Annotated in this window: 267 protein-coding genes, 5 tRNA genes, 1 other RNA gene and 1 pseudogene (1 of these 274 only partly in view); 134 read left to right on the plus strand and 140 right to left on the minus strand. The window is 61.3% G+C overall.

Annotation, left to right across the window (positions count from 1 at the left end):
- From lon to ACU680_RS13770, 8 genes are all read right to left on the minus strand, one after another.
- Positions 1–1,788: the 5' portion of an endopeptidase La gene (gene lon / locus ACU680_RS13735; RefSeq protein ID WP_027614583.1), read on the minus strand. Its footprint begins 609 nt before the window's first position; only the first 1,788 of its 2,397 coding nucleotides appear in the window; it begins with the start codon at positions 1,786–1,788; its stop codon lies beyond the left edge, outside the window.
- Positions 1,789–1,951: 163 nt separating this feature from the next.
- Positions 1,952–3,235: an ATP-dependent Clp protease ATP-binding subunit ClpX gene (gene clpX, locus ACU680_RS13740; protein ID WP_003223632.1), complete on the minus strand. Its 1,284-nt coding sequence runs from the start codon at positions 3,233–3,235 to the stop codon at positions 1,952–1,954.
- 112 nt (positions 3,236–3,347) lie between these two features.
- Positions 3,348–3,983: an ATP-dependent Clp endopeptidase proteolytic subunit ClpP gene (clpP, locus tag ACU680_RS13745; protein WP_007951559.1), complete on the minus strand. Its 636-nt coding sequence runs from the start codon at positions 3,981–3,983 to the stop codon at positions 3,348–3,350.
- Positions 3,984–4,075: 92 nt separating this feature from the next.
- Positions 4,076–5,386, minus strand: coding sequence for a trigger factor (tig, locus tag ACU680_RS13750; protein WP_007965363.1), 1,311 nt, complete (start codon positions 5,384–5,386; stop codon positions 4,076–4,078).
- A gap of 397 nt (positions 5,387–5,783) precedes the next feature.
- Positions 5,784–5,859 (minus strand) — tRNA-His (locus ACU680_RS13755).
- Between the two features lie 76 nt (positions 5,860–5,935).
- A tRNA-Leu gene (locus ACU680_RS13760) sits at positions 5,936–6,020 on the minus strand.
- A gap of 57 nt (positions 6,021–6,077) precedes the next feature.
- A tRNA-His gene (locus ACU680_RS13765) sits at positions 6,078–6,153 on the minus strand.
- 32 nt (positions 6,154–6,185) lie between these two features.
- Positions 6,186–6,262: transfer RNA gene (locus ACU680_RS13770), tRNA-Arg, on the minus strand.
- 275 nt (positions 6,263–6,537) lie between these two features.
- Here ACU680_RS13770 and folD point away from each other — a divergent pair.
- Positions 6,538–7,392, plus strand: coding sequence for a bifunctional methylenetetrahydrofolate dehydrogenase/methenyltetrahydrofolate cyclohydrolase FolD (gene folD, locus ACU680_RS13775; RefSeq protein ID WP_003223627.1), 855 nt, complete (start codon positions 6,538–6,540; stop codon positions 7,390–7,392).
- Positions 7,393–7,622: 230 nt separating this feature from the next.
- On the plus strand, positions 7,623–8,561 hold the full coding sequence (pbpG, locus tag ACU680_RS13780) for a D-alanyl-D-alanine endopeptidase (RefSeq protein ID WP_367084081.1): 939 nt from the start codon (positions 7,623–7,625) through the stop codon (positions 8,559–8,561).
- Between the two features lie 150 nt (positions 8,562–8,711).
- Here the strand turns inward: pbpG and ACU680_RS13785 are convergent, their stop codons facing one another.
- The 3 genes from ACU680_RS13785 to ACU680_RS13795 form a co-directional block, all read right to left on the minus strand.
- A complete protein-coding gene (locus tag ACU680_RS13785) occupies positions 8,712–8,906 on the minus strand; it encodes a hypothetical protein (protein ID WP_007965369.1) in 195 nt (64 codons plus the stop codon).
- Positions 8,907–8,918: 12 nt separating this feature from the next.
- Positions 8,919–9,125 carry a DUF6021 family protein gene (locus ACU680_RS13790; RefSeq protein WP_007965370.1) on the minus strand — a complete coding sequence of 69 codons (207 nt, stop codon included), beginning with the start codon at positions 9,123–9,125 and terminating at the stop codon, positions 8,919–8,921.
- A gap of 89 nt (positions 9,126–9,214) precedes the next feature.
- Positions 9,215–9,886 carry a peptidase C39 family protein gene (locus tag ACU680_RS13795; protein ID WP_367084080.1) on the minus strand — a complete coding sequence of 224 codons (672 nt, stop codon included), beginning with the start codon at positions 9,884–9,886 and terminating at the stop codon, positions 9,215–9,217.
- Between the two features lie 232 nt (positions 9,887–10,118).
- On the opposite strand from ACU680_RS13795, the gene ACU680_RS13800 reads away from it, so the two are divergent.
- Positions 10,119–10,286, plus strand: a complete 168-nt coding sequence (locus ACU680_RS13800) for a hypothetical protein (protein WP_448179716.1) — start codon at positions 10,119–10,121, stop codon at positions 10,284–10,286.
- Positions 10,287–10,483: 197 nt separating this feature from the next.
- On the opposite strand, the gene ACU680_RS13805 is transcribed toward ACU680_RS13800, so the two are convergent.
- Together ACU680_RS13805 and ACU680_RS13810 are read right to left on the minus strand one after the other, a co-directional pair.
- Entirely contained in the window at positions 10,484–11,233 is a 750-nt protein-coding gene (locus ACU680_RS13805; RefSeq protein WP_367084079.1) for a TerC family protein, read from the minus strand.
- A gap of 29 nt (positions 11,234–11,262) precedes the next feature.
- A complete protein-coding gene (locus ACU680_RS13810; RefSeq protein WP_007965379.1) occupies positions 11,263–11,505 on the minus strand; it encodes a hypothetical protein in 243 nt (80 codons plus the stop codon).
- Positions 11,506–11,734: 229 nt separating this feature from the next.
- Here ACU680_RS13810 and nhaR point away from each other — a divergent pair, with 229 nt between their 5' ends.
- Positions 11,735–12,634: a transcriptional activator NhaR gene (gene nhaR / locus ACU680_RS13815; protein ID WP_007965381.1), complete on the plus strand. Its 900-nt coding sequence runs from the start codon at positions 11,735–11,737 to the stop codon at positions 12,632–12,634.
- Here the strand turns inward: nhaR and ACU680_RS13820 are convergent.
- On the minus strand, positions 12,629–13,792 hold the full coding sequence (locus ACU680_RS13820; RefSeq protein ID WP_115990233.1) for an MFS transporter: 1,164 nt from the start codon (positions 13,790–13,792) through the stop codon (positions 12,629–12,631). The two genes, nhaR and ACU680_RS13820, sit on opposite strands and share 6 nt — an antisense overlap.
- A gap of 336 nt (positions 13,793–14,128) precedes the next feature.
- On the opposite strand from ACU680_RS13820, the gene sstT reads away from it, so the two are divergent.
- Complete coding sequence (sstT, locus tag ACU680_RS13825) at positions 14,129–15,361, plus strand: serine/threonine transporter SstT (protein WP_096795703.1); 1,233 nt, start codon at positions 14,129–14,131, stop codon at positions 15,359–15,361.
- 240 nt (positions 15,362–15,601) lie between these two features.
- Here the strand turns inward: sstT and ACU680_RS13830 are convergent, their stop codons facing one another.
- Positions 15,602–16,111 (minus strand): DUF1993 domain-containing protein, encoded by a 510-nt coding sequence (locus tag ACU680_RS13830; RefSeq protein ID WP_367084077.1) that lies wholly within the window; start codon positions 16,109–16,111, stop codon positions 15,602–15,604.
- 125 nt (positions 16,112–16,236) lie between these two features.
- Here ACU680_RS13830 and ACU680_RS13835 point away from each other — a divergent pair, with 125 nt between their 5' ends.
- A complete protein-coding gene (locus tag ACU680_RS13835; protein WP_367084076.1) occupies positions 16,237–16,881 on the plus strand; it encodes a YceH family protein in 645 nt (214 codons plus the stop codon).
- A gap of 116 nt (positions 16,882–16,997) precedes the next feature.
- On the opposite strand, the gene ACU680_RS13840 is transcribed toward ACU680_RS13835, so the two are convergent.
- Both ACU680_RS13840 and ACU680_RS13845 read right to left on the minus strand, forming a co-directional pair.
- Complete coding sequence (locus ACU680_RS13840; RefSeq protein ID WP_367084075.1) at positions 16,998–17,516, minus strand: cupin domain-containing protein; 519 nt, start codon at positions 17,514–17,516, stop codon at positions 16,998–17,000.
- A 213-nt stretch (positions 17,517–17,729) separates the two neighbouring features.
- Positions 17,730–18,548, minus strand: coding sequence for a shikimate 5-dehydrogenase (locus tag ACU680_RS13845; protein WP_448179717.1), 819 nt, complete (start codon positions 18,546–18,548; stop codon positions 17,730–17,732).
- A 257-nt stretch (positions 18,549–18,805) separates the two neighbouring features.
- Between ACU680_RS13845 and ACU680_RS13850 the strand changes: the two genes are divergently transcribed.
- From ACU680_RS13850 to ACU680_RS13860, 3 genes are all read left to right on the plus strand, one after another.
- Complete coding sequence (locus tag ACU680_RS13850; RefSeq protein WP_007965394.1) at positions 18,806–19,156, plus strand: hypothetical protein; 351 nt, start codon at positions 18,806–18,808, stop codon at positions 19,154–19,156.
- A 229-nt stretch (positions 19,157–19,385) separates the two neighbouring features.
- Complete coding sequence (locus ACU680_RS13855; protein WP_025108897.1) at positions 19,386–19,580, plus strand: hypothetical protein; 195 nt, start codon at positions 19,386–19,388, stop codon at positions 19,578–19,580.
- 102 nt (positions 19,581–19,682) lie between these two features.
- On the plus strand, positions 19,683–19,865 hold the full coding sequence (locus ACU680_RS13860; RefSeq protein ID WP_003223603.1) for a hypothetical protein: 183 nt from the start codon (positions 19,683–19,685) through the stop codon (positions 19,863–19,865).
- Here the strand turns inward: ACU680_RS13860 and ACU680_RS13865 are convergent.
- Both ACU680_RS13865 and ACU680_RS13870 read right to left on the minus strand, forming a co-directional pair.
- A complete protein-coding gene (locus ACU680_RS13865) occupies positions 19,862–20,923 on the minus strand; it encodes an AI-2E family transporter (RefSeq protein WP_448179718.1) in 1,062 nt (353 codons plus the stop codon). The two genes, ACU680_RS13860 and ACU680_RS13865, sit on opposite strands and share 4 nt — an antisense overlap.
- 117 nt (positions 20,924–21,040) lie before the next feature.
- Positions 21,041–21,727 carry a cysteine hydrolase family protein gene (locus ACU680_RS13870; protein ID WP_448179719.1) on the minus strand — a complete coding sequence of 229 codons (687 nt, stop codon included), beginning with the start codon at positions 21,725–21,727 and terminating at the stop codon, positions 21,041–21,043.
- Between the two features lie 193 nt (positions 21,728–21,920).
- Here ACU680_RS13870 and trhP point away from each other — a divergent pair, with 193 nt between their 5' ends.
- Entirely contained in the window at positions 21,921–23,255 is a 1,335-nt protein-coding gene (gene trhP / locus ACU680_RS13875) for a prephenate-dependent tRNA uridine(34) hydroxylase TrhP (protein ID WP_448179720.1), read from the plus strand.
- Positions 23,256–23,368: 113 nt separating this feature from the next.
- Here the strand turns inward: trhP and ACU680_RS13880 are convergent, their stop codons facing one another.
- The gene (locus tag ACU680_RS13880; RefSeq protein ID WP_367086229.1) at positions 23,369–24,232 is read right to left on the minus strand and encodes a LysR family transcriptional regulator; all 864 of its coding nucleotides are present in this window, start codon (positions 24,230–24,232) and stop codon (positions 23,369–23,371) included.
- A 101-nt stretch (positions 24,233–24,333) separates the two neighbouring features.
- On the opposite strand from ACU680_RS13880, the gene ACU680_RS13885 reads away from it, so the two are divergent.
- On the plus strand, positions 24,334–25,227 hold the full coding sequence (locus tag ACU680_RS13885; RefSeq protein ID WP_448179721.1) for a DMT family transporter: 894 nt from the start codon (positions 24,334–24,336) through the stop codon (positions 25,225–25,227).
- A gap of 179 nt (positions 25,228–25,406) precedes the next feature.
- Here the strand turns inward: ACU680_RS13885 and ACU680_RS13890 are convergent, their stop codons facing one another.
- Positions 25,407–25,637 (minus strand): hypothetical protein, encoded by a 231-nt coding sequence (locus tag ACU680_RS13890; RefSeq protein ID WP_448179722.1) that lies wholly within the window; start codon positions 25,635–25,637, stop codon positions 25,407–25,409.
- Positions 25,638–25,844: 207 nt separating this feature from the next.
- Positions 25,845–26,717 (minus strand): LysR family transcriptional regulator, encoded by an 873-nt coding sequence (locus ACU680_RS13895; protein ID WP_367084067.1) that lies wholly within the window; start codon positions 26,715–26,717, stop codon positions 25,845–25,847.
- A 160-nt stretch (positions 26,718–26,877) separates the two neighbouring features.
- Here ACU680_RS13895 and ampC point away from each other — a divergent pair, with 160 nt between their 5' ends.
- Positions 26,878–28,044 (plus strand): class C beta-lactamase, encoded by a 1,167-nt coding sequence (gene ampC, locus ACU680_RS13900; RefSeq protein WP_448179723.1) that lies wholly within the window; start codon positions 26,878–26,880, stop codon positions 28,042–28,044.
- 156 nt (positions 28,045–28,200) lie between these two features.
- Here ampC and ACU680_RS13905 read toward each other — a convergent pair whose 3' ends face one another.
- A complete protein-coding gene (locus ACU680_RS13905) occupies positions 28,201–28,773 on the minus strand; it encodes a DUF4174 domain-containing protein (protein ID WP_448179724.1) in 573 nt (190 codons plus the stop codon).
- A gap of 209 nt (positions 28,774–28,982) precedes the next feature.
- Between ACU680_RS13905 and ACU680_RS13910 the strand changes: the two genes are divergently transcribed.
- A complete protein-coding gene (locus tag ACU680_RS13910) occupies positions 28,983–29,456 on the plus strand; it encodes a GNAT family N-acetyltransferase (RefSeq protein WP_367084064.1) in 474 nt (157 codons plus the stop codon).
- An 80-nt stretch (positions 29,457–29,536) separates the two neighbouring features.
- On the opposite strand, the gene ACU680_RS13915 is transcribed toward ACU680_RS13910, so the two are convergent.
- The 3 genes from ACU680_RS13915 to ACU680_RS13925 form a co-directional block, all read right to left on the minus strand.
- Positions 29,537–30,322, minus strand: a complete 786-nt coding sequence (locus ACU680_RS13915) for a sulfite exporter TauE/SafE family protein (RefSeq protein WP_064586898.1) — start codon at positions 30,320–30,322, stop codon at positions 29,537–29,539.
- Positions 30,323–30,544: 222 nt separating this feature from the next.
- The gene (locus ACU680_RS13920; RefSeq protein ID WP_448179725.1) at positions 30,545–31,759 is read right to left on the minus strand and encodes an MFS transporter; all 1,215 of its coding nucleotides are present in this window, start codon (positions 31,757–31,759) and stop codon (positions 30,545–30,547) included.
- Positions 31,760–31,926: 167 nt separating this feature from the next.
- The gene (locus ACU680_RS13925; RefSeq protein WP_448179726.1) at positions 31,927–32,676 is read right to left on the minus strand and encodes a hypothetical protein; all 750 of its coding nucleotides are present in this window, start codon (positions 32,674–32,676) and stop codon (positions 31,927–31,929) included.
- 344 nt (positions 32,677–33,020) lie between these two features.
- On the opposite strand from ACU680_RS13925, the gene ACU680_RS13930 reads away from it, so the two are divergent.
- The 3 genes from ACU680_RS13930 to ACU680_RS13940 all read left to right on the plus strand — a co-directional run bounded on the left by ACU680_RS13930 (position 33,021) and on the right by ACU680_RS13940 (position 35,694).
- A complete protein-coding gene (locus tag ACU680_RS13930) occupies positions 33,021–34,169 on the plus strand; it encodes an aldose epimerase family protein (RefSeq protein ID WP_448179727.1) in 1,149 nt (382 codons plus the stop codon).
- Between the two features lie 204 nt (positions 34,170–34,373).
- A complete protein-coding gene (locus ACU680_RS13935; RefSeq protein ID WP_448179728.1) occupies positions 34,374–35,195 on the plus strand; it encodes an aldo/keto reductase in 822 nt (273 codons plus the stop codon).
- A 28-nt stretch (positions 35,196–35,223) separates the two neighbouring features.
- Complete coding sequence (locus ACU680_RS13940) at positions 35,224–35,694, plus strand: DUF1810 domain-containing protein (protein ID WP_448179729.1); 471 nt, start codon at positions 35,224–35,226, stop codon at positions 35,692–35,694.
- On the opposite strand, the gene ACU680_RS13945 is transcribed toward ACU680_RS13940, so the two are convergent.
- Positions 35,659–38,019: a DNA polymerase II gene (locus tag ACU680_RS13945; RefSeq protein WP_448179730.1), complete on the minus strand. Its 2,361-nt coding sequence runs from the start codon at positions 38,017–38,019 to the stop codon at positions 35,659–35,661. The genes ACU680_RS13940 and ACU680_RS13945 overlap by 36 nt on opposite strands.
- 329 nt (positions 38,020–38,348) lie before the next feature.
- Here ACU680_RS13945 and ACU680_RS13950 point away from each other — a divergent pair, with 329 nt between their 5' ends.
- On the plus strand, positions 38,349–38,789 hold the full coding sequence (locus ACU680_RS13950) for a CBS domain-containing protein (protein WP_007966640.1): 441 nt from the start codon (positions 38,349–38,351) through the stop codon (positions 38,787–38,789).
- A 92-nt stretch (positions 38,790–38,881) separates the two neighbouring features.
- Here the strand turns inward: ACU680_RS13950 and ACU680_RS13955 are convergent, their stop codons facing one another.
- Positions 38,882–39,505 (minus strand): glutathione S-transferase N-terminal domain-containing protein, encoded by a 624-nt coding sequence (locus ACU680_RS13955; RefSeq protein WP_448179731.1) that lies wholly within the window; start codon positions 39,503–39,505, stop codon positions 38,882–38,884.
- 1,138 nt (positions 39,506–40,643) lie between these two features.
- Between ACU680_RS13955 and ACU680_RS13960 the strand changes: the two genes are divergently transcribed.
- From ACU680_RS13960 to ACU680_RS13995, 8 genes are all read left to right on the plus strand, one after another.
- Complete coding sequence (locus ACU680_RS13960; RefSeq protein WP_448179732.1) at positions 40,644–41,468, plus strand: energy transducer TonB; 825 nt, start codon at positions 40,644–40,646, stop codon at positions 41,466–41,468.
- Between the two features lie 51 nt (positions 41,469–41,519).
- Positions 41,520–42,227: a MotA/TolQ/ExbB proton channel family protein gene (locus ACU680_RS13965; protein ID WP_007966644.1), complete on the plus strand. Its 708-nt coding sequence runs from the start codon at positions 41,520–41,522 to the stop codon at positions 42,225–42,227.
- Entirely contained in the window at positions 42,227–42,628 is a 402-nt protein-coding gene (locus tag ACU680_RS13970; RefSeq protein ID WP_448179733.1) for an ExbD/TolR family protein, read from the plus strand. Before ACU680_RS13965 ends, ACU680_RS13970 begins: the two co-directional genes overlap by 1 nt.
- A gap of 206 nt (positions 42,629–42,834) precedes the next feature.
- A complete protein-coding gene (locus ACU680_RS13975; RefSeq protein WP_448179734.1) occupies positions 42,835–45,546 on the plus strand; it encodes a TonB-dependent receptor in 2,712 nt (903 codons plus the stop codon).
- A gap of 198 nt (positions 45,547–45,744) precedes the next feature.
- Positions 45,745–47,607, plus strand: coding sequence for an extracellular solute-binding protein (locus ACU680_RS13980; RefSeq protein ID WP_448179735.1), 1,863 nt, complete (start codon positions 45,745–45,747; stop codon positions 47,605–47,607).
- Position 47,608: 1 nt separating this feature from the next.
- Positions 47,609–48,673, plus strand: coding sequence for a microcin C ABC transporter permease YejB (locus tag ACU680_RS13985; RefSeq protein ID WP_448179736.1), 1,065 nt, complete (start codon positions 47,609–47,611; stop codon positions 48,671–48,673).
- Entirely contained in the window at positions 48,673–49,695 is a 1,023-nt protein-coding gene (locus ACU680_RS13990) for an ABC transporter permease (protein WP_448179737.1), read from the plus strand. Before ACU680_RS13985 ends, ACU680_RS13990 begins: the two co-directional genes overlap by 1 nt.
- 14 nt (positions 49,696–49,709) lie before the next feature.
- Entirely contained in the window at positions 49,710–51,344 is a 1,635-nt protein-coding gene (locus tag ACU680_RS13995; RefSeq protein WP_448179738.1) for an ABC transporter ATP-binding protein, read from the plus strand.
- Between the two features lie 101 nt (positions 51,345–51,445).
- Here the strand turns inward: ACU680_RS13995 and ACU680_RS14000 are convergent, their stop codons facing one another.
- Positions 51,446–52,537, minus strand: coding sequence for a DUF1615 domain-containing protein (locus ACU680_RS14000; protein WP_448179739.1), 1,092 nt, complete (start codon positions 52,535–52,537; stop codon positions 51,446–51,448).
- 325 nt (positions 52,538–52,862) lie between these two features.
- Here ACU680_RS14000 and ACU680_RS14005 point away from each other — a divergent pair, with 325 nt between their 5' ends.
- Positions 52,863–55,067 (plus strand): TonB-dependent receptor, encoded by a 2,205-nt coding sequence (locus ACU680_RS14005; RefSeq protein ID WP_448179740.1) that lies wholly within the window; start codon positions 52,863–52,865, stop codon positions 55,065–55,067.
- 252 nt (positions 55,068–55,319) lie between these two features.
- Complete coding sequence (locus ACU680_RS14010; protein WP_448179741.1) at positions 55,320–56,870, plus strand: FAD-dependent oxidoreductase; 1,551 nt, start codon at positions 55,320–55,322, stop codon at positions 56,868–56,870.
- A gap of 113 nt (positions 56,871–56,983) precedes the next feature.
- On the opposite strand, the gene hemB is transcribed toward ACU680_RS14010, so the two are convergent.
- Both hemB and ACU680_RS14020 read right to left on the minus strand, forming a co-directional pair.
- Positions 56,984–57,958 carry a porphobilinogen synthase gene (gene hemB / locus ACU680_RS14015; protein WP_003223551.1) on the minus strand — a complete coding sequence of 325 codons (975 nt, stop codon included), beginning with the start codon at positions 57,956–57,958 and terminating at the stop codon, positions 56,984–56,986.
- Between the two features lie 241 nt (positions 57,959–58,199).
- On the minus strand, positions 58,200–58,898 hold the full coding sequence (locus ACU680_RS14020; protein ID WP_448179742.1) for a glutathione binding-like protein: 699 nt from the start codon (positions 58,896–58,898) through the stop codon (positions 58,200–58,202).
- A 292-nt stretch (positions 58,899–59,190) separates the two neighbouring features.
- On the opposite strand from ACU680_RS14020, the gene ACU680_RS14025 reads away from it, so the two are divergent.
- Positions 59,191–59,865, plus strand: coding sequence for a histidine phosphatase family protein (locus ACU680_RS14025; RefSeq protein WP_098968050.1), 675 nt, complete (start codon positions 59,191–59,193; stop codon positions 59,863–59,865).
- A 133-nt stretch (positions 59,866–59,998) separates the two neighbouring features.
- On the opposite strand, the gene mnmH is transcribed toward ACU680_RS14025, so the two are convergent.
- From mnmH to ACU680_RS14045, 4 genes are all read right to left on the minus strand, one after another.
- Positions 59,999–61,102 carry a tRNA 2-selenouridine(34) synthase MnmH gene (gene mnmH, locus ACU680_RS14030; RefSeq protein ID WP_448179743.1) on the minus strand — a complete coding sequence of 368 codons (1,104 nt, stop codon included), beginning with the start codon at positions 61,100–61,102 and terminating at the stop codon, positions 59,999–60,001.
- Positions 61,102–62,136 (minus strand): selenide, water dikinase SelD, encoded by a 1,035-nt coding sequence (gene selD / locus ACU680_RS14035; protein WP_448179744.1) that lies wholly within the window; start codon positions 62,134–62,136, stop codon positions 61,102–61,104. Before selD ends, mnmH begins: the two co-directional genes overlap by 1 nt.
- Positions 62,137–62,334: 198 nt before the next feature.
- Positions 62,335–62,700: a nuclear transport factor 2 family protein gene (locus ACU680_RS14040; protein WP_448179745.1), complete on the minus strand. Its 366-nt coding sequence runs from the start codon at positions 62,698–62,700 to the stop codon at positions 62,335–62,337.
- A gap of 98 nt (positions 62,701–62,798) precedes the next feature.
- Positions 62,799–73,322: an autotransporter-associated beta strand repeat-containing protein gene (locus ACU680_RS14045; RefSeq protein WP_448179746.1), complete on the minus strand. Its 10,524-nt coding sequence runs from the start codon at positions 73,320–73,322 to the stop codon at positions 62,799–62,801.
- A 441-nt stretch (positions 73,323–73,763) separates the two neighbouring features.
- Between ACU680_RS14045 and ACU680_RS14050 the strand changes: the two genes are divergently transcribed.
- The gene (locus ACU680_RS14050) at positions 73,764–74,723 is read left to right on the plus strand and encodes a nucleoside-specific channel-forming protein Tsx (RefSeq protein WP_448179747.1); all 960 of its coding nucleotides are present in this window, start codon (positions 73,764–73,766) and stop codon (positions 74,721–74,723) included.
- Between the two features lie 15 nt (positions 74,724–74,738).
- Positions 74,739–75,761: a purine-nucleoside phosphorylase gene (locus tag ACU680_RS14055; RefSeq protein WP_448179748.1), complete on the plus strand. Its 1,023-nt coding sequence runs from the start codon at positions 74,739–74,741 to the stop codon at positions 75,759–75,761.
- A 127-nt stretch (positions 75,762–75,888) separates the two neighbouring features.
- Here ACU680_RS14055 and ACU680_RS14060 read toward each other — a convergent pair whose 3' ends face one another.
- From ACU680_RS14060 to ACU680_RS14070, 3 genes are all read right to left on the minus strand, one after another.
- Positions 75,889–76,845: a quinone oxidoreductase family protein gene (locus tag ACU680_RS14060; RefSeq protein WP_400758677.1), complete on the minus strand. Its 957-nt coding sequence runs from the start codon at positions 76,843–76,845 to the stop codon at positions 75,889–75,891.
- Positions 76,846–76,876: 31 nt separating this feature from the next.
- Positions 76,877–77,050, minus strand: coding sequence for a DUF1427 family protein (locus tag ACU680_RS14065; protein WP_007969534.1), 174 nt, complete (start codon positions 77,048–77,050; stop codon positions 76,877–76,879).
- A 211-nt stretch (positions 77,051–77,261) separates the two neighbouring features.
- Positions 77,262–78,038, minus strand: a complete 777-nt coding sequence (locus ACU680_RS14070) for an AraC family transcriptional regulator (RefSeq protein WP_448179749.1) — start codon at positions 78,036–78,038, stop codon at positions 77,262–77,264.
- A gap of 136 nt (positions 78,039–78,174) precedes the next feature.
- Between ACU680_RS14070 and ACU680_RS14075 the strand changes: the two genes are divergently transcribed.
- A complete protein-coding gene (locus tag ACU680_RS14075) occupies positions 78,175–78,402 on the plus strand; it encodes a DUF6555 family protein (protein ID WP_003223528.1) in 228 nt (75 codons plus the stop codon).
- A gap of 41 nt (positions 78,403–78,443) precedes the next feature.
- Complete coding sequence (locus ACU680_RS14080; protein ID WP_367084038.1) at positions 78,444–78,716, plus strand: hypothetical protein; 273 nt, start codon at positions 78,444–78,446, stop codon at positions 78,714–78,716.
- Positions 78,717–78,739: 23 nt separating this feature from the next.
- Here ACU680_RS14080 and ACU680_RS14085 read toward each other — a convergent pair whose 3' ends face one another.
- From ACU680_RS14085 to ACU680_RS14095, 3 genes are all read right to left on the minus strand, one after another.
- Positions 78,740–78,907: a metallothionein gene (locus tag ACU680_RS14085; protein ID WP_115985675.1), complete on the minus strand. Its 168-nt coding sequence runs from the start codon at positions 78,905–78,907 to the stop codon at positions 78,740–78,742.
- A gap of 964 nt (positions 78,908–79,871) precedes the next feature.
- Entirely contained in the window at positions 79,872–80,327 is a 456-nt protein-coding gene (locus tag ACU680_RS14090) for a DMT family transporter (protein WP_098968038.1), read from the minus strand.
- A gap of 4 nt (positions 80,328–80,331) precedes the next feature.
- A complete protein-coding gene (locus ACU680_RS14095; RefSeq protein WP_103369836.1) occupies positions 80,332–80,817 on the minus strand; it encodes a DMT family transporter in 486 nt (161 codons plus the stop codon).
- 113 nt (positions 80,818–80,930) lie between these two features.
- Here ACU680_RS14095 and ACU680_RS14100 point away from each other — a divergent pair, with 113 nt between their 5' ends.
- Positions 80,931–81,866 carry a LysR family transcriptional regulator gene (locus tag ACU680_RS14100; protein ID WP_448179750.1) on the plus strand — a complete coding sequence of 312 codons (936 nt, stop codon included), beginning with the start codon at positions 80,931–80,933 and terminating at the stop codon, positions 81,864–81,866.
- Positions 81,867–82,083: 217 nt separating this feature from the next.
- Here ACU680_RS14100 and ctpM read toward each other — a convergent pair whose 3' ends face one another.
- Both ctpM and ACU680_RS14115 read right to left on the minus strand, forming a co-directional pair.
- On the minus strand, positions 82,084–83,766 hold the full coding sequence (ctpM, locus tag ACU680_RS27350; protein ID WP_491723762.1) for a methyl-accepting chemotaxis protein CtpM: 1,683 nt from the start codon (positions 83,764–83,766) through the stop codon (positions 82,084–82,086).
- Between the two features lie 193 nt (positions 83,767–83,959).
- A complete protein-coding gene (locus tag ACU680_RS14115) occupies positions 83,960–85,279 on the minus strand; it encodes a Na+/H+ antiporter family protein (protein WP_367084035.1) in 1,320 nt (439 codons plus the stop codon).
- Between the two features lie 1,594 nt (positions 85,280–86,873).
- Here ACU680_RS14115 and ACU680_RS27355 point away from each other — a divergent pair.
- Both ACU680_RS27355 and ACU680_RS14125 read left to right on the plus strand, forming a co-directional pair.
- Positions 86,874–87,020: pseudogene (locus ACU680_RS27355) on the plus strand (HAMP domain-containing protein); the annotation flags it as partial.
- A gap of 102 nt (positions 87,021–87,122) precedes the next feature.
- Entirely contained in the window at positions 87,123–87,878 is a 756-nt protein-coding gene (locus ACU680_RS14125; RefSeq protein ID WP_371262551.1) for a methyl-accepting chemotaxis protein, read from the plus strand.
- Positions 87,879–88,003: 125 nt separating this feature from the next.
- Here the strand turns inward: ACU680_RS14125 and ACU680_RS14130 are convergent, their stop codons facing one another.
- The 4 genes from ACU680_RS14130 to ACU680_RS14145 are packed head-to-tail and all read right to left on the minus strand — an operon-like array spanning position 88,004 to position 90,614.
- The gene (locus ACU680_RS14130) at positions 88,004–89,317 is read right to left on the minus strand and encodes a sensor histidine kinase (protein WP_448179751.1); all 1,314 of its coding nucleotides are present in this window, start codon (positions 89,315–89,317) and stop codon (positions 88,004–88,006) included.
- Complete coding sequence (locus ACU680_RS14135) at positions 89,314–89,982, minus strand: response regulator transcription factor (RefSeq protein WP_258679280.1); 669 nt, start codon at positions 89,980–89,982, stop codon at positions 89,314–89,316. The genes ACU680_RS14130 and ACU680_RS14135 overlap by 4 nt, the downstream gene beginning before the upstream one ends.
- Positions 89,983–89,985: 3 nt before the next feature.
- Complete coding sequence (locus ACU680_RS14140) at positions 89,986–90,306, minus strand: PepSY domain-containing protein (protein WP_448179752.1); 321 nt, start codon at positions 90,304–90,306, stop codon at positions 89,986–89,988.
- Positions 90,306–90,614, minus strand: coding sequence for a PepSY domain-containing protein (locus ACU680_RS14145; RefSeq protein ID WP_448179753.1), 309 nt, complete (start codon positions 90,612–90,614; stop codon positions 90,306–90,308). Before ACU680_RS14145 ends, ACU680_RS14140 begins: the two co-directional genes overlap by 1 nt.
- 231 nt (positions 90,615–90,845) lie before the next feature.
- On the opposite strand from ACU680_RS14145, the gene ACU680_RS14150 reads away from it, so the two are divergent.
- From ACU680_RS14150 to codA, 5 genes are all read left to right on the plus strand, one after another.
- The gene (locus tag ACU680_RS14150) at positions 90,846–91,925 is read left to right on the plus strand and encodes a patatin-like phospholipase family protein (protein ID WP_448179754.1); all 1,080 of its coding nucleotides are present in this window, start codon (positions 90,846–90,848) and stop codon (positions 91,923–91,925) included.
- Positions 91,926–92,020: 95 nt separating this feature from the next.
- Positions 92,021–92,377 (plus strand): 6-carboxytetrahydropterin synthase QueD, encoded by a 357-nt coding sequence (gene queD, locus ACU680_RS14155; protein WP_448179755.1) that lies wholly within the window; start codon positions 92,021–92,023, stop codon positions 92,375–92,377.
- A 183-nt stretch (positions 92,378–92,560) separates the two neighbouring features.
- Positions 92,561–93,373, plus strand: a complete 813-nt coding sequence (locus ACU680_RS14160; protein ID WP_448179756.1) for an alpha/beta fold hydrolase — start codon at positions 92,561–92,563, stop codon at positions 93,371–93,373.
- Positions 93,374–93,626: 253 nt separating this feature from the next.
- Positions 93,627–94,898 carry a cytosine permease gene (codB, locus tag ACU680_RS14165; protein ID WP_448179757.1) on the plus strand — a complete coding sequence of 424 codons (1,272 nt, stop codon included), beginning with the start codon at positions 93,627–93,629 and terminating at the stop codon, positions 94,896–94,898.
- Positions 94,899–94,912: 14 nt separating this feature from the next.
- On the plus strand, positions 94,913–96,160 hold the full coding sequence (gene codA, locus ACU680_RS14170) for a cytosine deaminase (RefSeq protein ID WP_448179758.1): 1,248 nt from the start codon (positions 94,913–94,915) through the stop codon (positions 96,158–96,160).
- Positions 96,161–96,288: 128 nt separating this feature from the next.
- On the opposite strand, the gene ACU680_RS14175 is transcribed toward codA, so the two are convergent.
- A complete protein-coding gene (locus ACU680_RS14175) occupies positions 96,289–97,269 on the minus strand; it encodes a diaminopimelate epimerase (RefSeq protein ID WP_448179759.1) in 981 nt (326 codons plus the stop codon).
- Between the two features lie 371 nt (positions 97,270–97,640).
- Here ACU680_RS14175 and ACU680_RS14180 point away from each other — a divergent pair, with 371 nt between their 5' ends.
- Complete coding sequence (locus ACU680_RS14180; RefSeq protein WP_448179760.1) at positions 97,641–98,792, plus strand: MFS transporter; 1,152 nt, start codon at positions 97,641–97,643, stop codon at positions 98,790–98,792.
- A gap of 116 nt (positions 98,793–98,908) precedes the next feature.
- Here ACU680_RS14180 and ACU680_RS14185 read toward each other — a convergent pair whose 3' ends face one another.
- From ACU680_RS14185 to ACU680_RS14200, 4 genes are all read right to left on the minus strand, one after another.
- Positions 98,909–101,332, minus strand: coding sequence for a TonB-dependent siderophore receptor (locus ACU680_RS14185; protein WP_448179761.1), 2,424 nt, complete (start codon positions 101,330–101,332; stop codon positions 98,909–98,911).
- 98 nt (positions 101,333–101,430) lie between these two features.
- Positions 101,431–102,414, minus strand: a complete 984-nt coding sequence (locus ACU680_RS14190) for a FecR family protein (RefSeq protein ID WP_448179762.1) — start codon at positions 102,412–102,414, stop codon at positions 101,431–101,433.
- A 40-nt stretch (positions 102,415–102,454) separates the two neighbouring features.
- Positions 102,455–102,955 (minus strand): sigma-70 family RNA polymerase sigma factor, encoded by a 501-nt coding sequence (locus tag ACU680_RS14195; protein WP_003223490.1) that lies wholly within the window; start codon positions 102,953–102,955, stop codon positions 102,455–102,457.
- Positions 102,956–103,050: 95 nt separating this feature from the next.
- Positions 103,051–103,428 (minus strand): cytochrome c, encoded by a 378-nt coding sequence (locus ACU680_RS14200; RefSeq protein ID WP_448179763.1) that lies wholly within the window; start codon positions 103,426–103,428, stop codon positions 103,051–103,053.
- 224 nt (positions 103,429–103,652) lie between these two features.
- Here ACU680_RS14200 and nhaA point away from each other — a divergent pair, with 224 nt between their 5' ends.
- The gene (nhaA, locus tag ACU680_RS14205) at positions 103,653–104,855 is read left to right on the plus strand and encodes a Na+/H+ antiporter NhaA (RefSeq protein ID WP_448179764.1); all 1,203 of its coding nucleotides are present in this window, start codon (positions 103,653–103,655) and stop codon (positions 104,853–104,855) included.
- 121 nt (positions 104,856–104,976) lie between these two features.
- On the opposite strand, the gene ACU680_RS14210 is transcribed toward nhaA, so the two are convergent.
- The 3 genes from ACU680_RS14210 to ACU680_RS14220 form a co-directional block, all read right to left on the minus strand.
- The gene (locus tag ACU680_RS14210) at positions 104,977–109,446 is read right to left on the minus strand and encodes a hemagglutinin repeat-containing protein (protein WP_448179765.1); all 4,470 of its coding nucleotides are present in this window, start codon (positions 109,444–109,446) and stop codon (positions 104,977–104,979) included.
- Positions 109,447–109,559: 113 nt separating this feature from the next.
- Positions 109,560–111,287: a ShlB/FhaC/HecB family hemolysin secretion/activation protein gene (locus ACU680_RS14215; RefSeq protein ID WP_448179766.1), complete on the minus strand. Its 1,728-nt coding sequence runs from the start codon at positions 111,285–111,287 to the stop codon at positions 109,560–109,562.
- Between the two features lie 108 nt (positions 111,288–111,395).
- A complete protein-coding gene (locus ACU680_RS14220) occupies positions 111,396–112,529 on the minus strand; it encodes an MFS transporter (RefSeq protein WP_448179767.1) in 1,134 nt (377 codons plus the stop codon).
- A gap of 98 nt (positions 112,530–112,627) precedes the next feature.
- On the opposite strand from ACU680_RS14220, the gene ACU680_RS14225 reads away from it, so the two are divergent.
- The 3 genes from ACU680_RS14225 (at position 112,628) to ACU680_RS14235 (ending at position 116,200) form a co-directional block, all read left to right on the plus strand.
- Positions 112,628–113,392 carry an AraC family transcriptional regulator gene (locus ACU680_RS14225; RefSeq protein WP_448179768.1) on the plus strand — a complete coding sequence of 255 codons (765 nt, stop codon included), beginning with the start codon at positions 112,628–112,630 and terminating at the stop codon, positions 113,390–113,392.
- Positions 113,393–113,489: 97 nt separating this feature from the next.
- Complete coding sequence (locus tag ACU680_RS14230; RefSeq protein ID WP_448179769.1) at positions 113,490–114,611, plus strand: HlyD family secretion protein; 1,122 nt, start codon at positions 113,490–113,492, stop codon at positions 114,609–114,611.
- Complete coding sequence (locus ACU680_RS14235; protein ID WP_448179770.1) at positions 114,608–116,200, plus strand: DHA2 family efflux MFS transporter permease subunit; 1,593 nt, start codon at positions 114,608–114,610, stop codon at positions 116,198–116,200. The genes ACU680_RS14230 and ACU680_RS14235 overlap by 4 nt, the downstream gene beginning before the upstream one ends.
- A 130-nt stretch (positions 116,201–116,330) precedes the next feature.
- Here the strand turns inward: ACU680_RS14235 and ACU680_RS14240 are convergent, their stop codons facing one another.
- The 3 genes from ACU680_RS14240 to ACU680_RS14250 all read right to left on the minus strand — a co-directional run bounded on the left by ACU680_RS14240 (position 116,331) and on the right by ACU680_RS14250 (position 119,437).
- Positions 116,331–116,771, minus strand: a complete 441-nt coding sequence (locus ACU680_RS14240; RefSeq protein ID WP_007968280.1) for a carboxymuconolactone decarboxylase family protein — start codon at positions 116,769–116,771, stop codon at positions 116,331–116,333.
- Between the two features lie 96 nt (positions 116,772–116,867).
- Positions 116,868–118,310 (minus strand): mechanosensitive ion channel domain-containing protein, encoded by a 1,443-nt coding sequence (locus ACU680_RS14245; RefSeq protein ID WP_007968281.1) that lies wholly within the window; start codon positions 118,308–118,310, stop codon positions 116,868–116,870.
- Between the two features lie 260 nt (positions 118,311–118,570).
- The gene (locus ACU680_RS14250; protein ID WP_448179771.1) at positions 118,571–119,437 is read right to left on the minus strand and encodes a pirin family protein; all 867 of its coding nucleotides are present in this window, start codon (positions 119,435–119,437) and stop codon (positions 118,571–118,573) included.
- Positions 119,438–119,757: 320 nt separating this feature from the next.
- Here ACU680_RS14250 and dkgB point away from each other — a divergent pair, with 320 nt between their 5' ends.
- The gene (gene dkgB, locus ACU680_RS14255) at positions 119,758–120,561 is read left to right on the plus strand and encodes a 2,5-didehydrogluconate reductase DkgB (protein ID WP_448179772.1); all 804 of its coding nucleotides are present in this window, start codon (positions 119,758–119,760) and stop codon (positions 120,559–120,561) included.
- A 4-nt stretch (positions 120,562–120,565) separates the two neighbouring features.
- Here dkgB and ACU680_RS14260 read toward each other — a convergent pair whose 3' ends face one another.
- From ACU680_RS14260 to ACU680_RS14290, 7 genes are all read right to left on the minus strand, one after another.
- Positions 120,566–123,784, minus strand: coding sequence for a transporter substrate-binding domain-containing protein (locus ACU680_RS14260; RefSeq protein ID WP_448179773.1), 3,219 nt, complete (start codon positions 123,782–123,784; stop codon positions 120,566–120,568).
- A gap of 7 nt (positions 123,785–123,791) precedes the next feature.
- Positions 123,792–124,424: a response regulator transcription factor gene (locus ACU680_RS14265; protein WP_007968285.1), complete on the minus strand. Its 633-nt coding sequence runs from the start codon at positions 124,422–124,424 to the stop codon at positions 123,792–123,794.
- A 76-nt stretch (positions 124,425–124,500) separates the two neighbouring features.
- Positions 124,501–125,001, minus strand: a complete 501-nt coding sequence (locus ACU680_RS14270) for a chemotaxis protein CheY (protein ID WP_448179774.1) — start codon at positions 124,999–125,001, stop codon at positions 124,501–124,503.
- 136 nt (positions 125,002–125,137) lie between these two features.
- The gene (locus tag ACU680_RS14275; RefSeq protein ID WP_007968289.1) at positions 125,138–125,854 is read right to left on the minus strand and encodes an MgtC/SapB family protein; all 717 of its coding nucleotides are present in this window, start codon (positions 125,852–125,854) and stop codon (positions 125,138–125,140) included.
- A gap of 186 nt (positions 125,855–126,040) precedes the next feature.
- Positions 126,041–128,740, minus strand: coding sequence for a magnesium-translocating P-type ATPase (gene mgtA / locus ACU680_RS14280; RefSeq protein ID WP_448179775.1), 2,700 nt, complete (start codon positions 128,738–128,740; stop codon positions 126,041–126,043).
- Between the two features lie 586 nt (positions 128,741–129,326).
- Positions 129,327–130,661 (minus strand): lysine N(6)-hydroxylase/L-ornithine N(5)-oxygenase family protein, encoded by a 1,335-nt coding sequence (locus ACU680_RS14285; RefSeq protein ID WP_448179776.1) that lies wholly within the window; start codon positions 130,659–130,661, stop codon positions 129,327–129,329.
- Between the two features lie 134 nt (positions 130,662–130,795).
- Positions 130,796–131,278 carry a sigma-70 family RNA polymerase sigma factor gene (locus tag ACU680_RS14290; protein WP_045122005.1) on the minus strand — a complete coding sequence of 161 codons (483 nt, stop codon included), beginning with the start codon at positions 131,276–131,278 and terminating at the stop codon, positions 130,796–130,798.
- 321 nt (positions 131,279–131,599) lie between these two features.
- Between ACU680_RS14290 and ACU680_RS14295 the strand changes: the two genes are divergently transcribed.
- From ACU680_RS14295 to ACU680_RS14305, 3 genes are read left to right on the plus strand one after another with little or no spacing between them, the layout of a single operon-like run.
- A complete protein-coding gene (locus ACU680_RS14295; RefSeq protein ID WP_007968297.1) occupies positions 131,600–132,772 on the plus strand; it encodes an efflux RND transporter periplasmic adaptor subunit in 1,173 nt (390 codons plus the stop codon).
- Positions 132,773–134,746: a MacB family efflux pump subunit gene (locus ACU680_RS14300; RefSeq protein ID WP_007968298.1), complete on the plus strand. Its 1,974-nt coding sequence runs from the start codon at positions 132,773–132,775 to the stop codon at positions 134,744–134,746.
- A gap of 7 nt (positions 134,747–134,753) precedes the next feature.
- Positions 134,754–136,145: an efflux transporter outer membrane subunit gene (locus tag ACU680_RS14305; RefSeq protein ID WP_448179777.1), complete on the plus strand. Its 1,392-nt coding sequence runs from the start codon at positions 134,754–134,756 to the stop codon at positions 136,143–136,145.
- Between the two features lie 195 nt (positions 136,146–136,340).
- Here the strand turns inward: ACU680_RS14305 and pvdP are convergent, their stop codons facing one another.
- Positions 136,341–137,960: a pyoverdine maturation tyrosinase PvdP gene (pvdP, locus tag ACU680_RS14310; protein WP_448179778.1), complete on the minus strand. Its 1,620-nt coding sequence runs from the start codon at positions 137,958–137,960 to the stop codon at positions 136,341–136,343.
- 254 nt (positions 137,961–138,214) lie between these two features.
- Between pvdP and pvdM the strand changes: the two genes are divergently transcribed.
- The 5 genes from pvdM to ACU680_RS14335 all read left to right on the plus strand — a co-directional run bounded on the left by pvdM (position 138,215) and on the right by ACU680_RS14335 (position 146,185).
- Positions 138,215–139,585: a pyoverdine-tailoring dipeptidase-like protein PvdM gene (gene pvdM / locus ACU680_RS14315; protein WP_202369706.1), complete on the plus strand. Its 1,371-nt coding sequence runs from the start codon at positions 138,215–138,217 to the stop codon at positions 139,583–139,585.
- Positions 139,582–140,862, plus strand: coding sequence for a pyoverdine-tailoring periplasmic protein PvdN (pvdN, locus tag ACU680_RS14320; RefSeq protein ID WP_448179779.1), 1,281 nt, complete (start codon positions 139,582–139,584; stop codon positions 140,860–140,862). Before pvdM ends, pvdN begins: the two co-directional genes overlap by 4 nt.
- Positions 140,863–140,899: 37 nt before the next feature.
- Positions 140,900–141,808, plus strand: coding sequence for a dihydropyoverdine dehydrogenase (gene pvdO / locus ACU680_RS14325; protein ID WP_448179780.1), 909 nt, complete (start codon positions 140,900–140,902; stop codon positions 141,806–141,808).
- A gap of 147 nt (positions 141,809–141,955) precedes the next feature.
- Positions 141,956–143,605 carry a cyclic peptide export ABC transporter gene (locus ACU680_RS14330; protein ID WP_448179781.1) on the plus strand — a complete coding sequence of 550 codons (1,650 nt, stop codon included), beginning with the start codon at positions 141,956–141,958 and terminating at the stop codon, positions 143,603–143,605.
- Positions 143,606–143,722: 117 nt separating this feature from the next.
- Complete coding sequence (locus tag ACU680_RS14335; protein ID WP_367084001.1) at positions 143,723–146,185, plus strand: TonB-dependent siderophore receptor; 2,463 nt, start codon at positions 143,723–143,725, stop codon at positions 146,183–146,185.
- A gap of 1,033 nt (positions 146,186–147,218) precedes the next feature.
- Here ACU680_RS14335 and ACU680_RS14340 read toward each other — a convergent pair.
- From ACU680_RS14340 to ACU680_RS14355, 4 genes are all read right to left on the minus strand, one after another.
- The gene (locus tag ACU680_RS14340) at positions 147,219–148,178 is read right to left on the minus strand and encodes an alpha/beta hydrolase (RefSeq protein WP_448179782.1); all 960 of its coding nucleotides are present in this window, start codon (positions 148,176–148,178) and stop codon (positions 147,219–147,221) included.
- 67 nt (positions 148,179–148,245) lie between these two features.
- Positions 148,246–163,242, minus strand: a complete 14,997-nt coding sequence (locus ACU680_RS14345; RefSeq protein ID WP_448179783.1) for a non-ribosomal peptide synthase/polyketide synthase — start codon at positions 163,240–163,242, stop codon at positions 148,246–148,248.
- The gene (locus ACU680_RS14350) at positions 163,242–175,562 is read right to left on the minus strand and encodes a non-ribosomal peptide synthetase (protein WP_448179784.1); all 12,321 of its coding nucleotides are present in this window, start codon (positions 175,560–175,562) and stop codon (positions 163,242–163,244) included. The genes ACU680_RS14345 and ACU680_RS14350 overlap by 1 nt, the downstream gene beginning before the upstream one ends.
- A 229-nt stretch (positions 175,563–175,791) precedes the next feature.
- Positions 175,792–176,526, minus strand: a complete 735-nt coding sequence (locus tag ACU680_RS14355; protein ID WP_448179785.1) for a thioesterase II family protein — start codon at positions 176,524–176,526, stop codon at positions 175,792–175,794.
- Between the two features lie 132 nt (positions 176,527–176,658).
- On the opposite strand from ACU680_RS14355, the gene ACU680_RS14360 reads away from it, so the two are divergent.
- A complete protein-coding gene (locus ACU680_RS14360; RefSeq protein ID WP_448179786.1) occupies positions 176,659–177,792 on the plus strand; it encodes a cupin-like domain-containing protein in 1,134 nt (377 codons plus the stop codon).
- Positions 177,793–177,975: 183 nt separating this feature from the next.
- Here ACU680_RS14360 and ACU680_RS14365 read toward each other — a convergent pair whose 3' ends face one another.
- Positions 177,976–179,148: an MFS transporter gene (locus ACU680_RS14365; protein ID WP_448179787.1), complete on the minus strand. Its 1,173-nt coding sequence runs from the start codon at positions 179,146–179,148 to the stop codon at positions 177,976–177,978.
- Between the two features lie 243 nt (positions 179,149–179,391).
- On the opposite strand from ACU680_RS14365, the gene ACU680_RS14370 reads away from it, so the two are divergent.
- From ACU680_RS14370 to ACU680_RS14390, 5 genes are all read left to right on the plus strand, one after another.
- Positions 179,392–180,192, plus strand: coding sequence for an SDR family oxidoreductase (locus tag ACU680_RS14370; RefSeq protein ID WP_448179788.1), 801 nt, complete (start codon positions 179,392–179,394; stop codon positions 180,190–180,192).
- On the plus strand, positions 180,185–182,011 hold the full coding sequence (locus tag ACU680_RS14375) for a glycoside hydrolase family 15 protein (protein WP_448179789.1): 1,827 nt from the start codon (positions 180,185–180,187) through the stop codon (positions 182,009–182,011). Before ACU680_RS14370 ends, ACU680_RS14375 begins: the two co-directional genes overlap by 8 nt.
- A gap of 390 nt (positions 182,012–182,401) precedes the next feature.
- Positions 182,402–182,791, plus strand: coding sequence for a hypothetical protein (locus tag ACU680_RS14380; RefSeq protein ID WP_367083993.1), 390 nt, complete (start codon positions 182,402–182,404; stop codon positions 182,789–182,791).
- A gap of 12 nt (positions 182,792–182,803) precedes the next feature.
- The gene (locus ACU680_RS14385) at positions 182,804–183,442 is read left to right on the plus strand and encodes a BRCT domain-containing protein (RefSeq protein ID WP_448179790.1); all 639 of its coding nucleotides are present in this window, start codon (positions 182,804–182,806) and stop codon (positions 183,440–183,442) included.
- Positions 183,443–183,600: 158 nt separating this feature from the next.
- On the plus strand, positions 183,601–184,512 hold the full coding sequence (locus ACU680_RS14390) for an alpha/beta fold hydrolase (RefSeq protein ID WP_448179791.1): 912 nt from the start codon (positions 183,601–183,603) through the stop codon (positions 184,510–184,512).
- Here the strand turns inward: ACU680_RS14390 and ACU680_RS14395 are convergent.
- Positions 184,481–185,464, minus strand: a complete 984-nt coding sequence (locus ACU680_RS14395; RefSeq protein WP_367083991.1) for a GlxA family transcriptional regulator — start codon at positions 185,462–185,464, stop codon at positions 184,481–184,483. The genes ACU680_RS14390 and ACU680_RS14395 overlap by 32 nt on opposite strands.
- A gap of 88 nt (positions 185,465–185,552) precedes the next feature.
- Here ACU680_RS14395 and inhA point away from each other — a divergent pair, with 88 nt between their 5' ends.
- From inhA to ACU680_RS14410, 3 genes are all read left to right on the plus strand, one after another.
- Positions 185,553–186,239: an isonitrile hydratase gene (gene inhA / locus ACU680_RS14400; protein WP_367083990.1), complete on the plus strand. Its 687-nt coding sequence runs from the start codon at positions 185,553–185,555 to the stop codon at positions 186,237–186,239.
- 206 nt (positions 186,240–186,445) lie between these two features.
- Positions 186,446–187,237: a CPBP family intramembrane glutamic endopeptidase gene (locus ACU680_RS14405; RefSeq protein WP_448179792.1), complete on the plus strand. Its 792-nt coding sequence runs from the start codon at positions 186,446–186,448 to the stop codon at positions 187,235–187,237.
- A gap of 102 nt (positions 187,238–187,339) precedes the next feature.
- On the plus strand, positions 187,340–188,905 hold the full coding sequence (locus ACU680_RS14410; protein WP_448179793.1) for a methyl-accepting chemotaxis protein: 1,566 nt from the start codon (positions 187,340–187,342) through the stop codon (positions 188,903–188,905).
- 244 nt (positions 188,906–189,149) lie between these two features.
- Here ACU680_RS14410 and ACU680_RS14415 read toward each other — a convergent pair whose 3' ends face one another.
- A complete protein-coding gene (locus ACU680_RS14415) occupies positions 189,150–189,509 on the minus strand; it encodes a DUF6124 family protein (RefSeq protein WP_367083988.1) in 360 nt (119 codons plus the stop codon).
- A gap of 1,051 nt (positions 189,510–190,560) precedes the next feature.
- Positions 190,561–191,238 (minus strand): alpha/beta family hydrolase, encoded by a 678-nt coding sequence (locus tag ACU680_RS14420; protein WP_367083987.1) that lies wholly within the window; start codon positions 191,236–191,238, stop codon positions 190,561–190,563.
- Positions 191,239–191,333: 95 nt separating this feature from the next.
- Between ACU680_RS14420 and ccoN (ACU680_RS14425) the strand changes: the two genes are divergently transcribed.
- The 8 genes from ccoN (ACU680_RS14425) (at position 191,334) to ccoP (ACU680_RS14460) (ending at position 198,234) form a co-directional block, all read left to right on the plus strand.
- Positions 191,334–192,758 (plus strand): cytochrome-c oxidase, cbb3-type subunit I, encoded by a 1,425-nt coding sequence (gene ccoN / locus ACU680_RS14425; protein WP_103368400.1) that lies wholly within the window; start codon positions 191,334–191,336, stop codon positions 192,756–192,758.
- Between the two features lie 10 nt (positions 192,759–192,768).
- Positions 192,769–193,377 carry a cytochrome-c oxidase, cbb3-type subunit II gene (gene ccoO / locus ACU680_RS14430; RefSeq protein WP_003223389.1) on the plus strand — a complete coding sequence of 203 codons (609 nt, stop codon included), beginning with the start codon at positions 192,769–192,771 and terminating at the stop codon, positions 193,375–193,377.
- A gap of 5 nt (positions 193,378–193,382) precedes the next feature.
- Complete coding sequence (locus tag ACU680_RS14435; RefSeq protein WP_007969188.1) at positions 193,383–193,580, plus strand: cbb3-type cytochrome oxidase subunit 3; 198 nt, start codon at positions 193,383–193,385, stop codon at positions 193,578–193,580.
- Positions 193,577–194,530 (plus strand): cytochrome-c oxidase, cbb3-type subunit III, encoded by a 954-nt coding sequence (ccoP, locus tag ACU680_RS14440; RefSeq protein ID WP_448179794.1) that lies wholly within the window; start codon positions 193,577–193,579, stop codon positions 194,528–194,530. Before ACU680_RS14435 ends, ccoP (ACU680_RS14440) begins: the two co-directional genes overlap by 4 nt.
- Positions 194,531–195,011: 481 nt before the next feature.
- A complete protein-coding gene (ccoN, locus tag ACU680_RS14445; RefSeq protein ID WP_007969186.1) occupies positions 195,012–196,454 on the plus strand; it encodes a cytochrome-c oxidase, cbb3-type subunit I in 1,443 nt (480 codons plus the stop codon).
- A complete protein-coding gene (ccoO, locus tag ACU680_RS14450; RefSeq protein WP_024164411.1) occupies positions 196,454–197,062 on the plus strand; it encodes a cytochrome-c oxidase, cbb3-type subunit II in 609 nt (202 codons plus the stop codon). Before ccoN (ACU680_RS14445) ends, ccoO (ACU680_RS14450) begins: the two co-directional genes overlap by 1 nt.
- A 6-nt stretch (positions 197,063–197,068) precedes the next feature.
- Entirely contained in the window at positions 197,069–197,254 is a 186-nt protein-coding gene (locus ACU680_RS14455; RefSeq protein WP_003175465.1) for a CcoQ/FixQ family Cbb3-type cytochrome c oxidase assembly chaperone, read from the plus strand.
- The gene (gene ccoP, locus ACU680_RS14460; protein WP_448179795.1) at positions 197,251–198,234 is read left to right on the plus strand and encodes a cytochrome-c oxidase, cbb3-type subunit III; all 984 of its coding nucleotides are present in this window, start codon (positions 197,251–197,253) and stop codon (positions 198,232–198,234) included. The genes ACU680_RS14455 and ccoP (ACU680_RS14460) overlap by 4 nt, the downstream gene beginning before the upstream one ends.
- Before the next feature lie 56 nt (positions 198,235–198,290).
- On the opposite strand, the gene ACU680_RS14465 is transcribed toward ccoP (ACU680_RS14460), so the two are convergent.
- Positions 198,291–199,295: a metallophosphoesterase family protein gene (locus ACU680_RS14465; protein ID WP_367083985.1), complete on the minus strand. Its 1,005-nt coding sequence runs from the start codon at positions 199,293–199,295 to the stop codon at positions 198,291–198,293.
- 627 nt (positions 199,296–199,922) lie between these two features.
- On the opposite strand from ACU680_RS14465, the gene ACU680_RS14470 reads away from it, so the two are divergent.
- The 8 genes from ACU680_RS14470 (at position 199,923) to hemN (ending at position 207,898) form a co-directional block, all read left to right on the plus strand.
- Positions 199,923–200,177 (plus strand): type II toxin-antitoxin system Phd/YefM family antitoxin, encoded by a 255-nt coding sequence (locus tag ACU680_RS14470; RefSeq protein WP_047599120.1) that lies wholly within the window; start codon positions 199,923–199,925, stop codon positions 200,175–200,177.
- Positions 200,177–200,587, plus strand: a complete 411-nt coding sequence (locus tag ACU680_RS14475; protein WP_367083984.1) for a type II toxin-antitoxin system VapC family toxin — start codon at positions 200,177–200,179, stop codon at positions 200,585–200,587. Before ACU680_RS14470 ends, ACU680_RS14475 begins: the two co-directional genes overlap by 1 nt.
- 222 nt (positions 200,588–200,809) lie before the next feature.
- Complete coding sequence (gene ccoG, locus ACU680_RS14480) at positions 200,810–202,225, plus strand: cytochrome c oxidase accessory protein CcoG (RefSeq protein ID WP_448179796.1); 1,416 nt, start codon at positions 200,810–200,812, stop codon at positions 202,223–202,225.
- A gap of 11 nt (positions 202,226–202,236) precedes the next feature.
- Positions 202,237–202,776 (plus strand): FixH family protein, encoded by a 540-nt coding sequence (locus tag ACU680_RS14485; RefSeq protein WP_367083982.1) that lies wholly within the window; start codon positions 202,237–202,239, stop codon positions 202,774–202,776.
- Between the two features lie 164 nt (positions 202,777–202,940).
- A complete protein-coding gene (locus ACU680_RS14490) occupies positions 202,941–205,391 on the plus strand; it encodes a heavy metal translocating P-type ATPase (protein ID WP_448179797.1) in 2,451 nt (816 codons plus the stop codon).
- 22 nt (positions 205,392–205,413) lie between these two features.
- Positions 205,414–205,626 carry a cbb3-type cytochrome oxidase assembly protein CcoS gene (ccoS, locus tag ACU680_RS14495; RefSeq protein ID WP_007965536.1) on the plus strand — a complete coding sequence of 71 codons (213 nt, stop codon included), beginning with the start codon at positions 205,414–205,416 and terminating at the stop codon, positions 205,624–205,626.
- A complete protein-coding gene (locus tag ACU680_RS14500; protein WP_097087645.1) occupies positions 205,619–206,302 on the plus strand; it encodes a sulfite exporter TauE/SafE family protein in 684 nt (227 codons plus the stop codon). Before ccoS ends, ACU680_RS14500 begins: the two co-directional genes overlap by 8 nt.
- Positions 206,303–206,515: 213 nt before the next feature.
- On the plus strand, positions 206,516–207,898 hold the full coding sequence (gene hemN, locus ACU680_RS14505) for an oxygen-independent coproporphyrinogen III oxidase (protein ID WP_448179798.1): 1,383 nt from the start codon (positions 206,516–206,518) through the stop codon (positions 207,896–207,898).
- On the opposite strand, the gene ACU680_RS14510 is transcribed toward hemN, so the two are convergent.
- Complete coding sequence (locus ACU680_RS14510; RefSeq protein WP_400761868.1) at positions 207,895–208,377, minus strand: hypothetical protein; 483 nt, start codon at positions 208,375–208,377, stop codon at positions 207,895–207,897. The two genes, hemN and ACU680_RS14510, sit on opposite strands and share 4 nt — an antisense overlap.
- Positions 208,378–208,531: 154 nt before the next feature.
- On the opposite strand from ACU680_RS14510, the gene fnr reads away from it, so the two are divergent.
- The gene (gene fnr / locus ACU680_RS14515) at positions 208,532–209,266 is read left to right on the plus strand and encodes a fumarate/nitrate reduction transcriptional regulator Fnr (RefSeq protein ID WP_003223347.1); all 735 of its coding nucleotides are present in this window, start codon (positions 208,532–208,534) and stop codon (positions 209,264–209,266) included.
- A 78-nt stretch (positions 209,267–209,344) separates the two neighbouring features.
- Entirely contained in the window at positions 209,345–209,893 is a 549-nt protein-coding gene (locus ACU680_RS14520; protein ID WP_448179799.1) for an adenine phosphoribosyltransferase, read from the plus strand.
- A 136-nt stretch (positions 209,894–210,029) separates the two neighbouring features.
- On the opposite strand, the gene ACU680_RS14525 is transcribed toward ACU680_RS14520, so the two are convergent.
- The 12 genes from ACU680_RS14525 to ACU680_RS14580 form a co-directional block, all read right to left on the minus strand.
- Positions 210,030–211,178 carry an acyl-CoA dehydrogenase family protein gene (locus tag ACU680_RS14525; protein WP_448179800.1) on the minus strand — a complete coding sequence of 383 codons (1,149 nt, stop codon included), beginning with the start codon at positions 211,176–211,178 and terminating at the stop codon, positions 210,030–210,032.
- A gap of 208 nt (positions 211,179–211,386) precedes the next feature.
- Positions 211,387–211,989, minus strand: coding sequence for a recombination mediator RecR (gene recR / locus ACU680_RS14530; RefSeq protein ID WP_007951652.1), 603 nt, complete (start codon positions 211,987–211,989; stop codon positions 211,387–211,389).
- A 66-nt stretch (positions 211,990–212,055) separates the two neighbouring features.
- Complete coding sequence (gene curA, locus ACU680_RS14535; RefSeq protein ID WP_448179801.1) at positions 212,056–213,090, minus strand: NADPH-dependent curcumin/dihydrocurcumin reductase; 1,035 nt, start codon at positions 213,088–213,090, stop codon at positions 212,056–212,058.
- Between the two features lie 300 nt (positions 213,091–213,390).
- Positions 213,391–213,729, minus strand: coding sequence for a YbaB/EbfC family nucleoid-associated protein (locus ACU680_RS14540; RefSeq protein WP_003223337.1), 339 nt, complete (start codon positions 213,727–213,729; stop codon positions 213,391–213,393).
- 67 nt (positions 213,730–213,796) lie between these two features.
- Positions 213,797–215,908: a DNA polymerase III subunit gamma/tau gene (gene dnaX / locus ACU680_RS14545; protein ID WP_448179802.1), complete on the minus strand. Its 2,112-nt coding sequence runs from the start codon at positions 215,906–215,908 to the stop codon at positions 213,797–213,799.
- Positions 215,909–216,156: 248 nt separating this feature from the next.
- Entirely contained in the window at positions 216,157–218,106 is a 1,950-nt protein-coding gene (locus ACU680_RS14550; RefSeq protein ID WP_448179803.1) for a hypothetical protein, read from the minus strand.
- Between the two features lie 230 nt (positions 218,107–218,336).
- An RNA gene (gene ffs / locus ACU680_RS14555) (signal recognition particle sRNA small type) lies at positions 218,337–218,433 on the minus strand.
- A gap of 147 nt (positions 218,434–218,580) precedes the next feature.
- Entirely contained in the window at positions 218,581–219,744 is a 1,164-nt protein-coding gene (locus tag ACU680_RS14560; RefSeq protein ID WP_448179804.1) for a zinc-binding metallopeptidase family protein, read from the minus strand.
- A 253-nt stretch (positions 219,745–219,997) separates the two neighbouring features.
- Positions 219,998–222,355, minus strand: a complete 2,358-nt coding sequence (gene ligA / locus ACU680_RS14565) for an NAD-dependent DNA ligase LigA (protein ID WP_448179805.1) — start codon at positions 222,353–222,355, stop codon at positions 219,998–220,000.
- A gap of 162 nt (positions 222,356–222,517) precedes the next feature.
- Positions 222,518–223,381, minus strand: coding sequence for a cell division protein ZipA (zipA, locus tag ACU680_RS14570; protein WP_027613270.1), 864 nt, complete (start codon positions 223,379–223,381; stop codon positions 222,518–222,520).
- Between the two features lie 259 nt (positions 223,382–223,640).
- Positions 223,641–227,129: a chromosome segregation protein SMC gene (gene smc, locus ACU680_RS14575; protein WP_448179806.1), complete on the minus strand. Its 3,489-nt coding sequence runs from the start codon at positions 227,127–227,129 to the stop codon at positions 223,641–223,643.
- A gap of 2 nt (positions 227,130–227,131) precedes the next feature.
- On the minus strand, positions 227,132–227,791 hold the full coding sequence (locus tag ACU680_RS14580) for a GntR family transcriptional regulator (protein ID WP_007961062.1): 660 nt from the start codon (positions 227,789–227,791) through the stop codon (positions 227,132–227,134).
- Between the two features lie 268 nt (positions 227,792–228,059).
- Between ACU680_RS14580 and xdhA the strand changes: the two genes are divergently transcribed.
- The 4 genes from xdhA to guaD all read left to right on the plus strand — a co-directional run bounded on the left by xdhA (position 228,060) and on the right by guaD (position 234,225).
- Positions 228,060–229,514, plus strand: a complete 1,455-nt coding sequence (gene xdhA / locus ACU680_RS14585) for a xanthine dehydrogenase small subunit (protein WP_448179807.1) — start codon at positions 228,060–228,062, stop codon at positions 229,512–229,514.
- A complete protein-coding gene (xdhB, locus tag ACU680_RS14590) occupies positions 229,507–231,906 on the plus strand; it encodes a xanthine dehydrogenase molybdopterin binding subunit (protein ID WP_448179808.1) in 2,400 nt (799 codons plus the stop codon). The genes xdhA and xdhB overlap by 8 nt, the downstream gene beginning before the upstream one ends.
- A 143-nt stretch (positions 231,907–232,049) precedes the next feature.
- The gene (gene xdhC / locus ACU680_RS14595; protein ID WP_448179809.1) at positions 232,050–232,907 is read left to right on the plus strand and encodes a xanthine dehydrogenase accessory protein XdhC; all 858 of its coding nucleotides are present in this window, start codon (positions 232,050–232,052) and stop codon (positions 232,905–232,907) included.
- A gap of 13 nt (positions 232,908–232,920) precedes the next feature.
- Positions 232,921–234,225: a guanine deaminase gene (gene guaD, locus ACU680_RS14600; protein WP_448179810.1), complete on the plus strand. Its 1,305-nt coding sequence runs from the start codon at positions 232,921–232,923 to the stop codon at positions 234,223–234,225.
- 182 nt (positions 234,226–234,407) lie between these two features.
- Here the strand turns inward: guaD and ACU680_RS14605 are convergent, their stop codons facing one another.
- Positions 234,408–235,172 (minus strand): GntR family transcriptional regulator, encoded by a 765-nt coding sequence (locus tag ACU680_RS14605; RefSeq protein ID WP_083366480.1) that lies wholly within the window; start codon positions 235,170–235,172, stop codon positions 234,408–234,410.
- Between the two features lie 410 nt (positions 235,173–235,582).
- Here ACU680_RS14605 and ACU680_RS14610 point away from each other — a divergent pair, with 410 nt between their 5' ends.
- Entirely contained in the window at positions 235,583–236,779 is a 1,197-nt protein-coding gene (locus ACU680_RS14610; RefSeq protein ID WP_448179811.1) for a benzoate/H(+) symporter BenE family transporter, read from the plus strand.
- Positions 236,780–236,816: 37 nt separating this feature from the next.
- On the opposite strand, the gene ACU680_RS14615 is transcribed toward ACU680_RS14610, so the two are convergent.
- On the minus strand, positions 236,817–237,161 hold the full coding sequence (locus tag ACU680_RS14615; RefSeq protein WP_003223308.1) for a YggL family protein: 345 nt from the start codon (positions 237,159–237,161) through the stop codon (positions 236,817–236,819).
- Positions 237,162–237,395: 234 nt separating this feature from the next.
- Between ACU680_RS14615 and dacB the strand changes: the two genes are divergently transcribed.
- A complete protein-coding gene (dacB, locus tag ACU680_RS14620; RefSeq protein WP_448179812.1) occupies positions 237,396–238,856 on the plus strand; it encodes a D-alanyl-D-alanine carboxypeptidase/D-alanyl-D-alanine endopeptidase in 1,461 nt (486 codons plus the stop codon).
- A 156-nt stretch (positions 238,857–239,012) separates the two neighbouring features.
- On the opposite strand, the gene ACU680_RS14625 is transcribed toward dacB, so the two are convergent.
- Together ACU680_RS14625 and rlmKL are read right to left on the minus strand one after the other, a co-directional pair.
- On the minus strand, positions 239,013–241,400 hold the full coding sequence (locus ACU680_RS14625; RefSeq protein ID WP_448179813.1) for a sensor domain-containing diguanylate cyclase: 2,388 nt from the start codon (positions 241,398–241,400) through the stop codon (positions 239,013–239,015).
- Between the two features lie 147 nt (positions 241,401–241,547).
- Positions 241,548–243,818 carry a bifunctional 23S rRNA (guanine(2069)-N(7))-methyltransferase RlmK/23S rRNA (guanine(2445)-N(2))-methyltransferase RlmL gene (gene rlmKL, locus ACU680_RS14630; RefSeq protein WP_448179814.1) on the minus strand — a complete coding sequence of 757 codons (2,271 nt, stop codon included), beginning with the start codon at positions 243,816–243,818 and terminating at the stop codon, positions 241,548–241,550.
- 532 nt (positions 243,819–244,350) lie between these two features.
- Here rlmKL and rmf point away from each other — a divergent pair.
- Positions 244,351–244,566, plus strand: a complete 216-nt coding sequence (rmf, locus tag ACU680_RS14635; RefSeq protein ID WP_003223300.1) for a ribosome modulation factor — start codon at positions 244,351–244,353, stop codon at positions 244,564–244,566.
- Between the two features lie 267 nt (positions 244,567–244,833).
- Here the strand turns inward: rmf and ACU680_RS14640 are convergent, their stop codons facing one another.
- From ACU680_RS14640 to ppsA, 9 genes are all read right to left on the minus strand, one after another.
- Positions 244,834–245,853, minus strand: coding sequence for a quinone-dependent dihydroorotate dehydrogenase (locus ACU680_RS14640; RefSeq protein WP_400761840.1), 1,020 nt, complete (start codon positions 245,851–245,853; stop codon positions 244,834–244,836).
- 145 nt (positions 245,854–245,998) lie between these two features.
- On the minus strand, positions 245,999–247,048 hold the full coding sequence (locus tag ACU680_RS14645) for an OmpA family protein (RefSeq protein ID WP_007960920.1): 1,050 nt from the start codon (positions 247,046–247,048) through the stop codon (positions 245,999–246,001).
- Positions 247,049–247,155: 107 nt separating this feature from the next.
- Positions 247,156–247,746 (minus strand): RNA polymerase sigma factor SigX, encoded by a 591-nt coding sequence (gene sigX, locus ACU680_RS14650; protein ID WP_011333251.1) that lies wholly within the window; start codon positions 247,744–247,746, stop codon positions 247,156–247,158.
- A gap of 87 nt (positions 247,747–247,833) precedes the next feature.
- Positions 247,834–248,658 carry a mechanosensitive ion channel family protein gene (locus tag ACU680_RS14655; RefSeq protein ID WP_007916401.1) on the minus strand — a complete coding sequence of 275 codons (825 nt, stop codon included), beginning with the start codon at positions 248,656–248,658 and terminating at the stop codon, positions 247,834–247,836.
- A gap of 2 nt (positions 248,659–248,660) precedes the next feature.
- Positions 248,661–248,909: a hypothetical protein gene (locus ACU680_RS14660; RefSeq protein ID WP_003223293.1), complete on the minus strand. Its 249-nt coding sequence runs from the start codon at positions 248,907–248,909 to the stop codon at positions 248,661–248,663.
- A 63-nt stretch (positions 248,910–248,972) separates the two neighbouring features.
- Complete coding sequence (locus tag ACU680_RS14665) at positions 248,973–249,968, minus strand: zinc transporter ZntB (RefSeq protein WP_448179815.1); 996 nt, start codon at positions 249,966–249,968, stop codon at positions 248,973–248,975.
- Between the two features lie 21 nt (positions 249,969–249,989).
- On the minus strand, positions 249,990–250,481 hold the full coding sequence (rraA, locus tag ACU680_RS14670) for a ribonuclease E activity regulator RraA (RefSeq protein ID WP_448179816.1): 492 nt from the start codon (positions 250,479–250,481) through the stop codon (positions 249,990–249,992).
- A gap of 226 nt (positions 250,482–250,707) precedes the next feature.
- Positions 250,708–251,697, minus strand: a complete 990-nt coding sequence (locus tag ACU680_RS14675; RefSeq protein ID WP_041067663.1) for an alpha/beta fold hydrolase — start codon at positions 251,695–251,697, stop codon at positions 250,708–250,710.
- A 187-nt stretch (positions 251,698–251,884) separates the two neighbouring features.
- Positions 251,885–254,260 (minus strand): phosphoenolpyruvate synthase, encoded by a 2,376-nt coding sequence (gene ppsA / locus ACU680_RS14680; protein ID WP_007960913.1) that lies wholly within the window; start codon positions 254,258–254,260, stop codon positions 251,885–251,887.
- Positions 254,261–254,434: 174 nt separating this feature from the next.
- Here ppsA and ppsR point away from each other — a divergent pair, with 174 nt between their 5' ends.
- A complete protein-coding gene (ppsR, locus tag ACU680_RS14685; protein WP_007960912.1) occupies positions 254,435–255,253 on the plus strand; it encodes a posphoenolpyruvate synthetase regulatory kinase/phosphorylase PpsR in 819 nt (272 codons plus the stop codon).
- Between the two features lie 94 nt (positions 255,254–255,347).
- Here the strand turns inward: ppsR and ACU680_RS14690 are convergent, their stop codons facing one another.
- Positions 255,348–256,763 carry an aminotransferase-like domain-containing protein gene (locus tag ACU680_RS14690; protein WP_448179817.1) on the minus strand — a complete coding sequence of 472 codons (1,416 nt, stop codon included), beginning with the start codon at positions 256,761–256,763 and terminating at the stop codon, positions 255,348–255,350.
- Between the two features lie 82 nt (positions 256,764–256,845).
- On the opposite strand from ACU680_RS14690, the gene ACU680_RS14695 reads away from it, so the two are divergent.
- On the plus strand, positions 256,846–257,766 hold the full coding sequence (locus ACU680_RS14695; protein ID WP_448179818.1) for a DMT family transporter: 921 nt from the start codon (positions 256,846–256,848) through the stop codon (positions 257,764–257,766).
- A 66-nt stretch (positions 257,767–257,832) separates the two neighbouring features.
- Positions 257,833–258,567 carry an alanyl-tRNA editing protein gene (locus tag ACU680_RS14700; protein WP_448179819.1) on the plus strand — a complete coding sequence of 245 codons (735 nt, stop codon included), beginning with the start codon at positions 257,833–257,835 and terminating at the stop codon, positions 258,565–258,567.
- 9 nt (positions 258,568–258,576) lie between these two features.
- On the opposite strand, the gene prpD is transcribed toward ACU680_RS14700, so the two are convergent.
- The 6 genes from prpD to ACU680_RS14730 all read right to left on the minus strand — a co-directional run bounded on the left by prpD (position 258,577) and on the right by ACU680_RS14730 (position 267,291).
- On the minus strand, positions 258,577–260,061 hold the full coding sequence (gene prpD, locus ACU680_RS14705) for a 2-methylcitrate dehydratase (protein WP_448179820.1): 1,485 nt from the start codon (positions 260,059–260,061) through the stop codon (positions 258,577–258,579).
- Positions 260,062–260,366: 305 nt separating this feature from the next.
- Positions 260,367–261,557, minus strand: a complete 1,191-nt coding sequence (gene prpF, locus ACU680_RS14710) for a 2-methylaconitate cis-trans isomerase PrpF (RefSeq protein ID WP_448179821.1) — start codon at positions 261,555–261,557, stop codon at positions 260,367–260,369.
- A 53-nt stretch (positions 261,558–261,610) separates the two neighbouring features.
- Positions 261,611–264,205, minus strand: a complete 2,595-nt coding sequence (acnD, locus tag ACU680_RS14715) for a Fe/S-dependent 2-methylisocitrate dehydratase AcnD (protein ID WP_448179822.1) — start codon at positions 264,203–264,205, stop codon at positions 261,611–261,613.
- A 206-nt stretch (positions 264,206–264,411) separates the two neighbouring features.
- The gene (gene prpC / locus ACU680_RS14720; RefSeq protein WP_003223270.1) at positions 264,412–265,539 is read right to left on the minus strand and encodes a bifunctional 2-methylcitrate synthase/citrate synthase; all 1,128 of its coding nucleotides are present in this window, start codon (positions 265,537–265,539) and stop codon (positions 264,412–264,414) included.
- A gap of 142 nt (positions 265,540–265,681) precedes the next feature.
- Positions 265,682–266,572: a methylisocitrate lyase gene (gene prpB, locus ACU680_RS14725; RefSeq protein ID WP_083366502.1), complete on the minus strand. Its 891-nt coding sequence runs from the start codon at positions 266,570–266,572 to the stop codon at positions 265,682–265,684.
- Entirely contained in the window at positions 266,569–267,291 is a 723-nt protein-coding gene (locus ACU680_RS14730; protein ID WP_448179868.1) for a GntR family transcriptional regulator, read from the minus strand. Before ACU680_RS14730 ends, prpB begins: the two co-directional genes overlap by 4 nt.
- Before the next feature lie 346 nt (positions 267,292–267,637).
- Here ACU680_RS14730 and rloA point away from each other — a divergent pair, with 346 nt between their 5' ends.
- The 4 genes from rloA (at position 267,638) to pabB (ending at position 272,366) form a co-directional block, all read left to right on the plus strand.
- Positions 267,638–268,174, plus strand: coding sequence for a retropepsin-like aspartic peptidase RloA (gene rloA / locus ACU680_RS14735; protein WP_025110318.1), 537 nt, complete (start codon positions 267,638–267,640; stop codon positions 268,172–268,174).
- Between the two features lie 5 nt (positions 268,175–268,179).
- On the plus strand, positions 268,180–269,715 hold the full coding sequence (rloB, locus tag ACU680_RS14740) for an osmotic stress tolerance membrane protein RloB (RefSeq protein ID WP_448179823.1): 1,536 nt from the start codon (positions 268,180–268,182) through the stop codon (positions 269,713–269,715).
- Positions 269,715–270,701, plus strand: coding sequence for an alpha-L-glutamate ligase-like protein (locus tag ACU680_RS14745; protein WP_448179824.1), 987 nt, complete (start codon positions 269,715–269,717; stop codon positions 270,699–270,701). Before rloB ends, ACU680_RS14745 begins: the two co-directional genes overlap by 1 nt.
- Before the next feature lie 321 nt (positions 270,702–271,022).
- Positions 271,023–272,366, plus strand: a complete 1,344-nt coding sequence (gene pabB, locus ACU680_RS14750; protein ID WP_448179825.1) for an aminodeoxychorismate synthase component I — start codon at positions 271,023–271,025, stop codon at positions 272,364–272,366.
- Between the two features lie 109 nt (positions 272,367–272,475).
- Here the strand turns inward: pabB and thrH are convergent, their stop codons facing one another.
- Positions 272,476–273,093, minus strand: coding sequence for a bifunctional phosphoserine phosphatase/homoserine phosphotransferase ThrH (gene thrH, locus ACU680_RS14755; protein ID WP_367083954.1), 618 nt, complete (start codon positions 273,091–273,093; stop codon positions 272,476–272,478).
- 163 nt (positions 273,094–273,256) lie between these two features.
- Here thrH and ACU680_RS14760 point away from each other — a divergent pair, with 163 nt between their 5' ends.
- From ACU680_RS14760 to ACU680_RS14770, 3 genes are all read left to right on the plus strand, one after another.
- Positions 273,257–273,991 (plus strand): phosphoadenylyl-sulfate reductase, encoded by a 735-nt coding sequence (locus tag ACU680_RS14760; RefSeq protein ID WP_448179826.1) that lies wholly within the window; start codon positions 273,257–273,259, stop codon positions 273,989–273,991.
- Positions 273,992–274,569: 578 nt separating this feature from the next.
- On the plus strand, positions 274,570–276,108 hold the full coding sequence (locus ACU680_RS14765; RefSeq protein WP_367083952.1) for an NCS1 family nucleobase:cation symporter-1: 1,539 nt from the start codon (positions 274,570–274,572) through the stop codon (positions 276,106–276,108).
- Positions 276,109–276,161: 53 nt separating this feature from the next.
- The gene (locus ACU680_RS14770; RefSeq protein ID WP_367083951.1) at positions 276,162–276,890 is read left to right on the plus strand and encodes an aspartate/glutamate racemase family protein; all 729 of its coding nucleotides are present in this window, start codon (positions 276,162–276,164) and stop codon (positions 276,888–276,890) included.
- A gap of 133 nt (positions 276,891–277,023) precedes the next feature.
- On the opposite strand, the gene ACU680_RS14775 is transcribed toward ACU680_RS14770, so the two are convergent.
- A complete protein-coding gene (locus tag ACU680_RS14775; protein ID WP_448179827.1) occupies positions 277,024–277,950 on the minus strand; it encodes a LysR family transcriptional regulator in 927 nt (308 codons plus the stop codon).
- 126 nt (positions 277,951–278,076) lie between these two features.
- Between ACU680_RS14775 and ACU680_RS14780 the strand changes: the two genes are divergently transcribed.
- Entirely contained in the window at positions 278,077–278,823 is a 747-nt protein-coding gene (locus ACU680_RS14780) for a 3-oxoacyl-ACP reductase family protein (protein WP_400761816.1), read from the plus strand.
- A 78-nt stretch (positions 278,824–278,901) separates the two neighbouring features.
- Here ACU680_RS14780 and ACU680_RS14785 read toward each other — a convergent pair whose 3' ends face one another.
- Positions 278,902–279,597, minus strand: coding sequence for an HAD-IA family hydrolase (locus ACU680_RS14785; RefSeq protein ID WP_027613306.1), 696 nt, complete (start codon positions 279,595–279,597; stop codon positions 278,902–278,904).
- 246 nt (positions 279,598–279,843) lie between these two features.
- Between ACU680_RS14785 and ACU680_RS14790 the strand changes: the two genes are divergently transcribed.
- Both ACU680_RS14790 and ACU680_RS14795 read left to right on the plus strand, forming a co-directional pair.
- Complete coding sequence (locus ACU680_RS14790) at positions 279,844–284,631, plus strand: RHS repeat-associated core domain-containing protein (RefSeq protein WP_448179828.1); 4,788 nt, start codon at positions 279,844–279,846, stop codon at positions 284,629–284,631.
- Entirely contained in the window at positions 284,621–284,926 is a 306-nt protein-coding gene (locus ACU680_RS14795) for a contact-dependent growth inhibition system immunity protein (RefSeq protein ID WP_448179829.1), read from the plus strand. Before ACU680_RS14790 ends, ACU680_RS14795 begins: the two co-directional genes overlap by 11 nt.
- Positions 284,927–285,087: 161 nt before the next feature.
- On the opposite strand, the gene ACU680_RS14800 is transcribed toward ACU680_RS14795, so the two are convergent.
- The 4 genes from ACU680_RS14800 to ACU680_RS14815 form a co-directional block, all read right to left on the minus strand.
- Positions 285,088–285,255 carry a hypothetical protein gene (locus tag ACU680_RS14800; protein ID WP_003223252.1) on the minus strand — a complete coding sequence of 56 codons (168 nt, stop codon included), beginning with the start codon at positions 285,253–285,255 and terminating at the stop codon, positions 285,088–285,090.
- 122 nt (positions 285,256–285,377) lie between these two features.
- Positions 285,378–285,803, minus strand: coding sequence for a glycine zipper domain-containing protein (locus tag ACU680_RS14805; RefSeq protein WP_448179830.1), 426 nt, complete (start codon positions 285,801–285,803; stop codon positions 285,378–285,380).
- Between the two features lie 134 nt (positions 285,804–285,937).
- Positions 285,938–286,306 carry a glycine zipper domain-containing protein gene (locus ACU680_RS14810; RefSeq protein WP_007960728.1) on the minus strand — a complete coding sequence of 123 codons (369 nt, stop codon included), beginning with the start codon at positions 286,304–286,306 and terminating at the stop codon, positions 285,938–285,940.
- Positions 286,307–286,631: 325 nt separating this feature from the next.
- Entirely contained in the window at positions 286,632–286,820 is a 189-nt protein-coding gene (locus ACU680_RS14815; RefSeq protein ID WP_041067596.1) for a hypothetical protein, read from the minus strand.
- Positions 286,821–287,059: 239 nt separating this feature from the next.
- Between ACU680_RS14815 and ACU680_RS14820 the strand changes: the two genes are divergently transcribed.
- Positions 287,060–287,338, plus strand: a complete 279-nt coding sequence (locus ACU680_RS14820; protein ID WP_367083945.1) for a hypothetical protein — start codon at positions 287,060–287,062, stop codon at positions 287,336–287,338.
- A gap of 64 nt (positions 287,339–287,402) precedes the next feature.
- On the opposite strand, the gene ACU680_RS14825 is transcribed toward ACU680_RS14820, so the two are convergent.
- Positions 287,403–287,723: a YbjQ family protein gene (locus tag ACU680_RS14825; protein WP_007960724.1), complete on the minus strand. Its 321-nt coding sequence runs from the start codon at positions 287,721–287,723 to the stop codon at positions 287,403–287,405.
- A gap of 164 nt (positions 287,724–287,887) precedes the next feature.
- Positions 287,888–287,977, minus strand: a tRNA-Ser gene (locus tag ACU680_RS14830).
- A gap of 295 nt (positions 287,978–288,272) precedes the next feature.
- Here ACU680_RS14830 and ACU680_RS14835 point away from each other — a divergent pair.
- The 3 genes from ACU680_RS14835 (at position 288,273) to ACU680_RS14845 (ending at position 291,008) form a co-directional block, all read left to right on the plus strand.
- Complete coding sequence (locus ACU680_RS14835; protein WP_007960722.1) at positions 288,273–288,962, plus strand: crotonase/enoyl-CoA hydratase family protein; 690 nt, start codon at positions 288,273–288,275, stop codon at positions 288,960–288,962.
- Between the two features lie 217 nt (positions 288,963–289,179).
- Positions 289,180–289,902 carry a 1-acylglycerol-3-phosphate O-acyltransferase gene (locus tag ACU680_RS14840; RefSeq protein ID WP_448179831.1) on the plus strand — a complete coding sequence of 241 codons (723 nt, stop codon included), beginning with the start codon at positions 289,180–289,182 and terminating at the stop codon, positions 289,900–289,902.
- Between the two features lie 134 nt (positions 289,903–290,036).
- The gene (locus ACU680_RS14845) at positions 290,037–291,008 is read left to right on the plus strand and encodes a magnesium and cobalt transport protein CorA (protein WP_027613314.1); all 972 of its coding nucleotides are present in this window, start codon (positions 290,037–290,039) and stop codon (positions 291,006–291,008) included.
- 125 nt (positions 291,009–291,133) lie between these two features.
- On the opposite strand, the gene ACU680_RS14850 is transcribed toward ACU680_RS14845, so the two are convergent.
- The 3 genes from ACU680_RS14850 to ACU680_RS14860 form a co-directional block, all read right to left on the minus strand.
- On the minus strand, positions 291,134–291,862 hold the full coding sequence (locus ACU680_RS14850; protein WP_123586182.1) for an amidotransferase: 729 nt from the start codon (positions 291,860–291,862) through the stop codon (positions 291,134–291,136).
- Between the two features lie 95 nt (positions 291,863–291,957).
- Positions 291,958–294,102: a 3-hydroxyacyl-CoA dehydrogenase NAD-binding domain-containing protein gene (locus tag ACU680_RS14855; RefSeq protein WP_448179832.1), complete on the minus strand. Its 2,145-nt coding sequence runs from the start codon at positions 294,100–294,102 to the stop codon at positions 291,958–291,960.
- 24 nt (positions 294,103–294,126) lie between these two features.
- On the minus strand, positions 294,127–295,332 hold the full coding sequence (locus ACU680_RS14860) for an acetyl-CoA C-acetyltransferase (RefSeq protein WP_448179833.1): 1,206 nt from the start codon (positions 295,330–295,332) through the stop codon (positions 294,127–294,129).
- 584 nt (positions 295,333–295,916) lie between these two features.
- On the opposite strand from ACU680_RS14860, the gene ACU680_RS14865 reads away from it, so the two are divergent.
- A complete protein-coding gene (locus ACU680_RS14865) occupies positions 295,917–296,738 on the plus strand; it encodes a c-type cytochrome (protein ID WP_448179869.1) in 822 nt (273 codons plus the stop codon).
- Between the two features lie 120 nt (positions 296,739–296,858).
- Here ACU680_RS14865 and ACU680_RS14870 read toward each other — a convergent pair whose 3' ends face one another.
- The 10 genes from ACU680_RS14870 to ACU680_RS14915 all read right to left on the minus strand — a co-directional run bounded on the left by ACU680_RS14870 (position 296,859) and on the right by ACU680_RS14915 (position 306,152).
- Positions 296,859–297,662: a transglutaminase family protein gene (locus ACU680_RS14870; protein WP_007960704.1), complete on the minus strand. Its 804-nt coding sequence runs from the start codon at positions 297,660–297,662 to the stop codon at positions 296,859–296,861.
- Positions 297,659–298,609 carry an alpha-E domain-containing protein gene (locus tag ACU680_RS14875; protein ID WP_027613321.1) on the minus strand — a complete coding sequence of 317 codons (951 nt, stop codon included), beginning with the start codon at positions 298,607–298,609 and terminating at the stop codon, positions 297,659–297,661. Before ACU680_RS14875 ends, ACU680_RS14870 begins: the two co-directional genes overlap by 4 nt.
- Before the next feature lie 12 nt (positions 298,610–298,621).
- The gene (locus tag ACU680_RS14880; RefSeq protein ID WP_448179834.1) at positions 298,622–300,031 is read right to left on the minus strand and encodes a circularly permuted type 2 ATP-grasp protein; all 1,410 of its coding nucleotides are present in this window, start codon (positions 300,029–300,031) and stop codon (positions 298,622–298,624) included.
- Positions 300,032–300,525: 494 nt separating this feature from the next.
- A complete protein-coding gene (locus ACU680_RS14885; RefSeq protein WP_258679098.1) occupies positions 300,526–300,873 on the minus strand; it encodes a ribonuclease E inhibitor RraB in 348 nt (115 codons plus the stop codon).
- Between the two features lie 213 nt (positions 300,874–301,086).
- On the minus strand, positions 301,087–301,320 hold the full coding sequence (locus tag ACU680_RS14890) for a hypothetical protein (protein ID WP_007960696.1): 234 nt from the start codon (positions 301,318–301,320) through the stop codon (positions 301,087–301,089).
- Between the two features lie 256 nt (positions 301,321–301,576).
- Positions 301,577–302,452, minus strand: a complete 876-nt coding sequence (gene speE / locus ACU680_RS14895) for a polyamine aminopropyltransferase (protein WP_041068886.1) — start codon at positions 302,450–302,452, stop codon at positions 301,577–301,579.
- 237 nt (positions 302,453–302,689) lie between these two features.
- A complete protein-coding gene (locus tag ACU680_RS14900; protein ID WP_007960694.1) occupies positions 302,690–302,881 on the minus strand; it encodes a PLDc N-terminal domain-containing protein in 192 nt (63 codons plus the stop codon).
- A gap of 71 nt (positions 302,882–302,952) precedes the next feature.
- Positions 302,953–303,483, minus strand: a complete 531-nt coding sequence (locus ACU680_RS14905; RefSeq protein WP_448179835.1) for a hypothetical protein — start codon at positions 303,481–303,483, stop codon at positions 302,953–302,955.
- A gap of 214 nt (positions 303,484–303,697) precedes the next feature.
- Positions 303,698–304,216, minus strand: coding sequence for an ankyrin repeat domain-containing protein (locus tag ACU680_RS14910; RefSeq protein WP_007960690.1), 519 nt, complete (start codon positions 304,214–304,216; stop codon positions 303,698–303,700).
- Between the two features lie 97 nt (positions 304,217–304,313).
- Complete coding sequence (locus ACU680_RS14915; RefSeq protein WP_448179836.1) at positions 304,314–306,152, minus strand: long-chain-acyl-CoA synthetase; 1,839 nt, start codon at positions 306,150–306,152, stop codon at positions 304,314–304,316.
- Positions 306,153–306,530: 378 nt separating this feature from the next.
- On the opposite strand from ACU680_RS14915, the gene ACU680_RS14920 reads away from it, so the two are divergent.
- Positions 306,531–306,809 (plus strand): DUF3509 domain-containing protein, encoded by a 279-nt coding sequence (locus ACU680_RS14920; RefSeq protein ID WP_045121953.1) that lies wholly within the window; start codon positions 306,531–306,533, stop codon positions 306,807–306,809.
- A gap of 179 nt (positions 306,810–306,988) precedes the next feature.
- On the opposite strand, the gene mtnC is transcribed toward ACU680_RS14920, so the two are convergent.
- From mtnC to aroC, 5 genes are all read right to left on the minus strand, one after another.
- Entirely contained in the window at positions 306,989–307,672 is a 684-nt protein-coding gene (gene mtnC / locus ACU680_RS14925; protein WP_007960685.1) for an acireductone synthase, read from the minus strand.
- Between the two features lie 4 nt (positions 307,673–307,676).
- Positions 307,677–308,222: a 1,2-dihydroxy-3-keto-5-methylthiopentene dioxygenase gene (locus tag ACU680_RS14930; RefSeq protein WP_448179870.1), complete on the minus strand. Its 546-nt coding sequence runs from the start codon at positions 308,220–308,222 to the stop codon at positions 307,677–307,679.
- A gap of 92 nt (positions 308,223–308,314) precedes the next feature.
- A complete protein-coding gene (locus ACU680_RS14935; protein ID WP_108588900.1) occupies positions 308,315–308,941 on the minus strand; it encodes a methylthioribulose 1-phosphate dehydratase in 627 nt (208 codons plus the stop codon).
- Positions 308,938–310,083: an MFS transporter gene (locus ACU680_RS14940; protein WP_103486001.1), complete on the minus strand. Its 1,146-nt coding sequence runs from the start codon at positions 310,081–310,083 to the stop codon at positions 308,938–308,940. Before ACU680_RS14940 ends, ACU680_RS14935 begins: the two co-directional genes overlap by 4 nt.
- A 31-nt stretch (positions 310,084–310,114) precedes the next feature.
- A complete protein-coding gene (gene aroC / locus ACU680_RS14945) occupies positions 310,115–311,206 on the minus strand; it encodes a chorismate synthase (protein WP_448179837.1) in 1,092 nt (363 codons plus the stop codon).
- A gap of 130 nt (positions 311,207–311,336) precedes the next feature.
- Between aroC and ACU680_RS14950 the strand changes: the two genes are divergently transcribed.
- Positions 311,337–312,290, plus strand: a complete 954-nt coding sequence (locus tag ACU680_RS14950; RefSeq protein WP_448179838.1) for an alpha/beta hydrolase — start codon at positions 311,337–311,339, stop codon at positions 312,288–312,290.
- 99 nt (positions 312,291–312,389) lie between these two features.
- Positions 312,390–313,181: a hypothetical protein gene (locus tag ACU680_RS14955; RefSeq protein WP_448179839.1), complete on the plus strand. Its 792-nt coding sequence runs from the start codon at positions 312,390–312,392 to the stop codon at positions 313,179–313,181.
- A gap of 160 nt (positions 313,182–313,341) precedes the next feature.
- On the opposite strand, the gene prmB is transcribed toward ACU680_RS14955, so the two are convergent.
- Complete coding sequence (gene prmB, locus ACU680_RS14960) at positions 313,342–314,250, minus strand: 50S ribosomal protein L3 N(5)-glutamine methyltransferase (RefSeq protein ID WP_097087565.1); 909 nt, start codon at positions 314,248–314,250, stop codon at positions 313,342–313,344.
- 238 nt (positions 314,251–314,488) lie between these two features.
- On the opposite strand from prmB, the gene ACU680_RS14965 reads away from it, so the two are divergent.
- From ACU680_RS14965 to ACU680_RS14985, 5 genes are all read left to right on the plus strand, one after another.
- A complete protein-coding gene (locus ACU680_RS14965; protein WP_003223193.1) occupies positions 314,489–315,079 on the plus strand; it encodes a cysteine hydrolase family protein in 591 nt (196 codons plus the stop codon).
- A gap of 130 nt (positions 315,080–315,209) precedes the next feature.
- Positions 315,210–315,530 carry a hypothetical protein gene (locus tag ACU680_RS14970; RefSeq protein ID WP_003223191.1) on the plus strand — a complete coding sequence of 107 codons (321 nt, stop codon included), beginning with the start codon at positions 315,210–315,212 and terminating at the stop codon, positions 315,528–315,530.
- A gap of 74 nt (positions 315,531–315,604) precedes the next feature.
- Positions 315,605–316,162: a Smr/MutS family protein gene (locus tag ACU680_RS14975; RefSeq protein WP_367083934.1), complete on the plus strand. Its 558-nt coding sequence runs from the start codon at positions 315,605–315,607 to the stop codon at positions 316,160–316,162.
- A gap of 77 nt (positions 316,163–316,239) precedes the next feature.
- Entirely contained in the window at positions 316,240–316,785 is a 546-nt protein-coding gene (folE, locus tag ACU680_RS14980) for a GTP cyclohydrolase I FolE (protein ID WP_003442011.1), read from the plus strand.
- A gap of 103 nt (positions 316,786–316,888) precedes the next feature.
- Positions 316,889–317,260, plus strand: coding sequence for a glutathione S-transferase N-terminal domain-containing protein (locus tag ACU680_RS14985; protein WP_007960660.1), 372 nt, complete (start codon positions 316,889–316,891; stop codon positions 317,258–317,260).
- A 167-nt stretch (positions 317,261–317,427) separates the two neighbouring features.
- Here the strand turns inward: ACU680_RS14985 and ACU680_RS14990 are convergent, their stop codons facing one another.
- Positions 317,428–318,594, minus strand: a complete 1,167-nt coding sequence (locus ACU680_RS14990; RefSeq protein ID WP_448179840.1) for an aminotransferase-like domain-containing protein — start codon at positions 318,592–318,594, stop codon at positions 317,428–317,430.
- Positions 318,595–318,676: 82 nt separating this feature from the next.
- Here ACU680_RS14990 and ACU680_RS14995 point away from each other — a divergent pair, with 82 nt between their 5' ends.
- The 3 genes from ACU680_RS14995 to ACU680_RS15005 all read left to right on the plus strand — a co-directional run bounded on the left by ACU680_RS14995 (position 318,677) and on the right by ACU680_RS15005 (position 321,504).
- A complete protein-coding gene (locus ACU680_RS14995) occupies positions 318,677–319,123 on the plus strand; it encodes a MarR family winged helix-turn-helix transcriptional regulator (RefSeq protein WP_448179841.1) in 447 nt (148 codons plus the stop codon).
- Between the two features lie 315 nt (positions 319,124–319,438).
- Positions 319,439–320,788, plus strand: a complete 1,350-nt coding sequence (locus ACU680_RS15000; RefSeq protein ID WP_027613339.1) for an NCS2 family permease — start codon at positions 319,439–319,441, stop codon at positions 320,786–320,788.
- Between the two features lie 89 nt (positions 320,789–320,877).
- Entirely contained in the window at positions 320,878–321,504 is a 627-nt protein-coding gene (locus ACU680_RS15005) for a LysE family translocator (protein WP_448179842.1), read from the plus strand.
- 210 nt (positions 321,505–321,714) lie between these two features.
- Here the strand turns inward: ACU680_RS15005 and uraH are convergent, their stop codons facing one another.
- Complete coding sequence (gene uraH / locus ACU680_RS15010) at positions 321,715–322,068, minus strand: hydroxyisourate hydrolase (RefSeq protein ID WP_003223171.1); 354 nt, start codon at positions 322,066–322,068, stop codon at positions 321,715–321,717.
- Positions 322,069–322,490: 422 nt separating this feature from the next.
- Here uraH and puuE point away from each other — a divergent pair, with 422 nt between their 5' ends.
- The 8 genes from puuE (at position 322,491) to ACU680_RS15050 (ending at position 330,639) form a co-directional block, all read left to right on the plus strand.
- Entirely contained in the window at positions 322,491–323,417 is a 927-nt protein-coding gene (puuE, locus tag ACU680_RS15015) for an allantoinase PuuE (protein ID WP_007960654.1), read from the plus strand.
- The gene (gene uraD, locus ACU680_RS15020) at positions 323,414–323,929 is read left to right on the plus strand and encodes a 2-oxo-4-hydroxy-4-carboxy-5-ureidoimidazoline decarboxylase (RefSeq protein ID WP_448179843.1); all 516 of its coding nucleotides are present in this window, start codon (positions 323,414–323,416) and stop codon (positions 323,927–323,929) included. Before puuE ends, uraD begins: the two co-directional genes overlap by 4 nt.
- Positions 323,930–324,016: 87 nt before the next feature.
- Complete coding sequence (alc, locus tag ACU680_RS15025) at positions 324,017–325,012, plus strand: allantoicase (protein ID WP_007960036.1); 996 nt, start codon at positions 324,017–324,019, stop codon at positions 325,010–325,012.
- 123 nt (positions 325,013–325,135) lie between these two features.
- Positions 325,136–325,639, plus strand: a complete 504-nt coding sequence (locus ACU680_RS15030; RefSeq protein ID WP_041068829.1) for an ureidoglycolate lyase — start codon at positions 325,136–325,138, stop codon at positions 325,637–325,639.
- Positions 325,640–325,690: 51 nt separating this feature from the next.
- Positions 325,691–327,013 carry a urate hydroxylase PuuD gene (locus ACU680_RS15035; RefSeq protein ID WP_448179844.1) on the plus strand — a complete coding sequence of 441 codons (1,323 nt, stop codon included), beginning with the start codon at positions 325,691–325,693 and terminating at the stop codon, positions 327,011–327,013.
- 169 nt (positions 327,014–327,182) lie between these two features.
- Positions 327,183–328,535 carry a nucleobase:cation symporter-2 family protein gene (locus ACU680_RS15040; RefSeq protein WP_007960645.1) on the plus strand — a complete coding sequence of 451 codons (1,353 nt, stop codon included), beginning with the start codon at positions 327,183–327,185 and terminating at the stop codon, positions 328,533–328,535.
- A 159-nt stretch (positions 328,536–328,694) separates the two neighbouring features.
- Positions 328,695–329,480, plus strand: a complete 786-nt coding sequence (locus tag ACU680_RS15045; protein WP_448179845.1) for an outer membrane protein OmpK — start codon at positions 328,695–328,697, stop codon at positions 329,478–329,480.
- 373 nt (positions 329,481–329,853) lie between these two features.
- A complete protein-coding gene (locus ACU680_RS15050; RefSeq protein WP_041068818.1) occupies positions 329,854–330,639 on the plus strand; it encodes an outer membrane protein OmpK in 786 nt (261 codons plus the stop codon).
- Positions 330,640–330,777: 138 nt separating this feature from the next.
- Here ACU680_RS15050 and ACU680_RS15055 read toward each other — a convergent pair whose 3' ends face one another.
- Positions 330,778–331,950: a patatin-like phospholipase family protein gene (locus ACU680_RS15055; protein ID WP_448179846.1), complete on the minus strand. Its 1,173-nt coding sequence runs from the start codon at positions 331,948–331,950 to the stop codon at positions 330,778–330,780.
- Between the two features lie 35 nt (positions 331,951–331,985).
- On the minus strand, positions 331,986–332,921 hold the full coding sequence (locus ACU680_RS15060; RefSeq protein ID WP_448179847.1) for a lipid A biosynthesis lauroyl acyltransferase: 936 nt from the start codon (positions 332,919–332,921) through the stop codon (positions 331,986–331,988).
- A gap of 117 nt (positions 332,922–333,038) precedes the next feature.
- Between ACU680_RS15060 and minC the strand changes: the two genes are divergently transcribed.
- From minC to ACU680_RS15105, 9 genes are all read left to right on the plus strand, one after another.
- Positions 333,039–333,776, plus strand: a complete 738-nt coding sequence (minC, locus tag ACU680_RS15065; RefSeq protein WP_027613349.1) for a septum site-determining protein MinC — start codon at positions 333,039–333,041, stop codon at positions 333,774–333,776.
- Positions 333,777–333,975: 199 nt separating this feature from the next.
- A complete protein-coding gene (minD, locus tag ACU680_RS15070) occupies positions 333,976–334,788 on the plus strand; it encodes a septum site-determining protein MinD (RefSeq protein WP_007960626.1) in 813 nt (270 codons plus the stop codon).
- Positions 334,788–335,042, plus strand: a complete 255-nt coding sequence (minE, locus tag ACU680_RS15075) for a cell division topological specificity factor MinE (RefSeq protein WP_003223146.1) — start codon at positions 334,788–334,790, stop codon at positions 335,040–335,042. The genes minD and minE overlap by 1 nt, the downstream gene beginning before the upstream one ends.
- A 91-nt stretch (positions 335,043–335,133) precedes the next feature.
- Positions 335,134–335,769 (plus strand): RluA family pseudouridine synthase, encoded by a 636-nt coding sequence (locus ACU680_RS15080; RefSeq protein ID WP_007960625.1) that lies wholly within the window; start codon positions 335,134–335,136, stop codon positions 335,767–335,769.
- 49 nt (positions 335,770–335,818) lie between these two features.
- Positions 335,819–336,919 carry a hypothetical protein gene (locus ACU680_RS15085; protein WP_448179848.1) on the plus strand — a complete coding sequence of 367 codons (1,101 nt, stop codon included), beginning with the start codon at positions 335,819–335,821 and terminating at the stop codon, positions 336,917–336,919.
- 167 nt (positions 336,920–337,086) lie between these two features.
- Entirely contained in the window at positions 337,087–338,376 is a 1,290-nt protein-coding gene (locus ACU680_RS15090) for a M18 family aminopeptidase (RefSeq protein WP_007965355.1), read from the plus strand.
- Positions 338,377–338,526: 150 nt separating this feature from the next.
- The gene (locus ACU680_RS15095) at positions 338,527–338,703 is read left to right on the plus strand and encodes a hypothetical protein (protein ID WP_177327380.1); all 177 of its coding nucleotides are present in this window, start codon (positions 338,527–338,529) and stop codon (positions 338,701–338,703) included.
- Positions 338,704–338,780: 77 nt separating this feature from the next.
- Entirely contained in the window at positions 338,781–340,934 is a 2,154-nt protein-coding gene (locus ACU680_RS15100; RefSeq protein WP_448179849.1) for a mechanosensitive ion channel domain-containing protein, read from the plus strand.
- A gap of 66 nt (positions 340,935–341,000) precedes the next feature.
- Positions 341,001–342,344 (plus strand): amidohydrolase, encoded by a 1,344-nt coding sequence (locus ACU680_RS15105; RefSeq protein WP_448179850.1) that lies wholly within the window; start codon positions 341,001–341,003, stop codon positions 342,342–342,344.
- Positions 342,345–342,799 lie beyond the last annotated feature (455 nt).

The following is a 342,799-nucleotide window of genomic DNA, read 5'->3' on the forward strand; positions in this document are numbered from 1 at the left end:
CAGGCCAGTCACCTGACCGATCTGATCCTGTTGCTCTGCCAGACCGTAGCGGAATTTGCGCACGCCGAGGAAGTGCTCCAGCAGATCAGCTGTCACTTTCACCGAGAAACGTTTTTCCAGCGCGTGCTCTTTGACAGCCTTGCGGCAGACCTTGGCGATCTGCCGTTCGAGGCCACGCACACCGGCTTCACGGGTGTAGTAACGGATGATGTCGCGGATCGCTTCTTCATCGAATTCCAGCTCGCCTTTCTTCAGACCGTTGGCGGCGATCTGCTTGGGCGACAGGTACTTGACGGCGATGTTGATCTTTTCGTCTTCGGTGTAGCCCGGCAGACGAATGACTTCCATCCGGTCCAGCAGTGCCGGCGGGATGTTCATCGAGTTCGAGGTGCACAGGAACATCACATCGGACAGGTCGTAATCGACTTCCAGATAGTGATCGTTGAAGTTGTGGTTCTGCTCCGGATCGAGCACTTCCAGCAACGCCGACGCCGGGTCGCCACGCATGTCGCTGCCCATTTTGTCGATTTCATCGAGCAGGAACAGCGGGTTGCGTACGCCCACTTTTGTCATCTTTTGAATCAATCTTCCTGGCATCGAACCGATGTAAGTCCGACGGTGACCACGAATTTCCGCTTCATCACGCACGCCGCCGAGGGCCATACGCACGAATTTTCGGTTGGTCGCATGGGCAATCGACTCCGCCAGCGAAGTTTTACCCACGCCAGGAGGACCGACCAGGCACAACACCGGGCCACGAATCTTTTTCACGCGCTTCTGTACGGCGAGGTATTCAAGGATACGTTCCTTGACCTCTTCGAGGCCGTAGTGATCGGCATCGAGAATGTCTTCAGCACGCGCCAGGTCGAGACGTACCTTGCTTTGTGCCTTCCACGGCACCTGCACCAGCCAGTCGATGTAGGAACGCACCACGGTGGCTTCAGCGGACATCGGCGACATTTGCTTGAGCTTGTTCAGCTCGGCGGTCGCTTTGGCCAGGGCATCTTTCGGCAGGCCGGCAGCATCGATGCGCTTTTTCAGCTCTTCGATTTCGTTGTGACCTTCGTCACCGTCGCCCAGCTCTTTCTGAATGGCCTTCATCTGCTCATTCAGGTAGTACTCGCGCTGGCTGCGCTCCATTTGCTTTTTGACGCGGCCGCGAATGCGTTTTTCGACTTGCAGCAGATCGATTTCGGCATCCAGCAAGGCGAGCACGTGCTCGACCCGGGCCGACAGATCGATGATTTCGAGGATTTCCTGCTTCTGTTCGATCTTCAGCGCCATGTGCGCGGCCATGGTGTCGACCAGACGACCCGGCTCATCGATGCTGTTGAGCGACGACAGGACTTCAGCCGGGACTTTTTTGCCCAGCTGCACATATTGTTCGAACTGCGACAGCAGGCTGCGCACGAACACTTCGGATTCGCGCTCGGCGGCGTCGACTTCATCAATCAGCGAGACCTCGGCGCGACAATGCCCGTCGACTTCGCTGAAGCGCTCTACAGCGCCACGCTGCTCACCTTCGACCAGAACCTTGACGGTGCCGTCCGGCAGCTTCAGCAGCTGCAGCACAGTCGCAATCGTACCTACGCGATAGAGAGCTTCTTCACCGGGATCATCGTCAGCCGGGTTTCTCTGGGCCAGCAGCAGGATCTGCTTGTCGCCCGTCATCGCTGCCTCGAGGGCTTCGATGGATTTCTCGCGCCCCACGAACAGCGGGATAACCATGTGCGGATAAACCACGACATCACGCAATGGCAGGAGAGGCAATTCGATGGTTGTCTTCATGATTTCGCCTCTACGGCGGCCATATGGCCGTAATCAGATGGAATTAAGCTTGAAGCCAAGATGGGGGCTGCCTTGAAAAAAAACAAGCGCAAAGCGGATGTAAAAAACGACATAAAAAAAAAGAGGCCCGAAGGCCCCTTCTTTGTTCCGGCAGTGTGGACGCTTACGCGTCCGGCGCTGCCTTGGCCGTCGGCTCACTGTTTTCGTAGATATACAGTGGCTTGGACTTGCCTTCGATCACACTTTCATCGATGACGACTTTGCTCACCTCGGACTGCGAGGGGATTTCGTACATCGTGTCGAGCAGCACACCTTCGAGAATCGAGCGCAGGCCACGGGCACCGGTTTTACGTTCCAGGGCACGCTTGGCGACCGATTTCAGTGCGTCGGTCCGGAATTCCAGATCCACGCCTTCCATCTCGAACAGCTTGGCATACTGTTTGGTCAGAGCATTTTTCGGCTCGGTAAGGATCTGCATCAGCGCAGCCTCGTCGAGCTCGTCCAGCGTCGCCAGGACCGGCAGACGACCGACAAATTCCGGGATCAGACCGAACTTGACCAGATCGTCAGGCTCGACTTCACGCAGGGATTCACCGACTTTCTTGCCTTCTTCCTTGCTGCGCACTTCTGCGTTGAAACCGATGCCGCCCTTGGTGGAACGGTTTTGAATAACCTTTTCCAGACCGGAGAACGCACCACCGCAGATGAACAGGATGTTACGGGTGTCGACCTGCAGGAATTCCTGCTGCGGATGCTTGCGGCCACCTTGCGGCGGAACGGAAGCGACCGTGCCTTCGATCAACTTGAGCAAGGCCTGCTGCACGCCTTCACCGGAAACATCGCGGGTGATCGACGGGTTGTCGGACTTGCGGGAAATCTTGTCGATTTCGTCGATGTAGACAATGCCCATCTGGGCCTTTTCCACATCGTAATCGCACTTTTGCAGCAGTTTCTGAATGATGTTCTCGACATCTTCACCCACGTAGCCAGCCTCGGTGAGGGTGGTGGCGTCGGCGATGGTGAACGGAACGTTCAGCAAGCGGGCCAGTGTTTCGGCCAGCAGGGTTTTACCGGAGCCTGTCGGGCCGATCAGCAGGATGTTGCTCTTGCCGAGTTCGACGTCGTCAGCCTTCTTGTCACGCTGATTCAGGCGCTTGTAGTGGTTGTACACCGCTACGGCCAGAACCTTTTTCGCACGCTCCTGACCAATTACATACTGGTCAAGGATGCCGCTGATTTCTTTAGGCGAAGGCAATTTATGCGCGCTGCTTTCGGCCTGTGCTTCCTGCACCTCCTCGCGGATGATGTCATTGCACAGGTCGACGCACTCGTCGCAGATAAAGACCGAGGGGCCGGCAATCAATTTGCGCACTTCATGCTGGCTTTTGCCACAGAAGGAGCAATAGAGCAGCTTGCCGTTGTCCTCGCCGTTGCGGGTGTCAGTCATTCGTTCGATCCAAATCCGATAGGCTTGCAACACAAGATGAAGGCTATTGCGGGCTTTTTCAAGCCCGCTGGTGGTCGGACCTGCCGACCCACCTTATTTTGAGCTGCTTATTTTACGCAGGACGCTGGTTGATGACTTCGTCGATCAGTCCGTATTCCTTCGCAGCTTCTGCACTCATGAAGTTGTCGCGGTTGGTGTCGCGCTCGATTTCTTCAAGCGTACGACCGCTGTGCTTGGCCATCAGCGTGTTCAGACGCTCGCGAATGAACAGGATTTCCTTGGCATGGATTTCGATATCCGACGCCTGGCCCTGGAAACCGCCCAGTGGCTGGTGAATCATCACACGCGAGTTCGGCAGGCAGAAACGCTTGCCTGGAGCACCGGCCGTCAGCAGGAATGCACCCATGCTGCACGCCTGACCAATGCAGGTCGTCGATACGTTTGGCTTGATGAACTGCATGGTGTCGTAGATCGACATGCCCGCTGTCACCGAACCGCCCGGGGAGTTGATATAGAGATGGATGTCCTTGTCCGGGTTTTCCGCTTCAAGGAACAGCAATTGCGCACAGATCAGGTTGGCCATGTAGTCCTCTACAGGACCCACCAGAAAGATTACGCGCTCCTTCAGAAGGCGCGAGTAGATGTCATAGGCGCGCTCGCCACGAGCAGATTGCTCGACAACCATCGGGACCAGGCCGCCGGCGGCCTGGATATCAGAGTTCTGCTGAATATACGAATTACGGAACATGCTCTGCAGTCACTCCCAAATAGTTATGTCTTGAATACGCATAAGCCAGCTCGAAGGCTGGCTTATGTGTGTACTTCTTAACGCAAAAACAATCAGTCGGCTTTTGGAGCTTCTACCGGCTTGACCGCTTCTTCGTAAGAGACCGATTTGTCGGTCACGCTAGCTTTCTGCAGAACAGTATCCACAACTTGTTCTTCCAGCACAACCGAACGAACTTCGTTCAGTTGCTGCTCGTTCTTGTAGTACCAGGACACGACCTGCTCAGGTTCCTGATAAGCCGAAGCCATTTCCTGAATCATTTCGCGAACGCGGGCTTCGTCAGGCTTCAGGTCGAACTGCTTGACCACTTCAGCCACGATCAGACCCAGCACTACACGGCGCTTGGCTTGCTCTTCGAACAGCTCGGCCGGCAGTTGGTCAGGCTTGATGTTGCCGCCGAACTGCTGAACAGCCTGCACGCGCAGACGGTCAACTTCGTTGGACAGCAGAGCCTTAGGCACTTCGATCGGGTTGGTGGCCAGCAGACCGTCCATTACCTGATTTTTTACCTTGGATTTGATGGCCTGACGCAGTTCACGCTCCATGTTCTTGCGAACTTCGGTGCGGAAACCGTCGATACCGCTTTCCTTGATGCCGAATTGAGCGAAGAACTCTTCGTTCAGCTCTGGCAGCTTAGGCTCGGACACGGTGTTTACAGTCACGGTGAACTCAGCGGTTTTGCCGGCCAGGTCCAGGTTCTGATAGTCCTCTGGGAAGGTCAGGTTCAGAACGCGCTCTTCGCCCGCTTTGGCGCCAACCAGGCCTTCTTCGAAGCCCGGGATCATGCGACCGGAACCCAGCACCAGTTGAGTGCCTTTGGCCGAACCGCCAGCGAACACTTCGCCGTCAACCTTGCCAACGAAATCGATGTTCAGTTGGTCTTCGTTCTGAGCGGCACGGTCGGTCACTTCAAAACGGGTGTTCTGCTTGCGCAGGATGTCCAGCATCTTGTCCAGATCAGCGTCAGCCACGTCAGCGCTCAGGCGCTCGACAGTGATGCCGTCGAAACCGGCAACGGTGAACTCAGGGAACACTTCGAATACGGCAACGTATTCCAGGTCCTTGCCAGCTTCCAGCGACTTTGGCTCGATCGAAGGCGAACCGGCAGGGTTCAGCTTCTGCTCAACCACAGCTTCGTAGAAGGAGGACTGGATGACATCACCAACAGCTTCCTGACGAGCGTCAGCACCGAAACGGCGCTTGATTTCGCTCATTGGCACTTTGCCTGGACGGAAGCCAGCAATCTTGGCCTTTTGGGCAGTCTGCTGCAGACGCTTGTTGACCTGGCTCTCAATGCGCTCAGCCGGCACGGTGACGCTCATGCGGCGCTCAAGAGCAGTAGTATTTTCAACAGAAACTTGCATGGATATTCCTCGTTGCACAGACGTTAGCCGGCCGTTTCCGACCCCAGAATCAAGGGCATGCATTCTAGTGGGTCAAACTCAAGAAGTCACCCTACTGGAAACGGGTAAAAAAACAGCAGGCCATTTATAGGTGTGAATGCAGCAATGCACTCCACCCCGAAGACGAATAAAGACCATCACGCCAGGGCTCTGTTTCAACCGCTTCTATATATAGAAGAGACCGCGAGCCATCTCCCTGACGGCTGATCCCGTGAACATTGCCGGTGGTCGGCGCAACGGCTGAAAGCCCGTGAACACGACGAACGCCCTGCCCCTGGACCTGAAACCCGACACAACAAACCACAAGCCGTAAAACAAAAAAGGCGCCAGACTGTTAAATCTGGCGCCTTTCGAAATATGGGGTGGACGATGGGGATCGAACCCACGACAACGGGAGTCACAATCCCGTGCTCTACCAACTGAGCTACGCCCACCATATTGCGTCACAAAAAAGCCATTCAACTTCTTTGCTGAACTTCATCAGGCCTGCGGCATGAATGAAGCTTTAATTGGTGCGGATGAAGAGACTCGAACTCTTACGCCTCGCGGCGCTGGAACCTAAATCCAGTGTGTCTACCAATTCCACCACATCCGCAGATGAAGCTTTTAAAGCAAAGGCGCCAGACTGTTACATCTGGCGCCTTTCGAAATATGGGGTGGACGATGGGGATCGAACCCACGACAACGGGAGTCACAATCCCGTGCTCTACCAACTGAGCTACGCCCACCATATCGCGTTACTTGTGCCAAAGCTGCCTAATGGCGCACCCGGCAGGACTCGAACCTGCGACCATCCGCTTAGAAGGCGGATGCTCTATCCAGCTGAGCTACGGGCGCCTTGTTAATCTGCACCCTTGGAGGACTACAAACTAAGTGCTTTCCAGTCTCGCAGAACCGTAATTCCGCTCGACCTTCTTAACCAGTGCTAGGCTGTGCCCGACAAGTGCGACGAATAGTATAGAGCGACCTTAAGGTCGTCAAATCTTTTTTGAAAAAAATTCATTTAATTAAAGGAGTTAGGGGAATTTGCTGACCAAGCGCCTTTGCCCTCACCGCCTGACATGCGAGAATGCGTTCTCTTTTTTTCCCCTCTCGATGGTTAATCACGCGCAATGACTGCACAACTAATCGACGGCAAATCGATCGCCGCCAGCCTGCGCCAGCAGATCGCCCAACGAGTTGCCGAGCGTCGCCAGCAAGGCCTGCGCACTCCCGGCCTCGCGGTGATCCTGGTCGGCAGCGATCCTGCCTCTCAGGTTTATGTCTCGCACAAGCGTAAAGACTGTGAAGAGGTCGGCTTCCTCTCTCAAGCCTACGACCTGCCTTCCGAAACCACTCAAGAAGCGCTGACCGATCTGATCGATCGCCTCAACGACGACCCGGCCATCGACGGCGTGCTGCTGCAACTGCCGCTGCCCGAGCACCTGGACGCCTCCAAACTGCTGGAGCGCATTCGCCCGGACAAAGACGTCGACGGCTTCCATCCTTATAACGTCGGCCGTCTGGCCCAACGCATCCCGCTGCTGCGCCCATGCACCCCGAAGGGCATCATGACCTTGCTGGAAAGCACCGGCGTTGACCTTTATGGTCTCGATGCGGTGGTGGTTGGCGCGTCCAACATCGTCGGTCGCCCGATGGCGATGGAACTGCTGCTGGCCGGTTGCACCGTGACCGTCACCCACCGCTTCACCAAGGATCTGGCCGGCCACGTCGGCCGCGCCGATCTGGTAGTGGTCGCCGCCGGCAAGCCGGGCCTGGTCAAGGGTGAGTGGATCAAGGAAGGCGCGATCGTGATCGACGTCGGCATCAACCGTCAGGACGACGGCAAGCTGGTCGGTGACGTGGTGTACGAAACCGCCCTGCCCCGCGCCGGCTGGATCACTCCGGTACCGGGCGGCGTTGGCCCGATGACCCGTGCCTGCCTGCTGGAAAACACTCTCTACGCCGCAGAAACCCTGCACGCCTGAGGCGTAATTTCAGCAAGAAAAGAACCCCGCCTTGTGCGGGGTTTTTCGTATCTGAGAAAAAACACTAACCGTTCGCCGGAAACCCCTCTTTTTACAGGCCTTTTCACGAGATTTTCAGGTCATTCAAACAACCATCGACAGATCTTCAGCCATACTCCTAGAATGCGACGCTTTGAAGAAATAACCCGTTACAAACTAACGGAATATCCAACCTTTATGAGTTCGCCCGCGTGAAAATTCGTCTTTCGATCCTGAGCCTGATTTTTGCTTTTTCAGGCACGTTCGTCACGCCAACCGTCAACGCCGCTGAAACTACCGCCGCGCCACGCGATGCCTCGCAACTGAAGATCGCCTCCGGCAGCGCCCTGCTCATGGATCTGCAGACCAATAAAGTCATCTATTCGAGCAACCCGGATGTGATCGTACCGATCGCCTCGGTGAGCAAACTGATGACCGGACTGGTGGTGGTTGAAGCGCACCAGAACATGGACGAATGGATCGACGTCGACATCAGCCATACGCCGGAAATGAAAGGCGTGTTCTCCCGAGTCAAACTCAAGAGTGAACTGCCGCGTCGCGAGATGTTGCTGATTGCCCTGATGTCCTCGGAAAACCGCGCGGCCGCCAGCCTGGCGCATCACTATCCAGGCGGCTACGCCGCGTTCATCGCCGCAATGAACGCCAAGGCCAAATCGCTGGGCATGACCAACACGCACTATGTCGAGCCGACCGGGCTGTCTGAACGCAACGTGTCCACCGCCCGCGACTTGAGCAAATTGCTGGTCGCCGCGAGCAAGCATCCGATCCTCAGCGAACTGACCACCACCAAGGAAAAAACCGTAGCGTTCCGCAAACCCAATTACACCCTGGGTTTCCGCAACACCGATCACCTGGTGAACAAGGCTGACTGGGACATCAAGATCACCAAAACAGGCTTTACCAATCCGGCTGGGCACTGTCTGGTACTGGTCACACGAATGGGCAACCGTCCGGTGGCCCTAGTGATTCTCGATGCGTTCGGCAAGTACACGCATTTTGCCGATGCAAGCCGTATTCGCAGCTGGGTGGAAACCGGTCGCAGCGCCAGCGTCCCGGCAGTTGCACAGCAATACAAGGCCGAGAAAAACCTCAAGAATCGCCAGAGCGGCGTGGTCGAAGCCTCCAAGTAACCAGAAAAACCCAATTGTGGTGAGGGAGCTTGCTCCCGCCGGGGCGCGTAGCGGACCTTCTTTTTTAACAAGAGAAGGCCTGCTGCGCAGTCCAGCGGGAGCAAGCTCCCTCGCCACAGAGGTATTCAGCCGTGGTTGAATATCCGTTATTCAATCATTGGGTAGCGGCATTTTGTCGTCATCCGGGATGCCGTCGCCGGCGCCCGGATCTGGCGTCAGCACATTGGGCCGCGCCAACGGATCCCGCAGCGGACTGTCCGGATCCAACACAGGATCCACATCGTCCTCAGGCGTGGTAGGCACGCTGTCCGGTTTTTTATCGTCGAAGCTGGAATCGGTACTCATACGCACCTCACTTCAGGGTTTCAGGTCAGCCAAAGGATCGTAAGGCTTGGCCGGACGTTTACTGTCTTCGCCGGGCTCCACGTCTTTCGGCGCCTTGGCCGGACCGACGGGGTCAACCTGTGGATCGTCGAGGTCCGGCGAATCCGGATCAAAACCCAGATCATGACCGGACGAATGCTCGCTCGAGTGTGGGCCTTTCGGGGATGGGGAATCTGCCATGCTCGCCTCCTGAATCACCCGCACATTCGGGCTCTATCAGTGAGAGACCTGCCGGGCGTGAGGGTGCCCGGCAGATGACGAACGGAGCCTTAATGTGCGGCCAACGCCTTTTTGGCTTGCGCCGCTTCACGTTCCTGCCCGGCCTGCGCCAGCTCATCCGCTGCCGTGAGCCAGCGCTGGCGATCAACCTCGGCGGGAATCTGCGACGGCTTCTGGATCAGTACCGCCCAGCCACCCGACTTTTCGAACGCCGATTCAAAAGAACTGAAGCTCATCAGTTCGCGACGATTCATCCCGGCGCGCAACAGCACCTTCTGTTTCAGCCGGTCGTAACCGGAAAGGATCGCGTAACGCGGTTCAGCCCAGAACGCCGAGCCTTCACTGAAGCGCACCATCACCGGATAACCGGCCGCCACCTGGGTCAACAAGGCTGGCAGGTTCTTGTCCAGCGGATAGACCACCATGCCGTAATCGCGGGCCAGGTTCTGCAGATTCTGTTGCAACTGATCCTGTGCCCCCGGCAGATGCAACGGTTTCTCCAGCAAGCCCGGGGTGATCATGATGCCCTGCTGCGATAACAGGCTGGCCAGCACTTGCGGACCACTCTGATTGGCTTCGCCGCGATAGAACGTGCCGCTGAGTTCCACCCGCTCCGGCAGGCGCTTGACCTGCGGCGCCACGCTGCCCGCACACCCTGCCAACACGGCCGCGCAACCGGCAATCAGCAGCGCCCCTCGCAATCGAGAAAATACCTGCACCATCGTCACTCTCATCAGACGCCGGTCATCGTGTTCCGGCAACGCCTGCGATCATAGGGCGGCGCACGCCTGCGGTATAGCCTTAAACCGCAGACCGATCGATTGCATAGAGCGAACTGATTGGTCATCACCGACCTTTGGTCAATAGTCTGAAACACCCCATTGTCTAGACTGTCACTGAAACAGAGCGAATTGAAAAAGTGAGTGCCCGACGCAGGGCAAAGAGGAGGCACTGATGAGCCTGACCATGACTATCGTAATGCTGATTGCCGGCTGGCTGGCAGTGGCCAGCGCCATGCTGTGGGGCGTGCTGCGTATTGCGCGGCGCCACCATCACCCGGTCGATTCGGCAGCGGCACAAAAACCTGAAAGACAAAGCGCCAGCCACGCGACTGCGCATTGATAGGTCAGTTGATATAAAACCCCTGTAGGAGCTGCCGAAGGCTGCGATCATTTGATCTTCAAAGTCAAAAGATCGCAGCCTTCGGCAGCTCCTACATAAGTCACCAGCCATACGGCATAAGCCATGAGGCATGAGACATAAAGCAAAAAGGCCGGCTGGACTACTGACGTCCAGCCGGCCTTTTGATTTGCTGCAGATTAAGCCTGCTGCGCCAGCTTCTTCTGCTTCGCCCGGCGCGACAGCATGTTCAGCACTTCAATCGCTGCCGAGAATGCCATGGCCGCATACACATACCCTTTCGGTACATGGGCGCCGAAGCCTTCGGCGATCAGCGTCATGCCGATCATGATCAGGAAGCCCAGGGCCAGCATCACCACCGTCGGGTTGTCGTTGATGAACTTGGCCAAAGGCTCAGCCGCAAACAGCATCACCATCACCGAGACCACCACCGCGATCACCATGATCGGCAAGTGCTCAGTCATGCCCACCGCGGTAATGATGCTGTCGATGGAAAACACCATGTCCAGCATCAGGATCTGACCGATCGCGGCAGCAAAGCCCAGGGTCACGGTCGATGTCGCGCTTTTCGGGTCTTCCGGCGCCGGGTCCATGCTGTGATGGATCTCGGTCGTGGCTTTCCACACCAGGAACAGACCACCGGCAATCAGGATCATGTCCTTCCAGGAGAACGCCTGGCCCATGATTTCGAACACCGGGGCAGTCAACTGCACGATGAAGGCAATGGTGCTCAACAGGGCCAGACGCAGAATCAGCGCCATGCCGATACCGATGCGCCGCGCCTTCTGCCGATGCTGCACGGGCAGCTTGTTGGTCAGGATCGAAATAAAGATCAGGTTATCAATGCCGAGCACGATCTCCATCACCACCAGTGTGGCCAAGGCAACCCAGGCGGCGGGGCTGGCGGCGAGTTCTAACAGATATTCCATGGGTCAGTCCTGACTCTTTGTAAGACGGTTTAGATGGTCTTGGAGGAAGATTCGGATTTTTCCGCATCTTTCTCCGGTGTTTCTTTTTTCTCGATCAGGCCGCCAGTGGCGTCGCTGAGCGCCTGCTCTGCCGCTTTATGCGTATCGTCGATTGCCTGTTTGGCGCTCTCGGCCGCCTTGCCCATCAACTGCTGGGCGCTTTTCTCGGCCTGATCGCAACCGGCCATAAGCAGTAAAGACGTAAACATCAGTGCAGGGATTGTGTATTTCATGAGGCTTTCCTTCGAATGAACAGACAGGGTCACAGACCACCCGTCGATGGCTGGGCATTCTAGGGAGACAAACACTTCAGGAAAATTCGTATTTTTAGCGGCTATACTTCGGTTCAAACGAACTATGACAATCAATGTAGGAGCTGCCGAACGCTGCGATCTTTTGATCTTGCTCTAAAAAATCAAAAGATCGCAGCCTGCGGCAGCTCCTACAGGGGGGAGGCGTAGAGTGCTGAATTACCGACAGCTGCATTATTTCTGGGTGGTGGCGAAGACCGGCAGCATCGTGCGTGCCTGCGAGCAACTTAACCTCACGCCGCAGACCATCAGCGGGCAGATATCGCTGCTTGAACAAACGTACGGTATCGAACTGTTTCAACGGGTCGGCCGTCAGCTGGAACTGACCGAAGCCGGGCGCCAGGCCCTGCCCTTCGCCGAACAGATGTTTCAGTTGGGCGGTGAACTGGAGCTGATGCTGCGTGCCCAGCCCAACGAGCAGCAGATCCTGTTCCGCGTCGGCGTGGCGGATGTGGTGCCCAAATCCATCGTCTACCGCCTGATCGCGCCGACCATGGAGCTGCACGAGCCACTGCGCATCACCTGCCGCGAAGACAAACTCGAACGCCTGCTGGCGGATCTGGCGATCCAGCGTCTGGACCTGGTGATATCCGACAGCCCCATGCCGTCGCACCTCGACATCAAGGGCTACAGCCAGAAGCTCGGCGAATGCGGGATCAGTTTCTTCGCCACCGCGCAGTTGGCGGCGCAATACGGGCAGGATTTTCCGCGCAGCCTCAACGGTGCACCGCTGTTGATTCCCGGGGCCGAAACCGTGGTGCGCAGCCGTTTGCAACGCTGGTTCGCCGAGCAGCAGATCCAGCCGCGGATCGTCGGGGAGTTCGATGACAGCGCCCTGATGCAGGCCTTCGGCCAATCGGGCAGCGGGATTTTCATCGGCCCGAGCGTGATTGCCGATGAAGTCAAACGCCAGTACGGCGTCGAAGTGATTGGCCAGACCGACGCGGTGACCGAGTCGTTCTATGCCATTTCGGTGGAGCGCAAGGTCAAGCACCCCGGCATCGTTGCGATTACCGAAGGTGCCCGACGCGAGCTGTTTACCGCGTTATGACGCCTGGACGCACGCTTCGCGCGGCTTGAGCGTCATCAACACCATGGCAAGGAACACCGACAACAAAATGAAACCGGCAGCGGCGAACCCCAGAAAGCCGAGGCCGGCACTGTCGATCACCCGTCCGCCGATCATCGCACCGAGGCCGATCCCGAGGTTGGCCCCGGCGATATTCAGCGAGGCGGCAAAGGCTGGCGCTTCTGGTGCGGCTTTCATCAGCCGTACATGGCTGACCAGAAACAGTGCAGCCTGGGTGATACCCCAGATGCCCATGGCCACCGCCAGCCCCACCGTCGAGTGAATGTTCGGCACCAGCGAGACCATGCCGGCAATCATGAACGCGCAGAACAGCACCGAGGCGCCCAACGGATGACGATCCACCGCACGGCCGCCCAGCGAGTTGCCGATCAGCCCGACCGCACCGAAGCCCATCAGGCACCAGCCAACCACCGTGCCATTGAACCCGGCCAGACGCTCAAGGATGTCGGCCAGATAGGTGTAAGCGGTGAACATGCCGCTGAACACCAGGATCGACAATACGACATGACCGATCATCAGCGGGTTGCGCAGGATCTTGAACTGCGAAGCGAAACTGACCTGATGCTGGTGCAGGCTGGTTTTCGGCAGGTAAACAAACAGCAGCAAGGCCTTGGCGAAAGCGATCACCGCCAGAATCGCGAACGCACTGCGCCAGCCGAACGCATCGGAAATCAACGTGCCCACCGGAATGCCGAACACCGTCGCGCAAACAATGCCGAAGCCGATCTTGGCAATCGCGCGGCCAGCGTGATCCGGGCCGACGATGTCGACTGCGGTCTCACTGGCCAAGGCCCAGAACACCGGCAGGCCGAGCGCCGGAATCAGACGGGCAATGGCCATGACCCAGATGTTCGGCGCCAGCGCCGCAACGGTGTTGGCCAGGCCGAACATGATCAGAATGGTGATGAACAGCTTGCGCCGCTCGAACCGGGCGAAATACGCGGTCAAAAATGGACCGAACATCGCCACCGTGAAAGCGAATAGAGTCACCAGCAAACCCGCCTGCGGAATGGTTACCGCCAGGTCACGGGCAATGGCCGGCAACAGGCCGACGATGACGAATTCTGTGGTCAGCACCGTGAATCCGGCGGCGGACAACAGAAGAATGGGCAACAGCATGAGCAACTCCAGCAAAACGACGACACCAGCGATGACCGAAAGGCCCGCTGGCAGACTATGAAGATGAGGATGGTGAATCTTAACAGAGTGTTTCCGGACTGACTTGCACAAACCTGCCGACTTGCCGATCTATCCGGTGGCAGATCGTCACAGGCCTGAAGGATAACGCCTACGCTGTGATAAAGTCCGCGCCCTGAAAAACGTACACCCTATTCAGCGGCCTGTTTAACAGCGTTGATGGCGCGTCAGCCTTTTCGGTTCGTGCCGGTGATCTGCCCCCGATGTATCACCGGTTTCACGCAACCTTGCACCCTATAAAAAATCAGAGATGCCGTTATGACCGCTTCATCCCCTTCTCTATTGCAACGCCTGAAAAACCTCAGCCTGGTCACGCAGATCCTGATCGGCCTGATTGCCGGTATCGCCTTGGCGCTGTTCGCTCCGGAAGCGGCGAAAGGCTCCGCATTCATCGGCAAGGTGTTTGTCTCGGCGCTGAAAGCCGTGGCGCCGATTCTGGTGTTCGTGCTGGTGATGGCGTCGATTGCCAACCACAAGCACGGTCAGGAAACCCACATCCGGCCGATTCTGTTTCTGTACCTGCTCGGTACCTTTGCTGCGGCGGTGGTCGCGGTTGTCGCCAGCATGGCGTTTCCCTCGCATCTGGTGCTGTCCACCGACAACGTCGCGGTGACCGCGCCGGGCGGGATCACTGAAGTCTTGCAGAGCCTGCTGTTGAGCGTGGTCGATAATCCGGTCAGCGCCCTGATGAACGCCAACTTCATCGGCATTCTGGCCTGGGCGATCGGCATGGGCGTCGCGATTCGCCACGCCGGTGACACCACCCGCGAAGTGGTTGGCGATCTGTCCAACGGCGTGACGCTGATCGTGCGCGTGGTGATTCGCTTCGCACCTCTGGGCATTTTCGGTCTGGTGGCCTCGACGCTCGCGACCTCGGGCTTCGGCGCACTGATCGGTTACGCGCACCTGCTCGGCGTACTGCTGGGCTGCATGCTGTTCGTCGCGCTGGTGATGAACCCGCTGATCGTGTTCTGGAAACTGCGTCGCAACCCGTACCCGCTGACCCTCAAGTGCCTGCGCGAAAGCGGCATCACCGCGTTCTTCACCCGCAGCTCGGCGGCGAACATTCCGGTCAACCTGGAACTGAGTAAACGTCTGGGCCTGCACGAAGACACCTACTCGGTATCGATCCCATTGGGCGCAACCATCAACATGGCCGGCGCAGCGATCACCATCACCGTACTGACCCTGGCAGCGGTACACACGCTGGGGATTGCCGTGGACATCCCGACCGCGATCCTGCTCAGCGTCGTCGCGGCGATCTGCGCCTGTGGCGCGTCGGGCGTGGCCGGCGGTTCGCTGCTGCTGATTCCGCTGGCGTGCAGCCTGTTCGGCATCCCGAGCGAGATTGCCATGCAGGTGGTGGCGGTTGGTTTCATCATTGGTGTGCTGCAGGATTCGGCGGAGACTGCGCTGAATTCGTCCACTGACGTGCTGTTCACCGCAGCGGCTTGCCTGGGTGAAGAAGCGAAAGCCCAGCGCACTGCGTAACAATTGCTGCAATGAAAAGCCCGCCAAGGAGTGAACCTTGGCGGGCTTTTTTGTGGCTGAGATCTTTCCCTCCTCACCCCAACCCTCTCCCCCAAGGGGGCGAGGGGGAAAGGGAGCCGATCTTTGTCGCATTCAAGTCTTGAGTTCGACTCGATAGATCAGGTCGGCGTATCTCGAACAAACAACGCGATCAGTCCCCTCTCCCCTTGGGAGAGGGCTAGGGTGAGGGCTTCTAACGATTTAGTACGCGCCCATGTAATCGCGTTTGCCCACTTCAACACCGTTATGACGCAGCAGGTCATAGGCAGTGGTCACGTGGAAGAAGAACTGCGGCAGACCGTAGCTCAGCAGGTAGGCCTGGCCGCTGAAGCGCTTCTCTTTCGGCGTGCCCGGACGGGTCACGATCTCGATGCCTTCCTTGCCGTTGATCTGCTCCGGCTTGATCTCGCCGATGTAGGCCAGGACCTTGGCGATCAGCGCCTGCAGCTCGGTGAAGGTAGTTTCGGTGTCGTCATATTTCGGGATTTCGACTTCGGCCAGACGCGAGGACACGCCTTTGGCGAAGTCGACCGCGATCTGCACCTGACGCACCAGCGGGAACATGTCCGGGTACAGGCGCGCTTGCAGGAAGGCGTTCGGGTCGATGTTTTTTTCGGTGGCGTGGGCTTCAGCCTTTTTCAGGACATCGCTCAGGGCGTTGAGCATTTGTTGAAAAACCGGGACGGATGCGGCGTACAGGGAAATGGTCATGGCAGTCTCGTGTAGTGGCTGGGTGGAACGTGGAGGCGATTATAGCCATGCTTGATGACCACACGGCTTGCCTTTTGTTAGCCAAGGATTAGGCTAGGCGCCTTCGACTGCTGAGGGAACGCGCGATGACCACCGAACTAGCAACCACCACCGACGAACCACGGCTCAACGCCACGGAAATCCGCATTCTGGGTGCGTTGATCGAAAAACAGGCCACCAGCCCGGAAACCTATCCGCTGACCCTTAATGCGCTGGTGCTGGCCTGCAATCAGAAAACCAGCCGCGAACCGGTGATGAACCTGACTCAAGGTCAGGTTGGCCAAAGCTTGCGAGCGCTGGAAAGCCACGGTTACGCGAAACTGGTCATGGGCAGTCGCGCTGATCGCTGGGAGCACAAGCTCGACAAGGCGCTGGAGCTGGTGCCGGCCCAGGTCATTCTCACCGGTTTGATGTTCCTGCGTGGCCCACAAACGGTGAATGAGCTGCTGACCCGCAGTGGCCGCATGCATGATTTCGAAGATGCCGAGCAGGTGGTGCATCAGCTCGAGCGCTTGATCGCGCGTGGGCTGGCGGTTTTGATTCCCCGTCAGGCCGGTCAGCGTGAAGACCGCTACACCCATGCACTGAGCGATCCGGCAGATATCGAGGCGATCCTGGCGGCGCGGCAGAATCCTGGAGAGCGCGCGACCAGCGGTGTGTCAGTTGAACGCATCGAAGAACTGGAAGCACGGATTGCCGCACTGGAAGAGCGTCTGGCGCGCCTCGAATAATCACCACAATACCTTGTAGGAGTGAGCCTGCTCGCGATTGCGCCGGTTCATTCAGAATTTCAGTGCCTGACAGACCGCCATCGCGAGCAGGCTCACTCCTACATGAGATCTACGGGTTATTCACCATCCCAGTAATCCACCCCATCCGCCTGCCGCGCCACGGCAACAAAGCCTGACGCATTGCCTTGGGCATCGACCTTGAAGTTGTCCATCACCGCGTATTTGTTGGAGTCCGGGTATTCGCAGATATCCGGTTGCTGCTGGGTGCTGACCGCCAGATAACGCAACTCGGCATCGCTGGTGTTGATGATCTGGTGCGCCATTTCCGGGCCACCCGGCGGGCAGGCAATCACATCACCCGCGCGGATCGCAAAGCGCTCTGCGCCCAACCGTACTTCGCCCTCGCCGGCTACGACATAGAACATCTCTTCATTGACCCGATGGCTGTGAAACGGGCTGCCACGCATGCCGGGTGGCAACGCGTACAAGCGGTAACCCAGCTTCTGCGCGCCAAGCTGCTGGCCGATGCGCGCCAGGCGCTGCTGGTAGCGACCGGCGGCTTCGCCTTCCGGGGCAAGGGCTTCGGGCAGGGGTTCGAGTTCGACCTGGTGCAGGTTGAGGATGGGCGGATGCATGGGGAGCCTCGATCAGGTTTTTTGTGAGGGGCAAGTCTGGGCTTGCTGGGGCTGCAGTATAGGTAAGCCGATAAACCGAGTTGAATTCATCGCTGGCAAGCCAGCTCCCACAGGATCTGGGGTTGCTCACCTGGTTGTGTTGCAACCTGATATCTGTGGGAGCTGGCTTGCCAGCGATAGGGCCAACTCATTCAACACATACAGTCCTGAACATCAACTGCGGGCGAAATTCACCGCTGCCGCAAACTGCTCTTCATTTGGCCGCACTCCGGTGTACAGCACAAATTGCTCCAGCGCCTGGATCGCAATCACCTCCAGCCCGGTGATGACCTTTTTACCTTCGGCTCGCCCGCGCACGATCAGCGGCGTTTCCGACGGGATCGCCACCACATCGAACACGGTGTCGGCGGCCTTGATCACTTCTGGTTCGAACGCCAGTTGCCCGGCTTCCGGCCCGCCGTCCATGCCCACCGGGGTGACATTGATCAGCATCTGCGGTCGCTCTTCGCCGAGCTCCGCCTGCCAGCGATAGCCCAGCGAATCGGCCAATGCGCGCCCGGCGCGCTCGTTACGCGCAACGATCAAGCCGTTCTTGTAGCCACCATCGCGCAAGGCACTGGCCACCGCTTTGGCCATGCCGCCGCTGCCGCGCAGGGCGAACGTCGTATCCTTTGGCACCGCGTGGGTTTCCAGCAATTGCGCGATGGCGATGTAATCGGTGTTGTAGGCCTTGAGATGGCCGTTGGTGTTGACGATGGTGTTGATCGACTGGATCGCGGCTGCCGACGCATCCAGCTCATCGACCAGCGCGATGCACGCTTCCTTGAACGGCATCGACACGCCACAACCACGAATCCCCAGCGCACGAATTCCGCCGACGGCTCCCGGCAGATCCTGGCTGCTGAACGCCTTGTAATAGAAGTTCAGGCCCAACTGCTCGTACAAATGGTTATGAAAGCGCAGACCGAAATTCCCCGGGCGCCCGGACAGGGACATGCACAGTTGGGTGTCTTTGTTGGGATTCATCTGCATGAAACTTCTCCTTCAAAACGGACTTTCGGATGGACGGAGTTAGCCATTCCATCGGGTTCTGGACGATCATAAGCGCCTGTCTGCAACGGGCCGCGACCCCCTTTGACCGACCGGTAAAGAAGCCGGTACAGACCTTACACAAAATTTACCCAGCGGCTGTGCTGATTTTCAGAATTTCGCTGTCATAGAAGTATCCCCGCGACAACTTTGGGCCTGGTGCAGGCCCGGACGCCGGGTCGAAGAACCGAGGAATTATCATGATTCGTAAACTCCCCATCGTGGCCTTGTTGATTGGTGCATTCGCTATCACAGGTCAGGCAGAAGCCCACGGCGGTGGCTGGCAGGGTCCGGCAGTGTTTGGTGCGATCGTCGGCTCGGCCATCATCGGCTCGGCATTGATCAATCAGGACCGGCCGGTCTACGTGCAACAGCCTGTTTACGCTCAACCGGCACCGGTTTATGTGCAACAACCGCCGCCACCGGTCTACTACCAGCCGGCCCCGGTCTACGTGCAACAACCTGTCTACGTGCCTGGCCCGGTCTACTACGGCCCACCACGCGGCTACTATGGCCGGCCACACGGCTACTACGGTGGTCCGCGCTGGTAATCGCAACCAACAAGCCCCGCTTTATAGCGGGGCTTTTTTATGACCGTCGGTCGGGCAAAGTCTGAAAAAATCTCGCCAAGGTCGCTGTGAGGACAGTCCCGGCAGCTAAAGTCGGCATGATGGACTTGACCGTCGGGGGCAAAACACAAAACGGTCATCCATTTGTCATGACGGAACCGCAATCTGAATCCGTCCGTAAACAACAGGTTGATAAAAACAAGGACGACCCATGCCTACACAGAATCCGCACCGCATCGTCGGCCTGTGCACTTCAAGCAAGGTGTACAGCGCGCTGACTGAACTGAAACACCTGGAAGGCCACCGCTGCGCCAAGTTTCTTTCGCTGCTGGCGGAGAATCTCGTGCACAAGGGCCTGCTCAATGAGCGTGAAGTGGTGCACATGCTCGACCAGGTTGTCGACTGACACAGTCCTCACTGTGATCAATGACCACTATCGAAAGCGTTGATTGTCCCTGAGCGCAGCGAATCCCTAAGGTAGCTCCACAGATTGATGGAGGTACTTGTCATGGCTCAGGTTCAAATCATGTCGGTGGTCGGCAGCGCCGTTCCCGCATCGCTCCGAGCGTCGGGATTGCTCGCCTGCTGGTATCTGGTGCGCGATGGCGAGCCGATCAGCGGCCCGCTCACTTCACTGCCCGCAGCGCAGGCCCTGTCGCAGAAAATCGTCAGCACGCCATTCCACGCTTAAGGCAACTGGACCTTCGGTTTGGTCTCGATGAACAGCGCCCAGCTCGACATGAACAGCGCCGCGATCAGCGGCCCGATCACGAAACCGTTGAGGCCGAACACTGCGAGGCCGCCGAGGGTCGAGATCAGGATCATGTAATCCGGCATGCGCGTGTCCTTGCCGACCAGGATCGGGCGCAGCACGTTGTCCACCAAGCCGATCACAAACACCCCGAACAGCCCCAGCACCACGCCCTGCCAGATCATCCCGCTGAGCAGGAAGTACACCGCCACCGGTGCCCAGACGATCCCCGCGCCCACCGCCGGCAACAGTGACAGAAAGCCCATCAGCACCGCCCAGAGCAACGCGCTGGGAATGTCGAGAAACCAGAAAATCACCCCGCCCAGTGCCCCTTGAGTGACCGCCACCACCAGGTTGCCCTTGACCGTCGCGCGGACCACCCGATTGAATTTCAACTGCAAACGGCGTTTGTGATTCTCTTCCAGCGGTACTGCGGTGCGAATCTTGCGCACCAGTTCAGCGCCATCGCGCAGGAAGAAAAACAGCAGGTACAGCATGATGCCGAAGCTGACCACGAACTCGAACGTACCCTGGCCGAAACTGAACGCCTGGCTGGCCAGCACCTGGCTGCCCTGCATCGACGCCTTGACGATTTTCTCGCGCAGGCCGTTGAGTTCACCCATGCCAAAGCGATCGAGCAGATGTTGAAAGTACGGGGGCAGACTGTGTTTGAACTGCGCCAGATAGGCACCGATGTCGAGTTGGCCGCTTTCGATGTTGTTGTACAGCGTCGCGCCTTCCTGGACCAACAGCACGCTGAGGATGATCACCGGCAGAATCGCGATGACCAGGCAGATGCCCAACGTGCAAAGCGCTGTCAGGTTGCGCTGCCAGCCGAATTTGATCTGTAACTTGCGCTGCATCGGCGCAAACAGAATGCCGAGAATCACCGCCCAGAACACCGCGCCGTAGAACGGCAGCAGAATCCAGATGAAGGCGACCGTCACCAGCAACAACAGCACGGTGAGGGATTTGAATTGCAGGGTTTTTTCGTTCATGTCCGATCCATGTCAGTCAGGCGTCTCGCACGCCCCGAACCTTAGTCAGCCGGGGCGCGCGCGAGTGCCATCTTTGTTCATGGAGCATAGATTGCCTGGACGATGCAGCCCGGCTAATCAGCGCACCGGCAGTTTGACGATCTGCGCAGTGCCCAACACGTCGCCGAAGGTGTCTTCGACTTCCGCCAGCGCGGCCTTGTGCAGCGAATCCTTGTCGATGGACACGCCGTTGGCCCGAGTGATGGCGCGGGTCGCCGAGGCATCGGACGCGACAATCACGTTATAGCCCAAAGGCGCGGCGTCCCGTGCGGCACCCGCCACGCAGGCGTGGGTCATCAGGCCGGATATGATCAGGGTCTGGATGCCGGCCTTTTTCAGTTGCTGGTCAAGGTCGGTGCTGGCGAACACGCTGACGGTGTTTTTTTGCAGGACAACGTCTTGTGGGCGCGGCTGCATGTCCTTGTGAAACTTCACCGTCTCGCCATCAATGGCAAACACCGCAGAACCGGCCGGTGCAATGTGCTGCACGTGGTACACCGGGATTTTGTGGCTGTCGGCGAACGTGATCAGCTCACGGGTTTTCGCCAGCGCAGCGGCACCGTCCGGGATCGGCATCCCGCCGCTGAAGTATTCATTCTGAAAGTCGATCACGATCAGGGCCGATTTGCCGGCTGGCAGGTGATCGACCGGCGTAGCGCCTGACATCGCCCGAATGGTCGGGTGGCTGTCGGCGATGGCCCCGGTGCTGGCCAGTACACCGGAAAATGCACAAGCGGTGAGAAAGCGGCGCGTAAAGTTCTGCATGGGAAAGTCCTCCTTCGGTTGATTTGATAAGCGAATGTTAGGCAGCCATCGTCAAACCGAACACAGTGGAACCGGCACATGATCTGTGCCCTTTCTGCACAGATAAACTTCGCAAACTCAAACGTAGATCCAGATCAATAAACCGCACTTGCCGCTGCACTACCCTGCCGCGCTTTTGCCATCGATGCTCGCCATGATCCCTGACCTGCCCCTCGCCGCCCCGGAATTGCTCGCCCCCGCCGGCACCCTGAAGAACATGCGCTACGCCTTCGCCTACGGTGCCGATGCGGTCTACGCCGGCCAGCCGCGCTACAGCCTGCGGGTGCGCAACAACGAATTCGACCACGCCAACCTCGCCCTCGGCATTCGCGAAGCGCAGGCTCAGGGCAAGCGCTTTTACGTGGTGGTCAACATCGCCCCGCACAACGCCAAACTGAAGACCTTCCTCAAGGATCTGGCGCCAGTGATCGAGATGGCGCCGGACGCGCTGATCATGTCCGACCCGGGCCTGATCATGCTGGTGCGCCGGCATTTTCCGCAGATGCCGATCCACCTTTCGGTGCAGGCCAACACGGTGAACTGGGCGAGCGTCGAGTTCTGGCAGCAACAGGGGCTGAGCCGGATCATCCTTTCGCGGGAGCTGTCGCTGGAAGAAATCGGCGAAATCCGTGAACAGGTACCGGGCATGGAGCTGGAGGTGTTCGTCCACGGTGCGCTGTGCATGGCTTACTCCGGGCGCTGCCTGCTGTCGGGCTACATGAACAAGCGCGACGCCAATCAGGGCACCTGCACCAACGCTTGCCGCTGGAAGTATTCGGCGCAGCAGGCTACGGAAAACCAGCTCGGCGAGATCGTGCAGACCTTCCAGCCGGAGCCGACCCTGGGCATCGGCGCGCCGACCGATCAGGTGTTTCTGCTGCAGGAAGCCAATCGCCCTGATGAGTTGATGCCCGCTTTTGAAGACGAGCACGGCACCTACATCATGAACGCCAAGGATCTGCGCGCCGTGCAACACGTCGAACGCCTGACGCGCATGGGCGTGCATTCGCTGAAGATCGAGGGCCGGACCAAATCGCACTTCTATTGCGCGCGCACCACCCAGGTTTATCGCCGGGCCATCGACGACGCGATGGCCGGACGCGAGTTCGACCGCAGCCTGATGACCGATCTCGAATCACTCGCCCAGCGCGGCTACACCGAAGGTTTCCTGCGCCGCCATGTGCATGACGAATACCAGAATTATCAGAACGGCAGCTCGGTGTCCGAGCGTCAGCAGTTCGTTGGCGAACTGACCGGCGAGCGCCGCGACCGGTTGGCCGAAGTCAAGGTGAAGAACCGTTTTGCCTTGGGCGATCATCTGGAATTGATGACGCCCAAGGGCAACTTCCATTTCGATCTGCACCAGTTGCAGAGTGCCAAGGGTGAAGCCATCGAAGTCGCGCCCGGCGACGGGCACAAGGTGTACCTGCCGATTCCGGATGCGGTGGATTTGCGCTTTGGCCTGCTGATGCGCGACCTGACTCCTTGACCCCCTCCCATGTAGGAGCTGCCGCAGGCTGCGATCTTTTGATCTTGTTATTGAAAAGCCAGATCAAAAGATCGCAGCCTTCGGCAGCTCCTACACTGGGAATGCGGATGGAGTCAGAGGAATTCCTCGCGCAACATCGCCACGAACGCCTCACGCGCCGGGTGTACCCCGGCGTTTTCGTGCCAGTAAAACAGGTTGTCGATCGCCGTCAGCTCAGGAAACTCATAGCCCACGCAGCCAGCGCCTTTGGCGTATTGCTCGAACACGCCTTTGGGCACCAGCGCGACCCCGGCGCCGGCACTTACGCAACCGACAATCGCCCCGTAACTCGCCAGGCTGACAATCGGCAGCGCCTGGCCCTGACGCAACAACCAATGCTCCAGCGCCGCCCGATACGGGCAGCCTTGCGGCCACATGAACACGGTTTTGTCCTGCAGATCGTGGATGTCGCGCACCGGCCCGAATGACGTCGAGGCAATCAGCAGCAGTTCTTCGCGGTACATCGGTGTGCGTTTGAGCTGCGAGCGCTCGACGTCCACTGCGACGATGGCGCCGTCCAGGCGATGGTTGACAGTATCGTCGAGCAACTGGCTCCAGGTGCCGGTCGTCAGCTCCAGTGCCACTCGCGGAAAGCGCTTGTGAAACCTCGCCAAAAGACGCGGCAAACGCCCGGTGGCCGAGGATTCGATCGCGCCGATACGCAGCGGCCCGGAGGGTTCGGCGGCGGGATCCACCGCGCGCTTGGCTTCGGCGGTCAGCGCCAGAATCCGCTCGGCATACGCCAGAAACGTCTGCCCCGCCGGGCTGATCCGCAGCCCGCGCCCCTCGCGCAGAAACAGCGCCACACCGAGCTCCGCTTCCAGCGCCTTGATCCGTGCGGTGATGTTCGACGGCACACAAAACAGCTTTTCAGCGGCGCGGGCAATGCTGCCCTCGTCGGCCACGGTCTTGAACATGCGGATCTGCGCCAGTTCCATACTCATCACTCAAAATGAACATTCAACGCAGTATAAGTCAGTTGTGGAGACTTGTTCGCCGCCCAGATACTCGGCGCATCAACCCTCGCAATGAGCCAATCATGCCGCCCCCCTCTCCCTTGAAAATCATTCTGAGCATGGCCTTCGTGGTCAGCTGCTGGGCCTATTCACCCACCGGCATTCACATTGGCCTGCAAGCCTACGACCCCGGGCATCTGGCGTTGCTGCGGTTTCTCCTGGCGTCGTTGTTCATGGCCGTGATCGCGGCGTTCAAGGGCATTCGCCTGCCGCAACGGCGCGACGTACCGCTGTTGTTCGCCCTGGGATTTTTTGCCGTCAGCCTGCATCACGTGGCGCTGAACATCGGCCAGCAAAGCGTCAGTGCCGGCGCCTCCAGCGTACTGGCGCAGTCGAGCCCGCTGTTCAGTACGCTGCTGGCGCGCTACGTGTTCAAGGATCAGGTCAGTGTCTGGCGTTGGGGTTGCGTATTGCTGGGACTGGTCGGCGTGGTGATCGTGGTCAGCGCCGATCGGGGCCTGGGGCAGATCGACGCGCATGGCTTGCTGATCCTGCTGGCAGCGCTGTCATGGAGCATTTACTTCGCCCTGCAAAAACACCACGCCCGGCGTTATGACGGCTTCAGTCTGGCCTGTTATGCGGTGTGGTCGGGGACGCTGCTGTTGCTGATTTATCTGCCGGGGCTGAGCGATGCAGTGCTGAAGGCGCCGTTGCGCGTGCAGTGCGCGGTGCTGGCGTTAGGGGTGTTTCCCAGCGCGCTGGCTTATCTGGCCTGGGGCTTTGTGCTCAGGCATGTGGACTTGAGCCGGGCGACGATGACGCTTTATTTGATACCGCCGACGGCGATGGGGATTGCTTCAGTGGGCCTCGGCGAGCAGCCGTCGCTGATGGTTCTGATTGGCGCGGCGGTGGTGTTGATCAGTGTGCTGGCGTTGAATCTGGAGCGGCGGGTGGTGGTTCGTACCCTTGAAGTCTGATCTCTGATTTTCAGCGACATTGTGGCCGCCATCGCTGGCAAGCCAGCTCCCACAGGACATGCGGCATGACACCACTGACCACTGTGGGAGCGGGCTTGCCCGCGATGAGGCCCACATGAACAACACACACTGCAACTGACCACCCACAAAAAAACCGGCACCAAGGCCGGTTTTTTTCACTATCTGCGATCATCCGACAACGGCGTCGGCTCATCCGCCGGCGGCACATCATCGTCCGCCGCCGGGTCCTTCCAGTCTTCCGGCCGATCGGCATCACTCAACGGATCACGTCCCGGGCTCATGCCCGGCGGCGCATCGTGATCGGTCAGTGTCGGCTCATCCGTGCCGGGCAACGGACGGGTTGGATCGGTCGGCAGCACACCACCCTGAAACAGCAAATCATTAGCCATGACACACCTCACCAAGGAGGTCCGGAAAACCCGGGCCATACAGCTTGGAAGCGTGCCTGCGCAGGCCGTGCTATCGAGCAGACCAACGGCCATCAGCCGCAATTCCAACCTGTAGGAGCTGCCGCAGGCTGCGATCTTTTGATCTTGATCTTCAAAAATCAAAGTCAAAAGATCGCAGCCTGCGGCAGCTCCTACAAAGGATTTGTGTCAGGCAGAGATTTGTAGCAGCCAGTTTTTGAAGGCGAGCATTGCCGCCGTCTCCGGGCGCGACTGCAGGCGCGTCAGCCAATAACTGCCGGTGGTGATTTCAATCGCAAACGGCTGGCGAATCACGTCCGCTGCCAGTTGCCGGGCGAACATCAGCGGTGGTGCCAATGCGACTCCGCTGCCCTGCAGCGCGGCTTCCATCATCGCCAGCGACGAATCGAAGACAATGCTCTGCGGCGGGGCCGCGTGGGTCGCCAGGCCTGCGGCATGAAACCATTCCGGCCATTCATCGGTGCGATAGGAACGCAGCAAGCGCTGTTGCAGCAGATCGCCCGGAGTGTGCAGTTGCCGGGCGATTTCCGGCACGCACAGCACCGACAGTGGCGCATCGAGCAGGCGAGTGGCCTCGATGCCATGCCACGCTCCGGCGCCGAATCGAATCGCGTAATCCAGCCCCTCAGCCGCGACGTCGACCCGGTTGTTATTAGTCGACAGGCGCAAATCTATGAGCGGATGTTTCGCCTGGAAGTCTGCCAGCCGTGGCAGCAGCCAACCGACCGCAAAGGTTCCGACGGCACCCACGGTCAACATGTCCCGATACTGACCGCCGGCCAGCCGCTCAAGCATCTGCGCGATATGATCGAATGAGGTGGTCAAAACCGGCAACAGGGTCTCCCCTTCACTAGTCAGCATCAGCCCACGAGGCAGGCGTTTGAACAGGGTGACGTTGAGCTGCGCCTCAAGGCTTTTGACCTGATGGCTCACCGCCGCCTGGGTCACGCACAATTCCACAGCGGCGCGGGTAAAGCTCAGATGCCGCGCCGAGGCTTCGAATGCGCGCAGCGCATTGAGCGGCAGTTGAGGTCGAATCATGCCAGGTCCCAAATTTTTCTAATGGCTCATGCGAAATATCATCGTTTGTCGACGAGTGCCAGACTGCCTAAATTGTCGGCGCTGATCAGTCGAGCAACGTTTCAATTGCCCGCAGTGTAGCGGGATATCACCCTCAACACTCATGGAGAGTGGTTCACTCATGTCCTTCATCAACCCGAGAAAAGTCATTTCCTGCAGCGCATTCGGCGTAATTTTCGCTGCTAACGCGTGCATGGCTGCCACGCCGAGCGACGAACAACTGCAAGCCCTGGTGAATAAAACCGTCACCCCGGTGATGCAGCAACAGCAGGTTCCGGGCCTGGCCGTGGCTATCACCATCAACGGCCAACCGCATTACTTTAATTACGGCGTCGCCGCCAAGGATACCGGGCAGAAAGTCAGCGAAAACACCCTGTTCGAGATCGGCTCGGTGAGCAAAACCTTCGCCGCGACCTTGGCCGGCTATGCGCAGGCGACCGGCAAACTGGACCTGTCGACCAAGGCCAGCCAGCTCTGGCCGGAACTCAAGGGCAGCGCTTTCGACAACATCAGCGTGCTGCAATTGGGCACCTACAGCGCCGGCGGCCTGCCGCTGCAATTCCCTGACCCGTGGGATTCGGCGGACAAGATGCTCGGCTACTACCAACAGTGGAAACCGAGCTTCCCGGCCGGTAGCCAGCGCCTGTACTCCAACCCGAGCCTGGGCCTGTTCGGTTATCTCGCCGCCAAGACCCTTGGCCAGCCCTATGATCAGGCGATGAGCGAAACCCTGCTGCCGAAACTTGGCCTGCAACACACCTACCTGCAAGTGCCGAAAGCGCAAATGAGCCTGTACGCGCAGGGCTACGACAAGGACGACCAACCGGTGCGCGTCACCCCGGGCGCGATGGATTCAGAAGCCTACGGCGTGAAAACCAGCGCCGCCGACATGCTGCGTTACGTGCAGGTCAACCTGAAACCGGCAAGCCTGGAGGCCCCGCTGCAAAAAGCCATCGCCAACACCCACACCGGTTACTACAGCGTCGGCGACATGACTCAGGGTCTGGGTTGGGAAATGTACCGTTACCCGATCAGCCTCGATCGTTTGCTGGCCGGCAACAGCACGGAAATGGCCATGCAGCCGCACAAGGTGCAGTGGCTGACCCCGCCGCAACCGCAGGCGGATAATGTGCTGCTGAACAAAACCGGGTCTACGGGTGGCTTTGGCAGTTACGTGGCGTTTGTGCCGTCGAAGGATGTCGGCGTGGTGATTCTGGCGAACAAGAACTTTCCGATTCCGGAGCGGGTGAAGATTGCTCACACGATCCTCAGCGTTTTGACCGACTGAAAATCAAAAGATCGCAGCCTTCGGCAGCTCCTGAAGGTACAGGATCGGGTTTTCAATCGGTCGATGCAGGAGCTGCCGCAGGCTGCGATCTTTGGGCGGGCAATAAAAATGGGCGACCTGCAGAGGTCGCCCATTTTTTTGATTCAGGCCATGCCATCAGTCATCCGGCATTTCCGGTGGCTTGCTCGGTTTCGCCGGTTTACTCGCCTTGGCGCCCTTTTCGCCTTTCTTGGCTGCCGGTTCGGCGGCGGTGGCCTTGGTTTCAGCAACCGTCGGTGCGCTGATTTCTTTCTCGCTCGCCGGCAATGCATCAACCGTGTCGAAGATCTTCTTCAGGTCCACCGACTTCGCTTCATCGCCCGAGGCCGAGAGCTTGGCCTCGCCGTCCTTGCCCAGCAGGAACACTTTCGGGTACGCGCCGGCACCGAGTTTCAGCGACCGTAGCAAAGCCATGGTGTCCTGCTGACCGAGGTCTTTGCCATCGAGCTGACCGGCCATGTTGAGGATGGTGTAAACCTTGATGTTGCGATCAGTCACACCTTTCTTGTTGGCAGGATCTTCCAGCGACTTTTTCAACCCCACCCACACCGGATCGACGGTGCTTTGTGCGATTACGATCAACGGTCGGGCCCGTCCCACATCCCCGGCTATGGGCGAGTCATTGTCAGCGGCGAACAAGGGGCCGGCAATCGCCAGCAAGAGTGTCAGGGTCAGTGACCTGATGAGCATGCGCATCTCCTTTTGATATCCACGCTCTAATGATTGCGCATCGCGGCGATTGTTCCGGGGTCGTGCCCGGCAAATATGTTTCGCCTTGTCAGAAGCTTAGGTCAGCCACGACATTGCGCAACCGCATCGGCGTAATCGTGACGCGGATTTGATTACCTTTTGTGAGCACATTAGGCTGGCTGTTCCGCCCACGAAATGGAGTTCAACCCATGCACATCGATTACCTGTGCGATCACCCGCATTTGATTGAGGAACTGGCCGAACTCAACTTCAAGGAATGGGGCGAATTCCGTGACGGCGATACCCTTGAGGCCCGCACCGAGCGGATGCGCGCCGCCTGTGGCAAGGGTGCAATTCCCAGCGTGGTGGTGGCTATTGAAGACGGCAGGTTGCTCGGCGGCGCGCTGCTGATCGACAGCGACATGAAGATCCGCCCGCAACTGACGCCGTGGCTGGCGGGCGTCTACGTGAAAGCCGAAGAACGCGGACGCGGAATTGCTTCGCAGCTGGTTAACCGGATCGTCGCTGAAGCCAAAACGTTGGGAGTGCCGCAGCTGTATCTGTACACCGACGCCGCGCAATCGCTGTATGCGGGGTTGGGTTGGGAGGTGGTCGAGGATCTGGTCTACGAGGATTTGCCGGTGACCGTCATGAAATTCAACATCCTTCATACCGCAGCGTAGGAGCTGCCTCAGGCTGCGATCTTTTGATCTTGATCGTAAAAACGGAGATCAAAAGATCGCAGCCTTCGGCAGCTCCTACATCAGAAAGCCAGTTTGTAGCCGATCAACAGCAGCATGGTCGCCAGGCACGGGCGCAGTAATTCGTCGGAGATACGCCCGGTCAGGTGGCTGCCCAGCCAGATGCCCGGCAACGAACCCATCAGCAGAAAGCCCAGCACGCCCCAATCCATGTTGCCCATGCTCGCGTGGCCCAGACCCGCAACCAGAGTCAGCGGCACGGCGTGGGCGATTTCGGTGCCGACCAGACGTCGGGTCGGCAGCAGCGGATAAAGGATGAACAGTGCGACCGTGCCGAGGGCGCCGGCGCCGATCGAGGTCAGGGCGACCATGGTGCCGAGGATCAGCCCGGTGATCACCGTCATCACATTCAGGCGCGCGCCGCTCGGGTTGTAGTTGCCGCCCGCGCGTTTGTGGGCGAATTCGAGCAGGCGCTTCTTGAACAGAATCGCCAGCGCCGTGGCGAACAACACGAAGCCCAAGGCCTGTTTGATGATCGCGTTCATCGCTTCGGGCGCGGTGTGCAGCGTGCTGAGAAACCACAAAGTCATGGCCACTGCCGGCACGCTGCCGAGGGTCAGCCAGCCGGTGATCGCCCAGTCGATGTTGTTGTTCTTCTTGTGCACCAGCACGCCACTGGATTTGGTAATGGCCGCGTATAAAAGGTCGGTGCCCACCGCTGTTGCCGGGTTGATGCCGAACCACAGCAGGATCGGCGTCATCAACGAACCGCCGCCGACACCGGTCATGCCGACAATAAAACCCACCACCAGCCCGGCGATGACCAGGCCGAAATTTGCCAATTCCATTAAGACGTCCAGAAAAACGACAGGAAAAATCTGGCCCGCAGCATAGCGATTTTTCATATAACCACATATATCGATGCGGTCTATCGTTATGCCCGATCCCTACATCTAACACTGTAGGAGCTGCCGAAGGCTCGGGCCGCGTTCGGACGATCTTTTGATCTTGATTAAAAGACAAGATCAAAAGATCGCAGCCTTCGGCAGCTCCTACAGTGGAGGTGTGGTTCAGTGCTGGCGCCGGCCCGGTTTGAAGCTGTGATGACGGTTGATCCACACCGTCGCGAGCGCGATCAGCGACAGGATCAACAACGCCCACGGAAACGACATCGCGCCCGCCCGATCCAGCAGCAATCCGCCAAAAAGACCGCCGCCGGCAATCGCCACATTCCAGGAGGTGGTGAGCATCGCCTGCACCACGTCCACATGCTCGCCGGCCGAATCCGCCGCCGCCGTCAGCAGCAACGTCGCCGAACCACCAAATGACAGGCCCCACACGGCCATGCAGGTGTAGATCAGCCACGGCGACGGGGACATCAGCGCCAACACCAGTGCGGTCACGGCAAACACCGCGAGGCTGATCAGCGTCAGCCAGCGCAACCAGCGGTCCACCAGCAGGCCGATGATCCAGATCCCGATCAGCGAACACAGGCCGAACACCAGCAGCACCAGATCGACCCGCTCAGCCAGTCCGGCCTGCATCAGGAATGGCGCGATGTAGGTGTAGAGAATGTTGTGCCCGAGCATCCAGGTCAGCACCACGAACAGCACCGGCCGTACACCCGGCAGACGCAGCGATTGCAGCAACGGCAGGCGTTCGGCGCTGGCCTGGCCCGGACGATCCGGCACCGCCAGCACAATCCACGCCGCCAGCACCAACGCCAGCGCCGACATGATCCCGAATGAGGCGCGCCAGCCGATCAGGTTGCCCAGCCAGGTCCCCGCCGGGGTGCCCAGCGACAGCGCCACCGGGGTGCCGAGCATGGCGATCGCCAACGCCCGCCCCTGCTGATGCACCGGCACGATCCCGCGGGCGTAACCGGCCATGATTCCCCACGACAGCCCCGCCGCCATCCCGGCGAGAAACCGCGACGCCAGGGTCAAGCCGTAATGGCTGGAGAACGTGGTCACGGTGTTGAACAGCAGGAACCCGCCAACCGTCATCAACAGCACCCGCCGCCGTGGCCAGCCCCGGGTGGCGACGGTCAGCGGAATCGCCGCGACAATCGAGCCCAGTGCATATAGCGTCACCAGTTGCCCGGCGAGCACTTCGCTGACCCCAAGCCCGGCCCCGATCTGCGGCAGCAGCCCGGCCGGCAGGGTTTCGGTGAGGATGGCGATAAAGCCGGTCATGGCGAACGCTAGTAACGCGGCATAGGGCAGTTTTTCTGTGCGGATGACGCAGTCAGTGCGAGTGAAGTCGGTGCTTGCGGAGTCGGTCATGACAGGTGCAGCTCCATTTGAGTCAAATGTGACGGAGGATTGTATACAACCTATCCCTCATGACTGACAACACTTCCCTGTAGGAGCTGCCGCAGGCTGCGATCTTTTGATCTTGATCTTAAAAAACAAAATCAAAAGATCGCAGCCTGCGGCAGCTCCTACAGGGATTACTGCACCGGGAGGAAATTCAGGAACAGCAGACTCTGCGCGTAATTCAACCCAATGCGCCGGTAGCGCTCATCGAGCATCTGCGTCAGCAGATCAAGCCGCGCGACGATCTTGCCGAACTCGGTGGCGAAACTCAGGTTGCTGCCCTCCTCCGAGATTTCATTGGAGAACAGCAGCGGCTGGCCTTCCTTGTTCTGGCGCTGAGCCAGAATCCACGTGGCTTTCTCGATATTGCGCGCGGCGTTGTGGACGAAGGTCGGGTTGATTGCATCGGTCATGTAGAACTCGATGCGATTGCCGTGGGCGGTGACCAGCATGCTGCCGATGGCATAGATGAAGGCGCCGACCCGATCCCCGAGAAACTCCGGACTCATCGCGTAGCTGAGCGCCGCCAGATCCTTGCGCCCGCCCAGCACCGGCAACGGTTGTTGCTGCTCGACTGCCAGGCGCACCTGTTTCACCGCGGTGTTGATGTCGAGGAATCCCGATTTGCGCAGCTCTTCCGGGTTGCGCAAATACAGCTTGCCCATCAACCGATAAAGGCTGTTGAGGTTGTCGCGCATCGCCAACGTGGCCATGCGATCGACGCTGGTCTGCAGGAATTCCTGCGGTTGACCGTCACGCATCTGAGCGATGAAACCGTTGCCGGTCTGGTGCGTGCACCCGCTGACAAACAGCAATGACAGACAGGCCAGCAACAGGCACGGGCGGCGAAAAAATCGGGGGATCGGGTGAAAAGCTCTCGGCATGAATTCTCGAACAGGCACATTCCTGCGCGGCGGGCGTCGCCGCATCCTGGCCATGGATAGAGCCGCCGAATCCGGAAAAGTGCAGTGGCGGATTTTCCCGGTCGATTGACGGCGAAGGAGCGCCAAGCCAATTAGTCAGTCTTTATTGTTGAAATACACGATAAATCCGCTATAAACCTTCTTTACCTGCACAAATAGATTGACTAGTACCGTGTAGGAGCTGCCGAAGGCTGCGATCTTTTGACCTTCGTTTTTAGAATCAAGATCAAAAGATCGCAGCCTGCGGCAGCTCCTACAGGGGAATTGTGGTGTTTTGAAAACAACAACAAAAAGGAAGGTCAACCATGCTTCAATCACGTCACCTGCTCTCCGGCCTCGGACTGTCCCTGATGATCGCCACCCTCTCCGCCAACGCGGCCGGCCTCAGCGCCGAACACAAAGCCTTTGGCAAAACCAATGACGGCACGCCCGTCGAGCAATACATCCTGCGCAACAGCCACGGCATGCAGGCGACCGTCATCACCTACGGCGCCACCCTGCAATCACTGCTGGTGCCGGACAAACACGGCAAAGCCGCTGACGTGGTGCTGGGTTTCGACGACGTGCAGGGTTACCAGAAAGGCACGGCGTATTTCGGTGCGACCATCGGCCGTTTCGGCAATCGCCTCGCCGACGGTGCGTTCGAACTCGACGGCAAACGCTATCAGGTGCCGCAGAACGACAAGTCCAACGCCTTGCATGGCGGTACTCAGGGTTTCGACAAGAAGGTCTGGAAAGCGCAGGAAACCAAGGACAAGGATTCCGTCGGCGTAACCCTCACCTATCTGTCGGCGGACGGTGAAATGGGCTTCCCCGGCAATCTCACCACCGAAGTGACCTACCGCCTGACCGACAGCAACGAATTGCGCATCGACTATAAGGCCAGCACCGATAAACCGACGGTGCTCAACCTGACCAACCACAGCTACTTCAACCTCGCCGGCGCCGGCAATGGTGATGTGCTGAAACAGATCGCCACCCTGCACGCCAGCCGCTACACCCCAGTCACCGCCAAGCTGATCCCGACCGGCGAACTGGCGCCAGTGGCCGGAACGCCGATGGACTTCACCACGCCCACCGCGATCGGCACGCGCATCAAGGCCGATCACCCGCAGTTGAAATTCGCCGAACCGCAACAGGGTGGCTTCGATTTCAACTGGGTGCTGGATACCAAGAGTGATGTGAGCAAAGTCGCCGCCGAGGTCAGCGATCCGCAGTCCGGGCGGCATCTGCAGCTGTTCACCAGCGAGCCGGGGGTGCAGTTTTATACCAGCAACTTCCTCGATGGCACGGTCAAGGGCAAGGGTGGCAAGGTCTATCCGCACTGGGGCGCGTTTACCCTGGAAACGCAGCACTATCCGGATGCGCCGAATCAGCCGGATTTTCCGAGCACGCGGCTGGATCCGGGGCAGACTTACAGCCATAGCGTGGTGTTGAAGTTCTCCGCGAAATAACACTTAACCTGTGGCGAGGGAGCTTGCTCCCGCTGGCCTGCGCAGCAGGCCCCTGCTTTTTCAACTTCAACTGAAAGAAGAGCAAGGGCCGCTTCGCGCCCCAGCGGGAGCAAGCTCCCTCGCCACAGGTTCATCGACCTCCATTGGAACCCCTGCGCTATCCTGCTGCCCACTAAGGTATGACCATCAGCACAGGAGGTTTGAATGCGTACCCTTGAACTGGCAGGCGTGCAGGTTCCAGTGATCGGCCAGGGCACTTGGCGCATGGGCGAGGATCGCTCGGCGCACAAGCGGGAAGTGGCCGCGTTGCGTCAAGGCATCGAACTGGGCATGACCCTGATCGATACAGCGGAAATGTACGCCGAGGGCGGCGCCGAAAGCGTGGTTGGCGAAGCCATCGCCGGTCTGCGCGACCGGGTATTTCTGGTGAGCAAGGTCTATCCGCACAACGCCAGCCGCAAAGGCATCCCGCAAGCCTGCGAGCGCAGTCTGCGCCGGCTCGACACCGATTACATCGACCTCTATCTGTTGCACTGGCGCGGTCAGTATCCGCTGGAAGAAACCGTCGAAGCCTTCGAACGTTTGCGCGCGGACGGCAAGATCGGCCGTTGGGGCGTGTCGAATTTCGATGTCGACGATCTCGAAGAACTGGCCTCCCCGGCCTGCGCCACCAATCAGGTGCTGTACAACCTCGAAGAGCGCGGCGTCGAATTCGATCTGCTGCCCTGGTGCCAGCAACAGCGTATGCCGTTGATGGCGTACTGCCCGATCGGCCAGGGCGGCGCGATGCTCGCCGAACCGGCGCTACAGCAAATTGCCGCTCGTCACAACGTGACCTCGGCACAGGTTTCGCTGGCGTGGATTCTGCGTCAGGATGGTGTGATTGCGATTCCCAAGGCTGTGCGACCGGAACACGTGCAACTCAATGCACAAGCGGCGCAGTTGCAACTGGATGCCGGGGATCTGGCGGCGCTGGACCAGGTATTCAAAGCGCCACAACGCAAGCAGCGGCTGGCGATGGTCTGAGTCGCTGGCTGCTGGCGAGGGCTTCGTCATGAGAAGCACTGATCAGTACGACCCGTTCAATCTTCAGCGTTTCGTCCAGGCGCAGGACCCGGTGTTCGAACGGGTCCAGCGTGAACTCGACGAGGGGCGCAAGCGCAGCCACTGGATGTGGTTTGTGTTCCCGCAGTTCGCCGGGCTGGGCGGTAGCGAGATGTCTCGGCGTTTCGCCATTCAGTCCGCCGAAGAGGCGCAGGCCTATCTGGCCCACGACCTGCTTGGCGCACGGCTGCGCACCTGTACGCAGTTGGTACTGAACATCCGCCAGCGTTCGATTGCCGAGATTTTCGGCCACCCCGACGATCTGAAATTCCATTCCTCGATGACCCTGTTTGCGCAGTTCAGCGCCGAAGATTGCCCGTTTAATCAGGCACTGGAGCGTTACTTCCACGGCATCCTCGACGAGTGGACCCTGCAACTGCTGGACTCAAAACAGGCCCAGTTGCCCCCCGATCAGGGTTGAGAAATCGTCGTCGACAAACGGCAGAATCGCGTCTGCCACCGGTTGCAGCTGGCGGGTGATGTAGTGGTCGTAGTCGATCGCGGCGCGGCGCACTTCCAGCGGTTCCGGGCCGGCCAGGGTGATCACGTAACTGATCCAGCCGCCGTTCTGGTATTGCCTAGGGCGTCCGTGCTGCGCGTTGTAATCGTCGGCCAGCCGCGCCGCACGCACATGCGGCGGCACGTTGCGTTCGTAGTCGTCAAGGGTGCGGCGCAGGCGTTTGCGGTAAACCAGTCGCTCATCGAATTCGCCGGCCAGGGTCTTGCGCACGTAATCGCGCACGTAATCCTGATACGGCTTGCGCTGGAAAATCCGCTCGTAGAGTTCCTGCTGAAACTGCCGGGCCAGCAGCGACCAGTCGGTGCGCACGGTTTCCAGGCCCTTGTAGACCATTTCTTCACTGCCGTCGGCGCGGGTCACCAATCCGGCGTAGCGTTTTTTGCTGCCCTCCTCAGCGCCGCGAATGGTCGGCATCAGGAAGCGTTTGTAGTGGGTTTCGTACTGCAATTCGAGGGCGCTTTGCAGGCCGTATTCCTCACGCACGTGCTCGCGCCACCAATCGTTGACGTGCCTGACCAGCGCCTGGCCGATCTGCGCCGCTTCTTCCTGCCCATGCGGCCGGCGGAGCCAGACGAAGGTCGAATCGGTGTCGCCGTAGATCACCGCGTGGCCCTGCGCTTCGATGAGCTGCCGCGTGCGTAGCATGATCTCGTGGCCGCGCAGGGTGATCGACGACGCCAGCCGTGTATCGAAAAACCGGCAGCCACTGGAACCAAGCACGCCGTAGAAGGCGTTCATGATGATCTTCAGCGCTTGCGACAGTGGCGCGTTGTGTTCGCGCTTGGCGGTCTCGCGGCCCTCTGCAACCCGCGCGACAATCGACGGCAGGCAATGCCGGGTGCGTGAAAAACGCGCGCCGCGAAAACCCGGCACTGAATCGGCATCGTCCGGGTGCTGCAAGCCTTCGATCAGCCCCACCGGGTCGATCAGAAAAGTGCGGATGATCGACGGATACAGGCTCTTGTAATCGAGCACCAGCACCGACTCGTACAGCCCCGGCTGCGAGTCCATGACAAAGCCGCCGGGGCTGGCCTGTGGCGGGTTGGTGCCCAGATTCGGCGCGACAAAGCCCTGGCGATGCATCAGCGGCATGTACAAATGGGTGAACGCCGCCACCGAGCCGCCGCTGCGGTCCGCTGGCAGGCCGGTGACGCTGGCGCGTTCGAGGAGAAACGTCAGCAACTCGGTCTTGGCAAAGATCCGCGTGACCAGCTCGCAGTCCTTGAGGTTGTACTTGGCCAGCGCCGGTTTGTCCTCGGCGAACATGCGGTTGATTTCGTCCATGCGCTGGTACGGGTTGTCGATCGCCTTGCCCTCGCCGAGCAGGGTCTGGGCGACGTTTTCCAGGCTGAACGAGGGGAAACTCCAGGTCGCCGAACGCAAGGACTCGATGCCGTCGATGATCAAGCGCCCCGCCGCCGAGGCAAAGTAGTGCGTGCGGCTGCCGTGTTCGCGCCACTGCATCTCCTCTCCGCCACGGCCGATTTTCAGCGGCACACCGAGGCGTCGCGCGTGTTCGTGAAGGATGCGCAGATCGAACTGCACGACGTTCCAGCCGATGATTGCGTCGGGGTCGTGGAGGGCGAACCAGTCGTTGAGCTTTTTCAGGATCAGCGTGCGTGAGTCGCAGTATTCGAGGTCGAAGTCGATGATGCTGGCGTCACCGTTGGGTGCGCCGAGCATGTACACCTGACGCTGGCCGCAGCCTTCGAGGGCGATGGAATACAGCTCGCCGGTTTCAGTGGTTTCGATGTCCAGCGAAACCAGGCGCAGTTTGGGTCGATACTTGGGGTCGGGTTTGAGTTGAGCGTTGAGCAATACGCCGTTGGCATCGGCAGTACCGCTGAACAGCACCGGCGCGGTAATGAAACGCTCCATGAGGTAGCGCTCGGGCGGGCGCACATCGGCCTCAAAGACGTCGACCCCGGCCCGGCTGAGCGCGGTTTCCAGGCGCATCAACTGGCCGTGTTGCTGGCAATACAGGCCCGACACCGGGCGATGTTCGAAATCCTGCAGGGCCAGTGGGCGCAGTTCGACGTTCTTTTCGTCATGCAGCAGGCGTTCGGCCGCGTCGCGTTGTGCGGCGGGGATAAACGCCACCGACGTCTGCGGCGCCAGCCGCACACGGCGCGGCCCGGCGTCGGTCGCCAGCCAGAACTCGACTTCGGTGCCGGCCGGGGTATCGCGCCAATGCCGGGTCAGGACGAAGCCCTGCTGTAAATCCACCGCTGCAACCTCAGGAATTGAATCAGAGGGGCATTCTACGCTGCCCTTCAAGGGATAACCCCATTCCCTGTGGTGAGGAAGCTTGCTCCCGCTCGGTTGCGCAGCAGTCGTAAAACCAGGCAATGCGGTGAATCAGGCAAACCGAATGCTCAGGGTTTGGGCCTGCTCCGCAGTCCAGCGGGAGCAAGCTCCCTCGCCACAGGGTTGGAGCCAGGCCGGAAAAACCGCCAAATGACGTTTTTTGCGTGCTATCTGCCGCTTTGCCACCTTGCCCTGCGCGCCAGCGTCTACGATGCTTGAAGAACAACGACAACACCTGAGTAACCGCCATGAAGACCGTCGCCCAACTGCTCAAGCTCAAAGATCAGAAAAATCAGGAAGTGCACCAGATCAAGCCCGATCACATGGTGCTCGAAGCGCTGATGAAGATGGCCGAGAAAAACGTCGGGGCCTTGCTGGTGGTGGATAACGACGAAGTGCTGGGCATCATCAGCGAACGCGATTACGCGCGCAAACTGGTGCTGCACGGGCGCTCGTCGGTAGGCACGCCGGTGCGCGACATCATGGTTTCACCGGTGATCACCGTGGACACCCACCAGACCGTCGACACCTGCCTGGGCATCATGTCCGACAAACGCTTGCGCCACTTGCCGGTGGTGGAGAACGGCAAACTGATCGGCCTGCTGTCGATCGGTGACCTGGTGAAAGAGGCGATTGCGGAACAGGCGGAGCTGATCAAGCAGCTGGAGCAGTATATCCGCGGGGAATAATTCCCAAGATCAAAAGATCGCAGCCTTCGGCAGCTCCTACAGAGAACAGTGTAGGAGCTGCCGAAGGCTGCGATCTTTTAATCTTTACACTCTTAAACCGGCCAGTGTCGGGCGAAGACAGGCGCCAGCACCGGATGCCGATCAATACGCTGCAACCACGCATAAAACCCCGGACGGCTCTGGCGCAGGTGTTCGCGGCTGCCCGACCAACGCGTCACCACGGCCGCCAGCACGTCCAGCGCACCGGGCGTTTCGTCGTCCAGGTACAGCTCGGCGGAAAACTGGTCCGCAAACACTTCCCAGCTCCAGTGCAAACGCTCCCGCGCGCCGGCCATCAGGTTCTGCCGTGAGGCTTCGTCCGGCATCACCAGCCAGCGCTCGGGGTAATCGATCACGCCAATGGCCGCGTAGCAATTGCTGGCGATGTAGACCATGCCGCGAATCGCCTGATCGCGATCAGCCGCCTTGGCCGGCAACAGACCGGACTCGGGAAAACTCAGGCCCAGATGAATCAGAATCGCCACACTCTCGGTGATCGCACTGCCATCGGGCAATTGCAGGGTCGGCACCTGCTTCAGTGGATTGAGGCGCGCCAGTGCCTCGGCGGCTTCGCTTGAGGCTTCGATATCGATAAAGCGATAGGCGATCTGGCATAACTCCAGCGCCGCCTCGATGGCTGCGGCACCTGAATTGCGATGTCCGTACAGTTGATACATGCCCCCTCCTCGATCTCGACAGATCTGTGTAGCCCTATTTATAGCGGGTGTATCCGCTTTGGCACGTTTTTCCCATGCAATCGCGACTTGCGAATTCAAACCTCGCAAAACAGCGCTGGCGGTGCCCATCCCGCACCAAGAGCAATCATCGAACGCTATCCGCGTTCTTGTAAGGTGCGATACCGAACCAAAAGTTCGCGTATCCGAGCTGGCAACAAGGAGTTCACCGCGTGAATCTTCAAACGCTCTGCAAAGCCTGTTGGTATTCATCGGTGCAAAACCGAGTTCGCCGTAACAGTCCCGGCAATCAATACCCTTACCTTATTACCTGAACCAGACAGTCATGCCCTGCGTTTGGCGCCATTGATTGCGCCAGCGGCAGCACACTATTTATTTTTTAAATACAACCCATGAAGTTATTGCGCCAACAACAGTTCGAAGACCAATAGCAGGATTGTCGAACAATAACTTCAGATTTTTCCTTATTGCACCAAAAGCGCTCCACCGATCACAACTAACCAATATCAAGAGATTGATTTCAATTGAACAAAAATAAGGAATACAACCTGTGACCCGCTAATTCATTGACCCGCACCAAATCAGTCCGCCGCGCACCAGCAAGTGCCCCGGCAGACCCGAGCTCAGCGGCTCTATCCGGCGAATCTGCCCGATACAGCGCCAGGCCTGACTCGCCTGTAAAAAAGCCCCGAAAAACGGGGCCGTGGACAATCATGCACAAAAGAAAACTCGGCCCGCCAATAAAACTTATATAAATGCGACATGGGTAACAGCGGCGAAATAACCGCTCTACATTTCGGCAACATTTGGCACAGCGGTTGCAAAACAAAATTTGCGTAATCAACTGTAGGAGCTGCCGCAGGCTGCGATCTTTGCTTTTAAGATCAAAAGATCGCAGCCTCCGGCAGCTCCTACATAAAGCACCAGAACAACCAGGGAATGGCTAATGAACACTCGAAGTCGATGGCTCTAAGCCAGTAACTGTAAGCAAGCCCTGTTCAATAGATAGTTCAACTATCGGCCTGCGCACACCTTGAAGAAAGTTGCACCCACCCACTCGAACATCACCCCAATGTTCGGACGGCACCTTATTGCCCTTCATCAACCCGAGGGAGCTTTAATGAACGATGCGGTAAAGCACAGAACCCTGCCGGGGTCGTTACGGGAAGCGCCAATTGCGCCGTCACCGGACAGGCCGGCCTTCACGGCCAACACTTCGCAGCCTGGCGGGTTGAGCAAGCAACAGATGCTGTTGCTGGTGGCGGTATCGGCGCTGATACACGGCGGCGCCTGGTGGTTTTTCCAGCAGACCCGGCCCGAGCCACTGCCGACTCCGCCACAGATTCCGGAAATGACCGTCGAGCTGAGCAGCCCGACGCCGCCTGCGCCACCCACGCCGGAACCGCCACCCCCGCCGCCACCGCCGCCTCCTCCCGAACCGGAGCAACCGGTGGAAGACGAAGACGCGGTCAAGCCACCGCCAAAACCGGTAGAGAAACCCAAGCCGATCGAAAAACCGAAACCGGTCGAGAAGCCCAAACCGGTGAAGAAAGTCGAGCCGCCGAAAGCTCCGCCCGCCCCGGCACAACCGACCGCTCCCGCTGTGCCGGCGACACCGAGCGCACCACCGGCCCCAGCCGCCGCACCTGGCCCGGTCAAGGAATCGGCAGCGATTTCCGGCCTTGCCAGCCTTGGCAACCCGCCGCCGGAATACCCGTCGCTGGCGCTGCGGCGCAATTGGGAAGGCAGCGTGGTGCTGCGCATTCAGGTGCTGGCCAACGGTCGCGCAGGCTCGGTGACAGTGACCAAGTCCAGCGGCAAGCCGCAACTGGATGACGCCGCCGTCGCGGCGGTAAAGAACTGGAAGTTCATTCCGGCCAAACGCGGTGACACGCCGATTGACGGCTTCGCCACCCAAACCATCGATTTCAAATTGCCGCAATAACGGCACAACCCGACGAACTCACAACCGACTTAATGCAAGCGAGGTGTAGCGATGAACAATTCACTGTCTTCGATGATTGTCCCCGGTGTGCTCTGGGGCCTGGTGCTGTTTTCCGTGGTCAGCTGGGCGATCCTGCTGGTCAAGTCGGCGCAATACCTGCGCCAGAAAGCCCAGAACAAACAGTTCAGCAAAGCTTTCTGGGGCGCACCGGATCTGCTCACTGCGGCCGAACACGCCAGCCAGTATCCGGGCTCGCTGGCACGCATCGCCAGCAGCGGTTTCGAAGCCTTGCTGGTGGAAGAATCGCCGCGCACCACGCAACAACTGGCGCACACCATCAACCGCTCCGATCGCCTGGAGCGCAACCTGCGTCAGCAGATCCAGAAGGAACGCCGCTCCCTGGAAAACGGTCAGGCGATCCTCGCCAGTATCGGCAGTACCGCGCCGTTCATTGGTCTGTTCGGCACCGTGTGGGGAATCATGGAAGCCCTGCAAAGCATCGGCGAAACCGGTTCGGCCAGCCTTGAAGCGGTCGCCGGCCCGATCGGTCATGCACTGATCGCCACCGGTGTGGGGATCGCCGTCGCGGTCCCGGCGGTGCTGATTTACAACTTCTTCCTGCGCCGCCTGAAACTCGCCTCGGCAGACATGGATGACTTCGCTCACGACTTCGACGCACTCGCCTCACGCAGTGCGTTTTCCATCAGCCGTCAGGCCATCGCCAGTAAAACCACAGCCGCCGTGCGGGAGGCCAGCTGATGTCCTTTTCCACCCAAGACAGCGATGAAGTGCTCAGCGAAATGAACGTCACGCCTCTGGTGGACGTGATGCTCGTGCTGCTGGTGGTGTTCATCGTCACCGCGCCGCTGATGACCAATGCGATCAAGGTCAACCTGCCGAAAACCGATGCCGTCGCCCCCGCCGAAAAGAAAGACCCGGTGGTGGTCAGCGTCGATCAGGACGGCAAGTTCTACCTGGCGAAAACCGAACTGGCGCCGGAGTCTTTGGAGGCCAGCCTCAAGGAGGTCAAGGCCAAGGACGCCGAAGTGCGCGTGCAGCTGCAGGCCGACGCCAGCGTCAACTACGGTCAGGTGGCCAAGGCCATGGCGTCCATCGAACGTTCGGGCATCAGCAAGATTTCGGTGATGACCACCCACTGAGTGCGGTGCCGGGCGCGCGTTGAGAAGCGCGCCCGACACCGCTGAAGAATCCCGTCGCAATCAGCCGACCGAAAAAACGCCAGGCGTGTTCGGAGGGGATCGGCTTGCTTGAAGAAAGTGGTTTTTCGCGGCGCGGCACCCCCGTGACCTGCGCAATCAGGGCTCACAAGGCCATTTCGATAACGTCTGACAAGTCGGAAACAACCATGCTGATGAACACTCCACGCTTTACGCTCAAACCTTTGGTGGCCACGATCTCTCGTCACCGTTTTGTTCCGTTGTATCTGGTGGCCATGGGGATGGGCGCCGGGACTGTGCAAGCCGCCGAGGATGACAACGCGGCCGTGCCCGCTGCGGCAGCGGTGGTGGCGCCGACCACGCAACTGCAACGGGTGGAAGTGACCGGTTCGGCGATTCGCCGGGTCGACGCGGAAACGGCGGTGCCGATCACCATTCTCAAGGCCGATGAGCTGCGCAAACAGGGCGTGACCACCACCGCCGAGCTGGTGCAGCGGATCACCGGCAGCCAGTCGATCAACAACAGCGCCGGCTCGGTCGGCGCCGCCACCGGTGGCGCTTCGTTTGCCGACATGCGCGGCATCGGCGCGAACAAGACCCTGGTGCTGCTCAACGGTCGACGCCTGGCCAACAATGCCTTGTCCGGCACCAACTCGGCCGGCGGCGCGGTGGATCTGAACATGATCCCGTTTGCCGCGATCGAGCGCGTGGAGGTTCTGCGCGACGGCGCATCAGCCCTGTACGGCACCGACGCCATCGGCGGCGTGATCAACTTCATCACCAAGAAATCCCTGACCGACGGCCAGCTCACCCTCGGTGGCGAAACCCCGACCCACAGCGGCGGCGGTGCCAGCAAAGACATGAGCGCAAGTTGGGGCTACGGAGATCTGGAGCAAGACCGCTTCAACGTGCTCGGCGTGTTCAACTACAACAAGCAGCAGAACCTCGACGCCAACGACCGCTCCTTCGCCCGCGACTACGTGCCCGGTCGTGGCCTGGACCAGACCTCCGGCACCGCGTTCCCCGGCAACTACAGCCAGAACGGCAACGCCACCAACCCGTTGGCCAACAGCAATTGCAACGGCCCCAACCTGGTGGCCCGCGACGGCTTGTGCCGTTTCAGTACCCGTGAATACATCGACCTGATTCCGCAAACCGAAAAGACGTCGTTCTTCGGCAAGACCACCGGCAAGCTGGCGGATGACCACAACGTCAACCTCGAATACTTCTGGTCGCGCAACAACAACGCCACGGCGGTCGGCCCGGCCCCGCTCACCGGTTTGAGCCTGGACTCGTCGTCGCCCTACTACCCCGGCAACGGCATCACCCCCGGCCCGACCGGCTTCGCCCTCGACCCGACGCAGCCGGTCGATGTCAACTGGCGCGAGACTGCTGCCGGCCCGCGTGAATCGAAAGACCAGAACACCAGCCAGCGCTTTCTGCTGAGCTTCGACGGTCTGGTCGGCGGCTGGGATTACAACGTCGGCGCCTCGTACAACCAGAACAAAATCGTCTCCAGCGTCACCAGCGGATATGTCAGCGATCAGGCGATGATCAACGGTCTGGCCAGTGGTCTGCTCAACCCGTTCGGCCCGCAATCGGCCGCCGGTCAGCAGTACATCGACCAGGCCATGTATCACGGCGCCTACTCCACCGCCGTCGGCCGCGTGGCCGGTTTTGACGGGCGGATCAGCCGAGAAATCGGCGACTGGTTCGGTGCCGGTCCCTCCGGTCTGGCGCTGGGCGGCGAGTACCGCAAAGAAAAATTCCATCAGGATTTCGAGCAGTTTGCCGGTGACATCCAGAGCCTCGGCATCGACCCGGCCGGCAGCGTCGAGGGCGACCGCAGCGTGAAAGCCGCGTACGCCGAAATCAACGTGCCGGTGCTCGACAGCCTCGAACTGTCCGCCGCCGTGCGTCACGACAAATACAGCGACTTCGGCAGCACCACCAACCCGAAATACTCGTTCCGTTATCAGCCGCTCAAGGAGCTGGTGGTGCGCGGCGCCTACAGTGAGGGTTTCCGGGCGCCATCGCTCTACGAGCTGTATTCGCCGCGCAGCATCACCTACACCCAGGGCTACTACAACGACCCGGTGCTGTGTACCGGTGGCGTGGTGCAACCGGGTGGCAACGGCGGGCGCGATTGCGGCCAGCAGTTCCTCAACCAGATTGGCGGTAACGAAGACCTGGCCCCGGAGAAGGCGCGCAACGTGACGCTGGGCTTCGTCTATCAGCCGGTCAGCAACCTGTCGGTGGGTCTGGATTTCTGGTGGATTCACATTTCCAACCAGATCCAGCCGTTCCCTGAATCCACCGTGTTCGATCAGGCCGGCAGCTACCCGGATCGCTTCGTGCGCAACGCCGACGGTACGCTCAACTACATCGTCACCGGCAACGCCAACCTCGGCATCGTCGAAACCAACGGTGTCGATGTGTCGCTGGACTACCGCTTCCCGAACACCCCGTACGGCCAGTTCGGTCTGGGCCTGCAAGGCACCTACGTCGACAGTTATGACTTCCAGAGCACCATCAAAGGCCCGTTCACCGACAAGGTCGGCGACTTCGAAGGGGACGGTGTGATCGCGCGCTGGAAGCACAACCTCACTGGCAGCTGGACCTTCGGCGCGGCTCGCGCGTCGCTGACCAACCGCTTCACCACCGGTTACAACGACTACGACCGCGATACCCACGCACGCGTGGCGTCGTATTCGGTGTGGGACCTGTCGGCCGGCTACACCTTCAACAAGGTGCTGGACGTGGATGCGGGGATGAAGAACATGTTCGACCGCAACCCGCCGTTCTCCAACCAGGCCTACAACTTCCAGAGCGGCTATGACCCGCGCTACACCGACCCACTGGGCCGCACGCTGTTTGCGCGCATGACGTATCACTTCTAAAGCACAAAACACCGCAACACCGGGTGAAAGCAAACCTTTGTGGCGAGGGAGCTTGCTCCCGCTTGAGTGCGCAGCACTCACAAAAATCTGCAGGGTTAATCCGATTTTTTGGGGCTGCTTCGCAGCCCAGCGGGAGCAAGCTCCCTCGCCACAGTTTCAGCGTTGCTAGTGGGTTTTCGGGCTTAGAGGAAAAACTTCATGAGATTCATGCGCAACATGGCTGGCCTGCTGCTCGGCGCTTTGCTCTGCGCCGCCGTGCCGGCACTGGCCGCCGGCAGCTACGCACTGACGGTATACGGCGAGGCGCCGAAGTATCCGGCGGGTTTCGAGCATTTCGATTTCGTCGATCCCGACGCGCCCAAGGGCGGTTCGCTCAGTCGCGCGTCGATGGAAATCGGCCAGTACAACTACATCACGCCGTATGCCGATCAAGGCATTTCCGTGATGCAGGTCAACGACTGGGTGTATGCGCCGCTGGCGTTCCGTTCGCTCGACGAGCCCTACACCGTTTACGGACTGGTCGCGCAACAGATGGAGCGCGATCCCGAAGGCCTTTGGGTGCGCTTCACCCTGAACCCCAAGGCCCGCTTCGCCGACGGCACGCCGATCACCGCCGAGGACGTGCGCTACACCTTCAACCTGCTGATGACCAAGGGCAGCCTCAGTTATCGCCAGCAATACGCCGACGTGCAGGACGTGCTTATCGAAGGCCCACGGCAGGTGCGCTTCACCTTCAAGAACAACCTCAACCGCACCCTGGCGCTGGATCTGGCGACGCTGCGCGTGGTGCCTGAACACTGGTGGAAGACGCGCGATTTCGCCAACGGCGGTGGCTTCGAACCGCCGCTGGGCAGTGGCCCGTACCGCGTGAGCAAAGTCGATGCCGGGCGCAGCATCAGTTTCCAGCGCGACCCGGACTGGTGGGGCAAGGACCTGCCGGTCAGTCGCGGCATGTACAACTTCGACACGCTCACGGTGAATTTCTACGGTGACACCGACGTCGCCCGGCAGCTATTGCAGGCCGGGGCCTTCGACTACAACCGCGAATTTTCCTCGTCCGGCTACGTGGTCGGTTACGACAGCCCGGCGCTGCGTGACGGTCGCTTGCAGCAGGCGATCCTTGCCCCGGAAAAACCGACGGCGGCCCAAGGCTTCGTGTTCAACCTGCAAAACCCGATCTTTCAGGATCGCCGCGTGCGTCAGGCGATCAGCCTGCTGTGGGATTTCGAATGGACCAACAAGCAGATGATGCGCGGCTTCTATGTGCGCCAGAACAGTTTCTGGCCGAAGAGTGAAATGGCCGCCACCGCCCTGCCCGACGCCGAAGAACTGAAGATCCTCGAACCGTTGCGCGGACAGATTCCCGACGAGGTGTTCACCACGGTGTATCAGGCGCCGAAAACCGATGGCAGCGGCTACATCCGCGACAAGCAGCTGCAAGCCCTGAAGCTGCTCGCCGAAGCCGGCTGGACGCCGCAACACAGTCGACTGGTCAACACTGCAGGCGAGCCGCTGGAGTTCACCTTCCTCGACGGTCAGGGCGGTTTCGACCGCATGCTGCTGCCGTTCAAACGCACCCTCGCTCAGATCGGTATCACCCTCAATCTACGGCGGATCGACTCGGCGCAATACGTCAATCGGCTCAACGCCCGCGACTACGACATGATCGTCACCAGTTTCCCGCGCAGTGGCGATCCGATCGTCTCTCCCGGCCGCGAGCTGTACAGCCTGTACGCCTCGCAAAGTGCCACGCAGGTCGGCAGTTCGAACTCGATGGTGCTGGCCAACCCGGCGGTCGATCAACTGATCGACGGGCTGGTCAAGGCCGACACCCGCGACGCCATGGTGCATTACGCCCGCGCCCTCGACCGGGTGCTGCAATGGGGCTACTACATGATTCCCAACTACTACTCCAAAGGCACGCCAACGGTGTATCAGAACCGCTTCGGCATGCCGCCGGTGCAACCGGCGTACGACGAAGGCCTCAACACCTGGTGGGAGGTCTCGGCCAAGCCGTTGACCACGCAACAGATGCACACCCAGCTCGCGGGAGGCCAGTGACATGCTGCGTTATCTGAGTCGACGTTTGCTGCTGATCATCCCCACGCTGCTGTGCATTCTGGTGGTCAATTTCCTCATCGTGCAGGCCGCGCCGGGTGGCCCGGTCGAACAAGCCATCGCCCGTCTGCAAGGTTTTGGCGGGCACAGCATGGGCGGTGGTGGCGAAGTCGCCGCGACGGGGGGTGCCGGGCGCAGCAGTCGCGGGCTGGACCCGGCGCTGATCGAGGAAATCAAGCATCACTACGGTTTCGACAAACCGATGCACGAACGCCTGTGGCTGATGCTGAAAAACTACGCACAGCTGGATCTGGGCAGCAGCTTCTTTCGCGGCGCCAAGGTCACCGATCTGATCCTGCAGAAACTGCCGGTGTCGTTGTCACTCGGCTTGTGGGCGACGCTGATCACCTACCTGATTTCGATCCCGCTGGGCATCCGCAAGGCGATCAGCAACGGCAGCGCGTTCGATGTCTGGAGCAGCACGGCGATCATCATCGGCTATGCGATGCCGGCGTTTCTGTTTGCGATGCTGCTGATCGTGGTGTTCGCCGGCGGCAGCTACGTCAACTGGTTTCCGGTGCAGGGCCTGATGTCGGATAACTTCGACAGCCTCAGCACCTTGGGCAAGGTCGGCGACTACCTCTGGCACCTGGTGTTGCCGGTCACGGCGCTGGTGATCGGCGGGTTCGCCACCCTGACCATCCTCACCAAAAACAGCTTCCTCAACGAGATCAGCCGCCAGTACGTGATCACCGCGCGGGCCAAGGGTTTGACCGAGCGCCGCGTGCTTTACGGCCATGTGTTTCGCAACGCGATGCTGCTGGTGGTGGCCGGGGTGCCCTCGGCGCTGATCGAGGTGTTTTTCGCCGGTTCCTTGCTGATCGAAACCATCTTCAACCTCGACGGCCTCGGGCGCATGAGTTACGAGGCGGCGGTGTCGCGTGACTACCCGGTGGTGTTCGGCGCGCTGTTTCTGTTCACCCTGTTCGGCCTGTTGATCAAGCTGATCGGCGACCTCTGCTACACCCTGCTCGACCCGCGCATCGACTTCTCGGCGAGGACTGCCTGATGTTCACACTCTCTCCTCTGGGTCAGCGCCGGGTCGCGCAGTTCAAGGCCAATCGCCGTGGGCGCTGGTCGTTGTGGCTGTTCCTCGGGCTGTGCCTGATCTGCCTCGGTGGCGAACTGATCGCCAACGACAAACCGTTGGTGATCCGCTACCACGGCGCCTGGTACTTCCCGATCCTCAGCGAATACCTGGAAACCGATTTCGGCGGCGAACTGCCGTTCCAGCCGGATTACGCCAGCGCTTACGTGCACTCGCTGATCGAGGATCAGGGCGGCTGGATGCTGTTTCCGCCGATCCCGTTCAGCTACGACACGGTCAATTACGACCTGACTGAACCGGCACCCAGCCCACCCTCATCGAGCAATTGGCTGGGCACCGACGATCAGGCCCGGGACGTGTTGGCGCGGGTAATTTTCGGCACGCGGATTTCAATTCTGTTTGCGCTGATCCTCACCGGCATCAGTGCGTTGGTCGGCATCGTTGCCGGAGCCTTGCAGGGTTATTACGGCGGCTGGGTCGACCTGCTCGGGCAACGGGTGCTGGAGATCTGGTCGGGGCTGCCGGTGCTGTATCTGCTGATCATTCTGTCCGGTTTTGTCTCGCCGAGTTTCTGGTGGTTGCTGGGGATCATGGCGCTGTTTTCCTGGCTGGCATTGGTGGACGTGGTGCGCGCCGAGTTTCTGCGTGCCCGCAATCTGGAATACGTCAAAGCCGCGCGGGCGCTGGGGCTGACCGACAGCGAACTGATGTTGCGGCACATCCTGCCCAACGCGATGACCTCCACCCTGACCTACCTGCCGTTCATTCTGACCGGCGCCATCGCCACCCTCACCGCGCTGGATTTCCTCGGTTTCGGCATGCCCGCCGGGACCGCCTCGCTGGGCGAACTGATTGGCCAGGCCAAGCGCAATCTGCAAGCGCCGTGGCTGGGGCTGACGGCGTTTTTTGCCTTGGCGCTGATTTTGTCGTTGCTGGTGTTCATCGGTGAGGCTTGCCGAGATGCGTTTGATCCACGATCTTGATCCGAGGAGCTGAGATGAGCGACAACCTGATGGAAATCCGCGACCTGCGTGTCGCCTTCGCCGGGCAGGAAGTGGTGCACGGTTTGCACCTCGATATCCGTCGTGGCGAGTGTCTGGCGCTGGTCGGTGAGTCCGGCTCGGGCAAATCGGTCACGGCGCATTCGATTTTGCGTCTGTTGCCGGGCAAAACCGTCAGCAGCAGCGGCTCGATTGCTTACAACGGGGTGAACTTGCTGGATGCCAGCGAGCAGCAGATGCGCGGTTTGCGTGGCAACCGGATTGCGATGATTTTCCAGGAGCCGATGACCTCGCTCAATCCACTACACACCGTGGAACGCCAGGTCAGCGAAGTGCTGGAAATTCACAAGGGCCTCAAGGGCCGCGCCGCCCGTGAGCGCACGTTGGATCTGCTGGAACTGGTGGGCATTCGCCAACCACTGCAGCGCTTGAAAGCCTACCCGCATCAGCTCTCCGGCGGTCAGCGGCAACGGGTGATGATTGCGATGGCGCTGGCCAATGAGCCGGAACTGCTGATCGCCGATGAGCCGACCACGGCACTGGACGTGACCGTGCAGCAGAAGATTCTCGAGCTGCTGATCGAGCTGCAACAGCGGCTCGGCATGTCGATGCTGCTGATCAGTCACGATCTGAATCTGGTGCGGCGTATCGCGCAACGGGTGTGCGTGATGCGCCACGGCGAAATTGTCGAACAGGCTGACTGCGAGACGCTGTTTCGCGCGCCGCAGCATCCTTACAGCCGCTTGCTGATCGAAGCTGAACCCAGCGGTGCGCCGGTGCCGAGTTCGTACCAGCACAACCTTCTGGAAGTCGATGATCTGAAGGTCTGGTTTGCCCTGCCCAAGGCGCTGTTCAGTCGTTCGCAGGATTACATCAAAGCGGTGGACGGGGTCAGTTTCCGCCTGCAACGCGGCAAGACGTTGGGGATTGTCGGCGAGTCCGGTTCGGGCAAATCGACGCTGGGCCAGGCGATCCTGCGGCTGGTGGAATCCGAGGGCGATATCCGCTTCGGCAACAAGCAGTTGAGCCTGCTCAATCAACGCTTGATGCGCCCCTTGCGGCGGCAGATTCAGGTGGTGTTTCAGGACCCGTTCGGCAGCCTGAGCCCGCGCATGTCGGTGCAGCAGATCATTGCCGAAGGCTTGCTGACCCACGGCATCGGCACCGAGGTCGAGCGCGAAGCAGCAGTGATTCGCGTACTTGAAGAAGTCGGTCTCGACCCGAACAGCCGTCATCGCTACCCCCACGAATTTTCCGGCGGCCAACGCCAGCGCATCTCCATCGCCCGCGCACTGGTGCTGGAGCCGGCGCTGATCCTGCTCGACGAACCGACCTCGGCGCTGGATCGCACGGTGCAGAAACAAGTGGTAGAGCTGTTGCGGCAACTGCAGATCAAGCATGGGCTGACGTATCTGTTTATCAGCCATGACCTGGCGGTGGTACATGCGCTGGCTCATGACCTGATGGTGATCAAGGATGGCAAGGTGGTGGAACAGGGTTCGTCGCGGGAGATTTTTGCTGCACCGCAGCATCCCTATACACAGGAACTGCTGAAAGCCTCCGGCCTGAAGACAGACACAAATCCCTGCAGGAGCGAGCCTGCTCGCGATAGCGGTCTTCCAGTGACATGATTGCCGACTGACACGACGCCTTCGCGAGCAAGCTCGCTCCCACAGGTTGATTGGGGCAAGCCAACCGGGCCGCCGCGCAGTCAGAGTGCTGTAACGGCGTTTCACCCGGCCTTGGCCATGCAGCGTTTGTAGCGCTCATCCACGCGTTTGGCGAACCACGCCGTGGTCAGTTTGCGGGTGATTTTCGGGCTATGCAAAACGATCCCCGGCAACACCGCACGGGGCAGCGTCTTGCCTTCGGCCTGCTCGGCCAGTTCGAACACGCGCTGGTAGAGTTTGGTCTCTTCGAATTCCAGGGTCTTGCCCTTCTCCAGTTGATCGCGAATGGTCGGGTTGCGCATGCCCAGCGACTTGCCGAGGGTGCGCACCGCCAGTTCGGTCGTGCCGGGCATGATCGAGTCGTAGCGGATCAAGTCGCCATCCAGCGCCAGCGGGATGCCCGAGGCACGACTGACGGCATTCTGGAATGCGGCATTGCGGCTGGCGTACCAGCCGGCGTTGAAATCAGCGAAGCGGTACAGCGGCTCGCGGTAACTCACCGGATAACCGAGCAGATGCGCGATGCCGAAGTACATGCCGCCACGGCGGGTGAACACTTCGTGGCGGATCGTGCCGTTGACCGGGTACGGATAATCCTTGGCGTGCTGCTCGGCGAATTCGATGCTGACCTGCATCGGTCCGGCGGTGTGTACCGGGTTGAAGCCGCCGAACAAGGTGCGGCCCATCGGCACCATGCCAATGAAATCGTCGAAGATCGCGCTCAACTCTTTCTCGCTGCGTGCCGCGTTGAGGCGTTCGCTGTAGCTTTTGCCGCTGGGCGAACGCACCGCCAGCGCGGCGCTGACCAGCATTCCGGGGATGTGCGCCTTGCCGGCGCGGCGGTCGATTTCGTCGCGAGCGATCTTGCCCAGCCCCGGCACCGTCGGGTCGACCTGATAGGTTGATTCCTGCTCGGCCACGGCCAGCACCGAACAGAGGTTTTGCGTGGTCGGGCTGATGTGCTGCGCGGCGAATGCGGCGTAGATGTCGGTGGCCCAGCCTTGGCGGTCGGGCACTTTTGTCGGCATCAGCCGGACGATTTCGGCCTTTACTTCGGCGGGCGCACGTGGCGCCGGCTCCTGGCTGCGCTGGCCGGCGCAACCGGCGAGCGCCAGCAGCGCGGCGAGGGTAATGAGTAATCGAGGGGTGTGCATGGCGCTCCTTGGCGTGCATTGAGGCGGGTTCACCATACGATCAAAGGAGTGACGCAGGCTAGGACTGTGACCTTTGTGGTGAGTGGATTTATCCCCGATGGACTGCGCAGCAGCCCTCCAATATTAAAGCGGCCCGCTCCGCGCGCCATCGGGGATGAATCCCCTCGCCACAGGTTTTCATTCGGATCTGGAATTTCAGCAAGATAAACAGTTTGCAAAACGTTACTGCGAACTACTATCATTTGCGCCTGGAGTCGTATTTGCGCAAGGAGTTCCCCCGCGCCGTTCAATTTTTCTCACCGGCCGTACGCCTCCAGGTATCGACATGCCCGCCTCAGCTCGTCTCGCTGTCCCTTTTCGCCCGACGCTTCTCGCCCTGCTGTGCTCCCTGACTGTCACCGCTCACGCCGCCGAAGGCGATAACCAAGCGCTGGTGCTGGAGGACGTCAACATCAATGCCCAGGCACCGACGCCCAACGCCCTGCCCCCGGCCTATTCCGGCGGTCAGGTCGCGCGTGGCGGCCAGCTCGGCGTGTTGGGCAATCAGGACATGATGGATGTGCCCTTCAGCGCCGCGTCCTACACCGAACAGCTGATTCAGGACCAACAGGCGGAAAACGTCGCCGACGTGCTGCTCAACGATTCGTCGGTGCGCCAGGCTTCGGGTTTCTCCAACCAGGCGCAGGTGTTCATGATCCGCGGCCTGCCGCTCAACGGTGACGACATTTCCTATAACGGCCTGTACGGCGTGCTGCCGCGGCAGATCATTTCCACTGACGCGCTGGAGCGTGTGGAAGTGTTCAAAGGCCCCAACGCTTTCATCAACGGCGTAACCCCGACCGGTTCCGGCATCGGTGGCGGCGTCAACCTGCAGCCCAAGCGTGCCGGCGACGAGCCGCTGCGCCGCTACACCACCGACATCAACAGCGAAGGCCGCATCGGTCAGCACTTCGATATCGGCCAGCGTTTCGGTGAAGACAACCGCTTCGGCGCGCGGATCAACCTGTCCCAGCGCGAAGGCGACACCGGCATCGACCACGAAAACCAGCGCTCGAAACTGTTCAGCGTCGGCCTCGATTATCGCGGTGACGCGCTGCGTATTTCCGGCGACTTCGCCTATCAGAAAGAACGCGTCAACGGTGGCCGCAACTCGGTCAACCTCGGCACTGCCACGCACATTCCGGACGCGCCATCGGCCGACACCAACTACGCGCCGAAATGGGGTTACACCGACATCGAGGACACTTTCGGCATGCTCCGCGCCGAATACGACCTGAACGACAACTGGACCGCGTACGTCGCCGGCGGCGCCAAACACACCCGCGAAGTCGGCCGCTACAACTCGACCACGCTGGTGGGCAACAATGGCGCTTCGTACACCACCGGCTCGTTCATTCCGCACGATGAAGACAACACCAGCCTGATGGCCGGGCTCAACGGCAAGTTCAACACCGGCGAGGTCAGCCACAAGCTCAATTTCGGCCTCAGCGGTTTGTGGGCCGAACAGCGCAGCGCCTATGATTTCGACCTGACCAAGTACGCCAACAACATCTACCACCCGGTGGAAACGCCGTCGCCGGTCGGCAATTTTTCCGGCGGCGACCTCAGCGATCCGGGCATCGTCGGCAAGACCTTCAACCGCAGCCTCGCGCTCTCCGACACCCTCGGCTTCTTCGACGACCGCCTGCTGATCACCGCCGGCCTGCGCCGTCAGCAACTGGTGGTGCAAGGCTACAACTACGCCAGTTACGGCAGCGGCAGCCGCAAGTCGAGCTACGACGAATCGATCACCACGCCGGTCTACGGCATCGTGTTCAAGCCGTGGGAGCATGTGTCGTTCTACGCCAACCACATCGAAGGCCTGGCCCAAGGCCCGACTTCGCCGACCAGCACCGGCGGTTTGCGCGTGACCAACGGCAACGAAGTCTACGCACCGGCCCGCTCCAAGCAGACAGAGGCCGGGGTCAAGGTCGACATGGGCAGCTACGGCGCGAGCCTGGGCGTGTATCGCATAGAACAGCCAAGCGACGGTTACTGCGAAATCAACAGCGCCACCACCTGCACTTACGTGCGTGAAGGCGAACAGATCAACAAAGGCGTGGAAATGAACGTGTTCGGCGAGCCGATCAATGGCCTGCGTCTGATCAGCGGCCTGACCCTGATGGACACCGAGCTGCGCAACACCCAGAACGGCGCCAACGACGGCAACCGCGCCATTGGTGTGCCGAGCTTCCAGTTCAACGCTGGCGCCGACTGGGATGTACCGGGCCTGCAAGGTGTAGCGTTGAATGCGCGGATGCTGCGCACCGGCGGCCAGTACGCCGACGCGGCCAACAACCTCAGCCTGCCGACCTGGAACCGCTTCGACGCGGGTGCGCGTTACGCCTTCAAGGTCGCGCAGAAAGACGTGACGTTGCGCCTGGGCGTCGAGAACCTGGCCAACAAGAAGTATTGGGAATCGGCGCAGGGCGGCTATCTGACCCAGGGTGAGCCGCGGGTGGCGAAGCTGTCGGGCACCATCGATTTCTAAACCGCTGTTGAACACCCCCTGTGGCGAGGGAGCTTGCTCCCGCTGGACTGCGCAGCAGTCCGCTTTGATCAAAGAAGCGGAGGGCCGCTTCGCGACCCAGCGGGAGCAAGCTCCCTCGCCACAAAATCTCAGCCAGATATCAATAAGGCTCGGCAGCGCCACCGCCGCGGGGCCTTTTTCCGTCTGGCCGACAAACTGGCCGCCCCGCCCTGCTGATCCATACTTGCTGCACAGCCAACGGAGGACAGGCCCATGAACCGCAGCGACGTACTGATCATCGGTGCCGGCCCGACCGGTCTGGTGCTGGCCCTGTGGCTGAGCAAACTGGGCGTGCGCGTGCGTATCATCGACAAGACCTCCGCGCCCGGCACCACCTCGCGGGCGCTGGCGGTGCAGGCGCGCACCCTGGAGTTGTATCGCCAGCTGGACCTGGCCGACACCGTGGTGCGCAACGGCCACAAGGTCGCGGCGGCGAATTTCTGGGTCAAGGGCAAACCGGTCGCGCTGTTGCCGTTGCAGCGCATCGGCGAAGGCCTGACGCCCTACTCGTTCATCGAAATCTTTCCCCAGGATCAGCACGAACGGCTGCTGCTCGAACGCCTCGAAGACTACGACGTAGTGGTTGAGCGCAATACCGAACTCGAGAGTTTCGAAGAAACCGGCGATGGGCTCAGCGCGCATCTGCGCTTGCCCGACGGGCAACAGGAAATCTGTCAGGCATGCTATCTGGCAGGCTGCGATGGCGCCCGCTCGGTGGTGCGCAAAACCCTCGACAGCGGTTTCCCGGGCGGCACCTATCAGCAGATTTTCTACGTCGCGGATGTACAGGCCAGCGGCCCGGCGCTCAACGGTGAACTGCACCTGGATCTGGACGAAGCGGATTTTCTCGCGGTGTTCCCGCTGGCCGGTGAAGGCCGCGCCCGACTGATCGGCACGGTGCGCGACGAACGTGCCGACCGCGCCGAAACCCTGCAATTTGCCGACGTCAGCAGCCGCGCCATCGAGCACCTGAAAGTGCACATCGACGAGGTCAACTGGTTCTCCACCTACCGCGTGCATCACCGCGTGGCCGAGCACTTTCGCAGCGGTCGGGCGTTTCTCCTCGGCGACGCCGCGCACGTGCACAGCCCCGCCGGCGGCCAGGGCATGAACACCGGCATTGGCGATGCGATCAATCTGGCGTGGAAACTCGCCGCCGTACTCAACGGCAGCGCCACGGCGAAGCTGCTCGACACTTACGAAACCGAGCGAATTGCCTTCGCTCGCCGCCTGGTGTCGACCACCGACAAAGTGTTCAGTTTCGTCACCGCCGAGGGGCGCATCGCCGATCTGCTGCGCACGCGCCTGGCACCGTTTCTGATCCCGAAAATGGCAACCTTCGAGGCCAGCCGCGAATTCCTTTTTCGCACCGTTTCGCAAGTCACCCTCAACTATCGCGGCATGCCGCTGAGCCAGGGCACGGCCGGCCACGTCCACGGCGGCGACCGCTTGCCGTGGGCGCATGATGGTGAGGGGGATAACTACGAACCGCTGCGCCAGCCGTGCTGGCAGGTGCACGTTTACGGCGACACCAGCGACGAGATGATCGCTTGGTGCAACGAACACCATCTGTCGCTGCACGTGTTCGACTGGCGGCCGGCGTTTGACACGGCGGGGTTGGCGCGTAACGGGTTTTATCTGTTGCGCCCGGATACCTATGTGGCGATTGCCGATAACAGTGCGGATCCGAAGGTGATCGAGCGGTACTTTCGGGATCACGGGATAAGGCCGTTCTTCCCTGCCCCTGACCCAAGAACACCCTGAATTCCTGTGGGAGCTGGCTTGCCAGCGATAGCGGTGGATCAGCCAACATTGATTTTGACTGTACCGACGCAATCGCTGGCAAGCCAGCTCCCACAGGGGTATTTCGGTGTCTGTCAGATCCCGGCCAGCGCCAGATCCATCGCAAAGTAGGTGAAGATCAGATCCGCACCCGCACGCTTGATCGCGCCCAGGCTTTCGCGCACCACGCGATCCTCGTCGATTGCACCGGCCTGCGCGCCGAACTTGATCATCGCGTATTCGCCGCTGACCTGATACGCCGACAGCGGCAGGTTCGAGGCTTCACGGATGTCGCGGATGATGTCGAGGTACGCACCGGCCGGTTTGACCATCAGCGCATCGGCGCCTTCCTGTTCGTCGAGCAGCGATTCGCGCAGGGCTTCGCGGCGGTTCATCGGGTTCATCTGATAACTTTTGCGGTCGCCCTTCAGCGCGCTGCCACCGGCCTCGCGGAACGGGCCGTAGAGTGCCGAGGCGAATTTGGTCGAGTAGGCCATGATCGGAATCTGGGTGAAACCGGCGTCATCCAGTGCCCGGCGAATTGCCCGTACCTGGCCGTCCATCGCCGCCGACGGGGCGATCACGTCAGCGCCGGCACGCGCCGCCGCCACGGCTTGCTTGCCGAGGTTGATCAGGGTCTGGTCGTTGTCGACTTCGTGGTTGTGCATCACGCCACAGTGGCCGTGATCGGTGTATTCGCAGAAGCAGGTGTCGGACATCACGATCATTTCCGGCACCGCGTCCTTGGCAATCCGCGACATGCGCGAGACCAGGCCGTTTTCGCGCCAGGTGTCGCTGCCGTTGGCGTCCAGATGATGGGACACGCCAAAGGTCATCACCGACTTGATCCCGGCACGGGCATAACGCTCGATTTCACTGGCCAGCTTGCGCTCGGGAATGCGCATCACCCCCGGCATGCTCTTGATCGGCACGAAGTCGTCGATCTCTTCTTCGACGAAAATCGGCAGCACCAGATCATTCAGGCTGAACTCGGTTTCCTGGAACAGGCTGCGCAGGCTCGCATTGCGGCGCAGACGGCGGGGACGTGCTTCGGGGAACTGGCTGGACATGGATCTTCCTGAAACGGCAGATGAGACGAAAGTCGTAGGGGACGAAGCTTATGCCTTCGTTGGGCGCAGGTACAAACCTGGATCAATCAAGACAGCATTACCGGCGGTGCAATAATCCTTGGAACAATCCGATTACCTGTGGGAGCTGGCTTGCCAGCGATAGCGGTGGGTCAGGCAACATAGATATTGACTGTGCCGGCTTCATCGCTGGCAAGCCAGCTCCCACAGGGTCGGGTGAAGGTCAGGAAGGAATGGTCAACCCGCGCACCACAGCCGGGCGCGCCAGAAAGCGCTCCAGCACCCGGGTCACGTTGGGGAAATTGCTGATCCCGACCAGATCCCCGGCCTCATAGAACCCGATCAGGTTGCGCACCCACGGGAACGTGGCGATGTCGGCGATGGTGTAGCGCTCGCCCATGATCCAGTCGCGACCTTCCAGACGTTTGTCGAGCACGCTGAGCAGGCGTTTGCTCTCCTCGACGTAGCGATCACGGGGACGCTTGTCCTCGTAATCCTTGCCGGCGAATTTGTTGAAGAAACCGAGCTGGCCGAACATCGGGCCGATACCGCCCATCTGGAACATCAGCCACTGAATCGTTTCGTAGCGCAGCGCGCCTTCCTGGGCCAGCAACTGGCCGCTCTTGTCGGCGAGGTAGATCAGGATCGCGCCGGACTCGAACAGCGGCAGCGGCTGATCCTCGGGGCCGTGGGGGTCGAGGATCGCCGGGATCTTGTTGTTGGGGTTCAGCGACAGGAACTCGGGAGACAGCTGATCCTGCGTGTCGAAGCCCACACGGTGCGGCTCGTAGGGCAGGCCGATCTCTTCGAGCATGATCGAGACCTTGACGCCGTTGGGGGTCGGCAGGGAATAGAGCTGAATCCAGTCGGGGTACTGCGCCGGCCATTTCTGGGTGATCGGGAACGCGGACAGATCGGTCATGGCAAACATCCAGTCACAAGGAAAACACTGATCATAATGTAGGCGCTGCTGCAGGCTGCGATCTTTTGATTTGGTTTCTAAAAGCTGGATCAAAAGATCGCAGCCTGCGGCAGCTCCTACACGAACCGTAACATCCTGCGGGTAAGGTGCATGAACCAAGCGGCCTCAGTGGACTCTGAGCTATGTCTTTGCAAGGGAAATACGACACGACATGGACAACACCCGGTGCTGGGAGCCCGTGGTGTAAGGGTTGGTCAGCCCCAACCGAATTTGCTGAAGAATCCTATATTCAATGACGAACCTCATGAGTTTCGCCAAACGCTTCAAACACCGCGCCTACGTGGCCCTGCCCTCCCTGCTGGCGGTCAGTGCGCTGACCTTGTCGCTCGAGTCGAGCCAGATTCGCGCGCAACCGGTGGACGGTACGCAAACCCTGATCTTCCTGCGCCACGCAGAAAAACCCGAGGGCGGTCTCGGCCAGCTCAACTGTCAGGGCCTGAACCGGGCGATCGAGCTGTCGACCCTGCTGCCGGAAAAATTCGGCAAGGCGGACTACGTATTCGCCGCCAACCCGACGCGCAACGTCGAGGAAGGCGAGCTGGACAACTCCTACAGCTACATCCGTCCGTTGATGACCATCAGCCCCGCGGCGATCAAGCTCGGCCTGCCGGTGAACATCGAGTTCTCCGCCAACGACACCAGTGACCTGGCGCGCGAGCTGACCGAGGACAAGTACCACAACGCGACGATCTACACCGCCTGGTCACACGGCTATCTGCCGGAGTTGATCAACAAGGTTGCCGGCAAGGCGGTCGGCGAAAAGCAGACCATCACCGATGACTGGGCGTCGGGCGATTTCGATTCGCTGTACGTGCTGACCCTGACCTGGCACAACGGCAAGGCCAGTTTGCAGAGTCACAGCTACAAGCAAGGGCTGGATAACGGCAAGGTGACTTGTCCGACTTGAGTGATTGGCGGTCTGTCGGTTCCTCATCGCTGGCAAGCCAGCTCCCACAGGGTTTGTGTGAAGCCCATATTTACGGTTTCCACAAAACACTGTGGGAGCTGGCTTGCCAGCGATTGGGCCCGCAAGAACACCCTCAAACCCGCTGATTCACCCGCTCACGCAGATACTCCAGCACCGCCCCGCGTTCCCCGGCAAACTCGATTCGCCCGCCCTTCTTTTCACGCTGAAACGCATACATCGGGTCGTAATATTCGCGCAGCAACACGCTGATCCATTCACGGAACGCCTCGACCGATCCGCTGCGCGCCTGCTCGGCCAAGGCCTCTTCCATCTGCAGGAACATCCGCTGATGGCGTTCGCCACCCAGCCGGCGCTGGATATTGTTCAAACTCGCGATCAACCGTTCGGCATACAGCGCAAAGCCCTCCTCGCCATGCACCGCGACGAACTCGGCGTGCAGGTTGACCACATAGTCCTGCAGGATCCGCTCGACCCGCTGCTCCAGGCTGTCTTCGAGCCAGACCATCGGCGCCACTTGCATGCCCCGGTACAGCGGCAATGGCAAGGCACAACTGCCGACGACCCGGCTCTCGTCTTCCAGCACAAACTGCTGGATCCCGCCGGCGCGTTTTTTCAGCAGATCAACGGCCAGACGGTTTTCGAAATCGATATTGGTCGGTTGCCCGGTGGCGCGTTTGCCGAAACTCGATCCCCGATGATTGGCGTGGCCTTCCAGATCCAGACCATTGCGCAACTGCACCAGCAATTCGGTCTTGCCGGTGCCGGTCATTCCGCCCAGCAGCACCAGATCGCACTCGGCCACGGCCTGATCGATGGTCTCCAGCAGGAACGTGCGCATCGCCTTGTAGCCACCGCCGACCCGCGGGTAATCGATCCCGCCCTGCTCCTTGATCCATTGCTGGACGATCTGCGAACGCAGGCCGCCGCGAAAGCAATACAGGTAGCCGTCGGGATGTGCCCGGGCAAACTCGACCCAGCCCTGAATGCGCTGCTCACGCACGTCGGCAGACACCAGCCGCTCACCGAGGGCGATGGCCGCTTGTTGTCCATGCTGCTTGTAGCAAGTTCCGACCTGCTCGCGCTCGCGGTCGTTCATCAGCGGCAGGTTGACCACGCCGGGAAACGCGCCGTGGGCAAACTCGATCGGCGCACGCGCATCCATCATTGGCCGGTCGTTGAGGAAAATATCGCGGTAATCGGTGCAGTCGCGTGACATCAGATCACCTCGACTGCGTGGGTCTGTCGCTCGACCAGCTCACCGATCGGCGCCAGGTCCAGACCCAGTTCGGCGGCGACGGCGAGGAACTCGTCGTTACCTTCGGGAGTGACCGCAATCAGCAGGCCGCCGCTGGTCTGCGGGTCGCACAGCACGCGCTTGTGCAACTCCTGCAGACGACCGAGCTTGCTCGAATAGCTGTCGAAGTTACGCAACGTACCACCGGGCACACAGCCCTGTTCGAGGTAGTACTCGACGCTGTCCAGACGCGGCACATGGTTGTAGCCGATGCGTGCGGTCAGGTGGCTGCCATCGGCCATTTCCACCAGATGCCCGAGCAGACCGAAACCGGTAACGTCGGTCATCGCAGCGACCCCGGCGAGTTTGCCGAAACGGCTGCCGGGCTTGTTCAGGGTGCACATCCAGTCGCGGGCCACACCGACATCGCCGGGACGCAATTTGCCCTTTTTCTCGGCGGTGGTGAGGATGCCAATGCCCAGCGGCTTGGTCAGATACAGCAGGCAGCCGGCGGTGGCGGTGTCGTTGCGCTTCATGTGGCGCTTTTCCACCAGACCGGTCACGGCCAGGCCGAAGATCGGCTCCGGCGCATCGATCGAATGCCCGCCGGCCAGCGGAATGCCGGCGGCGTCACACACTGCACGCCCGCCGCGAATCACTTCCCGCGCCACTTCCGGCGCCAGCACATTCACCGGCCAGCCAAGGATCGCGATCGCCATCAGCGGGTCGCCGCCCATCGCGTAGATGTCGCTGATCGCGTTGGTTGCGGCGATACGGCCGAAGTCGAACGGGTCGTCGACGATCGGCATGAAGAAGTCCGTGGTCGACACCACCCCGCGCTCGGCATCGATCTCGTACACCGCCGCGTCATCACGCGAGGCATTGCCGACCCACAGTTTCGGGTCAAGGTTCTGCGCACCGCTGCCGGCCAGAATCACTTCCAGCACCTGCGGGGAAATCTTGCAGCCACACCCGGCACCGTGGCTGTATTGGGTCAGACGAATCGGCTCGCTCATGGGAGAGTCTCTGGCAGTTGATGGGGCGGATTCTAGCAGAGCGCGGGCCGGCAGATTTTTGCGCTGAGTGTTCGGCCCCCCTTCGCGAGCAAGCTCGCTCCCACAGGGGATCGCTGTCATCCACAAATCCTGTGTTCACTGAAAATCCAGTGTGGAAGCGAGCTTGCTCGCGAAAGCTATCAACGGGTCCCCACGGTTTCACGGCCGGGCACAAAAGGTGCCCTGATGAAAAACCATCTGCCACTGCTCCCCCTGCCGCCGCCATACCGAACTGCGCAGGCTGTCCGCCGGCACCCGCTGGCCGACAGCGACGGTATGGCAGTGATACGTCACCAGCGCCGAATCTTCCGACAATTGCTTGAGCGTGAACTGACTGACGGTACGTTGGGAGAACGCTTGCTGCGGCAGCGCTTCCAGCACAGCGGATTTGTTCCAGATGCCGCCGCTGGCGCCGAATTCGACAAAGTCGTCCGCGATCAATCGCGCCAGTTCAGCGACGTCCTCGCGCACGGCGCGCGACAGCAGGCGGTTTTCCAGATGTAACAAATACTTCGACAGATCCATTTTGTTCCTGCCTCACTGCATAAATCACTCGCCACAAAGGCTTTTGATTGTGCAAAAAAAACCGCCCTTTCGGGCGGCTAAAGTACTTCGACCATGATTCAGAAGCTTTGACTGAAGCTGATGTTGAACGCGCTGTCATTGTTGTCGCTGGACACCTGGCCCGAGTAGCCGATGCCCAGTTTGCCGGTCGGGGTGACCTGGAAGTCGATGCCGGCTTCGAGCAGTGCGCTGTCCTTGGCAATCGGCACGCCCTGGGTGCTGAACGAGGCGCCGCCGTCGATGAAGGTCAGGTCGGCGTCAGGTTTGGTATCGCCGTAGGCATGCCGCCAGCCGATGGCCGCGCGTGGCGTCAGTTGGCTGCCATTGGCCAGGGTCACCAATTTGCCGATGCGCACGCCGAGGGTCGAGTAGGTGATGTCCTGATCGGCGTCGGCCTTCAGGCGCCCCACTCCACCTTTTTCCTTGCCGGTATCGCTGTCGTAGTTCACGTAGGCAAGCCCTGCGAACGGTTCGATGGCAACGCCTGCCGCGTTGATCGCGTAACCCACTTCACCGAACACCTGCGCACTGCGTGCGTCGTAATCGGCCTTCAGGCGATCGTTGTAAGTACCGACGCTGACATCGCGTTTGGTCTCGATGCTGTGCCAGCTGTAAGCCGCGCCGAGGCGCACTGCCAGTGCATCGAATTGCGAGTTCAGATAACCGGCCAAGTGGTAGCTGTCGACCTTGGCATCCGAGTTGCGATCATGCGCATTGAGATTGCTGCGGGTATAGCCGGCCGCCATCCCGGCACGCCAGGTGTCATCCAGCGCCTTGTCGGTGCCGAGCATGAAACCGCCGAGGTTGCGATCGACCTTCGCCGTGTTGCTGTCGCCGCCCATGTCACCCCAGGCACCGATGGCCCGGATCCAGCCGACCATTTCCCCATGGCAGCCATTGCTGCTCAGTTGCGTGTCGCTCGGTGCCAGGGTTCTGCGCGGATCGTCCGCAGCGCTGCACGATGGCTGACGCATGCGGTCATTCACCGCTTCACGGATGAAGCGCGAATCCTCAAGCATGGCGCTGGCGGTACTGGCATGGATTTCCCCGGAGAGGCTGTCGAACGCATTACGCGCACCGGCCACGCTGAGGTTGACGATCTGGTTCTGCAACGCCGCGCCAGCCGCACCGTTATTGGACAGTGCCGTGGCGGTGCCGCGCTGGTTGCCCGTGGTAGCGACATCGGCGAACGAGTTGCCGTTGCGGCTCACAGCCAGGGTGACCGAGTCGGCACCGTAGACCAGCGAGCTGTCGAGGAACGCGTACTGCGGCAGATCGGCGGCACTGAAGGTGCCAGTCACACCACCGCCCGCGGTGATCAACGAGTAAGTGGTATTGCCGGTGAACGGCGCCAGGCTGTTGACCACCAGACCGCCGCCCAATGCCGCCGTACCACCCACCGCCAACGGTGTCGCGGTTGGCGAACTGACCGTCAGCGCCAGCACACCATCGCTGCTGTTGGTCAGGTTGCCGGCCACGCTCAAGGTGCCGTCAGCCCCCCCGGAAGCTACCACACCGTGGTTGACCACCGAACCGACGCTGCCGTTACCGCTAAGGCCTGCGCCGTTGGCGACCGTGACTTGCGCGCCCAACGAAGCCCGGGCCGCACGGCTGCCGACTTGCAACACGCCTTGATCGACCGAGACGGTGCCACTGAACGGCTGATTACCGGTCAGCAACAGCGTGCCGGCACCGCGTTTGGCCATCGCCCCGAGTCCACTGAGGATGCCGTTGAACTGACCATTGGCATTCTGCTGGAACACCAGTGTGGCGTTGTCGGTGATGTTGCCTTGCAGGCTGGTGGTGTTACCGATCAGCGTACCGCCACTGACGGTGGTGCCACCGCTGTAGGTGTTGGCGCCAGTCAGCACAAGGGTGCCGGAATCGAGTTTCTCGATACCGCCGGTGCCGATCAGCGGCACGTCGATTTCAGCACTGGCCCCGGCATTGACCCGCACCGGCGCCAGGCTGCCGTCCGCACCGTTGACTGGCGTCAGCGTACCGCCAGCGCCCGGCACCAGGCTGTAACCGCCGGTGAGGAACTGCAGACCGGTGAAGTTCTGATTGCCCTGCACAGTGACGGTACCGGCCTGGCCACCAAACACTGCGAACTGACCATTGGACGCCAGCGCCAGCGTGCCGCTCGGATCGGTCCAGTTGGTGCCCGGGCCCCACACGCCACTGCCGCCACCGATACTGCCGTCAGGATTGGTGGTGCCGCCGTTCCAGAACTGCACTTCACCCGGACTGCCCTGCACCAGCAGGTTGACCTGATTGGCAATCGCGGTTTGCAGGGTCAGGTTGGCCGCCGATACCGGCAGGCTGCCGTAGACCAGACCGTTGTCGGTCAGGCTGCCGCCGTAACGGAACAGTTGATAGACCCCGGTGCCAAAGCCGCCGGCATTGCTGATGTTCAGCGTGCCGTCGAGGGTCAGGTTGCCGGCGACGTTGACCACCGTGGTGGAGCTGGCGGCCGAGCCGAGGCTGAAGTCCAGGTTGGTGCCCGAGGACAATGTCAGCGCACCGACCGACAACGGCGTGGCCGTGCCGCCACCGCTCAGCGTTGCACCGCTGGCCAGTTGTACGTTGCCACCCAGTTGCCCGCTGCCGCCGATTTTCGCGCCGCTGGCGACGTTGACGTTGGCGCTGTTGAGCACACCATTGACGATCAGGTTGCCGGCCTGCACCGAGGTGTTGCCGGTGAAGGTGTTGTTGCCGGTCAGGAGCAACTGGCCGGTGCCGGTCTTGTTCAGCGTGCCGGCGCCGGTGAGGTTGCCGGTGTAGCTGCCGTCGGCGTTTTGCGCGAAGGTCAGCGCTGCGTTGTTGACGATGGCGCCTTGCAGGCTGCTGGTGTCGCCAGTGGTAGTGCCAGCGTTCAGCGTGGTGCCGCCGCTGTAGGTATTGGCACCACTCAGCACGAGGTCAGCGCTGCCGTTTTTCACCAGACTGCCGGTGCCGGTGATGGCGCCGAGCAGCGTGGTGTTCTGGTTGCCGGCCAGGGTCAGTTGCGACCCCAGATTGATCGCGTTGGCCAGTTGCAGCGCCGAGCTGCTGTCGAGGCTACCGTTGCCGGTCACGTTCAATGCACCGCTGCTGATCGCGCTGTTATTGCCCAGCACCAATGTGCCGCCAGCGAGCTGAGTGCCGCCGCTGTAAGTGTTGCTGCCGTTGAGGGTCAGGCTCGAAGCACCGGACTTGATCAGGCTGCCGCTGCCGCTGACCACACCGCCGAGAGTCAAGGCGTTGGAGCCGGCGACGGTCAACCCGCCATTGAGCACCACCGCGTTGGCGAGACTGACCGCTGCGTTGCTGTCCAGTGCGGTGCCGTCCGCAGCAGTCAACACGCCGGTACCGAGCGCGGCGTTGTTGCCGACGACAATCTTGCCGCCGTTGAGTGCGGTGCCGCCGGTGTAGCCGTTGGCGGCGTTGAGCACCAGCGTACCGCTGTCGTATTTGCCGAGGGTGCCGCTGCCATTGAGTGCAACGCCGACGGTCGCGGTGGCGTTCGGATCGACCCGTACCGAGGCGTTGCCCAGTGAGCCGTTGACCAGATTCAGCGAACCCGCCGTGCCGTTCACCAGGCTGTAGCCATCGGTGACGAACTGCATGCCGGTGATGGTTTGTGCGCCGTTCACGGTGACCGTGCCCGCCGCACCCTGGAACACCGCGAAGTTGTTGGTCCAGGCCTGATTGGTGGTGCCGTTGACGTCGGTCCAGTTGGTGGTGCCGGTGCCCCAGGTGCCGCTGCCGCCATCGACCGAACCGTTGGCGACGAGTTGGTTGCCGTCCCAGAACTGCACGGTGACGCCCGGTGCGGTAACCAGCAGGTTGATCTGGTTGGCCAGCGCGGTTTGCAGAGTCAGATCGCCGGGGGTGACGCTGCCCGGCACCGTGCCGATCAGCATGCCGTTATCGGTCAGGCCGCCGGTGTAGTTGATCAGGCGATACACGCCACTGCCAAAACCACCGATGTCGCTGACGTTTAGAGTGCCGTCGAGGGTCAGGTTGCCGCCAACGTTCACCAGCGCGTTACCGCCACCGGAGACCGGCGTGCCGAGGCCGACATCGAAGTTGGCGTTGCCGTTGAACACCAGTGAATCCACCGCCAGCGTGCTGCCGGTAACGCCGGCCAGATGCCCGCCATCGGCCACGGTCACCGCACCGGTCAAGTTGCCGCTGCCACCAAGGGTGCCGCCGCTGTTGACCAGTACGTTGCCGCTGGCCAGCGAGCCGTTGACCTGCAGGGTGCCGGCGTTGACGTTGGTATCGCCGGTCAGGTCGCTGATGCCGCTGAGGGTCAGCGTACCCGTGCCGAGTTTGGTCAGCCCGCCGTCACCGCTGAGGATGCCGGCGAAGGTGCTGCTGACGTTGTTGCCACCCAGACTCAGGGTGTTGCCGGTGCCGACCAGCGCGGTACCGCTGCCGGTCAGGCTGGCGAGGCTGCCCGAAGCACCGAGATTCAGCGCCGCGCCGCCCGCGAGATTGACCGTGGCGTTGTTGCCCAATGCCGCGCCGCTGAGGGTGGTCAGACTGCCGGATTGCACATCGAAGGTGCCGCTGAAGGTGTTGTTGCCGGACAGCGTCACGTCGGCCAGACCGTTTTTGGTCAGGGTGCCCGCCCCGGCGATCACACCGCCGAGGGTCAGGTTGTTGTTACCGGTCAGACCGAGGTTGGCGTTGAGGTTGATGTTGTTGGCCAGCGCCAGCGGCGCGGTGGTGTCGAGACTCGAAGCACCAGCAACGGTCAGCGCACCACTGCCCAGAGAGGCGCCAGTGCCAAGGGTCAGCGTACCGGCATTCAGCGTGGTGCCACCGGTGTAAGTGTTGATGCCGTTGAGCGTCAGGTTCGAGGCGCCGTTCTTGATCAGCCCGCCCGCGCCACTCACCACACCGGCGAGGGTCAGATTGTTGCTGCCGGTGTTGCTGAGGTTGGCGTTGAGTACCACGTTGTTGCCCAGACTCACCGCTGCGCTGCTGTCCAGCGCCGAAGCGCCGGCCACGGTCAGGTTGCCCAGACCCAGCGCCGAGTTGCTGCCGACTGTCAGGGTGCCGGCGTTCAGGGTAGTGCCACCGAGGAAGTTGTTATTGCCGCTGAGGGTCAGATTGGCCGCGCCGTTTTTACTCAGACTGCCGGCGCCGTTGACCGTACCGGCCAAAGTCAGATCCGCTGTGCCACCGATGCCGAGGTTACCGGCCAGATTCACCGCGTTGTTTACCGAAGTCGCGGTGCTGGCATCCAGCGTGGTGCCGCCAGCCGCATTCAGCGTGCTGGAGCCCAGCGCCGAGTTCGACGCCAGAACCAATCCGCCAGCGTTCAGCGCCACCGGCCCGAGGAAGGCGTTGTTGCCGCCGAGGGTCAGGTTGGCCGCGCCATTCTTGATCAGGCCACCGGTGCCACCGATCACGCCGTTGAGGGTCAGCGCATTGCTGCCGACCACGGTCAAATTGCCGTTGAGCGTTGCCGCGTTAGCCAGCGTTACCGCTGTGTTGCTATCGAGTTGTGTGCCAGCGTTGGCGGTCAGCGTGCCGCTGCCCAGCGCGGTGTTGCTGCCAACAATGATCTTGCCGCCGTCCAGCTGCGTGCCGCCGCTGTAGGTGTTGGCGCCATTGAGCACCAGGGTACCGGCGTCGAGTTTGTTGAGAATCCCGCTGCCATCGATATTCACACCGATGGTCGCAGTAACGCCCGGATCAACCCGCAGTGCTGTGGTACCGCCAGTGCCGTTGACAGCGGTCAATTGCCCCGCCGCACCGGTGACCAGGTTGTAGCCGTCGGTGAGGAATTGCATGCCGGTGAACGCTTGCGTGCCGTTCACCGTCACAGTGCCCGCAGCACCCTGGAACACCGCGAAGTCACCGGCCCATGGCTGGTTGACCAGACCGTTGGCATCGGTCCAGTTGGTGCCGACCGCGTTCCACGTGCCGCTGCCGCCATCGACCACGCCGTTGGCAATGGTCTGGCTGCCGTCCCAGTAACGGATGTTGACGTTCGGTGCCGACACCTGAATGTTGATCTGATTGGCCACACCGGTCTGCACCACCAGATCGCCGAGGCCATAGCCGACCGGCACGCTGGCGACGTCCAGGCCCAGATTGGTCAGGGCACCGGTGTAGTTGAACAGGCGATACACACCGACGCCGAAACCGCCGGCATCGCTGACGTTGAGATTGCCGTCCAGTGTCAGGTTGCCGCCGACGTTCATCAGCGAGGTGGTCGACGGTGTCGCCAGGGCGACGTCAACATTACTGCCGGCACCAAGGGTCAGGCCACTGGCCGACAAGGTATTGCCCGAGGACAGCGCCAGATGACCGCCGTTGTTGATGTTCACCGTGCCAAGCGCCGAGCCGCTACCGGTCAGGGTACCGCCGGTGTTGACGTTGACCTGCGCACTGCCCAGCGAACCGGACAGATCCACGGTACCGCCATTGATCGCGGTGTTGCCGGTGATGCCGTTGATGCCAGTGAGGTTCAAGGTGCCGGTGCCGACCTTGGTCAGGCCACCGCTGCCACTGAGATCACCATCAAAGGTGCTGGTGACGTTGCCGCCACCGACGGTCAACGTGTTGCTGCCGGTCAGTTGCACACTGCCGCTGCCGGTCAGCGCGCCGAGGCTGGCATCGCTACCGAGATTCAGGCCGGCACCGGCACTGATGTTGACGCCAGAAGTGTTGCCCAGCGCGTTGGTGTTGAGGGTGGTGACGCTGCCGGAAACGATGTTCACGGCGCCGGTAAAGGTGTTGTTGCCGGCCAGGGTCAGATCCGACAGACCGTTCTTGGTCAGGCTGCCGGCGCCGTCGATGATGCCGTTGAGGCTCAGGTCGTTATTGCCGGCCACCGTCAGCCCGGCGTTGAGGGTGATCGCGTTGCCGATGCCGAACGAGGCGCTGTTATCGAGAGTCGCCGCGCCGCCGACGGTCAAGCCACCACTGCCCAGACCGTTGGCATTGCCCAGGGTCAGGGTGCCGGCGTTGAGGGTGGTGCCGCCGCTGAAGGTGTTATTGCCGTTGAGTGTCAGATTCGCTGCGCCATTCTTGATCAATTGGCCGCTGCCGCTGGTGACGCCACCGAGGGTCAGATTCTGCGTGCCGCCGACGGTCAATCCAGCGTTGAGAGTGACGCCGTTATTGAGGCTGACCAGCGGCGAATTGCTGTCCAGTGTGGCAGCACCCGCGACAGTCAAAGCGCCGGAACCCAGCGCCGAACTGTTGCCAACGGTCAACGTACCGGCGTTGAGGGTGGTGCCGCCGAGGTAGTTGTTGGCCGCATTGAGAATCAGATTGGCCGCGCCGTCTTTCACCAGACTGCCGGCGCCGCTCACCAGACCGGTCAGAGTCAGATCCGCCGTGCCCCCTACATTCAAGGCACCGGCCAAGGCCACGGCATTGTTCAGGCTGACGGCAGTGTTGGCATCCAGCGTGGTGTTGGCCGCCGCGTTCAATGTGCCGGAGCCCAGCGCGCTGTTGCTGCCGACAATCAGTTTGCCGGTGTTCAGCGCGGTGTTACCGAAATAGGTGTTGGCGCCGTTGAGGGTCAGGTCGGCGGCGCCGTTCTTGACCAGGCCACCGATACCGGCGACCACCCCGCCGAGGGTCAGCGCATTGCTGCCGCCGACGGTCAGGGTGCCGCCGAGGTTGACGTTGTTGGCCAGGGTCGCCGCCGTGCTGGCATCCAGCGTGGTGCCGTTCGACGCGTTCAGTGCGCCCGTACCCAGAGCGGTGTTGGAGCCGACCACCAGCGAACCGGCATTTAGCGCGGTGGTGCCGGTGTAGGTGTTGTTGCCGCTCAGGGTCAGGCTCGATGCGCCGGTCTTGATCAGGCCGTTCGCGCCACTGATCACTCCGCCCAGGGTCAGCGCGTTGGCGCCCCCGGCGGTGAGGTTGGCGTTGAGAATCACGTTGTTGTTCAGGCTGACCGCAGAGCTGCTGTTGAGCGTGCCCGCGCCTTCCACCGACAAGGCGCCGGCGCCCAGTGCCGCACCGTTGCCGACGGTCAGGCTGCCGGCATTCAGGGTGGTGCCGCCGCTGTAGGTGTTGCTGCCATTGAGGGTGAGATTGGCGGCGCCATTTTTCACCAGTTGGCTGGTACCGCTGATCACGCCGCCGAGGGTCAGCGCGTTGCTGCCGCCGATCCCCAGGCTGTTGTTGAGAATGACGTTGTTGTTCAGTGTCACCGCCGCATTGCTGTCCAGAGTCGCCACGCCGCCGACGGTGATGTTGCCGCTGCCGAGCGCCGCATTCGCGCCCGCCGTAATGGTGCCTGCGTTCAACGCAACGGGACCGAGGAAGGTGTTGGCGCCATTGAGAATCAGATTGGCCGCGCCGTTCTTGGTCAGCCCGCCACTGCCGCTGACGATGCCGCCCAGGGTCAGGTCGGCGCTGCCGCCGATGTTCAGGTTGCCGCCGAGGCTGACCGCATTGGTCAGGGCCACAGCGGTGCTGGCGTCGAGGGTGGTGCCTGCCGCCGTGGTCAATGCGCCGGTGCCCAGCGCGGTGTTGCTGCCGACAATCAGCGTGCCGGCGTTGAGCGCCGTGCCGCCGGTGAAGGTGTTGTTACCGCTGAGACTCAGGTTCGCGGTGCCGTTCTTGATCAGGTTGCCGGCGCCGCTGATCACGCCGCTCAGGCCCAGTGCCTGAGTACCGCCGATGGTCACTCCTCCCGCCAGCGCGACGGCGTTGGCCAGGGTCACGGCGGTGGTCGCATCCAGCGTGGTGCCGGCTGCCGCGCTCAGCGCACCGGTCCCCAGCGCGGTGTTGCTGCCAACGAACAGGCTACCGGCGTTAAGCGCCGTACTGCCGCTGTTGGTGTTGTTGCCAGTCAGGGTCAGGTTCGCGGTGCCAGACTTGGTGATGCCGCCGGTGCCAGACAACACGCCACCCAGGGTCAGGGCATTGCTGCCGAGCACGTTGAGCGCGCCGGTCATGCCGATGTTATTGGCCAGCGTGACGTTGGCGGTGCTGTCCAGACTGGTGCCGGCAGCGGTATTCAGCGCGCCGCTGCCCAGCGAGTTGTTGTTGGTCACCAGCAGGCTGCCGGCGCTCAAAGTGGTAGTGCCGGTATATCCGCTGTTGGCGCCGCTGAGGGTCAGGCTGCCGGTGCCGGTCTTGGTCAGGCCGCTGCTGCCAGTGATCAAGCCGCCGAGAGTGAGTGCGCCGGTACCGCCGGCCGTCAATGTGCCGCCGAGGCTGATGGCGTTGTTCAGGTTGATCGTGCCGGGCGCGCTCAAGGTGGTCGCGCCGGTGACGTTGACGGTACCGGTGCTCAGCGCCAGGTTGTTGCCCAACTGCACGGTGCCGCCGTTGAGCGTGGTGTTGCCCAGGTAGGTGTTGGCAGCGCTGAGGCTCAGTTGCCCGGCACCGACTTTGCTCAGGCCGCCACTGCCGGAAATCACCCCGCTCAGGGTGGTGGCGTTGGTGCCCTGCACGGTCAGGCCACCGGCGCCGAGGGAGATCAGATTGCTGAGGTTCAACCCGGCGTTGCTGGCCTGGAGGATCCCGCCGTTGGAGGTCAGTACCCCGCTGCCGAACGTGGCGTTGTTGTTGAACTGGGCGACACCGCCATTGAGCGTGGTCGCGCCGCTGACCAGTGGCCCCTGCAAGGTCCAGGTGCCGCTGTTGATGGTCAGGTTGTTGAAGTTGACGTAAGTGGCGCTCGACGCCGTGCCGACCCCGGTGGTGCCGCCGCCGACACCGGCCGGGTTTTGCAGGATCAGGCTGTTGGTACCGCCCGCGCCGCCGTCGACGGTACCGGTGGGGGCGAAGGTCAGGTTGATGCCGATCAGTCCGCCGAGGCCGACGCTGACCTGCACGCCGTCACCGACCTGCACCGAAGAACCCGTCACCGCCGTAAAGGTGTTGGTGCTGGCTGCGCCCATCGACACGCCGCCGGTGATTGCACCGGCGTTGGTGAAGGTGTTGCCCGCCGCCGAGGTCTCGAAGGCGATCCGGCCGTTGATGACGCCGGTGCTGCTGTTGGTCATGTTGACCTGCGAACCGCCGTACACGCCGACCACCGGGGTGTCGGCCAGGGTGATGCCGCCGACCGAGAGTCCGGTCGAGGTGATGGTGCCGTTGTTGGTGATGCTAGTGGTGCCGGCTGCAGCGTTGTTCACCGCAATACCCAGACCGTCGAGGCTGGTCAGGTTGAGTCCGAGCAACATGCCGGTACCGCGAATGATCCCGCTGGCATTGTTGAGCACGCTGACCGTACTGGTTGCGCCCGTACCGATGAAGGCACCGCCGCTCAAAACAGACACCAGCCCGAGCAGCGCCGGGTCGATCGTCCCGGAGTTGTTCAGGCTGATATTGACTCCGGTCAGGTCCATCACGTGGCCGCCGAGCGTCGCGTTCATCTGCGCCCCGGAGTTTACGTTGACCGTCAGGCCGCTGGTGGCACTGGCGAAATTGTTGAGAAACAGCGGCAGCGTCGGCACCCCGGTACAGGTCACCGTGGAGCCTGCCGTGGAGCACGTGGCCAATGCAGGCGCGCTGACCCCGCCGAACAACAGTCCGGCGACGCTCAGGTGCACAGCAAGGGAAAGTGGGGAAAAACGCGAAACGAGGGCGACACCAAACCTTGCTTCCACGGGCTACTCCTTGTCGTGGCCAAATTCTTCCTTGAAGGCGTGTAGCCGTGCTTATTCCACACGCGAATCAAGACTGCGACGGTCATCACAAAACCGCGTCATGCCTGACAAGCTAGTAGACGCCCCGCGATGGAGCACTGATTAAATGGTGTTAATACTTTAATACTAGGGCGGTCTAGAACAGGGGTTTCGGCCAGTAAACACTGATCTCTATGTACGCTACATCACCCTGTAGGAGCTGCGGCACGCTGCGATCTTTTGATCCTGATCTTCAAAGCAAAATCAAAAGATCGCAGCGTGCCGCAGCTCCTACACAGGGCACCGTGGGCGACTTGGTACGTGTTGTGCAAACGTTTGCGACCTGCCTATAACGGCTTTTTCGTAACAAAACCGTACAGACCCGCAGAACCCGGGCCTCGATTCGTAAAAAAAGGACTTTGAATGCACGCTGCTTCCCTTCTTCGCGCCCCATTTGCGCGCACTTTTGTTGTTTCCCTGCTACTGACCGGCGTTACCGGAGTTCTCAGCCACAGCGCGATGGCGCAACCAGCCCTGCCCGAGGAATCCGCTCAGGGCGAAACCCTCAGCCCGGAAGCTGCCCCGCCGAAAAAAGGCGCCTACCTGTCGGACTGGTACAACCAGGACCTGACGCTGATCGGCAGCAAGGACATCAGCTTCGGGCCGCAACCGGCTGACGATATCTATCTGGAATACGAGTACTTCGGGCGCAAGGGTCCGTTCGAGCTGTACGGCTACGTCGACATTCCGAAGATCTTCAACATCGGCAACAGCCACGACAAAGGCGTGTGGGATCACGGCTCACCGGTGTTCATGGAACACGAGCCACGCATCTCCATCGACTACCTCGCCGGCCGCAGCCTGGCCATCGGCCCGTTCAAGGAATGGTACGTGGCGTTCGACTGGATCTACGATCACGGCAGCCGCAAGGAGAACCGCGCCAACACCCTGTACAGCGGCTTCGGCACCGACATCGATACCCACTCGCGGGTCAATCTGTCGGCCAACCTGTACGGGCGCTACCAGTGGGAAAACTATGGCGCGAGCAATGAATATTCGTGGGACGGCTACCGCGCGCAGCTCAAGTACATCGTGCCCATCGACAAATTCAGCAACGGCGCGTCGCTGACCTACATCGGTTTCACCAACTTCGACTTCGGCTCAGACATCCACAAGGACAACCCGGCACGCACCGCCAATGCCACGGTGGCGACCAACGTGTTGCTGTATTCGTTCACCCACTTGCGCTTCACCCTGGTCGGCCGTTACTTCCACAACGGCGGCAACTGGGAAGACGGCAGCGAGCTGAACTTCGGCGACGGCAATTTCCGCGCACGCTCCAATGGTTGGGGTTACTACGCCGGCATCGGCTACCAGTTCTGAAATCAGGAGATTCTCATGCAAGCAATGACGCGTCTGACCCTGGCCGCTGCGGCCCTGCTCTCTTCCACCACCTGGGCGACTGAAGCGCCGATCCAGCCGAAAGTGGTGCTGATCACCATGTTCGCCCCCGAGGCACAGAACTGGATCGAGCGCCTCGATCTCAAGCAGGAAATCCGCGTACCGGGCCTGTCCGCCGAGTACCCGACCATCCGCTGCAACGCACAACAGGTGTGCCTGCTGACCACCGGCATGGGCCAGACCAACGCCGCCGCTTCAACCCTGGCCTTGGCCCTGTCGCCGAAATTCGACCTGCGCAAAAGCTGGTTCCTGATCGCCGGGATCGCCGGCATCAGCCCCAAACACGGCACCATCGGCACCGCCGCGTGGGCGCATTATCTGGTGGAATTCGGCACGCAATGGGAGCTGGATTCGCGCGATGCGCCGGCGAGTTGGCCGACCGGCTACCTCGGCATCAACACCAAGGGTCCGAACGAAAAACCGCCGCTGGACTACAAGACCGAAGTCTTCGAACTCAACCCGCAACTGCAGGCCAAAGCCTTCGCCCTGAGCCAAAAGGTCGAACTGAGCGAGAGCAAGGAATCGGCGGCGTGGCGCCGCAAATACCCGTCGGCCCCGGCCAACCAGCCGCCAGTGGTCACGCGTTGCGACACGCTGGCGGGCAACACCTGGTTCTCCGGTACACGCCTGAGCGAACGCGCCGAGGTCTGGACCAAACTGCTGACCGATAACAAGGGTGAATACTGCACCACGCAACAGGAAGACAACTCCACCTATGAAGCGCTGCTGCGTGCCAGTCGCGAAGGTCTGGTGGATGTGCAGCGTCTGGCCGTGGTGCGTGCCGGCTCTGACTTTGATCGGCCGGCACCGGGCGGCAGTGAAGTGGATAATCTGCTGAAATACGCCGATCAGGGCGGGTTCGTGCCGGCGCTGGAAAACCTCTATCGCGCGGGTAATCCGCTGGTGCAGGACATTCTGAAACACTGGTCAGCGTGGGAAAACGGCGTTCCGCAATCCTGAGCCCAACAAAGAACCCTGTGGGAGCTGGCTTGCCAGCGATGGCATCAGTTCAGTCAACATCTCCATCGACTGTTCTACCGCTATCGCTGGCAAGCCAGCTCCCACAGGTTATGCGGTGTCTGGAAGATCAGGGGATGAGGATGACCTTGTCGCCACTGCCCTGATTCACCTCTGCATAGCGCTGCAACCCTTGCGCCAATGGCACCTCCACCAACCCCTGCGGCAACGGCAACAGATCCTCATCAAAGAACCGCCCGAACTGCTCGAGCATCGCCGCGCAGGCTTGCACGCCGTACAACAGCGAGTTGATCCCCACCACCGATCCACCCTTGCGGTACAACGCCAACGCCGGCAACTGCACATGGCCGTCAACCGGTGCGGCGATGATCGCGATGCGCCCGAACGCGGCCAGTGCCGCCACCGAGGCCGGCAGCCAGAAACCGGTGGTGTCGAAGATCACGTCGGCGCCACCGCTGTACACCGCGTTGACCTGCGCACCGAGGTCTTCGGGTTTATCCAGCTGAATCGTCTGGAAGCCTTGCGCCTGCAACTCCTTGACCTGCTCCGGCCGACGCGCCGCTGCCAGTATCTGCGCGCCGCGCACCTTGGCCAGCGCCAACGCCGCCGTGGCCACCGCACCGCCGCCGATCACCAGCAAACGGGTTTCAGCGGCCACCAGACTGCGTTCCAGCGCATCCCACGCCGTGGTGTACGGCACGCCGAGGCTGGCGGCTTGGGCGAAACTCAAGTGCGACGGTTTGTGCGCCACGCCATTGGCCGGCAGTTTGACGAACTGCGCGTGCGAGCCATCGGCGAAAAAACCCAGCTCACGCCCGGTGCCCCAGACTTCCTGACCGAGCAACGCCTGTGGTCCCTCGACCACGACACCGGCGAAATCGCGCCCGGGAATCCGTGGCAATGTGGTGTACGGAAATCGTCCGAGCACGTTCTTCACGTCACTGGGATTGAGACCGGCCGCCTTGATCTCGACCAGCACTTCATCAGTGCCGGGCATTGGGGTCGGTACGTCGACGAAACGCAGGGAAGACAGATCGCCGGTTTTATCGAATTGCAATGCTTTCATGAGGACATCCACCAAAGGAAAAAAAGAGAATTCAGGACAACCAACCGGCGACCAGTTGCCGGCCCATCGGCCACAACTGCTCACCCGCGAGCATGCCCAGCAGCCCCACCAGCGCGATGGCCGGTGGTGCCGGGGAACGGAAATCCAGCGCGCCATAGAGCAGGCCGACACCCAGTCCGATGGCCAGCGAAATCAGGTAGTTCATGGGGAAACTCCGCCGCGTTAAAAGAATGGGCAGAGTCTAGGGAAGGATGGGCGGAGGTGTCGGCCAAGGACTTCTGAATTTCGGCCAAATCCTGGAAAGTCACCACAAAACCCTGTGGGAGCTGGCTTGCCAGCGATAGCGATTTGTCTGCCATGAAGATGTTGAATGTGCCGACGCCATCGCTGGCAAGCCAGCTCCCACAGGATTGTGTTCAATCAGTGGAGAATTGCGAAGGCGCCACGCCCAGCTCGCGCCGGAACATGTCACTGAAACTGCTCGGCGAATACCCAAGCTCGCGAGCGATCACACTCACCGGCACGCCCTGAATCAACTCGGCCACCGCCGTCGCCAGTTGCACCTGCCGCCGCCATTCGGCGAAGCCCATGCCGAGGCTGTCCTTGAACAGCCGCGCCAGCGTGCGCACGCTGGCCCCGGCATTTTCCGCGTGCTGCTCGAACGGGATCTCCAGCGACGGCGCGGCCATCACCGCCTGGCACAGGTTCATCAGGCGCCGGTCGGAATCGTCCGGCAGCGGGATCTTCAATTGCGAGCGCCGGGCACGCTTGAGCTCCAGCAACGCCAGCCCGACCAACGCGTCGTAATAGGCCGGCTCACCGTTATCGCCCTGCTCCACCAGGCCGACGATCAACTCACGCAACAACCCACCAACCTCGATCACCTGCACCGTCGAATCCAGCGTTGCCGCCAGCACCGGGCGCAGGTAGATATTGCGCATCTGCAAGTCCGAGACCACCCGAATCCCGTGTGGCACCCCGGGCGGCAACCACACCGCGCGCTGCGGTGGCACCACCAGCGCCTCATGCGGCGTTTCGACCCACATCACCCCGCTCATCGCATACAGCAACTGCCCCCAGACATGCTCGTGCGGCTCGATGAACAGACCACGCGGATAGGTACGCGCCAGCGGTTGCACCGGCACATCGGTATCCGTGAGATCGGGGGGCGCGGCGAGGGCCATGGCGAGCATTCATTGGGGTTGGCGGAGCGGCCATGTTAACCACTGCGTCGATGCGTCGCCAACGATAGATACCGTCGGACAATCCGAGTGAATTTTCCCGACGCGCCGCGATCCTTCTAATACCACAGGGAGGAATACGGGCTTTATGAACAACGCAAAACTGTTTGTCATCGATTACACCCTTCACGGCACGCCTAAGTCGTTCATTATCCGCTCGGACAAGATGGACAATGCCGAGGCGTGGCACTGGGCAAGTTGCGACGCCGGCGTGGGTCGCATCCCGCGTTTCGGCCGGGAAAAAGTGCAAAAGACCAGCAAACCGATGGCGGAGAAATTCGGCGTGGAAAATGTCACATGGCGACCGGCGAGCTAGAATCGTCGTCAGACGATGGGGACTCTTTGGGGGCATACACAATGACCAGCATCTTCAGCCCGGCGCATCTGGATTACGGACTGGACACCCTGTTCGGACGTATCACCAAAAGCGTGGACTGTCGGGTGGGTCTTGAGGCTGTCGAAGGCGACCCCTATAGCTTCGCCCTGCGCGTGCCAGCGCCGTTACCGGAAGACCTCGACCAGGCGAAAACCGTGGTGGTGCGGGTTAACGGTCGACGACTGCAAGGCACGGTCCGCCATACCGAACGGCTGGATGATGAAAGCCTGAAACTGCAAGTGGAGCCTGATTAGGCTCCACTTTTTTTTGCGCGGGATTATTTGGGGTGGGCGCAATGGCAGCCTTTGCTTGAACACTCCGCACCGTCCTTGTGGTGGTGCGCGCAGGCTTCACAGCAATAGTGTTTGCCGTGTACGGCGTAGGCGTGGTCGCCTTCCTTGATGGTGCATTTGCAGTTGGGGCAATCGCATTTTCTATCGGGCATGGGACAGACTCCTTTTGTGGTGGTTGTCCGGGGCTTGCGAGGGCAAGCCGTAGAGAACAGTGTAGGAGCTGCCGAAGGCTGCGATCTTTTGATCTGGTTTTTTCGGGAATTGGGTGAATATCCGTTTCTGCGGGTGCTGCCGCTGGCGGTTTCGCTCTTACAGCGAGTCACCTTTTGCAGACGCCGAAAAGGTAACCCAAAAGGCTTTGCCCCGGCGTACGGCACTTCGCTTAGGCTCAGTGTTCCCTCGCTACGGTGTCCATCCGGGGGCATCGCCTACGGTTTGCTTCGCTGCACCTCCTCTCGATGTATGCGGCTTCGCCGCATGGCGCTGCGCGCCTAACCCCCGGATGGACACCTACGCTCGGCCTGCCGAAGGGGCTGAAGATCAAAAGCCACATCAAGAGCCAAAGCCAAAGCCAAAGCCAAAGCAGATCAAAAGATCACAGCCTTCGGCAGTTCCTACAGGGGATCGGGTGTTTTCATTTGGAGTTTGATCGGCTGTCAGGCCGCCTTCGCGAGCAAGCTCGCTCCCACAGGGGGGAATGGGTGTGGTCAGTTAGAGACCGGTCGGCTGTCAGGCCGCCATCGCCAGCAGGCTGGCTCCTACAGAAAAGCAAAAGCCGAGCGCACGCTTTTCCACCACTCAACACGATGAGCGTTAGCTCGAGTAAAGCTTTTGATCTCAGGGCCCGTCGGCAGGCTGAGTGGAGGGATTCATCCGGGGGTGGGAGCGCAGCGACCGTTTGGCGCAGCCAAACACAGCGAGAGGAGGTGCAGCGAAGCAAACCGTAGGCGCTGCCCCCCGGATGAATCCCGGAGCGAAGGAACCCGAGCCTAGGCGAGGGCCGAACGTCAGGGTAAAGCCCTTTTGGTTACTTTTGGGGCGTTTGCCAAAAGTGACCCGCCGTAAGGGCGGAACCCTAATCAGCCTTCACCCAAAAAACGGATCTACACCCAAAACTCAATCAGAGCGACGAACACTACTCCGATACATAAAAACCAAAGCCAACCCCAGACACACCATCGCCAACACCCGAGAAGACGAAAGCTCGATCGCCGGATTCCCCAACCAGCCAAAATTGTCGATCAACATCCCCATCCCCAGCTGACCAACAATTACCGCCACCGTCGCCACCGCAGTCCCCACAACAGGCACCGCACCAACCATGACCATCATGTAAACCACCCCAAACAGCGCCCCACAGACCTGCCACTTCGGCACATCAAGCAAACTCACCGCATGCGCCGGCTCAAAAAACACAATCAACAACCCGGTGACCACCGCCCCGACGAAAAACGTCAGCAGACTGCTGCGCAACACCCCGACCGTTTCACCCAGGCGTCCGTTGATCGCCGCCTGAACACTCAACACCGCGCCCGCCAACACCACCACAGCCAACAAAATAACCAGACTCATATTCTCAACCCCGCGCAATCAGAACCAATGCCACCACAATCAACACCAATGCCAGCCACCGCTCGGCATTGACCTTCTTGCGCGTCGCGCCGAACCAGCCGAAATGGTCTATCAGTACACTCTTGCCGACCTGCCCCGAGAGAATCGCGATCATCGTCATCGCAATCCCGATGTGCGGCGTCGCCAGGGTCAGCACCACCACGTACATCGGCCCCAGAAACCCGCCGATCAATTGCCAGCGCGGCAGATCGGTCAGCGCCGGGCCTTTCTGCGGGCCGGCGAACAACAGCAGCAAAAACAGAATCGCCGAACCTACGCCGAAAATGCTCAAAGTCGCCCACAGATGCCCGACCTGCTCCCCCAGCGGCCCCAACAACCCCGCCTCCACCGACAAACCCATGCCGGCCAGAATCACCAGCGGCAGCAACAACAGGCGCAACCACGACCGGGTCGCCGGCGCCGGCACACTCACTTCATCCAATGTCTGCATCATCCAAAACCCACGCAAGTAAACGATGGCGCGGATTATCGGCTGGCGTAGCTGTGCGATAAATGGGAGCATCCAGACAACACTTTTGCGCAACCCGCACAACAGGATGATTCATGCACGGGCTGAATGAACTGGGCTTCAAGGCACTCAGGCTGTTTGTGGCGGTGCTCGACCACGGCAGTTTTTCCGAAGTCGCCCGCCGCGAGGGCGTGGCGCCCTCTTCGATCTCGCGGCAGATCCAGTTGATGGAGCAGGCACTGAACCAGCAATTGCTCTACCGCCACACCCGCGCCGTCAGCCCGACCGAAGCCGGGCGCATGCTCGGCCACCACGCGCGGCTGGTGCTGGTGCAACTGGAAGAAGCCGAGCAGGCGTTGCAGGAACAGCAAAGCGAGCCCACCGGGCTGGTGCGGATCAACGCGCCGGTGGTGTTCGGCCAACGCCATTTGACGCCGTGGCTCGGTCAGTTGTGCGCCCGTTATCCGAAGCTGCAACTGGACATCCAGCAGACCGACCATTACGTCGACCCGTTGCAGGAAGGCGCCGACCTGCTGTTCCGCATCGGCCCGATGCACGACTCAAGCATGCAGGCGCGGATTCTCGCGCCGCACCGTTTCCAGGTCGCGGCCAGTCCGGCTTATCTGAAGCGCCACGGCACACCGCAGCATCCCGACGAACTCGCGCAACACCAATGCCTGGCCTACAAAGGTGCGACCGGTCAGCAACGCTGGTTCTTCCGTCAGGATCAGAGCGACTGGACGCCCTGGTCGGTCAAAGGCCCGATCACCGGCAACCACGCCGACACTCTCACCCAGGCCGCCGAGCAAGGCTTGGGCCTGGTGATGTTTCCGTCCTGGCTGATTGGTGAGGCGGTGCGCGAAGGCACGCTGGTGCCGGTGCTGGGCGAGTATCAAGTGTCGAACAGCCTGGAGCCGCAGCAGATCGCGGTGCTGTGGCCGGGGAGCCGGCGACTGTCGGTGAAGGTGCGGACGGTGATTGATTTCTTTGTCGAGTGCTTTGGTGAAGTGCCGTACTGGGACAGACCTTGAAGCTGAAAATCAAAAGCCCCTCACCCTAGCCCTCTCCCGGAGGGAGAGGGGACTGATCGGGGGATAGTCAAGAGATACGCTGACGTGAACGATCGGCTTTGAATCCAGAATCGACTGGTTTTTTCAGGTCGATGTATGACGCGAGACGCTGCGGTCAGTCCCCTCTCCCTCCGGGAGAGGGCTAGGGTGAGGGCCCGCTTGAGGATTCACTCAATTATCAGATGCGGAACTGGCCCACCAGCTTGCCCAACCGCTGGCCGAGGTCGGCCAGACTGCGCGAAGTCTGCGCCCCCAGTTGCGTCTCATCCGCCACACTGTCCACCGCCACCGCAATCTGATGCACGCTGCGGTTGATCTCTTCGGCCACCGCGGTTTGTTCCTCGGCCGCGCTGGCGATCTGCGCGTTCATCGAGTTAATCGTCGCAATCAGGTCAGCCATGGCATCCAGCGACGCGCCGGCCTGATTGGCCTGCGCCGAGGTGCCATCGCCCGCCTCGCTTGAGCGGCGCATCGCCTCGACCGCCGACTGCGTACCCGCCTGCAGGCGATCGATCATCCCTTGAATTTCCTGGGTGCTGATCTGCGTGCGGCTGGCCAGTGCCCGCACTTCGTCCGCCACCACCGCAAAGCCGCGCCCGGCCTCCCCGGCGCGCGCCGCTTCAATCGCGGCGTTCAGCGCCAGCAGGTTGGTCTGCTCGGCAATCGAACGAATCACCCCGAGCACGCCGACAATCGACGACACGTCCTGCTGCAGGCTGTCGAGCGACACGCCGCTGCTGCGAATGTCATCCACCAGCGCATGAATCTGTTTGATGCTGCCGGCCACCACGCGTTTGGCGCTCTGGCCTTCTTCATCGGTCTGTTGCGCGGCGACCGCGGCGTTTTGTGCGCTCTTGGCGACTTCCTGGGCGGCGGCGGACATCTCGTTGATCGCCGTGGCGACCTGATCGGTCTCGTGGCGCTGACGTTCCATGGCCTGATCGGAGCGCTGGGCCTGATCCGAGACCTGATTCACCAGGCCAGTCAGTTGCGTGGTCATCTCGGTGATCTGCCGCACCAGGCCGTGGATCTTGTCGACGAAGCGGTTGAACGAGCCGGCCAGTTCGCCGAGTTCGTCCTGGCTGGTGATGTTCAACCGGCGCGTGAGATCGCCCTCGCCCGCCGCGATGTCGTCGAGATTGGCTTTCATCTGGTTGAGCGGGCGCAGAATGGTGTTGGCCAGCAGCATCCCTGCGATGGCAATCACCAACAGCACCAGCACCGCCACGCCAACGATGCTGAGGATCACGCCTTGCATGCGCTCCTGCACTTGTGCCTCGACCACCGCCACTTGCGCTTCAATGCCGTCGAGGTTGACCGAGGTGCCGACTGCCATGTCCCACTTCGCCAGGTATTCGGTGTAGCCGAGTTTCGGCACCAGCACACTGGCATTGCCCGGCAGTGGCGAGCTGTATTGCAGATAGTGGGTGCCGTCCTTCGCCACTTTCACCAGGCCGAGGTTGACGTAGACGCCGTTCGGGTCACGGTTGTCCTTGAAGCTTTTGCCCACGCCTTCAGGATCGTTGGCCTTGAACAGGCGCACGGTCTCGGAGTCGTAGCCGAAGAAGTAGCCGTCCTTGCCGTAGCGGATGCCTGACAGCAGCTTGATCGCCTGCGCCCGCGCCGCGTTGTCACCGGGGGCGGCAGCGTCGTACAGCGGTTTGATCGTGGTCATGGCCACGGCGACGTAACTTTGCAGGGTGGCCTTGGCGTCGGCGAGCAGGCGCTCGCGGGTCTGCTCGACCTCGGTGTGCGCCTGTTGCTGAAGGATGAACAGCGTGGTCAGGCTGATGACCAGCGCAAAGAGCAGCACCGGCAGGACGGCGAGGGACAGGACTTTGGCCTTGAGACTCAAGCGCATGGGGGGCTCACTCTTTTGGTTTTATTGGCGTGGTTAAAGGCGTTAACGGCACGCAATAGCAAAAGTTGAGTCTGCAGACACTGCATATCCCTGTGGGAGCGGGCTTGCCCGCGATGGCGGTGTGTCAGCCACATAAATATTGAATGTGCCGACGCCATCGCTGGCAAGCCAGCTCCCACAGTTTTCAGAGGGATCAGAGAACCATCGCCGCCACCCAGCCAAACGCCAGCAGCGGCAAGTTGTAGTGCAGGAAGGTCGGCACCACGGTGTCCCAGATGTGGTGGTGCTGGCCATCGACGTTCAGCCCGGAGGTCGGGCCCAGCGTCGAGTCGGAGGCCGGCGAGCCGGTGTCGCCCAGCGCCCCGGCAGTGCCGACGATGCACACGATGGCCATCGGGCTGAAGCCCAGTTGCACGCACAGCGGCACGAAAATCGCCGCCAGAATCGGCACTGTGGAGAACGACGAGCCGATACCGATGGTCACCATCAGGCCCACCAGCAGCATCAACAGCGCGCCGATCGCCTGACTGTGATCGATCCACGCCGCCGCACTTTCAACCAGCGAGCGCACTTCGCCGGTGGCCTTGAGCACTTCGGCGAAACCCGAGGCGGAGATCATGATGAAGCCGATCATCGCCATCATCTTCATGCCTTCGGTGAACAGGTCGTCGGTCTCACGCCATTTGACGATGCCCGAGGCCGAGAAAATCAGGAACCCGGCCAGTGCGCCGATAATCATCGAGTCCAGCAGCAACTGAATGATGAACGCGGCGGCAATCGCCAGACCGGCAATGCCGATGGTCTTCGGGTTGTACGCCACGCTGACCTGCTCGACCTGTTCGATCTTCTGCAGATCGTAGACGCGCTTCTTGCGATAGCTGAAAAACACCGCCAGCAACAGGCCGAAGACCATGCCCAGCGCCGGAATCGCCATGGCGTGCATGACGTTGATCTGGCTGATATCGACCCCGGCCTTGCTGACGTTGGCCAGCAGAATCTGGTTGAGGAAGATATTGCCGAAACCCACCGGGAACACCATGTACGGGGTGATCAGGCCGAAGGTCATGACGCAGGCGATCAGCCGGCGATCCAGCTGCAACTTGGTCAGTACATAAAGCAGCGGCGGCACCAGCAGCGGAATGAACGCAATGTGGATCGGCAGAATGTTCTGCGAGGCAATCGCCACCACCCACAGCAGACCGATCAGCAGCCATTTGACGCTGCCGCCGCCGCTCGAATGCTGGCGGTCAACCATCGCCAGAGCCTTGTCGGCCAGCGCATGGGCCAGGCCGGACTTGGCAATCGCCACGGCGAAAGCGCCGAGTAACGCGTAGGACAACGCCACCGTCGCCCCGCCACCCAGGCCGCTGTTGAACGCCTTGAGCGTGGCGTCGATGCCCAGACCACCGGTCAGGCCACCGACCAGTGCACCGACGATCAACGCGATCACCACGTGCACGCGGGACAGGCTGAGGATCAGCATGACGCCGACCGCAGCAATCACTGCATTCATTTCACTACCTCAAAAACACTGCGATGAAATCATCACCGCCAGACAGGATGAGTCCGCCAACGGTTAACCGGCGGATTTGCAAAGAGGGTCTTATTAGAAGGGCGCGCACTGTGCCGCAGAGTGGCGGCGGTGTCAAAGCGAGCGGCTGAACTGAAATGTAACTGCCAGTGCACAACCCGGTGGTGCGCAGGAGATCCCTGTGGCGAGGGAGCTTGCTCCCGCTCGGCTGCGCAGCAGTCGCAAACCCGGTAGACGCGTTATGCCCTGAATGACCGCATTAGCAGGATTTGGGGGCGCTACGCACCCCAGCGGGAGCAAGCTCCCTCGCCACAGGGATCTAAATGTCACTCGGCTGCGGCAATCGGTCATATTGCGCTTGAACAATAAAGAAAGCCGAAACGCGGCCGTTACAGTGCAAAGTCTCAGATATTTATCGAATAAGGACGTCTCCATGTCGCTCAGACAACTTTCCATTCAATGGAAAATCACCCTGCTCGCTGGCCTGTGCCTGGCGGGCATCGTGACCCTGCTGGTGGGTCTTTCGCTGTATCGCATGGAGCACAGCTCCGAGCTGGTGAAGGCTTCGAGCATGGAGATGCTGACCGAGTCGGCCCAGGCGCGCATTGAATCGCAGGGTGAGGTGCAGGCTGCCGGGATTCGCCAGCAGTTCATGGACGCCTATCAATACGGTCACGGTTTCTCGCGTCAGGTGCTGTTTTTGCGCGAGCAGGCCGAGAAGCGCTTCCTCGATGCCTTCGACCTGCGCGAAGACATGACCCGTCAGGTCAAGTCCGCACTGCAGGCCAACCCGGAGCTGCTCGGTCTGTCGCTGGTGTTCGAAGCCAACGCGCTGGACGGCAAGGATGAACTGTTCGCCGGTCAGGCCGAACTGGGCAGCAACGACAAGGGCCGCTTCGCCCTGTACTGGTCGCAGCCGACTCCCGGCAAAGTCACCTCGATGGCCCTGCCGGAAAGCGACATGGCTGACACCAGCACCGGCCCCAGCGGTCAGGCGGCCAACGCCTGGTTCACCTGCCCGCGCACCACGCTCAAACCGTGCGTGATCGAACCGTACTTCTATGTGATCGACGGTCAGAACGTGCTGATGACCAGCATCGTCTTCCCGCTGATGGTCAACGGCAAAGTCATCGCCTCGCTGTCGGTGGACATCAATCTCAACAGCCTGCAGGCGATCAGCCAGGGCGCGAGCAAAAAACTCTACGACGGCCAGACCGCCGTGAGCATCATCAGCCCCACCGGCCTGCTCGCCGGCTACAGCCCGGACGCCAGCAAACTGAGCAAGCGCCTGGATGCCGTGGACACCGTCAGCGGCGCCGAACTGCTGCGCCAACTCGGCGCCAGCAGCAGCGTCAGCAGCCTGCACAGCAACGGCCAGTTGAAAGTGCTGTCGCCGTTCCAGCCGATCCCCGGCGGTCCGTCGTGGGGCGTGTTGCTCGACGTGCCGGAAAAGGTGCTGGTCAGCCGCGCCGAAGCGCTCAAGCAGCAACTCGATGCGAGCAACAACTCCGGCACCCTGATCGAACTGAGCCTCGGCGTGCTCGCGGCGTTGGTCGGCCTGCTGCTGGTGTGGCTGATGGCGCGCAGCGTGACCAAACCGATCCTCGGCGTCGCGCATATGCTCGAAGACATTGCCAGCGGCGAAGGCGATCTGACCCGCCGTCTGGCGTATGACAAGCAGGATGAACTCGGTCAGCTGGCCGGCTGGTTCAACAAGTTCCTCGACAAGCTGCAACCGATCATCGCCGAGGTGAAACGCTCGGTGCAGGATGCGCGCAACACCGCCGACCAGTCTTCGGCGATCGCCACTCAGACCAGCGCCGGCATGGAGCAGCAATACCGTCAGGTCGATCAGGTCGCCACTGCGTCCCATGAAATGAGCGCCACCGCGCAGGACGTTGCACGCAGTGCTGCGCAAGCCGCTGAAGCTGCGAAAGACGCCGACCGCGCCACCCGTCAGGGCCTGACCGTGATCGACCGCACCACCGCGAGCATCGACACCCTGGCCGCTGACATGAGCGCTGCCATGGTGCAGGTCGAAGGTCTGGCCGCCAACAGCGAGAAGATCGGCACCGTGCTGGAAACCATCCGTGCCATCGCCGAACAGACCAACCTGCTGGCGCTCAACGCGGCGATCGAAGCAGCGCGTGCCGGTGAAGCCGGGCGTGGTTTTGCCGTGGTCGCCGACGAAGTGCGTAACCTCGCCCGCCGCACGCAGGAGTCGGTGGAGGAAACCCGTCAGGTCATCGAGCAACTGCAGACCGGCACCCAGGATGTGGTCGGTTCGATGGGCAACAGCCATCGTCAGGCGCAGGGCAGTGTCGAGCAGGTCGGGCAAGCAGTGACCGCACTGCGCCAGATCGGCGATGCAGTGACGGTGATCAGCGACATGAACCTGCAGATCGCCAGCGCGGCGGAAGAACAGAGCGCGGTGGCCGAGGAGATCAACAACAACGTGGCAACCATTCGTGATGTGACCGAATCGCTGTCCGGACAGGCCAATGAGTCGGCGCGGGTGAGCCAGTCGCTGAACAGCCTGGCGAATCAGCAGCAGAGTCTGATGGATCAGTTCCGGGTCTGAAAACCACACCCTCCCCTGTAGGAGCTGCCGCAGGCTGCGATTTTTTGATCTTGGTTTTTAAAAAATCAAAGTCAAAAGATCGCAGCCTTCGGCAGCTCCTACAGGGGGATTATGGGGATCCGGGATCAGCGTTTTGGCAATTCGATCACCACCTTCAGCCCGCCCCACTCACTCTCGCCCAACACCAGCAACCCGCCCCACGTCTCGACGATATCGCGCACGATCCCCAGTCCCAGGCCATGCCCGTCAGTCTGCTCATCGAGTCGCGTGCCACGGCTGAACACCTGCGTGCGTTGCTCTTCAGGAATCCCCGGGCCGTCATCTTCAACGCTCAGGGCGAAGCCGTCCGTTCGCTCGATCACACTCAGGCGCACCTCGGCATCCGCCCATTTGCAGGCGTTGTCCAGCAGGTTGCCGAGCAGTTCCAGCAAGTCCTCGCGATCCCACGGCAATTGCAGCCCCGGCGGCGCGACGTAGCTCAGCGCCAGATGCTCGCCGTGGATCATGTTCAGCGTTGCTAGCAATCCCGGCAGTTCCGCATCGCAATCAAACAGCGCACCCGGCAGCGCATCACCGGATAACCGTGCGCGATTGAGTTCGCGATTGAGCCGCTGTTGCACCTGCTCCAGTTGCTCCTTGAGGATTCGGCGCAGCTCCGGGTGGGCATCGAGTTTTTCGTTCGAGGCCAGACTCAGCAGCACCGCCAGCGGCGTCTTCAGCGCATGTCCCAGATTGCCCAACGCATTGCGCGAACGCTTGAGGCTGTCTTCGGTGTGCGCGAGCAAATGGTTGATCTGCGCCACCAGCGGCTCCAGTTCCACCGGCACCTGATCGTCCAGTTGCGAACGCTGGCCCTGCTGCAACTGGGCGATCTGCTCGCGCGCGCGTTCCAGCGGCTTCAACGCGCGCCGCACCGTCAGCCGTTGCAGCAGCAGAATCAGCAGCAAACCGGCCAGGCCCAGCCCGAGGCCGATCTGGCGCATGCGCTGGAAACTCTCGCGCACCGGAGTGTAATCCTGCGCAACGCTGATCGAGATCGACTGCCCCAGACGTCGATAGTCCGAGCGCAATACCAGCAACTGCTGACCGTCCGGCCCCAGTTGCAGGTTGCTGTGCAGACCCGGGTGCTCCAGCAGTGGCAGATCCTGATCCCACAGCGAACGCGAGCGCCAGTGGCTGTCGGCAAAATCGATGCGGAAGTAATGCCCGGAAAACGGTCGCTGATAGGCCGGCGACAAGTGCCGCTCGTCCAGCTGCAACCCTTGCGGGCCACGCACCAGCGCCACCAGCAGGCTTTCACTGTCGTTGCGCAGACCGGCTTCGAGGTAACGCTGCAAACCGACTTCGAACAACCACAGACTGGTTTGCGCCAGCACCAGGCCGACGATCACCATCACGCTGATCAAGCCCAGGCTCAAACGGCGCTGGATCGACCTCACGAAGCTTGCCCGCCGAACAGGTAACCCTGGCCGCGACGGGTTTCGATCACCGCTTTGCCGAGTTTGCGCCGCAGGTGGTTGACGTGAACTTCGAGGACGTTGGAGTCACGCTCGGTTTCGCCGTCGTAGAGGTGCTCGGCGAGGTGGGATTTCGACAGGATCTGTTCCGGGTGCAGCATGAAATAGCGCAGCAGGCGGAATTCGGCGGCGGTCAGCTGAATCTCGCTGCCGTCGCGAATCACGCACTGGCGACCTTCATCCAGATGCAGACCGGCGGCCTTGAGCGTCGGCTGATTGGCCTGGCCCTTGGAGCGGCGCAGCAACGACTGCACCCGCAGGTGCAGCTCTTCGGGGTGGAACGGTTTGGTCAGGTAATCGTCGGCGCCAGCCTTCAGGCCTTCGATGCGCTCGGCCCAGGAATCGCGAGCGGTGAGGATCAGCACCGGGGTCGACAGGCCACCGGCGCGCCATTGCGCCAGCACCTCCAGTCCGGGAACGCCGGGCAGACCGAGGTCGAGAATGATCAGGTCATACGGCTCGCTGCTGCCCTGATAGACCGCATCGCGGCCGTCCGCCAGCCAGTCCACCGCGTAGCCCTGGCGCTGCAGGCCGGCAATCAGTTCGTCAGCCAGCGGCACGTGGTCTTCCACCAGAAGCAAACGCATCGGTCAATCTTCCTTGTCTTTGAGCAGTTCGCCGCTGTCGGCCTTCAAGTGCAGCTCCCGCGCCACGCCCTCGACCGTCAGCAGTTCGACTTCGTAAACATAGACGTCGTGCTTTTCCTCCAGCTCGACCTCCAGCAGTTTGGCCCCCGGATAGCGATCCAGCGCCTGTTGCAGCACCTGCTCCAGCGGCAGGATCACCCCCTGCTGACGCAGACGCAGTGCTTCATCGGGGCCAAGATCACGGGCCACCGCCACCGAGCAGAATGCCAATAGCACCAGGGCCAGTCGGCTACCGGTGCGTGGCTGTAACAAATACGGCTTCATTAAGTATCCTGATGATCCTTGAGCACTTGCCCGCTGACCGCGTCCAGTTCCAGGTCCCACTCCAGCCCTTGCGGATCACGCATTTCGACCTGGTAGACGTACTTGCCGTACTGCTCTTCCAGCTCGGTATCGGTGATGGTCGAGCCCGGATGTCTGGCCAGCGCCGTGGCGTTGAGCTTCTCGAAGGAGACGATAGTACCAGCGTCGCGCAGGCGCAGGGCTTCATCGGGGCCAAGATCGCGAGCGTGGGCGAGGCTGGCGGTCAGGCCGATGATCGCGGCAATGGACAGGGCAGTCAGGGTTTTCATGGGTGTCTCCGTATTTTTATGTGCAGCTACGGTGGGCACCTTAGCGGGAGCAACTTAACTGAAACTGAATTGCCATCATTGCCCTGTAGGAGCTGCCGCAGGCTGCGATCTTTTGACTTTTAGAGGGCAAGATCAAAAGATCGTCCGAACGCGGCCCGAGCCTGCGGCAGCTCCTACAGAGTTCGGTAACATGTGCTTATAATTGTTCGCTTGCTAACGATCGAGACCGGTATGACCGCCATCCACATCAAGTTCCCCGCCCTCACCCTCAAGGCAGGCCCTCGTGCCATGGCGCGCATTCGTGCCCAGGGCCTGAACGCCGCTGACGTCGGCACCCTTCCCGGTGCCGCCGGCGGGCCGAAGGCTTTGGGGATTCAAGGGCTGGACCTGGCGTTGTTCGGCGAATGGCTGCCGAGCGCACCGCGTGAGCGCTCGCTGATCGGTGCGTCGGTCGGTTCCTGGCGCTTCGCCAGTGCCTGCCTGCCGGACGCCGCCGAAGGCATCCGCCGCCTCGGTCAGTTGTACGCCGAGCAGAATTTCAACAAAGGCGTGACCATGACCGAGATCAGCCAGAGCTCGCAGCGCATGCTCAATGACCTGCTCGACGGCCGCGACGCCAGCATCCTCAACAACGCCGATTACCGCTTGAACATCATGGTGGTCAAAAGCCACGGACGCCTGGCCGACGACCATCGTGGCCGCCTCGGCCTGGCGCTGGGTTCGGTGATCGCCGATAACCTGCGCGGTCGCGCACGGCTGTCGCGGCACTTCGAACGGCTGATCATTCACGACCCGCGCCTCGCGCCGCCGGTGAATGCGCTGAATGACTTCCCGTCGCGCTTCGTCGCCCTCAATGCCGGCAACCTGCGCCAGGCACTACTGGCCTCCGGCTCGATCCCGATGGTCATGGAAGGCGTACGTGACCTGCCGGGCGCCGGTGCCGGCACCTTTCGCGACGGCGGGCTGCTCGACTATCACCTCGACCTGCCCTACAGCGGCGACGGCATCGTGCTCTATCCGCACTTCACTGACCGGGTGATTCCCGGCTGGTTCGACAAGACCCTGCCGTGGCGCCGTGCCTCGGTGGAGCGCTTGCAGGACGTGCTGTTGCTCGCACCATCAAAGGAATATCTGGCGCGCCTGCCCTACGGCAAACTGCCCGACCGTAACGACTTCAAGCGCTTCATGGGCGATGCGCCAAGCCGGCAGAAATACTGGCACGCGGCGATGGACGAAAGCCGCCGGCTGGGCGACGAGTTTCTCGAACTGACCGCCAACGGTCGCCTCGCCGAGCGCTTGCTGACCCTTTAGTCAGTGTTTTCCCGCATCGCCAAACACAAGCTGGTAAACTCGCCGCCTGCCCGAATCGCTGCGGCGAACGCCACCTGAACAGAGCCGAAAATACTGTGGAAATCTTCAAGGAATTTACTTTCGAATCCGCCCACCGCCTGCCGCACGTACCGAACGGCCACAAGTGCGGGCGTCTGCACGGTCACTCGTTCAAAGTGGCGATTCATTTGAGCGGCGACCTCGATCCGCACACCGGCTGGATCCGTGATTTTTCCGAGATCAAGGCGATTTTCAAGCCGCTGTACGAGCGTCTGGACCACAACTACCTGAACGACATTCCCGGCCTGGAAAACCCGACCAGCGAAGTGCTGGCCAAATTCATCTGGAATGAACTGAAGCCACTGCTGCCGGAACTCAGCGCCATCCGCATTCACGAGACCTGCACCAGCGGTTGCATCTATCGCGGTGAATGATCCAAACAAATCCCTGTGTAGGAGCTGCCGAAGGCTGCGATCTTTTGATCTTGTTTTTAAAGATCAAGATCAAAAGATCGCAGCCTGCGGCAGCTCCTACAGGGGGGATCTTTGTTAACAGCCTTCATGGCTGTTTTTTTACGCCTATGCTTTTTGGCTTAAACCCGCCAAGAGGACAGGCCGATGACTGACTGGCTGCTGGATCAGGTCTTCGAGTTCAACGGGCATCCGGTGCGCCACGCCGTGCGCGGTGACGGCCCGCCGCTGGTGTTGGTGCATGGCACACCGTTTTCATCCTATGTGTGGCACCGCATCGCGCCGTATTTCTTTGCCAGCCACCGCGTGCATTATTTCGACCTGCTGGGTTACGGGCGCTCCGCACAACCGGATGCCGATGTCTCCCTCGGCGTGCAGAATCAACTGCTCGCGCAGTTGCTCGATCACTGGAACATCCAGCGCCCGGACGTGGTCGCCCATGACTTCGGCGGCGCCACCGCGTTGCGCACGCATTTGCTCAATGGCAAGGACTACCGCAGCCTGACGCTGATCGATCCGGTGGCGCTGACGCCATGGGGATCGCCGTTCGTGCAGCACGTGCGCCAGCATCAAGCGGCGTTCAGCGGCCTGCCGGATTACATTCAGCGCGCCATCGTTCCGACCTACATTCGCGGGGCGATTCACCGCGACATCCCCGATGATGAACTGGCGCCCTACGTGCAGCCGTGGCTCGGCGATCCGGGGCAAGCGGCGTTCTATCGGCAGATCGCGCAGATGGACGAGCGCTACACCCGCGAGGCCGAACCGCTGTACCCGAGCATCCGCTGCCCGGTGCAGATTCTCTGGGGCGAAGCGGATCAATGGATTCCCATCGAGCGCGGCCGGGCGTTGCACAAGATGATTCCCGGTTCGCAATTTCACCCAGTCGCCAACGCCGGCCACCTCGTCCAGGAAGACGCCCCGGAAGCCATCGTTGCTGCCCTGCTCAGATTTCTCTGACCCACATAAATCCCCCTGTAGGAGCTGCCGCAGGCTCGGGCCGCGTTCGGACGATCTTTTGATCTTGTTTTTTAAAATCAAAATCAAAAGATCGCAGCCTGCGGCAGCTCCTACATGGGGCTCGGGTGCATTCAGTTGCACCGCTTTCGCGCCAATCCATGCGCCTCGTCTATACATAACCCGCGCCAACCAGCATTTGGCACGACCACTGCAACCCACCCCGCGTCCCCCCCTCTTCAGCAAGGAACGCCCCATGACGCAGAACGACCCCGGCAACGACTACCCGCTCAGCGAAGTGCCGATGCATGCCCGCAAAGGCCTGGCCTCGACTGCCATGGTGCTGCTCGGTTTCACCTTCTTCACCGCCACCATGTTCGCCGGCGGCAAGCTCGGTGTGGCGTTCAGTTTTGCCGAGATGATGGCGGTGATCGTCGTCGGTAACTTGCTGCTCGGACTGTATGCGGCGGGGCTGGGTTATATCGCCTTCAAGAGCGGGCTTAATTCGGTGCTGATGGGGCGTTTCTGTTTTGGTGAAGTCGGCAGCAAGCTCAGCGACCTGATCCTCGGTTTCACCCAGATCGGCTGGTATGCCTGGGGTACTGCGACCGCCGCCGTGGTGCTCGGCAAATACTTCGATCTGAATGAGGGCACCGTGCTCGGTTTGATGGTGCTGTTCGGCCTGGTGTTCTGCGCCACGGCGTATGTCGGCTATCGCGGCCTGGAGATTCTGTCGTACATCGCGGTGCCGGCGATGATGTTGCTGCTGATGCTGTCGATGTGGGTGGCAACGGTAAAAGTCGGTGGCCTCGAAGGTTTGCTCAGCGTGGTGCCGACGGGTTCGCTGGACTGGTCGACCGCGATCACGTTGGTGTTCGGCACCTTTGTCAGCGGCGCGACCCAGGCGACCAACTGGACCCGTTTCTCGCGTTCGGCGCGGGTGGCGGTGCTCGCCAGCCTGATCGGATTTTTCATTGGCAACGGCCTGATGGTGCTGATCGGCGCCTACGGCGCCATCGTCTATCAGCAGCCGGACGTGGTGGAAGTGTTACTGCTGCAAGGTTTCGCCATGGCCGCGATGGCGATGCTGTTGCTGAACATCTGGAGCACCCAGGACAACACCATCTACAACTTCGCCGTCGCCGGTTGCAACCTGCTGCGCACCGGCCGGCGCAAGACCGTGACCCTGGCCGGCGCGGTGATCGGCACCCTGCTCGCCCTGCTGGGCATGTACGACATGCTGGTGCCGTACCTGATTCTGCTGGGCACGGTGATCCCACCGATTGGCGGGGTGATCATGGCCGACTTTTTCTTCCGCTGGCGCGGGCGTTATCCGCGTCTGGCCGACGCACGGCTGCCGGCGTTCAACTGGCCGGGGCTGGGGGCTTACGCGGTCGGTACGCTCGCCGCGTTCCACTCGCCGTGGGTCGCGCCGCTGGTAGGGATTGCCGCCGCCGCGCTAACGTATGTCATCGTCACTGGCCTGCTCGGCGCCCGCCGCGCCAGTGCGCCACTACCAGACCTATAAGAAGGATTCGCCTGATGCACATCATCAACGCCCGGCTGCGCAACCAGGAAGGTTTGCACGAATTGCACCTGGAAGACGGCCTGATCCGCAGCATCGGCCGCCAGACCGAAGCCCCGAGCCTCAATCCCGGCGACCTCGACGCCGGCGGCAATCTGGTGGTGCCGCCCTTCGTCGAACCGCACATTCACCTCGACGCCACGCTGACCGCTGGCGAACCGCGCTGGAACATGAGCGGCACGCTGTTCGAGGGCATCGAGTGCTGGGGCGAGCGCAAGGTCACCATCACCGAAGAAGACACCAAAACCCGCGCCAAAAAGACCATTCAGGCCCTGGCCGCCCACGGCATCCAGCACGTGCGCACCCACGTCGACGTCACCGATCCGCAGCTCACCGCGCTGAAGGCGATGCTCGAAGTGCGCGAAGAAACCCGGCACCTGATCGACCTGCAAATCGTCGCGTTCCCGCAGGAAGGCATCGAGTCGTTCCGCAACGGTCGCGAGCTGATGGAAGAAGCGATTCGCATGGGCGCCGATGTGGTTGGCGGCATCCCGCATTTCGAGTACACCCGCGATCAAGGCGTCAGTTCGGTGAAGTTTCTGATGGACCTGGCCGAACGCACCGGCTGCCTGGTTGACGTGCATTGCGACGAGACCGACGACCCGCACTCGCGCTTTCTTGAGGTGCTCGCCGAAGAGGCTCGCAGCCGCGACATGGGCGAGCGTGTTACCGCCAGCCACACCACGGCAATGGGCTCTTACGACAACGCCTACTGCGCCAAGCTGTTCCGCTTGCTCGGGCACTCCGGCATCAGTTTCGTCTCGTGCCCGACCGAAAGCATTCACTTGCAGGGGCGCTTCGACAATTTCCCGAAACGCCGTGGCGTGACCCGCGTCAACGAGTTGCTGGAGGCCGGGATGAACGTGTGTTTCGGCCAGGATTCGATCGTCGATCCGTGGTACCTGCTGGGCAACGGCAACATCCTGCGTGTGCTCGAAGCCGGGTTGCACATCTGCCACATGCTCGGTTACCGCAACCTGCAGAACGCGCTGGATCTGGTCACCGACAACAGTGCCAAGGCCATGCACCTGGGCGAGCGTTATGGCCTGGTAGAGGGGCGCCCGGCGAACCTGCTGATTCTGTCGGCGGACAGCGATTACGAAATGATCCGCAGCCAGGGCCTGCCGCTGTATTCGATTCGCGGCGGCAAGGTGCTGATGCAGCGGCAGATGCCGGTGGTGGAGTTCAGCGGCGGACAGATCTGAAATGGTTGTCAGGCTGATGGCCTCATCGCTGGCAAGCCAGCTCCCACAGTATTCAGCAGTGAACGCGTGATTTGTGTTCACCATATAACTCTGTGGGAGCTGGCTTGCCAGCGAAGGCGTTAGCCGGTTCAGCCGATCATTCGCGCCGTACCAAACAGCCTGACCCGCACCAATTCGCCTTGCTCTTCTTCAAGCAACACCGGCGCCGTTCCGCCCGGCATCACCACCTGCACTTCGCCGCTCGCCACCCAACCCACCGCCCATGCAGCACACGCCACCGCACTGGCACTGGTGCCGGAAGACGCGGTCGGCCCTTCGCCACGCTCGAACACGCGGGCGACGATGCGCTGCGCTGACTCAAGCGCGGCCCATTGCAGGTTGACGCCCGCCGGGCATGGCTTTCCGGCGCCGGTCGGCATCGCGTAGGCGATTCGGGTCAGGCCTTCGGCCCAGGGTGATTGGCGCATTTGCGAGTTGCCCGGCAGTTGGGCAACGTCGGTCAACAACGTCACGCAATGCGGGTTACCGATACGCACGAACTGGCTGTGCTGCCACGCGGGATCGAGCTGGGCCAAGGGTTCTACATGGCTCACTTCACGCCCGTTGAACTCACGACTTTCAACATTCCGGGCGGTCACCGCTGAAGGACCGAAGCCCGGTTGACCGAGATTCAGCCAGAAGCCGTTAACGCCATCGACTGCAACTGGTTTCACCGAAGTTTCCACTGCGTCGCCCTTGTCGTGATGCACTCGCAGCGCCACCCCTTCCGCCGGCATCAGCCCCTGCTCCAGCAACGACTGGGAAAAGATCGTCAGGCCATTGCCGCTGCGCTCGGCCAAGGTGCCATCGGTATTGACGATCAACACATCAAATGGCGCCACCGGCTGAAACGGGCCGATCAACAGACCATCGCTGCGATGCGATTTGCTCCCCGCTGGACGCTGCCCTTCGGGCCAGTCGCAGCACAGCGCAATGGCTGCGCGACTCCATGCCGGTCTCGACACAGCACACTGCGCGGCATCGTTCGGCAAATCGATCCCCAGCTCGCGAAGCCTCTGCGGCGAAACCACCCCGTAAATATTACCCCGCGCATCGTAGAACTGCGTCATCACCGGCCTCACTCACCTTGTCGAAGCCATCACTGTAAACCGCGATCCCCTGTAGGAGTGAGCCTGCTCGCGAAAGCGGTTTGTCAGCCGTCATATTCATTGCCTGAACCACCGCAATCGCGGGCAAGCCCGCTCCCACAGGGTTCTGCACAGAACGGGCAGTTGTGAACACCGGTCATCCAATGTGGGAGCGAGCTTGCTCGCGAAAGCGGCGTGTCAGTCGCCATATTCATTGCCTGAACCACCGCATTCGCGGGCAAGCTCGCTGCCACAGGTTAGGATGTCGATTGCACCGCCCCGAGACCTGCGATCGAACCTCGACGCGCTATCACTGTCATTCGGGGACGCGACGTTTTTTGCCAAGGATCGATATGACCAGCCTCAACCCCCAAGACACCTTCGTCCCCGGACGCCTGCAACAGATGTCGACGCGCATCGCTTTTTTCATCGCCGGCCTCGGGATTGCCGCGTGGGCGCCGCTGGTGCCGTACGCCAAGGCCCGGGCTGGACTCGATGAAGGCACGCTGGGCCTGTTGCTGTTGTGCCTGGGAGTCGGCTCGATTCTGGCGATGCCGCTGGCGGGTATTCTCGCCACGCGCTTCGGCTGCCGCAAAGTCGCCACCGGCGGCACCCTGCTGATTTGCGCGGCGCTGCCGTTGCTGGCGACGGTGTCGTCGATACCGGCGCTGATCGCCGCGCTGTTCATGTTCGGCGCCGGGCTCGGCACGGTGGACTCGACCGTGAACCTGCAAGCGGTGATTGTCGAGCGGGCCAGCGGCAAAAATATGATGTCGGGGTTTCATGGCCTGTTCAGCCTTGGCGGGATTGTCGGCGCAGCGGGTGTCAGTGCCCTGCTCGGCCTCGGGCTGACGCCGCTGGCGGCGATGCTGGTGGTGGTGGCGGTGTTGATCGGTGCGCTGTTCAAAGCGGTGCCGCACATGTTGCCGTACGGCAGTGAAAGTTCCGGGCCTGCGTTCGCGATTCCCCACGGCATTGTGCTGTTCATCGGCGGGATGTGCTTCATCGTGTTCCTCACCGAAGGCGCGGCGCTGGACTGGAGCGCGGTGTTCCTCGCGCAGGAACGCGGGATCGACACGGCGTATGCGGGTATGGGTTACGCCGCATTTGCCCTGACCATGACGGCCGGACGCTTGCTGGGTGACCGGATCGTGCGCAGTGTCGGCGCCACGCGGGTCATTCTGTTCGGCGGGCTGTTGGCGGCGGCAGGTCTGTTTCTGGCGACCTTCGCCCCGAGCTGGGAAGCGGCGCTGCTGGGGTATGCGCTGGTCGGCGCCGGCTGTTCGAACATCGTGCCGGTGCTGTACACGGCGGTGGGCAAGCAGACGGTGATGCCGGAAAGCATCGCAGTGCCAGCCATTACCACCTTGGGTTACGCGGGGATTCTGGCGGGGCCGGCGGTGATCGGCTTTGTTGCGCATGCCAGCAGTCTGAGTTTTGCTTTCGGGTTGATGGCGCTGCTGTTGGTAGCCGTGGCGATCGGCGGCAAAGTCCTCAAGGTCTGAACCCCATCATTGTGGCGAGGGAGCTTGCTCCCGCCGGGTTGCGAAGCGACCCCAAAAAATCGGGCCTGCTGCGCAGTCCAGCGGGAGCAAGCTCCCTCGCCACAGGTCAGGCGTTATCAGAAGCCGACGCTGGCCTGCACAAAGAACGTCCGTGGCGCACCGACATACATCCCCGAGTTGTTGTCGCTGGAACGGGTGAAATACTGCTTGTCGAAGACATTTTTCACCCCGGCGCCGAGTTTCAGGTTCGACACCTGTGGCCCGAAGTCATACCCGCCGCGCACGTTCCAGGTCACGTAACCCGGGATGTCGCCGTACTGCCCGTCGGCCGTGCCTTCGGTGATGTAGTTGCCGTTGAAGCTGCCATCGGCGTTGACCCCGGTGCCCGGCGAGCGCTGTTTCGATTGAGCGAAACCGTCGATGTTGTAGGTCCAGCGGTTGACGTCGTAGCGCAAGCCCACGGTTGCCACCTGCCGCGAATAGAACGGCAGATCACGGCCCTTGAAGCCCGGAATCTCGCCTTCGTAGGTGGCGCGGGTGTAGGTGAAACCGGCGTTGGCGGTCAGACCGTCGAGACGCGGATCGAGCGCCGCCATGTCGTAATGCACCGACGCCTCAATGCCCTGGTGCTTGGTCGCGCCGAGGTTGGTCCAGCCGACATCGTTGCTGATGTATTGCAACTCGTCATCGAAGTCGATGTAGAACAACGTCACTTCCCCGCCCCACACGTCATCGTTGTAGCGCGTGCCGATCTCGTAGGTCTTGGCTTTTTCAGGTTCCAGGCCGTTGGCGGTCTGGTCACCCGAGCCGCCCTGGCCGAGCTGGAAATACTGCAGGCTGCCGAACGAAGTTTCGTAGTTGGCGAACAGTTTCCACGCGTCCGACAGGTGATACATCACGCTCAGCGCCGGCAGCGGTTCGTTGCTTTCGATGCTGCGGTTTTTCTCCGGCACGCGTTTGCCTGCGGTGTCGAGCACGGCGCGGTCATGCCAGTCGGTGCTGATGTGCTCGAAGCGAATGCCGGGGGTGATGGTCCAGTTGCCGACGTCGACCTTGTTGTCGACGTACACCGAGTTGGCCTCGGTGCCGCCGGTGCGGTCCTGGAACACATGGCCGTCGGACGTCGGGGTGACCACCGGCTGATTGTTGACCAGCGCCAGACGGCTCGACTGCTCGTGCATCGCCTCTTTCAGGTAGCGATAACCGACGCTGACTTCCTGAGTGGTCGGGCCGACGTCAAACACCCGCGACACTCGCGGCTCGACACCCAGGGTGTAGTAGGAACGCGGGTACGAGCTGAGGGTTTTCTGGTCGCGGGCGGCGATGGTGCTGCCGCGAAAGCTGTCGGTGTAGTAGGTGAGAATTTCTGCCTGGGTGCGCTCGTCGATCTGGCGGATCCACTTGAATGACACGTCTTTGCGCCGACCGCTGAAGTTGTCGTAGTCGCGCACCGAGTCGTACGGCTTGTCGTCGTACTGCTTCTGCGTCAGGCCGCCGGGCATGTCGGCGCTGGCGTCGTAGTAATGGAAGTTGAGGCTGAAATCATCCTGATCGGTCGGCGCCCAATGGGTCTTGAGCAGCACGTCGTCGATGTCGTTGCCGTTGTTGCGTTCGCGGTAACCGTTGCCGTTGACCCCGGAGTACAGCAGCGCCACGCCCATGCCGTTATCGGCAGTACCGCCGAGAAACGCCGTGTCGATGTGCTTCCAGCCGCCGTAACGGGTGGTTTCCAGGGTGGTGCCGATTTCCCCGGTAGCTTTTTCCGGGATGGCGCGGGTGACGAAGTTGATCACCCCGCCGACGTTTTGCGGGCCGTAACGCACGGAACCGGCGCCGCGTACCACGTCGATGCTGTCGAGATTGCCCGAGGAGATCGGCGCCATCGACAGCTGCGGCTGGCCGTACGGCGCAAACGCAGCGGGCACGCCGTCGATCAGTACCGTGGAGCGTGGCGACAGGCGCGAAGTCAGGCCCCGCACGCCAACGTTCAGCGCAATGTCGCTGCCGCCGGTGCCGTTGGAGTCCTGCACCTGCACGCCCGGTACACGCTTGAGCACGTCACTGACGTTCATCGCGCCCTGCTCGACCATCGCTTCGCGGCGGATCACCGTGCGCGCACCCGGATGGTTCTGCACCACGGCGGCGTCGGCATCGCCGAGCCAGTCGCCGACCACCTTGATGTCGGTCACGCCCAGTTCCAATGGACCGTTGGCAGCGGAGGTCGCCGCTGGTGACAGGGTCACCGAGCCTTCGTTGATCTGATAATCCAGGCCACTGCCCTGCAGCAACTGGCGCAAAGCCTGCTCCGGGGAAATGTCACCATCGACGGCGGGAGCCTGTTTACCGGCCACCAGCTCCGGGCTGAAAAACACTTGCAGCGACGTTTGCTGACCCAGTTCGCTCAGGGCCTGGCCCAGCGGCTGGGCGCGAATATGAATGGCGTCGGCGGCATACGCCAGCGGCATGGCAGCGTTGACCGCCAGCACCAGGGCCAGCGGTAACCAAGGGGATTTTTTGTTGTTGGCTGAAGTGTTTTTCACGTCGAACGTAGTCCTGTGGAGCGCAAGAGTGTGCGTCTGTTAATGCAAACCAGTTGCAGTTGAACAGGAAGACGATGAACTCGAAAAAAACCTGAATGTTATTTTGAAATTATTTCCTGACTGCCATCGGCCAGGGTGCGAACGGCCACCGGCAGGATGTTTGGCAGGGCCTTGAGCAAGGCGTCGGTGTTGTCGGATTTGAACACGCTGGTCAGGCGCAGATTTGCGACGGTCGGGTTGCTGACCTTCAGCGGCTTGTCGCGATAACGCGAAACTTCCGCCGCCACTTCGCTGAGGCTGGCGTCGTTGAACACCAGTTTGCCGCCACGCCACGCCGTCAGTTCGGCGGGGTTGACCGCATAGGCCGCGGCGACTTTGCCTTTGGCATCGACATGGGTGCCGAGGCCTGCGGTCAGGCTGATGAATTGGTCGTCCGGCGCAGTGCGCCCCTGCACCTTGACCGTGCCCTGCTCCACCGCGACCCGGGTTTGCGTCACATCGCGGCGCACGTCGAAACGGGTGCCGGTGACCGTCACCTTGCCGCTGCCGGCCTCGACCACGAACGGGCGCGCGGTGTCGTGCTGAACGCTGAACATCGCCTCGCCTTCGGACAGTTCGATGAGCCGCCGATCTTTCTCAAACCGCACCTGCAGACGGCTGCGGCTGTTCAGGTCGATCACCGATCCGTCCGGCAGCGCCACATGCTTGCGCTCACCCAGCGCCGTCGCGAACTCGGCGCTATAGCCGTCGGGGTGATTCAGACCGCTGAACAGACCGAGGCCGAGCGCCACCGCCAGCACACTGGCCGCCACCGCATAACGCAGCAGTGGGCGACGTTCGCGTCGGGCCGGCGGGGTTTCGACGAGGGACTTGAGACGTGGCGCCGGCAGCAGATCGGCTGCCGTCCACAAGCCTTGCAGCAGCTGGAATTCGTCACGGTGTTGCGGATGCTGGTTCAGCCAGGCGTCGAAGCGCTGCTGTTCCTCGGCGCTGGTGGCTGGATCCTGCAAACGCACAAACCAGCGTGCCGCTTCATCGCGCACCGTTGTTTGCCCGCACGCACAATCACGGGTATCCATCATGGAATGTCCTGTCGGGCTGGGGATGAAAAGCGGCGACCGCTCATGACTGCATGCCGTCAAGGCGATCGCGCAAGTGGCGCAGGGTGCGGATCATATACTTTTCGACCATGTTCCTCGACAGCCCGAGGCGCTCAGCGATTTCCGCCTGGGTCAGCCCTTCGATCTTCTGCCAGACGAAAATCTTCCGGCAGTTGAGCGGCAGTTCCTGCAGCGCCCGTTCGATGGAGTCGGCCAACTGGATCGCCTGCATGTAATGCTCCGGGTCGCCGGTGGACGACACACTGTGATCGATCGCCTGCGACTCCATGGCTTCCCGCCGATCCTCCCGCCGATAACCGTCGACCGCAATATTGCGTGCGGTCTGGTGCAGATACGCCCGTGGCTGCTGCACCGCCGCCGAATCGGATTCGAGCACCCGCACAAAGGTGTCGTGCGCCAGATCCTCGGCCTGCGCACGATTGCGCAGGCGCCGGGTCCAGGTGCCGATCAACTCTTCGTAATGCTCGAAAAAGCCGGGTCTGCGGGGCAGCATGGGGTTCATGACGGCGTGCTGTGGAAAAGGGTTCGAATAGTAATGGTTCCTATTAAGCCGGGCAATTCATTCCTTGGAAACCCGTTCCGCCGTTCATCTCCAGATCATCGTGCTTTGGCAATCACTTCACTCATGTATTGATGCAGATCGCGAAAATCCTGAACACTCCAGGCATGCGGCGCGATCTTCACGCCGTTATCCCGCAAGGTTTTTGGAATCAGATTTCCATTAGGACGAAGGATGATCGAGGACACGATGACGCCCGGATAATCCTTCAGGCGTTTCTTGAAGGTGGCTGTTGTCAGGTCAGGCGTTGGCGGATTGCTTTTATTGGCCAATGGCCCGGTTGCCTTGATATCCGCGCCGTGGCACACGGCACAGCGCTGGGTATAGAGATGCTTGCCGTTGGCATTTTCTGCAACGGAGGGTGCTGCTTGAGTGACGGATAAAAAACCGAGGAAGGCGATGAAGGCTGTTTTCATTTTTATAGAGAGTCAAAGGCTGAAACGGACGGCGCACAGCTAAGCACACATCAGCAAGCCAATTTCCACGTATCGAGAAATTGCCGGGCAGCGACCCACGTCGTCGAGTTTTTCGCAGGCGTCCCGCCTATTGTGTAAAATGCCGCCCGGGTGCCACCGCAACAACGCGGCAGGGCAGGTTTAATTCAGCGCAGGTCGGGCCGCCGCGCGGAGTTGCTGTGCCTATGAGCCACGATCCGTCACGCCTGCAGGCTGCCCGTCAGGACTCGCCCTCTGCCTTGGCCTTTCTTTCCCGATTTTTCGCCGCCGAATCCGCCGGTGGCCTGATTCTGATGGCCGCTGCCCTCGCCGCACTGTTGGTCGCCAACTCGCCTTGGGCGGCCACGTACTTCTCGACCTTGCACATCAAAGTCGCCGGCCTGTCGATCGAGCATTGGGTGAACGATGGCCTGATGGCGATCTTCTTCATGCTGGTGGGTCTGGAGATCAAGCGCGAGATGCTCGCCGGGCAGTTGTCGAGCTGGGGTCAGCGTGCGCTGCCGGGCTTCGCCGCGCTGGGCGGGATGCTGGTCCCGGCCCTGATCTACGTCGCGATCAACTGGGGTAATCCACAGACCCTGAGCGGTTGGGCGATCCCCGCGGCCACCGACATTGCTTTTGCCTTGGGCGTGCTGTCTCTGCTGGGCAAACGGGTACCGGTTTCGCTGAAGATCTTCCTCTCGGCGCTGGCCATCCTCGATGATCTGGGCGCGGTGGTGATCATCGCGATTTTCTACACCAGCGGCCTGTCAGTGAGCATGCTGCTGGCCTCGTTGGCGGTGATGGCACTGCTGGTGATCCTCAACCGCTGCGGCGTCAGAAAGCTGTGGCCGTACCTGATCGCCGGCGCCTTCCTGTGGTTCTTCATGCTGCAATCGGGGATTCACGCGACCCTCGCCGGGGTGATTCTGGCCCTGTGCATTCCGCTGGGTAACCCGGAAGACGAGCACAATTCGCCGCTGCTCTACCTCGAAGAAAAAATGCACCCGTGGGTGGCGTTCGCCGTGGTGCCGATTTTCGGCTTTGCCAACGCGGGCGTGTCATTGAGCGGCATTTCTCCGAGCAACCTGCTTGAGCCGGTGCCGCTGGGCGTGGCGCTGGGTCTGTTGTTCGGCAAGCAGATCGGCATCCTCGGCCTCGGTGCCCTGGCGATTCGCAGCGGCCTGGCGCAACTGCCGCAAGGCGCGAGCTGGCTGCAACTGTACGGCGTCGCCCTGCTCTGCGGGATCGGCTTTACCATGAGCCTGTTCATTGGCGCACTGGCGTTCCCGAGCGCGCCGCATCTGGTCGACTCGGTGAAAGTTGGGGTGTTGCTGGGTTCGATCCTGTCCGCGCTGCTGGCGGTGGTCGTGCTGATGAGCGCGGGTAAGGCGAAGGCTTCGAACTGACCGAGATAGAAAAAATGTAGGAATGAGCCTGCTCGCGATGGCGTCAGATCAGTCAGTAATGATGTCGACTGAAATACCGCCATCGCGAGCAGGCTCACTCCTACAGGGTTACTGCGGTGGTTTAGCCTTTTTCGTCGATCCCGGCTTGCAGGGTCTGGCTATCCAGATGGCCGCTCAGGGTCACCGGACCGACTTTCAGATTGCCGTTATCGAACGACACCTTCGGTGCGTTCTCCTCGGTTTTCTGCGGCAGGTCCAGTCCGGCTTTCACCCCGTACTCACGGTTGGCCAGATCGCTGCTACCGACCTTCGAACCGCCTAGATCCACCTTGCCTTCAGTCGATGAAATCCGCGCGCCGGTCAGCTGCGTGCCACCACCAACGTTCAACTTCACACCCTGATTGCCACTGATGCCGGACGCCTGCGCCACGCTGTCCTTGTGCGCGTATTCGCCCTGCGCTTTCAACGTTGGTTTGTAGTCAGTGCCGGCGAGCTTTTCCTTGTCGCTCGGTGGGTTCTTCTTCGCCGTCAGGCCCAGATCGACATCGACCTTGGCTTGCGTCTTCGCGTCCTCACGGCTTTCGACGGTCAGATCACCGGCAACCTTGCCACTGACAGTGTTCGCGTCGATCCGCGCACCCGACAGCTGTGCATCACCGGCACTGTTCAGCACCACGCTGTCAGCCTTGATCTGGCTGTTCTGCTGGGTGGTGCCTTGCAGGTAATCGACGCCAACCTTCGCTCCGGCGTTGAAGCCGTGGTCACTGCTGGCCTTTTCATCGGCTGCGGTCGGGGTCTTGCTGCTCAGGTTGCCGCCGGCATTCAGCGCGACGTTCCAGTTGTTGCGGCTCTCGGTGGACTGCGCCGACTCCTGAACCAAACCGCCCTTCTGCACATCGATGCTGACGCTCGGCGCGCCGACTTGCGTGCCTTGCAGGTGCACCGCATCACCGCTCAAGGCGATTTGGCTCTGGCTATTGAGTTGGCCACCGGTCAGGGTTTGCGAGTTTTCGTTGATGCGGCCTATGTTGAAGTTGCCGCTCAGATTGCCGCCCTGATCACGACTCTTCTCGCTGCTGGATTTGCTGCCGCCGCCCTTCAAACCGCCGCCGAGATTGCTGCCAGTCGCGGTGTGGGTATCAACGGCCGCTTGCAGATCAAGCTTGCCGTCAGCGTGCAGATCGATGGCGCCGGCGCTGTCGATCTTCGTGCCTTGCTGAAACTGATTGCCGCCGCTGCTCAGTTGCACCGGGCCGTTGCCACTGATGCTCGCGACGTGAGCCTGGGTGTCAGTGGTCTGCTTGCCGCTGTGATCGAGCTGGAACCCGGCGCCGAGGTCGACGTTGGTGCCGTCGGTGCCCGGCAAGGTACCGACCGTCAGCGAGCCGTTGCCGCGCAGGCTGGAGTCGCTGCTGCTCTGGCGGTCATTGGCCTGATTCAGCGCCAGATCGCCGCCGGTGGTGATGTTCACACCACCCTGCCCGCCGTCGAAATGGTTGCCGGCAAATTGCGCGTCAGCACCGACGTTGATGTTCACGCCCTTATTGCCGGCATAACCGCCGACCACTGCGGTGCTGCTGTCCTTGCTGCTGTAGCTGTTGCCACCGGCGCCGCTGCCGGCGACGTTCACGTCCTCGCCGGTCTTGGTGTAGACGCGTACGTCGACCTTGGCATCCACTGAGTTATCGGTGCTGCTGTGAGTGTTGCTCGCGGAATCGGCAACCAGTTTGTCGGCGCTGATGTTGACCTTGCCGTTGCTCGCGCTGTACTGAGTGCCCTGGTCGTGCAGGGTGCCGGCGGTTTTCACCTCGATACTGCCGCCGTCGAAACGGCTGACCACGGCGGTGCTGCTCTGCTCGGTCTTGTCGGCGCTGCCGTGACCGATCGCCACGTCGAGGCCGACGTTCGGCTGGCCGAGATTGCTCAGGGCTTCCTTGTCCGGCACCTTGGCGTTGAGCACATCCTTGACCGCACCGGCAATCGGGCGGGCGATGTCCTTGTATTCGACGTTGGCGCCGATGTCCGCCGACCAGTTGCTCTGGTTGTGCGTGCTGCTTTCGGTGTTGCTGGCGGCGCGGTTGTCGATCTCGTTGGCCGCGACATTCAGGCCGTTGCCAGCCTTGACCTGCGCGCCTTCGGTCAGCAGTTTGTCGGCGTTGATGGTCAGGCTGCCGCTGCTCTGCACGTTGCTGGTTTGCGCGGTGGTTTTGCTGCTGCTGTCTTGCGTGGTGCTGTGAGCGAAATCGACGCCACTGCCGGCGCGGTCGAGGCCGCCGGTGTAGTAGAAACCACCGCCGGTGCTGGAGGTGTCGGATGAGGTTTTGTGGCTGTCCTGTTCGGCCAGCAACGACACATTCTTGCCGCTCAGCGTGGTGTCGCCCGCGGTGGATTTGACTTCACCGCCCTTGATTGTCAGATCGCCGCCAGCCTTCACTTGCACGCTGGCGCCGCTAAGGCTCGAACCTTGCTGGTTGACGTCGTTGCGCGTGACAGTCTGCTGCTTGTCTTCGTAGTGCACCCCGGCACGGTATTGCTCCGGCGTTTGCTCTTTGGCGTAGGCATCGAAGCCACGGGTCTCGGTGGTCGAGCTGCTGTCGTGAGTGTTCTGCGTGGAATGCACGCTCACATCACCGGCAGCGTCCGCCGTCAGCGCGCCGCCAGCCTTGACCGTGGAGCCGGCTACTTCGATGTCCTTGGCGCTTTTGAGCTTGAGGTTGCTGTCGGAAACCAGCTCGCTGCGCACTGTGGTGCTGTCCCTGGAGTTCTGCCGCGACTCGTCCTTGGTGATGCCGAAGAACTTGCTGTCCTTGTCGTGGTTGTTGCTGTGCGAAGTGTCCTGCACGCCGTCGATCACCAGCGAACCCTGATCGCTGATCACGCTGGCCTCGGTGCCGCCACGGACCTGGCTGCCGCTGATGCGCACGTCGTCAGCCTTCACCAGCAGTTTGCCGGCCGCGTTGATTTTGCTGCCCTGATGCCGGGTCTGGCCCTTGTCGGCATCACCGGCCTTGCCGAAGAATCCGCCGCCGACCAGATCGCCGGAATAACTGTTGTTATTGCTGCGACTGGTGCGCGTAGCCGTGGTGACGTCCACTTGCTTGCCCGCCAGTTTCACATCGCCGACGCTGTTCAGTTCGGCGCCTTCGGCACGCAACAACGCGGCGGTCTGCAGAGCGATGTTGCCGCCCTTCAACTGGCTGCCGATGCTGCGCTGTTCTTCGCTGCTGTTATTCCAGTCGGCCTTCCACAGATGCTTGCGATGGTTGCCCTGATCGGTCTGGGTGTGGCTTTCGGTAGCTGCGGTCAGGCGCAGATCACCGCCGCTCTGCACATCGAGATTTTTCGCTGCTTCAACTTTGGCGGCTTTGAGTTCGGTGTCTTTTCCGGAAGTAAGCCTGGCGTCGCGGCTGGCGACGATCTGGCTGCCGTGCTGGCGAGTTTCACTGTCGGTCTGGGTGCGATCGTAAGTTTCCCAGGTGATGCCAATGGTGCTGTTGCTCCAGTTTTCGCGCTGTTCCTGGAGCTTGCGGCTTTCGACGGTACTCAAGGTCAGGTTGCGCTTGGCATTGACGCTGACGTCGCGAGCACTGACATCGGTGGCCGCCAGCGTCAGGTCGTTGCCGCTGTGCAGGCCGACATCACCCTGACTGCTGCGAATGCCGGCACGCGTCACTTCGAGGCTGTTGGGGATCGCTTCACCGCTGACACTCAGGTCGCCAGCCGAACGAATCTGCACGCCATCACGCCCGGCCACTTGCACCGCACCCACACGCACGCCCGCGCCTTCGGCAGTGCTGACGATATTGATGCGTCCGGCCTGCATCGCACCGAACAGGCTGGCGTCGATGCGTTGATCTTTCGTGTTGCCCGCTGGATCCACGGCGTTGACCTGACCGCTGGCGTAATCCACCTGATTGCGTCCGACCGTGAGGTTCAGTTGATCGCGGGCATCGATGCGGCCCTGGCTGTCGATACGCGGGGCGATCAGGTTGACCGAACCTTCGGCGTTACGCAGGCCACCACTCTGGATCTGCAACTGACCGCTGGCGTCGCGGGTGTTCAAGGCTTGCAGTTTGCCGTCGTTCAACTCCGGACGACCGACCAGCAGACTGGCGTTCGGCGTATTGATAAAACTGCCGCCGTTCACCGAAATGCCGTTGGGGTTGGCCAGCACGTAATCGGCGGCGCGGCCGAAAATTTCCTGGGCACCGTTGATGGCCGAAGGGTTGCGGCTGATCACCTCGTTGAGGATCACGCTCGCCGCCTGGCCCTGCAGTTGCGGGTTGGCCGCCAGTTGCCCGGCGAGCTGCGATTGCCCGGCCTGCAAGGCGTTGTTCAGCACCAGGCCCTGACGGTCGACGTTGTAGTCGAGGAACTGGTTGTGCGACAGGCCCGAGCCGTTGGGCGCGACGATATTGACGATGGGCACGCCGCCCTGGGTCTGCAATTGCGCGGTGCCGCCGGGGCCGGGCGCAACCACCACACCGCCGGCAATGGCGCTGGGCAGGTGCACGGCGAAGAACAGGCTGGCGATCGCCCAGCGCAATTTGCCCCGAGGAGAAAGATGGAATGCAAAGGTGTGTGCTGGCATAAAAACGTCTCCATGTAAGTACGGCATCACGGCGCGCGATTTGGTCTTGGCCGTGGCTGTCGCGCTCAGATCCGACGGCTGTCTGTTCACTGCTTGATGAGTTTCGGTGCTGCTCATATCTGCAACCCCACGCGCATCAGCCAGGTCTCTGGCTCGTGCTGCAAACCGCTGGGGGTGTTGAGGGCGCGTTGGTAATCGACGTCCACTTGCAGATTCTTCCAGCCCAGGTTCAGCCCGACACTGGCGCCGCTCAGTCGTTGGCCTTGAGCACCGTGGTCGGCCTTTAGCCAGCCATTGTCCAGGCCCACACGCGGGGTGATCTGCAGCGGCCAGTCGGTACGCAGCGGCAGACGTAGCGTGTTGCGCCAGATCGCGCCGCTGGCACCGGATGCACTGCTCACCCGATAACCGCGCACCGCCGAATCGTCGGTGCCGAGCAACTGTTCGATGGCCGGTAACGGGTCGGGGCTGTATTGCAGATTGAGCTGGCTTTGCCACTGCCACGCTTGCGTGCCGAACTGGCCGTTGCGCCATTGACTGAGGCCGGCGCGGTACTTGCGAAACTGCGCTTTGGGCAAATTGTTGACCGCATGATTGGCGTCGTCATCGGCGCCCAGCCAGCGCAGGCCTTGCGAATAGGTGAAGTCGAGGTTCCACACCGCACGGTCGAGCCAGAACAGATTGAGCCCGGCTTCGGCCACGGTCAGGGTCGGGCTTTGAATGCCCAGGCGGACATTTTCCAGATAGCTGTCGACGTCCTTGTGCGCCAGTTGCAGGTTGGCGCTGAGCTGGCGGCTCTGGTCGCGCCACAACACGCGGTCGGCGCGCAGGCTCAATTGATCGGTGATGCCGGTGCTGTACAAGGTCGTGCTGGGCAGTTTGAACGGCGCGCGGTATTCGGCGTGGCTGGCGAACGCGCTGTAGGTCCAGTAGCCGTAGGGGATCGCGTAATACAGGCTGGCGTTGCGACTGTAGCGGTCGCCCTGATTCAACGTGTCGCTGGCGCTGAGGCTCAACAGATCGTTGAGTTGCAACGGGCTGTCGAAGCTCAGGCTGACGCTGTTGCGATCGCGTCCGGTGCTGGCGCTGCCGAGGTTGTCCATGCCCAGGCCCAACGCCCAGCGCGACTGGCCCGAGGTGCGCGAACGCAGGATGATTCGCGAGGCGCCGGGCTGGCTGCCGGGGGCGATGTCGGCGGTCAGGTCGATCGAACGCAAGCGGTTCAGTTGATCAAGGCCCTGCTCCAGATCGCGCAGGTTCAGCGGCTGGCCGAGCATGTGCGGGAATGCGCCGCCCAGAGAAACGGGCAGGCTCTGATCGGCCAGTTCGATGGACTCGATGTAGCCCTCGTCGATCATGATGTCCAGCGACTGCCCCGCCGCCGGCGCGCTCAACAGGTACGGGCGGCTGGCGATGTAGCCTTGCTCGACGTAGATCGCGGTGATGGTCGCCAGCAGATGATTGATCTGGCCGACACCCATGCACGGCGCCAGCAGCGGTTTGATCCGCGCGTTGAGTTTGTCGCTGTCGAACAGGGTGACACCACCAATGCGCGTGCCACTTAGCGGCCAGCAGCGCTCATCAGGCGTGACGGTTTGCGGCATCGCCGGGGTGACCGGCGCCGGGCCGAACGCACCGCGCTCCAGTTGGCGCTTGCGTTGTTCCAGTTGCAGTTGTTGCAGATCGCGCTGTTGCTGTTGCTGCTGGCGCAGCACTTCCTGGCCCGGCGCAACAGGATCAGCCGCTTGAATCGAAGAGGCACACACACTCAACACAAAGGCCGACAACAGCGGGCAAAGCGTGGAACGAAGACGAAAAACAACGCGAAGCGAATACGGCACGCAACATCCTTGCAATCATAAAGTAGCGTAATGCCACCTCATCAATGCGAGTGATAGTCAGAGTCTTCCTACACAAATGCAAGACGCTTCCTACGCTGCTTACATTTCTTAAACAATTGATTTATCAGCCTTGATCGTCAGCAGCAAAGCCACGCCGTTGCACGCTATCAGGGTTTCCCCGAGGGCCTGGGCCCAACCGGCGAGCATCAGTCCCGCGCCGATCAGCAGGTAATAAATCAGTCCCAGAAGTGCTCCGGCGGTGCCCAATCGGTCGCTGTAATTAACCAATGCCGAGCCGAGAATATTCGGAATCGCCATGCCGAAGGCCAGTACCACCAGCAACATTGCCAGCACGAACGCGCCACTGTCCTGCATCAGCCACACACCCAGACCACCGAGCAAGCCGATGACTGCGGCGAGGCGAATCAGTTGCAGCGCGTGACAACCGCGGCGCAGCAAGCGCTGGTTGAGCCATGCTCCAAACCCTGAGCCCAACGCCAGAATTACGCCGCTGTAGCCGAACTCCGCGCCACTCAAGCCAAGTCGTTCGAACAGGAACGGACCAAGGCTGTAATAGCTGAACAGCGCCACGTTGAACAGGGCGATCCACAGTGCCGAACGCCAGATGCCGAGATCACCGAGCATGCGCGCGAGGGTTTCCAGCAGCCCCGCCGAGGCCAGTTCGGTCGTGCGGGTTTCGGGTAAAGCGCACCAACTCCATGACCACAGCGCCAAAGCGATCAGCAGCAATGCCGCGAGCACCCCGCGATAACCAAACCCCTCCACCAACCCTGCGCCGCTGAACAAACCAATTGCCGGGCTGGCTGCCAGCGCCATGCCCACCAGGGAAAACACCTGCGCCAGTTCCGCGCCTTGAAAGCGGTCACGCAACAGTGTCTGGGTGACCACCGAACCGACCGCCGCGCCAAATGCTGCCAACGCCTGGGCCATCAATAATGTGTTGAAACTACGCGCACTCAAGCCGATGACGCAGGCCAGCATGTAGAGCGCCAGACCGGCAAGCATCGAAGGGCGCCGGCCGATGCGGTCAGACACTCGCCCCCAGGTCACCACGCCAAAGGCGAACGCCAGGAAATACACCGACAAGGTCTGCGCAGCCACGTGCGGCCCGACGCCGAACGCTCGGCCGATATCGCCGAGCGCCGGGCTGTAGAGGGTCTGGGCGATCTGCGGAAACATCAGCAGGGCAATCGCCAGCAGCAATAAATGTCGGTTGTTCATAATGTTGACTCCTCATGTGAAAACGCCGAGGAGTCTAAAAAGTCTGGACTGACGTATTATCCGAGCCTTGCCAATTTATCGTTGAAATCGGACAAAACATGGCCTGGCTCGACGCCCACGCATCCTTCGACCCTGATCACTTCAGCGCGCCGGTCATCGGCATCGCCTCCACCCTCGGCGATCACGACTCCGGCCTGCACAGCCATCAGCGCGGGCAATTGCTCTACACCCGGCAAGGCTGCACACGCATCACCCTCGCGCAGCAGTTGTGCCTGCTGCCGCCGTCGCGGGCGGCGTGGATTCCCGGCGGTGTCAGCCATCGCGCGGTGATGCAGCACAGCGTCGATTACCGCTCGATCTGGCTCGCGCCCGAGCTGTGCCGCGAATTGCCGCAGCAGGTGTGCGTGATTGAAGTCAGCCCCTTGTTGCGCGCGGTGCTGGAGCCGATGGCGCAGGCTGATTTCGACAGCGACTGGCAGCACGGCAGACTGTTTCATCTGCTGGGCCTGTGCCTGAGCGAAATTCGGGAAGCCGCTCAGCAACCGATGCTGCTGCCCCTGCCCCGGGACAAACGCCTGGCCCCGTTGCTGTCGACACCCGAGCAACTGCCGCCGGAACTGCAAGCGCTGGAGCAGCAGATCGGTGCCAGCAGCCGCACCATCGGGCGGATCTTCCAGCGGGAAACCGGCATGAGCTACCAGCAATGGCGCCAGCAGTGGCGGCTGATGCGCGCCATGGAGTTGCTCGCCACCGGGCGCAGCCTCAGTTACTGCGGCTACGCACTGGGCTTCGCCAGCGACAGTGCGTTCATCGCTTTCTTCAAATCCACGAGCGGCACCACGCCCGGCCAGTGGCTCAAATAAGCAACTGACGATCGGCACAAAAATTCAATTGCCACAAAATATTACTCGCGTCATATTACAGCCGTAATAACGACTTGATTTGCGCAGGTATTACGCCATGACCAGCATGCCCACCCTTGAGCCCGACCTGTCTGCTGCGCTCCCCACCGCCAAACCGCCGCTGCGCAAACGCCTGCTGCTGACCGGTGCCGGCCTGATCGCGCTGGTGGTGGTCGGTGTGTACGCCGCGCACTGGTGGGGTACCGGGCGTTTTCTCGAAGAGACCGACGATGCCTACATCGGTGGCGACGTCACGGTGATCGGGCCAAAGGTCGCCGGCTACATCGAAGAAGTGCTGGTCAGCGACAACCAATCGGTCAAGGCCGGCGACGTGCTGATCCGCCTCGACGCGCGCGACTATCGCGCCAACCTCGCCAAGGCCGAGGGCGCGGTCGCCGCTGAAGAAGCCCTGCTGTCCAACCTCGACGCCACTGAACAACTGCAGCAAGCGGTGATCGGCCAGGCCCGGGCCGGCATCGATGCTGCCGGTGCTGAAACCGCCCGCTCGCGGGATGACAATGCGCGCTACAAACGCCTGGTGAGCACCAATGCCGTGTCGGTGGAAAGCGCCCAACGCGCCGACGCCACCTTCAAGACCGCCCAGGCCCTGAGTGCCCGTGCCCAGGCCGAATTGCTCGCCGCCCAGCGCCAACTGGCGGTGATCGACACCCAGAAACAACAGGCCCGCGCCGCCCTGCAACAAGCCAGGGCCGAGCGTGATCTGGCCCAATTGAACCTCAGCTACACCGAACTGCGCGCGCCGGTCGACGGGGTGATCGGCAACCGCCGCGCGCGGGTCGGCGCCTATGCCCAGGCGGGTTCGCAGCAGTTGTCGGTGGTACCGGCCAGCGGTCTGTGGGTGGATGCCAATTTCAAGGAAGACCAGCTGGCGCGGATGCAACCCGGGCAACGGGTGAGCATCCGCGCCGACGTGCTCTCCGGCCAGGAATTCCATGGCCGCCTCGACAGCCTCGCCCCCGCCACCGGCTCGCAATTCAGCGTGCTGCCACCGGAGAACGCCACCGGCAACTTCACCAAAATCGTCCAGCGGGTGCCGGTGCGGATCCTGCTTGATCCGGCTGACGGCGTGCTCGGCCATCTGCGGCCGGGGCTGTCGGTCACCGCAGAAGTCGACACCCGCGCGCCAACTCAAACCAGCGCCGTGGCCGTCGCGCCATGAGCACCGCCCTCACCGCCGCGGCGCAACCGTTCAACGCCGCCGACATGGCCACCGCGACCAAGGTCTTCGCCTTCGCCACCATGTGCATCGGCATGTTCATCGCGCTGCTGGACATCCAGATCGTCTCGGCGTCGCTGCGCGATATCGGCGGCGGACTCTCGGCCGGCACCGACGAAACCGCGTGGGTGCAGACCAGTTACCTGATCGCCGAAATCATCGTGATTCCGCTGTCCGGCTGGCTGTCGCGGGTGTTCTCCACGCGCTGGCTGTTCTGCGCCTCGGCGGTCGGTTTCACCCTGGCCAGTCTGCTCTGCGGCGTGGCCTGGAACATCCAGAGCATGATCGCCTTTCGTGCGCTGCAAGGCTTTCTCGGCGGCTCGATGATTCCGCTGGTGTTCACCACCGCGTTCTTTTTCTTCACCGGCAAACAACGGGTGATCGCCGCCGCGACCATCGGTGCGGTGGCTTCGCTGGCGCCGACGTTGGGGCCGGTGATCGGCGGCTGGATCACCGACATTTCCTCGTGGCACTGGCTGTTCTACATCAACCTGCTGCCGGGGATTTTCGTCGCGGTGGCGGTGCCGATGCTGGTGAAGATCGACCAGCCGGAACTGGCGCTGCTCAAGGGCGCGGACTACCTGAGCATGGTATTTCTCGCGCTGTTTCTCGGCTGCCTGGAATACACCCTCGAAGAAGGCCCGCGCTGGAACTGGTTCAGCGATCAAACGATCCTGACCACGGCATGGATCAGCGGTCTGGCGGGTCTGGCCTTCATCGGGCGCACCTTGCACGTGGCCAATCCGATCGTCGATCTGCGCGCGCTCAAGGATCGCAACTTTGCCCTGGGCTGTTTCTTTTCCTTTGTCACCGGGATCGGCCTGTTCGCAACGATTTACCTGACCCCGCTGTTTCTCGGACGGGTGCGTGGCTACAGCGCGCTGGACATTGGTCTGGCGGTTTTTTCCACCGGGGTGTTCCAGATCATGGCGATTCCGCTGTACGCCTTTCTCGCCAATCGCATGGATCTGCGCTGGATCATGATGATCGGCCTGGGCTTGTTTGCCGTGTCGATGTGGGAATTCAGTCCGATCACCCACGACTGGGGCGCCGGCCAGTTGCTGCTGCCGCAAGCGCTGCGCGGGATCGCCCAGCAACTGGCGGTGCCACCGGCGGTGACACTGACGTTGGGCGGCTTGGCACCGGCACGCTTGAAACACGCTTCGGGGCTGTTCAACCTGATGCGCAATCTGGGCGGAGCTATCGGGATTGCCGCGTGCGCGACCATTCTCAATGACCGCACCAACCTGCACTTCACCCGCCTGGCCGAGCATTTGAACAGCAGCAACGAGGCGCTGAATCAGTGGCTGGCGCAGGTCGGTGGCAACCTGGCGACACTGGGTCAGAGCGGTGACGTCGGCGTCACCGCCGGCCTGCGTCAGCTGTGGCTGCTGACTTACCGCGAGGCACAGACCCAGACCTACGGCGATACCTTCTTGATGATCATGTTGTGCTTCATCATCGCCACGGCGATGGTGCCCTTGATGCGCAAGGTACAACCACCGACGGCGCCGAGTGCGGATGCGCATTGATCCAGACTTCCAAAACGACCGGCCCCTGTAGGAGCTGCCGAAGGCTGCGATCTTTTGACTTTGATTTTTAAAAACAAGATCAAAAGATCGCAGCCTTCGGCAGCTCCTACAGGGGGTTATGTGTTGCGGCTTAGAGCTGTGGGGTTTTGCGGAAGCCCACCGCCAGACGGTTCCAGCTGTTGATGGTGCTGATCGCCACGCTCAGGTCGACCATCTCCTTGGGCGTGAATTGCGCCGCGACGATGTCGTAGTCTTCGTCCGGGGCGTGAGTCAGGCTCAGTTGGGTCAGCGATTCGGTCCACAGCAGCGCCGCACGTTCACGCTCGGTGAAGAATGGCGCTTCACGCCACGCGGTGACGGCGAACAGCCGGCGCGGAGTTTCGCCGCCCTTGATTGCATCAGCGGTGTGCATGTCGATGCAGAACGCGCAGCCGTTGATTTGCGAAGCGCGCAGCTTGACCAGTTCCACCAGAGTCTTTTCCAGCGGCAGTTTCGAGACCGCGGTCTCCAGGGCGATCATCGCTTTCAGGGCGTCTGGAGAAGCGGTGTAGAAATCGGTACGAGCTTTCATGATTGAATTTCCGGGGCCAGTGAATGTGTGACTAAGGTAGTCCCGCCACTGCCCCGGACAAATAGCCAATCTCCCGGAAGACGAGTAGACCACCCGTCACACGCGATTGCGCAACCAGTGCAGGAACCCGGTTTTCGCCACCACGACCGGCACGTCCTGCGTCAGGGTCTGGGCCTTGTGCAGGCGATAATCGAGCAAGGCTTTCATCGCCTCGTTGATGTCGTGGCGGGCATCCAGACACGGCTTCAGGTAGGTCTTCTCGATGCGATACAGCGCGCAGAAGGTTTTCGCCGCGAAGGTCGCCGGCACTGACGAATCGGAGAGGATGCCGGCCTCGCCGATCACCTCCCCCGGCCCCATGCGCCCGGATTCGAACGGGCTGCCATGGCGGGTCAAGGTCACGGTGACCACACCCGATTCGATGATGAACAAATGATCACTGACCTCCCCGGCCTCGAGAATCGTCTCGCCGGCACGGAAGGTTTGCAGGGTCATGTTCTGGCTGAAGGTGTCTTTCTCTTCCTGGCGCAGGGTGGAGAAAATCGGCGAACTGTCGAGCAGCGCCCGTGGCCGCGAGAGGTTGCCGGCGACGATCGGTTCGACACTCGACAACAGATTGACCCCGGATGCCTGCAGATGCCGATAAGCCAGATCGAACAGCTGATTGCGCACCGAGCGCTTCTGATCCATCGACGAGACGAAACCGCTGATTTCATATTCCGCGCCGGCGCTGCCGGAGCTTTTCAGCGCGACACTCGGCGAGGGATTGTCCAGCAGCGGGCGGCAACCCTGCATCGCCCGCTCCAGCGCATCGATCACCGTATTCGGACGCGCGTGCGGGCTGACCTGGACGCTGACGGCCACCCCGAACATGTTGCTCGGTCGGCTGAAGTTGATGATCTTGGCCTTGGCCGCCAGCGAGTTGGGAATCACCGCCATGCTGCCCTGGCTGGTCTGCAGACGCGTGGCGCGCCAGTCGATGTCGATGACCCGGCCTTCGGTGCCGTCGATCGAGATCCAGTCATCGATCTGATAGGGCTTGGTGGTGTTGAGCACGATCCCCGAGAATACGTCGCTGAGGGTGCTCTGCAACGCCAGACCGACGATGATCGCCAGGGCCCCGGACGTCGCCAGGACACCTTTGACCGGCAGATCCAGCACGTAGGCCAGCGCCGCGATAATGGCGATCAGGAAAATCACCGCACCGAGCAGATCCTGCAACAGCCGCCCGGTGTGCCCGACGCGCTGCATCATCACCGCGCCGATCAGCACGGTCAGGGTGCGCGCGCCGAACAGCCACCAGCCGATCTGCAAGCCGGTCGCCGCCAGGTGCAGCGGCACGTTGTCGGCCCATGGCGCCGGCTCCATCGGATTGAGGCCTTCGTTGAACAACAGCACGCTGAACAGGCTGAAAATCAGCACCCGCACCAATAGCTTCCACTCGCTGCCACGGGAGCTGATCAGGCGCCACAAGCCCAGATCGAGGAGGATCAGGATCAACGCACAAAACAACGGATGTTCGGTCAAAAAAGACAACATCAAAGCACTCCGACAGGGCCCAATCGCGAGAAGATCGCACAGATTGGGCAAGTGTAGGAGTAATTGATTTCAGCGGATGAACGCCCGCGCAAAAACACCCGGAAACCAATGTGGGAGCGGGCTTGCCCGCGAAGGCGGTGGGTCAGCCAAATAAGCATCGACTGACCGTACGCTTTCGCGGGCAAGCCCGCTCCCACAGGGGATCAGGGTCTGGGTTGGGATTTGTGGCTCGCTGCAGTGCCCGCTCCCACAAAGGCCAATCAGCCGTGCATCTGGCCAAACCGCCCGGACTGGAAGTCAGCGAATGCCTGGTGAATTTCCTGCTCGGTGTTCATCACGAACGGGCCATGGCCGACGATCGGCTCGTCAATCGGTTCGCCGCTGAGCAGCAGCACCACGGCGTCTTCACTGGCCTCAAGGGTCAACTGACGACCGTCGCGCTCGAACAGCACCAACTGCCCGACACCTGCAGTTTCCACACCGTTGATCTGCACCGCCCCCTTCAACAGCACCAGCGCGGTGTTGCGCCCCTCGTGCAGATCCAGCGTCAGCAACTTGCCGGCGTTCAACCGCAGGTCCCAGACGTCGATCGGCGTGAAGGTCTGCGACGGCCCTTTATGCCCCTCGAACTCACCGGCGATCAGGCGCAGATTGCCGGCATTATCCTTCAGCGCAATATTCGGGATGTCGCGATCAACAATGGTCTGATAGCCGGGCGCGGCCATTTTGTCCTTGGCCGGCAGGTTGACCCACAACTGCACCATCTCCAGCTTGCCGCCGGTTCTAGCGAAATCATCCGAGTGAAACTCTTCATGCAGGATCCCGGATGCAGCCGTCATCCACTGCACATCGCCGGGGCCGATGGTGCCGCCGCTGCCGGTCGAGTCGCGGTGCTGCACCTCGCCGTCGTAAACGATGGTCACCGTTTCGAACCCACGGTGCGGATGCTGGCCGACGCCACGCCGCTCGGTAGTCGGGGTGAATTCGGCCGGACCTGCGTGATCGAGCAGCAGGAACGGGCTGATGTGTTTGCCCAGGTTGTCATAGGAAAACAGGGTGCGCACCGGGAAACCATCGCCGACCCAATGGCCGCGAGGGCTGGTGTAGATACCGATGATGTTTTTCATGGTTGCCTCCAAAAGGTGGGTGACGCAATGGATTAAGCTTAAATCCATGACAGCTGGAGGACTAGACGGCAAAAACCAGCTTCAGTGTTCCATCTGCAGAACAGTGATGCGCCCTTCCCGAGCGATTCACAACCCCTGTAGGAGCTGCGGCACGCTGCGATCTTTTGATCTTGTTGTTTAAATCAAAAGATCGCAGCGTGCCGCAGCTCCTACAAGATTCATGACTTCTGCTCAACAGTGCTTTGCCCCACCAGCGGTTTTTCTCAAGGACACAGACGCGGATACTCCTGCCCATTCCCACTGCAACCCTGGAGTCATCAATGTCTGTTCCCGCTTTTGGTCTGGGTACGTTTCGCCTGCAAGGTCAGGTGGTCATCGATTCGGTGCGCACCGGCCTTGAACTCGGTTACCGCGCCATCGACACCGCGCAGATCTACGAGAACGAAGCCGAGGTCGGTCAAGCCATCGCCGCCAGCGGCATTGCTCGTGAAGAGCTGTTCATCACCAGCAAGATCTGGATCGCCAACTTCGCCAAGGATCGTCTAATCGAGAGCCTCAAGGAAAGCCTGCAGAAGTTGCAGACCGACTATCTCGACCTGACGCTGATCCACTGGCCGTCGCCGGAAGATCAGGTGCCGGTCGCCGAATTCATGGGGGCGCTGCTCGAAGCCAGGCGTCTGGGCCTGACCCGGCAGATCGGGGTGTCCAACTTCACCATCGAGCTGATGCAACAGGCCATCGCCGCGGTTGGCGCAGACAACATCGCCACCAACCAGATCGAACTGCACCCGTACCTGCAAAACCGCAAAGTGGTCGAGTTCGCCCGCAGCCAGGGCATTCAGATCACCTCCTACATGACCCTCGCCTATGGCGAAGTGCTGAAGGATCCGGTAATTCAGCAGATTGCTGAACGTCTGCAAGCGACGCCGGCGCAAGTCACTCTGGCCTGGGCAATGCAGTCGGGTTACGCGGTGATTCCATCGTCGACCAAACGTGCCAACCTGCAAAGCAACCTCGGCGCCACGACGCTGACCCTGAGCGAACCCGATATGGCGCTGATCGCCGGTCTGGAGCGCGGCCATCGTCTGACCAGCCCGAAAGGCATCGCCCCGCAGTGGGATTGATCGCTCAGTCCTGAAGCCGCTGCGCAAGGCCAAGCATGGCCGTGCGCAGCGCAGCCACCGAGCGGTGGACAGCCAGGGTTTCGGCGTCGCGGCACGCCTGTTCAAGATCCGTGCACGCCGCCGCCACTCGCGCCGCACCGACCATTTGCGCACCGCCCTTGATGTGATGCGCCAGTGTCCGCAACCCGTCCAGATCCTGTGGCTGACGCGCCGCATCCAGCCGTTGCAGATCGTCGTGCAAGCTGCGCAACACTTGTTCGCGCAGGCGTTGCATCACCGCATGATCGTCTCCGGCCATCTGCTCCAGCGCGCTCAGGTCGATCTCAGTCAACGTCACTGCCGGGGTCGGCAGGTGATCGATGTCTCCGTGACTGGCCAACTGCAACGCCTGTTGCAGATCATCCAGGCGAATCGGCTTGAACAAACAATCGTCCATGCCGGCTTCCAGGCAACGAACCCGTTCCTCGACTTGCGCGTTGGCAGTAAACCCGAGGATCAGGCAATGCCCCCGGCCGCTCGCCGCCTCTTCGTCACGGATCGTCCGGGCGAGTTCGTAGCCATTGCGCCGCGGCATGTTGCAGTCGGTGATCAGCACATCGAAGGCCTGTGCCCGCCAACGCTGCAAGCCCAGCTCACCGTCCTCGGTGTCGACCGTGCGGTGGCCGAGTTCACTCAGTTGCCAGCACAGCAGCAAGCGGTTGACCGGATGATCGTCCACTACCAGCACGCTCAATGAACGCACCGGCGTGTCCGCCACTGCGGGGCTTGCCGCCTCGGGGGCGAGCGCGGCCAGAGGCAGCAATTGCAGATTTATCTCGACCCGCGTGCCATGCCCCGGCTCACTGTCGAGGTGCAGTGTTCCGTCCATCATTTCGCAGAGGTTGCGGCTGATCACCAGTCCCAATCCCGAGCCGCTGCGCGCTGACTGGCCATGATTGCCGACCTGGACGAACGGACTGAACAGGCGTTTGCGGTCGTCTTCACTGATGCCGATGCCGCTGTCCTCAATCACTACTTTCACGGCCGACTGGCCGAGCGCTGTCCTGCTCACGGCCAGTTGCAGAGTGACCTGACCGTGCTCGGTGAACTTGATCGCGTTGCTCAACAGGTTCGACAGCACTTGCTTGAAGCGTGTCGGGTCGAGCATGACCTCGACGTCGCTGTGCGCATCCAGTTCGACCTGCCACAGCAGGCGTTTCTCGCGCGCCAGCCCCTCGAATACCCGGCACACCGAGTTCACCAGTTCACGCAGATTGACCCGTTGCGGCGCGAGGGACAGATGCCCGGACTCGATGCGCGCGATGTCGAGAATATCGCCGATCAACCCCAGTAATTGCTGGCCGGCAGCGGACGCGACCTCGATCGCCAGCTTGTCGGTGACGCCCTCCTCGGCACGCTTCAGGGCGAGTTCGAGCATGCCGATCAGGGCGTTCATCGGCGTGCGGATTTCATGGCTCATGGTCGCCAGAAACGTGGTCTTGGCCCGGTTGGCGTCGTCGGCGGCATCCTTGGCCTGCTGCAACTGCTGCAACCACTGCTGACGCTGGCGCAACTGCCAACGCTGAAAAGCGATCCAGGCCAAGGCCAGCAACAGCAGCCCTGCCGCACCGGCAAACGCCACAAGGATTTCGTGGCGATGACGCTGCCAATAGCTCTCTTCCACAACCACGTCATGGCTCCAGCGCTCGACCAGTTCGTCCATCTGTTGTGGCGCGATGCTCAGCAGCGCCTTGTTCAGAATCGTGTGCAGCGCCGTATCTTGCGCTGCGGTCGCCAGGGCGATCCGCGCCGGTTGATCGCCGATCGTGTTGGTGATGCGCAGGCGCTCGCGGTAATGGCGGGCGATCAGAAAGCGCGCCACCAGCAGCGAGCTGACGGTCGCGTCGGCCTGCCCCTTGGCGATCAGTTCCATGCCCTCGGCCGGGCTGCGCACCTCCACCAGGCGGATCCCGGGCACTCGCTGCAAAATGTAGTCGCGCAACGGATGACCGCGATAAATCGCCAGGCGCTTGCCCGGCAGATCAATGAGGCTGCGCGGACTACCCGCGGTTGTCGCACTGACCAGCACGAACGGGTTGTTCAGGTAGTAGCGGGTGAATTGCAGCTCGGCTTCGCGTTCGCTGCTCGGGGTCACCACCGGCAGCACGTCGAGCTCACCGGCCTTGAGCTGTTCGATCTGGCGGTCCAGCGAACGTCCACGAATCACTTCGAATTGCAGCCCGGTACGCTGACCGATCAGGTTGAGCAACTGCGCCGACAGCCCATTGAATCGCCCGTCGGCATCAAAGAACGTCAGCGGTGCGAAGTCCTCGATCACACCGACCCGCACCCGCGGATGTTGCGCCAGCCACTGCTGCTCGCTGGCACTGAAGCGCACCCGCGACTGCGCGGCCATGTGCGCGCGCCCCGCGCTCCAACGCTGCTCGATCAGTTGACGACGCTCCATGGGAATCGCCGCCAGCGCCTTGTCGATGATGCGTTTGAGGCGTACGTCACTGCGCAGCAGGGCGAAACCGAAGGGATTGGCATCCAGCCCGGAAGGCCCGGCCAGTTGCAGGTCATTGCGATAATTGGTGTTGATCAGGTAATTGGCACTGATCAGATCACCGAGGTAGCCGTCATCGACGCCGAATGCCACCGCACCCAGCGCGTCCATCGCCGAGGGATAGCGCTGCACCTTCGCCTCGGGGTAGAACGCCTGCACGCTGGTCAGCGGCAGATAATCCTCGACCATGGCGATGCGTTTGCCTGCCAGGTCCGCCGGCAATGTTTCGTCGAGCCGGGTGACCAGCATCGGCTGATCTTCAGCGTAGGGGCGCGACAAAATGAAATCCGCATCGGCCAGTTCGAAATTGTTCGAGGTGCCCAGCAGATCGAGTTCGCCGCGCTTGAGTGCACTCATCAGCGCGTCGCGATGGGTAAAGCGTTGCACCTCGATCCGCACACCGAGCAGTTGCGCCAGCAGCTCCGCGTAATCGGCGGTCAGCCCTTCCAGCTCCAGCCGATTGCGGGTGATTTCAAACGGTGGGTAATCGGCGCCGGAAATGCCCATGCGCAACCGGGGGTGCTGGCGCAGCCATTGGCGATCCTGCTCGTCGAGCGGAACCCGGATATTTTCCAGTGCCGCCTGGCTCAACAACTCCAGAGGCTGTGGCGGCTCACTGGCCCAGCAGGTGGCCGTGATGCTCAACCACAGCACGCACCACCAGCGTCGCAGATTCATTTTCCACTCAGATCAAATGGTTGCGCTTGGCGAATTCGCGCAAGTACACCGCTGACTTTGAGTGCAGACCCAGCTTTTTTATCAAGCGGGTTTTGTAGGTACTGACGGTCTTGTGGCTGAGGAACATTTCGGCCGCGATATTCTTGTTGGGCTTGCCCAGAGCCAATTGCTCGAGAATGCTCAGTTCACGGTTGGAGAGCTCGTCGATCAGCTGCTTTTCGCTGCGGTGCGACGGCGACGACACCGGGCCGCTATCAGGCAGTGCAGCAAAATAGGAGTAGCCCGACATCAGCGCCTGGACAGCCTTGTGCAATTGCAGCAACTGGTTGGTTTTGGCCACGTAACCCATGGCGCCGCTACGCAGACAGCGATCCTGATAGTGCAGCGGATCCTGAGAGGTAAAAATCAGGACCCTGCACTCGGGATCAGTGGCCTTGAGCCGCTCCAGTACCTCCAGTCCGCCGAGCCCCGGCAGCTTGAGATCGAGTACCACCAGTTTCGGCTTGTGCTCCCGGCTCAGCGCCATGGCTTCGCTGGCGCTGGATGCTTCGTGAATCACCTTGAACCTTTCGGTTTCGAGGACAAGTTTCACGGCAGCCCTTACCACCGGATGATCGTCGACGATCAGCGCTGACTTCATGACCGCTCCCAGTGCAAAAACAGGACGATGGATAGCGCCACCCGCTGTTCCCGCCGGGGTGGCTGCGCAAAGACTGTTACACGGGAAGCAAAGCGTATCTACCTGTCAGATCTGACAGTTGCGCCAAAGGGAAATCCATGCTCAAGCCCCGGTGCTGCGAGGCTGGCGCCGTTTCCCATGTGTTCGCCGCGCAAACCGGGGCAACATCGACCCGCGCCATCAGGTGCTTGATCGCGGCCGCATTGGGCAAGGCGACAGGGCTGATCTGCAGGTTTTCCTGAGCGAAGCCAGCAGGCGTCAGTGCGGGTGCGGAGGGTTCGTTATAGATAAGGACCTGGCGCACCTGCGGGTTGTGGAGGAAAAACCCCGGCAGGTCCAGCGCTCCGGCCGCCAGCTCGGCGTTGATGACCACGACGTCGAACGGTGCATAGCCGTAGTCCACCAGGGTCAGCAGCTCAGGCAGACTCTGTACCGGAGCGACGCGGAAGTAGTCGAGGCCATTGAACAGGCGCTCGATTTTCATCCGGTGAAAATGCTGCGGATCGGCAATCAGGATGCGCAGGGATTTATTGATCATGCTCGATCTCGGGGCGGTGGATGGGTGCGCCAAGACTACGCAAGCCTCAGGAGCAGTTCTGTAGGACTTTTCCTAAAAAACCGGTCATTCATCCCCACCCTTGAGCCATGCCGAAGGGCTGTCCGAGGTTGTTGCCTTATTCCGTCGTACTCGGACTCCAGAACGCCTGCACCACCAGCGCTGAAGTCGAGATCCGCGCCACCAGGGCATCCAGCTCGTCACCGTCCACCGAGGTGGTAGCCAGCGTGGCTTCGATCTCGATTTCGTCGGCACCGAAGGCGTGCACATCGACGTCGCTGGCCGGGTAGTTGCTGCGTTCCAGCTCGGCTTCGAGCAGGGCGAACACGGCTTTCTGCTGCGAACGCCGGGCGATCACGTAAACGATGTTGGTGACTTCCGCCGAGACCACGTCCAGCGGCTGGCGGTTGATGTTGTTGACGATCGGCCGCAGCAAGGTGTTGGCGGCCAGAATGAACAGCGTGCCGAGCACCGCTTCGGCCAGCAGGTCGGCACCGGCGCAGGCACCGACGGCGGCGGAAGTCCACAGAGTCGCGGCGGTGTTGAGGCCGCGCACATTACCCTCCTCGCGCATGATCACCCCGGCACCGAGAAAGCCGATGCCGGAAACCACGTAGGCGACCACCCGCACCGCACCTTCAGCACCGCCGAGACGGTTGGCCATGTCGACGAATATTGCCGCGCCGACCGCCACCAGCACGTTGGTGCGCAGGCCTGCCGTGCGTTGCCGGTACTGGCGCTCGAAACCGATCAGGCCACCGAGGATGAAGGCGGCGCTGAGGCTGACCAGGGTGTCGAGCAAGGAAGTCAGGTTGAGGTTGTTGATGGCTTGCATGATGAAGCTCCTTGAATAGATCACAGTCCCTTTGTTGGGCTTGCTGCCAATTCACTTGAAATAGCCGATCCCTGTAGGAGCTGCCGCAGGCTGCGATCTTTTGATCTTGTCTTGTAAAAACAAAATCAAAAGATCGCAGCCTGCGGCAGCTCCTACAGGGTTGCAGGTGAAGGTTGCAGCCTGCTGTTATTGCCAGCCGAACCGGCGGATGTAGAAACCTTTCACCGCCTGGGTCAGCGCCATGTACGCCAGCAGGATCACCGGCAGGAACACGAAGTACAGCGACGGCAGCGCCTGCAGTTTGAAGTAGTTGGCCAGCGGCCCCATCGGCAGGAAGATCCCCACCGCCATGATGATTCCGGTCATCACCAGCAGCGGCATGGCTGCGCGGCTTTGCAGGAACGGAATCTTCGGCGTGCGGATCATGTGCACGATCAGCGTCTGGGTCAGCAGCCCCACCACGAACCAGCCGGACTGGAACAGGGTCTGGTGGTCCGGGGTGTTGGCATCGAACACATACCACATCAAGGCGAACGTCAGGATGTCAAAGATCGAACTGATCGGGCCGAAGAACAGCATGAAGCGCCCGACATCAGCCGGCTGCCAGCGCTGCGGCTTCTTCAGCATCTCCTTGTCGACGTTGTCGAACGGAATCGCGATCTGCGAAATGTCGTAGAGCAGGTTCTGTACCAGCAGGTGCATCGGCAGCATCGGCAGGAACGGAATGAACGCACTGGCCACCAGCACCGAGAACACGTTGCCGAAGTTGGAACTGGCGGTCATCTTGATGTACTTGAGCATGTTGGCGAAGGTCCGGCGCCCTTCGAGCACGCCCTCCTCCAGCACCATCAGGCTCTTTTCCAGGAGGATGATGTCGGCGGCTTCCTTGGCGATGTCCACCGCGCTGTCCACCGAAATCCCGATGTCGGCGGTACGCAGCGCCGGCGCATCGTTGATGCCGTCACCCATGAACCCGACCACGTGCCCGTTGCCCTTGAGGATGCGCACGATGCGCTCCTTGTGCGACGGCGTCAGCTTGGCGAACACGTTGGTGTTCTCCACCGCCACCGCCAGTTCGGCATCGCTCATGCGCTCGACATCGTTGCCCAGCAGCAAGCCCTGTTGCGCCAGACCGACTTCACGGCAGATCTTCGCGGTCACCAGTTCGTTGTCACCGGTCAGCACCTTGACCGCCACGCCGTGCTCGGCCAGCGCTTTGAGCGCCGGTGCGGTGCTTTCCTTCGGTGGATCGAGGAACGCCACGTAACCGATCAGCGTCAGTTCCTGCTCATCCGCCAGGCTGTAGGTGTCGCGACCTTGCGGCATCAAACGGGCAGCCACCGCCACCACGCGCAAGCCTTCAGCGTTGAATGCTGCGGTGACCTGACGAATCCGGGTCAGCAATTCATCGCTCAAGGCTTCCTCGACATCGCCGTGCTGCACACGGGTGCACACCGCCAGCACTTCTTCCACCGCACCTTTGCAGATCAGTTGATGTGGCTGACCACGCCCTTCGACCACCACCGACATGCGCCGGCGATTGAAGTCGAACGGGATTTCATCGACCTTGCGAAACGCCGTGCCGACCTTCAGTTCGCGGTGGATTTCCACGTGCTCCAGCACCGCCACGTCGAGCAGGTTTTTCAGTCCGGTCTGGTAGTAGCTGTTGAGGTAGGCCATTTCCAGCACGTCATCGGAATCTTCACCCCAGACATCGACATTGCGCGCGAGGAAGATCTTGTCCTGGGTCAGGGTGCCGGTCTTGTCGGTGCACAGCACGTCCATGGCGCCGAAGTTCTGGATCGCATCCAGACGCTTGACGATGACTTTCTTGCGCGACAGGAACACCGCACCTTTGGCCAGGGTCGAGGTGACGATCATCGGCAGCATTTCCGGGGTCAGACCCACGGCAATCGACAGCGCGAACAGCAGTGCTTCAGTCCAGTCGCCCTTGGTGAACCCGTTGATGAACAACACCAGCGGCGCCATGACAAACATGAAGCGGATCAGCAACCAGCTGACCTTGTTCACGCCCATCTGGAACGAAGTCACCGCGCGATCAGTTGCCCCCACACGTTGGGCCAGGGCACCGAAATAGGTGCTGTTGCCGGTGGTGAGAATCACCGCCACCGCCGTGCCGGACACCACGTTGGTGCCCATGAACAGGATGTTCTCCAGCTCCAGCGGATTGCGCGTGTCACGGTCGGCCTGGCGGGCAAACTTTTCCACCGGCATCGATTCACCGGTCATCGCCGCCTGGCTGACGAACAGGTCCTTGGCGCTGAGCACCCGGCAGTCGGCGGGAATCATGTCGCCGGCTGACAGCACGATCAGGTCGCCCGGCACCAGTTGCTTGATCGGCAACTCGACGCGCGGCTCATCGCGGCGCATCACCGTGGCGGTATTGCTGACCATGGCCTTGAGCGCGTCGGCGGCCTGGTTGGATTTGCTTTCCTGCCAGAAACGCAGCAGCGTCGACAGCACCACCATCGAGAAGATCACGGTGGCGGCTTTCAGGTCTTCGGTCAGCCACGAGATCACCGCCAACAGGGTCAGCAGCAGGTTGAACGGGTTTTTGTAGCAGTGCCACAGGTGGGTCCACCATGGCAGCGGCTGCTCGTGATCGACTTCGTTGAGGCCGTACTGCGCTTGCAGTGCATCGACTTCAAAATCGGTCAGCCCGTCGGTGTGGGTGCCCAGCGAAGACAGCAGTTCACCGCTGTCGCGATGGGCCGCATCGACCAGGGTGTTGGCCAGGGTGGGCGGCACTTCACGGCTGACCGTGGTGTCGCTGATCGATTCCAGCAGCGCCAGACGACGGAAGTGCCGGGCGATGTGGCGTGTACGCAGGAAGCCTGCGAAAAATTCCTTGAGCGTAAGTTTCATGGCTGTTGCCCCTATGGTCAGCCGGGAAACCGTCGAGCAGGTACGACCGCGCCTCGTGCGCCGGAAAAACCGGCACGGCGAGGCTTGGCGCGCCGGTCAGAAAAGACAGGCGTGTCGATAGGTTTGCGATTGCGACCACTAGGTCGAAACCACGCACATTCAGTGTCGATGAGAAGGACGTCGGGACATGACCTTGCTGGTCATGATCGGGATGCCGCTGCTCGCTTTACGGCGAGACAACGGCAGAGAAAGGCTGCGCGTTATCTTGCCGAGAATCTGCCGGTTACCGAGACCGGCCGACAACTGTCACTCGAACAAGTACCCACTGTGGGTCTCCGCTATTGATGAAAACGCGCGAAGCTTACGCCTCGATGATTGGAGAGTAAACCCGTGTAAGGAGGTGTGTCGGGGAATATCGGGGATGTTCAGGAAGGGTTCAGGATTCAGATATTTCGCCGGCCTTCAGGGCCCTATCGCGGGCAAGCCCGCTCCCACAAGAATCTCCAGTGAATACAAGTTTTGCATCCGAAACAGATCCTGTGGGAGCTGGCTTGCCAGCGATTGCGGTGGATCAGGCAATGCTGATTCAGCTGGCAGTCGCCAACAACAGATCCGCCACCGAACGATGCCCACGATGCTTGCCATGCTCATACAGCGAACCGGCAATCTCGTCGGCACGCACCGGCAACACCGACAGCAGCGTGTCGCTCAGACCATGGCTGGCCTGGCAGAAGCCCTGCATGTACAGGCCGGCCTTGCAGCGCTCGTCGGTGATCAGTTTGTAGTTGCGATCGACCTCGAAATCGCCGAGGTATTCTTCCAGTGGCGCCAGCAGTTTGCGGTGCATCTGCCGCTCATAACCAGTGGCCAGGACTACAGCGTCATAGACACGCACGGTGACTTCGCCGGTGGCGTTGTTGCGTACCGCCAGTTCGATGCCGCGCTCGGTGGCGGTGGCGCTTTCGACGGTGGTCAGGGTGCGGAACGCGTGACGGGCGACGCCCGAGACTTTCTGTCGATAGAAGATGCCGTAGATGCGCTCGATCAGGTCGATGTCCACCACCGAGTAGTTGGTGTTGTGGTACTCGTTGACCAAGCGCTCACGCTCGGCACTGTTTTGCTGGAACACCAGATCGGTGAACTCCGGCGAGAACACTTCGTTGACGAACGGGCTGTCGTCCGCAGGCTTGAGGGCCGAGCCGCGCAGGATCATGTCGACCTGCACCGACGGGAACGAATCGTTCAGATCGATGAACGCCTCCGCCGCGCTCTGCCCGCCGCCGATGATCGCAATGCTCATCGGCTGGTTGTTCACACACGGCTGCTTGGCCATCTGCGACAGGTACTGCGAGTGGTGGAACACGCGGCTGTCGCCCTTGAGCGCCTTGAACGCTTCGGGAATACGCGGCGTGCCGCCGGCGCTGACCACCACCGAACGTGCGGTGCGCACGAATTGCTGGCCCTCGGTATCACGGGAGATCACGCGCAGCGCTTCAACCTGGTGGTTGTGCAGCACCGGCTCGATGGTCAGCACTTCTTCGCCATAACGGCTCTGCTCGGTGAACTGCCCGGCAACCCAGCGCAGGTAGTCGTTGTACTCCATGCGGCACGGATAAAAGGTGCCGAGGTTGATGAAGTCCACCAGACGACCATGGGCCTTCAGGTAGTTGACGAAGGAGTACGGGCTGGTCGGGTTGCGCAGGGTCACCAGATCCTTGAGGAAGGAAATCTGCAACTCGCTTTGGGTCGACAGGGTGTTGCCGTGCCAGCTGTAGTTGGCCTGTTTGTCGAGGAACAGCACATCCAGCTCGCCGTGGGTCGGGCCGCGCTCTTGCAGAGCGATGGCCAGCGCCAGGTTCGAAGGGCCGAAACCGACGCCGATCAGGTCGTGAACGATGGGCGATGCAATTGCCTGAGTCATTTCCAGTGTCCTCTGGATGAACCCCTCAACAAGGGGAAAGGAGAGCCTAAGTGACCCGACTGGCCTTGAGCAGGACAGCAGGTCGTCTGTTGAGTAGGAACGAGGACAGTGAAATAAAATTTAGCGATGGCGGCTCAATGGGCATCCCATTGTTTGATGCGCAGGCGGCAATGCTTCATCGCATTGACGATGTGCTTTTCCACCAGCGCCTTGGAAATCCCCAGATGTTCGGCGATCTGCGGGTGCGACAGGCCTTCGATCTTGCGCAGCAGAAAACTGTCGCGACACAGCGGCGACAATTCCGCCAGGGCGCGCTGGAGCATCTCCAGACGCTGGCCGTGATCGAGGGTGCCATGGGGCGACGGGGTGAAATAACGCTCTTCGCTGTCGAGCACTTCCAGTGGCTCGACCTGGCGCAAGGCGTTGCGCCGATGATCATCGATCACCAGATTCAACGCGGTGCGATAGAGAAAGGCCCGCGGCTGCTCGATGGGCGTGTCGCTGGAGCGTTCCAGAACCCGCACATAAGCGTCATGCACCACATCTTCGGCGACCTGACGGTTGCCGAGCTTGGCGTTCAGGAAACACACCAGCTCGCGATAGTAGTTTTCCAACATGACTCCCGGCCGCTTCGATGCGGATTCGATCCTTGAGCACACTGATCGACGGCCCGCGAACACGGGTAGCAAGATAGTGGCAACTTGAGGTGCGTAATTTATAGTAATTCTCATATAGATTTAAAGTGGCGTTTGTCGTTGCCCGTCAAATAGTGCCGTTCTATACCTGTAACATCCTGTGTCTTCGCTTAAATTCCCCTCCACATCCATCGTTTACAGGACAGCTCCCCGTGTCTGTCGCGCCCCGCGACAGCGTTCAGCGGCTGCGCGCTGTGGCGTGCAACCGAACGACGGGCCGAATTCCACTGGCCGGAACCCTGCATGAAACGTCCCCGCCCCGCTCGACGCGCCCTGCTCGCAGTCCTTTGTCTGATTCCCGTTGTTGCCTACGCCGCATGGCAAATCATGCCGCCGGGCCGCGAGCGCTTCGCCACCGTGCAAGTCAGCCGTGGCGACATCGAAAGCAGCGTCACCGCGCTGGGCACCCTGCAACCGCGCCGGTATGTCGATGTCGGCGCGCAGGCCTCCGGGCAGATCCAGAAAATCCACGTCGAAGTCGGTGACGTGGTCAAGGAAGGTCAACTGCTGGTGGAAATCGATCCGTCCACGCAGAAGGCCAAACTCGACGCCGGGCGCTTCTCCATCGAAAACCTCAAGGCGCAATTGCAGGAGCAGCGCGCCCAGCATGAATTGGCGCGGCAGAAGTATCAGCGTCAGCAGAATCTCGCCGCCGGCGGCGCCACCCGTGAAGAAGACGTGCAGACCGCCCGCGCCGAACTGAAAGCCACTCAGGCCCGCGTCGACATGTTCCAGGCGCAGATCCGCCAGGCAGAAGCGAGCCTGCGCAGTGATCAGGCCGAACTCGGCTACACCCGAATCTACGCGCCGATGGCCGGCACCGTGGTAGCCCTCGACGCCCGCGAAGGCCAGACCCTCAACGCGCAACAGCAAACGCCGCTGATCCTGCGCATCGCCAAGCTGTCACCGATGACCGTGTGGGCCGAGGTCTCCGAGGCCGACATCGGCCACGTCAAACCGGGCATGACCGCCTATTTCACCACCCTCAGCGGCGGCCAGCGCCGCTGGAGCAGCACCGTGCGGCAGATTCTGCCGGTGCCGCCCAAGCCGCTGGACCAGACCAGCCAGGGCGGCGGCAGCCCGGCCAGCAGCAGTAAAAGCGGCAGCGCCCGCGTTGTGCTGTACACGGTTTTGCTCGACGTCGATAACGCCGACAACGCACTGATGGCGGAAATGACCACTCAGGTGTTCTTCGTCGCCAATCAGGCCAAAGGCGTGCTCACCGCGCCAGTTGCCGCGTTGCAGGGCAGCACCACGGCCAACCTGCAAACCGCCCAGGTGGTGGCGGCCAACGGCGACATCCAGCAACGCGAGGTGCGCACCGGCATCAGCGACCGGCTCAAAGTGCAGATTGTCGACGGCCTCAATGAAGGCGATCACCTGTTGATCGGCCCGGTCGACGGCAGCGGAGGCTGAATGCAAACGCCTCTGATCGACCTGCAGGACATCCGCAAATCCTACGGTGGCGGTGACGCGCCTGAAGTTCACGTGCTGCGCGGTATCGACCTGTCGATCCACGCCGGCGAATTCGTGGCGATTGTCGGCGCTTCCGGCTCCGGCAAATCGACCCTGATGAACATCCTCGGCTGCCTCGACCGGCCGACCTCCGGCGAGTATCGCTTTGCCGGGGAAAACGTCGCTGGCCTCGACAGCGACGAGCTGGCCTGGCTGCGCCGCGAAGCCTTCGGTTTTGTGTTCCAGGGCTATCACCTGATTCCATCCGGCTCGGCTCAGGAAAACGTCGAGATGCCGGCGATCTATGCCGGCACCCCGGCTGCCGAACGTCACGCCCGCGCCGCCGCCCTGCTCGACCGCCTCGGTCTGGCCTCGCGCACAGGCAACCGCCCGCATCAGTTGTCCGGCGGTCAGCAGCAACGGGTGTCGATTGCCCGGGCGTTGATGAACGGCGGCCACATCATCCTCGCCGACGAACCCACCGGCGCCCTCGACAGCCACAGCGGCAAAGAGGTGATGACGCTGCTCGACGAACTGGCGAGCCAGGGCCACGTGGTGATCCTCATCACCCACGACCGCGAAGTCGCGGCCCGGGCCAAACGCATCATCGAAATCCGCGACGGCCTGATCATCAGCGACAGCGCCCGCGATAATCCCCACGCCCAGATCAGCGCCAATCCCGGCGCCCTGCAAGCAGTGGATCTGCGCCAGCGCCTGGCCGTGGGCGCGGACGCCACTGGTGCCTGGAAAGGTGAACTGGTCGATGCCCTGCACGCTGCGTGGCGAGTGATGTGGATCAACCGCTTTCGCACCGCGCTGACCCTGCTCGGGATCATCATCGGCGTGGCCTCGGTGGTGGTGATGCTGGCGGTCGGTGAAGGCAGTAAACGCCAGGTGATGGCGCAGATGGGCGCCTTCGGGTCGAACATCATTTATCTGAGCGGCTCGGCGCCCAACCCGCGCACGCCGCCGGGGATCATCACCCTCGACGATGTGCACGCGCTGGCCAGCCTGCCGCAAGTGCAGCGGATCATGCCGGTCAACGGCGCCGAGGCCGGCGTACGTTACGGTAATGCCGACCACCTGAGTTACGTCGGTGGCAACGACACCAACTTCCCGGCGATCTTCAACTGGCCGGTGGTGCAAGGCAGTTACTTCACCGAGGCCGATGAGCAGAATGCTGCAGCCGTTGCGGTGATCGGCCACAAGGTGCGCAGCAAACTGCTCAAGGATGTGCCGAACCCGATCGGCCAATTCATCCTGATCGAGAATGTGCCGTTCCAGGTGGTCGGCGTACTCGCAGAAAAAGGCGCCAGCTCCGGCGACTCCGACAGCGACAATCGCATCGCCATCCCCTATTCGGCGGCCAGCGTTCGGCTGTTCGGCACGCGCAATCCGGAATACGTGGCCATCGCCGCCGCCGACGCGCGCAAGGTCAAGGACACCGAGCAAGCCATCGAGCAACTGATGCTGCGCCTGCACAACGGCAAGAAGGATTTCGAACTGACCAACAACGCCGCGATGATTCAGGCCGAGGCGCGCACCCAGAACACCCTGTCGTTGATGCTCGGCTCGATTGCCGCGATCTCGCTGCTGGTTGGCGGTATCGGCGTGATGAACATCATGCTCATGACCGTGCGCGAGCGGACTCGCGAGATCGGCATTCGCATGGCCACCGGCGCCCGCCAGCGCGACATCCTCCGGCAGTTCCTCACCGAAGCGGTGATGCTCTCGGTGGTCGGCGGCATTGCCGGGATCGCCCTGGCGCTGATCGTCGGCGGCGTGCTAATCCTCAGCGAAGTGGCCGTGGCTTTTTCCTTGATGGCGGTACTCGGCGCCTTCGGCTGCGCCCTGGTCACCGGTGTTGTCTTCGGCTTCATGCCTGCCCGCAAAGCTGCCCGGCTCGACCCGGTCACGGCCCTTACCAGTGAATGATCGATCTATGAAACCGCGCCTCAGCCTGTTGACCGTGTGCCTGATCCTCAGCGCCTGCGGCAGTCCCGCTCAACGCCCGGACAGCGGTGTGCAGGCGCCTGCTGCCTGGCAATCGCCCCATGGCGCCAGCGTTGCCCGCAACAACCCGCAGTGGTGGACGCAATTTGGCAGCCCGGAACTGGATCGTCTGATCGAACAGGCTCGCGTCGGCAGTTTCGACCTCGCGGCCGCCGTCGCTCGAGTGCGTCAGGCGCAGGCAGGCACTGTCATCGCTGGCGGCTCTCAGTTGCCGGAGGTCAAGGCCGGCCTGAATGCCAATCGGCAGAAACTGCTGCGCGGCAATGGCTACAGCCAACTCGATGCCAACAGCAGCAACAAGGCGGTGGACTATTTCGATACCAACCTGAGCGCCACCTACGAAATCGATTTCTGGGGCGGCAAACGCGCCTCGCGCGACAGTGCGCAGTTCGCTCTGCAGGCCAGCGAATTCGACCGGGCGACGGTCGAGCTGACATTGCTCAGCGGCGTTGCCAGCACGTATGCGCAAACCTTGTCGCTACGCGAGCAGAGCCGCATCGCCGAACTCAATCTGGCCAACGCACAAAGCGTGCTGAAACTGGTGCAGACGCGGTTTGATTCAGGCTCGGCAACTGCGTTGGAACTGGCGCAACAGAAGAGCCTGGTCGCCGCCCAGCAATGGCAATTGCCGCGCGTGCAACAGCAAGCCCAGGACGCGCTGATCAGCCTCGCCGCCCTGCTCGGCCGACCGGTGCAGCAACTGTCGGCGACAGAGTCCTTCGAGCACCTGCAATGGCCAGACATCGCCGCCGGCGTGCCCAGCGAGTTGCTCACGCATCGTCCGGACATCGCACGCGCCGAAGCCCAACTGGCCGCCGCCGAGGCAGACGTCAAAGTCGCTCGCGCGGCCATGTTGCCGACACTGACCCTGACCGCCCAACTCGGCTCGGGCGCCAATCAGTTCGACGATTTGATTCGCAGCCCTTTCTACAACCTGACCGCCGGGCTGGTCGCACCGATTTTCAATAACGGTCGCCTCGGCGCTGAACGCGACAAGGCCACGGCGCGCCAGCAAGAGCTTCTGGAAACCTACCGTGGCGCGATCATCAACGGTTTCGCCGATGTGGAAAAAGCGCTCAATAGCATTCGTCGCCTGGATGAACAACGGTTGTGGCAGGACGAAGAACTGAATCAGGCGCAGACCGCATTCGACATCGCCCAGAGCCGCTACCAGGCCGGCGCCGAAGACTTGCTGACGGTGCTGGAAACCCAGCGCACGCTGTACGCGGCCCAGGATCAGCATGCACAACTGCGGCTGTCACGAGTGCAGGCCAGCATTGCGCTGTACAAGGCACTTGGCGGCGGGTGGCAGACTTTGTAATCGAATCAACACAACAACCCTGTGGGAGCTGGCTTGCCAGCGATGAGGCCAGCACTCCCGACATCAACGTTGCCTGACCCAATGCTATCGCTGGCAAGCCAGCTCCCACATTGATTGACGGTGTTGCCGCTATCTCGGGCTGACACCTGAACCTGTGGGAGCGAGCCTGCTCGCGAATGAACGATGACGCAGCCCTCAAGCCGGGCTGGTCTTAGGCTTCAGATTGCGCGCATACCATGGCCGTTGCGGCACGCGGCGGAACAGGCCGGCGAGTTTTTCCTCGTCGGTGATGAAGGTGATGCGCAGCGCCAGTTTCATGGTTTCCGGATCCATCTCCACTGACTTGCCCATCTGCAATCCCGGCGTGGTGCTGCAGCCATGAGTGATCGGCCCGAGCCACGGGTCGTCGACTTCCACCCAGCGCCCCGGAGCAAACCATGGCACGCCATTGACCTGCAGCCGCGTGACTTCGCCCGGATGGAAACGCTCATGGGCGCGGAACCAGTCCTCGATGCGATCGTCGATCCAGCCATGGAAATGCCAGAACGTCGGGTTGACGTGGGAAGAAAACGGATCGCCGAGGAAATCGTTTTCGGCGTTATACCAACGCGCCGCGAAGTCCGCCGGATCGCGGGCAAACGGTACCGGCTGACCGTTGGACGGATCGCGTGGCACGGAGGCCCAGCGCATGTGCAGCCAGTCATGCAGACCCAACTCGACTTCAGAACCGAACTGGCCGAGGGTGAGCCGGGCCAAATATGCCGGATCGCGATACTGCGACTCCCAGACCTGGAAGTTGCTTTCGTAGGTCTCGGCAGTCTTGATGTCGCTGACCCACTGGCTGAACTCGTCATCGCCCGCCGCCGTCCAGGTGGGCGGCAAGGCCGCGCCGTCGTGGTTGTCGAAATAGCGGGCGAAGCCGACGCGGTCGCGAATCAGCTCCGGCTGCGGCAGCGGGAAAAACGCCCACGACGGTAGATCCTGCATCGAGCGCGCCGTCCCGAGCATGTGCCGGTGCATGAAGAAAAAGTCCACGCCCGAGCCATTGCGATCCTTGCGCGGGCCACGGGCATCGCGCTCCTTGTCGCGCGGGCCGGGCTGCCAGCCAATGCCGCGCAAGGCTTCGCGTTTGTCCTCGGGCAGTTTGTGCCACTTGTCCCGGGTCGCATGCCACAACTGGTGAAACAGGCGATGCTCGGGAGAGATCAACCACGCCAGCAACGTCGGGTTGAGCGGCGTGCGCTCGCGGGCTTCGGGAAACAGCCGCTTGACGGCGACGAAGCGATTGTCCTGCGCCGGCAAGGCCAGCGCTCGATCCAGGCGCAAGGCCTTGCCGCTGAGGGTGCCACTGCCGGCATTGCCGAAGTCGGCCCAGACCTCATCGAGGATCATCTCCAGCTCATAGCTGATCTGGCCGTCGACACCAATCAGGCGCCAGCTCAGCTTTGCCGCATCGGCTTTCGCGAGGTCGCCAAGAATTCGGTAACGCGGTGTTTCAGCGGAACGCAGGCGCTCGGGCGTGTCGAGGAAACCGCACACGCCGCGTCCCTTCTGGCCGATGTCGAGAAACACTTGCAGGCCCTTGGGCGGCAAGCCTTCGAGGCCGGCATCGGCACCTTCGAAACGGATATCCCACACCCCGCGCAACGCATTCGCCAGGCGCTGCCCGGCCCTGTCGGCGACGTCGAAAGACGCTTCGCCCGGAGTGATCGTCGGGTCCGGCTTCGTCCATTCACGATGCCCGAAATACGCCGCAGGCACGGCAGCGCCGGTCAGCGCCAGGCCCGCCATGAACCATCGTCGAGAAATCTTCATTGCCCTACCTGTGTCAGCCATGAAGCAGGCTTTATCCAAGCTAGAACGTTTGCTCCATGCACAAATTTATGGGGGTACCTGAAAAGATCGCAGCCTGCGGCAGCTCCTACAGTGATCGCGTTCCAATGTAGGAGCTGCCGCAGGCTGCGATCTTTTAAGCAGACGAGCTAAATTCCACAGCCAACCACTCGTTCCTCCCAGATAGCGAAGGCCTCCGCGCCTGCAACTCGATGGCGAACCTGACTGAGATGGCAATGACAAAACCACGTTCGAAAAAGGCTCTATTCATCGGCCTGCCGTTGGCTCTGGCGATCAGCGCCGGCGCAGGCTTTGCCGTGTGGCACCACTGGTTCAAGGACGACCTCGGCTACCCGGCCAAAGTCATGAAGCAGGCCGATGAGCTACACGAACGCATGCTCTCTTTCGACAGCCATGTCAGCCTGACGCAAAATTTCGGCACCGATGGCCACGAAGCCGACAAGGACGGCGACGGCCAGTTCGACCTCGCCAAGGCCAACCGTGGGCGCCTGTCCGGCGCCGCCCTGACCATCTTCGGCTGGCCGGAAATGTGGAACGGCCCGAACGCCCCGCACAAGCCGACCCCCGGCTTCGTCGACGAGGCGCGCAACCAGCAGGAAATCCGCTTCAAGATCATCTCCGGGATGGTTCGCGACTACCCCAATCAGGTCGCCATCGCCTACACCCCGGACGATTTCCGGCGTTTGCACGGCGAAGGCAAATTCGCGATTTTCATCAGCATGCTCAACGCCTATCCACTGGGCCACGACCTCAACCTGCTGGACCTGTGGACCGCGCGCGGCATGCGCATGTTCGGTTTCAGCTACATCGGCAACAACGACTGGGCGGATTCGTCGCGGCCGCTGCCATTCCTCAATGATTCGCCGGACGCCCTCGACGGCCTCTCGGATCTGGGCAAGCAAGCGGTCAAGCGCCTCAACGATCTGGGCGTGATCATCGACGTCTCGCAAATGTCGACCAAGGCCCTCGAGCAAGTCGCGCAACTGAGCCGCACGCCGCTGGTGGCCTCGCACTCGGCACCGCGCGCAATGGTCGACATTCCGCGCAACCTCAGCGACAAGGAAATGCAGCTGATCAAAAACAGCGGCGGCGTGGTGCAGATCGTCGCGTTCTCGCAGTACCTGCGTCCGCTCACCCAGCACACCCAGGACAAACTCAACGAGATGCGCAAGGACTTCGACCTGCCGCCGCTGCCGAACCTGGCGATGGCGTTGATGCCGGGCGACCCGATCATTGCGGCGTGGTCCGAGCAGAAGTTTGGCCAGTACGCCAGCCGCCTCTACGGCATCCTCGAAGAAGAACCGAAAGCCAGCCTCAAGGATCTGGGCGATGCCATCGATTACGCGGTGCGCAAGATCGGCATCGACCATGTCGGCATCAGCTCCGACTTCAACGAAGGTGGCGGCGTCAAAGGTTTCGAGAACGTCGGCGAAATTCGCAACGTCACCGCCGAGCTGATCTCGCGCGGTTATTCCGAAGCGGACATCGCCAAGCTCTGGGGCGGCAACTTCCTGCGGGTCTGGGATCAGGTCGAGAAAGCCGCGAAACCGGCCCTGGCCGCCGCGCCGGGAACTGCCAAGCCATGAGCAATCGTCGTGAGTTCTTGAAGCAGGCGGGGATTCTCGCGGCGGCGCTGCCACTGGGCGCGAGCCTGCCGAATGTCGCCGGTGCCGCGAACGCCGCGCCCGTGACCGGCAACAAATGGACGCGGTTGCAGCAGTTGTTCGATCAGGATCCGGCGTATCTGCACTTCTCCAACTTCCTGATCACCTCGCACCCGAAACCGGTGCGCGAGGCGATTGAGCGGCACCGCGCCGCCCTCGACAACAATCCCGGACTGGCCATGGATTGGGACCTCGGCGTGATCGAACAACGCGAAGAGAACGTGCGGGTCTGGGCCGGTCGCTATCTGCAAGCCGACGCCAAACAGATCGCCCTGACTGGCAGCACCACCGAAGGTCTGACGACGATCTACGGCGGCGTGCACGTGCGCCCCGATCAGGAAATCCTCACCACCGAGCACGAGCACTACGCGACCCACACCATCCTCGCCCTGCGTAGCGAACGCGACGGCACCCGGGTGCGCAAGATTCGCCTGTTCAAGGATTCGTACAACGCCAGCAAAGCAGAAATCCTCGCTGCCATCGACGGCGCCATCCGCCCCGAAACCCGGGTGCTGGGCATGTGCTGGGTGCATTCGGGCAGCGGCATGAAACTGCCCATTGGTGAGATCGGCGCCATCGTCGACAAGCACAACCGCGGTCGCAGCGACGCCGACCGCATCGTTTACGTGGTCGACGGGGTACATGGCTTCGGCGTGGACAACCTGAACTTCGCACAAATGAACTGCGACTTCTTCATCGCCGGCACCCACAAGTGGATGTTCGGTCCGCGTGGCACCGGCATCGTCTGCAGTCGCTTCGCCGAGGTCAGGTACGTCACCCCGATCATTCCGACGTTCTCCGAAGCCACGGCGTTTTCCACCACCATGACGCCCGGCGGCTATCACTCGTTCGAGCACCGCTGGGCGCTGGACGAAGCTTTCAAATTGCATCTTGAGCTGGGCAAGGCCGAGGTCGAAGCGCGCATTCACGCGCTCAACAGCTACCTGAAACAACGCCTGCAGCAACGTCCGCAGATCGAACTGGTGACGCCACTGAGCCCCGAGCTGTCCGCCGGTTTCACCTTCTTCCGGGTCAAGGGCAAGGACAGCGACAAGATTGCCGCGCACCTGATGGCCAACCGTGTGGTGGCCGATGCCGTGCACCGTGACGTCGGCCCGGTGATCCGCACCGCACCGGGGCTGCTCAACGACGAAGAGCAAATCGACCGCTTGCTGGCCGTGCTCGATCAGGCCCTTTGACCCGGACGCTCCCTTTTTCCTTTTAGCGAGACTCGCAATGAACAGTGAACTGCGTCGATTTTCCTTGAAAGCGCTGCCGGCGCTGATGCTCACCGCCCTCGCCGCCGGCCTGCTGCCGGGCGCCGCGCAGGCCGCCACCCCGCCTGCGCCGGGCAAGGTGTTCAAGGACTGCAAGGACTGCCCGGAAATGGTCGTGCTGCCCACCGGCACGTTCACCATGGGCACCCCGGAGGATGAGGTCGGCCGCGAGCCGGACGAAGGGCCGATGCACCCGGTGACGTTTGCCAAACCGCTGGCGATCAGCCGCTTCCAGATACTGCGCGGCGAGTGGGACGCCTACCTCAAGGACAGCGGCTACAAGATGCCCGACGGCGACACGCGCCCCGGTCGCGCGTGCAAGGCGGGCATCCCGGATTATCAGGGCAGCGACCCGCGCAAGCAGTACACCGACAAGCACCCGGCGGTGTGCATGGATTTCCCGGAAGTCGAAGCTTACGTGGCCTGGCTGTCGAAGAAGACCGGCCAGCAATACCGGCTGGTCAGCGAGTCGCTGCGTGAATACGCCGCCCGCGCCGGCAGCACAGGCCCGTTCCCCTTCCCGTTCGACGAGGGCAAGGAATACAGCATCGCCAAACACGCCAACACCTACGGCGCCGCCGATGGCTACAACTTCACCGCGCCGGCCGGCAGCTTTCCGGCCAACGCGTTCGGCGTCTACGACATGCACGGCAATATTTATGAGTGGACCGCCGATTGCTACAACGAGAATTACGTCGGCGCGCCAAGCGATGGCAGTGCCTGGCTGAGCGGCAAGTGCGAAGTGCGGCGCATCCGTGGCAACGACTGGGGCGAAGCGCCGGTGTTCTCGCGTTCGGGCAACCGCAACGCCACCTACACCGACACCCGTGGCGACTGGATCGGCTTCCGGGTCGCCCGTGATCTGTAACGCCATCGCCCGGCTAAATTAGCCGTCCTGCCAGTCGTTCTACAGGTGGGCGCGATCCTCCATGGCGCGCCCACCGCCCTCTACGTCATCCAGGCGAACCCCACGCGCAGTGCCGGTGTTCGCCGCTCCTTCAAGCAGGGAACCTCCATGAGCAAACCAACACGCGGGGTGATCAATGAATTGTTCGCCCTGCTCAAACCCTTTCGACTGATCGTCAGCGTGTCGATCCTGCTCGGCATGGTCGGTGGCCTGAGCGTCACCGCGCTGCTGGCGACCATCAACAACGTGCTGCACGCCGAGGGCGCACTGACCAGCACCATGGTCGCGGTGTTTGCCGGCCTGTGTCTGTTGGCCCTGACCAGCTCGATCTTTTCCGACATCGGCACCAATTTCGTCGGCCAGCACATCATCGCCAAATTGCGCAAAGAGCTCGGCGAAAAAGTCCTCTCGGCGCCGATCGAGCAGATCGAGCGCTATCGCAGCCATCGGCTGATTCCGGTGCTGACCCACGACGTCGACACCATCAGCGACTTCGCCTTCGCCTTTGCGCCGCTGGCGATTTCCCTTACCGTGACCCTCGGTTGCATGGGCTACCTGGCGATGTTGTCGTGGCCGATGTTCCTGATGATGGCGGTGGCGATCCTGATCGGCACGGTCATTCAGTACATCGCGCGCGGGCGCGGCATGCAGGGTTTCCTCAAGGCCCGTGACTACGAAGACGAGTTGCAGAAGCACTACCACGCGGTCGCCGAGGGCGCCAAGGAATTGCGCATCCACCGCCCGCGCCGGCATCGCATGTTCGTCTCGGGCATCGAAGGCACGGCCGACAAGATCTGCGACACGCAGGTGCGTTCGGTGAACATTTTCGTGGTCGCAAAGACTTTGGGGTCGATGCTGTTCTTCGTGGTGATCGGCCTGGCGCTGGGCCTGCAATCGCTGTGGCCGAGCGCCGACAAAGCGGTGATGAGCGGCTTCGTGCTAGTGCTGCTGTACATGAAAGGGCCGCTGGAACACATCATCGGCACCCTGCCGATCGTCAGTCGTGCACAAATCGCGTTCCGCCGGATCGCCGATCTGTCCGAGCAATTCTCCTCGCCCGAGCCGCACTTGCTGCTCAGCGATCAGGGCCACCAAAAGACCCCGGTGCACAGCCTGGAACTGACCGATGTCTCGTACAGCTTCCCGACGGTAGAAGGCGCCAAGCCGTTCCGGCTGGGGCCGGTGAACCTGAAAATCGAACAGGGCGACATCATTTTCATCGTCGGCGAAAACGGCTGCGGCAAGACCACGCTGATCAAGTTGCTGCTGGGCCTGTACGCGCCACAGCAAGGCGAAATCCGCCTCAATCAGCAGCTCGTCGACGCCGCCAACCGCGACGATTACCGCCAGTTGTTCACCACGATCTTCGCCGACTATTACCTGTTCGACGACGTGGTCCAGGGCGACACCCATATCCCGGAAGACGCCAACCAATATCTGGAGCGCCTGGAAATTGCGCACAAGGTCAGCGTGCGTGACGGCTCGTTCACCACCACCGACCTGTCCACCGGCCAGCGCAAGCGTCTGGCCCTGATCAACGCCTGGCTGGAAGAGCGCCCGGTGCTGGTGTTCGACGAATGGGCCGCCGATCAGGATCCGACTTTCCGGCGGATTTTCTACACCGAGCTGCTGCCGGACCTGAAGCTTCTGGGCAAGACCATCATCGTCATTTCCCACGACGATCGTTACTTCGATGTCGCCGACCAACTGGTGCGCATGAGCGCCGGCAAAGTGGTCACTGAGCTGCAACCCGCCTGACTGTGAAAAATTTGTAAAAAAAATGGCGTTGAGCTTTCCGGTTTTCGGAAGGCTCAACGTCTTACTAACAGTTAATAGAAATAGTTCTCAGTCAACACTTTGAAGAGTAGAAGAACAATGCCCGCACCGCACGGACTCCACCCGCTCGCCAAGGCTCTGCTGATCCGCCGCTCCTTCCGTTGCACCTTGCCCGCGTTCTGCGCCATGGCCCTGACTGTGCCGATGATCGGCCAGGCCCAGGCCGCCGCCGTGGCGATCAATATTCCTGCCCAGTCGCTGGGGAGCGCCTTGCAGGAATTCGGTCGCCAGACCAACCTCCAAGTGCTGTACAGCCCGGATGAGGTCAGTGGCCTGCGCAGCAGCGCGGTCAGTGGCAACCTGGAACCGACCGCCGCCATCGCGCAACTGCTGCAAGGCACCAACATCGCCTACAGCGTCGAGGGCAACAACGTCGCCTTGCGTTCGCGCAGCACCGGCGGTGCCAGCCTCGATCTGGCCCCGACCAGCATTTCCGCCACCGCCGAATCGGCCTGGGGCCCGGTAGACGGGATCGTCGCCAAGCGCAGCGCCACCGGTTCGAAGACCGATTCGTCGCTCAAGGAAATCCCGCAGACCATCAACGTCGTCACTCAAGACGAAATCAAGATGCGCGGCTCGAAGACCGTCACCGAAGCCCTGCAATACACCCCCGGCATGACCGGTGGTGGTTTCTCGGACCGGGTGAAGATCTTCGACGAACCGACCTCCCGTGGCTTCTCCCCTACTCCGCTGTACCTCGACGGCCTGCACATGCCTTACGGCGGCGGCAGCACCGGCGGTTCGCTGCAGATCGACCCGTACACCCTGGAGCGCGTCGAAGTGCTCAAGGGCCCGGCCTCGGTGCTGTACGGCCAGAACCAGCCTGGCGGTATCGTCAACATGGTCAGCAAGCGCCCGACCGCGACCCCGCTGCACGAAGTGAAGCTCGGTGGCGGCAGCTATGACCGCAAGTACGGTGCCTTCGACCTCGGCGGCCCGATCGATGATCAGGGCGAATTCCTCTACCGCCTGACCGGTGTGGTCAACGACAGCGGCTCGGCCATCGACTACGCCAGCCAGAACCGCATGCTGCTGGCGCCAAGCCTGACCTGGCTGCCCAACGACCAGACCACCATCACCGTGTTCGGTCAGTACCAGAAAGACCACGACGTCCCGGAGGCCCAGGGTCTGCCGGCCAACGGCACAGTGCATCGCAGCCAGGCCGGGCGCATCAGCCGCAGCCTGTTCCTCGGCGAGCCGGACGTGAACAAGTACCACCGCGAGCAGTTCGTCGTCGGTTACGAGATCGCCCACGAACTCAACGACGTCTGGACCCTGAAACAGAACGCGCGTTACGCCGACGTCAACGACCAGTACGTGGCGCCGCTGCACGGTTATTCGTTCCCGACCAATCCGGTTACCGGCCTCAACGACGGCAGCTACCAGAGCCGTTATGCGGTGGACTGGTCGCAGCACAACAAGGTCTACGGCATCGATAACATCGCCCAGGCCAAGTTCCACACCGCCGACGTCGAGCACACCGTGCTGCTGGGTGTGGATTACTACCACTACAATTCGAAATTCCTCGGCCTGTACGACCGCACCGCTCCGGGTCTGGATCTGTACAACCCGGTGTATGGCAGCCAGATCAATTTCCGTCAGCCGTACAAATGGGACAACACCATCACCCAGACCGGCCTGTACGCTCAGGATCAACTGCGTTGGAACCAGTGGTTCCTGACCCTCGGCGGTCGGTATGACTTCGCCGAAACCGACAACAAGCAACCGCTGAGCGGCGGCCACAGCAACCAGAAAGACGAGAAGTTCACCGGTCGTGCCGGCCTCGGCTACGAGTTCGACAACGGCATCACGCCGTACGTCAGCTACGCCGAATCGTTCCTGCCGCAAACCGGTACCGACATGAGCGGCGGCGCTTTCGAACCGACCACCGGCAAGCAGTACGAAGTCGGCGTCAAGTACGAGCCGAAGGCCATCGATGGCTTCATCCAGCTGTCGGCGTACCAGATCGATCAGGACAACATGCTGACCAGCGACCTTGCCAACCCGGGCTTCAGCACCCAGAGCGGCTCCGTGCGTTCGCGCGGTATCGAGCTGGAAGGCAAGGTCAACGTCACCCGCAACCTGCGCGTGCTGGCGGCGGTGTCGCGTAACCAGACCAAGTGGGAGAAAGACAACGACGGTCGTGAAGGTCGCACTCTGGCCATGCGTCCACCGCTGACCGCTTCCGCGTGGGTCAACTACGACTTCGACATCTCCACCGCCCTCGCCGGTTTCGGCATGGGCCTGGGCGCCCGTTACGTGCGCAGCAGCTACGGTTCGGATTACGAGTCGGACTCGTTCCAGATTCCGTCCTACACCGTGTATGACGCCATGGTTTCCTACGATCTGGAGAAATCGCCGCTGCATGTTAAAGGCGTGAAACTGCAAGCCAACCTGCAGAACCTCACTGACGAGAAGTACGTTGCTGCGTGCAACGGCACCCTCGACTGCTATTACGGCGAAGGCCGGACCATGACTGCTGACGTGACTTACAACTGGTAATACGTTTAGCGCTCACTGAAACGCCGGCATTTGCTGGCGTTTTTTTTTGCTGATTAGGGCTTGGCGGCCTTGGGGCCGACCAGGCTCTTGGGGTTTTGGGGGGATATCCGTTGCTGCGGTAACGGCCTCCTAGGGTTCCGCCCTTACGGCGGGTCACTTTTTCCAAACGCCGAAAAAGTAACCAAAAAGGCTTCCCCCGGCGTACGGCACTTCGCTTAGGCTCAGTGTTCCCTCGCTACGGTGTCCATCCGGGGGCATCGCCTACGGTTTGCTTCGCTGCACCTCCTCTCGATGTATGCGGCTCCGCCGCATGGCGCTGCGCGCCTCCCCCCCGGATGGACACCTACGCTCGGCCTGCCGAAGGGGCTGAAGATCAAAAGCTAGAGCCAAGGCCAAAGCCAAAGCCAAAGCAGATCAAAAGATCGCAGCCTTCGGCAGCTCCTACAGGGGATAGGGTGATTTCAGTTGGAGTTTGGTCGGCTGTCAGGCCGCCTTCGCGAGCAAGCTCGCTCCCACAGTGAGATCGGGTGTCATCAGTTAGAGATCGGTCGGCTGTCAGGCCGCCATCGCTGGCAAGCCAGCTCCCACAGTGGGATCGGGTGTATTCAGTTGGAGTTTGGTCGGCTGTCAGGCCGCCATCGCCAGCAGGCTGGCTCCTACAATTTAGAGAGCGTGCACCCCATGCGGCGAAGCCGCCCCACTCAACACAATGAGCGTTAGCTCGAGTAAAGCTTTTGATCTCAGGGCCCGTCGGCAGGCTGAGTGGAGGGATTTATCCGGGGGTGGGAGCGCAGCGACCGTTTGGCGCAGCCAAACACAGCGAGAGGAGGTGCAGCGAAGCAAACCGTAGGCGCTGCCCCCCGGATGAATCCCGCAGCGAAGGAACCCGAGCCTAGGCGAGGGCCGAACGTCAGGGTAAAGCCTTTTTGGTTACTTTTTCGGCGTCTGGAAAAAGTGACCCGCCGTAAGGGCGGAACCCTAAGCCGCCGTTACCGCAGCAACGGATATTCACCCCCCCCACCCAACCACCCCGTCAAGCCAAAGCAAACACCTCTACAAACCGCCCAGCAATCAACCCCAGCGCCTCTTCAGCCTCATCAACAATCGCCCCCATCCGCATAAAGTCATGGGTCATGCCAGCGTAAACCTGCAAATCCACAGCAACCCCCGCCGCCTGCAAATGCCGGGCATAAGCCACGCCCTCATCATGCAACGGATCACACTCGGCCAACACCATCAACACCGGCGCGACATTGGCCGGGACTTCGCCGAGCAACGGCGAAAAACGCGGATCAAGACGATCGCTGGCCTCACGCTGATAGTGCGCGTAGAACCACTGCAGCGAAGCCTTCTCCAGCAGATAACCTTCGGCAAACCGCTCGATCGAAGGCGTACTGCGACTGGCATCGGTGACCGGATAAATCAGCACCTGCAAACGCGGCTGCACAGCGGCATCCGTCAGTTGCGCAGCCAGCACCGTGGCCAGGCTGCCACCGACGCTGTCACCGGCAATCGCCAGCCGCGCCGCATCGATGCCCAGATCGCCCGCACTCGCCACCAGCCACTCCCAGGCATCACGGGCATCATCGGCCGCTGTCGGGAAGCGATGTTCCGGCGCCAGTCGATACGCCACCGACAGCACCACACAATCCGCCAGCGCGGCCAACGCGCGGCACAGCGAATCATGCGAGTCGAGGCTGCCGACCACATAGCCGCCGCCATGGAAATACAACAGTGCCGGACGACCGGCACCCACCTGCAACGGATGATTGCTGTAGATCCGTGCGTTCAACAGTGCACCGTCACGCACCGGCAATTGCAGCTCATCCACTACGGCCAGTTCTTCACCGCCGGCGTCCATCAGCAACGATGACTGATCGAATTGTTCACGGGCCTCGCTCGGGGTCAGCTCATGCATGCCGACGCGTTTGCCACTGGCCCGGCCGTTGCCGACCAGTTGCAGAAATGCGGCGATATCAGGATTCAATGACATTCAAATCTCCAAAGCGATCGGGCGCCAGCAGCGCCCGATCGGTTTTGCTTGGGTTTCACAGCAGGTTTCAGGACATGACTACTGATTCAACGATCTGGCCGAGCATTTCTTCAGCCTCGGACAGGAAAGTTTCATCGCGCGGGATCTGGAAGTGCCCGCAATCCAGCCATTCACCGCCCATGCCCGGCTGGCCGAGTTGCGTCGCCAGCTCCAGAGCCTCGGCTTCGCGACCCAAGGTCCACCAGCACACTGGGTTGACGGTCAGCGGCACACAGCGCTCAAGCTTGAGCGACAACTGCTTGAGCCGGCGCGCCACGCTGAACACCTGCGCCAGTTCTTCGGCGCCCAGCGCCACATAGGTCGACGCCCCGCGCTCGGCGCTCATGGCACGCTGGAACAGCGCACGCAGGTTGTGCGGCGTTTCTTCACCGTCGATGGACAGGCCCGGTGCGGCGTCCGGCAGCGTCACCTGCAGGAAATCGCGCAGGTCGGCTTGCCAGTCATCGACCGCCCCGGCGTCGACCGCGGCCGACGGCACGAAGCTGTCGACCAGCCCGACAAACTTGACCTGTTGCCCGGCCTGCTCCAGTTGCGCGGCGATCAACATCGTCAGCGTTCCGCCCAGCGACCAGCCCAGCAGGTGATACGGCCCCTGCGGCTGTTTCTGGCGAATCTGCGCCAGGTAATCACTGGCCATTTCCTGCAGCGAGGTGTCGTTGAACGTCGGATCCAGCAGCATCCGCGACTGAATCGCCAACAGCTGGCGTTGACCGCTCAAGCGCCGCGCCAGCGGCTCGTAGTCGAACACCGTGCCGAAACCGGCATGAAGGCAGAACAACGGCGCCACGCCCTTGACCTCGGCGTTCATCGCCAGCAACCCGGAGGCTTTTTCCGCCGTGCCCTGAACACTCGCTACCAGTTCGCCGATGCTCGGTTTCTGCATCAGATCGCGCAGTTTCAGGCTCAGGCCCTGAGCCTTGAGCACACGGCTGCGGGCCACCACTTGCAGGCTGAGGATCGAATCGCCACCCAGTTCGAAGAAGTTGTCGCTGAGCCCGACCCGTTCGATTTTCAGCACCTCCTGCCAGATCTTCGCCAGGGCCTTTTCCAGCTCGGTGCGCGGCTCGACGTAGGCCAGACGCTGTTCAGCGTCCGGATTCGGCAGGGCCTTGCGGTCGAGTTTGCCGTTCGGCGTCAGCGGCATGCGCTCAAGCACCATCACGTGTGCCGGCACCATGTAATCCGGCAGGCTGGCCTTGAGTTGCTCGCGCAGACGTTCGCCCAATCCGTCGGCCGGCGTCTCGGCAGCGGCCAGTACGTAGCCGAACAGTTGCTTGCCGCTGACACCCTCGCGGGCCACCACGGCGGCGTCACGCACGCCCGGCTGCTGCTTGAGGCGCGCTTCGATTTCACCCAGCTCGATGCGGAAACCACGGATTTTCACCTGATGGTCGATCCGCCCGAGGTAATCGACGGTGCCATCGGCACGCTGACGCACCAGGTCGCCGGTGCGGTAGAGGCGACTGCCATCGGCACTGAACGGGTTGGCAACGAAACGTTCGGCGGTGCCACCGGCACGCCCCAGATAACCGCGAGCCAACGCGCCACCCAGGTACAACTCACCGGCAATGCCGGCCGGCAGCGGGTTGAGATCGCTATCGAGCACATAACCGCTGCGCTCGCCGACCACGCTGCCGATCGGCGCATAGGCCGCGCCGCATTGATCGTCGACTGCGGCCTTCCAGATCAACGGCGTGACCACCGTTTCGGTCGGGCCATAGCCGTTGATGATGTACTGCGGTTGCAGTGCGCGTTTGGCCAGTTCGAAACTCGCCACCGGCACCGCATCCCCGCCGAAGCAGTAGATCCGTACCGGCGGCGGATTGCCGTGCTGTTCGGCATGCTCGGCCAGTTGCTGCAGGTACACCGGCGGGAACGCGGCCACGGTCACGCCATGCTGATGCAGGGCGTCGTAGGTCTGTTCGGCCGTCCACAGGCTGTCGTCACGAATCAGCAAACGCGCGCCGTGCGTCAGGGTGGTCAGCCAGCGTTCATGCGCGCCGTCGAAGGCGAACGACATGAAGTGCAACTCGCAATCGGCCGCGCTCATTTCGTAACGCTGACCGATCGCCTGGCAGTGCATCGCCAGTGGCCCGTGCGCCACGCCGACACCTTTCGGCTGACCGGTGGAACCGGAGGTGTAGATCACGTAGGCCAGGTTGCCCGGCTGCACCGCCACTTGCGGCGCCGAATCCGGCTGAGTGCGCAGATCCAACTGATCGAGTTCCAGCACATGCAGATTGGCTTGGGTCGGCAGCACCTGACGCAGACTCGAATCGCTGAGCAACAAGGCGATGCCCGAATCGTGCATCAGATAACTCAAGCGCTCGCGGGGATAGGTCGCGTCCAGCGGCACGTAGGCACCACCGGCCTTGAGCACCGCCAACAGCGCGACGATCATGTTTTCGCTGCGTGGCAGGGCCACACCGACCCGCACTTCCGGACCGACACCTTCGGCGATCAGCGCATGCGCCAGACGATTGGCCCGCGCTTCGATCTGACCGTAGCTGAAAGCTTGCTCATTGAAGATCACTGCGGTTTGTTCGGCACGCTGCGCGGCCCATCCGGCAATGCTCTGGTGCACCAGCATGGTCTGCGCCGGCGCGACAACGTCCGGCGCGGGCGCGACTTGCCCGGTCGGCAGACCGATGCGGCCCAGCGCCTGCCCGGCGTCCTGAACCAGTGCCGTGAGCAGGCCTTCCATGTTGCTGCGGATGCCTTCCACGGTCGCCAGATCGAAGTGTTCGCGCAGGAACATGTACTCGATCACCAGCCCGTCTTCGAGGGTGACCATCAGGTCCATCGGGAAGTTGGTCAGGCCTGAGTTATTGATTTCGCCAAACTTCAGCGAATCATCGCGCCACTCGCGCAGCGCCTGATCGATCGGGTGGTTTTCGAACACGATGATGCTGTCGAACAGCGACTGCCCGGCACGCCCGGCCCAACGCTGGACATCGGTCAGCGGGGTGTACTCGCGCTCGCGCATCTCCAGGTTGAAATCCTGCAACTCGCGCAACCAGGCGCCCACGGCCTGCTCGGCCGGCACGTCCTTGATCACCGGCAAGGTGTTGATGAACAGGCCGAGGATCGATTCCGAGGCCGGCAGGCTCGCCGGACGCCCCGCCACCGTGGCGCCAAACGCCACGCAGCGCTGGCCGCTGTAACGGCTGAGCAGCACCAGCCACGCGCCTTGCACCAAGGTGTTGAGGGTGATCTGCTGCGCCTGGGCAAAGGCTTTCAACTGTTCGGTGCGGGTTGCGCCCAGACGGCTGTACAGCGCCTGGTGACCGCGACCGCTGCCGGTGCGCGTCACCGCGTCCGCCAGATAGGTCGGCTCGTCGAGCCGGCTCAGGTGCTGACGCCAGAAACCTTCGCTGGCATTCGCGTCCTGCTGCTGCAGCCAGTTGATGTAACCGCGATACGGCACTGCTTCGGCCAGTGGTCGTCCGGAATACTGGCTCAGCACCTCACCGATCAACTGCGAACTGCTCCAGCCGTCGATCAGAATGTGATGGTAAGTCCAGATCAGCTGATAGCTGTGCTCGCCGACTTGCACCAGCGTCAGCCGTTGCAGCGGTGGCTGGTCAAGGTCGAAGCCCTTGGCCCGCTCGGCATCCGCCAGACCTTGCAAGGCTTCGGCCGAATGATCCTGCTCACGCCAGTCGAGCAGACTGAACGGCAACTGCGGATCGGCGAGCACGAATTGCAGCGGCTCGGCCATGTCCTGCCAAAGGAAACCGGTGCGCAGAATGTCGTGGCGACGGCTGACGGTTTCCCACGCGGCTTGCAGACGCAGCGGCTCAAGGCCCTGCACCGGAACGCTCAACTGGTTGACGTACAAGTCCGATTCCGGCGAATTCAGGCCGAGGAACAGCATGCCCTGTTGCATCGGCGACAAGCGATAGAGCCCGTCCAGATGCCCCGCCGGCAGTGGCAGTTGCGCGACTTGCGCCTCGCTCAAGCCGTGCAGCGGCAGGTCGATCAGCGCCGGCTCCGGCGCCAAACGCCCTTCGGCAGCCTGCACGCACAGGGCCAGCTGCTGAATGGTCGGTTGCTGGAACAGGTCTTTCGGGCTCAACTCCAGCCCTTGCTGACGGGCGCGACTGACCACCTGAATCGAGATGATCGAATCGCCGCCCAAGGCAAAGAAACTGTCATGGGTGCTGACCTGCTCAAGGCCCAGCACCTCTTTCCAGATCTCCACCAGCGCCTGCTCGGTGGCATTCGCCGGTTCGACATGCAACTGCGCAGCACTCAGCTCCAGTGCTGGCAGGCGCTTGCGATCGATCTTGCCGTTCGGTGTCAGCGGCAACTGCGCCAGCCACAGGCGATGGCTCGGCACCATGTAATCCGGCAGGGTTGCGCTCAGCCAGTTGCCGAGGGTTTGCTGCAGTGCAGCCTGTTGCTCGGCGCTGGCGTCGATGATCGCCGGATCACTCGGCACCAGATAGGCAATCAGTTGCTGACTGCCCGACACTTCGCTGGCCACGACCACCGCTTCACGCACGGCGGCATGCGCCAGCAGACGCGTCTCGATTTCGCCCAGCTCGATACGCAAGCCGCGAATTTTCACCTGATGGTCGATCCGGCCCATGTACTCCAGTTCGCCCTCCTCGCGCTCTCGAATCAGGTCGCCGGTGCGGTACATGCGCTCGCCGTTGCCGACGAAAGGATTCGGCACGAAGCGCTCGGCGGTCATCGCCGCACGCCCCAGATAACCGCGCGTGATGCCGGCGCCGGACAGGTACAGCTCGGCCGAAACCCCTTGCGGCACCGCGTGCAGATCGGCATCCAGCAGATGACTGGCGCTGTGCTCGAGCGCACGCCCGATCCGCGCCTGACCGCCAGCACTGCGGCGGGTCCAGGTCGAATAAGTGGTGTCTTCCGACGGGCCGTACAGGTCGTAGACGTGCTCGACCGTCGACTGCTGGTATAGCGCCTCCACCAGCGCTTGTTTCAGCGGCTCGCCAGCGAGGTTGATAATGCGCACGCTCGGCGGAATCTGCCCCGCACGCTGCAGTGCGGCAATCGCCGACGGCACGGTATTGATCAGGCGCACCTGATCGCGGGCCGGCAGTTGCGCCAGCTCCAGCGCATTACGCGCGATGATCAGCGAGCCGCCGTTGGCCAAGGTGACAAACAGCTCCCACACCGACAGGTCGAAGCACACCGACGTCGAGGCCAGCACGCCTTGGATGTCGTCGCGGCTGTAGACCCTGGCCGACCAGTCGATCAGCGCCATGACGTTGCGATGGGCAATCGCCACGCCTTTCGGTTTGCCGGTGGAGCCGGAGGTGTAGATCACGTAGGCGAGGTTATCGGGCTGCACCGCAGTCTGTGGCGCAACAGCCGAATAGTCGCTCAACGAAACCTGATCCATCAGCAGCACTTGCGTATCGCCCGGCACGCTCAGGGTCGAGGCAACCGCCTGTTCGGTCAGCAACACCCGCGCCCGGCTGTCTTCGAGCATGTAAGCCACGCGATCCGCCGGATAGTCCGGGTCGAGCGGCACGTAAGCGCCACCCGCCTTGAGCACCGCGAGCAAGGCAATCAGCAACTGCTCGGAACGCGGCATCGCCACGCCCACGCGCACTTCCGGGCCGACGCCCAACTCAAGCAGTTTGTGCGCCAGACGATTGGCCTGCGCGTCCAGTTCGGCGTAGGTCAGTTGCGTATGGGCAAAGGTTACCGCCAAGGCATCCGGGTTAGCTGCCACTTGGCGGGCGATGGCTTGATGGATGCACAGATCGGTGGAGAAGTCGGTACTCACCTGCGGGCTGTGCTCGATCAGGTTCAGTTCACTGAGCGAACGCTCCCCCGACTCGCTCATCTGCCCGAGCAAACGCTGCAGATACCCGGCCAGTTGCACCACGCTGTGCGCGGCAAAGCTTTCGCACTGGTAGCTGAAGTGCATCGACAGCTCGTCGCTCAGGTGCACCAGCAGCGTCAGTGGATAGTTAGTCTGCTCATGATTGTGGATTTCGCCGAAGCGCAGTTCTTGTGGTGCGCCCTGCGCCAGGGCCTCGGACACCGGGTAGTTCTCGAACACCAGAATGTTGTCGAACAGCGCCTCACCGTTGCGCTCGGCCCAGCGCTGAATGTCGAACAGCGGGGTGTGTTCATGCTCACGCAAGGCCAGGTTCTGCGCCTGCACGCTCTGCAACCATTCGCCAACGCTCGATGGTGACTGCGGGCTGGCGATGACCGGCAAGGTGTTGATGAACAGACCGATCTGCTGCTCGACCCCTTTGAGCTCGGCCGGACGCCCCGCTACCGTGGCGCCGAACGCCACACACGGCTGGCCGCTCAGGCGTTGCAACAGCAGCAGCCATGCCGCTTGAATCAGCGTATTGAGGGTGACTTTCTGCTGGCGCGCGAACTCGCCCAGACGCCGCGTCTGCTCAGCGTCGAGCACGCAGAAATGTTCACCATGGCCATCGCGCGGTGCATCGCCGCGCTGCGCCTGCAACGCTTGCGCCAGCAAGGTCGGCGCTTGCAGGTCAGCCAGTTGCGCGGTCCAGTAACGCTCGCTGGCCTGCACGTCCTGGCGCTGCAGCCATTCGATGTAATCGCGATAACGTCCGGCCAGTGGCGGCTGGGCAACCCCGCTGTAGCGCTGCAGGACTTCGCCGAGCAACTGCGAGTTGCTCCAGCCGTCCATCAGGATGTGGTGGTTGGTGTAGATCAAGTGGCAACGCTGCTCGTCCAGACGCACCACGAGCATGCGCAACAGCGGCCCCTGGCTCAGGTCGAAACCTTGCGCCTGTTCGGCGGCGGCCAGTGCATTCAGGTCGTTCTGGCAATCGTCACGATCACGCCAGTCGAGCACGCGGAACGGCATGTCCAGATGCTTGTGCACCACCTGCACCGGACGCGCCAGTTCACCCTGCCAGACAAAGCTGCTGCGCAGGATGTCGTGGTTGTCCACCGCCGCTTGCCAGGCCTGCTGGAAGCGTTGCGGATCGAGGCCTTCGACATCGAGCCGGACCTGGTTGATGTAATCGCCGGTGGCCTGCTCGTAGAGGCTGTGGAACAACATGCCCTGCTGCATCGCCGACAGCGGATACACATCGGCGACCTGGCGTGGCGCCAGCGGGAACTGATCAAGCTGCGCCTGCGTCAGGCCGGCCAACGGGAAGTCCGACGGGGTCAGGCCTTCGACGCCCGGGGTCAGACAATGGCCGATCAACGCTGCGAGTTCTGCGGCGTAATCTGCGGCCAGGGCTTCAATCACCGCGCTGTCGAAGCGCTCACTACTGAACGTCCAGCCCACCCGCAGCTCGCCGCCATACACCTGACCGTTGAGGGTCAACCAGTTGCCCAGCGGCGCCTCCGGACTCTGATCGAGGCCGGCGTTGTCCGGCGACGGCACGAACAGCGCCGCCTCGTCGCCGGCGAAACTGCCGTCGAACTGCCCGAGGTAGTTGAAGGTGATGCGCGGGCTCGGCAAGGCCTGCAGGCTCTGCTGCGCCTGCGCATCACCAAGGTGACGCAAGGCGCCGAAACCGATGCCCTTGTTGGGGATCGAGCGCAGTTGTTCCTTGATCTGCTTGATCGACTCGCCGAGCGAGTCTGCTGGCGTCAGGCGCACCGGGAACAGGCTGGTGAACCAGCCCACCGTGCGGGTCAGATCGACGCCGTCGAACAGTTCTTCGCGACCATGGCCTTCGAGCTGGATCAGCGTCGACGCCTGCCCGCTCCAGCGACCAATGACCCGCGCCAGTGCCGTCAATAACAGATCGTTGACCTGGGTGCGGTACGCCGCCGGGGCCTCTTGCAGCAGTTGGCGGGTCAGCTCGGAACCGAGCCGGGTTTGTACGGTCTGGGCCAGACGATTGTCCTGGCTGGCGTCAACGCGTTTGCACGGCAGATCGGTACTCACATCGCTCAGGCAGGCCTGCCAATATTCCAGTTCTGCCTGCAGTGCCGGGCTGTTGGCGTAGCGCTGCAAGTGCTCACCCCAGTCCTTGAAGGCACTGGTCCGGGACGGCAGGCTCAACGGCTGATCATCAAGCAGTTGCTGATAAGCGTTTTGCAGGTCTTCCAGCAGTATCCGCCACGACACGCCGTCCACCGCCAGGTGATGAATCACCAACTGCAGACGCTGTGTGCCATCGGCCAGAGTTGCCAGCACCGCACGCAGCAACGGCCCGTGTTGCAGATCGAGGCTGCGCTGGGCGCGGTTACCCAAGGCTTCAAGGGCGGCGGCATCAGCGACGTGTTCCTGCCAGAGCAGGTTCTGCGGCAGCGCTTCGACCGCGCGGTGCTCGGCCTGCCACACGCCATCGTGCTGGGTGAAGCTCAGGCGCAAGGCATCGTGATGAGCGACCAGTGCGCGCAGTACCTGCTCGAGTTTTTCAGCGTCCAGCGTCTGCCGCGGTTGCAGCAACACCGACTGGTTCCAGTGGTGACGCTGTGGGATCTCGTCGGCGAAGAACTGCTGCTGGATCGGCAGCAGCAACGCTGCACCGCTCGCGGCTTGCTGATCAATCGTCGATTCGTCACCACCCCACTGCGCGACCAGCGCCAGACGCTGTACGGTCTGGTGCTGGAACAGGTCTTTGGGATTGAGGCGGATGCCGGCCTGACGGGCGCGGCTGACCACCTGAATCGAGATGATCGAGTCGCCGCCCAATTCGAAGAAGTTATCGTGGATGCCGACTTGCGGCAGCTTCAGCACGTCCTGCCAGATCGCGGCCAGACCGTGCTCCATTGCGCTTTGCGGCGCCTGATAGGCCTGCTGCGCCTGGCTGGCGTCGGGTGACGGCAAGGCGTTGCGGTTGAGTTTGCCGTTGGCGGTCAACGGCAATTGCGCCAGCAGCAACAGGTGCGCCGGAACCATGTGATCCGGCAGATTGGCCTTGAGTTCGGCGCGCACGCTGTCGCGCCACAGCGCCTGTTCGGCCGGGCTTGCGTCGAGCAGCGCGGCGTCGCCTGGCACCAGATAAGCCACCAATTGCTGACCACTGAGGCCCGGTTGCGCCAGCACCACGGCCTGACGCACGGCAGACTGTTCCAGCAGCTGCGCTTCGATCTCGCCAAGTTCGATACGGAAACCGCGAATCTTCACCTGATGGTCGATCCGGCCGATGTATTCGATCACGCCGTCGGCGCGATAGCGCGCCAGGTCACCGGTACGGTACAGACGCCCGCCATCGGCGGCGAACGGGTCAGGAATGAAGCGCAGGCAGGTCAGATCCGCGCGGTTCAGGTAACCGCGAGCCAGGCCGGCACGACCGACGTACAGCTCACCGATGCAACCTTTGGCGACCGGGTTCAGATCTCCGTCGAGCAAGTACCAGGACAGATCGGGAATCGGTTCGCCGATCGGGCTGCTGGCGTCACGCTGCAAGTCGGCCAGCGAAATCGGCCGGTAGGTCACGTGCACGGTGGTTTCGGTGATGCCGTACATGTTGATCAGTTGCGGTGCCTGATCGCCGAAACGCTCGAACCACGGACGCAGGCTTTTGACCTCCAGCGCCTCACCACCGAACACCACGTAACGCAGCGCCAGCGCTTGCGCCGCGTGCTGCGGGGCGCAGGCCACTTGCATCAATTGCTTGAACGCCGACGGCGTCTGGTTGAGCACGGTGACGCCTTCGTGGCAGAGCAAGGCGAAGAAATCTTCCGGCGAGCGGCTGACCTCGTAAGGCACCACCAGCAGTTTGCCGCCGTACAGCAGCGCGCCGAAAATCTCCCACACCGAGAAGTCGAACGCGTAGGAATGGAACAGGCTCCAGACATCCGTGGCGCCGAAATCGAACCACGCATCAGTGGCTTCGAACAGGCGCAGCACGTTGCGATGCGCCAGCAACGTGCCCTTCGGCTGCCCGGTGGAGCCGGAGGTGTAGATCACGTAAGCCAGGTTGTCCGGGCTCATGCGCACCTGCGGATTGCTGTCGCTGTAGCCTTCCAGACCGTCACGCTCCTGATCGAGCATCAGGCTGCGCAGCGAATCGGGTACTGGCAGACGCCCCAGCAGATGACTCTGGGTCAGCAGCAAGGCAATGCCGCTGTCGCCGATCATGTAGCTCAGGCGTTCTTCCGGGTACGTCGGGTCCAGCGGCACATAGGCGCCGCCGGCCTTGAGAATCGCCAGCAGGCCGACCAGCATGTCGAGGCTGCGCTCCACCGCCAGACCGACGCGCACGTCCGGGCCGACACCGCTGGCAATCAGCTTGTGGGCCAACTGGTTGGCGCGACTGTTGAGCTCGCCGTAGCTGAGGGTCTGTCCGGCACAGCTCACGGCAATCGCTTGCGGGGCGCGGGCGGCTTGTTGTTCGATCCGTTGATGCAGGCACTGCTCGCTCGGGAAATCGCGGATGGCCGGGTTCCACTGCTGCAAGGTCGCCGCGCGTTCGGCGGCGTCATGCAGCGGCAGTTCGGCGATGCGCTGAGCGCTGTCGGCAACGATGCCTTGCAGCAGATGGGTCCAGTGTTGCGCCAGGCGTTCGATGGTCTCGACGTCGAACAGGTCGGTGGCATAGGTCAGCTCGGCCCAGACGTTGTCGCTCGATTCAAAAGTGTTCAGGGTCAAGTCGAACTGCGCTGTATTGGACGCCCAAGGCAAGCCTTCAATTGCCAGGTTCGGCAGCCGCGTGGCGCCCTGCGCCTGACGCACCTGGCTCTGATGGTTGTGCATCACCTGGAACAGCGGGCTGTGGCTGAGGCTGCGCTCCGGTTGCAGCGCGTCGACCAGTTGCTCGAACGGCAGATCCTGATGCGCCTGCGCGCCGAGCACCGTATTTTTCACTTGTTGCAGCAGGCTGCGGAACGTCTGCTGACTGTCGAACTCGGCCTTGAGTACCTGGGTGTTGACGAAGAAACCGATCAAGCCTTCGGTCTCGACCCGGTTGCGGTTGGCCACTGGCACCCCGACACGGATATCGGCCTGACCGCTGTAGCGATGCAGCAAGGTCTGGAACGATGCCAGCAACAGCGCAAACAGCGTGACGTTTTCGCGTTGCGCCAGGTGCTTGAGCGCGGTGGCCAGTTCGAGGCTCAGCGGGATATCGCGACGGGCGCCGCGATAGCTCTGCTCGGCTGGACGCGGACGGTCGGTCGGCAACTCCAGCAGCGGTTGATCGCCATCGCCGAGTTGCGCGGTCCAGTAGCTCAATTGACGCTCGCGTTCACCGGCGTCCATCCACTGTTTCTGCCACACGGCGTAGTCGGCGTACTGCACCGGCAGCGCCGGCAATTGCACGTTCTGGCCCTGGCTGTAGGCGGCATACAACGCCACCAGTTCATCAACCATGACATTCATCGACCAGCCATCGGAGACGATGTGATGCAGGGTGATGACCAGCGCGTGGTCATCGGCGGCCAGACGCAGCAGTTTGACCCGCAGCAACGGGCCTTGCTGCAGATTGAACAGGTGCAGGGTTTCGGCGGCGACCAGCGCTTGCAGCGCCGCCTCGTCGAGATCCGCCGCCACGTCCTGCACCTGCAGATCGAGCGTGCCGTGAGCCTGGATCACTTGCAGGGTCTGGCCCTGCTGTTCGACGAAGCAGGTGCGCAGCGATTCATGGCGCTCGATCAGCGCGTCGAAGCTGCGCTGCAATGCCGACAGATGCAGCTCACCGCGCAGACGCAGCGCCGCCGGCACGTGATAAGCGGTGCTGGTCGGTTCCAGCTGCCAGAGGAACCATTGACGCTCTTGGGCATAGGACAGCGCCAGCGGTTGCTGGCGTGGCAAGGCAACAATCGGCGGCTCCCGATGCGCCTGATCGACACCCAGCGCGGCGACGAAGTCTTCCAGCGTGCTGTGTTCGAACAACGTGCGCAGCGGCACTTGAACGTTCAGCGCCTGACGTACGCGCGAGACCACTTGCGTGACCAGCAACGAGTGGCCGCCCAGTTCGAAGAAGTTGTCACTCAGGCCTACGCGATCAAGCTTGAGCACCGCCTGCCAGATTTCGGCAACGCTGTGCTGAGTGGCGGTCTGCGGGGCGATGTAAGTTGATTGCAAGTGGCTGGCGTCAGGTGCCGGCAAGGCTTTGCGGTCGACTTTGCCGTTCGGCGTCAGCGGCAGTTGCGCGAGGAACAACAGGTGCGCCGGCACCATGTATTCCGGCAGCTCGGCCTTGAGGCTGGCTTTCAATGCGGCGCGCAGTTCGCCTTCATCAATATCGTCGGCGGTCGGCACCACATAGCCGACCAGTTGCGGGCCGGTCGGGCCATCCTGAGCGACTACCACGGTTTCGCGCACGCTATCGAGGGCGAGCAAACGCGCTTCGATCTCGCCGAGTTCAATCCGGAAACCACGGATTTTCACCTGATGGTCGATCCGCCCGATGTACTCGATCACGCCCTCGGCGCGGTAACGGGTCAGGTCGCCGGTGCGGTACAGGCGCGCGCCGGTTTTCGAAAAGGGATCGGGGACAAAACGTTCGGCGGTCAGGCTCGAGCGCTGGAAGTAACCACGAGCGAGGCCGTCGCCGCCGATCAGCAGCTCACCCGGGGCGCCGAGCGGATTGAGCTCAAGGTCGCTGCCGAGGATGTACAACGCGGTGTTGTCGATCGGCGTGCCGAGGAATGGACGGCTGCTGTCCGCACTCAAGGCGTGCTGCGCCGACCAGATAGTGGTTTCGGTCGGGCCGTAGAGGTTCCACACGCTCGGCGTCAGTGCGAGCATGCGTTGCGCCAGTTCCAGCGGCAGCGCTTCACCGCCACAGAGGAACGTGCGGCCCGCCAGGATTGGCGCCTGTTCATTGTCCAGCAGCATGCGCCAGGTCGAGGGCGTGGCTTGCAGCGCCGTCACGCCATGACGCGCGATCAGTTCGAGCAACACTTGCGGGTCTTGATGCACATCCTTGCCGGTCAGCACCACACAGGCGCCGGCCAGCAATGGGCCGTAGATTTCCAGGCCGAAAATATCGAACGAAAAGGTGGTCAGCGACAGCACGCGATCGGCGGCACAGATGCCCGGCTGCTTGATCATGCTCGCGACAAAATTGCTCAGCGCCGCGTGGCGCACCATCACGCCTTTCGGTTTGCCGGTGGAACCGGAGGTGTAGATCGTGTAGGCCAGATGCTCGCCATTGACTGCCACTTCCGGCGCGGTCTGTGGATAAGCCGCCAGCCAGTCGTGAGGCTGATCGAGCAACAGGCTTTGCACGCCCGGCGGGATCGGCAGCTGTGCCTGCAAATGGCTTTGGGTCAGCAGCAATTGCAGGCCGCTGTCTTCGATCATGTAGGTCAAGCGATCCTGCGGATACGCCGGATCCAGCGGCACATAAGCACCGCCAGCCTTGAGGATCGCCAGCAGGCCGACGATCATTTCCACACTGCGCTCGACGGCGATGCCGACCAGCTGCTCCGGGCCGACGCCGGCCTCGATCAGCTTGTGCGCCAGTTGACTCGAGCGGGCATCCAGCTCGCCGTAGCTCAGCACGTCTTCGCCGATGATCAGTGCAGTGGCCTGCGGCGTTTGCTGCGCACGCCGGGAGAAATCCTGCTGCACGCATTCGGCTTGCGCGCTGCGGTCAGCGCTGCGCAACCAGTCCTGCAACAGCACGCCGTGTTCGGCGCTGTCCAGCAACGGCAATTCGCCGACGCGCTGGCTCGGTGCGGCGACAATGCCGCGCAGCAGGTTCTGCCAGTGACGCGCCAGACGTTCGACGGTTTCAGCTTTGAACAGGTCAGTGGCGTAGATCAGCTCGGCGGCAAAGCCGTCGCTGGATTCGTAGGTATTCAGCGTCAGGTCGAACTGCGCGGTGCGCCCTTCCCACTGCACATCCTCGACACTCAGCTGCGGCAACTGCGCCGCGCTACGTCCCTGATCACGGCTGGTCTGGTGGTTGAACATCACCTGGAACACCGGACTGTGGCTCAGGCTGCGCTCCGGTTGCAGGGCTTCGATCAGTTGCTCGAACGGCAGGTCCTGATGCGCCTGCGCATCCATCGCCGCCTGCTTGACCTGAGCCAGCAACTGGTTGAACGGCAACTGCCCGCTGACCTCGGCATTCAGCACCTGCGTGTTGACGAAGAAGCCGATCAGGCCTTCGGTCTCGACACGGTTGCGGTTGGCGGTCGGCACCCCGACGCGAATCTGCGCCTGACCGCTGTAGCGATGCAGCAACGCCTGGAACGACGCCAGCAACAGCATGAACAGGCTTGCGCCTTCACGCTGCGCCAGTTGTTTCAGGGCGTCGCCGAGGTCTGCCGGCAGGTTCAGCTCCAGCCGCGCACCGCGCAGGCTTTGCACGGCCGGACGCGGGAAATCGATCGGCAGTTCCAGCACCGGCTGCTCGCCGCCCAGGGTCTTGACCCAGTAGGCCAACTGCCGCTCACGCTCGCCCGCTTCCAGCCAGTGGCGCTGCCAGATCGCGTAGTCGGCGTATTGCACTTCCAGTTCCGGCAGGCTCAGCGGCTGCCCGGCGGTGTCGGCGGCGTAATGCTGGATCAGCTCGTTGACCAGGACTTTGATCGACCAGCCATCGGCGATGATGTGGTGCTGGATCAGCACCAGCACATGGTTGTCCGGTGCAACTTCGAGCAGCGCCACCCGCAGCAGCGGGCCTTGCTGCAAATTGAACGGGCGTGCGGTTTCGCTCTCGACAAAGGCCTTGATCGCCGCGTCTTCCCCGGCGGCATCGAGGCTCTCCGGCAATGCCGTCAGGCTGATGCTCAGCGGCAGCTGCGGATGAATCACCTGGCAAAAGCTTTCACCCTGTTCGGCGAAAGTCGTGCGCAGGCTTTCGTGGCGCGCCGCCACCGCGTTGAAGCTGCGTTGCAGCGCCGCCACATCCAGCCGGCCCTTGAGGCGCAGGGCGCTGGGGATGTGATACGCGGTGCTGTGCGGATCCATTTGCCAGAGGAACAGTTGCCGTTCCTGAGCGTACGACAGAGGAATCGCCGCAAACCCGGAACGTGTTTCCGGGATCGGCAGGTTGGCCGGAGAGACGCCCTCTTCGAGCATCTTTTCCAGGTACAGCTTACGTTTGTCCAGCGGCAGAGTGATAAAGCGCTTGGCTACCCTCAAAGCAACACTCTTGTCCATCAGACTTCCTCCATATCGTCAAGCAGGGCTTCCAGCTTGCTCAGTTTCTGTTCGTTGATTGCCCCGCCTCCTGTATCGAGTCGAGCGACAAAATCGCTCAGGACGGGGTGCTGGAATAACAGTTGCGGGGTCAGCGTCAGGCCCAGTTCAAGGGCCATGCGCGACACCACGTTGACCGCCAGCAGCGAGTGCCCGCCGAGTTCGAAGAAGTGATCGTTCAGACCGATGCGTTGCACTTCGAGCACTTGCTGCCAGATCGCCGCGACCTGCTGCTCAAGCTCACTGTGCGGCGCGACATAGGCGGCCTGCATCTGGCTGGCATCGACCGCCGGCAGGGCCTTGCGGTCGAGTTTGCCGTTGGGGGTCAGTGGCAACTGCTCAAGGAACAGCAGGTGCGCGGGAATCATGTAGTCAGGTAACGAAGACTTGAGGCCAGTCTTTAGTCCCTCGCGCAGTTGCCGCTGCGCGTCCCCGTCGTGCATCTCCAGTTGCGGAGCGACCACATACGCCACCAGTTGCGCGCCGGTGTCGCTTTCGACGGCCAGCACCGCCGCCTCGCTGACTGCCGGTTGCGTGAGCAATCGCGCCTCGATCTCCCCCAGTTCGATGCGGAATCCACGAATTTTCACCTGATGGTCGATCCGGCCCATGTACTCCAGCTCGCCCTCCTCGCGCTCTCGAATCAGGTCGCCGGTGCGGTACATGCGCTGGCCGTTGCCGACGAAAGGATTCGGCACAAAGCGCTCGGCGGTCATCGCCGCACGCCCCAGATAACCGCGCGTGATGCCGGCGCCGGACAGGTACAGCTCGGCCGAAACGCCTTGTGGCACCGCGTGCAGATCGGCATCCAGCAGATGGCTGGCGCTGTGCTCGAGCGCACGCCCGATCCGTGCCTGACCACCGGCGCTGCGGCGGGTCCAGGTCGAATAGGTGGTGTCTTCCGACGGGCCGTACAGGTCGTAGACGTGCTCGACCGTCGACTGCTGATACAACGCCTCCACCAGCGCTTGTTTCAGCGGCTCACCCGCCAGGTTGATGATGCGCACGCTTGGCGGAATCTGCCCGGCACGTTGCAGCGCGGCGATCGCCGATGGCACGGTGTTGATCAGGCGCACCTGATCGCGGGCCGGCAGTTGCGCCAGCTCCAAGGCATTACGCGCGATGATCAGCGAGCCGCCGTTGGCCAACGTGACGAACAGCTCCCAGACCGACAGGTCGAAGCACACCGACGTCGAGGCCAGCACGCCTTGAATGTCCTCGCGGCTGTAGACCTTGGCCGACCAGTCGATCAGCGCCATGACGTTGCGATGGGCAATCGCCACGCCTTTCGGTTTGCCGGTGGAGCCTGAGGTGTAGATCACGTAGGCAAGGTTGTCCGGTTGCACCGCAGTCTGTGGTGCAACAGTCGAATAGCTGCTCAGTGACAGCTGATCCATCAGCAGCACTTGCGTATCGCCCGGCACGCTCAGGGTCGAGGCAACCGCCTGTTCGGTGAGCAACACCCGCGCCCGGCTGTCTTCGAGCATGTAAGCCACGCGATCCGCCGGGTAGTCCGGATCCAGCGGCACATACGCACCACCGGCCTTGAGCACCGCCAGCAAGGCAATCAGCAACTGCTCGGAACGCGGCATGGCCACGCCCACGCGCACTTCCGGACCGACGCCCAGCTCGACCAGTTTGTGCGCCAGACGATTGGCCTGCGCGTCCAGCTCGGCGTAAGTCAGTTGCGTATGGGCGAAGGTCACCGCCAAGGCATCCGGGGTCGCCGCCACCTGACGGGCGATGGCTTGATGGATGCACTGCTCGGTGGAGAAGTCGGTGCTCACTAGCGGGCGGTGTTCGATCAGGTCCAGCGCGCTGAGCGTGCGCTCACCGGCATCCGCCATCTGGCTCAGCAGACGCTGCAGGTGCGCGCCCAGCTGCGCCACGCTGGCCGCCGCGAAGCTGTCGCGCTGATAACTGAAATGCACCGACAGTTGCGCGCCCATGTTCACCAGCAGGGTCAGCGGATAGCTGGTCTGCTCCTGATTGGCCACCGCACCGAAGCGCAGACCCTGCGGCGCGCCACGCTCCAGTGCTTCGCCGATCGGGTAGTTCTCGAACACCATCAGGCTGTCGAACAAGGCGTCACCGCCCTGCCCGGCCCAGCGCTGAATATCCGCCAGCGGCGTGTGTTCGAACTCGCGCGAGGCGAGGTTCTGCGCCTGCACCGCTTGCAGCCAGGCGATCACGCTCTGCTGCGCGGACGGCGCAGCGATCACCGGCAGCGTGTTGATGAACAGGCCGATCTGCGCTTCGGCACCCGGCAGGTCTGCCGGGCGCCCGGCGACGGTGGCGCCGAACGCCACGCAATCCTTGCCGGTGTAGCGCTGCAACAGCAGCAGCCACGCCGCTTGCACCACGGTGTTGACGGTGACTTTCGCGGCCCGGGCAAACTCGCCCAGGCGCTGGCTCAGCTCAGCGTCCAGCACCTGGTAATGATCGCCGTAACCCACGCTCGGCAAACCGGCCTGCGGCCGCGCGATGGCATTGGCCAAACGCGTCGGCTCCTGCAGATTGCCCAGCGTCGCCAACCAATAGGCTTCAGCCGCCGCGCCATCCTGACGTTGCAGCCAGGCGATGTAATCGCGGTAGCGACCTGCGCCACGGGCGACCGCTTCGCCGCTGTAGTGCTGCAACACTTCGCCGAGCAACTGCGCGCTGCTCCAGCCGTCCATCAGGATGTGATGGTTGGTGTAGATCAGGTGATAACGCTCGGCTGCCGTGCGCACCAGCACCAGACGCATCAGCGGCGCACAGCTCAGGTCCAGACCCAGTGCGCGCTCTTCATCAGCGAGGGTTTGCAGCGCTGCCTCCAGATCAGTCCTGCCGTGCCAGTCGAGCACGCTGAACGGCACTTCGACCTGACGCTGCACCACTTGCACCGGTTGCGGCAGATCGCCTTGCCAGAAGAAGCCGCTGCGCAGGATGTCATGCGCATCCACCGCCGCCTGCCACGCTGCGCGGAAGCGTTGCGGATCGACACCGTCGACGTCCAGGCGCATCTGGTTGATGTAGTCGCCGTTGCCGTGTTCGAGCAAGGTGTGGAACAGCATGCCCTGCTGCATCGGCGACAGCGGATAAATGTCGTCGATGCCTTGCGGTTCCAGCACCAGCGCATCCAGTTGCGCTTGCGACAGTTGCGCCAGCGGGAAGTCCGACGGCGTCACGCCACGGTTGCCAGTGTCGCAGCAGTGGCCGATCAGCGCGGTCAGTTCCTGCACATAGTCGTCGGCCAGACGCTGAATGGTGGCTGTGTCGAACATCGCGCCGCTGTAGGTCCAGCTCAGGTCCAGCTCACCGCCGAACACCTTGCTGTTAAGCGCCAGCGGATTGCCCAGCGGCCCTTGCAGATTGACCTCTGCGCCGCCGGACTCGCTGGTCGGCACGAACAGAGCATCGCTGGCGGCAGCGAAGCTGCCATCGAACTGGCCAAGATAGTTGAAGGTCAGGCGCGGCGCCGGCAAGGCTTGCAGGGTGGCACGCGCCGACTCATCACCGAGGTGCGCGAGTGCGCCGAAGCCGATGCCTTTGTGGGGGATCGCCCGCAGCTGTTCCTTGATCTGCTTGAGCGAGGTGCCGAGTTCGGCGGCCGGTGCCAGGCGTGCCGGGAATACGCTGGTGAACCAGCCCACTGTACGGGTCAGATCGATGTGTTCGAACAGGTCTTCGCGACCATGGCCCTCAAGCAACACCAACGCATTGTCGTCACCGGTCCAGCGCACCAGCACCCGCGCCAGCGCGGTCAGCAACAGGTCGTTGACTTGGGTGCGATAGGCCGCCGGAGCTTCCTGCAGCAGCTGCCGGGTCAGGGTCTGATCGAGTTTGCTGCGCAGAGTCAGCGCCTGATCGTGTTGCTGCCCACCCTGCGGACGGTCGTAAGGCAAGGCCGCCGAAGCGCCCTGCAACTGCTGCTGCCAGAAGCCCAGTTCGGCCTGTAACGCCGGGGTTTTGGCGTAGTCCTGCAACGCCGCCGCCCAGGCTTTGAGCGCACTGGTTTTCGCCGGCAATTGCACGGGCTTACCTGCGCGGAGCTGGCGATAGGCGTTTTGCAGATCTTCGAACAGAATCCGCCACGACACGCCATCGACCACCAGGTGATGAACGATCAGCAACAGGCGCTGACTGCCATCAGCCAGGTTCGCCAGCACCGCGCGGATCAGCGAACCGCCGCTCAGTTGCAGGCTGCGCTGGGCCTTGTTGCCCAGCGCCTCAAGGGCGGCGAGATCAGCGACCTCGACTTGCCAGAGAATGGTTTCCCCCGCTTGCGTGGCGACGTCGCGGTAATGCGCCGACCAGCCAGCGGCCTGCTCGACAAAATCCAGACGCAAACTGTCGTGCTGAACCACCAGCGCATCCAGCGCTTGCTCCAGTACCTGAGCGTCCAGCGCCTGCGTCGGCTTGAGCATCACCGACTGGTTCCAGTGGTGACGGTCGGGAATCGCCTCGGCAAAGAATGTCTGATGAATCGGCAGCAACGCGGTTTCGCCGGTTTGCGCGCGCTGATCGATGGGCTGCACGACTTCGCCAGTCTGCGCGACCGTGGCCAAGGCCTGAATCGTCTGGTGCTGGAACAGGTCTTTGGGGCTGAAGCGAATCCCGGCCTGCCGCGCCCGGCTGACCACTTGAATCGAGATGATCGAATCGCCGCCCAGTTCGAAGAAGTTGTCGCTGACACCCACTTGCTCAAGCTTGAGCACGTCTTGCCAGATCGCCGCCAGTTGCTGCTCCAGCGCGCTCTGTGGGGCGACATAGGTTTGCTGCAGTTGGCTGACATCCGGCTTCGGCAGGTTCTTGCGATCGAGCTTGCCGTTCGGCGTCAGCGGCATGCGCTCAAGACGCAGGACATACGCCGGCACCATGTGCGCCGGCAGGCTGGCCTTGAGCTGCGCGCGCAGGTGGTCGGTGAACTCGGCACTCGCTGAATCACCGACCACGTAGGCCACCAGACGCTTGCCACTGCCGGCGCTGCCTTCCTGCGCCACGACCACCGCTTCGCGCACGCCGTCGAGGGCTTGCAGCGCCGCTTCGACTTCGCCCAGTTCGATACGGAACCCGCGAATCTTCACCTGATTGTCGATGCGATCCAGATAGTCAAAGGTACCGTCGACACGCTGGCGCACCAGGTCGCCAGTGCGATAGAGCAAGCCGCCATTTGCGCTGAACGGGTCGGCGACAAAACGCTCGGCGGTCAGCCCCGGACGGTTCAGATAACCCCGCGCCAACCCGGTACCACCGAGGTACAACTCACCGGCCATGCCTTGCGGCAACAGGTTCAAATCGGCGTCGAGCACATAGGCGCTGCGGTCGCCGATCCGGCTGCCGATCGGTGCGTAAGCGGCACCGCATGGCACCTCGCGCCCGGCTTTCCAGATCAGCGGGGTGACCACGGTTTCAGTCGGGCCGTAGCCGTTGATGATGTAGTCCGGATCGAGCGCGCGCTTGACCCGCTCGAAACTGGCGTTCGGTACCGCATCGCCGCCGAAGCAATAGATCCGCACCTTCGGCGGGTTGCCGACACGCTCGGCGTGTTCGGCCAGTTGTTGCAGGTACACCGGAGGGAACGCGACCACGCTCACGCCGTGTTCGATCATCGCGTTGTAGGTCTGCTCCGGCGTCCACAGCGTGTCGTCGCGAATCAGCAGCGAAGCGCCGTGGGTCAGGCTGGTGAGCCAGCGTTCGTGGGCGCCGTCGAAGGCGAACGACATGAAGTGGAATTCGCAGTCGCTGTCGCGCATTTCATAGCGCTGACCGATGGCCTGGCAATGCATCGCCAATGGGCCGTGGGCAACGCTGACGCCTTTCGGATTGCCGGTGGAACCGGAGGTGTAGATCACGTACGCGAGGTTGTGCGGATCGACTGGCACCTGTGGCGCCGTGCTCGGCAATTCGCGCAGGTCGAGACGATCCAGTTCCAGCAACGGCACCGACTCGTCGACCGGCAATTGCGCCGACACCGACGAATCGCTGAGCAGCAGCGCCAGCCCGGAATCCTCGATCAGATAGGCCAGGCGTTCACGCGGGTAACTGGTGTCCAGCGGCACATAGGCACCGCCGGCCTTGAGCACCGCCAGCAGCGCGACGATCACCGCCTCGCTGCGCGGCAGGGCCACGCCGACCCGAGTCTCGGCGCCGACACCACGGGCGATCAGCGCGTGGGCCAGTTGATTGGCACGCTGCTCGATTTCGCCATAACTGAAGTGCTGACCGTTGAAGATCACTGCGGTGCGCTGCGGACGCTCGGCCGCCAGCGCGGCAATGCGCTGATGCACCGCGATGTCCAGCGGGTACGGCTGCGGCTGGTTTTCGGCTTGCTGGCGGGCATGCTCGTCAGCGCTGGCCAGAGCGATTTCGCCAAGGTTGCGCTCGGCCGACAGCGCAAACTGCTCGAGCAATTGCAGCAGGTGAGCACTGATGCCTTCGATCACCTCACCGGCAAACTGGCTGCGGTCGAAACTGTAGTGCAGCGCCAGTTGCTGTCCGAGGGTGACCGCCACGCTCAGGGCGTAGTGGGTCTGCTCCAGATTGCCGACCTCACCGAATGTCAGGCCTTGCCCGGCCTGGCTCAGCGCCTGGGCGACCGGGTAGTTTTCGAACACCAGAATGTTGTCGAACAGCGCTTCACCGCCCTGCCCGGCCCAGCGCTGGATGTCCGCCAGCGGCGTGTGTTCGAAGTCGCGCAGGCTGAGGTTTTGCGCCTGCACCGCTTGCAGCCATTGGCCAACGCTTTGGTCCGGGCGCGGCGCACCGATCACCGGCAGGGTGTTGATGAACAGGCCGACCTGCTGCTCGATGCCCGGCAAATCCGCCGGACGCCCGGCCACAGTCGCACCGAACGCCACCGCCTCGTGACCGGTGTAGCGCTGCAGCAACAGCAGCCACGCGGCTTGCACGAGGGTGTTGACAGTGACTTTCTGCTGGCGGGCAAACGCTTCCAGCGCCTGAGTGCGCGGCACGTCCAGCGTCAGGTAATGGTCACCGTGGCCGCTGTCGCCTTCGCCGCTGGTGGCGGCGCGGACCAGTCGGGTCGGCTCTTGCAGGACAGCCAATTGGCCGCTCCAGAAGTCCTGACTGAGTTGCGCGTCCTGACGCTGCAGCCAGGCGATGTAATCGCGATAACGCCCGCCGCCATGGGCCGGGGTGCGACCGCTGTAGCGCTGCAACACTTCGCCGAGCAACTGCGAGTTGCTCCAGCCGTCCATGAGGATGTGGTGATGGGTGTAGATCAGGTGCCATTGCTCGGCAGCGGTCTGCACCAGCACCAGACGCAGCAACGGTGCATGGCCCAGATCGAATCCTTGCTGACGCTCGGCATCGGCCAGCGCCGCGAGGGCTGCCGGCTGATTGTCGTGCTGACGCCAGTCGAGAATGCTGAACGGCAACTGCACCTGTTTGTGGACGATCTGCAGCGGTTGCGCCAGTTCGCCCTGCCAGACGAAACCGCTGCGCAGAATGTCCTGCGCATCGACGGTGGCCTGCCACGCGGCGCGGAACCGCTCAGGGTCAAGACCTTGCACATCCACGCGCAACTGATTGATGTACTCACCCGCAGCCTGCTCGTAGAGGGTGTGGAACAGCAAACCCTGCTGCATCGGCGACAGCGGATAGACATCATCGAGCTGACCGGCCGGCACCGGCAGCGCATCCAGTTGCGCCTGGGTCACCCGAGCCAGCGGGAAGTCCGACGGCGTCGCTTGCGCAATGGGTAGCGTGCAGCAGTGTTCGATCAGCGCCTGCAACTCGCTGGCATATTGATCGACCAGGTGCTGCACCGTGGCGCTGTCGAACATCTCGCGGCTGAAGCCCCAGCTCATCGACAGTTCGCCGCCATACACCTGACCTTCCACGGTCAGCCAGTTGCCCAGAGGCGCCGAAGGATCCTGCGCCACGCCGCTGGTTTCAACAGCCGGCACGAACAGCGCCGCCTCGTCGAACTGGCGGTCGAATTGGCCGAGGTAGTTGAAGGTGATGCGCGGTTGCGGCAACGCGGCCAGTTCGGCGCGCACCGACGGTGCGGCCAGATGCCGCAGCACGCCGTAACCCAGACCTTTGTCCGGCACCGCGCGCAGTTGCTCCTTGATCGCCTTGATCGAGCCGTCGAGATCAGCGCTGGCGGTCAGGTTGACCGCGAACAGACTGGTGAACCAGCCCACGGTGCGGGTCAGGTCGACATCATCGAACAGGTCTTCGCGGCCGTGGCCTTCCAGTTCGATCAGCGTGCCCGGCTGCTGGCTCCAGCGACTGATGGTGCGCGCCAGTGCGGTAAGCAACAGATCGTTGACCTGGGTGCGATAGGCGGCAGGCGCCTGTTGCAGCAACTGACGGGTGCGCTCGGCGTCGAGGCGCCATTCGATTTTCTCGCCATGCAGGTTGTGCAGGCTGCCATCCGGGCGGTCGCACGGCAGATCCTCGGCGCCCTGGTGCTGGGCTTTCCAATAACCCAATTGCTCATCGAAGCGCGACGCTTCCTGCGCCAGACGCGCCGTCCAGCTCTGGAACGCGCTGGTCTTCGCCGGCAACTGAATGCCGCCGCCCGCCGCCAATTGCTTGTAAGCCTGCTGCAGATCTTCCAGCAGCACCCGCCAGGAAACGCCATCGACCGCCAGGTGATGAATGATCAGTGCCAGTCGTTGCGAGCCATCGGCCATGGTCACCAGCAACGCGCGCAGCAACGGGCCGTTTTGCAGGTCGAGGCTGCGCTGAGCTTCGTTGCACAGCGCCTGCAACTGTTCGGCAGATTCGGCATCGCGTTGCCACAACTCAGCGCCGTTCAGCAGCGGGCCGTGGCTTTGTTGCCAGCCTTCGCTGCCTTCGACAAAACGCAGGCGCAAGGCGTCGTGGTGATTGATCAGGTGCGTCAGCGCCGCATCGAGCCATTGTGCGTTCAATGCCTCACGCGGGGTCAGCAGCAACGACTGGTTCCAGTGCTCGCGCACCGGCATAGCGCGGCTGAAGAAATCCTGCTGGATCGGCCCGAGCACGGCGTCGCCGGTCACCGGCCCCTGATCTACCGAGGACAGGTTATCGTGGCTCGCGACCAGTGCCAGACTGCGCACGGTCTGGTACTGGAACAGGTCACGCGGGCTGATACGGATCCCCGCCTGTCGCGCACGACTGACCACTTGAATCGAGATGATCGAATCGCCGCCCAGCTCGAAGAAGTTGTCTTCGAGGCCGACGCGGTCGAGGCCGAGCACAGCTTCCCAGATCGCCGCGAGGGCTTTCTGCATGGCGTCCTGTGGCGCCACGAATGCCTGTTGCGGCGCGGCATCCGGTTGCGGCAAGGCCTTGCGGTCGAGCTTGCCGTTGGCGGTGACCGGCAATTTGTCGAGGGTGATCAGGTAGGTCGGCACCATGAATTCCGGCAGGCTGCCGAGCAGCCACGCCTTGACCTCTTGCTGCCACTGCTCGTCGGCCTGCGGGTTTTCCAGCACAAGGTAAGCCACCAGATGCTTGCCGCCCTGCACCAGCACCACCGCCTCACGCACCAGCGAGTGCTGCATCAGGCGGGTTTCGATTTCGCCCAGCTCGATGCGCAAACCGCGCAACTTCACCTGATGGTCGAGACGGCCGAGGTATTCGATCACCCCGTCGGCACGCTGCCGCACACGGTCGCCGGTGCGGTACAGACGCGCGCCGTCATGGAACGGGCACGGCACAAAACGTTCGGCCGTCAGCGCCGGACGCTGGTGATAACTGCGCGCCAGCCCGGCGCCGCCCAGATACAGCTCACCGGCGACACCGCTCGGCACCGGCAGCAACTCGGCATCGAGGACGTGGGTGCGCAGGTTGGCGATCGGCCGACCGATCGGCACACTGTCCGCGCCTTCATCGACACAGGTCCAGTGAGTGACGTCGATGGCCGCTTCGGTCGGGCCATACAAGTTGTAAAGGCTGGCGTTCGGCAGTTTGGCGAAGACTTGCAGCTGCGCATCCAGCGGCAACGCTTCACCGCTGCAGACAATCCGCTTGAGACCGCTGCAGCTTTCCACGCCCGGTTCGTGGATGAACGCCTGCAACATCGACGGCACAAAGTGCAGCGTGCTGATGCCGTGGCGGTTGATGCTATCGATCAGTTGCAGCGGATCACGGTGCGCGCCCGGCGCGGCCACCACCAGCCGCGCGCCGGTCAGCAGCGGCCAGAAGAACTCCCACACCGACACGTCGAAACTGAACGGGGTTTTCTGCAGCACCGAATCACTGGCGTCCAGCGCATAGGCTTCCTGCATCCAGCACAGACGGTTGACCAGCGCCGCGTGGCTGTTGCCGGCGCCCTTCGGTTTGCCGGTGGAGCCCGAGGTGTAAATCACGTAGGCCAGGTTCAGCGGATCGACGCTGACGTCGGGACGGCTGTCGCTATAGCTGTCGAGCAGTCCTGGCTGATCCAGGGTAATGACGTTTACGCCGTCAGTCGGCAGCGTTGCCAGCAGCGCTTCTTGCGTCAGCAGCAAAGTAATGCCGCTGTCCTCGATCATGTAGGCCAGACGCTCCTGCGGGTACTCGGGATCCAGCGGCACGTAGGCGCCGCCGGCCTTGAGAATCGCCAGCAGCGCGACGACCATTTCCACCGAACGCAAGGCGCGGACGCCGACCAGACTGTCCGCCCGCACACCCTGTTCGCGCAACAGATGCGCCAGGCGATTGGCCCGCGCATCCAGTTCGGCGTAACTCAGAATCTGTTCACCGAACAGCAGTGCCGGTGCCTGCGGCGTACGCGCGACCTGCGCTTCGATCAACTGGTGAATCGGCGTGTCGCTCGGGTACTGCGCATGGACGTTGTTCCAGTCGTGCACCAGGGTGCGCTGCTCGTCAGCCTCCAGCAGCGGCAATTCACCAATACGCTGCGACGGATCGGCGACCATCGCCGTCAACAGGCGCAGCCAGTGCCGCGCCATGCGTTCGATGGTCGGTGCATCGAACAGGTCGCTGGCGTAGGTCAGAGCGGCGTGGAGCTTGCCGCCCTTCTCCCAGGTGTCCAGCGTCAGGTCGAACTGGGTGGTGCGACTCTGCCAGTCAAGGCTGTCGAGTTGCAGGCCGGATGCGGTGCTGATGGTGGCGATATCGGCGACGTGCGGCTGATGGTTGTACATCACCTGGAACAGTGGCGTGTGGCTGAGGCTGCGTTCCAGCTTCAGCGCTTCGACCAGTTGCTCGAACGGCAGATCCTGATGCGCCTGCGCACCGAGCGCGGTTTCCTTGACCGCCCGCAACAGTTCATCGACCCGGGTCTGGCCGTGCAGCTGCGTGCGTAGCACCTGAGTGTTGACGAAGAAGCCGATCAGGCCTTCGATCTCGCCGCGATTGCGGTTGGCGATCGGCACCCCGACGCGCAGGTCGGTCTGCCCGGTGTAACGGTGCAACAGCGCATTGAAGGCGCCGAGCAGGAACATGAACAAAGTGACCTGATGCTGTTGCGCAGTGCTGCGCAGCTGCTCGGCGAGTTGGCCGTCGACCGCGAATTCATAGCGGGTGCCGCGATAGCTCGGCATCGCCGGGCGCGAATGATCCAGTGGCAATTCCAGCACCGGATGTTCGTCGCCCAGTTGCGCCTGCCAATAGTCGAGTTGGCGTGCCTGCTCACCGGCTTCCAGCCAGCGGCGTTGCCACAGCGCATAGTCGCTGTACTGGATCGGCAGTGGCGGCAATTGCGGCGCCTGACCGGCGTCGAACGCGTCGTAGCAACGGATGAATTCATCGATCAACACGTTCATCGACCAGCCATCGGACACGATGTGGTGCAGGGTCAGCAGCAGCACGTGTTCCTGCTCGGCAAGCTTGAGCAAGGTCACGCGCAGCAACGGACCGACCGCCAGATCAAAGGGCAGCACCGACTGCTGTTCGGCGGCGCGGATCACCGCCTGCTCGCGCTCGCTGGCCGCCAATGCGCTGAAGTCCTCCCGGACAATCAGCAGCGGCGCGGTGGCCGGCACTTGCAGCAGGCTATCATCGGCCTGGCGCTGGAACACCGTACGCAGGGTTTCGTGGCGCTCCACCAGACTGGCGAAAGCTTGCTCCAGCGCCGCCAGGTTCAGTCGCCCGCTGAGCCGCACCGCACCGGGCAGGTTGTAGGCGCCGCTCTGCGGGTCGAGTTGCCACAGGAACCACATGCGGCGCTGTGCGTAAGACAGCGCCTGACGATCCTCGGCTGCGATGCCGGCCGGTATCGGAAACCGCGCGAAATCCACGCCCTCCTTGTGCAGGGCCGCGAGGAACATCTGGCGCTTTTCCAGGGGCAACCCGATAAACCGGCGAGCAAGTTTCAAGGAGTCTTCAGCATTCATTTCTCAGCATCCGGATCAGTAGGCAGGAAGCACAAAGGCACGTCGTCCCTATAAAACGAATGCAGACCGGAAAAATTAGCGAATGAGAACAACTGTCAGGCGGGAGGCAGAGCGGGGAATTTCCGTCGTATCGCACAACCCTGTAGGAGCTGCGGCACGCTGCGATCTTTTGATTTTAAAGATCAGGATCAAAAGATCGCAGCGTGCCGCAGCTCCTACAGGGAGCGGATCAGGCGGTGATGGCCAGGTTGTGCCGACGATGATGCCCTTCCAGTTGATCCTTGATCACCTTGAGCACTTTGGCCTCATGCTCATGAATAAAGAAATGCCCGCCGGCGAGCATGTCCACCGAAAAACTGCCGCGGGTTTCCTTGCTCCAGCCGATCAGCTGTTCGGTGGTCGCACGATCCGCCTTGCCGCCCAGCACGTGCACCGGGCAGTTGAGCAGCGGCCGCTGCAACGGCTCGAATTTGCCGCAAAGCAGAAAATCCGCGCGCAGGATCGGTAGGGTCAGGCTCATCAGCTCGGCGTTGGCCAGCACTTCTTCGCTGGTGCCGTTGAGCGTGCGCAACTGATCGATCAGCTCGGCGTCGGTTTTCGGCTCGGCAAAACCGCGATCGTAATCGGCGCGCATCGTCGGCGCCGCCGTGCCCGAGGCAAACAGCGCCACCGGTTCCGGACAGCCCAAGATGCGCAGGGCGTGAGCGATTTCGCAGGCCAGCAGCGCGCCCAGGCTATGGCCGAACAACGCATACGGCACCTTGAGATTGGGCCGCAGTTCCTTGGCCAGTTGCATCGCCAACGCACGCATATCTGTGTGCAGCGGCTCGTCGAAACGCGCGCCGCGCCCCGGCAACTCCACCGGCTGCAGTTGCAGCCATTGCGGCAGTTTTGGCCGCCAGCGGCTGTAGACCATGGCGCTGGCGCCGGAGTACGGCAGGCACAGCAGGGTCAGCTTGTTCACCCGGCTTTCCTCGAAAAATTTGTCTGTAGAGAGAAACGGATTACGCCCCCGGCAAATTAGTCGCGCGCCGGTAAATTGCGCCAACAGGCGCTCGTTAACTGTTCAGGCCAAAACCAATAATGAGGATTCACCGTGGACCTGCAGAGCATCCTGGGCAAGTTGTTCGCCAATGCCGGTGCCGTCGGCATCGAAGGCGTTTTCCAATTCGTGTTTGGTCCGCAGCAGGCCTACTGGTCGGAGGTCAAGGCCAGCAGTCGCACCGCGCCCGGTCGCCACCCCAGCCCCGACGTGACCATTGAAGTCGCCGAGAGTGATTTTCTCGGGATCATGGCCGGCAGGGTCAATGTCGAAGAACTGTTCGCCAGCGGCCGCCTGAAAATCGGCGGCAACATGGGCCTGGCGACGCTGCTGCCGCAGATCATCGAGCATGCGATGCACGGTGGCGCAGTGGTGGAAAAAGTCGACATGAACAAGCGCTACCCGACCCCGCCACGCTTCAGCGAAAAACTCACCGCCGGCCTGCCGGTTCAGACCCGCATCGAGCGCCATGCGCGCAATGATTTGTCGGTCAGCGAATTCAAAAGCAAGTATTTGCCCAACGGCATCCCGGTGGTGATCAGCAATGCCTTGCAGGACTGGCCGCTGTTCAAGCTCAGTCGCGAAGAATCACTGGTGCATTTCGCCGAACTGCAGGGCATCACCCGCCACGGCGATTACGTGAAAAAGACCTTTTCCACCGAACGTGATTTCCGCTCGACGTCGATGGCCGAGTTCATTGCCTCGCTGGACCAACCGGCAGTCAAACGGGCTGACGGCGAACCGCCGGCCTACATGGGCAACAACATCCTGCCGGCGCAATTGCTGCAGCAGATCAAGTACCCGCCGTACTTCGATGCTTCGCTGTTCATCCCGCCACGTATCTGGATCGGCCCCAAAGGCACGCTGACGCCGCTGCATCGCGACGACACCGACAACTTGTTCGCGCAGGTCTGGGGCCAGAAGCAGTTCACCCTCGCCGCCCCGCATCACCGCGAGGCGCTGGGCACCTGGTCGACGGCGCCAAAGGGTGGCCTGGACGGCTGTGACTTCAACCCCGACGCACCTGACTATGAGCGCTTTCCTGCAGCACGCGATGTGACATTCCTGCGCGTGACGCTGGAGGCCGGGGATCTGCTGTTTCTGCCGGAGGGCTGGTTCCATCAGGTGGAATCGGTATCGACGTCGCTGTCGGTGAATTTCTGGGTGAATTCGGGCCGGGGTTGGTAACCAACACCACCAAACGCCTGAAGGTATCAATAACTGTGGCGAGGGAGCTTGCTCCCGCTGGACTGCGAAGCGGTACCAAGCTCTGAGTCTCAATGAGTTCTGAAATCGGGCCGACGGGTTTGCGATTGCTGCGCAATCGAGCGGGAGCAAGCTCCCTCACCACAACAGCTCGCCAAAGCCGGTTTATTTCAGGTGCCGATAACTCTGAAACGCTGACGCCAACACCACCGCCCCCGCCACAATCGCCAGCCAGAAGCCGCTACGCGCGCCAAACGCATCCACCAACGCGCCTGAGCCGGCCGCGCCGATCGCCACGCCGATGCTCAACCCCGTCACCAGCCAGGTCAGGCCTTCAGTCAGTTTGGCCGGCGGCACAATGCGCTCGATTAACGCCATCGCCACGATCAGCGTCGGCGAGAAGAACAATCCCGCGACAAACACCGCCAGTGACAAACCGAAAATATTGCTCGCCAGCAACAGCGGCAGCGTGGTCACCGCCGTCGCCACCCCACCGTAGAGAAACAGGCGCGGCAACGGCAGTTTCGAACGCATCGCGCCAAACGCAATCCCGGCCAGACACGAGCCGATCGCATACACCGACAAGACGATGCTCGCCGCCGCCGGCTGGCCCTGCTGCTGGGCGAAGGCGACGCTGACCACATCGACCACACCGACGATGACGCCCATGGCAAGCATCAACGCCAGCAGCCATTGCACGTCGGTCGAGCGAATGATCGAACCCTGATGCTGCGACTCCTGCGGGTGCACCGCCGGCTCGGTGCTGCGTTGGGCGACAAACGCCGTCACCCCGATCGCCAGCGCCAGCAGCGCGGCCAACGGCCCGGCCTCGGGAAACGCCACCACGCACAATCCCACCGACAGCGGCGGGCCAACGATGAAACAGACTTCATCGAGCACCGATTCCAGCGCGTAGGCGGTCTGCAATTGCGGCTGGCCGCGATAGATCTCGGTCCAGCGCGCGCGCACCATCGCCGACATGCTCGGCATGCACCCGGCCAGCGCGGCGAATATGAACAGCGTCCAGGTCGGCGCCTGCAAGCGCGTGCACAGCAGCAACATCAACAGCGCCCCGCCACCGATCAATGCCGACAGCGGCAGCACTTTGCCCTGGCCGAAACGATCCACCAGCCGCGAGACCTGCGGCGCGCAAAACGCCGTGGCCAGGGCAAACGTCGCCGCCACCGCACCGGCCAGCGCGTACCCGCCCTTGAGTTGCGAAAGCATGGTGATCACGCCGATGCCGGTCATGGAAATCGGCATGCGCGCGATCATCCCGGCCAGAACAAAAGCACGGGCGCCGGGGGCGGTGAATAATTCGCGGTAAGGGTTTGCCATGGATTGCAGCCTCATCAGGGGCGGCCAAGTTGCCACAAAGGCTGATGAGCGTGGAAGCGGGGAATTGTTGGTGGAATGTGAAGGCCCTGAAGAGCAAAAGATCGCAGCCTTCGGCAGCTCCTACAGGTGAACGCATTCCATGTAGGAGCTGCCGAAGGCTGCGATCTTTTGATCTTTGCTCTTGAACTCTCCACGCTTGCGACCAGTCAGCTAAATAGGCCCTCACTCAAGGCACGACTTCGCATGCAAATATCCCTCGCCCGCCAAGTGGCACTGGTCACCGGCGCCAGCGCCGGCATCGGCCACGCCGCCGCCAAAGCGCTGGCCGCTGCCGGCGCAGCCGTCGTCATCAATTACAACCGTCAGGCGGAACCTGCCGAAGCGCTGGCCCGGCAGATCATTGCCGACGGCGGCCAGGCGCTGGCCATCGGCGCCGATATTTCAAAGGAAGACCAAGTCGAACGGCTGTTCGCCGAGACCCTCGATGCCTTTGGCTCGCTGGATATTCTGGTGGCCAATTCCGGTCTGCAAAAGGATGCCGCGGCGGTGGACATGACTCTGGAAGACTGGAACACGGTGATTGGCGTCAACCTCACCGGCCAGTTCCTCTGCGCCCGCGCCGCGCTGCGGATTTTCAACCGCCAAGGGGTGCGCGAAGGCGTGTCCCGCGCGGCCGGGAAGATCATTCACATGAGCTCGGTGCACCAGCGCATTCCGTGGGCCGGGCACGTCAACTATGCGGCGTCCAAGGGCGGCGTCGATCAATTGATGCAGACCCTCGCCCAGGAAGTCAGCCAGCAGCGCATCCGCATCAATGGCATCGCGCCGGGAGCGATTCGTACGGCGATCAACACAGAAGCCACCGAAGGCGCCGCCGGTGAAAAGCTGCTGGAGCTGATCCCCTACGGTCGCATCGGCGATGTCGAGGACATCGCCAACGCGGTGGTGTTTCTCGCTTCCGACGCCGCCGACTACATCGTCGGCACCACCCTGTTCATCGACGGCGGCATGAGTCTTTATCCGGAGTTTCGTGGCAATGGCTGAGCATCATCCTGAACGACAAAGCCCGATCGACGCCCACGGCATCATCGGCGACCTGCGCAGTGCGGCACTGGTCAACGACAAGGGCAGCGTGGATTTTTTCTGCTGGCCGGAATTCGACAGCCCGTCGATCTTCTGTTCGCTGCTCGACACGCCCGAGGCGGGGATTTTCCAGCTCGCCCCGGACTTGCCCGATGCCCGGCGCGAACAGATCTACCTGCCCGACACCAATGTTCTGCAAACGCGCTGGCTCAGCGAACAGGCCGTGGTGGAAATCACCGACCTGCTGCCGATCGGCGACAGTGTCGATGACCTGCCGCTGCTGATGCGCCGGGTGCGAGTGGTCAGCGGGCAAGCCACCTTCCATATGCGCTGCGCGGTGCGCCATGACTACGCCCGCGCCAATACCCGGGCGCAGATGGATGACCAATCGGTGATTTTCAGCGCCGAGGGTCAGCCCTCACTGCGGCTGGTGGCGGATCAGGCGTTGTACCTCGATGGCGAGTCGGCCGTTGCCTCCTTCAGTTTGAAACAGGATCAGCACGCCGAATTCGTCCTCGGTGGCGCCGACGATCCACGCTTCAAGGATGACGGCGCGAAAATGTGCCTGGAGCGCACGCTGAAGTTCTGGCGCGACTGGATCGGTCAGTCCAACTACCGCGGGCGCTGGCGGGAGATGGTCAATCGCTCGGCCCTCGCGCTGAAGCTGCTGACCTCGCGCAAGCACGGCGCGATCCTCGCCGCCGCCACCTTCGGCCTGCCGGAAACCCCCGGCGGCGAGCGCAACTGGGATTATCGCTACACCTGGATCCGCGACGCCTCGTTCACCGTCTACGCGTTCATGCGCCTGGGTTTTGTCGACGAGGCCAACGCCTACATGGGCTGGCTGCGCGGGCGGGTCAGCGATTGCCACGGCCAACCGATGAAACTCAACATCCTATATGCCGTCGATGGTCGCCAGGAGTTGCCGGAAACCGAGCTCACGCATCTGTCCGGTCATGGCGGCGCGCAGCCAGTGCGCATTGGCAATGGCGCCTACGACCAGATTCAGCTGGATATTTTCGGCGAGCTGATGGACGCCGTTTATCTGGTCAACAAGTACGGCGACGCGATTTCCCACCAAGGTTGGAAACACGTGCGCGAAGTGGTTGATCAGGTGTGTGAGACCTGGCAGACCACCGATGTAGGCATTTGGGAAATGCGTGGAGAGCAACATCACTTTCTGCATTCGCGATTGATGTGCTGGGTGGCGCTTGACCGGGCCATTCGCCTGGCCTCGAAACGCTCGCTGCCGGCGCCGTTCGTCCAGTGGGATCAGACCCGGCAGGCGATCTACGCCGACATCTGGGACAACTTCTGGGATGAGGAGCGCGGGCATTTCGTCCAGTACAAGGGCGGCACCGCGCTCGACGGCTCGATGCTGCTGATGCCGCTGGTGCGTTTCGTCAGCGCCAAGGACCCGCGCTGGCTGTCGACCCTTGAAGCGATCGAAAAGACTCTGGTGCGCGACGGCATGGTTTATCGCTATCGCAACGATGACGGCAACATCGACGGTTTGACCGGCACCGAAGGCGCGTTTGCCGCCTGCTCGTTCTGGTACGTCGAATGCCTGGCCCGAGCCGGTCAGGTGGAGAAGGCCCATCTGGAGTTCGAACAACTGCTGCGCTACGCAAACCCGCTGGGGCTGTACGCCGAAGAGTTCGACAGCAAGGGCCGCCATCTGGGCAACACCCCGCAGGCGCTGACGCATCTGGCGCTGATCAGTGCGGCGAGTTTTCTGGATCGGCGTTTGAGTGGGGAAAAGAGTGTTTGGCAGCCGTAATTTCGCCGCACTCTGTCGGAAATATCCCTTCAACTCGGGTTTTGCAGGACGAATTCCTACACAAAAATAAACGTTGGTGAACTTGCGTTGCGCGGGAGCTTGCTCCCGCCGGGTCGCGAAGCGGCCCCAATCCGTGCGCCACCATTTCTCCAGAAGAACCGCATTGTCTGGCTTTGCGCCTGCTTCGCAGCCGAGCGGGAGCAAGCTCCCTCGCCACACGCCAGGTCATTCAGCCCCTACTTCGTCTAAACAATCCCCGCCCAATCCCTCCCCCGCAACCTGCACTTACACCCTGAAATACCCTGTTGCCACCTGTTACATCCCCCCCTACCATCCACCGCAACGGGCACAGCGGAGCTGTCCAATAAAACCCGAATTCAAGGAACCAGAATGACCCAGCACGTCCACCGTCCCATCGCCACGCCCCTGCGCACCGGCCTCACCCGCAGCCAACTCTGGGAAGCCTGCGACAAAGGCCTGATCAAGTGCTGGGAAATCGGCCGCCAGCGCGCCACCCGCTTCCCCGACCTTGCGCAACAATGCCTCGCCGGCGAACTGCCGGTGCTCGGCTGGAAAGGAGGCGTGAGCCGCAGCCTGAAGAAAACCGAGAAATACGGCTCGCTGAAATACCTGGCGCAGTGGCAAGGCTTGCGTGGTGAGGATCTGGATATTGATCTGGCTGAAGAGCGCTCGCTGACCTGCTCGCGGACGAAGATGCGAGTGACGTTTACCCCGGACCGGACGAAGTATTTCAATCAGGTGGCGGAAGCCGAGGCTTAAGGAGAAGCAACGATGGTCGATTTGCATCAGGAATTTCAGAGCAGTGTGTTCTTTCACCAGGCAAGGATCGAGCGGCGCTCGGTCGATGCTCTCATTGGCATCGCAGCCGGGCTTGCCGCAGACGGCACGATCAACCAGCAAGAAGCCGAGTTTCTCAGAACCTGGATTGAAACCCATTTGGTGCACCTGGATGATCCGGTTGTGAACATCCTTTACAGGCGCCTTGCCGACATGCTCAGCGACGGAGTTCTGGACGCCGACGAGTCTGCGGAGCTGTTGGAAATGCTGCATCAGTTCACCGGGCTGCCAGTCGCACCAACACAAACACCCACGTTTGCCGCGCCGACCAGTCTTCCTCTCGACAACCCTGCCCCGCAGTTATCCCTGATTGATCGGGTGTTCCTGTTTACAGGCGTCATGGCCTATGGGCCACGTAAAGAATGTGAGTCGCAGATCCTCGAACGCGGCGGCCTTATTGGCGGTTCCGTCAGCAAAAAAATTCACTATTTGGTAGTGGGGAGCATTGGCAATGATCAGTGGCTTCACAGCTCTTACGGCACCAAGATCAAGAAAGCCGTTGAGCTGAGAGACAGCGGCGTGCCGATCGCGATCATCAGCGAAGATCATTGGCAAAGGGTGCTGTTCGGCTGACCAGGAACGGACGCCGGCAAGTGACGCTCCCCTGTGGCGAGGGAGCTTGCTCCCGCCGGGTTGCGAAGCGACCCCATGCTCCAGTGGACCTGCTGCGCAGGCCTGCGGGAGCAAGCTCCCTCGCCACCAAGGAATGGTCTAATGTTGCCTGACGCCCAATGGCTGTGGAGTCTGCCGTGTCTGACATTCAACGCGTATTGACACCGAACTTGAACGTAGCCTTTGAACAGCACGGCCCGTCCACCGGCGACGCGGTCATATTGCTGCATGGCTTCCCCTACTCGCCCCGGGCGTACGACGAAATCGCCCCGGTCCTCGCCGCCGAGGGTTATCGGGTGATCGTCCCGTATCTGCGCGGTTACGGGCCGACTCGCTTCAACCACCCCGAAACACTGCGCTCCGGCCAGCAAGCAGCCCTCGCTCAGGATTTGCTGGAGTTGATGGACGCACTGGGGATCGAACACGCCACGCTTTGCGGTTACGACTGGGGCGGTCGGGCAGCTTGTATCGTTGCGGCTTTGTTTCCCGAGCGGGTGCGCGGGTTGGTGACGGGGGATGGTTATAACGTGCAGGACATCGCCAATTCGACCCGGCCACTGGATCCCGAAACCGAACACCGCTATTGGTACCAATACTATTTCCACACGCCACGCGGCGTCGCAGGCCTGACGCAAAATCGGCAGGCGTTCTGTGAACTGCTGTGGAAATTGTGGTCACCGACCTGGGCACGTAACGCCGAACGTTATCCGCTGAGCGCACCGGCCTTCGACAACCCAGACTTCGTTGACGTGGTGATTCACTCCTACCGCCATCGCTTCATGTACGCCGCAGGCGATCCGGCGCTGCAATGGATGGAAGACGCGTTGATCAAACAACCGCCGATCAGCGTGCCGACGATCTCCCTGTGCGGTGCCGATGACGGGGTTGGCCCGGCGCCGGAATCAGATGAAGACATTGCACATTTCACCGGCCCCTACGAAAGGCGCGTGCTGCCCGATGTCGGTCACAACATTCCCGAAGAAGCACCGCAGCAAACCCTCAAGGCATTACTGGATCTGCTCCAGCACTGACCGAAAACCGCTCCCGATACGCCTGCGGCGTCACCCCGATCGCGCGCAAAAAACTGCGGCGCAACGTCTCTTCACTGCCAAACCCGCAGTTGGCCGCAATCCGTTTCACCGGCAACCCGGTATCACTGAGCAGACGCCGCGCGGTTTCGACGCGGATCAGCTCGATGGCGCGGGCCGGGGTCTGGCCGGTGTCGGCGCGGTAGTGGCGGATGAAGCTGCGTTCGCTCATGCCGGCCTGTTCGGCCAAGGTCGGGACGCCGAGGTCGCAGGTGAGGTTTTCGGCGATCCAGGCGTGCAGTTCATCAAAGCGATTGCCCTGATTCTGCAGGGCCAGGGTCACGCTGAATTGCGATTGCCCGCCGGGGCGTTTGAGGAACACCACCAGATGCCGGGCGACGTCGAGGGCGATGTCGCGGCCCAGGTCTTCCTCGACCATCGCCAATGCCAGATCGATGCCGGCGGTCACGCCGGCCGAGGTCCAGACCGGGCCGTCGTTGATGAAGATCGGGTTGGCTTCGACCTGCAACTTCGGGTGCTGCTGCGCCAGTTGCTCGCAGCGTGTCCAGTGGGTGACCACGCGGCGACCGTCGAGCCAGCCACTGGCGGCCAACAGGAAGGCGCCGGTGCAGACCGAGGCCACGCGTCGACATTTCGCCGCATGCTCGCGCACCCAATCCACCAGCGGCACATCTTCCGCCGCCAGGTAAATGCCCCAGCCACCGGCGATGATCAAGGTATCGCTGGCCTGCTGTGGCAACGGTTCGGCCAGTACCGCCAGCCCGGCGGACGACATCACCGCCCCGCCCTCGCGGGTAATCACCGAAGGCGCATAAGGCACGGGCAAGCCGCGCTGACGGGCGATGTCGTTGGCCGAGGCAAACACTTGCAGCGGCCCGGTAACGTCGAGGATTTGTACGTTGGCAAACGCGAGTACGTGAATGGTTTTCGGCATTTGGCGTAATTCGTGGGCTGATTGGCGTATGCGCCAAAACCTACGCGCCTACAGTGAAGCCGTCCACCCCTCAAATGGAGAAAGAATCATGACGTTGCAGATCGGTTTTCTGTTGTTTCCGCAGGTGCAGCAACTCGACCTGACCGGTCCCTATGACGTGCTGGCCTCGCTGCCCGACGTGCAGGTGCATCTGATCTGGAAAGATCTGGTGCCGGTCACCGCCAGCACCGGCCTGCTGCTGAAACCGACCACCACCTTCGAGGACTGCCCGAATCTGGATGTGATCTGCGTGCCCGGCGGCGCCGGGGTCGGGCCGCTGATGGAAGATGAGCAGACGCTGGGGTTCATCAAGCGTCAGGCGGCGCAGGCCAAATACGTGACGTCGGTTTGTACCGGCTCGCTGGTGCTTGGTGCAGCCGGACTGCTTCGCGGCAAACGCGCCACCACCCACTGGGCCTATCACGAACTGCTGCCAAAACTCGGCGCAATTGCGGTGCAGGATCGGGTGGTGCGCGACGGCAATCTGTTTACCGGTGGCGGGATCACCGCCGGGATCGATTTTGCGCTGGTGCTGGCCGCCGAACTGGTGGGGGCCGAGGCGGCGCAGTTGATTCAGTTGCAACTGGAATATGCGCCGGCGCCGCCGTTCAATTCGGGCAGCCCTGATACGGCACCGAGCGCGATTGTCGACGAGGCCCGCCTGCGTGCTGCGCCGTCGCTGAAACTGCGCTCGGAGATCACCGAACGCGCAGCCGCGAAACTCAACCTGCACTGATCCTCAGCCACACATAAAACCCTGTAGGAGCTGCCGCAGGCTGCGATCTTTTGACTTTGGCGTTTCAAGATCAAAAGATCGCAGCCTGCGGCAGCTCCTACACAGAGGATTGCGGCGTGTCACCGTTTCCCGCCACACCTTTACTTGTCCCAACGCCCTCACCCGTGTAGAAAGCCCTTCCACAAAATTCTGCACAAGGACTTTCGATGAAGGCGTTGCCATGGCTCTATCTGGCACTTCTCAGCCTCGGTTATGGATTGGCGTTGAGTTTCGGCCAACTCGGCTGGCTCGCGCTGATCTCCTTCGGATTGTTGCTGGTGACCGGTTTCGCCGTGCGCCAACAGCAGGTGCCGGTGGCGCGCCTGTTGGGGCATGCCGTGTTCATCTTCCTCGCGCTGTCGCTGGCACTGCACTGGTTGCCGGGATTCGCCAACGGCCGGGCCATCGCCCCGCTGCGTTTCACCGACGACGCCGTGCCGTTCGCGATGTACCTGAATCTGGACAAACCCCTGATCGGCTTCTGGCTGTTGCTCGCCTGCCCGTGGATTGTCGCGGCACGCTCGCTGCGTCCGACGGTGTACGCCAGCGTCCTCGCCCTGACCTTGAGCGCCGTCCTGGCGCTGGGCGGCGCACTGTTGTTCGGCATGATTGCCTGGGCGCCAAAGTGGCCCGATCAGGCGTGGCTGTGGCTGCTGAACAATCTGCTGCTGGTGACGCTGGTCGAGGAGGCGCTGTTTCGCGGCTATATACAGGGCGGTTTGAGCCGCCTGTTCAAACACCTGCGCCACGGCGACAACCTCGCCCTGCTGCTGGCGTCGCTGATCTTTGCCCTGGCGCATCTGGGCGCAGGCTGGCACTGGGTGTTGCTGGCGGGTCTGGCGGGTGTCGGCTATGGTCTGGCCTACCGTTTCGGCGGGCTGGCGGCGGCGATCGCCACGCACTTCGGGCTGAACCTGCTGCATTTTGCGCTGTTCACCTATCCGATGCTGGCCGGTTGAAGCAAGAGCGGTTTTGCGACGCCGTACTTATATCTGAAAAAAAACTTCAATAATTTCCTGACAGCGCCGACAACCTTTCAAAGCCTTGCGGATTGAAAAACCATGCGTAATAACCAGCCCATTACACAACGCGAACGGACTTTCCCGGCTCAGCAGCGGTTGATTTCCACAACCGACGCCAAAGGCGTGATCACCTACTGCAACGACGCTTTCGTCGAAATCAGCGGGTTCTCGCGTGAAGAGCTGATCCGTGCGCCGCACAACCTGGTTCGTCACCCAGACGTGCCGGCGGCGGTGTTTTCGCACATGTGGGGCACACTGAAACAAGGCTTGCCATGGATGGGCATTGTCAAGAATCGCTGCAAATCCGGTGACCACTACTGGGTGAACGCCTACGTGACACCGGTGTTCGAGGGCAATCAGGTGATCGGTTACGAGTCGGTGCGGATCAAACCCACCGCCGAACAGATCCGCCGTGCCGAAGCGCTCTACCAACGCATCAACCAAGGCAAGTCGGCAATCCCTTCCAGCGACAAATGGCTGCCGGTGCTGCAAGACTGGCTACCGTTCATTCTGGTCAGCCAGTTGAGCTTCGTGATCGGCGCAACCCTGAACTCGCACTGGGGCTTCGCCCTGGCAGCGGGCCTCTCGGTGCCGCTGGGCCTGATGGGCCTGCAATGGCAGCAACGTGGGCTCAAGCGCCTGCTGCGCCTGGCCGAACAGACCACCTCCGACCCGCTGATCGCGCAGATGTACACCGACAGCCGTGGCGCGCAGGCGCGTCTGGAAATGTCGATCCTCAGCCAGGAAGCTCGCCTGAAAACCTGCCTGACCCGTCTGCAGGACACTGCAGAGCACCTGACCGATCAAGCGAAACAGTCCGACGCCCTGGCGCACAACAGCTCCAGCGGTCTGGAGCGTCAGCGCGTGGAAACCGAACAGGTCGCCACCGCCGTCAACCAGATGGCTGCCACCACGCAAGAAGTGGCGAGCCACGTGCAGCGCACTGCCGACGCCACCCAGGAAGCCAATCGCCTGACCGATCGTGGCCGTGACATCGCCGGGGAAACCCGCGAAGCCATCCAGCGCCTGTCGGTGGTGGTCGGCGAAACCGGCCTGACCGTCACCCAACTGGCCAAGGACAGCGACGAAATCGGCGGCGTGGTCGACGTGATCAAAGGCATCGCCGACCAGACCAACCTGCTCGCCCTTAACGCCGCCATCGAAGCCGCACGTGCCGGCGAGATGGGCCGTGGTTTTGCCGTGGTCGCCGACGAAGTCCGTCAACTGGCACAACGCACCAGCGAATCCACCGGCCAGATCCACGCCCTGATCGCCAAGCTGCAACAAACTGCATCCAGCGCCGTACAAACCATGGAAGCCGGGCATCGCCAAGCGGAAGAAGGTGTGGCGCGGGTACTGGAAGCGGATCAGGCACTGGTCGGCATCAGCGAAGCGGTGGCCAACATCACGGACATGACCACCCAGATCGCTGCAGCGACCGAAGAGCAAAGTGCCGTGGCTGAAGAAATCAGCCGCAACATCAGCAACATTTCGGAACTGGCGGACCAGACGTCCGAGCAAGCGCATAACTCGGCATTGCTGAGTGAAGAGCTGACCAAGACGGCGAATACGCAGTATTCGTTGGTGGAGCGGTTTAACCGCTAAAAGCAAAAGATCGCAGCCTGCGGCAGCTCCTACACTGTTTATTGTAGGAGCTGCCGAAGGCTGCGATCTTTTGACCTGGAAGCCCGGACAGCGAAAGCGTCCGGGCTTTTTGTTGCCAGTCTGAAACTGATGGTGTCTGGCAGACCGCATTCGCGAGCAAGCTCGCTCCCACATTTAGTCCTGTGTACGCAGAACCAATGTGGGAGCGAGCTTGCTCGCGAAGAGGCCATAACGGCCAGCAAAATTATTGAGATAACTTCAGCTTATCCAGCAGTCGATTGACCACCAGCTCGTTCAACATGATCAGCTGTTGCAGCGCCAGCAGCGGTTTGCGCTCGGGGCCTTTCACCGAGTTGGCGATATTGCCGGCCATGGCATTGGCTGACGACAGTGATTCACTGGCTTCGACGAGCAGAGTTTCGTCATCGAGCGTGGGATCGACCATGTAGATGGGGCGAGCCTTGGGTGGGAAGTACTTCGGGATATCGGGACCAAGGTAATAGTCGAGTGCGCGGTCGGCGGCGTCTTTTGTCTTTTGGGACTCGAGCTCGGGGTGGCGAGGGGTTGGATCGGTGATTGGTGGGTTGGGTGTGGCTTTGAACATGGATGTAACTCCTATCGCAGATTTCAAGGAGCCATCACCCACGCTACCAAACGATGGGTGGCGGCCATACGCGGGTTGGTAGACCGGCTGCAATAGGAACCCGGCGCTCACGAATGAGCCCCACGCATGACCACCATAAAACCGAGTCCCAAAAAGGGACTGCATAGGTGTTGCCATACGGCTATTACAGACAGGCTACCAAACCCGATCACTGATTTTCAGTGACAGGGAAACGATATAGCCCGGCCCATAGCCGTGTAAGCCGGCGGATTCTGGCGTACGCGTAGGTAACGGCGCAAGGCGTTGTAGCCGTTATGGCGTAACGGTTCGTGTACTTTAAACGTGCTTGCGAGGTTACGTTTATGCGCAGGGAGTGTCGGGTTTTTCCTGATATTTTGATGGTGTCTGGCAGGCAGCTTTCGCGAGCAAGCTCGCTCCCACATTTGGACTGGGTGCGTCAGTAAGGGAATGGTCGGCTGTCAGACCGTCATCGCTGGCAAGCCAGCTCCCACAGGGATTGCATGCAGTCTGCAGGATGTTGGTCAGGTATCAGGGCGCCATCGCGAGCAGGCTCACTCCTACAGTTGGATGGGGTGCATCAGTAAGTGAATGGTCGGGTCGTAGGCCGCCAGGCAGGCCAGCTCCCACAAGATCAAGATCAAAAGATCGCAGCCTTCGGCAGCTCCTACACAAAACCCGCGGCGCAGCCGCCCCACTCCAGGATGAGCGCAAGCTCGGCTGCAGCTCTTGATCTTGATCCACGGGCGACATCGGAAGGCTGAGTGGAGGGATTCATTCGGGCGTGGGAGCGCAGCGACCGTTTGGCGCAGCCAAACACAGCGAGAGGAGGTGCAGCGAAGCAAACCGTAGGCGCTGCGCCCGGATGGATCCCGGAGCGAAGGGACCCCGAGCCCCAGCGAGCGGGCCGAACGCAGGAGCAAGCGTTTTTTTGCTTACTTTTTTTAGGCGTTTGTAAAAAAAGTGAGTCGCCGTAAGGGCGAAACCCTAAGTGGCCGTGACCGCAGCAACGGATATGCCTCCAAACAAAGCCTCACCGAAGAAACCCGGCAACCTTCTCCGCAGCCGACGCCAAATGCTGCTCATGCGTAAACCCGGAAACCTTCAGCGGCTTCAAATCATGATCCCCAGAGGCCAGCCAAAACACCTCAATACTCGGCGATAGATCGTAAGCCTCGACAGCGTCCCGATTGCCAAGCGCATCCCGCTCCCCCTGAACAATCAACGTCCGAGTCCGCAGAGAAGCCAAATGCTCAACCCGCGGTTTCTCAGGTTTCCCCACCGCATAAAACGGATATCCAAGACAGACAAGCGCATCGGCGCCCAATTCGTCAGCCAAAAGACTGGCCATCCGCCCGCCCATGGACTTACCACCGATGGCCAAAATCCCAGCGACATGACGTCGCACTTCAGCGAACACTTCACGCCAACACTGAAGCAGTTTCGGCGCCGGATTAGGCGGACGCTTGCCACCGTCGATACGCCGCTGCGCCATATAAGGAAACTCAAACCGCAACACATTCACCCCAAGTGCAGCAAGGCGCCCAGCCATATCGTTCATCCAGTCGCTGTCCATCGGCGCCCCCGCACCATGCGCCAGGATCAGGGTCGCCGAAGCCTCGCCCGACGCGGCGTCCCAAAGCCACCCACGATCCCGCACGCACTGCGCCCATTGATCCCCGTCAATACTGGCCTTGTGCTGTTTGTCCATGCTTGCCTCGCTTTTAGTCTGCCTATAACTCCAGGCGAAGGATTCGCGGCGTTTTCTGCGCGCGCTCACTTCGGCTGAACCGTGGATGGGGAACCATGAACACTTCTATCAGTACCGCCTACAACTACAAGGTGGTCCGCCAATTCGCCATTATGACGGTGGTGTGGGGCATCGTCGGCATGGGGCTCGGGGTTTTTCTCGCGGCCCAATTGGTCTGGCCGGAACTCAACTTCAATTTGCCCTGGACCAGTTTCGGCCGTCTGCGCCCGCTGCACACCAACGCGGTGATCTTCGCCTTCGGTGGCTGCGCGCTGTTCGCCAGTTCGTTCTACTCCGTACAACGCACCTGCCAGACGCAATTGTTTGCGCCGAAAATCGCCGCGTTCTGCTTCTGGGGCTGGCAACTGGTGATCCTGCTGGCAGCGATCAGCCTGCCACTGGGTTACACCAGCTCCAAGGAATACGCCGAACTGGAATGGCCGATCGACATCCTGATCACCATCGTCTGGGTCGCCTACGCCATCGTGTTCTTCGGCACGATCATGCAGCGCAAGACCAAGCACATCTACGTCGGCAACTGGTTCTTCGGCGCGTTCATCATCACCGTGGCGATTCTGCACATCGTCAACAACCTTGAGTTGCCGGTGAGCCTGACCAAATCCTACTCGGTGTATGCCGGTGCAACCGACGCGATGGTGCAATGGTGGTACGGCCACAACGCCGTAGGCTTTTTCCTCACCGCCGGGTTCCTCGGGATGATGTACTACTTCGTGCCGAAACAGGCCGAACGTCCGGTGTATTCGTATCGCCTGTCGATCGTGCACTTCTGGGCGCTGATCACCCTGTACATCTGGGCCGGCCCGCATCACCTGCACTACACCGCACTGCCGGACTGGGCGCAGTCGCTGGGCATGGTGATGTCGCTGATTCTGCTGGCACCGAGTTGGGGCGGCATGATCAACGGCATGATGACCCTGTCGGGCGCCTGGCATAAGTTGCGCAGCGACCCGATCCTGCGCTTCCTCGTGGTCTCGCTGGCGTTTTACGGCATGTCGACCTTCGAAGGTCCGATGATGGCGATCAAGACGGTCAACGCCCTCTCCCACTACACCGACTGGACCATCGGTCACGTTCACGCCGGCGCGCTCGGCTGGGTGGCGATGATTTCCATCGGCGCGCTGTACCACATGATCCCGAAAGTCTTCGGCAAAGAGCAGATGCACAGCATCGGCCTGATCAACGCGCATTTCTGGCTCGCGACCATCGGCACCGTGCTCTACATCGCCTCGATGTGGGTCAACGGCATCGCCCAGGGCCTGATGTGGCGCGCAGTCAACGAGGACGGCACGCTGACCTACTCCTTCGTCGAAACCCTGGTGGCCAGCCACCCAGGCTTCATCGTGCGTCTGGTGGGTGGGGCGATCTTCCTCAGCGGCATGTTGCTGATGGCTTACAACACTTGGCGCACCGTGCGGGCCTCGCAGCCTGCTGACGTCGTTGCTGCCGCGCAGATGGCCTGAGGAGTCCGCCATGAAACACGAAACGATTGAAAAGAACGTCGGCCTGCTGATGCTGCTGATGGTGTTCGCCGTGAGCATCGGCGGCCTGACCCAGATCGTCCCGCTGTTCTTCCAGGACGTCACCAACAAACCGGTGGAAGGCATGAAGCCTTACACCGCGCTGCAACTGGAAGGCCGCGACATCTACATCCGCGAAGGCTGCGTCGGTTGCCACTCGCAGATGATCCGTCCGTTCCGCGCCGAAACCGAACGTTACGGGCACTACTCGGTGGCCGGCGAGAGCGTGTGGGATCACCCGTTCCTCTGGGGCTCGAAGCGTACCGGGCCGGACCTGGCACGGGTCGGCGCGCGTTACTCGGACGACTGGCACCGCGCGCACCTGTACAACCCGCGCAACGTGGTGCCTGAATCGAAAATGCCGGCCTACCCGTGGCTGGTGACGCAAGCGGTCGACAGCAGCCACACCGAAACCAAGCTCAAGACCATGCGCACCCTCGGCGTGCCGTACACCGACGATGACATCAGCGGCGCGGTCGCCAGCCTCAAGGGCAAGACCGAAATGGACGCCCTCGTCTCCTACCTGCAAGTGCTCGGCACTGCGATCAAGAGCAAGAGGTGAGCACGATGGTCATTGAAATGAGCTCAGGGCTGATTCGCGGCCTCGGCACCGTCGTGGTGTTCGTCGCCTTCGTCGGCCTGACGATCTGGGTGTTCAACCGCAAGCGCACCCCGGAATTCGCCGAAGCGCGCCTGCTGCCGTTTGCCGACGAGCCGCAACCCGACATTACCCAAGCACCTGAACCAAGGAGTACCCGGCCATGACCACCTTCTGGAGTACGTGGATCTGCGTACTGACCATCGGCAGCCTGATCGGCCTGACCTGGCTGCTGATCGGCACCCGCCGGGGCGAGACCAAGGGCAGCGTCGACCAGACCATGGGCCACAGCTTCGACGGCATCGAGGAGTACGACAACCCGCTGCCGCAGTGGTGGTTCATGCTGTTCGCCGGCACGCTGGTGTTTTCCGTGGGCTATCTGATCCTGTATCCGGGCCTGGGCAACTGGAAAGGCGTCCTGCCCGGCTACGAGGACGGCTGGACCGGCGTGCACGAATGGGAAAAGGAAATGAACAAGGCCGACGCCAAATTCGGGCCGATCTTCGCCAAATTCGCCGCCATGCCGGTGGAAGAAGTGGCGAAGGATCCGCAGGCGCTGAAAATGGGTGGCCGGCTGTTCGCCTCCAACTGCTCGGTGTGCCACGGCTCCGACGCCAAGGGCGCGTTCGGCTTCCCTAACCTGGCCGACAAGGACTGGCGCTGGGGCGGTGACGCCGAAACCATCAAGACCACCATCATGGGTGGGCGGATGGCGGCGATGCCGGCCTGGGGCGAAGTGCTCGGTGAAGCCGGGGTGAAGAACGTCGCGGCGTATGTGCGTCACGAACTGGCCGGCCTGCCACTGCCCGCCGACAGCAAGGCTGACCTGCAAGCCGGACAGCAAGCGTTCAGCACCACCTGCGTAGCCTGTCATGGGGCAACCGGCCACGGCACTGAAGCCATGGGTGCGCCGAATCTGACGCACCCGGCCGGATTTATTTATGGCACGAGTCTGACCCAGCTTGAGCAGACCATCCGCCACGGTCGTCAGGGCCACATGCCGGCGCAAAATGAGCTGTTGGGCAACGATAAAGTGCAATTGCTCGCCGCTTATGTGTACAGCCTGTCGCACGGATTGAATACAGAAAAACTTATTACTGAAGACAACAAGCAATAAGCATTGCGTACACTTCTGCCGCACCATTCTCGGTGCGGCAGCATCCCGCCCCTTTGCGACGCATTGTCGCACCCCGTCACACCCTCTCCTTTCGAATCCCCCGAATCGGGTCTACGCTTGCTCGATGCGGACTGGCCCGTGCCGGTTCCAGGTCGACCTTGAGCGATGTGTTCGACAAATCGCCTGACTGACAGGGCGCAAAGCCCGGTAGATACCGGCTGTCGCGCCAATGACCGTCCGTCACCCGATCACTGCGTTCGAACACACCTCGTTACAACTGACCTGAACCCCTCGCTTTTTTCGTCCGCTGCGACATTTTGTCCGAGGCCGATTTTGTCCTTACGCGGCGTATGGAAAGGCCGCAGAATCAGCGTTGGAAAGCATTGACCCAGGTCATGGCGCGTTGCAATGACCCCCTGCTCTCTGCATACTTGCGGCCGATTTTAATCCTAATAAAACACCCAAACCGTGGAACCTTAGAATGAGCACAGCAATCAGTCCGACTGCTTATAACTATAAGGTAGTCCGCCAGTTCGCCATCATGACGGTGGTCTGGGGGATCCTTGGCATGGGGCTCGGTGTCTTCATCGCCTCGCAACTGGTCTGGCCGGAATTGAACTTCGGTCTGCCGTGGACGAGCTTTGGACGCCTGCGCCCGTTGCACACAAACCTGGTGATTTTCGCCTTCGGTGGTTGTGCACTGTTTGCCACTTCCTACTATGTCGTGCAGCGAACCTGCCAGACGCGACTGATCTCCGACAGCCTCGCCGCCTTCACCTTCTGGGGCTGGCAGGCAGTCATCGTCGGCGCAATCATTACCTTGCCGCTGGGTTACACCACCACCAAGGAATACGCCGAACTGGAATGGCCGCTCGCCATTCTGCTGGCCATTGTCTGGGTCTCCTACGGGCTGGTGTTTTTCGGCACCATCACCAAGCGCAAGACCAAACACATCTACGTTGGTAACTGGTTCTACGGCGCGTTCATCGTCGTGACCGCGATGCTGCACATCGTCAACCACGCCTCCCTGCCGGTCAGCTTCTTCAAGTCTTACTCCGCCTATTCAGGCGCGACCGACGCGATGATCCAGTGGTGGTACGGCCACAACGCAGTGGGCTTCTTCCTGACCACCGGCTTCCTCGGGATGATGTACTACTTCGTGCCGAAACAGGCCGAACGTCCGATCTACTCCTATCGCCTGTCGATCGTGCACTTCTGGGCACTGATCACCCTGTACATCTGGGCCGGCCCGCACCACCTGCACTACACCGCACTGCCGGACTGGGCACAGTCGCTGGGCATGGCGATGTCGATCATCCTGCTGGCGCCAAGCTGGGGCGGCATGATCAACGGCATGATGACCCTCTCGGGCGCCTGGCATAAGCTGCGCACCGACCCGATCCTGCGCTTCCTCGTGGTGTCGCTGGCGTTCTACGGCATGTCGACCTTCGAAGGGCCGATGATGGCGATCAAGACCGTCAACTCGCTCTCGCACTACACCGACTGGACCATCGGCCACGTTCACGCCGGCGCGCTGGGCTGGGTGGCGATGATCTCGATCGGCGCGATCTACCACATGATCCCGAAACTGTTCGGTCGCGCGCAGATGCACAGCGTCGGCCTGATCAACGCACACTTCTGGCTCGCGACCATCGGCACCGTGCTGTACATCGCCTCGATGTGGGTCAACGGCATCACTCAGGGCCTGATGTGGCGTGCAATCAACGATGACGGCACCCTCACCTACTCGTTCGTCGAAGCGCTGCAGGCCAGCCACCCGGGCTACATCGTCCGTGCCCTGGGCGGTGCTTTCTTCGCCAGCGGCATGTTCCTGATGGCTTACAACGTCTGGCGCACCGTGCGCGCCTCGAACGCGGCGGAAGCCGAAGCCGCCGCCCAGATCGCTGTTGTTGGAGCTCACTGATGAAGCATGAAGCTGTCGAGAAGAATATTGGCCTGCTGGCCTTCTTCATGGTCATCGCCGTCAGCATTGGCGGCCTGACCCAGATCGTTCCGCTGTTTTTCCAGGACGTCACCAACAAGCCGGTCGAAGGCATGAAGCCGCGTTCGGCACTGGAACTGGAAGGCCGCGACGTCTATATCGCCAACGGTTGTGTCGGCTGCCACTCGCAGATGATCCGGCCGTTCCGCGCTGAAACCGAACGCTACGGCCACTACTCGGTCGCCGGTGAAAGCGTCTGGGATCACCCGTTCCTGTGGGGTTCCAAACGTACCGGCCCGGATCTGGCTCGCGTGGGCGGTCGTTACTCCGATGACTGGCAACGTGCGCACCTGTACAACCCGCGCAACGTGGTGCCTGAGTCGAAAATGCCGGCTTACCCGTTCCTCGTGGAAAACAAGCTCGACGGCAAAGACACGGCCAAGAAAATGGAAGTGTTGCGCACGCTCGGCGTCCCTTACACCGACGAAGACATCGCCGGTGCAAAAGATGCCGTGAAGGGCAAAACCGAAATGGACGCGCTGGTGGCCTACCTTCAGGGCCTGGGCACCATCATCAAAAGCAAACGGTGATTCTTTATGGATATCGGGATGATTCGCGGCCTGGGCACCGTTGTCGTGATGGTGGCCTTCATCGGTTTGGCGTTGTGGGTGTTCAGCCCCAAGCGCAAGTCGGAGTTTGAAGACGCAACCTTGCTGCCTTTTGCGGATGATCCCGAAGCCATCAAGCACGTCGAGCAAGCTTCTAGGAGTAACAAAGAATGACTACATTCTGGAGTCTGTACGTCACAGTCCTCAGTCTCGGTACGATCTTTTCCCTGACCTGGCTGCTGCTGTCGACCCGCAAGGGCCAGCGCAGTGAGCAGACGGAAGAGACGGTGGGCCACTCCTTCGACGGGATCGAGGAGTACGACAACCCGCTGCCGAAATGGTGGTTCATGCTGTTCGTGGGCACCATCGTGTTTGCCTTGGGTTATCTGGTGCTGTACCCGGGCCTGGGCAACTGGAAAGGCCTGTTGCCGGGTTACAACTACCTCGATAACGACAAGCAGACCGCGTTCGCCAACGGCCAGACTGGCTGGACCGGCGTGCACGAGTGGGAAAAGGAAATGGCTCGCTCGGACGCCAAATTCGGTCCGATCTTCGCCAAGTTCGCGGCGATGCCGATCGAAGACGTCGCCAAGGATCCGCAAGCGCTGAAGATGGGTGGCCGCCTGTTCGCCTCCAACTGCTCGGTGTGCCACGGTTCCGACGCCAAGGGCGCCTATGGTTTCCCGAACCTGACCGACGCCGACTGGCGCTGGGGCGGCGAGCCGGAAACCATCAAGACCACCATCATGGGCGGTCGTCACGCAGTGATGCCGGCCTGGGCCGAAGTCATCGGCGAACAAGGCGTAGCCGACGTCGCCGCCTTCGTGGTGACCCAGCTCGATGGCCGCAAACTGCCGGAAGGCACCAAGGCTGACCCGGCCAACGGCCAGAAACTGTTCGCCGCCAACTGCGTGGCCTGCCACGGTCCGGAAGGCAAAGGCACCCCGGCCATGGGCGCACCGAACCTGACCCACCCGGCCGCGCTCATCTACGGTTCGAGCTTCGCGCAACTGCAGCAGACCATCCGTTACGGCCGTCAGGGCCAGATGCCGGCGCAGGAACAACTGCAAGGCAACGACAAGGTGCACCTGCTGGCAGCGTACGTGTACAGCCTGTCCCACGGTGAAAAAGCGCCGGAGGCCGAGGCGCAGTAAGGTCAGGGCTTGATGTAATGAAGAATCCCCCGCCAGCGCTCTGGCGGGGGATTTTTTTATGGGTTACTGGCCCGGATCGACTTCACCGGCACGATGGCCACCGGCGTACGTTTGCGCCACTGATTGTCCTCGACCAGACTCACCTCCAATTGCTTGCGATCCTTGGAAAACGTGGCGGTCAGGTACGTCTGCTGAGAAGCTGAACCGCTGAGAAACATCGGCACGCTCCCCATATAGGTCTGGCTACCACCCTCGTCGTGGAAGTGGCCGGCGAACATCGCCGTCACCTGATACTTTTCAATCATTTCGCGAAAGCGCTTCTCTTGATCCCAACTGCCTTTCCACTCATAGGGCTTGTGCATGTTGATAATGATCGCGTAGCCCTGCGCTCGCGCTATTCGCAAATCATTTTCCAGCCAGTCCAGCGACGCCGTGATATCGAATGTGGTCGGATTCAACGCGTGAGAAATCTTCACCGCATAAGTGGGTTCATTGTTCAACTGCACCAGATGCACTTCACCAATATTCTTTGAATAAGCAAGACTACCCAGATAGTGTTTATTCACAAAACTGCCAGTGACTTCCAGATCAAATTCATCGACTTTACCGACATGATGATCACGGTAATCAACAATACTGCCCGCTGCGCAACTTTCACTGAAACAGTCATTCACGTTGTTCTGGTAGTCGTGATTGCCCAATCCGTAGAGCACGTGATCGCCAAAGTGTTTTTTCAGCATCGAACCGACATAGGAGCGCTGCCAGCCATGGCCGAACGCGGTCATGTCGCCGTTGATCATCAGGGGCACGGCGCCCTGCCCGCCCATCTCGCTGCGAAACTGGGCAATGCTCGCGAACTGGGTTTCCACCAGCCATTTCGCGCGCTTTTCGAAATCCGCGCTCGACTCATCCTCGCCACTGTCCGACTTTTCTGTCCACGGGTATTGCGGGTCTGATGCAAATACCATGTGCTGCGGCATACCTTCATTGGCACTGGCGAGAGAAGTCAGGGACATCAGACACAGACAAGCGAAAAGCTTTTTAACTTCCTTGATTTTCATAACACTCCATTATTCCGTTAAATTTCAAAACATGAACATGCAACCAACACGCTGCAGAACAGCCACTAAGCTATTCGAAAAAAACAGGAAAACAAAAGCCACTAATTAACTAATCATATTTCTGAAATATTAAAATCGCCTTCGAAATTAATACTTTGAGACACATGCCTGATGGACTCGATTCGCTATGCTCTGTAGGGTCGTCCACAGCCCGTTGACCCTCATCGGAGCCACTTCAAGGATGAAGCCGCTATGTTGAATGACAGCACAGACCCTCTGCCGGTTGATCAGAAACTCACAGACAACGATCAGGCAATCGATCCATCGAACCACCCCGTGGAATCGATTGCCGTGACACTGGGTAATCCGTTGCAACCCGACTCCAGAAGCACCACAAAGCCCCACAGAAATACCGGCAGTCTCGAGAGCCTGGGCGGCGGCAGACTTCCCTGAGTCTTGAAGCCACGCCTGAATCAACCCGAGCCGGCCTGCGCCTTGTGCGAGGCTGGCTCGACTAATGCCAGCCACGGACCGACCAACGGACGGCTGAGTCCTGTCTTCCTCGATTGCCGCCCCCAAAGCGAAGTAGTAACGTTGCTACATCTGTATTGCGAGAGGTCAACCATGATGGCAATCACCACCATCTCCAGCCGTGAATTCAATCAGGACACCAGCAGCGCCAAAAAGGCTGCCCGTCTGGGTCCAGTGATCATCACCGACCGTGGCAAGGCCTCTCATGTCCTGTTGAGCATTGAGGAATATCAGAAACTGAGCGGCGCAAACACGAGCATTGTCGATTTGTTGGTCATGCCGGAGGCTGCCGACATCGATTTCGAAACCGAGCGCGCAGTCATCATTCATCGTCCCGTGGATCTGTCCTGATGTACTTACTCGACACCAATGTGATTTCCGAACTTCGCAAGCCGCAAGCCGATGCCAATGTGGTCAGTTGGGCCAAAGGCGTCATCGCCCCGCGCCTGTACATTTCCGCTATTACTTTGAAAGAACTGGAAACCGGAGTACTGCGAATGGAACGGCGTGATCCTGCTCAAGGAAAGCTGTTGCGCAGTTGGCTGACGCGTCACGTCATTCCGGCATTCGAAGCCCGAATCCTGCCGGTCGATGCCGCGGTGGCACTGCGTTGTGCCAGCCTGCATGTACCCGACCAGGCCAATGAAAGCGATGCATTGATAGCTGCCACGGCCCTGGTGCATGGACTCACAGTGGTCACCCGCAATGTCGGTGATTTCCGCTCGAGCGGCGTCACCCTGATCAACCCGTGGGAACAATGAATTAGCCGCCCCCCCAAAACCGTCCATACTCAACAAGTCAATTGATCTGCATCAGGCTTTGCTGCATTCGCTACACCAATAATGCTTTTTCCCCAACGCGACCAAAGGTCGCACCCTTGAGTTAGAGCGACAGGCGTATCATTGCGCCACTGCGACACCCCTTTCTGACCGCGGTCGGCACGTATCGACCGAGGCATTTGTCCACTGCCGTGGGATGCAATGATGAGTAACCAGATTCCGGTACACGACGTCACACCACCGAGCAAAAACGCGAACAACAGCGTCGACCTTTACGCCTCTCGAGAAAAAATCTACACCCGTGCCTTCACCGGCCTGTTCCGCAATCTGCGGATGATCGGCGGCGCCGCGCTGTTTCTGTTGTATTTCGGTACGGTGTGGCTGAGCTGGGGCGGGCATCAGGCGGTGTGGTGGAACCTGCCGGAACGCAAGTTCTTCATCTTTGGTGCGACCTTCTGGCCGCAGGACTTCATTCTGCTGTCGGGGCTGCTGATCATTGCCGCGTTCGGCCTGTTCTTCATCACCGTTTACGCCGGCCGCGTCTGGTGCGGCTACACCTGTCCGCAAAGCGTGTGGACGTGGATTTTCATGTGGTGCGAGAAGGTCACCGAGGGCGACCGCAACCAGCGTATCAAGCTCGATAAAGCGCCGATGAGCGGCAACAAGTTCCTGCGCAAACTCGCCAAACATTCGCTGTGGCTATTGATCGGTTTCGTCACCGGCATGACCTTCGTCGGTTACTTCTCGCCAATCCGCGAACTGGTGTTCGAGTTCTTCACTGGCCAGGCCGATGGCTGGTCGTACTTCTGGGTCGGTTTCTTCACCCTCGCCACCTACGGCAACGCCGGCTGGCTGCGCGAGCAGGTGTGCATCTACATGTGCCCGTACGCACGTTTCCAGAGCGTGATGTTCGACAAAGACACTCTGATCGTTTCCTACGACCCGCGGCGCGGCGAAGCCCGCGGCCCGCGCAAGAAAGGCGTCGACTACAAGGCCATGGGTCTGGGCGATTGCATCGATTGCACCATGTGCGTTCAGGTGTGCCCGACCGGCATCGACATCCGTGACGGTCTGCAGATCGAGTGCATCGGTTGCGCGGCGTGCATCGACGCCTGTGACGCGATCATGGACAAGATGGACTACCCGCGCGGCCTCATCAGCTACACCACCGAACACAACCTGTCCGGCCAGAAAACCCATAAACTGCGACCACGCCTGATCGGCTATGCGGTGGTGCTGCTGGCGATGATCAGTCTGCTGGTGACGGCGTTCTTCATGCGCTCGCTGGTCGGCTTCGACGTCAGCAAGGACCGCGTGCTGTACCGCGAGAACGCCGAAGGCCGGATCGAAAACGTCTACAGCCTGAAGATCATGAACAAGGATCAGCGCGACCACACCTACGTGCTGGAAGCCGCCGGCCTGCCGGATCTGCGTTTGCAAGGCAAACGCGAGATCAAGGTCCCGGCCGGCGAAATCTTCAGCATGCCGGTGGAGTTGTCGAGCGCACCGGAACAATTGCCGTCGAGCACCAACGAGGTGAAATTCATCCTCAAGGACGCCGACGACGACAGTGTCCACGTTGAAGCCAAGAGCCGATTCATCGGCCCACAAACCCGTTGAGAGAACTGAACATGCCTGCAGCAAACGCCGCCAGTCCTTGGTACAAGCACCTTTGGCCATGGATCATCATCGGGATTCTGGCCTGTTCGGTGACCTTGACCCTGTCGATGGTGACCATCGCGGTGAACAACCCGGACAACCTGGTCAACGACAACTACTACGAGGCCGGCAAAGGCATCAATCGCTCGCTGGACCGTGAACTGCTGGCGCAGGATCTGAAGATGCGCGCCAACGTCCATCTGGATGAGCTCACTGGCGAAGTCGACCTGCGCCTGAGCGGTGCCAGCCAGCCGAAAACCCTGGAACTGAACCTGATCTCGCCGACCCAGCCGGAGAAGGATCGCAAGATCGTCCTGACCCGCAGCGAAACCGAGGCCGGTCGTTACATCGGCCAGTTGGGCGACAAGGTCGAAGGTCGGCGTTTTGTCGAATTGCTGGGCACGCAGGACGACCACGTGTGGCGCATGTTCGAAGAAGAACAGGTCAGCCACGACAAGGATCTGCTGCTCGGCGATGAACCGCTGCAGGGCGCCGAAGACCTGGATAAATAAAAAGCTGCGCTGTGGCGAGGGAGCTTGCTCCCGCTGGGGTGCGAAGCGCCCCTATAACCAGCTTCCCGGTTCATTCAGGCAGAATGAGTTCGCTGCCATACGACTGCTTCGCAGCCGAGCGGGAGCAAGCTCCCTCGCCACAATAGATTTGTACGGCATCACAAATGACCACCCCACTTCCCTGCTACCACTGCGCCCTGCCCGTCCCGCCGGGCAGTCGCTTCACCGCCGTCGTGCTCGGGGAGTCCCGCGAGTTCTGCTGCCCCGGCTGCCAGGCCGTGGCCGAAGCCATCGTTGCCGGTGGTCTGGAAAGTTATTACCAGCATCGCAGCGAAGCCTCGGCCAACCCCGAAGCCCTGCCGGTGCAATTGACCGATGAACTGGCGCTGTACGACCGCGCCGACGTGCAACAACCCTTCGTCCGTCACGAGGGCGAACTCGCCGAAACCACCCTGTTGATGGAAGGCATCAGTTGCGCCGCCTGCGGCTGGCTGATCGAGAAACATCTGCGCACTCTGCCGGCAGTGGCCGAGGCACGGTTGAACCTGTCCAACCATCGCCTGCATGTGCAATGGGCCGACGGGCAATTGCCGCTGAGCCAGATCCTCGCCGAACTACGGCACATTGGCTACGCCGCGCACCCGTATCAGGCCGACCGCGCCAGCGAACAACTGGCCAGCGAAAACCGTCTGGCCCTGCGCCAACTCGGCGTCGCCGGGCTGCTGTGGTTCCAGGCGATGATGGCGACCATGGCCACTTGGCCGGAATTCAATATCGACCTCAGCCCCGAGCTGCACACGATCCTGCGCTGGGTGGCGCTGTTCCTCACCACGCCAATCGTGTTCTACAGCTGCGCGCCGTTCTTCAAGGGCGCCATGCGCGACTTGCGCACCCGCCATCTGACCATGGACGTCTCGGTGTCACTGGCGATTGGCAGCGCCTACATCGCCGGGATCTGGACCTCGATCACCGGGGTCGGCGAGCTGTATTTCGATGCGGTCGGGATGTTCGCGCTGTTCCTGCTCGCCGGCCGCTATCTGGAACGCCGGGCCCGCGAGCGCACCGCCGCTGCCACCGCGCAGCTTGTGAACCTGTTGCCAGCCTCGTGCCTGCGCCTCGACGCCGACGGCCAGAGCGAACGCATTCTGCTCAGCGAATTGCGCCTGGGTGACCGGGTGCTGGTGCAACCGGGTTCGATCCTGCCGGCGGACGGCAAGATCCTCGATGGCCAGTCGAGCATCGACGAATCGCTGCTGACCGGCGAATACCTGCCGCAACCGCGCACGCTCGGCGATGCGGTCACCGCTGGCACGCTGAATGTCGAGGGCGCGCTCACCGTCGAGGTACTGGCGCTGGGTCAGGACACGCGCCTGTCGGCCATCGTCCGCCTGCTTGATCGCGCCCAGGCCGAAAAACCGCGACTGGCGGAAATCGCCGACCGCGCCGCGCAGTGGTTCTTGCTGTTGTCGCTAATTGCGGCGGCGGCCATCGGCCTGTTGTGGTGGCAGCTGGATGCGTCGCGGGCATTCTGGATCGTGCTGGCGATGCTGGTGGCGACCTGCCCTTGCGCGCTGTCGCTGGCAACCCCGACGGCGCTGACTGCCTCCACCGGCACCCTGCACAAACTCGGCCTGTTGCTGACGCGCGGCCATGTGCTGGAAGGCCTGAACCAGATCGACACGGTAATCTTCGACAAGACCGGCACCCTCACCGAGGGGCGGCTGGTTTTGCGTTCGATTCGCCCGCTGGGTGCGCTCAACAGCGATCAATGCCTGAGCCTCGCCGCCGCTCTGGAAAACCGTTCGGAACATCCGATTGCCCGCGCCTTCGGTCGTGCGCCACTGGCGGCTGAAGAGGTGCACAGCACGCCGGGACTCGGCCTCGAAGGGCTGGTGGGCGCGCAGCGGTTGCGCATTGGTCAGGCGGAGTTTGTCTGCGCCCTCAGCGGTGCGCCGTTGCCGGCGATGCCGGATGAACCGGGTCAGTGGCTGCTGCTGGCGGATGATCAAGGGCCGTTGGCCTGGTTCGTCCTCGACGACCGTCTGCGCGACGACGCGCCCGCCCTGCTCGCCGCCTGCAAGGCCCGTGGCTGGCGCACCCTGCTGCTGTCCGGCGACAGCTCGCCGATGGTCGCCAGCGTCGCCGCCGAACTGGGCATCGACGAGGCCCGCGGCGGTCTGCGCCCGGACGACAAACTGCAAGTGCTGCAACAGCTGCACGCACAAGGGCGCAAAGTGCTGATGCTCGGCGATGGGGTGAACGACGTACCGGTGCTGGCTGCTGCCGACATCAGCGTGGCCATGGGTTCGGCCACTGATCTGGCGAAAACCAGTGCCGACGCGGTGCTGCTGTCCAACCGCCTCGACGCGCTGGTGCAGGCCTTCACACTGGCGCGGCGCACCCGTCGGGTAATCATCGAGAACCTGCTGTGGGCGGCGCTGTACAATGGCCTCATGTTGCCGTTCGCCGCCCTCGGCTGGATCACCCCGGTGTGGGCTGCGGTCGGCATGTCGATCAGTTCGTTGACCGTGGTGCTCAACGCCCTGCGCCTGACTCGCCTGCCGAGTGCGCCGGTCGCCAGCACCCGCTCAGAAACCCGCCCGTTGCCGGCTTGAGCCGCACGGGCCTGGAGTACCGATGCCAGCTCTTTACGTGATGATCCCGGCCGCCCTGCTGATCGTGGCCATCGCCGTATACATCTTCTTCTGGGCGGTGGACAGCGGGCAGTACGACGACCTCGACGGCCCGGCCCACAGCATCCTGTTCGATGATCAGGACCCGAACCACACCGCCGCCGTGGACGAAGCCAAAGCCGACAAACCGCAGGACAAGGCGCCACCCCATGCTTGAGCTGGCGCCGCTTTTGGTTTCCGCGCTGATCCTCGGGCTGCTCGGGGGCGGGCATTGCCTGGGCATGTGCGGCGGCCTGATGGGCGCGCTGACCCTGGCGATTCCCAAGGAGCAGCGCAGCCGACGCTTTCGTCTGCTGCTGGCGTACAACCTCGGACGGATCCTCAGTTACGCGACCGCTGGTTTGCTGATCGGCCTCGCCGGCTGGGCGGTAGCGAACAGCCCGGCGGCTATGGTCATGCGCATCCTCGCCGGATTGCTGCTGATCGCCATGGGCCTGTATCTGGCCGGCTGGTGGAGCGGCCTGACCCGCATCGAAAGCCTGGGTCGTGGTTTGTGGCGTTACATTCAGCCGGTGGCCAACCGGTTGCTGCCGGTGTCGACACTGCCCCGTGCATTATTGCTCGGGGCGCTGTGGGGCTGGCTGCCGTGCGGACTGGTTTACAGCACGCTGCTGTGGTCGGCGAGCCAGGGCAATGCGCTGGACAGTGCGTTGTTGATGCTGGCATTCGGGCTGGGCACATGGCCGGTGCTGCTGGCGACCGGGCTGGCGGCCGAGCGGGTGACGGCGTTGCTGCGTAAACGCAGCGTGCGCATGGCTGGGGGGTTGTTGGTGATTGTGTTCGGGATCTGGACGCTTCCTGGCCCTCACCAACATTGGTTGATGGGTCACTAAAACTGTGGCGAGGGAGCTTGCTCCCGCTGGGGTGCGAAGCGCCCCCTCCCGATTTGACAGCAAAACCAGGGGCCTGCTGCGCAGTCCAGCGGGAGCAAGCTCCCTCGCCACAAAAACAATCACTACCAATCCGCCGTTGATGCAAATCAACAGCCCCGTCGCCGCACCCCGATAGACTCGCCACACTGCCAGCCTATCCGGGGGAATGCCCGCATGCTCGACGCCATTCGTTGGGACACTGATCTGATCCGCCGCTACGACCTGGCGGGGCCGCGCTATACCTCGTACCCGACGGCCGTGCAATTCAACAGTCAGGTCGGCACCTTCGACCTGTTCCATGCCCTGCGCGACAGCCGCAAGGCGCAGCGCCCGTTGTCGCTGTATGTGCACGTGCCGTTCTGCGCGAACATTTGTTACTACTGCGCCTGCAACAAGGTCATCACCAAGGATCGCGGCCGTGCACAGCCGTATCTGCAACGCCTGGAGCAGGAAATCCAGTTGATTGCCTGCCATCTGGAGCCGACGCAGAAAGTCGAGCAGTTGCACTTCGGCGGTGGCACCCCGACCTTTCTCAGCCACGACGAACTGCGGCAGTTGATGGCGCACCTGCGCAAATACTTCAATCTGCTGGATGACGATTCCGGCGACTACGGCATCGAGATCGACCCGCGTGAGGCCGACTGGTCGACCATGGGCCTGTTGCGGGAACTGGGTTTCAACCGGGTCAGCATTGGCCTGCAGGATCTCGATCCGGCGGTGCAACGGGCGGTCAATCGCCTGCAGAGCCTGGAAGAAACCCGCGCGGTGATCGACGCGGCGCGCACCCTGCAATTTCGCTCGATCAACATCGATCTGATCTACGGCCTGCCCAAGCAGACTCCGGAAAACTTCGCGCGCACCGTTGAAGAAGTCATCAGCCTGCAACCTGATCGACTCTCGGTGTTCAACTATGCACACCTGCCGGAACGTTTCATGCCGCAGCGGCGGATCAACAGCCACGAGCTGCCGAGCCCGGCGCAAAAACTGGAAATGCTGCAGCGCACCATCGAGCAACTGACCGCCGCCGGCTACCGCTACATCGGCATGGATCACTTCGCCCTGCCCGACGATGAGCTGGCGATTGCTCAGGAAGAACAGACCCTGCAGCGCAACTTTCAGGGCTACACCACCCACGGACATTGCGATCTGATTGGCCTGGGAGTGTCGGCGATCAGCCAGATCGGCGATCTCTACTGCCAGAACAACAGCGACCTGAACCAGTACCAGAACACCCTCGCTGCCGCGCAACTGGCGACCAGCCGTGGCCTGGTGTGCAATGCCGACGATCGTCTGCGCCGCGCGGTGATCCAGCAGTTGATCTGCAATTTCAGCCTGGAATTCGCCGAGATCGAGCAAGCGTTCAACATCGATTTTCAGGGTTATTTCGGCGCGCTGTGGCCGCAACTGCAAGGCATGGCCAACGATGAGCTGATCAGTCTGGAGCGCGAGCGCATCGAAGTGCTGCCAGCCGGACGCCTGCTGGTGCGCTCGGTGTGCATGGTGTTCGACGCGTATCTGGAACAGCAGAACCGCCAGCGCTTCTCTCGGGTGATCTAGTTTTTCGTCAGCAACGAGCCGAGCTTGAGGTTTTGCTCGGAGGTGAGGCCGGACTGATCCATGACTTTGGACAGCGCCAGATTGGCGCTGATCAGCCCGGTATTCAGTGCGGCGATGGCACCGCGCAGCGCGGCGAGCATGTTGACCTTGGCTTCGTTGGTCATGGTTTTGTCAGACATGACAGCGGCCATCCGGGCTTTCTTCTCGGCAATCTCTTTTTGCAGTTTGCGGATCATCTTCAGCAACTGCTGGACGTTCTCGGGCAAGCCGCTGTCTTCGATGTCGGCGTTCTCGCCCCCGGCGCTGTAGGATTTTTCGATGGAGGCGCCGGACAGCGACACTTTGACGCCCTCGACCAAGGTCGGGGTTGCCAACGGCGCAGAGGCGGGATTCTGCTCGCTGTCGGTCCCTGTCCTGGCGGTGCTCGGCACAGACGCAACGCCGTTGTTACCGGGATTCAGCGTGTCAATGGCGGCCATCGAGAGGTTCCTTGCATGCGTGTTGATACCTGTTTATCGGCCACTTGCCCTACGGCTTTACGCCCGTGGGACAAACTCGCCACAGGCTGGCCTGAACGTCCTCCCGTGGGTTACCCTTACGGCTTATGTGTGTTTTCCCACAAGGATTTAAGAAATGTCCGAGCCAGTCAAACTGCGCGCTCACAACCAGGCCCATTGCAAGGATTGCAGCCTGGCCCCTCTCTGCCTGCCACTTTCTCTGAATCTGGAAGACATGGATGCGCTGGACGAAATCGTTAAACGTGGCCGCCCGTTGAAAAAGGGCGAATTCCTGTTCCGCCAGGGCGACACTTTCGATTCCGTTTATGCAGTACGCTCCGGCGCCCTCAAGACCTTCAGCCTGAGCGACAGCGGCGAGGAGCAGCTCACTGGCTTCCACCTGCCGAGCGAACTGGTCGGCCTGTCCGGCATGGACACCGAGAAACACCCGGTGTCGGCCCAGGCCCTGGAAACCACCTCGGTCTGCGAAATTCCGTTCGAACGCCTCGATGAACTGGCCCTGCAACTGCCGCAGTTGCGCCGTCAGTTGATGCGGGTGATGAGCCGCGAGATCCGCGACGACCAGCAGATGATGCTGTTGCTCTCGAAAAAAACCGCCGACGAGCGCATCGCCACCTTCCTGGTCAACCTGTCGGCCCGCTTCCGGGCTCGCGGGTTCTCGGCCAACCAGTTCCGCCTGAGCATGTCGCGCAACGAAATCGGCAACTACCTGGGCCTGGCGGTGGAAACCGTGTCGCGGGTGTTCACCCGCTTCCAGCAGAACGAACTGATCGCCGCCGAGGGCAAGGAAATCCATATCCTCGACCCGATTCAGCTCTGCGCCCTGGCCGGCGGTTCGCTCGAAGGCTGATCTCGATCCGCGGTTGAGCGAAGCGTTTCAGCCGCGGGTATACTGCGCCGTTTGCAGCCCTGCCAGGACACCTCGACGATGGTCTTCGACTCCTTCGACATCAAATCCCTGATCCGCCCCGTGATCGACTTCCCGAAACCGGGCGTGATCTTTCGCGACATCACCCCGCTGTTCCAGTCGCCCAAGGCCCTGCGCCTGGTGATGGACAGCTTCGCCCACCGTTATGTGGAAGCCGATTTCACCCACATCGGCGCGATGGATGCGCGCGGCTTCCTGATCGGCTCGGTGCTGGCCTACCAGTTGAACAAGCCGCTGGTGCTGTTCCGCAAGCAAGGCAAACTGCCCGCGGACGTGCTGGCCGAAGGTTACGCGACCGAGTACGGCGAAGCGTTCCTCGAAGTCCATGCCGACAGCCTGTGTGAAGGTGATTCGGTGGTGATGTTCGATGACTTGATTGCCACCGGTGGCACGCTGATCGCCGCGGCCAACCTGATCCGCCGCATGGGCGCGCGGGTGCATGAAGCGGCGGCGATCATTGATTTGCCGGAGCTGGGGGGTTCGCAGCGTCTTGAGGACATGGAAATTCCTACTTTCTGTCTGACGCAGTTTGCCCTGACGGATAAGTAAGCGTCGCATTCACTGGCGCCATCGCTGGCAAGCCAGCTCCCACAGTGATTTCGGTCGTTCACAAATATTGTGTACCCCCCAAAAAACCTGTGGGAGCTGGCTTGCCAGCGATGCCGTCAGCTGCATCACCAATGAATTAAAGCCCCATCTGCTTGCTGATGATCTCGTTCATCACCTCCCGCGTTCCGCCGCCAATCGACAGAATGCGGTTATCCCGATACAGCCGCTCCACCAGGCTCTCGCGCATGTAACCCAGACCACCAAGAATCTGCACCGCCTCCGTGGTGATCCGGTCGGAGGTATCCGTGGCGAAGTTCTTGGCCATGGAAATCTCCTTGATCACGCTCTGCCCCGCCGCCATTTTCGCCGCTTGCCGGTAGGTGAATTCCCGCGAAACTTCCAGCGCCGTGGCCATCTCCGCCAACCGGTGCTTGATCACCTGAAACTTGCCGATCGGCTTGCCGAACGCTTCGCGCTCACGCGCCCACTTCAGAGCTTCTTCGAGGGCCAGTTGTGAAGTCATGTTGGCCATCAGCGCCAGCGCCAGCCGTTCGCTCTGGAAATTGCCCATGATGCAGGCGAAGCCCATGTTCTCCGCGCCGATCAGATTGCCCACAGGCACTCTGCAGTCGTCGAAGAACAGTTCAGCGGTGTCCGAGGCCCACCAGCCCATTTTCTTCAGCTGACGGCCTACGGTGAAGCCTGGGGAGCCCTTCTCGATCAACAGCAGGCTGATGCCGCCGAAACCCGGCGCTCCGGTGCGCACCGCGACGGTGTAGAAATCGGCACGTACGCCGCTGGTGATGAAGGTTTTGCTGCCGCTGACACGATAGAAGTCACCGTCACGCACGGCACGGGTCTGCAGGTTGGCGACGTCGGAACCACCGCCGGGTTCGGTAATCGCCAACGCGCTGATCTTCTCGCCGCTGAGCACTGGCGGCACGACGCGGTCGCGCACCTCGGGCCGGGCCCATTTGACGATCGGGGGCAGGCCGATATCCAGCGAGCCCAGCCCGGCGACCAGGCCGCCGGAGCCGCAGCGCATCAGTTCTTCACTGGCGGCGACCTTGGCGAATACATCACCTTCGTGGCTGCCGCCCAGCGCTTCCGGGTAGCCAATGCCGAGAATCCCCGCCGCCCCGGCCTTCAGGTACAGCTCACGGGGGAAGCTTTCGGCTTCTTCCCACGCATCGATGTCCGGCAGGATCTCGCGCTCGACGAAACGTCTGACGCTGTCGCGGACCATTTGGTGACTGGGGTCGAAGTATTCCTGGAAGGCAGGCATCGGCGAACTCCACTGGAGGGTTGGCCGACGTTAACCGAGCGCTTGCTTGGTTTTCAACAACATTGTGTGAATCAGATAAACCGAGGTGCGCCCATCGCTGGCAAGCCAGCTCCCACAGGTTTATTTGGTGTGCACAACATTGTGAACGACCGAAATCACTGTGGGAGCTGGCTTGCCAGCGATGGGGCCAGATCAGGCACTACACCTGTCAGAGGGAAATCGGTTTACGCCCGGCAAACGAATGCGCCAGCGTCCCGCCATCCACCAGCTCCAGCTCCCCACCCAGCGGCACACCGTGGGCAATCCGCGAGGCGATCAGGCCTTTGTTCTGCAACAACTGAGCGATGTAGTGCGCCGTGGCTTCACCTTCCACCGTCGGGTTGGTGGCAAGGATGACTTCGGTAAAGGTGCCCGCCTCTTCAATGCGCGCCATCAACTGCGGAATACCAATGGCTTCCGGCCCCAGACCGTCGAGTGGCGACAGATGGCCCTTGAGCACGAAGTAGCGGCCACGGAAACCGGTCTGTTCGACCGCGTACACGTCCATCGGCCCTTCCACCACGCACAGCAGCGTGTCGTCGCGGCGCGTGTCGGCGCACTGCGGGCACAGATCGTCTTCGGTCAACGTCCGGCACTGGCGGCAGTGACCCACCCCTTCCATGGCCTGGCTCAAAGCCTGGGCCAGGCGCGTGCCGCCGCTGCGATCACGCTCGAGCAACTGCAACGCCATGCGCTGGGCGGTTTTCTGACCCACACCCGGCAAAGTGCGCAGGGCGTCGATCAGTTGGCGAATCAAAGGGCTGAAGCTCATGGGTAAAAAGTCCGACAAAACAACGAGACGCGGTTTATACCCGCGCCTCTGGCCAGCGTCAAATGCTCAGTCCTGGGCAACCTTCACCACCAGTTTGCCGAAGTTGCGCCCCTCCAGCAGACCGATCAACGCCTCGGGCGCCTGCTCCAGGCCTTCCACGACGTCTTCACGGAATTTGACCTTGCCGTCGCGCACCCACGGCACCATGTGGCTGATGAATTCCGGCTGACGGTCGCCGTAGTCATCAAACACGATGAAGCCCTGAATCCGCACGCGCTTGGTCAGCAACGTACGCTGCAACATCGGCAGACGATCCGGGCCTTGCGGCGCTTCAGTGGCGTTGTAACCGGCAATCAGCCCGCACAGCGGGATCCGCGCCTTGGGGTTGAGCAGCGGCACCACGGCATCGAACACATGCCCGCCGACGTTTTCGTAATAGATGTCGATGCCATTCGGGCAAGCCTTGGCCAGTTGTTCGGCAAAGTCCGGCGCCTTGTGATCGATGCAGGCATCAAACCCCAGCTCTTCGACCACGTATTTGCATTTGTCGGCGCCACCGGCCACACCGACGGCGCGCAGGCCCTTGATCTTCGCTACCTGACCGACCACCGAGCCGACGGCACCGGACGCCGCAGCGACCACCAGGGTTTCGCCTTCTTTCGGCTGACCGATGTCGATCAGGCCCATGTACGCGGTCATCCCCGGCATGCCCAGCACACCCAGGGCCATCGACGGACTCGGCAGGCCGGACGGGATTGGCATGATGTTACGGCCGTCGCTGATGCTGTGGCTCTGCCAGCCGGTGAGGCCGACCACCAGATCGCCTTGGTGGAATTTCGGATGACGGGAATTCTCGACTCGGCTGACAGCCCCGCCGGTCATCACTTCGCCGATTTGTACCGGCGCGGCGTAGGACGGTGCGTCACTCATGCGTCCGCGCATGTAAGGGTCCAGCGACAGGTACAGGGTCTTGAGCAGTACCTGGCCGTCTTCGAGATCCGGCAACGCTTCGCGCTCCAGACGGAAGTTTTCCGGGGTCGGCGCGCCCACCGGACGCGAGGCGAGGACGAAGCGTTGATTGAGGGTCAGAGGGTCGGACATGTCAGCGTCTCCTGTGAATGGGGAATTCAGGGGTATAGGGAGCAGACCTTGGTGACATCACAGCGTTCGATGTTTCTACTCGACTCCTGTGGCGAGGGAGCTTGCTCCCGCTGGAGTGCGAAGCGCTCCACCTGCTTTCTTTCAGGTATACCGGGTTTTCAGGGTTTACGACGACTTCGTCGCCGAGCGGGAGCAAGCTCCCTCGCCACAAATGAATACGGAACGCCCGAGGAACGGAAACAAAAATGCCAGGCGCAATGCCTGGCATTTTGTGTAGCTCATCCAACCCGCAAAGGCGAATCAGAATGGCAGTTTCATACCCGCTGGCAGGTTCATGCCGGCGGTCATGCTGCCCATTTTTTCCTGGCTGTTGGCTTCGATCTTGCGCACGGCGTCGTTGACGGCGGCAGCGACCACGGCTTCGAGCATTTCCTTGTCGTCTTCGCTCAGGCCTTCAACCAGGCTTGGGTCGATGCTGACGCTTTTCACGTCGTGACGACCGGTCATTACCACGGTGACCATATCGCCACCGGCCTTGCCGGTGACTTCGGCGTTGGCCAGTTCTTCCTGCATCTTGGCCATTTTTTCCTGCATCTGCTGTGCCTGCTTCATCAGGCCGGCCATGCCACCTTTCATCATGGGAATCACCTCAAAAGTACTTGGATCAAAACAGCGCCCGGCGCATAACGCCGAACGCCCTCAGTTATTAGCCTTGGGCGACCAAGGCATCGACAGGTTCAATAGTATCGTGTCGCACCACCGCACCGAACTGCTGAACCATTTGCTGGATGAACGGATCACCGTGGATCGATTCCTCCGCCTCGCGCTGACGGTTGGCTCGACGACGGGACGCGGCCTGCGCCGGGGTTTCCTGCTCGGGCTTGATCAGCTCGATGGTCAGGCTCAGCGTGCGACCGTGGAACTGGTTCAACGCATCGTTCAGGCGCCGCTGTTGCGTGGCGTTGAACAGCGCGCTGTGCGCCGGGTCCAGGTGCATCAGCCAATGGTCGCCATCGACCGCGATCAACGTGCAGTTGGCGGCGATGCTGCCGGTCATGCCGGAGATCGGCAGTTGCGGGAACAATTCCAGCCATTGCAACGCCAGACCGGTGGCCGGCGCGGCGGCAGGTTCCGGCTCGGGTTCCGGGGCCGGCTCGGCGGTGTGTTCGCTGGCCAGATCGTCGAGGTAGCTGTAGGCCGAATCCATGTCCGGCTCGATGTAGTCTTCGTCCAGCGGCGGCTCATCGTCGAGATCCATGCCCGGTGTGGCGGCATCGACGTCGGCGACCGACGGCTCGGGAATCGGCGCGGCCGCCCACTCCGGCGCATCCGGCACCACGCTGTCCGGGGTCGGCAGCGGCATTGGCGGCAACTCGGGCTGCTCGCCAGCGGTTTCCAGCACCGGCTCGACGGCTGGTTGCTGCACCGGCTCGGGTTCTGGCTCGGGTTCGACCGGATCGTTCCACGGCAGGTCGACCACCGCTTCGGCGACGACTGGCTCAGGTTCTGCTTCTGGCGCAGGTGCCGGCGCAGGTGCCGGCGCAGCAGCCACCACCGGCGCTGGCTCTGGAGCCGCGGCTGGCGCTGGCGCTGGCGCAACAACCGCTGCAGGCGCCACAGCCGCAGCGACTACCGGCGCAGGCTTGGGCGCGGCAGCCACTGAGTTTGCGGAATCAACTGTGGCCTGGCTGATCCCCACTGGCTTTAGCGGTTGCCTCGGGGCGTCCGCGGTGTCCGCGGGCCGGAAGGCCAGCATCCGCAGCAGGACCATTTCGAAACCACCACGGGGATCCGGCGCCAGCGGCAAATCGCGGCGACCGATCAGGCCCATCTGGTAGTAGAACTGCACGTCTTCGGCCGGCAGCGCCTGCGCCAGCGCCAATACGCGGTCACGGTCGCCATGACCGTTATCGACACCTTCCGGCAATGCCTGGGCGATGGCGACACGGTGCAGCACGTTGAGAATTTCCGAGAGCACGCCGTTCCAGTCCGGGCCTTGCTCGGCCAGATGGCGCACGGCTTCAAGCAACGCCTTGGCATCGCCTTCGATCAGTGCGTGCAACACGTCGAAAACCTGACCGTGATCCAGCGTGCCGAGCATCGCCCGCACATCGGCGGCCAGCACCTTGCCTTCACCGAAGGCGATGGCCTGGTCGGTCAGGCTCATGGCGTCACGCATCGAGCCATCGGCGGCGCGGCCCAGCAGCCACAGCGCGTCGTCTTCGAACGGCACGTTTTCCGCGCCGAGCACGTGGGTCAGATGCTCGACCACGCGCTCGGGCGTCATGTTCTTCAGGGAGAACTGCAGGCAGCGCGACAAAATCGTTGCCGGAAGTTTCTGCGGGTCGGTGGTCGCCAGGATGAACTTGACGTACGGCGGCGGCTCTTCAAGGGTTTTCAGCAGCGCATTGAAGGAATGGCTGGACAGCATGTGCACTTCGTCGATCAGGTAGACCTTGAAGCGCCCACGGCTCGGCGCGTACTGCACGTTGTCGAGCAGCTCGCGGGTGTCTTCGACCTTGGTCCGGCTCGCGGCGTCGATCTCGATCAGGTCGACAAAGCGCCCTTCGTCGATTTCACGGCACACCGAACACTCGCCGCAGGGGCTGGACGTGATACCTGTCTCACAGTTCAGGCATTTGGCAATGATCCGCGCAATGGTGGTCTTGCCGACCCCGCGCGTACCGGTAAACAGGTACGCGTGGTGCAGCCGCTGGCTGTCCAAGGCATTGATCAGAGCCTTGAGCACATGGGTCTGGCCGACCATTTCGCGGAACGAGCGCGGACGCCATTTACGTGCAAGAACCTGATAACTCATCGAAAACCGTCGCAACGAAGGAAGCTGAAGCGGCTAATGCTAGCGGAGCAGGGGCAAAATTGCATCCGGTGTGCTCGTCTAATCTGGCCAAGCTGTTGTTGGCGGGAAAATTTCGGCTCGGGATCGGGACTGCGACACCCCATAACGCCCTGTAGGAGTGAGCCTGCTCGCGATAGTGTCATGTCAGTCGGCATCGATGTTGACTGAACCGAAGCAATCGCGAGCAGGCTCACTCCTACAGGGGGGAATCAATAGCCGTGCGATTCGCGGAATTTCTGGTAGTCGTGAAATTCGATCCACTCGACCACGTCGTACGGCAGATAAAGCTGCTGCCGGGCGCGGGAGATGGCGATGTACACGGCGCAGATCCGCTGATCGAACGCGTAGGCGTCCTTGAACTGCACGTTGGTCAGCAGCTCGGGGGTCAGCAGAACGCGGTCGAACTCCATGCCACCCGCCTCGTGCGCCTGCATCAGCAGGCAGCTTTTGCCGGGGCCGCCGATCATCCGGTTGAGCCGGGTGAGGTCAGCGACCTTGAAGCCTTTTTCCAGCTCGGCCTCGACCCACAGAAACGCCTCGTCGAACTGGTTGGCATCGCGCACCTGCTGCCACTTGGGCAAATCGCTGAAATAGCGATGCGGCCCCTTCTCGCTGTGCGTGGAACTGTAGTAATCGACCTTGAACAACTCGATGGCGCTGGTCATGAAGTGTTCGAGATCGCGCTGCGCTTTCATGTCGGCAAAGCTGAACAGGCAATTGGCATCGTGCAGCTGCATCGCCCATTTCATGGTGTCCCACGGTGACGCCGTCAGCACCACGCAACCTTCGGGCGGGACAAAACCCTGCGGATAAAACTCGATGCCGACGTCCGCTTCACGCGCGCCTTCAAAGGGCACCTTGCTCTTTTCCGAGTGCCGGGAAATCAGCGGATTGACCAGACGCTCGACATTGCGTCCCGAACGCACCGAGTAGGTGATATCGCTCTGGCGCACTTCACGCTTTCTTTTCACCAGATCGCGCTCGGCGTGCTGGTACTCATCGCCCAGCGTGATCAGTACCTGCCGGCCGCGCTCAATGATCTGCAACAGCGAGGCGGGAATGTCCTGGCTTTCATCGATCAGCACGTGGGTATAACGCGGCGGCACCACGCACCCCGCGAGGCTTGCCCGTTTGATCAGCAACAACGCTTCGAAGCCGCTCTGCCGGCCCCACGCCGGGTTGGCCTCAAGGTAAGTCCAGACGCGGCTCGAATACTCCAGCAGCACCTTGGACTCAAGGCTGGACAAGGACAGCTTGAAATACGGCAGATGATGCGCCGACAGGCTGTAGTCCCGGGATTGGCAATAGCGCTCGAGGGTTTCCAGGCAGACGTTCAGGGTGCGTTGCGCGTCATGCTCGCGAAAGCCGAGGATGTTCAGCTCCTGCGCCAGACTCTGTTTGCTCGCGACTCGGCCGGCGGCGCTTGCCGGCTGTGGCTTGCGCCCATAAATCAGCCCGCGCGCGAACGCCTCAAAGGTGATGCCGGGCTTGCGCTCACTGGTAACGCCCATGCGCTGACACAGGGTCGCGAGTTTTTCCGGGGTACGTGCCAGCAACAGGGTTTTCCCCGGGTCCAGGCACTCGGTCAAGGCACCGACCAGGTGGCTCTTGCCGATCCCGGCATAGCCTTGCACGTGCAGGTCTTCATCGAGGTTGGCGCGGAAGGTTCTGACCAGTTTGTCCTGCGCGGCGCTGAGCCAGCGCTCGCGGTGTGCCGGGCTGATCATCTGCTGGCTGAACGGATTGTTGATTGAGTGGTGGCGCGTCTTGAACTCGTCATCCCACTTGCCATCGGGCAGCAGGTAATCCTGCGCCGCCACCTCTTCGGCCAACAGCAATCGCAGGTTCAATCCCCTGATGGCGTTCAGGCCGAAATACAACTGGCGCGGATCGAACAGCCGTTGCGCCTCGGACAGCAACCCTGCCCCGCCATCGACCGCCCAGGCGATCAGCCGCGCCAGCACCTTCTCCGCTGCTGCGGCGGTGAGATCCTTTTCGGCGGCCTGGGCCAGATTCTGGATGACCAGCACGGCGGCCAGCTGCGCATCCGTCAGCTCGCCGAGGATTTTCGCGCCCTCGGGCTGCAACAGACTGGCGCAGGTCTCGTCCGTCACAGGCAAGTACGCGGCGGTGGATAAATCGTGATGTTCCGGGTGCATACAACCTCGTAGCCAGGGCGCGAACTTGTCAACGACGCGCGCAGCAAGACGGTGGAGTATGCCACTGTTCAGCCTTGGTAGCGGAACAGGCATCGGGGGGACAGCCTTCGCGAGCAAGCTCGCTCCCACAGGGAGCCGGCGTGAAAGCCTAAATCGCAGGCATAAAAAAACCGCAATGGGCGAAACCCATGCAGTTCTGTTGAAGCGCTCAATGTTCGTTAAGGTGGTAACCCCACCAGCCACACCCCGGCACACAATGTTCCCGCTGTGGCTGCTGCCTTCCGGCTCTGACCAGGTTCACGGGTAATCGTTGCGGGGGGACCGATGGGGTCACCATAACGACACTCACCTGTCGGCGAGCCGCGCCATTGTACCTGTCTGAGATGAAGATACAACCGTTGGTTGCAGATAAAAAATATGAACGGGTTCAAGGACATGCGCAGTGCCCGAAAAGATCGCAGCCTGCGGCAGCTGCTACAGGGTCAGCACCTCGTCCGCCTTGCCGCCCGCCTGCTGGATCACCAGATGGATGAAGTGCAACTTGGCAATCGCAGCCGCCGGCAGCACGAACGGATAGAAATCCGGCTGGCCCATGCTGCGTGACAGTTCGTTGAGCATCCCCGCCAGTTCGATCCAGGCATTGACGAACGACAGGAACGCCGCGCCGCCGGGGTGCTCCGGGTCGTACAGGGTGCTGGGTGGAAACGGCTGGTAATCGAAGTCCATTTCCCGTGCGCTCATGCCGAAACCCAGCGCGGTGTCCACTGCGTCCATCATGTGCAGGTAATGCGCCCAGGTTTCGGCCCAGTCCTCCCACGGGTGCATGGTCGCGTAGGCACTGACGTAATGTTGCGGCCAGTCCAGCGGTGCGCCCTGTTGATAATGACGGTCGAGCGCTTCGGCGTAACTGGCGCGCTCGTCGCCGAACAGATTGCGGAACGGTTCAAGCCACGGGCCGTTGGCGATCAGACGATCCCAATAATAATGCCCGACCTCATGCCGGAAATGCCCGAGCAGTGTGCGATAGGGCTCATGCATTGCCGCCCGCACCTGCTCGCGATGGGCGTCGTCGGCTTCTTTGATGTCGAGGGTGATCAGGCCGTTGGCGTGGCCGGTCATTGGCGCGTTGCCCTCAAGGTCGACGCCGATGAAGTCGAAGGCCAAACCGGTGGCCTCATCCACGGTTTTCGGGATGACCGGCAGGCCGAGGGTGATCAGTTGCGCCACCAGTCGGCGCTTGGCGATCTCGACCTTGCGCCAGCGTTCGGAGTTTTCCGGCACTGAGAGGTCGGGGATGGTGCGATTGAGGCTGCAGGCGATGCACAGGCTGTCATGGCCGTTATCCGGCAGCAGCCAGTTGCACGCGGCGGGAGTGTCGAGGTTGGCGCAGCGACGAAACAATCCGGCGTCGGGATCGGCATCGAGTGTCCAGCTGCCGTCCTGCGGCCCCGGTTGCAGCGAGGTCAGGCGACTTTCTTCAGGCTGATAGCCCAACAGGGCGCTGCAAGCCAGGCACTGGCTGTTGCGAAAGAACAGCGACTGGCCGCAGCGGCACGGCCAGATTTTGCTGTTGCGTGAAGATTCGCCCATGAACGGCGCGACGATGCGAGAACTGAGCTGCTCGAAAAAGCGGTACATGGCGATCTCTCCCTGGGGCTTGCCAAGACTAGATCATTGCCGAGCCAACATCGTTCCCGAATACCGAGCTGCTCCCGCGTGACACTACCGATGTGGCGAGGGAGCTTGCTCCCGCCGGGTTGCGAAGCAGCCCCCCAAAACCATGCGACCTCATTTACCCTGAAATACCGAGGATGGTGGTTTTGCGACGACTTCGTCGCCGAGCGGGAGCAAGCTCCCTCGCCACAAAAGCAGACTACCGAACTAAACGGTATCAGGCAGAAATGCCATGGGTTTTGAGGAATGCGATAAACGCCTCTTCATCCATCACCTTCACCCCCAGCTCATTGGCCTTGGTCAGCTTCGAGCCAGCGCCCGGCCCTGCGACCACGCAATGAGTTTTCGCCGATACCGAGCCGGCGACCTTGGCGCCGAGGCTTTCCAGATGTTCCTTGGCCACATCACGGCTCATCAACTCAACCTTGCCGGTCAGCACCCAGGTCTCACCGGACAGCGGCAGGCCTTCGACGACTTTCTTTTCGCTCAACCAGTGCATGCCGAAATCCCGCAGCTGTTTCTCGGCGGCCTCGGCGATCTGCCGGTGCTCAGGCACAGCAAAAAACTCGCGCACCGAATTGGCCTGCTTCTCCGGTAGCGCCTGACGCATGTCCAGCCAGTCGGCATTCATCACCGCGTCCAGCGAACCGAACTTGTCCGCCAGTTTCTGCGCACCGCCCGGGCCGACAAAGGGAATGTGCAGCTTGTCGAGCAGACCGCCGAGCGTGGTGCTGGCGGCGAACTCGGCGCCCAGCTCACCCTGATCCTGAATCTGCAGACCATGCCCCAACAACTCGGCGATCACCTGCTGGTTGTGCGCATCTTCAAAGAAGCTGTGAATCTCGTGGGCTACTTCCAGGCCGATGTCCGGCAGGTAGGTCAGCACTTGCGGCAACGCCTGCTGCACGCGCTCCAGCGAACCCAGCGAGCGCGCCAGCACCTTGGCCGTCTCCTCGCCGACGTCGGGAATGCCGAGGGCGTAGATGAACCGCGCCAGCCCCGGCTGCTTGCTGTCCTCGATGGCCGCCAACAGTTTGTTGCTGGAGACTTCGGCAAAGCCTTCCAGATCGACAATGTCGTCGAACTTCAGCGCATACAGATCCGCCGGCGAACTGACCAGACCTTCATCGACCAGTTGCTCGACGCTCTTGTCGCCAAGGCCTTCGATGTCCATCGCCCGGCGCGACACGAAGTGAATGATCGCCTGCTTCAGTTGCGCGCCACAGGCCAGACGACCGACGCAGCGGTACACCGCGCCTTCGCTGAAGGTCTCCTTGCCTTTGCTGCGCTTGACCAGTTGCGTGCGTTCGACATGCGAGCCGCAGACCGGGCAGTTCTCGGGAATCTGCACCGCGCGCGCTCTCTCGGGACGACGGTCCATGACCACTTGCACCACTTGCGGAATCACGTCACCGGCGCGGCGGATGATCACCGTGTCGCCGATCATCAGGCCCAGGCGCGCCACTTCGTCCATATTGTGCAGGGTGGCGTTAGCCACGGTGACGCCGGCGACCTTGACCGGTTTCAATCGCGCCACCGGGGTGACGGCGCCGGTGCGACCGACCTGGAATTCCACGTCGAGCAACTCGGTGAGTTCTTCCATGGCCGGGAATTTGTGCGCGATCGCCCAGCGCGGTTCGCGGGCACGGAAGCCCAGCTCACGCTGATCGGCAATGCTGTTGACCTTGAACACCACGCCGTCGATTTCGTAGGCCAGCGCGTTACGACGCTCACCGATGTCGCGGTAGTAGTCCAGGCACTCGCCGATGCCTTTGGCCAGTTTCAGTTCATGGCTGATCGGCATGCCCCACTTCTGCAATTGTTTAAGGTTACCGATGTGGGTGTCGGAAATATCGTGGGAGACCTGGCCGATGCCGTAGCAGCAGAACTCCAGCGGACGGTTGGCGGTGATCTTTGAATCCAGCTGACGCAGGCTGCCGGCAGCGGCGTTGCGCGGGTTGGCGAAGGTCTTGCCGCCGACTTCCAGTTGCGAGGCGTTGAGGCGCTCGAAACCAGCCTTGGACATGAACACTTCACCGCGCACTTCGAGGGTCGCCGGCCAGCCTTCGCCATGCAGCTTCAGCGGAATGTTGCGCACGGTGCGCACGTTGACGCTGATGTCTTCACCGGTGGTGCCGTCGCCGCGAGTAGCGCCGCGCACCAGCACGCCGTCCTGATACAGCAGGCTGACCGCCAGGCCATCGAGTTTAGGTTCGCAGCTGTATTCCACCGCTGCGCCGCCACCGAACAGATCACCGGCCGGCAGATCCAGTCCTTCGGTCACTCGGCGGTCGAATTCGCGCATGTCGGCTTCTTCGAAGGCGTTGCCGAGGCTGAGCATCGGCACTTCGTGACGCACCTGGGTGAACGCGGTCAGCGCCACACTGCCGACACGCTGGGTCGGCGAGTCGCTGGTGATCAGTTCCGGATTGGCCGCTTCCAGCGCCTTGAGCTCGTGGAACAACCGGTCGTACTCGGCGTCCGGAATGCTCGGCTCGTCGAGGACGTGGTAACGGTAGTTGTGCTGATCGAGTTCAGCGCGCAGCTCTAGAATGCGGTTTTTGGCGGCGGTCATGGGTGTTCTCTCATAAAGCAAAAGAGCAGCCGAGGCTGCTCTATCTCAATACATCATCGGCAGCAGAAGCAAAGATCGCAGCCTGCGGCAGCTCCTACAGAAAAGCGCGATTCCTGTAGGAGCTGCCGAGTGAAACGAGGCTGCGATCTTTTGATCCTGGCCTTAGCGCTTCTGGGTCAGGGCGCGGCGTTCGAATTCGACGATGCGCTGACGGTAGTGCTCGATGGTCTGCGCGGTCAGCACGCTGCGTTGGTCGTCTTTCAGCTCGCCGTTCAGTTCCTGCGACAGCTTGCGCGCTGCCGCCACCATCACGTCGAAGGCCTGCTTCGGATGACGCGGGCCTGGCAGGCCGAGGAAGAAACTCACCGCCGGGGTGCTGAAATGGTCGATGTCGTCCAGATCGAAGATGCCCGGCTTGACCGCGTTGGCCATGGAGAACAGCACTTCACCGTTGCCGGCCATGCTTTCGTGGCGGTGGAAAATATCCATCTCGCCAAACCGCAGACCGCTTTCCAGAATGTTCTGCAGCAGGGCCGGGCCTTTGAAGCCGGCGGCGTCGCGGCAGATCACGCTGATCACCAGGACTTCTTCGGCTTGCGGCTGATCCTTGTCGGCCACGGCCGGCGCAGGCTTGCTGTCGTCGACGAAGTCATCATCACGGCTGCTGAAACTCGGACCGCCATCCAGGTCCAGATCGAGGTTCAGGTCGCCCTGGGCCGGACCGTTGCTGCCGCGCTTGCCACGTTTCGAACCGGATTCGCGAGGCTCGCGTGCTTCGCGGGCCGGCATGCTCACCGACGGCAGATCGTGTTCGTCCAGTTGCGGCTCTTTGTGCGTATCCAGCACGCGGGCCGGGCCCAACAGCTCGGCGCTGGTGTCCTCGTCCGGCAGGTTGGACAGACTTCGGTCAAGACGGAATTTCAGTTTTCCCTTGCCGCCGCGCATGCGGCGCCAGCCATCGAAAAGAATACCGGCTATCACAATGATGCCGATGACGATCAGCCACTCGCGCAGACCGATTTCCATGTAATCCCGTGCCTCTATAAAAAATGCTGAAAAATAAGGGGTTTACATTGTGCAAACCGCTTTAAAACGTGGCGCCAACTCTATGTTCTGACAGGCGTTTTGCCCACGTATACGAAAAATTGACATTAAACTAGCACGACCAAAGACAACTTTACACCGTCTGTCACATTGGCTTGCGCGAATATGTCGATTGGCCAGCAAGTCGAAGTCGGTAAAAAAGTCCTACAGACTACTCATACCCTTCCGACACCACGCTGACTCAGGCGTCCACCATCGCCATCGCCTCCTCGACATCCACTGCAACCAGTCGCGAACAACCCGGCTCGTGCATCGTCACCCCCATCAGTTGATCGGCCATTTCCATGGCGATCTTGTTGTGGGTGATATAGATGAACTGCACGGTCTGCGACATCTCTTTGACCAATCGGGCGTAGCGTCCAACGTTAGCGTCATCCAGTGGTGCGTCAACTTCATCGAGCATGCAGAACGGTGCCGGATTCAATTTGAAGATGGCAAAAACCAGTGCCAGTGCGGTCAGGGCTTTTTCCCCGCCGGAGAGCAAATGGATCGTGCTGTTCTTCTTTCCTGGCGGCCGCGCCATGATCGTCACCCCTGTATCGAGTAGATCTTCGCCCGTCAGTTCCAAATACGCGCTGCCACCACCGAAAACTTTCGGGAAAAGTGCCTGTAATCCGCTATTGATCTGATCAAAGGTATCTTTGAAGCGATTACGGGTTTCCTTGTCGATCTTGCGAATGACGTTTTCCAGAGTCTCCAGTGCTTCCACCAGATCGGCATCCTGCGCATCCAGATAACGTTTACGCTCGGATTGTTGCGTGTATTCGTCGATGGCCGCGAGGTTGATCGCGCCCAGACGCTGAATACGCGCATTGATCCGTTCGAGTTCTTCTTCGGCGGCGCGTTCACTGGCCTCAGGCGTCAAGGTCGCGAGCACGCCATTGAGATCGTAGCCGTCTTCGAGCAATTGATCCTGCAACGCCTTGCGCCGCACGGTCAGCGCTTGCCACTCCATGCGTTGCTGTTCGAGCTGGCCGCGGATCAGTTGCGATTGCTGCTCGGCCTGGGTCCGGCGTTTTTCCGCCTCGCGCAGTTCGCGGTCGGCGTCTTCCAGCGCGATCTGCGCGGTCTTCAGCTCTTCGTCGACGGTCATGCGTTTGTCGAGCAGTTCTTCGAGTTTCAGGCGCAGCTCTTCCAGCGGTGCCTCGCCCTCCTCCAGATTCAGACTCAACTGTTCGCGTTTTTCGGTCAGGCGCTCGGCCTGCATCTCCAGACGCTCCAGCGCCTGACGCGTGGAATCGTGCTGCGCGCGCAACGAGCCGAGACGCACCGCCAGTTGATGGGCGTGATCCTTGTGCTGACGGGCTTCCTGACGCACGCGATCGAGGCGTTCGCGCAGGCTGTCACGCTGAGCCAGCAGCAATTCGCGCTGCTCGGTGTCCAGCGCCATGGCGTCGAGCGCTTCCTGCAATTGCATGCGCGCTTCGCCGACCTGCTCGTGCTCCAGCTCGCGCTGCTCGCCGAGTTCGATCAGCTCCTCATCGAGGCGGGTGCGGCGCAGCGTCAATTGTTCGGCCTTGGCTTTACCGGCGGACAACTGGGCTTTCAATTCACCTTGGGAGCGGGCTTCGTCCTGCAGCAAACGGCGCAAGTGTTCGCGGCCGTTTTCCTGCTGCCGCTGTTGCGCCCGCAGGGTTTGCAGACGGGTTTCCATGGCTTCGACCGTGGCTTCGCGCTCTTCGCGTTCGGCCTGCAGCGTCTCGATTTCCTGGCCCCGGGCGAGCATGCCGCTCTCGGCTTCACTGGCGCGACGCACCCGCAGGAAGTGTCGGCCAACCCAGTAACCGTCGCGACTGATCAGGCTCTGCCCGGCACTCAACTGGCCGCGCAGGGCCAAGGCCTGCTCAAGGCTGTCGACCGGCTTGACCTGGCCGAGCCATGGCGACAGATCGATCTGCGCCTCGACTTTATCCAGCAGACTGCCCGCTACCCGCACGCCATCGTCGGCGGGGCTGAGCAGGCGCAGATCACCTTGGGTGAACCCGGACAGATCGAAACCGCTGAAATCATCCACCAGCACCGCTTGCAGGTCGGCGCCGAGCACGGTTTCCACCGCCAGCTCCCAACCCGCCTCGACCTTCAGGCCTTCGGCCAGACGCGGCCGTTCGGCGAGGTTGTGTTCCTTCAGCCATTCGGCGGTGCCGGTGCCCGGGTCGAGCGCGGCTTGCTGCAAGGCTTCCAGCGACGCCAGTCGCCCGTTGAGGCGCTGCAAATCGCCCTGCGCCTGTTGCTGCGCGGTCAGTGCCTGCTGCAGTTCCTGACGCAGTTGCTCCAGTTTTTCGACCTGCGCTTCTTCGCTGGTCTGCAAATCTTCGAGGGTCGCTTCGGACTCGGCGAGCTGCTCGTTGAGCGCCATGATCGCCGCGTCTTCCGGGTCGGCGGAAAGCAGATCGCGCTCCTCGGCCAGACGCTTTTGCCGATCGGCCAGACGCTCCATGCTGGTTTCCAACTGCTGGATCCGCGACTGCTGTACTTCGGCCTGGCGCCGCGGTTCGGCGGCGGTCAGATTGAAGGTGTCCCATTGCTCCTGCCAGCCGTGCATGACGCTTTCGGAATCCTCCAGCGCAGCGGCGGCTTCTTCGGCGGCGGCGCTGGTGACTTCCTGCTCGGGGGTGAGCATGTCCAGCTCTTCGCCGAGGGTCAGCAGCAGCGTGCGGTCGTGGCCCAGGTGCGATTCGGTTTCCAGGCGCGCGCGTTCGGCTTCTTTCAGATCGTCCTGCAACTGGCGCAGGCGTTGCTGGCCGTGCTGGATGCTCTGCTCGACCCGGGCGATGTCGCCGCCGACCGAATAGAAGCGCCCCTGCACCAGATTGAAGCGTTCGGACAGTTCATGGTGCCCGTCGCGCAGGCGCTCGATAGCCGCATCGGCATTGCGCTGCTCGGCGACCAGTGCTTCGAAACTGACTTCCTGGTTGCCGATGATCGACTCACGCTGGCCGACCTGATCGTTCAGATCCTGCCAGCGCAGGGCCGACAGTTGCGCCTTGAGCTGACGCTCTTCGGATTTGTATTCCTGGTACTTCTTGGCGGACTCGGCCTGACGGTGCAGTCGTTCGAGCTGACGCTCCAGCTCTTCGCGCAGGTCGGTCAGACGCGCAAGGTTTTCGTGGGTGCGGCGGATGCGGTTTTCCGTTTCGCGCCGGCGCTCCTTGTATTTGGAGATGCCCGCCGCTTCTTCGATGAAGTTGCGCAGGTCTTCCGGTTTGGCTTCGATCAGCTTGGAGATCATCCCCTGCTCGATGATCGAGTAGCTGCGCGGGCCGAGGCCGGTGCCGAGGAAGATATCGGTGATGTCGCGACGGCGGCATTTGGCGCCGTTGAGGAAATAGCTGTTCTGGCTGTCGCGGGTGACCTTGCGGCGGATGGATATCTCCGCGTAAGCCGCGTACTCGCCGACCAGCGTGCCGTCGGAGTTGTCGAACACCAGTTCGATGCTCGCCTGGCTCACCGGTTTGCGGCTGGTCGAGCCATTGAAGATGACGTCGGTCATCGACTCGCCACGCAGGTTCTTCGCCGAACTTTCGCCCATCACCCAGCGTACGGCGTCGATGATATTCGACTTGCCGCAACCGTTCGGCCCGACGACCGCCGCCATGTTACTGGGAAAGTTCACCGTGGTCGGGTCGACGAAGGACTTGAACCCCGCCAGTTTGATGCACTTCAGCCGCACGCTCAGGCAACCGTCAGGGCGGAGACCACCAGATCGCAGCTGCGCTGGGCGTAAGCCGTCAGCACGATGCGGATCTGCGGCAAATCACGGGCGAGCACAGCGGCCAGCAGGCGCTCGAACAGTTCGAGGAACTCGCTCATTTCGGCCTTGCGCTGTTCGAGGGCGAGGAAATACGCACGGCTCATGGCCGGCTGCAGGTTCTCGACGGTCTCTTGCAGGTACGGGTTGTTGGCGAACGGGTACGCGGCGCGCATCACGGCGAAGCTGTCGTCGACGAAGGTGCGGATGTCCTGACGCTCATAGCTGGCGGTCAGGCGCTGCTGGATCTGCACGAACGGCGCCATGTCGGCCTGGGTCTGCCAGCCATTGGCGACCGCGTTGCCGAGCAGGATGTACAGCTCGCTCATCAGCGTGCACAGGCTCTGCACCTTGTGCGCGGTGAGTTCGGTGACATGGGCGCCCCGTCGCGGCAGGATCGCGATCAGGTGGCGGCGTTCGAGGATCAGCAGGGCTTCGCGGACCGATCCGCGGCTGACATTGAGGGCCAGCGTGACCTTCTGTTCCTGGATGCGCTCTCCCGGCTTCATTTCGCCACGAATGATGCGTTCGGCGAGGTGGTGAGCGATTTGCTCGGCGAGGCTGTCCGGCGCCTTGAACGTCATGGTTGTCCTTCAAACTCTTCGATCTGCACAAGCGGCGCAGTGTAGCGCAAATGCACGGTCATGGCGGAGTGCCCGCAGCGCGGTTTTTGGCACGATTCAAGCAAAAAAAGCAGTGGATCCGCTCAGGGTCAATACTCAATAGAGCACGCGTTAATCGACAAAACCGCTTTTCCTGACCTTTAAGTCAGAAAACCATTGACCGAAAAGTCAGACCTGCTAAATTCGGCTCAAGTCGGTTAACAACAATAATGAGTCTGCGAGGCCTTCCGTGATCCAGTTTTTACTTAACCAGGAACTCCGTAGCGAGCACGCCCTGGACCCGAATCTGACCGTGCTCAATTACCTGCGCGAACACGTGGGCAAGTCCGGCACCAAAGAAGGTTGCGCCAGCGGCGACTGTGGCGCCTGCACCGTGGTGGTCGGCGAGTTGCAAACGGATGACAACGGCCGCGAACACATTCGCTATCGCAGCCTCAATTCGTGCCTGACCTTTGTGTCGTCGCTGCACGGCAAACAACTGATCAGCGTCGAGGACCTCAAGCACCAAGGCGAATTGCACAGCGTGCAGAAGGCCATGGTCGAGTGCCACGGCTCGCAATGCGGTTTCTGCACCCCCGGTTTCGTCATGTCGCTGTTCGCCCTGCAAAAGAACAGCGATGCACCGGATCACGCCAAGGCGCACGAAGCGCTGGCCGGCAACCTCTGCCGCTGCACCGGTTACCGGCCGATCCTCGCCGCCGCCGAGCAATCCTGCTGCGGCAAGCAACCCGATCAGTTCGATGCCCGCGAAGCCGAGACCATCGCCCGCCTCAAAGCCATCGCCCCGACCGATATCGGCGAACTCAACAGCGGCGACAAGCGCTGCCTGGTGCCGCTGACCGTCGCCGATCTGGCCGACCTTTACGACGCTTACCCACAAGCGCGGCTGCTGGCCGGCGGCACCGATCTGGCGCTGGAAGTCACCCAGTTCCACCGCACCCTGCCGGTGATGATCTACGTCGGCAACGTCGCCGAGATGAAGCGCATCGAAAGCTTCGACGACCGTATCGAAATCGGTGCCGCCACCGCCCTCTCCGACTGCTACGAAGCGCTGACTGCAGAGTACCCGGACTTCGGCGAACTGCTGCACCGCTTCGCCTCGCTGCAGATCCGCAACCAGGGCACCCTCGGCGGCAACATCGGCAACGCCTCGCCGATCGGTGATTCGCCACCGTTGCTGATCGCCCTCGGCGCGCAGGTCGTACTGTGCAAGGGCGAAACTCGGCGCACGCTGAACCTGGAAGATTATTTCATTGACTACAAGGTCACCGCCCGTCAGGAAAGCGAGTTCATCGAGAAGATCATCGTCCCCCGCGCCACCGCCGAACAGCGTTTCCGCGCCTACAAGGTCTCCAAGCGTCTGGACGATGACATCTCTGCCGTCTGCGCCGCCTTCAATCTGCGCGTGGAAAACGGCGTGATCAGCGACGCGCGCATGGCATTCGGCGGCATGGCCGCGATCCCGAAACGCGCCGCCCACTGCGAAGCCGTGCTGCTCGGCCAACCGTTCAACAGCGCCGTGGTCGAACGCGCCTGCGCAGCACTGGCCGAAGACTTCACGCCGCTCTCGGACTTCCGCGCCAGCAAGGAATATCGCCTGCTCAGTGCGCAGAACCTGCTGCGCAAATACTTCATCGAACTGCAAACACCGCACATCGAGACTCGGGTGACCGCTTATGTCTAACCATCACGCCGTAGAGAAGACTCAAGCTGAACTGGCGGAACTGTTCGCCAGGGACCTGACCACCGGCGTCGGCCGCAGCGTCAAGCACGACAGCGCCGCCAAGCATGTGTCCGGTGAAGCGCAGTACATCGATGATCGCCTGGAATTCCCCAATCAGTTGCACGTTTACGCACGGCTGTCGGACCGCGCCCACGCGAAAATCATCAGCATCGACACCAAGCCCTGCTACGCCTTCGAAGGCGTGCGCATTGCGATCACCCACGAAGACGTGCCGGGCCTGAAAGACATCGGCCCGCTGCTGCCGGGCGATCCGCTGCTGGCCATCGACGACGTGCAATTCGTCGGGCAACCGGTACTCGCCGTGGCCGCCAAGGACTTGGAAACCGCGCGCAAGGCCGCCATGGCCGCGATCATCGAATACGAAGATCTGGAACCGGTGCTCGACGTCGTCGAAGCCCTGCGCAAACGCCACTTCGTGCTCGACAGCCACACCCACCAACGTGGCGATTCGGCCTCGGCGTTGGCGACCGCTGAACACCGCATTCAAGGCACGCTGCACATCGGCGGCCAGGAACACTTCTATCTGGAGACGCAGATCTCCTCGGTGATGCCCACCGAAGACGGCGGCATGATCGTCTATTGCTCGACGCAGAACCCCACCGAAGTACAGAAACTGGTGGCCGAAGTGCTCGACGTGTCGATGAACAAGATCGTCGTCGACATGCGCCGCATGGGTGGTGGTTTCGGCGGTAAGGAAACCCAGGCCGCCAGCCCGGCGTGCCTGTGCGCGGTGGTCGCGCACCTCACCGGTCAGCCGACCAAAATGCGTCTGCCACGGGTCGAAGACATGCTGATGACCGGCAAGCGCCACCCGTTCTATGTCGAATACGACGTCGGCTTCGACAGCAGCGGACGTCTGCACGGGATCGCCATGGACCTGGCCGGCAACTGCGGCTGTTCGCCGGACCTGTCGGCGTCGATCGTTGACCGGGCGATGTTTCACTCGGACAACTCGTACTACCTCGGTGACGCGACCATCAACGGTCACCGCTGCAAGACCAACACCGCGTCGAACACCGCTTACCGGGGTTTCGGCGGCCCGCAAGGAATGGTCGCCATCGAAGAAGTGATGGACGCGATTGCCCGCCACCTCAATCTCGATCCGCTGGCCGTGCGCAAGGCCAACTACTATGGCAAGACCGAGCGCAACGTCACTCACTACTACCAGACCGTCGAGCACAACATGCTCGAAGAGATGACCGCCGAACTGGAAGCAAGCAGCCAATACGCCGAACGCCGCGAAGCGATCCGTCGCTACAACGCCAACAGCCCGATCCTGAAAAAAGGCCTGGCGCTGACCCCGGTGAAATTCGGCATTTCCTTCACCGCCAGTTTCCTCAATCAGGCCGGCGCGCTGGTGCATGTCTACACCGACGGCAGCATCCACCTCAACCACGGCGGCACGGAAATGGGCCAGGGCCTCAACACCAAGGTCGCGCAAGTGGTGGCCGAAGTGTTCCAGGTGGAAATGGATCGGGTACAGATCACCGCGACCAACACCGACAAGGTGCCGAACACCTCGCCGACGGCGGCCTCCAGCGGCGCCGACCTCAACGGCAAGGCCGCGCAGAACGCTGCCGAGATCATCAAGCAGCGTCTGGTGGAATTCGCCGCGCGGCACTACAAGGTCAGCGAAGAAGACGTGGAATTCCACAACGGTCATGTGCGCGTGCGTGACCACATCATGACCTTCGAAGCGCTGATTCAACTGGCGTATTTCAATCAGGTCTCGCTGTCGAGCACCGGTTTCTACAAGACCCCGAAAATCTACTACGACCGCAGCCAGGCCCGGGGTCGGCCGTTCTATTACTTCGCCTTCGGCGCGGCGTGCTGCGAGGTGATCGTCGACACCCTCACCGGCGAGTACAAGATGCTGCGCACCGACATCCTCCACGACGTCGGCGCCTCGCTGAACCCGGCGATCGACATCGGTCAGGTCGAGGGTGGTTTCATTCAGGGCATGGGCTGGCTGACCATGGAAGAGCTGGTCTGGAACAACAAGGGCAAGCTGATGACCAACGGCCCGGCCAGCTACAAGATCCCGGCGGTGGCGGACATGCCGCTGGACCTGCGGGTGAAGCTGGTGGAAAACCGCAAGAACCCGGAAGACACGGTGTTCCATTCCAAGGCCGTGGGCGAGCCGCCGTTCATGCTCGGGATTGCGTCGTGGTGTGCGATCAAGGACGCGGTGGCCAGCCTTGGCGACTACAAGCATCAGCCGAAGATCGATGCACCGGCGACCCCGGAGCGGGTGTTGTGGGGGTGTGAGCAGATGCGTCAGCTGAAGACTGTGAAAGCGGTCGAAGCTGAAACCGAGTTGGCTCCGCTCTAGGACCGAGGTGCGGCTTATCGCTGGCAAGCCAGCTCCCACAGTGATCTGTGGTGATTTCAGGATTTGCGGTACACCACAAAACCTGTGGGAGCTGGCTTGCCAGCGATGAGGCCCGAACAGACAACGAAGATGTCGAGGTGAACATGTACAACTGGATCGACGCCCTCGCCGACCTGCAGAACCAGGGCGAACCCTGCGTTCTGGTGACGATCATCGAAGAACTCGGCTCGACCCCGCGCAATGCCGGCTCGAAAATGGTCGTCAGCGCGAAACAGACCTTCGACACCATCGGTGGCGGGCATCTGGAATACAAGGCCATGCAGATCGCCCGCGACATGCTCGCCAGCGGCAAGCAGGACACCCATCTGGAGCGCTTCAGCCTCGGCGCCAGCCTCGGCCAGTGCTGCGGTGGCGCCACGGTGTTGCTGTTCGAACCGATGGGCCAGGTGCAGGCGCAGATCGCCGTGTTCGGCGCCGGGCATGTCGGCCGCGCGCTGGTGCCGCTGCTCGCCAGCCTGCCGTGCCGAGTACGCTGGATCGATTCGCGGGAGGAGGAATTCCCCGAACAGATCCCCCACGGCGTGCGTAAAATCGTCGCCGAAGAGCCTGTGGATGAAATCGACGACTTGCCCGCCGGCAGCTACTGCATCGTCATGACCCACAATCATCAGCTCGACCTGGAACTCACTGCCGCGATCCTCAAGCGCAACGACTTCGCTTACTTCGGCCTGATCGGTTCGAAGACCAAACGGGCCAAGTTCGAACATCGCCTGCGTGATCGCGGTTTCGACAGCGGCGTCGTGCAACGCATGCGCTGCCCGATGGGCATTGGCGAAGTCAAAGGCAAACTGCCTGTGGAAATCGCCATCTCCATCGCCGGCGAAATCATCGCCACCTATAACGCCAATTTCGGCCAGCACAGCGCCAGCGCCGAACCGATTGCCAGACTGCTGCCGGTTTCCCGGCGCAGTCAGGCCGCCACACTCAAAGCCTCAAACTGATTAGAGAACCCTCATGCCTCTGACTCGCAAAGCCTACCGCGCCGCCATCCTGCACAGCATCGCCGACCCCGCCGAAGTCGGGATCGAAGCCTCCTACGAATATTTCGAAGATGGCCTGCTGGTGGTCGATGGCGGCAAGATCAGCGCCCTCGGCCACGCCAGCGAACTGCTGCCGACCCTGCCGGCGGACATCGAGATCACCCACTACCAGGACGCGCTGATCACCCCGGGCTTCATCGACACCCACATCCACCTGCCGCAAACCGGCATGGTCGGGGCCTACGGCGAGCAACTGCTGGACTGGCTCAACACCTACACCTTCCCGTGCGAAAGCCAGTTCGGTGACAAGGCCCACGCCGATGAAGTGGCGGATATTTTCATCAAGGAACTGCTGCGCAACGGCACCACCACCGCGCTGGTGTTCGGTAGCGTGCACCCGCAATCGGTGAATTCGTTCTTCGAGGCCGCCGAGAAGCTCGACCTGCGGATGATCGCCGGCAAGGTGATGATGGACCGCAACGCGCCGGACTATCTGACTGACACCGCCGAATCGAGCTACGTCGAGAGCAAGGCGCTGATCGAACGCTGGCACGGCAAGGGCCGCCTGCACTACGCGGTGACCCCGCGCTTCGCCCCGACCAGCACCCCGGAGCAGTTGACCCTCGCCGGCCAACTGCTGACCGAATACCCGGATCTGTACATGCAGACCCACATCAGCGAAAACCTCAAGGAAATCGAGTGGGTCAAGGAGCTGTTCCCGGAGCGCAAGGGCTATCTGGACGTTTACGATCACTACCAGTTGCTCGGCGAGCGCTCGGTGTTCGCCCACGGCGTGCACCTGTGCGATGACGAGTGCGCGCGTCTGGCGGAAACCGGCTCGGCGATCTCGTTCTGCCCGACCTCGAACTTCTTCCTCGGCAGCGGCCTGTTCAACCTGCCGATGGCCGAGAAGCACAAGCTCAACGTCGGTCTCGGCACTGACGTCGGCGGTGGCACCAGTTTCTCGCTGCTGCAAACCCTGAACGAAGCCTACAAAGTCATGCAGTTGCAGGGCGCGCGGTTGAGTCCGTTCAAGTCGCTGTACCTGGCGACCCTCGGCGGTGCGCGGGCGCTGCGTCTGGAAGACAGGATCGGCAACCTGCAACCGGGTTCCGATGCGGACTTCCTGGTGCTGGACTACAACGCCACGCCACTGCTCAGCTATCGTCTGAAACAGGCCAACAACATTGCCGAAACGTTGTTTGTGCTGATGACGCTGGGCGATGACCGCACGGTGCAGCAGACGTATGCGGCGGGGGCTTTGGTGCATCAGCGCTGAGTTTTTCCGAGGCATAAAAAAATCCCCCAGCGCTTTTCAGCCTGGGGGATTTTTGTTGCCTGTCAGATTGCTATCGCTGGCAAGCCAGCTCCCACAGGTTTCTCGGTGTATCGCAGATTCGGTGAACCCCACAAATCCCTGTGGGAGCTGGCTTGCCAGCGATTGGGGCAACTCGGTCTACTTTAGAGCTTGGCGCTTGGACGCCCAGGCTTCTTGGTCTGCAACAAATGCGAGAACACCGCATGCAGATCATCCGACGCACTTTCCTCATCGAGGTTGAGCTTGCTGTCGATGTGATCCATGTGATGCATCATCAGGTCCACGGCCAGTTCACCGTTGCGCGCTTCGATGGCGTCGATCAACTGGGTGTGTTCGTCGTAAGAGCAATGCGAGCGGTTGCCGCTTTCGTACTGGGCGATGATCAGCGAGGTCTGCGACACCAGGCTGCGCTGGAAGCTGATCAGTGGCGCGTTTTTCGCCGCTTCCGCCAGTTTCAGGTGGAATTCGCCCGACAGACGGATACCGGCACCGCGATCACCACGGGAGAAACTGTCGCGCTCGTCGTTGACCATCTGCCGCAGTTCGGCGATCTGCTCGGCGGTGGCGTGCTGCACGGCCAGTTCGGTGATCGCGCGCTCCACCAGACGCCGGGCCATGAACACCTGACGCGCTTCTTCAACGCTCGGGCTGGCGACCACGGCGCCACGGTTCGGTCGCAACAGCACCACGCCTTCATGGGCCAGACGCGACAGCGCACGGCGAATGATGGTGCGGCTGACCCCGAAGATTTCCCCCAGCGCTTCTTCGCTCAACTTGGTGCCGGGCGCCAGACGCTGTTCGAGGATCGCCTCGAAGATATGCGCGTAGACAATATCGTCCTGGGTTCCGCTGCGGCCGGCTTTGCCTGCTCGCGGTTGTTTCTTGAGGGGTTGCAACTGTTCGTTCATGGGCACTCGAGTCGGGAGAACTGCGGCGAATAGACCGTGACTGTAATACGGCACAGTAGGTCGCTGGCAAGTATCGCGTAAAAAACAGCGCGATTGTACACAATGGATGGTGGCAACACGACTGTATGGCTGTTTGTGACCACGGCTGTATTGCAACGATCCGTTACGATTGAGTTTAGGCTTAAACACCAAAACCGCCGCCGTACTCAACATTGTGGCGAGGGAGCTTGCTCCCGCTCGGCTGCGCAGCAGTCGTAAACCCAGGCGACGCAAGTGGATTGAAATACCGCGTCGCCCATATTGGGACAGCTTCGCTGCCCAGCGGGAGCAAGCTCCCTCGCCACAAACAACCGGGCACGCACACAGACCTGCTGGATTTACTGCTTTCCATAAGAAGGAACACCGCCGTCATGAACGACGCCACCTACACTCGCCTGCGCCCCCTCGCCGACACTTCGCCTTCGGCGATCGTCGCCGGTTTCATTGCGATGATGACCGGCTACACCAGTTCCCTGGTGCTGATGTTTCAGGCCGGGCAAGCGGCGGGCCTGAGCAGCGGGCAGATTTCTTCGTGGATCTGGGCGATCTCGATCGGCATGGCGGTGTGCTCGATCGGTCTGTCGCTGCGCTATCGCACGCCGATCACCATTGCCTGGTCGACACCCGGCGCGGCCCTGCTGATCACCAGTCTGGGCGGCGTCAGCTACGGCGAGGCCATCGGCGCCTACATCACCTGCGCAGTGCTGGTGACCATTTGCGGCCTGACCGGCAGCTTCGAACGCCTGGTGAAAAAAATCCCGGCGTCGCTGGCGGCGGCGTTGCTGGCGGGGATTCTGTTCAAGATCGGCAGCGAAATTTTCGTCGCCGCGCAGCATCGCACCGGGCTGGTGCTGGGGATGTTCTTCACTTACCTGCTGGTCAAACGCCTGTCACCGCGTTACGCGGTGCTTGCCGCGCTGCTGATCGGCACCGCGCTGTCGGGCTTCATGGGCCTGCTTGATTTCAGCGGTTTTCATCTGGAAGTGGCAACGCCGGTGTGGACCACGCCGCACTTCTCGCTGGCGGCGACCATCAGCATTGGCATCCCGCTGTTCGTGGTGGCGATGACCTCGCAGAACATGCCCGGCATCGCCGTGCTGCGCGCCGACGGCTACCACGTCCCGGCCTCGCCACTGATCACCACCACCGGCATCGCCTCGCTGTTGCTGGCGCCATTCGGCTCCCATGGCATCAACCTGGCAGCCATCAGCGCAGCGATCTGCACCGGGCCACACGCCCATGAGGATCGCAACAAGCGTTACACCGCCGCGGTCTGGTGCGGAATTTTCTACGGGATTGCCGGGGTGTTCGGCGCCACACTGGCGGCGTTGTTCGCGGCGCTTCCGAAGGAACTGGTGCTGTCGATTGCCGCACTGGCGCTGTTCGGCTCGATCATCAATGGGCTGAGCATTGCCATGACCGAGGTGAAGGAGCGTGAGGCGGCGTTGATTACTTTTATGGTCACGGCGTCGGGGTTGACGCTGTTTTCCATTGGTTCGGCGTTCTGGGGGATTGTGGCGGGGGTTCTGACGCTACTGATTTTGAATTGGCGTAAAGCCCAGGCATAAAAAAACGGCGACCCTCAGGTCGCCGTTTTTTTCAGTATCACTTGGCCGCGTTGATCGGCTTTTCCGGATACCAGACGTCCAGCAGCGGGCTGACGGTCATGCCGGTCAGTTCGCTACGGTTTTTCAGCCAGGCTTCAACGGCAGCGCGCTGCTCTTCGTTGACCGAGCCACGCTTCTGCAGGCAAACCAGACCGAAGTCATCGCCGCCAACATAACCCAGACCGTTGGCTTCCATGGCTTCTTTGATGAATGCTTCGAGGAAAGCGTCAATGGCTTCTTCGGACAAGTCTTCTTTGAAGTCCAGGTTCAGTTCGAAACCCAGCTCTTGGAATTCATCAACGCACAGTTTTTTGCGCAGACGCTGGGAACGGTTAGTCGCCATTGGAACAATCCTCTTAAGTAATAACGGCCGGCACTTTACCAGTTTAAGCGGTCAATTGCCCGACTCTCTGGGCGCGATGGCGACCGCCCGTAAAAAAAATAACCAAATGGCCGCCCCGGGCAAGGCACAAGCTGTTACACCTTGGGGCATAATGCCGACACTTTCATGACCACTGAGGGCTTTTTCATCCATGCCTTCGTTATTTTCCCCCTCTTGTGCAGGGTTTTATTTCAGATGATCAAATCGTTGCGTCCACTGTTTCTCGCCGGCCTTCTTCTGCCTCTGGCCCTGCCGGTTTCTGCGGCCACTATCAATACCGCCCTCACCCCTAACGTCGAAAAAGCCCTCAAGGCCAGCAAGCTGCAGCCGACTGCGCTGTCGCTGGTGATGATTCCGCTCGACGGCCCGGGTAACCCGACCGTGTACAACGCCGACGTCTCGGTCAACCCGGCCTCGACTATGAAACTGGTCACCACCTACGCCTCGCTGGAAATGCTCGGCCCCAACCATCAGTGGAAAACCGAGTTCTACACCGACGGCGATCTGAGTGGCGGCATCCTCAACGGCAACCTGTACCTCAAGGGTGGCGGCGATCCGAAGCTGAACATGGAGAAACTCTGGCTGCTGATGCGCGACCTGCGCGCCAACGGCGTGACCCAGGTCACCGGCGACCTGATTCTCGACCGCAGCTTCTTCATCCAGCCGCAACTGCCCGAGTTCAACGACGACGGCAATGACGAGAACAAGCCGTTCCTGGTCAAACCCGACTCGCTGCTGGTCAACCTCAAGGCCCTGCGCTTCGTCGCGCGCAATGACGGTGGCCGGGTGCTGATCTCGGTGGAGCCGCCGATTGCCAGCGTGCGCATCGAAAACACGGTCAAGGCGCTCAACTCCAAACAGTGCACCGGTGGCGTGCGCTACAACCCGGTGACCCAGGCGGATGGCAGCGTGACCGTGACCGTCGCCGGTCAGTTGGGCGATGGCTGCAGCTCGCAGACTTATCTGTCGCTGCTCGACCACGCGACCTACACCGCCGGCGCCGTGCGCGCGATTTGGAAAGAACTGGGCGGCAGCATCCAGGGCAAGGATCGCCTCGCCGCGACCCCGAGCAGCGCCAAGCTGCTGGCCCGCGCCTACTCGCCGGATCTGGCGGAAATCATCCGCGACATCAACAAATACAGTAACAACACCATGGCCCAGCAGCTGTTCCTGAGCCTTGGCCAGAAGTACCGCAACGAAGCCGACGGTGACGACGCCAAGGCCGCACAACGCGTAGTCCGCCAGTGGCTGGCGAAGAAAGGCATCACCGCGCCGCACCTGGTGATGGAGAACGGCTCCGGGCTGTCCCGCGCCGAACGCGTCAGCGCCCGCGAGATGGCCAACATGCTGCAAGCCGCCTGGCACAGCCCGTACGCCGCCGAATACATCAGTTCGCTGCCGATTGCCGGCACCGACGGCACCATGCGCAAACGCCTGAAGACCACCGCGATGCGCGGCGAAGCCCACGTCAAGACCGGCACCCTGAACACCGTGCGCGCGATCGCCGGCTTCAGCCGCGACGTCAACGGCAACACCTGGGCGGTGGTGGCGATCCTCAACGACAAGGCCCCGTTCGGTGCGTCGTCGGTGCTGGATCAGGTGCTGCTGGATCTGTACAAGCAGCCGCGCCTGCCGCAGACCGCTTCAGCGCTGTAAGCCACCCTTAAACCTGTGGAAGCAACTCTCTGTGGCGAGGGAGCTTGCTCCCGCTGGGCTGCGCAGCGGCCCCAATGATTTTGTGAGCGCTACGCACTCAAGCGGGAGCAAGCTCCCTCGCCACAAGGGCTCACGCGGCTCACTTGTCAGATCTGATCAGCTCATCTGCTCCACCCGATCACGCCCGCCCTGCTTCGCCGCATACACCCCCGAATCCGCCCGCAGCAGCAGCGCATCCGCGCCCTCCCCCGGGCGCCAGCTGGCGATGCCGAAACTGGCCGTCACCACCCCGACCACATCCACCGGCGCACTGCGCAGGCCTTGCCACAACTCCACCGCCAGGATGTACGCGTGCTCGCCGTCGATGTCCGGGCACAGCACCATGAACTCTTCGCCGCCCAGACGACAGAACACATCGGTACGCCGCAAACGATGGCCGATGCGCTCGCACACCGCCTGCAGCACCCGGTCGCCCACGGCATGGCCGTACTGATCGTTGATCCGCTTGAAGTGGTCGATATCGAGCATGATCACTGACAGCTCGCCGCCGCCGCGCTCGACCCGGGCCATTTCGGTGGTCAGGCGTTCCTGGAAGTAGCGGCGGTTGTGGATGCCGGTCAGCGAGTCAGTCACCGACAGCGCCCGCAGCTCCTCTTCCACCCGCTTCAGATCGGAAATGTCCGAGATGTAGCCGTGCCACAGCACGCCGCCGCCCGGCAGCTCTTCGGGCGTCGCCTCGCCGCGCACCCAGCGCAGGCCACGCTCGGGCAACTGCACTCGGTACTCCTCGCGCCATGGGCTGAGATTGTCCGCCGAGGCGCGGATCGAGCTGCGCACTCGCGAGACGTCTTGTGGATGGATACGGGTGAAAATCGCCTCGGCATTGAGCAGCAGCACGTCCGGCTCCAGCTCGTAGATCTCGCGGATACCGTCGCTGGCGTAGATCACGCTGAAGCGCCCGTCGAATTCCATCTTGAATTGGTAAATGCCACCGGGCACGTGAGCGCTGAGTTTCTTGAGCAACACATCCCGCGCCGCCAGCGCTTCGTGCACGCGCTTGCGCTCGGTGATGTCGATGCAGATCGCCAGATGCCCGACCCACAAACCCTGCTCATCGAGCACCGGGGTGGCAAGCATGTTTACCGGCAGATGACTGCCGTCGCTGCGCACCAGCGTCCACTCGCGTGCTTCGTGACCACCGACCTCGCCGCCCTCCACCAGCATCGCGTGGCAGGTCGGAATGCTCTTGCCGTAACGCGCGCTCAACTCCGCCGAACGCGCGGCCAGTTCTCGCGGCAGATGCAGGTTTTCCAGGGTCATGTGGCCGACCACATCGGCGCTGCTGTAACCAAGCATCTGTTCGGCGCCGGGGTTGAAGGTGTTGATCACCCCGCGCAGGTCGGTGGCAATGATTGCCACTTGGGTCGCGGCATTCAGCACGCCCCGCAATTGGCCGTGGGTGCCGCGCAATTCCTGCTCGCGGGCGTGCAGTTCCTGGGTGCGCAGTTCGACCATGCGCAAGGCGCGCTGGCGTTGACTGACCAGCACGTAAAGCAGTGCGCTGAGCAACAGGCTCAGCAGCGCACCCAGCACCACCAGGCTGCTGATCGACGAATGGTTGGCCTGCAGAAACGCTTCGCTGGGCTGAATGTCCACTTGATAGTCATGGTCGGCCATGCGCAACAACTGCGTAGCCGACAGATCACTGGCCCCCGCTTTGTTGGCCGACTCGTAAAGCACTTCATGCTGATCGTCGGTGGACAGGTCGAGAATGCGTACGTTGAGGAAATCCTGGTGCTCCTCCGGCAGTCCATCGGCCAGCAACTGCTGCATGCTGATCACTGCCATCACATAGCCTTGCGGCGGCCCTTTCGGTGCCTTTTCACGGGTGACGGGCGCCAGCAGCAAGACGCCCCGGGCATACGCCGGATCAATCCCCACCAGATGCAATGGCTGCGACACCACCATGTGCCCGCTGCGGTCGGCGCGCTCCAGCGTCGCCCGGCGCAGCGGTTGCGCCAGCAAGTCGTAACCCAGCGGCGCGGGCAAGCGGCTGAGGCTCTGGGTGTAGATCACCGGTACGTATTCGGGGCGATCAGCGGCGGTCTGCAACTGGTCGTCAGCGTTCAGTTCACGAAAGGTGAAGGTGCTGAAACCTTCGTTACGCACGGCCTGTTCGACCGCCGGGCGTTCGGCACGGCTGGCCCGCGGCGCATAGGAATAGGCCTGGGTGCGTAATAGAAGCGGTTTGGCATAGCCGTCGAATTCGCTGCGCGAGACCGAATCGGAGTTGGCGAAGAAACGGCGCAGGCCGTCGAGACGCTGTTCCTGATCCTGGAAACGTTCTTCGATGCGGCTGTAACGCTCATTGGCCAGCAGCTGGAAGCGTTGGCGCAGTTGATGGTGAAACTGATTGAGGGTGGCCCAGGCGAGCAGCCCCGTGAGAATCCCGCCGGCGAGCAATACCAGCAGCGCGACCAGCCAGGCCGAGACGTCTTCGCTGATAAAACCCAGAATCTTTGGGCGCACGGGGTGCAACGACATAGGGGCAACTCACGACGCCATTGTTTCGGGGGGAAACCCCATTGGCCATGAGTTGAGTTATAGCTATTAGCCATTAATTTGGCTAGCGCTGATCGGATCCAAGAGCCTTTAAAAATCAAGGCTCTGTGGATCCAACCCGCTCGAGCGTCAACGAGCCGTGATTTTCCAGGCGCGGTGAATCTTGGTGTTACGCGCAAAATCCGGATCGATGGTCTGCGCGCTGATTTCCTCGACCGCGTAACGCTCGGCCAGGTTCTCCTCCAACTGGAACTTGCGGAAGTTGTTGGAGAAATACAGCACGCCCCCCGGCGCCAGGCGCGCCATGGCCAAGTCGATCAACTGCACCTGATCACGCTGCACGTCGAAGATGCCTTCCATGCGCTTGGAGTTGGAGAAGGTCGGCGGGTCGATGAAGATCAGGTCGTACTCGTCGCGGCTGCTTTCCAGCCACGCCATCACGTCGCCCTGCTCCAGACGGTTCTTGTCGGAGAAGCCGTTCAGCGACAGATTGCGCCGCGCCCAGTCCAGATAAGTCTTCGACAGATCGACGCTGGTGGTGCTGCGCGCACCGCCCTTGGCCGCGTGCACGCTGGCGGTCGCGGTGTAGCAGAACAGATTGAGGAAGCGCTTGCCGGCGGCCTCTTTCTGAATGCGCATGCGCATTGGCCGGTGGTCGAGGAACAGTCCGGTATCGAGGTAGTCGGTGAGGTTCACCAGCAGCTTGACGCCGCCTTCGCTGACCTCATTGAACTTGCCCTGCGCCGCCTGACGCTCGTATTGCTTGGTGCCGCTCTGACGCTCGCGGCGTTTGACCACCACGCGGCTCTTGTCGACGTTCAGCGCCTGCGGGATCGCCGCCAGGGCGTCGAACATGCGCGCCGAGGCCTTTTCCGGATCGATCGACTTCGGCGCGGCGTATTCCTGCACGTGCACCCAATCGTGATACAGGTCGATGGCCATGGCGTATTCCGGCATGTCGGCATCGTAGACGCGGTAGCAGTCGATGCCCTCGCGCTTGACCCACTTGCCCATCGCCTTGAGGTTTTTCTGCAGGCGGTTGGCAAACATCTGCCCGCCTTCGCTCAGGCGCGGCTGCTCGATCACTGGCGCCGGGGCTGGCGTCGGTTTGATCGGGTTGCCGTTTTTGTTGAACTTGCGCTCTTGCGGCTCGTTCGGCGCCTGATCGTAGGCCGCTTGCTCACGCTCGGCCTGACGCTGTTCCGGGGTACGCCGTTCGCCGGTGACGAACTGGTCCGGCAGCACCTTGATCAGCAGCAGTTTGCACGGCAGCGCGCCGTTCCAGAACGAATACTGTTTGTGGCTGCGAATACCCATGCGCTTGCCCAGATCCGGCGCACCGGTGAACACCGCCGCTTCCCAGTTCAGGCAGGCCTGACGCAGACGCTCGCCAAGGTTCTGATAGAGGTACAGCAGGCTGGCTTCGTCGCCCAGACGCTCGCCGTACGGCGGGTTGCAGATCACCAGACCTTTCTGGTTCTGGTCCGGGCGCGGCTCGAAAGTCGCGACTTCGCCCTGATAGATCTTGATCCACTCGCTCAGACCGGCACGCTCGACGTTGTTGCGGCCCGGTTGAATCAGGCGCGGGTCGGCTTCGTAACCGCGAATCCACAGCGGTGGCTTGGCCAGACCGGCAGCGGCACGTTCAACCGCTTCTTCATGGAGCTTTTTCCACAGCGCCGGAACGTGACCCAGCCAGGCGGTGAAGCCCCACTGCTCGCGACGCAGGTTCGGCGCCATGTCGGCGGCGATCATCCCCGCTTCGACCAGGAAGGTGCCGACGCCGCACATCGGGTCAGCCAGCGCGCCGCCTTCGGCCGCAATGCGCGGCCAGCCGGAACGGATCAGGATCGCTGCCGCGAGGTTTTCCTTCAGCGGTGCCGCGCCCTGCTGCAGGCGGTAGCCACGCTGGTGCAGGCTGTGGCCGGAAAGGTCGAGGGACAGGATCGCTTCGCCGCGATCCAGACGCAGGTGAATGCGCAGGTCCGGGTTGAGCTTGTCGATGCTTGGACGGTCGCCCTGCGGGGTACGCAGTTTGTCGACGATGGCGTCTTTGACTTTCAGCGCGCCGAAGTGGGTGTTGTCGATGCCCGAGCCGTGGCCGCTGAATTCAACGGCCAGAGTGCCATCGGCGAGCATGTGGTCCTGCCACTCGACATCGAGCACGCCGTGGTACAGGTCTTCGGCGTCTTTCATCGGGAAGCGCTTGAGCACCAGCAATACCCGGTTGGCCAGACGCGACCACAGGCACAGGCGATAAGCGGTTTCCATGGTCGCCATGCCACGCACGGCGGAAGTGTGCTCGCGGGCGTCTTCAAGGCCAAGCCCGACGGCTTCCTCGATGAGCAGGCCTTCAAGGCCTTTGGGGCAAGTGAGGAAGAGTTCGAAACGGTCGGACATGGTATTTCCAGAGCCTTTGGCTAGTGAACCGGCAACGCATTGCCGATCCGGTTTTCAATCAGGCGCTTTTCTAAAAGAGCGCCCGCGTGGCACGAAGGTGTGCCGTTCCATCCCCGCTGCTCGGGTTAAAAGAGCTTAGATGCAAGGACAGTTATTAAAGTTGATGAAACAAAATGACTCAAAACAACCCTTCGTCGAATATTACCCCAGCGTAAACGTGGGTCATTCTCACTAAAGGATTAACCCCATCATCCAGTGCGGGGCCGATCATACCGGGGTTTGCTGAAAAAAAGTTCATGAAACCGGTCGTTACTTATGGCTGTAGCACTATTTTCGTTACGTCCTTATGACAAAACGATCATTCCCTCGGTGTGACTCATTGGTTAGAACTGACCACAGGTTGACGTCGCAACGGCGTCAACACCTTGGCTCGCCACGCCGGCAGCGAGCCGCACCACGGCAGAGTTTTTCTGCCAGGACCTCGGTTGAGGTCGACGCGACACAAACAGTCAACAAGTGAGGGAAACACCCTATGAGAAGACTTAAGCGTGATCCGTTGGAAAGAGCATTTTTGCGCGGATATCAATATGGCGTTGGTGGCAAATCCCGCGAGCTTTGCCCATTTACTCTACCGTCGGTACGTCAAGCCTGGATCAACGGCTGGCGAGAAGGACGCGGCGACAACTGGGACGGTATGACCGGCACTGCGGGGATCCACAGACTCAACGAACTTCACGCCGTCGGCTGACACAGGGCACTTATTGCAACACGACAATCTGAATTTTTAGCGACTTACCATGCACGTCCTTCCCGGACGGCGGGCTACGGCCCAGGGGCTCCTTCGAGGAGCCCTTTTTTATGCCCGAAAATGCAATCCCCTGTGGCGAGGGAGCTTGCTCCCGCTCGGCTGCGCAGCAGTCGTAAATCCTGAATCCTCGCTATACCTGAAAAACTTGGGTTTGCTTCGCAACCCAGCGGGAGCAAGCTCCCTCGCCACAGAAGCCCTCAAAAAACCTCAGCGCAGCGCGGCAATCGCGTCTACCGATTCACGAATCAGCGCCGGGCCCTTATAGATGAAGCCCGAGTAAATCTGCACCAGGCTCGCACCCGCCGTGATCTTCTCCGCTGCATGCTTGCCTTCGGTGATGCCACCAGCCGCAATGATCGGCAAGCGACCACCCAATTCACCCGCCAACACTTTCACGGTATGCGTGCTCTTCTCACGCACCGGAGCGCCGGACAGACCGCCCGCCTCGTCACCGTGCTCCATGCCTTCGACGCCGACCCGGCTCAAGGTGGTGTTGGTGGCGATCACCGCGTCCATCCCGGTTTCGATCAGCGCCTGAGCCACTTGCGCGGTTTCTTCGTCGGTCATGTCCGGAGCGATCTTGATCGCCAGCGGTACGTGCTTGCCGTGGCGCAGAGCGAGTTCGGCGCGACGCGTGGCGAGGTCGGCCAGCAATTGCTTGAGCGAATCACCGAACTGCAGGCTGCGCAGGCCCGGGGTGTTCGGCGAGCTGACGTTGACCGTGACATAACTGGCGTGAGCGTAGACCTTGTCCAGGCAGATCAGGTAGTCATCCACCGCGCGTTCGACCGGGGTGTCGAAGTTCTTGCCGATGTTGATCCCCAGCACGCCCTTGTATTTGGCTGCAGCGACCCGCGCCAGCAGGTTATCCACACCGAGGTTGTTGAAGCCCATGCGGTTGATGATCGCCTCGGCTTCCGGCAGACGGAAGATCCGTGGTTTCGGGTTGCCCGGTTGCGGACGCGGGGTGACGGTGCCGATTTCGACAAAACCGAAACCCAGTTGCGAGAAACCGTCGATGGCCGCGCCGTTCTTGTCCAGACCGGCCGCCAGACCCACCGGGTTCGGGAAGTCCAGGCCCATGACCGCCACCGGCACATTCGCCGGCTTCTTGCACAGCATGCCGTTGAGGCCCAAACGCCCACCCGCGCCGATCAGATCCAGCGACAGGTCGTGGGAGGTTTCCGGGGAAAGTTTGAACAACAGCTGACGGGCCAGGGTGTACATGGGCGGCGATGACTCGGGCGGCGAAAAGAGGCGGCGATTATAGCCGGCCAACGGTCCCGGGCGCGAGGCGCCAATGCCCAGTTGCTCAAATCGCAGGCAAAGAAAAGCCCGGCCTGAGCCGGGCTTTTCTCGTAGCGGCAGCTAATTACTTAGCTTGAGCTTCAACCTGCGCTTCTACGCGACGGTTAACAGCACGGCCAGCTTCAGTTTTGTTGTCAGCAACTGGGCGGGATTCGCCGTAGCCGATCGACTGAACGCGGGACGACTCAACACCGTACTGCTGGGTCAGAACCTGCTTGACGGCGTTTGCACGACGCTCGGACAGTTTCTGGTTGTAAGCGTCAGGACCGACGGAGTCAGTGTGACCTTCAACAGTGGTGTGAGTGGCTGGGTACTGCTTCATGAAGTCAGCCAGGTTCTTGATGTCAGCGTAGCTGTTTGGCTTGACGACCGACTTGTCGAAGTCGAACTTCACGTCCAGCTCTACACGAACAACTTCAGCAACTGCTGGGCAGCCATCAGCGTCAACAGTTACGTTGGCTGGGGTGTCCGGGCACTTGTCAACGTTGTCGCAAACGCCATCGTTGTCGCTGTCGGAGCAGACTTCAGCCGGAGCTGGAACTGGAGCAGCAGCTGGCTTGCCGCCGCCACCGAAGTTCACACCCAGACCAACCGATGGAGCGTAGTCCCAACGGCCGTTGTCCAGTTTGTAGTCAGCTTCTACGCCAGCACGGGCGAAGAAGTTTTCGGCGAAGTAGTACTTAACGCCAGCGCCAGCAGTCAGGAAAGTCGACTGGTCGCGACCGGTGTGGCCGTCAGCAGCTACGTTGGTCAGGTTGCCGTGCTTAACGCCACCTTCAACGTAAGGACGCAGAGCGTCGCCAGCGTTGTTGAAGTGGTATTGAGCGGTCAGACCGAAGTTGTCACCGCGCAGTTTCTGGCTGCCGGTACCGTCGTTCGAACGGGTGTGGTTGTTACGATCCCAGCCGAAGTTGATCGAGACGTCGTCGGTCAGGAAGTAACCGATTTTGGCGCCTGGGTTGAAGCCGTCTTCGACGTGATCAACACTGTCGTTGTACTGCTTCTTGTAGTTGATCTCGCCTTCAACTGCGCCTTGGCCTTGTGCCAATGCGCCGAACGAAGTAGCGGCAATAAGAGAACCAATGGCCAAGCCCAAGGTGTTTTTCAGTTTCATCCGTTAAATCCCCATCTGGTGATTGTGAAGCAGTCCCGCAAACCGGGGGACAACTCGGCGGCAAGTCTATCAGAACTTGCCTACACGTAAGAGATATTTGCGCTGAACTAAGTTTCAGCAATGCCTGCAAATTTCTCACGCAATTTGTCTAGAGCACGTTTGTACCGCATTTTTGTCGCACTCAAACCCATGTGCATGATGTCTGCGATCTCCTGAAATTCAAGCTCTGCGACAAATCGTAGCACCAGAATTTCACGGTCAATCGGGTTCACATACACCAGCCAGCGATCGAGTCCGCCCTTCTCCTCGGGTTTCGGCGCCTTTTCTTCCGACGCTTCTTCCAGCGGGTCCAGACTCAAGGCGTCCATCAAGCGACGCTTTCGCCGTTCCTTCCGATACTGCGTGATGCATTCGTTATACGTGATGCTGTAGAGCCAGGTTTTGAACTTCGATTTCCCCTCGAAGTTCTTCAGGCCGTACAGCACCTTAAGCATCACTTCCTGACAGACATCGTCTGCGTCGCGATCGTTCCCAAGATATCTCGCACAAACGTTAAATAATGTTCGCTGGTAACGCCGCATCAGCTCTTCATAGGCGCGCGTCACGTGAAACAGCTCGGTATGCGAGCGCGCGACCAACTCCTCATCAGAGAGCTCACGGGGGTCATAGCGCGTGGATAGCGTTTGGGCTTTATTCAAAACAAGTCGTGCCGACAGTCAGGTCAATGTCCGCCGCACCCCTCTCAGGGCATTTTGCGGCGGCATACATTAGCAGGGTTTGCCGGGTTAGCGGCTACTCACATGCTGTTCCAGCAGGATCCGATTGGAAAGTGAGACTAGCTCACCCTCATCGGTCAGCAATGTGGTTTTAACCGTGCCGATCTCTTCGATCTGGCCTTCGACCTCGCCAACACGCACTTGTTGCCCAACCTGATACAACTCACGCACATAGATTCCCGCAAGAATCTGACCGGCAATTTCCCGGCTTCCCAAACCCATGGCCAGCGCAACGGCCAGACCAACGGTAATCAATACGATGACGATCACATGGTTCAGCAGGTCAGTCTTGACCTCGAGCTGACTGATCGCGACCGAGATGCTGATGATGATCACCAGCCCCTGTGCAATTCGACCCAAACCTGAAGCGTAGTCCAGCCCTACGCCTTCTGCCGCTCCGCGCACCAGGCCGTTGGCCAATTGCGCGAGCAAAACACCGACCAGCAACACCAGCGCGGCGCCGAAAACTTTCGGCAAATACAACGCCAGCATGTCCAGCGTAGCTGAAACTCGCTCAAGTCCAAGGGACTCTGCTGCAGAAACCAGAAAAATCAGCAGAACGAACCAGTAGACGATCTTGCCGATCAAGGTCGAGATCGGCACTTGCAGGCCGGCCCGCGACATCAACTTGGTCAGACCGGTGCCGCCCATCAGGCGATCGAGGCCCAGTTTGGCGAGCAATTTGGAGAGCAAGGTATCGAGCAGCTTGGCCACCACGAAACCCAACAGCAGCACCACCAGTGCGCCGAACAGGTTCGGGATGAAATTGGCGACTTTGGTCCACAACGCAGTCATTGCAGTGACGAGGCTCTGAGTCCAGAGATCAAGTTCCATATTCAATCAGCCTTATCAGCAGTGCGTGCAGTAGTTTTACGAAGACGGGAAACCGGCGAAACGTGGGCCGATCCGTTATTCAGGGCGATCATCAGCGCGGGCAGCCAGCGGCCCAGCAGGCTGAACAGATCACCGGCGCCCACCTGGCGGTTGGCGGTTTTGAGTACGCGACCCAGGCATGCGTCGTCGTCACGGCTGGACGGCGAGGCGTTGAGCATGTCGCGCAAAGACTGTTCAAACGGATCGTGCATACGCACCTCTCGTGATGTCTGTGAAAGACGCGGGCAAATTTGGTCGGGTCACATGTTGCATATTCACACCCAGCGCAAACGGCGGAATAACCACCATTGACCGCAGGCCATCGCCAGCACCGTCAGACAGGCAATCAGGAAACCATAGGGGCTGCTCGAGAACGGAATCCCGCCCACGTTGATGCCCAACAGGCCGGTGAGAAAACTCATCGGCAAAAAAATGCAGGTGATGATGCCGAAGCGGTACATCGTGCGATTCATGCGCACGTTCAAACGCCGGTCTTCAGCCTCCAGCACAAGCCCCATGCGCTCTCGGGTCAATTCCAGCTCTTCGAGGTAGCGCGTCAGGCTGTTGTTCAATTCGTTCCAGTAGTCGGCGTCATCGTCGACGAACCACGGCAGTTTTATCCGCGTGAGCTGTCCGAAAATGTCCCGCTGCGGTGCCAGAAAACGCTTCAGTCCGGCCGCCCTGCGCCGGATGTGCAGAATCGAGCCATGCTCGGGGGTATACCGTTCGTCGGCATCCAGTTTTTCTTCCTCTTCATCGACCAGTTCCGACAGGCACGTGACCAGATCCTGCACCTTGTTGGTGAGGAATTGCGCCAGATACAGGATCAGTTCAGAGGAGGTTTTCGGGCCTTTGCCTTCGCTCAACAGCGCCAACAGTTCATCGGTGGCGCGCAGCGGACGCAAACGCAGAGAGATGACCCGTTGCGCCGAAGCAAAAATCCGCACCGAGACCATGTCTTCCGGTTCGGCACCGGGATTGAGATTGACCCCGCGCAGAAACAGCAGCAGCTCGGCGTCCGGCAACGGCAACAGGCGCGGTCGAGTGTTTTCTTCCAGCAGCAGGTCGCAGGCAAATTCATTCAGGCCGCTGGATTTGCGCAGCCAGGTCTGGGTTTGCGGATGGCTGCGATCCCAATGCAGCCACAGGCTCTCATGGGCCTGCAGCTGCAGATCGTCGAGGTCAGTCCGGGCAATCGCGCGCGCGCCACCTTTTCCGTCCAGCACCAGGGCATGCACCAGCCCCCACTGCGCGTTTTCTTCCTCGAACATCCGCATCCCTTTGTCGAAAGCTTATTCAGGCATCTGCAGCGGACTTGGCGAAACGATCACGCCGTTGTTGTCCGCATAGATGTATTGACCCGGGTGGAACGTCACGCCGGCGAAAGTCACCGCTACGTTGAGGTCGCCGATGCCGCGTTTTTCGGTCTTCATCGGATGGCTGGCCAACGCCTGGACGCCGAGATCGGTCTGGGCAATAACGTCGACATCACGGATGCAACCGTAGATGACCATCCCTTCCCAGCCGTTTTTCGCGGCTTTTTCGGCCAGCATGTCGCCAAGCAGCGCGCGACGCAGCGAACCGCCGCCATCGACCACCAGCACCTTGCCGTTGCCTTTGAGCTCAACCTGTTCCTTGACCAGCGAGTTGTCTTCGAAACATTTGATGGTCACGATTTCGCCGCCGAAGGAATCACGGCCGCCAAAATTGCTGAACATCGGTTCCAGCACCTGCACCAGCTCCGGATAGGCGTCGCACAGGTCAGGCGTGAGGTAATGGTTCATCGAAAAACTCCTGTAACAAGGAAGACGATCAAGGATGTCGCACTCTTTTGAAACGAGTCCCGGCGGTCGCTGTTTACCTTAGTTCATGCAATGGTCGCTGAACGAACCTGAACAAACGCTGAAACGTAATAGCTAAACAGCCACTAAATATGACCAGAACCGCACAATGCGTCATATCTTAGCCGCAAGCCGACCTGAACGAAATGCCCTTTTCAGAGCCCCGAGCTCAGACCGCAGCGGCCAGATCGGGTTTATCGCCGAGCAACGGCGTCTGCTGATCGCTCAGCCAGCGTGCCACCAACGGCCAGACTTCGGCCTGCGCCGCTTTGCTCACCAGCATCTCGACATGCCCGAAGTTGTCGCTGAAGCCCTGCTCGCGCCCCAGATTGACGAACTGTTTGTGCTCGGAGCCGATCTGCTCGAACAGCTTGCGACAGGCCCACGCCGGATCCTGATGATCGCCCGCTGCCGTTACGGCCAGGACCGGCACCTGAACCTCGGCAAGCCCTGCCCACCAATCCTTGTCCTTGTCGCCAAACCGCCCGAACAAGCCGTACCAGCGCATGCTTTCCAGCGCCAGACCGATCGGCTCGTCTTCCGGGCCGCGCTTGAGGCGGGAGCCAGACAACTGCGCGAATCGCTTGAGAATGAAGCGCCCGCTCCACTCCACCGGTGGAATCTTCAGCGGCCAGTACGTGCGGCTGACTTGCGTGCCGAAAAACGCCGCAGAAGCCACCGCCGGCTCGCCAAGGTATTCGCCACCCAGCGCCGCCGCCAACGTGATGCCACCCAGCGAATGACCGATCCAGTGCGGCACCTGCCCACTCTGCTCGCGGACGAATGCAGCAATCGCCGGCAGATCGTAACGGGCGTAGTCGGCCACGCGGTTGCGCCGGTAGTCCTCATTGCGCTGCGACAGGCCGTGTCCGCGCATCTCCGGGATCCACACGTCGAAGCCCAGACGCGTCAGGTACGCGCCCAGTCCCAGGCCTTTGGGGGAAAACCAGAAGCGCCGGTTGGAAAAGCTGCCGTGCAGCAAAATCACCGGCACACCGCGAGGTGCCGTGTCATCGGCCATGCCCAAACGGGTGACGGCGATCTCCACGGACCAGTCCGGGCTGTTGCCCGGTTTCAATCGATAAACGTCTTCGCTCAGATCACCGCGACGTTCGGCACTGATCAGGGCGACAGGAAACAGGTTGCTGCTGCTTTGCATAATGCTCTTGCACAAAAAAGGGCGGCATCTACAGGAGCCCGCCCTACTTCAATCTCAAAGCCCCCGACCTTTGTGGGAGCGGGCTTGCTCGCGAAAGCGGTGTATCAGCCAACATTTGTGGCGGATCTTATTCCGTCTTCGCGAGCAAGCCCGCTCCCACAGGGGAGGATGGCCGTTCACATATGGATCAAGCCTGCGCCTGACCTTCCGCGAGGAAGAACCAGGTTTCCAGCACGGAGTCCGGGTTCAGCGACACGCTTTCGATGCCCTGCTCCATCAGCCACTTGGCCAGATCCGGATGGTCCGAAGGGCCCTGACCGCAGATGCCGATGTACTTGCCGGCCTTGTTGCACGCGGCAATCGCGTTGGCCAGCAGCTTCTTCACCGCCGGATTACGCTCGTCGAACAGGTGCGCGATGATCCCGGAGTCACGGTCCAGGCCCAAGGTCAACTGGGTCAGGTCGTTGGAACCGATCGAGAAACCGTCGAAGAATTCGAGGAATTCTTCGGCGAGAATCGCGTTGGATGGCAGTTCGCACATCATGATCACGCGCAAGCCGTTGTCACCACGGGCCAGGCCGTTTTCGGCGAGCAGATCGACCACCTGACTGGCTTCGCCGAGGGTACGGACGAACGGCACCATGATTTCGACGTTGGTCAGGCCCATCTCGTTGCGCACGCGTTTCAGCGCGCGGCATTCGAGCTCGAAGCAGTCACGGAACGATTCGCTGATGTAACGCGAAGCGCCACGGAAGCCGAGCATCGGGTTTTCTTCTTCCGGCTCGTACAGCTTGCCGCCGATCAGGTTGGCGTATTCGTTGGACTTGAAGTCCGACAGACGCACGATGACCTTCTTCGGCCAGAACGCTGCCGCGAGGGTGCTGATGCCTTCCACCAGTTTTTCGACGTAGAAGCCGACCGGATCGTTGTAACCGGCGATGCGCTTGTCGACGCTGTCCTTGATTTCCTGCGGCAGGCCGTCGTAGTTCAGCAGCGCTTTCGGGTGGACGCCGATCATGCGGTTGATGATGAATTCCAGACGGGCCAGGCCGACACCGGCGTTCGGCAGCTGGGCGAAGTCGAATGCGCGGTCCGGATTGCCGACGTTCATCATGATCTTGAACGGCAGCTCCGGCATGGCGTCCACGGAGTTCTTCTTGACGTCGAAGCCCAGCTCGCCTTCGAAGATGTAACCGGTGTCGCCTTCGGCGCAGGACACGGTCACGCCCTGGCCATCCTTCAGCAGTTGGGTGGCGTTGCCGCAACCCACGACCGCTGGAATCCCCAGTTCACGGGCGATGATCGCCGCGTGGCAGGTACGCCCGCCACGGTTGGTGACGATGGCGCTGGCGCGTTTCATCACCGGTTCCCAGTCCGGGTCGGTCATGTCGGAAACCAGCACGTCGCCGGCCTGGACTTTGTCCATTTCCGAGACGTCCTTGATGATCCGCACTTTACCGGCGCCGATGCGCTGGCCGATGGCACGACCTTCCACCAGCACGGTGCCGGTTTCTTTCAGCAGGTAACGTTCCATGACGTTGGCCTGGGTGCGGCTCTTCACGGTTTCCGGACGGGCCTGCACGATGTACAGCTTGCCGTCGTCTCCGTCCTTGGCCCACTCGATGTCCATCGGGCAGCCGTAGTGCTTCTCGATGATCATCGCCTGCTTGGCCAGCTCGCTGACCTCGGCGTCGGTCAGGCAGAAACGCGCGCGTTCGGCCTTGTCGACGTCGACAGTCTTCACCGAACGACCGGCCTTGGCCTCGTCGCCGTAGATCATCTTGATCGCTTTGCTGCCGAGGTTGCGGCGCAGGATCGCCGGACGACCGGCGTCCAGGGTGCCTTTGTGTACATAGAATTCGTCGGGGTTGACCGCGCCTTGTACGACGGTTTCGCCCAGGCCGTAAGCGCCGGTGATGAACACCACGTCACGGAAACCGGACTCGGTATCGAGGGTGAACATCACACCGGCGGTACCGGTTTCCGAACGCACCATGCGCTGCACGCCAGCCGACAGGGCGACCAGTTTGTGGTCGAAGCCCTGGTGCACGCGGTAGGAAATTGCACGGTCGTTGAACAGCGAAGCGAACACCTCTTTGGCGGCGCGGATAACGTTTTCCACGCCACGGATGTTCAGGAAGGTTTCCTGCTGACCGGCGAACGATGCGTCCGGCAAGTCTTCGGCGGTGGCGGAAGAACGCACGGCCACGGCCACGTCAGGGTTACCGGCCGACAGCGCGGCGAACGCGGTGCGGATCTCGGTATTGAGTTTTTCAGGGAATTCGGCGTCCATGATCCATTGACGGATCTGCGCACCGGTCTTGGCCAGCGCGTTGACGTCATCGACGTCCAGGGCGTCGAGAGCCTTGTGGATCTGGTCGTTGAGGCCGCTCAGTTCGAGAAAGTCGCGATAGGCCTGCGCGGTGGTGGCAAAGCCGCCGGGGACCGACACACCGGCACCCGCCAGGTTGCTGATCATCTCGCCCAGGGATGCGTTCTTGCCCCCCACATGCTCAACATCGTGTTTGCCGAGCTTATCGAGGGAAACTACGTACTCTACCAAGGTGATCTCTCCACTAACTGTGTTGGAAAAGCTCAGAAACCGGCTGCTCGGGGGAGCGTTGGCCGGCTGTATGGCCTGGACCTGGAAAATAAGTGAGAATGCGGGCCAATGGCGGCCGGCAAATCGCGCCTATCATATCCAGAAATACTCTTTAGCTTAAGGCCCAAGGTGCAAATGAAACGATCTGCTTTCTTTATCTCCGATGGCACCGGCATTACCGCCGAAACCCTGGGTCAAAGCCTTCTGGCGCAGTTCGAAAACATTACCTTCACCAAGCTCACGCGGCCGTATATCGACAACGCGGACAAAGCGCGGGCCATGGTACAACAAATCAACAAAGCCGCCGAAACCGACGGCTTCCGTCCGATCATCTTCGACACCATCGTCAATCAGGACATCCGTGAGATTCTCGCAACGTCCAATGGTTTCATGATCGACATTTTCTCGACCTTCCTCGCCCCGCTCGAACAGGAACTGACCGAACATTCTTCCTACACCGTCGGCAAGTCCCACTCGATCGGGCACAACTCCAATTACATGGAGCGCATCGAGGCGGTGAACTTCGCCCTCGACAACGATGACGGCGCGCGCACCCACTATTACGACAAGGCCGACCTGATACTAGTCGGCGTGTCGCGTTGTGGTAAGACGCCGACGTGTCTGTACATGGCGATGCAGTTCGGCATCCGTGCGGCCAACTACCCGCTGACCGAAGACGACATGGAGCGCCTGACCCTGCCGACCGCCCTGCGCGCCCATCAGCACAAGCTGTTCGGCCTGACCATCGACCCCGACCGCCTCACCGCGATCCGCAACGAGCGCAAACCCAACAGCCGTTATTCGAGCTATGCCCAGTGCGAATTCGAAGTGCGCGAAGTGGAAAACCTGTTCCGCCGCGAGAACATCCCGCACATCAACTCCACGCATTTTTCGGTGGAAGAGATTTCCGCGAAGATTCTGGTGGAAAAAGGTGTGGAGCGGCGTTTCAAATAACAAAACTCATCCACTGTAGGAGCTGCCGCAGGCAGCGATCTTTTGCTCTTGCTGTTAACGATCAAAATCAAAAGATCGCAGCCTGCGGCAGCTCCTACAGGGGATGATGTTGTATCAGGGCGTTTGCCAGGGCCTCGAACCCGGACAGCAACAACCGATCATCCCCCACCGCGTTGCACACACTCGCCCGAATGAACTGCGGCACCGCCGCATGCCCGATCGCAAAGGCCTCGGCGGTGGCCACCAGATAATTGTTTTCCTTCAGCTCCGCAGCGATCTGCGAGGCCCGCCACAACTGTGGCACCTCGATCCAGAAGTGCGGACTGTGCGCGTCCGCCTTGTAATTCAGCCCCGCCAACACCGGCGCGACCAGCGCCTTGCGCCGGCCGATCTCGGTGATCTGCTCGTCCAGCAAACGTTCGGCCATGCCGTTGTCGATCCAGCGGCTCGCCAGCTCCATCGCCAACGGATTGGCCATCCAGCAGGTGCCGCGAATCGCCGCGCTCAGACGCCCGATCAGCGCCTGCGGTGCATGCAGATAACCGACCCGCAGGCCGGCTGAAACCGCCTTGCTCAAACTGCCGATCAACACCGCGCGCTCGGCGGCGAAATGGCTCAGCGGCAATGGCCGCTCGCGGGCCAGCACCGCATGCGCGTCGTCTTCGAAAATCAGCAGATTGTGTTGACGACAGATCTCGGCAATCGCCTCACGCCGGGGCACCGACATGACTGCGGCGGTCGGGTTCTGAATCGTCGGTGTGCAGTACAACGCCGAGACGCGATGCTGCCGACAGACCTCTTCCAATGCCGCCGGCAGCAGCCCTTCATCATCCATCGCGACCCCGATGAGTTTGATCCCCAACTGGCGCGCGACGCTGATCAATCCCGGGTAAGTCAGATGCTCGGTGACCAGCGTGTCGCCGGCCTTGAGCAGGCCCATCAAGGCGCACAGCAAGCCATGCTGGCCGCCGTTGACGCACAACACCTGATCGGCCGGCGGCTGAAACGCGCCATGGCTCAACCAGCGCGCGCCCGCCTGCCGATGCCGCAGCAAACCGCTTTCGACGGTGTAGCCGGTCAACTGTTGCAAGCCGTGCGGATCGCTGCCGAGGCTGTGCAATGTCTGGCTCATGAACAGCGCTTCCTGCCCGGGTATCGGCTGATTGCGGCTCATGTCGAAACAGGCGCGCGGCTCCTCACTGACATTGCGAAAGCCCTTGTCCTGCGGCCGCTCCATCCCGCGTTCACGCACGTAGGTGCCATCGCCGACTCGCGCCACGACCCGACCAACCCGCTCCAGCTCGCCATACGCGCGACTGATGGTACCGATGGTCACGCCCAGGCTATCGGCCAACAACCGGTGAGGCGGCAGCTTCGCGCCGGCAGCGATCACGCCTTCAGCAATCGCATGCTCCACCGCATCTGCCAGACGCTTGTACTTCACGCCGACACCGTTGGCGAGGCCGTCGCGCAGGATTGACACCATGGCAATACTTACTTTGACAGTCATTGTCGCCCCGAATAGCGTGCTGAAAACAGGTGCAATCAGGGATAGCCCCTTTCAATCACCAGGTCAATGCGGAGCAACCAGCATGTCGACTGCCATCAGCGCACCGTTGAACGCCAGCAAGCCGTGGCTCGCCGGATTGCTCACCAGCACGTTATTTTTGATCGTCTGCCTGAGCTGGGGCACCACGTGGCTGGGGATCAGGATTGCCGTGGAAAGCGTGCCGCCACTGACTGCTGCGGGTCTGCGTTTTCTGATCGCCTTTCCGCTGTTCCTGAGCTTCGCCGTGCTGCGCAAGGAGCCACTGCTGTTCCCACGCCAGAGCCGCTGGTTTTTTGTGTTCGTCACGCTGTCGTACTTCAGTCTGCCGTACTACCTGCTCAACTACGGCGAGATGCACGTTTCCTCAGGCCTGACCGCGCTGCTGTTCAGCTGCATGCCGGTGTTTATCCTGATGTTTTCCGCGCTGTTCCTGCGCGAGAAAATCCTCCCGACGCAGATGCTCGGTATCGCCATCGGTTTTGCCAGCCTGTTCATGATCATTCGCAGCCAGGGCCTGCATCTGGATCAGGCGGAATGGCTCGGCGTATTGGCCATTCTGTGCGCAGCGATCCTGCATGCGCTGTGCTACGTGGTGACCAAAAAGCACGGCAGCGCGATCAGCGTGATCACCTACAACACCCTGCCGATCGGCATCGCCGGGCTGATGTTATTTATTGTCGGCTTGAACCTGGAAGCGCCGGTATTCCACGACGTGAGCGCCCGCTCATGGGGCGCTCTGCTGTACCTCGGACTGGTGGCGTCAGTGGGCGGCTTTATCGTGTATTTCATCCTGCTCAAACGCCTGAGCCCGGTGCTGCTGTCGTTCGTGTTCATCATCTTCCCGGTATTCGCCCTGCTCATCGGCGCCTGGTACGAAGGCACGCCGATCTCGCGGGAACTGATGCTGTACTCGGCGATCCTGCTCGCCGGTTTCGCAATCACCAAGCTACCGCTCAAACGCTGAAAGCCCACGACCCGACGTGAGCACAAGGGCTCACATACCACTCAACTTTGAACATCGGAGGTTCAAATGTCGGTACACACCATGGAAACCCTCAGCCTGTACAACAGCGAACCCTACCGGCGCGCCTTTGGTGCCCGGGTCATTGCGGTGGTCGATCAGGCCGTGGTGCTGGAGCACACGCTGTTCTATCCCGCCGGCGGCGGGCAGCCCGGCGACACCGGGCACTTCTGCCTGGTGGATGGCACGCGGATCGAGGTCACCGGAACGCTGCGCGATCCCCTGCTGCCGTCGATCATCTGGCACCAGGTGCAGGAGTGTCCGCCGCAGTTGTGTACCGGCGCACTGGTCAACGCCGGCCTCGACTGGGAGCGGCGCTATCAGCACATGAAGATGCACACCTGTCTGCATCTGCTCGGTGCGCTGATCAAGGCGCCAGTCACCGGGTGCAGCATCAGCGCCGACAAGGGCCGACTGGATTTCGATCTGCCGGAGATGACCCTCGACAAGGACAGCATCACCCGCGACCTCAACGCGTTGATCGAGCAAGCGTGCACGGTCAATGTGCTGTCGATGCCGGCCTCGGAATACCCCACGCTGCTGGAGAAAACCGCCAGCAAGACGGTCAAGCCACCGGCTATTCAGGGTGACTTGCGCATGGTCGAGGTCACTGGCATCGACATCCAGCCCTGTGGCGGCACCCACGTGCACAACACCCGGGAAATCGGCCGGGTGTATTGCGAAAAGATCGAGAAGAAGAGCAGGACCCACCGGCGCGTGATCCTGCGTTTTGAAACGGCCTGAATGACTGGTCTAAATCACCAACAGATCGACGAAGCGATTGACCGGCGTGGCTTCGAGCGCTTGCTGATCCTTGCACAGGGTGAAGATCTGGTTGCTGCGCTGGCCAGTGAAACGCGTCGCCAGGTTGGCCTTGAACTTGTCCTCCAGCAACGGGATGCCCTCGGCGCGGCGGCGACGGTGGCCGATCGGGTATTCGACCACGACGTTCTCGGTGCTGGAACCGTCCTTGAAAAACACCTGCACCGCGTTGGCAATCGAGCGCTTGTCGGCCTCCAGATACTCGCGGGTGAAACGCGGGTCTTCGACGATGACCATCTTCTCGCGCAGCACATCGATGATCGGGTGCGCGGCGTGGAAGTCGTCCTCGTATTGTTCGGCCAGCAGATTGCCGAACGCCAGCGGCACGGCGGTCATGTACTGGAGGCAGTGATCGCGGTCGGCGGCGTTGGCCAGCGGCCCGACCTTGGAAATGATGCGAATCGCCGACTCATGGGTGGTGATGACGATGCGATCGATCTCATGCAAGCGGTTGCGCACCAACGGATGCAAGGTCACCGCTGCTTCGCAAGCCGTTTGCGCATGGAATTCGGCGGGGAAGCTGATCTTGAACAGCACGTTTTCCATCACGTAACTGCCGTAGGGCCGCGAGAAACTGAAGGTGCGTTTGCCTTCCGGCTTGAGCGCCAGATCGTTGTTGGTATGGCTGAACGATACGTCGTAGAAGCCCCACTGTCTGGCCGTCAATACCCCGGGAATACCCATCTCGCCACGCAGGGCAATGTCGGCCAGACGCACGCCGCGGCTGGTCGCATCCCCCGCCGCCCAGGATTTACGCGATCCGGCGTTCGGCGCATGGCGATAGGTGCGCAGCGCCTGACCATCGGCGAAGGCATGGGACAACGCCGACAGCAGTTGCTCGCGATTGGCGCCCATCAGTTTGGCTGTGACGGCGGTCGAAGCGACTTTCACCAGCAGAACGTGGTCGAGGCCGACGCGGTTGAACGAGTTTTCCAGAGCGATCACGCCTTGAATCTCGTGGGCCATGATCATCGCTTCCAGCACCTCGCGCATTGTCAGCGGCGCCTCAGCGTTGGCGAGGCGTTTTTGCGACAGGTGATCAGCCACCGCGAGAATCCCGCCGAGGTTGTCCGACGGATGCCCCCACTCGGCGGCGAGCCAGGTGTCGTTGTAGTCGAGCCAGCGCACGATGCAGCCGATGTCCCACGCGGCTTTCACCGGGTCGAGGCGATAGGAGGTGCCCGGCACCCGTGCGCCGAACGGCACCACGGTGCCCTCGACGATGGGTCCGAGGTGTTTGGTGCATTCGGGAAAACGCAGCGCCAGCAGGCCACAGCCCAAGGTGTCCATCAGGCAGTTGCGGGCGGTGTCGAGGGCTTCGGCAGATTCGATATTGAAGGTGAGGACGTAATCGGCGATGTCCTGCAGGACACGGTCGTAGTCGGGGCGGTTGTTCTGGTCGACGTTGGCGCTCATTGCGGTTCTCCTGGTGGGGAATGATGAGTGGGGTGGTCTTCCTCAGGGGCTGGTTGGTTTTTTGTTTCGAGCAGATCGTGGTGTCTGCTTTGTGATGTTTCGTCAGTGGATTGTTTCCCTCACCCTAGCCCTCTCCCGGAGGGAGAGGGAACCGACCGGGTGATATTCAACACATACGTCGACCTGAAAGCTCTTCCGTGAATCCATAATCGCCAAGATGCTTCAGGTCGCAGGACATCCAATTACAACTCGGTCTGCTCCCTCTCCCTCCGGGAGAGGGCTGGGGTGAGGGCATCGATACTGGATCAGAAAGAGTCGCCAGGGATACGGACGAAACCTTCCATGAGGACGCGCGCACTGCGACTCATGATGGCTTTTTTCACCACCCACTCACCGTTCTCCAGGCTGGCCTCGGCACCGACGCGCAAGGTGCCGGACGGATGGCCGAAGCGCACGGCGTTGCGCTCGACACCGCCTGCCGCGAGATTCACCAGAGTCCCGGAAATCGCTGCCGCCGTGCCGATTGCCACCGCCGCCGTGCCCATCATCGCGTGGTGCAATTTGCCCATCGATAATGCGCGCACCAGCAGATCGACATCAGCGGCGGCAATCGCCTTGCCGCTGGACGCCACGTAATCCGCAGGCCTGGCGACAAACGCGACTTTCGGCGTGTGCTGTCGCTTGGCCGCTTCGTCCAGACTGGAAATCAGGCCCATGCGCAACGCACCGTAGGCGCGGATGGTTTCGAACATCTGCAGGGCTTGCGGGTCGCTGTTGATCGCGCTTTGCAGTTCGGTGCCGGTGTAGCCGATGTCTGCGGCGTTGACGAAAATTGTCGGGATCCCGGCATTGATCATGGTCGCCTGGAACGTGCCGACACCCGGCACCTCAAGCTGATCGATCAGGTTGCCGGTGGGGAACATCGAACCGCCGCCGCCCTCTTCTTCCGCCGCCGGATCGATGAATTCGACCTGCACTTCGGCGGCCGGAAAGGTCACGCCGTCGAGTTCGAAATCACCGGTTTCCTGCACTTCGCCGTTGGTGATCGGCACATGGGCGATGATGGTCTTGCCGATGTTGGCCTGCCACACGCGCACCACCGCCACACCGTTGTGTGGAATGCGGCTGGCATCCACCAGACCGTTGCTGATGGCGAACGAACCGACCGCCGCCGAGAGGTTGCCGCAGTTGCCGCTCCAGTCGACGAACGGCTTGTCGATGGAGACCTGACCGAACAGGTAATCGACGTCGTGATCAGCCTTGATGCTTTTCGACAGGATTACTGTTTTGCTGGTGCTCGAGGTGGCGCCGCCCATGCCGTCGATCTGCTTGTCGTACGGGTCGGGGCTGCCGATCACCCGCAACAGCAAGGCATCGCGGGCCGGACCGGGAATCTGCGCCGCTTCGGGCAAATCCTTGAGGCTGAAGAACACGCCTTTGCTGGTGCCGCCACGCATGTAGGTGGCGGGGATTTTGATCTGTGGTGCGTGAGCCATGATGCTCCTTACCGAGGGCACGGGACTAAAATCCCCTGCCCACATCAGTTGATTTAAACGGCAACCGCCGACTCTTCGAGGAAGTCCTGGGCGAAGCGCTGCAACACGCCGCCGGCCTCGTAGATCGACACTTCTTCAGCGGTATCCAGACGGCAGGTCACCGGCACGTCAACGCGCTCGCCGTTCTTGCGGTGGATCACCAGCGTCAGGTCGGCACGCGGGGTGCGGGCGCCGATCACGTCGTAGGTTTCGCTGCCGTCGATAGCCAGGGTGTGACGGTCGGTGCCCGGTTTGAACTCCAGCGGCAACACGCCCATGCCCACCAGGTTGGTGCGGTGGATGCGCTCGAAACCTTCGGCGACGATCGCCTCCACACCCGCCAGACGCACGCCCTTGGCCGCCCAGTCGCGGGACGAACCCTGACCGTAATCGGCACCGGCGATGATGATCAGCGGCTGCTTGCGCTCCATGTAGGTTTCGATGGCCTCCCACATGCGCATCACTTTGCCTTCCGGCTCGACCCGCGCCAGCGACCCCTGTTTGACCTTGCCGTTTTCCACGACCATTTCGTTGAACAGTTTCGGGTTGGCGAAGGTCGCGCGCTGGGCGGTCAAGTGGTCGCCCCGGTGCGTGGCGTAGGAGTTGAAGTCCTCTTCCGGCAGGCCCATTTTCGCCAGGTATTCGCCGGCGGCGCTGTCGAGCATGATCGCGTTGGAGGGTGACAGGTGATCGGTGGTGATGTTGTCCGGCAGCACCGCCAGCGGGCGCATGCCCTTCAGCGGCCGCGCACCGGCCAGTGCACCTTCCCAGTACGGCGGACGCCGAATGTAGGTGCTCATCTCGCGCCAGTCGTACAGCGGCGTGACTTTCGGGCCGGTGTCTTCGTGGATGGCGAACATCGGAATGTAGACCTGACGGAACTGCTCCGGCTTGACCGACGACTTCACCACGGCGTCGATTTCTTCGTCGCTCGGCCAGATGTCTTTCAGGCGGATTTCCTTGCCGTCGACCACGCCCAGCACATCCTTCTCGATGTCGAAACGGATGGTCCCGGCGATGGCGTACGCGACCACCAGCGGCGGCGACGCGAGGAACGCCTGTTTGGCGTACGGGTGAATGCGGCCGTCGAAGTTACGGTTGCCGGAGAGCACGGCCGTCGCATACAGATCGCGGTCGATGATCTCTTGCTGGATCACCGGATCGAGGGCGCCGGACATGCCGTTGCAAGTGGTGCAGGCAAACGCGACGACGCCGAAACCGAGTTGCTCCAGCTCCGTGGTCAGCCCCGCTTCATCGAGGTACAGCGCCACGGTTTTCGAACCCGGTGCCAGCGAGGATTTGACCCACGGCTTGCGGGTCAGGCCGAGCTTGTTGGCGTTGCGCGCCAGCAGACCGGCGGCGATCACGTTGCGCGGGTTGCTGGTGTTGGTGCAGCTGGTGATGGCCGCGATGATCACCGCGCCGTCAGGCATTTGCCCCGGCACGTCATCCCACTGCCCGGAGATGCCTTTGGCCGCCAGATCCGCCACCGCCACGCGTGCATGCGGGTTGCTCGGGCCGGCCATGTTGCGCACCACAGACGACAGGTCGAACGTCAGGCCGCGCTCGTATTGCGCGCCTTTCAGGCTGTCGGCCCACAGGCCGTTGAGTTTGGCGTACTGCTCGACGAGCTGCACTTGCTGGTCTTCGCGACCGGTGAGTTTCAAGTAGTCGATGGTCTGCTGGTCGATGTAGAACATCGCCGCGGTGGCGCCGTATTCCGGGGCCATGTTGGAGATGGTCGCGCGGTCACCGAGGGTCAGCGCGGACGCGCCTTCGCCGAAGAACTCCAGCCAGGCACCGACGACTTTCTGTTTGCGCAGGTATTCGGTCAGCGCCAGCACCATGTCGGTGGCGGTGATGCCCGGCTGCAGCTTGCCCGTCAGTTCGACGCCGACGCTTTCCGGCAGGCGCATCCACGAGGCGCGACCGAGCATCACGCTCTCGGCTTCAAGCCCACCGACACCGATGGCGATCACGCCCAACGCATCGACGTGCGGGGTGTGGCTGTCGGTGCCGACGCAAGTATCAGGGAATGCCACGCCGTCGCGCACCTGGATCACCGGGGACATTTTCTCCAGGTTGATCTGGTGCATGATGCCGTTGCCCGGCGGAATCACGTCGACGTTCTTGAAGGCCTTTTTGGTCCAGTTGATGAAGTGGAAACGGTCTTCGTTGCGCCGGTCTTCGATGGCACGATTCTTCTCGAACGCCTGCTTGTCGAAACCGCCCGCCTCCACCGCCAGCGAGTGGTCGACGATCAGTTGCGTCGGCACCACCGGGTTGACTTGCGCCGGGTCACCGCCCTGCAGGGCGATCGCGTCACGCAGGCCGGCGAGGTCGACCAGTGCGGTCTGGCCAAGAATGTCGTGGCACACCACACGCGCCGGGAACCATGGGAAGTCGAGGTCACGTTTGCGCTCGATCAGTTGTTTCAGCGAATCGGTAAGCGTGGCCGGGTCGCAGCGACGCACGAGGTTTTCCGCCAGTACGCGGGAGGTGTACGGCAGGGTGTCGTAGCTGCCGGGCTGAATCGCCTCGACCGCCGCACGGACGTCGAAATAATCCAGGGAACTGCCGGGCAGGTTTTTGCGGAATTCTGTGTTCATCGGGTCAGGACTCGGGTCACGGTAGTTTCAAAGGGAGGGGCCGGACATCAACCCTGAAATTCACACTGAACCCTGTGGGAGCTGGCTTGCCAGCGATGACGGAGTAACATCCGACATAGATGCTGACTGACCTAACGCTATCGCTGGCAAGCCAGCTCCCACAGGGATTTCGTTGCAGTTCAAGATCCGTGTTCGGCCCTCCCCATTCAGCGACGTTCGATTGGCACGAACTTGCGCTGTTCGACGCCGATGTACTCGGCGCTTGGACGGATGATGCGGTTGTTGGCGCGCTGTTCGAACACGTGCGCGGCCCAGCCGGTCAGGCGCGAGCAGACGAAGATCGGCGTGAACAGCTTGGTCGGGATGCCCATGAAGTGATACGCCGAGGCATGATAGAAGTCGGCGTTGGGGAACAGTTTTTTCTGCTCCCACATGGTCTTGTCGATGGCTTCGGAAACCGGGAACAACACCTTGTCACCGACTTCGTCGGCAAGTTTTTTCGACCAGCCCTTGATCACCTCGTTACGCGGATCGCTGTCCTTATAGATCGCGTGGCCGAAGCCCATGATCTTGTCCTTGCGCTCGAGCATGCCGAGGGTGCCTTTGATCGCCTCTTCCGGCGACGAGAAGCGCTCGATCATTTCCATCGCCGCCTCGTTGGCACCGCCGTGCAGCGGGCCCCGCAACGAACCGATGGCCGCAGTGACGCAGGAATACAGGTCGGACAGGGTCGACGCGCAAACGCGAGCGGTAAAGGTCGAGGCGTTGAATTCGTGCTCGGCGTAAAGGATCAGCGACACGTTCATCACTTTGACGTGCAGTTCGCTCGGCTTCTTGTCGTGCAGCAGGTGCAGGAAGTGACCGCCGATGGTCGGCTCGTCGCTGACGCAGTTGATGCGCTTGCCGTCGTGGCTGAAGCGATACCAGTAGCACATGATCGCCGGGAACGCGGCGAGCAGGCGGTCGGTCTTGTCGCGCTGTTCGGAGAAGTCTTTCTCCGGCTCGAGGTTGCCGAGGAACGAGCAGCCGGTGCGCATCACGTCCATCGGATGGGCGTCGGCGGGGATGCGTTCGAGCACTTCTTTCAGTGCTTGCGGCAGGTCGCGCAGCTTGCTCAGCTTTTGCTGGTAGGCATCGAGTTGCGCCTGGGTCGGCAGTTCGCCGTACAGCAGCAGGTATGCCACTTCTTCGAACTGCGCGTCGGCTGCCAGTTCACGCACGTCGTAACCGCGATAGGTCAGCCCGGCACCGGCCTGGCCCACGGTGGACAGTGCGGTTTGCCCGGCAACCTGGCCCCGGAGCCCGGCGCCACTGAGTACTTTTGCTTCGGCCATTGCTGTCTCCAATCTTGAATTTGTTAGGGAATCTGCAATTACGGTGTTGTTGGCAAAAGATCGCAGCCTCGTTGCACTCGACAGCTCCTGCAGGGGAATGCGGTTGATGTAGGAGCTGCCGAAGGCTGCGATCTTTTGATCCTCATTTTTTAGCGGCAAACAACGCATCAAGCTTCTGCTCGAACGTGTGGTAATCGATGCGATCGTAAAGCTCCATGCGCGTCTGCATGGTGTCGATGACATTCTGCTGGGTGCCGTCGCGGCGGATCGCGGTGTAGACGTTTTCCGCTGCCTTGTTCATCGCGCGGAACGCCGACAGCGGGTACAGCACCAGCGACACGTCGGCGCCGGCCAGTTGCTCGGTGGTGTACAGCGGTGTCGAGCCGAACTCGGTGATGTTGGCGAGGATCGGCGCCTTCACTCGGTTGGCGAACAGCTTGTACATCTCAAGCTCGGTGATCGCTTCCGGGAAGATCATGTCGGCGCCGGCCTCGATGCACGCAGCGGCGCGATCCAGTGCCGACTCCAGACCTTCAACCGCCAGCGCATCGGTACGCGCCATGATCACGAAGCTGTCGTCGGTACGGGCATCGACCGCTGCCTTGATGCGGTCGACCATTTCCTGCTGGCTGACAATTTCCTTGTTCGGACGGTGGCCGCAGCGCTTGGCGCCGACCTGATCCTCGATGTGAATTGCCGCGGCGCCGAACTTGATCATCGACTTCACGGTGCGCGCGACGTTGAACGCCGACGAACCGAAACCGGTGTCGACATCCACCAGCAGCGGCAGGTCGCAGACGTCGGTGATGCGCCGCACGTCGGTGAGCACGTCATCCAGGCCGGTGATGCCCAGATCCGGCACGCCGAGCGAGCCTGCGGCCACCCCGCCACCGGACAGGTAGATCGCCTTGAAACCGGCACGCTTGGCCAGCAGCGCGTGGTTGGCGTTGATCGCGCCGACCACCTGCAATGGGTGCTCGCTGGCGACCGCATCGCGGAAACGCTGGCCTGGAGTGTTCTGCTTGGAACTCATGACTCACCTCGTTCAGTGGCTGTCTTATTGTCGGCGCCGTCCTGGTAATGACGGGCGATGTTGCGTTTCGAGGCGCCGATGTGGCGGCGCATCAACAATTCCGCGAGTTCGCCGTCACGGTCGGCGATGGCATCGAGAATCCGGTGGTGTTCGGCGAAGGCCTGACGCGGGCGGTTGGGCGTGGTGGAAAACTGGATGCGGTACATGCGCACCAGTTGGTACAGCTCGCCGCAGAGCATCTGGGTCAAGGTGCGATTGCCGCTGCCCTGGATGATCCGGTAGTGAAAGTCGAAATCGCCTTCCTGCTGGTAATAGCCGACGCCCGCCTGGAACGCCGCGTCGCGCTCGTGGGTTTCCAGCACCCGACGCAGTTCTTCGATTTCTTCGACGCTCATGCGTTCGGCCGCCAGCCGGCAGGCCATGCCTTCAAGGGATTCACGGATTTCGTAGAGTTCGAGCAATTCGGCGTGGCTGAGCGACACCACCCGCGCGCCGACATGCGGTACGCGCACCAGCAGACGCTGGCCTTCGAGCCGATGAATGGCTTCGCGCAGCGGCCCGCGACTGATGCCATAAGTGCGCGCCAGCTCGGGTTCGGAGATCTTGCTGCCTGGGGCGATTTCGCCTTTGACGATGGCCGCCTGAATGCGCCGGAAGACGTTTTCCGAGAGCGTCTCGGAATCGTCGCCGCTGATGACCGGGGGATCGAGTTGGTCCAGCATGATTGTCGACACCTTTAAATCCAATGCGGCAAAACCTAGCCAATTAGCCGGCGCCAGTCAAAGGATAAATGGATATTGTCGACAATCGTCTAATAACCTTAAAAGATCGCAGCCTGCGGCAGCTCCTGCAGGAATCAATGTAGGAGCTGCCGCAGGCTGCGATCTTTGATCTGTTTATAGACCGGCCCAAGCGCTGGCGCCATAAAACCACCGTGCTAGAATGCCGCCCGCATTTGCTGGCCATTTGTACGGCTTGTCATAAAAAGCTGATAGGCACACGAAGGAGCTTGCGCAGTATTGCCAGGAACCTGAACCGAAAACGGAACGCTGCGCACCAGGATTTATGAGACTCAAGCCCTTCCCCACATTTTTTGCGCTGTTTTGCCTGCCCGGCCTCGCCGCGGCGGGGGAAAAAACCGTGTACGGCCTCAACGAATACGCATCGCTTGACGGCATCAATCTGCAAGTAGCGGCGAAACTCGACACTGGCGCCAAAACCGCCTCGCTGAGTGCCCGCGATATCAAACGCTTCAAACGCAACGGCGAGTCCTGGGTGCGTTTCTACCTGGCGATCGACGCGGCGCATTCGCACCCGATCGAGCGGCCGCTGGCCCGGGTCAGCAAGATCAAACGCCGCGCCGGCGACTACGACCCGGAAGAAGGTAAAAAGTACACCGCGCGCCCGGTGATCGAGCTGGATATCTGCATGGGCACGGCGCTGCGCAGCATCGAAGTGAACCTGACCGACCGAAGTGCGTTCCAATACCCGCTTTTGATCGGCTCCGAAGCCTTGAAACGCTTCGACGCGCTGGTCGACCCCAGTCTTAAATACGCTGCCGGCAAACCCGCCTGCACCATCGCCGCTCATACCGCCGAGTAATTTCCATGCGTTCTCTAACCTTCCACCTGAAAATCCTGATCACCATTCTGGTGCTCCTGGGCGTTTCGGTTACGGCCTATCAGATTTTCGTGCTCGGCATCCCGGTGACCGAAGACGCCACCGACGACTTGTGGAACATCGACGCCAAAGTCGAGTTCGTCGCCAGCACCAAGGACCCGGTGAAGGTCCAGATGTTCGTGCCGCCTTTGAGCCGCGATTACGTCAGCCTCAACGAAAGCTTTATCTCCAATAACTACGGTGTGGCGGTCAACCGGGTCGACGGCAACCGCAAGGTCACCTGGTCGGCACGCCGGGCCAAGGGCAACCAGACTCTTTATTACCGTCTGGTGCTGACCAAGCGTTACACCGCTGAAAAAACCAAGATCAAAGGCCCGACCTTCCGCGATAGCATCGCCATCGAAGGCCCGGAAAAAATCGCCGCCGAAGCCCTGCTCGCGCCGATCCGCCAGCACTCGGCCGACGTCGAGACCTTCATCGGCGAAGCGATCAAACGCGTCAACAACGCCAACGACGACAACGTCAAACTGCTGCTGGCCGGCGACCCGTCGACACCGCACAAGGCGAAGATCGTCGAACTGCTGCTGTCGATCGCCCACGTACCGGTGGAAAAGGTTCATACCATCCGCCTCGTCGCCGATCAGCCGCAAACCCCGGAACTGTGGCTGCGCAGTTTCAATGGCAACGACTGGCTGTACTTCAACCCGGAAACCGGCGAGCAAGGCCTGCCAACCGACCGCCTGCTGTGGTGGACCGGTGATGAAAACCTGATCACTATCGAGGGCGCGAAGAAAGCCAACGTGACCTTCAGCCTGAACAACAGCGAAATGAACGCAATTCGTCTGGCCAAACTGACCGACGAAAACACCGACGCCAACTTCCTCGAATACTCGCTGTACGGCCTGCCGCTGCAGACCCAGCAGACCTTCATGATCATGGTGATGATCCCGATCGGCGTGCTGGTGATCCTGATCCTGCGCAACCTGATCGGCCTGCAGACCCTCGGCACCTTTACCCCGGTGCTGATCGCCCTGGCCTTCCGCGAAACGCAACTGGGCTTCGGCATCCTGCTGTTTACCGTGATCACCGCGCTGGGCCTGTCATTACGCTCGTATCTGGAACATCTGAAGCTGCAAATGCTGCCGCGTCTGTCGGTAGTGTTGACCTTCGTGGTGGTGCTGATTGCCGCCATCAGTCTGTTCAGTCACAAGCTTGGTCTGGAGCGCGGTTTGTCGGTGGCGCTGTTCCCGATGGTGATTCTGACCATGACCATCGAACGCCTGTCGATCACCTGGGAAGAACGCGGCGCCAGCCATGCCATGAAAGTGGCGATCGGCACGCTGTTCGCGGCGTCGCTGGCGCACCTGATCATGACTGTGCCGGAGCTGGTTTACTTCGTATTCACCTTCCCGGCGATCCTGCTGATTCTGGTCGGTTTCATGCTGGCGATGGGTCGCTATCGCGGCTACCGCCTGACCGAACTGGTACGTTTCAAGGCTTTCCTGAAGAAGGCTGACGCCTGATGTTCGGTTTCTGGAAGACCTGGAAGGCTCTGGAAGCGCGGGGCATCATGGGCATCAATCGGCGTAACGCCGACTACGTGCTCAAGTACAACAAGCGCAGCCTGTACCCGATCGTCGATGACAAGATCATCACCAAGGAGCGCGCCATCGAGGCCGGCATTCATGTGCCGGAGCTGTACGGCGTGATCTCCACGGAGAAGGAAATCGACAAGCTCGACGCGATCATCGGCGGGCGTAACGATTTCGTGATCAAACCGGCCCAGGGTGCTGGCGGTGACGGCATCATCGTCATCGCCGACCGCTTCGAGGGCCGCTATCGCACAGTCTCGGGCAAGATCCTCGCCCACGAAGAGCTGGAGCACCACATTTCCAGCATCCTCACCGGCCTGTATTCGCTGGGCGGCCACCGCGACCGCGCGCTGATCGAATACCGGGTGACCCCGGACCAGATCTTCAAGAGCATCAGCTACGAAGGCGTGCCGGACATCCGCATCATCGTGCTGATGGGCTATCCGGTGATGGCCATGCTGCGCCTCCCAACCCGTCAGTCCGGCGGCAAGGCAAACCTGCATCAGGGCGCCATCGGCGTCGGTGTCGACCTCGCCACCGGCCTGACCCTGCGCGGCACCTGGCTGAACAACATCATCAACAAACACCCCGACACCACCAACGCGGTGGATGGCGTGCAACTGCCCTACTGGGACGGTTTCATGAAACTCGCCGCCGGCTGCTATGAGCTGTGCGGGCTGGGTTACATCGGTGTGGACATGGTGCTGGACCAGGAGAAAGGCCCGCTGATTCTCGAGCTGAATGCGCGGCCGGGGCTGAATATCCAGATTGCCAACGATTGCGGGCTGACCCAGCGTACGCATGCGGTCGAAGCGCATCTGGAAGAGCTGAAGGCGCTTGGGGTGAGCGAGTCGGTTGAGGAACGGGTGGCGTTCACTCAGGAAATGTTTGGGCATATTCCGGCGGTCGAGGGCTGAAGCTGAAAAGCTGAAGAGCCCCTCACCCTAGCCCTCTCCCGGAGGGAGAGGGGACTGACCGTGTTGGATGCTCGAAGTACATCGACCTGCAAGTTCGAGTCGAACTCAGAACTTGAAAAGCATGAAGATCCGCCCCCTTTCCCCCTCGCCCCTTGAGATATCGCACCGAACTCGGATCTTGAAAAGCATGAAGGTCTGCTCCCTTTCCCCCTCGCCCCCTTGGGGGAGAGGGCTGGGGTGAGGGGGTAGCTTTTGATTTTGATCTGGCAGCCGAGAGGACTACAATCCCCACCCCGCCTCGATGGCCGATCTGCCCCGCCCATGTTGACCTGTTCCGTACACCCGCTGCCCTACCGCGCCAACCCCGCCGACTACTTCGCGGCCATCCGCCATGCGCCCGACGCCGTGCTGCTCGACAGCGGCCGGCCGAGTGCCGACCGTGGCCGTTACGACCTACTCAGCGCCTGGCCGCTGGAACACCTGGCGGTGTTGCCTGACGAAAGCGGTAGCGTTTTCCTGCAACGTCTGCGGGAAAATCTGAGCCGTCTGGGCGAAGCGCAACTGCCTGCGGGCCATGAACTGCCCTTCGCCGGCGGCCTGATCGGCTATCTCAGTTACGACTTTGGCCGGCATCTGGAACACCTGCCGAGCCAGGCCCGGGACGATCTGCAATTGCCCGACGCACGGTTCGGCCTGTACGACTGGGCGCTGATCAGTGATCACCAGACCGCCACCAGCCAACTGGTGTTTCACCCGTCGCTGGCCGACAGCGAGCGGCAACGGCTGATTACCCTGTTCAGCCAATCGGCAACGACGACGCTGACGCCGTTCAAGCTGGACACGCCGATGACCGCCGACCTGTCGCCGGACGACTATCGCCAGGCGCTGGAACGCATTCATCAATACATCCAGGCCGGCGACTGCTATCAGGTCAACTTCGCCCAGCGTTTCCGCGCAACCTGTCAGGGTGATCCGTGGCTGGCCTATTGCGCGTTGCGCGAGGCCTGTCCGACACCGTTTTCCGGGTTTCAGAGCCTGCCCGACGGCGACGCGGTGCTGAGCCTGTCGCCGGAGCGTTTCGTCAAAGTCAGCCAGCGTCAGGTGGAAACCCGCCCGATCAAAGGCACTCGCCCCCGTGGTCTGACGCCTGCCGAAGACGCCGCCAACGCCGCCGAACTGCTGGCCAGCCCCAAGGATCGCGCGGAAAACCTGATGATCGTCGACCTGCTGCGCAACGACCTCGGCCGCACCTGCCGCATCGGCTCGGTACGGGTGCCGGAGCTGTTCAGCCTGGAAAGCTATCCCAACGTGCATCACCTGGTCAGCAGCGTGACCGGTGAACTGGCCGAGGATCGCGACGCACTGGACCTGATTGCTGGCAGCTTTCCCGGTGGCTCGATCACCGGCGCGCCGAAGATTCGTGCGATGCAGATCATTGACGAACTGGAACCGACCCGGCGCGGGTTGTACTGCGGTTCGTTGCTGTACCTGGACGTACGCGGCGAGATGGACAGCTCCATCGCGATTCGCAGTCTGTTGGTCAAGGATGGGCAGGTGTGCTGCTGGGGTGGCGGCGGGATCGTGGCCGACTCGGACTGGCAGGCGGAGTATCAGGAGTCGATTACCAAGGTAAGAATCCTCCTCGACACCCTGCAAAACCTATAACTTTTTGTGGCGAGGGAGCTTGCTCCCGCTGGAGTGCGAAGCGCTCCCCAAAATCTTACGACTGCTGCGCAGCCGAGCGGGAGCAAGCTCCCTCGCCACAATGTTGTAATTACAAACTCAAATCCCGGTTCGAGGCCTTGAGGAACTCCTGCTTCAACTCGGCAAACGTATGCACCGCCGGGAACTGCGGGAACTCGCGAATCACGTTGTCCGGCGCGTGGAACAGAATCCCCGCATCCGCCTCGCCGAGCATGCTCGTGTCGTTATACGAATCCCCCGCCGCAATCACCCGGTAGTACAGGCTCTTGAACGCCAGCACCGACTGACGCTTGGGATCTTTCTGACGCAATTGATAGCTGGTCACTCGCCCGCTGTCGTCGGTGATCAGGCGGTGGCAAAGCAAGGTCGGAAAGCCCAGCTGACGCATCAGCGGCTGGGAGAACTCGTAAAAGGTGTCCGAGAGAATCACCACCTGGAAGCGCTCGCGCAGCCAGTCGACGAACTCCACCGCGCCGTCCAGCGGCTTGAGGGTGGCGATCACTTCCTGAATGTCCGAGAGTTTCAGGCCGTGCTCGTCGAGGATGCGCAGGCGCTGCTTCATCAGCACGTCGTAATCGGGAATGTCCCGGGTGGTGGCCTTGAGCGAGTCGATTCCGGTTTTTTCGGCGAAGGCGATCCAGATTTCCGGCACCAGTACCCCTTCCAGATCCAGGCAAGCAATTTCCACAAGACACTCCCGTTTGTAGTGATTATTGAGTCGAGCGAGCCCGAACTCTAGCGACTCCCCCGCCACCGTGCAACGCAGCGGGCGCCCCGTACGCCGCCGCTTTTTGTTAACATCGCCGCCATATAGAGCGCCCAGCGCCACCGACCTGTAGGAAGCCGCCCTGATGAGCCCAACGTTCGATGTCGTGGAACTCGCCACGACCTATGCCAACAAATCCGCCCAGGACATCCTGAAACTCGCGTTCGCCGAGTTCGGTGATGAACTGTGGATCTCTTTCAGCGGCGCCGAGGATGTGGTGCTGGTGGACATGGCCTGGAAGCTGAACAAGAACGTCAAGGTGTTCAGCCTCGACACCGGCCGCCTGCATCCGGAAACCTATCGCTTTATCGATCAAGTGCGCGAGCACTACAAGATCGATATCGAACTGGTGTCGCCGGACTACACGAAACTCGAACCGTTCGTGAAGGAGAAAGGCCTGTTCAGTTTCTATAAAGATGGCCATGGCGAATGCTGCGGCATCCGCAAGATCGAACCACTGCGGCGCAAACTGTCCGGCGTCACAGCCTGGGCCACCGGCCAGCGCCGCGACCAGAGCCCGGGCACCCGCAGCGCCGTGGCCGTGCTGGAGATCGACACCGCGTTCTCCACCCCGGAACGCACGCTCTACAAGTTCAACCCGCTGGCGCAGATGACCAGCGAAGAGATCTGGGGTTACATCCGCATGCTCGAGCTGCCGTTCAACAGCCTGCATGAGCGCGGTTTCATCAGCATCGGCTGCGAACCGTGCACCCGCCCGGTCCTGCCGAACCAGCACGAGCGCGAAGGTCGCTGGTGGTGGGAAGAAGCGACGCAGAAAGAATGCGGGTTGCATGCGGGGAATATCATCAGCAAGGCGTAAACCCCTGCCACGATGATTTCCCCCTGTAGGAGTGAGCCTGCTCGCGATAGCGGTGTATCAGGCAAAAAATTCATCGACTAATACGCCGCTATCGCGAGCAGGCTCACTCCTACACTGGCCTCTAGCGACTCAAAAAAATGTGTACACACGAATGTCACCATCGGTGCCATTTATGTGTGCACTTTTTGTTTTCACGCCCTGAAAAGTTACATCCCTTCTGAATATCCCTGCGCTTTGCCCCCTCCGCAAAATCCCCCGCAAAAAATAAATACCTGTTCAATCGGTCAATTTATAACCACTTATTTTCAAACACTTAGCGCTCTTCGATAACTTTTCGAAATGAGCGCAGCGCTGCATAGATCGCTGACTGGCACAGATCTGGCTTTAGTGCATACATGTTTTGTATACAAAACCGCAAAACATGACCACACACTTTCGATCCGCAAGCCTGAAGCGCCCTATCCCGTACAGGCTGCAGATGCCCCGTAACCAGTGATGTTTGCTGGCCGCGCCGAAGATTTGTCGAGCCCTGGGCTCATGCACAGTCATCGCGGCCCGCCCATCAGGAGCCTGCCGGAATGCGTACAAGTCTCTCCAACAACATCGCGCTGAATCTGCCCGCCTCTGCCCTCGACCAGCCATTGCCCGACGCGGGTCTGGCTCAACCGTTACAACTCAGCCCGCGCCTGCACAACCGCGACCTGGCACCGACCCGCGCCGAAGGTCGGCGCTGGGGCAAATACAGCATCTTTGCCCTGTGGACCAACGATGTGCACAACATCGCCAACTACTCGTTCGCCATCGGCCTGTATGCGTTGGGTCTGGGGGGCTGGCAGATTCTGCTGTCGCTGGGGATCGGCGCGGCGCTGGTGTACTTCTTCATGAACCTGTCCGGCTACATGGGACAGAAAACCGGGGTGCCGTTTCCGGTGATCAGCCGGATCAGTTTCGGCATCCACGGCGCGCAGATTCCAGCACTGATTCGCGCGGTGATCGCCATCGCCTGGTTCGGCATTCAGACGTATCTGGCGTCGGTGGTATTTCGCGTGCTGCTGACGGCGATTCATCCTGGCTTCGCCGATTACGACCACAACTCGATCCTCGGTCTGTCGACCCTGGGCTGGGTGTGTTTCGTGGCGATCTGGTTCGTGCAACTGGCGATCCTCGCCTACGGCATGGAAATGGTTCGCCGCTACGAAGCCTTTGCCGGCCCGGTGATTCTGCTGACCGTCGCCGCCCTCGCCGCCTGGATGTACACCCAGGCCAACGCGACCATTGCCTGGTCGATCCGCGAACCGCTGAGCGGTGGCGAAATGTGGCGCAACATCTTTGCCGGCGGCGCACTTTGGCTGGCGATCTACGGCACGCTGATCCTCAATTTCTGCGACTTTGCGCGTTCTTCGCCGTGCCGCAAGACCATCAAGGTTGGCAATTTCTGGGGCCTGCCGGTGAACATACTGGTGTTCGCTGCCATCACCGTCCTGCTCTGCGGTGCGCAATTTCAGATCAACGGACGGATCATCGAAAGCCCGACCGAAATCATCGCCTCGATTCCCAATACGTTCTTTCTGGTGCTCGGTTGCCTGGCGTTCCTGATCGTCACCGTGGCGGTGAACATCATGGCCAACTTCGTCGCCCCGGCCTTCGTCCTCAGCAACCTGGCGCCGAAGTACCTGACCTTCCGCCGCGCCGGGCTGATCAGCGCGACCATCGCCGTGCTGATCCTGCCGTGGAACCTCTACAACAGCCCGCTGGTGATCGTGTACTTCCTCTCCGGCCTCGGCGCCCTGCTCGGCCCGTTGTACGGGGTGATCATGGTCGACTACTGGTTGATCCGCAAAGGCCGGATCCACGTCCCGCAGCTCTACAGCGAAGACCCCAATGGCGCCTATTACTACAGCCGCGGAGTGAATTTCCGCGCGGTGGCGGCGTTCATTCCGGCAGCGTTGATCGCCATTGTCCTGGCGCTGGTGCCGGGCTTCCACAGCATCTCGCCGTTCTCCTGGCTGGTGGGCGCCGGCATTGCCGGAATGCTCTACCTGATCATCGCCAAACGTCAGCCGCACTACGCCGACATCAGCGGCGAATCGATCGCCGTCGACAACGTCAGCCATTAACTTCCTTGCGGCCCGGATTTGGGCCGCTGAACTGCCCGCAATAAGGACTTCCCATGCGTATTCTTGTGGTCAACGTCAACACCACCGAATCCATCACCCAGGCCATCGCCCGCTCGGCGCAGGCGGTCGCGTCTCCCGGCACGGAAATCGTCGGCCTGACACCGTTCTTCGGCGCCGACTCGGTGGAAGGCAATTTCGAAAGTTACCTGGCAGCCATCGCCGTGATGGACCGGGTGATGTCCTACGACCAACCGTTCGACGCGGTGATTCAGGCCGGCTACGGCGAACACGGTCGCGAAGGCTTGCAGGAATTGCTCAATGTGCCGGTGGTGGATATCACCGACGCCGCTGCCAGCACCGCGATGTTTCTCGGCCACGCCTATTCAGTAGTCACCACGCTGGATCGCACCGTGCCGCTGATCGAGGATCGGCTGAAACTCTCGGGCCTGTGGGATCGCTGTGCGTCGGTGCGGGCCAGCGGCCTGGCGGTGCTGGAGCTGGAGCATGAACCGCAGCGCGCGCTGGAAGCCATCGTGCAGCAGGCGGAACTGGCGGTGACTCAGGACAAGGCCGAAGTGATTTGCCTGGGTTGCGGCGGCATGGCCGGACTGGATGAACAGATCCGTCGCCGCACCGGGGTGCCGGTGGTGGATGGCGTGACGGCGGCGGTGACCATTGCTGAATCGCTGGTGCGATTGGGGTTATCGACGTCCAAGGTGCGGACTTACGCGACGCCACGACCGAAGCAGATCATTGGCTGGGCGCAGCGGTTTGCCCGGTAGACCGGGTTATCGTTCATCGCGGGCAAGCCACGCTCCCACAGGTTTCGCGTTGTATCACCATCATGTGAACGACGAAGAACCTGTGGGAGCGTGGCTTGCCCGCGATGGCATCACCTCGGTCCCAAAGTCCTGCTCAGACAGCACTGAACCGCTGCGCCAACCCCCGCTGCGCAAACTGCTCAATCAAAAAATCGACAAACGCCCGGGTTTTGCCCGGCAGCAACTTGTGTTCGGCGTAATAGATCGAGGTGTAGCCGTCGTCGATGTACCAGTCCGGCAGCACCCGCTGCAACCGGCCCGACTCCAGATACCCCGAGGCAAACGGCATGCTCACCAAGGCAATGCCCAGGCCCTGGCAGGCCGCGATGCAAGCGGCTTCGGAGTCGCTCATGGTCATGCGCGCCTTGAGCGTCAAAGGGCGACAGACCTGAGGATCACGACCGGTCAACTGCCAGGAACGTACGCGCCCGGTTTGCGGCGAGCGAATCAGAATGCCGTCGTGGTACTTGAGTTCGTCCGGCTCTGTAATGGCCGGATTGGCCTGCAAATAATCCGTGGACGCCACCAACACTCGATGCGCCGGACTCAACCTGCGTGCCACCACCCCTTGGGGCAATTCGAAACCGCCACCGATGGCCGCATCGAAACCCTGGCCGATCAGATCGACCTGACGGTTATCAAAATGCCAATCCGGGCTGATCGCCGGGTAGCGCCGTAAAAACTCACCGAGCATCGGCACGATGTGCAGGCAGCCGAAAGCCGTGCCCATGCTGACCTTCAGCGACCCCGCCGGAAGCCCCTCGACACTGGCTAGATTGGCCACCGCATTCTGAATGGTGGTCAGACTGCCACTGACCTGACTCAAAAACAGCTGACCGGCCTCGGTCAGAGTCAGGCTGCGTGTACTACGCTGGAACAGCCTTACCCCGAGGCGCACCTCGAGCTTCGCCACACTCTTGCCGACGGCGGCCGGGGTCAGGCTCAAGCGCCGGGCGGCTTCGGCGAAACTGCCGACTTCGGCGCTGCGCACGAAGCATTCGATGCTGCTGAACGTTTCCATGATCGTCACTATAAACTTCTGGTTTACACAGACTATAGCAATCATGGTCTACACGGTTGTCGATGCGAGGCCGATACTCGGCTCCAACAACAAGGCACCCCGCCTTGAATTCTCTGGAGATCGAACATGACCACTCAACACCTCAGCGGCAAAGTCGCTCTGATTCAAGGCGGTTCCCGTGGTATCGGCGCCGCCATCGTCAAACGTCTGGCCGCCGAAGGCGCCGCTGTCGCATTCACCTACGTCAGCTCCACCGCCAAGGCCGAAGAGTTGCAGAACAGCATCACCGGCAATGGCGGCAAAGCCTTGGCGATCAAGGCCGACAGCGCCGATGAAGCCGCAATCCGCAATGCCGTCAACGCCACCGTCGAAGCCTTTGGCCGCCTGGATATTCTGGTGAACAACGCCGGCGTCCTGGCCATCGCGCCGCTGGAAGACTTCAAACTGGAAGACTTCGACCAGACTCTGGCGATCAACGTACGTAGCGTATTCATCGCTTCTCAGGAAGCGGCAAAACACATGGGCGAAGGCTCGCGCATCGTCAACATAGGTAGCACCAACGCCGACCGCATGCCCTTCGGCGGTGGCGGCGTGTACGCAATGAGCAAATCGGCGCTGGTCGGCCTGACCAAAGGCCTGGCCCGCGACCTCGGCCCTCGCGGCATCACCATCAACAACGTGCAGCCCGGCCCGGTCGACACCGACATGAACCCGGCCCATGGCGATTTCGCCGAGAGCCTGATCCCGCTGATGGCCGTCGGTCGTTACGGCACCGCCGATGAAATCGCCAGCTTCGTTGCCTATCTGGTAGGCCCGGAAGCCGGTTACATCACCGGTGCCAGCCTGACCATCGACGGTGGCTTCGGCGCCTGATGCGCTGAATCCCGGGTACAAAAAACGCCGCACCTCGATTCGAGGGGCGGCGTTTTTTTACAGGCGCTTATGGGGCGGTCAAGCCCACTCCAGCGCCGGCAAACCGCAGGCACTCGGGGTGAACGCCTTGAGCGTGCGCAAAATCCCGTCGGCGTGTGCGTATTTTTCGTCGGCCATGGCCGCATCGGGAATCGCGATAGCGGTCATCCCCGCCGCTTTCGCTGCGGTTACGCCAAACGGCGAATCCTCGAATACCAGACAATCCTCAGGCGCGACGCCCAGACGCCGGGCCGCCGTGAGGAAGATGTCCGGCGCCGGTTTCGCTGCACCGACTTCCGGATCGTCCGCCGTGACAATGAAATCGAACAGGGCAAACCAGTCGCGGTGCAGGGTGGTTTTCTGGCCGAACGACTGCCGCGACGAACTGGTGCCCACGGCGATCGGAATGTTGTGTGCCTTGAGGTGGCGAATCAGTTCCTCCGCGCCCGGCATCGCCTGGGCCTTGGGGAAGCGTTCACGCATCAGCGGTTCGCGGATCAGCAGAAACTCTTCGGCGCTGATCGGCAGATCCAGCGCCTGCACCACGTAGTTCGCCAGGTCATTGGCGCCACGACCGATGATGTTCTGTTTAACGCTCCAGTCGAAGGTCCGCCCGTAACGCTCGGCAATGAGCGAGGTAACCTCGGTGTAGATGCCTTCGGTGTCCAGCAACAAACCGTCCATGTCGAAAATCACGGCCTTGATCGGGCCAAACGTCTTCATCGGTGCATTCATCATCGGATCCGTTATCAAAAACATCCCGGGCGGCCCAGCCGGCGCCGCTACGCGGATCTGATTAATGGGTTCAGCAGCATAACGAGGCCGGCGGACATTGAGCAACGGGCAATGTTTAAGGGCCATGGAATGACTCGCTGGTATTTAGCGAAATGCCCTACAGATAACGCCTACTTTCCCGACTTCTTTCCCGTTTGATCCCCCGCAAAGTCCGCGCACCTCTTTCACGTGCGCGAGTGCCTGCGAATGTTCCAAACCGATCGGCTCCTGGCCCTGAACAACAGCATCGGCCTGCTGGTGGTTGCCGCCCTGAACCCGCAACACCCGGACTTCGAAACATTGATCCACGAGTTCCGCCTGTGCCTGAACAACTACGAGGCCTGGGCCGAGCAGTTCTGGACCGGGACGGCGCTGGATGTCGAGCAGGTGTTCAAGGTCGGCAACGACGTCCACCTCAGCGCGCCCGTCAAATCCCGCCAGCGGATCCAGACCTCGGTGGTCATGTGCCCCGCTAGCGGTCCGTTGACTCTGGTGCACCTGTTCGAGGCGGCGCGGTTCGTACCGATCGGCAATACCCCGGTGCTGCTCGAACCGGTGATCGGCGAAATCGACGGGGAATTGAGTTTCGGTGAACCACTGCGCCATATCATCGGCCCGAGCGGCATTCTGGAAGTCAGCGATTGCGACCGGGGCCAGCGTTATCGCATCACCTTCTTTCCTGATGTTTCCAGCGCCCATATCCAAGCGCTGTATGCCTCCTACGACGGGATTGTGGATGGGCTGGAGGTCTGGCTTCGTCAGGAGTGGCACGGGTTTCAGCCGCTGTGGGCGGAGTTTTCCGGCGCCGGTTTCGCTGATCGTTACCAGCAGTTGCAACAGGCCGACTGGCGCAGTTTCGAGAAAGCCCTGCACGCCATCTGGGATGACGTTAAACAGCTGTTCGGCCTGCTCGCCGACCTGCAGGCCAACAGCGAAAAACTTCTGCAGTACCTGAGCGATGTCGAGCTGCAAGCGCTGCTCGACGCCTCCAGTGAGGCCATCGCCAATGGCTTGCTGATCCTCAGTGACGAGCCGTTGCTGTTTATCCAGCTGGCCGCGTTTAGCAGTTGGTTGAAGATGCTGCCGCCGCAGTACCTGGCGGAAGTGGTGGCAGAAGTTCGGGTCGAGTTGTTGATCAGCTTTTTGCTGATGCGCGTTTGCGGCGGCATTGGCGTGTCCTTGCGACTGAGCAGCAAGGTGCTGAGCAAGATCAAGTCGCCCCGGGCGCGGGAATGGCTGGCCGCGTCGGCGTTGCGTCTGAGCGAACTGACCTCCCCTGCCGATCTGAACCAGCACGCCGGCGCGTTGAAGCCGTTGCTGGTCAACGCTCGCGATGTGCCGTTGAAGCCAACGCCGGCGATCCCGCTGAACATTCGTCAGGCGGATGCTGTGGTTTTCACCGTGCCGAATCCGGCACCGATGGTTCGTGACAAGTCCCGTGGCACGACCCGGATGGAGCGTCACGAACCTCACGACGACGCTTCGAACCAGGCGAAAAACCCCAACGGTGACAGCGCCGATTGCGCGCCGCTGACCTGCACCAACGGCTGTCCGGTGTCGATGGTCACCGGTGAAGAATTGCTGACCCTGACGGATGGCACGCTCGATGGGCGCCTGCCGTTCGAGTTCACCCGCTTGTACCGCACCAGCGCGGTGGAGATCGATGTCGGGCTGGGGTTTGGCTGGAGTCATTCACTGGCGCATCGGCTGGAGTTCGATGGCGATACGGTGGTCTGGGTCGATCACGAGAACCGCCGCACGCGGTTTCCGTTGCCCACCGTTGAACGGCCGCAGATTCACAACAGCCTGTCGCGGGCGACGATTTTTCTCGGGGATGAGCCGGAGGAACTGATCCTCGCGCTGGCGGGGGATGTGGCGCGGTTTTATCACTTTCGCGCCGGGCGGTTGGTGGCGGTCAGTGATGCGTATGGCAATCGGCTGACGGTGCATCGCGATTTTTCCGAGCGTGTGCAGCGCCTGGACAATGGCGCCGGGCGCTCGCTGCTGTTGCGCTACGACCGGGCGCATCTGGTGGCGGTTGATTACCAGGTGCTTGAGGCTGATGGCTGGCGCACCGAGCAAACGCTGGTCAGTTATTGCTACGACGCGCGTCAGCGGTTGTTGGCCGCGACCAATGCGGTCGGTGACAGCGAGCGTTACGACTACGACGATCAGCACGTCATCCTGCAGCGGCAGCTGACCGGCGGCGCGAGCTTTTTCTGGGAATGGGAACGCTCGGGCAAGTCGGCGCGTTGCGTGCGCCATTGGGCCTCGTTCGCGCAGATGAACACGCGGTATGTCTGGGACGACGACGGTCGTGTCACGGTGCATTACGTCGATGGCACCGAAGAAACCTACGTCCACGATGACAGCGCGCGGCTGGTGCGCAAGGTCGAGGCCGATGGTGGTGAGCACCTCAAGGCTTATGACGACGCGGGGCGGCTGATCGCCGAGCAGGATCCGCTCGGCGCGGTCACCGAATACCGCTACGACGACGTCGGACGTTTGGTGGCGCTGATTCCGCCGGACGACGAGCCAACGTCCTACGAGTACCGCAACGGTTTCCTGCACAGCCGGTCTCGCGGCGAGGCAGTGTGGACATTTCGGCGCAACGCCGAGGGCGATGTCACCGAGGCGGTCGATCCTGACGGCCAGATCACCCATTACTACTACGACACGCGCGGGCAATTGCTGTCGATTCGCTACCCGGACACCAGTCGGCACAAGTTGTCGTGGAACGACCTCGGGCAACTGATCGAGGAAACCCTGCCTGACGGTGGTGTGCGGCGCTTTTCCTACGACGCGCTGGGGCGACGGACCACCACTTGCGACGAACACGGTGCGATCACTCGCCAGCAGTGGGACGCCGTTGGCCGACTGGTTCAAACGACGTTGCCGACAGGCGCCACCCGCGCCTACAGCTACGGCGCCTACGGCCGAATCACTGCCGAGCGCGACGAACTCGGGCACATCACCCGCTACGAGTATGACGACGACCTGCATCTGGTCTCGCGCAAGATCAATCCCGACGGCACCCGGGTGCAGTACCGCTACGACCATGCGCAGTTGTTGCTCACGGAAATCGAGAACGAGTCCGGGGAAAAGTACTGCCTGGACTACACGCCCACCGGATTGATCCGACAGGAAACCGGCTTCGACGGCCGACGCACCGCCTACGCCTACGACCGCAACGGGCACCTGCTGGAAAAAACCGAGTTCGGCGATGACGGCTCGACGCTGGTCACCGCCTACGCGCGTGATGCGGCCGGGCGTCTGCTGCTCAAGACCCTGCCGGACGGGGTGGAGGTGGCTTACACCTACGACCGCCTGGGCCGTTTGACCGGGCTCGATGACGGCCAGCAACATCCGCTGGCCTTTGAATACGACCGGCAGGACCGGCTGATCACCGAGCATCAGGGCTGGGGCACGTTGCGCTACGCGTATGACGCCTGCGGCCAGCTCAAACGCCAGCGTCTGCCGGACAACAGCAAGCTCGATTACCACTACGCCAAGGGCGGTGCGCTGACGGCCATCGACCTTAATGGCACGCGGCTGAGCAGCCACGTCTATCAATCGGGTCGCGAACAACAACGGCAACAGGGCCTGCTGCGCAGCGACTATGCCTACGACGATCAGGGCCGATTACAGCTGCATACCGTCAATCAGCAAACGCGCCCCTTGTACTTGCGCCACTACAGCTATGCGGTCAACGGCAATCTGGCCGGTATCGCCGACAGTCGACACGGCCAGCGCAGTTATTACTACGACGCCCTCGACCGGCTGACTCGCGTCCGTCACTCGCGCGACGAACTGCCGGAATCCTTCGCCCACGATCCGGCCGGCAACCTGCTGATGCAGGACCGCCCCGGCCCCACGCGGATCAAGGGCAACCGCCTGCTGATGCAAGGCGATCGGCACTACGACTACGACGCCTTCGGCAACCTGATCCGCGAGCGTCGTGGCCGTGACCAGCAACTCGTCACCGAATACCGCTACGACTGCCAGCACCGCCTGATCGGCCTGACCCGCCCCGACGGCCAAACCGCGACCTACCAGTACGACGCCTTCGGCCGACGCATCCGCAAAACCGTCGACGGCCAGACCACCGAATTCTTCTGGCAAGGCGACCACCTCGTCGCCGAAAGCAGCAAAACCCACCACCGCAGCTACGTCTACGAACCCGGCACTTTCCGTCCCCTGGCGCTGCTCGACGGCAAAGGCCCGAAAAAGGCCTGCCCGTTCTATTACCAACTCGACCACCTCGGCACCCCGCAGGAACTGACCGACTACAGTGGCGAAATCGTCTGGTCGGCGCAATACGACGCCTACGGCAAGGTCGCGGCGATCACCCTCGCAGGCGAAGACTACCTCGACCAGCCGCTGAGGTTTCAGGGGCAGTATTTCGATGCGGAGAGTGGGCTGCATTACAACCGGCACCGGTATTACGACCCGAGGTTGGGGCGGTATCTGACGCCGGATCCCATCAAGTTGGCGGGTGGGTTGAATCAGTATCGGTATGTGCCGAATCCGACGGGGTGGGTGGATCCGTTGGGGTTGGCTTGCGCACCGTGCCCGGGGGCAATACAGGCTGATGGGCCATATAGTGAGATAGTCCCCGGAGGTGGGTTAGAGGCTCACGAGTCTCGAGGTGGGCATGTGATAGCAAAGCATGTAGAAAGGTCTGAGGCGCAACTGAGAGCTAGACTAAAGGCAGAGCCGAACATACCTATCGCATCAACGTTTCCTAATCGATTTGAAGCTGAAGCCGCATTGTCAAATGTGATGCGAAGTAATCAGAAAAAAATTGATGATTTTTTGAAAGGCAAAGCGAAGAAGCTTGTTATCAATGAGCAGGTTTCGGTCCCTGCAGGCGTGGGTGTTGTGCGAAAGAGTGGAAAATTAGAGCCTTTGCTTAGCATCAGGTTAGTGCTTCAGCGAGATGTGAAGTCGCCGCTTGGATATTATATTTTGACGGGATTTGTAAATGACAAATGAAGAGTTTCCTCAGCTGTTTCAGTTCCTCGGAGCTTATTTTCATGAGGACTGGATGAGCGAATTCGATGTCTCTGATGATGTCGTTAAATCGTTCATAACGGACTCTGAAGCCAGCGTAATTCTGGATGTGATAAAGGAAGCTGAAGCTGTATTGGCGCTTGATCTAACAGAAGAAGAGATCCGAGATTTTTTATTAAAGGAGATGGGGTGTAGTTACTGTTATTGGCATGAATGGCAAGACGGATGTACATGGCTTAAGCACATACTTGTAAGTCTCCAACAGAGTAACATTTGAATAATGTGAAGAGGGTCAAAGGTAACGGATACTCAGGCGGTTCTCATATATCGTGGTCCTTCTGCTCACCATCCATCTCACGCTTGGCAAAGGGCCTGAAAGACCTCAGGCCCTGAAGCTTCGAAAGCAGTAACACCGCACTCAATCAAAAGAACAAGCAATCACTGCTCATCCTCATCCTCCTCATACTCCATATCTGCCTCATCCGCATCATTCAACGGCACCGTCGCATCGTCCATCAGCGACCCCGGATCCTCGTTTCCCGGATCATTGATAAACGGCAAACCGCTCGGGCCTTTTTCTTCCTTGCCTTCGGTTTCGGGCGTCATGGCAAACCTCTACGTCTGGTGGGTTGTATACGTTCGAAAAGCCCTACAGCCAATCGTTCCAGAGTCCGACCGCCAGACACGAAAAACCCGGCGCCAGGCCGGGTTTGTTTTTCGATATCCAATCAATGATGGCGATTTTTATGTTTGTATTTGTTGTGCTTGTGACCTCCACCGGAATGCGCTCTGCCACCGTCGTCACCCAGGTTATTGCCCACCGCACCACCCGCCGCGCCACCCAAACCGGCACCAATGGCTGAACCGGTGGAGCCGCCCAGGCTGTTGCCGACCACCGAACCGCCGGCCGCGCCGAGACCACCGCCAATGGCGGCTTCGGTGCGATTGTGTTTATTCGCCCCGACCGCGCTGCCCGCCGCGCCACCAACACCCGCACCGACCGCGGCACCGGTGCTGCCACCGAGCTGACCACCGACCACATTACCGAGCACACCGCCCAAACCGCCACCCACGGCGGCGCTGCCATCTCCGGCGGCCATCGCACCTTGAGCGATGAGTAATCCGAAAAACAGTGCAGACAATGACAAGCGCATTTGAACCTCACAGTTCCCGAATCGGGAGGGTATGCCCATAGGGCCTATGTCAGATTGGAGACATTTTTCGGGAAAACGTTCAGCCATGAAAAAGCCCGACATCGAGCCGGGCTATTTCTGACAAACGTTCGCTATCAGTGACGCTTGTGCCCCTTGGACAGGTTGGCGCCGACGGCACCACCCGCAGCGCCACCCAGACCGGCGCCAATGGTCGCGCCATTTCGGCCACCCAGGCTGTTGCCGATCACCGAACCACCGGCCGCGCCAACACCACCGCCGATAGCCGCTTTGGTGCGGCTGCCTTTGCCGGCTGCCATGGCACTGCCGGCCGCACCTGCAACACCGGCACCAATCGCTGCGCCGGTGCTGCCGCCCATCTTCTGGCCGACCACGTTACCCAGCGCACCACCCAGACCGCCGCCGAGTGCAGCAGTGCCTTCACCGGCGACCGCACCTTGAGCAACCAGAAGCCCCAGAACCAGAGCAGGCAATGTTAGACGCATGACGAAAACCTCAAAAATAGGGGGATCAAAAGGGGCCGAGATTGAAAGCTGCCGACGCGCTGGAGTCCAGATAAATCAGCTGTCGCCGCGCACTTGGCGCCGATTGGACAGCGATTTGGCAAAAGGTTTAATCGCAGGCAAAAAAAAGCCCGCTGGGGAGACGGGCTGGAGACTTGCTTTCTAACGGATGGCTTCACCCTACGTCCGTGGACGTGAAAAGTTTGTGAAAAAAAACACAATCCGTCCTATCACTTGTAGGAGATTTCCCTTCATAAACATCAGGCATAAAAAACCCCGTTCATAGACGGGGTCGTTCGGTCTCACTTTACTTTCTTGAGCGGGCCGACACCTTTGGAAGGAATTTGGCCTTTGGCCCCTTGGGCGTTGTGGACTTGATCTTGCCGGTCTGCACCGGATCCTCGCCAAAGCCCGATTGGTACTCCGTCTGGCCGCAACGGACACAGTTGTTGAATGAAAATTCGGCTCCATCATCTTCGATATACGGATCAGTCATAGCCTCTCCCCTTTGCAATGGATCGACACCGGCAAAGCCCTTTTGCCTGAAAAAATATCGACCTCCAAGGCTTTTGAGACTAGCCGGTCATTACCGGACTTGCGGTTCAGTTCGACCGATGCCCGACGAATGGCCTACGCAAATTCAACATCCGCACGAACCGTTGATCTCACAACGCTAAAGATTCCCGGCCACAGGCCGTTGCCCTTTTTCATACAAATGAATCTCAAGGAGAGAACATGAAAATCAATGGATTTCCGGAAATGCCGGTCGTAAAACTCACGGACGAACAAATCGCTGCCGGCAAAGCCGCCGGTGAGAAATTCAAGGAAAAGCTCGCTTCGGGCGACATCACCATCACCTATCCGAACAAACCGGTTCTGACCCCCGGCGTTATCTACCACCCGAGTCAGCCTGCTGATCCAACGCCCTCCACCGGCACCCCGCCTCTGGTGGCAATCGATACGCCCCTGACCTATGACGCCCACGGGCTTGTCATCCTCAAGCCTCAGGGCTGACCGAAAGCAAAACGCAAAAAGCCCATTCATCGTCTGAATGGGCTCGCTTGAACAGGCGAGTACATCAACGCAACTTGACCGCCGTCCCCGTCGCGAACACCACAACCATGCCGCCCTTGCCCGCCGGCATGCTGATCTCGAAGTCCAGCCCGACCACCGCATCCGCCTGCAATGCCCGCGCCCGCTCCTTGATTTCGTCCGTCGCCTGAACCCGCGCTTCTTTCAACGCACGCTCCAGCGTTTGCGAGCGCCCACCGAAAAAGTCGCGCATGCCGGCAAACAGGTCACGGATCACATTGACGCCCTGCACCGACTCCGCGCTGACAATGTCCAGGTACGCGGTGATCTGTCGGCCTTCGATGGCGTGGGTGGTGGAGATGATCATGGGAGCAATCCTTTTTTCTACAGATAAAGCGGCGATTGTAATGTGCCATGGGAAATCAGACCGGGCACCTGCGCACATGACTTCCGTGACGGATTAAAATCCAGACGCCAGAAACCACAAAACCCCTGATCTCTTTCGAAATCAGGGGTTCTGCGTATTGAATTTGGCGGTGAAGGAGAGATTCGAACTCTCGATACAGTTTCCTGTATACACACTTTCCAGGCGTGCTCCTTAAGCCACTCGGACACTTCACCGTATCTCTTCAAACATGTTCTGTCTGTCGAGGCGCGCTAATGTAGTCGAAAGCTTTTCTGATGGCAAACTTTTTTTCAGAATTTTCATGCGGTTAAGACAAAAAGGCGTTTCGCCCCACCCTGGGCGATGGCAAACCGGCCAATCTCTGGTGACGGCCACCCTTCTATATAGAAGCAGAACGGCGTGCTACGCCGGGCGCGGCCGGAAACGGTGACCGGCGAGTCAGTCACAGCGCTTTACCTGGCCTACGGCGGTGGGTAACGTCTGCCCATCTTTCTTACAAGGAATAGCGTCATGAGTGAGTTGATTGCCTACCACCTCGAAGACGGTATCGCGACCCTGACCTTGAACAACGGCAAGGTCAATGCCATTTCCCCGGACGTGATTGCGGCGTTCAACGCGGCGCTGGATCAGGCGGTGACTGATCGTGCCATCGTGATCATTACCGGTCAGCCGGGGATCCTCTCCGGCGGCTATGACTTGAAGGTGATGACCGCCGGCCCGAAAGAAGCCGTGGCGCTGGTGACCGCCGGTTCGACACTCGCCCGTCGCCTGCTCTCTCACCCGTTTCCGGTGATCGTTGCCTGCCCGGGCCACGCCGTAGCCAAAGGTGCATTCCTGCTGCTGTCTGCCGATTACCGCATTGGCGTTGATGGCCCGTTCAGCATCGGTCTGAACGAAGTGCAGATCGGCATGACCATGCACCACGCCGGCATCGAGCTGGCGCGGGATCGCCTGCGCCGCTCGGCGTTCCATCGCTCGGTGATCAACGGCGAGATGTTTGATCCGAAAAGTGCGGTGGATGCCGGTTTCCTCGACAAGGTGGTGGCTGCCGAAGAGCTGCAAGGCGCAGCCCTGGCCGCGGCGCGTCAGTTGAAGAAGATCAACATGAACGCACACAAGAACACCAAGCTCAAAGTGCGCAAGGCGCTGCTCGAAGCCCTCGACAACGCGATCATCCAGGATCAGGAACATCTGGGCTAAGCCCGCGCTTCCGAAGCCGAAGAAAAGCCCGACCGTCGTGTCGGGCTTTTTCTTGCGCGTTCGGTTGATCGAGCGTCGACTGCTCTAGTACGGGTCTGACAATCAACTCGGAAACATGCGCTTAAACATCGCCTATCTCCGGACTCTGTAGCAGCAATTGCCGAAAACAGTGCACATCCGTACACTGCGCCACCTTTTGTCCCGGTGGGGCCTGAAAATGCTGTTTGTGTTTCGTATGTTATTGATGGGCCTGCACTTTATTCTGGCCGGCGTGCTGGGAGTGATCCTCGGGCTGTGCCGTCCGTTCAACCCGGACAACAGCCGACTGTGCGCCCGCCTCTATGCGCTTCCGGCGATGTGCATTCTGCGCCTGCGGGTAAAAGCCGATGTCGGCCCGTTGATGAACAAACCCGACAGTTGCGTGATCGTCGCCAACCATCAGTCCAACTACGACCTGTTCGTGTTCGGCAACGTGGTGCCGCGACGAACCGTGTGTATCGGCAAGAAAAGCCTGAAATGGGTGCCGCTGTTCGGGCAACTGTTCTGGCTCGCGGGTAATGTGTTGATTGATCGTGGGAACGCGCACAAGGCGCGCAAGTCGATGCTCACCACCACTCACACCTTGCAACACGAAGACACGTCGATCTGGGTATTCCCGGAAGGCACGCGCAACCTCGGTGAAGAACTGCTGCCGTTCAAGAAAGGCGCGTTCCAGATGGCGATCGCCGCCGGTGTGCCGATCGTGCCGGTGTGTGTCAGCAGCTACATCAAGCACATGCGCCTGAACCGCTGGCGCAGCGGTAAAATTCTCATACGCTCGCTGCCGGCTATTCCTACAGCCGGGCTGACCATGGATGACGTGCCCATGCTCATGTCCCAGTGCCGCGAGCAGATGCGCGAATGCATCGCCGCGATGGATCAGCAGCTGCAGGCTGCGTGAAAAACCAACCCGCCTCGTGCGGGTTTTCTTTTGCCGGCTGAACTGTACAGATTTCACTGACTCTCAAGCAGCGACACGGCTAAGCTGAAGCCTTGTACTCCCTGCCATCTGCCAAGAAGAAGTGAACCACCACCATGGGTCGAGTTGTTGCTGCTGCGGTTTACAGCGCTGGTAAGAAAGTCACCAATATTACCCTCGATGAGGGCGCCGCCTGGGCCGCGAAAACCGGGCACTTTGTCTGGATCGGCCTGGAAGAGCCGGACGCTCAGGAGCTGGCCAATCTGCAGCGCCAGTTCAACCTGCACGAACTGGCCATTGAAGACGCCCTGGAAAAACACAGTCGGCCGAAGCTGGAAACCTTTGGTGACGCCTTGTTTATCGTCACCTACTCGCCGATCCGCGAACATGGGATCTTGCAGTTCATTGAAACGCACATCTTCGCCGGCAAGGGCTACATCATCACCGCCCGCAACGGCCACTCGGCGTCCTACGCGCACGTCCGCCAACGCTGTGAGGCACGGCCGCTGCTGCTGGAGCACGGCGAAGATTTCGTCCTGTATGCGCTGCTGGATTTCGTCATCGAAAACTACCAGCCGGTGGGCGAAGCGATTCATGCCGAGATCGATGAACTGGAGCGCAACGTGCTGTGCAGTGCGTTGAACGAGCATGACATTCAGAAACTCCACGGTCTGCGCCGCGACGTGTTGCGCCTGCGCCGCTATGCAGCGCCGATGGTGGAGATTGGCGAGGAGCTGCAGAAGCTGAGCTTCCCGTTCATCGACAAGAACATGCGCCCGTACTTCCGCGATGTGCAGATCCATGTCACGCGGCAGATGGAGGACCTGACCACCCTGGCCGACATCGCCAGCCAGACCATCGAAATCGGCGTGTTGCTGGAGGCGTCACGGCAGAGCGTGGTGCAACGCAAGTTTGCCGCGTGGGCGGCGATTCTGGCGTTCCCGACGGCGGTGGCTGGGATTTACGGGATGAACTTCCAGAACATGCCGGAGCTGAGCTGGCACTACGGCTATTTCGCTGTGTTGGGGTTTATTACGGTGGGGTGTGTGAGTTTGTGGGCGAGTTTCAAGAGGTCGGGGTGGTTGTAGTCCCTGTGGCGAGGGAGCTTGCTCCCGCTGGGGTGCAAAGCACCCCATACAAAAATCAGTTGCCGTAAATTACGGCTGCTGCGCATCCGAGCGGGAGCAAGCTCCCTCGCCACAAATGTCAGGTCTTAAATCGCTGCAGCTTCTGGCTTGTGCGCCACAAACCGCATCATCCACTCCGCAACCGTGGTGCCATGGTGCTCCTGCTCCAGACTGGCCACGCCTTTCGAGTAGATCTGCGAACCCAGCGCGTCCTGGCGCAGATCCAGCAGCGCCCGCGAATAGTCGTGAATGAATTCCGGGTGCCCCTGGAAGCACAGCACCTGATCATTGATGTGATACGCGGCAAACGGGCAGAAATCGCTGGAGGCAATAACCGTGGCGTTTTCCGGCAGTGCGGTGACCTGATCCTGGTGACTGATCAGCAGCGTCAGCTCTTCACGCACCGGGCTCATCCACGGCGCCTTGGCCGCCAGTTTGTAGTTGTGGGTGCCGACGCCCCAGCCCTGGCTGGCGCGCTCGCTCTTGCCACCCAGCAGCAGCGCCAGCAGTTGATGGCCGAAACACACGCCGAGCAGCTTGTCGCCGCGCTCGTAACGGGTCAGCAGGTATTGCTTGAGGGTCTGGATCCACGGGTCGGTGCCGAACGAATCGGCCTTGCTGCCGGTGATCAGGTACGCATCGAAGGTCAGGTCGTCGCTGGGGTATTCGCCCTGCATCACGTTGTACACGGTGAACTCGGCGGCAATCGGTTGCTGCGAGAACAGGCGCTGAAACATCTGCCCGTAACCCTGATATTGATCGACCAGTTCCGGACGCAGGATGTCGGTTTCCAGAATGCAGATGCGTAGCGACATAAAAAATACCTGACACGTGATGGGAATAATGAACACCCCAGAGCCTGCCTTGAAACACCCCGGCAAGGCAAGCCCCGCAGCGTTCACCCGATCACTTAAAACAGCTCGCCTTTCGCGGCTTTTTCCAGCAGCAGCGCCGGTGGCGCAAAGCGCTCGCCGTACTGCTCGGCCAGATACTGCGCGCGTGCGACGAAGTCCTGCACGCCGTACTGATTGATGAACTGCAAGGCGCCGCCGGTCCACGGCGCAAAACCGATGCCGAAGATCGAGCCGACGTTGGCATCCGCCGTTGAGGTGAGCACGCCCTCCTCCACGCAGCGCACGGTTTCCAGGGCCTGCACGAACAACAGACGATCACGCACATCTTTCGGCGAAATCTGCCCGTCGGCCTTCTCGAAGCGCGTCTTCAACTCCGGCCACAGATGTTTCTGACCACCCGCCGGGTAATCGTAGAAACCACCGCCAGCGGCTTTGCCCGGACGCTTGTATTCGTTGAGCAACAAGTCAATCACAGCGAACGCCGGATGATCTGTCAGCGCTTTCCCTTCCGCTTGCAGGTCTTTGGCCGTTTGTTGACGGATATGGCTCATCAGGCTGAGGGAAACTTCGTCGGAGATCGCCAGCGGCCCGACCGGCATCCCGGCCTTGCGCGCTTCGGTCTCGATCATCGGCGCGCTCACGCCCTCGCCGAGCATGGCGATACCTTCATTGGTGAAGGTGCCAAATACCCGCGAGGTAAAGAAACCGCGACTGTCGTTGACCACGATCGGGGTTTTCTTGATTTGCAGAACAAAGTCGAAACCTCGCGCCAGGGTTTCAGCACTGGTCTGCGCGCCTTTGATGATTTCCACCAGCGGCATTTTGTCCACCGGGCTGAAAAAATGCAGACCGATGAACTTGCTTTGATCGGGTACTGCGGTCGCCAGTCCGGTGATCGGCAGAGTCGACGTGTTGGAGGCGATTACCGCATCAGAACCGACAATTTTTTGCGCTGCCGACGAGACTTTTGCCTTCAGTTCGCGATCCTCGAACACCGCCTCGATGATCAGATCACAACCCGCCAGATCCGCATCATCTTCAGTGGCGTGAATCCGCGCCAGCACCGCCTCGCGTTTCTCAGCCGTCATCTGGCCACGGGCGACTTTCTTGTCCAGCAACGCCGCCGAATGCGCCTTGCCCTTCTCGGCCGCCGCCAGGTTGATGTCCTTGAGCACCACGTCGATGCCGGCCGAGGCACTGACGAAGGCGATCCCGGCGCCCATCATGCCCGCGCCCAGCACACCGACCTTGCGCGTGACATACGGCGCAAAGCCCTGCGGGCGCGAGCCACCGGCATTGATCTCATTGAGCTGGAACCAGAAGGTGCCGATCAGGTTTTTCGAGATCTGCCCGGTGGTCAGTTCGGTGAAGTAACGGGTTTCGATCAGGTGCGCGGTGTCAAAATCGACCTGCGCGCCTTCCACCGCCGCACACAGAATCTTCTCTGGCGCCGGCAGCGTGCCCTGAGTCTTGCTGCGCAGGATCGACGGCGCTATCGCCAGCATCTGCGCAACTTTCGGATTCGACGGCGTGCCACCTGGGATCTGATAGCCCTTCACGTCCCAACGCTGAACTGCAGTCGAGTTGGCGACAATCCAGGCGCGCGCCTTGGCCAGCAACTCGTCGCGATCCGCCGCCAGTTCATCGATCAAACCGGCCTGCAATGCCTGTTGCGGACGGACCTTTTTGCCTTCGAGCAGATAAGGCAGGGCTTTTTCGATGCCCAGCATGCGCACCATGCGCACCACCCCGCCGCCACCCGGCAGAAGGCCCAGCGTCACTTCCGGCAAACCGAGTTGCACTGCTGCATCGTCCAGCGCCACCCGATGATGGCAGGCCAGACAGATTTCCCAGCCGCCGCCGAGTGCGGCGCCGTTGATCGCCGCGACCACCGGTTTGCCGAGGGTTTCCAGGGTGCGCAATTGCCCCTTGAGGCTCAGCACCATGTCATAAAAAGCTTTGGCCTCGGGTTTGCCGATCTTGATCAGTTCATTGAGGTCGCCGCCGGCAAAGAAGGTTTTCTTCGCCGACGTGATGATCACCCCGGCGATGCTGTCTTTTTCCGCCACCAGCCGCGCCACGCAGGCACCCATGGCCTCGCGGTACACGGCATTCATGGTGTTGGCGCTCTGGCCCGGCATGTCGATGGTCAGCACGACGATGCCGTCCTGGCCTTTTTCGTAACGAATGGCTTGGCTCATAACAAGGTTCCTTGAATTCGGGGCTCAGAGGCGTTCGATGATGGTGGCAATGCCCATGCCGCCGCCGACGCACAGCGTCGCCAGGCCGTAGCGCAGGCGCCGGGCTTCCAGTTCATCGAGCAAGGTGCCGAGGATCGCGCAACCGGTGGCGCCCAGCGGGTGGCCCATGGCGATCGAGCCGCCGTGGACGTTGACCTTGTCCGGGTCGACCGCCATGTCCTTGATGAACTTGAGCACCACCGAGGCAAACGCCTCGTTGACCTCAAACAGATCGATGTCTTCCACGCGCAAGCCGGCCTTGGCCAAGGCCTTGCGCGTGGCCGGTGCCGGGCCGGTGAGCATGATGGTCGGGTCAGTACTGGTCACCGCCGTGGCGACGATCCGGGCCCGCGGTTGCAGGCCGAGCGCACGGCCCTTGGCTTCGGAGCCGATCAACATCAGCGCCGCGCCATCGACGATGCCGGAGCTGTTGCCCGGCGTGTGCACATGGTTGATCCGCTCGACGTGGCTGTAGACCCGCAGCGCGGTGGCATCAAACCCCATCTGGCCGATCATCTCGAAACTCGGCTTGAGTTTGCCCAGGCCTTCCATCGTCGATTCGGCGCGAATAAATTCGTCGTGGTCGAGCAGGATGATGCCGTTCTGATCCTGCACCGGCACCAGCGACTTGTTGAACGAACCGTCGGCCCGCGCCCGCGCAGCCTTGTGTTGCGAGTGCAATGCGTAGGCATCGACGTCGTGGCGGCTGAAGCCTTCAAGGGTGGCGATCAGATCCGCGCCCACACCCTGCGGGGTGAAGTGGCTGTACAGGTTGGTCTGCGGGTCCAGCGCCCACGCACCGCCGTCGCTGCCCATCGGCACCCGCGACATCGACTCGACACCACCAACCACCACCAGATCCTCGAAGCCCGAACGCACCTTCATCGCGCCGAGGTTGACCGCTTCCAGACCCGAGGCGCAGAAGCGGTTGATCTGCACACCAGCAACGCTGACATCCCAATCCGCCACTTGCACCGCGGTCTTGGCGATGTCCGAGCCTTGATCGCCGATCGGCGTGACGCAGCCGAGCACCACGTCATCGACCTGACTGGTGTCCAGCGCGGTACGGCTTTGCAGTGCGGTCAACAACCCGGCGACCAGATTCACCGGTTTGACGCTGTGCAGCGCGCCGTCGGCCTTGCCTTTGCCGCGGGGCGTGCGTAGCGCATCGAAAATCAAAGCTTGGGTCATGACGTCCTCGAACCTGTGCGGTGAGTGAATTTCGTGCTGTCACTGTTGTCCCGTGCCGTCGCAGATTCAATGACCACAGCGCTCAATGACGTTGACGCGCACGCTCAGACGGACGGTCATTCAGCCTCAGGTGAACCGGTTCAGGTCGGCGAGTTGTCTAGCAAGCGGGCGGCGAAGAAGCTGGCAATACGCCTCATGCCGTTTTTATCGCAACCAGTAGCAAATACATATGAAATGGATCTAAGCCAAGCGTGACGCGGGCTCTAAGGTAGTACATGTACGTCAGGGTCGTCGGGTTTTGCCGGGGCCGATGTTCTCCAACAGGAAGTGCAGCGTTTGCCGTCATGGATATGCAGGCAGACATCAGGAAATAACAATAAAGGCGGTCAAGCCATGTTCAAACAACCAAAAGTTCGTCAAGCAGGACTCATTCTTTTCGCCACCACGCTGTTGTTGATTTTGCCCAACCTGACCAAGGTCATTGGCTGAATCAAGCGGCAGGTGCATCTCATTGCCAAAGAAAATGTGACTGGCCCGCTACCCGGGCCAGCGTGGCTGTGCCAACCTTTGCGCACTTGCACGACATGGACGGCGATTTTTTGAAAACGCTCATTGTGTTCTGGGCCCTGCTGCTGAGCATGCCCTTGTCTGCCGCGCAGCTGGAATTACAGCTGGGCACAACCCATCGCACCTGGCAGACCGCGGAATTGCTCAAGCATCCTCAGGTACAAAACCTCACCATCAAGAACGATGTGTCCTACAAGAAGGACATGATTTATCGCGCCGTGCCCGTGGCGGCGCTGCTTACCGGGATCAAGCCGGACGATCACCTGCAAGCGGTGGCGCTGGACGGGTTTGCCGCCGAACTCAGCGCCGCACCGTTGCTCAACACCAAAGGCGCGCGGGCGTGGCTGGCGATCGAAGACCCGGCGCAGCCGTGGCCGCCGCTGTCCGAAGGCAAGCACAGTGCCGGGCCGTTTTATCTGGTGTGGACCGACCCGCAGGCCGGCAATATCAGCCCTGAGCAATGGCCATTCCAGGTGGCGAGCATCAAACGCATGGCACCAGTGGCCGAGCGCTTCCCTGCCCTGTTGCCGAATCCCAAGCTGAAAGCGGATGACCCGGTGAATCAGGGTTTTGCCCTGTTTCAGAAGAATTGCCTGGCCTGCCACCGGTTGAACGGTGCCGGGGATGCGCAGTTCGGGCCGGACCTTAACATTCCGTATAACCCGACCGAGTATTTCGGCGCGGATTTCCTCAAGCGCTACATTCGTGATCCGCAGAGTTTGCGCCAGTGGCCGCAGGCGAAGATGCCGGGGTTCTCGGCGGATGTTTTGCCTGACGAGGATTTGCAGTTACTGATCGGTTATCTGCAGCACATGGCTGGGCGCAAGGTTAATCCATAAGCGTTGCGGTGATATCACCGGCCTCTTCGCTGGCAAGCCAGCTCCCACAGGTTCGCGCTGACTCTGAATTCGCGGTAATCCTGTGGGAGCTGGCTTGCCAGCGATAGCGATATCCCAGATCTACTGTTGTTGCACGGAGATGACTGGCGTCGGCGACACGAACACCTTCGCATGCATTTGCTCGCTCCCACCGCCCCGGCGCATGCCGCGTACCGGGCAGGCGTCCAGATAATCCAGACCCACCGCCAGTTTCAGATGGCGCTCGGGTCGAGCGAGTTGGTTGGTCACGTCGAAGCTGTACCACGCGTCATCCAGCCACGCTTCGGCCCAGGCATGACTGGCCAGATGTTCGGCGTCCTCGCTGTACAGATAACCCGACACATAACGCGACGGAATCCCCAGGCTACGTGCACAGGCGAGAAAGGCATGGGTGTGATCCTGACAAACCCCGGCACGCCCGGCGAAGGCTTCGGCGGCGCTGGTGTCGACTTCGGTGGAACCCGGCGTGTAGCTCATATGCTGGTTCAAACCGTGCATCAGGTCGATCAGCGCGGTGCGATCACGTCGCTGCTTGCAGGACTTGTCGGCAAACGCCCGTAGCGCTTCGTCGGCCTCGGTCAAACGGGTGAAGCGCAGGAACGGCAGCGCCGACTGGCTCTCATGCTCGGCCTCACGCAATTCGTCGATATCGACCTGGCCACGGGCGCCGATGATGATCGCTTCGTGCGGTTCGTCCATGGTCAGCACATGCAGGATGTTGCCGAACGGATCGAGCTGTGCGCGTACCGGACGCGGCAGGTCGAGTTGCCAGCTCAATACGTGCTGACGCTCGCTGTCGTGCGGGGTCAGGCGCAAATACTGGATGCTCGCCCGTACCTGATCTTCATAGTGATAGGTGGTCTCGTGGCTAATGGAAAGTCTCATGCAGCCTCCAGGTATGAACTGTGAATCGCGTTGCCCAGCTGGCGCACCAGCGGGATGAATTCGGTAAGCCAGGCGTGCAGACCTTCAGCGAGGATTTCGTTGATGCCGGTGTAACGCAGTCGGGCGTCCATCTCGGCGGCGAGGCGTTGTGCCGGACGGCCATTGGCGCCGGGTAATTGGGCGAGGATCTGGTCGATTTCCTCGGTGCAGGCGCGCAGCGAGCGCGGCACATCCGCACGCAACAGCAGCAGTTCGGCGACATGCCGGGCGCCGGGCGCGTCGCGGTAGATCTCGGTGTAAGCCTCGAATGACGACAGCGCCCGCAGCAACGCACTCCACTGGTAATAGGCGTGCGCCGTACCGTCGCTGACCGCTTCGGCTTGATCGCCAGCCATTTCATAGCGCGCATCCAACAGACGCAGCGTGTTATCCGCACGCTCGATGAACGTCCCCAGACGAATGAAGCGGAATGCATCGTTACGCATGATGGTGCCGTAGGACGCGCCCCGGAATAGGTGCGAGCGCTCCTTGATCCACTCGCAGAAACGGCTCATGCCGTAGCGGCTGAGACCCTGCTCGGCAATCCCACGAATCTCCAGCCAGGTGGCGTTGATGTTCTCCCACATGTCCGCAGTGATGCGCCCGCGCACCGCATGCGCACTGGCGCGCGCTGCGCCGAGGCAGCTGTAGATGCTCGCCGGGTTGGCGGCGTCAAGGGCGAAGAAATGCAGCAGGCGTTCGGCATGCAGTTCGCCGTGACGCTCCAGGTAATCGTCGAGGGTGCCGGTGATCAACAGCGGCATGGCCAGCTCGTGCAAACCGTCGCCGCGACCGTCCTGCGGCATCAGCGACAGCGAATAGCTGATATCGAGCATCCGTGCGAGGTTTTCCGCCCGCTCCAGGTAACGCGACATCCAGTACAGATCCGAGGCAGTTCTACTTAACATGGCAAGCTTCCTTCAATCCTCGACCACCCAGGTGTCCTTGGTTCCGCCGCCCTGAGAGGAGTTCACCACCAGGGAGCCTTCACGCAGGGCGACACGGGTCAAACCGCCGGGCACAACCCGGGTTTCGCGGCCAGACAGTACAAACGGACGCAGGTCGATATGGCGCGGCGCGATACCGTTTTCGACAAAGGTCGGACAGGTCGACAACGACAGCGTCGGTTGCGCGATATAGGCATGGGGCTTGGCCTTGATCCGTTCGCGGAACGCATCGATCTGCGCCGCGGTAGACGCCGGCCCCACCAGCATTCCGTATCCGCCGGAACCCTGGGTTTCCTTGACCACCAGATCCGCAAGATTGGCCAGCACGTGGGAAAGCTCAGAGGGGTTACGGCATTGCCAGGTCGGCACGTTCTTCAGGATCGGTTCTTCGTCGAGGTAGAAACGGATCATCTCGGTGACAAACGGATACACCGATTTGTCATCTGCTACCCCGGTGCCGATGGCATTGGCCAGCACCACGTTGCCCGAACGATAGGACGACAGAAGCCCCGGCACACCGAGCATCGAGTCGGGGTTGAATGCCAGCGGATCGAGGAACGCGTCGTCGAGACGGCGGTAGATCACGTCCACCGCTTTCGGCCCGTCGGTGGTGCGCATGAAGACCTTGTCGTCGCGCACGAACAGGTCGGCACCCTCCACCAGTTCAACGCCCATTTCCCGTGCGAGGAAGGCATGTTCGAAGAACGCACTGTTGAAACGCCCCGGCGTCAGCACCACCACGCTCGGATCGTCGATCGGGCTGGAGCTTTTCAGCGTGTCGAGCAATAGGTTCGGATAGTGGTCGATGGGCGCGATGCGCTGGGCGGCGAACAGTTCGGGGAACAGGCGCATCATCATCTTGCGGTCTTCGAGCATGTAGCTCACGCCGCTCGGGGTGCGCAGGTTGTCTTCGAGCACGTAGTAGGTGCCGTCGCCATCGCGCACCAGATCGACGCCGGAAATGTGCGAATAGATATCGCGATGCAGATCCAGGCCCTGCATCGCCAACTGGTACTGCTCGTTGGCCAGCACCTGTTCGGCGGGGATGATCCCGGCCTTGATGATGCGCTGCTCGTGATAAAGGTCGGCGAGGAACATGTTCAACGCCTTGACCCGCTGGATGCAGCCGCGCTCGACGATCCGCCACTCGCTGGCGGGAATGCTGCGCGGAATGGTGTCGAATGGAATCAGGCGCTCGGTGCCCTGCTCATCGCCATAGAGCGTGAAGGTAATCCCGGCCCGGTGGAACAGCAGATCGGCCTCGCGTCGCCGTTGTGCCAGCAACTCGTCAGGCGTGTCCGCCAGCCAGCGGGCGAACTCGCGGTAATGCGGGCGGACCTGGCCGCCGGCATCGTACATTTCATCAAAATAGGTGCGGATCATGCCGTACTCCTTGTCACCCGGACCTACAGGCCTTCGCAAGGCCCGTGCCATCGGCATAAACGCTTTGATTTCAATCGCTTGGATAATCACGCCGCAAGCACCGCACCATTCCTGTGCGGCAAATGCCCCAAGCGGATTGCCCCCGCTTCATTGCGACGCATTGCATCGCCTATCACCAGCATAGTCAGAGTTGATTTCACTGCTTGCGCCGGGCTGCGGATAATCCGCGCATCCGCTGCAAACTTCCCACAAGGAAGGCTTCAGCCCAATGACCCGTGACTGCCCGTGCAGTCCCCGCAGGCCGTGACCCTGACCGGTTTCCTCTCCTTATCGATCTTCCCTTTCAGCCACCCTCTCCGGTGGCTTTTTTTTGCCTTTCTGAAATGTTTTGAAAGCAAAAGCAAAAGATCGCAGCCTCCGGCAGCTCCTACCAATCACCTGTAGGAGCTGCCGAAGGCTGCGATCTTTTGACTTTAAAAAAGCTAAACCAGAGATCAGTTCAAACGATGCCGGCTGCGCACCTCCTGCTTCACGCCCCAGCCTTCGATGATGCCGCCCAGCGGCTCGACCACGGCAGAGAAACCCTGCTCGAAATCGCCAATATCGTCATAGGTCGCGTACATCACTTTGCTCAATTCCAACGACCAGGCGCCATCGTCGCGCGCACTGACCTGGGCATTGATGGATTCACCACGAAATTTGCCTGCCGCTCTGCGCGCCCGCTCCTCGTCCGGGAAAATGGCGTAGAACTCGATGGGATGGAATCGGGAAAAGTCGAAACCGCCTTCTTTCATGCGGCGCAGAACATTACTGCTGATGTCTTCTTGATAGGCTGTGCTCATGAATCGTCCCCCTCGGATAGATGGATAGACTTTCCGTATTCCCGCCCCGGGCCTTACAGGCCAAAAGTACATCGGCAAACGGGTTGCCGGCGGGAAACAAGCATGTAGCTGACAAGACCAGACCTTAGCGATCGTTTCGCTGATCTCGCTTGCAGATTAGCCCCAAGATAGAGCTGCTGCCAAGGCCTGGTTGCTTCGGATGAAAGGAAGATTTCAGATTGGAGTGATGCTGCGGATTTCGATGCTGTTCTGGGTTTTCAGGCTTTTCGCCCCGGCGTCGGGGGTGCGCCCTTCCAGATCGTTCAAATCCAGTTCGGCGGCCACGGGCAGGAGCCGTTCCTTGATCAGGCGTGCAGCCTCGTCGTCGCTGGGGCATTCCGCGCGCTCGAACACCTCATCGACAATTTCACCATGATCGTCCACGAAAGTGACTTTCCACTTTTGCATCGGTGCCTCCTCGATCAAACCCGCAAATGGGCTTACATCTATCTCGACTTTTGGCGAGATTGATCGTTCAAAAGGATTGCGGCAGACGAACATGAAAAAAACATCATTTTCATGACTGGAAAAATTTTGTGGCGAGGGAGCTTGCTCCCGCTGGGCTGCGAAGCGGCCCCAAAATATTTAGCAATCGCAGATTTTGTGAGTGCTGCGCACTCAAGCGGGAGCAAGCTCCCTCGCCACAAGGAATCCATCGACCTGGTCAGTCGTTGCTGGGCTTGTTGATCGCCTGCAGCACGTACTGTGGCAGCGCGAATGCGCCGATGTGGATTTCCGGGTTGTAGTAGCGAGTGACGATGCCGCTGCCGATGAAGCGCTGTTGCAGGGTTTCACGGCTCAGCTTGCGGTAGGCCGGGTTGGTCGAGCCCCAGGCGAAGGTCATCGAACCGCCGATGTAGGTCGGCACGGCCGCCTGATAGAAGTGCCAGTCCGGGAACAGGCTGCGCAGGCGGCCGGCGGTGGTCTTGACTTCATCGATCTGCATGAACGGCGTGCCGTTCTGGGTCACGAGGATCCCGCCTTCGTTCAGGCAACGGTGGCAGGCCTGGTAGAAGTTCTCCGAGAACAGCACTTCGCCCGGGCCGATCGGGTCGGTGGAGTCGGAGATGATCACGTCGAATTTTTCCGTGGTGGTGGCAACAAAACGCATGCCGTCGTCGATCACCAGGTTCAGCCGTGGGTCGTCGTAAGCGCCCTTGGAGTGGTTCGGCAAAAATTCCTTGCACATGTCGACCACGGTGCCGTCGATCTCGACCATGGTGATGTGCTCGACGCTGGCGTGCTTGGTCACTTCGCGCAGCATGCCGCCGTCGCCGCCGCCGATGATCAGCACGCGCTTGGCGGTGCCGTGGGCGAGGATCGGCACGTGGGTGAGCATTTCGTGGTAGATGAATTCATCGGCTTCGGTGGTCTGGATCACGCCGTCCAGCGCCATTACCCGACCCATGCGCGGGTTCTGGAAAATCACCAGGTGCTGGTGTTCGGTGCGCACTTCGTGCAGCAGTTTTTCCATGCGAAAACGCTGGCCGTAGCCTTCGTAGAGGGTTTCCAGGTATTCGCTGGTCTTGGTGACGGTCATGGTCAAGTGCTCCGATGAATGCGCGGGCGTCGATCGTGGGGACGATTGCCCGGGAAAGGCGCGCATTCTACGTTGCCGAAGATGACAGGTCGAACCTCTGTTCATCGGCAATCCGCATAACCTTGTGGGAGCTGGCTTGCCAGCGATGCAATCAACGCGGTCTGTCAGTGAAACCGCTGCGATGCTATCGCTGGCAAGCCAGCTCCCACAGGTTATGGGGTACTTTCAAATTTGTGGTCAGACCCGCACGTTGCCCCGTGGCCCGGCGATCGCCCAGATGATCAGGCCCAGTACCGGCAGGAGGATGATCAGCAGGACCCAGAGAATTTTCATCCCGGTCTCGGCGCCGCTTTTCAGTACGTTGATGATGGCCCAGATGTCGAGGGCAAGAATGATCAGGCCAATCAGACCGTTGAACGTGGAACCCATGGTGTCGCTCCAGAATAGTGGCATGCACTTTTAGGATAGACGGTCGCGCGCAGGGTTCCCTTTTATTGCGTTCAGACGTGAACGGCGACTTTCAGCGCTTCCAGCGAAGGTGCCGCAGCGATACCGACCTCAGCGCACAGCTCCAGCACCCGTGGCACGTCGTTGCCGTAGACCAGCACCACTTGCAGCTCGTCGTCGAGCAACTGGCTGAAGTTCATCAGCGTGTAACCGCCGTTTTCCTTGTTCAGGCTGCTCATCTGCACCTGGATGCGGTTGAGTGCGGTCAGCGCTTCGGTCTTGGCCAGTTGCTTGGGCTTGAGGTTGAAATCCACGCCCGGGCCAAATGAGGCGACGATCTGCGCGAACAGGCCAGCGTAGGTATCAGCCTGGAACAGCACGGTTTCCGGCAGGCTGCCGACCACCACCCACTCGCCCAGCGGGATCGGGAAGGTGTCGTCGTAGTTGATATCCGGGTTGGCCGCGAGGAAAGCCTCGGCATTGGCGTAGGCCTGCGCCGCTTCGTCGGCCACGTTCAGGATCTCGTCCTCGCCCATGCAGCCGGAGCTGATTTTGCTGATGAGTTCGACGAGGGCGGCTTTCATGAGGGTAGATCCTGTGGAAGGTTGAATTTGAGGGCGCGGAGGATAGCGCATTGCAGCCTCAGGCTGCACACAGAACCACTGTGGCGAGAGAGCTTGCGCCCGCTGGGGCGCGAAGCGGCCCCAAACAGTGATTTCACCATTTTTACCAGCGCTGCGCACTGGAGCGGGAGCAAGCTCCCTCGCCACAGGATTCACATCAACTGGAGAATCGAGTTCAGGCCAGCAATTTTTCCAGCTGCGCCGTGGTATCGACCGCGCCCATGGTGCGGGCCGCGTCCAGCGCGGTGACGCCATTGGCGTCCTTGGCTTGCGGGTTCGCACCTTTGCCGATCAGGTAATCAACGATTTCAACACGGTTGAACATCGCCGCCATCATCAACGCGGTACGACCATCGAAGGACGAACCTTCAATCTCCGCGCCCGCCTCCACCAACGCCTTGACCACCGCCAGGTCACCTTTGAACGCTGCACCGGCAATCGGGCTCTGGCCATTACCGTTGCGCATTTCCGGATCGGCCTTGTGCTTGAGCAGCACCTGTACCGCATCGACGTGACCGTAGTAGCTGGCGAGCATCAGCAGGGTGTCGCCCTTGCTGTTTTTCAGGTTGACCGGCAAACCGGCGCTGATCAGCCGATCAAGCATCAGCGCATCACCTTCGCGCGCCTTGTTGAACACCTGCTCGGTGAATTCGGCAGCTTCTTCAGGGGTCATCTGGCGGCTTTGGTCAGACATGGGGCAACTCCACTTTCGGTTATTCGCAAAGCCGACAGTTTCCCGAGCGCGACCATAGCTGTCACCCCCTTTTTCTCAAGTCGTGCCATAGCCAATCTCAATAACGGTATTTGCCCTGATGAATATCGGCCAGAACTGCGTCCGTCACCTGCACGTAAGTCTGGGTGCCGGGCAGCCACGCGTAGATCGGGTCATCGCCCGTCTGGCCGGGGTCGAAGCCTTCGCTCTTCAGTCGGGTCTTCTGGTATTTGAAGGTCCCGGTGGTTTCCATTTTCACCTTCACCCGCAGGAACAGCGGTACCGCATAGGCCGGCATGCGCTGACGGGCGAATGCGAGCAATTCGGTGAAATCCAGGGTCGCCAGTGACTCGGCGGGCGTGATTGCCGCCATGCCGGCGCGACCATTGGTGTTACGCACTTCGACACCGTAGGCGACGGCCTCGGAGATATGCGGGTGCTGCAGCAACAGGTTTTCCACTTCAGTGGTCGAGACGTTTTCGCCCTTCCAGCGATAGGTGTCGCCGAGTCGATCGACGAACTGCGCGTGGCCGAAACCGATATTGCGCAGCAAGTCGCCGGTGTTGAAGAAGCGGTCGCCCTTGCTGAACACATCGTGCAATACCACCTTGGCGGTTTTCTGCGGATCGGTGTAACCGTCCAGCGGGGCTTTTTCGTCGATCCGCGCCAGCAACAGACCCTGCTCGCCTTTGTTGACCTTGCGCATGAAACCATCAGCGCTGCGCAACGGCTGCCCGCTGTCGTGGTCGTAGGCCACCAGTTCCCAGGCCATCAGCGAAAAACCGATGGTGTTGTCGAAATTGAGGATATTGCTGAAGCCGATGTTGCCGTCGCTCGCCGCGTACAGCTCACAGATGTGCTCGACGGCAAACCGGGTCTTGAACTCGGCCCAGGCGCCGGGGCGCAAACCGTTGCCGATCATCTTGCGCACCGCGTGACGGCTGTCATCAGCGCTGGCCGGTTGATCGACCAGATAACGGCACAATTCACCGACATAACCGAGGGTGGTTGCGTTGTAGCGACGCACGTCCGGCCAGAACTGGCTGGCGCTGAACTTGCGGCGGATCGCAAACCCGGAAGCGCCATTGATCGCCGAGCCCCAGCACACACAGAGGCCGGTGGCGTGGTACAGCGGCAAGGTGCAATAGACGACATCGTCGGGGCCCATGTTCAGGGCGATCATGCCGAAGCTGGCGGAGCTGCGCATCCAGCGCCCGTGCTTGAACACGCCGGCCTTGGGCAGACCGGTGGTGCCGGAGGTGTAGATGTAAAAGCACGGATCGTCGAAGAACACTTCGCCGCTGCTGGGCGGGTTGTCACCGGGCGCATCGGCGCTGGCACTGATCAGGTTGATGTAGCCCTCGGGCGCAATGCCCGGGTGGCTATAGGTATCACGGTCGGCGATAAACCAGGTGCGCTGCGCCGGGATCGACACCTGCTCGCGGATCGCGGCAAACGCCGGCTGCAATTCCTCACCGAGGACAATCGCCACTGGCGCCACCAGATTTATGCTGTGAATTAGCGTGTCGCGGGTCTGCGAAGTATTGAGCAGCGCGCTGACTGCGCCGACTTTGGCCAGCGCCAGAATGGTCACCAGCAGTTCCGGGCGGTTTTCGATGAACACCGCCACCACATCGCCCTTGCCGATGCCCTGCGCACTCAGATAGTGGGCAATCCTGTTGGCCCATTGGTTGACCTGCGAATAGGTGAGCAAGACGTTGTCCTGCAGCAATGCCACGCCGTCAGGGTTGCGCAACGTGGCTTGCTCGAAAGTCCAGCCGAGGCCACACGTTTGGGTCGGATCCGTGACGTTGGCGACTTTCATGCCCTTGACCACCCGCGGGATGGCTTTGGCGATCGTCGGCAGTTTGCGGAGCATCATGCTCCAGGTGATCGTGTCGCTCGGCGCGTGACTCATGGCAGCTCCCCGTTCGGCCTGGTCGGCCGGTTTTTTATTGTTCGGGCTGTGGGCATGACCTGCATCGTGAGCAGGGTCGAGATCGAAAATACGTCAGCGCTTCTCGGGCTGTACACGCGGTTTTTGCAATGTTTTGTATCCGCCCTGTCACGCTTGGCGGCGGTGATTGCGCCTTTGCCATTTGGTTCCGTGCAACTCATGAGAATCCCGCAAAATGCAGGATGCACGATGGCCATTCATGCAGTTTGCACGACCCCTGCAAATTTCACGATTTTTAAGCTATTGATTTATATAGGTTTTTATTTTTTCGCGTGCTGGCACAATCACTGCAACCTCCTTTGCATGCTTGCCATTCAAGTGCATACGGAGCTGAAAGACATGAGCCTGATCCAAGAGAAATTTACCTCGCTGTTCTCCAACTTCACCGTCACCACTGCGCCACGCCCCGATGGCGGGATCCTGCTGACCTTGCGCAGCAGTGAAGGCAAAGTGTTCAAACGCGCCCTGACGTATCAGCAAATGCACAATGCCGACCAGCTGTCGTGGGCAATCAGCGCGATTCGTCGTGACCTGGCGGAAGAAGCCAGTGAGCTGCCGCAAATTGCGATGCTGCAAAGCCAGCAGCGCTTTGCGTTGCCGACGTATCACTCGCTGTAATTGATTCGAAGCTTTAAACAGCTTTAAACAAAAACAGGCCGGACAGCTTTCACTGCCCGGCCTGTTTTTTTGTGCGCAGCTTTTTTATGTAGGAGCTGCCGAAGGCTGCGATCTTTTGATCTTCTAAATCAAGATCAAAAGATCGCAGCCTTCGGCAGCTCCTACAGGGACTTGTGTGGTCAGAAGGCTTCGGGTTCGATGCCGGTGAAGCTGTCGACGGTGATATGGCTTCCCAGTTCTCCACCCTCGCGGGCCAGGCCACAGGTCTGCAAACCGGCAGCCTGCGCGGCATCCAGTTCCTCGACGATGTCCGACAGAAACAGAATCTCCCCCGGTTCGACGCCAATCGCCTGTTGGATGTTGCGATAGGACTGTTCTTCGCGTTTAGGCCCCGACGTGGTGTCGAAGTAACCGCTGAACAGCGGTGTCAGATCCCCCGCCTCGGAGCAGCCGAAGATCAGCTTCTGCGCCTGGATCGAACCCGACGAATACACAAACAGTTGATAACCCGCCGCGTGCCAGCGTTGCAGCGCTTCAACGGCATCCGGGTAAACATGCCCCTTCAACTGCCCGGCGTGATAACCCTGCGCCCAGACCATGCCTTGCAAGGCTTTGAGCGGCGTGGCTTTGCGATCTTCCTCGATCCAGCTCAAGAGAATTTCAACAACCCGTTCAACATCGGCCTGCGGTGCATTGCTGTCACGGCGCACGGCGTCGAGTTGCTCAGCCACATCGGCACGTTCGGCGTTCTGCCGCACGAAGTCCGGCAGGTGTTTGGCCGCATACGGGAACAGCACGTCGAACACGAAACTCACCGCGCTGGTGGTGCCTTCAATGTCAGTGACAATGGCTTTGATCGACATTGGCTCAGTCCTCCAGTCGCGGGAAACGCCCGGCGATGTCTTCGCCGGTGAAATTGGCGACCCAGCCTTCCGGGTTGTTGAACAGGCGAATCGCCACGAAGTGCGGGTGCTCGCCCATGTCGAACCAGTGTTTGGTGCCGGCCGGCACCGAGATCAGGTCGTTCTTTTCGCACAACACCGCGTAGATGTAATCGTCGATGTGCAGGGTGAACAGGCCACGACCGGCGACGAAAAAGCGCACTTCGTCTTCGCCATGGCGGTGTTCCTCAAGGAACTTGGCGCGCAGTTCGGCTTTTTGCGGGTGATCGCTGTTGAGGCTGATCACATCGACGGTGATGTAACCGCGTTCGGTCATCAGTTTGTCGATCTGCTCCTGATAGGCGCTGATCACCTCTTCCTGGCTGGCTCCGGGCTGGATCTTCGCCGCGGCTTGCCAGCGGTCGAAGCGTACGCCCTGCTCGGCGAGCGTCGAGGCGATGTCTTCGAAATGGGTCAGCACCTTGTTCGGAATCTCGGGGCTGGAAACGTGATAGACGGACAGGCTGCTCATGGGCAATTCCTCGGTATCGGCCTTGCCGTCCGGTTCTTGCAGACCGGTCGGGCAGTGCATTTGATCAGGCAAATGGGCGGCTTCTGGTGAAGTCAGCCTTGGCGGTTCATGACGCTGCGGGTTTTCAACTCGCATTCAAACAGAAATTCGAAGGCCTCGATCTGCCGCAGGGCATCACTCATCTGCGCGCCCCAGGTGTAGAGGCCGTGGCCGCGAATCAGATAACCGACGCAATCGGGATGGGCGTCGAGCCAAGGCTGCACCTTGGCGGCGAGGCGCGCAATGTCCTGATCGTTGTCGAAGATCGGCACGCGCACCCGGGATTCGTGGGTCGAGATGCCGCTGAAGGCTTTTTGCAGTTCGTAGTCTTCGAATTCGATAAAGTCTTGCGGCGTCAGGCGCGACAGCACCGTGGCGTTCACCGAATGGGTGTGCAGCACTGCGCCGATCTCCGCGCGCCAGCTATAGAGCTGGGTGTGCAACAGGGTTTCGGCGGAGGGTTTTTTGCCCGGTTCCAGGCTGTTGCCGGACAAATCCGTGGCGAGCACGTCGTCCACACCCAACTGGCCCTTGTGCTTGCCGGACACGGTCAGCAGCGCTTCGCTCGGCGACAGGCGCGTCGAGTAATTGCTGCTGGTGGCCGGCGACCAGCCGCGACCATAAAGGAAACGCCCGGCGTCGACGATCTGCTGGGCGAGCTGTTCACGCGTAAGGCTCATGGCCTGTCCTCTTGCATACGTGTGGCAATGATAACGGCAGCAGCGAGCGCCGCGAGACTGGCAATACTAAAGGTCAATGTTGCGCCGAGGGCATTCCAGCTGTAACCGGAATACAACGCACCCAGCGCGCCACCGGTGCCGGCCAGCGCCGCGTACAGCGCCTGGCCCTGACCTTGCTGACGCGCACCGAAGCTACGTTGCACGAAGGCGATGGCAGCCGCATGAAAGCTGCCGAAGGTCGCCGCGTGCAGCACCTGGGCAAACAACAGCACCCAGAGGAATTCGGCGAACGAACCTAGCAGCAACCAGCGCAGCGCCGCTAGCAGAAAACTCGCCATCAGCACGCGGCGCAAGGAGAACCGCGCGAGAATCCGGCTCATCGCCATGAACATCAGCACTTCGGCGACCACGCCCACGGCCCAAAGCATGCCGATCACGCCACGGCTGTAACCGAGTCGTTCAAGGTGCAAAGTCAGAAAGGTGTAATACGGCCCATGACTCATCTGCATCAGCGCAACGCAGGCGTAAAACGCCAGCACACCGGGGCTGCGCAATTGCTTGAGAAAGCCCTCCCCGCTCGGCCGATTGCCTTGCGGCGGTTGCGCGTTCGGCACCCACAGGCTGCTGAGGACGATACCGGCCATGATCAGCACCAGCGCCGCCGGGTAGATATCGAGACTCAGCCATTCGAACAATCGGCCCAACGCGACCACGGTGATGATGAAACCGATCGAGCCCCACAGGCGAATCTGGCTGTAGCGCGAGGTTTGCCCCTGCAAATGCGCGAGGGTGATGACTTCGAACTGCGGCAACACCGCGTGCCAGAAGAACGCATGCAGCGCCATGACCATCGCCAGCCAGGCGTAGGTCTTGCTGACGAAAATCAGCGAGAACGTCAGCAGCGTGCACACCGCGCCGAAGCGCACGATGGCCAGGCGCTTGCCGGTGTAGTCGCCGAGCCAGCCCCAGATGTTCGGCGCCACGCAGCGCATCAGCATCGGGATCGCCACCAGCTCGCCGATGCGCGCGGGGCTGAAGCCGAGGTGATCGAAGTACAGCGCCAGAAACGGCGCTGTCGAACCGAGCAAGGCGAAATAGAACAGGTAGAAACTGGACAGCCGCCAGTACGGGAGCGCCGCCACGTTCAGACCGCGACGGCTTGGCGATCAACCATCAAAGCTGACCCAGCACCGGGGTGCTGACGCGCACGTCGGCGTTCTGCCCACGGTGACGCAGCAGGTGATCCATCAGCACGATGGCCATCATCGCTTCGGCAATCGGCGTGGCGCGGATGCCGACGCACGGATCGTGACGGCCCTTGGTGATCACGTCCACCGGGTTGCCGTGGATGTCGATCGAACGGCCCGGGGTGGTGATGCTCGACGTCGGCTTCAACGCCAGATGCGCGACGATCGGCTGACCGGAAGAGATGCCGCCGAGGATGCCGCCAGCATTGTTGCTGAGGAAACCTTCCGGAGTCAGTTCATCGCGATGCTCGGTGCCGCGCTGGGCGACGCAGGCGAAACCGGCGCCGATTTCCACGCCTTTGACCGCGTTGATGCTCATCAGCGCGTGCGCCAGTTCAGCGTCGAGGCGATCGAAAATCGGCTCGCCGAGACCCGGCATCACACCTTCGGCAACCACGGTGATCTTCGCCCCGACCGAGTCCTGATCGCGGCGCAACTGATCCATGTAGGCTTCCAGCTCCGGGACCTTGTCCGGGTCCGGGCTGAAGAAGGCGTTCTGTTCCACCGAATCCCAGGTCTTGAACGGGATTTCAATCGGGCCGAGCTGGCTCATGTAGCCGCGAATGACGATGCCCTGGCTTGCCAGAAACTTCTTCGCGATCGCACCCGCCGCCACACGCATCGCGGTTTCCCGCGCCGAGCTGCGACCGCCGCCGCGGTAATCGCGCTCGCCGTATTTGTGGTGGTAGGTGTAGTCGGCGTGCGCCGGGCGGAACAGATCCTTGATCGCCGAGTAGTCCTTGGACTTCTGGTCGGTGTTGCGGATCAGCAGGCCGATCGAGCAACCGGTGGTGCGGCCTTCGAACACGCCAGAGAGGATTTCGACTTCGTCGGCTTCCTGGCGCTGGGTGGTGTGGCGGCTGGTGCCCGGCTTGCGGCGATCGAGGTCGCGCTGCAGGTCGTCGAGGGAAATCTCCAGGCCCGGCGGGCAGCCGTCGACAATGGCGACCAACGCCGGACCATGGCTTTCGCCAGCGGTGGTGACAGTGAACAACTTGCCATAGGTATTGCCGGACATGCAGGACGCTCCGTGAAATCAAACCCGAATTCGTGATGCGCGCCAGTATACGCAGGCTAACCGAGTAGTTCATCCTCGAACCTTAGCGGTGTTGGTGAGTCCAACCGGCACCTTGGCGAATGATGGCGTGATGATGCTGCGAGTTCTGATCTTGAGTCTTACCCTGTTTACCGGCTTTGCCCACGCGACTGTCCTGCAGCGCCCGATCTCTCTGGACACCGGCAACGGTGAACTTTTCGGCTCGCTGTTGCTGCCGAAATCCGACAGCCCGGTGCCGGTTGTCCTGATCCTTGCCGGCTCCGGTCCTACAGATCGTGACGGCAACAACCCCGATGGCGGGCGCAATGACAGCCTCAAGCGGCTGGCCTGGGTGCTGGCCAAACACAACATCGCCAGCGTGCGCTACGACAAGCGCGGGGTGGCTGCGAGCCGGCCGGCCACGCCTGACGAGCGCAATCTGTCGGTGGAAGGCTACGTTGACGACGCTGTAGCGTGGAGCCAGAAGCTGAAAAGCGATCCGCGCTTCGGCCCGCTGATTGTGCTCGGTCACAGTGAAGGCGCCCTGATTGCCACCCTCGCCGCTCCTCGCGCAGATGCTGCTGCGCTGATTTCGCTGTCCGGCAGCGCGCGCCCGGTGGATCAGGTGATCCGCGAGCAACTGGCGCGCAGCCTGCCGCCACCGTTGATGCTGCGCAGTAATGAACTGCTCGATAGCCTCAAGGCCGGTCACACCGATGACAATGTGCCGGCGCCACTGCAACCGATTTTCCGCCCGAGCGTGCAGCCGTACCTGATTTCGCTGTTCCGCCAGGACCCGGCCAAGGCTTTTGCGCAACTGAAGATGCCGGCGCTGATCGTTCAGGGCAGCAACGACATGCAGGTCGGCGTCGGCGATGCGCAGGCGCTGAAAGCCGCCAAACCCGACGCCGAACTGGTGGTGATCGAAGGCATGAACCACGTCATGCGCATCGTCCCCGCCGATGTGAAGCGGCAATTGGCCTCCTACAAGGACCCCAATTTGCCACTAGCGGCGGAACTGGGCGGCAAACTCATCGAATTTATTGACGGCATTCGCAACCGTTAACCGTAGTTTGCCCTCCAGTCCGGCAAAAAACGGCCGATAAGCCTTTGTCGCCAGCGTATCGGCTGGCGACAAGCAGGGCTTGGACAGGATCTCGCCGTTATGACTGATACCCCGACTTCACCCGACACCACCGCTGAAAAAGACGCACCGCCAGCGGTCGAGCTGCCATGGGCGGACGTCAGCGTCGAGCACCACAAGATGCTCCGCCTGGCCCCGCTGCAGACTGACCGTCACACCGGTGGCCGGCCGTTGCGCTTTGTCGAGTTCGGTTATGCCGAGCGCAACAGCAAAGAACACAGCCTGATGCGCATGGCGATCAAACTGCCCGGTCAGCGCGTGCGCAAAGAGCAGAACCATCTGGATGTGTGGGTCAATCACACCAGCAAACGTGTGCATTTCGGCCCCGACAGCGGCTTGCAGATTGAACCGTTGAACCGTGGCATCGGCCGCTTCATGGCCGCGCAAGGCATCAACTGGGCGAAAAAACGCTGGCCCGCCTACACCGTCGACGGCATGGACCTGAACAACAAGGACGCGCTGAACGAAGACACCCGTCTGCGCCGCGATCACTTCTTGCGTGTGCACGGTTTTGATGTGGTGTACGCCGATGCCCAGCACTTGAAGAGCAGCGTCAAAGAGGTGCAGGTCGGTGACTTGCTGGGCGACTGGAACAGCGAAAAGCTGCAGATCGTCGAGATTCTCGAAGCGGCGCAGATGCTGCAGCAGGCCGAGCAGAACCTGGCCGAGCAGGAAGTGAAGCTGAAGAAGCAGGAAGACAAAGTCAGCAAGTTCAAGCGTGAGGACGCTGGTTTGCGCTTCACCATTACGTGTCTGGTGGCGTTTGCGGTGTTTCAGGCCGGGTTGTTGATCTGGATTGCTACGCACCGCTGAAATCAGCGATGACCTGTGGCGAGGGAGCTTGCTCCCGCTCGGCTGCGAAGCAGTCGTAAAACATGCGCATGCGGTATGTCTGGTGCACCGTCATTGCATATTTTGGGTCTGCTTCGCAGACCAGCGGGAGCAAGCTCCCTCGCCACAGAAGTCAGTCAGGTCAAACGCGGGAAGCGAACAAGGCCTGATGATCGCGGCACTGTTCTGCGGTCAGCATGAACACGCCATGCCCGCCGCGCTCGAAATCGAGCCAGGCGAAGTCGACTTCCGGGTACAGCGCTTCGACGTGCACCTGGCTGTTGCCCACCTCAACGATCAGCAGCCCCTTCTCGGTCAAGTGATCTGCCGCTTCGGCGAGCATCCGCCGTACCAGGTTCAAGCCATCATCGCCGCAGGCCAGACCCAGCTCCGGTTCGTGCTGGTATTCGTCCGGCATGTCGGCGAAATCTTCTGCGTCAACGTACGGCGGGTTCGACACGATCAGGTCGAAACGCTGCCCCGGCAAGCCATCAAAACCATCGCCCTGCACGGTGTAAACACGCTCATCGACGCCATGACGCTCGATGTTCTGGTTGGCCACTTCCAGCGCTTCGAACGACAGGTCCGCCAGCACCACTTCAGCGTTCTGGAACTCGTAGGCGCAGGCGATGCCGATGCAGCCGGAGCCGGTGCACAGGTCGAGGATGCGTGCAGGCTCGTCGCCGATCCACGGCGCAAAGCGGTTTTCGATCAACTCGCCAATCGGCGAACGCGGAATCAGCACGCGCTCATCGACGATGAACGACATGCCGCAGAACCACGCTTCGCCCAACAGGTACGCAGTCGGGATGCGCTCTTCGATGCGGCGCTTGAGCAGGCGTTGCAGGTTGACCAGTTCGTCGTCTTCCAGCGCACAGTCGAGGTAGCTGTCGGCGATCTCCCACGGCAGGTGCAAGGCTCCGAGCACCAACTGCCGGGCTTCATCCCAGGCGTTGTCGGTGCCGTGGCCGAAAAACAGATCCTCCCCATGGAAGCGGCTGACGGCCCAACGGATGTGGTCGCGCAGGGTACGAAGTCGGGAAGTGATCACGGGGCAGAACTCCAGAAAAAACGACTGGCGATTCTACCAGCCAAAACGCGCGCCGACGACGCAGGAAAATCAGTCGAGCGACAGTAGGACTTTTCTCATTTTTGCATCAGCCATTGAACAGAACGTGTAACTTGACAACGCTGCAGGCCAATAACGACGCTGCCTACGATGGTAGCGGTTCACAGAACCGCTCAGCCAGAGGACAATGCCGCAAAAGCCCCACCCCAAGGAGCCCCGAATGTCCGTTCCAAAAACGATGTTTCAACTCAGCGGCCGCGGTTACGCAGCGGCCACACTGAGCCATGCCACCGTGGTCATCATCGATGCCCAGAAAGAGTATCTCAGTGGCCCGCTGGCCCTGAGCGGCATGGACGCGGCCGTCGCGAACATCAAACAACTGGTCGCTGCGGCCCGTGCAGCCGGTCGGCCGATCGTGCACGTGCGTCATCTCGGCACCGTCGGTGGCCTGTTCGACCCGCAGGGCGAACGCGGCGAGTTCATCCCTGGCCTTGAGCCACAGGGTGATGAAACCATCATCGGCAAACTGCTGCCGAGCGCGTTCCACGGCACCGAACTGCTGGACCGTTTGCAGAATCTTGGTTCGCTGGACCTGATCGTCTGCGGCTTCATGAGCCACTCCAGCGTCAGCACCACCGTGCGCGCGGCGAAGAACCTGGGCTTCCGTTGCACCCTGGTCGAAGACGCCTGCGCCACCCGTGACCTGCCGTTCAAGGGCCGCGTGCTCAGCGCCGCCGTGGTCCAGGAAGCGGAAATGGCGATCATGGCCGACAACTTCGCCACCCTCGCCCTGACGCAAGATCTGATCTGATCTGCTCTGATGAGCGGCTCACCGCGCCGCTCATCCGCAAAAGCCTCGCATTTGCTTCAATTGCCTTAGCCTCAGGAACAACCCGGTCAACTCCCGGTCGAAGGGCCGATACCCATTGAGGAAGGTCGGAATGAAGTTATCCGATGGATTTGACGCACGCCGCTTGCGGCCCAAAGGCCAAAGCAACTGGCGTTTTCGATTCGGCGCAGCGATCGCCGCCATTCTGGCGACGTTCGGTGTGCTGCTGGCGATGGCCGGTGCCGCCAGCCTGCTGGGGCGCCCGCCAGCGCTCGGCGATTTGAATGCCACGCCGACGGGGTCGGCGATCATTCTCGCGGTCGGCTTGTTGTTCCTGTACTTCGGTGTGGCCCTGTGGCGTCGATGCCGGCGCCGCGCCCGGCAATCGCGGGAGCTGAACATGTCCCCGCACCTGATGAAAAAACACGACTGAGGTGATGGCCTGGCTTTTTGCCGGGCCGTTTTGTTTCGACTTGGGTAAACTGGCCGCCCTTCGCGGAGGCTGACATGCAAGACGACGATTTTTCCCTGTTCAAAAGTGCGATCCAAGGCGTCAAGCCGATCAAGCACGACCGCGCCGACACCGGCAAACCCAAGGCCGACCGCGCGCAGATCGCCAAACTGCGCCAGTCCGCCACCGTGCGCACCGAGACCACCACCGTGGATGGCCTGTCCGATCAGTTCGTGATCGACGTCGGCCCCGAAGACGAGTTGATGTGGGCCCGAGACGGGGTGCAGGAAAGCCAGATGCGCAAGCTCAAGGTCGGCCAGATCCCGTTCGAAGGCAGCCTCGACCTGCACGGCATGACCGTCGAAAAAGCCCGCGAGACCCTCTGGGCCTTTCTCGCCGAAGCGACCAGATTCGAAATCCGCTGCGTGCGCGTCACCCACGGCAAGGCCGTGCGCCTGGACGGCAAGCGGCCGATGATCAAAAGCCACGTCAACACCTGGCTGCGCCAGCATCCGCAAGTGCTCGGCTTCACCTCGTGCCAGGCGAAACACGGCGGTGCGGGCGCGGTGTACGTGATGCTCAAACGCACGATGATGGAAGGCCGCGACGAATAATCGCGTTACACCGAACTTGCAGGGTTGTGTCCGCCACCGTACCCTTGCCCTTTGCGAAAATCCCCACAGGTAGTTTCATGTCCCTGGAACAGAATTACACCGCGATTCTCGGCCAACTGGGCGAGGACGTGTCCCGCGAGGGCCTGCTCGACACGCCAAAGCGTGCCGCCAAAGCCATGCAGTACCTCTGCCGCGGTTATGAACAGACGCTCGAAGAGGTCACCAACGGTGCCCTGTTCAGCTCCGACAACAGCGAAATGGTGCTGGTCAAGGACATCGAGTTGTACTCGCTGTGCGAACACCACCTGCTGCCGTTCATCGGCAAGGCCCACGTCGCGTATATCCCGAGCGGCAAGGTGCTGGGCCTGTCGAAGGTCGCGCGAATCGTCGACATGTACGCCCGCCGCCTGCAGATCCAGGAAAACCTCAGCCGCCAGATCGCTGATGCGGTGATGCAAGTCACCGGAGCACTGGGCGTGGCCGTGGTGATCGAGGCCAAGCACATGTGCATGATGATGCGCGGTGTCGAGAAACAGAATTCGTCGATGATCACTTCGGTGATGCTCGGTGAGTTCCGCGAAAACGCGGCGACTCGCAGCGAGTTCCTCAGCCTGATCAAGTAATCGGCTGCAGAAAAAAACCGGCGTTGATCGCCGGTTTTTTTTCGCCTGTGAAAAATCGGGTAAGCTGCGCGCCCTTCTCTCTTCGCACCGTGAGGCTTTCAACGTGTTCGTAAAAGCGCTTCGTGTCGGCCTTGGCCAACTGATCATTTTCATTGACTTCATCACCCGCCCGGGCAAGAAACAGCGCCCGGCCGAGGTACAGGCGCAAGTCAACGCCGCCGCCAAAGGCCTGACCCTGTATCAGTTCCACGCCTGCCCGTTCTGCGTGAAAACCCGTCGTACGCTGCGTCGCCTGAATGTGCCGGTCGCACTGAAGGACGCGAAGAACAATGAACAGGATCGCCAGACGCTGTTGGATCAGGGCGGCAAGATCAAGGTGCCGTGCCTGCGCATTGAAGAAAATGGGCAGACGACGTGGATGTATGAGTCCAAGGTGATTATTGATTATCTGGATAAGCGGTTTGCTGCGGTCTGATATTGATGTTGTGTTGCTTATGGCCCCATCGCTGGCAAGCCAGCTCCCACAATAATCTGTGGCGTTCACAAAACCTGTGGGAGCTGGCTTGCCAGCGATAAGGACCGCAAGAACAGCACATTACTCAGACAAAAATAAACCGGCCCTCAAGCCGGTTTATTCGTTTTTCAGGCCGCTTTCTCAAGTTGCGCCTGCCTCACCACCGCCGCCAGACGATTGAGCCCCTCATCCAGTCGCGCCGGGTCGATGTGGCTGAAATTCAAACGCAGGTGCCCGAGGTTTTTATCCGGTTCGGGAAAGAATGGCTCACCCGGCATGAACGCCACATCATTGGCCAGCGCCTCGTTGAGCAAAGTTCGCGTATCCAGCGGCTGCTTCAAGGTCAGCCAGAAAAACAACCCACCCTGCGGCATGTTCCAGTCCGCCAGATCGGAAAAATGCCTTTCCAGCGCCGCTTGAAACGCATCGCGGCGCTCGCGATAGAAGCCACGCAATTCACTCAAATGCTGCTGATATTTTTCCGTGCCGATCCATTGCAGCGCCTGCCACTGGCCGATGCGGTTGGTGTGCAGATCCGCCGACTGTTTTAGCTTGAGCAAATGCGGAAACAGGTCCGGACTAGCGATCAGGTAGCCGACGCGCAAACCCGGCAGCAAGGTTTTCGACACCGTGCCGGTGTAGATCCAGCTGGCCTTTTTCAGGCGTCCGGCAATCGGTTTGGCGCTGCCGCCATCGAACGTCAGTTCGCGGTACGGCTCGTCTTCGATCAGGGTCACACCGAATTCGTCGAGCAACGCGGCGACTGCGGCGCGCTTGGCTTCGCTGTAGCGCAGGGCGGACGGGTTCTGGAACGTCGGGATCAGGTAGATGAACGCCGGGCGATGCTGCTCCAGCCGACTGCGCAGTTGGGCCAGATTCGGGCCATCGGCCTCTTGCGGCACGGTCAGGCAATCGGCGCCGAACAGCTGGAAGATCTGCAACGCGGCCAGGTAGGTTGGCGCCTCCAGCAGGATTTCAGTGCCTTTGTCGATGTACAACTTGGCCACCAGATCGAGGGTCTGCTGGGAACCGCTGACCACCAGCACCTGGCTCGCCGTGCAGTCCAGACCCAACGCTCGCGCCTGCGCCGCCAGCGCTTCACGCAGCGCCGGCTCGCCTTCGCTCATGCCGTATTGGCCGAGGGATAGCGGCATGTCGGCCCATTCGATTTTCGGCAACATGGCTTCGGCCGGCAGACCTCCGGCGAACGACATCACTTCCGGGCGCTGGGCGGCGGCAAGAATTTCACGGATCAGAGAACTTTTAAGGCGCGAGACACGTTCGGAAAAAGCCATGGGAGTCACCGGTAGCGAGGCCTGGGAAAAATGAGTCAAACTGCTTGACCGAAACTACGACAGCTTGAGCGAGTACGTCAACATGCTTGACCTTAAAAACCCCGCCAGCCAGCAACAGGCGATGGAAGCGTTTTTCTTCGGCTATCAGGCGTTCACCGCCAAAGCCGATGAAATGCTCGAGCGCCGTGGCCTGTCCCGGGTGCATCAGCGGATTGTGTTTTTCATCGCGCGTTATCCGAATTTGAGCGTGAAGGAATTGCTGGGATTGCTCGGCGTGAGCAAACAGGCGCTGAACATGCCGCTGCGCCAGCTGCAGGAAATGCATCTGGTGGAGAGCGTGGCGTCGGAGGCGGACAAGCGTAAGCGGCTGCTGGAATTGACCGGTGAAGGTGCGAAGTTTGAGCAGGCGTTACGGCGTGAACAGGTGAAGTTGCTCGAGCGGGTGTTTGCTGAAGCTGGGGAGGTGGCGGTGAATGGGTGGTTGGCGGTGAATATGGCGCTCGGGAGCACTCAGTCACATCTGGATTGACTGGACTGGCCTCATCGCTGGCAAGCCAGCTCCCACAAGGGCAGCGGCGTACACAGATGTGAAGAAACCCACGAACCCTGTGGGAGCTGGCTTGCCAGCGATGGGGTCTCTGAAGGCGATATATCCCTATCGCCTGACCTTTCGTAAACAAAACCAAAAACAATATTTGCTTTATTTGTACACAAAAGCATAATCCACTGCGTGCGAGTTCCTGACCGCATGGTCAACAAATTCGCGTATGCCTCAAAGGGCTGCTGCCACCCCTCATGGGTCCGGCCCTGGAAATAACAATAAAACTCTTGAGGAGTACTCGCTGTGGAAAGCCGCAAATCCGAAGCATCGACGCTGGAACTCTCACCGCCCTTACGCACCGGCGTGCTGGAGCGCATCTTCAAACTCAGCTTGCATGGCACCACGGTGAAGACCGAGCTGATTGCCGGTCTGACAACCTTCATCACCATGGCTTACATCATCTTCGTCAACCCGAACATCATGGCCGATGCCGGGATCGATCACGGTGCAGCTTTCGTCGCCACCTGCATCGCCGCTGCGCTCGGCTGCCTGCTGATGGGCCTGTACGCCAACTGGCCGGTGGGTCTGGCACCGGGTATGGGCCTCAACGCGTTCTTCACTTACACCGTGGTCGGCACCATGGGCTACAACTGGGAAACCGCGCTCGGTGCGGTGTTCGTTTCCGGTGTGCTGTTCATGATCCTGACCTTCTCGCGGATTCGCGAATGGCTGCTCAACAGCATTCCGGTCAGCCTGCGCTTTGCGATGGGCGCTGGCGTCGGTCTGTTCCTCGGACTGATCGGCCTGAAAACCGCGGGCATTGTCGTCGACAGCCCGGCCACCCTGATCAAACTCGGCTCCCTGCGTGAACCCGGCCCGCTGCTGGCGGCGATCTGCTTCCTGATGATCGCGATCCTCAGCTACCACAAAGTCTTCGGTGCGATCCTCATCAGCATCATCACCGTGACCCTCGCCGGTTGGGGCCTGGGCATCGTGCACTACGAAGGGATCATGTCGACCCCGCCAAGCCTAGCGCCGACCTTCATGGCGATGAACGTCGCCGGCGTGTTCAACGTCAGCATGATCAGCGTGGTGCTGGCCTTCCTCTTCGTCCACATGTTCGACACCGCCGGCACCCTGATGGGCGTCGCCCAGCGCGCCAATCTGGTCAATGCTGACGGGCGTATCGAAAACCTTTCCCGCGCCATGAAAGCCGACAGCGCCTCCAGCGTCTTCGGCGCGGTGGTGGGTGTTCCGCCCGTCACCAGCTATGTGGAAAGTGCCGCGGGTGTAGCGGCTGGTGGTCGGACTGGTCTTACCGCCGTCACCGTAGGTGTGCTATTTATAGCCGCGATGTTTTTCGCACCGCTGGCCGGGATGATTCCGGCTTACGCCACCGCCGGTGCGCTGATTTATGTCGCGATGCTGATGATGGGCGGCATGGCCCACATCGAATGGGATGAAGCCACTGACGCCATCCCGGCGATTGTCACCGCGATCATGATGCCGCTGACTTTCTCGGTCGCCGACGGCATTGCGCTGGGCTTCATCACCTACGTGGCGTTGAAGGCCGGTACCGGCAAGTACAAGGAAATTTCCGTGAGCCTGTGGGTGCTCTGCGCGATCTTCATCGCCAAGTTCATCTTCCTGTAAGCGTCACGCGGTTCAGGCTTCAAAACAGCCTCACCCTCACGGGGTGGGGCTTTTGTGCATTTTTCAATACAACAAAAAGGAGGAAAGTGATGAGTCTGGAAACCTGGCTGCTGTTCAGCGGCGCTGCATTGGTGGTGATCCTGATTCCGGGACCGCTGTCATTGCTGATGATCAGCAACAGTCTGAATTACGGTCTGCGCCGCTCTTACCCGGCGTTTCTCGGTGGTGTGATTGCTTCAATCTGCCTGCTCAGTGCGTCGGCATTGGGGCTTGGCGCCCTGCTGCTGGCGTCGGAGCAATTGTTCAGCGCACTGAAAATCGTCGGCGCGCTGTACCTGTTCTACCTCGCCTGGCAGAGCTGGCAGCAATCGCGTCAGCCGTCGGTGGGTGCCGAAGTGCCGCAGGCCGCGCCAGTGCCGCGTTTTCGCACACTGTTCGGGCGCGCCTTTGTGTTGGGCGCGAGCAATCCGAAAGACATTCTGTTTTTCGCCGCGTTTCTGCCGCAGTTCCTCAGCGCGCAACAACCGTTCCTGCCGCAGTTGCTGTTCATGATCGCGACCTGGGTGGTGCTCGACCTGTGCTGCAAACTGGCTTACGGGCTGGGTGCGCATGGTGCGGCGCGCTATCTGCGTAGCGGCAAGGGGCAGAGCTGGTTCAACCGGGTGAGTGCCGGGTTGTTCAGTGGGGCTGGCGCTGCATCCCTGTTGAGCCGTTAAAAGCATCGCTGGCAAGCCAGCTCCCACAGGTTCGGGGGTCTTCACATTTTTCGTGTACGACCCGGACACTGTGGGAGCTGGCTTGCCAGCGATGGCGTCAGACCAGACACCACTTTTTCAGGGCCGAAAAAAAGCCCGCAGTGTGAGCGGGCGAAAGACCAAAGAAGCTATATGCGCAGTCGCTTCCCGGTGGGGGCAGCTGCTTGGGGGTCAGCTGCCCCGGTAGGTGGAATAGCTGTAAGGCGAGATCAGCAGTGGCACGTGATAGTGATCCTGTTCGGCGGAGATGCCGAAACGCAGCACCACCACATCCAGAAACGCCGGCTCCGGCAGCTGTACGCCACGGGCGCGGTAGTAATCGCCAGCGTGGAACTGCACCTGATAGACCCCGGTGCGGTAATCATCGCCTTGCAGCAATGGCGCATCGACCCGGCCATCGCTGTTGGTGATTGCACTGGCGACCAATTCCAGATGCGAACCTTCAACGCGGTACAGCTCGACCTTGATCGAGCTGCCCGGGCAACCGTGTGCAGCGTCCAAAACGTGTGTTGTCAAACGTCCCATTGATTCTGCGCGCCTGGCCGCATAGAGCAGTCAGACTTCGCGCCTCCCGAAGTCAGGTAAAAAGGAGACCGCACCGATTCGGAGCACGAAAAGTTGCGGCGAGCGACTGATTAAGACACTTTTCAAAAAAATTGTACACAATAAAAACGACATTTTTCACCTCACCCCCCGCCATTCGGGCATTTACCGCCAATCTGCCCCTCAAGCGCCTGTCTATTGAACCTTACATCCATTAGCTGACTGGTCAGGCAGGTTTCTTGCAGGTTCACGCCATTAGCAGCAAAAGATGACAGTCGGTGAAAAATGCGAAAATTCAGGCTTACAAATTGAGAATAAAGTTGTATACAATCAGCCCATCGCTGTGACGCCAGCCTGTGCAGGCCGTTACACAAACCTGTCAACGAATAAGAAGGAAGACTGCAGTGAGCGCTGACTACCCACGCGACCTGATCGGTTACGGCAGTAACCCTCCTCACCCACACTGGCCGGGCAACGCGCGCATCGCCCTGTCCTTCGTGCTCAATTACGAAGAAGGTGGCGAGCGCAACATCCTGCACGGCGACAAAGAATCCGAAGCCTTCCTCTCCGAAATGGTTGCCGCCCAGCCGCTGCAAGGCGCGCGCAACATGAGCATGGAATCGCTTTACGAGTATGGCAGCCGCGCCGGCGTCTGGCGGATCCTGAAACTGTTCAAGGAATTCGACATTCCCCTGACCATCTTCGCCGTGGCCATGGCCGCCCAGCGCCACCCGGATGTGATCCGCGCGATGGTCGAAGCCGGTCACGAAATCTGCAGCCACGGCTACCGCTGGATCGACTACCAGTACATGGACGAGGCGCAGGAGCGCGAGCACATGCTCGAAGCGATCCGCATCCTCACCGAACTCACCGGCGAGCGCCCACTGGGCTGGTACACCGGCCGCACCGGCCCGAACACCCGTCGACTGGTGATGGAAGAAGGCGGTTTCCTCTACGACTGCGACACCTACGACGACGACCTGCCCTACTGGGAACCGAACAACCCGACCGGCAAGCCGCACCTGGTGATCCCGTACACCCTCGACACCAACGACATGCGCTTCACCCAGGTGCAGGGTTTCAACAAGGGCGACGATTTCTTCGAATACCTCAAAGACGCGTTCGACGTGCTTTACGCCGAGGGTGCCGAAGCGCCGAAGATGCTTTCGATCGGTCTGCACTGCCGCCTGATCGGCCGTCCGGGGCGTCTCGCCTCGCTCAAACGCTTCATCGAATACGTCAAAGGTCATGAACAGGTGTGGTTCAGCCGTCGCGTCGATATCGCACGTCACTGGCAAGAAACCCATCCGTACCAAGGGGCTGGCAAATGAGCACCTTTCAAACGCTGAAACCGTCGACCCTGAGCCGCGACGACTTCGTCAAAGCCTTCGCCGACATCTACGAACATTCGCCATGGGTGGCCGAGAAGGCCTACGACCTGGGCGCGGACGCTTCGATCGACGAGGTCGAAACCCTGCACCAGCGTATGAGCGACATCCTGTTGAGCGCCGATCACGCTAGTCAACTGGCACTGATCAACGCTCACCCGGACCTGGCCGGCAAAGCCGCCGTCCAGGGCCAACTGACCGAAGCCAGCACCAATGAACAGGCTGGCGCCGGTATTCACCAATGCACGGCCGAAGAGTTCCAGCGCTTCACCGAGCTGAACGACGCCTACAAGGCCAAGTTCAAGTTTCCCTTCATCATGGCGGTAAAAGGCAGCAACCGGCATCAGATCCTCGCGGCGTTCGAAACGCGCATTCACAACTCGGTCGACACCGAATTCAAATGCGCGCTGGCGGAGATCAACAAGATCGCCCTGTTCCGTTTACTGACTCTTTAGCGAGCATGGCCCGAGCGTGTCAGACGCGGAGAACGCCCAGGGCCTCGCAAGCATCCCCAGCCAACTTATTAAAGGCAGACAAGAAGAATGAAAGCTTACGCCGTACCTTTCGAGAAGTTCGTCAACCTGGCCGATGCCCGTCTGGGCACCAAAATCATCTCGGTCACCGATGACTGGTTCGCAGACGCCAATCGTCTGTTTCAGCCGACCCCGGCCGTGTGGAAGGAGGGTGTGTTCGACGACAACGGCAAGTGGATGGACGGCTGGGAATCGCGTCGCAAGCGCTTTGAGGGCTACGACAGCGCGGTGATCCGCCTGGGCGTACCGGGTTCGATCAAGGGCGTGGACATCGACACTTCATTCTTCACCGGCAACTTCCCGCCATCGGCCTCGCTGGAAGCGTGCTTCCTGGCCTCGGGCGAGCCGGACGAAAACACCCAGTGGACTGAAGTGCTGTCGGCCGTCGAGCTGCAAGGCAACAGCCACCACTACCACGAAATCAGCAACGACAAAGCGTTCAGCCACCTGCGTTTCAACATCTACCCGGACGGCGGTGTCGCCCGTCTGCGCGTGTACGGCATTCCGTTCCGCGACTGGTCGGCGGTTGGCGACAACGAGCAAGTCGATCTGGCTGCAGCCCTCAACGGTGGCCGCGCCCTCGCCTGCTCCGACGAACACTTCGGCCGCATGAGCAACATCCTCAACCCGGGCCGTGGCATCAACATGGGCGATGGCTGGGAAACCGCACGTCGTCGCACGCCAGGCAATGACTGGGTGATCGTCGCGCTGGGCCACCCGGGCGAGATCGAAAAAATCATCGTCGATACCCTGCACTTCAAGGGCAACTACCCGGACACCTGCTCGATCCAGGGCGCGTTCGTCAAGGGCGGCACCGACAGCCAGATCGAAACCCAGTCGCTGTTCTGGCGTGAACTGCTGCCGAGCCAGAAGCTGGAAATGCACGCCGAACACACCTTCGTCGAGCAGATCAAGGCTCTCGGCCCGATCACCCACATCCGCCTGAACGTGTTCCCGGACGGTGGTGTGAGCCGCCTGCGCGTGCTCGGCAAGGTCGCTAAATAAGGTTGAACCCAATCGCTGGCAAGCCAGCTCCCACAGGTTTTGTGAACGCCACAGTCCACTGTGGGAGCGGGCTTGCCCGCGATGGCGATAGTTCTAACAACACAGAATTCGGAAAAGAACAGCATGCGCACACTACAGATTGAACCGCTGACCAAAGAAGCCTTCGCCCCCTTCGGTGACGTGATCGAAACCGACGGCAGCGACCACTTCATGATCAACAACGGTTCGACCATGCGCTTCCACAAACTGGCGACGGTCGAAACCGCTACGCCCGAGGACAACGCGATCATCAGCATCTTCCGCGCCGACGCGCAGGACATGCCGCTGACCGTGAGCATGCTGGAACGCCATCCGCTGGGCAGCCAGGCTTTCATTCCGCTGCTCGGCAACCCCTTTCTGATCGTGGTCGCGCCACTTGGCGATGTACCTGTATCAGGCTTGGTCCGCGCCTTCGTCACCAACGGCAGGCAGGGCATCAATTACCATCGCGGCGTCTGGCACCACCCGGTGCTGACGATCGAAAAGCGGGATGACTTCCTGGTGGTTGATCGCAGTGGCACAGGCAATAACTGCGATGAGCATTTTTTCAAAGAGGATGAGCGTTTGATCCTCGCCCCCCACCAATAAGAGAAGGTCTGATCACTCGACAACAAGAGTGACAGGCGAGAGGTAAAGACTGTGGAAGCACATCTGTTGGAATGGCTGAACCTGAGCGTGCGCTGGGTTCACATGATCACTGGCGTGGCCTGGATCGGCGCGTCGTTCTACTTCGTCTGGCTGGAGAACAACCTCAACCGCGTCAACCCGAAAACCGGTCTGGCCGGTGATCTGTGGGCGATCCACGGCGGCGGTATCTATCACCTGGAAAAATACAAACTGGCCCCACCGTCGATGCCGGAGAACCTGCACTGGTTCAAATGGGAAGCCTACTTCACCTGGATGTCGGGGATCGCGCTGCTGTGCGTGGTGTTCTACTCCAACCCCGTGCTCTACCTCGTGGCACCCGGCAGCGGCCTGACCGGCCCTGAAGGCGTGGCCATCGGCATCGGTTCGCTGATCGCCGGCTGGTTCATCTACGACTTCCTCTGCGATTCGCCACTTGGCAAGAAACCCGCCCTGCTCGGCTTCATTCTGTTCGTGCTGATCATCGGCGCGGCGTATGGCTTCAGCAAGGTGTTCAGCGGTCGTGGTGCGTACCTGCACGTCGGCGCGATCATCGGCACCATCATGGTCGGCAACGTGTTCCGCATCATCATGCCAGCGCAGCGTGCACTGGTCGCGGCGATTGCCGAGAACCGCACGCCGGACCCGGCGCTGCCAGCCAAGGGCTTGCTGCGTTCGCGTCACAACAACTACTTCACCCTGCCGGTGCTGTTCATCATGATCAGCAACCACTTCCCGAGCACTTATGGCAGCCAGTACAACTGGTTGATCCTGGCCGGGATCGCAGTGTTGGCGGTGTTGGTGCGTCACTACTTCAACACCCGTCACGACAGCCACAAGTTTGCCTGGACCCTGCCCGTGGCAGCGGTGGGCATGATCACCCTGGCGTACGTCACCGGCCCTGCGCCGATGCCAACCGCACCGGACGTGGCCAAGGCACCGGCGAAAATCGAGTACCAGCCGCTGCCGGAAACGGCACTGGGCGGTGGCGCGAAACCGGCTGAAGCGGCGGCACCTGCAGCGCCAGCCGCTCCGGCTGCCCCTGCTGCGGCACCGGCGCAAGCGTCCAACGCCGGTCCTGCGTTCGACAAGGTGCACAACGTGATCCAGGAACGCTGCGCGGTCTGCCATTCGGCCAAACCGACCAGCCCGTTGTTCAGCGCGGCGCCCGCCGGTGTGATGTTCGACACCCCCGAGCAGATCCGCCAGAACGCGGCGCGGATCCAGGCGCAAGCCATCACCACGCAGATCATGCCGCTGGGCAACATCACTCAGATGACCCAGCAGGAACGTGACCTGATCGGTGCATGGATCGCGCAGGGAGCCCAGACCAACTGAGCAGTAAAAGCATCGCTGGCAAGCCAGCTCCCACAGGGTTTTGCACTGCCTGTGTGGGAGCTGGCTTGCCAGCGATTAGCCGCAACGCGGTTTACCTGATGCAAAGAAACAGCTGTGAGCCACCCGGCAGCTGTTCAATCACAAGAATAAAAAAGATCCGAGGTGTTGCATGTCCGAGCTGTCCAAAGCGCGCATCCCCGACGCACCCGCCATTCAGCGTTTGCCCCTTTTGCAACTGATCCTGGTCGGTTTGCAACATGTTCTGCTGATGTACGGCGGTGCCATCGCGGTGCCGTTGATCATCGGACAGGCCGCTGGCCTGAGTCGTGAAGAAATTGCCTTCCTGATCAACGCCGACCTGCTGGTCGCCGGTATCGCCACCATCGTTCAGTCACTCGGCATCGGCCCGATGGGCATCCGCATGCCGGTGATGATGGGCGCCAGTTTTGCCGCTGTCGGCAGCATGGTTGCCATGGCCGGCATGCCCGGTATCGGTCTGCAAGGGATCTTCGGCGCGACCATCGCCGCCGGTTTCTTCGGCATGCTCATCGCGCCGTTCATGTCCAAGGTCGTGCGCTTCTTCCCGCCGCTGGTGACCGGCACGGTCATCACCTCGATCGGTCTGTCGCTGTTCCCCGTGGCCGTGAACTGGGCCGGTGGCGGTGCCGCCGCTGCGCAATTCGGTTCGCCGGTTTATCTGGCCATCGCCGCTCTGGTGCTGGCGACCATTCTGCTGATCCACCGCTTCATGCGCGGCTTCTGGGTCAATATTTCCGTACTGATCGGCATGTGCATCGGTTACGTGCTGTGCGGGGCGATCGGCATGGTCGACCTGAGCGGCATGGCTAACGCGCCGTGGGTTCAGTTCGTCACCCCGCTGCACTTCGGCATGCCGAAATTCGAACTGGCGCCGATCCTGTCGATGTGTCTGGTGGTGGTGATCATCTTCGTCGAGTCCACCGGGATGTTTCTGGCGCTGGGCAAGATCACCGGTCAGGAAGTCTGCCCACGGATGCTGCGACGCGGCCTGCTGTGCGATGCCGGCGCCTCGTTCGTCGCCGGTTTCTTCAACACCTTCACCCATTCCTCGTTCGCGCAGAACATCGGCCTGGTGCAGATGACTGGCGTGCGCTGCCGCTCGGTGACCATCGTTGCCGGCGGTCTGCTGATCGTGCTGAGCCTGCTGCCGAAAGCGGCGTTCCTGGTGGCGTCGATTCCGCCGGCGGTGCTGGGCGGTGCGGCGATTGCGATGTTCGGCATGGTCGCCGCCACCGGGATCAAGATCCTGCAAGAGGCGGACATCGGTGACCGCCGCAACCAGTTGCTGGTGGCGGTGAGCATCGGCATGGGCCTGATCCCGGTGGTGCGTCCGGAGTTCTTCGCGCATCTGCCAATGTGGATGAGCCCGATCACCCACAGCGGCATCGCCATGGCCACCCTCAGCGCGCTGACGCTGAACCTGCTGTTCAACATTCTTGGCGGCAAGGAACGCGCAGCGATCAACGACTGCCACGCGCATTAACAGCATTACCGATTATCCCTGTGGGAGCGAGCTTGCTCGCGAAGAGGCCATGTCAGTCAACATCACTGTTGAATGACACACCGCTTTCGCGAGCAAGCTCGCTCCCACAGGGACTGTGCAACACCCTGCCTCAACAATAAAAACAAGAGGGAGCAACCAATGATTCGCACGCAAACCAACGTTCTGTTGAGTGGCGGCCTGCTGGCCGCGAGTCAGGCCATGGCCGGCGATTTACTGCTGTGGCAGACCAACAGCCTGAGCTACCTGTACGGCAAGAACTTCGCGATCAACCCGTCGATCCAGCAGACGGTCACGTTCGAGCACGCCGACAAGTGGAAGTACGGCGACAACTTCCTGTTCGTCGACAAGATCTTCTACAACGGCAAGGAAGACGCGAACAAAGGCCCGCACACTTTCTACGGCGAATTCACCCCACGCTTCTCGTTCGGCAAGATCTTCGACCGCAAGCTCGAGTTCGGCCCGATCAAGGACGTGCTGCTGGCGATGACCTACGAGTACGGCGAGGGCGACAGCGAGGCCTACCTGATCGGCCCCGGCTTCGACCTGAAAGTGCCCGGCTTCAACTACGTGACCCTGAACATCTTCCGCCGCCAGACCGAAGGCCCGCGCCCCGGCGATGGCGTCTGGCAGATCACCCCGGGCTGGTCTTACAGCGTGCCGCTGGGTAATTCCGACCTGCTGATCGACGGCTATCTGGACTGGGTGGTCGACAACGATCAGAACTTGCGCGGCACCTACCACGCCAACCTGCACATCAATCCGCAGATCAAATACGACCTCGGCAAAGCCCTGGGCTGGAGCCAGAAGCAGCTGTATGTCGGCACCGAATACAGTTACTGGAAAAACAAATACGGGATCGAAAGCACGCACAGCTTCGACACCAATCAGAACACCGCCAGCCTGCTGGTGAAGGTGCATTTCTAAGATGGCCCGCAACCGTGCCCCATACCTGTCGTCGGTGCTCTGTTGCGGGGCACTTGAGACCTGGCCGAGGAGTCAGTATTCTCCGCGGCCTCTTGAATTCGGTCTAAAAAAAAGCCCGGATTTAATTCCTGACCAACGGGCCAACTTATCCCGGCCCCGGTCAGTACCGAGGCATCCCGAAAACACGCTCAATCGACTGTTTTTCAGCAGCCGAACGGGCGTTTTTTTGCTTTTCGAAAGCCTTGGCTCAGCTCTTGCTAACAGCATCAAAGCTGACCGGTCGGATGACTTTTGCAGCAACGAAAAAAGGCGCCACACCAGAGCGCCGATCTTAAAAAAATAAACGTGGAACACCTACTTTGGGAGCAACCGAATGAAACGCATGTGCACCAGCCTGATGCTCGCGGGATCGATGCTGGCCGGCGGCCAGGCCATGGCCGACGGCCTGCTGCAATGGCAGAACAACAGCCTGACCTACCTCTACGGCAAAGACTTCAAGGTCAATCCGGCGATCCAGCAGACCGTCACCTTCGAACACGCCGATGCCTGGAAGTACGGGGACAACTTCTTGTTCATCGACAAGATCTTCTACAACGGCAAGCCGGATGGCGGCGTCGGCAACAACACCTATTACGGTGAGTTCCAGCCGCGCATCTCGCTGGGCAAGGTGCTGGACCAGAAGCTCGAATTCGGCCCGATCAAGGACGTGCTGCTGGCGATGACCTACGAGTTCGGTGAAGGCGACGTCGAGTCATACCTGATCGGTCCAGGCTTTGACCTGGCGATCCCGGGTTTCGACTACTTCCAGCTGAACTTCTACCAGCGTCACACCGACGGCTCGCGTCCGGGTGACAACGTCTGGCAGATCACCCCGGTCTGGTCCTACACCATCCCGGTCGGCAGCTCGAACGTGCTGATCGACGGTTACATGGACTGGGTGGTCGACAACGACGTCAACAGCAAAGGCGAATACCACGCCAACCTGCACTTCAACCCACAGGTCAAATACGACCTGGGCAAGGCGCTGCATTTCGGCGAGAAGCAGCTGTACGTCGGTGTGGAATACGACTACTGGAAAGACAAGTACGGGATCGACGACACCCGTGGGTTCACCACCAATCAGAACGTGACCAGCTTCCTGGTGAAGTTCCACTTCTGATGACGGGTGTAGATGGCGTCTGCGAGGACGCCATCGCTGGCAAGCCAGCTACCACAGGGTTATGTGTCGTTCACTTTTTTGTGCCCACCCAAAAACCTGTGGGAGCTGGCTTGCCAGCGATTTGCCGCACCGCAGACTTCATGTGGGAACGACCGCTTCGCTGATCCCCAGAAACCGGCACAGCTCCTCACGCTTGGCCAACGCATCGCGCCGCCCCAAATCGATCAGCTCGCTGCAATACCCCGCCTCGAACAGCAGATAACTCAACACCCCTGCCCCACTCGTTTTCGTCGCCCCCGGCCCACGCAAAAACAGACGCAACGCCGCCGGCAATTCCTGGCGATGCCGCGCCGCGATCTCGTCGATCGGCTGGCTCGGCGAAATCACCAGCACCTCCACTGGTGCCACGCCCAGCTCGCGGGTCGGCGTGCCCTCGGGCATCAGGCGGCTGAACTGGTTGAGGCGCTGCAGCAATTCGATGTCGCTCTCCAGACTGTCAATGAACGTGCTGTTGAGCATGTGTCCGCCAATCTGCGCCAGCGTTGGCTGCTGCCCGGTGTAGGCACGCTCCAGCGGTTGCTGCGGATCGAAACCCCGCGGGTTGCCGCTGACGCCCACCACCAGCACCCGACTCGCGCCCAGGTGCAGCGCCGGGCTGATCGGGGCCGATTGCCGCACTGCGCCGTCACCGAAATATTCCTCACCGATTTTTACCGGGGCAAACAGCAACGGGATCGCCGAACTGGCCAGCAAATGGTCCACCGACAATTGCGCCGGCACGCCGATGCGTCGATGGCGCAACCACGCATCGATCTTGCCGCCGCCCTGATAGAAGGTCACCGCCTGGCCCGATTCGTAGCCGAACGCGGTCACCGCCACCGCATGCAATTGCTTGCGCGCGATGGACTCGGCGATGCCGGGCATGTGCAGTTTTTCATTGAGCAGGTCGCGCAGCGGCGAACTGTTGAGCAACGCCACCGGCAGGTGTCGGCCCATGCCGAGCAGGCTGTGACTGACAAAGCGGCTGGCCTGCCGGATCACCCCCGGCCAGTCGCTGCGCAACACTCGATGGCTGCGAAAGCCCTGCCAGAACAGGGTCAGGCGTTCGATGGCCGCGCGAAAATCGCTGGCGCCACTGGCCAGACTGACCGCGTTGATCGCCCCGGCCGAGGTGCCGACGATCACCGGAAACGGATTGTCCGCACCCAGCGGCAGCAATTCGGCAATCGCCGCCAGCACCCCCACCTGATACGCCGCCCGAGCCCCGCCGCCGGAAAGAATCAAACCTGTGACCGGTTCAGCTGGGCTCATCGCAACGCTCCATGGTGCTTGAAAGGGTGAGTGAATCAGCCGCGCCGTTTCGGGTAAAGCTTCGGCTCGCCCGGTGGACGGCTCTTGAAGCGGCGGTGCGCCCACAAGTATTGCTCAGGGCAGGCGCGCAGCGCACTTTCCACCCACTGGTTGATGCGGATGCAGTCGGCCTCTTCGGTTTCACCGGGGAAATCTTCCAGCGGCGGATGGATCACCAGCCGGTAACCGCTGCCGTCCGCCAGACGCTCCTGAGTGAACGGCACCACCAACGCCTTGCCCAGACGGGCGAATTTGGTGGTCGCGGTCACGGTCGCCGCCTGAATGCCGAACAGCGGCACGAAGATGCTCTGCTTGGCGCCGTAGTCCTGATCCGGTGCGTACCAGATCGCCCGGCCCGAACGCAGCAGCTTGAGCATGCCACGCACGTCGTCACGTTCCACTGCCAGCGAGTCGAGGTTGTGCCGCTCGCGGCCCCGGCGCTGGACGAAGTCGAACAAGGCATTCTTGTGTTCGCGGTACATGCCGTCGATGGTGTGTTGCTGACCGAGCAGCGCCGCGCCGATTTCCAGGGTGGTGAAGTGCGCGGCCATGAGGATCACGCCCTTGCCTTCGCGCTGGGCGTTTTGCAGATGCTCCAGGCCTTCGACATGCGCCAGTTTCGCCAGGCGCTCACGGGACCACCACCAGCTCATCGCCATTTCAAAAAACGCGATGCCGGTGGAGGCGAAGTTTTCCTTGAGCAGGCGTTTGCGCTCGGCGGCGGATTTTTCCGGGAAGCACAGCTCGAGATTGCGCTTGGCGATGCGCCGCCGGTCGCCGGCCACGCGATACATCAATGCGCCCAAAACACGACCGATCGTCAGTAAAACCGCATATGGCAACTGCACGACCAGCCACAACAGCCCCAGACCGCACCAGAGCGGCCAGAAGCGGGGAGAAAGATAGGCTCTTCGAAAACGCGGGCGATCCATTAAAGCTTCCGTAAATTCAGTGGCCGCGCATTCTACATCGTTCGACCCGGCTTGCGGCTCGCGGGCGTTCTCGTTATAAGTCTCGGCACTTTTAGTGACAAGCCGTTGTATGCCGATATGAGCCAAAACGAATCGCCAGACCGAGATCCCGTGTTCCAGTTGAAGGGCAGCATGCTGGCCATCACGGTGCTGGAACTGTCCCGCAACGACCTCGACAGCCTTGATCGGCAACTGGCCGCCAAAGTCGCCCAGGCGCCGAATTTCTTCAGCAATGCACCGTTGGTCCTGGCGCTGGACAAACTGCCGCCCGGCGAAGGCGCGGTCGATCTGCCCGGTCTGATGCGCGTATGCCGTCAACATGGCCTGCGCACCCTGGCGATCCGCGCCAGCCGTATCGAAGACATCGCCGCCGCCATCGCCATCGACATCCCGGTACTGCCGCCGTCCGGCGCCCGTGAGCGACCGCTGGAAGCGCCGGAACCGGAAGTCAAAAAGAAGCCGGAAAAGCCGCCGGAGCCGACCGTCAAACCGACCCGCGTCATCACTACGCCAGTACGTGGTGGCCAACAGATATATGCCCAGGGTGGCGATCTGGTGGTGGTGTCCTCGGTCAGTCCGGGGGCGGAACTTCTGGCCGATGGCAACATCCATGTATACGGCCCGATGCGCGGTCGCGCACTGGCCGGCGTCAAAGGCGACACCAAGGCGCGGATTTTCTGTCAGCAATTGAGCGCTGAACTGATCTCCATCGCCGGGCATTACAAGGTTTCCGAAGATTTGCGCCGCGATCCACTGTGGGGCTCCGGCGTCCAGGTCAGCCTGTCGGCCGACGTGTTGAACATCATTCGGCTTTAACGGATACTGCCGCATTTTCCAAGCATCTCTAAAACGTAGCGAAAACGGCTCAAACGAAGTAGGAAAAAGGATCAAGCAGCGTTTGCCCCCGGCAATTGCGACTTGCGCCGAATTCCAGCCAAGGCTGTCCGACTGCAGTAGTTTTCAAGAGATGTTTTTCAGGGGCTAAAAAGTCCTTCTTCCTTAGGGGTGAAACACCTTGGCCAAGATTCTCGTGGTTACATCCGGCAAGGGTGGTGTGGGTAAGACCACCACCAGCGCCGCTATCGGTACCGGCCTCGCTCTGCGCGGCCACAAAACAGTGATCGTCGACTTCGACGTGGGCCTGCGTAACCTCGACCTGATCATGGGTTGCGAGCGTCGCGTGGTGTACGACTTCGTCAACGTGGTCAACGGCGAAGCCAACCTGCAGCAGGCGCTGATCAAAGACAAGCGCCTGGAAAACCTCTACGTGCTGGCCGCCAGCCAGACCCGTGACAAAGACGCGCTGACCCAGGAAGGCGTGGAAAAAGTCCTGATGCAGTTGAAGGAAGACTTCGACTTCGTGGTCTGCGACTCCCCGGCTGGCATCGAGAAAGGTGCGCACCTGGCCATGTACTTCGCCGACGAAGCGATCATCGTGACCAACCCGGAAGTGTCCTCGGTACGAGATTCGGACCGCATGCTCGGCCTGCTGGCCAGCAAATCGCGTCGTGCCGAACTCGGCGAAGAGCCGATCAAGGAACACCTTCTGCTGACCCGTTACAACCCGCAGCGCGTCAGCGATGGCGAAATGCTGGGCGTCGAAGACGTGAAGGAAATTCTGGCCGTGACCCTGCTGGGCGTCATCCCTGAGTCGCAGGCGGTCCTGAAGGCTTCCAACTCGGGCGTTCCAGTGATTCTCGACGACCAGAGCGATGCCGGTCAGGCCTACAGCGATGCCGTTGATCGTCTGCTGGGCAAAGAAAAAGAACATCGTTTCCTCGATGTTACGAAGAAGGGATTCTTCGAGCGCCTGTTTGGAGGTAGGTAATGAACCTTTTTGACTTCTTTCGTGCCAACAAAAAGCCAAGTACCGCCTCGGTAGCGAAAGAGCGTCTACAGATCATCGTGGCGCATGAGCGCGGCCAGCGCAGCACGCCGGATTACCTGCCAGCCTTGCAGAAGGAACTGGTCGACGTGATCCGCAAGTACGTCAACATCGGCAACGACGATGTACACGTTGCACTGGAAAGCCAGGGCAGTTGCTCGATTCTGGAACTCAACATCACCCTGCCAGATCGCTGAGTCGATCCGGCAGGAACGACGGCGGCTCAGGGCCATTCCCATCGCGGAATGGCCCTGAGCCGCCGTTGGCATTTGTTACGAGGCTGTTTTAATGCCGTTGTCCAACATCCGCATCATTCATCAGGACGCCGCCGTACTGGTGGTCGACAAACCGACCTTGCTGCTCTCGGTGCCCGGTCGCGCCGACGACAACAAGGACTGCCTGATCACCCGCCTGCAGGAAAACGGCTACCCGGAAGCGCGCATCGTCCATCGCCTGGACTGGGAAACCTCCGGCATCATTCTGCTGGCCCGTGACGCCGACACCCACCGCGAACTGTCGCGGCAGTTTCACGACCGTGAAACCGAAAAGGCCTACACCGCCCTGGCCTGGGGTCAGCCGGAACTGGACAGCGGCAGCATCGACCTGCCCCTGCGTTACGATCCACCGACCAAACCAAGGCACGTGGTCGACCACGAATTCGGCAAGCATGCGCTGACCTTCTGGCGCGTACTGGAACGTTGCGGCGATTGGTGCCGCGTCGAGCTGACGCCGATCACCGGGCGCTCGCACCAGTTGCGAGTGCACATGCTGTCCATCGGTCACCCGCTGCTGGGCGACGGGCTCTACGCCCACGAACAGGCCCTGGCCGCGTGGCCGCGTCTGTGCCTGCATGCCAGCATGCTGAGCTTCACCCACCCGCAAACCGGCGAGCGTCTGCGCTTCGAATGCCCGGCACCGTTTTAAGCGTTGCCTGAGTGGCAGCGCGTTTTTTGTACAAGGATTTTGTTTTCGGATGAGTTGTATTGATTCCCTGGTAACACCCCTCACGAAAGTTCGTCATCAACTGCTTTACCTGATTTACGGCAATCAGGATGTGTACCGGCGCGAAGCCAAGTTCAGCATCCTGACCGCGCTGTCCCAAGCCAAAAACGGCGAGCGACCGGCCATCCGCATTCTCACCGATCGCCCCGACGACTATGCGGGCTGGCCGGTCGACACGGTGCTGCTGGACGACGCGACCCTGACCCGCTGGCAAGGCACCCACGGCTATCATCACCGCCGCAAGGCCTGCGCCATTGCCGCGGGCATGCAGTGGGCGGAAAAGACCTTGTTCGTCGACACCGACACCCTGTTCACCCGCCACCCGAGCCAACTGTTCAAATTCATCGAGCCGAACCGCTCGGTGATGGATCGCTTCGAGTACGACTGGAAAGATGTGCACCAGCGTCCCGACTATCAAAAACTCGGTCGCGACCTGCGCCGCCACGGCGTGACGCCGGATAACGGGTTCAAGCTCTACAACAGCGGTCTGTGCGGCGTGATCGCCAGGGATTCGGCGCTGTTCGAAGAGTCGATCCGGCTGATCGATGAATGGACATTCGGCGGCTTTGAAATCCACACCATCGAACAGATCGCCCTGTCGTACGCCATGCGCGAACGCCAGGTGGTGGAGGCGCGCAAACACGTCTACCACTACTTCGCGGAAAAACGCTTCTTTCACGCGATGCAGACATATTTCTTCTCCCAGCACGGCGAGCAGTTCAGCCAGCGCCTGGTGGATCTGTGCAGCGATGTGCCACGGGTCAAACCGTTCCCGTCGGCCTGGCGCCGATTGAAAATCAAATGGAAGCTGCGTCACCAGAGCGGCACGCTGCGCAAGGTCGGTCGCGACCTGCTGTACGGCAGCGCGGCGCCGGAAGATCCGTACTACAGCGCCTGCCGCCACGAATGGTGGGAATGCGCCTCGCGAGAAATACTCCGTTGGGACGAAAGCCGGCAGAAAAAACTGCTGAGCCAGAAGCCCTGGCCGCAACAGCTGCCGCGTCCGGATAAACCGGAGGACGAAAAAGTCATCATGAGCTACCTGAAAAAGCGCGTAGCCGCCGCCCGCTGAACACCACCATCCTGTAGGAGCTGCGGCACGCTGCGATCTTTTGATTCTGTTCGTTGAAATCAAAATCAAAAGATCGCAGCGTGCCGCAGCGCCTACAGGAATCCGCTCCGGATTCAATTCCCTGGCCGATGCGTTAAACTCCCGCCCATTGCTGTCTGGAGCTTCTTATGCGCGAAGAGTTGAACCAAGGCCTGATCGACTTCCTCAAGGCCTCCCCTACCCCGTTCCACGCCACCGCCAGCCTTGTTCAGCGTCTGGAGGCCGCCGGTTACGTGCGCCTCGACGAGCGCGAGCCGTGGACCACCGAGGCCAACGGCCGCTACTACGTCACCCGTAACGACTCCTCGATCGTCGCGATCAAAATGGGCCGCAACTCGCCGCTGCACGACGGCATCCGTCTGGTCGGCGCCCATACCGACAGCCCGTGCCTGCGGGTCAAGCCGCAACCGGAACTGCAACGTCAGGGCTTCTGGCAACTGGGTGTTGAAGTCTACGGCGGCGCGCTGCTGGCGCCGTGGTTCGACCGCGACCTGTCGCTGGCCGGCCGCGTCACCTTCCGCCGCGACGGCAAGGTCGAAAGCCAGTTGATCGACTTCAAGGCACCGATTGCAATCATTCCCAACCTGGCGATTCACCTCAATCGTGAAGCCAATCAGGGCTGGGCGATCAACGCGCAGACTGAGTTACCGCCGATCCTCGCGCAGTTCGCCGGTGACGAACGTGTCGACTTCCGCGCGGTACTCACCGATCAACTGGCTCGCGAACATGGTCTGAACGCCGACGTGGTGCTGGATTACGAGCTGAGTTTCTACGACACCCAGAGCGCGGCAATCATCGGCCTGCATGGCGACTTCATTGCCGGCGCACGCCTCGACAACCTGTTGTCCTGCTACGCCGGCCTGCAAGCGCTGCTCACTGCCGACAGCGAAGAAACCTGCGTGCTGGTGTGCAACGACCACGAAGAAGTCGGCTCCTGCTCGGCCTGCGGTGCCGATGGCCCGATGCTCGAACAGACCCTGCGCCGTCTGCTGCCGGAAGGTGACGAGTTCGTCCGCACCATCCAGAAATCGCTGCTGGTCTCGGCTGACAACGCCCATGGCGTGCACCCGAACTACGCCGAGAAGCACGACGCCAACCACGGCCCGAAACTCAACGCCGGCCCGGTGATCAAGGTCAACAGCAACCAGCGCTACGCCACCAACAGCGAAACCGCCGGGTTCTTCCGTCACCTGTGCATGGCCGAAGAAGTGCCGGTGCAGAGCTTCGTGGTACGCAGCGACATGGGTTGCGGCTCGACCATCGGCCCGATCACCGCCAGCCACTTGGGCGTGCGCACCGTCGACATCGGCCTGCCGACCTTCGCCATGCACTCGATCCGCGAACTGTGCGGCAGCCACGACCTGGCGCACCTGGTCAAAGTGCTGAGCGCGTTCTACGCCAGCCGCGAACTACCGTAAGCTGATCGCCCCCCTGTAGGAGCTGCCGCAGGCTGCGATCTTTTGATCTTGTGTTTTGGTAGATCAAAAGCAAAGATCGCAGCCTTCGGCAGCTCCTACAGGTCGAAAGCGACCTAGACTTAAATCATCCCCTATGACAAGGCAGTCTCCATGATCTCGATGTCCTCCTTCCACGCCATGCTCGTCCCGATCCTGTCCGGGATGATCCTGCTCGCCATCGGTTTCAACTTCCGCGACAAGAACGCCGGTGTCTTCGCCATGTGGATCGGCATGCTGATGATCCTGGCGACCGTGGTCTACAAGATCCTCGCCAAACTCAACGAATAAATCGGCGCCCGGCTCGCATTGATTCCGGCTGCCTCGTACACTCGCTCAATTCGCCCCTTTGCGAGGTTGACCGCCTAGTGTTCGCTCGTCTGTTTGCACTGCCCTGCCTGTTCCTTGTCTGCCTGATGACGCTGCTGCCGCTGGCCCCTGCCCATGCGGTCGGTCTGCCGGGCCTGCTTAACACCACCAAGACGCAGCCGGAGGCGCAGGAGCCGCTGGGCCAGTCGCTGGATGAAGTCATCAAGTCGCTGGAAAACGACAAGCAACGCGCACAGTTGCTGAGCGACCTGAAAAAGCTGCGCGACGCCACCAAGAAAGCCCAGGCCTCACCGGAAGAAGGCGTGCTGGGCCTGATCGGCGGCACCCTGGCCAGTTTCGAGAAGCAGTTCTCCGGTGACGACAGCCCGCTGACCCGCTGGTCCGACGAGTTCGATCTGGCCAGGGACGAACTCGATAACCTGATGCTGCCGGCCAGCGAATGGCTGCCGATCATCTTCGGCTTCGCGGTGATCCTGATGGTCTGGAGCCTGCTCGCCGCCGCGCTGATCTGGCTCGGCCACCGAGTGCGCATGCGTTTCGGCCTGACCGAAGAACTGCCGCAACATCCCAAGGCCCTCGACATGCTGCGCTTCGCCCTGCGCAAGCTCGGGCCGTGGCTGATTGCGTTGGTCATCACCGTTTACATGAGCTACGCGCTGCCGTCGTCATTGGGTAAAAGCCTGGCGATGGTGCTGGCTTATGCGCTGGTGGTCGGCACCTGTTTCTCGGCGATCTGCGTGATCGCCTTCTCGCTGCTCGACGGTCCGCACCGGCATCGGGCGCTGTACATCCTGCGGCATCAGGCGTTCCGTCCGTTGTGGCTGATCGGCAGCTTCGCCGCGTTCGGTGAAGCGCTGAGTGACCCGCGCCTGGTCGAAGGCCTCGGCGTGCACCTGGCGCACACCACCGCGACCATCACCAACGTGCTCGCGGCGCTGTTCACCGGGCTGTTCATCCTGCGTTTCCGCCGGCCGATCGCGCACCTGATCCGCAACCAGCCATTGTCCCGCCGCCTGACCCGCCGCGCCCTCAGCGACACCATCGATATCCTCGGCACCTTCTGGTACGTGCCGGCGCTGGTGCTGGTCGGGATCTCGCTGTTCGCCACCTTCGTCTCCGCCGGCGACACCAGCACCGCCCTGCGTCAGTCGCTGATCTGCACGGTGCTGCTGGTGATGTGCATGGTGATCAACGGCCTCGTGCGCCGTCACTCGCTCAAACCGCAGCGCGGGCCGAAGCGTCATGCGCTGTATTCGGAACGCCTGAAAAGCTTCTTCTACACCCTCGCCCACCTGCTGGTGTGGCTGACCTTCATCGAGCTCGGCCTGCGCGTATGGGGCAAATCGCTGATCGGTTTCGCCGAGGGCGAAGGGCATGACGTCAGCGTCAAACTGTTCAGCCTGATCGGTACGCTGATTTTCTCCTGGCTGATCTGGATCCTCGCCGACACCGCCGTGCACCACGCCCTCACCCGCTCGCGCAAAGGCCTGGCGAATGCCCGCGCGCAGACGATGATGCCGCTGATCCGCAACGTGCTGTTCGTGGCGATCTTCATCATCGCGCTGATCGTCGCTCTGGCGAACATGGGCATGAACGTCACGCCACTGCTGGCCGGTGCCGGTGTGATCGGTCTGGCCATCGGTTTCGGTGCGCAGTCGCTGGTGGCGGATTTGATCACCGGTCTGTTCATCATCATCGAAGACTCGCTGGCCATTGATGACTACGTCGACGTCGGCGGCCATCTCGGCACCGTCGAAGGCCTGACCATCCGCACCGTGCGCCTGCGCGACATCGACGGCATCGTCCACACCATCCCGTTCAGCGAAATCAAAAGCATCAAGAACTACTCCCGCGAGTTCGGCTACGCGATCTTCCGGGTGGCGGTGCCGTACAACATGGAAATCGACGACGCGATCAAACTGATGCGCGAAGTCGGCCAGAAAATGCGCACCGACCCGCTGCAGCGGCGCAACATCTGGTCGCCGCTGGAAATTCAGGGCGTGGAGAGTTTCGAGTCCGGCAGCGCGATTCTTCGCGCGCGGTTCAAGACTGCGCCGATCAAACAATGGGAAGTTTCCCGAGCGTTCAACCTGTCGCTCAAGCGCCATCTGGACGAAGCCGGACTCGATCTGGCGACGCCACGCATGAGCGTGCAGGTCATCACTGCCGGCGGTGGCCAGCCGAAGGAATAGCACTTCGCGCAGACACTCGGGTCACAGGCAGGGAAGCCAGAAAAACAATAACCATGGAGAAACCCGATGCAGCTGACACGTATCGCCCAGACCGTTCTGCTCACCCTGCTGGCCGGCACCGCCAGCGCCGCCAGCGCCGCCACCCTGGACAGCACCCGCGAACAGATCGCCACGCAAGCCACGGCACTTGAACCGCAACTGCTGGAAACCCGCCGCGACATCCACGCGCATCCGGAACTGGGCAACACCGAGACACGCACCGCGGAACTGGTCGCCAGACAACTGAAGGCCATGGGCCTGGAAGTCAAAACCAACGTCGCCCGCACCGGCGTGGTCGCCATCCTCAAAGGCGCCCTGCCCGGCCCGACCGTGGCTCTGCGCGCCGACATGGACGCATTGCCGGTCAAGGAAGTCGCCGACCTGCCCTTCGCCTCGAAAGCCAAAGGCACCTATCTGGGCAAAGAGGTCGACGTGATGCACGCCTGCGGCCACGACGCCCACACCGCGATCCTCCTGAGCACGGCGAAAATTCTTACGGGCATGCGCGACACCCTGCCCGGCACCGTGGTCTTCTACTTCCAGCCCGCCGAAGAAGGCCCGAGCGACTTCATCCCCGACGGTAAAAACACTTGGGGCGCGAAAATGATGGTGCAGGAAGGCGTGATGAAATCACCCAAACCCGACGCCGTCTTCGGCCTCCACGTCTGGGCCGGCGTCCCCGCCGGCCAGATCGCCTACCGTCCAGGCGCCACCCTGGCCAGCTCCGACGACCTGCGCATCAAAATCCTCGGCAAACAAACCCACGCCGGCCGCCCCTGGGACGGCATCGACCCGATCACCGTCGGCGCACAAACCATCGTCGGCCTGCAAACCGTGGTCAGCCGCCGCACCGACATCTCATCCTATCCGTCGGTGGTCAGCATCGGCACCATCAACGGCGGCACTCGCTACAACATCATTCCCGAATCCGTGGACATGAGCGGCACCATCCGCTCCTACGACTACGGCATCCGCCAGAAACTCCACGCCGACGTGCGCCAGACCATCGAAAAAATCGCCGAAAGCGGCGGCGCGAAAGCCGACGTGACCATCATCGAAAAATACGACCCCACGATCAACAACCCGGCACTGACGGAAAAAATGCTGCCGACGTTGAAGTGGGCCGCCAAGGACGACGTGGTCAATGCACCGCTGGTGGGCGGCGCGGAAGACTTCTCGTTCTTTGCCAAGGAAGTGCCGGGGCTGTTCGTGTTTCTGGGGGTGACGCCACGGGATCAGGACATGAGCAAGGCGGCGCCGAATCACAATCCGGGGTTCTTTGTGGACGAGTCGGCGCTGGTGGTTGGGGTGAGGACGATGGCGTCGCTGGCGACGGATTATTTGTATGGGAATGCTGAGGCGGCCAGATAAAGATGGGGTGATTGTGGGGGCGCTTCGCGAGCAGGCTCGCTCCCACATTTGACCGTGTGCAGCCTGTTAGAGATTGGTCGGCTGTCAGGGCGCCATCGCTGGCAAGCCAGCTCCCACAGTTGGATTGAGTGCAGGCAGTTGGAGATTGGTCGGCTGGGAGGTCACCATCACTGGCAGGCCAGCTCCCACAGAGAGATTGGGTGCAGGCAGTGAGAGATTGGTCGGCTGTCAGGCCACCATCGCTGGCAAGCCAGCTCCCACAGTTGGATTGAGTGCAGGCAGTTGGAGATTGGTCGGCTGTCAGGCCGCCATCGCGAGCAGGCTCGCACACATTTGACCGTGTGCAGCCTGTTAGAGATTGGTCGGCTGTCAGGGCGCCATCGCTGGCAAGCCAGCTCCCACAGTTGGATTGAGTGCAGGCAGTTGGAGATTGGTCGGCTGGGAGGTCACCATCA

Source organism: Pseudomonas sp. LF020, from assembly GCF_053456425.1.

Coding starts and splice junctions, on each gene's coding strand:
- ACU680_RS14820 (WP_367083945.1), top strand. CDS start 287,060: ATGAAAATCAATGGATTTCCGGAAATGCCGGTCGTAAAACTCACGGAC.
- ACU680_RS14295 (WP_007968297.1), top strand. CDS start 131,600: ATGAAACGTCCCCGCCCCGCTCGACGCGCCCTGCTCGCAGTCCTTTGT.
- ACU680_RS14835 (WP_007960722.1), top strand. CDS start 288,273: ATGAGTGAGTTGATTGCCTACCACCTCGAAGACGGTATCGCGACCCTG.
- clpX (WP_003223632.1), bottom strand. CDS start 3,235: ATGACTGACACCCGCAACGGCGAGGACAACGGCAAGCTGCTCTATTGC.
- ACU680_RS14875 (WP_027613321.1), bottom strand. CDS start 298,609: ATGTTAAGTAGAACTGCCTCGGATCTGTACTGGATGTCGCGTTACCTG.
- dkgB (WP_448179772.1), top strand. CDS start 119,758: ATGTCTGTTCCCGCTTTTGGTCTGGGTACGTTTCGCCTGCAAGGTCAG.
- ACU680_RS13785 (WP_007965369.1), bottom strand. CDS start 8,906: ATGAGTACCGATTCCAGCTTCGACGATAAAAAACCGGACAGCGTGCCT.
- ACU680_RS14200 (WP_448179763.1), bottom strand. CDS start 103,428: ATGAAAACAGCCTTCATCGCCTTCCTCGGTTTTTTATCCGTCACTCAA.
- ACU680_RS13950 (WP_007966640.1), top strand. CDS start 38,349: ATGAAGACCGTCGCCCAACTGCTCAAGCTCAAAGATCAGAAAAATCAG.
- rloB (WP_448179823.1), top strand. CDS start 268,180: ATGCGTTCTCTAACCTTCCACCTGAAAATCCTGATCACCATTCTGGTG.
- fnr (WP_003223347.1), top strand. CDS start 208,532: ATGTCCGAGCCAGTCAAACTGCGCGCTCACAACCAGGCCCATTGCAAG.
- ACU680_RS13960 (WP_448179732.1), top strand. CDS start 40,644: ATGAACGATGCGGTAAAGCACAGAACCCTGCCGGGGTCGTTACGGGAA.
- curA (WP_448179801.1), bottom strand. CDS start 213,090: ATGTCCGACCCTCTGACCCTCAATCAACGCTTCGTCCTCGCCTCGCGT.
- ACU680_RS14420 (WP_367083987.1), bottom strand. CDS start 191,238: ATGGACAAACAGCACAAGGCCAGTATTGACGGGGATCAATGGGCGCAG.
- ACU680_RS14380 (WP_367083993.1), top strand. CDS start 182,402: ATGACCCAGCACGTCCACCGTCCCATCGCCACGCCCCTGCGCACCGGC.
- ACU680_RS14340 (WP_448179782.1), bottom strand. CDS start 148,178: ATGTCATTGAATCCTGATATCGCCGCATTTCTGCAACTGGTCGGCAAC.
- ACU680_RS14405 (WP_448179792.1), top strand. CDS start 186,446: ATGAAGGCGTTGCCATGGCTCTATCTGGCACTTCTCAGCCTCGGTTAT.
- ACU680_RS14335 (WP_367084001.1), top strand. CDS start 143,723: ATGCCCGCACCGCACGGACTCCACCCGCTCGCCAAGGCTCTGCTGATC.
- ACU680_RS14025 (WP_098968050.1), top strand. CDS start 59,191: ATGACGAACCTCATGAGTTTCGCCAAACGCTTCAAACACCGCGCCTAC.
- ACU680_RS14770 (WP_367083951.1), top strand. CDS start 276,162: ATGCGTATTCTTGTGGTCAACGTCAACACCACCGAATCCATCACCCAG.
- ACU680_RS14260 (WP_448179773.1), bottom strand. CDS start 123,784: ATGAATCTGCGACGCTGGTGGTGCGTGCTGTGGTTGAGCATCACGGCC.
- ACU680_RS15045 (WP_448179845.1), top strand. CDS start 328,695: ATGATTCGCACGCAAACCAACGTTCTGTTGAGTGGCGGCCTGCTGGCC.
- ACU680_RS14900 (WP_007960694.1), bottom strand. CDS start 302,881: ATGGGTTCCACGTTCAACGGTCTGATTGGCCTGATCATTCTTGCCCTC.
- ACU680_RS14085 (WP_115985675.1), bottom strand. CDS start 78,907: ATGCCCGATAGAAAATGCGATTGCCCCAACTGCAAATGCACCATCAAG.
- ACU680_RS14470 (WP_047599120.1), top strand. CDS start 199,923: ATGGCAATCACCACCATCTCCAGCCGTGAATTCAATCAGGACACCAGC.
- ACU680_RS14690 (WP_448179817.1), bottom strand. CDS start 256,763: ATGACTGTCAAAGTAAGTATTGCCATGGTGTCAATCCTGCGCGACGGC.
- ACU680_RS13860 (WP_003223603.1), top strand. CDS start 19,683: ATGGCTCAGGTTCAAATCATGTCGGTGGTCGGCAGCGCCGTTCCCGCA.
- ACU680_RS14485 (WP_367083982.1), top strand. CDS start 202,237: ATGCCTGCAGCAAACGCCGCCAGTCCTTGGTACAAGCACCTTTGGCCA.
- ACU680_RS14745 (WP_448179824.1), top strand. CDS start 269,715: ATGTTCGGTTTCTGGAAGACCTGGAAGGCTCTGGAAGCGCGGGGCATC.
- ACU680_RS14275 (WP_007968289.1), bottom strand. CDS start 125,854: ATGCAAGCCATCAACAACCTCAACCTGACTTCCTTGCTCGACACCCTG.
- dnaX (WP_448179802.1), bottom strand. CDS start 215,908: ATGAGTTATCAGGTTCTTGCACGTAAATGGCGTCCGCGCTCGTTCCGC.
- hemN (WP_448179798.1), top strand. CDS start 206,516: ATGCTCGACGCCATTCGTTGGGACACTGATCTGATCCGCCGCTACGAC.
- ACU680_RS15095 (WP_177327380.1), top strand. CDS start 338,527: ATGATCTCGATGTCCTCCTTCCACGCCATGCTCGTCCCGATCCTGTCC.
- ACU680_RS14230 (WP_448179769.1), top strand. CDS start 113,490: ATGACCAGCATGCCCACCCTTGAGCCCGACCTGTCTGCTGCGCTCCCC.
- ACU680_RS13790 (WP_007965370.1), bottom strand. CDS start 9,125: ATGGCAGATTCCCCATCCCCGAAAGGCCCACACTCGAGCGAGCATTCG.
- ACU680_RS14095 (WP_103369836.1), bottom strand. CDS start 80,817: ATGCAGACATTGGATGAAGTGAGTGTGCCGGCGCCGGCGACCCGGTCG.
- ACU680_RS14055 (WP_448179748.1), top strand. CDS start 74,739: ATGCAAGCAATGACGCGTCTGACCCTGGCCGCTGCGGCCCTGCTCTCT.
- ACU680_RS14265 (WP_007968285.1), bottom strand. CDS start 124,424: ATGAAGTCAGCGCTGATCGTCGACGATCATCCGGTGGTAAGGGCTGCC.
- dacB (WP_448179812.1), top strand. CDS start 237,396: ATGATCAAATCGTTGCGTCCACTGTTTCTCGCCGGCCTTCTTCTGCCT.
- ACU680_RS13930 (WP_448179727.1), top strand. CDS start 33,021: ATGCTTCAATCACGTCACCTGCTCTCCGGCCTCGGACTGTCCCTGATG.
- clpP (WP_007951559.1), bottom strand. CDS start 3,983: ATGTTCCGTAATTCGTATATTCAGCAGAACTCTGATATCCAGGCCGCC.
- prpD (WP_448179820.1), bottom strand. CDS start 260,061: ATGAGCGCCAACGTCGACCAGAACAACCGCCCCGACTACGACCGTGTC.
- ACU680_RS14235 (WP_448179770.1), top strand. CDS start 114,608: ATGAGCACCGCCCTCACCGCCGCGGCGCAACCGTTCAACGCCGCCGAC.
- ACU680_RS14240 (WP_007968280.1), bottom strand. CDS start 116,771: ATGAAAGCTCGTACCGATTTCTACACCGCTTCTCCAGACGCCCTGAAA.
- ACU680_RS15050 (WP_041068818.1), top strand. CDS start 329,854: ATGAAACGCATGTGCACCAGCCTGATGCTCGCGGGATCGATGCTGGCC.
- ACU680_RS14780 (WP_400761816.1), top strand. CDS start 278,077: ATGACCACTCAACACCTCAGCGGCAAAGTCGCTCTGATTCAAGGCGGT.
- ACU680_RS14580 (WP_007961062.1), bottom strand. CDS start 227,791: ATGACGTTCAAGGCGCCGGACAGCCTCGCCGAGCAAATCGCTCACCAC.
- zipA (WP_027613270.1), bottom strand. CDS start 223,381: ATGGAAATCGGTCTGCGCGAGTGGCTGATCGTCATCGGCATCATTGTG.
- ACU680_RS14510 (WP_400761868.1), bottom strand. CDS start 208,377: ATGGCCGCCATTGACACGCTGAATCCCGGTAACAACGGCGTTGCGTCT.
- ACU680_RS14160 (WP_448179756.1), top strand. CDS start 92,561: ATGACTGACTGGCTGCTGGATCAGGTCTTCGAGTTCAACGGGCATCCG.
- ACU680_RS13820 (WP_115990233.1), bottom strand. CDS start 13,792: ATGCTGTTGCCCATTCTTCTGTTGTCCGCCGCCGGATTCACGGTGCTG.
- ACU680_RS14885 (WP_258679098.1), bottom strand. CDS start 300,873: ATGAGCACAGCCTATCAAGAAGACATCAGCAGTAATGTTCTGCGCCGC.
- recR (WP_007951652.1), bottom strand. CDS start 211,989: ATGAGCTTCAGCCCTTTGATTCGCCAACTGATCGACGCCCTGCGCACT.
- mgtA (WP_448179775.1), bottom strand. CDS start 128,740: ATGAAACTTACGCTCAAGGAATTTTTCGCAGGCTTCCTGCGTACACGC.
- xdhB (WP_448179808.1), top strand. CDS start 229,507: ATGTCTAACCATCACGCCGTAGAGAAGACTCAAGCTGAACTGGCGGAA.
- ccoP (WP_448179795.1), top strand. CDS start 197,251: ATGACTACATTCTGGAGTCTGTACGTCACAGTCCTCAGTCTCGGTACG.
- ACU680_RS14225 (WP_448179768.1), top strand. CDS start 112,628: ATGGCCTGGCTCGACGCCCACGCATCCTTCGACCCTGATCACTTCAGC.
- folE (WP_003442011.1), top strand. CDS start 316,240: ATGTCCCTGGAACAGAATTACACCGCGATTCTCGGCCAACTGGGCGAG.
- ACU680_RS14040 (WP_448179745.1), bottom strand. CDS start 62,700: ATGGATCTGTCGAAGTATTTGTTACATCTGGAAAACCGCCTGCTGTCG.
- ACU680_RS14150 (WP_448179754.1), top strand. CDS start 90,846: ATGACCGCCATCCACATCAAGTTCCCCGCCCTCACCCTCAAGGCAGGC.
- ACU680_RS14810 (WP_007960728.1), bottom strand. CDS start 286,306: ATGCGTCTAACATTGCCTGCTCTGGTTCTGGGGCTTCTGGTTGCTCAA.
- ACU680_RS14100 (WP_448179750.1), top strand. CDS start 80,931: ATGCACGGGCTGAATGAACTGGGCTTCAAGGCACTCAGGCTGTTTGTG.
- ACU680_RS14645 (WP_007960920.1), bottom strand. CDS start 247,048: ATGAAACTGAAAAACACCTTGGGCTTGGCCATTGGTTCTCTTATTGCC.
- ACU680_RS14410 (WP_448179793.1), top strand. CDS start 187,340: ATGCGTAATAACCAGCCCATTACACAACGCGAACGGACTTTCCCGGCT.
- ACU680_RS14135 (WP_258679280.1), bottom strand. CDS start 89,982: ATGCGTTTGCTTCTGGTGGAAGACCACGTGCCGCTGGCTGACGAACTG.
- ACU680_RS13795 (WP_367084080.1), bottom strand. CDS start 9,886: ATGGTGCAGGTATTTTCTCGATTGCGAGGGGCGCTGCTGATTGCCGGT.
- ACU680_RS13920 (WP_448179725.1), bottom strand. CDS start 31,759: ATGACCGACTCCGCAAGCACCGACTTCACTCGCACTGACTGCGTCATC.
- ACU680_RS14020 (WP_448179742.1), bottom strand. CDS start 58,898: ATGACCGATCTGTCCGCGTTCCCGATCACCCAGAAATGGCCGGCGCAG.
- ACU680_RS13910 (WP_367084064.1), top strand. CDS start 28,983: ATGCACATCGATTACCTGTGCGATCACCCGCATTTGATTGAGGAACTG.
- ACU680_RS14800 (WP_003223252.1), bottom strand. CDS start 285,255: ATGACGCCCGAAACCGAAGGCAAGGAAGAAAAAGGCCCGAGCGGTTTG.
- ACU680_RS13810 (WP_007965379.1), bottom strand. CDS start 11,505: ATGAAATACACAATCCCTGCACTGATGTTTACGTCTTTACTGCTTATG.
- ACU680_RS15030 (WP_041068829.1), top strand. CDS start 325,136: ATGCGCACACTACAGATTGAACCGCTGACCAAAGAAGCCTTCGCCCCC.
- ACU680_RS15105 (WP_448179850.1), top strand. CDS start 341,001: ATGCAGCTGACACGTATCGCCCAGACCGTTCTGCTCACCCTGCTGGCC.
- ACU680_RS14465 (WP_367083985.1), bottom strand. CDS start 199,295: ATGAAAATCAAGGAAGTTAAAAAGCTTTTCGCTTGTCTGTGTCTGATG.
- ACU680_RS14490 (WP_448179797.1), top strand. CDS start 202,941: ATGACCACCCCACTTCCCTGCTACCACTGCGCCCTGCCCGTCCCGCCG.
- tig (WP_007965363.1), bottom strand. CDS start 5,386: ATGCAAGTTTCTGTTGAAAATACTACTGCTCTTGAGCGCCGCATGAGC.
- rraA (WP_448179816.1), bottom strand. CDS start 250,481: ATGAACCATTACCTCACGCCTGACCTGTGCGACGCCTATCCGGAGCTG.
- ACU680_RS15005 (WP_448179842.1), top strand. CDS start 320,878: ATGAGTCTGGAAACCTGGCTGCTGTTCAGCGGCGCTGCATTGGTGGTG.
- ACU680_RS13880 (WP_367086229.1), bottom strand. CDS start 24,232: ATGGAACTGGCGCAGATCCGCATGTTCAAGACCGTGGCCGACGAGGGC.
- rlmKL (WP_448179814.1), bottom strand. CDS start 243,818: ATGTCCGACCGTTTCGAACTCTTCCTCACTTGCCCCAAAGGCCTTGAA.
- ACU680_RS13990 (WP_448179737.1), top strand. CDS start 48,673: ATGTTCACACTCTCTCCTCTGGGTCAGCGCCGGGTCGCGCAGTTCAAG.
- ppsR (WP_007960912.1), top strand. CDS start 254,435: ATGAAACGATCTGCTTTCTTTATCTCCGATGGCACCGGCATTACCGCC.
- ACU680_RS14870 (WP_007960704.1), bottom strand. CDS start 297,662: ATGAGACTTTCCATTAGCCACGAGACCACCTATCACTATGAAGATCAG.
- nhaA (WP_448179764.1), top strand. CDS start 103,653: ATGAGCCACGATCCGTCACGCCTGCAGGCTGCCCGTCAGGACTCGCCC.
- ACU680_RS14190 (WP_448179762.1), bottom strand. CDS start 102,414: ATGATGGATACCCGTGATTGTGCGTGCGGGCAAACAACGGTGCGCGAT.
- ACU680_RS14390 (WP_448179791.1), top strand. CDS start 183,601: ATGGCTGTGGAGTCTGCCGTGTCTGACATTCAACGCGTATTGACACCG.
- ACU680_RS14350 (WP_448179784.1), bottom strand. CDS start 175,562: ATGAATGCTGAAGACTCCTTGAAACTTGCTCGCCGGTTTATCGGGTTG.
- guaD (WP_448179810.1), top strand. CDS start 232,921: ATGCCTCTGACTCGCAAAGCCTACCGCGCCGCCATCCTGCACAGCATC.
- ACU680_RS14975 (WP_367083934.1), top strand. CDS start 315,605: ATGCAAGACGACGATTTTTCCCTGTTCAAAAGTGCGATCCAAGGCGTC.
- ACU680_RS13890 (WP_448179722.1), bottom strand. CDS start 25,637: ATGGCTAATGATTTGCTGTTTCAGGGTGGTGTGCTGCCGACCGATCCA.
- codB (WP_448179757.1), top strand. CDS start 93,627: ATGACGCAGAACGACCCCGGCAACGACTACCCGCTCAGCGAAGTGCCG.
- ampC (WP_448179723.1), top strand. CDS start 26,878: ATGTCCTTCATCAACCCGAGAAAAGTCATTTCCTGCAGCGCATTCGGC.
- ACU680_RS14285 (WP_448179776.1), bottom strand. CDS start 130,661: ATGACTCAGGCAATTGCATCGCCCATCGTTCACGACCTGATCGGCGTC.
- ACU680_RS14550 (WP_448179803.1), bottom strand. CDS start 218,106: ATGCACCCGGAACATCACGATTTATCCACCGCCGCGTACTTGCCTGTG.
- prpB (WP_083366502.1), bottom strand. CDS start 266,572: ATGAGTTCCAAGCAGAACACTCCAGGCCAGCGTTTCCGCGATGCGGTC.
- ACU680_RS13840 (WP_367084075.1), bottom strand. CDS start 17,516: ATGCATCCGCCCATCCTCAACCTGCACCAGGTCGAACTCGAACCCCTG.
- ACU680_RS14395 (WP_367083991.1), bottom strand. CDS start 185,464: ATGCCGAAAACCATTCACGTACTCGCGTTTGCCAACGTACAAATCCTC.
- ccoS (WP_007965536.1), top strand. CDS start 205,414: ATGCCAGCTCTTTACGTGATGATCCCGGCCGCCCTGCTGATCGTGGCC.
- prpC (WP_003223270.1), bottom strand. CDS start 265,539: ATGGCCGAAGCAAAAGTACTCAGTGGCGCCGGGCTCCGGGGCCAGGTT.
- ACU680_RS14970 (WP_003223191.1), top strand. CDS start 315,210: ATGAAGTTATCCGATGGATTTGACGCACGCCGCTTGCGGCCCAAAGGC.
- ACU680_RS13835 (WP_367084076.1), top strand. CDS start 16,237: ATGACCACCGAACTAGCAACCACCACCGACGAACCACGGCTCAACGCC.
- ACU680_RS13940 (WP_448179729.1), top strand. CDS start 35,224: ATGAGAAGCACTGATCAGTACGACCCGTTCAATCTTCAGCGTTTCGTC.
- alc (WP_007960036.1), top strand. CDS start 324,017: ATGAAAGCTTACGCCGTACCTTTCGAGAAGTTCGTCAACCTGGCCGAT.
- ACU680_RS14210 (WP_448179765.1), bottom strand. CDS start 109,446: ATGCCAGCACACACCTTTGCATTCCATCTTTCTCCTCGGGGCAAATTG.
- ACU680_RS13925 (WP_448179726.1), bottom strand. CDS start 32,676: ATGCCGAGAGCTTTTCACCCGATCCCCCGATTTTTTCGCCGCCCGTGC.
- ligA (WP_448179805.1), bottom strand. CDS start 222,355: ATGACCGCCGCCAAAAACCGCATTCTAGAGCTGCGCGCTGAACTCGAT.
- ccoN (WP_103368400.1), top strand. CDS start 191,334: ATGAACACTTCTATCAGTACCGCCTACAACTACAAGGTGGTCCGCCAA.
- ACU680_RS15055 (WP_448179846.1), bottom strand. CDS start 331,950: ATGAGCCCAGCTGAACCGGTCACAGGTTTGATTCTTTCCGGCGGCGGG.
- ACU680_RS14075 (WP_003223528.1), top strand. CDS start 78,175: ATGAACAACGCAAAACTGTTTGTCATCGATTACACCCTTCACGGCACG.
- ACU680_RS14540 (WP_003223337.1), bottom strand. CDS start 213,729: ATGATGAAAGGTGGCATGGCCGGCCTGATGAAGCAGGCACAGCAGATG.
- ACU680_RS14370 (WP_448179788.1), top strand. CDS start 179,392: ATGCAAATATCCCTCGCCCGCCAAGTGGCACTGGTCACCGGCGCCAGC.
- ACU680_RS13915 (WP_064586898.1), bottom strand. CDS start 30,322: ATGGAATTGGCAAATTTCGGCCTGGTCATCGCCGGGCTGGTGGTGGGT.
- ACU680_RS14300 (WP_007968298.1), top strand. CDS start 132,773: ATGCAAACGCCTCTGATCGACCTGCAGGACATCCGCAAATCCTACGGT.
- ACU680_RS14610 (WP_448179811.1), top strand. CDS start 235,583: ATGAACGACGCCACCTACACTCGCCTGCGCCCCCTCGCCGACACTTCG.
- ACU680_RS14375 (WP_448179789.1), top strand. CDS start 180,185: ATGGCTGAGCATCATCCTGAACGACAAAGCCCGATCGACGCCCACGGC.
- trhP (WP_448179720.1), top strand. CDS start 21,921: ATGATCCCTGACCTGCCCCTCGCCGCCCCGGAATTGCTCGCCCCCGCC.
- ACU680_RS14455 (WP_003175465.1), top strand. CDS start 197,069: ATGGATATCGGGATGATTCGCGGCCTGGGCACCGTTGTCGTGATGGTG.
- ACU680_RS15085 (WP_448179848.1), top strand. CDS start 335,819: ATGAGTTGTATTGATTCCCTGGTAACACCCCTCACGAAAGTTCGTCAT.
- ACU680_RS14525 (WP_448179800.1), bottom strand. CDS start 211,178: ATGCCTGCCTTCCAGGAATACTTCGACCCCAGTCACCAAATGGTCCGC.
- ACU680_RS14660 (WP_003223293.1), bottom strand. CDS start 248,909: ATGCACGATCCGTTTGAACAGTCTTTGCGCGACATGCTCAACGCCTCG.
- ACU680_RS14615 (WP_003223308.1), bottom strand. CDS start 237,161: ATGGCGACTAACCGTTCCCAGCGTCTGCGCAAAAAACTGTGCGTTGAT.
- ACU680_RS14850 (WP_123586182.1), bottom strand. CDS start 291,862: ATGTCGCTACGCATCTGCATTCTGGAAACCGACATCCTGCGTCCGGAA.
- ACU680_RS15080 (WP_007960625.1), top strand. CDS start 335,134: ATGCCGTTGTCCAACATCCGCATCATTCATCAGGACGCCGCCGTACTG.
- ACU680_RS14880 (WP_448179834.1), bottom strand. CDS start 300,031: ATGATCCGCACCTATTTTGATGAAATGTACGATGCCGGCGGCCAGGTC.
- folD (WP_003223627.1), top strand. CDS start 6,538: ATGACTGCACAACTAATCGACGGCAAATCGATCGCCGCCAGCCTGCGC.
- sstT (WP_096795703.1), top strand. CDS start 14,129: ATGACCGCTTCATCCCCTTCTCTATTGCAACGCCTGAAAAACCTCAGC.
- ACU680_RS14955 (WP_448179839.1), top strand. CDS start 312,390: ATGACTGATACCCCGACTTCACCCGACACCACCGCTGAAAAAGACGCA.
- uraD (WP_448179843.1), top strand. CDS start 323,414: ATGAGCACCTTTCAAACGCTGAAACCGTCGACCCTGAGCCGCGACGAC.
- ACU680_RS13850 (WP_007965394.1), top strand. CDS start 18,806: ATGATTCGTAAACTCCCCATCGTGGCCTTGTTGATTGGTGCATTCGCT.
- mnmH (WP_448179743.1), bottom strand. CDS start 61,102: ATGTCACGCGACTGCACCGATTACCGCGATATTTTCCTCAACGACCGG.
- prpF (WP_448179821.1), bottom strand. CDS start 261,557: ATGGCTCACGCACCACAGATCAAAATCCCCGCCACCTACATGCGTGGC.
- ACU680_RS14605 (WP_083366480.1), bottom strand. CDS start 235,172: ATGAACGAACAGTTGCAACCCCTCAAGAAACAACCGCGAGCAGGCAAA.
- ACU680_RS14665 (WP_448179815.1), bottom strand. CDS start 249,968: ATGTTCGAGGAAGAAAACGCGCAGTGGGGGCTGGTGCATGCCCTGGTG.
- pvdO (WP_448179780.1), top strand. CDS start 140,900: ATGAACAGTGAACTGCGTCGATTTTCCTTGAAAGCGCTGCCGGCGCTG.
- mtnC (WP_007960685.1), bottom strand. CDS start 307,672: ATGTCGATCAAAGCCATTGTCACTGACATTGAAGGCACCACCAGCGCG.
- ACU680_RS13965 (WP_007966644.1), top strand. CDS start 41,520: ATGAACAATTCACTGTCTTCGATGATTGTCCCCGGTGTGCTCTGGGGC.
- ACU680_RS14080 (WP_367084038.1), top strand. CDS start 78,444: ATGACCAGCATCTTCAGCCCGGCGCATCTGGATTACGGACTGGACACC.
- ACU680_RS13870 (WP_448179719.1), bottom strand. CDS start 21,727: ATGCAGAACTTTACGCGCCGCTTTCTCACCGCTTGTGCATTTTCCGGT.
- rmf (WP_003223300.1), top strand. CDS start 244,351: ATGAGAAGACTTAAGCGTGATCCGTTGGAAAGAGCATTTTTGCGCGGA.
- pvdN (WP_448179779.1), top strand. CDS start 139,582: ATGAGCAATCGTCGTGAGTTCTTGAAGCAGGCGGGGATTCTCGCGGCG.
- ACU680_RS14640 (WP_400761840.1), bottom strand. CDS start 245,853: ATGTACACCCTGGCCCGTCAGCTGTTGTTCAAACTTTCCCCGGAAACC.
- ACU680_RS13885 (WP_448179721.1), top strand. CDS start 24,334: ATGCCGCCCCCCTCTCCCTTGAAAATCATTCTGAGCATGGCCTTCGTG.
- ACU680_RS14520 (WP_448179799.1), top strand. CDS start 209,345: ATGGTCTTCGACTCCTTCGACATCAAATCCCTGATCCGCCCCGTGATC.
- ACU680_RS14765 (WP_367083952.1), top strand. CDS start 274,570: ATGCGTACAAGTCTCTCCAACAACATCGCGCTGAATCTGCCCGCCTCT.
- ACU680_RS14065 (WP_007969534.1), bottom strand. CDS start 77,050: ATGAACTACCTGATTTCGCTGGCCATCGGACTGGGTGTCGGCCTGCTC.
- ACU680_RS14990 (WP_448179840.1), bottom strand. CDS start 318,594: ATGGCTTTTTCCGAACGTGTCTCGCGCCTTAAAAGTTCTCTGATCCGT.
- ACU680_RS14140 (WP_448179752.1), bottom strand. CDS start 90,306: ATGAAGCCGTATTTGTTACAGCCACGCACCGGTAGCCGACTGGCCCTG.
- pabB (WP_448179825.1), top strand. CDS start 271,023: ATGTTGACCTGTTCCGTACACCCGCTGCCCTACCGCGCCAACCCCGCC.
- ACU680_RS14060 (WP_400758677.1), bottom strand. CDS start 76,845: ATGAAAGCATTGCAATTCGATAAAACCGGCGATCTGTCTTCCCTGCGT.
- selD (WP_448179744.1), bottom strand. CDS start 62,136: ATGAGCGAGCCGATTCGTCTGACCCAATACAGCCACGGTGCCGGGTGT.
- uraH (WP_003223171.1), bottom strand. CDS start 322,068: ATGGGACGTTTGACAACACACGTTTTGGACGCTGCACACGGTTGCCCG.
- ACU680_RS13800 (WP_448179716.1), top strand. CDS start 10,119: ATGAGCCTGACCATGACTATCGTAATGCTGATTGCCGGCTGGCTGGCA.
- minC (WP_027613349.1), top strand. CDS start 333,039: ATGAGCCAAAACGAATCGCCAGACCGAGATCCCGTGTTCCAGTTGAAG.
- ACU680_RS14005 (WP_448179740.1), top strand. CDS start 52,863: ATGCCCGCCTCAGCTCGTCTCGCTGTCCCTTTTCGCCCGACGCTTCTC.
- ACU680_RS15040 (WP_007960645.1), top strand. CDS start 327,183: ATGTCCGAGCTGTCCAAAGCGCGCATCCCCGACGCACCCGCCATTCAG.
- codA (WP_448179758.1), top strand. CDS start 94,913: ATGCACATCATCAACGCCCGGCTGCGCAACCAGGAAGGTTTGCACGAA.
- hemB (WP_003223551.1), bottom strand. CDS start 57,958: ATGTCCAGCCAGTTCCCCGAAGCACGTCCCCGCCGTCTGCGCCGCAAT.
- ACU680_RS14910 (WP_007960690.1), bottom strand. CDS start 304,216: ATGTCTGACCAAAGCCGCCAGATGACCCCTGAAGAAGCTGCCGAATTC.
- ACU680_RS14845 (WP_027613314.1), top strand. CDS start 290,037: ATGGGTCGAGTTGTTGCTGCTGCGGTTTACAGCGCTGGTAAGAAAGTC.
- ACU680_RS14815 (WP_041067596.1), bottom strand. CDS start 286,820: ATGACTGATCCGTATATCGAAGATGATGGAGCCGAATTTTCATTCAAC.
- ACU680_RS14290 (WP_045122005.1), bottom strand. CDS start 131,278: ATGTTGGAAAACTACTATCGCGAGCTGGTGTGTTTCCTGAACGCCAAG.
- ACU680_RS14995 (WP_448179841.1), top strand. CDS start 318,677: ATGCTTGACCTTAAAAACCCCGCCAGCCAGCAACAGGCGATGGAAGCG.
- ACU680_RS14950 (WP_448179838.1), top strand. CDS start 311,337: ATGATGCTGCGAGTTCTGATCTTGAGTCTTACCCTGTTTACCGGCTTT.
- pvdP (WP_448179778.1), bottom strand. CDS start 137,960: ATGAAGATTTCTCGACGATGGTTCATGGCGGGCCTGGCGCTGACCGGC.
- ACU680_RS14920 (WP_045121953.1), top strand. CDS start 306,531: ATGAGCCTGATCCAAGAGAAATTTACCTCGCTGTTCTCCAACTTCACC.
- ACU680_RS14345 (WP_448179783.1), bottom strand. CDS start 163,242: ATGGACAAGAGTGTTGCTTTGAGGGTAGCCAAGCGCTTTATCACTCTG.
- ccoO (WP_003223389.1), top strand. CDS start 192,769: ATGAAACACGAAACGATTGAAAAGAACGTCGGCCTGCTGATGCTGCTG.
- ACU680_RS14930 (WP_448179870.1), bottom strand. CDS start 308,222: ATGAGCAGCCTGTCCGTCTATCACGTTTCCAGCCCCGAGATTCCGAAC.
- ACU680_RS14935 (WP_108588900.1), bottom strand. CDS start 308,941: ATGAGCCTTACGCGTGAACAGCTCGCCCAGCAGATCGTCGACGCCGGG.
- ACU680_RS14435 (WP_007969188.1), top strand. CDS start 193,383: ATGGTCATTGAAATGAGCTCAGGGCTGATTCGCGGCCTCGGCACCGTC.
- ACU680_RS14090 (WP_098968038.1), bottom strand. CDS start 80,327: ATGAGTCTGGTTATTTTGTTGGCTGTGGTGGTGTTGGCGGGCGCGGTG.
- ACU680_RS14050 (WP_448179747.1), top strand. CDS start 73,764: ATGCACGCTGCTTCCCTTCTTCGCGCCCCATTTGCGCGCACTTTTGTT.
- ACU680_RS14175 (WP_448179759.1), bottom strand. CDS start 97,269: ATGACGCAGTTCTACGATGCGCGGGGTAATATTTACGGGGTGGTTTCG.
- ACU680_RS14330 (WP_448179781.1), top strand. CDS start 141,956: ATGAGCAAACCAACACGCGGGGTGATCAATGAATTGTTCGCCCTGCTC.
- ACU680_RS14905 (WP_448179835.1), bottom strand. CDS start 303,483: ATGAAAGCCGCCCTCGTCGAACTCATCAGCAAAATCAGCTCCGGCTGC.
- ACU680_RS14070 (WP_448179749.1), bottom strand. CDS start 78,038: ATGCTCGCCATGGCCCTCGCCGCGCCCCCCGATCTCACGGATACCGAT.
- aroC (WP_448179837.1), bottom strand. CDS start 311,206: ATGTCCGGCAATACCTATGGCAAGTTGTTCACTGTCACCACCGCTGGC.
- ACU680_RS13865 (WP_448179718.1), bottom strand. CDS start 20,923: ATGAACGAAAAAACCCTGCAATTCAAATCCCTCACCGTGCTGTTGTTG.
- ACU680_RS14805 (WP_448179830.1), bottom strand. CDS start 285,803: ATGCGCTTGTCATTGTCTGCACTGTTTTTCGGATTACTCATCGCTCAA.
- ccoO (WP_024164411.1), top strand. CDS start 196,454: ATGAAGCATGAAGCTGTCGAGAAGAATATTGGCCTGCTGGCCTTCTTC.
- ccoP (WP_448179794.1), top strand. CDS start 193,577: ATGACCACCTTCTGGAGTACGTGGATCTGCGTACTGACCATCGGCAGC.
- ACU680_RS14250 (WP_448179771.1), bottom strand. CDS start 119,437: ATGAAAAACATCATCGGTATCTACACCAGCCCTCGCGGCCATTGGGTC.
- ACU680_RS14775 (WP_448179827.1), bottom strand. CDS start 277,950: ATGGAAACGTTCAGCAGCATCGAATGCTTCGTGCGCAGCGCCGAAGTC.
- ACU680_RS14560 (WP_448179804.1), bottom strand. CDS start 219,744: ATGTACCGCTTTTTCGAGCAGCTCAGTTCTCGCATCGTCGCGCCGTTC.
- ACU680_RS14365 (WP_448179787.1), bottom strand. CDS start 179,148: ATGGCAAACCCTTACCGCGAATTATTCACCGCCCCCGGCGCCCGTGCT.
- ccoN (WP_007969186.1), top strand. CDS start 195,012: ATGAGCACAGCAATCAGTCCGACTGCTTATAACTATAAGGTAGTCCGC.
- ACU680_RS14180 (WP_448179760.1), top strand. CDS start 97,641: ATGACCAGCCTCAACCCCCAAGACACCTTCGTCCCCGGACGCCTGCAA.
- ACU680_RS14500 (WP_097087645.1), top strand. CDS start 205,619: ATGCTTGAGCTGGCGCCGCTTTTGGTTTCCGCGCTGATCCTCGGGCTG.
- ACU680_RS14655 (WP_007916401.1), bottom strand. CDS start 248,658: ATGGAACTTGATCTCTGGACTCAGAGCCTCGTCACTGCAATGACTGCG.
- ACU680_RS14890 (WP_007960696.1), bottom strand. CDS start 301,320: ATGCAAAAGTGGAAAGTCACTTTCGTGGACGATCATGGTGAAATTGTC.
- ACU680_RS13845 (WP_448179717.1), bottom strand. CDS start 18,548: ATGCAGATGAATCCCAACAAAGACACCCAACTGTGCATGTCCCTGTCC.
- speE (WP_041068886.1), bottom strand. CDS start 302,452: ATGACCGTCACCAAGACCAGCGAATACCTGGAAACCCTCTACGAAGGC.
- ACU680_RS14270 (WP_448179774.1), bottom strand. CDS start 125,001: ATGATCAATAAATCCCTGCGCATCCTGATTGCCGATCCGCAGCATTTT.
- ACU680_RS14195 (WP_003223490.1), bottom strand. CDS start 102,955: ATGAACCCCATGCTGCCCCGCAGACCCGGCTTTTTCGAGCATTACGAA.
- ACU680_RS14840 (WP_448179831.1), top strand. CDS start 289,180: ATGCTGTTTGTGTTTCGTATGTTATTGATGGGCCTGCACTTTATTCTG.
- ACU680_RS14785 (WP_027613306.1), bottom strand. CDS start 279,597: ATGAATGCACCGATGAAGACGTTTGGCCCGATCAAGGCCGTGATTTTC.
- ACU680_RS13975 (WP_448179734.1), top strand. CDS start 42,835: ATGCTGATGAACACTCCACGCTTTACGCTCAAACCTTTGGTGGCCACG.
- ctpM (WP_491723762.1), bottom strand. CDS start 83,766: ATGCGCTTGAGTCTCAAGGCCAAAGTCCTGTCCCTCGCCGTCCTGCCG.
- ACU680_RS13955 (WP_448179731.1), bottom strand. CDS start 39,505: ATGTATCAACTGTACGGACATCGCAATTCAGGTGCCGCAGCCATCGAG.
- ACU680_RS14125 (WP_371262551.1), top strand. CDS start 87,123: ATGGAGCAGCAATACCGTCAGGTCGATCAGGTCGCCACTGCGTCCCAT.
- ACU680_RS13995 (WP_448179738.1), top strand. CDS start 49,710: ATGAGCGACAACCTGATGGAAATCCGCGACCTGCGTGTCGCCTTCGCC.
- ACU680_RS14675 (WP_041067663.1), bottom strand. CDS start 251,697: ATGCAAAGCAGCAGCAACCTGTTTCCTGTCGCCCTGATCAGTGCCGAA.
- ACU680_RS14415 (WP_367083988.1), bottom strand. CDS start 189,509: ATGTTCAAAGCCACACCCAACCCACCAATCACCGATCCAACCCCTCGC.
- ACU680_RS14790 (WP_448179828.1), top strand. CDS start 279,844: ATGTTCCAAACCGATCGGCTCCTGGCCCTGAACAACAGCATCGGCCTG.
- rloA (WP_025110318.1), top strand. CDS start 267,638: ATGAGACTCAAGCCCTTCCCCACATTTTTTGCGCTGTTTTGCCTGCCC.
- ACU680_RS14145 (WP_448179753.1), bottom strand. CDS start 90,614: ATGAAAACCCTGACTGCCCTGTCCATTGCCGCGATCATCGGCCTGACC.
- ACU680_RS14385 (WP_448179790.1), top strand. CDS start 182,804: ATGGTCGATTTGCATCAGGAATTTCAGAGCAGTGTGTTCTTTCACCAG.
- ACU680_RS14000 (WP_448179739.1), bottom strand. CDS start 52,537: ATGCACACCCCTCGATTACTCATTACCCTCGCCGCGCTGCTGGCGCTC.
- ccoG (WP_448179796.1), top strand. CDS start 200,810: ATGAGTAACCAGATTCCGGTACACGACGTCACACCACCGAGCAAAAAC.
- ACU680_RS14625 (WP_448179813.1), bottom strand. CDS start 241,400: ATGTCGTTGCACCCCGTGCGCCCAAAGATTCTGGGTTTTATCAGCGAA.
- ACU680_RS14475 (WP_367083984.1), top strand. CDS start 200,177: ATGTACTTACTCGACACCAATGTGATTTCCGAACTTCGCAAGCCGCAA.
- ACU680_RS14915 (WP_448179836.1), bottom strand. CDS start 306,152: ATGAGTCACGCGCCGAGCGACACGATCACCTGGAGCATGATGCTCCGC.
- inhA (WP_367083990.1), top strand. CDS start 185,553: ATGACGTTGCAGATCGGTTTTCTGTTGTTTCCGCAGGTGCAGCAACTC.
- xdhC (WP_448179809.1), top strand. CDS start 232,050: ATGTACAACTGGATCGACGCCCTCGCCGACCTGCAGAACCAGGGCGAA.
- ACU680_RS14700 (WP_448179819.1), top strand. CDS start 257,833: ATGTCGGTACACACCATGGAAACCCTCAGCCTGTACAACAGCGAACCC.
- ACU680_RS13895 (WP_367084067.1), bottom strand. CDS start 26,717: ATGATTCGACCTCAACTGCCGCTCAATGCGCTGCGCGCATTCGAAGCC.
- ACU680_RS14825 (WP_007960724.1), bottom strand. CDS start 287,723: ATGATCATCTCCACCACCCACGCCATCGAAGGCCGACAGATCACCGCG.
- ACU680_RS13805 (WP_367084079.1), bottom strand. CDS start 11,233: ATGGAATATCTGTTAGAACTCGCCGCCAGCCCCGCCGCCTGGGTTGCC.
- ACU680_RS13905 (WP_448179724.1), bottom strand. CDS start 28,773: ATGCTCATCAGGTCACTGACCCTGACACTCTTGCTGGCGATTGCCGGC.
- ACU680_RS13935 (WP_448179728.1), top strand. CDS start 34,374: ATGCGTACCCTTGAACTGGCAGGCGTGCAGGTTCCAGTGATCGGCCAG.
- ACU680_RS15060 (WP_448179847.1), bottom strand. CDS start 332,921: ATGGATCGCCCGCGTTTTCGAAGAGCCTATCTTTCTCCCCGCTTCTGG.
- ACU680_RS14855 (WP_448179832.1), bottom strand. CDS start 294,102: ATGAGCCAAGCCATTCGTTACGAAAAAGGCCAGGACGGCATCGTCGTG.
- ACU680_RS15090 (WP_007965355.1), top strand. CDS start 337,087: ATGCGCGAAGAGTTGAACCAAGGCCTGATCGACTTCCTCAAGGCCTCC.
- ACU680_RS14115 (WP_367084035.1), bottom strand. CDS start 85,279: ATGAATGCAGTGATTGCTGCGGTCGGCGTCATGCTGATCCTCAGCCTG.
- minE (WP_003223146.1), top strand. CDS start 334,788: ATGAACCTTTTTGACTTCTTTCGTGCCAACAAAAAGCCAAGTACCGCC.
- ACU680_RS13980 (WP_448179735.1), top strand. CDS start 45,745: ATGAGATTCATGCGCAACATGGCTGGCCTGCTGCTCGGCGCTTTGCTC.
- ACU680_RS14245 (WP_007968281.1), bottom strand. CDS start 118,310: ATGTTGTCTTTTTTGACCGAACATCCGTTGTTTTGTGCGTTGATCCTG.
- ACU680_RS14860 (WP_448179833.1), bottom strand. CDS start 295,332: ATGACCCAAGCTTTGATTTTCGATGCGCTACGCACGCCCCGCGGCAAA.
- ACU680_RS14305 (WP_448179777.1), top strand. CDS start 134,754: ATGAAACCGCGCCTCAGCCTGTTGACCGTGTGCCTGATCCTCAGCGCC.
- ACU680_RS14965 (WP_003223193.1), top strand. CDS start 314,489: ATGTCCGTTCCAAAAACGATGTTTCAACTCAGCGGCCGCGGTTACGCA.
- ACU680_RS14220 (WP_448179767.1), bottom strand. CDS start 112,529: ATGAACAACCGACATTTATTGCTGCTGGCGATTGCCCTGCTGATGTTT.
- ACU680_RS13985 (WP_448179736.1), top strand. CDS start 47,609: ATGCTGCGTTATCTGAGTCGACGTTTGCTGCTGATCATCCCCACGCTG.
- acnD (WP_448179822.1), bottom strand. CDS start 264,205: ATGAACACAGAATTCCGCAAAAACCTGCCCGGCAGTTCCCTGGATTAT.
- ACU680_RS14760 (WP_448179826.1), top strand. CDS start 273,257: ATGAGCCCAACGTTCGATGTCGTGGAACTCGCCACGACCTATGCCAAC.
- ACU680_RS14795 (WP_448179829.1), top strand. CDS start 284,621: ATGACAAATGAAGAGTTTCCTCAGCTGTTTCAGTTCCTCGGAGCTTAT.
- ACU680_RS14695 (WP_448179818.1), top strand. CDS start 256,846: ATGTCGACTGCCATCAGCGCACCGTTGAACGCCAGCAAGCCGTGGCTC.
- ACU680_RS13855 (WP_025108897.1), top strand. CDS start 19,386: ATGCCTACACAGAATCCGCACCGCATCGTCGGCCTGTGCACTTCAAGC.
- ACU680_RS13830 (WP_367084077.1), bottom strand. CDS start 16,111: ATGACCATTTCCCTGTACGCCGCATCCGTCCCGGTTTTTCAACAAATG.
- ACU680_RS14010 (WP_448179741.1), top strand. CDS start 55,320: ATGAACCGCAGCGACGTACTGATCATCGGTGCCGGCCCGACCGGTCTG.
- ACU680_RS14865 (WP_448179869.1), top strand. CDS start 295,917: ATGGACGGCGATTTTTTGAAAACGCTCATTGTGTTCTGGGCCCTGCTG.
- ACU680_RS13970 (WP_448179733.1), top strand. CDS start 42,227: ATGTCCTTTTCCACCCAAGACAGCGATGAAGTGCTCAGCGAAATGAAC.
- pvdM (WP_202369706.1), top strand. CDS start 138,215: ATGACAAAACCACGTTCGAAAAAGGCTCTATTCATCGGCCTGCCGTTG.